Annotated in this window: 388 protein-coding genes, 1 tRNA gene, 12 pseudogenes and 2 other annotated features (2 of these 403 only partly in view); of the genes and pseudogenes, 206 read left to right on the top strand and 195 right to left on the bottom strand. The window is 66.1% G+C overall.

Annotated elements, in window-relative coordinates:
- Together QNM97_RS21270 and QNM97_RS21275 are read right to left on the bottom strand one after the other, a co-directional pair.
- Positions 1 to 188 carry the 5' end (the start) of an alpha/beta hydrolase family protein gene (locus tag QNM97_RS21270; protein ID WP_283820212.1) on the bottom strand. It extends 1381 nt beyond the left edge of the window, so only the first 188 of its 1569 coding nucleotides appear in the window; the start codon lies at positions 186 to 188; the stop codon falls past the left edge of the window.
- Positions 189 to 335: 147 nt separating this feature from the next.
- Positions 336 to 1958, bottom strand: coding sequence for a molybdopterin-dependent oxidoreductase (locus QNM97_RS21275; protein WP_283820213.1), 1623 nt, complete (start codon positions 1956 to 1958; stop codon positions 336 to 338).
- A gap of 129 nt (positions 1959 to 2087) precedes the next feature.
- Here QNM97_RS21275 and QNM97_RS21280 point away from each other — a divergent pair, with 129 nt between their 5' ends.
- Positions 2088 to 3557 carry an FAD-binding protein gene (locus QNM97_RS21280; protein WP_283820214.1) on the top strand — a complete coding sequence of 490 codons (1470 nt, stop codon included), beginning with the start codon at positions 2088 to 2090 and terminating at the stop codon, positions 3555 to 3557.
- Between the two features lie 253 nt (positions 3558 to 3810).
- On the opposite strand, the gene QNM97_RS21285 is transcribed toward QNM97_RS21280, so the two are convergent.
- On the bottom strand, positions 3811 to 4416 hold the full coding sequence (locus QNM97_RS21285; RefSeq protein WP_283820215.1) for a TetR/AcrR family transcriptional regulator: 606 nt from the start codon (positions 4414 to 4416) through the stop codon (positions 3811 to 3813).
- Between the two features lie 64 nt (positions 4417 to 4480).
- Here QNM97_RS21285 and QNM97_RS21290 point away from each other — a divergent pair, with 64 nt between their 5' ends.
- From QNM97_RS21290 to QNM97_RS21315, 6 genes are all read left to right on the top strand, one after another.
- The gene (locus QNM97_RS21290) at positions 4481 to 5446 is read left to right on the top strand and encodes an SDR family NAD(P)-dependent oxidoreductase (RefSeq protein ID WP_283820216.1); all 966 of its coding nucleotides are present in this window, start codon (positions 4481 to 4483) and stop codon (positions 5444 to 5446) included.
- A 158-nt stretch (positions 5447 to 5604) separates the two neighbouring features.
- Complete coding sequence (locus QNM97_RS21295) at positions 5605 to 7092, top strand: AMP-binding protein (protein ID WP_349632336.1); 1488 nt, start codon at positions 5605 to 5607, stop codon at positions 7090 to 7092.
- Positions 7092 to 7979 carry an SDR family oxidoreductase gene (locus QNM97_RS21300; protein ID WP_123931244.1) on the top strand — a complete coding sequence of 296 codons (888 nt, stop codon included), beginning with the start codon at positions 7092 to 7094 and terminating at the stop codon, positions 7977 to 7979. The genes QNM97_RS21295 and QNM97_RS21300 overlap by 1 nt, the downstream gene beginning before the upstream one ends.
- Before the next feature lie 65 nt (positions 7980 to 8044).
- Positions 8045 to 8914, top strand: a complete 870-nt coding sequence (locus QNM97_RS21305; protein ID WP_349632337.1) for a patatin-like phospholipase family protein — start codon at positions 8045 to 8047, stop codon at positions 8912 to 8914.
- Positions 8911 to 10446 (top strand): flavin-containing monooxygenase, encoded by a 1536-nt coding sequence (locus QNM97_RS21310; protein WP_283820219.1) that lies wholly within the window; start codon positions 8911 to 8913, stop codon positions 10444 to 10446. Before QNM97_RS21305 ends, QNM97_RS21310 begins: the two co-directional genes overlap by 4 nt.
- Positions 10447 to 10648: 202 nt before the next feature.
- Positions 10649 to 11818: a lipase family protein gene (locus QNM97_RS21315; protein WP_283820220.1), complete on the top strand. Its 1170-nt coding sequence runs from the start codon at positions 10649 to 10651 to the stop codon at positions 11816 to 11818.
- Positions 11819 to 12050: 232 nt separating this feature from the next.
- On the opposite strand, the gene QNM97_RS21320 is transcribed toward QNM97_RS21315, so the two are convergent.
- Positions 12051 to 13335 (bottom strand): IS3 family transposase gene (locus QNM97_RS21320; protein WP_502874948.1). Its coding sequence is split into 2 segments (ribosomal slippage): positions 12051 to 13019 and positions 13021 to 13335, totalling 1284 coding nucleotides; the frame shifts between segments, so codons are not numbered across the junction.
- A gap of 46 nt (positions 13336 to 13381) precedes the next feature.
- Here QNM97_RS21320 and QNM97_RS21325 point away from each other — a divergent pair.
- Positions 13382 to 14150 (top strand): annotated as a pseudogene (locus QNM97_RS21325) (IS1380 family transposase); the annotation flags it as partial.
- Between the two features lie 1247 nt (positions 14151 to 15397).
- Entirely contained in the window at positions 15398 to 15646 is a 249-nt protein-coding gene (locus QNM97_RS21330) for a hypothetical protein (RefSeq protein WP_283820221.1), read from the top strand.
- A 108-nt stretch (positions 15647 to 15754) separates the two neighbouring features.
- Here QNM97_RS21330 and QNM97_RS21335 read toward each other — a convergent pair whose 3' ends face one another.
- Entirely contained in the window at positions 15755 to 16219 is a 465-nt protein-coding gene (locus tag QNM97_RS21335; protein WP_283820222.1) for a hypothetical protein, read from the bottom strand.
- 280 nt (positions 16220 to 16499) lie between these two features.
- Positions 16500 to 16634: pseudogene (locus tag QNM97_RS21340) on the bottom strand (MspA family porin); the annotation flags it as partial.
- Positions 16635 to 17133: 499 nt separating this feature from the next.
- Between QNM97_RS21340 and QNM97_RS21345 the strand changes: the two are divergent.
- From QNM97_RS21345 to QNM97_RS21370, 6 genes are all read left to right on the top strand, one after another.
- Positions 17134 to 17352 carry a transposase gene (locus tag QNM97_RS21345; protein WP_502875070.1) on the top strand — a complete coding sequence of 73 codons (219 nt, stop codon included), beginning with the start codon at positions 17134 to 17136 and terminating at the stop codon, positions 17350 to 17352.
- A 36-nt stretch (positions 17353 to 17388) separates the two neighbouring features.
- Positions 17389 to 17979: an IS3 family transposase gene (locus QNM97_RS21350; RefSeq protein ID WP_283820223.1), complete on the top strand. Its 591-nt coding sequence runs from the start codon at positions 17389 to 17391 to the stop codon at positions 17977 to 17979.
- Positions 17951 to 19221 (top strand): IS3 family transposase gene (locus tag QNM97_RS21355; RefSeq protein ID WP_283823278.1). Its coding sequence is split into 2 segments (ribosomal slippage): positions 17951 to 18227 and positions 18227 to 19221, totalling 1272 coding nucleotides; the frame shifts between segments, so codons are not numbered across the junction. The genes QNM97_RS21350 and QNM97_RS21355 overlap by 29 nt, the downstream gene beginning before the upstream one ends.
- 19 nt (positions 19222 to 19240) lie before the next feature.
- On the top strand, positions 19241 to 20623 hold the full coding sequence (locus tag QNM97_RS21360) for a hypothetical protein (protein ID WP_283820224.1): 1383 nt from the start codon (positions 19241 to 19243) through the stop codon (positions 20621 to 20623).
- 231 nt (positions 20624 to 20854) lie between these two features.
- Positions 20855 to 21394, top strand: a complete 540-nt coding sequence (locus QNM97_RS21365) for a hypothetical protein (protein ID WP_283820225.1) — start codon at positions 20855 to 20857, stop codon at positions 21392 to 21394.
- An 854-nt stretch (positions 21395 to 22248) separates the two neighbouring features.
- Positions 22249 to 23490 (top strand): IS256 family transposase, encoded by a 1242-nt coding sequence (locus QNM97_RS21370; RefSeq protein ID WP_283819767.1) that lies wholly within the window; start codon positions 22249 to 22251, stop codon positions 23488 to 23490.
- A gap of 612 nt (positions 23491 to 24102) precedes the next feature.
- Here QNM97_RS21370 and QNM97_RS21375 read toward each other — a convergent pair.
- A protein-coding gene (locus tag QNM97_RS21375) for an IS3 family transposase (RefSeq protein ID WP_283820226.1) occupies positions 24103 to 25247 on the bottom strand; the annotation gives its coding sequence in 2 pieces (ribosomal slippage) (positions 24103 to 24980 and positions 24980 to 25247; 1146 coding nt in all).
- A gap of 378 nt (positions 25248 to 25625) precedes the next feature.
- Here QNM97_RS21375 and QNM97_RS21380 point away from each other — a divergent pair.
- The 6 genes and pseudogenes from QNM97_RS21380 to QNM97_RS21405 all read left to right on the top strand — a co-directional run.
- Positions 25626 to 26297 carry an MspA family porin gene (locus QNM97_RS21380; protein ID WP_283820227.1) on the top strand — a complete coding sequence of 224 codons (672 nt, stop codon included), beginning with the start codon at positions 25626 to 25628 and terminating at the stop codon, positions 26295 to 26297.
- A gap of 245 nt (positions 26298 to 26542) precedes the next feature.
- The gene (locus QNM97_RS21385; protein ID WP_283820228.1) at positions 26543 to 27610 is read left to right on the top strand and encodes a hypothetical protein; all 1068 of its coding nucleotides are present in this window, start codon (positions 26543 to 26545) and stop codon (positions 27608 to 27610) included.
- Between the two features lie 27 nt (positions 27611 to 27637).
- Complete coding sequence (locus QNM97_RS21390; RefSeq protein WP_283820229.1) at positions 27638 to 28096, top strand: hypothetical protein; 459 nt, start codon at positions 27638 to 27640, stop codon at positions 28094 to 28096.
- A gap of 229 nt (positions 28097 to 28325) precedes the next feature.
- Entirely contained in the window at positions 28326 to 28721 is a 396-nt protein-coding gene (locus tag QNM97_RS21395; RefSeq protein ID WP_283820230.1) for a hypothetical protein, read from the top strand.
- Between the two features lie 948 nt (positions 28722 to 29669).
- Positions 29670 to 29871 (top strand): annotated as a pseudogene (locus tag QNM97_RS26535) (ATP-binding protein); the annotation flags it as partial.
- A 48-nt stretch (positions 29872 to 29919) separates the two neighbouring features.
- A pseudogene (locus QNM97_RS21405) lies at positions 29920 to 30872 on the top strand (IS3 family transposase); the annotation flags it as partial.
- Positions 30201 to 30332: a sequence feature (AL1L pseudoknot), on the top strand. It overlaps the preceding pseudogene by 132 nt.
- A 7-nt stretch (positions 30873 to 30879) precedes the next feature.
- On the opposite strand, the pseudogene QNM97_RS21410 reads toward QNM97_RS21405, so the two are convergent.
- The 3 genes and pseudogenes from QNM97_RS21410 to QNM97_RS26695 all read right to left on the bottom strand — a co-directional run.
- Positions 30880 to 31191: pseudogene (locus tag QNM97_RS21410) on the bottom strand (IS30 family transposase); the annotation flags it as partial.
- Between the two features lie 27 nt (positions 31192 to 31218).
- Positions 31219 to 32503, bottom strand: a protein-coding gene (locus QNM97_RS21415) for an IS3 family transposase (protein ID WP_502874949.1) whose coding sequence is annotated in 2 segments (ribosomal slippage) — positions 31219 to 32187 and positions 32189 to 32503 — 1284 coding nt in all. Because the reading frame shifts where the segments join, the coding sequence is not laid out codon by codon here.
- A 231-nt stretch (positions 32504 to 32734) separates the two neighbouring features.
- Positions 32735 to 32905 (bottom strand): annotated as a pseudogene (locus QNM97_RS26695) (integrase core domain-containing protein); the annotation flags it as partial.
- 128 nt (positions 32906 to 33033) lie between these two features.
- Here QNM97_RS26695 and QNM97_RS21425 point away from each other — a divergent pair.
- Positions 33034 to 34410 (top strand): annotated as a pseudogene (locus QNM97_RS21425) (IS30 family transposase).
- On the opposite strand, the pseudogene QNM97_RS21430 reads toward QNM97_RS21425, so the two are convergent.
- The 8 genes and pseudogenes from QNM97_RS21430 to QNM97_RS21465 all read right to left on the bottom strand — a co-directional run.
- Positions 34400 to 35328, bottom strand: a pseudogene (locus QNM97_RS21430) (IS3 family transposase); the annotation flags it as partial. The pseudogenes QNM97_RS21425 and QNM97_RS21430 sit on opposite strands and share 11 nt — an antisense overlap.
- A 201-nt stretch (positions 35329 to 35529) precedes the next feature.
- Positions 35530 to 35940, bottom strand: a complete 411-nt coding sequence (locus tag QNM97_RS21435) for a MaoC family dehydratase (protein ID WP_283820232.1) — start codon at positions 35938 to 35940, stop codon at positions 35530 to 35532.
- Entirely contained in the window at positions 35937 to 37115 is a 1179-nt protein-coding gene (locus QNM97_RS21440; protein ID WP_283820233.1) for a thiolase family protein, read from the bottom strand. Before QNM97_RS21440 ends, QNM97_RS21435 begins: the two co-directional genes overlap by 4 nt.
- 37 nt (positions 37116 to 37152) lie before the next feature.
- Positions 37153 to 37860 carry a TetR/AcrR family transcriptional regulator gene (locus QNM97_RS21445; RefSeq protein ID WP_283820234.1) on the bottom strand — a complete coding sequence of 236 codons (708 nt, stop codon included), beginning with the start codon at positions 37858 to 37860 and terminating at the stop codon, positions 37153 to 37155.
- A 21-nt stretch (positions 37861 to 37881) separates the two neighbouring features.
- On the bottom strand, positions 37882 to 40167 hold the full coding sequence (locus QNM97_RS21450) for a hydantoinase B/oxoprolinase family protein (RefSeq protein WP_283820235.1): 2286 nt from the start codon (positions 40165 to 40167) through the stop codon (positions 37882 to 37884).
- A gap of 18 nt (positions 40168 to 40185) precedes the next feature.
- The gene (locus tag QNM97_RS21455; protein WP_283820236.1) at positions 40186 to 42297 is read right to left on the bottom strand and encodes a hydantoinase/oxoprolinase family protein; all 2112 of its coding nucleotides are present in this window, start codon (positions 42295 to 42297) and stop codon (positions 40186 to 40188) included.
- Position 42298: 1 nt separating this feature from the next.
- Positions 42299 to 43987, bottom strand: a complete 1689-nt coding sequence (locus QNM97_RS21460) for an AMP-binding protein (RefSeq protein WP_283820237.1) — start codon at positions 43985 to 43987, stop codon at positions 42299 to 42301.
- Positions 43984 to 45366 (bottom strand): FAD-dependent monooxygenase, encoded by a 1383-nt coding sequence (locus QNM97_RS21465; RefSeq protein WP_283820238.1) that lies wholly within the window; start codon positions 45364 to 45366, stop codon positions 43984 to 43986. The genes QNM97_RS21460 and QNM97_RS21465 overlap by 4 nt, the downstream gene beginning before the upstream one ends.
- Before the next feature lie 438 nt (positions 45367 to 45804).
- Between QNM97_RS21465 and QNM97_RS21470 the strand changes: the two genes are divergently transcribed.
- The 5 genes from QNM97_RS21470 to QNM97_RS21490 are packed head-to-tail and all read left to right on the top strand — an operon-like array spanning position 45805 to position 50081.
- On the top strand, positions 45805 to 46467 hold the full coding sequence (locus tag QNM97_RS21470) for a VOC family protein (RefSeq protein WP_123931274.1): 663 nt from the start codon (positions 45805 to 45807) through the stop codon (positions 46465 to 46467).
- Positions 46464 to 46712, top strand: a complete 249-nt coding sequence (locus QNM97_RS21475; protein WP_123931276.1) for a hypothetical protein — start codon at positions 46464 to 46466, stop codon at positions 46710 to 46712. Before QNM97_RS21470 ends, QNM97_RS21475 begins: the two co-directional genes overlap by 4 nt.
- Positions 46709 to 47956 carry an alpha/beta hydrolase gene (locus QNM97_RS21480; protein WP_283820239.1) on the top strand — a complete coding sequence of 416 codons (1248 nt, stop codon included), beginning with the start codon at positions 46709 to 46711 and terminating at the stop codon, positions 47954 to 47956. The genes QNM97_RS21475 and QNM97_RS21480 overlap by 4 nt, the downstream gene beginning before the upstream one ends.
- Positions 47917 to 49152 carry a CaiB/BaiF CoA transferase family protein gene (locus tag QNM97_RS21485; protein ID WP_502874950.1) on the top strand — a complete coding sequence of 412 codons (1236 nt, stop codon included), beginning with the start codon at positions 47917 to 47919 and terminating at the stop codon, positions 49150 to 49152. The genes QNM97_RS21480 and QNM97_RS21485 overlap by 40 nt, the downstream gene beginning before the upstream one ends.
- Complete coding sequence (locus QNM97_RS21490) at positions 49149 to 50081, top strand: hydroxymethylglutaryl-CoA lyase-like TIM-barrel protein (protein ID WP_283820241.1); 933 nt, start codon at positions 49149 to 49151, stop codon at positions 50079 to 50081. The genes QNM97_RS21485 and QNM97_RS21490 overlap by 4 nt, the downstream gene beginning before the upstream one ends.
- Before the next feature lie 331 nt (positions 50082 to 50412).
- Here the strand turns inward: QNM97_RS21490 and QNM97_RS21495 are convergent, their stop codons facing one another.
- The 6 genes from QNM97_RS21495 to nadB form a co-directional block, all read right to left on the bottom strand.
- Positions 50413 to 52656 (bottom strand): heavy metal translocating P-type ATPase, encoded by a 2244-nt coding sequence (locus QNM97_RS21495; RefSeq protein WP_283820242.1) that lies wholly within the window; start codon positions 52654 to 52656, stop codon positions 50413 to 50415.
- Positions 52653 to 52829 (bottom strand): hypothetical protein, encoded by a 177-nt coding sequence (locus tag QNM97_RS21500; RefSeq protein ID WP_283820243.1) that lies wholly within the window; start codon positions 52827 to 52829, stop codon positions 52653 to 52655. The genes QNM97_RS21495 and QNM97_RS21500 overlap by 4 nt, the downstream gene beginning before the upstream one ends.
- Positions 52830 to 52836: 7 nt before the next feature.
- Positions 52837 to 53040, bottom strand: coding sequence for a heavy-metal-associated domain-containing protein (locus QNM97_RS21505; protein ID WP_283820244.1), 204 nt, complete (start codon positions 53038 to 53040; stop codon positions 52837 to 52839).
- A 46-nt stretch (positions 53041 to 53086) separates the two neighbouring features.
- On the bottom strand, positions 53087 to 53380 hold the full coding sequence (locus QNM97_RS21510) for a metal-sensitive transcriptional regulator (protein WP_283820245.1): 294 nt from the start codon (positions 53378 to 53380) through the stop codon (positions 53087 to 53089).
- A gap of 265 nt (positions 53381 to 53645) precedes the next feature.
- Complete coding sequence (locus tag QNM97_RS21515; protein WP_283820246.1) at positions 53646 to 54524, bottom strand: hypothetical protein; 879 nt, start codon at positions 54522 to 54524, stop codon at positions 53646 to 53648.
- Positions 54525 to 54681: 157 nt separating this feature from the next.
- A complete protein-coding gene (gene nadB, locus QNM97_RS21520) occupies positions 54682 to 56325 on the bottom strand; it encodes an L-aspartate oxidase (protein WP_283820247.1) in 1644 nt (547 codons plus the stop codon).
- Between the two features lie 184 nt (positions 56326 to 56509).
- On the opposite strand from nadB, the gene QNM97_RS21525 reads away from it, so the two are divergent.
- The 5 genes from QNM97_RS21525 (at position 56510) to QNM97_RS21545 (ending at position 61785) form a co-directional block, all read left to right on the top strand.
- Entirely contained in the window at positions 56510 to 57760 is a 1251-nt protein-coding gene (locus tag QNM97_RS21525; RefSeq protein ID WP_283820248.1) for an MFS transporter, read from the top strand.
- Positions 57761 to 57816: 56 nt separating this feature from the next.
- Positions 57817 to 58176 carry an ArsR/SmtB family transcription factor gene (locus tag QNM97_RS21530; protein ID WP_208793828.1) on the top strand — a complete coding sequence of 120 codons (360 nt, stop codon included), beginning with the start codon at positions 57817 to 57819 and terminating at the stop codon, positions 58174 to 58176.
- A 93-nt stretch (positions 58177 to 58269) separates the two neighbouring features.
- Positions 58270 to 59709: an ABC1 kinase family protein gene (locus QNM97_RS21535; protein WP_283820249.1), complete on the top strand. Its 1440-nt coding sequence runs from the start codon at positions 58270 to 58272 to the stop codon at positions 59707 to 59709.
- 108 nt (positions 59710 to 59817) lie between these two features.
- Positions 59818 to 61410, top strand: a complete 1593-nt coding sequence (gene pgfA / locus QNM97_RS21540) for a cell envelope lipid trafficking protein PgfA (protein WP_283820250.1) — start codon at positions 59818 to 59820, stop codon at positions 61408 to 61410.
- A gap of 195 nt (positions 61411 to 61605) precedes the next feature.
- Positions 61606 to 61785 (top strand): hypothetical protein, encoded by a 180-nt coding sequence (locus QNM97_RS21545; RefSeq protein WP_283820251.1) that lies wholly within the window; start codon positions 61606 to 61608, stop codon positions 61783 to 61785.
- Positions 61786 to 61885: 100 nt separating this feature from the next.
- On the opposite strand, the gene QNM97_RS21550 is transcribed toward QNM97_RS21545, so the two are convergent.
- Positions 61886 to 62845, bottom strand: coding sequence for an alpha/beta hydrolase (locus tag QNM97_RS21550; RefSeq protein ID WP_283820252.1), 960 nt, complete (start codon positions 62843 to 62845; stop codon positions 61886 to 61888).
- Between the two features lie 367 nt (positions 62846 to 63212).
- On the opposite strand from QNM97_RS21550, the gene QNM97_RS21555 reads away from it, so the two are divergent.
- The 3 genes from QNM97_RS21555 (at position 63213) to QNM97_RS21565 (ending at position 66883) form a co-directional block, all read left to right on the top strand.
- Positions 63213 to 64871: an FAD-binding dehydrogenase gene (locus tag QNM97_RS21555; protein ID WP_283820253.1), complete on the top strand. Its 1659-nt coding sequence runs from the start codon at positions 63213 to 63215 to the stop codon at positions 64869 to 64871.
- Positions 64872 to 64973: 102 nt separating this feature from the next.
- Complete coding sequence (locus QNM97_RS21560) at positions 64974 to 66035, top strand: Dyp-type peroxidase (protein WP_283820254.1); 1062 nt, start codon at positions 64974 to 64976, stop codon at positions 66033 to 66035.
- Positions 66036 to 66082: 47 nt separating this feature from the next.
- Positions 66083 to 66883 (top strand): family 1 encapsulin nanocompartment shell protein, encoded by an 801-nt coding sequence (locus QNM97_RS21565; protein WP_283820255.1) that lies wholly within the window; start codon positions 66083 to 66085, stop codon positions 66881 to 66883.
- Between the two features lie 611 nt (positions 66884 to 67494).
- Here the strand turns inward: QNM97_RS21565 and QNM97_RS21570 are convergent.
- From QNM97_RS21570 to QNM97_RS21580, 3 genes are all read right to left on the bottom strand, one after another.
- A complete protein-coding gene (locus tag QNM97_RS21570; protein ID WP_283820256.1) occupies positions 67495 to 69096 on the bottom strand; it encodes a TROVE domain-containing protein in 1602 nt (533 codons plus the stop codon).
- Between the two features lie 320 nt (positions 69097 to 69416).
- Complete coding sequence (locus QNM97_RS21575; RefSeq protein WP_283820257.1) at positions 69417 to 71363, bottom strand: primary-amine oxidase; 1947 nt, start codon at positions 71361 to 71363, stop codon at positions 69417 to 69419.
- A gap of 72 nt (positions 71364 to 71435) precedes the next feature.
- Complete coding sequence (locus QNM97_RS21580) at positions 71436 to 72878, bottom strand: APC family permease (protein ID WP_283820258.1); 1443 nt, start codon at positions 72876 to 72878, stop codon at positions 71436 to 71438.
- 602 nt (positions 72879 to 73480) lie between these two features.
- On the opposite strand from QNM97_RS21580, the gene QNM97_RS21585 reads away from it, so the two are divergent.
- From QNM97_RS21585 to QNM97_RS21605, 5 genes are all read left to right on the top strand, one after another.
- Entirely contained in the window at positions 73481 to 74920 is a 1440-nt protein-coding gene (locus QNM97_RS21585) for an APC family permease (protein ID WP_283820259.1), read from the top strand.
- Positions 74917 to 75669, top strand: coding sequence for an IclR family transcriptional regulator (locus QNM97_RS21590; protein WP_283820260.1), 753 nt, complete (start codon positions 74917 to 74919; stop codon positions 75667 to 75669). Before QNM97_RS21585 ends, QNM97_RS21590 begins: the two co-directional genes overlap by 4 nt.
- Before the next feature lie 120 nt (positions 75670 to 75789).
- Positions 75790 to 77523: an ABC transporter ATP-binding protein gene (locus tag QNM97_RS21595; RefSeq protein WP_283820261.1), complete on the top strand. Its 1734-nt coding sequence runs from the start codon at positions 75790 to 75792 to the stop codon at positions 77521 to 77523.
- Complete coding sequence (locus QNM97_RS21600; protein ID WP_283820262.1) at positions 77520 to 79460, top strand: ABC transporter ATP-binding protein; 1941 nt, start codon at positions 77520 to 77522, stop codon at positions 79458 to 79460. The genes QNM97_RS21595 and QNM97_RS21600 overlap by 4 nt, the downstream gene beginning before the upstream one ends.
- A 119-nt stretch (positions 79461 to 79579) precedes the next feature.
- Entirely contained in the window at positions 79580 to 80032 is a 453-nt protein-coding gene (locus QNM97_RS21605; RefSeq protein WP_283820263.1) for a hypothetical protein, read from the top strand.
- Positions 80033 to 80072: 40 nt separating this feature from the next.
- Here the strand turns inward: QNM97_RS21605 and QNM97_RS21610 are convergent, their stop codons facing one another.
- The 6 genes from QNM97_RS21610 to rnhA all read right to left on the bottom strand — a co-directional run bounded on the left by QNM97_RS21610 (position 80073) and on the right by rnhA (position 84829).
- Positions 80073 to 80747 carry a hypothetical protein gene (locus QNM97_RS21610; RefSeq protein ID WP_283820264.1) on the bottom strand — a complete coding sequence of 225 codons (675 nt, stop codon included), beginning with the start codon at positions 80745 to 80747 and terminating at the stop codon, positions 80073 to 80075.
- Positions 80748 to 80881: 134 nt separating this feature from the next.
- Complete coding sequence (locus QNM97_RS21615; RefSeq protein WP_283820265.1) at positions 80882 to 81673, bottom strand: SDR family oxidoreductase; 792 nt, start codon at positions 81671 to 81673, stop codon at positions 80882 to 80884.
- Positions 81674 to 81828: 155 nt separating this feature from the next.
- Complete coding sequence (locus tag QNM97_RS21620; protein WP_283820266.1) at positions 81829 to 82809, bottom strand: aldo/keto reductase; 981 nt, start codon at positions 82807 to 82809, stop codon at positions 81829 to 81831.
- Positions 82806 to 83273 carry a MerR family transcriptional regulator gene (locus tag QNM97_RS21625; RefSeq protein WP_283820267.1) on the bottom strand — a complete coding sequence of 156 codons (468 nt, stop codon included), beginning with the start codon at positions 83271 to 83273 and terminating at the stop codon, positions 82806 to 82808. Before QNM97_RS21625 ends, QNM97_RS21620 begins: the two co-directional genes overlap by 4 nt.
- A gap of 165 nt (positions 83274 to 83438) precedes the next feature.
- The gene (locus tag QNM97_RS21630) at positions 83439 to 84353 is read right to left on the bottom strand and encodes a D-isomer specific 2-hydroxyacid dehydrogenase family protein (RefSeq protein ID WP_283820268.1); all 915 of its coding nucleotides are present in this window, start codon (positions 84351 to 84353) and stop codon (positions 83439 to 83441) included.
- A complete protein-coding gene (gene rnhA / locus QNM97_RS21635) occupies positions 84350 to 84829 on the bottom strand; it encodes a ribonuclease HI (protein WP_006369298.1) in 480 nt (159 codons plus the stop codon). Before rnhA ends, QNM97_RS21630 begins: the two co-directional genes overlap by 4 nt.
- Positions 84830 to 84883: 54 nt before the next feature.
- Here rnhA and QNM97_RS21640 point away from each other — a divergent pair, with 54 nt between their 5' ends.
- Positions 84884 to 85660 (top strand): methyltransferase domain-containing protein, encoded by a 777-nt coding sequence (locus QNM97_RS21640; RefSeq protein WP_283820269.1) that lies wholly within the window; start codon positions 84884 to 84886, stop codon positions 85658 to 85660.
- A 5-nt stretch (positions 85661 to 85665) separates the two neighbouring features.
- Here QNM97_RS21640 and QNM97_RS21645 read toward each other — a convergent pair whose 3' ends face one another.
- A complete protein-coding gene (locus QNM97_RS21645; RefSeq protein ID WP_283820270.1) occupies positions 85666 to 86895 on the bottom strand; it encodes a citrate synthase in 1230 nt (409 codons plus the stop codon).
- 99 nt (positions 86896 to 86994) lie between these two features.
- On the opposite strand from QNM97_RS21645, the gene QNM97_RS21650 reads away from it, so the two are divergent.
- Entirely contained in the window at positions 86995 to 88143 is a 1149-nt protein-coding gene (locus QNM97_RS21650; RefSeq protein ID WP_283820271.1) for a citrate/2-methylcitrate synthase, read from the top strand.
- A gap of 4 nt (positions 88144 to 88147) precedes the next feature.
- Positions 88148 to 88675, top strand: a complete 528-nt coding sequence (locus tag QNM97_RS21655) for a DUF1697 domain-containing protein (protein ID WP_283820272.1) — start codon at positions 88148 to 88150, stop codon at positions 88673 to 88675.
- Positions 88676 to 88738: 63 nt separating this feature from the next.
- Here the strand turns inward: QNM97_RS21655 and QNM97_RS21660 are convergent, their stop codons facing one another.
- The 4 genes from QNM97_RS21660 to QNM97_RS21675 form a co-directional block, all read right to left on the bottom strand.
- The gene (locus QNM97_RS21660; protein WP_283820273.1) at positions 88739 to 89221 is read right to left on the bottom strand and encodes a hypothetical protein; all 483 of its coding nucleotides are present in this window, start codon (positions 89219 to 89221) and stop codon (positions 88739 to 88741) included.
- A gap of 65 nt (positions 89222 to 89286) precedes the next feature.
- Positions 89287 to 89793, bottom strand: a complete 507-nt coding sequence (locus tag QNM97_RS21665) for a MarR family winged helix-turn-helix transcriptional regulator (protein WP_283820274.1) — start codon at positions 89791 to 89793, stop codon at positions 89287 to 89289.
- A gap of 30 nt (positions 89794 to 89823) precedes the next feature.
- A complete protein-coding gene (locus QNM97_RS21670) occupies positions 89824 to 90582 on the bottom strand; it encodes a hypothetical protein (RefSeq protein WP_283820275.1) in 759 nt (252 codons plus the stop codon).
- A gap of 7 nt (positions 90583 to 90589) precedes the next feature.
- Positions 90590 to 91006, bottom strand: a complete 417-nt coding sequence (locus tag QNM97_RS21675) for a CoA-binding protein (protein ID WP_283820276.1) — start codon at positions 91004 to 91006, stop codon at positions 90590 to 90592.
- A gap of 72 nt (positions 91007 to 91078) precedes the next feature.
- Here QNM97_RS21675 and QNM97_RS21680 point away from each other — a divergent pair, with 72 nt between their 5' ends.
- The 3 genes from QNM97_RS21680 (at position 91079) to QNM97_RS21690 (ending at position 93867) form a co-directional block, all read left to right on the top strand.
- Positions 91079 to 92326, top strand: a complete 1248-nt coding sequence (locus QNM97_RS21680; RefSeq protein ID WP_283820277.1) for an alpha/beta hydrolase family protein — start codon at positions 91079 to 91081, stop codon at positions 92324 to 92326.
- Positions 92326 to 93234, top strand: a complete 909-nt coding sequence (locus QNM97_RS21685) for an SDR family NAD(P)-dependent oxidoreductase (RefSeq protein WP_283820278.1) — start codon at positions 92326 to 92328, stop codon at positions 93232 to 93234. Before QNM97_RS21680 ends, QNM97_RS21685 begins: the two co-directional genes overlap by 1 nt.
- Before the next feature lie 114 nt (positions 93235 to 93348).
- Positions 93349 to 93867 carry an MmpS family transport accessory protein gene (locus tag QNM97_RS21690; RefSeq protein ID WP_283820279.1) on the top strand — a complete coding sequence of 173 codons (519 nt, stop codon included), beginning with the start codon at positions 93349 to 93351 and terminating at the stop codon, positions 93865 to 93867.
- Between the two features lie 124 nt (positions 93868 to 93991).
- Here QNM97_RS21690 and QNM97_RS21695 read toward each other — a convergent pair whose 3' ends face one another.
- The 5 genes from QNM97_RS21695 to QNM97_RS21715 form a co-directional block, all read right to left on the bottom strand.
- Positions 93992 to 94630, bottom strand: coding sequence for a YoaK family protein (locus QNM97_RS21695; RefSeq protein ID WP_283823279.1), 639 nt, complete (start codon positions 94628 to 94630; stop codon positions 93992 to 93994).
- A gap of 459 nt (positions 94631 to 95089) precedes the next feature.
- A complete protein-coding gene (locus QNM97_RS21700; protein ID WP_283820280.1) occupies positions 95090 to 95395 on the bottom strand; it encodes a hypothetical protein in 306 nt (101 codons plus the stop codon).
- A 49-nt stretch (positions 95396 to 95444) separates the two neighbouring features.
- Positions 95445 to 96803 (bottom strand): hypothetical protein, encoded by a 1359-nt coding sequence (locus tag QNM97_RS21705; RefSeq protein ID WP_283820281.1) that lies wholly within the window; start codon positions 96801 to 96803, stop codon positions 95445 to 95447.
- Between the two features lie 104 nt (positions 96804 to 96907).
- Positions 96908 to 97225, bottom strand: a complete 318-nt coding sequence (locus tag QNM97_RS21710; RefSeq protein ID WP_283820282.1) for a hypothetical protein — start codon at positions 97223 to 97225, stop codon at positions 96908 to 96910.
- A gap of 162 nt (positions 97226 to 97387) precedes the next feature.
- Positions 97388 to 98023 (bottom strand): MspA family porin, encoded by a 636-nt coding sequence (locus QNM97_RS21715; RefSeq protein WP_283820283.1) that lies wholly within the window; start codon positions 98021 to 98023, stop codon positions 97388 to 97390.
- 524 nt (positions 98024 to 98547) lie between these two features.
- Between QNM97_RS21715 and QNM97_RS21720 the strand changes: the two genes are divergently transcribed.
- A complete protein-coding gene (locus QNM97_RS21720) occupies positions 98548 to 98907 on the top strand; it encodes a hypothetical protein (protein WP_283820284.1) in 360 nt (119 codons plus the stop codon).
- Positions 98908 to 99608: 701 nt separating this feature from the next.
- On the opposite strand, the gene QNM97_RS21725 is transcribed toward QNM97_RS21720, so the two are convergent.
- Positions 99609 to 99696: transfer RNA gene (locus QNM97_RS21725), tRNA-Ser, on the bottom strand.
- A 161-nt stretch (positions 99697 to 99857) separates the two neighbouring features.
- Between QNM97_RS21725 and QNM97_RS21730 the strand changes: the two genes are divergently transcribed.
- A complete protein-coding gene (locus tag QNM97_RS21730) occupies positions 99858 to 100835 on the top strand; it encodes an NAD(P)H-quinone oxidoreductase (protein ID WP_208793722.1) in 978 nt (325 codons plus the stop codon).
- 55 nt (positions 100836 to 100890) lie between these two features.
- Here the strand turns inward: QNM97_RS21730 and QNM97_RS21735 are convergent, their stop codons facing one another.
- A complete protein-coding gene (locus QNM97_RS21735; protein WP_283820285.1) occupies positions 100891 to 101367 on the bottom strand; it encodes a MarR family winged helix-turn-helix transcriptional regulator in 477 nt (158 codons plus the stop codon).
- 72 nt (positions 101368 to 101439) lie between these two features.
- Positions 101440 to 102636 (bottom strand): aminotransferase class V-fold PLP-dependent enzyme, encoded by a 1197-nt coding sequence (locus QNM97_RS21740; RefSeq protein ID WP_283820286.1) that lies wholly within the window; start codon positions 102634 to 102636, stop codon positions 101440 to 101442.
- Between the two features lie 95 nt (positions 102637 to 102731).
- On the opposite strand from QNM97_RS21740, the gene QNM97_RS21745 reads away from it, so the two are divergent.
- The 5 genes from QNM97_RS21745 (at position 102732) to QNM97_RS21765 (ending at position 107000) form a co-directional block, all read left to right on the top strand.
- Positions 102732 to 103310, top strand: coding sequence for a bacterial proteasome activator family protein (locus QNM97_RS21745; RefSeq protein WP_425324106.1), 579 nt, complete (start codon positions 102732 to 102734; stop codon positions 103308 to 103310).
- A gap of 67 nt (positions 103311 to 103377) precedes the next feature.
- Complete coding sequence (gene wzm / locus QNM97_RS21750; protein ID WP_165776348.1) at positions 103378 to 104226, top strand: galactan export ABC transporter permease subunit Wzm/RfbD; 849 nt, start codon at positions 103378 to 103380, stop codon at positions 104224 to 104226.
- A gap of 23 nt (positions 104227 to 104249) precedes the next feature.
- Positions 104250 to 105071, top strand: a complete 822-nt coding sequence (wzt, locus tag QNM97_RS21755; RefSeq protein ID WP_283820288.1) for a galactan export ABC transporter ATP-binding subunit Wzt/RfbE — start codon at positions 104250 to 104252, stop codon at positions 105069 to 105071.
- Positions 105068 to 105982, top strand: coding sequence for a galactofuranosyltransferase GlfT1 (gene glfT1 / locus QNM97_RS21760; RefSeq protein WP_283820289.1), 915 nt, complete (start codon positions 105068 to 105070; stop codon positions 105980 to 105982). The genes wzt and glfT1 overlap by 4 nt, the downstream gene beginning before the upstream one ends.
- Before the next feature lie 139 nt (positions 105983 to 106121).
- Positions 106122 to 107000, top strand: a complete 879-nt coding sequence (locus QNM97_RS21765) for a TIGR03619 family F420-dependent LLM class oxidoreductase (RefSeq protein ID WP_283820290.1) — start codon at positions 106122 to 106124, stop codon at positions 106998 to 107000.
- A 9-nt stretch (positions 107001 to 107009) separates the two neighbouring features.
- On the opposite strand, the gene QNM97_RS21770 is transcribed toward QNM97_RS21765, so the two are convergent.
- Entirely contained in the window at positions 107010 to 107486 is a 477-nt protein-coding gene (locus tag QNM97_RS21770; protein ID WP_283820291.1) for a MarR family winged helix-turn-helix transcriptional regulator, read from the bottom strand.
- A 67-nt stretch (positions 107487 to 107553) separates the two neighbouring features.
- Between QNM97_RS21770 and QNM97_RS21775 the strand changes: the two genes are divergently transcribed.
- On the top strand, positions 107554 to 108438 hold the full coding sequence (locus tag QNM97_RS21775) for an alpha/beta fold hydrolase (RefSeq protein WP_283820292.1): 885 nt from the start codon (positions 107554 to 107556) through the stop codon (positions 108436 to 108438).
- A 204-nt stretch (positions 108439 to 108642) separates the two neighbouring features.
- Entirely contained in the window at positions 108643 to 109932 is a 1290-nt protein-coding gene (locus QNM97_RS21780; protein WP_283820293.1) for an HNH endonuclease, read from the top strand.
- Between the two features lie 269 nt (positions 109933 to 110201).
- On the opposite strand, the gene QNM97_RS21785 is transcribed toward QNM97_RS21780, so the two are convergent.
- The 5 genes from QNM97_RS21785 to QNM97_RS21805 form a co-directional block, all read right to left on the bottom strand.
- Positions 110202 to 111746: a glycosyltransferase family 39 protein gene (locus tag QNM97_RS21785; protein ID WP_283820294.1), complete on the bottom strand. Its 1545-nt coding sequence runs from the start codon at positions 111744 to 111746 to the stop codon at positions 110202 to 110204.
- Positions 111712 to 113538 carry a glycosyltransferase gene (locus QNM97_RS21790; RefSeq protein ID WP_283820295.1) on the bottom strand — a complete coding sequence of 609 codons (1827 nt, stop codon included), beginning with the start codon at positions 113536 to 113538 and terminating at the stop codon, positions 111712 to 111714. Before QNM97_RS21790 ends, QNM97_RS21785 begins: the two co-directional genes overlap by 35 nt.
- A gap of 146 nt (positions 113539 to 113684) precedes the next feature.
- A complete protein-coding gene (locus tag QNM97_RS21795; protein WP_283820296.1) occupies positions 113685 to 115100 on the bottom strand; it encodes a phytoene desaturase family protein in 1416 nt (471 codons plus the stop codon).
- On the bottom strand, positions 115097 to 115621 hold the full coding sequence (locus QNM97_RS21800; protein WP_283820297.1) for a GtrA family protein: 525 nt from the start codon (positions 115619 to 115621) through the stop codon (positions 115097 to 115099). The genes QNM97_RS21795 and QNM97_RS21800 overlap by 4 nt, the downstream gene beginning before the upstream one ends.
- A gap of 34 nt (positions 115622 to 115655) precedes the next feature.
- A complete protein-coding gene (locus QNM97_RS21805) occupies positions 115656 to 116486 on the bottom strand; it encodes an aldo/keto reductase (RefSeq protein ID WP_283820298.1) in 831 nt (276 codons plus the stop codon).
- A gap of 130 nt (positions 116487 to 116616) precedes the next feature.
- Between QNM97_RS21805 and QNM97_RS21810 the strand changes: the two genes are divergently transcribed.
- Genes QNM97_RS21810 through dprE2 form a run of 4 tightly spaced genes read left to right on the top strand, consistent with a single transcriptional unit; the run spans position 116617 to position 121746 of the window.
- Positions 116617 to 117828, top strand: coding sequence for an alpha/beta hydrolase family protein (locus tag QNM97_RS21810; protein ID WP_283820299.1), 1212 nt, complete (start codon positions 116617 to 116619; stop codon positions 117826 to 117828).
- Positions 117829 to 117834: 6 nt separating this feature from the next.
- Complete coding sequence (locus QNM97_RS21815) at positions 117835 to 119427, top strand: phytoene desaturase family protein (protein WP_283820300.1); 1593 nt, start codon at positions 117835 to 117837, stop codon at positions 119425 to 119427.
- Between the two features lie 60 nt (positions 119428 to 119487).
- Entirely contained in the window at positions 119488 to 120930 is a 1443-nt protein-coding gene (dprE1, locus tag QNM97_RS21820) for a decaprenylphosphoryl-beta-D-ribose oxidase (protein ID WP_006369265.1), read from the top strand.
- 54 nt (positions 120931 to 120984) lie between these two features.
- Positions 120985 to 121746 carry a decaprenylphospho-beta-D-erythro-pentofuranosid-2-ulose 2-reductase gene (gene dprE2 / locus QNM97_RS21825; protein ID WP_283820301.1) on the top strand — a complete coding sequence of 254 codons (762 nt, stop codon included), beginning with the start codon at positions 120985 to 120987 and terminating at the stop codon, positions 121744 to 121746.
- Between the two features lie 68 nt (positions 121747 to 121814).
- Here dprE2 and QNM97_RS21830 read toward each other — a convergent pair whose 3' ends face one another.
- Positions 121815 to 123167: a DHA2 family efflux MFS transporter permease subunit gene (locus QNM97_RS21830; RefSeq protein ID WP_283820302.1), complete on the bottom strand. Its 1353-nt coding sequence runs from the start codon at positions 123165 to 123167 to the stop codon at positions 121815 to 121817.
- Positions 123168 to 123244: 77 nt separating this feature from the next.
- Positions 123245 to 123547: an NADPH-dependent FMN reductase gene (locus QNM97_RS21835; protein ID WP_283820303.1), complete on the bottom strand. Its 303-nt coding sequence runs from the start codon at positions 123545 to 123547 to the stop codon at positions 123245 to 123247.
- Positions 123548 to 123620: 73 nt separating this feature from the next.
- On the opposite strand from QNM97_RS21835, the gene QNM97_RS21840 reads away from it, so the two are divergent.
- On the top strand, positions 123621 to 124268 hold the full coding sequence (locus QNM97_RS21840) for a TetR/AcrR family transcriptional regulator (protein ID WP_283820304.1): 648 nt from the start codon (positions 123621 to 123623) through the stop codon (positions 124266 to 124268).
- Here QNM97_RS21840 and QNM97_RS21845 read toward each other — a convergent pair.
- The 3 genes from QNM97_RS21845 to QNM97_RS21855 form a co-directional block, all read right to left on the bottom strand.
- Positions 124248 to 124838 carry a hypothetical protein gene (locus QNM97_RS21845; protein ID WP_283820305.1) on the bottom strand — a complete coding sequence of 197 codons (591 nt, stop codon included), beginning with the start codon at positions 124836 to 124838 and terminating at the stop codon, positions 124248 to 124250. The two genes, QNM97_RS21840 and QNM97_RS21845, sit on opposite strands and share 21 nt — an antisense overlap.
- Before the next feature lie 150 nt (positions 124839 to 124988).
- A complete protein-coding gene (locus QNM97_RS21850) occupies positions 124989 to 125294 on the bottom strand; it encodes an MmcQ/YjbR family DNA-binding protein (protein ID WP_208793707.1) in 306 nt (101 codons plus the stop codon).
- Complete coding sequence (locus tag QNM97_RS21855) at positions 125291 to 126124, bottom strand: MerR family transcriptional regulator (protein ID WP_283820306.1); 834 nt, start codon at positions 126122 to 126124, stop codon at positions 125291 to 125293. Before QNM97_RS21855 ends, QNM97_RS21850 begins: the two co-directional genes overlap by 4 nt.
- A gap of 108 nt (positions 126125 to 126232) precedes the next feature.
- Between QNM97_RS21855 and QNM97_RS21860 the strand changes: the two genes are divergently transcribed.
- Both QNM97_RS21860 and QNM97_RS21865 read left to right on the top strand, forming a co-directional pair.
- Positions 126233 to 128227: a galactan 5-O-arabinofuranosyltransferase gene (locus tag QNM97_RS21860; protein ID WP_283820307.1), complete on the top strand. Its 1995-nt coding sequence runs from the start codon at positions 126233 to 126235 to the stop codon at positions 128225 to 128227.
- A 4-nt stretch (positions 128228 to 128231) separates the two neighbouring features.
- Positions 128232 to 129008 carry an MBL fold metallo-hydrolase gene (locus QNM97_RS21865; protein ID WP_283820308.1) on the top strand — a complete coding sequence of 259 codons (777 nt, stop codon included), beginning with the start codon at positions 128232 to 128234 and terminating at the stop codon, positions 129006 to 129008.
- Between the two features lie 41 nt (positions 129009 to 129049).
- Here QNM97_RS21865 and QNM97_RS21870 read toward each other — a convergent pair whose 3' ends face one another.
- From QNM97_RS21870 to aroQ, 3 genes are all read right to left on the bottom strand, one after another.
- On the bottom strand, positions 129050 to 129394 hold the full coding sequence (locus QNM97_RS21870) for an ArsR/SmtB family transcription factor (RefSeq protein WP_283820309.1): 345 nt from the start codon (positions 129392 to 129394) through the stop codon (positions 129050 to 129052).
- Positions 129387 to 129836: an SRPBCC domain-containing protein gene (locus tag QNM97_RS21875; RefSeq protein WP_208793704.1), complete on the bottom strand. Its 450-nt coding sequence runs from the start codon at positions 129834 to 129836 to the stop codon at positions 129387 to 129389. The genes QNM97_RS21870 and QNM97_RS21875 overlap by 8 nt, the downstream gene beginning before the upstream one ends.
- A gap of 79 nt (positions 129837 to 129915) precedes the next feature.
- Positions 129916 to 130392 (bottom strand): type II 3-dehydroquinate dehydratase, encoded by a 477-nt coding sequence (aroQ, locus tag QNM97_RS21880; RefSeq protein ID WP_283820310.1) that lies wholly within the window; start codon positions 130390 to 130392, stop codon positions 129916 to 129918.
- 57 nt (positions 130393 to 130449) lie between these two features.
- Here aroQ and QNM97_RS21885 point away from each other — a divergent pair, with 57 nt between their 5' ends.
- Together QNM97_RS21885 and QNM97_RS21890 are read left to right on the top strand one after the other, a co-directional pair.
- Complete coding sequence (locus tag QNM97_RS21885) at positions 130450 to 133785, top strand: arabinosyltransferase domain-containing protein (RefSeq protein WP_283820311.1); 3336 nt, start codon at positions 130450 to 130452, stop codon at positions 133783 to 133785.
- Positions 133786 to 134466: 681 nt separating this feature from the next.
- Positions 134467 to 135756, top strand: coding sequence for an HNH endonuclease (locus QNM97_RS21890; RefSeq protein WP_283820312.1), 1290 nt, complete (start codon positions 134467 to 134469; stop codon positions 135754 to 135756).
- A 294-nt stretch (positions 135757 to 136050) separates the two neighbouring features.
- On the opposite strand, the gene QNM97_RS21895 is transcribed toward QNM97_RS21890, so the two are convergent.
- Positions 136051 to 139458 carry an arabinosyltransferase domain-containing protein gene (locus tag QNM97_RS21895; protein ID WP_283820313.1) on the bottom strand — a complete coding sequence of 1136 codons (3408 nt, stop codon included), beginning with the start codon at positions 139456 to 139458 and terminating at the stop codon, positions 136051 to 136053.
- Positions 139451 to 142795, bottom strand: coding sequence for an arabinosyltransferase domain-containing protein (locus tag QNM97_RS21900; protein ID WP_283820314.1), 3345 nt, complete (start codon positions 142793 to 142795; stop codon positions 139451 to 139453). Before QNM97_RS21900 ends, QNM97_RS21895 begins: the two co-directional genes overlap by 8 nt.
- Before the next feature lie 266 nt (positions 142796 to 143061).
- On the opposite strand from QNM97_RS21900, the gene QNM97_RS21905 reads away from it, so the two are divergent.
- The 7 genes from QNM97_RS21905 to QNM97_RS21935 all read left to right on the top strand — a co-directional run bounded on the left by QNM97_RS21905 (position 143062) and on the right by QNM97_RS21935 (position 153434).
- A complete protein-coding gene (locus QNM97_RS21905; protein ID WP_283820315.1) occupies positions 143062 to 143412 on the top strand; it encodes a hypothetical protein in 351 nt (116 codons plus the stop codon).
- 60 nt (positions 143413 to 143472) lie between these two features.
- Positions 143473 to 146832 carry an arabinosyltransferase domain-containing protein gene (locus QNM97_RS21910; protein ID WP_502874951.1) on the top strand — a complete coding sequence of 1120 codons (3360 nt, stop codon included), beginning with the start codon at positions 143473 to 143475 and terminating at the stop codon, positions 146830 to 146832.
- Positions 146822 to 150193 carry an arabinosyltransferase domain-containing protein gene (locus QNM97_RS21915; RefSeq protein WP_502874952.1) on the top strand — a complete coding sequence of 1124 codons (3372 nt, stop codon included), beginning with the start codon at positions 146822 to 146824 and terminating at the stop codon, positions 150191 to 150193. The genes QNM97_RS21910 and QNM97_RS21915 overlap by 11 nt, the downstream gene beginning before the upstream one ends.
- 122 nt (positions 150194 to 150315) lie before the next feature.
- Positions 150316 to 150858: a Dps family protein gene (locus QNM97_RS21920; RefSeq protein ID WP_208793697.1), complete on the top strand. Its 543-nt coding sequence runs from the start codon at positions 150316 to 150318 to the stop codon at positions 150856 to 150858.
- Between the two features lie 10 nt (positions 150859 to 150868).
- Entirely contained in the window at positions 150869 to 151144 is a 276-nt protein-coding gene (locus QNM97_RS21925) for a hypothetical protein (protein ID WP_253193840.1), read from the top strand.
- Between the two features lie 200 nt (positions 151145 to 151344).
- The gene (locus tag QNM97_RS21930; protein ID WP_283820316.1) at positions 151345 to 152589 is read left to right on the top strand and encodes a DICT sensory domain-containing protein; all 1245 of its coding nucleotides are present in this window, start codon (positions 151345 to 151347) and stop codon (positions 152587 to 152589) included.
- Positions 152590 to 152675: 86 nt separating this feature from the next.
- Positions 152676 to 153434, top strand: coding sequence for a VIT1/CCC1 transporter family protein (locus QNM97_RS21935; RefSeq protein WP_283820317.1), 759 nt, complete (start codon positions 152676 to 152678; stop codon positions 153432 to 153434).
- Positions 153435 to 153601: 167 nt separating this feature from the next.
- Here the strand turns inward: QNM97_RS21935 and QNM97_RS21940 are convergent, their stop codons facing one another.
- From QNM97_RS21940 to glf, 13 genes are all read right to left on the bottom strand, one after another.
- Positions 153602 to 155149: an acyl-CoA carboxylase subunit beta gene (locus QNM97_RS21940; protein ID WP_208793694.1), complete on the bottom strand. Its 1548-nt coding sequence runs from the start codon at positions 155147 to 155149 to the stop codon at positions 153602 to 153604.
- Positions 155150 to 155184: 35 nt separating this feature from the next.
- Positions 155185 to 160455, bottom strand: a complete 5271-nt coding sequence (gene pks13 / locus QNM97_RS21945; protein WP_283820318.1) for a polyketide synthase Pks13 — start codon at positions 160453 to 160455, stop codon at positions 155185 to 155187.
- 96 nt (positions 160456 to 160551) lie between these two features.
- The gene (gene fadD32 / locus QNM97_RS21950) at positions 160552 to 162474 is read right to left on the bottom strand and encodes a long-chain-fatty-acid--AMP ligase FadD32 (RefSeq protein ID WP_208793693.1); all 1923 of its coding nucleotides are present in this window, start codon (positions 162472 to 162474) and stop codon (positions 160552 to 160554) included.
- Positions 162475 to 162794: 320 nt separating this feature from the next.
- Positions 162795 to 163808 (bottom strand): LLM class F420-dependent oxidoreductase, encoded by a 1014-nt coding sequence (locus QNM97_RS21955; RefSeq protein ID WP_283820319.1) that lies wholly within the window; start codon positions 163806 to 163808, stop codon positions 162795 to 162797.
- Positions 163809 to 163999: 191 nt separating this feature from the next.
- Positions 164000 to 164998, bottom strand: a complete 999-nt coding sequence (locus QNM97_RS21960) for a cutinase family protein (protein ID WP_283820320.1) — start codon at positions 164996 to 164998, stop codon at positions 164000 to 164002.
- A gap of 13 nt (positions 164999 to 165011) precedes the next feature.
- Positions 165012 to 165551, bottom strand: a complete 540-nt coding sequence (locus tag QNM97_RS21965) for a DUF732 domain-containing protein (RefSeq protein WP_338836998.1) — start codon at positions 165549 to 165551, stop codon at positions 165012 to 165014.
- 249 nt (positions 165552 to 165800) lie between these two features.
- Positions 165801 to 167210 (bottom strand): alpha/beta hydrolase-fold protein, encoded by a 1410-nt coding sequence (locus QNM97_RS21970; protein ID WP_283823282.1) that lies wholly within the window; start codon positions 167208 to 167210, stop codon positions 165801 to 165803.
- Between the two features lie 387 nt (positions 167211 to 167597).
- The gene (locus QNM97_RS21975; protein WP_208793691.1) at positions 167598 to 168620 is read right to left on the bottom strand and encodes an alpha/beta hydrolase; all 1023 of its coding nucleotides are present in this window, start codon (positions 168618 to 168620) and stop codon (positions 167598 to 167600) included.
- Positions 168621 to 168955: 335 nt separating this feature from the next.
- On the bottom strand, positions 168956 to 171307 hold the full coding sequence (locus tag QNM97_RS21980; protein WP_283820321.1) for an arabinofuranosyltransferase AftB family protein: 2352 nt from the start codon (positions 171305 to 171307) through the stop codon (positions 168956 to 168958).
- Positions 171308 to 171359: 52 nt separating this feature from the next.
- A complete protein-coding gene (locus QNM97_RS21985) occupies positions 171360 to 172286 on the bottom strand; it encodes a decaprenyl-phosphate phosphoribosyltransferase (protein ID WP_208793689.1) in 927 nt (308 codons plus the stop codon).
- Positions 172283 to 173020, bottom strand: a complete 738-nt coding sequence (locus tag QNM97_RS21990) for a phosphatase PAP2 family protein (RefSeq protein ID WP_283820322.1) — start codon at positions 173018 to 173020, stop codon at positions 172283 to 172285. Before QNM97_RS21990 ends, QNM97_RS21985 begins: the two co-directional genes overlap by 4 nt.
- Positions 173001 to 174947 carry a glycosyltransferase gene (locus QNM97_RS21995; RefSeq protein WP_283820323.1) on the bottom strand — a complete coding sequence of 649 codons (1947 nt, stop codon included), beginning with the start codon at positions 174945 to 174947 and terminating at the stop codon, positions 173001 to 173003. The genes QNM97_RS21990 and QNM97_RS21995 overlap by 20 nt, the downstream gene beginning before the upstream one ends.
- A 54-nt stretch (positions 174948 to 175001) precedes the next feature.
- A complete protein-coding gene (gene glf / locus QNM97_RS22000) occupies positions 175002 to 176225 on the bottom strand; it encodes a UDP-galactopyranose mutase (protein WP_020172669.1) in 1224 nt (407 codons plus the stop codon).
- A gap of 221 nt (positions 176226 to 176446) precedes the next feature.
- Here glf and QNM97_RS22005 point away from each other — a divergent pair, with 221 nt between their 5' ends.
- The 5 genes from QNM97_RS22005 to QNM97_RS22025 all read left to right on the top strand — a co-directional run bounded on the left by QNM97_RS22005 (position 176447) and on the right by QNM97_RS22025 (position 180388).
- Positions 176447 to 177184: a glycosyltransferase family 2 protein gene (locus tag QNM97_RS22005; protein ID WP_014358484.1), complete on the top strand. Its 738-nt coding sequence runs from the start codon at positions 176447 to 176449 to the stop codon at positions 177182 to 177184.
- Positions 177181 to 178182, top strand: a complete 1002-nt coding sequence (locus QNM97_RS22010; RefSeq protein WP_283820324.1) for an acyl-CoA dehydrogenase family protein — start codon at positions 177181 to 177183, stop codon at positions 178180 to 178182. Before QNM97_RS22005 ends, QNM97_RS22010 begins: the two co-directional genes overlap by 4 nt.
- Positions 178179 to 178961, top strand: coding sequence for a PIG-L deacetylase family protein (locus tag QNM97_RS22015; RefSeq protein WP_283820325.1), 783 nt, complete (start codon positions 178179 to 178181; stop codon positions 178959 to 178961). The genes QNM97_RS22010 and QNM97_RS22015 overlap by 4 nt, the downstream gene beginning before the upstream one ends.
- Positions 178961 to 179602, top strand: coding sequence for a class I SAM-dependent DNA methyltransferase (locus QNM97_RS22020; protein ID WP_283820326.1), 642 nt, complete (start codon positions 178961 to 178963; stop codon positions 179600 to 179602). The genes QNM97_RS22015 and QNM97_RS22020 overlap by 1 nt, the downstream gene beginning before the upstream one ends.
- Positions 179603 to 179710: 108 nt before the next feature.
- Positions 179711 to 180388 (top strand): GAF and ANTAR domain-containing protein, encoded by a 678-nt coding sequence (locus QNM97_RS22025; protein ID WP_283820327.1) that lies wholly within the window; start codon positions 179711 to 179713, stop codon positions 180386 to 180388.
- Positions 180389 to 180407: 19 nt separating this feature from the next.
- Here the strand turns inward: QNM97_RS22025 and QNM97_RS22030 are convergent, their stop codons facing one another.
- Positions 180408 to 181982 carry a SpoIID/LytB domain-containing protein gene (locus QNM97_RS22030; protein ID WP_283823283.1) on the bottom strand — a complete coding sequence of 525 codons (1575 nt, stop codon included), beginning with the start codon at positions 181980 to 181982 and terminating at the stop codon, positions 180408 to 180410.
- Positions 181983 to 182197: 215 nt separating this feature from the next.
- Here QNM97_RS22030 and QNM97_RS22035 point away from each other — a divergent pair, with 215 nt between their 5' ends.
- On the top strand, positions 182198 to 183700 hold the full coding sequence (locus tag QNM97_RS22035; RefSeq protein ID WP_283820328.1) for a peptidoglycan recognition protein family protein: 1503 nt from the start codon (positions 182198 to 182200) through the stop codon (positions 183698 to 183700).
- Between the two features lie 24 nt (positions 183701 to 183724).
- On the opposite strand, the gene QNM97_RS22040 is transcribed toward QNM97_RS22035, so the two are convergent.
- The 3 genes from QNM97_RS22040 to QNM97_RS22050 are packed head-to-tail and all read right to left on the bottom strand — an operon-like array spanning position 183725 to position 186410.
- The gene (locus tag QNM97_RS22040; protein ID WP_283820329.1) at positions 183725 to 184588 is read right to left on the bottom strand and encodes an HAD family hydrolase; all 864 of its coding nucleotides are present in this window, start codon (positions 184586 to 184588) and stop codon (positions 183725 to 183727) included.
- Positions 184585 to 185379: a lysophospholipid acyltransferase family protein gene (locus QNM97_RS22045; RefSeq protein ID WP_283820330.1), complete on the bottom strand. Its 795-nt coding sequence runs from the start codon at positions 185377 to 185379 to the stop codon at positions 184585 to 184587. The genes QNM97_RS22040 and QNM97_RS22045 overlap by 4 nt, the downstream gene beginning before the upstream one ends.
- A gap of 41 nt (positions 185380 to 185420) precedes the next feature.
- Entirely contained in the window at positions 185421 to 186410 is a 990-nt protein-coding gene (locus tag QNM97_RS22050) for a LacI family DNA-binding transcriptional regulator (RefSeq protein ID WP_283820331.1), read from the bottom strand.
- A gap of 199 nt (positions 186411 to 186609) precedes the next feature.
- Here QNM97_RS22050 and QNM97_RS22055 point away from each other — a divergent pair, with 199 nt between their 5' ends.
- Positions 186610 to 188238: an amidohydrolase gene (locus QNM97_RS22055; protein ID WP_283820332.1), complete on the top strand. Its 1629-nt coding sequence runs from the start codon at positions 186610 to 186612 to the stop codon at positions 188236 to 188238.
- Complete coding sequence (locus QNM97_RS22060) at positions 188238 to 189638, top strand: APC family permease (RefSeq protein ID WP_283820333.1); 1401 nt, start codon at positions 188238 to 188240, stop codon at positions 189636 to 189638. Before QNM97_RS22055 ends, QNM97_RS22060 begins: the two co-directional genes overlap by 1 nt.
- Before the next feature lie 13 nt (positions 189639 to 189651).
- Here QNM97_RS22060 and QNM97_RS22065 read toward each other — a convergent pair whose 3' ends face one another.
- Entirely contained in the window at positions 189652 to 190434 is a 783-nt protein-coding gene (locus QNM97_RS22065; RefSeq protein ID WP_283820334.1) for a lysophospholipid acyltransferase family protein, read from the bottom strand.
- A 275-nt stretch (positions 190435 to 190709) separates the two neighbouring features.
- On the opposite strand from QNM97_RS22065, the gene QNM97_RS22070 reads away from it, so the two are divergent.
- The 3 genes from QNM97_RS22070 to QNM97_RS22080 all read left to right on the top strand — a co-directional run bounded on the left by QNM97_RS22070 (position 190710) and on the right by QNM97_RS22080 (position 194468).
- On the top strand, positions 190710 to 192305 hold the full coding sequence (locus QNM97_RS22070; protein ID WP_283820335.1) for a Rieske 2Fe-2S domain-containing protein: 1596 nt from the start codon (positions 190710 to 190712) through the stop codon (positions 192303 to 192305).
- Position 192306: 1 nt separating this feature from the next.
- The gene (locus QNM97_RS22075) at positions 192307 to 192927 is read left to right on the top strand and encodes a TetR/AcrR family transcriptional regulator (protein ID WP_283820336.1); all 621 of its coding nucleotides are present in this window, start codon (positions 192307 to 192309) and stop codon (positions 192925 to 192927) included.
- Between the two features lie 116 nt (positions 192928 to 193043).
- Entirely contained in the window at positions 193044 to 194468 is a 1425-nt protein-coding gene (locus tag QNM97_RS22080) for a lipase family protein (RefSeq protein ID WP_283820337.1), read from the top strand.
- 37 nt (positions 194469 to 194505) lie between these two features.
- Here the strand turns inward: QNM97_RS22080 and QNM97_RS22085 are convergent, their stop codons facing one another.
- Positions 194506 to 195129 carry a hypothetical protein gene (locus tag QNM97_RS22085; protein ID WP_502874953.1) on the bottom strand — a complete coding sequence of 208 codons (624 nt, stop codon included), beginning with the start codon at positions 195127 to 195129 and terminating at the stop codon, positions 194506 to 194508.
- A 74-nt stretch (positions 195130 to 195203) separates the two neighbouring features.
- Here QNM97_RS22085 and QNM97_RS22090 point away from each other — a divergent pair, with 74 nt between their 5' ends.
- Both QNM97_RS22090 and QNM97_RS22095 read left to right on the top strand, forming a co-directional pair.
- Positions 195204 to 196430 (top strand): sensor histidine kinase, encoded by a 1227-nt coding sequence (locus QNM97_RS22090; protein ID WP_283820339.1) that lies wholly within the window; start codon positions 195204 to 195206, stop codon positions 196428 to 196430.
- Complete coding sequence (locus QNM97_RS22095; RefSeq protein ID WP_283820340.1) at positions 196427 to 197071, top strand: response regulator; 645 nt, start codon at positions 196427 to 196429, stop codon at positions 197069 to 197071. Before QNM97_RS22090 ends, QNM97_RS22095 begins: the two co-directional genes overlap by 4 nt.
- Before the next feature lie 2 nt (positions 197072 to 197073).
- Here the strand turns inward: QNM97_RS22095 and QNM97_RS22100 are convergent, their stop codons facing one another.
- A complete protein-coding gene (locus tag QNM97_RS22100; RefSeq protein ID WP_502874954.1) occupies positions 197074 to 198321 on the bottom strand; it encodes a lipase family protein in 1248 nt (415 codons plus the stop codon).
- Positions 198322 to 198366: 45 nt separating this feature from the next.
- Positions 198367 to 198939 (bottom strand): TetR/AcrR family transcriptional regulator, encoded by a 573-nt coding sequence (locus tag QNM97_RS22105; protein ID WP_208793667.1) that lies wholly within the window; start codon positions 198937 to 198939, stop codon positions 198367 to 198369.
- 175 nt (positions 198940 to 199114) lie between these two features.
- Here QNM97_RS22105 and QNM97_RS22110 point away from each other — a divergent pair, with 175 nt between their 5' ends.
- Complete coding sequence (locus QNM97_RS22110) at positions 199115 to 201220, top strand: DUF3533 domain-containing protein (protein ID WP_283820341.1); 2106 nt, start codon at positions 199115 to 199117, stop codon at positions 201218 to 201220.
- Between the two features lie 25 nt (positions 201221 to 201245).
- Here the strand turns inward: QNM97_RS22110 and QNM97_RS22115 are convergent, their stop codons facing one another.
- The 4 genes from QNM97_RS22115 to QNM97_RS22130 all read right to left on the bottom strand — a co-directional run bounded on the left by QNM97_RS22115 (position 201246) and on the right by QNM97_RS22130 (position 204955).
- A complete protein-coding gene (locus QNM97_RS22115) occupies positions 201246 to 202106 on the bottom strand; it encodes a DMT family transporter (RefSeq protein WP_123930767.1) in 861 nt (286 codons plus the stop codon).
- A gap of 3 nt (positions 202107 to 202109) precedes the next feature.
- Positions 202110 to 203135: a DMT family transporter gene (locus tag QNM97_RS22120; protein WP_123930764.1), complete on the bottom strand. Its 1026-nt coding sequence runs from the start codon at positions 203133 to 203135 to the stop codon at positions 202110 to 202112.
- A 99-nt stretch (positions 203136 to 203234) separates the two neighbouring features.
- Positions 203235 to 204491 (bottom strand): serine--tRNA ligase, encoded by a 1257-nt coding sequence (gene serS / locus QNM97_RS22125; protein WP_283820342.1) that lies wholly within the window; start codon positions 204489 to 204491, stop codon positions 203235 to 203237.
- Positions 204492 to 204556: 65 nt separating this feature from the next.
- Positions 204557 to 204955 carry an ankyrin repeat domain-containing protein gene (locus QNM97_RS22130; RefSeq protein WP_208793662.1) on the bottom strand — a complete coding sequence of 133 codons (399 nt, stop codon included), beginning with the start codon at positions 204953 to 204955 and terminating at the stop codon, positions 204557 to 204559.
- A 63-nt stretch (positions 204956 to 205018) separates the two neighbouring features.
- Between QNM97_RS22130 and QNM97_RS22135 the strand changes: the two genes are divergently transcribed.
- Together QNM97_RS22135 and QNM97_RS22140 are read left to right on the top strand one after the other, a co-directional pair.
- The gene (locus QNM97_RS22135) at positions 205019 to 206353 is read left to right on the top strand and encodes a septum formation family protein (protein ID WP_283820343.1); all 1335 of its coding nucleotides are present in this window, start codon (positions 205019 to 205021) and stop codon (positions 206351 to 206353) included.
- A gap of 5 nt (positions 206354 to 206358) precedes the next feature.
- Entirely contained in the window at positions 206359 to 206709 is a 351-nt protein-coding gene (locus QNM97_RS22140) for a metallopeptidase family protein (RefSeq protein ID WP_283820344.1), read from the top strand.
- 43 nt (positions 206710 to 206752) lie between these two features.
- On the opposite strand, the gene QNM97_RS22145 is transcribed toward QNM97_RS22140, so the two are convergent.
- Positions 206753 to 207454 (bottom strand): histidine phosphatase family protein, encoded by a 702-nt coding sequence (locus QNM97_RS22145; RefSeq protein ID WP_283820345.1) that lies wholly within the window; start codon positions 207452 to 207454, stop codon positions 206753 to 206755.
- Positions 207454 to 208422 (bottom strand): prephenate dehydratase, encoded by a 969-nt coding sequence (pheA, locus tag QNM97_RS22150; RefSeq protein WP_283820346.1) that lies wholly within the window; start codon positions 208420 to 208422, stop codon positions 207454 to 207456. The genes QNM97_RS22145 and pheA overlap by 1 nt, the downstream gene beginning before the upstream one ends.
- Positions 208423 to 208575: 153 nt before the next feature.
- On the opposite strand from pheA, the gene QNM97_RS22155 reads away from it, so the two are divergent.
- From QNM97_RS22155 to QNM97_RS22195, 9 genes are all read left to right on the top strand, one after another.
- Positions 208576 to 209349: a DUF2470 domain-containing protein gene (locus QNM97_RS22155; RefSeq protein ID WP_283820347.1), complete on the top strand. Its 774-nt coding sequence runs from the start codon at positions 208576 to 208578 to the stop codon at positions 209347 to 209349.
- A 167-nt stretch (positions 209350 to 209516) separates the two neighbouring features.
- Positions 209517 to 210182, top strand: a complete 666-nt coding sequence (locus QNM97_RS22160) for a hypothetical protein (protein ID WP_283820348.1) — start codon at positions 209517 to 209519, stop codon at positions 210180 to 210182.
- A gap of 200 nt (positions 210183 to 210382) precedes the next feature.
- On the top strand, positions 210383 to 211009 hold the full coding sequence (locus tag QNM97_RS22165) for a winged helix-turn-helix transcriptional regulator (RefSeq protein ID WP_123930743.1): 627 nt from the start codon (positions 210383 to 210385) through the stop codon (positions 211007 to 211009).
- Positions 211010 to 211367: 358 nt separating this feature from the next.
- A complete protein-coding gene (locus QNM97_RS22170) occupies positions 211368 to 211685 on the top strand; it encodes a cold-shock protein (protein WP_283820349.1) in 318 nt (105 codons plus the stop codon).
- A gap of 30 nt (positions 211686 to 211715) precedes the next feature.
- Entirely contained in the window at positions 211716 to 212351 is a 636-nt protein-coding gene (locus tag QNM97_RS22175; protein WP_283820350.1) for a hypothetical protein, read from the top strand.
- A 221-nt stretch (positions 212352 to 212572) separates the two neighbouring features.
- On the top strand, positions 212573 to 213370 hold the full coding sequence (locus QNM97_RS22180; protein ID WP_283820351.1) for a CPBP family intramembrane glutamic endopeptidase: 798 nt from the start codon (positions 212573 to 212575) through the stop codon (positions 213368 to 213370).
- A 160-nt stretch (positions 213371 to 213530) separates the two neighbouring features.
- The gene (locus QNM97_RS22185) at positions 213531 to 214895 is read left to right on the top strand and encodes an LCP family protein (RefSeq protein WP_283820352.1); all 1365 of its coding nucleotides are present in this window, start codon (positions 213531 to 213533) and stop codon (positions 214893 to 214895) included.
- A gap of 94 nt (positions 214896 to 214989) precedes the next feature.
- A complete protein-coding gene (locus QNM97_RS22190; RefSeq protein WP_283820353.1) occupies positions 214990 to 215532 on the top strand; it encodes a ferritin in 543 nt (180 codons plus the stop codon).
- Between the two features lie 118 nt (positions 215533 to 215650).
- Entirely contained in the window at positions 215651 to 215959 is a 309-nt protein-coding gene (locus QNM97_RS22195; protein WP_283820354.1) for a hypothetical protein, read from the top strand.
- 19 nt (positions 215960 to 215978) lie between these two features.
- On the opposite strand, the gene QNM97_RS22200 is transcribed toward QNM97_RS22195, so the two are convergent.
- The 5 genes from QNM97_RS22200 to QNM97_RS22220 all read right to left on the bottom strand — a co-directional run bounded on the left by QNM97_RS22200 (position 215979) and on the right by QNM97_RS22220 (position 220496).
- Positions 215979 to 216971, bottom strand: a complete 993-nt coding sequence (locus tag QNM97_RS22200) for a DUF5926 family protein (RefSeq protein WP_283820355.1) — start codon at positions 216969 to 216971, stop codon at positions 215979 to 215981.
- A 53-nt stretch (positions 216972 to 217024) separates the two neighbouring features.
- Positions 217025 to 217816, bottom strand: coding sequence for a glycerophosphodiester phosphodiesterase (locus tag QNM97_RS22205; protein WP_283820356.1), 792 nt, complete (start codon positions 217814 to 217816; stop codon positions 217025 to 217027).
- The gene (locus QNM97_RS22210; protein WP_349632338.1) at positions 217813 to 218775 is read right to left on the bottom strand and encodes a DUF4328 domain-containing protein; all 963 of its coding nucleotides are present in this window, start codon (positions 218773 to 218775) and stop codon (positions 217813 to 217815) included. Before QNM97_RS22210 ends, QNM97_RS22205 begins: the two co-directional genes overlap by 4 nt.
- 92 nt (positions 218776 to 218867) lie before the next feature.
- On the bottom strand, positions 218868 to 219200 hold the full coding sequence (locus QNM97_RS22215) for a rhodanese-like domain-containing protein (RefSeq protein ID WP_283823286.1): 333 nt from the start codon (positions 219198 to 219200) through the stop codon (positions 218868 to 218870).
- Positions 219201 to 219647: 447 nt separating this feature from the next.
- Positions 219648 to 220496 carry a S49 family peptidase gene (locus QNM97_RS22220; RefSeq protein WP_283820358.1) on the bottom strand — a complete coding sequence of 283 codons (849 nt, stop codon included), beginning with the start codon at positions 220494 to 220496 and terminating at the stop codon, positions 219648 to 219650.
- Between the two features lie 54 nt (positions 220497 to 220550).
- Between QNM97_RS22220 and QNM97_RS22225 the strand changes: the two genes are divergently transcribed.
- Positions 220551 to 221345 carry a VOC family protein gene (locus QNM97_RS22225; RefSeq protein WP_283820359.1) on the top strand — a complete coding sequence of 265 codons (795 nt, stop codon included), beginning with the start codon at positions 220551 to 220553 and terminating at the stop codon, positions 221343 to 221345.
- Here the strand turns inward: QNM97_RS22225 and QNM97_RS22230 are convergent.
- A complete protein-coding gene (locus tag QNM97_RS22230; RefSeq protein WP_283820360.1) occupies positions 221314 to 222444 on the bottom strand; it encodes a winged helix DNA-binding domain-containing protein in 1131 nt (376 codons plus the stop codon). The genes QNM97_RS22225 and QNM97_RS22230 overlap by 32 nt on opposite strands.
- A 9-nt stretch (positions 222445 to 222453) precedes the next feature.
- On the bottom strand, positions 222454 to 223155 hold the full coding sequence (gene msrA, locus QNM97_RS22235; RefSeq protein ID WP_283820361.1) for a peptide-methionine (S)-S-oxide reductase MsrA: 702 nt from the start codon (positions 223153 to 223155) through the stop codon (positions 222454 to 222456).
- A 161-nt stretch (positions 223156 to 223316) separates the two neighbouring features.
- Here msrA and QNM97_RS22240 point away from each other — a divergent pair, with 161 nt between their 5' ends.
- From QNM97_RS22240 to QNM97_RS22250, 3 genes are all read left to right on the top strand, one after another.
- A complete protein-coding gene (locus tag QNM97_RS22240) occupies positions 223317 to 223469 on the top strand; it encodes a hypothetical protein (protein WP_014358428.1) in 153 nt (50 codons plus the stop codon).
- Positions 223470 to 223750: 281 nt separating this feature from the next.
- Positions 223751 to 224380 (top strand): superoxide dismutase, encoded by a 630-nt coding sequence (locus tag QNM97_RS22245; protein ID WP_006369159.1) that lies wholly within the window; start codon positions 223751 to 223753, stop codon positions 224378 to 224380.
- A gap of 199 nt (positions 224381 to 224579) precedes the next feature.
- Positions 224580 to 225254, top strand: a complete 675-nt coding sequence (locus tag QNM97_RS22250) for a response regulator transcription factor (RefSeq protein ID WP_283820362.1) — start codon at positions 224580 to 224582, stop codon at positions 225252 to 225254.
- Here QNM97_RS22250 and QNM97_RS22255 read toward each other — a convergent pair.
- Positions 225237 to 226673, bottom strand: coding sequence for a sensor histidine kinase (locus tag QNM97_RS22255; protein ID WP_283820363.1), 1437 nt, complete (start codon positions 226671 to 226673; stop codon positions 225237 to 225239). The two genes, QNM97_RS22250 and QNM97_RS22255, sit on opposite strands and share 18 nt — an antisense overlap.
- Before the next feature lie 105 nt (positions 226674 to 226778).
- On the opposite strand from QNM97_RS22255, the gene QNM97_RS22260 reads away from it, so the two are divergent.
- The 4 genes from QNM97_RS22260 to QNM97_RS22270 all read left to right on the top strand — a co-directional run bounded on the left by QNM97_RS22260 (position 226779) and on the right by QNM97_RS22270 (position 229020).
- The gene (locus tag QNM97_RS22260) at positions 226779 to 227525 is read left to right on the top strand and encodes a phosphatase PAP2 family protein (protein WP_283820364.1); all 747 of its coding nucleotides are present in this window, start codon (positions 226779 to 226781) and stop codon (positions 227523 to 227525) included.
- Positions 227507 to 227650: a hypothetical protein gene (locus tag QNM97_RS26540; RefSeq protein ID WP_349632339.1), complete on the top strand. Its 144-nt coding sequence runs from the start codon at positions 227507 to 227509 to the stop codon at positions 227648 to 227650. The genes QNM97_RS22260 and QNM97_RS26540 overlap by 19 nt, the downstream gene beginning before the upstream one ends.
- Entirely contained in the window at positions 227647 to 228147 is a 501-nt protein-coding gene (locus QNM97_RS22265) for a COG4705 family protein (protein WP_349632340.1), read from the top strand. Before QNM97_RS26540 ends, QNM97_RS22265 begins: the two co-directional genes overlap by 4 nt.
- Positions 228148 to 228552: 405 nt before the next feature.
- Positions 228553 to 229020: a hypothetical protein gene (locus QNM97_RS22270; RefSeq protein WP_283820365.1), complete on the top strand. Its 468-nt coding sequence runs from the start codon at positions 228553 to 228555 to the stop codon at positions 229018 to 229020.
- Positions 229021 to 229040: 20 nt separating this feature from the next.
- On the opposite strand, the gene QNM97_RS22275 is transcribed toward QNM97_RS22270, so the two are convergent.
- Together QNM97_RS22275 and QNM97_RS22280 are read right to left on the bottom strand one after the other, a co-directional pair.
- Positions 229041 to 229541, bottom strand: a complete 501-nt coding sequence (locus tag QNM97_RS22275) for a DoxX family membrane protein (RefSeq protein WP_283820366.1) — start codon at positions 229539 to 229541, stop codon at positions 229041 to 229043.
- The gene (locus tag QNM97_RS22280) at positions 229538 to 230002 is read right to left on the bottom strand and encodes a DM13 domain-containing protein (RefSeq protein WP_026920408.1); all 465 of its coding nucleotides are present in this window, start codon (positions 230000 to 230002) and stop codon (positions 229538 to 229540) included. Before QNM97_RS22280 ends, QNM97_RS22275 begins: the two co-directional genes overlap by 4 nt.
- Before the next feature lie 204 nt (positions 230003 to 230206).
- Between QNM97_RS22280 and QNM97_RS22285 the strand changes: the two genes are divergently transcribed.
- Together QNM97_RS22285 and QNM97_RS22290 are read left to right on the top strand one after the other, a co-directional pair.
- The gene (locus QNM97_RS22285) at positions 230207 to 230881 is read left to right on the top strand and encodes a response regulator transcription factor (protein ID WP_283823287.1); all 675 of its coding nucleotides are present in this window, start codon (positions 230207 to 230209) and stop codon (positions 230879 to 230881) included.
- Positions 230881 to 232038: a sensor histidine kinase gene (locus QNM97_RS22290; protein WP_020172705.1), complete on the top strand. Its 1158-nt coding sequence runs from the start codon at positions 230881 to 230883 to the stop codon at positions 232036 to 232038. The genes QNM97_RS22285 and QNM97_RS22290 overlap by 1 nt, the downstream gene beginning before the upstream one ends.
- Here QNM97_RS22290 and QNM97_RS22295 read toward each other — a convergent pair.
- On the bottom strand, positions 232016 to 232765 hold the full coding sequence (locus QNM97_RS22295; protein ID WP_283820367.1) for an energy-coupling factor transporter transmembrane component T family protein: 750 nt from the start codon (positions 232763 to 232765) through the stop codon (positions 232016 to 232018). The two genes, QNM97_RS22290 and QNM97_RS22295, sit on opposite strands and share 23 nt — an antisense overlap.
- Complete coding sequence (locus tag QNM97_RS22300; RefSeq protein ID WP_283820368.1) at positions 232762 to 234951, bottom strand: ABC transporter ATP-binding protein; 2190 nt, start codon at positions 234949 to 234951, stop codon at positions 232762 to 232764. The genes QNM97_RS22295 and QNM97_RS22300 overlap by 4 nt, the downstream gene beginning before the upstream one ends.
- Positions 234952 to 235151: 200 nt before the next feature.
- Here QNM97_RS22300 and QNM97_RS22305 point away from each other — a divergent pair, with 200 nt between their 5' ends.
- From QNM97_RS22305 to QNM97_RS22315, 3 genes are all read left to right on the top strand, one after another.
- Entirely contained in the window at positions 235152 to 235673 is a 522-nt protein-coding gene (locus QNM97_RS22305) for a hypothetical protein (RefSeq protein ID WP_006369149.1), read from the top strand.
- Positions 235674 to 235811: 138 nt separating this feature from the next.
- Positions 235812 to 236648 (top strand): TMEM165/GDT1 family protein, encoded by an 837-nt coding sequence (locus tag QNM97_RS22310; RefSeq protein ID WP_283820369.1) that lies wholly within the window; start codon positions 235812 to 235814, stop codon positions 236646 to 236648.
- Positions 236649 to 236749: 101 nt separating this feature from the next.
- Positions 236750 to 237520, top strand: coding sequence for an SDR family NAD(P)-dependent oxidoreductase (locus QNM97_RS22315; protein ID WP_283820370.1), 771 nt, complete (start codon positions 236750 to 236752; stop codon positions 237518 to 237520).
- A gap of 24 nt (positions 237521 to 237544) precedes the next feature.
- Here QNM97_RS22315 and QNM97_RS22320 read toward each other — a convergent pair whose 3' ends face one another.
- The 3 genes from QNM97_RS22320 to QNM97_RS22330 are packed head-to-tail and all read right to left on the bottom strand — an operon-like array spanning position 237545 to position 239900.
- Complete coding sequence (locus tag QNM97_RS22320) at positions 237545 to 238783, bottom strand: MAB_1171c family putative transporter (RefSeq protein WP_283820371.1); 1239 nt, start codon at positions 238781 to 238783, stop codon at positions 237545 to 237547.
- Entirely contained in the window at positions 238783 to 239289 is a 507-nt protein-coding gene (locus tag QNM97_RS22325) for a hypothetical protein (RefSeq protein ID WP_283820372.1), read from the bottom strand. Before QNM97_RS22325 ends, QNM97_RS22320 begins: the two co-directional genes overlap by 1 nt.
- Positions 239290 to 239339: 50 nt before the next feature.
- A complete protein-coding gene (locus QNM97_RS22330) occupies positions 239340 to 239900 on the bottom strand; it encodes a helix-turn-helix transcriptional regulator (protein WP_014358420.1) in 561 nt (186 codons plus the stop codon).
- A 426-nt stretch (positions 239901 to 240326) separates the two neighbouring features.
- Here QNM97_RS22330 and QNM97_RS22335 point away from each other — a divergent pair, with 426 nt between their 5' ends.
- Together QNM97_RS22335 and QNM97_RS22340 are read left to right on the top strand one after the other, a co-directional pair.
- Positions 240327 to 240614: a hypothetical protein gene (locus tag QNM97_RS22335; protein ID WP_283820373.1), complete on the top strand. Its 288-nt coding sequence runs from the start codon at positions 240327 to 240329 to the stop codon at positions 240612 to 240614.
- The gene (locus QNM97_RS22340; protein ID WP_283820374.1) at positions 240565 to 240999 is read left to right on the top strand and encodes a hypothetical protein; all 435 of its coding nucleotides are present in this window, start codon (positions 240565 to 240567) and stop codon (positions 240997 to 240999) included. Before QNM97_RS22335 ends, QNM97_RS22340 begins: the two co-directional genes overlap by 50 nt.
- Here the strand turns inward: QNM97_RS22340 and QNM97_RS22345 are convergent.
- Positions 240928 to 242673 carry a TM0106 family RecB-like putative nuclease gene (locus tag QNM97_RS22345; RefSeq protein WP_283820375.1) on the bottom strand — a complete coding sequence of 582 codons (1746 nt, stop codon included), beginning with the start codon at positions 242671 to 242673 and terminating at the stop codon, positions 240928 to 240930. The genes QNM97_RS22340 and QNM97_RS22345 overlap by 72 nt on opposite strands.
- Before the next feature lie 170 nt (positions 242674 to 242843).
- Here QNM97_RS22345 and QNM97_RS22350 point away from each other — a divergent pair, with 170 nt between their 5' ends.
- The 3 genes from QNM97_RS22350 (at position 242844) to QNM97_RS22360 (ending at position 244910) form a co-directional block, all read left to right on the top strand.
- Positions 242844 to 243557, top strand: coding sequence for a DUF6474 family protein (locus QNM97_RS22350; RefSeq protein ID WP_283820376.1), 714 nt, complete (start codon positions 242844 to 242846; stop codon positions 243555 to 243557).
- Positions 243558 to 243687: 130 nt separating this feature from the next.
- Positions 243688 to 244431: a hypothetical protein gene (locus QNM97_RS22355; RefSeq protein ID WP_283820377.1), complete on the top strand. Its 744-nt coding sequence runs from the start codon at positions 243688 to 243690 to the stop codon at positions 244429 to 244431.
- A 5-nt stretch (positions 244432 to 244436) separates the two neighbouring features.
- Positions 244437 to 244910 carry a hypothetical protein gene (locus tag QNM97_RS22360; protein WP_283820378.1) on the top strand — a complete coding sequence of 158 codons (474 nt, stop codon included), beginning with the start codon at positions 244437 to 244439 and terminating at the stop codon, positions 244908 to 244910.
- A gap of 388 nt (positions 244911 to 245298) precedes the next feature.
- Here the strand turns inward: QNM97_RS22360 and QNM97_RS22365 are convergent, their stop codons facing one another.
- Entirely contained in the window at positions 245299 to 246171 is an 873-nt protein-coding gene (locus tag QNM97_RS22365) for an alpha/beta fold hydrolase (protein ID WP_283820379.1), read from the bottom strand.
- Between the two features lie 82 nt (positions 246172 to 246253).
- Positions 246254 to 247099 (bottom strand): helix-turn-helix domain-containing protein, encoded by an 846-nt coding sequence (locus tag QNM97_RS22370; protein WP_123930659.1) that lies wholly within the window; start codon positions 247097 to 247099, stop codon positions 246254 to 246256.
- A 70-nt stretch (positions 247100 to 247169) separates the two neighbouring features.
- On the opposite strand from QNM97_RS22370, the gene QNM97_RS22375 reads away from it, so the two are divergent.
- The gene (locus QNM97_RS22375; RefSeq protein WP_123930656.1) at positions 247170 to 247628 is read left to right on the top strand and encodes a DUF3224 domain-containing protein; all 459 of its coding nucleotides are present in this window, start codon (positions 247170 to 247172) and stop codon (positions 247626 to 247628) included.
- Positions 247629 to 247690: 62 nt separating this feature from the next.
- Here QNM97_RS22375 and QNM97_RS22380 read toward each other — a convergent pair whose 3' ends face one another.
- Entirely contained in the window at positions 247691 to 249778 is a 2088-nt protein-coding gene (locus QNM97_RS22380) for an ArnT family glycosyltransferase (RefSeq protein WP_283820380.1), read from the bottom strand.
- A gap of 366 nt (positions 249779 to 250144) precedes the next feature.
- Between QNM97_RS22380 and QNM97_RS22385 the strand changes: the two genes are divergently transcribed.
- Positions 250145 to 250648, top strand: a complete 504-nt coding sequence (locus tag QNM97_RS22385; RefSeq protein WP_283820381.1) for an Rv1733c family protein — start codon at positions 250145 to 250147, stop codon at positions 250646 to 250648.
- A gap of 3 nt (positions 250649 to 250651) precedes the next feature.
- Here the strand turns inward: QNM97_RS22385 and QNM97_RS22390 are convergent, their stop codons facing one another.
- The 4 genes from QNM97_RS22390 to lysX all read right to left on the bottom strand — a co-directional run bounded on the left by QNM97_RS22390 (position 250652) and on the right by lysX (position 257701).
- Complete coding sequence (locus QNM97_RS22390; RefSeq protein ID WP_349632341.1) at positions 250652 to 251845, bottom strand: CapA family protein; 1194 nt, start codon at positions 251843 to 251845, stop codon at positions 250652 to 250654.
- Positions 251846 to 251951: 106 nt separating this feature from the next.
- A complete protein-coding gene (locus QNM97_RS22395; RefSeq protein ID WP_283820383.1) occupies positions 251952 to 253505 on the bottom strand; it encodes a succinic semialdehyde dehydrogenase in 1554 nt (517 codons plus the stop codon).
- Positions 253506 to 253549: 44 nt separating this feature from the next.
- On the bottom strand, positions 253550 to 254047 hold the full coding sequence (gene rraA / locus QNM97_RS22400) for a ribonuclease E activity regulator RraA (RefSeq protein ID WP_283820384.1): 498 nt from the start codon (positions 254045 to 254047) through the stop codon (positions 253550 to 253552).
- 252 nt (positions 254048 to 254299) lie between these two features.
- Positions 254300 to 257701 carry a bifunctional lysylphosphatidylglycerol synthetase/lysine--tRNA ligase LysX gene (gene lysX / locus QNM97_RS22405; RefSeq protein WP_283820385.1) on the bottom strand — a complete coding sequence of 1134 codons (3402 nt, stop codon included), beginning with the start codon at positions 257699 to 257701 and terminating at the stop codon, positions 254300 to 254302.
- 64 nt (positions 257702 to 257765) lie between these two features.
- On the opposite strand from lysX, the gene QNM97_RS22410 reads away from it, so the two are divergent.
- Positions 257766 to 257978 (top strand): RNA-binding S4 domain-containing protein, encoded by a 213-nt coding sequence (locus QNM97_RS22410; RefSeq protein ID WP_283823289.1) that lies wholly within the window; start codon positions 257766 to 257768, stop codon positions 257976 to 257978.
- 57 nt (positions 257979 to 258035) lie between these two features.
- Here the strand turns inward: QNM97_RS22410 and QNM97_RS22415 are convergent, their stop codons facing one another.
- Together QNM97_RS22415 and QNM97_RS22420 are read right to left on the bottom strand one after the other, a co-directional pair.
- Positions 258036 to 258185 carry a hypothetical protein gene (locus QNM97_RS22415; RefSeq protein WP_283820386.1) on the bottom strand — a complete coding sequence of 50 codons (150 nt, stop codon included), beginning with the start codon at positions 258183 to 258185 and terminating at the stop codon, positions 258036 to 258038.
- Positions 258186 to 258357: 172 nt separating this feature from the next.
- Complete coding sequence (locus QNM97_RS22420; RefSeq protein ID WP_283820387.1) at positions 258358 to 259257, bottom strand: cutinase family protein; 900 nt, start codon at positions 259255 to 259257, stop codon at positions 258358 to 258360.
- A gap of 133 nt (positions 259258 to 259390) precedes the next feature.
- Between QNM97_RS22420 and QNM97_RS22425 the strand changes: the two genes are divergently transcribed.
- Positions 259391 to 259831, top strand: a complete 441-nt coding sequence (locus tag QNM97_RS22425; protein WP_283820388.1) for an SRPBCC family protein — start codon at positions 259391 to 259393, stop codon at positions 259829 to 259831.
- Between the two features lie 111 nt (positions 259832 to 259942).
- Here QNM97_RS22425 and QNM97_RS22430 read toward each other — a convergent pair whose 3' ends face one another.
- Together QNM97_RS22430 and gltB are read right to left on the bottom strand one after the other, a co-directional pair.
- Entirely contained in the window at positions 259943 to 261397 is a 1455-nt protein-coding gene (locus tag QNM97_RS22430; RefSeq protein WP_283820389.1) for a glutamate synthase subunit beta, read from the bottom strand.
- A complete protein-coding gene (gltB, locus tag QNM97_RS22435) occupies positions 261390 to 265991 on the bottom strand; it encodes a glutamate synthase large subunit (RefSeq protein ID WP_283820390.1) in 4602 nt (1533 codons plus the stop codon). The genes QNM97_RS22430 and gltB overlap by 8 nt, the downstream gene beginning before the upstream one ends.
- Positions 265992 to 266516: 525 nt before the next feature.
- Between gltB and QNM97_RS22440 the strand changes: the two genes are divergently transcribed.
- Complete coding sequence (locus QNM97_RS22440) at positions 266517 to 267557, top strand: alpha/beta hydrolase (protein WP_283820391.1); 1041 nt, start codon at positions 266517 to 266519, stop codon at positions 267555 to 267557.
- Positions 267558 to 267595: 38 nt separating this feature from the next.
- Positions 267596 to 268177 carry a DUF937 domain-containing protein gene (locus QNM97_RS22445; protein WP_283820392.1) on the top strand — a complete coding sequence of 194 codons (582 nt, stop codon included), beginning with the start codon at positions 267596 to 267598 and terminating at the stop codon, positions 268175 to 268177.
- A 66-nt stretch (positions 268178 to 268243) separates the two neighbouring features.
- On the opposite strand, the gene QNM97_RS22450 is transcribed toward QNM97_RS22445, so the two are convergent.
- Entirely contained in the window at positions 268244 to 270451 is a 2208-nt protein-coding gene (locus QNM97_RS22450) for a DUF2254 domain-containing protein (RefSeq protein ID WP_283820393.1), read from the bottom strand.
- Positions 270452 to 270808: 357 nt separating this feature from the next.
- On the opposite strand from QNM97_RS22450, the gene QNM97_RS22455 reads away from it, so the two are divergent.
- Complete coding sequence (locus QNM97_RS22455) at positions 270809 to 271429, top strand: oxygenase MpaB family protein (RefSeq protein WP_283820394.1); 621 nt, start codon at positions 270809 to 270811, stop codon at positions 271427 to 271429.
- Here the strand turns inward: QNM97_RS22455 and QNM97_RS22460 are convergent.
- The 3 genes from QNM97_RS22460 to QNM97_RS22470 all read right to left on the bottom strand — a co-directional run bounded on the left by QNM97_RS22460 (position 271405) and on the right by QNM97_RS22470 (position 273644).
- Positions 271405 to 271803 (bottom strand): DUF5073 family protein, encoded by a 399-nt coding sequence (locus tag QNM97_RS22460; RefSeq protein ID WP_283820395.1) that lies wholly within the window; start codon positions 271801 to 271803, stop codon positions 271405 to 271407. The two genes, QNM97_RS22455 and QNM97_RS22460, sit on opposite strands and share 25 nt — an antisense overlap.
- A gap of 2 nt (positions 271804 to 271805) precedes the next feature.
- Positions 271806 to 272585, bottom strand: a complete 780-nt coding sequence (locus tag QNM97_RS22465; protein ID WP_208793604.1) for a heavy metal-binding domain-containing protein — start codon at positions 272583 to 272585, stop codon at positions 271806 to 271808.
- Between the two features lie 162 nt (positions 272586 to 272747).
- Entirely contained in the window at positions 272748 to 273644 is an 897-nt protein-coding gene (locus tag QNM97_RS22470; protein ID WP_283820396.1) for a LysR substrate-binding domain-containing protein, read from the bottom strand.
- A gap of 89 nt (positions 273645 to 273733) precedes the next feature.
- Between QNM97_RS22470 and QNM97_RS22475 the strand changes: the two genes are divergently transcribed.
- Entirely contained in the window at positions 273734 to 274975 is a 1242-nt protein-coding gene (locus QNM97_RS22475) for an MFS transporter (RefSeq protein WP_283820397.1), read from the top strand.
- 171 nt (positions 274976 to 275146) lie between these two features.
- Here QNM97_RS22475 and QNM97_RS22480 read toward each other — a convergent pair whose 3' ends face one another.
- The 4 genes from QNM97_RS22480 to QNM97_RS22495 form a co-directional block, all read right to left on the bottom strand.
- Positions 275147 to 275512, bottom strand: a complete 366-nt coding sequence (locus QNM97_RS22480) for a DsrE family protein (protein WP_283820398.1) — start codon at positions 275510 to 275512, stop codon at positions 275147 to 275149.
- Positions 275513 to 275653: 141 nt separating this feature from the next.
- On the bottom strand, positions 275654 to 276733 hold the full coding sequence (locus QNM97_RS22485; RefSeq protein ID WP_283820399.1) for an alpha/beta fold hydrolase: 1080 nt from the start codon (positions 276731 to 276733) through the stop codon (positions 275654 to 275656).
- A 270-nt stretch (positions 276734 to 277003) separates the two neighbouring features.
- Positions 277004 to 279352: a thiamine pyrophosphate-binding protein gene (locus tag QNM97_RS22490; RefSeq protein WP_283820400.1), complete on the bottom strand. Its 2349-nt coding sequence runs from the start codon at positions 279350 to 279352 to the stop codon at positions 277004 to 277006.
- 231 nt (positions 279353 to 279583) lie between these two features.
- A complete protein-coding gene (locus tag QNM97_RS22495) occupies positions 279584 to 280072 on the bottom strand; it encodes an Lrp/AsnC family transcriptional regulator (protein ID WP_283820401.1) in 489 nt (162 codons plus the stop codon).
- Positions 280073 to 280194: 122 nt separating this feature from the next.
- Between QNM97_RS22495 and QNM97_RS22500 the strand changes: the two genes are divergently transcribed.
- Entirely contained in the window at positions 280195 to 281037 is an 843-nt protein-coding gene (locus QNM97_RS22500; RefSeq protein ID WP_283820402.1) for a PIG-L deacetylase family protein, read from the top strand.
- 52 nt (positions 281038 to 281089) lie between these two features.
- On the opposite strand, the gene QNM97_RS22505 is transcribed toward QNM97_RS22500, so the two are convergent.
- From QNM97_RS22505 to exaC, 3 genes are all read right to left on the bottom strand, one after another.
- Positions 281090 to 281797: a hypothetical protein gene (locus QNM97_RS22505; RefSeq protein WP_283820403.1), complete on the bottom strand. Its 708-nt coding sequence runs from the start codon at positions 281795 to 281797 to the stop codon at positions 281090 to 281092.
- A 223-nt stretch (positions 281798 to 282020) separates the two neighbouring features.
- Positions 282021 to 282446: a DUF779 domain-containing protein gene (locus QNM97_RS22510; protein ID WP_283820404.1), complete on the bottom strand. Its 426-nt coding sequence runs from the start codon at positions 282444 to 282446 to the stop codon at positions 282021 to 282023.
- Between the two features lie 17 nt (positions 282447 to 282463).
- Positions 282464 to 283987, bottom strand: a complete 1524-nt coding sequence (exaC, locus tag QNM97_RS22515; protein ID WP_079928414.1) for an acetaldehyde dehydrogenase ExaC — start codon at positions 283985 to 283987, stop codon at positions 282464 to 282466.
- Positions 283988 to 284308: 321 nt separating this feature from the next.
- Between exaC and QNM97_RS22520 the strand changes: the two genes are divergently transcribed.
- Both QNM97_RS22520 and QNM97_RS22525 read left to right on the top strand, forming a co-directional pair.
- Positions 284309 to 284485: a hypothetical protein gene (locus tag QNM97_RS22520; protein ID WP_283820405.1), complete on the top strand. Its 177-nt coding sequence runs from the start codon at positions 284309 to 284311 to the stop codon at positions 284483 to 284485.
- 98 nt (positions 284486 to 284583) lie between these two features.
- Positions 284584 to 286398 carry a DUF2207 domain-containing protein gene (locus QNM97_RS22525; protein ID WP_283820406.1) on the top strand — a complete coding sequence of 605 codons (1815 nt, stop codon included), beginning with the start codon at positions 284584 to 284586 and terminating at the stop codon, positions 286396 to 286398.
- Between the two features lie 155 nt (positions 286399 to 286553).
- Here the strand turns inward: QNM97_RS22525 and QNM97_RS22530 are convergent, their stop codons facing one another.
- The 3 genes from QNM97_RS22530 to QNM97_RS22540 form a co-directional block, all read right to left on the bottom strand.
- A complete protein-coding gene (locus QNM97_RS22530) occupies positions 286554 to 287507 on the bottom strand; it encodes a hypothetical protein (protein ID WP_283820407.1) in 954 nt (317 codons plus the stop codon).
- A 68-nt stretch (positions 287508 to 287575) separates the two neighbouring features.
- Positions 287576 to 288859, bottom strand: coding sequence for a GAF domain-containing protein (locus QNM97_RS22535; protein ID WP_283820408.1), 1284 nt, complete (start codon positions 288857 to 288859; stop codon positions 287576 to 287578).
- Between the two features lie 110 nt (positions 288860 to 288969).
- Positions 288970 to 289224 carry a hypothetical protein gene (locus QNM97_RS22540; RefSeq protein WP_283820409.1) on the bottom strand — a complete coding sequence of 85 codons (255 nt, stop codon included), beginning with the start codon at positions 289222 to 289224 and terminating at the stop codon, positions 288970 to 288972.
- Between the two features lie 136 nt (positions 289225 to 289360).
- On the opposite strand from QNM97_RS22540, the gene QNM97_RS22545 reads away from it, so the two are divergent.
- The 11 genes from QNM97_RS22545 to QNM97_RS22595 all read left to right on the top strand — a co-directional run bounded on the left by QNM97_RS22545 (position 289361) and on the right by QNM97_RS22595 (position 302668).
- Positions 289361 to 289783, top strand: a complete 423-nt coding sequence (locus QNM97_RS22545) for a YccF domain-containing protein (protein ID WP_283820410.1) — start codon at positions 289361 to 289363, stop codon at positions 289781 to 289783.
- A 35-nt stretch (positions 289784 to 289818) separates the two neighbouring features.
- The gene (locus QNM97_RS22550; RefSeq protein WP_283820411.1) at positions 289819 to 291189 is read left to right on the top strand and encodes an NAD(P)/FAD-dependent oxidoreductase; all 1371 of its coding nucleotides are present in this window, start codon (positions 289819 to 289821) and stop codon (positions 291187 to 291189) included.
- Positions 291186 to 291977: a DUF1365 domain-containing protein gene (locus QNM97_RS22555; protein ID WP_283820412.1), complete on the top strand. Its 792-nt coding sequence runs from the start codon at positions 291186 to 291188 to the stop codon at positions 291975 to 291977. Before QNM97_RS22550 ends, QNM97_RS22555 begins: the two co-directional genes overlap by 4 nt.
- Positions 291974 to 293305, top strand: coding sequence for an SAM-dependent methyltransferase (locus QNM97_RS22560; protein ID WP_283820413.1), 1332 nt, complete (start codon positions 291974 to 291976; stop codon positions 293303 to 293305). The genes QNM97_RS22555 and QNM97_RS22560 overlap by 4 nt, the downstream gene beginning before the upstream one ends.
- Positions 293302 to 294159 (top strand): DUF1295 domain-containing protein, encoded by an 858-nt coding sequence (locus tag QNM97_RS22565; RefSeq protein WP_283820414.1) that lies wholly within the window; start codon positions 293302 to 293304, stop codon positions 294157 to 294159. The genes QNM97_RS22560 and QNM97_RS22565 overlap by 4 nt, the downstream gene beginning before the upstream one ends.
- A 212-nt stretch (positions 294160 to 294371) precedes the next feature.
- Positions 294372 to 294944, top strand: coding sequence for an ECF RNA polymerase sigma factor SigK (sigK, locus tag QNM97_RS22570; protein WP_283823291.1), 573 nt, complete (start codon positions 294372 to 294374; stop codon positions 294942 to 294944).
- On the top strand, positions 294937 to 295755 hold the full coding sequence (locus tag QNM97_RS22575) for an anti-sigma factor (protein WP_283820415.1): 819 nt from the start codon (positions 294937 to 294939) through the stop codon (positions 295753 to 295755). Before sigK ends, QNM97_RS22575 begins: the two co-directional genes overlap by 8 nt.
- A gap of 361 nt (positions 295756 to 296116) precedes the next feature.
- A complete protein-coding gene (locus QNM97_RS22580; RefSeq protein ID WP_283823292.1) occupies positions 296117 to 297625 on the top strand; it encodes an aldehyde dehydrogenase family protein in 1509 nt (502 codons plus the stop codon).
- Complete coding sequence (locus tag QNM97_RS22585) at positions 297622 to 299190, top strand: APC family permease (RefSeq protein ID WP_283820416.1); 1569 nt, start codon at positions 297622 to 297624, stop codon at positions 299188 to 299190. The genes QNM97_RS22580 and QNM97_RS22585 overlap by 4 nt, the downstream gene beginning before the upstream one ends.
- A 64-nt stretch (positions 299191 to 299254) precedes the next feature.
- Positions 299255 to 300820, top strand: a complete 1566-nt coding sequence (locus QNM97_RS22590) for a GMC family oxidoreductase (protein ID WP_283820417.1) — start codon at positions 299255 to 299257, stop codon at positions 300818 to 300820.
- Between the two features lie 3 nt (positions 300821 to 300823).
- Positions 300824 to 302668: a putative nucleotidyltransferase substrate binding domain-containing protein gene (locus tag QNM97_RS22595; RefSeq protein ID WP_283823293.1), complete on the top strand. Its 1845-nt coding sequence runs from the start codon at positions 300824 to 300826 to the stop codon at positions 302666 to 302668.
- Between the two features lie 402 nt (positions 302669 to 303070).
- Here the strand turns inward: QNM97_RS22595 and QNM97_RS22600 are convergent, their stop codons facing one another.
- Positions 303071 to 304603: an ATP-dependent DNA ligase gene (locus tag QNM97_RS22600; protein WP_283820418.1), complete on the bottom strand. Its 1533-nt coding sequence runs from the start codon at positions 304601 to 304603 to the stop codon at positions 303071 to 303073.
- Positions 304603 to 306369, bottom strand: coding sequence for a SulP family inorganic anion transporter (locus QNM97_RS22605; protein ID WP_283820419.1), 1767 nt, complete (start codon positions 306367 to 306369; stop codon positions 304603 to 304605). Before QNM97_RS22605 ends, QNM97_RS22600 begins: the two co-directional genes overlap by 1 nt.
- Positions 306370 to 306656: 287 nt before the next feature.
- Between QNM97_RS22605 and QNM97_RS22610 the strand changes: the two genes are divergently transcribed.
- From QNM97_RS22610 to QNM97_RS22650, 9 genes are read left to right on the top strand one after another with little or no spacing between them, the layout of a single operon-like run.
- Positions 306657 to 308000 (top strand): aromatic ring-hydroxylating oxygenase subunit alpha, encoded by a 1344-nt coding sequence (locus QNM97_RS22610; protein ID WP_283820420.1) that lies wholly within the window; start codon positions 306657 to 306659, stop codon positions 307998 to 308000.
- A complete protein-coding gene (locus QNM97_RS22615; protein ID WP_283820421.1) occupies positions 308000 to 309037 on the top strand; it encodes an FAD-binding oxidoreductase in 1038 nt (345 codons plus the stop codon). The genes QNM97_RS22610 and QNM97_RS22615 overlap by 1 nt, the downstream gene beginning before the upstream one ends.
- A gap of 7 nt (positions 309038 to 309044) precedes the next feature.
- Positions 309045 to 310316, top strand: coding sequence for a sarcosine oxidase subunit beta family protein (locus tag QNM97_RS22620; protein WP_283820422.1), 1272 nt, complete (start codon positions 309045 to 309047; stop codon positions 310314 to 310316).
- Between the two features lie 52 nt (positions 310317 to 310368).
- On the top strand, positions 310369 to 310659 hold the full coding sequence (locus tag QNM97_RS22625) for a sarcosine oxidase subunit delta (RefSeq protein WP_123930562.1): 291 nt from the start codon (positions 310369 to 310371) through the stop codon (positions 310657 to 310659).
- Positions 310656 to 313481: an FAD-dependent oxidoreductase gene (locus tag QNM97_RS22630; RefSeq protein WP_283820423.1), complete on the top strand. Its 2826-nt coding sequence runs from the start codon at positions 310656 to 310658 to the stop codon at positions 313479 to 313481. The genes QNM97_RS22625 and QNM97_RS22630 overlap by 4 nt, the downstream gene beginning before the upstream one ends.
- The gene (locus tag QNM97_RS22635) at positions 313471 to 314103 is read left to right on the top strand and encodes a sarcosine oxidase subunit gamma (RefSeq protein WP_283820424.1); all 633 of its coding nucleotides are present in this window, start codon (positions 313471 to 313473) and stop codon (positions 314101 to 314103) included. Before QNM97_RS22630 ends, QNM97_RS22635 begins: the two co-directional genes overlap by 11 nt.
- Positions 314096 to 314944: a formyltetrahydrofolate deformylase gene (purU, locus tag QNM97_RS22640; protein WP_283820425.1), complete on the top strand. Its 849-nt coding sequence runs from the start codon at positions 314096 to 314098 to the stop codon at positions 314942 to 314944. Before QNM97_RS22635 ends, purU begins: the two co-directional genes overlap by 8 nt.
- A gap of 23 nt (positions 314945 to 314967) precedes the next feature.
- Positions 314968 to 317421: a GcvT family protein gene (locus QNM97_RS22645; RefSeq protein WP_283820426.1), complete on the top strand. Its 2454-nt coding sequence runs from the start codon at positions 314968 to 314970 to the stop codon at positions 317419 to 317421.
- 59 nt (positions 317422 to 317480) lie between these two features.
- Positions 317481 to 318272, top strand: coding sequence for an IclR family transcriptional regulator (locus tag QNM97_RS22650; protein WP_283820427.1), 792 nt, complete (start codon positions 317481 to 317483; stop codon positions 318270 to 318272).
- Positions 318273 to 318519: 247 nt separating this feature from the next.
- On the opposite strand, the gene QNM97_RS22655 is transcribed toward QNM97_RS22650, so the two are convergent.
- From QNM97_RS22655 to QNM97_RS22685, 7 genes are all read right to left on the bottom strand, one after another.
- Positions 318520 to 318960 carry a DoxX family protein gene (locus QNM97_RS22655; protein WP_208793572.1) on the bottom strand — a complete coding sequence of 147 codons (441 nt, stop codon included), beginning with the start codon at positions 318958 to 318960 and terminating at the stop codon, positions 318520 to 318522.
- Positions 318961 to 319059: 99 nt separating this feature from the next.
- Positions 319060 to 319686: an MBL fold metallo-hydrolase gene (locus QNM97_RS22660; protein WP_502874955.1), complete on the bottom strand. Its 627-nt coding sequence runs from the start codon at positions 319684 to 319686 to the stop codon at positions 319060 to 319062.
- Entirely contained in the window at positions 319686 to 320777 is a 1092-nt protein-coding gene (locus QNM97_RS22665) for an S-(hydroxymethyl)mycothiol dehydrogenase (protein ID WP_283820428.1), read from the bottom strand. Before QNM97_RS22665 ends, QNM97_RS22660 begins: the two co-directional genes overlap by 1 nt.
- A gap of 172 nt (positions 320778 to 320949) precedes the next feature.
- Entirely contained in the window at positions 320950 to 322197 is a 1248-nt protein-coding gene (locus QNM97_RS22670; protein WP_283820429.1) for a helix-turn-helix transcriptional regulator, read from the bottom strand.
- 72 nt (positions 322198 to 322269) lie between these two features.
- Positions 322270 to 323334 (bottom strand): NAD(P)-dependent alcohol dehydrogenase, encoded by a 1065-nt coding sequence (locus QNM97_RS22675; RefSeq protein ID WP_283820430.1) that lies wholly within the window; start codon positions 323332 to 323334, stop codon positions 322270 to 322272.
- 188 nt (positions 323335 to 323522) lie between these two features.
- On the bottom strand, positions 323523 to 324728 hold the full coding sequence (acmB, locus tag QNM97_RS22680) for a methyl acetate hydrolase AcmB (RefSeq protein WP_283820431.1): 1206 nt from the start codon (positions 324726 to 324728) through the stop codon (positions 323523 to 323525).
- A gap of 42 nt (positions 324729 to 324770) precedes the next feature.
- Positions 324771 to 326372, bottom strand: coding sequence for a flavin-containing monooxygenase (locus tag QNM97_RS22685; protein WP_208793567.1), 1602 nt, complete (start codon positions 326370 to 326372; stop codon positions 324771 to 324773).
- A 193-nt stretch (positions 326373 to 326565) separates the two neighbouring features.
- On the opposite strand from QNM97_RS22685, the gene QNM97_RS22690 reads away from it, so the two are divergent.
- The gene (locus QNM97_RS22690; RefSeq protein ID WP_283820432.1) at positions 326566 to 328365 is read left to right on the top strand and encodes a sigma-54-dependent Fis family transcriptional regulator; all 1800 of its coding nucleotides are present in this window, start codon (positions 326566 to 326568) and stop codon (positions 328363 to 328365) included.
- 45 nt (positions 328366 to 328410) lie between these two features.
- Here QNM97_RS22690 and QNM97_RS22695 read toward each other — a convergent pair whose 3' ends face one another.
- Positions 328411 to 328962, bottom strand: a complete 552-nt coding sequence (locus tag QNM97_RS22695) for a Rho termination factor N-terminal domain-containing protein (protein ID WP_283820433.1) — start codon at positions 328960 to 328962, stop codon at positions 328411 to 328413.
- A 152-nt stretch (positions 328963 to 329114) separates the two neighbouring features.
- Here QNM97_RS22695 and QNM97_RS22700 point away from each other — a divergent pair, with 152 nt between their 5' ends.
- Positions 329115 to 329387, top strand: coding sequence for a DUF7218 family protein (locus QNM97_RS22700; protein ID WP_283820434.1), 273 nt, complete (start codon positions 329115 to 329117; stop codon positions 329385 to 329387).
- 136 nt (positions 329388 to 329523) lie between these two features.
- Here the strand turns inward: QNM97_RS22700 and QNM97_RS22705 are convergent, their stop codons facing one another.
- Complete coding sequence (locus QNM97_RS22705) at positions 329524 to 330963, bottom strand: aldehyde dehydrogenase (protein WP_283820435.1); 1440 nt, start codon at positions 330961 to 330963, stop codon at positions 329524 to 329526.
- A gap of 185 nt (positions 330964 to 331148) precedes the next feature.
- Here QNM97_RS22705 and QNM97_RS22710 point away from each other — a divergent pair, with 185 nt between their 5' ends.
- Positions 331149 to 332333: a 4-hydroxybenzoate 3-monooxygenase gene (locus QNM97_RS22710; protein ID WP_283820436.1), complete on the top strand. Its 1185-nt coding sequence runs from the start codon at positions 331149 to 331151 to the stop codon at positions 332331 to 332333.
- 360 nt (positions 332334 to 332693) lie between these two features.
- On the opposite strand, the gene QNM97_RS22715 is transcribed toward QNM97_RS22710, so the two are convergent.
- The 3 genes from QNM97_RS22715 to QNM97_RS22725 form a co-directional block, all read right to left on the bottom strand.
- Complete coding sequence (locus QNM97_RS22715) at positions 332694 to 333479, bottom strand: IclR family transcriptional regulator (protein WP_283820437.1); 786 nt, start codon at positions 333477 to 333479, stop codon at positions 332694 to 332696.
- 66 nt (positions 333480 to 333545) lie between these two features.
- On the bottom strand, positions 333546 to 334019 hold the full coding sequence (locus tag QNM97_RS22720; protein WP_283820438.1) for a GNAT family N-acetyltransferase: 474 nt from the start codon (positions 334017 to 334019) through the stop codon (positions 333546 to 333548).
- Between the two features lie 5 nt (positions 334020 to 334024).
- On the bottom strand, positions 334025 to 334831 hold the full coding sequence (locus QNM97_RS22725) for a LuxR C-terminal-related transcriptional regulator (RefSeq protein WP_283820439.1): 807 nt from the start codon (positions 334829 to 334831) through the stop codon (positions 334025 to 334027).
- 118 nt (positions 334832 to 334949) lie between these two features.
- Here QNM97_RS22725 and QNM97_RS22730 point away from each other — a divergent pair, with 118 nt between their 5' ends.
- Entirely contained in the window at positions 334950 to 336545 is a 1596-nt protein-coding gene (locus QNM97_RS22730) for an AMP-binding protein (protein ID WP_283820440.1), read from the top strand.
- Here the strand turns inward: QNM97_RS22730 and QNM97_RS22735 are convergent, their stop codons facing one another.
- On the bottom strand, positions 336546 to 337187 hold the full coding sequence (locus tag QNM97_RS22735) for a pyridoxamine 5'-phosphate oxidase family protein (protein ID WP_283820441.1): 642 nt from the start codon (positions 337185 to 337187) through the stop codon (positions 336546 to 336548).
- 128 nt (positions 337188 to 337315) lie between these two features.
- On the opposite strand from QNM97_RS22735, the gene QNM97_RS22740 reads away from it, so the two are divergent.
- Together QNM97_RS22740 and QNM97_RS22745 are read left to right on the top strand one after the other, a co-directional pair.
- Positions 337316 to 337870: a DinB family protein gene (locus QNM97_RS22740; RefSeq protein WP_283820442.1), complete on the top strand. Its 555-nt coding sequence runs from the start codon at positions 337316 to 337318 to the stop codon at positions 337868 to 337870.
- 220 nt (positions 337871 to 338090) lie between these two features.
- Positions 338091 to 339731, top strand: a complete 1641-nt coding sequence (locus QNM97_RS22745) for a DUF6777 domain-containing protein (protein ID WP_283820443.1) — start codon at positions 338091 to 338093, stop codon at positions 339729 to 339731.
- Positions 339732 to 340085: 354 nt separating this feature from the next.
- Here QNM97_RS22745 and nagA read toward each other — a convergent pair whose 3' ends face one another.
- The 4 genes from nagA to QNM97_RS22765 form a co-directional block, all read right to left on the bottom strand.
- On the bottom strand, positions 340086 to 341246 hold the full coding sequence (gene nagA, locus QNM97_RS22750) for an N-acetylglucosamine-6-phosphate deacetylase (protein WP_208793555.1): 1161 nt from the start codon (positions 341244 to 341246) through the stop codon (positions 340086 to 340088).
- A 12-nt stretch (positions 341247 to 341258) separates the two neighbouring features.
- Complete coding sequence (locus tag QNM97_RS22755; protein ID WP_283823295.1) at positions 341259 to 342281, bottom strand: SIS domain-containing protein; 1023 nt, start codon at positions 342279 to 342281, stop codon at positions 341259 to 341261.
- Between the two features lie 87 nt (positions 342282 to 342368).
- The gene (locus tag QNM97_RS22760; RefSeq protein ID WP_283820444.1) at positions 342369 to 343304 is read right to left on the bottom strand and encodes an N-acetylglucosamine kinase; all 936 of its coding nucleotides are present in this window, start codon (positions 343302 to 343304) and stop codon (positions 342369 to 342371) included.
- On the bottom strand, positions 343301 to 344731 hold the full coding sequence (locus tag QNM97_RS22765; protein ID WP_283820445.1) for a sugar porter family MFS transporter: 1431 nt from the start codon (positions 344729 to 344731) through the stop codon (positions 343301 to 343303). The genes QNM97_RS22760 and QNM97_RS22765 overlap by 4 nt, the downstream gene beginning before the upstream one ends.
- A gap of 100 nt (positions 344732 to 344831) precedes the next feature.
- Here QNM97_RS22765 and QNM97_RS22770 point away from each other — a divergent pair, with 100 nt between their 5' ends.
- Complete coding sequence (locus tag QNM97_RS22770) at positions 344832 to 345497, top strand: GntR family transcriptional regulator (protein ID WP_283820446.1); 666 nt, start codon at positions 344832 to 344834, stop codon at positions 345495 to 345497.
- Positions 345498 to 345582: 85 nt separating this feature from the next.
- Here the strand turns inward: QNM97_RS22770 and QNM97_RS22775 are convergent, their stop codons facing one another.
- Positions 345583 to 347097: a flavin-containing monooxygenase gene (locus QNM97_RS22775; protein ID WP_283820447.1), complete on the bottom strand. Its 1515-nt coding sequence runs from the start codon at positions 347095 to 347097 to the stop codon at positions 345583 to 345585.
- A 148-nt stretch (positions 347098 to 347245) separates the two neighbouring features.
- Here QNM97_RS22775 and QNM97_RS22780 point away from each other — a divergent pair, with 148 nt between their 5' ends.
- Together QNM97_RS22780 and QNM97_RS22785 are read left to right on the top strand one after the other, a co-directional pair.
- The gene (locus QNM97_RS22780) at positions 347246 to 348466 is read left to right on the top strand and encodes a PucR family transcriptional regulator (protein ID WP_283820448.1); all 1221 of its coding nucleotides are present in this window, start codon (positions 347246 to 347248) and stop codon (positions 348464 to 348466) included.
- A 33-nt stretch (positions 348467 to 348499) separates the two neighbouring features.
- Positions 348500 to 348892: pseudogene (locus QNM97_RS22785) on the top strand (ArsI/CadI family heavy metal resistance metalloenzyme); the annotation flags it as partial.
- A gap of 14 nt (positions 348893 to 348906) precedes the next feature.
- Here the strand turns inward: QNM97_RS22785 and QNM97_RS22790 are convergent.
- From QNM97_RS22790 to QNM97_RS22800, 3 genes are all read right to left on the bottom strand, one after another.
- Positions 348907 to 349278, bottom strand: coding sequence for an arsenate-mycothiol transferase ArsC (locus QNM97_RS22790; RefSeq protein WP_283823296.1), 372 nt, complete (start codon positions 349276 to 349278; stop codon positions 348907 to 348909).
- A 98-nt stretch (positions 349279 to 349376) separates the two neighbouring features.
- The gene (gene arsB / locus QNM97_RS22795) at positions 349377 to 350468 is read right to left on the bottom strand and encodes an ACR3 family arsenite efflux transporter (RefSeq protein WP_502874956.1); all 1092 of its coding nucleotides are present in this window, start codon (positions 350466 to 350468) and stop codon (positions 349377 to 349379) included.
- Positions 350465 to 350755: an ArsR/SmtB family transcription factor gene (locus QNM97_RS22800; protein WP_283823298.1), complete on the bottom strand. Its 291-nt coding sequence runs from the start codon at positions 350753 to 350755 to the stop codon at positions 350465 to 350467. Before QNM97_RS22800 ends, arsB begins: the two co-directional genes overlap by 4 nt.
- Here QNM97_RS22800 and QNM97_RS22805 point away from each other — a divergent pair.
- The 3 genes from QNM97_RS22805 to QNM97_RS22815 all read left to right on the top strand — a co-directional run bounded on the left by QNM97_RS22805 (position 350667) and on the right by QNM97_RS22815 (position 352830).
- Positions 350667 to 350855, top strand: a complete 189-nt coding sequence (locus QNM97_RS22805) for a hypothetical protein (protein ID WP_283823344.1) — start codon at positions 350667 to 350669, stop codon at positions 350853 to 350855. The genes QNM97_RS22800 and QNM97_RS22805 overlap by 89 nt on opposite strands.
- Positions 350856 to 351311: 456 nt before the next feature.
- Positions 351312 to 351932 carry a hypothetical protein gene (locus QNM97_RS22810; RefSeq protein WP_283820449.1) on the top strand — a complete coding sequence of 207 codons (621 nt, stop codon included), beginning with the start codon at positions 351312 to 351314 and terminating at the stop codon, positions 351930 to 351932.
- Between the two features lie 238 nt (positions 351933 to 352170).
- Positions 352171 to 352830, top strand: a complete 660-nt coding sequence (locus QNM97_RS22815) for a DUF1266 domain-containing protein (protein ID WP_283820450.1) — start codon at positions 352171 to 352173, stop codon at positions 352828 to 352830.
- Positions 352831 to 353717: 887 nt separating this feature from the next.
- Here the strand turns inward: QNM97_RS22815 and QNM97_RS22820 are convergent.
- Positions 353718 to 354988 (bottom strand): IS3 family transposase gene (locus QNM97_RS22820; RefSeq protein ID WP_283823299.1). Its coding sequence is split into 2 segments (ribosomal slippage): positions 353718 to 354712 and positions 354712 to 354988, totalling 1272 coding nucleotides; the frame shifts between segments, so codons are not numbered across the junction.
- A gap of 74 nt (positions 354989 to 355062) precedes the next feature.
- Between QNM97_RS22820 and QNM97_RS22825 the strand changes: the two genes are divergently transcribed.
- Together QNM97_RS22825 and QNM97_RS26700 are read left to right on the top strand one after the other, a co-directional pair.
- Entirely contained in the window at positions 355063 to 355329 is a 267-nt protein-coding gene (locus tag QNM97_RS22825) for a transposase (protein ID WP_283820451.1), read from the top strand.
- Positions 355290 to 355418 (top strand) — a sequence feature (AL1L pseudoknot). (Overlaps the previous gene by 40 nt.)
- A gap of 71 nt (positions 355419 to 355489) precedes the next feature.
- The gene (locus QNM97_RS26700; RefSeq protein ID WP_502874957.1) at positions 355490 to 355885 is read left to right on the top strand and encodes an IS3 family transposase; all 396 of its coding nucleotides are present in this window, start codon (positions 355490 to 355492) and stop codon (positions 355883 to 355885) included.
- A gap of 3 nt (positions 355886 to 355888) precedes the next feature.
- On the opposite strand, the pseudogene QNM97_RS22835 reads toward QNM97_RS26700, so the two are convergent.
- Positions 355889 to 356536, bottom strand: a pseudogene (locus QNM97_RS22835) (helix-turn-helix domain-containing protein).
- A 384-nt stretch (positions 356537 to 356920) separates the two neighbouring features.
- Between QNM97_RS22835 and QNM97_RS22840 the strand changes: the two are divergent.
- The 8 genes and pseudogenes from QNM97_RS22840 to QNM97_RS22875 all read left to right on the top strand — a co-directional run.
- On the top strand, positions 356921 to 357418 hold the full coding sequence (locus tag QNM97_RS22840; RefSeq protein WP_006369046.1) for an HNH endonuclease: 498 nt from the start codon (positions 356921 to 356923) through the stop codon (positions 357416 to 357418).
- Positions 357419 to 357448: 30 nt separating this feature from the next.
- Positions 357449 to 357718 (top strand): WhiB family transcriptional regulator, encoded by a 270-nt coding sequence (locus QNM97_RS22845; RefSeq protein WP_283820453.1) that lies wholly within the window; start codon positions 357449 to 357451, stop codon positions 357716 to 357718.
- 111 nt (positions 357719 to 357829) lie between these two features.
- The gene (locus QNM97_RS22850) at positions 357830 to 358234 is read left to right on the top strand and encodes a hypothetical protein (protein WP_283820454.1); all 405 of its coding nucleotides are present in this window, start codon (positions 357830 to 357832) and stop codon (positions 358232 to 358234) included.
- Positions 358235 to 358334: 100 nt separating this feature from the next.
- Entirely contained in the window at positions 358335 to 359849 is a 1515-nt protein-coding gene (locus tag QNM97_RS22855; protein WP_283820455.1) for a flavin-containing monooxygenase, read from the top strand.
- Between the two features lie 138 nt (positions 359850 to 359987).
- Positions 359988 to 361397 carry a cytochrome P450 gene (locus QNM97_RS22860; protein WP_283820456.1) on the top strand — a complete coding sequence of 470 codons (1410 nt, stop codon included), beginning with the start codon at positions 359988 to 359990 and terminating at the stop codon, positions 361395 to 361397.
- A gap of 303 nt (positions 361398 to 361700) precedes the next feature.
- On the top strand, positions 361701 to 363272 hold the full coding sequence (locus tag QNM97_RS22865) for a class I adenylate-forming enzyme family protein (RefSeq protein ID WP_283820457.1): 1572 nt from the start codon (positions 361701 to 361703) through the stop codon (positions 363270 to 363272).
- A 155-nt stretch (positions 363273 to 363427) separates the two neighbouring features.
- The gene (locus QNM97_RS22870) at positions 363428 to 364144 is read left to right on the top strand and encodes a PE-PPE domain-containing protein (RefSeq protein WP_283820458.1); all 717 of its coding nucleotides are present in this window, start codon (positions 363428 to 363430) and stop codon (positions 364142 to 364144) included.
- 364 nt (positions 364145 to 364508) lie between these two features.
- Positions 364509 to 364805 (top strand): annotated as a pseudogene (locus QNM97_RS22875) (phosphatase PAP2 family protein); the annotation flags it as partial.
- A gap of 222 nt (positions 364806 to 365027) precedes the next feature.
- Here the strand turns inward: QNM97_RS22875 and QNM97_RS22880 are convergent.
- Positions 365028 to 365741: an NUDIX hydrolase gene (locus tag QNM97_RS22880; RefSeq protein ID WP_283820459.1), complete on the bottom strand. Its 714-nt coding sequence runs from the start codon at positions 365739 to 365741 to the stop codon at positions 365028 to 365030.
- Positions 365742 to 366037: 296 nt separating this feature from the next.
- Between QNM97_RS22880 and QNM97_RS22885 the strand changes: the two genes are divergently transcribed.
- Positions 366038 to 367024: an ADP-ribosylglycohydrolase family protein gene (locus QNM97_RS22885; protein WP_283820460.1), complete on the top strand. Its 987-nt coding sequence runs from the start codon at positions 366038 to 366040 to the stop codon at positions 367022 to 367024.
- 16 nt (positions 367025 to 367040) lie between these two features.
- Here QNM97_RS22885 and QNM97_RS22890 read toward each other — a convergent pair whose 3' ends face one another.
- The gene (locus QNM97_RS22890) at positions 367041 to 367937 is read right to left on the bottom strand and encodes a LysR family transcriptional regulator (RefSeq protein WP_283820461.1); all 897 of its coding nucleotides are present in this window, start codon (positions 367935 to 367937) and stop codon (positions 367041 to 367043) included.
- 144 nt (positions 367938 to 368081) lie between these two features.
- Between QNM97_RS22890 and QNM97_RS22895 the strand changes: the two genes are divergently transcribed.
- From QNM97_RS22895 to QNM97_RS22910, 4 genes are all read left to right on the top strand, one after another.
- Positions 368082 to 369275, top strand: coding sequence for a cytochrome P450 (locus tag QNM97_RS22895; protein ID WP_283820462.1), 1194 nt, complete (start codon positions 368082 to 368084; stop codon positions 369273 to 369275).
- A 36-nt stretch (positions 369276 to 369311) separates the two neighbouring features.
- Positions 369312 to 369629, top strand: coding sequence for a 2Fe-2S iron-sulfur cluster-binding protein (locus QNM97_RS22900; RefSeq protein ID WP_283820463.1), 318 nt, complete (start codon positions 369312 to 369314; stop codon positions 369627 to 369629).
- A gap of 2 nt (positions 369630 to 369631) precedes the next feature.
- Positions 369632 to 370897, top strand: a complete 1266-nt coding sequence (locus QNM97_RS22905) for an NAD(P)/FAD-dependent oxidoreductase (protein WP_283820464.1) — start codon at positions 369632 to 369634, stop codon at positions 370895 to 370897.
- Between the two features lie 103 nt (positions 370898 to 371000).
- On the top strand, positions 371001 to 371981 hold the full coding sequence (locus tag QNM97_RS22910) for an AraC-like ligand-binding domain-containing protein (RefSeq protein ID WP_283820465.1): 981 nt from the start codon (positions 371001 to 371003) through the stop codon (positions 371979 to 371981).
- A 30-nt stretch (positions 371982 to 372011) separates the two neighbouring features.
- On the opposite strand, the gene QNM97_RS22915 is transcribed toward QNM97_RS22910, so the two are convergent.
- Entirely contained in the window at positions 372012 to 372314 is a 303-nt protein-coding gene (locus QNM97_RS22915; RefSeq protein ID WP_079928362.1) for an EthD family reductase, read from the bottom strand.
- Positions 372314 to 373582: a styrene monooxygenase/indole monooxygenase family protein gene (locus QNM97_RS22920; protein WP_283820466.1), complete on the bottom strand. Its 1269-nt coding sequence runs from the start codon at positions 373580 to 373582 to the stop codon at positions 372314 to 372316. Before QNM97_RS22920 ends, QNM97_RS22915 begins: the two co-directional genes overlap by 1 nt.
- A gap of 301 nt (positions 373583 to 373883) precedes the next feature.
- Between QNM97_RS22920 and QNM97_RS22925 the strand changes: the two genes are divergently transcribed.
- On the top strand, positions 373884 to 374369 hold the full coding sequence (locus QNM97_RS22925; protein WP_211543031.1) for a flavin reductase family protein: 486 nt from the start codon (positions 373884 to 373886) through the stop codon (positions 374367 to 374369).
- A 157-nt stretch (positions 374370 to 374526) separates the two neighbouring features.
- Here QNM97_RS22925 and QNM97_RS22930 read toward each other — a convergent pair whose 3' ends face one another.
- On the bottom strand, positions 374527 to 374877 hold the full coding sequence (locus tag QNM97_RS22930) for a DUF2200 domain-containing protein (protein ID WP_211543034.1): 351 nt from the start codon (positions 374875 to 374877) through the stop codon (positions 374527 to 374529).
- 235 nt (positions 374878 to 375112) lie between these two features.
- Between QNM97_RS22930 and QNM97_RS22935 the strand changes: the two genes are divergently transcribed.
- The gene (locus QNM97_RS22935; RefSeq protein ID WP_283820467.1) at positions 375113 to 376885 is read left to right on the top strand and encodes a TerD family protein; all 1773 of its coding nucleotides are present in this window, start codon (positions 375113 to 375115) and stop codon (positions 376883 to 376885) included.
- A 48-nt stretch (positions 376886 to 376933) separates the two neighbouring features.
- Here QNM97_RS22935 and QNM97_RS22940 read toward each other — a convergent pair whose 3' ends face one another.
- Positions 376934 to 377944, bottom strand: coding sequence for a LacI family DNA-binding transcriptional regulator (locus tag QNM97_RS22940; protein ID WP_283820468.1), 1011 nt, complete (start codon positions 377942 to 377944; stop codon positions 376934 to 376936).
- A gap of 183 nt (positions 377945 to 378127) precedes the next feature.
- Here QNM97_RS22940 and QNM97_RS22945 point away from each other — a divergent pair, with 183 nt between their 5' ends.
- The 6 genes from QNM97_RS22945 (at position 378128) to QNM97_RS22970 (ending at position 383248) form a co-directional block, all read left to right on the top strand.
- Complete coding sequence (locus tag QNM97_RS22945; RefSeq protein WP_283820469.1) at positions 378128 to 379126, top strand: asparaginase; 999 nt, start codon at positions 378128 to 378130, stop codon at positions 379124 to 379126.
- Between the two features lies 1 nt (position 379127).
- Positions 379128 to 380009 (top strand): polysaccharide deacetylase family protein, encoded by an 882-nt coding sequence (locus QNM97_RS22950; protein ID WP_006369015.1) that lies wholly within the window; start codon positions 379128 to 379130, stop codon positions 380007 to 380009.
- A 72-nt stretch (positions 380010 to 380081) separates the two neighbouring features.
- A complete protein-coding gene (locus QNM97_RS22955; RefSeq protein WP_283820470.1) occupies positions 380082 to 381434 on the top strand; it encodes an MFS transporter in 1353 nt (450 codons plus the stop codon).
- Entirely contained in the window at positions 381431 to 382195 is a 765-nt protein-coding gene (locus QNM97_RS22960; protein ID WP_283820471.1) for an SDR family NAD(P)-dependent oxidoreductase, read from the top strand. The genes QNM97_RS22955 and QNM97_RS22960 overlap by 4 nt, the downstream gene beginning before the upstream one ends.
- A 13-nt stretch (positions 382196 to 382208) precedes the next feature.
- The gene (locus QNM97_RS22965) at positions 382209 to 382943 is read left to right on the top strand and encodes an SDR family NAD(P)-dependent oxidoreductase (RefSeq protein ID WP_208793529.1); all 735 of its coding nucleotides are present in this window, start codon (positions 382209 to 382211) and stop codon (positions 382941 to 382943) included.
- Between the two features lie 47 nt (positions 382944 to 382990).
- The gene (locus QNM97_RS22970; protein ID WP_283820472.1) at positions 382991 to 383248 is read left to right on the top strand and encodes a hypothetical protein; all 258 of its coding nucleotides are present in this window, start codon (positions 382991 to 382993) and stop codon (positions 383246 to 383248) included.
- On the opposite strand, the gene QNM97_RS22975 is transcribed toward QNM97_RS22970, so the two are convergent.
- Both QNM97_RS22975 and QNM97_RS22980 read right to left on the bottom strand, forming a co-directional pair.
- Positions 383233 to 383706, bottom strand: a complete 474-nt coding sequence (locus QNM97_RS22975; protein WP_283820473.1) for a hypothetical protein — start codon at positions 383704 to 383706, stop codon at positions 383233 to 383235. The genes QNM97_RS22970 and QNM97_RS22975 overlap by 16 nt on opposite strands.
- A 257-nt stretch (positions 383707 to 383963) precedes the next feature.
- Positions 383964 to 384866: a type IV toxin-antitoxin system AbiEi family antitoxin domain-containing protein gene (locus tag QNM97_RS22980; protein WP_283820474.1), complete on the bottom strand. Its 903-nt coding sequence runs from the start codon at positions 384864 to 384866 to the stop codon at positions 383964 to 383966.
- A 286-nt stretch (positions 384867 to 385152) separates the two neighbouring features.
- On the opposite strand from QNM97_RS22980, the gene QNM97_RS22985 reads away from it, so the two are divergent.
- Positions 385153 to 386883 (top strand): DUF3556 domain-containing protein, encoded by a 1731-nt coding sequence (locus QNM97_RS22985; protein WP_283820475.1) that lies wholly within the window; start codon positions 385153 to 385155, stop codon positions 386881 to 386883.
- A 145-nt stretch (positions 386884 to 387028) separates the two neighbouring features.
- Complete coding sequence (locus QNM97_RS22990; protein ID WP_283820476.1) at positions 387029 to 387532, top strand: hypothetical protein; 504 nt, start codon at positions 387029 to 387031, stop codon at positions 387530 to 387532.
- 12 nt (positions 387533 to 387544) lie between these two features.
- Here QNM97_RS22990 and QNM97_RS22995 read toward each other — a convergent pair whose 3' ends face one another.
- Positions 387545 to 388003 (bottom strand): hypothetical protein, encoded by a 459-nt coding sequence (locus QNM97_RS22995; RefSeq protein WP_283820477.1) that lies wholly within the window; start codon positions 388001 to 388003, stop codon positions 387545 to 387547.
- Positions 388004 to 388242: 239 nt separating this feature from the next.
- Between QNM97_RS22995 and QNM97_RS23000 the strand changes: the two genes are divergently transcribed.
- A complete protein-coding gene (locus QNM97_RS23000; RefSeq protein WP_283820478.1) occupies positions 388243 to 388683 on the top strand; it encodes a DUF5994 family protein in 441 nt (146 codons plus the stop codon).
- Between the two features lie 13 nt (positions 388684 to 388696).
- On the opposite strand, the gene QNM97_RS23005 is transcribed toward QNM97_RS23000, so the two are convergent.
- Positions 388697 to 389002: a GlsB/YeaQ/YmgE family stress response membrane protein gene (locus QNM97_RS23005; RefSeq protein WP_006369004.1), complete on the bottom strand. Its 306-nt coding sequence runs from the start codon at positions 389000 to 389002 to the stop codon at positions 388697 to 388699.
- 125 nt (positions 389003 to 389127) lie between these two features.
- On the opposite strand from QNM97_RS23005, the gene QNM97_RS23010 reads away from it, so the two are divergent.
- A complete protein-coding gene (locus tag QNM97_RS23010) occupies positions 389128 to 390003 on the top strand; it encodes an alpha/beta fold hydrolase (RefSeq protein ID WP_283820479.1) in 876 nt (291 codons plus the stop codon).
- 14 nt (positions 390004 to 390017) lie between these two features.
- Here the strand turns inward: QNM97_RS23010 and QNM97_RS23015 are convergent, their stop codons facing one another.
- The 6 genes from QNM97_RS23015 to QNM97_RS23040 form a co-directional block, all read right to left on the bottom strand.
- Positions 390018 to 391211 carry a VWA domain-containing protein gene (locus QNM97_RS23015; protein ID WP_283820480.1) on the bottom strand — a complete coding sequence of 398 codons (1194 nt, stop codon included), beginning with the start codon at positions 391209 to 391211 and terminating at the stop codon, positions 390018 to 390020.
- On the bottom strand, positions 391208 to 393496 hold the full coding sequence (locus QNM97_RS23020) for a DUF5682 family protein (protein WP_283820481.1): 2289 nt from the start codon (positions 393494 to 393496) through the stop codon (positions 391208 to 391210). The genes QNM97_RS23015 and QNM97_RS23020 overlap by 4 nt, the downstream gene beginning before the upstream one ends.
- 4 nt (positions 393497 to 393500) lie before the next feature.
- Entirely contained in the window at positions 393501 to 394592 is a 1092-nt protein-coding gene (locus QNM97_RS23025) for an ATP-binding protein (RefSeq protein ID WP_283820482.1), read from the bottom strand.
- Complete coding sequence (locus tag QNM97_RS23030) at positions 394589 to 396067, bottom strand: DUF5691 domain-containing protein (protein WP_283820483.1); 1479 nt, start codon at positions 396065 to 396067, stop codon at positions 394589 to 394591. The genes QNM97_RS23025 and QNM97_RS23030 overlap by 4 nt, the downstream gene beginning before the upstream one ends.
- Positions 396064 to 397395, bottom strand: a complete 1332-nt coding sequence (locus QNM97_RS23035; RefSeq protein ID WP_283823300.1) for an SWIM zinc finger family protein — start codon at positions 397393 to 397395, stop codon at positions 396064 to 396066. Before QNM97_RS23035 ends, QNM97_RS23030 begins: the two co-directional genes overlap by 4 nt.
- A gap of 74 nt (positions 397396 to 397469) precedes the next feature.
- On the bottom strand, positions 397470 to 397922 hold the full coding sequence (locus QNM97_RS23040) for a YdeI/OmpD-associated family protein (RefSeq protein WP_283820484.1): 453 nt from the start codon (positions 397920 to 397922) through the stop codon (positions 397470 to 397472).
- Between the two features lie 149 nt (positions 397923 to 398071).
- Here QNM97_RS23040 and QNM97_RS23045 point away from each other — a divergent pair, with 149 nt between their 5' ends.
- A complete protein-coding gene (locus QNM97_RS23045) occupies positions 398072 to 398533 on the top strand; it encodes an SRPBCC family protein (RefSeq protein ID WP_208793510.1) in 462 nt (153 codons plus the stop codon).
- 25 nt (positions 398534 to 398558) lie between these two features.
- Positions 398559 to 399404: a DNA-3-methyladenine glycosylase family protein gene (locus QNM97_RS23050; protein WP_283820485.1), complete on the top strand. Its 846-nt coding sequence runs from the start codon at positions 398559 to 398561 to the stop codon at positions 399402 to 399404.
- 42 nt (positions 399405 to 399446) lie between these two features.
- Here the strand turns inward: QNM97_RS23050 and QNM97_RS23055 are convergent, their stop codons facing one another.
- Positions 399447 to 400118 carry a hypothetical protein gene (locus QNM97_RS23055; protein ID WP_283820486.1) on the bottom strand — a complete coding sequence of 224 codons (672 nt, stop codon included), beginning with the start codon at positions 400116 to 400118 and terminating at the stop codon, positions 399447 to 399449.
- A gap of 309 nt (positions 400119 to 400427) precedes the next feature.
- On the opposite strand from QNM97_RS23055, the gene QNM97_RS23060 reads away from it, so the two are divergent.
- The 3 genes from QNM97_RS23060 to QNM97_RS23070 all read left to right on the top strand — a co-directional run bounded on the left by QNM97_RS23060 (position 400428) and on the right by QNM97_RS23070 (position 401725).
- Positions 400428 to 400760: a hypothetical protein gene (locus QNM97_RS23060; protein ID WP_283820487.1), complete on the top strand. Its 333-nt coding sequence runs from the start codon at positions 400428 to 400430 to the stop codon at positions 400758 to 400760.
- A 32-nt stretch (positions 400761 to 400792) separates the two neighbouring features.
- Complete coding sequence (locus QNM97_RS23065) at positions 400793 to 401101, top strand: hypothetical protein (protein WP_283820488.1); 309 nt, start codon at positions 400793 to 400795, stop codon at positions 401099 to 401101.
- A 135-nt stretch (positions 401102 to 401236) separates the two neighbouring features.
- Positions 401237 to 401725, top strand: a complete 489-nt coding sequence (locus QNM97_RS23070) for a DUF1942 domain-containing protein (protein ID WP_283820489.1) — start codon at positions 401237 to 401239, stop codon at positions 401723 to 401725.
- A gap of 96 nt (positions 401726 to 401821) precedes the next feature.
- Here QNM97_RS23070 and QNM97_RS23075 read toward each other — a convergent pair whose 3' ends face one another.
- Entirely contained in the window at positions 401822 to 402466 is a 645-nt protein-coding gene (locus QNM97_RS23075; protein ID WP_283820490.1) for a GntR family transcriptional regulator, read from the bottom strand.
- Between the two features lie 188 nt (positions 402467 to 402654).
- On the opposite strand from QNM97_RS23075, the gene QNM97_RS23080 reads away from it, so the two are divergent.
- From QNM97_RS23080 to QNM97_RS23105, 6 genes are all read left to right on the top strand, one after another.
- The gene (locus tag QNM97_RS23080; RefSeq protein WP_283820491.1) at positions 402655 to 404013 is read left to right on the top strand and encodes a cytosine permease; all 1359 of its coding nucleotides are present in this window, start codon (positions 402655 to 402657) and stop codon (positions 404011 to 404013) included.
- A 34-nt stretch (positions 404014 to 404047) separates the two neighbouring features.
- Complete coding sequence (gene biuH / locus QNM97_RS23085) at positions 404048 to 404785, top strand: biuret amidohydrolase (protein WP_283820492.1); 738 nt, start codon at positions 404048 to 404050, stop codon at positions 404783 to 404785.
- Positions 404782 to 406503, top strand: a complete 1722-nt coding sequence (atzF, locus tag QNM97_RS23090; protein ID WP_283820493.1) for an allophanate hydrolase — start codon at positions 404782 to 404784, stop codon at positions 406501 to 406503. The genes biuH and atzF overlap by 4 nt, the downstream gene beginning before the upstream one ends.
- Positions 406504 to 406746: 243 nt before the next feature.
- Positions 406747 to 407049: a hypothetical protein gene (locus tag QNM97_RS23095; RefSeq protein WP_283820494.1), complete on the top strand. Its 303-nt coding sequence runs from the start codon at positions 406747 to 406749 to the stop codon at positions 407047 to 407049.
- A 246-nt stretch (positions 407050 to 407295) separates the two neighbouring features.
- Positions 407296 to 409086 (top strand): ATP-dependent nuclease, encoded by a 1791-nt coding sequence (locus tag QNM97_RS23100; RefSeq protein ID WP_283820495.1) that lies wholly within the window; start codon positions 407296 to 407298, stop codon positions 409084 to 409086.
- The gene (locus QNM97_RS23105; protein WP_283820496.1) at positions 409083 to 410180 is read left to right on the top strand and encodes a DNA cytosine methyltransferase; all 1098 of its coding nucleotides are present in this window, start codon (positions 409083 to 409085) and stop codon (positions 410178 to 410180) included. Before QNM97_RS23100 ends, QNM97_RS23105 begins: the two co-directional genes overlap by 4 nt.
- Positions 410181 to 410200: 20 nt before the next feature.
- On the opposite strand, the gene QNM97_RS23110 is transcribed toward QNM97_RS23105, so the two are convergent.
- Complete coding sequence (locus QNM97_RS23110) at positions 410201 to 413023, bottom strand: DEAD/DEAH box helicase (protein WP_283820497.1); 2823 nt, start codon at positions 413021 to 413023, stop codon at positions 410201 to 410203.
- A gap of 80 nt (positions 413024 to 413103) precedes the next feature.
- Between QNM97_RS23110 and QNM97_RS23115 the strand changes: the two genes are divergently transcribed.
- Complete coding sequence (locus QNM97_RS23115) at positions 413104 to 415449, top strand: GmrSD restriction endonuclease domain-containing protein (protein WP_283820498.1); 2346 nt, start codon at positions 413104 to 413106, stop codon at positions 415447 to 415449.
- Between the two features lie 12 nt (positions 415450 to 415461).
- Here the strand turns inward: QNM97_RS23115 and QNM97_RS23120 are convergent, their stop codons facing one another.
- The 10 genes and pseudogenes from QNM97_RS23120 to QNM97_RS26550 form a co-directional block, all read right to left on the bottom strand.
- Positions 415462 to 417267 carry a UvrD-helicase domain-containing protein gene (locus QNM97_RS23120; protein ID WP_283820499.1) on the bottom strand — a complete coding sequence of 602 codons (1806 nt, stop codon included), beginning with the start codon at positions 417265 to 417267 and terminating at the stop codon, positions 415462 to 415464.
- On the bottom strand, positions 417264 to 419408 hold the full coding sequence (locus QNM97_RS23125; protein WP_283820500.1) for a UvrD-helicase domain-containing protein: 2145 nt from the start codon (positions 419406 to 419408) through the stop codon (positions 417264 to 417266). Before QNM97_RS23125 ends, QNM97_RS23120 begins: the two co-directional genes overlap by 4 nt.
- The gene (locus QNM97_RS23130) at positions 419405 to 425668 is read right to left on the bottom strand and encodes a DEAD/DEAH box helicase (protein WP_283820501.1); all 6264 of its coding nucleotides are present in this window, start codon (positions 425666 to 425668) and stop codon (positions 419405 to 419407) included. The genes QNM97_RS23125 and QNM97_RS23130 overlap by 4 nt, the downstream gene beginning before the upstream one ends.
- Entirely contained in the window at positions 425665 to 430380 is a 4716-nt protein-coding gene (locus QNM97_RS23135; protein ID WP_283820502.1) for an Eco57I restriction-modification methylase domain-containing protein, read from the bottom strand. The genes QNM97_RS23130 and QNM97_RS23135 overlap by 4 nt, the downstream gene beginning before the upstream one ends.
- Positions 430381 to 430384: 4 nt before the next feature.
- The gene (locus QNM97_RS23140) at positions 430385 to 433198 is read right to left on the bottom strand and encodes a DEAD/DEAH box helicase (protein WP_283820503.1); all 2814 of its coding nucleotides are present in this window, start codon (positions 433196 to 433198) and stop codon (positions 430385 to 430387) included.
- Between the two features lie 35 nt (positions 433199 to 433233).
- A complete protein-coding gene (gene drmB / locus QNM97_RS23145; RefSeq protein WP_283820504.1) occupies positions 433234 to 434976 on the bottom strand; it encodes an MrfA Zn-binding domain-containing protein in 1743 nt (580 codons plus the stop codon).
- Positions 434973 to 438161, bottom strand: coding sequence for a helicase-related protein (locus QNM97_RS23150; RefSeq protein ID WP_283820505.1), 3189 nt, complete (start codon positions 438159 to 438161; stop codon positions 434973 to 434975). The genes drmB and QNM97_RS23150 overlap by 4 nt, the downstream gene beginning before the upstream one ends.
- On the bottom strand, positions 438158 to 439972 hold the full coding sequence (locus QNM97_RS23155) for a UvrD-helicase domain-containing protein (protein ID WP_283820506.1): 1815 nt from the start codon (positions 439970 to 439972) through the stop codon (positions 438158 to 438160). Before QNM97_RS23155 ends, QNM97_RS23150 begins: the two co-directional genes overlap by 4 nt.
- Before the next feature lie 92 nt (positions 439973 to 440064).
- Positions 440065 to 440394, bottom strand: a complete 330-nt coding sequence (locus QNM97_RS26545; protein WP_349632369.1) for a hypothetical protein — start codon at positions 440392 to 440394, stop codon at positions 440065 to 440067.
- Between the two features lie 101 nt (positions 440395 to 440495).
- A pseudogene (locus QNM97_RS26550) lies at positions 440496 to 440543 on the bottom strand (hypothetical protein); the annotation flags it as partial.
- Positions 440544 to 440768: 225 nt separating this feature from the next.
- On the opposite strand from QNM97_RS26550, the gene QNM97_RS23165 reads away from it, so the two are divergent.
- The 8 genes from QNM97_RS23165 to QNM97_RS23195 all read left to right on the top strand — a co-directional run bounded on the left by QNM97_RS23165 (position 440769) and on the right by QNM97_RS23195 (position 446478).
- Positions 440769 to 442058 (top strand): prenyltransferase/squalene oxidase repeat-containing protein, encoded by a 1290-nt coding sequence (locus tag QNM97_RS23165; protein ID WP_283820507.1) that lies wholly within the window; start codon positions 440769 to 440771, stop codon positions 442056 to 442058.
- A complete protein-coding gene (locus QNM97_RS23170) occupies positions 442059 to 442691 on the top strand; it encodes a nucleoside/nucleotide kinase family protein (protein WP_283820508.1) in 633 nt (210 codons plus the stop codon).
- Positions 442684 to 443094 carry a hypothetical protein gene (locus QNM97_RS23175; RefSeq protein ID WP_283820509.1) on the top strand — a complete coding sequence of 137 codons (411 nt, stop codon included), beginning with the start codon at positions 442684 to 442686 and terminating at the stop codon, positions 443092 to 443094. Before QNM97_RS23170 ends, QNM97_RS23175 begins: the two co-directional genes overlap by 8 nt.
- Before the next feature lie 54 nt (positions 443095 to 443148).
- Entirely contained in the window at positions 443149 to 443799 is a 651-nt protein-coding gene (locus tag QNM97_RS26705; RefSeq protein WP_502875067.1) for an HIT family protein, read from the top strand.
- 217 nt (positions 443800 to 444016) lie between these two features.
- Positions 444017 to 444307, top strand: a complete 291-nt coding sequence (locus tag QNM97_RS23180; RefSeq protein ID WP_283820510.1) for a hypothetical protein — start codon at positions 444017 to 444019, stop codon at positions 444305 to 444307.
- A gap of 6 nt (positions 444308 to 444313) precedes the next feature.
- Entirely contained in the window at positions 444314 to 445042 is a 729-nt protein-coding gene (locus QNM97_RS23185) for a hypothetical protein (protein WP_283820511.1), read from the top strand.
- On the top strand, positions 445039 to 445707 hold the full coding sequence (locus tag QNM97_RS23190) for a hypothetical protein (protein WP_283820512.1): 669 nt from the start codon (positions 445039 to 445041) through the stop codon (positions 445705 to 445707). Before QNM97_RS23185 ends, QNM97_RS23190 begins: the two co-directional genes overlap by 4 nt.
- Before the next feature lie 372 nt (positions 445708 to 446079).
- Positions 446080 to 446478, top strand: coding sequence for a hypothetical protein (locus QNM97_RS23195; RefSeq protein WP_283820513.1), 399 nt, complete (start codon positions 446080 to 446082; stop codon positions 446476 to 446478).
- Positions 446479 to 446510: 32 nt separating this feature from the next.
- Here the strand turns inward: QNM97_RS23195 and QNM97_RS23200 are convergent, their stop codons facing one another.
- Positions 446511 to 447785 carry a lipase family protein gene (locus QNM97_RS23200; protein ID WP_283820514.1) on the bottom strand — a complete coding sequence of 425 codons (1275 nt, stop codon included), beginning with the start codon at positions 447783 to 447785 and terminating at the stop codon, positions 446511 to 446513.
- A gap of 164 nt (positions 447786 to 447949) precedes the next feature.
- On the opposite strand from QNM97_RS23200, the gene QNM97_RS23205 reads away from it, so the two are divergent.
- Positions 447950 to 448534: a cysteine hydrolase family protein gene (locus tag QNM97_RS23205; protein ID WP_283820515.1), complete on the top strand. Its 585-nt coding sequence runs from the start codon at positions 447950 to 447952 to the stop codon at positions 448532 to 448534.
- Positions 448535 to 448698: 164 nt separating this feature from the next.
- On the opposite strand, the gene QNM97_RS23210 is transcribed toward QNM97_RS23205, so the two are convergent.
- From QNM97_RS23210 to QNM97_RS23250, 9 genes are all read right to left on the bottom strand, one after another.
- Positions 448699 to 449610, bottom strand: coding sequence for a polysaccharide deacetylase family protein (locus tag QNM97_RS23210; RefSeq protein ID WP_283820516.1), 912 nt, complete (start codon positions 449608 to 449610; stop codon positions 448699 to 448701).
- On the bottom strand, positions 449607 to 450770 hold the full coding sequence (locus tag QNM97_RS23215) for an aspartate racemase/maleate isomerase family protein (protein ID WP_283820517.1): 1164 nt from the start codon (positions 450768 to 450770) through the stop codon (positions 449607 to 449609). The genes QNM97_RS23210 and QNM97_RS23215 overlap by 4 nt, the downstream gene beginning before the upstream one ends.
- Positions 450767 to 451621: a polysaccharide deacetylase family protein gene (locus QNM97_RS23220; protein ID WP_283820518.1), complete on the bottom strand. Its 855-nt coding sequence runs from the start codon at positions 451619 to 451621 to the stop codon at positions 450767 to 450769. Before QNM97_RS23220 ends, QNM97_RS23215 begins: the two co-directional genes overlap by 4 nt.
- Before the next feature lie 113 nt (positions 451622 to 451734).
- Complete coding sequence (locus QNM97_RS23225; RefSeq protein WP_283820519.1) at positions 451735 to 453078, bottom strand: amidase; 1344 nt, start codon at positions 453076 to 453078, stop codon at positions 451735 to 451737.
- On the bottom strand, positions 453075 to 453881 hold the full coding sequence (locus QNM97_RS23230) for an ABC transporter ATP-binding protein (protein ID WP_283820520.1): 807 nt from the start codon (positions 453879 to 453881) through the stop codon (positions 453075 to 453077). Before QNM97_RS23230 ends, QNM97_RS23225 begins: the two co-directional genes overlap by 4 nt.
- Complete coding sequence (locus QNM97_RS23235; protein ID WP_079930890.1) at positions 453878 to 454672, bottom strand: ABC transporter permease; 795 nt, start codon at positions 454670 to 454672, stop codon at positions 453878 to 453880. Before QNM97_RS23235 ends, QNM97_RS23230 begins: the two co-directional genes overlap by 4 nt.
- Before the next feature lie 98 nt (positions 454673 to 454770).
- Positions 454771 to 455778 (bottom strand): ABC transporter substrate-binding protein, encoded by a 1008-nt coding sequence (locus QNM97_RS23240; RefSeq protein WP_283820521.1) that lies wholly within the window; start codon positions 455776 to 455778, stop codon positions 454771 to 454773.
- A 229-nt stretch (positions 455779 to 456007) separates the two neighbouring features.
- Positions 456008 to 456754 carry a FadR/GntR family transcriptional regulator gene (locus QNM97_RS23245; protein ID WP_283823301.1) on the bottom strand — a complete coding sequence of 249 codons (747 nt, stop codon included), beginning with the start codon at positions 456752 to 456754 and terminating at the stop codon, positions 456008 to 456010.
- A 58-nt stretch (positions 456755 to 456812) separates the two neighbouring features.
- Positions 456813 to 460184, bottom strand: a complete 3372-nt coding sequence (locus QNM97_RS23250) for a DEAD/DEAH box helicase (RefSeq protein ID WP_283820522.1) — start codon at positions 460182 to 460184, stop codon at positions 456813 to 456815.
- 161 nt (positions 460185 to 460345) lie between these two features.
- Here QNM97_RS23250 and QNM97_RS23255 point away from each other — a divergent pair, with 161 nt between their 5' ends.
- Positions 460346 to 461373 carry the 5' portion of a long-chain fatty acid--CoA ligase gene (locus QNM97_RS23255; RefSeq protein ID WP_283820523.1) on the top strand. 592 nt of this gene lie beyond the right edge of the window, so only the first 1028 of its 1620 coding nucleotides appear in the window; its start codon is at positions 460346 to 460348; its stop codon lies beyond the right edge, outside the window.

A 461373-nucleotide genomic window follows, 5' to 3' on the forward strand; every position in this document is an offset into this window, starting at 1 on the left:
GCCCACGGCGGTGTCTCGATGATGGTCGGCTTGGCCTGATCGATCGTCGCCGGGGGGTTGATGTCGGGGAAGACGATCGGCCCGATCTGCAGCGCATGCGCCATACCCGGCTGAAAGCCCGGTTGTACGAACATGATCGCGGTGGCCAACGCCACCGCGACCGTCAGCATCGAGCGCCGCATACGCATGTGTCTCCCTGAGAGATCCGTCGTCGAACCCGGCGAACCGACAGCTCATCGGCTCGCGACAGCGCCCCGCCCGCGTCGAGAGGTGAGTGTAACGGGAGCGCGCCGCGATGGCCGCGTTTGTGCACTTTCGCGGCCCCGGTGCGCTCCTCAGGAAATGGAGTAGGTCCGCGAATCCAGGCCGGTCGCGCCATCGGGCACCGGGTCGGCGGTCGCCGAGGTCTGCACCTGTCCGTCCTTGCCGATCGCCCGACACGTGACGGTGTGCTGCCCGGCACCGGCCTGCCACACGTACTTCCACGGCCGCCAGGTGTCGTCGCTGTAGTCGGCGGCCAGCGTCGCCTGCTCCCACGGGCCGTCGTCGATGCGGACCTCGACGCCGGCGATCCCGGTGTGTTGATGCCAGGAGGTACCGGCCAGGACCACTTGTCCGGCAGGCAGATCCGAGCTCGACGGCCGGTCGATACGAGAGGAGATCTTGATCGGTCCCAGCTGCGACCACCCCCGCGAGGTCCAGTACGCCTGCGCCTTGTCGAAGCTGGTGAGCTCCCAGTCGACGACCCACTTGGTGGCCGAGACGTATCCGTAGAGACCCGGGATCACCTGCCGCACGGGGTAGCCGTGCTCGACCGGTAGCGGCTGGCCGTTCATCCCGATCGCCAGCAGTGCGTCCCGGTTGTCGGTGATCGCCGATACCGGTGTGCCGCAGGTCCATCCGTCGGAGCTGGTGGAGTACAGCATGTTCGCGCCGGGGCGCACGCCTGCGCGGTCGAGGAGGTCTTTCATCCGGACCCCGAGCCAGCGCGCGTTGCCGATCAGGTCGCCGCCGACCTCGTTGGACACACACGTCAGGGTGACCAGCCGTTCGGTCATGGGCATCGCCAGCAGGTCGTCCCAGGAGAGGGTGAACTCGTTGTCGACCATGCCGTGCACCCGCAATTGCCAGTCGCCGGTGGTCAACTGCGGGACCTGAAGGGCGGTGTCGATCCGGTAGAAGTCGGCGTTGCCCGTGACGAACGGGGTCGCGCCCGGTACCCCGATGTCGGCCGACGCCGGTACCGGCGGTGCCGGAGAGGCCGGGGCGGGCAATCGCAGCGCGTTGCGGTCGGCGATGGTCTTGGCGGCACCGGCGAGCAGCGTCCGTCCGAGCGCGCCGACGGCGACGGCGGCCGCGGCGATCCCGGCGGCGGTGAGGACGAAGCGGCGTGAGGCGGGCGCGTGCAGCACTCCGGTGCCGTCGTCGGGGTGCTCGGACGGGGCTGTCTGGGCCCGGGTCGTGTCCGCGTCGGCGTCGAGGATGCCGACGAGTATTCGCAAGGCGATCACCCCGGCCGCGCCCGCGAACAGCGAGGGCAGCATGTACATCGCCGAGGCTCCGGGGCGCCCGAGGGATGCGACGACCCCGACGATCGCGAACACCACGATGACGATCGACCCGATCGGCGGTCGGCGGCGTTCGGCCACCCCGCACACCCCGGCGAGGATCGCGATGACCACACCCATCACCACGAACAACGCGAGCTTGTCGGAGGTGCCGAAGGTGCTGATCGCCCACTCCCGCATCCACAGCGGCGAGTCGTCGACGACGCTCGATCCGACGGCGAAGTACGGCGAGGATTCCGGTGAGATGAACGCGGCCACCAGTTCGCCGACCCCGAGCGCGGCGGCGACGGCGATGATGCCGGTGAGCGCGTTCACCGGAACCGGCACGCGCCGCCCGGGTGCGTGCCGGACGGTGTCGGGGTCGGGGTCGAGTCCGGAGGCCACACCCATTGATACGCCGAGAGCGGCGGATGTGTCGTCGAAAGGCGGCGCCGAGTCGGTCGGATGCCGGACCCGGCCGTGACCGAACGACCCGGCAATACTAGAACGTGTTCTATTTCGTGGGCTAGGCTGATGGCCATGGCAGCGGACACAGCGATCCCCGACACCGTCGCACTCGGATCGGTCGACGAATTCAGCGACGAGGTCGACGTGGTGGTCGTCGGCCTCGGCATCGCGGGCGGATGCGCCGCGGTGGAGGCGGCCACCGCAGGCGCACGCGTGCTGGTTCTCGAACGCGCAGCCCAGGCCGGCGGGACGACGGCGCTCGCCGGCGGCCACTTCTACCTCGGTGGCGGCACGGCCGTCCAGCAGGCGACCGGCTTCGAGGACTCCGCAGAGGAGATGGAGCGCTACATCACCGCGGTCTCACGCGATCCCGAGCCGGAGAAGATCCACGCCTACTGCGTCGACAGCGTCGATCACTTCGAGTGGCTGGAGAATCTCGGCTTCGCCTTCGAGCGCAGCTACTACCCGGAGAAGGCGGTGGTCCAGCCCGAGACGCAGGGGTTGATGTACACCGGCAACGAGAAGGTCTGGCCGTTCAAGGACATGGCCAAGCCCGCACCGCGTGGCCACAAGGTGCCCGTCCCCGGTGACACCGGCGGAGCGGCGATGGTCGTCGAACTGCTGGTGAAGCGACTCGCCGAACTCGGCGTCGAGGTCCGATACGAGACCGGTGCACGCAATCTCGTCGTGGACGACGAGGGCTCGGTGGCCGGCGTGGCATGGCGCTCGATCTCCGGCGAGCACGGGGTCATCGGCGCCCGTGGGGTGATCATCGCCGCGGGTGGCTTCGTGATGAACCCGGCGATGGTCGCCGAGCACGTGCCGTGGCTGACCGAGAAGCCGTTCGTGTTGGGCAACACCTACGACGACGGGCTCGGCCTGCGGATGGGGGTGTCGGCGGGGGCCGTCCTCAAGCACATGGATCAGGCGTTCTGCACCGCGCCGGTGTATCCGCCGTCGATCCTGCTGACCGGGATCGCGGTGAACACGAACGGCGACCGATTCGTCGCCGAGGACTCCTATCACTCCCGGACCTCGGCTTTCGTTCTCGAACAACCGGATTCGACGGCGTACCTCGTCGTCGACGAAGCGCACATGAAGCGTCCGCGGATGCCGTTGGTGCCCCTGATCGACGGGTACGAGACGGTCGCGGAAATGGAACAGGCCCTGGGCATTCCGTCAGGGAACCTGCAGAAGACCCTGGACCGCTACAACACCCACGCGGCCGAGGGCACGGACCCTGATTTCCACAAGTCCGCGGAATTCCTTGCGCCACAGGATCACGGGCCGTGGGCAGTCTTCGACATGAGTCTGGGCAAGGCGATGTACGCGGGCTTCACGATGGGCGGGATGGCCACGTCGGTCGATGGTGAGGTCCTCGACGCCGACGGCTCCCCCATCGCCGGCCTCTATGCGGCCGGGGCGTGCGCGGCCAACATCGCGCAGGACAGCAAGGGTTACGCCAGCGGCACCCAGTTGGGCGAGGGCTCCTACTTCGGCCGGCGGGCCGGGCGGCATGCGGCGGGGCGCCGAATCGGGTAAGTCACTGTGCATGTTCTGACCGCAATAAGTAGTCGAAGAACCCTACGCGGACAGAACGCTATGCTCTCTACCCGTTAGACCTTCTCGCCTATCTGTGACGCGACCTCAGACCCGGGATTCGCTGACTACCCCAAGTCCTGTAGCTTCGCACGGCATGTCTCAGCGTCCGTGCCGGATTCTGGGCAGTGTCGACAGTCCAAGGAAGGATGTCGGAGTACACAGCCTCGACAATGGCCTTGGGCCGGTGCGCCGATCACATGGCGGTGGGTGTACCGACAAGTCCGGCAACGATGTTGATGATCTCGAAAAGGTGGTCCGAGGTCACCGTCGGATCGATGACGGTGCGGACCGCCAATCCGTAGGCAAGATCCAAGATGATCTCCGCAATTCGACGGACGGGCACGGGACCTTGCGTGAGGGAAGGAGCCAGCTGCTCCAACGATTCCTCCAGAGCGCGAGTGGCCGCATGGTTACGGTGACCCTCCTGCTCAACCAGACCCGCGTCACCGCGGCTGGCGAGCGCGAACTCCAACTCCAGTCGCGGCCACCCAGAGGCGAGGATCGTTTCGACCCATGCCTGAAGGGCATTGATACGTGCGCCAACATCGGCTGTCGCGAGGATCGCCTCAACGTGCTGCTGATTCTCCGCTTGCAGGTCTTGGAGCAACTCGATGGTGAGCTGCGCCTTGTTGTCGAAGTTGGAGTAATAGGCGCCAGTCGTCAGTCCCGCAGCACCGGTGATCTTCGCAATGGACGTGGCCGCGTAGCCATCGGCCAGCAGCAGTTGCCGTGCGCATGCCTTGAGGCGGGCACGATTCTGCGACTGGCTCACCACTCGTGAGTTCACCGACGTGTTCACGTCGCCGATCCTATCCGACGAGTAGCGCCTTGCGGTTGTTCAGATAGTGGCATAATCTCAAATAATGATGTTACTTCAGAATCGACGTCACTCCGTCAACGCCCTCCGCGAGCTCCTGATGCTCAGGCTGGTCGGCCCGCCGATGGAACGTGACGATGCTCGAATTCGTCGTGCGGTCGCAGGCAAGACGGTGTTGGTGACCGGCGCATCGTTCGGACAGGGAGAGGCCACGGCACGATTGCTCGCCAGGAACGGCGCGGTCGTCGTGATGATCGCGCGTAGCGTTGACCGGTTGGCTGAGGTGGCCGACGAGATCACCGCGTCCGGCGGCATCGCTCATGCATACGGAGTCGACCTCTCCGACGCGGCATCGGTGACGTCGTTCGCAGAGTCGATGCTCCGCCTCCACGGCCCCGCCGACATCGTCATTCACAACGCCGGAAAGTCACTTCGCCGCAGTATCTACCGGAGCGCCCAGCGGATATCGGACATGGATGCGATGGTCGGAGCGAACTTCACGGGACCAATGCGACTGACTTTGGCCTTGCTTCCCAGCATGAAGGAGAACGGAGGCGGCCATATTGTCAGCATCGCCACGGCCGGCCTGTGGCTGACGCCCGCCGCGCCACGGTGGTCGTTCTACCTTGGCTGCAAAGGCGGGTTCGATGTCTGGCTCAGGTCGGTGGCGTTGGAGGTCAAGCGGGACAACATCGATGTGACCACGATCTATGCCGGCCACATCAAGAGTCGTATGGTTGCCACGGATTGGGTGAGCAAGTCGCCCGGCCACACACCCAGTCAGGCGGCACGCGTGGTGGCCTATGCGGTGACCCGGCGGCCACGCCACCTTGCCCCCCGCGGGACGGGACTCATTCGCCTCTTCGGCATCGTCTTCGAAAGGCCATTCGGCAGTGTTCTTTCGCTCGTCGACCGGCGGAGTAGCGAGACTGCCGCGTCAGACGCGGCGTTCCAGCGCGCCATGTCGAAGAATTCCGAACCCGCGGCGCTGACCTCGACCGAGGCTGTCTGATGTCAGCGAAGGCATCGGCGAGGGGGCGCCGACGGCAATGGCTGGAGGCAACTGTCGCACTCTCACGCAGTGGCGCATTGGCCCTGTCCCCGATGGCTACGGGCCGAGTCATCTCCGCGCTCGGGCGCCACGGCGCCACCCCGGCAAGCCTGCTCGCAGTGTCGGCCGCCAGATATCCCGACCGAGTCGCCATCATCGACGACGAGGGGTCGCTGACGTTCGCGGAGCTCTACCAGGCGACAGTCGATCTGGCTGTCGCACTGCGCGAGAGCAACCAGCACATCAGCTCTGTCGGGGTGCTGTGCCGCAATCACCGAGGATTCGTGATCGGTTTTCTCGCTTCGGCGATGATCGGCAGCGACACCGTGTCGATCAACACCGAACTGCCCGCGAGTCAATTGGCAGCGTTGCTCAACCGTCACACTCCCGACGTTGTTCTGCATGACCTTGAGTTCACAGAAGCACTGCACGCCAGCGACTTTGGTGGCCGGTGTATCTGTATCGACTCTGATTCGGACCGGGACGCCGCGATCCGCGCACTGCGGGGCTCTCGTGCTCGGCGGAACTCGTTTGCCCGCAGCGCGGGACGAATCACGCTCCTGACCTCGGGCACCACGGGATTGGCCAAGGGCGTGCCACGCACTGTCCGGCCCATGGGGATTGCGCAGCTGGCGGCGACCGGTGCCGCGCGAGGCGGACTCAGGTCCGGCGACGTAGCCCTGATCGGACCACCGTTCTTCCACGGATTCGGTCTCCTTGCCCTCCTCGGGGCTATTGCACTCGGGGTCACAACGGTCACCCACCGCACATTCGCCGCCGATGGGGTCTTGCGGGATCTGGAACGTCATCGCGTGACAATCATGTTCGCTGTTCCCGTCATGATCCAGCGCATTCTGGACGCGCCGTCTGCCGCCGATGTTGCTCGTCGATCATCGCTTCGGGTCGTTGCCACCGGCGCCGCGCCGATCACCGAGGCAACGGTGGTTCGGTTCCGCGAGATGTTCGGTGACATCCTGGTCAACGGCTACGGCTCCACAGAGGCCGGGGTGGTCAGCATCGCCACAGCAGCCGATCTGGCGAAGTTCCCAGCGACGGCAGGCAGAGCTGCACTCGGAGTCTCGATCCGCATCATCGACGACGACGGCAACCTCGCCCCGAGTGGCATATCTGGTCGAATACTGGTGCGTGGACCGCTTGGATATTCCGGATATACCCCGGACCGGAACGGTGTCACGCACCACAAAGACGTCGTTGACGGCTACGTCGACACCGGAGACGTAGGGTATGTCGATCGGACTGGTCTGCTATTTCTCCGTGGTCGTTCCGACGACATGATTGTCTCCGGTGGAGAGAATGTATTTCCTCTCGAGGTAGAGCAGGCGCTCACGCGACATTGCAAGGTCGCCGATGCGGCCGTTATCGGCGTCGACGACGAGGAGTTCGGACAAGTACTGCGAGCCTTTGTCGTTGCCAGAGATGATGCCAATGCTATCGAGCGGGACGAACTTTCCGCGTACCTTCGCGGGATTGTCGAGAGGTACAAAATCCCGAAACAATTCTTCGACGTTTCTGAAATTCCACGCAATCCGAGCGGAAAGACTCTGCGTCGAGAGCTTCTTACTCAGTCTATTAGGGAGTTCAAGTGATGAGCCCATTTTCCCGCCGACACTCAATCCCCGACCTTCGAGAGAAAACTGTGCTCATCACCGGTGGTGCGCGGGGCATCGGCGCGCAAACTGCACGTCGATTTGCCGATGAGGGTGCAACCGTCTATATCTGCGACATCGATATTGATGTCGCAGAAGAAACTGCTGCGGGAATTCCAGGTTCCTACGCGGTAGCACTCGATGTAACCGATCGCAGTTCATGGAGTTCGGCAGTGTCGACGATTGAGCAAAGCGCCGGGTGCGTCGATGTCCTGGTGAACAATGCCGGCGTGATGCCGCTCGGGCCGTTTCTTGACGAGACGGAAGAAACCACGGATTTGATTCTCGATGTGAATGTTCGTGGGGTGCTCAACGGTATCCGTGCGGTCATTCCGGCAATGATCGAGCGCAAGAACGGGCACATTGTGAACGTGGCCTCGATGGCCGGTCGGATCGCGATTCCCGGCATGCTGACCTACAACGCAAGCAAGTTCGGGGCACTGGGCGCCTCTCTCGCCGCTCGCCAGGAGTACGACGGCACCGGTGTGAGTATCTGCGCCATCCTGCCGGCCGCGGTTCGCACAGAGCTCAGCTCCGGCGCCACTCTCGGCGGTGCGCTACCCACCGTGGATCCGATCGATGTCGCTGACGCCGTCATCGGCACGCTGGCTACACGCGCCGCGCAGACATCAGTGCCGGAGTGGGTCGGTCCCGGGTGGACGCTGGTCTCCGCAGTTATGCCGGAACGACTAGAACGGTTCGCGCGCAAGTCGATCGACGATCGCAGGGCACTGAGTACCGATCCGGTCACCCGTGGTGCCTACATCAGCCGGGTGTCGCGTCATGCCGCGCAGCACAGTAGCCACTCACGTGGGGCGGCATCATGACCAGGATTGGAATCGCTATCGGTTGCGGCGGGACAATCGGCGGCGCTTGGGCAACCGCAGCACTTATGGCGCTTGCGGAGGAACTCGACTGGGACCCCCGAAACGCCAGTCTCTTGCAGGGAACGTCGGCGGGCGCACAGATCGTGACACAGCTGGCCGGCGGATATTCGATCTCCCAACTGGCAGCTATGCAGGCCGGGTCGCCTCCTGACGATGTCTTGCGAGAGCACCTCGCCCTGACGCCACGAACTCTTCCGCCACGGCCCTCACTGAAACTCACCTGTCCCGAGGCAGTATTCACCCGCGGAGTCGGGCCGCATGCAGTCCTGAGCGCCTTGGCGCCAAGGGGACGCGGCGACACCCGATTTCTGACCTCGCTTGCTCAACACGCCGCAGGCCCGGACGGTTGGCTTGCGCATCCCGGCGCGCGGCTTGTGGCGTTCGAGCCGGCCACCGGTACTCGCATGGCATTCGGGGCACCAGATGCGCTCACGGCAACTGTCGATGAGGCGCTGCGTGCCTCCTGGGCGGTGCCCAGCTGGATGCCGCCGGTCGTTATCGCCGACCGCACCTTCATCGACGGAGGTGTGGCGTCAACAGCGTCGGTCGACCTCATCGATCCCTCATCGTTGGATGTTCTCTACGTCATCGCTCCAATGGCCTCCGATGCCAACGTCAGAGCACCGGGGCTCGGGGGCATGGTCGAGCGCACCCTCCTGCGTCAACCGATGTCCCGTGTACTTCATCACGAGATCGCCGGAGCGCGGGCACAAGGACTGCGAGTCATCGCGATCACACCGAATTCCGAGGACATGGCCGCGCTTGGCTGGAACTTCATGTCCCGAGGTCGCCGACAGGCGGCTTTCACTGCTGCATTAGTCAATGCGCGCCGAACAGTATGGCGCACGCTTCAGGCCCAGGAGACCTCCGCATGACCCCTACCCATCGTCAAGAAAAGCGCGAGCCGGAGATTGTTATTATCGGCGCCGGGATTGCCGGGATAACGATGGCCTATACTCTCCAGGGAGCCGGATATAGTCGGTTCCGAGTTCTGGAGAAGGGTTCCGACGTCGGTGGCGTATGGTACTGGAATCGTTATCCGGGACTGACCTGCGACGTTCCCTCGCAGCTTTATCAGTTCGGTTTCTCTCCAAAAGCGGATTGGTCGTCGATCTGGGCTCCCGGTCCTGAGATTCAGCGATACCACCGAGATGTGGTCGACAAGTTCGGGTTGGATGAACACATTCAACTCAATACCACCGTGGTCTCCGCTGATTTCGACGACGCTTCGGCACTGTGGACTGTGGTGACGGACACCGGAGAAACAATCCTCGCCGATTTTGTGATCTGCGCGACCGGAGTGTTACATAATCCGGCGTATCCGAATATTCCTGGCCTCGCCGAGTTCAAGGGAAAGGTTGTGCACACGGCCCGTTGGGACGAGTCACTCGACGTTGATGGAGCAAGAATTGCGGTGATCGGAACCGGTTCGACAGGAGTACAAGTGGTTTCGGCGCTGCAGCAACCCGCGCGCTCGCTGACACACTTCGTCCGCTCACCACAATGGGTGTTGTGGGCCCCCATGCACTTACGCCAACCGAAACTGGTATCGAGGATTCTGGAACGAAGCCCAGGTCTGCATGCCTGGATCTACGCGATGTCGTTGAAGGCATCGGCGGTGCTGCCGGACGTCATCCTCAATGACACATGGCGGCGCCGAGCGGTCCAGAAGTATGCCCGGCTCTGCTTGCGCAGGCAGGTTCAGGATCGGCAACTACGCGAGTCGCTGACGCCCGACTATGAGCCACTCTGCAAGCGGCAGGTGGTCTCTGGCACGTACTACCGCGCCTTGCGCTCCGCCAATACCGAACTCGTCACCACTGACATCGCCAGGGTTACCGAGGAGGGGATCCAGACCGTCGATGGCCGAGAATTTCCGCTGGATATCATTGTGTTGGCCACCGGATTCCGGGCGCATGACTATATGCGGCCAATGCGTATCACTGGCAGAGAAGGTCGTCAGCTCGATGAAATCTGGGCTGACGGTCCACGCGCATATCGCATGACCGCGATCCCAGGATTGCCGAATCTATTTACAGTACTTGGACCAAACTCCCCGACCGGCTCGATCTCACTGCAGTACTCTGCTGAAGTCACCTCCCGCTATATTCTCTCCTGGCTGGACAAATTTAGAGTCGGCGAAATATCTACCACTGAGGTCACCGAGGAAGCAACCGAGGAATTCAACCGAGAGGTAAATTCCGCCGCCAAGACCACGGTATGGAACTCTGGGTGCAATTCTTGGTACTTCACCGAGAGTGGGAATATCGACTTGTGGCCATTTACCCGCTCAAAGCTGACCGAAATGCTTACACAGCCCAACGAGTCGCACTTCCGAGTGACTCGAAGGCAGGAGGAGCGCGAAGCGGCTGGTGGAATCAACCTGGCAAGTCAACGGAAAGGCTGAGCACGAAATGAGAATTCGACGTCTTTTCACCATCTTCTGTCTGTCGCCTATCATTGCCCTGATCGCAGCGATGGCTCCGAGCGCGACTTGGTCCGGCAATGCCCCAGCCGCCCCCGGGGCGCAGGATTCGACTGCATCTTTCTATTCGCCGCCGGTCCCGCTGTCCGGTGGTAGGCCAGGAGACGTGATCCGTTCCGCCCCGATGACACTGGCACTGGCGCTGCCACAGGGCGCAGGACAGATTCCGGGAACCGCGACGAAGGTGATGTACCGCAGCACAGACGCAAACGGGCGTCCGAATGCGGTAACCGGAACATTTATCAAGTCGAGTCAGGCCTGGCACGGCCCTGGACCTCGGCCAGTCGTTGCTGTCGCCGTCGGCACCCAGGGTCAGGGTGACCAGTGCGCACCGTCAAAATTGCTGGGTCAACTCATCCACTACAACTTCCCACTCGACCTGATGGCGGAGTACGAGGTTCTGTCAATCTATCCGCTGCTGGCACGCGGGATGTCGGTGGTGGTCACTGACTACGCCGGGCTCGGAACACCGGCGATGCACGACTACGTCAATCGTCTTGCTGAGGCGCACGCTGTTTTGGATTCGATTCGAGCAGCACAGCGCCTTCCGCACTCGGAGGTTACGCCGGCAACACCAACGATCGTGTTCGGCTATTCCCAGGGTGGTGGCGCGGCCGCTGCAGCCGCTGAATCGCAGGCGGCTTATGCTCCCGAACTACCGATCCGTGGCACCTACAGCGGCGCCCCGCCGGCCGACCTCATCGCGACAATGTTCACCGCACCGGCCGTGGTTGCCGGACCGTTTCGCAATCAACGACCAGGCGGGGTAGGAGTGGGTCTGGTTGGTTACTACATCAATGGGGTTTACGCCGACTACCCGGACACCCGTGCTGAGATTGACCGATTCCTCACGCCCCAGGGCCAGCAGATGAGGCGTGAGGTTGCACGGACATGCGTACCCGAGAATGTCATGCGAACCCTCTACCGATCCATTTCGGACTACTTGGTCGGCGGCCAATCAGCAGCGGAACTGCTCGCGCGTAATCCACACTTCCGCAAGCGAACCGAAGAGCAGCGCATTGGCACCCTACGGCCGATGGCCCCGGTACTCGTCGCAAGCGGCAGCAACGACGATGTGATTCCTGCCGGGCAGGTTCGCCAACTCGCACGCGACTGGTGTGCCAAGGGAGCGCGAGTCGAGTACCGCTCGACGCGATGGATACCCGATGTTCTGCCGAGCCTGGCCATCGGCCACCTCCTGCCGTTCCTACCCGTCACCGCCGAGGCGTTGGCCTGGATCGATGACAGACTGGCCAATCGGCCGATTGCCAGTGGCTCCTGCACGTCACTGTGACCGAAATACCAGTGTGCTGAGGGTTCGGATCACTGCATTGTCTGTGTGAACCGTCCTTGGATCTGGGGAGACCGTGATCTCGCCAGAAGAATGTCGGCACGGGGCTCTTCGAGGTTGGGCACTGCCCGCCCAACCTCGAAGAGCCGGTCAACCCCCAACGCATCGTCTCCCGCCATAGCGGTTCCGGGCAATTCTGCTCAGCTGAATCGCCCCGGGTTTGCTGGAGGCTCGGTTAGTTGGTTCCGGCCTCTGCTGGGACCGGGTTCTCACGGTAGCTGGTGACCGTGTGGGCCGCCCAGTAGGCGGCCTCGTACTCGACGGGTGGAACATGCCCGATCTCGCCGTGCAGACGGCGGTGGTTGAACCACTCGATGTACTCCGCGACCGCGATCTCGACCTCGCCGACACCGCCCCACCCGCCCTTCGGGCGCATGATCGGGTTGCGGATACATTCCGCCTTGAACAACGAGTTGAACGCCTCAGCCATCGCGTTGTCATACGAATCACCCTTGGAACCAACCGAAGTCACCGCATCAGCTTCGGCGAGACGCTCGGTGTAACGAATCGCTCGATACTGCACTCCACGGTCGGAGTGATGAATCAACCCGGCCACATCCTGGCCGGCACGATCACGCGCCCACAATCCCATATCTAAGGCGTCCAATGCGAGGTCGGTGTGCATCGTGGTCGAGACCTGCCAGCCGACGACCACGCGCGAGTACACGTCGAGGATGAACGCCGCGTACACCCAACCGGAGTGGGTGCGGATGTAGGTCAGGTCCGCCACCCACAAGGTGTTCGGCGCCTCGGCGGTGAACTGCCGGCCGACTCGGTCGGCCGGTTGCGGGGTTTCGGCGCCATCGCTGCGGGTGGTCCTGCGTGTCTTCAACCTCGGTATCCCTTGCAGTCCATCGGCTTTCATCAATCGTTCGACGGTGCAGCGCGCCACGTCGATATCCTTTCTGCGTAGTTCGGCGTAGACCTTGCGGACACCGTAGACGCCGAGATTGTCGGCGTGCACCGTGCGGATCTCGCCGAGCACCTCCCGGTCACGCACCGTGCGTGGCGCCTCGGTCTTGTTCGCACTCAGGTGGGCTCGTACCGTGGACGCAGCGATCTGGGCGGCCGTGTCGCGCAGGGCCGCGCAGATCGGATCGACTGGCGTGTTCATCGCGAGAAGCGGCGACGAACACGCACGATCAACGCTGTGGGCGGTCGATCTCCGCGGCGAAAAAAGCCGACGCCTGCTTCACGATCGTGTTCGCCCGACGCAACTCGCGGTTCTCCCGCTCCAACTGTGCGATGCGTTCAGCGTCGCTGCTCGTGGTGCCCGCACGCACACCGCCGTCGAACTCGGACTGACGAACCCAGGTCCGTAACGCCTCGGGATGCACCCCAAGCTGATCGGCAATCCGCTTGACCGCGCCGCGCGAGGACTCCGGATCCCGTCGCGCTTCCACCGCCATCCGGGTAGCCCGCTCCTTGAGTTCCTCACTGTACTTGCGTGGCGCTGCCATGCTCTCCATCCTTCACAGGTTCGAGAGCCTCCGACAAACCCGGGGCGATTCACTGACAAGCGTGCGGCGTCTGCGGTCGGCTGACGCGTCGGGGCCGGTGCTGGTGCGGGCGGATTCAGCGTTCTACGGCCACCGTGCTGTCAGTACCGCAATCGGTGCCGGCGCCCAGGTATCAGTCACCGTGCGCCAAGACCCGCGGATACGTGCGGCGATCAGTGAGATCGCGGCCCGATGCGTGGACGAAAATTGAGTACACCGACGCGATTCTCGACGAGGACTCCGGGCAGTGGGTCTCACGTACCGAGGTCGCCGAAATACCATTCACCGCGTTCACCTCCAAAGCCAAGCGCCTGCAGATTCCCGGGCGGCTGGTGGTTCGCCGTATCCCCGACTTCGCACCCGACGGGGACGGGTTGTTCGAGGTGTGGCGGTTTCATGCGTTCTTCACCACCAGCGATCTCGACACCGTCACCGCCGACAAGGTTCATCGCGGACACGCGATCATCGAACAGGTCCACGCCGACCTGAAGGCATCCGCGCTGGCTCATCTGCCGTCGGGAAAGTTCTGCGCGAACGCCGCCTGGCTGGTCTGCGCGGTCATCGCGTTCAACCTGACTCGTGCCGCCGCGACCCTCGGCGGCGGGCGTCTGGCCAAAGCCACCACGTCCACGGTCCGGCGCACCCTGATCTGCATACCTGCGCGCACCGCGTCCTCAGCGCGGCGCGTCACCATGCACCTACCGGCCAGGTGGCCGTGGAAACACGAGTGGAACCTGTTGTTCAGCAGCACGATCGGACGACAACACCCAGCCTGATCCCTAGCCACCGGCCAGAACTCGGCCCCGACACGAAACCCAGTGAAACACGCCGACATCAGAGATCGGTGACTCTCACACACCCACTGCCGGCCGAACGTGCTCAACACCTTTCACAGCACGCCACAAAGCTGATCGGTGGATCGAGGCTAAGTGGACTAGTGCCTGAGCAACGGACTGCGATTCGTCCCGCTGTTCCGTGCTTTTCGCGGCATCAAGGAGGACCATTTTGAGACCGTCCATACTCGCCCGCGGCCCGGGTGGCGTGCACGATCTTCAAGGCGGTCGGGTTGTGGCTTCTCGTGAGCGTAGTGGGTGATCTTCTTTCGAGTTGGTCTGCACGTCTGATGACCTTACCTATCAGAAGGCTCAGGCTAACCGAGAGGCCAAGCCATACCGCCACAACGCACAATACGGCAGCAGTCATGTAGTCCCCCAAGTGCTTTGCAGACCATTTGGCTATGAGCCCTCAACAATGCTGAATCTGATCGGTGCTGACCGCAACTGGCAATGGAGGAACTCCGCGCATGCAGGACCAAATACCCACTGCCTATAGGGACCTCTTACCTTCCGAGGTCAGGACTTTAGTCCTGTACAGCGGCGACGTCGAGGCACCAACCTCATGAGGCAGCACAGTTAGAGGTCGGGGTCTTTATGCGGGTACCTCTAGTGAGAGCCTATCGATGCCGGTGGCTCAGACACGCCGTGACATTGGGCCACGACGTCTTGAACCATTTTCAGGGGGACCAGCCCACCGAGTTCTCCGTCGAGACGGCATGTCGGTCTGGTGAATTCGGCCCACCACGCGGTACTCAGGCCGGTGTCGGGGTCGTCTTCCCACCGGACGCGCAGCGTCGCGCGGACCTGGTAGGCATCGTCACGGCGATCCGGGAAGGTGAATACGGTGGTCTGCCCCGTTTCGTGGATCACCGTCGGTAGTGGACCGCACATGTCATTCGACACTGAGATGACGGCGTCGCTTATGTGATTGATCAACGCGGCCCGCCGGCAGAGTGACCGGACTGCGTGCACTGAACTACCTCAGCGAGTTCTTCGAGTGCCTCCACCGCTTCGGGCGCGAGATCCGTGACGGTGAGCCGCTGGGCCGGATACCTCGCTCGGAGCGGCTTCGACTCGCCGCTGGCGTCAGCCGGACCACTGTTGCGTGACTGTGAACAATAGCGGAAAATATTCGCAGATCCTCCAAAAGTACCTTCGACACAGTGTGACTGCGCGATCATGCGCAGGTGGTGAAGCGCGAAAATTCCGAACACGAGGACCATGACGAAATAGTCGCGTTCGCGGTGCAGTGGGCTTCGTTCGGCGGCGGCAGCAGCGACGAGATCTTCGTGACGTTCGGCATTTCGGAGCTCGCTTACTTCGAACGGCTACGACATATCCTGGCTACCTACGATTCCTTCGCGGGAATCGACGAAGACACCTGGCGGCGCCTGTGCCAGGTGTGTGTACACAGACTCTCCACCGGCAGCGCCTGATCCCCTCCCGGCGGGATCGAAGCGGTACTCGGCTGAATTGAAGCGCGCGCGGCGGAGTCACCGACGATGCGCAACAGGAACTGCACCTGGTGACGGACAACTACGCCACTACACATGCTGGGATCGTTCGCTGAGGGTGCGCAATGTGGCAGCTTTGGCTGAGCCGACCGCCCCGACAGCGGTGATGGTCGCGGTGGCGAGGACCACTGTGATCAGCAGTGGAGCGAGGGCGTGTCGCCAGTTCGCGTCGGCGGTGATCTCGGCGGAGTAGATCAGAACGCCGAACAGCAGTACGAGCAGGGTGGCGGTCCACCGGTAGTAGAGCCGGGGCGGGTCGACGATCGCGAACAGTCCCAGTAGCAGTGCTGCGGCGGCGAGGACGCCGAGGACCGCGTAGCCGACGATCAGTGAGGTGTCGAATGGTGGCCGCGACCAGCCGGTGGCGGCTGGGGTGGCGGCGAGGCGGTCGAGCACGAGGGTGTTGGTGCACCAGGTCAGTAGCCACGCGCCGAGGCCGGTGGTTGCGGCGATGACGGCCACTCCCCCGACGAGGGTGCGGGGGTTGGCGATCATCGCCGGCCGAGGCTGTAGGTCAGCACCCTCGGGAGCGGGATAGAGATTTGTGGTTGTACGCGGCGGTTTCGCGGGCGCAGCGTTCGGCAGGTGTTTCGGCACCGGCAGGTGGCGTCGAGGTGGTCAGCGCAACCATGACTGCGAGGAGCGCGAGGACGAGCACACCGATCACCAGGTGCAGTGGCCGCCGACTTTGCGACGGCTGAATGTGGATAGGAGGCATCACAACGGTGTCCTTCAGCAGGAAAAGTCAGAGGGGTGTCGATCAGTGCCGCGGCTGTTAGAGCCAGGTGCGGGCGCTGTACACGTTCAGTGTGTCGTCGGCGGTGGGGGTGGATACCGAGAACCGGGCGATCACCCGCACGGTGGTGGGACCCAGGCAGCCGTCAACAGAGACGTGGGCGCGTTTGATTGGTGCACTACCGTTCGCAGTGCTCGACCGACGACGAAGTACTTGAACTCTACGTCTGGAACGTCCGGATGGCCGCCGCTCTAAGTGAAGTTCTAGGTATCGCCGAAGTAGCGGTGCGCCACGCCGTCGATACTCAGCTGTGTGCGTGGTCGCAGAACCTGACCGGTAACGCAGAGTGGCTCGACGAGGTGAAACAGCTGCCGAATCTAGTGGTTCGTTTCTGAAATTGGTTGACGGTTGGCCGTGGTGAGAATGTCGTCGGCGGTTTTGGTCCAGACGAATGGATGTTTGAGGTTGTTCCAGCCGGTGATGAATTGTCGGATCTTGGCGTTGAGTGAGGTTCCCCAGTTTGAGTGGACACCCGAGATAGTGGGGCTATGGGCCCTGCTGGAAGGATGTCACTGTGTCGAGGACGCGTCGGTCGTTTACGCCTGAGTTCAAGGCGGAGGCTGCTCGTCGGGTGATTGATGGCGGCCGCCCGATTTCTGAGGTCGCTCGTGAGTTGAACGTGCATGAGAATCTGCTGGGCAAATGGGTTCGCGCCGAACGCATTCGCGACGGAGTGATCACCGAGGGGCGGGCAGCTCCGCCCGATGGTGAGCTCAGTGCCGGTGAGCGCGCGGAGTTGGTGCGGTTACGTGCCGAGGCCGCCGAGAAGGACCGCGACATTGCGTTCCTGAAAAAAGTCTCGGCGTACTTTGCGGCACAGCAACACCGGTGAGCTGTTATGAACTCATCGCCGCGGAGTGCGCCGGCAATGACATCACTGCTCTTGTTGAACTGCTGGGGGTTTCACGCTCGGGATACTATGCGTGGGCGGGTCGTCAGCAGCGTGGCGAACTCACCGCACGACAGCAGCGTCGCCGTGATCTCGAAGTCAAGATTGTGGCTCACTGGAAGAGATCGCAACGCACCTACGGCTCCCCTGCGGATCACCGCCGACTTGCACGACGAGGGCGCGTCGGTCTCGGAGAATACCGTCGCCAAGATCATGGCCGAGATGGGTATCGAGGGCATCAGCCCCCGCACCTTCAAGGTCAAGACGACCGTGGTCGATCCGACGGCGTCGTTCCCACCCGACCGGGTGGGGCGGGTCTTTGATCAGGGCCGTCTTGATGCTGTCTGGACCTCGGATATCACCTATCTGACCTGCGGTGAGGGGGATGCGTACCTGTGTGCGATCCGCGATGAGCACTCGCGGCGCGTGCTGGGCTGGTCGCTGGCCGATCACATGCGTACTGAGCTCATCGAGGCCGCCGTGGTGATCCGTCCCGGTGTTTCCGGAGGGTTCGTCTCAAGGGAGAATGAAACCTATGGCAGTGGCAGGATCGAAGCGATACTCGGATGAGTTGAAGCGCGACGCGGTGGACATGGTCGAGCAGTTGGTGGCTCAGGGGTCCACCGAGTGGGCGGCGATGGGCAAGACTGCGGATTTGCTCGGAGTCGGCTCGGCGGAGACGGTTCGCCAGTGGGTGCGCAAGGCGCCGTCGGGCGCCGCGAGCGCGCCAGCCAAGGCCGATAGCGAGGAGGTTCGACGACTCAAGCGCGAGGTGGCCGAGCTCAAACGAGCGAACGGGATCCTGAAGGCGGCGTCGGCTTTCTTCGCGGCCGAGATCGACCGGCCACACCGCTAATTGTGGAGTTCATCCGCACTCACCAGGGACACCAGGTGGGTGCGGGTGGCCTTGTCTGGGGCGTCGATTCGATGTGCGCCGTGCTCTGCGAGCATGGTATCCACATCGCCAAGTCCACTTACTATGATCACATCAACCGCGGGCCGAGCGCCCGCATGTTCGCCGATGCGCAGGTCATCGATGCGATCTTCGCTTTGCGCCGGAAGCGACCGCTGATGCGGGTTCTGGGTTCACGCAAGACATGGATAGTATTGCGCAGCAGTGGTATTGATGTTGCTCGATGCACTGTTGAACGAGTGATGCGGGACATGGGATGGCATGGCGGGAGTAAGAAGAAGCGAGTGCGTACGACCATCCCTGATGCGGCAGCGTCGCGGCCGGCGGATCTGGTCGACAGACAGTTCTATGCTGCGGCACCAAATCGTTTGTGGGTAGCCGATTTTACCTACTGCCGCACCGAGTCGGGGTGGGCGTACACGGCGTTCGTTATCGATGTGTTCGCCCGCAAGATTGTCGGCTGGAAAGTGGCCTCGGAAATGACAGTGAACCTGGTTACCGATGCCATCAACAACGCGATAGACAACCGAAAGCGTTGCGGTGTAGTTGATTTAACGAGACTCATACACCATTCAGACGCGGGATCGCAGTACACAGCGATTGTGTTCGGGCAGCGGTTGGCCGAGGAAGGCATCGCGGCTTCTATTGGCAGCGTTGGGGATAGCTACGACAACGCGCTCGCGGAGTCGGTGAACTCTGACTACAAGAACGAACTCGTCGACAACCAGCCGCGATTTCACGGCGCGACCGAACTGTCACTGGGCACGGCCGAATGGGTGGCGTTCTACAACCGTGAACGCCCACACAGTTACTGCGACGACCTCACCCCCGACCACGCTGAGCGACTCCATTACGATCACATGCGCACCCCCAATCCGGAGGGGGCACTCACAACCTGAGGTCTCCGGAAAAGCCGGGGTGGATCAACGTGACGGCGCCCAGCAACGCCAAGCATTGCGGCAAGAAGGCTTGGATGTGACCTCGGGGACCTCCTCGAACGGAACCCCGGTCGCCAACGTCACTGATCCGGTTACCGGAGAAAGTGGGCAGGTCGCCACCGGGCAATCCCCGCAAACCCAGCAAGCGGTGGCGGCGTCGAACTCGCAGAGCCAGTGGGACCAGATGACCGCCAACACCCAAGGCCCCGAAGTCTCCGGTCGCGACGCCGCCCAGCAACGCCAAGCCCTCCGCGACCAAGGGTTGGCGGTCACCTCAGGCGCCACCGATAGCGGCACCCCGGTCGCCAACGTCACCGACCCCACCACCGGAGATACCGCACAGGTACCGACCGGGATGTCGCCAGCCACCCAGCAGGCGGTGTCGGACTCGCAAGGCCAAGACGCCGCCGACCGGCAGATCGTTGCCAGTCAGGGACCGTCCGATGCCACCACCAATCCAGTCGTCGCTGGCGCTCAGCAACGCATCAGTGCACGCGAGCAGGGCTATGCGGTCACTGCCACCGTCGATGATGACGGCAATCCGATCAACGTCTACACCGACCCCACCACCGGTGCTCAGTTCAGTGTGCGCGCCACCGGTAACGATCTAGCCCAAGCGTTCACCGATCAACTCACTGCCGCCACCAGCATGGGTCCCTACACCAGCCCCGAAGCGCAACAAACCGCACAAGGCGCGCAAACCCGCACCGGACTGCGCGAACAAGGACTCATCGTCAACACCGGCACCGACCCCGTCACCGGACAACCCGCCACCACCATCACCCACCCCCTCACCGGACAAACCCAATACACCGGCACCAACCCCGACGGCACCACCTACACCATCAACATCGCAGGGACCGAACAATCCGCCACCGGTGACGAGGGCGGCGCTTCGTCATTGTTCACCAATCCGGCCACCGGAGAACCACTGGATCTCAACGGCCCAGCAGTCACCGCAGCCATTGGCGCCGCCCAGCAACGGGGCAACGATCTTGCGGACGCATTCCGGCAGCCAGGGCGGTCGCATTCCATTAACACAGCAGGACTCGGCGGCGACGATATCGCGCGTATCGGGGCCGCTGGTAAGGTGCTTGGCCGAGGCTCCTTCGTACTGGGAACCGCGCTCACCGTCGCTGATGAGTGGGGCAAATACTCTCGCGACGAGGAAGACGGCGGTGACGCAGCAGCCGGCATCGTCGGCTCGCTAGCCGGGGGTACGCTGGGCGGCGCGGCGGCCGGAGCGGCAATCGGAACCTTCGCTGGCCCCATCGGCACAGCTGTTGGTGCAGGTATCGGTGCTGCGGTCGGAAGTCAGGCCGGCGCGGACGCTGCCCGGTGGATCAAGGGACTGTTTGACTAACAGTAAGAGGAGAACCTAGTGCATCGAATGATTCGACACCGGCAACGAAATAGGAAAAAGCCCACGTCACATCGGTCATCCGTGCAGCCGCTGTACACGTTCTCAGAATTTTTTCGGCCGTCCACTAATACTTTCATTCTTCAGCTGTACTCGATCCCTACCGCTACCGCCATTATGGCTGGTCTCATTATCGGTAGTTCTCTTCACTAGGTCATTGTCACAGGAGTTCGTATGAGCCTTATAGCCGTAGAGCAGGTGATTCGCGGGTCGCGAAGTGTGGCTAGGCTTCGCGCTCCGTCCGAGACGGCCAAGGTTGCCGTTCCTACAGAGTGGCGTGAAGCGGGCTCCTCTGAGGCGCATTCTGTGATGGCGAGTACGATGTTTCTTCACCCCGCGCCGAAGGGTGAGTTTGTTCCGAATATAGTTATCCAGTACTTTGACTTCGATTCGTATGAAACCCTGAGCTTGTCGTCAATTGCGACCGACAAAGATATTGCGTCACTGTATCGCAGCGTTGTCTTTGGCCACCATGTATCTGACGACGGCCTACTCAGCGTCGATGAAGGGGCATTCAATCACGAAGGCCTCACACTGGCAGTCCGCAGGGTCCATCATACGTATCCCCTGCAAAGCGCGAGCAGATCGGGGTTGACTGTAATCACTTCAACAGCCCCGATAAAGGAATGGAAGGCGCTTGAACCAGATATCAGCACGATCGAATTGAATGTGCTGTCCCGCAAAGGACGCTGGGGTAGTGTCACCACTCCGTAGAGCCCTCACTGGATGGATAGGCTGGCTAATCGTCTACCCAGCCCTTGGTTTCGTTGGCGGCCTATTGATCGGAGTGCTGTTTCTCTGATAGTGCAGATCTAGCGTCACCACGGTGTTTGGTGTTGCCTACTTACCGACGCTCGAACGATTGTTTCCACAAAAGGACGGCGTCTGATTCGCCCTTTTCCAAAGGAAGCCTCGGCTTCAGTACGGAGAGTTTTCTGTACTGGACTACCCATCCTTCACGTTGCGGTGGAGGGTTGTCACTCATCCAGTTCAGCACTTCCCACACGTCTGCGGCGTCCTCAACAGACCACGTTTGCTCGAAGCCTGCGAGGGCAATCCCGGCAGCTAACCCGCCGGGCGGTTCACTTACGGCCGCAACATCGGCGCAGGGGCTCGAAAGATGTGGAACACGCTATTCGGCTAGGGGTGTCCCGGATGATGAAGAGGAGTCCTCGTTGCTGCTTCTGATCGCTGCGATCCTGGGTGGCCTCGGCTTGGCACTATTGGCGTTCCGCGGCGAGGTCGACACCTCCGCGGCGTTCGACGACACGTGGACACTCAAGACACCAGCACGCCTCGTGATATCAGGATTAGCCGTGGGCACGGCGATGACGTCAGCGGCTTTGTGGCTTGCCTTCGGAGACAAAGAATCTCTCGTAGGAGACGTGCCCCTGGCCCACACCTCCGGAACTCCAGGGTGAGTCCCCTGGAGTGGTGGGGTTTCGGGCCTGACGTCAGCCACGGCAGGACGCCCTGTTGCGGCGTGTCGTACAGGGTTGGGGTGGGCCATCGCGTACTGGTCAATGAGTTACCGACCAAAGTGACTCACAGAAGGACACAGATACGCGATGACCCACGACCATTCTGCCCTGCTCGCCCAGCTTGATGCACTCACCTCCGCCGATTCCGGCGCGGTGTTCGCCGAACTTGCGCGCGCCGGCCTGCAAGCTCTGATCGAGGCTGAGGCATGCGAGAAGATCGGCGCCGGCCGCTATGAGCGTTCCGCGGAACGCTCCACCCACCGCAACGGCCACCGCTCCAAGACGGTGTCGACCCCGGCCGGTGATGTGTCGGTGAAGATCCCCAAACTGCGGGCGGGATCGTTCTTCCCGGTGCTGCTCGAACGCCGCCGCCGCATCGACAAGGCCCTGCATGCGGTGATCATGGAGGCCTACGTGCACGGGGTATCCACCCGCAACGTCGATGACCTGGTCAAAGCCCTCGGGGTGGACACCGGGATCTCCAAATCCGAAGTCTCCCGTATCTGTGGCGACCTCGATGTGGAGATCAAGCGGTTCCGGGAACGCTCCCTGTCTCATACGACATTTCCGTACGTGTTCGCTGATGCGACCTACTGCAAGGTCCGGGTGGGGGCGCACGTGGTCTCTCAGGCACTGGTGGTGGCCACCGGGGTGTCGATGGACGGTTCCCGGGAGGTGCTCGGTACCGCCGTCGGTGATTCGGAGTCCTACGAGTTTTGGCGGGAGTTCTTCGCTTCGTTGAAAGCGCGTGGCCTGTCGGGAGTGGCGTTGGTGATCTCCGATGCCCATGCTGGTTTGAAAGCTGCTGCAGCACAACAATTCACGAACGCTTCGTGGCAGCGGTGCCGGGTGCATTTCATGCGCAACCTGCACGGGGCGGTCTCGGCGAAACAGGCGCCGGTGGTGACCGCGGCGGTCAAGACGATCTTCGCGCATACCGAACCCGAGGCCATCGCCGCTCAGTGGGACCAGGTGGCCGACACCCTGAAGGCGTCGTTTCCGAAGGTGGCGGCGATGATGCAGGAAGCCAAGCCGGATGTGTTGGCGTTCAGTGCGTTTCCCAAGGCGCACTGGCAGAAGATTTGGTCGAACAATCCGATCGAGCGTCTCAATAAGGAGATCAAGCGCCGGGCTGATGTTGTGGAAATCTTCCCCAACTCGGCGGCGTTTCTGCGGTTAGCGACCGCGGTGGTGATCGAGGCCCACGACGAATGGCAAGTCACCCGCCGCTACCTGTCGGACGTGTCGATGGTCGAACTCAAGAATGTCCTCACCACCAAGCAACACGCCGCCGCGACAGCACTGGAACAATCCCACCAAAACGCCTAGCATTCACCTGACTCGTTGATCACTACGCGTGAGTCCACGCGTATCCGAAGTCCACCACTCCACGGGGCACTATCGAACTCCATGGCTAGTCTCCGGCATCATAGGGACAGCCTTTTTCGGAGGTGCAACCCTACTTGGATTCATCATCATTATTTTTTCTCCCCACCATTCCTTAATGGCAATGCACATTGACGACGAACATGTCGTGGTCCAACACGGACTACGAAAGCCCAAAAAAGTTGCCTGGAGCGACGTTGTTGACCTGGAGATCAGTGGTCCAGAACGGTCAGACACGGGTTCTGAGCTCACTATTGTCTACCGAGCAGGAAGCAGTCGAACACTATCCCAAATTCATCTATCGAAAGCTGGCACCGGCCTAGCCCCAGAAGAACTCGAGGACATACTCTCCGTCCGATGGCAGCCCGACCTCGAACCAGACCCCAGGCCCGGTAACGATTAACAGAACTCAGAGGTCAGCGTGGGCACGGAAGGGGCTCGGCAATCCCTAAGAACACACAGGTGACCGACTACTTCCTTCACTCCGCGGCCCCCGTGGCAGGTCCCCGATAACCGGTCCAGGCAGTTCTAGAGCCAGTTGCTACTTGCAGTCGATCAGTCGATCTCGCAGCCCACGGGGTGATGTTGGTGGGTGCATCCGGCAGCGTACTCGGCCGGGGTCTTGTAGCCCAGTGCCGAATGCCGGTGTCGGTGATTGTGGTCGTCCTTGAAGTCCTCGATGACCACGCGGGCCTCGAGTTGGGTGGGCCAGTAGTTGCGGTTCAAACACTCGTCGCGCAACCGGTTGTTGAACGACTCGATGAACCCGTTGTTCCACGGCGTGCCCGGCGGGATGTAGGAAATCCCGACCGAACCAGCACAGAACGCTTGGAGGGCCTCGGAGATGAACTCAGGCCCGTTATCCATGCGCAGCACCATCGGCGGGCCATCCCAGATCGCGAACGTCTTCTCCAACTCCTCGATCAGGCGTTCGGCGGGAATCGAGCGGTCCACGATGTTCAGCAACGACATGCGGGTGTGCTCATCGACCATCGACGCGATCTTGATCTTGTGTCCGTCGACGGTGGAGTCGAACTGAAAGTCCAATGCCCACACCACCTCCGGTGCATCCGCGACCACGATCGGCACCGACGATTGGCCAGCCCGTTTACGTCGCGGTGCCCGACGCACTTGCAGACCTTCCTCCTTCCACAGCCGGTGCACCTTCTTCTTGTTCACCGTGTCGCCCTCATCGAACCGCAGCCACGCCCAGGCCCGACGGAACCCGTGGCGTGGGTTCTTGCGGGCGTAAGTCCGTAGCTGCTCCCGCAGGCCGGCGTCCGGATCAGCCGGGGTCTGCGCCTGCGGTAACTGGCGATAGGCCGAGCGGGCGAGCCCAACCACCCTGCACGCCTTACGTTCTGACATGTTCATCACGTCTTTGAGCATGTCGATGGCGGCGCGTTTGGCGGTCGGGCTCAGAATTTTCCCTTCGCGATCTCCCGCAGTGCGTCCTTCTCCAACTCCGCATCGGCGAGCAGTCGCTTGAGCCGGCTGTTCTGCTCACGCAGCTCTTTGAGCTCTTTGGCGGCATCAGCGTCCATGCCGCCGTACTGGCGGCGCCAGTTGTACAACGTGGCGGCCGACACCTCGAGGTCGGCGGCGATCTCCTCGCCGGTCTTTCCCTCCGCCGCCAACTCATCGGCCCGGCGCAACTTGCGCACGATGTCCTCGGCCGAGTGCCGCTTCCGTCCTGCCATGATCCCTATCGTCCCTTCGTGCCCTCATCAGGGCAATCAGGACTCTAGAACAGCCCGGACCGGTTCACGGGGGACACGCCACCCGGAATCGCGTGTTTGGAGCGATCAGTAGTTGAGACTCGATGGATCGCCTGGGCACCTCACAATCACCTCATTCAACACCCTCATTCCAGTCCCCGTTTTGGGGGAATCTGCGATGGGCCACCAGCCTGCCACTACGGCACTGACCAGGTAGTTCTCCCGCGATGGGGAATCGTCACCCTCTGATTAGCTTGCCGAACAGCCTCCGTCATGGTTTGCTGTGTCAAACATTAGAATCCACTATCGGACATCGCCTATTTGCGGCGCGAGATATTGGATCGGGTCAGGGGAGAACAGATGAGGGTGGGGGATAGGTCGCGCGCGGCTCGGCGGCCAGCGATTCGAGCGGCGGTCGGCGGTGCCGGTCTGCTGCTGGCAGTCGCCGCGTCGGTAGCCGGCGTCGGCTTTGCCGGGGCCTCGCCGAATACTTTTGCTGATCGTCAGGCTTCCAAGGTCACCGATGACGGCTGGCGGGTCACCGCGATCAAATCGCAGGAGCAGGTGCGCAGCGTGCCGCCGCTCAACCAATCCAGCTGGACCCGTGAAGGATTCCTGTCCTTGAAGGGCGAAGCGGCGATCGGCGGTACCGGGGCGGTGCCGATCCAGTCCGGGACCGTCGCGGCCGGGTTTCAGATCGGCTGCAATACCGATGTGACCTCCGGTGTCACGGTCGGAGTATCGGGTGGCCCGTCAGCCAACCTCAACGTGTCCTACCCGCCGGCAGTCACGATCGGGGCGACGGTCACCCCGAACATTGCGACCACGTTGCGGCCGGGCACGATCGCCGACATTCCGTTCGGGTCGAAGAAGATGCAGACCGGGAAAGCCGGCATCACCGCCGACGGGGTGCACGTCAAAGTCGACGGCTGCCTGGGACCAGTCGCGGTGCGCGCCTACGTCACCGTCGCCGTCTCCACCGCACTCAACGACAACACCATCAACGTCTACGGACAACCCCACTACCTGTGACTGCGGGGGAGAACATCATGAACGAGGCAACAGAGGCACCACAGATGCGGGCGCGGCAGTCGTCGTATTCGACACGCCAGTCTCAGCGGCGGCTGGTCAGGGTGTTCACGCTGAGCGTTCTGATCGCCGCCGCCCTCGGCGTTATGGGTGTGGCTGCAGCCCTGTCGACGCCGGCACCCGCTCGAGCGGACGCTCTGTGTGATCAGATGCGCGCGCAGTATGGCTCGAACTGGCCGTGTATCTCGGTGCCCACCAACACGTTCAACCCGACAACCAACACACCACCAGCACCGACCGGTGGTGGCAACGGCAGCGGTACGGGTGGCCCGCAGGTCGGCTCCAACATAGGACCCGGCCCCGGCGAAGGCAACGGCACCCCCATCGTGCCGGTCCCCACCCAGCAGGCCGCCGCTGCCACGCCCACCTCACCAGCGACCGCGGCTAAACCCAACACTCAGCAGGCGCCCGCGGTCACTCCGACTGCACCCCCGGCATTCACGCCGCCACCAGTGCAGCGCAACTCGGTCGACGCCCCGACCGCGCTACCCAACGCTCAAGGCAACGGCGACTCCCCGGTCAACATCCACAATCCCAGCCCCGACGAATGGAAACAATCGATCCAGCAACTCGGCTTCTGCCTCATCGGGCACCACGCCGACGGCGGATGCGTCGGCGGCTCACTCGTCAAGAACCCGATCGTGCACAACGCACTGATCGGAATTGGAGCGGCACTGGCCATCGCCGTCATCGCTGGTGTCATCGTCTTCCTTTTTCCGGAGACGGCAATTGCGGACATGGCGATAGCCATCGGCGGACTCATCTTCGATGGCATCGAGGGACTACAGATCGGCAGCACCGCCGCTGCTATTGCGATTCGCGGAATCTTCGATGGCTTCATCTCCTGGCTTACCAGCCACGAGCCGGATCCGCACGAGTCACGAGAAGATCAGCTCCAAGACCAAATTGATGACCTCCGGCGTGAATTTGAGAACGCTCAATCCGGGCACAGTTCAGGTCACCAACCGGCAACGTCGCCACCACCGCAGAATCAACCCGGGGTTCGCTCACCGCAGGTGCAGACCACCCCTCAAACCCCAACGCCCCAGGTGCAGACCGCTCCGCAGGCACCAGCACCGGCACCGGCACCGCAAGTCGCTCCTAATGCCCCGAGTAACGGCACCGCCAACAGCAGCACCAGCTCGGGTACGGGTGCGGGCAGCGGCATCGAGGGCCAGAGTTCAATCGGTAGCACTCACTCTCCGGCAACCGGACCAGGCACAGGTACCGGCCCTGACCCCAGTAAGTTGGTCTAGAACGCGATGCGATCACTGGAGAACGACATGTCTGACAACCGGCACCTCAAGGGCTCTACCTCCGCATTGTCCCTCCGCGACATCCTCACCGTGATCGCTGGCCTGGCGGCGATCGTCGCAGGTGGCGCCGCTGCAGCGTTCGGTCTGGTGATGTGGCTTGACAAAGGGATCTCCGCGCAACAGGCCGCTATAGCAGCGCCATTCATGGCGATCGCAGTCATCTCCGCCATGTCATCCAGCAGCGACCCAACGCGAGTCCCCTCGACACCGATACTCGGCAGCACAGTCAAGCAGCGCATAATTATCAAGCGCCGCATAGGCTTTGCTATGGCGGGTATAGGACTCGTCGCTAGCATCATCGGATACACAATCAGTCCAGTGACCGATCTGTACGAGTTCATTGCGATCTGGTCGATCGTCGGCCTCATCTTCCACGAGTGGGCATACGCGCGAAGGATCACTCAGTTAGCCCGCGATCAGGACTGATCAACATCTGAGCATGGCACACTCCGAAGAACCTGCCGACCCGTTCAGCAAGGGCGGGCACGAGCCCCGAGCCGGGCAACATCGCCAGGATGGCGGGGCCAGGTCAATAGAACGCCTCCAGCGTCATCCGTGGATCAAGCGGATCATCAACGTGCTTTCCGTCCTGCCGTGGCCGTGGCCATAGTCGCTATCCCGTCCCACGGCTGACGATCTTCGGAGGACCCCATCCATGCTTGACGGGCCTACTGATCCGCGACACGGCACGCTCAGCGGCTACAACAGCCACAAATGCCACTGTGAGCGCTGCCGGGCAGCCAAAGCCGCTGCCGAAACCCGGCGCCGCCGGGCCATGACGATCGAGCAACGGCGAGCGATCGACGCCCGCCGCACACCACGCACACCCAGCGCCGCCAGCAAAGCCCGCACCAAGGACTACATCGACCGCCGCCAAATCGACACCCGCGCCAACGCGCGCGAACACCAACGACCCTGGACCGCCGAGGACATCGCCGTCGCGCTACGCACCGACCTCACCGTTTGGGAAGCCGCCACACTACTCGGACGCACCGGATCAGCAGTCGCCAACGCCCGCCACCGATTCCGCAACCGCCCACAGAACCACTGACATACAGACAAGCGAGAGCCGAGCCGCCGACCTCATCACCGGTCTCGACCGGCCCACATCGCCGCCTGTGGCACCCGCGACGTTTCGTCACTGGTGACGAAACACATTGTACGCCAACCTATAACTGGTAACGAGACATGTCGAAGTAGGACGAGTAACCAAACCCCATGCAGTGCCCGTTTGCCGCCCGGGGCAGCCTATTCGATGTAGCCGGTGTCCGGGTCGACATCCTCGAGGAATTGCCGTATCGAGTGACGATGCTCTTCGGTGGTTGTCGGTGTCGGTGAAGCACGTTCGGCGGCGGCTGCTTCTCGGTCGTTACCAGCGACGAACCGCCGGCTAACGCTGAACCCGTAGCCAGGGTTTGGCGGCCCAAGCTGGCTGTGGTCAACCTCGTGCAACGCGAGAATCTCTCATCTGTTTGCATGCACTGCTGCTGATCTGCAGATTGGGTTACTGGGCCACGGCGGCCGCAGAGCTCGACACCGGGAGCAGCCAGCGGTTTCGCTCAAGATTCAGTAGGACGAGTTGTCGCATCTGTTTGAACTCGTCTTATTTTTTGGCCGATAACTAAGATTATGTCAACTACAGCATATGTGCATTCATTGACATATGCCATGGGAGTCTCCCACTACCTCCATGACGACCACCACCACACCAACACCCGACCCTCCGCCTAGCGATGGGCCTCGGTATGGATGGTTCCGGCTGCGCTCGGAACTGCGGGAGTTCTAGTTGATCGGCACCTTGCTATCGCCACAGGGCTACCTTGCTATCGCCACAGGTCGCCAACTCCCAGATGGCTGTCAACGCCACCAACTACGGCGTCACCCGGCAGTCACACGTGAGTGATCTGCCGTGATCAGGTGAGCGTTTCGAAGCTCTCGACTGATCTGGCCATGTATGGGATTTTTCCCATACATGGCCAGATGTGTCTATATTTGGCTGATGGATCGCGAGCTGAACCCGTTCAAACCCGGATCCCGGGCTGCGTCCCCCTGCTCTGGAGGGGCGCGATGAGCAGATCGACAGCTTTGACCTGCTGGTGGCGCGCAGCAAGCGCCGCAACTACGACCGTGGTCTGATCCTGACCGGTCTGCGGGGGGTCGGCAAGACCACCTTGCTCAACACCCTGGCCGACCACGCTGAACCGTCCTGGGTCTGGTGGAGACCGTGATCTCACCAGGAGAATACGGATATGGGAGCACCACGGAAGTTCGACCAGGAGACCCGTGAGCGGGCGGTGAGGATGTATCGGGATCGGCTTGCCGAGCCCGGCGAGTCCAAGTCAGGAGCGCGTCGTCATGTCGGGGAGTTGCTCGACATCAATCCGGCGACGCTACGCAACTGGATCGAGAAGGACACTCCGATCGTCTCCGGATCGGGGACGACGGTGGCCGCCCATGACGCGGAATTGCGTGAACTTCGGCGGGAGAACGCCGAATTACGCAGAGCCAATGAGATTTTGAAGACAGCGTCGGCGTTTTTCGCCGCGGCGGAGATCGACCGCCGACTCCGTTGATCGTCGAGTATATCGACGCTCACCGCGACCAGTTCGGGGTCGATCCGATCTGCCGGGTACTCACCGAGTACGGAATGCAGATCGCCCCGTCCACCTACTACGCCCACAAACAGCGGGGCACGATCTCGGCAGCGACACTGTCCGAGGCGTATGCCGCGCACGCCGTCTACCAGCAGTGTGAGAAGAACCGCAGTGTGTATGGGGTGCGCAAGATGTATCACGCGATGTGGCGTGCCGGTCACATGATGGGACGCGACCAGATCGGCCGGCTGATGGGGATCTGCGGAATCTCCGGCGCGGTTCGTGGCTCGCATCGCATCACCACCACCCGTCGCGACGAGACGGCACCGCGCTTCCCTGATCATGTTGAGCGGCAGTGGAATACACCCACACATCCCGATCAGTGGTGGGTCGCCGACTTCACCTACGTGTGGACATTGGCCGGGTTCGTCTACGTGGCGTTCCTCGTCGATGTGTTCTCACGGCGCATCCTCGGATGGCGGGTCATGACCAGCAAGCACACACCGTTGGTGACCAGTGTGGTCGAACAAGCACTGTTCACTCGACGGAGATCCGGATTCGCTTTTACCTCAACGGGTTTGGTGCATCACAGCGATGCGGGAAGTCAGGGCGGATTCAACCGGTCGTCGCAACACTTGACTGTGTCTGCGACTGTAGCAGTTCGTTGAATGCCTCGGCCGGTGTTCGCCATCCGAGAACCTTGCGCGGCCGGCTATTGAGGGCAGCTGCGACCGCCCCGATCTGGCTTCGATCCCAGCGAGCTAGATCGGTGCCCTTCGGAAAGTATTGCCTGAGCAGCCCGTTGGTGTTCTCGTTGGTGCCTCGCTGCCACGGGGAGTACGGTTCGGCGAAGAACACCGCGGTACCAGTCTCGACGGTGAACTGAGCGTGTTGGGCGAGTTCTTTGCCTTGGTCCCAAGTCAGTGAATCGCCCCGGGTTTGCTGGAGGCTCGGTTAGTTGGTTCCAGCTTCTGCTGGGACCGGGTTCTCACGGTAGCTGGTGACCGTGTGGGCCGCCCAGTAGGCGGCCTCGTACTCGACGGGTGGAACATGCCCGATCTCGCCGTGCAACCGTCGGTGGTTGAACCACTCGATGTACTCCGCGACCGCGATCTCGACCTCGCCAACGCCGCCCCACCCGCCCTTCGGGCGCATGATCGGGTTGCGGATGCACTCGGCCTTGAACAACGAGTTGAACGCCTCAGCCATCGCATTGTCGTACGAATCACCCTTGGAACCAACCGAAGTCACCGCATCGGCTTCGGCGAGACGCTCGGTGTAACGAATCGCTCGATACTGCACTCCACGGTCGGAGTGATGAATCAACCCGGCCACATCCTGGCCGGCACGATCACGCGCCCACAATCCCATGTCGAGGGCGTCCAATGCGAGGTCGGTGTGCATCGTGGTCGAGACCTGCCAGCCGACGACCACGCGCGAGTACACGTCGAGGATGAACGCCGCGTACACCCAACCGGAGTGGGTGCGGATGTAGGTCAGGTCCGCCACCCACAGCGCGTTGGGTGCCTGCGCGGTGAACTGCCGGCACACCCGGTCGGCCGGTTGCGGTGTCTCCGCTCCGTCGCTGCGTGTCGTCTTACGTGTTTTCAACCTCGGCATCCCCTGCAGCCCATCGGCTTTCATCAATCGTTCGACGGTGCAGCGCGCCACGTCGATATCCTTTCTGCGTAGTTCGGCATGGACTTTGCGGGCACCGTAGACCCCGAGATTGTCGGCGTGCACGGTGCGAATCTCACCGAGCATCTCCCGGTCACGCACCGTGCGTGGCGCCTCGGTCTTGTTCGCACTCAGGTGGGCTCGTACCGTGGACGCAGCGATCTGGGCGGCCGTGTCGCGTAGGGCCGCGCAGATCGGATCGACTGGCGTGTTCATCGCGGAAAGCGGCGACGAACACGCACGATCAACGCTGTGGGCGGTCGATCTCCGCGGCGAAAAAAGCCGACGCCTGCTTCAAAATTGTGTTTGCCCGACGCAACTCGCGGTTCTCCCGCTCCAACTGTGCGATGCGTTCAGCGTCGCTGCTCGTGGTGCCCGCACGCACGCCGCCGTCGAACTCGGACTGACGGACCCAGGTCCGTAACGCTTCGGGGTGCACGCCGAGCTGATCAGCGATCCGCTTGATCGCCCCGCGCGAGGATTGCGCATCCTGGCGGGCCTCCAACGCCATGCGCGTGGCCCGCTCCTTGAGTTCCTCACTGTACTTCCGTGGTGCTGCCATGCTCTCCATCCTTCACAGGTTCGAGAGCCTCCGACAAACCCGGGGCGGTTCACAGCGACTTTCTCAACTGCAATGGCAGAGAACCCATGTGATCCGTCAAGGCATCTCGCATCGCCTGTGTGATCCACCCCGGCTTTTCCGGAGAGCTCAGGTTGTGAGTGCCCCCTCCGGATTGGGGGTGCGCATGTGATCGTAATGGAGTCGCTCAGCGTGGTCGGGGGTGAGGTCGTCGCAGTAACTGTGTGGGCGTTCACGGTTGTAGAACGCCACCCATTCGGCCGTGCCCAGTGACAGTTCGGTCGCGCCGTGAAATCGCGGCTGGTTGTCGACGAGTTCGTTCTTGTAGTCAGAGTTCACCGACTCCGCGAGCGCGTTGTCGTAGCTATCCCCAACGCTGCCAATAGAAGCCGCGATGCCTTCCTCGGCCAACCGCTGCCCGAACACAATCGCTGTGTACTGACCGGGTTCAACCGGTGGACGCAACACCCGTAGGGAGAGAGGGTGTTTGTATGGGTCGTCCGGACGGTTGGATGGTGACGGTGACGGGTAGGCCCGCGATGCGGTCGCCGGGCCGTCCGCCGTATCGCCGCGATGTCGAACGCCGGTTCTGGGCCAAGATTGCTGAAGGCTTGACGAGTGACGACGCTGTGGCCGCGTGCGGCGTGTCGCAGGCGGTTGGGTCGCGCTGGTTCCGCCAGGGTGGGGGCATGGCACCGTTCGAGTTGCGCAGCGGGTCCGGTCGGTATTTGTCGTTCGCCGAGCGTGAGGAGATCGCGCTGGCACACGACCGCGGTGAGAGCGCTCGCGCGATCGCACAGATGCTGGGCCGCTCGCCGTCAACGATCTCACGCGAGTTGCGTCGTAACGCGGCCACGCGTAGCGGCAAGGTGCAGTACCGCGCCTCGGTGGCGCAGTGGAAAGCGGAGCTGATGGCGCGTCGACCGAAGGAGGCCAAACTGGTGGCCAACCCACGGTTGCGTGAGTATGTGCAGGACCGTCTCGAGGGTGTGGTGCGCGATGAGGATGGGCAGGTAGTCAGCGGCCCGAAACCGCGAGAGTGGAAGGGCCGCAACAAGCCTCGTCGTGAGGATCGGCGGTGGGCGGTGGCGTGGAGTCCCGAACAGATCTCCCATCGCCTTGAGCTTGATTTCCCGGATGATGAGAGTATGCGGATCTCTCACGAGGCGATTTATCAGTCCCTGTTCATCGAGGGCCGTGGTGCACTCAAGCGCGAGTTGGTGACCTGCCTGCGCACCGGCCGGGCATTGCGGGTGCCGCGGGCGCGTTCGCGTCGTAAGGCCACCGGACACGTCACCGAGGAGGTGTTGATCAGTGCCCGACCTGCCGAGGTTGCTGATCGCGCCGTGCCGGGGCATTGGGAAGGCGAGGTGATCATCGGCCTGAACCGGTCGGCGATCGGCACGGTGGTCGAACGCAGCACGCGGTTCACCATGCTGATCCATCTCCCACGTCTGCCTGGCTACGGTATCGACGCTCCGGTGAAGAACGGGCCGGCGTTGGGCGGCTACGGCGCACAGGCGATGCGAGATGCCTTGACAGATCACATGGGTTCTCTGCCATTGCAGTTGAGAAAGTCGCTGACTTGGGACCAAGGCAAAGAACTCGCCCAACACGCTCAGTTCACCGTCGAGACTGGTACCGCGGTGTTCTTCGCCGAACCGCACTCCCCGTAGCAGCGAGGCACCAACGAGAACACCAACGGCCTGCTCAGGCAATACTTTCCGAAGGGCACCGATCTAGCTCGCTGGGATCGAAGCCAGATCGGGGCGGTCGCAGCTGCCCTCAATAGCCGGCCGCGCAAGGTTCTCGGATGGCGAACACCGGCCGAGGCATTCAACGAACTGCTACAGTCGCAGACACAGTCAAGTGTTGCGACGACCGGTTGAATCCGCCCTGCGATCCCGCGTCTGAATGGTGTATGAGTCTCGTTAAATCAACTACACCGCAACGCTTTCGGTCGTCTGTCGCGTTGTTGATGGCATCGGTAACCAGGTTCACTGTCATTTCCGAGGCCACTTTCCAGCCGACAATCTTGCGGGCGAACACATCGATAACGAACGCCGTGTACGCCCACCCCGACTCGGTGCGGCAGTAGGTAAAATCGGCTACCCACAAACGATTTAGTGCCGCAGCATAGAACTGTCTGTCGACCAGATCCGCCGGCCGCGACGCTGCCGCATCAGGGATGGTCGTACGCACTCGCTTCTTCTTACTCCCGCCATGCCATCCCATGTCCCGCATCACTCGTTCAACAGTGCATCGAGCAACATCAATACCACTGCTGCGCAATACTATCCATGTCTTGCGTGAACCCAGAACCCGCATCAGCGGTCGCTTCCGGCGCAAAGCGAAGATCGCATCGATGACCTGCGCATCGGCGAACATGCGGGCGCTCGGCCCGCGGTTGATGTGATCATAGTAAGTGGACTTGGCGATGTGGATACCATGCTCGCAGAGCACGGCGCACATCGAATCGACGCCCCAGACAAGGCCACCCGCACCCACCTGGTGTCCCTGGTGAGTGCGGATGAACTCCACAATTAGCGGTGTGGCCGGTCGATCTCGGCCGCGAAGAAAGCCGACGCCGCCTTCAGGATCCCGTTCGCTCGTTTGAGCTCGGCCACCTCGCGCTTGAGTCGTCGAACCTCCTCGCTATCGGCCTTGGCTGGCGCGCTCGCGGCGCCCGACGGCGCCTTGCGCACCCACTGGCGAACCGTCTCCGCCGAGCCGACTCCGAGCAAATCCGCAGTCTTGCCCATCGCCGCCCACTCGGTGGACCCCTGAGCCACCAACTGCTCGACCATGTCCACCGCGTCGCGCTTCAACTCATCCGAGTATCGCTTCGATCCTGCCACTGCCATAGGTTTCATTCTCCCTTGAGACGAACCCTCCGGAAACACCGGGACGGATCAGACCGACGCGTCCTCTACATAGTGACATCCTTCCAGCAGGGCCCATAGCCCCACTATCTCGGGTGTCCACTCAAACTGGGGAACCTCACGCACTCAATTCAGCCAGATGACATGGGTGGCGACGGCCACCAGCTCTCCATGCTGGTTGTGCGCATCGACGGCGCAGAGTATCTTGCCGCCTTCCTCGGGTCGCTCGCCCTTGACGGTGAAAGTCACCGAGATGGTGTCGCCCAAATAGACGGGCTTGATGAATCGAACAGTGTCGTAGCCGTACGAGTAGCCATCGACTTCCCTGCGAGTCATCCACTGCCCCGCGGCTGCAGACATCAGGCCCAAGATCAGTACTCCGTGCGCCACTCGTGCTCCGGCAGGATGTTCTTGGGCGTACTCGGCATCGATGTGAAGTGGATAGAAGTCGCCGGTGATACCGGCGAACCCGTAGACGTCGAATTCGGTCACCGTCTTGGCCAATCGGACCACTTCGCCAGTCTCCACCGCTGTCACCGAAGCTCAACCAGCGTTCCGGTGCCCAGTCCTCCCCCACAGCACATCGTGCTGAGGCCGTATCGGGCCCCGGTATCCTCCATGATGTGCAGCAGTGTTGCGATGAGTCTGACGCCTGAGGCGCCGAGTGGGTGCCCCAGAGCCATCGCACCGCCCCTGATATTCACCCGTTCGGGATCAGGCTCGAGATCGGCCATCCACGCGCCGACGACGGAAGCGAATGCTTCGTTGATTTCGAAGGCACCGATATCGGCCACGGAGAGGGAATTTCTTTTCAGGATCGCTTTTGTCGCCGGGATCGGTCCGGTAAGCATCATGTGCGGATCGTCGCCGACGACAACGTGATCGCGGACGATGGCCCGAGGCTGCAGGCCCAACTCAGCGGCGCGCTGCTCTGACATGAGTAAGACTGCGGCCGCACCGTCGGATACCTGGGACGAGGTTGCCGCGGTCAGTTTGCCGCCGAACGCCGGAGCGAGGCCAGCAAGTTTCTCGGCGGAAGTTCCGGGCCTGATTCCCTCGTCGTCGTTGTGGGCCACGCCTTTCACCTCGATAGGAAGAATTTCGCGGGAGAATTCCCCCTTCCTCCGCGCATCCTCCGCCCGTGCATGGGATTGGACGGCCATGTCATCCAGCTGCGGACGGCTCAGGTTCCATTTGTCTGCGATCCTTTCCGCCGCCGCACCCTGGCCACTGAGATTGGCTCGCGCCGGTAGCTCGTAGAGGTGTTGCATCTCTGGGGTGAAGGCATCGCCAAACTCCTCCTGAGCCCGTAGACCGGCGGAAAAGGGCACGACGCTCATCGATTCGACGCCTGCGGCGACCACGCAGTCATGTGTGCCCGCCGCGATGGTCGAAGCGGCCAGGTGCAGAGCCTGTTGCGAAGAACCGCACTGAAAGTCGAGTGAGGTGGCCGGTACGTGAGTCGGCAAACCCGCCTGAAGCCACGCGTTCCGAGCGATGTTGGACGCTTGAGGCCCCAGCTGCTGAACACAGCCGGCCAGGACTTGTCCAACCTGGCCTGCATCGACACCAGTACGATCGAACAGCGACCGATAGACCTGTGCGAGAAGGTGGTTGGGATGTACCGAAGCGAACATTCCATTGTTGCGCGCCTTGCCGATGGGCGTGCGTATCGCATCGACAATGACGACGGTATGACGTGGGGAATTCATAATTCTTTCTTTTCATCGCACCATCGCGGCCGTCTCATTACCCGTGAGGATGATCAGCGGCCGGAATGGTGACTTCGAGTCGATCAAGCGTTTCTCTGGCGAGTGCGATGAGTTCGTGCGGGGTGCTACCCGCCGAATGCTCTGGTACGGAAATGCTCCTTACCCCCATCTCACCAATGTCACGCGCGATCGTGGTCAGGTTGTCGGAGTGATGCCAAAGGGCGACGCTGTTCCACATCGCAATGATCGACAACGCGGCGGTTCGTGGATCGACGGGCGAGAACCTCGCCTGCCGCTGCCCCTCACTGATGACACCGGTCACTGCCTCTAGTACTTTGTGCCGCGTGCTCCTGTGTCGCGCGGCGAGCTCACTCGGCAACGACGACTCATTCTGGGCCAGTAGGCGATACTCCGCCGGATTGCTTCCTACGAGTTCGACCATAGAGACGATGAGTCTGCGCAACTGAACATCCGGGGTCTCCGCGTTCTCACATAAAACCTCATCAACCAGGTTGCCGGCCGTTTCCGTGACATCGCGAACGACTCGTTCGAGTAGTTCCTCCTTGCTGCGAACATAGCGATAGAGCGACGGGCGGCTCATTCCTACTGCTGAAGCGATGTCTTGCAGGGTTGTTCCTGCGAAGCCCTTCTCCGCGAACAGTTGGCTGGCCTTGTCGAACAGTTCGTCTTCTACGAGATCGCGCCGCATTGCTGCGGTCGAACCAGTGGTGTCCGAATCGGCCATTGCCGCCCTCCGCTCCTTCTTCTAGGTCACAGCTTCGACGCTGCTCGTGGGTACTACGCTCGTCTCAAAGTACGTCCCACAGCATGGACAGACCAAAGCCCTAAACATCGTGTCGATGTCGACGTAGTTGCTTGGCACTGGCGCTTCCGGGGTTACCTGGCGAACCGCAAGTTCGTGGACCTTGGCATTGTCGGCGAGCGCTGCTTCCGACGAACCCAGAGCGGTGCCGCACTGGCGACACGTCAGAGTAGCTACGCCACTGACAGTTGTCACAGTCAGACTCGCATTCAAGTGATCGTGGCCGGTGTGACCCGTTTCATCGGCACCGCGAAGCGGGATGTCGGGCTGGTCTGCGCCGCGCTGCCGCCGGATCTCGATTCGTGCCGACTCGGTGGCAACTGCGTTCACCTGGCCGTTGTCATCGATCATCACGCCATAGAGGCTCTCGGCCGCGGCGCGCGACACCTTCCGATTTCTGACATCGTCGGCCACCAGCTGCGGGTCGCGCAGGATGGGGTCGCCATAGCCTCCACCGCCTGACGGGTGGATGATGATCACGTCATCAAGCATGATGACTGTCTCCAGCCTGTTGGGAATAACCTCCACCGATCCACCGATTTCTTCTACGGTCTGCGGGATCGTGCCACCTGCAAGCAGTGAGCCAACATCGCCTCCGCGGACGATGAGGTCGGTCTGAACCCCTCCGGGGTAACCGCCTGCCAACCCGCTCGCGTCCGGGCGGGCTTTGCCGTTGCCGCTGAAACTTCCGCCCATCGGCATCGGAGTCCCGTGCGGGATCAGGCACGATGAAATCGACACTCCGCCACGGAACTGCCCGGCCCCACCAGAGTCGGTTTCCTCTCTGCGCCAGAGGAATAGGTACGGACCGAGGAACTCCGACATCTCGACGTCGGGTGCGCGGCCCATGGCGATCGGCAAGATTCCGCCAGTGTCGGTTCCGTCCCGATGCGGCAGTGCGCCGAAGCCGCCGGCCATGGTGTCGAACATGATTCCGACAGATGGCGCGCCGCGTTGATCGATACCTGCCAGTGTCGCAATGTCGTAGGCGCCTGTGCATACCGATTGGACTCGTGATCTCAGTTCAGGTGCGGTATCGAGCATTTTGCCGAGACATTCGGCGACGACGTTGGACGTCGCCCAGCCGGCCGAGATGGGCGCCCAGCCGATCGCTGCGGGAAAAGTGGCGTTGTTGATCGTGCCCTCGTCACTGATCAGGTCGAAGCATCGCATGATCCCTCCGGCTGCCCACGGTATGTCACCGGCGAGCACGGGGAGCATCGCGAACACCACGCCGGCACGCATACCCGCGTAGGGACTATTGATCATACCCGATTGCGGATCAGTGCCGGTGAAGTCGAAAGTGAGGTGGTCGCCGGTCTTCGTCAAGTGCAACGTGATCTTGTGGAGGTCGCGATCGCCGATGACCGACTGCTCGATGAATGTGGTCGCTCGCCAGTCACCGTCGGGAATCGAGGAAAGCCGATTTCGCAGACGGCCCTCGGCATCGTCCATCATTCGTTTCATGACCGCTTTGACCGTCGCGGGGCCGTAACGCTCGATCAGTTTGGTCAGACGCTGGTGACCGACGCGGTTGGCGCCGATTTCGGCGCGAACATCGAGTTCGACCAATGCGGGCATCCGGGACCTACGGGTGAACATACCCAGTACATCGCTCTGGATGATGCCGTCCCTGACGACCTTGGTGGGCGGGGTGGGTAGAGCTTCGGAAAAGACATCGGTGGCCGCGAGATTCGCTGATCCCGGCTTGGGGCCACCCACATCGATCAGGTGGCAGCTTGCTGTCGTCCACGCGAAGAGTTCGCCTTCCCAGAACAATGGGGCAAGAATGGTCGCATCATTCTGGTGCAGGCCACCACCGACCCACGGATCGTTGTTCAGGAACATGTCACCCGGTTCGATACCCGGATTGTCGGCATGGTTGCGCAACGTCCAGTACACAGCCAGGTCAGTCGATGCCACCAATCCGGTGTTGTAGGTACCGACCTGCACTTCCTGTCCAAGCTCGTCACAGATGGCGAACCCGAAGTCGTTGGCCTCGGTGACCCCTGGCGAGCCGGACATCCTCTTCAGGGTCTGCCCCATCTCGTCGGTGATTGACCAGATTCGGTGACGGACAACTTCATAGGTCAAAGGGTCGACGGACTCCTGATCCTGTTGCAGGTGATGCAGTTTGAGAGATGGGGCCACGCTTTGGGCGAGTTCATCCATCTCTGGTGGGCGGCTGTTGTATCGCTCCGAGCCGGGGACCGGCATGAGATCGGTCATTGGTATCTCCTCGTGAGTTCAGGCGTGAGTGTCCAGCGGGATTCTGATGTTTCCGAGAGCGTCGATGTGCGCCTCGTAGCCAGCCGGAATGGTCACAGTGGTGGTGGGCACTTCGACCACCGCTGGACCTTGGATGCGGTGTCCTGCGCGGAGTAGTCCGTAGTCGTAGATCGCGGTCTCCTCAAATCCGCGCTCGACCTGTAAGAACACTTGCCGGTGCCCCTTGATGGCCTCCTGCGCATTGCTGCTGTCGGCCCGAAGATGCTCCGGCAAGGTGGGCCGGAAGGGCAGGCGGCCGACACCGCGAACTCGATAGGTGATGATCTGCAGCCCTGCGGCAGGCAATCCTGAACCTTCGCCATACAATTCGGCGTAGCGGCGCTCGAATGACTCGGTCATCAACCCGATGCCGGATTCATCAATATCTTCTGGCGGCGCCGGCGCGATGACCTCAAACATCTGCGCCGTGTAACGAGCGTCGAACTCTCTGGTCAAAGAGAGCGATTCAAACTCGACACCTTGCCTGTCAAGTGCATCGCTCACCTGGCTGGCAAGCGTTCGGAAGTTTTCGTTGACTCGATCCGGCGACACCGGGAAAGGCGACGGGTCGCTCAGTTCGGCGGACACGATCACATCCGATGCGGCAAGCCCATAGGCCGAGAAGCCCGAGGCCGCCGCTCCGAGAGGGATGACAAGTTCTTTGGCGCCGAGTTCCATCGAGAACGCCGAGGCGTGGATCGGACCAGCGCCGCCGAAGGCGTATACGACGAAATCGCGCGGATCATTTCCGGACTCGACGACGGATTTGCGCATCAAGTCCGCGGTTTGGGCGTTCTGGACCTCGTAGACCGCAGCCGCGGCTTCGCGGGCGTTGAGTCCCAATGGGTTTCCGATATTCTCCAGCAGAGCCTTCTCGGCAAGATCTACGCGCAACGCACGCTTACCGCCCAGGAAGTAGTCCGGGTTGATGATTCCGAGCACGAGGTCGGCGTCTGTGACCGTGGGGTGGATCCCTCCGTGACCGTATGCGGCTGGTCCGGGAACGGCCGCGGCACTCTTCGGTCCCACCCGCAGATTCCAGCCAGCGTCAATCCAGGCGATTGCCCCGCCGCCGGAACCGATCACATCGACCTTGATCGTGGGCACATTGATCGGATGTTGATTGATGATGGTCCCCGCAGCGCGCACGGGTTCACCGTCGACGACCAGACCCACGAGGAAGGTGGTTCCTCCCACATCAGCGGTGATGACATTCCGATGCCCCAGCTGAGCAGCCAGCCTTGACGCACCCACCACTCCGCCACTGAGCACCGATCCCACTGTCGTGATGGCCGAAGCGGGCGCTTCGGCGGACGACACCGTGCCGCCCGAACTCTGCATGATCAGCAGCGGACCGGCAACTCCACGTCGTTTGAGCTCTGCGGACAAGGGCTCGAGATAGCGCTTCAACGGAGGGCCAAGCTGTGTATTCATGATTGTCGTAGAGCTGCGGGAGAATTCGCGAATTCGAGGCGAAACCTCGCTCGAGATCGAGACGAAGACGTCTGGCGCGACCTCGTTGATGATCTGACGGATACGGCGTTCGTGTGCGGGATTCTGGAACGACCACAGCAACGATACGGCTATGGCGTCGATCCCACTATCGACGAGTTCTCGCACCGCCGCGCGGACCTCGTCCTCATTCAGGTGAACAAGGATCGTGCCACCTTGATCTACGCGCTCGGTCACCTCCATGACTTTGGTTCGAGGCACGAGAGGTGCGGGCTTGCGGGTATTGATCAGGTCCTGTGCCTCTGATCCCGACAGGCCGAGATAGCGGCCTTCGACATTCATGATGGCGATGGAATCACCATGACCCTTGGTGGTGATGAATCCGACGCCGTTGACATTGCCCGTGACCAATGCATTCAGCGTCGAGGTCGTTCCGTGTGCGATGTACGCCGTGTTCGCGAGCAGTTCAGCTTCGGAAATGCCCAGCGTTTCAGCCAGCTCGGAAATGGCGTTCAGCACCCCGTCGGCGTAGTCGGACGGGGTCGACGGCGTCTTCGCGCCGACCACCCGCCCCTGCTCATCGGCAGCAACCGCGTCGGTGAACGTGCCACCGACGTCTATTCCCAGCACGTATTGCATGTCAGCTCCTCGTTGTCGCGTTTGCGGTGTGTGACGTGGTGCTTGTCGCCGATCGTTCGGCGACGAGCAGGGACAGCCGAACCTTGTCGATCTTGGCCGACGGTGTGGTTGGAAGTGAGTCGAAGTGTTCAAGGCGCTCAGGCCATTTGAACTTCGCGACTTCACGGTCGTCGAGGTGTCGACGGATCTGATCAAGCGTGAGCTCTGGTGCAGTGGGCTCCAGTTCTACGCACAGGCATCCACGCTCGCCCAGTCGCTCATCGGGCACCGCCACCAGGGCTGCCCGACGCAGCCCCGGAAGCCCGATCACGAGGCCCTCGACCTCTGCGGCGCTGATCTTCTCGCCGCCGCGGTTGACCAGGTCTTTCGCGCGCCCTTCGAACGTGTAGTAGACGCCGCCGTCCCACTGGTGCCGGGCAACGAGGTCGCCAGTACGGTAGAAGCCATCGGAGGTGAAAGCGACGGCGTTCCGTTCCGGGGCCGCGAGGTAGCCGCGAATCGTGTAGGGACCGCGAGCGCACAGTTCGCCGACGACGCCGTCGTCGTCGACCTCTACTTCCTCGCCCAGTCGAAGCACCCGCACCTCGTCCAGACGCGACAGCGGTGTGCCGATACCGTGCTGGCGAACTGAACGCGGAGCACCCAGCGGAGAGACCATACATAGGCCCTCGCCCATACCGAACATATTCAGCACGGGCACCCCGCGGGACTCGAACGCCTCGAAGACGGCGTCGCTGATCTCTGATCCCCCCATCGTGATACGACGCAGGGACCGGGTGGCGGCATCGAGTCCCGGGTGCGCCACGATACCGGCGGCCAGGCCGGGTGGAATGAGCATGTCGGTGATCTCCAGCCGGGTCATCACGTCGAGCATGTCGTCAGGATCAGGCCTACCGATCACAAATGCACCGCCCACCGCGTGCGCAGCATGAAGCGCACAGACGATCCCGGCGTTGTGGACCAGCGGGACTATGTGCAACACCCGCACGTCGGATTCCCAGCCCAGCCTCTGCGCCCACGCGAGAGCGTTGTACCAGTATTCTTGGTGCTGGCGGGGAATCACTTTGGGGACGCCGGTCGTGCCACCCGACAACTGGAAGACCGCGACATCATCGGGGTCGATCTGAGCCTGGGCCGCATCGACCAGCTCTCGGACGCGTTCCGGTGAAAGATCGGCACCGGCCGTCATCAGTGAGCCGGGCGCGTCATCGAGGGGGAACACCAGCCGCTGAGAACCATCTTGCTCGGCAAGCGACCTGGCGAATGCGAGCAGGTCGAAAGACCTGTGGCACAACTGCACAATGTGGCCGGCGGCGTGAGTCTGGGCGGCAATTTGACGAATCTCGTTGCCGCGATGAGCACTTAGGGTGCACACCGGAATCAGCGCCGCTTTCATCAGGGCGTACCAGGCCACCACCGTGGCGACATCGTTGTCCAGTTGCAACATGACCGCCGCACCCGGCCTGAGGCCCGCATCGAGCAGTCCCGCACCGATACGATCGGTCTCGTCATCAAGCTCGCGATAGGTCAGGGAGCGATCGGGACCGATGAGCGCCAACGCATCTGGAGTTCTCGTGGCCTGGGCCGCGAGTTCTTGACCGATTGTTGCAGAACCCCAAACCTCCCGATACCGAGCCGCGTCGGCCTCGTCGAAGGGTTCGACATCGTCTTGCCATTGTGTGAGTTTCATTGGGCTAAAACCCTTTCCAACTCCGTGGCCGGTGCGATGGGATGGAGCATGTCGACGCGGCCCGCCACCAGCGCATCGATCCCGTCAGCAAGAAGATTGCGATCCAGGACGATCGCAACGGGTAGGCCTAGTTCGAGACGTACCCGCTCGCCGAATGCCAGGCGATGAACCAGTGCCGGTCTCCCGGCATCGCCCGTCACCACGACAACCCCCGACGCGTGGGATGCCGAGCCGCGCAACTGTTCGATGAGTTCTGTCGCGCGCTCGCCCCACGCGTCATCGAAGTCGACAGTCAACGTTGCGATTTCATCAAGGTCGGCCAGGTCGTCGACAATGCGTGTGCTCTGATTACCGACGGCGGCCTGACCGAGAATCCACTCGTCCGGGACCGAAGGCGGCACCTGGTCAGAGACTACGTCCGCATACGCAGCTGCTGCGCCTCGTACGAGCTCAGGATCGGTGCGGCGCAGATCATCGAGCCCCACGGCTCCACCCCGGCTCATGAACGACACGGCAACTCGCTCGGGACTGCCATCCATCCGATACGGGAACGACTCCCACCAGATCTTGCTCTGCATCGCACGCCACTGGAGCCGGTCGACTGCACCACGCCGACCCGCCTCATAGGAATGCAACTCCTGCGCCACAGCGTCAGGACTGCCGTCCGAGTGCTCCATCGCGACGCTGAGCGCGATAGCTCCCTCCATGGCCAGTTTGGTGCCCGAGCCCAATGACGGATGCGCGGTGGCCACCGCGTCGCCGAGTAATACGACGTTGCCGTGCGACCATCGTTGACAACGGACGGTACGGAAATGCGCCCACCGTGAAGCGTTGCCGAGCAGCGGGCTGCCACCCAGGAGATCAGAGAACGCATGCGAAAGGTAAGCAAGGCTCTTCTCGTCCGATTCACCCCGCGGATACACGTCGGCACCAAGGCCGGCTCGCGCGAGTGCATGATCGTCGGTCTCGACAACCCATGTCGACTTTCCCTCTGCATAGGGATATGCGTGCACCACGAACACCCCGTCGTCGGTGCGCACAGGCATGAAGGTCGTGCCGGGCAACTCAGTATCGCTACCGCACCAGATAAACTGGCCGCGCCCGACACTCACGGTGGCGCCGAGCTCGTCGCCGAGCCGCTCCCTGGTCTGGCTGCTGACGCCGTCGGCGGCAACCACCACGTCATATTCTGAGCTCAACGCAAGGGCGTCAGCATCGACACCGATGTGCATCCCCACTCCCGCGTCTTCGGCTCGATGACGAAGTATCCGAATCAGGCCACCACGATCGATGGCGACGCCGTGATGAAACGCGTTGAGAAACACCTCTCCGGCGGGGAGCCGAAACGACGCCGACGAGAACTGGAATGACATCGACATGATGTCGGCGTGGACGGCGGCGTCGACAGTTCGGATCGTTTCCAGAAGAGCGCCGGTCAGCCCGACACCGAATCCGAGAGCCTCGGATTCGGGGATGCGGTCATAGAGATCGATTTTCCAATCACTATGCCGGCGAGCCAGCAGCCGAGCACAGAACGCTCCTGCCGATCCGCCGCCGACGACAGCAACCCGACGCTGACGAACGGGGACAACTCCACTCATACGAACCTCATTTCGGTTCCCACAGGGACCTCTTTCACAGTGACGACACATCGGGTGGCTCACGCCTCTCGACACAACGTACTGTGATGGGACTCACGTGTCAATACTCGGACGCTGGCGTAGCACGACTGCGTCCGTAATTCGACAGAAGTGTTGACAGGCCTTGCGCCACAGTCCTAGCGTGGCCATATCCCGCTCCAGTACAGGAGGATTGACATGGCAGATCTCGCCGACCAGCATCTCGTTCACGGTGTCGACCACACCGCGTACCCAACCTTTGACCCTGAGGCCACGGTGCGGTTCTACCGCGATGTGCTGGGCTTCCCGGTGGTGCATTCGATTTGTGCTGCAGGTTGGGGGCCTGCCGACCACCCCGACTTCGTGCACTTCTTTTTCGATATCGGCGACGGAGACCGGCTGGCGTTCTTTTACTATTTCGGACTGCAGCCGCAGAACCTGACCGGCCGCGGCGATGCATATTCGGGCTTCGGCGCCGAAGTGCCCGAGTTCTTCCTCAATTCACGACACCTGGCAATCCATGTCGAATCAGAAGAAGTACTGCTGGAGTATCGCCGGCGTCTCGACAGCAGCGAGTGGCCAGTCGAAATGCAGGTCACTCACGAAACCATCGAGTCGATCTACACCCACGACCCCAACGGATACATGATTGAACTGACCCGGGCGTTGCGCCCAGTCACAGCGCAAGAAGATCTCGATGCCGAGATCGCCATCGAGGCACTCATCGATATCACCCGGAGGCCTGAGCCGACGCTCGGCAAGCTACTCGCCCGTAAGGCAGAACTGATCGTCGAGCGGGCTGCGCGCTGGCAGGACCCAAGCACATCCACATCACCTGCCACGGCTGAGGTTCGTCGATGATCGACCTATACATCCTCGACGTACCCGAGAACGCCGGCATCGTCACACTCGCCCACGCCGATGCATCACTGTCCACGAGCATGGTCGGCCCGTACTACCGCATCCACACTGAAGAGTCATCGCTGGAATTCGATCGCAAGGCCACCGGCTGTCGCCACGCTGTCTGGTACAGCGCCATCGCCGGACTCGCCGGCGGAACTGTCGTCGTACTCGACAAACACATGATGAGAGTGGAAACCGAATGACGCGCTCGACCTCACTCGGCTCAGGTCGCTACCTCGACACTTCCGACCGGCCCGAATATTCACATACCACGGTGCACGAATTGACCACCGCGGACAATGCCCGAGTACACGGCGTGCTCACCACGATCCCAGGATCGACGACGGTGGTCACACTGATGCATCCGCGCGCCGACGTCACCCATCACGGCATGGTCAACGAGCTTCTGACAAGCGGCGTCTCGGTCTGGACGCAGCACACGCGCTCGCCCAACAACGACCTCAACCTCGACCATGAACAAGCTCTACTCGATGTCGCTGCCGGAATGACTTTCCTTCGCGACGCGGGTTTTGAATCCGTGGTCACCCTAGGCCATTCAGGCGGCGGAACGCTCTATGCGTACTACGCCGAACAGGCGGGACTACCGTCGGAGAGACGGTTTCGTACCAGTCCGAGCGGGCGCCCGTCCCGACTCGGCGAGGCCGACCTCCCTCCTGCCGACGGCACGATTTTCCTTGCTCCGCACCCGGGCCAAGGACGACTACTTCTGGGGTGTATTGACCCCTCCGTCGGCGACGAAGCCGACCCCATGTCGGTCATCGAGGCACTCAACGCCTATTCCCCGCGGAATGGATTTGCCGAGCCGCCGAACTCGTCACAGTACAGCGAGGAATTTGTCGAACTCTACCGGCAGGCCCAATATGCGCGAGTCGAACGACTCGATACTCTCGCGCGCGAGAGCATCGAAGCCACGCGCACGGCACGCGCGCAGTTCGACACCACCGGTGATATGAACTACCGCCGACGTTCGCTGGCTCCACATATCATGGTGGTCTATCGAACCGACGCCGACTTGCGCACCGTCGACCTGCACATCGATCCCAATGAGCGGCCTTATGGATCCGTATTCGGTCGACGACCGGACTTGATCAACTACGGCCAAGTCGGGTTCGGCCGAATAACGACACCGGAAGCATGGCTATCCACGTGGTCGGGAATTTCCTCGCGGGCCGACTTCGTTCGATGCGCCGCCGGAGTGGAAGTTCCGACGCTGTTTATCGAACTCACCGGGGACCAAGCCGCGTTTCCCTCGGACACACGGCGAATGGTCGGCGCGCTCGCGGCCAGAGACAAGACACACGTCGCAGTTCGGGGGACACACTTCGGCGGACCCATCGCACCTGGCGAACCCACCGGGTACTCCCTTGCGGGCGAGCAGATTCAGCAATGGCTAGCCGCACGCTTTCCCGTGGTGGGTATCAAGTGACCCCATCCCAGCCGCTGGCCGGTATCCGCGTACTGGAATTGGGGAACTATATCGCCGCACCCACTGCGGGCCGAATGCTCGCCGACTTCGGCGCCGAAGTCATCAAAGTCGAACGCCCCGATACCGGGGACGAACTACGCGGGTGGCGACTCTATGCGGGCGAGACGTCGATGCTCTTTCGCACCATCAACCGCAACAAGCGTTCTGTGGAGATCGACCTTCGAACGGAGGCGGGGCAGCGGACCATCCAACGGCTGATCCCGCACTGTGATGTCCTCCTCGAAAACTTCCGACCGGGAACCCTGGACCGGTGGGGCCTGGACGCAAAGACACTCGATGCCCTCAACCCGAGGCTGGTCATCGCCCGTATATCCGCCTTTGGCCAAACGGGTCCGATGTCTGGGCAGCCAGGATTTGCCGCAGTCGCCGAAGCGATGGGCGGAATGCGAGCACTGATCGGCGAACCCGACCGCCCGCCGGCGCGAACAGGGGTATCCATCGGGGACACCATCGCCGGCTTGTACGCGGCCTTCGGCACGATCATGGCTCTTTATGAACGCGAGACCTCGCCCAGCCCTCCACCGATCGCTCGTCGTACCATCGACGTCGCTCTCAACGAGTCGGTTCTGTCGGTCATGGAATCACTCATCCCAGATTTCTCCGCGTATGGAGTGCGCCGGGAGCGGGTCGGTGGACGTATCGAAGGCATAGCGCCCAGCAATGCCTACCCGTGTGCCGATGGTCGCGACGTGGTCATCGCGGGAAACAGCGACGCCATATTTCAGCGGCTTATGGCGGTGATCGCCAGAGCAGACCTGGCCGCCGACACCGAACTCGCCACCAACGCCGGACGCTGGCGTCGCCGGGACGAACTGGATGTGGCCATCGGAGAATGGACCGCACAACATTCGAGAGACTTCGTACTGGAAAAGCTCAACGCAGATTCTATTCCAGCCGGCGCGATCTACACTGCCGAGGATCTCTGTGATGACGAGCAACTCCGATCACGCAATATGATTCAGAAGCACCGTGTTGACATCGCCGGGAATATCGAAGATGTCTACTTCTCCGGGATTGTTCCGGTCATCGGAGAACGCTCCGGCCCCATTCGCAGCCTGGGCCCTGATCTCGGAGAAGGCACGCGCGAAATACTTGAACGATTTGCAGATACGCTACCTGGTGAGGCACACGTATGACACCAACTTCGGCCATCAGCTCAACCACCACGATCAGGGACGTATCCCTACGCGATGGCCTTCAGCTAACTGGGAAAGTACTGCCAACAGAGAAAAAGGCACTCATCGTGCGCCGACTTTTGGCGCTCGGCGTACCCGAGATCGAGATCGGCTCCATGGCTCGGCCCGACCTCGTACCTCCTATGGCCAACTCCCTCGAACTCATTGGAGAGCTCACGCCCGAGGAACTCCGGCGATGCTGGGTGTGGGTGGCAACGCCTCGTCACATCGACAAGGCCGCGCAGGCCGGTGCGCGAAACTTCCAGTACTGCTTCTCGGCATCCGACGCTCACAACCGCGCGAATATCGGGCGTGATACCGAAGCAAGCGTCGCGGCCCTTCCTTCGGCAATCCAGATGGTCCAAGAGCTCGGTGGCCGGATTGAAATGTGTGTCGCGACCGCGTTCTCATGCCCTTACGATGGTGACGTTGATCCTCAACGGATATTGGACATTACCGCGGACGCCCGCACTCAGGGGGTCGATGACATTGTTCTGTGCGATACCCTCGGTCGCGCAGTCCCCGGCGAGGTAGCTCATCTGGTTACCGCAGTTCATCACGCGCACCCAGATGTGCGTGTCGCGTTTCACGGCCATGACACCTGGGGCATGGGCGTGGCCAACGCGATCACTGCGATCAATTGTGGCGCGAGGATGGTCGACGCGACGCTGGGCGGGCTGGGGGGGTGCCCCTTCGCCCCGGGGGCCGCAGGCAACACACCGATTGAGGACATTGCTTACGCAATCCGTCCGCCATGGCTGCGCCACTCCACCTTCGCCGACCTCGTCACACTGGCGGACGAGCTGCTGGCCGACGTTGCCGAGACGAGCGGATCAAAAGCGGCGAGAAGTTCAAAGTCCTCCACCACGCGTTCGGATTGGACGACGTAACTCCTGTTCGCCCGAGTCTGGCTCTACCAACTATTTTGTTGGGTCGATGTCGTCGCGGGAAAGCAGGACACGCGCCACCGCGGGTGAGTGGTGGACATGCCTATGCGGGCCTCGGGTGCGTGAAGTCCGCACTACCGCTTCATGAATAGGTCATCCTCCCGCGCCCAGCCAGCCAGCCAACGTCGTGATCGACGATGACACGTTCGACGATCCGATTGACGATGTTTCGCAAGGGTGGACACAGGCGGACACTACTCCGGTGACACCGTGACCGATGCTGAACTCCCGTGTATCGGACTCGCCGGGTGCGGTGTGGACTGTGGTCGGTGCGTCACCACGCATACGGGCGGACACCTCTGAGCCGCAGGCTGTTGGCGACCACGAACACCGATGAGAAGGCCATCGCCGCTCCGGCGATCATCGGGTTCAGCAGTCCCGCCGCCGCGATCGGCAACGCGGCGACGTTGTATCCGAAGGCCCAGAACAGGTTTCCCTTGATGGTACGCAGCGTGCGCCGCGAGAGCGCGATGGCGTCGACCACCTTGCGCAGATCACCGTCGACGATGGTGAGGTCGGCGGCCGCGATCGCGACGTCGGTTCCGGTACCCATCGACACACCGAGATCGGCCTGGGCGAGCGCGGCGGCGTCGTTGATGCCGTCCCCGACCATCGCCACCGTCTTACCCTGACGCTGGAAGTCCTTGACCGCGTTCACCTTTTCCTCGGGCCGCACCTCGGCGATCACCTGGTCGATGCCGACCGCGCCGGCCACGAAACGGGCCGCGCCGGCGTTGTCACCGGTCAGCAGCACGGGTGTCAGGCCCATGCGTTTGAGTTCGGAGATCGCTTCTCGTGACGACTCTTTCACCGTGTCGGCGACGACGATCACCCCGTACTCGGTGCTGCCATCACCGTCGATGGCGATGATCACCGCGGTCGCTCCCCGTTCGTGGGCGGCGTCGAGTGCCCGGCGCAGCGTCGTGGGTAGCCGCTCACCGAGTTCCCGGGGGCTGCCGACGCGCACCTTCTCGCCGCCCACGATCCCGCTGACGCCGACCCCCTCGGTGCTGGTGAAGTCGGTGACGTCGCCGATCGGAAGATGCTGGGCAGCAGCGACAATGGCCTTGGCGAGCGGATGTTCGGATGCCGACTCGACGGCCGCCGCAGCTGCCAGGAGGCGATCGGCGTCGACTCCGTCGGCGGGCAGGACCTTCTCGACCTGCATGACACCGGTGGTGACGGTGCCGGTCTTGTCCAGCAGTACGGTGTCGATCCGCCGTGTCTGCTCGAGAACCTCGGGGCCGGTCAACAGAATTCCCAGCTGCGCACCGCGACCGGTGCCCACCATCAGCGCGGTCGGAGTCGCCAACCCCAGCGCACACGGGCAGGCGATGATCAGCACGGACACCGCCGCGGTGAACGCGAAGCCCACCGGCGAATCCGACGCGACCGCCGCTCCCAGCCAGAATCCCAGTGCAGCAACGGTAATCGCGATCACCACGGGAACGAACCAGGCGGAGATCCGGTCGGCGAGGCGCTGCGCCCCGGCCTTGCCGGCCTGGGCGTCGGCGACCATCCGGGTCATCTGGGCCAGCGCGGTGTCGGCGCCGACGTGGGTCGCCCGCACCAGCAGTCGGCCGCTGGTGTTGATCGTCGCGCCGACCACCGCGGCGCCGGGGCCGACCTCGGTCGGCATCGACTCCCCGGTCACCATCGACGCGTCGACCGCCGAGGCGCCGCCGACGACGACGCCGTCGGTGGCGATCTTCTCACCGGGCCGCACGACGAATTCGTCGCCGACCGCCAGCTGCGCGATCGGAATCCGCTGTTCGACACCGTCGCGTACGACGGCAACATCCTTGGCGCCCAGGCGCATCAGCGCGCGCAGTGCGTCACCGGCGGTGCGCGTCGCGCGCTTCTCCAGGTATCTACCGAGGAGCAGGAAGGTCGTGACGCCCGCCGCGGCCTCGAGGTAGATGTTGGCGCCGCCGTCGCCGCGTTGGGGGATCAGGTCGAAGCCATGAGTCATGCCGGGTTCGCCTGCGGTGCCGAGGAACAATGCGTAGAGCGACCACCCGAAGGCGGCGAGCGTCCCCATCGACACCAGGGTGTCCATGGTGGTGGCGCCGTGACGCAGGTTCACCCAGGCGGCGCGGTGGAATGGCCACGCACCCCACACCACCACGGGTGCGGCGAGCGTCAACGACAGCCACTGCCAGTAGGTGAACTGCCACGCCGGGACCATCGCGAGCACGACGACCGGGATGGTCAGGGCCGCGCTGATCAGCACTCGGGTGCGCAGCGCGTCGAGATCCGGGTCGGCGTCGGCGTCGTCGGGCGCCGACGGGCCGTCGTCGACAGGTGCGGCGTCGTACCCCGCGGATCGGATGGCCTCGATGAGCGCGGCGGTATCCACATCGGAGGGATGCTCGACGTGGGCGCGTTCGGTCGCGAAGTTGACGGTGGCGTGCACGCCGTCGAGTTTGTTGAGCTTGCGCTCGATGCGGTTGGCGCACGACGCACAGGTCATCCCCTCGACGTCGAGGTCGAGGCGTTCGGTGGTGGGTGCGGTCATCGGTGACCTCCGTGGAGATCGGTGGTGGTCGAGTGATGTTCGGGCACTGCCACTCCCGTGTCGGGCGCGACCGCATGCCCGACGGCGAACGCGATGGCGAACACCGCCGCGAGCGCCACCAGGAAGGCGGCGACCCGCACGACGGTGCTCGACGCGACGGTGTTCGGGATCATGTGCGGGTCACACCAATTGGTAGCCGGCTTCGGTGACGGCGCGGGCGACCGCCTCGCGATCGAGGGGCGTATCGCTGGTCACCTCCACCCGTCCCGAATCGACGGTCACGTCGACGTTGCGCACTCCGGGGATCTCCTCGATCTCCTCGCGAACCGACGCGGCACAGTGCCCGCAGGTCATGCCGGTGACAGTGTAGATCTCGCTCGCCATGAGCACACTCCTTGTCAGTGGATAATCACTTGTGGGACAGCATATTTCAGGATTTGACCAGACGCGCGATGGCCTGCACGGCCTCGTCGACCTTGGCCTTGCCCTCGGCGTCGCCCTCCTGGGCCGCCCGGACCACACAGTGATTCATGTGCTCCTCGAGCAGGCCGAGACTGACCGCCTGCAGGGCCTTGGTCATCGCCGAGACCTGGGTCAGGATGTCGATGCAGTACTTCTCTTCTTCGACCATCCGCTGCAGACCGCGAGCCTGGCCCTCGATCCGCCGAAGGCGGCGCAGATAGTCATCTTTGTTGCTCATGTAGCCATGTTCGGCGTGATCCATGATGTCCTCCTCGGGCACCGAGCCTTGATACCCCCTACAGGTATACGCCGCCGCGTCGGTAAACGCTACCCCCCTAGGGTATGGGTGTGTGTGACGGAGACAGCGCTGTCGGCGCGGTAGAGAGCGCTGTCGGCGCGGTAGAGGGCGCCGTCGGCGTGGAAAAGAGCGCTGTCGGCGTGGAAAAGAGCGCTGTCGGCGTGGAAAAGAGCGCTGTCGGCGCGGTAGAGAGCGCTGTCGGCGGGGTGGAGGGCGCTACTGTCGGCGGTCAGTCGCGACGCAGCGCGGCGGCCAGTCGAGACAGAGCCGTCGCGACGTCGTCAAGAGCGTCGCCGACCTCGGTCAAGCCCAGAGCCGGTTGCGGATCATCCGACGCCCCGGCCGATTCCCGGGCCGAGTACTCCGAGGGCGCCGGCGCCACGGGTCGCGAGGCCGATGTGGCGGCCGCGTACGGCTCGTCCGGCGCGAAGGCGGGCTCCGGGCGCGACGCGGGAATGTCGAAACTATGGCGTCGGCCGTGATACGGGGTCTGATCGTGCGGGGGCGCCGAGTCGGTGGACCGACGGCCGCCCCGATAGTCCGACTCCTCGGCCGTCGGCGGTTCGGGCATGGAGAGCTCGGGACGAGAGGGTTCGGGCCTGGGCGGCTCCGGCATCCGATGCGACCCGCGGGCACCTACCCCGGCGACCGGCAGGTCACCGGTGGACGGACCGTGGGATCCGCTCGCACCCGGTGTCGTCGGGCCCTGCGTCGAGTACTCCGGCCCGGGGGCCGAGGAGTGCACCCCGGCATGTCCGTGGCCACCCGCGGCCATCCCGGACATCGCGGTCGGCGCATGGCCATTGGACCGGACGTAGCGGTGCGGCCCGGGGTGACCGTGAAAGTAGAGGCACGGGGCGTTCTCCAACGAGCGCACCGGGCACGGATTGCGTTCGATCAGCGACTGCGCGTGGGGGTCGAAATCGTTCCACTCCAGCCAGAATCGGCGATCATTGCGCGGCGTGATGCTGCCGTCGGTCGCGTGATTGCCGCGGTGACCGATCGGCAGACGACATTCGAGCATCCACCCGGCCGACTCGGGGAGTCCCAGCGCGCGGCGTTCGGCGGCCGTACTGACCACCGTCGACCAGCAACCCTCGCTGTCCATCGAACCTCCCATTCGCGCGGCCCGACCGCGCTGTGCCCGGTGGGTCCACGCGACGTCCACCGAGGGCGGACCTGCCGCACCGACAGCCTGCTCGTCACCGTGTGCGGTATGAAACGCGACCCCCGCCGGTCAGTGTACGAAGGAAGACCCGTCGGGGCTACCCCGGGAGGCTCACCGGCGCGGCGTCGGCGACCTCGGCAATCACACCGCGCTCCAGACCGAAATACCTCGACCTCACGTCGACGTCGGACCGCGGGAAGTCCGATCGCACGTGGCAGCCGCGTGACTCGCGGCGCGCGGCGGCCGCGGCCACGACCACACCGGCAGCCAGGGTCAGTGACGCGTCTTCGGCGTCGGCGACCCCGACGATCCGGCGCCTCGGCGCCGACGCCAGCAGCGTTGCGACCTCGGCGAGGCCGGAGGCGTCGCGGCGCAGCGCGACGTGTCGGCTCATCGCATCCTGGAGGGTCCTGCGGTCGAGCGCGGGAAGATCCCCGTCACCGTGCACCCCGTCACCGTGCACCTCGTCGACTGCGGCTCCCCTGATCGCGTCGCGATCGGCCATCGCGATGCCGGCCGCGCGGATGCCCATGACCACGCCCTCGAGCAGGCTGTTGGAGGCAAGGCGATTCGCTCCGTGCAGACCGGTGCGGGCCACCTCGCCGGCCGCGAGCAGACCGGGCACCCCGGTGCGGGCGACGGTGTCGGTGACCACGCCACCGCACTGGTAATGCGCCCCGGGCACCACCGGGATCAGACCGGATTCGACGGACAGCCCGGCCGCCCGCACACCCGCGGTGACCGTAGGGAATCGATCGGCGAAGCGATCAATATCCGAAACATCGAGGTAGACGCACGGATGACCGGTGCGGTCGAGGGCAGCCGTCGCGGCGTTGGCGACGACGTCGCGGGGAGCGAGATCGCCCAGCGGGTGCAGGCCCGCGGTCACCGACGCTCCGTTGACGTCGACGAGCCGGCCGCCCTCGCCGCGGATCGCCTCGGTCACCAGGGTGCGCCGCCCGCGCTCGCCCGGCGTGTACAGCATCGTCGGATGGAACTGGATGAACTCGAGGTCGGCGACGCGGGCTCCGGCACGCAGTGCCAGCGCGATTCCGTCGCCGGTGGCCCCGGACGGGTTGGTCGTGGCCGCATACAGATGCCCCGCACCACCGGTAGCCAACAGAACCGTCGGTGCCGATACGACGCCGGGCTCGCCGACCACACCGTCGGCGCTGCTGCGTAGGTAGGAGATGCCGACGACACGGCCGACGACGTCGGTGAGCACCCGCGTCACCACCGATTCGTCGAGGCATTCGATGCCGCCTGCGGCCTGCGCCTCGCCCAGCGCAGACCACAATGCGCGTTGCACGGCCGCGCCGGTCGCGTCGCCACCGGCGTGCAGGATGCGCCGTACCCGGTGGCCACCCTCTCGGGTCCGAGCCAGTGCACCGGTGTGATCACGGTCGAATTGTGTTCCCCACGAGATCAATTCGGAGACCGCCGCCCAGCCTGCGTCGAGGATGGGGCGGCTCGCGACGGGGTCACTGAGGCCTGCACCGGCAGCCAGGGTGTCGGCGAGATGGGAATCGACGGAGTCGACGGGGTTGTCGGGCATGACCACCGCGACACCACCCTGGGCGTAGAAGGTGGCGGTCGGCTGCTCGGTGCGGTCGGTCTGCCATCGCGGACCCTTGTGCACCAGTACGACGCAGAGTCCGGCTGCCCGCGCGGTGAGTGCCGCGGCGATACCCGCCACTCCCGCGCCGACCACGACGAGGTCGGCGGATCGTGACACGGCCATGGTCCACCTCTTTCCTTGCTCCCGTCACAGCGGCTGCGGCGACGGGACTCTCTCCTGCGAACAACCCGCGGAGCACGTTTTCGATTCCCAGTCGAAAACCTCTCCCGGCGGACTCTACGCCACCGCACGCGCCCGACATACCCTTTAGGTGCGCAGATGCGCACATATTGGTACGGTTCGTCCTGTGCGAACCCTGCTCACCAACCCGACGTTCGGCCGGCTCTATCTGGCGCAGATCGTGTCGCTGGCCGGGACCGGGCTGATGACGGTCGCGCTCGGACTACTCGCCTACCGCCTGGCCGGCGACGACGCGGCACAGGTCCTCGGTGCGGCGCTGGCGGTCAAAATGGTGGCGTACGTGGTGATGGCGCCGGTCATGCGCGCCCTGCTCGCACGGTTCTCCCCGGCCCGGGTGCTCATCGGCGCGGATCTGACCCGCACGGCCATGACGGCGTGCCTGCCGTGGGTGGAGCACACGTGGCAGATCTACCTGCTCATCTTCGCCCTGCAGACGGCGTCGGCGACGTTCACGCCGACGTTCTCCGCGACGCTGGCCCACGTCGTCGCCGACGAGGACGACTACACCGCCGCGGTCTCGGCGTCGCGAGCCGCCTACGATCTCGAGGCGCTGCTCAGCCCGCTGCTCGCGGCCGCATTGTTGACCGTGTGGTCCTACTCGACGCTCTTCGCCTGCACCGCAGTCGGTTTCGTCTGCTCGGCGCTGCTCGTGCGCTCCTCGGGGCTACACCGCACCCACCTCACCTCTCCGACGATGGCCACCTTTGTCGACAGGCTCGGCTCGGGTGCGCGAATCATGTTCGGCCACCGAGTGTTCCGTCGGATCCTGTGGGCCAACCTCGCCGTCGCGGCGGCCACCGCAGTGGTATTCGTCGGCACCGTCGTCTACGTCCGCGCCGATCTGCACGGCAGCGACTCGACCGTCGCCGTCGCGCTGGCGGCTTTCGGCGGCGGATCGCTCGTCGCGACGCTGCTGGTACCCGTGCTGTCCCGTCGTGCGGGGGTCTCGGCGGTGCTGCTCGTCGGCGCGGGCGGGTGCGCCGTCGGGTTGGCCGGTGCCGCCTGGTGGCTGGCCGCGCAGCCCAGTACCGCGGCCCTGCTGCTGACCTGGGTGGTGCTCGGCGCGGCCACCTCACTGGTCAACACCACCGTGCCCCGGCTGATCCGCGACCGCACCCCGACCGCGGCGCGCGACGACGTCTTCGCCGCGCAGTTCTCGCTGTCGCACGCCGGATTCCTGCTCACCTACTCGATCGCCGGGTGGGGCCCGGCACTCGCCGGTTCGGCGGCAACCGTCGGCGCATTGGCAGCGCTGGCCGCGGCTGCCACCGGATTCGCGACGTGGACCGGCCGGGCCGCCACCGTCGACGAGTCCGCGTCGTCGCCCGCGCGGCTCGCGATCTCTCCCCTACGATGACCTCACGGCGCGCCCGAGCCGCCGCACCGCAAGCGAGGTCAGGTGGACGAGGTCAGATGAAGGTCGAGGACGACTCACCGGCGCCGAGTCTGCACCATCGCGTACACGCCGACCCCGAGCTGTTCGGCACCGCGGCATCGACCTTCGCGATGCTCGCCGACCCGACGCGCCTGCACCTGCTGTGGCTGCTCAGCGAGGGCGAATCCGACGTCTCCGCGCTCACCACCGCGGTCGGCGCGTCACGCACCGCGGTCAGCCAGCACCTGGCCAAACTGCGTTTCACCGGACTCGTCGACACCCGCCGGGACGGCCGGCGGATGATCTATCGCATCCGCGACGGCCACGTGAGCCGTCTCGTCGCCGAGGCCATCAATCATGCCGACCATCGCGTCACCGGAGAACCCGCCCACGAGTAGCTCCCGATGTCCCTGGGAGCCCCGATCTCCCTGGGAGCCCCGATGTCCCTGGAAGCAGGGTGGACGAGGTGGCGCTCGGTACACTGGCCGGCGGTGACGATCATGAACAAGCCCCTTGTCAACACCCCCCGCACGGAACCCTCCGGTCTTCTCGATCCGCATGAGCAGGGATCGGTGCGCACGCAGTTGCGGCCGGTCTCGCCGCTGTCGGAGGCCTACCGATTCGGTTCGACGGCCGTGCATGCCACGGCTGGCGTGGCCCGGTTCGCGTTCGGCACCGCCACCGACGCGCTGCGGCTGCGCCCGCCGACCGCACAGCGCACGACCCGACGCGCAGCCCACGAGGTCCGCACCACCTTCGAGCATCTCGGACCCACCTACGTGAAGCTCGGTCAGCTGATCGCATCGAGCCCGGGAGTCTTCACCGAGACCCTGGCGTCGGAGTTCGAGTCGCTGCTCGACCGGGTCTCCCCGGCCGACGATGCCGACATGCGCGCACTATTCATCGAGGAGTTCGGCCGGCCGCCGGAGGACGTGTTCGCGACCTTCGACACCGAGCCGATCGCGTCGGCGTCGATCGCCCAGGTCCACACGGCGACGCTCGCCGACGGCACCGAGGTGGTCGTCAAGATCCAACGGCCGGGCATCGGTGAACGGCTGGCACCCGACGTCGCCATTCTCGATCGCCTCGCCGCGCTGGCCGAACTGTCGGAGTACGGTCGCATGCTCAGCGCCCGGCACGTCGTCGAGGACTTCGCGACCGGCCTCGACGCCGAACTGGACTTCCGCAATGAGGCGTCGACGATGCGCGAGTGGTACGAATGCCTGCGCCCGGGCCCGTTCGGCGACCGGGTACGCGTGCCCGCCGTCTACGACGAGTTCACCACCGCCCGCGTGCTGACGATGGAACGCATCTACGCCACCCGCATCGACGATGCCGCGGCAGTCCGCGCCGCCGGGCACGACGGTGTTGCGTTGTGCCGCAATCTCCTTCTGTCCCTTCTGGAGTCGGCGTTCCACGGTGGCCTGTTCCACGGCGACCTGCATGCGGGCAACGTGCTCGTCGACGACGCGGGCCGGCTCGTGCTGCTCGACTTCGGCATCGTCGGACGATTCACCCCACGCACGCGACGCATCCTGCGTCAGCTCGTCGTGGATCTGATCGTGCGCAACGACTACGAATCGGCGGGGCGCGCGATCTTCCTGCTCGGCGCGGTACGCAATCCGGGCTCGACCACCGCGGGCGGCGCCGACATCGAGAAAGTCGCCAAGCCGTTGTCGAACACCGACCTCGGCTCGATGAGCTACACCGATCTGGGACGTCAGCTTGCCGCCGTCGCACGCGCCCACGACGCCCGGCTGCCGCGCGAGCTGGTGCTGGTGGGCAAGCAACTCCTCTACGTCGAGAAGTACATGAAGTTGCTGGCCCCGCGGTGGAAGGCGATGAGCGACCGCGAGATCTACGGGTACATGGCCGGGATCATGAAAGAGGCCGAGCGTGATCGTCGATCGACGGGATCCGCAGGCCGCTGAGCCGATGGCGAGGCGTTGGGCCGCGCCGCGGGCACCCGCCATTAGGGTGGAACGCAGTCGCGAGCGCCCGACGATGGCTCGACGTCGCCAACCCTAGGGAGACGATTGATGAAACGAGTGTTGCCGGCGCTGCTGGCGTTCTTCGGCGTGGCCTGTATCACCGCCGCGATCGCCATTCCGCTGGCCTTGGTCCCGCAACTCCGGGTGGTTCCACTCGATCTCGATATCACGTCCAATGCGACCACCGTGCCGGCCGACGGTTCTCCCGGTGAACGCTTCCCGGCGGTGATCTTCGATCGCTGCTCGATCGGTCAGGCCAAGGCCGAAACCCTGCAGGCGCACCTGACCCAGCAGCGCCGGTCGGTGATCGTCGACCCGTCGGATCGTCGGCAGGCCACCGTCCAGTCCGCCCAGACCGTGCAGGTCGACCGCACGCGCACCGCGGGCGGTGACGAGGCGCAGCCGCCGGCACCCAACGCCAGCGGCGATCTGGAGTGCAATGACGGCCTGCTGACCGCGAGCATCGACCGGGTTTCGGTGAGCCGCAAGACGTCGGTGCCGAACGGCACGGTCAGCTCCCTGCAGGTCGAGGCCGCCCCCAAGGGTGTCGACGCCAAGGACGTGTCGGTTCAGCTCACCAACCGCAAGGGCTTCCAGTACAAGTTCCCGTTCGACACCAAGAAGCGCTCGTACCTCTACTACGACCTCAATACCCGCCAGGACACCGACGCCAAGTTCGTCGGCGAGCAGACCATCGACGGCGTCAAGACCTACCACTTCCGGGCCCAGGTCCCCGAGACCGATCTGTCGACACTGCCCAACCCGCAGAACGAGGCCGCGCTCGGCACCATGCTGACGATGCCGGCCAAGTGGTGGGGCATCTCGGGTGCCGGCGTGCGACCCAACGACCAGGTCAACATGCACCGCTACGCGACCGCGACCCGCGACGTCTGGGTGGAGCCGGAGACCGGTACGATCGTCGACGGCCGTGAGGAGCAGCATCAATACTTCCGGTCGCCGTACAAAGATGACGAGTCCACCCCGGCCGCGGTGCGCAATTATCAACTCGACGCACTGAAGGGCACTTTTGCCTGGACCGATGGCACCGTCTCCGAGCAGGCATCGAAAGCCAAGCACTACATGGGATTGCTGAAGCTCGGCAATCTCTGGTTGCCGATGATCCTCGGCATTGTCGGTGTGCTCCTGCTGCTCGCGTGGCTGCTGTTGCTGCTGCGCGCCCGCCGCAACCGCCCGACTGATCCCGACGACGACCTGGACCGCGGAGATCTCGCGGCCGCCGAAGGTGGCGCCGAGGTGCCCGACGGTGACGAGGCCGGCGGAGCCGAGCTCGGATGGGACGAGCCCGGTTCGGAGGAGCCGACCGTCGTCGAGCCGCGCGGTGCGGCAGCAGCGGCGGCACCGACCGCGGTCATCGCCTCCCAGCGTTCCCGCCACAGTGCACCGCAGTCCCCCAATCCCGAGGACGACGACAGCGCCTATCTGTGGGATCGGCCCACCCAACGCATCCCCCGCGTCGAGGGACCGGCACCGAAGATCGACGGCGATCGGGACTTCCGGTCGATCGACGATTCACCTTCGACGTCAACGGGTTCCGATGAGATCGCCCATGACGGCGGCGCCCACGAGAAGAGCGACCCCGACGACGAGACGTCGGTCTTCCGGCGGCCGCCGGCGGAGTAGCTCATCGCGGAGGGTTGGTCGTCGCGGGCGGTGATGATCGCCCGCGGTTGATCGAGGGCCTGCAGATCGAGGCCCAGCGCACGGGCCCGTGGGGATTGTCGGGTCCCCCACGCCCGCGGCTCCCACCTCGCAAGTGTGTAAGTCGGCTTATACCGTGGCTGACTGAGCGTCCGGCGAGGTGAGCGAGGTGAGCATATGTGGCGTTTCGGTGCTCTTGGCTGCGCGCTGGGCGGCGCGGTCGCCGGTGTGCTGATCTCGACGTCCGTCGCGGCACGGCAGGCGGCACAGGTGCTCTCCCCGACGCGGGCCGCGCGCCCCAGCGCCGTCCCGGAGCAGCCGGGTGGCCGAGCGGATGCCGTCCGCCGACCCGTCTGAGTTCCCGTTACACAACGAACGAGGGCCGGTGATCAATGATCACCGGCCCTCGTTCGTGTTCGTTCAGGCGCTCGCGGGCGTCCAGACTCCGATCAGTCGATCAGAAGAACGCCGGGGCGAAGGTCGTACGCCAGGACTGCTTGAAATCGTCCTGCCAGTAGGTCCACCAGTGGTCACCATCGGGGGTGATCCGGGTCGTCAGGTGCAACGGCAGGGTGCGCAGGCGGGCGATGTAGATCTGGCTGCTGGTCGACGCGGCGACCTCGAGCGGGACCATCTGGGCAAAGTGCACCGGATTGAAGTTCGCGCTGCCCGGGGTGATCGACGAGTCGTACTTGCTGCCCATGCCGGTGCCGGCCGAGACGTAGACGTAGTGACCCGAGAGGTTGCCCGCCGAGAGGAACGGGTCGTTCTGGAACCACTCACCGGCCGGGTAGAAGCCCCACATGTTGTTGGGGTCGCCGCCCATGGTCGAGACCGAGGCCTGGATGCCCTGGGTGAACCCGGGCATGGTCACCGTCGGGTAGCCGCTGTAAGACGCGACGGCCTTGTAGAAGCCCGGGTGACGCGAGGCCAGGTTCAGCGCGGAGGTGCCCGACATCGACAGTCCGGCGATGCCGTTGCGCTTGTTGTCACTGCCGTGCTTGGCAGCCATGTAGGCGGGCAGTTCGCGGGTCAGGAAGGTTTCCCACTTGTTGACGCCCAGCTTGGGGTCGGGGCGCTCCCAATCGGTGTAGAAGCTACCGCCGCCACCGAACGGGATCACGACGTTGGTGCCCTTGCCGGCCATCCAGTTCGCGACGTTGGTGTTGATCAGCCAACCGCTGTTGTTGTTCGGGGCGCGCAGGCCGTCGAGGAGGTAGAGGGTGGGCTTGTTGGCACCCGCCCCTCCGTCGACGATGCACACCGGAACCGAGCGGTGCATGGCGGCGGAGTAGACGTTCTCCACTCCGCAGCCTCGGGCAGCATGGGCGGCTGGCGCGGCAACCGTGGTGACACCGGCAACGGCGGCCAAGGCCACCATTCCCGCCACCAGGCGCTTACGGGCGCGAGTCAGCATCAGTTGTCAATCCTTACGATCGTGACCCGAGCGGGCTCGTTCACATGGGTTGTGCGGGGTGGTGGCGGCTCTCCGCCCGGGACGATCCCCGTCGCGGCCGATAGTAACGGCCCCATAACACCGCGGCAAAGGCGCTCGAGGGGCCACCACCCACTGCGACAGATCCTGCCAGGCTCGGGTGACTGCCGTCACCTGCGCCAATCACGGTTGGACGTCGACTTGATCACATTGGAAAAAGAATTCTGAGATGCGGTCCGAAATGTCCTGAGAGTCCTTAAAGAGTTGCGCGTGAATGTGCGCCACGCCGCACCGGTGCCGATCAGGTGTCGCGCGCATTAGTGTCGGTGTCGACTCTCAAGGAGGTCCAGTGACTCAGCAGCAGGCCGATGCGATTGTCGTCGGGGCCGGTTTGGCCGGACTTGTCGCCACATACGAACTCACCCGCGCCGGACGCAAGGTGATCGTCGTCGATCAGGAGAATCGCAACAATCTCGGCGGACAGGCGTTCTGGTCGTTGGGCGGGCTGTTCCTCGTCGACACCCCCGAGCAACGACGTCTCGGCATCCACGACTCCGCTGAACTGGCGCTGCAGGACTGGATGGGCTCGGCCGGCTTCGACCGCGACGACGAGGACTACTGGCCGCGACAGTGGGCCCGCGCCTACGTCGACTTCGCCGCGACCGAGAAGCGGCAATACCTGCACGACCTGGGCCTGCGGGCACCGCTGGTGGGCTGGGCCGAGCGCGGCGGCGGATTCGCCGACGGCCACGGCAACTCGGTTCCGCGATTCCACCTGACCTGGGGTACCGGCCCCGAGGTGGTGCGGATCTTCTCCGAGCCGGTGCTCGACGCCGAGCGGCGCGGCCTGGTCGAGTTCCGTTTCCGCCATCGCGTCGACGACATCGTCGTCGAGGACGATATGGCGGTCGGGGTGCGCGGCGCCCTGCTCGAGCCCACCGACCTCGAGCGCGGGAAGGCGTCGAGCCGCGAGGTGGTCGGCGACTTCGAGATCCGCGCCGGCGCCGTCGTCCTCACCACCGGCGGGATCGGCCACAACCACGATCTGATCCGCGAGAACTGGCCGGTCGAGCGCCTGGGTCCGGCGCCGAAGACGATGATCGCCGGCGTACCCGCCCACGTGGACGGCCGGATGCTCGGCATCGCCGAGGACGCGGGCGCGAGTCTGGTGAATCGCGATCGGATGTGGCATTACACCGAGGGCATCATCAACTGGGACCCGATCTGGCCCAACCACGCCATCCGGATCATCCCCGGGCCCTCATCGATCTGGCTCGACGCCAACGGCGACCGGCTGGCTCCGCCGAACTTCCCCGGCTTCGACACCAACTCGACGATGAAGGCGATCCTCGCGACCGGTCACGACTACTCGTGGTTCATCCTCACGCAATCGATCATCGAGAAGGAGTTCATGCTCTCGGGTTCCGAGCAGAATCCTGATCTGACGCGCAAGGATCTCAAGTTTGCCGCCAAGAGTCGTCTGGCCAAGGGCGCGCCCGGACCGGTGGCCGCGTTCGTCGAACACGGTGAGGACTTCGTCGTCGCCGACAACCTCGCCGAACTCGTGAACGGGATGAACACGATCACCCGCGGACCCCACCTGGACCTACAGAAGGTCGAACGCATCATCTCCGCGCGCGACGCCGACGTCGACAACAAGTTCTCCAAGGACGCGCAGCTGATGGCCATCACCAATGCGCGGCAGTATCTCGGCGACAAGGTGGCCCGGGTGGCCAAGCCGCACAGGATCCTCGACCCCGAGCACGGCCCATTGATCGCGGTGCGGCTAAACATCTTGACCCGCAAGACCCTCGGTGGACTCGAGACCAACCTCGATTCGGCGGTCATGCGACCCGACGGGTCGGTCTTCGAGGGCCTTTACGCCGCCGGAGAGGTCGCCGGTTTCGGTGGCGGCGGTGTCCACGGTTACAACGCTCTCGAGGGCACCTTCCTCGGTGGCTGCATCTTCTCCGGCCGGGTTGCGGGGCGGGCGATTGCGCGGAAGTAGTACCCCAGCGCGGCGCGGAGTGAAAAGGCTTGCCTGATCTCATCTTTCGCAGGGTTGCCTCAGTACCCACGACCATCCGGGCAGTCGGATAGGGTAGACGACGTGCCGGTGCCGCAGACGATTCTGACACGCAAGACCACACACGCCCTGTTTTTGGTCATGACGATCAACGAAGGCGGAGAGTCCGGCGTCCGCGATTTCCTCGCCGAGCTGGGCTCCCGTATCAACTCGGTGTCTTCGCGTGCCCCCGATCAGGCACTCGCCGGGATCGTCTCGATCGGCTCGGCCGCCTGGGATCGCCTCTTCGACGGCGCGCGCCCACGATCGTTGCGGCCGTTCGTCGTCTATGAGGGGCCGGTGCACACCGCGCCGGCCACCCCGGCCGATCTACTCCTGCACATCAAGGCCGATCAAGCCGACCTGTGTTACGAGCTCGGCAGACTCGCCATGAACGATCTCGGCGAGGCGGTCACCGTCGTCGACGAGATCCATGGCTTCCGCTACTTCGATCTGCGTGACCTGATCGGCTTCGTTGACGGCAGCGAGAACCCGGTGGGGCAGGCGGCGATCGACGCGATCACCGTCGGCGACGAGGACCCGGCATTCGCCGGCGGCAGTTACGTCGCCATCCAGCGCTACCTCACTGACTTCGCCGCCTGGAACGCCATCGGCGTCACCGAGCAGGAAAACGCCATCGGCCGAACCAAATTGGACAACATCGAGATGTCCGACGACGTGAAGCCCACCAACTCGCACATCGCACTCAACGTCGTCGAGGACGCCAACGGCGAGGAGATCGACATCGTCCGCGACAACATGCCCTACGGAAATGTCTCCGGTACCGGCGAACTCGGCACCGGTGAGGCGGGCACCTTCTATATCGCGTACTCCTCGGGCCCCGACGTCACCGAGGAGATGCTGCGCAAGATGTTCATCGGCGACCCGCCGGGCAACTACGACCGACTCCTGGACTTCACCACCGCGGTAACCGGCGCCCAGTTCTTCACCCCGACAGTCGATTTCCTCGACGATCTACCCCCGGCCCCGGTTGCCGACACCGAAGACGACGACTCCGACGACGCCCCGCCTGCAACCGCCGGACCGAAACCCACCTCTCCGTCGCGTCCGAGCGATGGGTCCTTGGGCATCGGTTCACTGCACTGACGCACTGCCACCCCGATCGATCCGACCCACCACCAAGGAGACGCCTCATGAACAACCTGCATCGCGAACTCGCGCCCATCTCCACCGCGGCGTGGGAGGCGATCGAAGAAGAGGCGACCCGCTCGTTCAAGCGCAATAGCGCCGGGCGTCGGATCGTCGACGTCAAGGGCCCCCTCGGGCTCGAGGCGTCGTCGGTCACCCGCGGGCATCGATCCAAGATCGACTCCCCCGCCGACGGCATCCTCGCCTTCCAGCGCCATGTGCAGCCGCTCGTCGAACTGAAGGTTCCGTTCACCGTGACCCGCGAGGCCATCGACGACGTCGACCGCGGCGCCGAGGACTCCGACTGGGACCCGGTCGTCGACGCCGCGCGCCAACTCGCGCTCGCCGAGGATCAAGCGATCTTCGAAGGCTATGCAGCCGCAGGGATCTCCGGCATTCGCGCCGAGACCAGCTCCACGCCCATCGCGCTGCCGGAGGACGTCCGCGACTACCCAGAAGCGTTCAGCCAAGCGCTCTCCACCCTCAAACTCGCCTCCATCGACGGCCCGTACTCGATCGCGGTCTCCGCCGACGTCTACAACCTGATCAACGAGACCTCCAACCACGGCTATCCGATCCGCCAGCACATCCAGCGGCTGATCGACGGCGACATCGTGTGGGCGCCTGCGATCTCCGGCGCGTTCGTATTGTCCACCCGCGGCGGCGATTTCGAGCTGACCATCGGTCAGGACGTCTCCATCGGTTACGACTCGCACGACGGCGACACGGTCAACCTCTACTTCCAGGAGTCCTTCACCTACCTCACCTACACCGGCGAGGCGGCGATTGCGTTGACAAAGGGCTGAGGTCGTCGGCGTCCCCCTCCCGATGGTCGAGATGCCCGGCGCCCCGGGCGCCGGACCTTCCCCCCCGATGGTCGAGGTGCGAGCCGCGTGCGGCAAGCCTCGAGACCGATTGCGGCAGAGCTGGAACCTAACCACCGCGGCCCGAATACTCATCGACGCACGGGGTCTCGAGGCTCGTCGCTGGCGCTCCTCGGCACCTCGACCACCGGGAGGGCAAGGGCTGGAACATTCCCGCGGGGGGCGGCCTCAACCACCGAGGGCGGTCTCCCCCGATGGTCGAAGTGAACGCCACCCCAGGCGCCAGGCCCTCCCCTCCGATGGTCGAGGTGCGAGCCGCGTGCGGCAAGCCTCGAGACCGATTGCGGCAGAGCTGAAACCGAACCACCGCGGCCCGAATACTCATCGACGCACGGGGTCTCGAGGCTCGTCGCTGGCGCTCCTCGGCACCTCGACCATCGGGAGGGAAAGGGCTGGAGCATTCCCGCGGGGGCGGCCTCAACCACCGAGGGCGGTTTCCCCCGATGGTCGAGGTGCGAGCCACGGGCGGCGAGCGTCGAGACCCCCTGCGTCAGCGCTGGATTCGGACCCCGCGGCGCGAACGTCGAAGCCGTTCAGACGTCTCCTCGAGCAAACCCCGACAACAGTTGCGGTGTTGCCGAGTCGAATCCGACGACGTCGAGCATTCCGGCATCGCTCGGATCTGCGATCGTGAAACCCGTTGACGTCATGCCGACGACGACCAGCTTCGCGTTCGGATTCACCTCACGCCGGTACTGCGCAAGCGCCTGATGCGGATGAATCGGGCCGGCCCACGACTCGTTGTCGGTGTAGATCGAGAAGACGTCGACGTGGGTCTTGGTCTCCCGTGCCCATCGGATCGGCAACGCGCAGTCCGTGCCACCGAACGGCAGTCCGGAGATGGTGCGCAGCACGTCGTCGAGTCGCTGACGAGAACTGATCGGCAGCGGTGTGAGCTCCGTGCCACCACCGAACCCACTTCGGCCGGTCGCCGAGGTGAATCCCATCATCATGTACTCCGGCTCGGTCGCCGCGGTCACCAACGCCAACGCCGCCGACGCCTCGCGGCACGTGATCGGCATTCCCGAGATCGGCGCGCCCATCGAGCCCGACACGTCGAGGCCCAGCAAGTGCGTTCTACCCGAAGGCTCGACGGCACCGAAGGCCGCGTAGAACGCCGCGTCGAGCGCATCGACCACTCCGCGCGTCGGTGTCCACGAGCTGTTGCCGCGCGCCGAGTGGCCCGACGCGTACGTGCGCTGAGCCACCAGGACAGTGAGCGGATGCACACGCCCCGTGCGCAGCCGGTCCGGATCGGCGAGCAGCGCCGCCACCTCCGGCGTCCGAACACCCGTCGCCGGCAGCAAACCCATGCGGGTCAGCCGCGGAAGCTGACGCATCAACGCAGTAGGGGGAATACCGTTGTCCAGCAGAGCTTCCCAGACCTCCGGATCGCCGAGCGACTCGTCCGGCAGCATGTCCCACGACAGGCCGTACTGCGCAACGAGAGCCGCGGCTCGGTGCGGCTCCGACTGCGCCTTCTCGTATCCCTCGACAATGCGCGGGACACCCTCGGCGCGGCCGTGGGTGATGTAGTCGAACAACGCGCGACGCTGCGCATCGTCGGTGACCGGGTGCGCCAGGCGCAGCAGGTCACGATGTGACCAGCCCTCGCGGCTCCGGTACTTCACGGCCTGGTAGGCCACGGAGTCGACGGCCTTGCCCAGATACGACTGACCCACCGCGCGTCGCAGACCCCTTCCCCACCCACGGAACTGCTCGACGTAGGTGGCGAACAGAAACAGATGAGTGCCGGTACGTGCGACGTCGGGCAACGCGGCGAGCGCTGCACGGCGACCGGCGTCGTCGGCAAGCGATGCCGCAGCGGCGAGCGCGAAGATCGCCTGAGTGTTCTTCGGCGCACGCCCACTCTGGGAGATCGAAACGATCTCACGGACGAGGGTGCCGGCGTCGTTCCGCGCGAAATCCATGACGACAGCGGCATTCTCCTTGGTGAGATCGGCCGCGCTCGTGTAGTACGTACCGCCCTCGGTACCGAGGATCAAGAATCGACGGAGTCGCGCAACCGGTGTCACCTCGAAGGTTTGACCGCCGGCACTGTTGGCCACCTGACGGGAATCGCTCTTGTCGAGCTGACTGGTGCGGCGCGTACCGACCGTGCTGAGAACATCCATCCTTGACTCCTGAATAACCATGGCACAGAACGAAGGTCGCGGACATGTCATCTCCGACCGGGATGATCATCCGCAGTGATAACCGACCGGAATCCGGCCCGCGACCTTCTGACGTTCTGCGAGAGCGGGCATGTTGCGCCGACCGGGTTTCGCTGCTCTACCCGTTGAGCTACACCACCCGGAGGTGATGGTGGGACTCGAACCCACAACCTGCCCGTTATGAGTGGTAACCGATCGACTCCGGCCCGCTCTCGGCGCCAAGCGTAGAGCACCGAAATGCGGCAGCGCCAGCGATTATTCAGTGTCCCCCGTCTGTAGGGTCAGTCCGCGCAGCAGTGCCCCTTCGGCCCGGAGGGGACGCCGAGCGAGGGATTCCGGTCGAAGAAGCCCACCGGCTTGAGCTTGAATCCGGCGTAGTCCACCGGCATCACCGGCCAGTCCTCGGGCCGCGGGAAGTGGGTGAGTCCGAAGGTGTGCCACAGCACGATGTCCTCACCCTCGATGTCGCGGTCGGCGGCGACGTAGGCCGGGAGGCCGGCATCACCCGGATGCTGGTTCACGTAATCTCCAGCCGGATACCGCTGCGCTGCATCGTATTGCGTGACCCAGAGATGCTTGGTGGCGAATGCGGCCCGCTTTGCGATGGAGCTCTGCGGGTCGGCCAGCAAGCTCGGTTGTCCTTCGGGATGCAGGGCATATCCGACGTCTTGGCCGAGCCGGTTCTGCTTGTCGGGGTTGGTGATGTGCCAGACCCGGGCCTTGAGGTTGTCTGCGCTGCGCATGGCCTCGGACTCGGTGTGCAGTGTGGTCTTCTGGGCCCGGAATGCGTTGCCCCACGGGTTGTCCGGCCCGATCGGGACGGGCACCGCATCCACCTCGGTGACGGTGTTGCGGTTGCCGTCGACGGCCATGTCGAGTCGCGCCGAGAACAGATGCTGGTGGAACGGCGCACCGAGACCGGGGGCCATCTCGGTGGAGAAGCCATCGGGTCCGCGGTGGGCAGAGGTGAACACGATACCGGTGGCCTTGGCCTCGAGTTCGATGGTGCCGTCGAGGTAGAGGTACCAGTAGAAGCCGTAGTCATAGTTGCCGATGGTGAGGAAGAACGAGATGACGAGTCGTCGGGAGCGTCGGGTCTCGGCCATCCCGTTGAACATGTCGGTGTGCTTCCACAACACGCCGTAGTCCTCCTCGTGCAGGCAGATCGCGTTCTTCATGACCCGCGGGTTGCCCTGTTCGTCGGCGATGGTCACGTCGAAGTAGGTGATGTCGCCGAGGCAATCACAACCGAGTTCGAGAGCGTTGGTATAGCGACCGAACAGATACTCGCCTTGATCGAAGTAGTTCTGCCAGTACCGAACCGGTGACGGATCGGCGTAGGGGACCACCATCTCGGCGATCGACGCCCGATAGATGACCGGACGCTGCTCGTTGCCATCGCGCACCGAGAGCTGGTGCAGGGTCAGGCCCTCACGGATGTCGAATCCGAAGCGGAAAGTCCAGTCCGCCCAGCTGATCTGGTTTCCCTCCACGGCGAAGCTCGGACCCTCGGGCTGGGTGATCTCGATCGGCTTGAGGTCGGTACGGGTCGGCACGGCATGCGGGGCCGCATCCCACTCGCCGCGCTCGGCGGGCACCGGCAAGGTGATCTCGTCGATCACCTTGAGCACCTGACGGCCGGTGAGATCAACACAGGCGACGACGCCGTCGATCGGATGCGCCCACGGCAGGTCGGCCTGGTCGGACTGATAGAACGCGAGGACTCGGACGATCCGGTGACCGACCTCGTCCTCGTGGCCGAAGACACCCGCCGACAACGGGACCGCGCGCACGTTGGCCGGCTCGAGGCCGCGCTTGCTCATCGCGGCCAGCCAGTCGTCGGAAGCGAGGAGATAGGCCTCGATGTCCTCGAACTCCTCGTCCAGAATCGGCACCTGCCCCTCGGTCGCGGCGTCGATCATGGTGCGCTCGAGCACTTTTGCCTCGGTCAACGACACCAGCAGGCTGCTGCCCGTCCCGGTCTCGCGGTCGAGGAGGAGCACCCGGGCCTGCCGGACGATGTCATCGCCCGCCCGGTAGGCGAGTACGACATCCTTGGCGGGTTCGTCGAGGGTCACGAACACGAAGCGGGTGTGCTCACTCAGCAGCCCGGCATCGTCGACGATGCCGCGGACCGCGGTGATCTCGGCAGCCGACAGCGGGGTCAACGGATGGTCGGGGCCGGTCTGGCCGATCATCTCGGGGGCGGTGGTGACAGCAGTACTCATGAGTGGTTCTCCTTCGAATAGTTTTGTGCAGTAACCATATTCAGAATTAGCGATATTGAGCGGTGGTGGGATTCAGTTGTCGGCCGAGGTGAGGTGATGGGCGGCGTGCGGCCTGGTCACCGCGACCATCGCGCCGGCAGCGAAGGCCGCGACCAGCAGGACGGCGATGATGACGGCGAGGGTGTCCGAACCGCCGACGAGCAACGGGAGATTCAGCGCGGTCAGCACGAGCAGCGCGGCGAGACCGAGCAGGCCGAGTCCGGGCGCGATGAGGGTCTGCCACGGCCGGGTGTCCTTGCGGGTGCGTCGGAAGTAGACGATCACCGCGGCCGAGGTCAGCGTCATCAGGGCGACGATGCCCACCGATGACACCCCCGCGTACCACGCGAACACCTGGGTGACCGGGTCGAGGCCGCCGAGCGCGGACGCGACCACCAGCACGACCGCCGTCGTGGTCTGCACGACCGAGGCGATGTGCGGTGAGGCGTGACGGGCGTGCGAACGACCGCACGCCGACGGCAGGGCGCCGCTGTTGCCGAGCGAGTGGATGTAGCGGGCGAGGACGTTGTGGAACGACAGGATGGCCGCGAACAGGCTGGTCACCAGCAGGGTCTGGACGAGATCACCGGCGGCGGATCCGACGTAGCGGACGGCGGTCTCGGTGATCATGCCCTCCGGGTTGTCGGTGGCCATCTTGATCGCCTCGGTGTCACCCCACGCGCTGACCATCAGCCAGCTGCTCACCGCGTAGAAGGCGCCGATGATCAGCAGTGCGCAGTACGTCGCGCGGGGAATGGTGCGGGCCGGGTCGCGCGCTTCGTCGCGGAAGACCGCGGTGGCCTCGAATCCTATGTACCCGGCGAGCGCGAAGATCAGTGCGATGCCGGGGGCACCGTGGAAGAACGCCGACGGCGAGAGTGCCGTCGTCGACAGGCCGTGGGCTCCGCCACCATGCCCGAGGACCGACAGGTTGATGACCATCACGATGCCGACCTCGCAGACCAGCAGAACGCCGAGGACCTTGCCGGACAGTTCGATGTGGCGGTAGCCGAGGGTCGCGACGACGACGAGGATGGCGAGCCCGTACACGTACCAGGGCACCGACGGTCCCCCGTGGGACGTGACGAGTTCGTTGATGGCGGCACCGATGTATCCGTAGACGGCACCTTGCACCGCCGTGTACGAGAGCAGGGCGAGGAATGCGGCGCCGAGGCCTGCATGCCGGCCGAGTCCGTGAGCGACGTAGGTGTAGAACGCGCCGGCGCCGGGGATGTGTCGGGCCATGGCGGTGAAGCCGACCGCGAAGAGCAGCAGAACGACCGTGCAGATCACATACGAGGCGGGGTACGCCGCACCGTTGCCGGCCGAGATACCGAGCGGCACAGTACCAACGATCACGGTCAACGGTGCTGCCGCCGCGATCACCATGAAGACGATCGCGGTGGTCCCGAGTCGGCCGGTGAGTGTGCGGGCCGCGGTCGCGGGCGGCGCCGCCGAGGAAGCCTTGGTGGTCATGTCTGTACGTCGTCCTTCGCTACAGAAGAGAATCGATTGTTATTGCCGGAGATCATCGTGGTCGCATCCGCTTGCCGTGGTGTTGCCCATCGGTAAGAATTGCGCGATCACCAATGAGAAAGCACGCGTGAACCATTCTCATTTCGCGCAACAGTGAATTCACGTGAGGAATTCACGTCGGTGAGTCGATTGCCGAGAGTGCCGTCAGTCGGTCAGTGCGACATGTCCGGGAGGCGATCTCGCCCGACGACAGGCTCTGTGCATCCGGCGGGTCCGCACCGGTCTTCGCACCACAGAGCGGGTGTCGAGTGACTCACGAGCTGACCCTACGCCCGCGATATGACCTGTGTCACCATGGATTCTGAATGGGTATTTCCGGGAGCCGGTATTCTCATTTGAGACCGCTGACACCCGCATCGCCAGACCACGAATACACATTGATCACGCTGGCCGAACCTGCGAAAACCCGTCAAATGAGAATCGCCGGACCGGATGGTTCTCATTTGAACTCCGAACAGAATTCATCGTCGAAATGATGAGCCGACGCGCCCGATGGGCTACGTTGCGTTGTGGTGCGGGGTCGCGCGGAAGCAGGTGAGGCGATGGACAACCATGAGGGCATTCGGAGTCGGTCACCGGTCGCCGGTCTCCCGCGAGGCCGACTGTCGTTCGTCGAGGTCCTCGGTCAGTCGGTGGCCGCGGTGGCCCCGTCGGCCGTCATGGTCACCGTCCCGGTGCTCATCCTCCCCGCCGCGGGCCACGCGACGGTGCCGGTGTTCGTCGCGACCACCTTCTTGTTTCTCGCGGTGGGCTACTGCATCACCCAGTTCTCCACACGCATGGTCGCGGTCAGCGGCATCTACAGCTACACGGTCAAGGGCCTCGGCCCCGGTGCGGGAGTGTTCGCCGGCTGGTCGGTGATGATCGGTTACGCCGGCGCCGCGATGGCCAGCACCTTGGGAGCGGGCGCCTACCTGGCCGCACTCCTGAACCGGGTGGGCGTGCGCGACAGTCCGCTGATCGTCGCCCTCCTCACCTTGGCGGTCGGCGCGGTGGCACTCGCACTGATGATCCGCGGCATCAAGCTGTCCGCACGGATCTCCCTGGCGATCGAGATGTTCGCGGTCGTCGCCGCCGCGGTGGTCCTGACGGTCCTCGCGGCGCGCGGCGGATCGACGCCGGCGGCGTCGTCGGATGTGCACGATGCACCCGGCTTCGCACTTCTGTTGGCCACCACGGCCTTCGTCGGATTCGAGAGCGCGACGACGGTGGCGCGGGAGGCCAAGCGGCCGTTCGAGACCGTCACCCGCGCCGTGCGGTGGTCACCGCTGGCCCTGGGCGTGCTCTACGTTTTCGCCGCCGTCGCCCAATCGGGCCATCAGGTGGCGGGCGGCAACGCCGCACCAATCGTGCTGAGTCTGCCCGGATCCGACGGCCCGGGATCGACGGTGTTGTCGGTGGTGCTGGAACTCGGTATCACCGCTTCCTGGTTCGCCTGCGTGATCGGATCGTGCACGGCACTGTCGCGCACGCTGTTCGCGATGGGCCGGGAGGGCGTGCTCCCACCGGCATTGGGCAAGACGCACAAACGTTTTCGGACCCCGTCCGTCGCACTGCTGGCATCGGTTCCGGTGATCACCGTGGTCCCCGTGGTGTATCTGCTCGTCGTCGGCTCCGCGCGATCGACACTGATCGGATTGCTCGCGGTGTCGGCGCACGGCTACATCTGCGCTTATCTCCTGGTGTGCGTCGGGGCGCCGGTGTTCCTGCGTCGCATCGGGGAGCCGGGACGACTGCCCACGATCATCGGGATCGGTACTGCCACAGCCTTTGTCGGGATCATCGTGTGGGCGGCGCTGACCATCGACGCCCCGGTGTGGATTGCGACCATCACCTACGCGGTGCTGGTGGCAGCCGGTATGGCGATCTTCCTCATTCGACGCCGCATCGAGCCAGGGCTGCCCGAACAGGTCGGGGTATTCGACGAGACCACCGCCGATCAGGTCCTCAACGACTACGACCCGTGGCAGGTGTTGCGATGAGCCCGGGCGGGACGAGTCTGTCCGGTCGTCAGCCGAAAGCGGTGCAGAGCGCGCTGCGCGTCCTCGAGGAAGTGGCGCGATCCGGCGTCGGCGTGACCGCCAAGGACCTGTCCGATCGCCTGGACATTCCGTCGGCGACGATCTACCGGCTGCTGAATCTGCTCGTCGCAGAAGGGTTTGTGGTGCGGATGCCGGATTTGTCCGGATTTGCGCTCGGCCCGCGCACCGGCGCGCTGGTGGACGCCACCCTGATCCCGCGCGTCTGTACCGCGGCGCGGGAAGTGCTCGCCGAATTCCGGTTGTCCATCCGGTTCGGCGCGCATCTCTACTACTTCACCAACACCTCGGTGCGGGCGGCCGACCTCGACACCGAGTTCCCGCCGGCGGCCGACGAGCGGACACTCAACACCTATCTACATGCCAGCGCCATCGGAAAACTGCTGCTCGGCGAGAAGGCCGACGTGAACGACGTGGTCACCTTCCCGCTCACCGCGATCACCTCCCGTACGCCGACCACCCGCGACGCGCTGGCCGACCAGTTGGCAGCCGTGGCCCGCGACGGCTTCGCGCTGCAGGTCGGCGAACTCGATCCCGACCGCGCGTGCATCGCGGTCGGCGTCCGATCACCGGGCGGAACGCTTGTCGCCGCGTTGGCACTCTCGGGTCGCGCCGACCAAGCCGAGATCATGACGCGGCAGGTGCCGGCGATGACCGAGTACGCCACGCGACTGGCGCCGCTGCTGGCGTGAACAGCGGCTGATCCACACGCTTGGCGCATCCGATCACCCCGCCCTCCGGGTTGCGGCCGCCGGGACAAACCGTTCGCCGAGAGAACGTCCCGTTGCTACCGTCAATCAGGTGATCGCCCCATGCTGACCCGTCTGATCCGGACCTACCTGTCCCGCTACCCCGCGCACATCACCGCGGTGATCCTGCTGCAACTCGTGGCGACGGTGGCCATGCTGTATCTGCCGACGCTCAACGCCGACATCATCGACAAGGGCGTCGCCAAGGGCGACACCGGCTACATCCTGCGGATCGGCGCGTGGATGCTGGCAGTGACCTTCGTGCAGATCGTGTGCACGCTGATCGCCCAGTATTTCGGGGCGCGGGCCGCACTCGGCGCCGGCCGCGACATCCGCCACGATCTGCTGCACCGCGTCAACTCCTTCTCCGCACGCGAGGTCGGCACCTTCGGCGCACCGTCGCTGATCACCCGCACCACCAACGACGTGCAGCAGGTGCAACTTCTCCTCGTGATGAGCACCGCCATCCTCGTGATGGCACCGATCATGTGTATCGGCGGCATCGTCATGGGCGTCCATGTGGCGCCGGGATTGTCGTGGGTGCTGCTGATCGCTGTGCCGATCCTCGGCATCACGATGGGCTTCATCATCGCCCGGATGATCCCCGGCTTCCGCGCCATGCAGGAGCGCCTCGACGCCATCAACCGCATCATGCGTGAGCAGATCACCGGTATCCGCGTGGTGCGGGCGTTCGTGCGCGAACGCCATGAGATGCAACGGTTTTCCGTCGCCAATGACCAGTTGAGTGACGCGTCGCTGCGGGTGGGCCGGATGATGGCCCTGATGTTCCCGTCGGTCACTGTGATCACCAACGTGACGATCGTCGCGATCATCTGGTTCGGCGGTCATGCGGTCTCCGACGGCAGCGCCCAGATCGGTGCGCTGACGGCGATGATGAGCTACGTCATGCAGATCATGATGTCGGTGATGATGGCGTCGTTCCTGGCGATGATGGCGCCGCGGGCCGCGGTGTGTGCCGAGCGCATCTGCGAGGTCCTCGACACCGAGACGTCGGTGGTGCCGTCGAGTACCCCGGTCGGGTTCGCCGGCGATCCCGCCTCCGTGGCGTTCGACGCCGCACAGTTCCGGTACCCGGGAGCCGACGAGAACGTGTTGTCCGACATCACCTTCGACGTGCGTCCGGGTACCACCACCGCCGTCGTCGGGTCCACCGGCTCGGGCAAGACCACGCTGCTCGGTCTGGTCCCCCGACTCATCGACGTCACCGAGGGCGCGGTGCGCGTCGGCGGCACCGACGTCCGCGAGCTCGATCCCGATGAGTTGCGGTCGGTGATCGGGCTCGTTCCGCAACGGCCCTACCTGTTCTCCGGGACGGTGGCCACCAATGTCCGGCACGGCAAACCCGACGCCACCGACGAGGAGGTGTGGGCGGCACTGGAGATCGCGCAGGCAACCGATTTCGTCTCCGCGATGCCCCAGCAACTCGACACCCCGATCGCACAGGGCGGCACCACCGTCTCGGGCGGACAGCGCCAGCGTCTGGCTATCGCGCGGGCATTGCTCCGGCGGCCGTCGGTGTATCTGTTCGACGACTCGTTCTCCGCACTCGACCTGACCACCGACGCGAAACTGCGTGCCGCCCTTCGGCCCGCGACCGCCGATACCGCGGTGATCATCGTGGCCCAACGCATCTCGACCATCGTCGACGCCGACCAGATCGTCGTCCTCGACCGCGGCCACGTCGTCGGTCTCGGTACCCACGACGAATTGCTCACCTCCTGCGAGACCTACGCCGAGATCGCGCGTTCGCAGCTGTCGATCGGAGAACCCGCATGACCCGCCCCGCAGGCGGCCCGGGTCCCGGCCGCGGCCCGATGGCCGCCGGCCCCGTCCTGGAGAAGCCCAAGTCGTTCGGTCCGTCGATGAAACGTCTTGTGCGCCTGCTGATGGCCTATCGGTGGCGCATGGCGACGGTGCTGACCGCCATCGTCGGGTCGGTCATCCTCCTCGCGGCGGCACCACGCATTCTGGGCCACGCCACCGATCTCATCTTCGACGGTGCGATCGGCAAGGCGTTGCCGTCGGGCATCACCAAGGAGCAGGCCGTCGAGGGGTTGCGTGCGCGCGGGCAGGGCACCTTCGCCGACATGGTGTCGGCGATGAATCTGACCCCGGGTGTCGGGATCGACTTCACCACCGTCGCCTGGACGCTGCTGATCGTGCTGATCTGCTACGTGGCGTCATCCTTGTTGTCGTGGTTGGCGTTCCGGATTCTCAACGTCATCGTGGTCAACACGGTGCGCGAGTTGCGCGCCGAGATCGAGCAGAAGGTGCATCGGCTTCCGCTGCGCTATTACGACACCACCCCGCGCGGTGACCTGCTGAGCCGGGTGACCAACGACCTCGACAACCTGTCACAGGGCTTGCAGCAGACCATTTCCCAGTTCGTGAACTCGGTGCTGACGGTCATCGCACTCTTGGTGGTGATGATCTGGATCTCGCCGCTGCTGGCGCTGATCGCGGTGGTGACGGTCCCGCTGGCGGTGGCCACGACGACGATCATCGCCCGAAGGTCCAAGCCGCACTTCATCTCCCAGTGGTCCTCGACGGGAAAGCTCAACTCCCAGATCGAGGAGGCGTTCACCGGGCACGAACTGGTCAAGGTGTTCGGTCGGCAACGCGAGGTCGAGCAGACCTTCGACGAACGCAACGAGAAGCTCTATCAGTCGAGTTGGCGTGCGCAGTTCATCTCGGGCATGGTCATGCCGACCATCATGTTCCTGGGCAACCTCAACTACGTGGCCGTCGCCGTGGTAGGCGGCCTGCGGGTGGCGTCGGGATCGCTGAGTCTCGGTGAGGTGCAGGCGTTCATCCAGTACTCGCGACAGTTCACCCAGCCGCTCACCCAGATCGGCTCGATGATCAACCTGATGCAGAGCAGCGTCGCCTCGGCTGAGCGGATCTTCGAGATCCTCGATGCCGAGGAACAGACCCCCGATCCGGCGCAGCCGCTGAGTCCGTCGGAGGACAAGGGCCGCATCGAGTTCGACGACGTCGCGTTCCGTTATCTGCTGGACAAGCCCCTGATCGAGGACCTGTCGCTGGTGGCGCGTCCCGGGCACATGGTCGCGATCGTCGGACCCACCGGCGCGGGCAAGACGACGCTGGTGAATCTGATCATGCGGTTCTACGACGTCGACTCCGGGCAGATCCGCCTCGACGGTGTGGAGACCCGCGCGATGACGCGCGACGACCTGCGTGAGCGAACCGGGATGGTGCTCCAGGATTCGTGGCTGTTCGGCGGGACCATCTACGACAACATCGCCTACGGCGACCCGACCGCCAGCCGCGAGGAGGTCATGGCCGCGGCGATGACCAGCCACGTCGATCACTTCGTCCGCATCTTGCCCGACGGCTACGACACCGTCCTCGACGACGAGGGTGGTGGCGTGAGTGCCGGTGAGCGACAGCTCATCACGATCGCCCGTGCCTTCCTCGCGCGGCCGACGATCCTGATCCTCGACGAGGCGACCAGTTCGGTGGACACCCGCACCGAGCTGCTGATCCAGCAGGCCATGGCCAACCTGCGGGCCGATCGCACCAGTTTTGTGATCGCCCATCGCCTTTCGACGATCCGCGACGCCGACACCATCATCGTCATGGAGGACGGGCACATCGTCGAGCAGGGTAATCACGAGGAGCTGCTGGCCGCCCAGGGCGCCTACTGTCGCCTCTACCGCAGCCAGTTCGCGGGCGCGCTGGACACCGACTGATCGAGCCCCGGCCAGAAGACTGCTAGCGCCTCTACAGCCGACTACCAAGAAGCCCCGGTACACAGGATCATCACCGCCGCAACGGATGCGGCGATCCGAAAGACCGAGATGGGGTTTTCATGAAGATTCGTCTGGTGACCATGGGCGTGGGTGGGGCCGCGGTGCTCGCCGCGGTGTTGACGGGCTGCTCGTCGACCGACAGCTCGTCGACGCCGACCAACGCCGCCGCCACGTCCTCGTCGGCGTCGTCGTCGACCTCCACCACCGCGGGCTCGACTCGGGCCACCGAGATGGCGGCATTCGACAAGTGCATGGCCAACAACGGCGTCACCATGCCCGCGCACAACGGGATGCGGCGACGATCCGAGGACGGGACCCCGCCGTCGGGTGCGCCGGCCGGAGCGCCGTCGGGTGCGCCCGGCCAGGCACCCGAGGGCGGTTCGGGCGGTACTCCCGCGGCCCGTCAGCACACCATGACGGCGCCCCCGGGGGTCGATCAGGCCACCTGGACCAAGGCGCTGGCCGCGTGCAAGTCGCTGGAACCGACCCGGCGTACCCAGCCGACCTCGTGACCGACCGGCTGCGGGGCCCATCCGGGGCCCCGCGGCCCGGTCAGGATTGGCCGCGCTCCAATTCGCCTGCAATGCCGCGTTCGAGTTGTTCGGCGGCGGGCGTCGGCACGTCGATGAGGCCGTCGAGCTCGGCTCGAGCCTTGCGGTAGGCGGCCTGCCGCTCGGCCGGGGTGGCTGCGGCGTCGGCGGCGACGGAGATGAGTTTGCGTGCGCGGTCCAGGGATTCGCGCTCGATGGGCGAGAAGTCCGATTGTTTGCGGCGTCGCGCCTCACGCTCGGCGGCGTCGAAGGACGCGGCATAGACACCGACGGCGTCGCGGTACTCGGCGAAGGTCTCCGGATCGAGGGTTTCACCGGGTGCGGGTCGCATGTCGTCGGCGCGCACCTTGGCCTGATGAAAGGCCAGGGTGAGCGGTTCACGCATGTCGATGAGCATCGGGAACTCGATGAGCGTCGCGAGGTCGAGTTCGTAGGCGAACCATTTCTCGTTGATCTCGTCGTGTCGTTGGAGAACCTTGGTCACCTGGGCCTTGTCGGCACGGGTGCTGCGCAGTTCCTCGGCCTTGGCGGTCGCCTTGATGCGCGCGAGTTCGATCTTGTCGCGTCTGCGCTTCTCGTTGTATCGGGCGACGTGGTTGGCCCAGCCGCCGACGATGCCGCCGACCGGGAAGATCAGCCACCAGTAGTCGCCCGCGAAGTGGAGGAATTGGTCCACGTCACAACCTTACCGGCGAATGGCCCCCTGGAAGGGGAGAGCGGACAGCCGACCCCGACGCCCCGGAACTGCGTAGGGTTCCAGGGTGTGGCTTGTGTTCTGGCGCAACGGCTTGGATGACGAGCGGACCCGACTTACAGATCCGGGATCGGCAAGTCGAGGTTGGGTGTGACGATGCCGCCGTCGACCTCGATGATCTTGCCGGTCAGGTACGCGCCGGCGGGCGAGGCGAGATACACAGCGGCCGCGGCGACGTCGGCGGGGTCCCCGAGTCGGTGGAGGGGCGTCGCACCCTCGATGGTGGTGCGCATGGTCTCGTCGGCGGCGACGATGTCGAGGGCCGAGGTGAGGATCGCCCCGGGGGCGATACCGTTGACACGGATGCGCGGATTGAGGTCCATCGCCGCGAGCCGGGTGTAGTGGGCCAGCGCGGCCTTCGCCGTGCCGTACGCGGCATAGGCGCGGCCCGGTGTGCGACCCACCGCCGAGGTGATGTTGATGATCGAGCCGCCGTCGGGGTTGGCCAGCAGATGCGGCACCGACGCCCGCACCAGTGCGTGCGCGCCGGTCACGTTGAACGTGAACGCGTCGGTGAGGTGGTGGGGTTTGGTGTCGAGCAGCGGCCGTGGCAGCGCCCCGCCCACGTTGTTGACGACGGTGTCGAGGCGGCCGAACTCGTCGATCGCCGCCTGCGCCAGGGCGGCGACGGTGTCGGGGTCGGCGAGATCGGCGGCCACGACGTGCGCGCGCCGACCCCGCGCGGCCACCTCGTCGGCGACGGCGTCGAGCTGCTCGGCGGTGCGTGCGCTGATCAGCACGTCGGCGCCCGCCTCGGCGAAGCCGATGGCGATCGCCGCACCGAGTCCGCGGCCCGCGCCGGTGACGATGGCAACGGTGTCGGTCATCCGGAACCTGTCGAGTATCACGACTCGACAATGCCACAGAACTAGAACGTGTTCTAGTGATTGGCGAAGCGGGTGACGTTCTTCCTCGGGAGTTTCGTTCGTCCCCCGGCAATTGCTGAGGGACGAACGAAATGCTTCAGGAAGAACATTCCTCCCCTACCTTTTTGCCCGCTCGATCAGGCCGACGCCCCGGCCACCCAACTCATGTCGGGATAACGTTCTCCCGCCGGACGCAACGCCGAGAGGCGCTCGAGTTGCTCGGCGGTGAGCGTCACCGACAGCGCGCCGATGTTCTCGTCGAGGTAGGTGCGGCGCTTGGTGCCCGGGATCGGTACGACGTCGTCGCCCTGGGCGAGCAGCCAGGCCAGCGCGACCTGCCCGGCCGTCGCGTCGACTTCGCTTGCAACCGATCCGATCTCGTCGACGAGGGCGAGGTTGTGGTCGAGGTTCTCGGCCTGCCAGCGCGGCAAGGTCGCGCGAAAGTCACCCGCGCCGGGTGCGGCGGCGGCCGCCGAGCCGGTGAGCATGCCGCGACCGAGCGGACTGTAGGGCACCACGGTCACACCGAGTTCACGCGCTGCCGGTACGTCGGAGGTCTCGATGTCGCGGCTGAACAGCGACCACTCCGATTGCAGAGCGGCGATCGGATGCACGGCCGACGCTCGCCGGAGGGTGTCGGCGCCCGCCTCACTGAGGCCGAGTTCGCGGACCTTGCCCGCGGCCACGAGGTCGGCCATCGCGCCGACGGTCTCCTCGATCGGCCGAGTCGGGTCCACTCGGTGCAGGTAGTAGAGGTCGATGACGTCGACGCCCAGGCGCTGCAGCGACGCGTCGACACAGCGTCGGACGTAGTCGGGTGAGCCGTCGACACCGCTGGGCAATCCGGTGTCGGGATCGGTGAGAATCCCGAACTTGGTGGCGAGGACGATCTCGTCGCGGCGGTCGGCGAGCACCGTCGACAGCAGCCTCTCGTTGGCGCCGCCGCCGTACATGTCGGCGGTGTCGAGCAGGGTGATCCCGGTGTCGAGAGCGTGGTGCAGGGTGGCGAGTGCTTCGTCCTGGTCGGCCGGGCCGTAGGCGAAACTCATTCCCATACAGCCCAATCCGATGCCGGAGACCTCGAGGGAGCCGATGCGGCGGGGAGCGCGGGGGGTCATGGTTGGGTCCTTCCTCCGTAGGTGGCGATCTTGTATTCGGTGGCCGCGAGGGACAGCGTCAGTTCGGCGATCTGTCTGCGGATGGTGTCGCGGTGTTCGAGCAACATGTCGAGGCGTTCATCGACGGTGTCGTCTCCGGCGTCGACGAGCTCGACGTAGTGCTGGAGATCTCGGATGGCCATGCCGGACAACCGCATCCGGGTCAAGAAGACGAGTCGGCGCATCGCGTCGGCGTCGTAGATCCGGTTGCCGACGGCGTCGCGGGGTACCTCGACGAGCCCGATGCGCTCGTAGTAGCGCAGGGTGTGCGGCGAGACGTCGAGCGCGTCGGCAGCCTGCGCGACGCTCATCGGTTCGGCGATCTCGTCGAGGCCAACGAGGGAGTGGATCACCTCCACCGACAGCGGTCCGTCGAGGCCGCCGAGCGCGTCGAGGGCCTTGCGCATCAGGTGTTCTGTGCTCATGGCAGCAACGCTAGGCCTTTGAGCGCGCTCGAAGGCAAGGCCGAACCTGCACGCTCTTCCGCGGGGTTTTCGTTCTTCCGGCAGAAATCTCTGGGGGAGGAATCGGAAAGTAGGGGAAGAACGGTCTTCCCCTACTCTTGGGCCTCTTGGGCCGCGGCCGGCGACTCAGTAGTCGCGGTCGGCCGACACCGTGGAGATCAACTCCTCCCCGGCGACGAACCGCCGGAGGTTCTCGGCCACCCACGGCGCGAGTTCCCGCGTCAGCCCCGACGACGGGTTCGCGATGTGCGGGGTGATGATGCAGTTGGGCAGCGACCACAGCGGGTCGTCGGCGGCCGGTGGCTCAGGATCGGTGACATCGAGTGCGGCACCGGCGATCTCACCACCGCGCAGTGCCCAATAGAGGGCTTGCTGGTCAACGAGGGGCCCACGGGCGACATTGACGATCCAGCAGTGCGCCGGCAGCGCGGCCAGGCTCTCGGCGTTGATCAGGTGGTGGGTTTCCGGCGTCGACGGCGCCGCGAGCACGACGTGGTCGGTGCGGCGCCACACCTCGTCCATCCGCGACGACGGCAGCGTCTCGTCGGCGCCCTCGACCGGTCGGCCCGACCGGTTGACCGCGAGCACCCGCGCGCCACCGGCCTTGAGTCGCGGCGTCAGCGACACACCGATTCCGCCCGCGCCCACGATCGCCACCGTCGCACCGCGCAACGTGCGCACCGCGGTGTCGATGGGTTCTTTGTCCCAGTGGTCGCGAATCGACGTGTGGATCTGTCGCAGTCCGGTGAGCAGCAGCGCCAGCGCGTGCTCGGCGACGTTCTCGGCGTAGAAGCCCGACGCGTTGGTCCAGGTCCGCTTGTCGTCGAGTACCCCGGCGTTGACGAACCCCTCGATCCCGGCCGTCTTGAGCGCCACCCACTCGACGGCGTCGGGCAGCGCGGGAAAGCCGTCGGGGTCGCCGAGCCAGACCAGCACCCGCGCCTCGTCGAGTCCGACGATTTCTCCGCCCGCCTCCTCGACGGCGGCGACGACGTGCTCGTCACGGGTCGGTTCGACGGCCACCGGCACCCGCGTGGTCACGAGCGCACCTGCGCGATCTCGCGGGCCGCCGAGGTCGCGAGGCGGTCGGCGATCTCGTTGTAGTGATCACCGTTGTGGCCCTTGACCCAGCGCCACTCCACCTGGTGCCGCTTCTCCTCGTCGATCAGGCGCTTCCACAGGTCGGCGTTCTTCACCGGCTTCTTGTCGGCGGTCTTCCAGCCGTTGCGCTGCCAGCCGGCGACCCACTTCATGATGCCGTTGCGCACGTAACTGGAGTCGGTGTAGAGGATCACCGTCGACGGCCGCTTGAGCGCGGCGAGGCCCTCGATCGCCGCCTGCAACTCCATCTTGTTGTTGGTGGTGTCGGGCGCCGAGCCGGAGATCTCCTTCTCGGTGCCCTTGTACCGCAACACCGCTCCCCATCCACCGGGACCCGGATTACCCAGGCAGGCGCCGTCGGTGGAGATCTCCACGACATCGTCGGAACCGGGGGTCGTGTCAGGATCGTTCGCCATTCCTCCGAGATTACGAGACACGCAGCCCCGGGACGAAACGACTAGGGTGGAGACATGCCTGTCTGGGATCCGACGCGCTATCTCCAGTTCGCCGACGCCCGCTCGCGACCGTTTCTCGACCTCATCGCGCGCGTCCCGATCGAGCCCGCCACGATCATCGACCTCGGCTGCGGGCCCGGCCACCTCACCCGCTATCTGCGTGCACGCTGGTCCGACGCGCACATCCTCGGTATCGATTCGTCGGCGGAGATGATCGACGAGGCGCTGCGCTCCAATTCCGATCCCGACGCCAACTACGACGTCCACGACGTCACCACCTGGAAGCCGTACGAGCCGGTCGACCTGATCGTCTCCAACGCGATGTTCCAATGGGTCCCCGACCAGTTCTCGGTGATCGGCGACCTCCTCGACCATCTGACGCCCGGCGGTGCCTTCGCGGTGCAGGTGCCCAACAACGCGAGTTCGGCCACCCACACGTTGCTCGACGAACTCTCCCGCGAGGAGCCCTACGCCGAGCACCTGCACGATGTGCGGCGGCTGCCGACCACCGGTCCGCAGGAGTACCTGGAGTTCTTCGCCGACCGTGGCTACTCCGTCGATGCCTGGGAGACGACCTACCTACACGTCCTCGACGGCGAGGACCCGGTGTTCGAGTGGATTTCCGGGACCGGCGCGCGTCCGTTCCTGCAAGGTCTGCCCGACGACCTCGTCGACGGCTTCACCGACGAGTACAAGGCGCGTCTGCGTGCGGCGTTCCCGTCGCGGCCCTGGGGGACGCCGCTGCCGTTCCGACGGACCTTCGCCGTCGCCTCCCCGCAACCGCACATCTGAACTGCTCAGGTGGCGTGGGCCCCGCTCGGTCGCACCCCGGTGTAGACGCCCTCGGGGCGAAACCGTAGCCGCGGCGCCTGGTATTCCTCGAGCGCATGCGCGATCCAGCCGGCGATCCGTGCCAGCGCGAAGATCGTCTCGGCGGCGTCCGGACGCATCCGGTACCGCAACGCCAGTGCCGCCAGCGCCAGGTCGGAGTTGACGAAGGTCGACGGCCCGACGGCGTCGACGATCGCGGCAACCGCAGGCTGCACGCGTCGATCACCACCACCGCTGCGCGCCAGCATCTCCAGCAGCACCGTCGCCCGGGGGTCGCTGGCCCGGTAGATCACGTGGCCGGTCCCGGGGATCGGGGTGTCGGCATAGAGGGCGTCGGCGATGGCCGCGGTCGGGTCGTCGAGGGCGTCCGCGAGGAATCGGTAGGCCAATGTGGTTGCGCCACCGTGCATCGGGCCGTCGAAGGCACCGAGTCCGGCGCCGATGACGGCGTAGACGCTGCCCCGTGCGCTGGCCGCGACCCGCGCGGCGACGGTGCCTGCGGCCAGGTCGTGGTCGGCGAGCGCGACCAATGCCGCGTTGAGTACCTTGACCGCGCGAGGTGTCGCGGGCTCGTCGGTCAGGCGTGGCCACAGTCGTTGTGCCAGTGAACCTTCCGCTTCTCCAGGAGCCAGTGAGTCGACGGCGGTGAGGAGAACGCGGGTGGCCTTCTCGGTGACGGCGCCGGGTTCGATGTGATGGCGCAACGGGTCTCGAGCCCCGAGCAGGTCGACGGTAAGCCGGATCCGGTCCAGCCCGCGCGAGTTGGTTCCGGCGACACGTCGCACCGCGGCTCCGATTCCCCGCGCGGGCGCGGTCTCGGCATCGTTCCACGGTTCGCCCCAGAGCAATTGGGCGACGTCCTCATAGCTCGTCGTGCGGGCGAGGTCGGCGACGTCGCGACCACGATAGTGCAGCCAATCGTCGTGCAGATATGTCAGCTGGGTGCGGATGCGTTCGGCGACCCCGGCCGGCGGCCGATGCCGCGAGCCCTGCAGGAGTCCGTCGACCTCGTCGACGGCGAACATGCTGCCGTCGTATCCCGCGATGCGGGAACTGTGCAGGCGCCCGCGACTGACATAGGCATAGACGGTGGAGAGCTTGACGCCCAACACCTTTGCGACCTGCTGAGTGGTCAGGTAGTCGCGCCCGTCGTGACGGATGGGCGTCGGGAATCGGCGGGTGTGCGCGCGGGTCACACATTGATTGAATCAACATTGACCACACTGCTCAACCTCGCCACCCTGAAAGCACCGAGCCGCTGCCGGAGCGGACTCCAGCCACCGTCAGGAGTTGTGATGACCGAACCAGTGATCGCCCCGCCGGGACTGCACGACCTCGTCGTCGCCGACACCGAGATCGGTGACGTGCGTGGCGCCGAGGGCTTCTATCACTACCGCCAGTACTCGGCGATCGAGTTGGCGCGCACCCGCTCATTCGAGGAGGTGTGGTTCCTGTTCCTATACGGCCATCTGCCGAGTGCCGCCGAACTCGACGACTTCGTCGAGGTGGTGCACCGGATGTCGGTGCTGCCGCCCGAGGTCGGGGGCATCCTCACCGCGGCGGCGCTGCTCGGCGGTGAGCGGGACTCGTTGTCGGGGCTGCGCACCGTGCTCTCGGCGGCGGGCAGCGCCACCGGGGTCCGGCCGCTCTGGGACAGCGATGACGAACAGCGCCGCACCGACGCCATCCGGGTGGCCGCCCTCACCCCGACGATCCTCGGTGCGCTCGCCCGCATCCGCGCCGGTGAGGAGCCGCTGCAGCCGCGCCGCGACCTGTCCGCGGCGGCCAACTGGCTGTACCTGATCTCCGGTCGGGAGCCGACACAGGAGCACGTGCGGGCCATCGAGCACTATCTGATCGCCACGATCGACCACGGTTTTAACGCATCGACGTTCACCGCCCGGGTCATCGCCTCCACCGGCGCCGACGTCGTCGCGGCGGTGTGCGGAGCCATCGGTTCGTTCTCGGGGCCGCTGCACGGTGGTGCACCCGACCGCGCACTCGATGCGCTGGACGAGATCGCCGCGTTCGGCGACCCCGCCGAGTGGGCCCGTCGTCAGGTCGAGGAACACCGGCGCATCATGGGATTCGGGCACGCCGTCTATCGCACGGCTGATCCGCGCGCAATGATGTTGCGCGACATCGCCGGTGAACTCGGCGGACCCCTCGTCGAGCAGGCCATCGCCGCCGAGGCAGCCATCACCGAGGTCCTGGCGCAGGCCCACCCCGATCAGCCGCGGTACGCCAACGTCGAGTTCTATGCCGGTGTGGTGATGGAATGCTGCGGCGTGCCGCGGTCGATGTTCACGCCGACCTTCGCGGTCAGTCGGGTCGTGGGTTGGTGTGCGAACATCCTCGAGCAAGCCCGCTCTCGCAAGATCATCCGGCCCGCCGCACGGTATATCGGTCCGCCCCCGGCCGAACCCGCCGCCGTGCCAGACTGATCGCATGGCACGACCGGTCTTTCTCATCCGCGCGATCAACGTCGGGGGCGCGAAACTACCGATGGCGGAATTGCGCGCCATGGCAACCGAACTCGGTGCCACCGAGGTGACGACCCATATCGCGTCCGGCAATCTGATCTGCACGCCACCCGACTCCGCCGACGACTTCGCACGTGCACTCGAGGCCACCATCGAGGAACGTTACGGCTTCTCCCGTGAGGTGATCGCCCGGTCGGCGACGCAACTGCGCGACGCACTCGAGGCCTACCCGTTCGAAGCAAGCGACGAGAAGTTTGCGCATATCTATTTCTTGACCGGTGAACCCGATACCGCCAAGGCAGAAGCCTTCGTGGCCAAGGACTTCGGTGCCGACGATCTCGCGGTCATCGGCAGCGACCTGCACATTCACTACGCGGCGGGGGTCGCCGGCAGCACACTGAGCGCGCCAAAGATCGCTCGGGGTCTCGGGGTGACGGGGACCGGACGCAACCTGCGGACGGTGCGCACACTGGTCGATCTCGCCGAGGCCTGAACCCAGCGGCGCCGATCAGACGCGCAGCAGTGCCAACGATCAGACGCGCAGCAGTGCCGCCGGTCAGACGCGCAGCAGTGCCGCGGTGACGGCTTCGATGTCCTCGCGTTGCTTCTCGAACGGCGCTTCCCACAGTTTGCGGGGCAGCTCCTCGAGTTGTTCGACCACGCCCTCGAGCTGTTGCAGGCGGTCGGTCTTGTCGTCGCCGTCGAGATCGGCCGCCGCGATCAGCTGATCGTCGAGGGCGAAGACGGCGTCGTCGAGCCGGTCGCGGTCGGCCAGAGTCGCCTTGTCGTGCGGGATCGCCGGATTCTGGTGCACGTCGGCGATCGCGTAACGAACCCGGCGGTGCAGCAACGCCTCCGGCGAGGTCGCCGTCGTCCAGTTGTCGGGGGCGCGGCTCGGTTTGCCCGGGATCAGTTCGGTCGACCGCGCGAACGCCCGGACCCGCTTGTCGGAATCCCAGGCGAACCAGATCGCGCCGATCAGGATGAACAGTGCGACGAAAACGATGACGCCGATGACAACGATCGCGATGGCCGACATAGTGCGACCTTAGCCCAGTCCCGTCCCAACGCTGCGCGGCTGCGGCACCGCCAGACGGGACCACGTCATGCGAGCGGCTCCGGCGCGTGCGCGGCGCGGACCGCCGCGACGTTGACACGGGTGAGCACCCGGTGCAGGTCCTCGAGGTCGGCGAGGTCCACCCCGAGGGCGTCGACGACCGCCGGCGGGATCGTCAGCGCCTGCTCGCGCAGCGCCCACCCGGTGTCGGTGAGTGCGATGTCGACATTGCGTTCGTCGTCGTCACGGCGGCGGCGTTGGATCAGCCCGTTGGTCTCCAGCCGCTTCAGCAGCGGCGAGAGCGTCGCCGAATCGAGTTGCAGCACCGCGCCGAGGTCCTTGACCGCGCGGGGCGAGGACTCCCACAGCGCGAGCATCACCAGGTATTGCGGGTGGGTCAGGCCGAGGGGCTCGAGCAGTCGGCGATAGATGCGCAGGACCGATCGGTTGGCGATGGCCAGGGCGAAACACACCTGTCGCTCCAGCAGCAACGGGTTCTCGCCGAGGTCCGGTACGGCGACCGCCTCCGCTTCGCCGATTGTCGCTTCCGCCATGTCCCTCCACCCGATGACTCCACTGATGCCTCACATGGTAGGCCCGGCGGCCGGGGGCGGTCCGCTCGACGGTTTGCCCGCCACCCAGTCCTCGATGGTCAGTCCCCACTTGCCGAAGCGGTCGTCGAAACCGTCGGCGCGCGTGGCGGCCCGTGCCTTCTTGGCCGGTGAATAGTGACGGCCGGCCCACCGAGAGTGCGGCCGGGCCAAACGGATCGCGCCGATCCAGCCGACCGGCGGAATGAACGCGCCGACCGCGGCGGTCGAGTACTTGCCCTTCTCGACGCACACCAGGACGCAGGCGATGTGGATCGGCAGCACCACCAGCACGCCCCAATTCCCGTGCAGCTGTGCGTTGTCCGCGGCGGTGGTGTCGTCGAACGGATTGACGCCCAACGCCAACAGCCCGAGAACAGCCGTGGTCAGCGAGACCACCTGTACCGAGAGTTGGCCCTCGGTGCTCCAGTAGACATCGCCGAGGTGCAGGATCAAGGCGAACTCATCGAGGACCAGGCTCGCGCCGACACCGATGAGGACCGCGGCGATCAGCGCGCCCGGACGATGGCCGGCAACGGTCACCGACATCACCGCACCGACCAACAACAACACCAGCCCCGGCACGGCGTGGTGGATGTGCACGCCGCCGCGCACATTGTTGTGGAAGGGCCCTCGACCGGCGCGGATCAACCGCGTGATGGTGCGGGTGATGACAAAGGTCAGCAGGAACGCGAGGAACAGCAACGACAGCGGCAACCGACCCGAATGCCAGAAGGTGTCGACGGCGCTCACGGCAGCGTCAGGCGCCCGCGGTGATCCCGGTGCGGCGCTGCTCGATGATGAGGCAACGGTCCTCGACGTAGAGCAGGCCGGCCGACTCGGCGATCTCCCGGGCCTCCGGTGAAGCGATACCCAACTGCAGCCAGAGTGCGGTGGCGCCGGCGGCCACGGCCTGCCGGGCGATCTCCGGGGTGTCGGCGGACGGGCGGAAGACGTCGACGAGACCGATGTGTTCGGGCACGTCGGCCAGCGTCGGGTACACCTGCTCCCCGACGATCTCGGTGGCGGTGGGATTGACCGGGATGATCCGCCATCCCTTCGACTTCATGTACTCCGGAACCTCGTTGGCGGCCTTGGTCGGATTGGCACTGGCCCCGACCACCGTGATGGTGTCGTAGGTGCGCAGGATCTGTTCGACGACCTCATCGGTACTCATGGCGCCAGTTTAGGGCGTTTCGCCCCGGCGCCGAACGTAAGCTGTGATCCGGGGGCGGAGAAGGAGCGGTAGATGCAGCTGACCCACCCGATCCATCAGGCATTCTCGCGTGGTTTCTATTCCGATTCGGGCCGCGACTACGAGGTCCGACTGTTGCTCGGATATTGCACATCCGGGGGCGCCGACGCCGGGGAGGTTCTCGCGACCATCGACGCCCTCGACTCCGGGCACGAGCAGGCGTGGGCCGATGCCTGGCTGGCGGTGGGCCGTCGGGTGGCCGGCGCTGCGCGCGACTCGTTTGCCCACGGGCATCGAGAGAGCGCAGCGTCGGCGTATCTGCGTGCGGCGAACTATCTCTCGACCGCCTTCGACGGCCTCGACGGGGTGGGTACCGAGACACAACGGATGACGGTGTTCGCCGAACACCGCGCCGCGTGGGACGGCTTCGTCGGCGCCGGCGCCTTTGCCGCGCAACGCCTTTCCATCCCCTATGGCGTAACCACCATGCCCGGCTGGTTGGTGCGGCCCGCCGACGACGATCGGCCCCGCCCGACACTGGTGTTGGTGAACGGGAGCGACGGGTCGATCTCGGCTCTGTGGTGTGCGGCCGGGCACGCCGCGCTCACCCGGGGATACAACGTCGTACTGTTCGACGGCCCGGGGCAGCAGTCGATGCTGTTCGAGAAATCGGCGCTGTTCCGCCCCGATTGGGAGGCGGTGCTGACCCCGGTCACCGACACCATCATCGCGCAGCCGGGTGTGGATGCGCAACGCCTTGCGGTGTACGGGATTTCACAGGCCGGTTTCTGGGTGCCGCAGGCGTTGTCCGTGGAGCACCGTTATCGGGCGGCCGTGGTCGATCCCGGGGTGGTCGATGTGTCGGCGTCGTGGACGACGCACCTGCCGAAATCGTTGGTGGGCATGCTCGACGATCCCTCGAAGGCGAAGCGATTCGATCGGGAGATGGCCCTCGGGCTGACCGGACAGAAAGCAACCCAACGCATGTGGGCGTGGCGGGCACGACCTTATGGGCACAACGGGCAGTACTTCGACACGATGCGCGAGGTCATGCGCTACCGCCTCGACGCCGATGCGGCCGCCGCGATCACCACCCCGATGTTGATCACCGCCCCCGAACACGAGCAGTTCTGGCCCGGGCAATCGGCCCGGCTGGCTGCGATGCTGACCGGAACGTCGTCGACCGTCGTCGATTTCACCGCCGCCGAGGGCGCCAGTTGGCACTGCCAGCCGATGGGCCGGGCGGTGACCGCCGAGCGGATGTTCGACTGGCTCGACGACGCTCTCGAGGTGAGTGCGTGATGACGGGCCGTCGGGGAAAGCGGGATCCGTTCGAGGGTCTGGATCTCGCGTCTCTGAACGGGACCCGTGCGGTGGTCACCGGCGCCACCAACGGATTGGGGTTGGCGACGGCGCGCGCACTCGCCCGCGCGGGTGCGTCGGTGATCCTGCCCGCCCGTGACGTCGAGTTGGGGCGCCGCCGCGCAGAAGAATTCAACGCAGCGGAGTTCGGCGGCGACTGTTCGGTGGTTCGGCTCGACCTCGCGGATCTGTCGTCGGTGCGCGACTGCGCGGCATCCATCGAGGGGCCCATCGACTTCCTCGTCAACAACGCCGGCCTGTTCCCGCACACGCACTCCCAGACCGTCGACGGATTCGAACTCGGCATCGGCACCAATTTCCTCGGCCCGTTCGCCCTCACCAATCTCCTTCTCGCACAGGTCCGCCGACGCATCGTGTGTGTCGCATCCGACGCGCACAAGGCCGCGCGAATCGACCCGGACGATCTCAACTACTCCGACGCGTCGTGGAGCCCACCGCGCGCCTATGCCCGATCCAAGCTCGCGGTGATGTTGTGGGGTCTGGAACTCGACCGGCGTTTGCGCACAACGGGTTCGCCGATCGAGACGATGTTGACCACGCCCGGCTGGGTGGCGTCCAACATCTCCAACAAACCGCACCTCGGACTGGCACATCACATCGTCCGCGGCGGTGCCGAACTGTTCGCCAACGACGTCGACGCCGGTGCCGCCACCACGATCTACTGCCTCACCCAGCCGATCGCGACCGGAAGCTACGTCGGCGTCGACGGCATCGGCGCGCTCCGCGGCCGGCCGGTGCTGTTCGGCCGCTCGCACGCGGCCTGCGATTTCGGACTTGCCGGCCGACTCTGGGAGGCGGCCGAAAAGCTCACGGGGACGGAGTTCTGAGATCTGTCACGCTGTCCCCCGGCCGGACGATTCGCAAGCCGAACGGCCCTGATCTCAGGCAGCATTTGATTACGGTTCCTTTACCTGCATCAGCGTTCAAAGGAGTCCGGCGCAGTGACCACCCCTCCCCCGCCCGGCAGAGGCGACCCCAACCCGTATCAGCCCCAGCAGCCATACGGACAACAGTCCTACGGCCAGCAGCCATACCCCTACCCGCCTCAGCCGCCGCCGAAGAAGCGCAAGATCTGGCCGTGGATTCTCGGTGGCGTCATCCTCGTGTTCGTTCTCATCATCGGCGGTTGCGTTGCTCTCGTGGGCACTGCGGCCAACGAGGTCGACAAGCAGTCGAAGAAGGAAGTCGAGGTCACGTATCGCGTGAGCGGTACCGGAACTGCGTCGATCACGTGGACCGACGAGGACTTCAACATCGCGCAGGCGACGAATGTCACGCTTCCCTGGGAAAAGAAGGTCACGGTCACGGGGTTCGCGAAGGCAGCGTCGCTCACCGTCACGAATGACGAGTCCGATACTGCTTCGACCAAGTGCGAGATCATCGTCGGCGACCAAGTGAAGTACACACAGACTGCGACGGGTCCGTACGCATCGGCGACCTGCACCGGCAGCGTCGACTAGTGCGGCGACTTGGCGTCGCCCGATCCATCTCGTCGGGTCGGGTGACGCGCCAACCCCTTCGGGTCCACCGCAACCTTGATTCAGCAATGACCTGTGCGTCGCCGCCGAATCATTATGTTCTGTATCACTTTTCGCCATCCGACTCCACGAGTACTGAGCGCCGGCGCACGATCGTGGTCACCGACGTGGCCAGCAGGAGTCCGCCCGAAGCGATCCAGAGCACGGCGTCGGGGATGCGGGTGTACGCGTACGCACCGGCAATGGCTCCGGCGGACAAAGCAATCCACATCGCCAGGTAACGCAACCACGCAGTGCGGGACCCACCGAAGAAGCCGTCCACCAGCCGCTGCCCGGCCTTGACCAGGGTTCCGGTCATGTAAGTCAACCCGATCGACACCTCGCCTCCGCGCTGAAAGGTGGCGTTGAGCACGCCCATCGCCACCGAGATCACCAGGATCGCAGGCACTCCGACGCCCAAAGTCTGAGCGAGGGCGGAGCAACCGACAATCCCTGTGGTTGCCCACAACACCACCACTCTGCCGTGCGCGAAGCGTGACAGCACCGACCCGGCGACGACGCCGACGAAGAACAGCCCGATCAGGCCGGCGGCCCGCCCGGCCTGCACCCAGTCACCGGAGGCGGCATTCGCGGCCGCCCTGGTGGTGTTGCCGCTCATGAAGGACACGAAGAATCCACCGAGATGCAGGAAGCCGACAGCGTCGAGGTAGCCGGCGATTGCCGCCAACACCATTGCCAGCGCCAGTTCCCGCCTGCGTATCGAGTGCACTCGCGGATTGTGGCACACGTGCGCAGGACGCAGCCCGCGACGAGGCGAGATGTAGCAGAAGGTCACGCCAGGGGCGAACGTTCTGCTACAACGTGCCGATTCGACGACGAACTCTTGGCGGAAGGAACGTCATGGCTTTCAAACCCCAGCCCGGCTACCCACCGCGTACTTGACCTGCACAAACAGCAGAAAGCACATGACAGCCAAGTCAGCGAAAGCTGTTGAGGCTTGGCTCACCGTCGATAGAGTCCGGTACCCAAACGCTATCGTGCCGCGACGAGACGGTCTGCTCTATCATTACTACCGAGACACGTTTCAGACGCTGGAGCACAAGCGGCAAGGCCAATGACCTGATGGCAGGACACTCAACTACGGAGTGATAGATCGGCTGACGACGTAGTCCAGTGAGCGATCGACATGCCTCACACAGTTGACCTACTTCAAATCTGCAGGGTATCGCTCAGGCGGTTGACCTTCGGTCTCCATTGAAACGATGAACGCGAGAACATCATCCTTCTCGAAGCCTGTCCTCGCGTGATATTCAAAATCGGCAACGAACATCACAGATAGCTTCATACACTCAATGAATGTGGAGATATCAGCTTGAACAGCGGCCCCTGCCGCGAACTCTTTAAACGGCGCGAGAATATTCCGAATTCCTTTAGATCGATCCACTCCCGTCTTCAGCTTGAAGTACTCTTCCGGAGTTGCATCAATGCCATTAAGTATGGCAGCTTTCATCAGTTCCAACTCAGCGGGATTAAGCGCGTTCAATATATTCCCCCCATGATCATAGTTCGTCAAAGTACGCCTTCCCGTCGATTGGAGCGAATGCCGTTCCTTCATTATTAGGATCGTAGACAATCACGGCCCCGCGCAGTCCGTCCCACCACGCTTCTCGGCCTCTGTTCAAGTTCTTATGGTCCTGTGGCGGCGCCCATCGAATCGTGCGATAGATCATATCGATGTACTCATCTCGTGTGACGATTCCGCGCGGAAGGTCGCCTTTCGCCTGGTGTTTGTCAAAGCCGTGGCCGTTTCCAATGCGGAGCGCCTTACCCATTGCGTCGGCATCGTTGACCACTTTCACATATCCGAGGACATCGCCATTCGATGTCCGACTGACTCGCGTGTTACCCGAGCCTTCGCTCCACTGCATCGTCGACACATGCCGGACAATCACCGTATCAAGTTCGTTGACCTTGATGCTTCCCTTCACACCTGTGGGCGTGTACTCGATATTTGCCTGGTCGGTGACGTCCTTGCCGTTGACCCAGACCCGAACTTTGTTGCGGGTCATGCGAGCGTCTCCGTTGGAGACGACAGGTGTCGCTTTGTCAGAAAAGGTGAGTGTGCCGGTCTTCTGCCCGGCGTCGGGGTGATACCTCATGTTTCCTGTCACCTGAACATCGCCCTGCCATCCCCCGCGAATCGGAAGATCTTCGTCTGGATAGGCGTACTCTCGGCCATCAGTGTTCGGGAACGGAATCTCGTCGTCAGCCAGCGTCCGGTAGATTCCCGGAATCTTGAGCCCCTTGCTGTAGCTCGACAGCCTTGAACGTGCCCGCGGATTGGCCGCAGCAAACGCCGCCGCACCCGCCACCACCCATACCGCCAGAGGGATCTCCGGCTGCTTCGACCCGGAATCCAACGCGTGCGGCGGGTTGCTTGGCTGTGGGTTCGCAGTGGTCGCGCCCGGAACCGTGGTCGCCACCGGTGCAGCGGTGGAGGGCACCACCGGAATCTGCCCGGTGGTGTCGCCCGGCGGTACTGGTGGTGTCGGACGGACGCCGCCAGTGTTCGGGTTGGTCGGCGTGGAGCCGCCGCTGCCGCCACCTGCTGCTGGTGGTTGTGGAGCGGCCTGTCCGGGCACGGTCACGATGGGTGTGCCGTTGCCTTCGCCCGGGCCGGGCCCGATATTGGAGCCAACCTGCGGGCCGCCTGAACCCGCACCATTGGTGCCAGTCGTAGGTGCCGGGGTGTTCGTCGTTGGCTGGAACGTATTCGTCGGAACCGAAATGCACGGCCAGTTCGAGCCATACTGGGCGCGCATCTGATCACACAACGCATCCGCATGCGCCGGAGCCGCATCACTCCCGAGTGCGGCGACCGTGACCCCGCCGCCGATAGCGAGGACGGCTGCCGCCATCAGCCCGGCGCCGAGACGACGACGGGGCACCCGGTGACGGCCACGACGAGCCTGTACCGTCTGCAACTCCCGAGCGGGCTCAGCGTGCTGATGATTGCTGGGTGTCATTCGGTTTTGCCCCACATCAGGGCACCCAGGATGGCGTCCGCTCCGGCCCAGAACCAGCGTCCGGCGATCGACATCACCAGAAAGAACACCAGGAACACCGGGATCACACCCCACCGGTCCGACCACTCACCAAGATTCGACAGGTTCGCCGCCGCCAACACCAGCACCACGCAGCCGACGAGGAACAACATCACCTTCAGCACCGGCACCCCACTACCGGTGTCGGCAGCGTCGTTCGGCGCAGCAGTAGTGGCGTCACGGTCATCGAGCGAGCGATCACCACCACTACGGATGGTAGGGAGTTCGGAGGTCACGGCATCGGCGTCAAACCGATGCGCGCCACCCGGAACAGACGAAGCAGGAGCAGTCATACGAGATCACAGCCCTTCAGGGAGAAGATTGGGAACGAGAAGAGAGAGGGAGGGAACGTCGTCCCTCAGGCACCGCATGCCGGTGAGGAGGCCAGCGACACCAGGTCACAGATAGTGCGGTTTTCCGTACACGTTGATCGTGTTGTCGTTCAACGCCGTTGACACACTCACGGTCACATACGCGCGCAGGGCGACCGGCCCCAAACAACCGTCGACCTTCACATGCACCCCGTCGACAGTGATACCGGCTTTCCCGGTCTGCATCTTCTTGCTGCCGAACGGAATATCCGCGATCGTGCCCGGCCGCAACGTCGTCGCAATATTCGGGGTCACCGTCGCACCGATCACCACCGCCGGCGGATACGAAATGTTCATCTGCGCCGACGGCCCACCAGACACCCCGACCGTGGCACCCGACGTCACATCCGTGTTGCAGCCGATCTGAAACCCGGCCGCGACAGTGCCCGCCTGCACCGGCACCGACCCGGTCCCAGCGATGACGCCCTCACCTTTCAGACTCAGGAAACCCTCTCTCGTCCACGGCGATTGGTTGAGGGGTGGCACCGAACGCACCTGCTCGTGCGACTTGATCGCCGAGACAACCCATCCATCATCCGTGCGCTTGGTCGTCTGCTGATCAGCAAACGAACTCGGGGCAGCACCAGATGCACCCGCGCCGATCACCGACCCGACCACCACACACACGACACCAGCACCCGCCAGCACGCCGCGACGTCGCATGACTCCCGATCGTCGTCGCCTCACCGAACCAATCCCCACCGCCATGCCGTCCCCTCGCTACATCCATCCGACACCACGAACTGCGAATGTCAGATGCCGAACTGATTGCCGAAAGCAAACCACAAGGTCGACCTTTCGGCAAGATAACAATTCGGTGAAATGGCCTGGCACCGAGACAAATCAGCAGGTCAGAACCCTCTGAACGTCATTCCGGAACTGAGAAGAATCCCCCGGAAAGGGGACACCACGTGGATACAGGGCCTACCACGGCAACCTCGCCTTCACTACTCCGATCCACCCTCGTCCTCAAACACGGCCAGGTACACCACACCAACGACCGGATAGCGCACACGAGTCGGAAAATCCGACAACGCAGACCCGCCACCGACAATCACACGCACCCGGCCCGGACGACACCTCCCCCGAAAGATATGCCCCGCCAAGCGAATACACGTACCTCAGCAGACAGCCATCAGCTGTAGTACAGTCTCGATCCAGTTCACTACACATCACGGGGGTCCGACATGAAACACGCAAAGACCACTGCCGCACCGGCCGGGATCGTCGCCGCCACATCTGTGGCCGCTGGAGCCCTCGGAGCCGGTCACGCCGATGCCCGTGACTACACCCGCCACGGCGTCACACTCACCGTTTCCCAGACCGCGTTCGTCGCCCACAACAACCTGGGCACCGCATTCTCCGGCATCCCCTACATTCCCAACCTCGTCTACAACCCGACCTGGGGCCATGTCATCCAACGTGACGCCCAAGCCGCCACCCTTGTTGAGGGATGCATCGAGATCGGGATCGCCACCCCCAACGACGGTGGCCCCGGCAACATCGACTACGTCACCCTCTGGCCCGCCAGCCGATGCGCACCATAACCGCGCCGTACACCGCTCACCGACGTACGTCCCTGGTCGCAGTCTCGTGTTCATCGACATCGTCCTCGCCACACTCGCCGGCACAACCCTCCTCACCGCGTTGGCCCGCATGATCCTCTGGCGAACAGCACGGGGGCGCACACGAATCGAGCGAAGCGAACCGCTCTGAGTATTAGCATTTTCCGGCGACGGAACATGTCACCGCCGCAGAAACGCTCGCTTTATCGCACACGATCGGCCCCCGAGGGGCCCGTGTAGCGTTCATCATGAGGCGCATTATCGACCTACAACCCTGCGTAAGTGTTTTGGTCCACGTCTCAGATGAGTCGCTTTACTGTCCCGTAGTGGATGCCGGGACCAGATATACATCGGCGAGGACGGACAGGTGCAGTCCGCTGTCGTGCACCAGCGATTCGGCGGACTGCTCGCCGTCGACACCGACACCGACACCGACACCGACACCGACACCGACACCGACACCGACACCGAGATCATGACTAATGAGATGACCGACACCCCCGACACGCCATCCGACAACACATTAGAGCCAGCATCCGGCGACACCGCCTTCGACCTCGGTGGCCTCACCCTCACCGAAGCCCTCTTGCTCGCACAGCGAAACCTGCAGGTCAGACCCATCCGCAGGCACAAACAAACTCGGCGCGTACTTGCGTACGCGCCGAGTTCGAATAACGCCCATTTGGCGGAAGCGGAGGGATTTGAACCCCCGGTGGTTTTACCCACGCTCGCTTTCAAGGCGAGTGCATTCGGCCGCTCTGCCACGCTTCCCTGCCGAAAAGGGTACGTGAGGGCCCTGCAGCCGGCCGAATCGGCTCACGGGTCGCCACCGATCTCCTGACGCGTCGCCAGCTGGTGGATGCGGCCCGTGCACGCAGCGCGCCTACCAGCACCGACCGCGCACGGTGGCCGCCCTGTGCCACGATCGGGTGATGCGTGCCGTCACCGTTTCTTCGTCAGGCGATCTGTCCGTCTCCACCATCGACGATCCGGTCGCCGACCTCGGCGAGGTCGTCATCGACGTCGTCTCGGCCGGGGTGAACCGCGCTGATCTGCTCCAGCGCCGCGGCAACTATCCGCCGCCTCCCGGCGCACCGGAGACCCTCGGGCTGGAGGTCTCGGGCCGGATCAGCGAGGTCGGGGCACGGGTGTCGGGCTGGTCGGTCGGCGACGAGGTGTGCGCGTTGCTCGCCGGCGGCGGATATGCCGAGAGGGTGGCGGTTCCCGCGGCGCAGGTGCTGCCGGTCCCGGCCGGGGTTCTTCTCGCCGACGCGGCGGCGCTACCGGAGGTGGCGTGCACGGTGGTCTCCAACGTCATCGAGGCCGGTGGCCTGCGAGCTGGTGAACTGCTCCTCGTCCACGGCGGATCGAGCGGTATCGGCACCCACGCCATCCAGCTCGCCCACGCACTCGGCGCCCGCGTCGCCGTCACCGCACGTACCGCGGCGAAGCTCGATCGATGCGCCGGGTTCGGTGCCGACGTCCTGATCAATTACGCCACAGACGATTTCGTGGAGGTGATCACCGAAAGCGGAGGCGCCGACGTCATCCTCGACATCATCGGCGCAAAGTATCTGGCGCAGAACATCTCTGCGCTGCGCACCGGCGGCCGCCTGGTCATCATCGGCATGCAGGGCGGCACCAAGGCCGAATTGTCGATCGCCGCGCTGATGGGTAAACGCGCGTCGGTGATCGGGACGACGCTGCGATCCCGACCGGTCGATGGGGACGGCGGCAAGGCCCAGATCGTCACGCACACGCGAACGGTGACCTGGCCGCTGATCGAGGCGGGCAAGGTGCTGCCGGTCATCGACAGCGTCTACGACCTCGACGACGCCGCGGCAGCGCATGATCGCCTCGACAGCGGCGAGGCGATCGGCAAGGTGTTGCTGCGCGTGGCCGCAGTCTGATCACCGCAGACTGATCACCCAAAGCCGGTTACCCCCGGCGCCAAGAGCTGGCGGCTCAGGCGAGCCCGTCCGAACAGGGGCGGGCCGAGGAGCCGTCGCGGATCTTGCCGAAGATGCGGCGGAGGGACTCGAACTCCTCCTTGGTGAGCACCTCGATGACATGCTTACGGACCACCGCGTCGCGGATGTCGAGTTGTGCGCGCAGTTGGGCCCGTCCGTGGTCGGTGAGGCGGACCAGTCGGTGCCGGGCATCCGAGCGCGAGTGCACACGTTCGAGGATTTCGTCCTCGATGAGGCGGGCGACCACGCGCGACACCGTGCTCACGCCGGCATGCATGGCCGCGGCTATCTCACTGATCCCGATCGTTTCACGGGCGGCGATGATCTCGAGCACCCGCATGTCGTTGACCGAGACCCCCGCGGCGCTGAAGCCCGCGGTCACCTCGGCCATCAGGGCCCAGCCCCCGTCGACGAAAGCACTCCACACGGCCAACTCGTCGTCGGACAGCCGCGCGGACTCCTCGGTGTTCACTTTCCACAAAATAGTGCACCAGAGCAGAACTTACTAACTCAGTGGGTCGGGCGACCGACAAAGTTGTCCACTTCACGCCAACGAACCGAGTGTCCGCACGAGATGGTCGACCTCGTACGGCGTCGAATACGGTCCGAGCCCGACGGTGACAGCTCCTCCGAAATCGCCGGCGCCCATGCGGGCGAGCGCACGGCTCGGCAGGTCGGCGAGCGCACAGATCCCGTTGTCGGCGAGTCTGCGCACCACGGTGTCGGCCCCAACCCCGTCTACGGCGAAGCTGACCAACGGGACCCGGTTGTCGCTCTTGCCGATCACCGACACGTGATTGAGCTGGTCAAGTGAGTTGATGAGGTAGAAACCGAGCCGCTGCAGGTACTCGTTGACGCCGTCGAGAGCAGTGGTCAGTCGTCGCCGACGCTTACCCAGAGCAGTCTCGTCGAGACTTGCGAGATGTTCGACGGAAGCCACGACGCCGGCCAGTAGGGCGCCTTGATGCTCGTCGATCTCGAGTCGCTCAGGCCCCACCGCATGCGGATCCGATGACATCGTGTTCAACCGGTCGATCGCCCGCGGCTCGGCGAAGACCATCGCCGCCATCCGCGGCCCACCCCACCGTTCGGCGGACACGACGACGACGTCGGCACCGAGTTCGTCGATGTCGAGCGGAAGGTAGGGCGCGGCACTCGACGCGTCGACGACGACCATCGCGCCGACCTCCCGCGCCCGCGCGGCGATGTCGCTGACATCGGTGAGGGTGCCCAGCGTCGACGAGGCCAGGGGAACCGCCACCACAGCGGTGTGCCGGTCGATCAGGTCGTCGTACTGCCAGGCCGGCAGTTCTCCGGTTTCGACGTCGATTTCGGCCCACCGCAGCGTGCCACCGACGCGGTCGACGACGCGCACCCACGGCAGGATGTTCGGCTCGTCGTCCTGGCGGCTGACGACGACGTTGCCCGACAGCCATTTGTTGGGGTTGATCGCCTCGGCGAGCGTCCACAGCAACACCGACCGCGAGGGTCCGAGCACCACGCCTGAGGCCTGCCCGGCCACCAGGTCGGCGATGGCCCGGCGGGCGCCGTCGAGGGCGTCGGCGGTCTCGCGCGCCGCCGGATACCGGCCCCGCGGCGACGCCCCGAGCTGTCGGAATCCGCGGGACACCGCGGAGGCCACCGAGTCCGGGATCACCATCCCGGCCTGCGGATCGAAGCGAATCCAGCCGTCGCCGAGCGAGGGAAAAAGTCCACGCGCATGGGCGACATCGAAGGGCATGGCCCCACGATAGACGCGGCCTGTGCGCCGATCAGCGGGTATCCGATGACCGGTTCCGTACGTCGGGCGCAAGCCGGTTGGGCACAATGGAGAACATGGTCATTGACGGCAACAATGCGAATCCCTTCGGCACCCCCGATCGCGACGGAGCGTCCGAGACCGACAACGATTCGGTCGTCATCCTGGGTGCCGACTCCCCGCTGGGTACCCAGGCCGCGGCGCAGGGTTCCTCCTCGGAGTCCTCCGACGGTTCCAGCGTCGCCGACATGGTCGAGCAGCCGGCGAAGGTCATGCGGATCGGCACGATGATCAAGCAACTCCTCGAAGAGGTCCGTGCGGCTCCGCTCGACGAGGCGAGCCGCAACCGGCTGCGCGAGATCCACGAGTCGTCGATCCGCGAACTCGAGGACGGGCTGGCACCGGAGCTGCGCGAGGAGCTCGAGCGGCTCGCCCTGCCGTTCACCGACGACACCACCCCGTCCGACGCCGAGCTGCGTATCGCCCAGGCCCAGCTCGTCGGCTGGCTCGAGGGGCTCTTCCACGGCATCCAGACCGCACTGTTCGCCCAGCAGATGGCCGCTCGCGCGCAACTCGAGCAGATGCGTCAGGGAGCGCTGCCACCGGGGATGACACCGTCGGCGGGCGGACACGGCAGCACCGGTCAGTACCTCTGATCGGTACCTCTGGACGCCGGCGGTGGTTCCGCCGCTTGTATGCTGTGGCCTCGTGTCAGCCGAAGTGATGCAGGGGCGGGTCCCACCGCCGCCCACAGGTGCGACGTCGCGGTCCATGCGCCGGGCGTTCGACGACCTGTCGGCGGGTCTGAATGCCCGCGAACTGTGGCTGCACCTCGGGTGGCAGGACATCAAGCAGCGCTACCGCCGCTCCCTGCTCGGTCCCCTGTGGATCACGATCGCCACCGGCGTCACCGCGGTCGCGATGGGCCTGCTCTACGGCGAGCTGTTCCACATGGACATCAAGTCGTTCCTGCCGTATGTGACGCTCGGGTTCATCTTCTGGAACTTCATCCAGAACTCGATCCTCGAGGGCGCCGAGGTGTTCTCCAAGAACGAGGGCCTGATCAAACAGCTCCCATCACCTGTGAGCGTGCACGTCTACCGGATGGTGTGGCGGCAGCTGATCATCTTCGCCCACAACATCGTCATCTACATCGCCATCCTGATCATCTTCCCGCAGCCGCTGAATTGGACTGCCCTGCTGGTGATCCCGGCGATCGCGCTGTTCGTCATCAACGGCGTGTGGGTGTCGATCGTCTTCGGCATCCTCTCGACCCGCTTCCGCGACATCGGCCAGCTGCTGACCACAGCGGTGCAGTTGGTGTTCTTCATGACGCCGATCATCTGGACCACCGAGAACCTCGGCAAGCAGACCGGAGAGAAGTCGGAGCGACTCAAACTCGTCGAACTCAACCCGATGTATCACTACCTCGACATCGCGCGCGGCCCGCTGCTCGGCGAGTCGGTGGCCTTCTATCACTGGGCGGTCGTGATCGGCTGCACGATCGTCGGCTGGCTGATGGCGTTGGCCGTGATGCGCAACTACCGCGCCCGCGTGGCCTACTGGGTGTGACCGGCGGAGATAAGGCGACAACCATGGCGACCAGCAAGAGCACCGTCCGGGTGGACACCTGGGATGCGTGTGTTGACTTCCCGATCTTCGATGCCAAGACGCGCTCGCTGAAGAAATCGGTGATCGGTGCGGCCGGCGGCGTGATCGGCGCCAATGCGTCGAACGTGATCGTCGTCGAGGCCCTCAAGAACATCAATCTGCATCTCGAGCACGGCGATCGCGTCGGATTGGTCGGGCACAACGGCGCGGGCAAGTCGACCCTGCTGCGACTGCTGTCGGGGATCTACGAGCCGACGCGCGGGCACTGCCAGGTGACCGGCCGCGTCGCGCCCGTCTTCGACCTCGGGGTCGGCATGGACGCGGAGATCTCCGGCTACGAGAACATCATCATCCGCGGCATGTTCCTGGGACTGACCCGCAAGGAGATGCTCAAGAAGACCGACGAGATCGCGGAGTTCTCCGAGCTCGGCGACTACCTGAACATGCCGCTGCGCACCTACTCCACCGGTATGCGGGTGCGCCTCGCCCTCGGCGTGGTGACCAGCATCGATCCGGAGATCCTCATCCTCGACGAGGGTATCGGCGCCGTCGACGCCGAGTTCATGAAGAAGGCGCGGACCCGTCTCGAGGCGCTCGTGGAGCGCTCGGGCATCCTCGTCTTCGCCAGCCACTCCAACGAATTCCTCGCCCAGCTGTGCGACCGCGCCCTGTGGATCGACCACGGCGAGGTGCGCATGGACGGCGGCATCGAGGACGTGGTGAACGCCTACGAGGGACCCGAGGCGGCATCGCATGTGCGTGAGGTTCTCGATGGCCTGAAGAAGGAAGCCGACACCGCCGAATGAGCATGCGCGACAAGATCGTTGCGGTCGTCGTCACCCATCGGCGCGCGGAGCTGCTAGCCGCATCACTATCGGTCCTCGCCACACAGACCCGGCCCGTCGACCACATCGTCGTCGTCGACAATGCCGATGAGGCAGCGGTCGCCGAACTCGTTGCTACTCAGCCGGTTCCGACAACGTATCTGGGATCCGAGCGGAATCTCGGCGGGGCGGGCGGTTTCGCGCTGGGCATGCTGCACGCACTGGCCCTCGGCGCCGACTGGGTGTGGTGCGCCGACGACGACGGCCGGCCCGAGGGGCCCGAGGTTCTCGATATCCTGCTGGGCTGCGCGACCCGCCACAACCTCGCCGAAGTGTCACCGGTCGTCGTCAACATCGACGATCCGGATACCCTCGCCTTTCCGCTTCGACGTGGAATCGCCTGGCGGCGTAAGCGTTCCGAGCTATTCGAGAACGGCGAGGACAGCGGTGACGACCTGTTGCCCGGCATCGCGTCACTGTTCAACGGGGCCCTGTTCCGCGCGGACACCCTGGACATGGTCGGCGTCCCCGACCTGCGTCTGTTCTTCCGCGGTGACGAGGTCGAGATGCACCGCCGACTGCAGCGGTCCGGTCTGCCGTTCGGAACCTGTTTGACCACTGCGTATCTCCACCCCTACGGCTCCGACGAGTTCCGGCCGATCATGGGCGGACGGATGCACACCCAGTACCCGGACAACCCGACCAAGCGGTTCTTCACCTACCGCAACCGCGGCTACCTGATGAGTCAGCCCGGGATGCGGAAGTTGCTCCCGCAGGAGTACGCGCGTTTCGGCTGGTACTTCCTGGTGCAACAACACGACGTCAAGGGCTTCTCCGAGTGGCTGCGCCTGCAGCGGCTCGGCCGGCGGGAACGGTTCGTCCGACCGGAGTGAGGGGTGATTTACCCCGGTTCGTCGCCCCCGATCGAGTTCTCTCGCGCCGTTGGCGCTGCCTTTCCCGAACCTTGCCCCGCAAAACTAGAACGTGTTCTACTGTGGAGACGGACCACGACGGGCTATCCGGGAGTAGAGCATGCGTTTCACCTTCGCCGAGGCGATGACCGATCCGGCCTACTACGCGCCGCTCGCGCAAGCCGCCGAGGCAGCGGGATATGCGGGGTTCACGATTCCGGACTCACTCGCCTATCCCGAAGAGTCCGACGCGACCTATCCGTACACGCCCGACGGCAATCGAGAGTTCCTTGAGGGCAAGGCGTTCATCGAGACCTTCATCGAGGCGGCCGCCCTGGGAGCGGTCACCTCGACGATTCGCTTCACACCGTTCGTGCTCAAGCTGCCGGTCCGCCCGCCGGCCCTCGTCGCCAAACAGGCGAGTTCGGTTGCGTACCTGACCAACAACCGGCTCGCGCTCGGGGTCGGCACGAGCCCCTGGCCCGAGGACTACGACTTCATGGGGGTCGACTTCCGCAGGCGCGGAAAGCGTATGGACGAATGCATGGACATCTTCCGTGGGCTCACCTCCGGGGAGTACTTCGAGTTCCACGGCGAGTTCTACGACTTCCCGAAGATCAAGATGGCACCTGCTCCGACCGAACCGATTCCCCTACTCGTCGGCGGTCATGCCGACGCGGCGCTGCGCCGAGCGGTGGTCCGCGGCGACGGCTGGATGCATGGCGGTGGGCCGCCCGAGGAACTCGACGCCCTGCTCGACAAGATCACCGACATCCGCAAGGCCGAGGGAAAACTTAACGACCCCTTCGAGATCCACGTCATCTCGCTCGACGCCTATACCGTCGATGGCTGTAAACGCCTGGAGGACAAAGGCATCACCGATGTCATCGTCGGCTTCCGGTTGCCCTACATCATCGGCGACGACACCGAGCCCCTACAGAAGAAGCTCGATCACCTGAACTGGTACGCCGACAACGTGATCGCCAAGGTCAACGGCTGAGGGCAGCGATCACTTCTTCCGCACGTCGGTGACGATTCGCGTCATATCGTCGAGAAAGCGCTCGATGAGCCGCAGTTCGGCTTGACCATAGTCCTCCAGCGCCTCCACCGCCGGGACGATCAGCGGACCGAAAAAACCTCTACCAACAGTTCGCGCGTGCTCGGTCACCTCGACGAGGACTCGGCGACGGTCGTCGCGATCCGGCGTTCGCACGACCATCCCGCGTCGTTCGAGCCGATCGAGAATTGCGGTCACTGTCGCCGAGTTGAGTCCACCCAGGGTACGACCGAGCACCGCCGGCGTTACCGCCTCATCATCGCGTTCGGCCTCCAGCAGGACGATCAACGCTCGCAGATCGGTGGCGTGAAGCCCTTCGGACTTCGCGAATTGCGCACCGAACAGGTCCAATTCGACCGTCAACGCGCGCAACTCACGAATGAGCCGATACTCCGGTCGCGAATCGTCGAGGTTGTCGTCGCGGCGCATCGCTCGACAGTACCTCATCGATCAATTACCTTGATGATCAACTTACACGATCTTCGAGAGGACTGTCATGGCTGACGGCCACGCGTTCGCTTCAACCCCCGCTGGTCGCGAGTTCTTGGGCCTCTACCAAGCCCTACGTGAGCACTGGCCGACAGACGCCACAGACGCCGATCTGCCGTCCCGATTCGGCACGACTCACACGACATCATGGGGCCGCGGCACCGGCACGGATCTCGTGCTGCTGCCAGGAGCCGGTGCGACACTGACGGAATGGTTCACCGTCGCCGAACCCCTGGGCGCGCATCGGCGTTGCCACGCAGCGGACTTCATCGGAGACCCCGGGCTATCCGTCCCTGGACGCGACCGCATCCGGTCGGTCGACGATGTTCTCGAGTGGCTCCAAACGACGCTGGCTTCTCTGCGCGCAGACCGTCCGATCCTCGTCGGCCACTCCTACGGCGCGATGGTCGCCCTGGGCTTTGCGCTCAGGCATCCAGAACAGGTGAGCGGACTGGTGCTGCTCGACCCCAATTCATGTTTTGGACCAATGCGGATGCAATACCTCGCCCACGCAGTACCGATTCTGCTGCGGCCGAGTCGCTCTCGGCAGCGGACGTTTCTCGAATGGGAGACCGGCGGTGCCGCGTTGGATCATCAATGGCTCGAATTGTCGGCGATCGGCGCCGCACACTTCCCCTCCACTCGACCACGCGTCCCGCGCCGACCGAAGGCGGCGGCGCTGGCCGAGTTGGCGGTGCCGGTGTCGGTGATCCTCGCGGCAGGCAGCAGAGTCCATGACGTCGGCAAGATCGCAGCCTCGGCACGAGACTCTCTGCCGCACTGTCAGATTGACATCATCGATGGGGCCACTCACCACTCACTTCCCATGCTGCCGCAACCGGCCGTCACCACAGTGCTCGCTTCCGCATGCACCCAGTTCGCCGGCGGGTGACCCACCGAGCGTCGAACCGATGCAACTCGAATGCCGACAAGCCTCTATCACACCCCACCGACATGAATTCCAGTTGGGCCGAGCACTCAATCCCGTTGTCCACAAGCATCTTTCCCTGCACAGATCTGTCGAACACCCTTGCCCTACTGCATATGTTCGAGTACCATGGAGGCATCGCACCGATCAGCCACTGGGGAGGGGCCCATGATCGACACCACCACAACTCTCGACGTCAAAGATGTTGACGCCGAGGCGGTCTTCGCCGACATCGTCACCCGACTCAGTGACCTGCAATGGAGTCCGGACATGACCGGCCCGCAGGCTTTCGGCGCGATGAAACAAGTCCTGTTGTTGCGGAACCTCGTTGATCACCACGCCACCACCCTCACCGGCGAACTGGACCGACTGGGCGTCGCCGACCACAAAACCACCCGACTGCGGGAGCTGTTGATCAGCATGGGTTTCGCACCCTCGGTCGCTTCGCGGTATGTGCGGGTCGCCGGCACCACCGATATCGATCTGTTGTTGACACATGCCGCGGACGGATCCATCTCCTCCGAACACACCGACGCCATCGTCCGCGGACTGGCCCACATCGACACCCGCTCCCCCGAACCCCTCGACACCGTCCAACGCTGCGAGTTTCTGCGGAAACTCCTGTCGCACTACTTCGCCGGATTCACCCCCGCCGAGATCAACCTCTACGCGCGGCAGTTGGGGAACGAGTTGGCGGCCGACACACCTGGCGGGTTACCGGCCGCCGAGGACAAGACGATCAACTCCTACACCGACCGCATCACCGACGACGGACGGTTGGAGATCTCGGCGAACCTCGACATCATCGCCGGCGAAAAGACCCGCACCCTGATGGAAACCTTGTCGGCTCCCAAGCCTCAGCCCGATGGGTCCCCGGATCCGCGGACGCCCGAGCAGATCTGTGCCGCTGCGTTCGAAACGATCGTCGAACTCGCGGCACAAGGACTTGCGGACACCACCTTCTCCGCCAAACCGACCAACGGCCTGTTGTGGACATGGTCGGCCGACAACCCGGCCGTCGGCGGCGAGTTGCAGAACATGGGTGCGATCACCGAAGCCACCGCGCGGATGCTGTCGTGTGACACCACGATCACCAAGATCATGCTCGACCCCAATGGGGTACCGCTCAGTGTTGGTCAAGAGAAACGCTTCTTCACCCCCGGACAACGCAAAGCGTTGGTGGTGCGGGATCGCGGGTGCATCAAATGCGGAACACACGCCGGACGCTGCCAAGCACACCACGTGCACCACTGGGCCGATGGCGGTCCCACCGACCTCGACAACGGATGCCTCCTCTGCAGCAGTTGTCACGACGATGTGCACCACCACGGGTGGGACATCATCATGGGATTCGACCGACACCCCTGGCTGATCCCACCCGCCAGCGTGGATCCGAAACGACGGCCAGTGCCGTCGTATCACCGCCGCACCATGCGGCTCGACGACGCCGCAGCCTGATTCCCTGCACCCGGCCTGGCCGGGACCGCATCTGTTGTTTGAGAATTCCATAGAGAAATCCCCTCCCGATGGTCGAGGTACGTCGTGCCCGTGGCCCGGAATCCCGTCGGCACAAGGGGCCTCGAGGCTCGTCGCTGGCGCTCCTCGGCACCTCGACCACCGGGATGGAAGGCTGGAGCATTCCCGCGCCGGGTGGGAACGGTCCCCCCGATGGTCGAGGTGTGAGCCGCGTGCGGCGAGCCTCGAGACCGGCCGAGCGTTCAACCCGCTCAGCGTTGCATCCGTACGACCTGGGAGTGGTTGAACTGTGCGCGGCCGGTGATGTGGAGTCCGGCGGCCGAGATCTCCCGGTAGAGTGCCGAGTTGGTGAAATGAAATGGTTGGAAGAACCAATCCGACATGCCGCCGGGGTAGAGCACCGACATTCGTGAACGTTCGCCGTCGGTCACCACCCACACGACGTCGCAGCCGCGCGCGAAGCCTCGGTACGCCGACACCGGTTTCGGGACATCCCACAGTCGGCCCGACTGCGCGGCATCGATTTTCGGTCCGATGTCGTGGAGTCCGACGAAATCATCCGGCTTGGTCTGCAACACCACCCGCTGCGACTCCGGACTCCATGACGGCGCCCCGTCGAAGGCGACGCAATCCCCCGGGGCGGCATGCTCACCTATGTAGTCGCCCACGGCGGAGAAGTCGGTGCCGCCCATACGGCCGTACGGGCCACGCTGAGCCAGGTACTCCGGAGTTGCGGCAGCTGCGAGCGCCACCAGCACGACCACGGTGATCCACCGGTTCTCGCGGGCCACCGTCGTCGCCGACCACGCCAGCAGAAGGGCCAGCGCAGGAACCGTGAACACCAGATATCGGGGGGCATACAACTGGGTCCCGGTCCACGAGATGGCGAAGACCAGCACTGCCGGAATCAACAGCCAACACCAAGCGAGCACGCACAGCCCGGCGCGCTCGACCGACCACGTCAACACCGCCGCGACGAGCGCAACCGCCACCACCACACCGGCGACGATGAGATACGGCCACGACCCGACGAAGAACTCCCACAGGGCGTAGGTCACGACCCGCTGCATCGACATCTCCGGAATCCACGAGATCTGCGCACGCTGACCGTGGACCCACCAGGCGAACGGTGACACGACGATCACCACGGCGATCACTGTGACGGCGAAGCCACGAAATGCGTTGCGCTGCCTCAGCAACAGGTACGCGGCATGGGCCAGAAGCAGGGTGATAGCGAGAAAGAACCACACCACAGCGACGATCGCGACGAGCCCGTAGCCCAACCACCACCATCGCCCGCGGTCGGCGGCGACGATCAGCAGCCAGGTCAGCACGACCGCCAAGAACAGTGTGCCGGCGTAGGACCGGGCCTCGCTGCCCGCCCACATCACCCGGGGGACGGTGAGGAGCATCAGACCGGCCATCACCCCGAAGGGCAGATCCCACAACCGGTTCGCGAGCATGACCATCGCCGCGGCGGCCGCACCGATCGCGATCGCCGACGGAAAGCGCACCGAGAACTCCGACAACCCGAAGATCGCCGTCCACGGTTTGAGCAGAAGGTAGTACAGGGCGTGCACACCGTCGGTGTGGTGCACGAGCGAGAACAGTTGTGTGTAACTGCGATCGACCGAGGAGACGGTCGCCGCCTCGTCGTACCAGAACGACGGACGCCACGAACCCAGTGCCGAGAGCAGCACGCCGACCACACCGACGACCGAGCAGGCGACGAGCAATCGTCGCCGGTCGGTCCGTGGCGGCTCAGTCGCCGTCGAAGAGTCGTTGCCAGTTCTCATGACTGGTGAGTTCCGGCAGCGCCGCCTGCCATTGCGCGGCCAGCGCGGGTGCGTTCTTACGCAGTTCCAGACACAGCGAGGTGAGCTCGCGTAGCTGTCGCACCGCAATCTGCTTGTCGCGGCGTCTGATTCGGACACCGGTCTGCGACGCGTCGGTGACGATCGCCTCGGCGAACAGACCGACATGCCACCAGCGGGCACTGTGTGCCGGAATCGCGACGCGCCCACCGCCGACACGACCGAGCACCTGCTGCACCACCCGCTTGACCATCACCTGATCGAGCTTGTTGTCCTGCGGTTCATGGCCTCTGGTGACGATCCGCGGGTCGCCGACCAACCCTTCGACGGCTTCGTGGCGCACCGTGTCGGGATAATGCGAGCGCAGCTCCGAGAGTTCGGCGAGTTTGGTGCGTCCACCGTCGGCCAGTATCGACGGGCCGGACATGAAGTCGCGCACCGCGAGCAGAAACGTCTCGGCCAGCCCGTACTGCATCGAGACGATGTGCCCGGTGATCTCGCGGGCGACGGTGGTGGCGACCTCCGTCGGATCGAACCGCCCATGGATCGAGGCGACGATCAGCGCGTTACGCCAGCTGAAGTATCGCGACCAGTCGTCGTAATCCTTCAGGTGGAAGTCGGCATGCCACACACCGGCATTGGGCAACGTCACCGTCGCGAACCCGGCCTTGCGGGCCCGGATTCCGAATTCGATGTCGTCCCATTGGAAGAACAGCGGCAACGACAGCCCCGCGGCCACGACAGCCTCGGCCGGCAGCAGACACGTCCACCAGCCGTTCCAGCCGGCGTCGCTGCGCGCATCCTGGTGCTTCTTCAACGCGTTGAGCCCCGACTTGCCGAAAGCACCGGGAGTTCCGGCCTTGAGCTCGTCGAGGGCCTCCCACTCGCTGGTCATGTGCACGCGATAGGTCTCCGACAACAACAGCATCTGCGCTCCGACGATGACCGGGCGGGACGCATTGTTGGCCAGGGCCGACAGGCGCACCACCGACTCCGGCTCGCAGAGGATGTCGTCGTCCATGACGACGATGTCGGTCTCACACTCGCCGGATTTCGTCAGCTCGTGAATGCCGCGATTGAATCCGCCTGCGCCACCGAGATTCGGCTGGATCAGGTACTGCAGGCGTGGTCCCAGAACGTCTTTGACCTTCGAAAAATCGTCGTGGGCGTCGACGCGAGCGGTGCCCTGGTCGACGACGTACACCGAGTCGATCAGGTCCAGCGCCACCGGGTCCGAGGCCAGGGTCAGCAGCGTGGAGATGGCGTCAGCGGGACGGTTGTGCGTGCACATCACCACCGACATCAGCCGGTTGCGCTGCGGCCGGGGCACCGACCACGTCACCTCCGAAATCCGCGCGCCACCGCCAATTGCGGTGGCGTCGAACCAGATTGCGCCACCGTCGACGAAGCGCCGAACGTCGAGATCGAGGACTGCCCGGCCACGACCGGTCACCTCGACGGCGTCGATCGGACGCCATCGACCACTGGGATCGGAGGCCTTGATCTCCACTCGCAGCTGCGCATCGGGTGCGCACTCGTGATCGAACTCGAGTCGGACCGAAGAGATCGTCGTGTAGCGCTGCCAGTAGCTTGCGGCGAAACGGCCGAAATACGTGTTGGTACTGAGGATCGCACCGGGCTCCATACGGACCGTGGTCCGATCCGAGCGGACCAACGCGGCATTGGCGTCGACGTACATCCCCGGAACCACACGGGGATTCGGCCCCGCGAACAGGGTTCGCTGTACCAACATCCGGTCAATTTCCTGCTGCATCGGCCCTCAATAGTCGGTGGACGTGGCGAGTTGCGGTCACCCCAACCCGAACCGAGACTAGCTCACAGCGAACCATCAGCGACGCGCCCGACACGACATGTCCGTTGCTGCCACGTACTGTTCATCGCGGCCCTGACCACCCACCGTTACCGGTCGAGATCGGCAAGCGCCGCTCCGGCAGCGTGAAACCCGCACATGCCGTGCACCCCACCGCCCGGCGGGGTCGACGACGAGCACAGATAGACACCGCGAACGCCGGTACCGTACGGCCGCACCGTGACCCGAGGTCGCGCCACGAGGTGCAGCAGATCATTCGGTCCGCCTCCGATGTCACCGCCTACGTGGTTCGGATTGTCCTGTGCCAGTTGGGCCGGTGAGGTGACGTGCATGTCGACGATGCGATCGGCGAAACCCGGCGCGAATCGCTCGATCTGCGCGGTGATCGCCTCGGCCGCCGGCCCGTCGTATCCGGCGGGCACATGGGCGTACGCCCACAACGGACGCAACGTGCCGTCGGCGCGGCCCGGGTCGGCGAGCCACTGCTGCCCGACCAGTGTGAACGGCCGTTGCGGCATCCTCCCGGCGAGCACCTGTCGTTCGGCGTCGGCGATCTCGGTGTGGCTCCCGCCGAGGTGCACCGTGCCCGCACGCTCGCAGCCGGGTGCGGCCCAGCCGACCTCACCGTCGATCACGTAATCGACCTTGAATGCCGCCGCACGGGGCCGTCGGCGCCCGAACGTGCGGCGTAGCCGACGGGGCATCGCATCGCCGAGGATCTGCGCGGCGGCCTCCGGCAACACGTCGAGCACCACGACGTCGGCGTCGGCGAGATCGGCGCGATCACGCACGTGCACCCCGGTACGGACGTGGCCACCGAGATCACCGAGCAGTGCCGCCAGCGCCGCCGTAATCGACGAGGAGCCGCCCTGCGCGACCGGCCACCCGTGGCGATGCCCGGCGGCCACGAGCATGACGCCGGCCGCCGACGACCCCGGCCGGTCGAGCCGGGTGAAGCCGTGCGCGGCCATCCCGGTGAGCAGCGCACGCGCCTGCGGGGTGCGTAGGAAGCGCGCCAGGACCGTCGCGGGCGGCAGCACCCGCAGGCCCGTGCGTGCGAGGACCAGCGGATGCCGTGGCAGGTGCGCGACGGGCCGGAGGATCTCCGAGGCGACGTCGTCCATCCGCGCCGCGAGCGGGCCGAACAGCGCCTTCCACCGCGCGCCGTCGACTCCGAGCGCCCGCGCGGTCGCGTCGAGATCGCGGTACAGCAGTCCGGCGGTGCCGTCGTCGAGGGGATGGGCGCAGTCGATCTCCGGCCACCGCCACCGCAGCCCGTACCGCTCCAGCGGCAACGACGCGAGAAACGGCGACGCCACCCCGAGCGGATGGAACGCCGAGCAGTGGTCGTGCAGGACACCCGGCCGCATCAGCTCGCTGCTGCGGGTTCCGCCGCCGATGTCCGCGGCCGCCTCGAGCACCTCGACGTCGAGCCCGGCCTGCGCCAGGCGAACGGCGGCGGCCAGCCCGTTCGGGCCCGAACCGACGACGACCGCACGGGTCATTTGATCTTGAAGATCACCGCGTGCTGAACGATGAAGTTGATGATCGTCGCCAGGCCCTGCGCGATGACGTAGGCGAGCAGGCTGTAGAGCAGCTTCTCCGGCCACTGATGCGACAAGAAGGTGTAGACGCCGACGTTGACGACGAACGTCACGCAATAGAGCACGGCGACGGCGACGAAGCGGGCCATGCTGGGTTCGGCGCGGAAGGTCCAGCGCCGATTGAAGATGTAGGCGGTGGTGGTGCCGCAGACGAAGCCGACCGCCTTGGCGAATCCGGCCGGCACCCCGAGCCCGTACTGCAGGATCGCGGTCAGACCGAAGTCGAGGATGCCCGAACCGACGCCGGTGACGATGAACCGGAAGATCTGCGTCGCCAGCGGGACGTTGGTGGACGCCTCCTGATCGTCGAGCGGCAGCTCAGGGACCATCGGCGCATGTCGGGTCGCGAAATCGTCGTGCCCGATCTCGTGCGGGCTCGTCTCGTGCGGGCCGTTCGGCTCACCGGGGATGGGGTCTGGCACGCTGCCACCCTAGACCCTCCGATACCGCACCCGTTCAGAACTCCTCTTCGATGTCGGAGTTGCGCGCTGCGCCCTCACCGCGGTCGAGTCCTTCGAGATCGGTGAGGTCACTCGCGTCGAGCTCGAAGTCGAACAGATCGATGTTCTCGAGCTGACGGCCCTTGTGCGAGGACTTGGGCACCACGCCGATCTCCTGCTGCACCGCCCACCGCAACGCGATCTGGGTGGGCGACTTGCCGTATTTGCGGGCCAGTCGGATGATCGTGGCGTCGCCGAGCATGCCCTCCTTACGCCCGGTCGGATGCCACGCCTGCGCATGGATTCCCTTGTCCTGCATGAACTGTCGCAGATCACCGCGAGCCAGCGCGGGCGAGCACTGGATCTGGTTCACCTCGGGCCACCGCCCGGTCTCGTCGTAGAGCGCCTGCAGGTGGTGTTCCCGGAAGTTGGAGACGCCGGGCACCCGGATGAACCCCTCGTCGGCCAGTGTGAGCAGGGCTTTCCAGGAGTCGACCATCCGGCCCAGACTCGGGCACGGCCAGTGGATCAGGTAGACGTCGATCCAGGACACCCCGAGCCGACGCGCACTCTCCTTGGCAGCAGTGATCGCCTCGTCGAATCCCTGGTCGCCGCCACCGAGCTTGGTTTGCACGATCACCTCGGAGCGGTCGATCCGCGACTCCTCGATCCCCATGCCCACGCTGAGCTCGTTGGAGTAGCGCGACGCGGTGTCGAGTAGGCGGTAGCCGGAATCGAGCGCGTGCGAAACCGCCTGAGCGCACGGCATTCCGAGCATGTCGAAGGTGCCGAGGCCGACCAGCGGCAACGCGAATCCGGACGCGAGGGTGACCGACGGTATGTCCACCTGCCCAGGATATGGGGCAAAGCGGTGGCGGCGCCCGACAACTTCCAGACGGCCCTACCAGTTCGAGACGGCCCGACCACTTCGAGACCAAGCCGCCACGGCGGGGAACCGATGGCGATAGGTTCGATCCATGTTCCGCCGTCTCCCGCGCACTCGCCGTCTCACCCTCGCCTCCGTCGCCATCGCCACGCTGATCTCTTTGCCGGCGCTGGCCACCGGTCCGGCCCACGCCGACGACGACGCCACCCCCGCCCCGGTCACCTCCGGACTCGACGCCACCGGCTACTCCGGACCGATCGGTGCGCCCGGCGCGCTGATCACGCAGGTGCCGTTGGCATCGTCGGTGAGCATCCCGGCGGCCGGTCGCGCCTACCGCGTCCTGTACTCGACGCGTGACATCCACGGACGCCCGGCGGTCAGCTCCGGTGAGGTGCTCCTGCCGAAGCGTCCCGCACCGGCGGGCGGGTATCCGGTGATCGCATGGGCGCACGGGACCACCGGCCTCGGCGACAACTGCGCGCCGTCGGTGCTGCCGCACAGTGACCGCGACGCCACATACCTGGGCCACTGGCTCGATCAGGGATATGCGATCGTCGCCACCGACTACGTCGGCCTCGGCACACCGGGCTTCATGAACTACCTGAGCGGGACCGCGGAGGCCCAGTCGGTGGTCGACTCGGTCCGCGCGGCGCAGCAGATGGATCTGCCGCTGGCCAAGAAGTGGGCGATCGTCGGCCAGTCGCAAGGGGCCGGCGCCGCACTCAACGCCGCACGCCGGGCGACGGCACTCTCGGCGGGCAGCGGCCTGGACTATCGCGGTGTGGTGGCCACCGGCACCCCGGCCAACATCGAGCAGATCGTGGCGCTGGGCGCGCCGGCACCGGTTGCCCTGCCGACCTCGCTGAACGTCTACACCGCCTACATCCTCGCCGGCTTCGCCGATGCCCGCCCCGACGTGAACGTGCCGGGCATCCTCACCCCGCGGGGCCGGCAAATCGTCGCCAAGGCACGCACGCTCTGCTACGCGGAGATGCAGCCGGTGGTCCAGGGCGTCACGCTCGGCGAGTTCCTCGCCAAGCCGGTCTCGTCGATCCCGAATGTGCGTGCAGCACTGACCGACTACATGGGCACCCCGTTCTCGGGGTACGACCGGCCGATCTTCCTCGGGCAGGGACTCCTCGACACCGATGTACCCGCACCGTCGGCGTTGTCGTTGTACGCGCAGATGGTCGCCGCGGGCCAGCCCGTCGACTTCCACGTCTACCCGACCCAGGATCACTCGGGGACCGTGCTCGCCTCGATGCCCGACTCCACCCCGTTCGTCGCGCGAATCATGAAGTAGCCCATCATGACCGCCACGGCGACCTACGACGACGTCATCATCGGCGCCGGGCACAACGGGCTGACCGCGGCCGCCTACCTGGCTCGGGCGGGCCGGTCGGTGCTGGTCCTCGAGGCCGCCGACCACGTGGGCGGCGCGGCCGTCTCGGCGATGGCGTTTCCCGGTGTCGCAGCACGGCTTTCGCGCTACTCCTACCTGGTGTCGCTGTTGCCGCGGGAGGTCATCGCCGACCTCGACCTCGACGTCGAACTGATCCGGCGACGCTACTCGTCGTACACGCCGCTGCCGTCGAATCCCGCGCACGGTCTGCTCGTCGACACCGCCGACGAGCAGGCCACCGCCGCCGCCTTCGCCCGCATCACCGGCAGCGACACCGAATTCGGGGCGTGGCAATGGGTGTACGAGCGGATGGGTGAAATCGCGCGGCGCCTGTTCCCCACCCTCATCGAGCCGCTGCGCTCGGCCGACCAGATACGCGCGCACGTGACCGACGGGGACTCCTCCCTCGCCGAGATGTGGGAGTTGCTCACCACCCGGCCGCTCGGCGAGCTCATCGAGCGGTACTTCGACGACGACGTGGTGCGCGGGATCGTCGCGACCGACGGGCTGATCGGTACCTTCGCCGACCTGCACGACCCCTCCCTGCAGCAGAACATTTGTTTCCTCTACCACCTCATCGGTGGCGGAACCGGCGACTGGGACGTCCCGGTCGGCGGGATGGGCGCCGTGTCGGGAGCGCTGTATCAGGCGACGCTGGCCGCCGGCGCGGTGATCCACACGAACTGCCGGGTGGTCGGCGTCGACCCGGCCGACGGGACCGTCGAGTTCGTGCGCACCGAGGCGAGCGCCACCGAGGCCGGCGGTCATCGGCAACGCATCGGTCGGGTGCGTGGCTCGATGGTGCACGCGGCGTGCGCGCCCGTGGTCCTCAACACCATGCTCGACGACCCCGTCGACACCGAGCACGCGCCGCGCGGCGCCCAGCTCAAGATCAATCTGTTGCTCGACCGGCTGCCGGAGTTGCGGGACCCGAACGTCGACCCGCGGGCCGCGTTCGCGGGCACCTTCCACATCAACGAGTCCTACGAGCAACTCCACACCGCCTGGGCGCAGGCCCGCCGCGGCGAGGTACCCAAGGTACCGCCCTGCGAAATCTATTGCCACACACTGTCGGACACGTCGATCCTGGGCGCCGATCTCGCCGGCAAACACACCCTGACCCTCTTCGGCCTGCACATGCCGCCCGAGGTGTTCGCCGCGCCCGGCGCGACGACCCACGCCGTCGAGGCCACCCTGGCGTCCTTGGATTCGGTTCTCGCCGAGCCCATTGCCTCGGTCATCGCGACCGACGTCCACGGCAACGCCTGCATCGAGGCCAAGACGCCCCTGGATCTCGAGGATGCCGTGGGCTTGCCCGGCGGCAACATCTTCCACCGCTCGCTGCAGTGGCCGTGGGCACCTGAGGACGCCGGCGTCGGCACCTGGGGCGTGGAAACACGGCACCCGCGGCTGCTGCTGTGCGGCGCCGGGGCCCGCCGCGGTGGCGGGGTCAGCGGCATTCCGGGACGCAATGCCGCGGCGGCCGTACTGGGCTGGTGAGGCACTCCGTCCCCGCCGACCCGCCCGGCCCGTCGGCGCGGGCGGGTACTCTCTACCCCGATGTCTACTGAAGAATTGCTGCCGATCACGACCCGCACGCTGGTCGGATGGTCGCGCACCACACCCATCGAAGGGCATGTCCTCTCGACGCCGTATCCCGAGGTCATCGCCGAGGCAGTGGCCCGGGTCGCCGACGACAACGCCGACAAACCCGACTACCTCAAGCGTGGCGTGATCGCCCGCGGGCTCGGCCGCTCCTACAACGAGTCGGGCCAGAACTCCGGCGGCCTGACCATCGACATGACGCCGCTGACGCGCATCCACTCCCTCGACGAGGAGACCGGGATCGTCGACGTCGACGCCGGATTGTCGATCGATCACCTGATGAAGGTGGTCGTGCCACGTGGCTTCTGGGTGCCGGTGATGCCGGGGACCCGACAGGTGACCATCGGTGGTGCCATCGCGCATGACATCCACGGCAAGAGTCACCACGTCACCGGTAGCTTCGGGAACACCGTCGTCGAGATGCATCTACTCGTTGCCGACGGGCGGGTCCTCGTGATCACGCCGGACGGTTCCCCCGACGATCCCGACGGTTCGCTCTTCTGGGCCACGGTCGGCGGAATCGGGCTCACCGGCATCGTGCTCCGCGCCAAGATCGCGCTCAAGCGCACCGAAACCGCATACTTCCTCGCCGACACCTTCACCACCAACAGCCTCGACGAGACGATCGACCTGCATCTCGGGCAGCGCTACGAGGACGGCTTCGAGTACGCGTCGGGCTGGTTCGACACCATCAGCGGCCCACCGAAGCTGGGCCGCGGCACCTTCAGCAGAGGCAACCTCGCGAAGGTCGACGATCTGCCCGCGAAGCTGAAGAAAGACCCGCTCCGGTTCGACGCGAAGCCGCTGATCACCCTGCCGAACATCTTCCCGCGCTACCTCGACAACAAGCTCGACTTCTCGCTGGTGGGAGAGTTCTACTACCGGCTCGGCTCCAACAAGCGCAACATCATCGAGAGCCTGCCGCAGTTCTATCACCCGCTGGATCTGATCGCGGAGTGGAACAACGCCTACGGTCGCGGCGGCGGCTACCCGCGGGGCGGTGGCTTCACCCAGTACCAATTCATCGTGCCCACGGGCAACGAGGCCGAGTTCAAGAAGATCATCACCGACATCCAGGCGTCGGGGCACGTCAGCTTCCTCAACGTGATCAAGCTGTTCGGCGACGGCAACCGCGCACCGCTGAGCTTCCCGTTCCGGGGCTGGAACGTCTGCCTCGACTTCCCGCTGCGCAAGGGGCTCGCCGAGTTCCTCAACGACCTCGACCGCCGCGTGATGGAGATGGGCGGACGCCTCTACACCGCCAAGGATTCGCGGACCTCGGCCGAGAGCTTCCACAAGATGTATCCCGAGATCGATTCGTGGATCGCGACGCGGCGGGCGATCGACCCGAACGGCGTGTTCATGTCCGACATGGCGCGCCGCCTCGAACTCGCCTGATCCCACTCCCCCACAACAGCTTTCCGGAGCTGTCGACACCAGAGAGATTCGTTCATGTTCAACGCCGTTGGCGCACCGCAATCCATCCTCGTCCTCGGCGGCAGTTCCGAGATCGGACTGGCGATCGCGGGTGAATTCCTCAAGCGCGGCCCGGCACGCGTCGTCCTGGCCGTGGTGCCCGGCGACCCGGCCGCCGACGCCGCCGTCACCACCGTCAAGTCGGCCGGCGCCACCGAGGTCGAGGTGATCGACTTCGACGCCCTGAAGCCCGAGACCCACCCCGAGGTCATCGAGAAGGCCTTCGCCGGCGGCGACATCGACCTGGCGATCGTGGCCGCGGGCGTGCAGTTCGACGACGAGGCCGTCTGGCAGGACCACAAGAAGGCCGTCACCGAGGTGACGATCAACTACACCGCCGCCGTCAGCGTCGGCGTCCTACTCGGCGAGAAGTTCAAGCAGCAAGGCCACGGCCAGATCGTCGCCATGAGTTCAGTTGCCGGCGAACGGGTTCGGCGCTCCAATTTCCTCTACGGCTCGTCCAAGGCCGGACTCGACGGGTTCTACCTCGGTCTCGGTGAGGCACTCGCCCCGTCGGGCGCCCACGTGCTGGTCGTCCGCCCGGGCCAGGTCCGCACGCGGCTGTCGGCGAACGTCGCCGAGGCTCCGCTCACGGTCAACAAGGAGGACGTCGCGCGTGCCGTCGTCGCCGGCGTCGATGCCCACAAGGAGATCATCTGGGTGCCGGGTCCGTTCCGGTTCATCATGATGGGGCTGCGCCATGTGCCGCGGAAGGTGTTCCGCAAGCTGCCGGTGTAGCTGTCCTGCCGGTGTAGTTGTCCTGCCGGTGTGGTTGTCGTCGACCGGCACGTAGATGTAGCAGAAGGTCACGCCATGGGCGAACGTTCTGCTACGTCTGCGCTCGCCCGGGTCGCGGTGGCCCGCATCATCCACCAGCCTGTCACCGCGGCACAGCCCGATACCGCCAGCAGGGCGCCGAAGGCAACCTGAAATGCGTTCTGCGGGTCGGCTACTCGCGTCGCGATGAGCACGGCGAAGATCGCTCCGCCGAACGAACCCCCCACCCGTTGCAACACGTTGACCTGCGTGACCCCGTCGGCAAGCTGATCGGTGCGCACCGCCTTGTACGCGGCAACCCCGGCCGGCATCGCGGTGAGCGAGACGGCCGCACCGAGTACGACCAGCAGGGGCTGCACGACGACCAGCGGCGCGGTCGTGGGCAACACCATCAACGCGCCACTGCCGACCATCGCAAGGAATCCGCCGGCCAGCGCGACCGGCCCGGGGCCGTATCGATCGATCCAGCGACCGGTGAACGGCGCGCACACCGCGGTCGCCAGCGCGGCGCCGAGCAGGTTGAGTCCCGTGGCCAACGCATCGAGGTCTCGGGCCAGTTGGAAGTACAGCGTGAACACCAGTCCGCTGCCGAAGACCAGCGCACCGGAGAACAACGCGGCGACGCTGCCCACCCGGAAGCCCCGCACGCCGTAGAGCGACAGATCCATCAACGGATTCTCGGCGCGGCGGCTGACGACGACGAAGGCCACCAGGATCACCACCCCGGCGCCGAGCGCGGCGCCGATGAGCGGCGTGAGCTTCCCGGCGTCGCCCCACTGCGTCATCCCGAACATCACCAAGGGCAGACCCGCCGTCGCGAGAATCACCCCGGACCGGTGCAGCCGAACCGCCGGATCGGCTACTCCACGAGGAATCATCCTGCGCCCCAACACAACCCCGACCACGCCGATCGGGAGGTTGATCACGAACAACCAGTGCCACGACAATCCCGTCAGGATCAGCCCACCCACGAACGGGCCAAGGGCCGGTGCGGCCCCCACCACGATCCCCAGGGCACCCATCACGCGGCCGAGCCGTTCGGGCCCGACCGCCTGTCCGAGGATCGTTTGACCCGCGGGAATCAGCACCCCACCGGCAAGCCCCTGCAGCACTCTCGCGGCGATGAGCAGCCCGATACCTGGCGCCATGGCGCACAACGCCGATGCCACCGTGAAGGCGGCGAGAGCGTGCAGCCAGATCACGCCGGTGCCGTAGCGACGACCCAGCCACCCGGCCAACGGCAACGAGAGTGCCAGCGCCAGAAGGTAGGCGGTCGCGACCCACTGTGTCTGCGACAGCGGCGCTTCGAGATCGGCGCCGATGTCGGTCAGGCCGACGTTGACCACCGACACATCGAGTCCGGTGGCGAACGCGCCGAGCACGATCACCCCGCACAGCCGCCTCGTTCGCCGGTCGAGACGAGGATCGGAACGCGTTGTGGCACGAGCTGATACACGCCTCATGTCGGCACCGACGCACGCAACGGGCGCAGGGCCGCCGACCACTGCACGAGTTCGTCGAGCATGCGCTCGAAGCGGTGGACGCGCCGCTCGCCGGGTTGCGGCTCGTCGAGCAGGGGCAGGTCGAAGTCGGCGATGTCGATGATCGACACGTCGGCCCGACCGGCCAGAGCCTCGCGGGCGAGATGCGCCGCCCATTCGGCGACCAGATACGACCGTCGTCCCGGGCGCGTGCTCCCGACGAGAACCGCCAGGCGTAGCCGTTCCGAGTCCGACTGCTGTGTGGAAGGTGAAGGTGTCATGAGCTCAAAGTACAACGATCATTGCACTTAGTGCAATGTTGATTGCACGTTTGGTTGGTGGGACCATGTTCGGATGCGAGCAGACAAGCAACGGGCGCTTCTCGACGGGGCGCTACGGGTCTTCGCCCGTGACGGGTACAGCCGCGCGAGCATCACCGACCTCGCAGCCGAGTCCGGGGTCTCGACGAGGACCATCTACAACCAGTACGGCGACAAGGAATCACTGTTCAAAGCGGTGATCCTGGATAGCGCCACACGGGTTGCCGAACTGCAGATCGCCACGGCCGACCGCCTCCTGGGCCGGATCGTCGAGCCGGAAGCAGATCTGATCGCCTTCGGTCGGCATTGGTCGACGACGGATCCCGCGGTGGAGACCCATTTCGCGATGGTGCGGCAGATCAACGCCGACGCCGCGCACATCGCGCCGGAGACGTTGCGCGCCTGGCGTGACGCCGGGCCGTTGCGGGTCCGACACGCGATCGCCGGGCAACTGCGGCGTCATGCCGACGCAGGCATGTTCGTCATCGACGACGCCGAGATCGCCGCGCTGCAGCTAATCATGCTCACCGCCGGGAGCGTGCAGGAACTCCCGGCAGTCCGCGGTCCGGGCGACCCGGACACCGTCATCCGTGCCGGGGTCCGCACGTTCCTCGCCGCCTACGCCGCTCGGCCGCCGGGTGAGACACAGCCGTCTGCGCGATCAGGCGCCGCAGCCGGGTGATCCGTGGCCTGACCGGCACCACGTCAACTCCGAACCGGTTTCGCCGAGACCTGTCGTGACGAGGATCTCCGTGCCCGCGGAATCGACTGTCGGCGTTGCGGTGAACGTCTGGCCGGTGGCCATACCGCCGACGCCGTCGCCCGACCTCTCGATCAACCCGGTGAACGTCGCGGTGATCACGCCCCGGTCGATGGTCCAGGTGAATCCCCATTTCTCGCCGTCGATGGCGTTGGCACCCAAGAACACCGACCCGGTGGTGTGGTCGCCGTTGAACGTCAACGAACTCTCGTGACGCTGCCAGGCACCGAGGTAGGCCGACGCACCGATACCGTGGCCGGGCGGCAGGGGGTTGGTGGTCGGCGGTCGAGTGCCGACGGGAGACGCCAGCGCGTCCCCGGTGGTGGTCTCGACCGGACTGGTAGCGATGATGCTCGTCGCGACGGTGCCGGACACCGGTGCCGACGCACGCGTGGTCTGTGTCGCGGTCACGGTGACCACACTCGACGCCGACGACCCGGTGCCGGTGTCGGCGCACCCGGTCACCAGCGGCAAGGCCGCCACAGCGGCCACGACTCCTACCCACACCCAACGGTGGCGCATGACGAACCCCATTCCTTAGCCGAGCAAAGTTGCGGACAAGGATGTGATCGCCGTCATGACCAGGCCGGTTACCGTGGTCGGCCGGTTGACCGACCACGCGCGACCCGGCGGCGTGGACCCTCAGGGCGCGCGCCGCTCCCACGCCTGATGGAGCAGGTCGTCGACGAGCGCGTCGTCGGCAACGTCGAGATCGACCTCGAGAGCGGAAAGCTTTTTACCCCAATAGAACTCGCGACAGGAGTCGGGATGACTCACCGCCTCCGAACGGATGCCGTGCTCGTCGAGCATGACGCGCAACCGATTCGACGTGGGCAGGGTGGCGATGATCCTGCCGCCGAGCCGGAACGACGGGAAGCCGTGGTGGTCACGCTCGACCACATCGGGGAGAGCGAGCGCGAGGTCGCGGACGACGCTCTCTGCGGTCACGGGCCCTCCAGCGGGGTGTGGAAGTACCAGAGGTGCCCCTCGAGGTCTCGCACGCCGTATTCGCGCACGCCATAGGGCTGGTCGGTCGGTTCCGCGACGATCGTCGCGCCGTATTCGCGGGCCCGCTCGTGGTGCGCGTCGACGTCGTCGACGGCGATGACGACCATGCTGCTGACCGCACCGAGCTCGCGCGGGGATCGGTAGCCCTCACCACTGGGGTGTAACCACAACGCCTGGTCTCCGGCGTAGACCTCCGCGTGTACCGCCGTCCCGTCCGGGGAGCGTTCGATCGGCCCCCCGGTCAGTCCGAACGTCTCGATCAGAAAGGCGTGCGCCGCAGGCAGGTCGTCGTAGACGAGCAGCGTGGTGGTGCCGCGAACCGGTGAATCGAGCATGGTCATCTCCTCCATGATGGTGAACAGGTCGTTGGACGACGCCTGTCCGAAGCTGTCGATCACGCGTGTGATCGCCCGCAGGTGTGTGCTGAGCCGTGCGGTGGCCGCAAGGGCACGCTCTGTCTCCGCGGCGTGGCGCGACACCATCTCCGCCATGTCCCACTCGGGATCGTCGAGCAAGGCCCGGATGTCGGCGAGCCCGAACCGCAGCCGCCGCAGCGCCAGGATTCGGTACAACCGTGCGACGTTGTCGGGGTCGTAGAGCCGGTGCCCGCCCGAGGTCCGCCCGGAGGGTTGCAGCAATCCGGACTGGTCGTAGTGCCGCAACGTCCGCACCGTGACGCCGGTCAGCTCGGCGAGTTCACCGACCCGCCAACCGTGCTCACTCGCGCCGAGGGGCGTCGAACCGGTGGTACTCGTGCGGGTGGTCGCCATGGATACGAAGACTAGAAGCTGACGCCGCGTCCGATGCAAGCCTCGACAGTGAGCATTTACCGACGCCGTCGGGGTCCGGGTACCGGCGCTACTGCTAGAACTGGTGGCGTGACGTCAACGCAGAGCCCGGCCACCGACGCCCCCCGACCGCCCGGGGCCGCGGCCCGTCGCCTCGCGAATCCGCACGTCATCACCGTGATCGAGCTGGTCGTGGCCGTCGTGATCGGCGGAGTCGTCGCAATGGTCGGACTCAAGGTGATCGACGCCGTCCAGTGGCCCGCGTTCAATTCGTCGAACGTCACACGGGCGTTGACCACCGTCGGTCAGGTGATCGCGGTGCTGCTGCTCGTGGGCGCGGCGATCCTGTATCGCTACGGCCGGTCGCGATGGCTGACCACGCTGGTGTCGACGGTCGGCGTGGCCGGGCTGGTCACCGCCACCCTCGGCATGCCGCTCGGCGCGACCCGGCTCTATCTGTTCGGCCTCTCGGTCGATCAGCAGTTCCGCACCGAGTACCTGACCCGCATGACCTCGAGCCCGCATCTGGCGGACATGACCTACGTCGATCTGCCGCCGTACTATCCGGCCGGGTGGTTCTGGTGGGGTGGGCGGTTCGCCAACGCGATGGGTCAGCCCGGCTGGGAGGCCTACAAGCCGTGGGCCATCCTGACGATCGCGGTGGCCGCCGCGATCGGTGTGGTGCTGTGGAACCGGATGCTCGGCGCCGACCGGGGCGCGGCGGTCGCATTGGCGGTCACGGTGACCACCCTGATGCAGGCCTCCCCCGAACCGTATGCGGCGGTGCTGATCGTGATCGGCATCCCGCTGCTGATCCCGATGATGTACGGCCTGCGCGGACACGGACGTCTCGCCGACGGCCCATCAGGGTGGTTGCGTTCGGGGACCAGCTGGTGGGCGGTCGTCGCAGGTGGGGTGTTCCTCGGACTGTGCGCCGCCTCGTACACCCTCTATGCCGGACTGTTCGCCGGGGTTGCGGTTCTGATGGCGCTGGCGGTGATCGCCGTCGGCTGGCGTGGGGTGGCGAACAAGGCCGTTGCCGCGCAAGCGGTTTCCGCGGCGAGGCGGAGCCTGGTCATCGCGGTGGCGGTGCGGCTGATCGTCATGGCGGTGGTCTCGGGCCTGATCGCACTGCTGGTGTGGACGCCGTATCTGCTGGCGCGGCTGCGTAACGAACCGTCGAGCGGGGGCACCGCCGAGCACTATCTCCCCGGCCGCGGATCGGTGCTGCCGCTGCCGATGTTCGAGTTGAGTCTGACCGGTGCGATCACGATGATCGGGCTGCTGTGGATTCTGCTGCGGTTCCGGCAGCGCACGGTGGCCCTGACCTTCGGGATCACCGTTGTCGGCATCTACCTGTTCTGCCTGTTGTCGATGCTGCGCACCGCCACCGGCTCCACCCTGCTCTCCTTCCGCCTCGAGCCGATCCTGATCGCGGTGCTCGCCGCCGCGGGTGTGCTGGGCGTCGTCGATCTCGCACGCTGGGCGGTCGGGCGCTTCGGCGACATCCGCGTCGTCATCGGTGTGGTGGCGGCGATCGCGGCCGTGGCCATGGCGCAAGGGATTCCGGACTATCTCTCCAACGAGATCAACACCGCCTACACCGACACCGACGGCTTCGGGCAGCGCGCCGACCAGCGGCCGGCCGGCGCCGAATCGTTCTTCCCGCAGATCGATCGGCTCATCACCGAACAGACCGGACGACCGGCCACCGACAACGTGGTGCTCACCGCCGACTACGGCTTCCTCTCGGTCTATCCGTACTGGGGGTTCCAGGGGCTGACCTCGCATTACGCCAATCCGCTCGCCGAGTTCGACAAGCGCGCCGCGACCATCGAGAAGTGGACTCAGGCAACGACTCCCGACGAGATGATCAACCAGCTCGAGCATTCGCCGTGGCGGGCACCCAACGTCTTCCTGTTCCGCTACTCCGCGGGCGGATACACGCTGCGGCTGGCGCAGGACGTCTACCCCAACGACCCGAACGTCAAGCGCTACACGGTCACCTTCGACCCCAAGGCCTTCGCCGACCCACGGTTCGAGGTCACCGAGGTTGGGCCCTTCGTGCTGGTCGTGCGGAAGTGAGGCCATGATCATGCCGGCCGAGAAGATGGTGATCAGCCGGGTCGACGGCGCGTCGTCGACCGCTTGGTTCGTCGGCACGGCAGCCGTCAACTGGGTTGTCCTGCAGGATGATTCCGGAGTGACCCTGATCGACGGCGGGTATCCGCGTCAGGCGGCCCTGGTCGAGGAGTCGATCACGAGGGTCGGTGCGAGCCCGTCCGACATCCGGGGTGCACTGCTCACCCATGCCCACGTCGATCACATCGGCGGGCTGGTGAGTCTCGCCGCGCGTCATGGCTTTCCGGTGTTCGCCGACCCGGACGAAGTGGGCCACGCCCGCCGCGACTATTTGCAGCAGGCGTCGCCGATCGGCATCGCATCGGTCGCCCATCGGCCGCGCGTCTGGCGTTGGCTGGCCGAGGTTGTGCCGCTGGGTGTGTTGAGCCGCAAGGGCATCGGGTCGACCCAGCCCTTTGCGCACACCGCGGATCTGCCGCGTCCGCTCGATCTGCCGGGCGCGCCGGTGCCGGTGGCGTCACACGGGCACACCGACGGTCACAGCGCCTACCTCGTCGCCGACGGGGCGGTACTGGTGTCCGGGGATGCACTGGTCAGCGATCACCCGATCTCGGGAATCTCCGGCTGCCAGTGCATCCCCGACGTCTTCCAGCACGACGTGGCTGCCGCCCGGCGCAGCGTGGAGGCGTTCACCACTCTCGATGCGACAGTGCTGTTCCCCGGCCATGGGCCGCGTGTCGACGGCTCGGTGGCCGAGATGGCACGTGAGGCATTGGCGCGCTAGGGGTTGTCGCGCCGGGGGTTGTCGCGCCGGGGGTTGTCGCGCTAGGGGTTGTCGGGGCCGCCTTCGGCGAGCTCCTTGATCGTCGTCAGGCGGCGCTCCCATCCGCGGGCGATCACCTCGAGGCTGCGAGCCACTTCGGAGAGCCGTGCGCCGACGGCCTCGTAGCGCACCTCGCGGCCCACCCTGACCGGCTCGACGAGCCCCGCGTCGGTGAGCACCTTGAGGTGTTTGGCGATGCCCTGCCGCGAGATCGGGAGTTGGGTGGCCAGCGCCGACGCCGACGCCGGGCGCCGGCCGAGTTCGACGAGCACCTGCCAGCGGGTGTCGTCGGCGAGCGCCGCGAACACCTCGACCGGAGCCGGGCGGGTGGAACTCTGGTCAGGCACGCGAATGTTCCTCGGTGAGAGCGGCTCTGGCCAACTCGAGTTCGAATCGCCAACCCTCGGTGTGATCCTCCAGCCGCGACCGGCGATTGACATCGGACTCGTCGAGCGAGGCGAACCCACTCTCGGCAACTTTCACCTCGACACCGGAATCGGTGGGGGTGAGCCAGAATTCGACGAGCGTGGAGGTGCTCGACGGATCGTCGGCGTCGATGAGCCAGCGGAACGCGGCGTAGCGGGGCTCGTCGAGTTCGACGATCAGCATCGAGAAACTGCCGTGCACCGGGTCGACGACGGTGGTGATGCCGTCGCGGGTCTCGATCCGATGCTCAGTGAGGGTCTTGTCGTTGATGTACCAGCCGGGTTCGCTGACGAGATCCCAGACCCGTTGCACGGGTGCGTCGATGAGGACCTGGTGCTCGATGCGGTCGAGGTCGGTGGTCATGAGAGGGCCTTTCGCCGGAGGATTATGTGCAACTCGATAGTTGCACCAATGATCCGGATTCGCAACCCTTGGGTTGCAGTCAGGGTCGGTCGGCGTCGACCATCTCAGCCAGCCGTCGGATGGCGAACTCGTAGCCGCGGATGCCGTAGCCGACGATGATCCCGGCCGCGAGCGGCGAGACATAGGAGTGATGCCGGAAGGCCTCCCGCTTGTGCACGTTGCTGATGTGCACCTCCATGATCGGCACCTCGGGGATCACCAGCGCGTCGGCCAGCGCCACCGACGTGTGGGTCCAGCCGGCCGGATTGATCACGATGCCCGACACCTGACCGCGCGCCTCGTGAATCCAGTCGATCATCTCGCCCTCATGGTTGGTCTGCGCGGCCCGTAACCCGAAACCCACGTCGGCGGCCGTGCGCTCGGCGAGGGCGACGACGTCGGCGAGGGTGTCGGCGCCGTAGATGTCCGGTTGCCGCAAACCCAGGGTGTTGAGGTTGGGTCCGTTGAGCAGCAGGATCGGCAGTCGTTGCGCGTCAGAGGCGGAATCGGTCGACATGAGCGTCAGCCTAGTGCGATCCCGGCGCGTACAGGCCACCCACTACCATCACTGTTTGTGCCAGCAGCGTTGACGGTCGGGCGAGCGAAGCTCGTAGCAATCATCACGGGCCTGCTCGGCCTCTTTCTCGCCCTCGCGACGCCGTTCATGCCGGTCAACCAGACCACCGCACAGATCACCTGGCCGCAGAACGGTCAGATCAACTCGGTCACCGCGCCCCTGATCAGCTACGTCCCGATCGACCTCGACATCAGCGTGCCGTGTTCGGCGGTCGGCGAACTGCGCGACGGGCAGTCGGTGCTGTTGTCGACGACGCCCAAGGGGGCGGAGAAGTCACCCGAGCGTGGCCTGTTCATCCGCAAGACCGGCGCTGCGACCGATCCGGCCGACAAGCAGACCGTCGAGGTCGTCAATCGCAACGTGCCACTGGTGTCGGCGACCGTCGCGCAGATCGACGCACAGAACTGCCGCGACATCGTCGTGCACGCCGACTCCGACGAGGTGACCGCCGAATTCGTCGGGATGACCAACGACAAGGGCGAGTCACTGTCGGGCAACACCAGCGACCGCGACCTCTACACCTCCGATCAGCGCCCGCAGGTCACCGGCCTGTTCACCGATCTGACCGGGCCGGCCGCGCCGCTGCCCGGCCTGCACGCCCACGTCACCATCGACTCCCGCTACACCTCCACGCCGACGATCCTCAAGTGGCTGGTCCTCATCGTCGGCATCGTGTGCACCCTGCTGTCGTTGATGGCTCTGGCCGCGCTGGATTCGACCGACGAGCGCAAGCATCGTCGGATCTTCCCGGCGCGCTGGTGGCGCCTCAACGTTCGCGACTACGTGGTGTTGATCGCGCTGCTGGTGTGGCATTTCATCGGACCCAACACCTCCGACGACGGCTATCTGATGACGATGGCCCGCGTCGCGCAGAACAGTGAGTACACCGCCAACTACTTCCGCTGGTACGGCGCTCCCGAGGCGCCTTTCGGCTGGTACTACGAGGCCTTCGGCCTGCTCAGCCACGTGTCGGTGGCCAGTCCGTGGATGCGGTTGCCCGCCTTGCTGTGCGGCGTCGTGTCGTGGCTGATCATCAGCCACGAGGTGCTGCCGCGGCTGGGCCGGGCGGCCATCACCCGGCCCGGCGTCGCCTGGACCGCGGCCTTCGTCTTCCTTGCGTCGTGGTTCCCGTTCAACAACGGTCTTCGTCCCGAACCCATCATCTGCCTCGGCGCTCTGCTGACCTGGTGCTCGGTCGAGCGATCGATCGCGACGGGCCGGCTCCTACCCGCGGCGCTGGCGTGCTTGTTCGGCGCATTCAGCCTTGCCGCCGGACCGACCGGATTGCTGGCCGTCGCCGCGTTGATCGCCGGCGCCAGACCGATGATCCTGGCGCTCATCAAGCGCGCACGCGTGATCGGCAACGGGTGGCGGTCGTTCCTCGCGCTGCTCGCCCCGATACTCGCGGCGGGAACCTTCGTCATCTTCGTGGTCTTCTCGAATCTGACGCTGCGTTCCTTCCTGGATTCGTCGAAGATGAAGTCGGCGCTCGGGCCGTCGCTGCATTGGTACAACGAGATCGACCGCTACTCTTCGCTGTTCGCGTTCTCCGCGGACGGCTCCATCGCCCGGCGCTTCGCCGTGCTGGCGATGATCCTCGGGATGGTGGTCTCGGCGGCGGTACTGATCCGCAAGTCCCGCATCCCCGGCACCGCCATCGGTCCGACCCGACGAATCGTCGGAATCACGTTCGCGTCGTTGGTGTTCCTGATGTTCACGCCCACCAAGTGGACCCACCACTTCGGTGTGTTCGCCGGTCTCGCAGCGGCATTGGCCGCCATCGCCGCCATCGCGGCCAGCCAGAGCGCGATGCATTCGCGCCGCAACCGCACGCTGTATGCGGCGCTCGTGTTCTTCATCGTCGGACTCGCGTTCGCCGGCCCCAACTCGTACTACTACTCCTCGGCATGGGGAATGCCGTGGGGCGTCGATCAGCCGACCATCGTCGTGCGTCTGGGCACATTGTTCCTGGCAATCGCACTGCTGTTGTTGTTGCTGGCATTGTGGTTCCACTTCCGTGAACCGTTCACCGGGACCGACCCCGATGCCGAGCCGGACGACCAGTGGAAGTCGGAGAAGCATCCCTGGTATCGGCGCACCTGGCACTCCCTCGCCGGGGCCCCGCTGGCCTGGGTGGCCGCACTGGTGGTGGTCTTCGAGCTCGTCACCGCCGCGTTCGCCGGTATCCACCAAAGTGATTCGTACTCGGTACCCCGCTCCAACCTGGAGGCGCTGGCGGGCAAGCAGTGCGGCATGGCCGACAAGATCTGGGTGGAGGAGAACCCCAGCAACTACGAATTGTCGCCGGTCGACAAGACACTCACCGATCCGCTCGCCGGACCCGCGACCCAGCCGACGTCGTCGACGGAGCCGGCGACGACTGGCTTCGGTCCCGACGCCGTGCCCGAGGATCTCGATACCAAAACCCCTGCGGGCGCACTCGGAGTGCTCGCCGGAGACGCCGCGGCCGACCCCGACGTGTTGATCGCCAACGCCGGCGGCACCGGCGGTGGCGAGGAGACCACACCGGGTGTCAACGGCAGCCACGCCGCCCTACCCTTCGAACTCGATCCATCGAGAACCCCGGTATTGGGCAGCTATTCGAAGGACGATCAGACCCCGGCGCATCTGACGTCGGGCTGGTACGCGCTGCCGTCGGACTATCGGGAACGCCCGCTGGTGACCTTCTCGATCGCCGGGCAGTTCGACAACCCGCAGAATCTGGTGCTGGAGTACACCACCGGCAAGATCGGGTCGACGACCCGCGATGCCGACCTGACGGCGACCGGTTCGGTCAACATGATCGACCCCGGACCCATGCCCTCGTGGCGCAACGTGCGGGTACCCACCACGGATCTGCCCGACAACATCACCGCGGTCCGCATCGTCGCCACCGACGACAACCTCGCCTCGGATCGCTACATCATCGTCACCCCGCCGCGGCTGCCGCAGATGCGGACGCTGCAGGACGTCGTCGGGTCCACCGCTCCGGTGCACGTCGACTGGACCTCAGGGTTGGTGTTCCCGTGCCAGCGGCCGTTCACCCACCACGACGGTGTCGCAGAACTGCCGCAGTGGCGCATCGAGCCCGGCGCGGATCTGTCCGCGGCGGTCTCGGCATGGCAGGACGCCTTCGGCGGCGGCCCGATCGGATGGGAGCAGGTGCTGCTCGAACCGACCGCTCTGGCAACGTATCTGAAGGGTGACGTCGGCCGCGACTGGGGCTCCCTGGAACGGCTGGTCCCCTACGACAACGTGACCCGCCACGCCGAGATCACCACCGGCACCGCGACCCGCAGCGGACTCTGGGCTCCGGCGCCGATCCGGCACTGAGGTCACCGCCGGGGCCCTACCCGATGGTCGAATCCGTTCCCGATCGTTGAACCTTTCCCGATGGTCGAGTCCGTTCCCGATAGTCGAGTCCGTTCCCGATGGTCGACCCCTTTCCCGATGGTCGAGGTGCGTAGGAGCGATAGCGACGAAGCCTCGAGACCCGGCGAGATAACAAGTATCGCAATCACATCCACCACCCGAAAGCCAAGCGCGAGCCGATTTCGCGGACGCCCCCGCTGCACCATTCACGCCTACACGTAGGGGCCGCGTACACATTACTCCCGCGGACAAGGCGCCCTCCCATCGTCGAGAACCCTCCCCTCCCGATACTCGAGAACCTTTGCCCCGGTGGTCGATCAACCCGCTCTGCCCGATACTCGAGAACCCGTCCCCCCGATGGTCGACCAGCCCTCCCGGCACGATAGCCGAGCACTCTTCCCCCGATGGTCGAGGTGCGAGCCGCGTGCGGCGAGCCTCGAGACCCGGCGAGACAACAAGCCCCCCAACCACATCGAAAGCTTGGCAAACGAAACCCACACTCCCCTACCACACCCCACCGACAGAAAACTGGCGCCGAAACACGTTGTCCACAACCAGAATTCACCAAAACACCCCTTGCATCGAACACCCTGGCGATGTAGACTCGACCCATCACACCGATCAGCCACCGGGGAGGGGCCCATGATCGACTCCACTACCATTCTTGACGCGGAAACCGTTGACGCCGAGGCAGTCTTCGCCGCCATCGTCACCCAACTCAGCGACCTGCAGTGGAATCCGGAGATGACCGGACCCGAGGCTTTCGGCGCGATGAAACAAGTCCTGTTGTTGCGGAACCTGGTTGATCACCACGCCACCACCCTCACCGGCGAACTGGATCGCCTGGGCGTCGCCGACCACAAGACGACCCGACTTCGGGAGTTGTTGATCAGCATGGGTTTCGCGCCCTCGGTCGCAGGTCGGTACGTGCGTATCTCGGCCGCCACCGATGTCGATCTGTTGTTGGCGCATGCCGCGGACGGGTCCATCTCCTCCGAATACGCCGACGCCATCGTCCGCGGACTGGCGCACATCGACACCCGATGCCCCGAACCTTTGGACACCGTCCAACGGTGTGAATATCTCCGGAAACTGCTGTCACACTACTTCGCCGGATTCACCCCCGCCGAAATCAACCTCTACGCACGGCAGCTGGGTAACGAGCTCGCCGCGGAGACGCCTGGTGGGTTGCCGGCCGCCGAAGACAAGACGATCAACTCCTACACCGACCGCATCACCGACGACGGACGGCTGGAAATCTCGGCGAACCTCGACATCATCGCCGGCGAAAAGACACGCACCCTGATGGAAACCTTGTCGGCTCCCAAGCCTCAGCCGGATGGGTCACCCTATCCGCGGACGCCCGAACAGATCTGTGCCGCCGCGTTCGAGACGATCGTCGAACTCGCGGCACAAGGCTTGGCCGACACGACCTTCTCCGCGAAACCCACCAACGGGTTGTTGTGGACGTGGCCGGCCGACAACCCGGCCCTCGGTAGGGACCTGCAGAACATGGGCGCGATCACCGAAGCGACCGCGAAACTGTTGTCGTGTGACACCACCATCACCAAGATCATGCTCGACCCCAATGGGGTACCGCTCAGTGTTGGTCAAGAGAAACGCTTATTCACCCCCGGACAACGCAAAGCCTTACTCGTCCGGGATCGCGGGTGCATCACATGCGGTGCCCACGCCGGACGCTGCCAAGCACACCACGTGCACCACTGGGCCGACGGTGGTCCCACCGACCTCGACAACGGCTGCCTACTCTGCACCAGCTGCCACGACGACGTCCACCACCACGGCTGGGACATCATCATCGGATACGACCGACACCCCTGGCTGATCCCACCCGCCAGCATCGACCCGAAACGACAACCCGTACCGTCCTACCACCGCAGAACCATGCGACTCGACGACACCGCAGCCTGACCTACCCTGCCCCACAACCTGAATCCCCGCACCCGGCCGGCCGGGACCGCATCTGTTGTTTGAGAACTCCATAGAGAAATCCCCACCCGATGGTCGAGGTGCGAGCCGCGTGCGGCGAGCCTCGAGACCGCTTGCAGCAGAGCTGGAACCGAACCACCGTGGACCGGAAGCCTGTCGGCACAAGGGGTCTCGAGGCTCGTCGCTGGCGCTCCTCGGCACCTCGACCATCGATCTAAGTGAGCGCTGTCGATGCGGTGGTGGGCGCTGTCGGCGAACTGGTGAGCGCTGTCGGCGTCAGTTCATGATGGCGCGCATGGGTCCCGGGGTCCAGAGGCCGGTGTGGGTGTCCTGGGTGACGACGAGATCGGCGGGCGTCTGGTCGACCAGCGGAGTGAGTCGCTGCAGGCTGCCCCAGTCCTTCGCCCAGGAGTTGCGCAGGTAGGACGGGAGCACCGTCGCCGACAGATCGTTGTCGACCATGCCGAGCGGACCGCCGTAGTTACCGGCCATCCAGTTGCGCGAGTTGACCCGTTCACCGTCGGCGTCGGGGGTGATCCGCCACTTCGGGATCTCCCAGATGCCGTTGTGTACCTCGGCCGGCCGCTGGCACGGGAACGCCAGGGCGACCTCCCAGTCGAGCAGCGTCGGATCCTTGCTGCCGACAAGGTCGTTCAGCGTCACCATCGAGGTCACCCGCGGCGGGGTCACCGCGAGCCAGCCCGAGGGATCCGACGACGTGTCGGCCGCGACGACGCGGACGACACTTGCCCGTGGCGGCGCCTTGTCGAGCGGGAACCGCATGTTGCGCCATGCGGGGTCGGTGGCGATCCCCAGCGGCACCTGCGAGGCGACCGTCGTCACCGAGCCGTCGGGCTCGACACGACCGAACTCGAGTCGCAGCTCCGGTCCCGGATGGGTGACGGCCAGGTCGTCGATGTAACCGACGGTGCCCGCGACCGACATCGTCACCAGCGGCGCATCGGGGCTGCGCTTGGGCAGCTGATACCACTCAGAGGTCAGCGAGGCGCGGCTGCCCGGGGCGCCGTAGCTGCCGAGCACCGGCACCTTGGCCGGGTCGAGACCGAAGGGCAGCTTCACCGACGAGCCGTTGACACCCTTCGTTGCGGTGGTACCGCCCGCGGTATCGGCTGTGCCGGTGGAGTTCTCGCCCGTGTCGGTGGCCGCGTTGGGGTCGGTCTGAGTAGGGTCCTGCTGATCGGAGTCGGCGTCGTTGTCGTCGTCGTAGGTGGTCTGCAGATCCGTCGCCACCCCGTTGGGGGTGAATCCGACCATGTCCTTGCCGGCCAGCGCCGCACCCGGCGACGAGTTCTCTTGTCCGGCAACCCGTGCCGGGGAGAGCAGGCCCTTGTTGGGGTCGGCTTCGACGAGGATCGCGTCGGCCAGCGCGCACGGGTTGCCGCGCAGGGCGTTGACGTTGGAACTCGCCCACGACCACGACCCACGCTGGGTCTGAATGGCCTTGGCGAACGAGATCATGTTGAACACGAGCACGACAGCGAGCACGATCGCCAGCGAGTAGGTGGGCATCCGGCCGAGGAACCCGCGGACCCCGGACGTCGGCTCGACGATCGGCTCACCCAGTTGGGCGCGGCGGTCGTCGCGGAAATACTGCCAAGCGCCGACCAGCGTGATGATGACGGCGATCAGCAGAATCGGTTGGTAGAGCTTGATTCCGGCCACGTTCGGGGTGTCGTCGCCCCACGGGATGCCGTAACTGCCTACGTACCACCATTGGTTACGGCCGGTGAAGACGACAGCGAGTACGTAGGTGGCCGCCGCGGCGATGAAGGTCCGATTGCATCGTCGGCGGATAACCTGCGGGGAGATGAACGCGGTCGCCGCGGCGACGAGCACACCGGTCAACGTGGCGAAGGCGCCGTACTGATGGGTGGCCTTGGTCGGCGAGAAGGCCAGCACGCCAACGGCTCCGGCGAGGATCGCCACGATCCGCCAGAGCGGCGCGGTGGCGATACCGGGTACTCGACGCCTGCTCAACAGCACCAGCACGATCAGGATGACCGCGAAGAGCGTCATGAAGATCCCGACCCGGCGGGCAATCGACCCGTCGGTGGTGGGGTTCTGCAGGATGTAGTACCGCATGGCCTCGGTCCACCACTTGTTGGTGGGTCCGACGATCCCCTGCACCTTGACACCCTCAAGGATCGAAGCAAGTGGCTGGTCGGCGAAGATCTCGTAGAGCACGAGCAGACCCGAGGCGAGGATCGGGGTCAGCGTCGGGAACCAGCCGTCGCGTCGAATCCGGAAGCGCAAGCGCACGAAGATCGGTCGCAACGCCGCGATCAGGGCGACCGCCGCGATGGCGCCGGCTGGGTGGACGGTCAACGTGAAGGCCGCGACGACGATCGCCAGGGTCAGCGGGAACAGGCGTCCGGTCGCCACGGAACGCTCCACCAACAACCATGTGGCGAGGATGCCGACGGCCAGGAACGGTTCCACACGCAGACCGTTGTTGAATGCCAGCCACACCGCGAGGAAGGCGAAGGCACCGGCCCAGCGGGCCGCACGCGAATTGCGGACCGCGCTGCCGATCCGGCCGAACGCCCCGCGCGAGAGCATGAACCAGCACAGGACGCCGAAGATCAACGGCAGCAGCCGAAGCCACGGGGTGGCAGTGCTGACCTGCATCCACAGCGCGAGATACTGGTAGTGCCACCCGAACGGGTCCTGCGGCACACCGAAATACCGGTAGTAGTTGTCGAGATAGCCTGCGCCGGGAGCGATCCGGCCAACGGTGACCTGGTATCCGTCGTCGGCGGTGTTACCGCCGACGAACAGCCAGACGATCAGAACGGCGACGACCAGCGCATCCAGGACGCTCACATGCCACCACGGCTTACGACCGGGCGGCAGCGCGGGAGCGTCCTCGTCGTCCCCCCGGGGCCGCTTCATCCGGCCCGGGAGCAGGCGACGGCGTCTGCGCCCGTCCTGGGTGTCGAGGACCGCCAACGCGATCATCGAGGCGATGGCCATGACGATACCGACCAGCGCCGCAGCGAGTTTCAGTGTCGTGGGGCTCGACACGAAGCGGGTGTCGACGGTCGACGAGTACGACAGTCCCGTGGTGTCGACGGTGGAAGGCAGGTCGGTGTAGACACCGATGATCTGTGGGCGCGCGTTGGGATCGTCGAGGCGAAACGAGGTCGATGCGCCGTCGGCCGCCGAGAAGCCCTGGATCTCACCGCGGATACCGGAGGTGTCGGCGTGGATGACGATCGTGCAGTCCGGAGTGCTCTGCGCCTGCGCCCGGGGGACGTTGAGCAGAACGGCATTTCGTTGGGCGACCAGCAACCGGTCGGTGGTCGCGCGGACGAACAGCCCCACCTTGCCCGCCTCGGCCCCGTTCTCCGGGACGGTGCTGACGAGCACTCCGCCCCGGGCCGGCAGATCGGCGGCGAGCCGACACGGAACGCTCAGGTCGAGGTTGGTCGGCGTGTAGGAGACGTTGGGCGCCAAGATGTTCTCGACCCCGGACGCATTCTGCGAGGTCGGCTGGGGCCACTTGATCTGCACCTTGGTGTAGGTGACCGGCAGCACCGCCATCGCGAGCGCCAGCACGATGCCGATCAGGCCGGCGACGACCGCGACGATCCGTGCGACGCGGATCCGGCGGCTACGGCCGGCGGGCTCGGTGGGCGCGGGTGTCGTGGTGGTCTCAGTCATTCTCGCTCACCACCCTGATCGCTCCGCTCCTGTTCCAACCCCATTCCGTCGTGTCGCCCGTGCGCACCGTCGCCGGTCGCGCATCGGGCACCAACGGTGTCAGTTGTTGCAGCGCACCCCAATCGCGATACCAGTCACCCTGCAGATACGTCGCCATCGTGCTCGCCGAGGTCAACGCGTCTGCGGTGGTGAGGATGCCGCCACCGGAGGTCGCCGACTGCCACGACTTGGATTTGGAGAACGTCGTGGTGCGATCGGGGGTGATCCGCCACTGCGGGATCTGGCTGATGCCGTTGGTCACGGTGATCGGGTGCTGGCACGGGAACTGGCTGCCGACCGATAGATCCAGCAACACCGGCGCGGTGGAACCGACGAGGTTCTGCAGCGATTCCAGCCGCGGCGCGCGCGGAGGGGTGAAGGCCAGCCACTGATCGTTGGCGAGATTGTCGTCGACGGCCACGATCCGCATCGCGGTGGCGCCCGCGGGCACCGACGACATCGGGATACGCAAGTTGCGCCATGGGCGGTTGGGACGGTCCGGTCCGGGATCGAGGGGCACGACCGATGGCCCGATCTGCCGGAAGTCACCGGAGGCGCTAGAGGTTCCGAACTCGACGGTCAACGAGCGGCCGGGGGTGATCACCCCGTCCTGATCGACGGAGAACACCGGCCCGGCAGCGGTGATGACGATCAGCGGCGAGGAGGTACGGGCCGGCAGCGCATACGGCATCGAGGTGAGGGTCGCGGTGCCGTTGTCGTGGCCGTAGCTGCCCATGACCGGTGTGCGGGCCGAATCGAGTCCGAACGGCAGTGCCGCGGTAGAGCCGTTGACGCCCTTGGGGCCGACTCCGCCGGTGGTGCCCGGTTGCGCACCGGTGACCACGAACGGCCGGGAGGGATCGGCGCCGGTATTGATGGTGCCCGCGCTCACCGTCGTCGAGTCGGGTGTGAGATCTCCGGCGACCCCGTTGGGGTCGAAGCCCTCGGACTTCCCGGCGAGTGCCCGGGAGATGTCCTCGGTTCCGATCGGTCGCAGCGCACCGGTGTTCGGGTCGGGTTCGACGAGGACCTGATCGGCCATCCCGCACGGATTGCCGGTCAGCGCGCGCAGGTTGGCGCTGGCGGTGGTGTACGAATCCGACCGGGCGACAGCGGCCTTGGCGAACAGCAGCAACTCGATGAGCACCACCAGCGTCGCGATGATCGCCATCGGCGAGGAGGCGATCGCGGTCTTCACCCACCCCGGGGTGCGCGAGTTCTCCCGCATCCGGCCTTGTTCGGCGTCGACGTCGATGCGCAGATGGAACCACACCGCGGCGGCGAGCGCGAGCACCGTGAGCACCAGGAAGATGCTCGAGAGCTGTTGACCTTCCAGCACCGGCGCTTTGTCGAACCAAGAGATACCGAAGTCGTAGGCCCAGCCCCAGGCGTTCTGGCCGGCGGCGGCGACCGCGCAGGCGAACAACAGGCCGGCGATGTAGACGCAGAGGTTGCGGGGTGAGCGGCGCGCCGATTCGGCCACGGCCACCGCGGCGACCGCCGCCAATGCGGCCGCAACGCCTGCGTACACACCGAATTGCATCGTCCATTTGGTGGGGGTGAACGACAGCAGCAGCATCGACAGCCCGAAGGTGCCGATCAGGCGCCACACCGGCGCCGGATCGACGCCGCGAACATGCTTGCGGCGCAACATGACAGCGATGGTGACGAAGACCGCGGCCAACAGCAGCACGACCGGCACACGGCGCACGAGGGTGCCGTCCTGGCTGCTGAGCGTCAGGTAGTAGTAGCGCAGGAACTCCTGGTACCACGACAGCACCGGACCGACCGTGTAGCGCACCCGAACCGCCTCGGCGACGGCGGCCAGCGTCTGGTCGCGGAAAACGATGATGACGACCACCCCGGCCATCGCCGCGACCGGGGCGAGCGTCGCGAGCAGACCGTGTTCAGCGGCGCGACGGCGCACGTTGCGCAGCATCGGCCGCGACCCGGCCACCAGGATCGCGACCGCGATGAGTCCCTGCGGTGCGGCCACGAGGGTCATCCCGGCGGCCAGTGTGGCGCCGAGCGCCGGCAACATCCGGCGGGTGGCGATCGCCTGCTCCACACCCCACCAGGTCAGCAGCGATCCGAGCACGATGATCGGTTCGGAGCGCAGGCCGCTGTCAAGTGGCATCCAGAACGCGACGAACACCGCTGCGGCGGTGAACATCGCCCACTGTGAGCGGCGCACCGCACCACCGAGTCGTGGCAGCAGCACACGGCTCAGGATGAACCAGCCGAGCAGTCCGGCGACCAGCGCGGGCAGGCGCATCCAGATGCCCGCCGTCGAGATCTGCGACCAGTGCGCGAGGAACGAGTAATACCAGTCGAACGGCGCCTCGGGGATGCCGTAGAAGCGGTAGTAGTCGGCGAGGTATCCGGCGTCGACGCTGTTGCGGCCCATCTCCAGGATGTAGCCGTCGTCGGGGCTGCCCGCACCCAGGAAATGCCACACCACCAGCACCGCGGTGACCGCGAGGTCGACGGCGCGCGGCATCAGCAGTCGGCGGACGTCGGGCAGGCCGATGCGCCGGTGATAGCCGCCGAGGATGTCGAGGGCCGCGACGGCTACGGCTGCGACCAGTGCGGCGAGCACACCGAGGATCATCACGGTCAGCTTGATCGCCGACGGGGTGGTATCGAAGCGGTTGTCGACGGCGATGCGGGCGGCCATTCCCGACGTCGAGTCCAGGTCGGTGAACAGTCCCGCGACCTGGGGCTGGTCGGCGGCTTCGGCGGTGCCCTGCGCTGCGGGTCCCGGCACCCCGACGAAGCGTGCGTGGGTGATCCCGGCGGTGTCGGTTCGCGAGACCCACACGTGCAGGCGTTGGCAGGTGGCGAGTTGTTCGGGCGTGGCGCTCGCCAGCTGGGAGTTGCGCACCGCGGCCGTCACACCGCCGGAGCCGGCGGTGATGAACAGGCCGGAATCGGTGGCCTTCTGCGCATTGCGCGGCATCGTCGACACGACGACCGTCGATCCGGTCCCCGTCTTCCCGACGGCCTCGGCGAGCACCCGGCAGTCGACCGTCACATCGAGACTCGACGGCGTCTGTGCGACCAGCGGGGCGGTCACCGACAATGACTGCGGCTGCGGCCACGTGATGGTCGCGGTGTGGGCGGTGACCGGCAGGAACGGCGTCAGGGCCGCGGCGACGACGGCGATCAGTCCGGCCACCACGGCCGCGATCGACCAGGTGCGTGGATTCGACGGGATCGCGATCCCACCGATGTGCAGGGTGCGTCGATCGCCACGCCGATCGGGCGTGGTGGACGTCGGCGTCGCGGGCTCAGTCATCTCAGACCGACACAGTAGTGGACGCTTACTGAGAGCCGTCTCAGTAGTCGGTGTCGCGGTACGGGATGGTCTCGAGGCGTCCTCGCCCAGGCCACAAGATATTCCGGTCCGGAAAACGCGTATCCGTCAGTTACCTGGAACTTCTCTGTTGTCAATATTGAATCCGTTTGACTGCATTCTGCCGATCGGTTTGGCTGAGACGCCGGTATCGACCGGCGTCGGCGACGGACCACGTCGTCGACCACTCTCACGAGAAGGGTTCGGCCATGACTCTCATCGGTCGCAGGATCATCATCACGTGCTCGGCGGTGTTTCTCGGTGCGCTCGGAGCGGGTGTGGCAGCGCCGGTCGCTTCCGCATTCACCGTCGCTCCGTACGGCAACGGCGCAATGGTCACCCTGACCCCGGGCGAGGCCGCCGCCGTGCACAACGCCCATGTGGGCGGCGCTGTGGATGCAGTCACCCCTGGGTTCGGTCACAGCTCATCGAGTGGCCGTACCGTCGGCCAGTCCATCGAGTTCCAGACCGGAGTTGCCGCCAGGTACGACCGGCCGCTCTATGCAGGAGCATGGGGCAACCCGGCGAGCCCCTCCTGGGTGATCGGCACTCATCGGTGAAGTGGGGCGGCGCGGTGACGGAACCCCGTCTCTCGAGCGGGTCACATAGCATGTGGGATCGTGCCCGTGACCGCGTCGTCTCCCGCGCCTGATCAGTGTCGGCCGACGGGGTCGCCCACGGTCCGTTCTGCACCGGTCACGTTGATCGCCGTCATCGCGGGTGTCATGGGCGCGGTGCTGTGTGTGATCACCCCGCTGTTGCCGGTGAGCGTGACGCAGGCGTCCTTCGATTGGCCGCAGCGCCTGGTGGGCGCGCAGGCGACGACGCCGTCGGTGACGGCGCCGCTGATCGCGCAGACGGCCGAGTCCCTCGACGTCACGATCGACTGCGCCGTGCTGCGCGGCCTGCCCGCCGCCGGCGGCGTGGTGCTCGCGACGATGCCGACGGCCGCTCCCGACTCGAAGGCCAAGGCCCTGTATGTGACGGCGAGCCGGGATGCGGTGTCGGTGACGTTCCGCAACGTGGCGGCCGCCTCGATCCCGCGTGCCGAGCTCGCCGCGTGTGCGCGGCTTCATGTGTTCTCCTCGGCGCGCGCGACGGAAGCGGAGTTCGCCGAGCCGGGCGGCGCACGTGTCGGCAACGCGGCCGGCGATCTGGGCGCCGACGCTCGGCCGCAGATCGACGGGATGTTCACCGATCTGTCCACCGCGCAGGTGCGGGCCGCCGGGTCGGGGATGCGGGCGCACGTGCAGGTCGACAATCGGTACGAGAGCACGCCGTCGACGCTGAAGCTGCTCGTGATGATCCTCGCGGTGCTCTGCGTTCTGGTGTCGCTCGGGGCGTTGTTCTGGCTGGACCGGCTCGGCGGGTATCGCAGGCGGGTCGGTGCGCGCCCCCGATGGGCGCGGCGGCTGCGCCCATCGCCGACCGATCTCGTGGTGACCGCGGTGTTGGGCGTGTGGACGTTGGTGGGTGCGGGGACACCCGACGACGGTTACATCCTGAACATGGGGCGCACCGCGGGTTCGTTCGGTTACCTCTCGGATTACTACCGCTTCTACGGGATTCCGGAGGCGCCGTTCGACTGGTACTACGCCTTCCTGGGGCACTGGTCGGCGGTCTCGCCTGCACTGTTGTGGATGTTGGTGCCGCAACTCGTTGCGGGATTGGCGAGTTGGTTCGTCCTGAGTCGGGTGTTGTTGCCGCGACTCGGTGGCGCTGTGAGCCGTTCGCGGTGGGCGATGTGGTCGGCGGCGTTGGTGTTCGCAGCGTTCTGGCTGCCGTTCTGCAGTGGGTTGCGCAGCGAGTCGATGATCGTCCTGGGATCGTTGCTGACCTGGTGGGCCGCCGAGAAGGCCATCGCCACACGGGCTCTGCTCCCGGCCGCCCTTGCCGCGGTCGCCGCCGGGTTCACCCTCGCGCTGGCCCCGCAGGGTCTCATCGGGGTGGCCATCCTGATCGTGGCGGCACGGCCGCTGCTGCACATCCTGCTGGCCCGCCGGCGCGAGGCGGGTTTGGCGCCGTTGGTCGCGCCGATCGTCGCTGCCGGGGCGCTGGTGCTCGTCGTCGTCTTCCGTGATCAGACGTTGGCGACGGTGATCGAGGCGATCAAGGTCCGGTATGTGACCGGGCCTGTCATCGACTGGAATCAGGAGTATCTGCGCTACTACTTCTTGACGGTCAACACCAAGGACGGCGCCCTGACCCGGCGGGTGCCGGTGTTGTTGTTGCTGGCGGCGTTGATCGTGACGGTGGCGGTCATGTTGCGGCGCAGCCGGATCAGTGGGGTGGCGCCGGGTCCCGCGTGGCGGTTGATCGGGGCCGTCGGGGTGAGTTTGCTGTTGCTGGCGTTCACCCCGACCAAGTGGACCATCCAGTTCGGCATCTTCGCCGGTCTGGCGGCGGCGCTGGCCGCCACCGCGACCGTGGCGGTGGCCCAGTCGGCGGCGCGCTCCACGCGCAACCTGACGGTGTTCGTCTCCGGGTTGTTCTTCGCGCTCGCTGCGGCGATGGCCGGCAAGAACGCCTGGCCGTATGCCTACGAGTACGGCATCTCGTGGTTCGATCGGGCGCCGGTGGTGGCCGGTATCGGGGTGTCGACGATCTTTCTGGTGCTCGCGGTTGTTGCTGCGGCACTTGCGGTGTGGCAACACCTGCGCCTGGATTACGTCGCCAATCGCGGACTCGCGCACGGCGACGGGCACAGCCGCGCCGATCGCCGGCGCCTGGTTGTCGCGTCGTCGCCGATCGCGATCATCGCGGCGTTGATGGTGATCTCCGAGGTGCTGGTGTTCGCCAAGGCGGTGGCGGTCCGGTATCCGGCGTTCACGGTGTTCGGCGAGAATCTGAACACGTTGCGCGGCAACAGTTGTGGCATGGCCGACAAGGTCCTCGTTGAGTCGGACCCCAACGCTAACATGTTGCGCCCGGCGGGCGGCGAGACGGCGTCGGCGGCGTTGTCGGGCACGCGATCCGGTGCGACGTCGGTCGGTTTCTCCCCCGATGGTGTTCCCGACGATCTCTCGCCCAAGCCCGGTAGTGCTCGTCCCGGTCAGATGAATGTGGCCGCCCCCTTCTCCCAGCCGTTCGCGATCACCGGCGGGCTCGGCGCGGGGACCACCGGCGGGCGCGGCCCGCGGACCGTCAACGGCTCCACCGCGGCCCTCCCGTACGGCCTCGATCCCGCGACGACGCCGGTGCTCGGCAGCTACGGCTACAACGGCGAGGCCCGGCTGACCACCGACTGGTACGACCTGCCGGCGCGCAATTCGACTCCACTGCTGGTGTTCTCGGCCGCCGGATCGGTGGCGAGCATCGACATGTTCGGGGTGTACATCTTCGGCCGGCAGGTGGTGGTGCAGTTCGGCAGGCCGGGACCGGACGGCTCCTTCGAGCAGGTCGGCCCCGACGTGTTGCCGATCGATCCCGGTCCGGTGATCGCGAATCGGCCGTGGCGCAATCTCCGGGTGCCGATGGCGGCGGCACCGCCGACGGCCACGGTGATGCGGCTGTCACTGCTCGACGACAATCTCGGGGAGGATCAGTTCTTGGTGATCACCCCTCCGCGGGCGCCGAAATTGGCGACGCTGCAACAGGTTGTCGGTTCCGATGCGCCGACGCTGATCGACTTCAGTGTGGCCGCACACTTCCCGTGCCAGCAGCCGTTGCAGGTCACCCACGGGGTCGCGCAGGTGCCCCGGTGGCGCATCCAACCCGACTTCGTGACCGCGAACTCACAGTCGAAGACCTGGGAGGACGCCGACGACGGTGGCCTCCTGGCCATTTCGGAGAGTACGACGTCGGCGCAGACGGTGCCGACGTATCTGTCCGGCGACTGGTACCAGGGCTGGGGAGCACTGGAGAAACTGACGCCGCTGGCCGCGGGCGCCCCCACTGCTGCGCTGACCGTCGGCACGAGCACTCGCTGGGGCTGGTCACGGACGGGATCGATCAGGGTGGAGTCGTCGGATGACCAGTGAGGATCGACAGAACGATGTCGCCGAAGGAACACCGGGTATCCGGACCCGGGGTATTGGGACACAGCCTGGTGGTCGCGGCGTGCGGATCGCCGCCGCGGTCACCGGACTCGTGGGCTTCCTCCTGGCGATCCTCACCCCACTGCTGCCGGTGAATCAGTCCACGGCCGAACTGAACTGGCCGCAGGGATCGGCGGTCGGCAACGTCGCCGCGCCGCTGGTGGCCTTCGTGCCGATCGACATGGACGCCGCGGTGCCGTGCTCGCTGGCCGCCGAGCTGCCGGCGTCGGGCGGGATGTTGCTCTCGACGCTGCCCGAGGGCGGGCAGCAGGCGTCGGCGCGGGCACTGTTCGTCCGTGCAACATCCGATTCGCTGGTGGTCACCGACCGCGACCTGGTCCTGCTGAGCACCCCGCGTGCAGCTGCGCAGTCGAATCCGAACTGTCGCATCCTCTTCCATGCCGACGGCACCGGTGTCTCGGCGCGCTTCGCCTACGGACCCGGGTCGGCGTCGTCGGCACCGACCTTGCCCGGCGACGGCCAGCACACCTTCTCGGTACCCGATCAGCAGATGCGCCCGCAGATCGTCGGCGTCTACACCGATCTCCCTGCGACGGCATCCCGCGAGGGTCTACGCCTGCACGCCACCATCGACACCCGGTATGTGAACTCCCCGACCACGCTCAAGATCATCGTCATCGTCCTGGGAATCGCGATGACGATCGCGTCGTTGGTGTTGCTGGGCGTTCTGGACCATCGGGATGGTCGGGGGCACAAGCGTTTCCTGCCCTCGGGGTGGTGGACGATCCGCGCGCCCGACGTCGTGGTGTTCGTGATCCTGGCGTTCTGGTGGATCGCCGGCGCCAACACCTCCGACGATGGCTACAACTTCACCGTCGGCCGGATCACCGGCGCTGCCGGGTACGCCGACAACTACTTCCGTTATTTCGGGGTACCGCAGGACCCGTTCGGCTGGCACTTTCAGGTGATCGCCGCGATGACCCACGTCAGTCTCGCGGCGCCGTGGATGCGGTTGCCCGCGTTCGCTCTCGGTCTGCTCGGCTGGTGGTTGATCTCGCGTGAGGTGATTCCGCGGTTGGGTCGCGCGGTACGTCACAGCACCCCGGCGGTGTGGTCGGCGGCGTTCGTCTACCTCGCGATCTGGTTGCCGTACAACAACGGTCTGCGTCCCGAACCCGGCGAGGCGGTGGGCGCGTTGCTGACGTGGTGCTGCGTCGAGCGTGCGATCGCCACGCGCCGGTTGCTGCCGTACGCGGTCGCGGTGATCACCGCGGCGTTCACCCTGGCGCTCGCGCCCGGTGGTCTGATGGCGGTGGCCGCCCTGCTCGCCGGCGTCCGGCCGATGGTGAAGGCCGTGGTGATCCGACGTCGCCGTGACGGTCTGGTGCCGATGCTGGCGCCGATCCTCGCCGCGGGCACCGCGGTGCTGTTCGAGATCTTCGCCGCACAACCGCTGATGCCGCTGCTCGTCGGCAATCGGGTCGCCACCGACGTCGGCCCGACCCTGGAGTGGTGGGAGGAGCCGGTTCGGTATTACTACCTGATCCTGCCCACCGCCGACGGTACGTTGACGCGACGCTTCGGGATTCTGGTGATGATCCTGTGCCTGGTCGTCGTGCTGCTGCGGTTGTTGCGCCGTGTTCACCCGAACGGCATTGCCCGCGCGCCGATCTGGCGACTGATCGCGGTGACCCTGGGCACCATGTTCTTCATCTCGTTCACGCCCACCAAGTGGACCCACCACTTCGGCGTGTACGCCGGCATCGCCGGTGGTCTGGCCGCCGCGGCCGGGGCCATGATGGCACCGGCCATCCTGCGGTCGCGCCGCAACCGAACATTCTTCGCCGCAGCGCTTCTCGCGGTGACCGGCATTTCGTTCACCGGCACCAACGGGTGGTGGTTCGTCGGTAGTTACGGTGTCCCGTGGTGGGATCGCCCGCCGTCGCTGGGTGGCGTGCAGTTCGGCTGGGTGTTCCTGGTTCTCGCGGTGATCACCGCGGCGGTCGGGCTGTGGTTCCATTTCCGCGACGATTACGTCGACGAGCCGACCCGCACGGGCCACTCCGATCACTGGTACTCGCGGCTGAAATTCTCGCCGCTACCGGTCATCTCGTGCTTCGTCATCGTGTTCACCGTCGCCACCTTCGCCAAGGGCGCCTATGCGCAGCGCGATTCGTTCTCCTGGCTCAACTCGAACATGCGCGCGCTCACCGGCAATTCGTGCGGTCTGGCGGACGATGTGCTCGTGGAGGCGAACCCGAACACCGGCCTGCTGCGCCCGGCCGCTGTCGACGGCCGGCCGGCACCCGACGCCTCCGGCGCGCTCGCCGGCACCCCGACCGGTCTGCCACCGAATGGTTTCTCCCCCAACGGGGTTCCCAACCAGCTCAGCGTCGACTCCACCGAGGACGACAGCGCGTCGTCGGCGACCAACAGTGCGCAATCAGGTGCGGGCGCCACCGAGTCCTCGTCGTCGGACGACTCCGCACAGGGCGGCACCGCCGGCGGTCAGGGCGCACGAGGTGTCAACGGGTCGACGGTGCAGTTGCCCTTCGGATTGAGCCCATCACAGACCCCGGTTCTGGGCACCTACGGGTCGCCGACCGGGACCGCAAGCCTGACCACGTCCTGGTATTCGATGCCGGCACCCTCGGATTCCGCGCCGTTGTTGACGATCGCGGTCGCCGGATCGGCGCAGGCCACCGACGGGGTCGGCGTCGTCCATCCCGGCCAGCAGGTGATCGCGCGGTTCGGCCGGCTCGGCGCCGACGGGCGCGTGATACCGCTGGGTACGATGACGCCACTTGACATCGGCGAGGCGCCGACCTGGCGCAATCTGCGCTTCCCCCTGGCGAATTCGCCGGCACGAGCAGACGTCGTGCGCATCGAGGTCCGCGACACCGCCGGCGCGCCTGCCGAATGGGTGGCGCTCACCCCGCCGCGGATCACCACCATGGCCACCCTCAACGACGTCGTCGGGCGCACCGATCCGGTGTTCATCGACTGGCTACCCGGCATGGTGTTCCCCTGCCAGCAGCCGATGGCCGTGAAAGACGGTGTGCTGCAGGTACCCAAGTGGCGGATCATGCCGGACGCCGACGCCACCCGCAAGAACAGCCAGACCTGGATGGCCGGTACGGCAGGTGGCCCACTCGGCATCACCGAGGCCATGCTGATACCCACCCTGTTGCCGACGTATCTGCGCAACAACTGGGCGCGGGATTGGGGTGGCCTGCAACGATTCACCGAGATCGATCCGGCACCACCGGCGCAGCTCGATCTCGGTACTGCGCGGCGATCGGGGCTCTACAACCCGGCACCGATGCGCTCGAGCGGTTATTGACGATCGGCTGCGCCGAGGGACTCACTCTCGCGGCGTTATCCGATCGTTACCGACCATTTCGGTTCCGTGACGCATACCGGGTGAGACTTGGGCAGGCCCGACCTCGGTCATAGCGTTGCGGCATGACCACATTCACCGCTCCCGGACTCAGCAGCGAAACCGCTTCTACCGTCACGAAGATTCTGCAGGAGCGTCTCAGTGCGCTCAATGATCTGCACCTGACGCTCAAGCATGTGCATTGGAATGTCGTCGGCGCGAACTTCATCGGCGTGCACGAGATGATCGATCCGCAGGTCGAGCTGGTGCGCGGCTATGCCGACACCATCGCCGAGCGCATCGCCACCCTCGGCGAATCGCCGAAGGGTACGGCCAAGGCGATCGAGGCCGACCGGTCGTGGGACGACTACTCGATCGGACGAGATACCGCTCAGGCGCACCTCGGCGCGCTGAATCTGGTGTATGACGGTTTCATCACCTCGCAGCGCGATGCGATCGCCACCACCGGCGAACTCGACCCGGTGACCGAGGACATCCTGATCGGTCAGACCGCCGAGCTGGAGAAGTTCCAGTGGTTCGTTCGCGCGCACCTCGAGAGCTACACCGGCGACCTCGCGACGGCCGGCCAGACCACCGAGGCCGACGCCGCAGCCGCGGCTCGCAGCTGAAAACCTGCTCATGCCAACCGATTCCGCTCCTGCGGCCGCGGATGCCCGCCATCCGGCCATGATCCACCCCGCCGCCGGTGATGCCGAGGTCTCCGCGACCCCGGCGTCACCGGACTCCGGGCAGTCCCGCGTCGGCTTCTGGTGGTGGGCCATGATCGTGGCGGTCATCATCTGGATGACCGTGATGGCCGTGGGCTTCGTCGGCTCGATCCTGCTCGCCCTGGCCCTCGTCGGGTTCTTTGTTATCCTGGCCGCAGGCACGGTGTTCGCACTGTCCCGGCTCTGAGCGATCCGCCCTCCGAGAGATCTGCCCTCCAAGGGATCTGCCCCTGGGGTGATTCACCGGAGTACCGGGGAGAATCCTCTGCCGATACACCGGATGTGAAGCCAACCGCATCCCACCGCCTGGCCGCAAGTAGTCGAACGACAGTCACCAGTGATTGTCCGGATCTTGAGGCCACGAGAGGCAGATGGACGTGGTAATCGATGACATCCCAGCCTGGTCAGATCGCAGCGGAGAGCGGATTCACCCTCTTCGATGATCTGGAGATCCACATGCAATTCGCACCGGTGTGTCGATTGCACGACGGCGCCGTCGCCGCCGTCGAACTCACCCTGCGTGGTCCCACCGGGACGCGCCTGGGTACTGCAAGAGCACTGCGTCGCGCTGCCCGTCTGATGGAACAACACCAGGTCCTCGACCGCCGCAGGAACGAGTATGCGGCCACGCCGACGGCTCAGTCGATCGCCAAGATCCTGCCGTTGCTGGTGCCGATGGACCTCGAACTCATCGACGGCCTCGACGACGACACCCGCGAACGGCTCGAGCAGCGAGTGCTCGTGGTACTCCCCGACGCCGTCGAACGCAGTCCCCAACGCACCCTGGCGCGGGTCGCCCGGGCGCGGCAGGAAGGACGCATCGTCTGCGTCGACGGCCTGACCAGCAGCGATCAGGCGGCGACCCTGCTCTCACTCGTGGAACCCGACATCGTCATCACCGGCGCCGACCTCCTCGACGCCATCATCGAACCCGACGGCACCAACCTCGACCCGGCCCGGCTGGCGCACACCCTTGCCGCGCACACCGAACGTTCGCACGCCGTCGTCATCGCCGACGGTGTCGACACCGATGCCAAACGCGTCGCAGCGATGACCCTGGGTGCGTCCTTCGGGACGGGCGCGCTGTATCCGTCCGTCGAGTCACCGGCGGCGCTGCAGACCGCGACCGTCGTCGCACTGCCCGAGCTGCCCGTGTGGTCGTCGCCGCCGCCCGAGGCGGCCACGCCCTACGCCATCGCCTCGGCGTCGCTGACGCCGCGGCTGGGCAACAAACGGCTGCTGATCGAGATGAGCAAGGCACTCGAGGAGCAGGCAGCGATCGGCGGTGCCGCCGTCGTCGTCGGGACCTTCCAGCACGCCCGGCATTTCACCGAGCGCACCGCAGCACGCTGGCGTGCCATGTCCGAACGGACCGGGCTGGCCGGCGTGTACGGGGTCGATCTCGTCGACGTCCGCGACGGCAACGTGCATCGCGCGCCACTGGCCCCCGACGACGACCTGGTCGAGGAGTGGAACGTCGCCGTGCTCGGTCCGCACTTCGCCGCGCTGCTCTCGGCGCGCGATCAGCACTGCGGCGCAGACGATCTGGATCGCACCTTCGACTTCGTCCAGAGTTACGACCGGCTCACCGTCACGCAGGCGGTGCATTCGATCCTGCAACGCTTCGCCTGAATCACCCGCCCTGCGCGGGCATACCACCGGTGATGCTCAGCCTCACCTTGCTTGCGCAGCGCGGCTTTCGGCGTTTGGGTGGGTCCATGACCCCTCTCGACGGCGCGGCTGCCGAGCACGATCCGGCAGAGCCGCCGCATCAGCATTCGGGCGAACCCCATGCCGTGGGATCGCTGTCGAATCGCCTCAACTGGTTACGCGCCGGCGTGCTCGGTGCAAACGACGGCATCGTCTCCACCGCGGGAATCGTGATCGGTGTGGCCGCCGCGACCACCGACCGGGGACCGATCTTCACTGCGGGAATCGCCGGGCTCGCAGCCGGGGCGGTGTCGATGGCGCTCGGTGAGTACGTGTCGGTGAGCACGCAGCGAGACACCGAGAAAGCGTTGCTGGCCAAGGAGAGCCGTGAACTCCGGGAGCAGCCGCAGGCGGAATTCGACGAGCTCGTCGGCTTGTACGAGGAGAAGGGGCTCACGCACGAGACCGCGTGCCGCGTGGCCACCGAACTGACGGCCCGCGATGCCTTCGAGGCCCACGTCGATGTCGAACTCGGGATCGACCCACACGAACTGACCAAGCCATGGCTGGCGGCCGCGTCGTCGGCGGTGTCGTTTCTCAGCGGGGCGCTGCTGCCGATGCTGGCGATCCTGATCCCGCCCGCGTCGCTGCGCATCCCGATCACCTTCGCCGCGGTCGTCGCCGCGCTGGCGATCACCGGATTCACCGGCGCTCGGCTCGGCGGCTCGTCACCATGGCGACCGGTGTGCCGCGTCGTGGTCGGCGGCGCGATAGCGATGATCGTGACCTTCGCGATCGGGCGCCTCGTCGGGCATGCGGTGGGGTGAGCGGCGGAACCAGCAACGGTGCACGGGGTCTAGAGGCCCGGCGCCTGGTGCGCCGGGCACCTCGACCATCCCCCGATGGTCGAGGAGCGATAGCGACGAGCCTCGAGACCACCTGCCGCGGTGCTGGTTCCGAACCACCACACCCCGAGCGCACGCGACGGAAACCGTCAGATCGGCATCAGGAAGTGCTTGCGCGGGGTGCGGATCATCTGCTTGTCCCGCAACTGCGCCAACGCTTTCCGTAGCTGGAGTCGGGTTTCGGCGGGTTCGATGACGGCATCGATGTAGCCGCGCTCGGCGGCGAGGTACGGCGTGGCCATCATCGTGTTGTAGAAGTCGATGAAGTCGCGACGAACCTTATCGGCCTCGGCGGCCGACAAGCCCTCGGTCTGGCGACGGGTCAGCACCGCCGCCGCCGATTCCGCACCCATCACCGCGATCTTGGCCGAGGGCCAGGCGAAGTTGAGGTCGGCGCCGAGTTGCTTGGAACCCATCACCGCGTACGCACCGCCATAGGCCTTGCGCAGCACCACGGTGATCTTCGGGACGTCCGCCTCGACGTAGGCGTAGAGGAAGCGGCCCGAACGTCGGATCGTCGCCTTCTGCTCCTCGGCCAGACCCGGGAGGATGCCCGGGGTGTCGACGAGGAAGATCAGCGGGATGCCGAAAGCGTTGCAGATGCGCACGAATCGCGCAGCCTTCTCCGACGAGTCGGTGTCGAGGGTGCCCGCCATCACGCTCGGCTGGTTGGCGACCACCCCGACGGCATGTCCGTCGACGCGCGCGTATCCGGTGATGATGTTGGGGGCGAACAACTCTCCGACCTCAAGGAACGCACCGTCGTCGAACAGCTTGATGATGATGTCGTGCATGTCGTAACCGGCGTTGTCGTAGTCCGGCATGAACGAGTTCAGCGAGAGATCGGAGTCGGTGATCTCGGGCTCGAGCCCGGGATTGATCACCGGCGGCTTCTCGTAGCAGCTCGACGGCATGTACTGCAGATACTCGCGGACCCACTCGAACGCGGCTTTCTCGTCGGCGGCGACGTGGTGGATATTGCCCCACCGCGCCTGATTGTGCGCGCTGCCGAGGTCTTCGGCCGAGATCTCTTCGCCTGTGGTCTGTTTGATGATGTCGGGACCGGTGACGAACATGTACGACTTGTCCTCGACGGCGACGAGGATGTCGGTGTTGGCCGGGGTGTACACGGCGCCACCGGCGCACTTGCCGAGGATGATCGAGATCTGCGGGGCGAGCCCGGACAGCAGGTCGTTGCGCCGACCCATCTCGGCGTACCAGGCGAGCGAGGTCACCGCATCCTGGATACGCGCACCGGCCGAGTCGTTGATGCCGACCATCGGGCAACCGATCCTGCCGGCCCACTCCATCAGCGCGGACACCTTGCGCCCGAACATCTCTCCGACGGTGCCGCCGTGCACCGACTGGTCGTGGGAGAACGCCGCGACCGGACGTCCGTGCACCAGACCATGACCGGTCACCACGCCGTCGCCGTATCCGGTCTCGGCGGCGCCGGGCATCTTGGCCAGGGCACCGATCTCGATGAAGGTACCCGGGTCGAAGAGCATCGCCAGCCGCTCACGCGGGGAGAAGATGCCCTTCTTCGCACGCTTGGCGACCGCCCTCTCCCCGGCCGGCTCCTTGGCGAGTTCGAGCTTGGCCCTCAGGTCGGCGAGTTTGGCTGCGGTGGTGTCCATGTGATCCTCTGCGTGGTCCGCGGTGTCGCGGTCTGTCACTTGCTGGTGGTGGAACCGACGGTACCGAGTCGGCGGGTCAGGTCGGCGCCGATTCTGCCGATATACGGCTCATCAACGATCGACAGGTGATCGCCGCCGATGTGGATGATCTCGAGGTCGTCGACCACCTCACCCCACCGACCGTCTTCGTCGATCTCCGCCCACTGCGGCTCGAGTTCGATTGCGCCATCGTGCATCTTGTCGGCGCGATACAACACGACCTTGCCGCCGTAGGGTGTCGGGGAGATGTTGGTGAGCGCGCGGTTGTCGATGAACGAGGTGCGCTGGTGCTCGATGATGCCGCCGGGAATCTTGGTGCCCGACATCGACATCATCTCCATGATGATCGCGAACTGCCCCTCGTCGTCGGCCTCGACGAGCCGATCCATCGGGATCGGGATGTCGGCGTCGAGATCGTAGTTGCGGATCGCGAAGTCCTTCCACCGCTCCAGTCGTGCCCGCTTGGTGTCGGGGGTCTCGGCAACATCGTGTCGGGGACGGACGACGTCGATGAGACCGACGAAGTCGATCTCCTCGCCTGCGTCGCGCAACACCTGCGCGGCACCGTAGGCGAGCGCGCCGCCGAGCGACCAGCCGACCAGAACGTACGGGCCGTGCGGCTGCACCTCGCGCAGGCGTGGCATGTACTGCCGCACACGCTCTTCGATGCTGCCCTCGACCCTGTCGAAACCGATGACCGGCACCGACTCCGGCAGCCGCTTGAGCAGCGCCTCGTACGCCGAGGTGTTACCGCCGGCGGGGTGGAACAGCAGCACCGGCGTCGGGTCACCGGCCTGCGGGTCGTAGGTCTTCTTCCCGTCGATCAGTCGCAGGTAGCGCACGAATCCGTCGGTATCGGCGGCCGCGTCGAGGAACTCGCGAACGTAGTTCGACATCTCCTCGATGGTCTCCGAATCGAGGATGTCCTCCACGTCAATGTCACCACCGGTGCGCTCGTTGAGCTTGTCGGTGAGGGCTTGTGCCACATCCTCTTCGAGGACCGGCAGCTTGTTGAAGATGCCGCCGGCCGAACGCTTGGTGACCACCGCGTACACCCCGAAGGTGAGCCGTTCGGCGGCGTCACGTGGCGGGACGTCGGAGCCCGCGGCCTCGGCGACCGCGGCCTGCGAGGTGAGGTCGGCGGGCTTCTGAGCGCTGTCGGCGGGAGCCGGAGCGCTGTCGGCGGGAGCGGGGGCGCTGTCGGCGGGAGCTGGGGCGGTGTCGGCGACGGAGGGAGCGCTGTCGGCGCGTTTGGCGTTCTGCTCGTCGATGTAGGCGTTGAGCGCGGCGGTGTCGAGTTCGCCTCCGCCGGCGGCATTCTCGGCGAGGTCGTCCAGTTCGTCACGGTGATGGACCGCGTAGTTCACGAACTTGGAGACGTCGGAGAGATTCGCCTGCCGCATGGCCTGAAGTTGCAGCTGCGGGATGTCGAACTCGAATTCGACGCGATTCTTGATGCGCACGGCCATCAGCGAATCGAGGCCCAACTCGACGAGCGGGATCTCGCGGGGCAGATCCTCCGGGTCGTAACCCATGGATTCACCGACGATGATCGCGAGCCGGTCGTCGATCGACTCGCCGGATTGCGGATCCCACTTGTTGCCGATGTCGTCGATGATCTCGTCCTCGACGACCACCGAGTTGTCGATGTAGCCGACCTTGCGCGGATCGATGGCGCCGTCGGCGGGCTGGAGAGCACTGTCGGCGGGTTGGGGGGCGCCGTCGGCGGTACCGGGGACAGTGGCGCCGGTGACGACCGCCTCGAACAGCAGGCGGAAGTTCTTGTCGTGCTTGGCATGGACGGTCACCGACGCACCACCAGGGTGCGGGCTCAGCGTCGTCGTGAGCGTGCCCTCGCCAGCACCGGCACCGACCGCGCCGTGGGCCACCGCGGCACCGACCGTCGCCTCGGCGAGGACCTGTGCGGCCGCGGCACGGACCAGCTCACGCAGGTCGGTGACCGCGCCGGCGTTGACCTCCCAGGCATGCCGGCCGTCGGGCAGCGCCACGTGTGCACCGGGGATCGATCCGCTGCCACCACCGGAATTCACGGTGGCCTTGAGCCAGTACGGCTTTCGCTCGAAGCGGGTGCGCGGGATGTCGGCGAACGCGCGGCCGGCACCGGTGCCGAACAGCGACGCGACGTCCACGGCGTGACCGTGCACGTACAGCTTCATCAGGGCATTGATGACGCCGAAGCTCTCGTCTTCCTTGCGGCGCAGCGTCTCGATCAGCTCGGCGTTCTGGAGTCCGGCCGAGAACGTCACCGCCGCAACGGAGATCAGGACCGCTGGGTTGGGCGAGAGTTCGAGGAAGGTGCGGTGACCGTTCTCCACCGACTTCGCGATGGCCTGCGAGAACCACACGCTGTGGCGCAGTCCCTTGAGGAAGTAGTCGATGGTGTGCACCGGCTCGTGTCCGGGACGATAGAAGGTCTCGCGGTCCACCGAGCTGTAGAAGCCGACGGTCGGGCGCAGTGGTTCGATTCCGGTGAGCTCGTAGGCCAATTCGCCGAGCAGCGGGTCCATTTGCGAGGTGTGGCTCGCACCCTTCGTCTGCAGTTTGCGGCCGAGTTTGCCCTCCTTCTCGGCGCGCTCGACGATGGCGTCGACCTGCGGCTCTGGACCACCGATGACGGTGTGAGTCGGCGCCGCATAGACACAGATCTCGAGGTCCGGGTAGTCGACGAGGACGTCGTTGATGTCCTCGGCGGAGTACTCGACGAGCGCCATCAGCCGGATGTCGTCGCCGGTGAGCATCGACTCACCCTCACCCATCAGACGCGAGCGCTGACAGATCACCCGTGTCGCATCCTCGAGCGAGAGACCACCACTGATGTAGGCGGCCGAGGCCTCCCCCATCGAATGCGGTACCAGCACACCGGGTTGCGCGCCGAAGTGGCGCAACGTGTCGGCGAGTGCGACCTGGATGGTGTAGATGCCGACCTGGCTGGTCTCGATGCCGTAGGTCTGTGCGTCGTCGAGGAACATCTCGACGATGGAGTATCCGAGTTCGCGCTGCACGAGGTGATCGACGCGGTCGGCGTACTTGGCGAACACCGGATTCTCGGTGTAGAGCTGTTTGGCCATCTTGCGGTGCTGCGATCCGAAGCCGCTCAGCAACCACACCGCCGATGCGGCATCCGGCGAATCCGCCGAGTACACAAGCGGATTGGCCTTGCCCTCGGCCACCGCACGCACACCCTTGACGGCGTCCTCGTGGGAGCGGGCCATCACGACGGCGCGCGACCGCCCGTGGTTGCGGTGCGCGAGCGCCCGTCCGATGTCGGCGAGCGGGGTGGCTTGTCCGGCATCGGATTCGAGCCACTCGAGCAGATCGGCGGCCGCCTTGCGGCGCCGCGACGGCAGGAACGCCGAGATCACCAGGGGCACCACCGACCCGTCGACCGCGCATGGCGCGAAGTCGTCGGCCGGATCACGTTCGGCGACAACGGCATCGGCTTCAGGAGCGACCGACTGCGCGGCGAGTACCGCACGTTCGGCCTCGGTGAGGAAGTCCTCGTCGTCGTCGAGGTCGGCGGCCGGTGTCTCGGCGGCGGCCGCGTCGGCCAGATCGGCGACGGCGGCCGGTTCTTCGAGGTCGCCCGGGAGTACCTCGCGGACGATGACGTGGGCGTTGGTGCCGCCGAAGCCGAATCCGGACACCCCCGCGATGGCGTGCCCGGAGTAGCGCGGCCATTCGGTGATCTCGTCGGTGACCTTGAGTCCGGTCGCCTCGAACTGGATGTAGGGGTTGGGTCCGGCGTAGTTCAGGGACGCGGGAATCTTGTTGTGCCCCATGGACAACACGACCTTGGCCAGTGCCCCGGCGCCGGCTGCGGACTCCATGTGCCCGAAGTTCGTCTTGGCCGATCCGAGCAGCGCGGGGGCGCCGACGACACGTCCGCGACCAACCACCCGGCCCAGTGCGTCGGCCTCGATCGGATCACCAAGGATGGTGCCGGTGCCGTGCGCCTCGACGTAGTCGACCTGACGCGGATCGAGTGCGGCGTCGGCATACGCCGATCGCAGAACCTCCACCTGCGCTTCGGGATTGGGCGCGAAGATGCCGTTGGAACGGCCGTCGGAGTTGACTGCCGTACCCGAGATCACCGCGAGGACCTGATCGCCGTCGCGGCGGGCGTCGGCGAGTCGCTTGAGAACAAACAGACCGCCGCCCTCGGAGCGCACCATGCCGTCGGCGTCGGCGGAGAAGGCCTTGATGTGCCCGTCCTTGGCGACCGCGCCGATCGTGTCGAAGCCGACGGTCGCCGCCGGGGTGAGGATCATGTTGACACCACCGGCCAGGGCGACCTCGGACTCGCCCGAACGCAGGCTCTGCACCGCCTGGTGGACGGCCACCAGCGACGACGAGCACGCGGTGTCGATGGCGACCGACGGGCCGTGGAAGTCGAAGAAGTAGGAGACGCGATTGGCGATGATCGAGGTGGCGGTGCCGGTCAGGGCGTAGGCCGCGGTCTCGTCGGAGCCCTCACCGAGGCCGAGCGCGGCCATCAGCTGGTAGTCGTTGGTGGAGGTGCCGACGAAGACGCCGACGCTGCCGCCCTTGAGATCGCTGGCCGGGATGCGTGCGTGTTCGAGGGCTTCCCACGTCAGTTCGAGCGCGAGCCGCTGCTGCGGGTCGACCATCTCGACCTCGCGGGGGCTCATCTGGAAGAAGTCGGCGTCGAACGACTTGACGTCGTCGAGGTATCCGCCGCGCAGGTTGCGCTTCTCGAGGACCTCGGCCATCCGCGGGTCGGCCTTGAACTCGGTCCAGCGATCGTCGGGGAGGTCGGAGATGCCGTCACGGCCCTCGATCAGGGCCTCCCACGTCGACTCCGGCGACTGACCGGCCTTCGGGAATCGCGTGGAGAGCCCGACGATGGCGATGTCGTCGGCGTCGCTGCGCTCGCGCTCCCAGAAACGGTCGTCGTCGGCGTCGATGCCCTCGTCGGGATCGCCCTCGATGATGCGGGTCGCCAGCATCGCGATCGTCGGATGGTTGTAGGCGACGGTCGCGGTGAGGATGACGCCGGTCTTGTCCTCGACGTCGGCGGCCAGCGCCACCGCGTCACGCGAGGACAGACCGAACTCCTCCATCGGGCGGTCATCCGAGATCTGATCGGCCGGTACACCGGTGGCCTGCGCCACCCAGTCACGCAACCAGTCGCGTAGTTCGGAGACGGTCAGCCCACCGGCGGTCTCCCCGTCGGTGCTGGTGGCGTCGACCTGGTTGTTCGGCTCGTCGTTATTCAGTTCAGACATCGTTTCTCAGGGTACTTGGCGACGGCTCGATGACCGCGCGGGTTCGTGACGGCGGCCGGCCGACGCGGAGGGTGTGCGGCGAAAGGCTTCGCTGCGCTACACGCCCGCATCTGGGAAGGCCGTCTGCTTGTACCCACCTCGCAGGCTGCCGTCGATGTAGGCGGCCTTGGTCGCGCGGCGGGCGATCTTGCCGCTGGAGGTGCGTGGGATGGACCCGGCGGGGACGAGCAGGATGTCGCGGGCCATGACGCCGTGGCGTCCGGCGATGGCGGCGCGCACGGTGTCGGCGACTTCTTGCGGGTCGTGGCGTTTGCCCGGTCCGCGCTCGGCGACGATCACGAGTTGCTCGGAGGCGTCGTCGGGGTCGAAGGTCAGTCCGCTGGTGGATTGTTCGAAGACCACCTTGGGCAGTTCGTTGGCCGGGACCGCGAAGGCCGCGACGAATCCGGGGCGCAGGGCCGGACTGGCTTCTTGCGCACTGAATTCGAGGTCCTGCGGGTAGTGGTTGCGGCCGTCGACGATCACCAGGTCCTTGACGCGGCCGGTGATGTAGAGCTCACCGTCGAGCCACACACCGTAGTCGCCGGTGCGCATCCAGGTGGCGTCGGCGGGGGCGCCGTCGGTGTGGCTGTTCTGCGCGAGCGGGGTGGTGATGGTGTTCTCGAAGGTGTCCTTGGTTTCCTGCGGTTTGTTCCAGTAGCCGGCGCCGATGTTGAGGCCGTGCAGCCAGATCTCGCCGACCTCCCCGTCGGCCTTCTCGATGCCCACACCGTTCTCGTCGTATTCGGCGGCGTCGACGATCGCGGCCCACTGGCTGAGCGCGACCTGTCCACAGGAGACCTGGGCGACGGCGTTGGGCGCGTCGGAGTCGATGACCTTCATCCGGCCGGCGTTGAGTTCTTCGCGGTCGACGTAGATGACCTTGGCCTCGTTGTCACGTTGGGTGGCCGACACGAACAGGGTGGCCTCGGCCATGCCGTAGCACGGCTTGATCGCGGTCTTGGGCAGTCCGTACGGGCCGAATGCCTCGTTGAATTTCTTCATCGAGCTGACGGTCACCGGTTCGGAGCCGTTGATCAGGCCGATGACGTTGGAGAGGTCGAGCTTCTCCCCTTCCTTCGGCAGGCCGCGGGCGGCGGCGTGCTCGTAGGCGAAGTTGGGGGCGGCGGCGTAGGTGGGTGCGTTGTCGTCGTCGGCGGCGAGTTCACGGATCCACCGGCCGGGCCTGCGCACGAAGGCCTGCGGGCTCATGATCGTGATGTACTTGCCGCCGAGAGCGGGCAGGATCACCGTGAGCAGGCCCATGTCGTGAAACATCGGTAGCCAGGTGACGCCGCGGGCGTTGCGGTCGATCTCGATGCAGTCGTAGATCTGCAGGACGTTGGCGGCCACCGCCTGGTAGGTGATCTCCACACCTGCGGGTACGCGCGTCGAGCCCGATGTGTATTGCAGGTAGGCGACGGTGTCCTTGTTGTGGTCCTTGCCGGCGATGGGTGCGACCCAGCTCGAGCCGACCGAGTCGGGCACGGCGTCGACGGCGATGACGCGGGGACGTTCCTTGGCCGGGCGGTCGGCGAAGAAGTTGCGCACCGCTTCGGCGGATTTGGTGGAGGTGAGAATCGCGGTCGGCTCGCAGTCGGAGAGCACCGCGGTCAACCGGTCGGTGTGACCGGGCTCGTCGGGGCTGAACAGCGGAACCGCGACGTTGCTCGCGTACAGCGCGGCGAAGAAGCCGATCACGTATTCGAGCGATTGCGGGGCGAGAATGGCGACGCGGTCGCCGTGTTTGGTGACCTGTTGCAGCCGTGCCGCCACTGCACGGAGTCGCTTGCCGAACTGTGCCCAGGTGAGATCCTGACGTTCGCCCTCGCGCTCCCGGCTGTAGTCGATGTAGCGGTAGGCGAGTGTGTCGGCGGCATCGCGGACGTTGCGCTCGACGTAGTCGACGAGTGTCGCGTCCTCGGTGAAGTGCAGCTGACCGTTCTCGTCGAGGAACTGCTCAAATTCAGTCTTCAGCATTCATTACTCCTGTGGCCCCCACGTTCCTGCCCCCATTTGGGCATATCGTGCGTACCTCGTGGCACACCCCGCGGCGCCCGACCGCGCTGCTCGGTTCAGTGTGACCCTCGGGTCGTTCCTTGCCGTGCACCGGTGGTCGTGTCGGTACCCATTCGTCCGTGGACCGCGTCGGTCGCGGTCGCACGACACTTCCCAACCCTTTCACTCACTTCGTGATCGTCATGTCCACCTTGACTCCACCGCAGTGCGATCACTCCACTGCAGCAGCCTTTCACCGGCGGTTGTCGTGCGGCTTCCTGCCCCCGGACCGAGGACACACTTTACTCTCCCTTGAGGAGCGAAATGACCGGCGCGAAGGCATCCATCTGCGTCGGGAACACCCCGACGTAGGACATCGAGGTGCGCCGCCGCACCTCGCGGATCTGCTCGGCGATCTCCTCGAACGATCCGATTGCGATGTACGGCGAGTTCAGCACGTCGTCGACGGTGAACTCGGTGTCGCGTTCGATGTTCGGCGGATACCCCTGCTCGAGTGCCTTGAGCGCCATCTCTGCAGTGGACTGCCGGTCGTCGGTGATGACGATGACCGCGATCGTCCAGTTGAGCTCGATCTCGGCGAACCGGTCGCCCGCGGCCTGCCGGATGCGGTCGACCCGCTCGGCGGTCTTCTCGATGGTCATGTCCGACAGCTTCATCCGCCCGTCGGGGGTGGTGCCCGGCGCCACGGAGATGATGTCGGCGTGCTTGGCGGCCAGGGCGAGCATCTTGGGTCCGCCACCGCCGACGGCGATCGGCGGGCGCGGCCCCTGACGCGGTCGCGGGCTGCCCTCGAGCCCCTTGATCTGGTAGAACTCGCCGTCGAAGTCGACGGTCTCCCCGCGCATGAGCTTGTCGAGGATCGTCAACGATTCATCGAGCCGCCGGATGCGCACACCCGGGGATTCGAACTCGATGCCCGCCTTGTCGAACTCCTCCTTGAGCCAGCCCGCACCGATCCCGAGTTCCAGGCGGCCCTTGCTCAGGACGTCGATGGTGTTGGCCTCCTTGGCCAACAGCGCCGGATGCCGGAAGCCGTTCGCGAGCACCGACGTCGCCAGCCGGATGCGGTCGGTGGCCTGGCTCAGCGCTCCCAGAGCAGCCAGCGGGCCGACCTGGTTGCCGAGGTGATCGGGTACGGCGAAGGTGTCGTATCCGTATTCCTCGGCGGTCTGGGCCAACTTCACGAACTTGCGGGCACCGCCCTCGTCCTTGTTGCCCTCACCACCGGCGCCGAACCGGAACGCGCGCAGCGTGGTCTCGCCGCCACCGGTCCCGGTGGTCTCGCCCTGGGTCATTGTGGTTCTCCTCGTCGCGTTCGCGGCGTCGTCATGAGCTCTCGTGGCCGTGCGGGGCGTCCCCATTCCGCAGGACACCGCCGAGCCAGCCCACAACGTTAATGCAGCAGGTCGGCGCCGCCCAAACGGATCGGTCCCCGCTCAGCGCCTTCCCAGACACGCCGCAGCACGCGACGCCGCGACGTGGGCGCTCAGTTGTGCGCCGGACGCGGGGCCTCGTCGATGAGTCCGTTGACCCAGCCGCGCATCCACTGGGTCGCGGTCGCGCCGTCAAGAGACCAGTACCGCGGCGTCGCATACATCGCGTGCACCGGGTTGTTGATCGCGCTCGCCAGTTGGCTCACGGCACTCAACGGATTCGACGCCGTCGGTGCGTCGCAGATGAGATCGCCTGGGGCACAAATGGATACGACCTTGCTCTGGAGATCCCCGAAGCCACCGGGACGCGGGCCGGTCATCGTGGTCCCCGGCACCAGCGACCCCATACCCGCGAGCGCGATCTCGGCACCGACGCCGGGCGGGTTGGGCCCGATGTCACGCTGATCGCCGGGCTGACGGCGACCGTCGGCGATGAGTCCGACCCCGAGGACGAGGTCGGCGTCGGCCTGCGGCAGGACGTTCCCACGACCGTTGCCGATCGCCGAGGCGAGGTCGCCGCCGATGACCGCACCCTGCGAGAAACCGACGATGACGTAGCGCGTCAGCGGGCAGTGCTCGTGGGTGGAGATGATCTTGCCCGCGGCACGCTTGTAGCCCTGGGTACGCGAGTCGTTGTAGCTGCTCTGCCGATCGTTGAGGTTCGCGGGATTCCGGAACTCGGCGATGTAGGGCACCGTGTAGACCTCGGTGCGCGACTCGGGGAATTCACTCTTGATCGCCTTGGAGACGCGCAGCAGCAACGATGCCGGCTTGGACGTCGGGTTCAGCGGGTCGTCGTTCGGCGTGGACTCCCAGGTGCCCGGGATCACCAGCGTCAACACGTCGGCGCAGTCGGCGGGCTGGGCCTCCGGTCGGTTCGGTGGCGTCGTCGTCGATGGGCCACCACCGCGCGGCGGTGCCGGCGGGCCCTCGACGATGCCCTTGATCCAGATCACGATCAGCACGATCGCGATGACGGCGATCAGTGCGACCGCGAGCATCAGCAGGCGCAGCGCACGTGAGGTCCGTGAGCGTTTCTTCCGGGCGTTCACAGGTCGGTTGCCGCTAGCAATAGTTGTCCTGGGCGGCCTTGATCACCTTGTCGGCCTTGGCATTGGCCTCCGCGGTGTTCTGGGTGCCGGGCGCGACCAGTGCGGTGACGTACGCCTTGGTGGTCACCGGGTCGGTGTTCTTCTTCTGCGCGTCGCAGACGTAGGTGGCCAGCGAGAGCGCGACACCGTTGTCGGTGTCACCGAGCAGCGTGACGTTCTGGCTGCGCAGGGCCTGCAGGTATCGCTTGGCCTTGTCGTCGAGCGGCGCTCCGTCGGGCGCGGTGAGTTGTCCCGATGCCGGCGCCGCCGAACCGGGCGTGGTGGCCGGCAACGCGGACCCGCCGGTGGTCGAGGTGGCGCCGACCGAGGCCTGGCCGGATTCCGGCGTGCTCGACGCCGAGGCACTCGACGGCGCGGAGTACAGCGACGTCGTGGTGACCGGATTGCTGGTGATCGGGGCGCTCGCCGTGGAATCGTCGGAACACGCCGCCAGTGATCCCAGCGCGAACGCCACGCCGGTCATCAGCACACCCAGCCTCAAGAACTTCGTCATCATCTCTTCCTCGTCACGCATCACCGATGCCGCCTCGAACCCTCCGACCCCTGGCTCGACCGGGCCGCGCCGGTGACCACGTACACACATGTGGTGGTTTGTCCCAACCGCCAGCAAGGCTACCCAACAAGACGGACATCATTCGTCACCGGAGCCACCTCACCTGCGCAAACATTGCGATTCCACAGTGAGATCTCAGGACGCACACACGCGGCACCCGATGTCCGGTGCCGCGTGTGTGAGCTGGATCTATCGCGCGAGTTGCGCACCGCCCTTCGGCGACCAGTTGATCCGGCCGTGCTCGAAGGTCTGTGTCTTGCCACCGTCGCGACCCCACGGCATCTCACCGCTGGTCGGCAGACCGAGCTTGCCGCCGGGTCCGCCCGCGCCGACGTAGGCGCCGCCGATCGCACCGCCGACCACCTGCGGCCCCTTCGGCCCGGTGATGATCCGCCCCTCGGCGAAGTCCTGGGCACGCCCGCCGGGTACCCCGTACTCCGGCGTCAGGCACACTCCGAGCCGAGCCGGGCCGGCGACCTTCTTGAACGCCGGGCTGACCCCGCAGGCCACCTTGTCACCGTTGAGACCGAGCGCCGCGGCCGCCTGCGGCCATGCCTGATGCATCTCGAATTCCCAGTAGGGCCAGGTATGGGTACCCGACGCCCGGTAGACAGCCTGCCCGGGAATTCCCAACTGGTTCAACTTGATTGCGAACTGCTGCGAGGTGACCCGGGAGAGCAGCTCGAGTCCCACGCCGGAGTAGTTGGTCGCGAGCATCGGAATGTCGGACGGTTTGTCGTACGGGCCGACCATGCCGTTGCCCGACGAGATGTAAAGGCTCGTGCCCCGCAGTTTGTCGGCGAGCAGGTACGGGTCGTGGGCCTTCCACTCCGGATCGCTGGGCGGGCCGAACATCTTCATCGCGTCGTAGCCGCCACCGTCACGCAGGGCGAACTGGATGGCCTGCGGCATCCCGTAGGACGTCAGCTGCAGGATGCCGGAGAACGACGCGGCGAACTTGTAGTACCCGGGGTTGCGTGCAGCGAGCATCATGGCCGCCGAGCCACCCATCGAGAGCCCCTCGATGCCACGCACATCCGTTGAGCGCCAATCACCCTCGATGATCGGTGGGAGCTCGTGGATGAGGAAGGTCTCCCACTTGTAGTTCTTGCCCTTGTCGGTTTCCTTCCAGTCGGTGTAGAAACTCGACTCGCCACCGATCGGCAGGATGACGTTGACGTTCTTGTCCTTGTAGAAATCGACTACGTCGGTGTTGAGAACCCAGCCGCTCTGATCGTCCTGCGCACGCAGACCGTCGAGCATGGTCAGCTGCGGGAACCGCGCCGTCGGATTGGCCCACCAGTCACGGGCCAGCAGAATCTGGACCTGGATCTCGGTGTTCATCGACGGGGAGAACACCCAGAGCGCGACGCGACGGTCGGTGTACCAGAACACCTTGGTGACGCGGGCGGGCTGGGTCGGCGCCGGAGAGGCCGCGGGGGTGGCCGCCGGGGCCGCGGGGGTGGCCGCCGGGGCCGGGCTCGCTGGTGCCGTAGGCGCCGCCGGACTCGCCGGGGCCGGGGCCGGCGCCGGGGCGCCGACGGCGTCCTGCTGGCCGATGAGGGCCCAACCGAGCGCCACCAGCACGACCACCACCATTGTGATGACGACTCGTGGCGTTCGCCTGCTCTTCGCACCGCGAGCGGCCTTGGGTCCACTCGTTCGCCCCGCACTCACTGTTCGCATACCCTCGCGCTCCTTCGCACCCCTGATGGTCGACGCATCGCGGTCGGCGACCGCGTCGACTCAGTGGCCCCTCAAGTCACAGAAATCTCACTGGTGTCATTACGCCTCAGGTGTTTCTTACACGTCGCACCCCGCGTTGGCGCGACGCCACGCTGTGGCGGGTGAGATTTTTGTGACTTCTGTGATGAGAGTTGCGTGGATTGCCGGTCATGCCGGACCAACGAGACAACCCCGGCCGACACCGTGTGGTGGCGGCCGGGGTTGTCCCGTGAACTCAGTTGATCAGTCGAACTCAGTTGATCAGTTGAAGAAGCCTCGCGAGTAGGCGTTCCAGACCATGTCCTGCCAGTAGCCCCAGGCGTGGGTGCCGTTGGCGTAGTAGCTCATGATCGGCAGGCCGTTGATGAAGGCGAGTCCTTCGAAGGCCTTGGCCTGGGTGAACGCGAGGAACTCCAGCGTCGAACCCTTGAACAGGTCGTCGAAGACGTTCGGCAGCGCGTTGTACTTGCCGAAGAGTCCGTTACCGGAACCGACGAACAGTTTCAGGCCCTGCATGCGGTTGATACGCAGCGACGGGTCGTTGTCGTACCAGCGGCCGTCCCACGGCGGACCCCACATGGCGTCGACGTTCCACGGCTGCGGCGCGACGTCGAGCATCGCCAGACGGATCATCGTGTGCATGCCGGGGGCACTGAGGAAGTTGTAACCCGACAGCGAGCCGGCGGCGTAGTAGAGGTCGCGACGCTTGGAGGCGAGGACCAGCGCGGCGTTACCGCCCATCGACACGCCCATGATGGCGTACTTGCCGTTCTTGCCCTGGAATCCGTTGGCCCGGAGTGCCTGCGGGAGGCGGTTGTTGATCACGCACTCCCACATGTAGCGGCTCTGCTGGCCGTTGAAGTTACTGGGCGCGTTCCAGTTGGTGTAGAAGCTGGCCGGTCCACCGATCGGCTCGACGACATTGACGCCGCGATTGACCAGTTCCTGGACGTTGGTGTTGATCTCCCAGCCGGAGAAGTCGTACTGGGCGCGCATGCCGTCGAGCAGGATGACGGTGCGCTTGTTCTGCGGCTTGAACCAGGTACGCACCTGGACCTTGCCGGGAGCCATGGACTTGTTGCCGAAGGCGCCGTTGGTGGGCATGCCGCAGGCATCGATCCAGAGGGTCTTCCGGAAGCCCGTGCCATTGACGCGTGCATCGGCCTGGCCCGTTCCGACCACTGCTCCGATCAGACCCGCGACGGTCATCACGGCGACAACGATCGCCACGAACCGTGCACTGAGTCCCGTGGACGCCTTCGGTTTCAGTTCACCTACACCCATCGACCTGCATTCTCCCTCTGTCACCGGTTCCGACGCAGTCACACCATCGCGTCGAACTCCGGACTACACCTCTGCGACGTCCGATCCCCCACACCGAACCCTCGCGCTTCTTGCACACGAGGAACCCCCGGCAGCCTATTGCAGCCACCGAACCCTGACAAACTCTGTGATGTCTCTCACAGCTCTCTCAGGTTGGTGCGGACGGATCGGTCCCACCGCATTCTCACGGTCGGTCTATCGGTCGCACTGCGCGGCACGTTACCGATTCGAGATAATTTCTCGCAACTTCCTCTGATGCTGCGCGCAGGTTCCTCACAGCGTCCGCGCTTCCGCGGTCAGCGCGGGTGGATACGCGGAGGCATCGTCAAACCGCAGTGCTCGATCTCGTATTCGGGGTTGCGGTCGATGCGATAGTCGGTGAACGTGAACGACTGGATCAGGTTGCTCTTGAACCGCTGCCACGTCCACGGCGCCTCGTAGGAGGCGATCCGATCCCGGGTGGCCGGGCACGTCAAGGCCACCTGCGCCTGACGGACGACGTCCTCGTCGAGGAACCCGGGCAGGATCGGAGCCCGCGGAACCGCTCCGGCTTCGGCGACCACCCACTCGGTCGGCAGTACCTTGTCGTGACCGATGCGGCCGTCGTCGAGACGCTCGGTGTGCGCGGCGATCGGATACGCCAGCCCCATCTGGTCGATGACCCGCACGTTGAGCGGCGCATTCATGCTCGTCATGCCGAGATTGAGGAAGAACACCGTCAGATGGCGCTTGTCCTGCGGGGTGCTGGCGGGCAGGCGGGCGATGTACCACTGGTCGTAGTCGAAGGACGCGATCAGCACACCGCCCTCCTTCTGATACTGCGCGATGTCCTCGACCATCGCCTTCATGCGCGGATAGTCCAGGTAATCCTTGGCGGTGACCGGGTTCTCGATGCCCATGTTGGTGACGTAGAAGCGTCGCTCGTCGACGATGCCGCTGCGGCCGATGTCGATGCCGGCGTTGGGCAGGACATCCTCGTGGACGATCGCCGCCCAGGCGATGGTGGTGATCCACATGGCTGCGAGGACGGTCGAGCCAACCAGTTGCAGGCGTGTGCGGCGGGCGCGCAGAGCGCCGTCGGTGTCAGCGGGAGCGCCGTCGGCGTCAGCGGGAGCGCCGTCGGCGTTAGCGAGAGCGCCGTCGGTGTCGGCGGGAGCGCTGTCGGCGTTGGCGGGAGCGCCGTCGGTGTCGGCGGGAGCGCTGTCGGCGTTGGCGGGAGCGCCGTCGGTGTTGGCGGGGGCGGGCCGGCGGGTGCGGCGGAAGGCCGCGGCGACACCGCGAACCGGGATGGTCACCGGAATCACCATGAGCGGCAACAACATCACGAACAGCGGTGTCAGCAGGACGCGGCCGTGCATGAAGTCGCCGCCCTGACGCAGCCAGTACAGGCCGACGATGAAGCCGGCGAGCACCATCGCGGTGACCACCGCGCCCGGTGTCTGCAGACGCCGCGACCACGCGGCCAACCGGGCACGCATCGACCTCGGGGCCTGCGACGCCGGCTCGGGCCGGGTGGGGCTGAGCTTGCGTGCGCGCACCCCGACGGCGAGCAGGATGCCCGCGACGAGCGCGAGGACGACCGGCAACAGCAGCGTGTAGGGCCCGAAGAGGTTGGCCAGGTAGAGGAAACCCTGATGCCACTTGGAGCCGCTGGCATCCTTGGCGACGGCCGGGTTGGGAACCAACAGGGCGTAGTAGCCCATCCGGAAGATCTGGTAGCCCACCGGGAGGATCGCGGCGACGACGACGATGCCGACACGCATCTTCCACGACTGGGGCGCCAGGAACACCAGCACCAGCGCGATCCCGCCGATGACCGTGAGCTCGGGGCGAACCAGCGGTGCCAGTCCGGCCCAGAAGGCGAGGAACAGCGTGGCCGCCGAACCGGCTCGCGTCGCGTCGGCCCCGGACGGGCGCCGACACCAGGAGATCAGCAGGCACCACAGCACCGCGGCCCAGAAGATACAGAGCCCGTTCTCCAGGCCACTGGTCGCGAAGTCGCGTGCCGGCGGCAACGCGATGTAGATGATCGGGCCGAGCGGAAGCAGCAGGGTGTACCCGTCGCCGGTGATCCCACCGAGGCGTCGGCGCAGCAGGCGGGCGGTTCCGTACATCGCGATGGGTACCGCCGACACCGACAACACCAGCGCCACCCACAGGGCGACGTACTCGAGTTGGCCGTCGGTCACCCACGCCCAGAACCACAGCAGGTAGGTCCACGCCGTGGAGGTGTTGGCCTCCACCCGCTCCCCGGCGTTGAACACCGGCCCGTTGCCCGCGAACAGGTTGCGCAGGGTGCGCAGCACGATGAGTCCGTCGTCGGCGATCCAACGCCGCTGCCACGCGCCGATGGCGAAGAATGTGGTGACGGTGATGGCACCGATCAGGAAGCTGATGACGGCGGTCCACTCGCGGCCACCCCAACGGCGCCACGCGCCCACGTCGACCGTGCGCTTCTTCTCGCCGACCGTGCGCTTCTTTACGTCGACCGTGCGCTCATCTTCATCGACCGGGCGCTCATCTTCATCGACCGGGCGCTCGTTGTCGTCGACCGTGCGCTCGTTCGCGCCGACCGTGCGCTCCTCGTCGGGCTCGTCGCCGCCGAGATTCAGGCGCAGCCACTGGGTGGGCGCGTCGTCCTCGGGCAACTGCCCTCGCCCGTGATCTGGAGACCGCCCACGATCAGGAGACTGCCCTCGATCAGGAGACTGCATAGACCGCGACACCCACGCATACTATCCAGGCCACCGCCAGGACCTGCAGTACGCGGTCACCGAGAACGATCTCCTCGGGTTCTCCGGCCTGACCACCGTCGATGTCGACGGCGTAACGCAGGATCGCGATGGTGAACGGCACCATCGACACGGCGTAGGCGACGTTGGTGTCGTGGCCGGAGTTCTTGTCGAAGGCCCACAGTCCGTAGAAGAGGACGACGGCCGTGGCCGCCAGCGTCCACACGAACCGCAGGTAGCTGGTGGTGTAGTACTGCAGCGCCTTGCGGATCTTGGCGCCGGTGCGCTCGGCGAGCTGCAGCTCGGCGTAGCGTTTGCCGGCCGCCATGAACAGCGCACCCGCGGCCATCACCAGCAGGAACCACTGGGAGAGGCGGATCTCGGCCGCCACACCACCGGCGATGGCGCGCAACACGAAGCCTGACGAGACGATGCAGATGTCGATGACGGCCTGGTTCTTCAGCCCGAAGCAGTAACCGAGCTGGATGACCAGATAGATCGCGATGACCACGGCGGTCTGCCAGTTGGCGATGAGCGCCACCCCGATCGATCCCGCGCCCAGCACCACTGCGAGGCCGTAGGCCAGCGGCACCGGGACCACGCCGGCGGCGATCGGCCGGAATCGCTTGGTCGGATGGTTGCGGTCCGACTCGACGTCCATCGCGTCGTTGACCAGGTAGATGCAGGAGGCGACGAGGCAGAAGGCGATGAACGCCAGGCCGACGCGTCCCATCGCACCGGCGTTGGTCAGGGCATCGCTACCCGCGGCCAGCGGAGCGGCGAGGACGAGGACGTTCTTCACCCACTGACGTGGCCGGACGGCCTTGATCAGCCCGGTGGCCAGGTTCTTGGGCGGGCCCTTGACCTTTCCGTGCTCGATCGGCTCCTCGCTCATGCCTTCTCCTTAGTGGACTTGCCGCCGACGACCCGCCCCACGAGGAGACGCGCTGTCGACCCCGGCATCAGCGCCACTGCGCCGACACGGGCAGCAGCACCTGCGAGCCGGGTGGATCGCGGGTGGCGGGCCGCGGTATCGGCGGCACGCTCGATGAACTGATCGCCGACGACGACGGCACCGGCGCTCAGTGCGCCGATCGCGGCTCCGGCGGCGACATCGCTCGGATAATGCACCCCGAGAACCAGTCGCGAGGTGAGCATAGGCGGCACCAGCACCGCCGGAAGCAGGTAGGGCGGCAAACCCGCGGCCCGGCCGATGAGGATCGCCGCGGCCGTCGTCGAGGTGGCGTGCGACGACGGGAAACTCAGTCGGCTCGGTGTGGACACCCCGACCCGGATCCGCGGATCGTGTGGGCGCTTGCGCCGGACGATGCGCTTGATGATCACCGATGCCGCGTGTGCGCCGAAGGCCCCCGCGCCGGCCTCGAGCCAGCGGCGTTGCGCGGTGGCGTCGTCGCGTCGCACGGCCAGCCCCCAGCCGACGGCGCTGATCGCCAGCCAGCCGAGGGAGTGCTCGCCGAAGTGTGAGAGACCACGGGCGGCGGGCACGACGCCGGGCGCCTCGAGCAGCACACCCTGGACACCGATCAGTGCGGCGACCTCACCCGTCGGCTCCGCGGTCTGCGCCGTGGCGGCCGGCGATGGGCCCCGATCAGTCGATTCCGAAGACACGCGCCCAGCTCTCCTTACTGGTCAGGTCCCGGTGTTGGGCGCGGTAGCGCTCCGTCAACTCGGGGAACCTCTCGTTGAGTTCACGTACCAGCGCCGCGGATTCACGCGCGAGGGCGATCATCTTGTCGCGGTCGCGCTGGCGATACACCACGCCGCGGCCGTCGGCGGTGGTGACGGTGACGCCGTCGACCCGGCCCAGAGAGAACCATCGGGCCTCGATCGGCGGGTAATTGGCTTGGGGCACTTCGTGATGCCGCGGATCGGCCGGACGCATGTTGTTGACGATCGCCCCGGCCAGCGCCCGCAGCTTGGTGACCGGGTTGCTCGGCACCGTCGTCCCCAGATGCGTCGCCTCACCACTGGTTCGGGGCAACTCGGTCGCCGACGGCAGGACCACGGCATCCGGGTACTCCTTGCGCATGGCGGCGATCTTCGGCAGCGCGGTCGGCAGCAGCGAGCGGATGTGGTCGGGGCCGGCGAGGAAGTCGCGGATCGCCTCGTTCTGGATAGCCACCGTCGAATACTCAAGGCAGAGAAGGTGTTTGGCGGTTGCCTTGACCATGGACTGCAGAATGCCCTTGATCGGACCGTCGTGGTGGATCGCGGCGACGACGAGCCGGTTGCGCAGGTGGAAGTACGCCTGCCAGTCGATGGCGTCGTCCTTGTCGCTCCACGCCATGTGCCAGATCGCGATCCCGGGAACCGTTGCCGTCGGGTATCCGGCCTTGCCTGCGCGCAAAGCGAATTCCCAGTCGTCCCACTTGATGAACAGCGGCATCGGCAGGCCGATCTCCTCGGCGCAGACACGCGGGATCATGCACATCCACCAGCCGTTGCCCTCGACGTCGATCCGGCGGTGCAGGTTCTTCGAGTTCTCCCGGTCACGCAGCGGGTACTCGGCGAAGTCGTGGTCGTATTCCACGAACGGCGCCGCGGTCCACATGAAGGTGTGGTGGTTGATGACCTCACCCATGCAGTGCAGGTGACTGCGGTCCTGAAGGTTCAGCATCTGCCCGCCCACCAGCATGGGGGTGCGGGCGAACCGCGACATCGCCAACGCACGCAGAATCGAGTCGGGCTCGATCGCGATGTCGTCGTCCATGTACAGGACGTAGGGGGAGTCGGTCAGCCGCAACGCCTCGTACATGATCCGCGAGTAGCCACCGGAACCACCGAGGTTGCCCTGATCGAAGATGTGCAGCCGATCGCCCAGTGCCGCAGCGGCTTGCTCGTATCCGGGCTCGTCGATGACCTTGCGGGTGCCCTGATCGGGCATCAGCACCGCGTCGATCACCTCGTCCACCAACGGATCCGAGGTGAGTGCGGCGAGAGCGTTCACCGCGTCGGTGGGCCGGTTGAACGTCGGGATGCCGACGGTGACACGTTTGGTGTCCGGACCGCTGGGCACCGGGATCGTCGAATACCAGCCGGCAGAGACGATTTCGGTCTCGGTGTCGGTGGTGACGTCGAACCAGATCCATCCGCCGTCCTCGAACGGTCCGAGGTCGAGCTCGAATTCGATGGTGCCACGACCGTTTTCGTCGATGGGGACCAGATCGCCACCGATGCCGATGCGCGAGCCGTCGACCTTGGAGCGGTAGAGATCGACGCGGCAGGTGCCGATCACCTCGACGCGCAACACCACCGAGGTGAGGATCGACCAGCGTCGCCAGTAGGCCGCGGCGAAGGCGTTGAAGTAGCTCTCGAAGCTGACCTCGGACTCCGCGCCGAGAATCACCGAGGTGCGGCTCGGGGCGTGGGCACGGCGCGCATTGCTCGCGGATTCGACGAGGTAGAGCGAACGCACGTCGATGGGTTCGCCGGGCCGAGGGAAGATGACCCGCTGCAGCAGTTCGACCGCCGTGGAGTCGGGTTCGGCCGCCGACGGCGCGGTCACGTTCTCCTGTTGGGCAGGGGTCACACTCATTACTCCGCTCTGGTCTGCGAATGCACTGTCATCGCCGGTGGTCGTGCTCGGGCACTACGCGTCGGAACCCACCAGCGCCGCACCGTCTCGCAGGTGTGGCGCCAAGGTGTTCTCGAACATCGTGAGCGCACTGGCGATGGCCATGTGCATGTCCAGGTACTGATAGCTGCCCAACCGTCCACCGAAGAGCACCTTGGAGTCGGTGGTCTCGGTCTTGGCCAGGGCTCGGTAGGACGCGAGCATCTCTCGGTCCTCGGGGGTGTTGATCGGGTAGTACGGCTCGTCGTCGTCCTTCGCGAAACGCCCGTACTCCCGCATGATGACCGTCTTGTCGGTCGGGTAGGTGTCGCGTTCGGGGTGGAAGTGCCGGAATTCGTGGATACGCGTGTAGGGCACGTCGGCGTCGTTGTAGTTCATCACCGGGGTGCCCTGGAAGTCGCCGGTGGGCAGCACCTCGGTCTCGAAGTCGAGGGTGCGCCAGCCGAGGCGTCCGGCGGAGTAGTCGAAGTAGCGGTCGAGTGGGCCGGTGTAGACGACGGGCGCGTCGGGGCTCTGCGCACGCAGCTCGTCGCGCACGTCGAACCAGTCGGTGTCCAGGCGCACCTCGATGCGCTCGTCGGCGGCCATGTTCTCCAGCCACGCGGTGTAACCGTCGACGGGGAGGCCCTCATAGGTGTCGTTGAAGTACCGGTTGTCGAAGGTGTAGCGCACCGGCAGCCGGGTGATGTTGGCGGCCGGGAGGTTCTTCGGGTCGGTCTCCCACTGCTTGGCGGTGTAGTGCTTGATGAACGCCTCGTACAGCGGGCGTCCGATCAGGCTGATCGCCTTCTCCTCGAAGTTCGCCGCGTTCTTCGTGTCGATCTCGGCGGCCTGCTCGGCGATGAGCGCGCGCGCCTCGTCGGGGCTGAAGTACCGGCCGAAGAACTGACTGACCAGACCCAAGCCCATCGGGAACTGGTAGGCCTGACCGTTGTGCATCGCGAACACGCGGTGCTGATAGCCGGTGAAGTCGGTGAAGCGGTTGACGTAGTCCCACACCTTCTGGTTGGAGGTGTGGAACAGGTGCGCACCGTACTTGTGGATCTCGATGCCGGTCGTCGGTTCGGCCTCGGAATACGCGTTGCCGCCGAGATGGCCTCGACGCTCGATCACCAGGACACGTTTACCCAGTTCGGCGGCGGCACGCTCGGCGACGGTGAGACCGAAGAATCCGGAGCCGACGACGATCAGGTCATAGGGGCCGGAGCGGGGCGAATCGGCGCTGGTATTGGATGCCACGGGTGTTCAGGGTAACCGACCCGACCAAGGGAATCCCAAAGCCGGCAGCGATGTGGCGGGTCGGGATGCGCGGCCGATGTCGTCCGTCCGCAGGAGCGACGTTCACCTGCGAGTCCGGTAACCTGAGAGTTTCATACCGGCCTTCAGCCATTGGGCCTGCAACTCCCGATATCGCCGTTCAGGGATCCTCCCGACCGCGCGAATGAGTTCAGGGGCCGCCCGTGCCGAACGCATCACCTTTCTCTCACGACTCCGATCGTCTCGCCGTCGATCGAATCGTCGTGGTGATTCCCGCCCACAACGAGCGCGACCTGCTACCGGCCTGCCTGCGCGCCGTGCGGGTCGCCGCGGACGCGGTGCCTGTCCCGGTGCAGGTCGGGGTGGTCCTCGACAGTTGCACCGACGGGTCCGCCGAGGTGGTCGGCACGGAGGTCCTGTCGGTCGTCGGCGAGTTCGGCACGGTCGGGGCGGCTCGGGCCGCCGGCGTCGCGGCATTGCTGCGCGGTGGTGCTCCCGAGACCGACCCCGAGCGGACCTGGGTGGCCACCACCGACGCCGATTCCGAGGTGCCCGGCAACTGGCTGCAGCGCCATCTGACGCGCGCGGCCGAGGGCGCGCTCGCCTACGCCGGCACGGTGACACCCAAGGACTGGACGCGGTGGCCGGCGGCGCTGGCAGATCGCTACCGGCGTCTGTATCGCGATCACGACGGCCACCGTCACATCCACGGGGCGAACCTGGGGGTGCGCGCCGACGCCTACCTGGCGGTCGGCGGATTCGGCGAGCTGCCGCACGACGAGGACGTCGACCTGATCGAACGCCTGGAGTCGGCGGGTGTCTCGATCGCCTGGTGCGCGCAGGCCCCGGTGGCGACCTCGACACGTCGGCACGGCCGCGCTCCCGAGGGCTTCGCGGCGCATCTGCGCTCGCTCTCGCCGACCGGACGGCGCTCGGCATGACCCCGCCGGCCACCCCGGCAGCCCGGGCCCGCCGGATCGCCGACGATCTCGGCGATCGGGTGCCGCATCCGGGTGAGGGCGACACCGCCGCACGCTGGCGTCTGCTCGCCAACCTCACCCACGACGACATCGCGGTCGGCCGGCTCGTCGAGGCCCACCTCGACGCGCGCACGATCCTGCATGAGATCGATTCCGGTACAACCGAATACGGGTCATTCTGGGGCGTGTGGGCGGCCGAGCCGTCACGCCCTCGGATCGAGGCGAGCCGCACCGATCGCGGGTGGCGGCTGCGCGGCGCGAAGCCGTGGTGCTCGGGTGTACAGACGTGCACGCACGCCCTGGTGACCGCCGACGTCGACGATGGCGCCCGCGCCCTGTTCGCCGTCGACCTCAGCGAGGCGGGCGTGCGTCGCGAAACCACCGAGTGGGCCGCGGCGGGGATGAGCACCACCGAAACCGGCACCGTGCATCTCGACGACGTACCGGCCCGCCCGATCGGTCCCCCCGGTGCCTACCTCGATCGTCCCGGGTTCTTCCACGGCGGCATCGGCGTGGCCGCGTGCTGGTGGGGCGGGGCGCGCAAGGTCGCCGATGCGATCTTCCGCACGTCCCCGGCCGACGACGTGACCGCGATGCATCTCGGCGCGATCGACGCCCGCCTACTGGCCGGATTCGCGATGCTCGAGCAGGCGGCCGGCATCGTCGACGCGCACCCCGCCGACCTCGACGGGGCGCGACGCCTCGCTCTGTCGGTCCGCTGGTCCGTCGAGCAGGTGGCCACCGAGGTCATCGACCGGGTGGCGCGGGCCCTTGGTCCGACGCCGTTGGTGCGCGACCCCGAGCACGCGCAGGCCGTCGCCGACCTCGAGGTCTACCTTCGGCAATCCCATGCCGAGCGGGATCTGATCGACCTCGGACGGCTCACCGAGTCCCCGCTGTTCGGCCGCTTCGCCGGCCGCGACGGCATCACCCTCGAGTCCGGAGCAGGTACGCGATGACCACCATCGGCCCCTCACCCACCCAGTTGCGCTTCGCCGGGCGACCGATCGACATTCCCGGCACCCCCGAATCACACTGGCGCGAATGGCTTTCGAGTCGCACTCCGGCCGATCTCGCGGTGACGGTCGACCGGCTGATCGTCCTCGGCGCCCACCCCGACGACGAGGTCCTCGGCGTCGGCGGGATCATGTCCACCGCCGCCCGGGCCGGCGTCGCGGTCACCGTGGTCTGCATGTCGGACGGTTCGGGATCACATCCCGGGTCGGCGACGGTCTCGCCCGAACGACTGGTGATGCGGCGCCATCTCGAACTCGACACGGCCGCAACCCTCCTCGGACTCGACCGGCCACGGTGGCACGGCCTGCCCGACGGCGAGCTCGCCGCCCACCACGAGGCGATGTGCCGCATCGTCGAGGACTACCTCGATGCCTGTGGCGACGAGTCGGTGGCCGTACTCGCGGTCTGGTCCGGCGACGGTCACCCCGATCACGAGGCGCTCGGAAACTGCGCCCGCGAGGTGTGCGCCCGCCGCGGCGTGCCACTCTGGATGTACCCGATCTGGATGTGGCACTGGGCAACTCCCGGCGACGACGCCGTGCCGTGGGATCGTCTGCGACGTGCGCCGTTGTCCCCGTTGGAGGTTGCGGTCAAACACGCCGCCGTCCACGCCTTCGCCTCGCAGGTCCGGCCACTGTCCGACGACCCGGCCGACAAGGCGATCCTGCCGCCGCATGTGCTGGCCCATCTCACCCGGCCGACCGAATACGTGTTCACCTGATGGCCGCGCCGCGTCGCCCCGACGGCAGCCTGAAGACGTTGCCGGAGAACTACTTCGACGACATCTACCGCGACACCGACGACCCCTGGGGATTCACCGACCGGTGGTACGAACAACGCAAGTATGCCCTGACGCTGGCGTCGCTCACCGCGCCACGCTACCGGCGGATCTTCGAGCCCGGTTGTTCCATCGGCGTGCTGAGCGCCGCGCTCGCCGACCGCAGCGAGGAGATCGCATGTATCGACGTCAGTGCGCGGGCGGTGGAACTCGCCGTGCGCCGGCTGGCCACCACCGACGCCCGCGTCAGCGTGTCCACCGGCGATCTGACCGGTCGGTGGCCGCCGGGCACCTTCGACCTCATCGTGCTCAGCGAGGTGCTCTACTACCTCGGTGACGCCGACCTCGACGCCGTCGTCGAGCGACTGCCCGGGGCGTTGACCGACGACGGCGAGGTGATCGCGGTCCACTGGCGGTGGCCGGTGGCCGACTATCCACAGTCCGGCGACGCGGTCCACGACCGGCTGCTGCGCTCGCCCCTGTCGCACTATTCGGGCTATCGGGACAGAGACCTTTGCCTGGATGTGTTCCATCGCGCTCCGCGCGACAGCGTCGCCCAGCGCGAGGGCCTCACTCCCGGCTGACCGGGCGCACCGCGCTCGAGGTGCGCGGTAATCTCAGGAGTTGCGTCGCGGGATGCGCGCACAGCCGTCCACGGACCATCAAGTCGTCGGCAGCAAGGAGTTGAGGGGATGACGCAGGACATCACCACCCGGATCACCGAGGTGATCAACGATCTACGGGTTGAGAGCAACGACCAGGAGGCCGTGCTGCGCGCGATCTCGAAGGCCGCCGTGGACACGATCGACAACGCCGAGTATGCGAGTGTCACGCTGGTCACCCGCGGTCGGATCGAGACGCCGGTGATGTTCGGCGATCTCGCGGGCAAGTGTGACGATCTCCAGCGTGAACTCGGCGAGGGCCCGTGTGTCCGCGCCGCCGTCGACGACACCACCGTGCGCATCGACGACCTGGGCGCCGACCCGCGATGGCCTCGGTTCGCTGCTGCGGCAAGCGCATTGGGCGTCGCCTCGATGGCCTGCTTCTGCCTCTACATCGACGGCAACGACTTCGGCGCACTCAACCTGCACAGCACCACCCCCTACGCCTTCGACGACGAGACCTGCTCGTTGGCCGAGTTGTTCGCCGCGCATTGCGCCACCACCTTCGGTGCCGTCCGGGAGAAAGAACAACTGCGCAATGCGCTCGGGTCGCGTGACCTGATCGGACAGGCCAAGGGCATGCTGATGGAGCGCTATCGGATCGACGCCGAGGCGGCGTTCCTGCTCCTCGCGCGCCTGTCGCAGGAGTCGAACACCAAGCTCGTCGACGTGGCCGCCAACGTCGTCGTCGCCGGCCCCGGCAACTGACCGGCCCAGGCCCTTCCAGCTAGCGCAGGACGTTGGCCTTCGGGAAGCCGAGGACCGGGATGCCGCCGCGCGCCCGGAAGTTCTTGTAGCCGCGTCCGGCGAGCACGTGCGCGCCGGTCTGCTTGGAGAAGAACAACATTCCCTGCTGGAAGAGTTGGGTGACGCCGGCGCCGTCGGGCGTCAGGGTCGGTACCCCGAGTGCGGTCCCGAGCGTTCCGGGGACGTCGCCGAGGCTGCCGAGCAGCCCTTGGAACGCCGCGGCCGCGGTACTCACCAGATCACCGGCACCGGGCACCACCTGATCGGCGATCCCGCCGAGCGATCCCGCGTCCAGCGATCCGAGGTCGAGGGAGCCGAGTCCGCCGGCCGGACCGGTCGGTGGCTTCACGATCTGCGGCGGGGTGCGCTGGCCCTGCACGGCGAACCAGTCGGATTTGAGGCCCAGCTTCATGCGTGCGTCCTCGCCGGACGCCTCGACACTGCGGCCGCCGCCGGTGGCACGCACCTTGAGTGCACGCCCGTTCTCCGCACCGAGCCCGTTGGCCTGGATCACCTCGAAGCTGTCCAGACTCGGCAGACCGAACGCGCTCGCGATGGCGCTGGGACTGATCGTGGTGGTCCAGTTGTGGTTCGGTGATGCGGCGTCCCCGTCGTCGACGACTGCCGGGAACCGGCCGCCCGCGGTGTATCCGCCTGTGGACGAGGAGAATTCGGTGAACGCCGGCTGGCCGTTCTGCAGCAGGATCTGACCCGCCGTCGCGTCGGCGGCCTGGTCACCGCCCGGGTCCTCACCCGTGACGCCGCCGTAGACCTGCGAATTCTGGGTGTCGTCGATCTTCTTTCCGCTCGCGATCGCGGCCAGCGCGTAGGTGCGGGCGGCCACGGCCTGGGCCTTCAGCGCCTCCATGCCGCCGGAGGTGGCCCACCCGGGCACGCTTTCCTTGGCGATGACGCCCTTGACGTAGTCGTCGACGTTGAGCCGATTGGTGACCCGTCCGCCGTCGAGGCCGAGGGACCCGCGGAACGGTTCGTTGGATCCGCAGAACTTGAGGAATTCGTTGGCCGGCCGGTTCGGGGCGGTGTTGACCGGATCGGCGAATGCGGCGTTGACGGTGCGTACGACGGGACCGCCACATCCGGCGGTGATCGAGGCGGTGTTGCCGCTGACGGTGACCGCCTGGTTCGGCGCGACCGGTTGCCCGCCGACGGACATGCCCGCGTCCGAGCGCACACTCACGCCGCCGCTCTTGTTCGACAGGGCGACGTTGACGATCGGGTTGGCCGGGCGGCCGAATGTCGTGCCCCCGTAGAAGTGCTGCAGGATCTGCCGATACGACCAGCCCTGCTTGGCGTAGCCGTAGGCGCCGTACTGTCCCATCCCGCGACCATGGCCGAACCCGTGGCCGATCAGCGTGATCTCCGAGCCGGCCGTCAGGCCGATCTCGACACGGTCCGACGCGGTGACGCCGACGAGGCCGACGCCGCCCACGAGTGCGGTGGCCGACACGGCACCGATGACCGTCGACATCCGCCGACGCCGGGCGTGGCCCGGTCGGGTGCGGATGGTCAGGACTCGGCCGACCAGGGACGTCACTGCCACGAGGTCTCGTTTCTCATGATCGAATGTTACGTATGTGAATAGTGGGACTCATGTGACGATAGACAAGTCACTTGAATATCACCAACCACAGGAGATAACAACCGCATCACGAGTTGTCTCGATGCGGCGTGGGCGCACGGCTGCACCGCGGCGACCACGACACGATCGGCGCGGCACGCCCAACCGACCCGAGGGAGCTGAGAAGACCAGTGCGGTATCCACGACGAAAGCCCTCGGTGGTCCTTGCCGCCGTGGCGATGACCCTCGGCGCGGCCTTGTTCGTCGATCTCGGTTCCGATCGCTCGACGCCGTCGGTGCGACCGGTCGACACCCATCGCTCGACCGGGCCCGACGACGCCGGCGCCATCGATTCCACCTCCAGCGACCCCACCGGCGCCGACCCCACCACCATCGATACCGTCGACCTCCGCGAGGTCCCGAATGCGGTGGTCGGGCTCGCGCGGTCCGGCCTGGCTCGCGCCGGGATCCGGCTGCCGGAGATCGATCTGTCCGCGCTCCCCCTGCCCACCGCGACAGCGCCCGCCACGTCGCCGACAGCGCCCTCCACTGCATCGACAGCGCCCTCGACGTCGCCGACAGCGCCCGGCCGCCGGCCGGTCGGCGCCTTGGTCAAGCATCTCGTGCGGGACACCCCGTTCAAGATGGTCGGATTCACGTGGAACAAGCCGGTCTGGGACGACGCCGAGGACGCGACGATGATGCTGCGGGCCAAGGACCCGGTTCGCGGGTGGGGTGACTGGGTCGAACTCGAGCCCATCAAGACCTCCGCCGACCCCTCGGCCGATCACCCCGGCGGCACCGAACCCGTGTGGGTGGGGGCCGCCAAGGAGATCCAGCTCGCGCTCACCGATGGGCAGAGCGCCATTCCGGCCGCCGACTCCACCGGCGCCGGCCTGGCCGATCTCGTGGTCGGCTCCGCCGGGGAGATCTTGAAGAACCTCGCGAGCACCGTGCTGCCGGAGCTGACGGCGACGCTGCTGAGCCCCGACAGCCTGCTCTCGTTGGGTTCATCGATGCTGACGACCCTCTCGGGTGGCCCGCAGGTGATCTCGCGTGCGGCGTGGGGTGCCGACGAGAGCATCCGCTGCTCGCAGCCGACGATCTCCCCCACACTGAACGGCGCGATCGTCCACCACACCGCGGGCAGCAACGACTACACGCCGCAGCAGTCGGCCGAGATCGTGCGCGGGATCTACGCGTATCACGCACGAACCCTCAACTGGTGCGACATCGGCTACAACGTGCTCGTCGACAAGTACGGGCAGATCTTCGAGGGCGCGTTCGGCGGCCTCGACCGCAACGTCGAGGGCACCCACACCGGTGGCTTCAACAAGAACACCGTCGGCGTGTCGATGATCGGCAATCTCGACGAGGTCGCACCGAGCGGCCAGATGCTCGCCGCGGTCGGCCGATTCCTCAAGTGGCGCCTGAACCGGGCGGGCCTCAATCCCGCCGCGACGGCCACGCTGACGTCGGAGTACTTCTCCGACAGCAAGTTTCCGCCCGGAACGCAGACGCACCTGCCGGTGATCGCCGGTCATCGTGACTACAACAACACCAGTTGTCCTGGTATTCAGGGATATCCGGCACTCGATCAGATCCGGGCACTCGCCGGTGCGGTGGCACCGCCCGCGCCCGAATCCCCGGCGCCCGACGCACCGGCCCCCGAGGCGCCAGCACCAGCACAGTAGTGGATGACGCTGCCCGGCTGGACATCACACCTCACCGAACCACCGAGCCAGTACGCGGGCGACCCCGTCCTCGTTGTTGCCGACGGTGATCTCGTCGGCCGCGGCGAGCGCGGCCGGGTGTGCGTGACCCATGGCGACACCGTGTGACGCCCACGTGAGCATCTCGACGTCGTTGGGCATGTCCCCGAACGCGACGGTCGTCGACCCGTCACCGCCGTTGTGGTCCAGCAACTTTCGGAGCCCGGAGGCTTTGTGGGTGTCGGGCAGCGAGAGCTCGACGAGCCCGTTGTCGGTGGAGAAGGTGATCTGCGCCAGGTCGCCTATGGCTCCGGAAAGTCGTTGCGCAATCTCCGAACTCGGCATGCCGGGGGCGCGGACGAGGAGTTTGACGGCGGGTTCGGTGTAGATCTCCTCGTCACCAACCTCGACATGGTCGGGGTTGAGCCACGCGTGTTGATAGCCCGCGGTGGCCACGAACGGCGCGGTGGCGGCGTCATGCGCGGATCGACCCACCCGTTCGGCGGCGATGCCGCACCCGGGGATCCGTGCCTGGGCGATCGCCCCGAGTTCGACGAGGATCTCCGGCGACAGTGTCGCCGAGGAGATGATGCGATCGTGCTCGACGTCGTAGAGGATGGCACCGTTGGCGCACACCGCATGTCGCACACGGATGCGCGACGGGTCGAACTGGTCGGTGATCTCGGCGATCCACCGGGGCGGACGGCCGGTGGCGAGGACGAACTCGGCGCCAGCGGCACACGCGTTGGCCAGTATCGTCTTGGTGTACTCCGACACCCGGTTCTCGTCGTCGATCAGCGTGCCGTCGACGTCGCTGGCGATCAATGTTGGCCGTGAGATGGTCACCGGCTCCTTGTCTTCGACGTTCATCTACGCGACTTCCCTTCTCGTTCAGCCGCTTTCGCCGCGCGTGCCGCCGCCTTGCGTTGTGCTTCCTCGTCTTCGATGACCGCAGCCTGCTCCGGGGTGGGTGCGGTGCCACCGAGTCGCGTCGGCACCCAGAACTCACCGGCCGGATGCGGGTAGGCGTCCTGCACCTCGTGCAGCACCTCGGCCATCTGCGCGCGCAACCGCGCGGTCTGCTCCTCGACGTCGGCGTCGGCGGGCACGTGGATCGGCGTCCCGTAGCCGACGGCGATCGGGATACCCGCCCGCCCCATCCGACGCTTGCCGCCCTTGGTCCACTGCCGCTGCGCTCCCCACACGATCGTCGGGATCATCGGGACCTGCGCCTCGAGCGCCATGCGCACCGCGCCGGTCTTGAAGTCCTTGAGCTCGAAGCTGCGACTGATCGTCGCCTCCGGGTACACCACGACGATCTCACCGGAGCGCAGCGACTCGACGGCCGCACGATAGGCGTCGGTGCCCTGCGAACGGTCGACGGGGATCGTGCGGGTGTGGTTCACCAGGAATCGCATGATGGCGACGTCCATGACCTCGGACTTGATCATGAACCGCGCCCGCCGCCCGACCCGGTACAGACCGAGCGCCGCGGGCAGGAAATCGACGTAGGCGGTGTGATTCACCACCAGCACCGCGCCGCCCCGGGTGGGGATGTTGTCGAGCCCGGTGAACCGCAGATCCACCTTCTGCACGCGGGCGAGGGTGTTCGCGATGATCTCCAGGGCCCGGAACACCGGTTCCCGATCCGCGTTGGTCATGCGGTCAGACTATCGGGTCACCGCCCGCACGAGACTTCGCCTCACGGCCTCGCGCGCAGCGGTCCGGCCGTCGATGCGCGCACCCTCAGTGACGTCTCGACCAGGGCGGGACCGGGCGGACGCCCCTCGAGGACGTCGCAGATGGCCCGCACCGCGATTCGCCCGGTGCTGCGCGGCGCGAGATCGACGGCGGTGATGTCGGGGCGGGAGAACACGTAGGCGGCGGTGTCGGTGTAGCCGGCGAGCAGCATCTGATGCGGAACCTCGATGCCGCGGGAGAGGAGTACGTCGAGAGCCAACCGGGCCGCGCCGTCGGGCGCCGCGACAATCGCGTCGGGCGCATCGTCGAGCACCGCGGTCACCTCGGCGATGATCTGTTCGGGGTCGGTCGCGAAGTTCACGTCACGCACGCGAACGTCGTGGTCGGATTCGGCGAAGAGACGATGCAGGTCGGCACCGAAGGCGGTGGTCGACGGGGGTACCAGCGCCGCGATACGACGCGCTCCCTGATCCGCCAGGTGGGTGAGCAGTGTCTCCACGCCATGGCGGTGGTCGATCGTCACCACTGCGACGGCCGTGGAGTCCGGCGCAAGGTCACGCTCCAGCGTGACATGCGGAACCGGAAGTCCGCGAACGGTTTCCATCACCGGATCGGTGAGACTCGGGTCGGAGACGATCAGCCCGTCGAGCGTCAGTGCGGCCATCTGCTCGCGCCGGATACCGGGCGGCACGAGGGTGATCGCAAGCCCCTCGCCGATGGCCGCCTCGGCCGCCCCTTGCATCAGCTGCAGGTAGTAGTCGAGGCCGACCGTCTCTTCGGGGATAAACAGTCCGATCACCCCGGCGGTTCCCGAGCGCAACCCGCGGGCCACCGCACTGGCCACATACCCGAGCCCCGACGCCACCTCGAGGATATGGGCACGCGTGCGGTCGGCAACGCGGCCGCGGCCGGCCAACGCATCCGATGCCGTCGTGGTGGACACCCCTGCGGCCCGGGCCACGTCGTGCAGGGTCGCACGGCGAGAACTCATGAGGACCACAGTAGGGGCGCCGATGGTCGGCGGTCTGCATCGGCAGCCCCGGCGCGGGGCGCGGGAACCACGTCGGGGGAAATGTTAACTAGAAGTTACGAAATGCTGATTCAAGTGGCCGGAACGTTCCGGCACAGCTGTTATGGACACCATACCTCGTCCGAGGTTACTGATTCCGCACAGTAGAGAGGGGCAATCGGTGGCAGCAGATCTCGTCATCACCGGTGCCGCAGTGTTTGATCACCCCGGCGTCACCGCCGTGGCCGTCACCGCAGGCCACATCAGCGCGATCGGTGCGGCGGCCGAGGCGCTCATCGGTCCCGACACCCGGGTGCTGACCACCCCGGGTGGCCTCGTCCTGCCCGGATTCGTCGACGCCCACGTCCACGCACCGTTCGCCGGGCACAACCTGAACTGCTTGTGGCTCAACGACACCGAGGGCAAGGACGCCTACCTCCAGCAGATCGCCGACTACGCGGCCGCGCATCCGGAGTTGCCGTGGATCGTCGGCGGCGGCTGGGCCATGGAGTACTTCCCCGGCGGCACACCCGACCGTCACGACCTCGACGCCGTGGTTGGGGACCGGCCGGTGTTCCTGATGAACCGCGACGTCCACGGCGCCTGGGTCAATACCAGGGCGCTGGAGATCGCCGGCATCGACGAGCACACACCCGACCCGACCGACGGCCGATACGAGCGCGATGCCCAGGGATTTCCGACCGGGACGCTGCACGAAGGAGCGGCATACGCCTTCGACGCCGTCCACGTGCCCCGACCCGATCTCGCCGAGTGGCGCGCGGCGATCGTCACGGCACAACACCACCTGCACTCCCTCGGCATCACCGGATGGCAGGACGCGTGGGTCACCCCCGACACACTGGCCGCCTACCGCGATCTCGGCGACGACGGAGGGCTCACCGCCCGTGTCGTCGGCGCGCTGTGGTGGGATCGCCACGCCGGGCTCGAACAGCTCGAACTGTTCGCCGCGCAGCGTGAACACGGTGCGGCACCGAACTTCTCGCCGACGACGGTCAAGATCATGGCCGACGGGGTGATGGAGAACTACACCGGCGCTCTCCTCGAACCCTATTGCTCCTGCGTGGACCACCCCGGTGCCGGTGCGGGCAGCAACACCGGCAGTGGGCTCAGTTACGTCGATCCCGACACCCTGCAGCATGCGGTGACCGCGTTGGACGCAGCGGGTTTCCAGGTGCACATGCACGCGATCGGCGACCGCGCCGCCCGCGACTGCCTCGACGCCGTCGAGCGTGCCCGTATAGCCAATGGCCCCAACGATCTTCGTCATCACATCGCCCACCTGCAACTGGTTCACCCCGATGACCTCCCGCGGTTCGCCGCGCTGGATGTGGTGGCCAATCTGCAGGCGTACTGGGCCCAGCACGAACCACAGATGGATGCGCTGACGATCCCGTTCCTCGGCGAACGCCGTGCCGCTCTTCAATTCCCCTTCGCCGATCTCGTCGCCCACGGCACGCGCATCGCGATGGGCAGCGACTGGGCGGTGACCACCGCCGACCCGCTGGCCCAGATCGAGGTCGCCATCACCCGTCGCGACCCCGACCACCGCGATGCCGAGCCGTTCTTGCCCTGGCAGGCACTCGATCTCGACACCGCGCTACGCGCCTTCACCGCCGGATCGGCGTATGTGAACCACGACCCGTCGGGCGGACGGATCGCCGTCGGCGCCCGCGCCGACCTCGCCGTCCTCGACCTCGACATCACCCGCTCAGCCCACCTGCCCACCGACGCCGTCGTCGTCACCACCATCGCCGGTGGCGCCGTGGTCCATCACCGAGGAGATCACTGATGTCCGAACCCACGACCCCATCCAGCCCGAGCGAACCCGGCTCTGCCACACCGTCATCGGGACATCTGAACCGAGTCCTCGGGCTACCCGAGCTGATCTTCTTCGGTTTGGCGTACATGGTGCCGCTCACCGTGTTCACCACATACGGTGTGGTCACCGACGGCACCGAGGGCCACCTGCCGGGTGCCTACGTCATCACGCTGGCCACCATGATCTTCACCGCGCTGAGTTACGGCGCCATGGTTCGCATCCATCCCGTCGCAGGCTCGGCCTACTCCTACACGCAGCGGTCGTTCGGCGGGTCCGTCGGCTTCGCCGCGGGATGGGCACTGCTGTTGGACTACATCTTCCTACCCATGATCAACTTCCTGGTCATCGGCATCTTCGTCAACGCGCTGTGGCCCGCGGTCCCGGCCTGGGTCTGGGTGGTCGCCTCCATCGCGGTGGTCACCGCCCTCAATGTGCTCGGCATCAAGATGGTGACCCGATTCAACTACGCGCTCATCGTCTTCCAGGTCGTCTTCATCGTCGTCTTCGTCGCCCTGGCCATCCGCCACATCACCGGCGATGCCGGCACCCCGTCGATCGGCTCGGTGTTCTTCGGCAATGCCCAGATGGGTCTGCTGTTCTCCGGGGCGGCCATCCTGTGCCTGTCGTTCCTCGGTTTCGACGCGATCTCCACCCTGTCGGAGGAGACCCGCGACCCCCGTCGACTCATCCCCCGCGCCATCCTCCTCGTGACGGTCATCGGCGGCGGGCTCTTCATCGTCGTCTCGCTCGTCGCCTCACTGGCCTTCCCCGACTACGTCAACTTCACCGACGTCGACTCGGCGGCGAACGATGTGATGGTCCGGGTCGGCGGGACCGCGTTGGAAACCTTCTTCACCGCCGCCTATGTGGCCGGGTGTTTCGCCTCGGCGTTGGCCTCGCAGGCCAGCGTGGGCCGCATCCTGTACGCCATGGGACGCGACGCCACCCTGCCCAAGCAGGTTTTCGGCCGGATCAACGCGCGGTTCGCGACGCCGGCCAACGCGATCGTCATCGTCGGCGCGGTGTCGTTGGTCGCGCTGACCATCAGCCTGTCCACCGCGGCGGAGATGGTGAGCTTCGGCGCTCTCGTCGCCTTCTCGATGGTCAATCTCTCGGTGATCAAGATCTATCTCATCGAGCAGCGGCGACGCAGCGTCTCCGACCTGGTGCGTTTCGGTGTGCTGCCGCTGATCGGGTTCGGATTGACGATGTGGCTGTGGACCAGTCTGTCGGCCACCGCCATCACCGTCGGGCTGGTGTGGCTCGCAGTCGGCGTCACCTATCTGATCTTCCTCACCCGGGGATTCCGGCGTCCTGCCCCGACGCTCGACATGCGTGAGGAGTCGGTACCGGCCGCCGACCCGGTATGAACGCACGGCACCACTAAGCGCCCGGTTGCGGCTCCCCACCCTGCTCGTCGCGCTCGGCCCGCCGCGCAGCCTTGGCCGCCTGCTCCTGTGCGTCCATCCGGTTGGCCTCCTCGAGCGTCGGCGCCGATCCGCCGAGCCGGGCGGGCACCCAGAACTCACCCTTCGGGTGCTCGCCGTAGGCATCCTGCAGCTCGAGCAACTTCTCGCTCATCACCTTGTGTAACTGCGCGGTGATGACCTCGGCGTCGCCGACGGGCTCGATCGGCTCGGCCACGCCGATCGCGATCTTGTAGCCGGTCCGGCCCAGACGCTTGGGATGGCCCTTGGTCCACACCCGCTGGGCGCCCCAGATGACGGTCGGGATGATCGGGGCGTCGGCCTCGAGGGCCATGCGCGCGGCCCCGGACTTGAACTCCTTGAGCTCGAAGCTGCGACTGATCGTCGCCTCCGGGTACACACCGACGAGTTCGCCGCTCTTGAGATAGCTGACGGCGTCGTGATAGCTCTGCGCCCCGTTGGCCCGGTCGACGGGAATGTGCTTGAGTGCTCGCATGATCGGGCCCGAGTACCGGTTGTCGAAGACCTCTTTCTTGGCCATGAACCGCACATACCGCTTACCCTGGAGATACGCGGGGATGCCGGCGTAGGTGAAGTCCAGGTAGCCGGTGTGATTGATCGCAACCACGCCCGGACCCGACTTGGGCACGTTCTCGACACCTGAGATGCTGAACTTCAGACCTTCGGCCAGCCACAACAACCGCGCCGTGGTGATCACGGTGGAGTACACGGGTTCCATGGGTCGAGCTTAGTGGTCGCGCCGACGTCGCGGTCACACCAGGCGACACCGCGGCTGAGACACAGATCGACTCCGCCGCAGTGAAGGCCAGAAGGCGATCGCCGTGATCACCTGGCGCCAGGATCACCCAAAGTTGCGGGTTTGCGACGGCCACTGAGTCGACGGTCACCCCACCAGGTACCGAGGGCCCACGACGGGTTCAGCGCGGGTCGATAGATTGGATGGGCAACGCGTCACCGCGCGCAGCCCCGCGCACCCCCTCCGAAAGGCCAAACGTGCAGATCACCAGCATCGGTCACGCCGGATTCCACATCCAGACCACCGCCGGGTCGATCCTTTGCGATCCGTGGACCAATCCCGCCTACTTCGCGTCCTGGGTGCCCTTCCCCGACAACTCGGAGCTGGATTGGAAGCGTCTCGGGCAATGCGACTACCTCTACGTCTCGCATCTGCATCGCGACCATTTCGACGAGCAGAACCTGCGCGACAACGTCAGTAAGGACGCGACGGTTCTGCTGCCCGACTACCCGGTCCCCGACCTCAAGCGTGAGCTCGAGAAGCTCGGCTTCAGCAAGTTCGTCGAGACCACCGACTCACAGAAGTTCACCGTCGACGGCCCGAAGGGCTCACTCGACGTGATGATCATCGCGTTGCGCGCGCCGGCCGACGGGCCGATCGGCGACTCGGGACTCATCGTCTCCGACGGCGAGACGACGGTGTTCAACATGAACGACGCCCGGCCCATCGATCTCGACGTCATCGGTGCGCAGTTCGGGCACGTCGACGTGCACCTGCTGCAGTATTCCGGGGCGATCTGGTACCCGATGGTTTACGACATCCCGCGCCGGTCCAAGGCGAATTTCGCCGCGCAGAAACGCCAGCGTGGCATGGATCGTGCCCGCTCCTACATCGAGCAGGTCGGTGCGACCTGGGTGGTGCCGTCCGCCGGTCCTCCGATGTTCCTCGACGAGGACCTGTTCTCGCTCAACGACTTCGGGTCCGGGATCGAGGGTGCCGACAACCCGCGCCCGGGCGATGTGACGTCGATCTTCCCGGATCAGGAGACGTTCCTGGAACAGATGCGGATCCACGGCACCGACGACGGCGAGAAGCACCGCGGGCTGATGATGGTCTCCGGCTCGGTCGCCGATTTCACCGGGTCGACACTCAACGAGATCAGCCATCCCTATGCGCCGCATGAGGTTTTCGGCGAGAACAAGCAGGCCTATCTCGAGCGGATGAAGGAGAAGTTCGCCCCGGTCATCGCCGCGGAGAAGGCCACCTGGGCCCCTGTCGAAGGCGACCCGCTGCTCCCCGAACTCAAGGAGCTGTTCGAGCCGATCATGGTGGCCTCGGACCTGATCTGCGACGGCATCGGCTATCCGGTCGGCCTGGTGATGGGCGAGGAGACCGTCGTCCTGGACTTCCCCAACCGCGTAGTGCGGGAACCCAAAGAGGGAGAAGGCAAGTACCGCTATGGTTTCCGGATCGCCCCGGAGATCGTACGAACCGTGCTGCGCGACGACGAACCGGACTGGGTCAACACGATCTTCCTCTCCACGCGGTTCACCACGTGGCGCATCGGCGGTTACAACGAATTCCTCTACACGTTCTTCAAGTGCCTCACCGACGAGCGGATCGCCTACGCCGACGGCTGGTTCTCCGAGGCGCATGATGACTCGGCGTCGATCACCAAGGACGGCTGGGAGATCCAGCGTCGATGCCCGCATCTCAAGGCCGACCTGAGCAAGTTCGGCGTGATCGAGGGCGAGAAGCTGACGTGCAATCTGCATGGCTGGCAATGGGATCTGCCGACCGGCCGCTGCCTGACATCGAAGGGTCACGAGTTGCGGGCCAGTCGTCTGCAGTGATGTGACCGCCCACCGTGACCGCACATACGGCGGCCGCACCCTGGCCGATCGACAGGCAGATCGCCGGCGCAGGTTTCTAGAGGCCGGGCTGGCGGAGTTCTCCACGATCGGCTATGCGGCGTCGTCGGTGACCTCGCTGTGCAAGGCCGCCGGGCTGTCTCGCCGACAGTTCTACGACCTGTTCGACAGCAGGGAGACCCTTCTCACCAAGCTGTACGACGAGATCCAGTCGACCGCCCGGCTGGCAATCGAGCAGGTGTTGTCCACCAACAGCTCTCGCGATATTCGGGTGCTGGCGTCGGCGGCGATGCGCGCCTACGTCGAGTCCGTCGGGACCGATCCACGACACGCGGAGGTGTCCTTTGTCCAGGTGGTCGGGGTGAGTCGGGAGTTAGAGCTACACCGACTCGACGGTCGCGATGAGTGGGTCGAGTTCTTCGTGGCGGCAATGAGCGAGTTCGCCGGTGCCACACCGTCACCGCGGCTTGGCCATCTGGCGACGGCCTTCGTCGGGGCGCTGACATCGGTGATTCACGACTGGAGCCTGGACCCTCATCCCGGTGAACTCGACGAGGTCGTCGACGTTCTGACCGACATCCTGGTCGCATTCGCCGAGCTGTAAACCCCTCGCAGTCGACCCGACACAGCAGGCCGGTTGTGGCCCATCCCACACTCGTGTACGTTTCTGCACACATGTGAGACGTATCTGTCTCACATGATGACGGGGAGGGTGTAGCCATGCGGTGGGTGTCAGTGCAATCATGGGCTCGAGTGACGGGTGTCCTGTTCGGGGTACTCCTGACGGTCTCGGCGGGTTCGCTCTGCGCAAGCCCACCGGCCGGCGCGATACCGGTTGCGCCGGCACTCCCGTTCCCAGTCCCGCCCGCCATCCCCGAGTTCGACACGCAGTTCTATCGCCCGTCGGCGGCCGAGTTCGCTTCCAAGAAGCCAGGGGATCTGATCACTGCCCGACGGGTCAATCTTGCTGCACTGTCCTTCATTCCGGTCAACGTGGACAGCTGGCAGGTCTCGTACCGCTCGACGAACACCCGGGGCGAACCGATCGCGGCGGTTGCCACTGTGCTCAAACCGCGTGGTCCCGCCCGGTCCGGTCCGTCGAAACTCGTGTCGTGGCAATCAGCCGAGGATTCCACCGCGCAATACTGTGCCCCGTCCTACGCATTGCAGCAGGCGTCGATCCCGGGAAACCTGACGGGTTCGGTCGACTCGACCTTCGAAATGCTGCAGATCACCTCGCTCGTCGCCGCCGGATGGTCGGTGGTCATCCCCGACCACGAGGGCCCCGATTCGGCCTTCGCCGCGGGCCCGCTCGCCGGACGCATCACCCTCGACGGCATCCGAGCCGCACGAAACTTCTCGCCGCTGGCTCTACGCCGCGACGTGCGGATCGGCATGATGGGCTATTCCGGGGGCGCGATCGCCACCGGTTGGGCCTCCGAACTGAAACAGACCTACGCCCCCGAGCTGCCCATCGTCGGCGCTGCCGAAGGCGGTGTCCCCGCTGACATCCGAGCGATGGTCGACCTCGCGAACAACAATGCTGCGGCGGGCCTGGTTCTTGCCGGGGTCATCGGCGTCAGTCGTGAGTACCCGGAACTCGAGCGCTTTCTCGATCGACACGTGAACCCACTGGGCAAAGCGCTCATCGCCGGCAAGAACCCGTTGTGCTTGACCTATCAGTCCGCATTGGCCCCGTTCGTCAACATCAAGGGACTCATCGATCTGCCCGGCGATCCGCTGGACTATCCGGTGCCACGAAAGGTGCTGGGCGAGTTGCAGATGGGCCGCACGACGCCCGACTTTCCGATGTTCGTCTACAACTCGAACCCGGATTGGATCGCCCCGGTGGGACCGGTGACCACCATGGTCGGCGAGTACTGCGCGCGTCCCGGCGCTCGCGTGCGCTACATCCGTGATCACTTCAGCGAGCACATCACCTTGGCGATCGAGGGTTTCGGTCCGTCGATCCTGTGGATGCGCGATCGCCTGGACGGCAAGCCCGTCGCGTCGGGATGCCACACCAGCGACCAGGGCAGCATGGCACTGGATCCCCAGACCTGGCCGGCGTTCGCAAACCTGGTGGGCAACAACGTCGCCGCCCTTCTCCAGCAGCAATTGGGTAATCCACCGGTGCGTCCGTGACCAGATACCGCCGCCCACGGCATCACCCCCCACGATGTCACCGCTTCGCACCACGCCGGTCGTCGGCCGTCGAGAACAGTTGCCACACCGGGCCGGTCACCAACCAGATGACGGTGACCACCCCGAGCATCCCGAATGTCCCACGGAGGTCCGCGGCTTGCTGATCGTCGGCCACGGTGACCGACAGAAGTAGCACCGCGCCCGCGGCGATCGCTGCCGCGATCAGCCACAGACCGAACAGCACCAACTCGTGGCGCATCGCGGCCGCACCACCCCGAGGCGATCGGGCCGGCGCCGGTGCACCGGCGAACCAGTGAGCGAAGCGTGCGTCCGCCCAAGTGATGATCGAATGGCCGAAGGCCACGGTGACACCGAGGTAGATCCCGGCCAGCCGGTGCACCGTCGTCACCTCGGTGCCATGCGAAAGATCAACGGCCACAGCGGCGAGCAAGAACAGGTCCACCAACGGCACCAGCGCCAACACCACCGTCGACGCCCGGCGCCTGCGCAGGATGTAGCGAATCGACATCCCCGCGCACACCAGCACCCAGAACCCGATCTCGCACCCGACGATGACCCACAGGACCGGTGACCGCAACACTTCATCTGTCATGTCACCACGGTGGCGCGCATACCAACCCGACCGCATCGGCCATCCCATCGAGCACTCCTGGGTCGGGAGAAGTCATCCTTTCGTCGGATGACCGGAATGTCGGCTCGTGCGACGATGGGTGCATGTGGCGACTTCCGGTGTCCCGCGCGATGCTCAACGACGCCGGCCTCACGCTGCTGTTCCTGGCCCTCGGCGTCAGCCTGTACGCGACCGGCCTCGGGGTGCTCGACGAGAATGCGAGCCCGCTACCGACGTGGTTTTGCATGGTCTCGCTGGGTATCGCGGCGTGCTTTCAACTGTGTCGTTCGCGGGAACCGGCCATCGCACTCACTGGAGTGAGTGCGGCGCTGGTGCTGGACTCGCTGACCGTCCCGTCCATCGGAGTGTGGTTGGTGTTCTCCGACATCGTCTACTCCACGTGCGTCTACGGCGGTGCCCGCCTCGTCCGCGTGCTGTACGGGTTGGCAGCCGTCGTGTCGGTCGCGACGTTCTTGCTGGTGTCCGTGGTCGCCCACGATGATTGGCGGTTGCTCTTCATCTGTGTGCTGTGGTTGCTCGCACTGATCGGCTCGCCCCTCGCGTACGGGCAGGCCGTGCGCGAACACCGCAGCGCGTTGTCCCTGGAGCGCGAACACTCGCGGACACTGGCCGAACTCGGCGAGCGAGAGCAGATCGAGGCCGTCGCCGACGAACGTCGTCGCCTGGCCCGCGAACTGCACGACGTGATCGCCGGTAGGTTGTCGGCGATCGCGGTGCAATCGGCTGCGGCGCTGCAGTATCCGGAGAATACCGCCCTCGCGGGGAAGGCACTGGCCGCGGTCCGGACGAGCAGCGTGGAGGCGCTGACCGAGATGCGCGGGCTGATCGACCTACTCTCCGACGGCAGCGAGCACAGCACCGACGGCCGACACACCACTGCCGGTCTGCGACGTATCGATCGGCTGACCGAACCGATCGCCGAGTCCGGCACCGACATCACCATCGAGATACCGGCCACGATCACCGCCGCCGACGGCATCGATGCAATGCCGCCGGTCGTCGACATCGCCGCGTTCCGCATCGTCGCCGAAGCACTGACGAACGCCGCCACACATGCACCGGGACAACCGATTCGGGTGAGAATCACCCATACGGACGACGCCCTGGTCCTCGACATCTGCAATCGACTCGCCGCCCATCACGATCACCATCCGGCCGGCGATCGTCACACCGGACGCGGCCTGGTCAACATGCGCACTCGCGCCCACGCGGTCGGCGGGGCGCTCTGCGTCGAGCGCGGTACCGACGAATTCCGGATCACCGCAACGCTTCCAACAGCTCACCTCGACGCAGAGAGGTTCCACCCGTGACGACAATCCTGATCGCCGACGACCACGCCGCCATCAGGGCCGGTCTGCGGATGATGCTCGAGCCGACCGAGGGGATCGACGTCATCGGGGAGGCCACCGACGGCGACCAGGCGATCACCGGCGCCCGCGGCCTGCGCCCCGATGTCGTGCTGATGGACGTCCGGATGCCGGGGACCGACGGCATCCGCGCCACCGAAGTGATTGTCGGCGAGAACATCTGCCCGGTCGTCGTCCTCACGACCTTCGACCTCGACGAGTATGTCTTCGGCGCGCTGCGGGCGGGGGCGAGTGGCTTTCTACTGAAGACGGCGTCGGCGGAGGCCATCATCGATGCCGCCCGCGCCGCGGTGCGTGGTGACGCGGCATTGTCGCCGGAGATCACCCGCCGCGTCGTCGACGCCGTTCGGACCGCACCCGGCGGCTCACCCACTCCCCCGCCCACCACACTCGACGATCTCACTGCCCGCGAGAGAGACGTGTTAGTTTGCCTCGGCGATGGTTTGGCCAACGCGGAGATCGCGTCGACGCTGTTCATCACCGAGGCGACGGTGAAGACGCACGTGTCGCGCGTGTTGATGAAACTCGGCTTGGATTCACGGGTGCAGGCCGCAATCCTGGTGCGCGACCTGGGTGGGGTGTGAGCTCAGCACCCACCCGCCGGCCGCCCGGCGAACCGGGCCTGCAAGAAGGTCCACGCGTCGGCGGTGAACGGCCCGAAAGCACGTAGGTGATCGTCACCCCGGTAGACGTGCACTTCTGTGGGAAGCCCACGGCTGCAATAGCTTCTCGCAAGTCCGACGACATCGCCGACCAGCATCACCCCGTCGCCGCGGCCGTCGGCGTCACCGATGCCGAGCATCATCGGTGTGCGCGGTGTCCCGACCGATCCCATGACGTTGGCGTCGATGGCCTCCGGGATACCGGGGACGTCGAGCAGGGACGGGTATTGCGGCTTGAGCAGCGACGCATCGGTCAATCCCGGGTACTTTCCGAGGAAGTCGTTGATGCACTCCCCTCGAATCTCATTGAGGACCTGTGTTCCCTTGGGAGACAAATACTGTCCGATGCCGATGTCGTAGGTGCGGTCGTAGACGTTCATCAGCGCGGGAATGACCGCCGACCACCGTGGCGTGCCGTTGACGTAGGGCAGGTTGTGTGCCGGGTTCACGAGCACTCCGCCGGCCGCGGCACCGACCAGATTCAGCTCGGGCGCATAGGCCGGGGCGAGTTCGGCGCCGAAGCCGGTGGGGATGGAGCCACCGGAATAGCCGAACAGACCGACCGGCGTGGACGCCGGGACACCCAGATGGCGCTCGGCGGCGCGGATACTGTCGAGCGCCGCATACGCCGATTCCCGGCCGATCGTCCACCGCAGTTGCGGCCCTTCATAATCGGGCACCACGACGGTGTATCCCGCGGCGACCATCGTGGTGATCATGGCGAGATCGATGGGCGCGGCTTGTGACGCTCCGCCACGGAGCGTGTACGACGGATCGCATTGGCTGCCGAGCGCATCGTAGAACTCGTGATAGGACACGATCTTTCGCGCCGATCCGGGCGCCGCACCGGGCGGGGAGATGAGGGTGGTCACCGTCGACGACGGGTTGCCGAACGTATCGGTCGTCCGATAGAGCAGCTGGGTCGCCTGCGCCGGCAGGCCCCTTCCGGCGTAGCCGAGGGCGACCTCACGCTGCCGCAGGATCGCCCCCGGCCGCGCCGACGACAGCCCGGCGGGCGGTGTGTAGAACGGGTCGGCACTCGGCGGGGCCGGCGGCGCGGCGTGGGCCGGCCCGGCCGACAGTCCGCCCGTCACCAACGCGCACAGAGCCAAGAACACGATCACTACGAGAGCGCGGCGCCGCGCACGTCCGGGGGTCGACATGTCAGTCATTGTGTCGTGCAGGGCCCGGTTTCGTGCAATAAACAGCCGAGCACTTCAGCGGCGCGCACCGCGCCCTTCGGCCAATTGCGTCAAACCGGCCAGCAGCGTGGACGCCTGCTCGTCGGGCGCAACAGCCCCCGGGGATGCGGCCCACGCCGCCAGAATCTCCATGAAGCCGCCGAGCAGGAACGTGGTCAATGTGTCCGCCGACACCGAGCCCGACCCACTTCCGCCCGAGCGCAGACTCACGACGATCTCCTCGCATTGCGGCCGCAGCCGCGAGCGGAAAACCTCTGCGCATCGCTGAGAAGCCAGACTGGGGTAGAGATTTCGGTAACACTCCATGTTGTCGACGACGAAGCCCATCAGCGCCGCGATCACCTCCTGCGGACCGGCATCCACGGCGACGGCTTTGTCGAGCCGGTCGACCACCGCGGCCACGATCGCGTCGTCGCGATCGGTGAAGTGCAGGTAGAAGGCCGGACGGCTCACGCCGGAGAGCCGCACGATGTCGCTCACCGAGATGGTCTCCACGCGACGTTCGAGCATCAACTGCCACGCGGCAGCCTTCAGTTCTCCGCGAGCCTTCTCGGCCCGCGGATCGAGGCTGGCCGACCGTGATGCCATACGTCGAACCCTAGCAGGCATCACCCTTTTGTTTACAAATGTCTACGACAGCGCTAGCATTGCCGCCATCAGCGGTTCTCCGACGGATTCACCGATGCATCCGATATCGCGGCTCACACGCCCCGGAGACCTCCGACACCCCAGACCCACAACCAGCCCCGCAGTGAGGTTCGTGATGAGCGAAACATCCACCCTGACAAACGGTTCCGATGAGACTGCCTCGGAGTCGACAGGCGACGACACCAGCCCGTTCCCACCCGACCCCCGATCACACAAGAAGGTTTTCCTGGGCGCGCTGATCTTCCCGATCTTCATGATGGTGGTGATGCCACTGCTCTACAGCTGGGGCCTGCACTCCCCGACGCCACACGACATGAAGGTGGCGATCATCGGCGACACGAGCACCTCCCAGCAGATGGCCTCGGCGATCACCACCCAGTCCGACGGCAGCTTCGCGGTGAGTACCGTCGCGGATCCGGGAGCGGCCCGCGCCGCGATCGACGACCTCGACATCCGAGGCGCCTGGAACCCGGTCACCAACGACGTCTACGTGGCATCGGCGGGCGGACCCATCGCCAGTAACACCGCCGAGACGTTCCTGAGTGCCGTTGCGCAGAAACAGAATCCGGACAAACCGGTGAACGTCATCGACGTCACCCCACCAAACAGCAACGACAAACTGGCCAACTCACTGCTCTTCGTCGGGTTGGCCGCGGTGCTCGGTGGTTTCTCATTCGCATCGGCTCTACGCATGGCGGTGGGCGGATTGAGCCTGCGGGTCGAGCTCATTCTTCTGGCGGTCTTCGGCGCATTGCTCACCACGATCCCGACCTTCATCGCCTACTCGGTGTACGGCAGCCTCGACTCCGGCTTCATCAAAGCCGCGCTCCTCGCATATGCGGGTCTGCTCACCGTGGGATGCTTCCACCTCGGGGCCATGCGGCTCATCGGACCCGTCGCGATCATCCCGACCGTGTTCATCATGGTCCTGATGGGCATACCGGCCTCGGGGGCGGCGATACCCGCCGAGATGGTGCCCGGCTTCCTCGGCACCATGAACCGGATCCTGCCCACCCCCGCACTTCTCGATGGTCTGCGACGACTCATCTACTTCCCTGACGCAAGCATGGGCGCCACCCTGTCCACGCTGGCACTGTGGGCACTGCTGGGAATGGTGATGATCGCCTTGGCGGCGATGCGTCACTCGGCCAAGCCGGAGGAGAACAGCCTGCAGGGCCCCGGCTTCCGGCACTTCTTCGGCGACAACCGGGAGGTCACCGCAGCCCAGCATGCGCGGCGTAAGGCACTGGCCGGCGCCGCCGTGGTCCCGATCTTCCTGGTGACCTTCCTGCCGCTCACCTTCATCGGACTGTTCCACAACCCGACGCCGCACGAGATGAAGGTCGCCATCGTCGGCACCGATCAGGCTGTGACACAACAGCTCACGACCCAGCTCGAGAAAGTCACCGGCGACGGGTTCGAGTTCACCTCGGTTCCTGATGCCGGTACTGCGCGAGAGCAGTTGCAGCAGCTGGAGATCCGCGGCGCCTACGATCCCGCGAGCGCAACGCTCACCCTCGCGGGCGCGGGCAACCTGCAGGCCACGCAGGTGGTCAAGCAGGTCTTCGGTCCGGTGGCCGCGGCGTCGGGCAAGACGCTACAGGTCGACGACGTCGCGCCGTTGCCCACAAGCGACCTCGTCGGTGCCGGCGTGCTCTACCTCGGCCTCGGAGCCATCCTCGGCGGCTATCTGAGCGCGATGATCGCCTACATGCTGGGCCGCGGTCTGGGCCTGCGATGGCAGGTCGGTGCAATCGTCGTGATCTCGGCTGTGTGCGCCCTCGCGCAGGTCCTCATCAGCTACCAATGGATCGGCATCTTGCACCACAACGAGATCGCGGTCGCGGCAACGCTGTTCGTGATCGCTCTGACGTGCGGCCTGTTCCAACTCGGTGGGTCGATGCTCATCGGGCCACTGATGATGATGGTCAGCATGCTCGTACTCATCTTCCTCGGTGTCTCGACATCGGGCATCGCGGTGGGCACCGACATGGCCCCGGCGTTCTATCGGGTGCTGCATCCGATACTTCCGACGTCCAACGGATTCGAGGCGCTCAAACGCATCGCCTACTTCGACGGCACCGACGCGTGGTCGAAGAACCTGTGGATCCTGGTCCTCTGGTTGGCGGTCAGCGCCGCCATGGTGGTCGGTGGGGTACTCCTCAAGCGTGCCGGACGTGGTCCCACCCCGCCGCCGATCAACATGGAACCCGAGCAGTAGGAGCGATGGCGGTGGAGGTGGCGCCTCAGCCCGCCGCCTCCACATCCGCCACCGCCGACGACATGGCGACGATGATGGCACCGGCGATCGCCACAAAGAACGCGACGGCGGCGACCACCGCCCAGCCGTGACGGACGGTGTCGCCGAGTAACACGATGCCCGCGACGCCGGGCACCACGGTCTCCCCGACCACCAGGGACGCCGCGGCGGCGCTGACCGACCCGGTCTGTAGTGCGACGGTGAACAGGTAGAACCCGCCCACCCCGCACACCACGACCGCGTAGGCGGCCGGATCGGTCAACAGTCGGCCGAGGTCGAACGGGGAGACACCGTCGACGACACGCACTGCGATCGCGAGAACCCCGAACAGCACGCCACCGAGCAGACCGGCCCCGACGGCGACGCGCGCTCCGGAGAACCGCATCACCACCAGACCGAATGCGATCAGCACGGCACCGGCGATCAGCACACCCCAATGCAGGGATCGTCCGGCGTCGTCGTGACCCTCGTCGCCGGCCGCGATACCGAGGACGGTGAGCGCGGCGATGACCAGAACGATGCCCGTCCAGTCACGCACCGACAGCCGGGCGTGCAGCACCACCATCGCCAGCAGCGCGGTGACCACCAGATTCGCGGCGATGATCGGCTGCGCGACAAACAGTGGCATGGTGCGCGCCGCAACCATGTTCCCGATGAATCCGAGCGCGTCGAGAGCGAAGCCGATCAGGAACGAGACGGTGATCATAGCCGCGAACGTCGAGGCTGCGCTCGGCACCTCGTCATGCTGTGCACCGTCGTCGACCTCGGCGGCACCGCGCGCCTGCAGCACCGACGCGGTGCCGTAGGCCAGGGCGGCGAGAACGGCGGCGATGAACCCGACGATCACGCCTCAGTCCTTGCCGGTGCCGTGATCGGAGCCCGATTCCAATGCCGCACGCGGCGGCGCGGATTCGAGCGGACGCGGCCGATGCTCGTGGTGGTAGGCCGCGGCCTCGGCGTGCTCGACGGCCTGCACCGCACTCGACGACGACACGATGACACCGCCGATGACCGCGGCGATGAACGCGATGGTGGTGGGGATCTCCCAGCCGTTGGTGATGGTGTCGCCGAGCAGCAGGATGCCGATCGCACCCGGGATCACCGTCTCCCCGACGACGAGCGCGGCGGCGGCACCGTTGACCGAGCCGGTCTGCAACGCCACGGTGAACAGGTAGAAGCCGAGAATGCCGCTGAAGGCGAGTCCGTAGAGCGCCGGGTCGGTGAGTAGATGTGACGCAGAGAACGGCGAGAGGCCGTGCAGGACACGCGAAGCCACCGCCATGACGCCGAACATCGCGCCGGCGACGAGCCCGGTGGCCGAGGCGATGTGTTTGTGCAGCACCCGCATCAACACCAGCCCGAGGCCGAACAGCACGAACGTCGCGACCAGCGTCGCCCAGTGCATCCACTGCTCGTTGCGGGTTCCCTCGGGTCCCGCGCCGACGGCGAGCAGGACGAGCGCGGCGATGACGACCGTGCCCGCGAACCAGTCCCGCGTCCGCAGCGACACGTGCAGGATCACCATGGCAAGCACGGCGGTGACCACCAGCCGCGCGGCGATGATCGACTGCGACAGGAACAACGGAATGAGCCGCGCGGAGAGAATCGTTGCGCCGAAACCGATCACGTCGAAGAACAGACCCAGCAGAAACGGCCATTTGATCATGGTGCGGGCCGTGGATCGCAGACTCGGATGCGCCCGCTTGGCGGCCTTCGTCGTCGTCGCGGTCGCCGTGCCGCCGGAGTTCGCCGGGGCGGCGGCGCGCTGTTCGGCGGCTTCTCGTCGGGCGGTCCATTCGGCGGCCATCGACTGCAGGACCGCGGCCAACGCGAACGCCACCGAGCCGATGACCGCGGCGATGACACCGGCCATCATCGCGCACTCACCGCCATCTCGTGCCCTGCCGTTTCCACGCGACTGTCATCCCTGCGCGACCGTCATGTCATGCCCATCTGTGCGCTGCCGATCCCGCCATCATGCCGGGGTCAGCACCTCCGTGCCGACAAACCGGGCCAACTCCTCGGGCAGACGTACTGAGCCGTCGGGCTGCTGATGGTTCTCCAGGATCGCCACCAGCCAGCGAGTGGTCGCCAGCGTGCCGTTGAGGGTCGCCGCGGTCTGCGGTTTCCCGGACTCGTCGCGGTAACGGATCGAGAGCCGTCGGGCCTGGAACGTCGTGCAGTTCGACGTCGAGGTCAGTTCGCGGTAGGTGTTCTGCGTCGGAACCCATGCCTCACAGTCGAACTTGCGGGCCGCCGACGATCCCAGGTCACCTCCGGCCACATCGATGACGCGGTAGGGCACGTCGATCGCGGCGAGCATCTCCTTCTCCCACGCCAGCAGTTTCTGGTGTTCGGCCTCGGCGTCCTCGGGTTTGCAGTAGATGAAGCCCTCGACCTTGTCGAACTGGTGCACGCGGATGATGCCCCGGGTGTCCTTGCCGTAGGAGCCGGCTTCGCGGCGGAAACACGTCGACCAGCCGGCGTAGCGCTTCGGCCCGTCGGACAGGTCGAGGATCTCGTTCATGTGATAGCCGGCCAACGGCACCTCCGAGGTGCCGACGAGGTACAGGTCGTCCTCCTTGTCGAGGTGATAGACCTCGTCGGCGTGGGCGCCGAGGAATCCGGTGCCGCCCATGACCTCCGGGCGGACCAGCACCGGCGGGACCATCAACGTGAAGCCGTTGGCGGTGGCCTTCTGCGCCGCCATGGTGAGCAGGCCGAGCTGCAGTAGCGCGCCCTGGCCGGTGAGGAAGTAGAACCGCGACCCCGACACCTTCGCGCCGCGCTCCATGTCGATCAAACCGAGCGACTCGCCGAGTTCGAGATGGTCCTTCGGGTTCTCGATGGTCGGCGGCTCCCCGACGTGCTCGAGCACCACATAGTCGTCCTCGCCGCCGGCCGGAGCGCCCTCGACGATGTTGGAGATCGCGATGTGCGCGGCCTGCGACCGTTCGTCGGCCTCGTTCTGGCGCGCGACCGCGGCCTTGACCTGCTCGGCGAGCTCCTTGCCCTTGGCCAGCAGCGCGGTCTTCTCCTCGCCCGATGCCTTGCCCACCTGCTTGCCCAACGCCTTCTGCTCCGAACGCAGGGAGTCGGCCTCGACGATCGCCGCACGTCGCGCGGCGTCGGCGTCGAGGAGTTGGTCCACCAGGCCGGAGTCCTCGCCACGAGCCTGCTGCGAGGCGCGGACACGGTCGGGATCTTCGCGCACAATCTTGAGGTCGATCACGATCTCAAACCCTACTTGACCTGGCCGGGCACGCCCGGATCAGGAGTGCGGAGCTCAGCGCCGGCTCAGCGGTTCCACAGGGCGAGATAATCGTCGCGCCCGAACATGACGGCCGTGTCGTGGGCGGTGGGTGTGCCTGCGTGCGGGTCGGCGCCCGCCTCGAGCAGGGTCGCGACGACGTCGTCATGACCCTTGAACACCGCACCGGCCAGCGGGCTCTGACCGCGATCGTTGGCGAGGTTCACATCGGCACCGTGGGCGGCGATCGCAGCGACGGCGTCGGCGTGGCCGTGATAGGCCGCGAGCATCAGCAGCGAATCACCGGACTGATTACGCAGGTCGACGGGCACTCCGGCGTCCAGGTAGGCCGCAAGATCGGCGGCCACGCCGCGGCGGGCCAGATCGAACAGGCGGGTCGCCAGTGCGACGACCTCCGGATCGATCTCGTCGGGTTCGGGGCTCACCCGGCCGAGTGTAGGGCGTGGGGCCCTCGGTGATCGCCGGGTCACCAGGCATCATGGAGGACGATGAGTGACGAAGCCGACCGCGACGAGGCGGACGAGGACCAGGCGAACGAGACCGTCGACCTGGGCAAGTCCGGCGATCCCGCAGCGAACGAGCAGACCACCCGGTTCGCGCCGATCGCCGACGACACCGCGACCCGACCACAGGCGTGGTCGGCGGCCGGGGTGAGCGACGACTCGGACGCCGCTGATTTCGGGAGCGCCACTGACTTCGGGGACGCCACTGATTTCGAGGCCGCCGACGCGGACGCCGATGCGCCCCCGTCCGACTACCGCGGATGGCTGCAGCGCAATGCGGTGCGGGTCGGGCTGGCCGCGATCGTCGTCGGCGCCCTCGTTGCCGCCGGGGTGGCGTTCGCCATGGGCGTATTCAACGATCGCGGCAGCGTGGGTGGCACCGACATCGGACAGAGTGAACGCCTCGCGGAGAACGCGTTCACCCGATCGGTCGCCGGGGACTGCCTGACCTGGCCGGAGAATCGTCCGGGCGATCCGGCGAAGGTCGACTGTGCCACCGAGCATCGGTTCGAGGTGGCCGGCGCCCTGAACACCGCGCTGCTGCCGGGGTCGGAGTTCGGCGACTCCGCGTCGTGGCCGGGGCCCGAGCGATTCGGCCAGATCCGCGACGAGCAGTGCCCGGTGATCGTCAACCGGTACCTCAACGGTCGTCTCGATCCCGACGGCCGGTTCTCGGTGGGGCTGATGTACCCGTCGGATCAGCAGTGGGCCAAGGGCGCTCGCGAACTGCGCTGCGGTCTGCAGATCACCGGTGCCGATGGCACGCCACAGTTGTTCTCCGGCAAGGTCGGCGAGCAGGACCAGTCCTTCCAGTGGCCGGCAGGCACCTGCATCGGCATCGATGCCGCGACGCGACGCGTCGCGTCGCCACCGACGGTGGTCAATTGTTCGGAGCCACATGCCTTCCAGACCACCGGCATCGTCGATCTCGCACAGCGTTTCGGTGACGCCACCTCGGGGAAACCGTGGCCGGGCGAGAAGGCGCAGAACGAGTATCTGACGACGATCTGCCCCGGTCAGGCCGAGCGATTCGTCGGCGGCAAGCAGAAACTCGACGCCACCACCCTGAACACCCAGTGGTCGGTGATCAGCGAACCCCGCTGGCTGTCGGGAAGCCGAAAGGTCGTGTGCTTCTTGGGTCTTCCCGATCGCGGCGGCTTCGCGACCCTCGTCGGAGACGCGCGCGGCACCGTCCTGGTCAACGGCAAGGTCCCGCAGCCGCCCGCGCCGGGCCCGTCCGGGCGCGCGACTCCGACGCCGGTACCGCTGCCACCGGGGGTCACCCCGAATCCGTTCGAGACCGCCGCCCCGGCCGGGTAGCACCCATGGCCGTACACATGCGCGACGAGGAATTCGAAGAACTCGTCGGGGACGCCCTCGACGCGATCCCGTCCGAGCTCACCGACGCGATGAGCAACGTGGTGATCCTGATCGAGCCGCGCAACCCCGATTCCCCGAACATCCTGGGACTGTATTCCGGTGTGGCACTGACCAAACGGACCCACGACTACGGCGGGTTCCTGCCCGACACGATCCACATCTACCGGGAGCCGATCCTCGCCATGTGCCACACCCGCGAGCAGGTGGTGCGGGAGGTGGCGATCACCGTGATGCACGAGGTCGGGCACCATTTCGGTATCGACGACGAGTGGCTGCATGCCAACGGGTGGGGCTGAGTGCCCTTCCTGCGTTGCGGGCGGTTCATAGGTCGCGGGCGGTTCAGCCCATCGGGTTGTCGCCCACCGAGTCGTCGGTGACGACAAGCGGCTCGTCGACGGCCTCGTCGAACGGCGCCCGGGTGGCGCCCCAGCGATGGCACACCCACAGACCGTCGCGATACTCGAGTTCGACGCTGCCCGTGTTCGGCAGATGCGTCGCGGCGGCAAATTTCCCGTCGATCCCCGCCAACCGTGCGGCGACGAGTCGGATGGCCGCACCGTGGCTGACAACGACCACGTCGGTGGCGTCGGGACCGCTCAGGTAGGTGGCGGCAAGTTCGTCGATGGCCGGCAGGTAGCGGTCGTAGACCATCTGCAGCGATTCGCCGCCCGGGATGCGGGTGTCGGGGGCGCCGGAGTACCAGGCGTCGAGGACATCCCGGAACACCCCGTGCGCCTCGTCGTCGCTGCGGTCTTCCAGTTCACCGGCCTGCACCTCGTGGATGCCCTCGACGATGCGCGGCTCCACCTCCCACACCGAGCTGATCAGTTCGGCGGTCTGCTGGGCGCGCCGCGCCAGTGAGCTGACCAGGACGGCTGGGCGCTGCGGGTGTTCGGTGATGATGCCGCGGTTCTCCAGACCGTATCGAACACCTTGGCGGACACCGAAATCGGTGAGCGCGGCTCCCGGTAACGCGGTGTCGAGGCGACGCATCACATTCGACGTCGTCTCACCGTGCCGTACCAGGTGCAACCGGGCCATCAGTCCTCTCCTCTGCGTATCCGGGCCAACCACTGCGCGTCGGCGTCATGGTCGGGCGGCGGGGTGCCGCCACCACTGCCCATCGGCCACGAACCGAGAAACGTTATCCGCTCCGAGCGCCGGTGCAGCGCCTGCAACGCCTCGGCAATGGCGGCGTCGTCGACGTGGCCGACCGCATCGAGGAAGAACCGGTACTGCCCGGGCATGGTCACCCCACGTTCGAGGTCGCGTCGCGGCCGGGACTGGATTCGGGTGAGATCGATTCCTCGCGAGGCGAATTCATTCATCGCCGACATCAGGCTGCCGGGCTCGTTGGCCAGTTCGAGGATCACCGACGAGCGGTCGGCCCCGGTGCGTGGCAGCGGCGCCGACGGACACCCGATGAGCAGGAATCGGGTGACGGCGTCGGCGGCATCACACACCCCATCGGCCAGCACCCCCAGCCCGGATGATTCGGCGGCGAGCCGGGTGGACACCGCCGCGTCGGCACGCCCGTCGGCGGCGTCGACCGCGGCCGCCGCGTTGGACGTCGCGGTGACGAATTCGGCTCCCGGGAAGAGCTTTTCGATGCTTTCCCGCACCTGCGCCGAGGCCACCGGGTAGGCGGCGATGGTGCGCACATCGGCGGCGGCGGTGCCCGGACGGGCGGCGATGGTGAAGGCGATGTCGAGGTCGCATTCGGCGAAGACCTGCACGCGCGGCACCACGGCGCGGGGGTCGGGCACCAGCGCGTCCATCGTGGCCGGCACCGACCCCTCCAGCGAGCTCTCGATCGGCACGCATGCGAACTCGGCGCGACCGGATCGGACGGCCTCGATGGTGGCGACTGGACTCTTCTCGGGCCGCTTGTCGATGTTGCTCGCGGTGCCACCGGTCAGCGCAGACAGTAGTGACGCGTCGGCGAGGAACTTGTCGAGGGCCATCTCGGTGAAGGTTCCCGGCGGGCCGAAGTACGCGAACTGTGTCACGACAAGAGCCTAATCGAGAACGCTGTCGAGATCGCCTCAGCGCGAGTCTCACCATTGACGTCAGACGGATCAAGATTTAGGTTAGGGTTACCTTCATTCCAATCGGTTCGGCGACGAACCGCGGGTACCGCAGCACGACCAGTGAGGATCGCCATGACACGTGCCATCACCGACCGCCCGTCGGACGCCGAGGTGATCGCGACGGCCTGCCGCCGGGCCGATGCGGCCATGCTCGCCATGGTGGATCCGACACAAACATCGAGCAGTGAACCGACGCCGGTGGATCTGGTGCATCTGTTCGAGTCGCAGGCGTTTCTGCTCGTCCCCACCGACTGCGAGGCGATCGTCATGGCCGGCGACGCCGCCGACGGGGTGCCGGCGATGGTCGAGATCACCGACTGCGCACCCATCGACCTGCGCGAACGCGTCCGATCGCTGGTCTGGCTGAACGGCACCGCCCACGCAGTGCCCCGCAACCTCGAGCGCGACCTGGCCGTCGAGATCGCCACCGAGCACCCCAACGGCGGCCTGCTCGACATCGGTCACGGCCGGTCGATGATCCGGCTGCAGGTCGGTCGCGCCGTCGTCGCCAGCAGTTCTGGTGCCGCGGCCGTCGCGGCCGGCGAACTCGCCGTCGCCGACCCCGACCCGTTCTGGGAGTACGAGGGCGAGTGGATCGCCCACCTCGACGCCGACCACGCCGACGTCGTCGGCCAACTCGCCCGCAAACTCCCCCGTGACCTGCGCAAAGGCCGCGTGCGTCCGCTCGGGCTCGACCGCTTCGGCATCCGCTTTCGCGTCGAGGGCGCCGACGGCGATGCAGACGTCCGCCTCCCCTTCCCTCGCCCGGTCACCGACGTCGGCGAACTCTCCCGAGCGCTGCGCTCCCTGGCCGGCTGTCCGTTCATGAACAGCCTGCCGGACTGACCATCCCCGGTGGTCGAGGTGCGAGGCGCCCCAGGCGCCGAGCCTCGAGACCCCGGTAAGCCGACAACGAAGCACCACCCCGTTCACCGCTCCCCACCTCCCCGCGTCCTGCATGATGGCTGCCATGTGGCGCCAACTCGTCGGTTTTGCGGTCCTTCGCCGGAGCGTTGTCGGCCTTCATCGCGTCGATTGGTGGACTCGGTTTTTCCGGGCAGGGCTTCTCGGTGACGTGGGGGCCGGGCATCTACGACACCAGTTTCATTGATACCGACGTCGCTACATCACTTGCGGCCTCAGCAGCAATCGGCGCACTCCTCGGCTTCATCCTCGGAGTGGTGTTGTGGTGGGCAGGCGTCCGCGTCTCCGGAGCGACCGACAACCGGCTCGGCCGCGTGGTGTGCGCAGGTCTACTCGGCGTGATCGTCTCGTTGTCGCCGGCGCTCATCATCGTTGGCACCGCCTTCGCCGGACGCGTGGACTACGACGTGACCACACAGCTGGCCGCATACGGGATCAGCGCCGTCCTCGCCTACGTCCTCGGCGTCGCCGCCGTCTACCTGGTCCTGCGAATGTCGAGGGATTCCCGCAGGGAGACAACGGCATTGGCGACGGCAGTCGCATTGCCTCTCGGTGCGGCCGCCGCCACCGGGTCCGGTGTCGCAGTCGCGCGCCACCTCGGCTACACCACCGATATGACGACCTGGGTCGCGACCGCTCTCGCCGCCACCGCGGTCGTCGCCGCGACGTTCGCCCTCGCCCGTGGCTGGGCACTACGGACGGGGCCGACCGGAAGCGCCGCATCCGACCAGGATTCTCCGCAGCCGGCCCTGTGACCGACCCCCTGACCTGCTTTCAGTCATTCCCGAAGTAGCTGCGGCACAAAAGCCCAGGTCAGACCTCAGCCCAGGTCAGACCTCGCGTCTACTCTCGAAATGACTGAAAACAGGCGATCGCCGGGATCGAGCGGTGGCTACGACGTTCGCTCCGGCGAAATCACTTGACCAACTATTCTTCACTTGAGAAGATCAAGCACATGCGTAGCTACGGCCAGTACTGCGGGCTCGCTCGATCGCTCGAAGTGGTCGGCGACCGATGGAACCTGCTGATCGTTCGCGAACTTCTGATGTCCCCGGCTCGCTATCGTGATCTCCTCGACCGGCTTCCCGGCATCGCGACCAATCTGCTCGCCGGTCGACTCCGCGATCTCGAGACCGCCGGCGTTCTCGAACGCCGCCTGACAGGCACGGGCAGCACCGTCGAGTACGCGTTGACGCCGTGGGGCGCGCAGCTACGCGAACCGATCGAAGGCTTCATCCGCTGGTCGACTCCCCTGATGACCCGAGGCCCGGAGGGCGACGAATTCCGGCTCGAATGGCTGGCCCTCGCCGTTCCGGCGTTGCTCGACAGGCGCGTGACCGACCGCTCGGCGCCGACGATCGGGCTCGACGTGGGTGACGAGCCGCTGCAATTGCGAACGACGCGTTACGGATTCGAGGTCTTGCCGCACGACGGTCGCGACCTCGTCGCCACGGTGCGCGCCGAGCCCGCCTACGTTCTCGGACTGGCCGCAGGCGCCTTCACTCTCGACGACGCACTGGCGCTGTCGCTGATCGAGATCGACGGCGATAAGTCGGCTGTGCGCTCCGCGTTTGCCGGGTGAGATAGCCTGGCTAATCGGCATCGACCGGAAACCACTTTCACCGAATCGCTTCCAGACTTACTGTGAAGGAATGTCGACAACGGGAGTGGTGACTGTCTGGCACCAGGCCGAGGGCTGGGGCATTGTCGAATCCCCTTCTCTGCCGGGTGCCGCCTCCGCTGACTCGTTCCGGATCAGGGGCGAAGCTGTCGCTGACCACAGCGTTGGGCCCATGTTGGATCTCCGGCCGGGAACCGAGGTGGAGTTCGAATACTCACGTGCCCAAATCCCTGTCAACGGATGCGATTTCTTGATCCATGCTGTGTGGCCGGTCGGCGTTACCCCTCGGAAGCGTTCTCCCTCTCCGTATTCGGGAGCGTTGTGGAACAGCGTCGGCAAGGCCGGACCCGACGGCTTGACGACGATGCGTGAAGCTTCCATCGACGACTCGCAGGTTCCGCGAGTGGAGAAGCCGACTCTGCCGAACACCGTGGGTATCGTTCGCGTCTGGCACAGCGAGGATGGTTGGGGTGTGCTCGATTCCGTGACCACACCGGGTGGTGCGTGGGCGCACTTCAGCGAGGTCGTCGGTGACGGATTCCGCTCGTTGAGCCCTGGGCAAGAGGTGGAGTTCGAGTACGAGAACAAGGGCCAGGACGGATACCCGTACCGGGCAAACAACATTCGCAGTCGCTGAACGAGGACACCTGAGGAGAGGACACCGCACATGTCGGTACAGCCGTGCTCGGATGAGGCGGCAGCGCAGTGGATCCTTGATCAGGACCGCGAGTGGTATGACCTGACGGCACGCGGTCCACTCGGGTATGAACAGACCGCGCGCCTTCGGTTCATCCCCGATCCCGCCTATGTCGGTCAGCGCGAGAACGACGCCGTGATTCCCGACCACATCGCCTCTGGCCCAACCGAACTGTGGCAGATTGCCGTCGCGACGTCGCTCCTGCGAAGCCACACCGCCACTCCCGAGGACTGTTACTTCCTGATCTGGGAGGGGTGGCCCTACCCGGAGTACAAGTCGACAGCCGCCGCGCAGGTGGACCTGCGCGGCGGGGTATTTGATTCCGAGACGATCGTCCGCAGCTACTACCTATTTCGCGGCAGCTCAGATCTTTTCGCGTGGACCGAACCGAGTGAGTCCGGTGCGCACCAACCGCCTCTGGAAAAGCTGCTGCCACTGCCTTCGTTCATCTGGCCGAGCGATCGCGCCTGGTGCATCACCAAGGACGTCGACCCGCATTTCGCAAGCATCGGCGCAAACACCCGGGCCGTCGACGAGTTGCTTTCGGACACTCGGATCGACGTCGTCGTGGACGACCCCACGAGCGAACCACCTCGATACACCTGACTCATCGCGTCACGGGGTACCGGGCATCGCCCCACGTCTCCTCCCTCTCGCCTGTTTTCAGTCATTCTCAAAGTAGCCTCGGCGCAAAACCCCAGGTCACGGCGCTCGGGTACCTCACCCGATGACTGAAAACAGGCGACCGACCGCACCCAGCGCCCCATCAGCACCCCTACCCTCCGGATCTCCGCGCCTCACACATCCGCCCCGTAGGCTGACGTCTCATGCGACTCTCGTCCCTCGTGCGTCCCGCAGCACAGCAGGTCGTCGACGTGGTCACCGACCAGTGCGAGCGCCGCGGGCTGATCATCGAGTTGGTCATCGTCGGCATCCTCACCTTCGGCTTCTCGGCGATCTCGGCAATCCTGTCGCTAATCGCGCTGCAGATGACCAGCGGCGTCGGCAACGCGACGGTGGCACTCAATCCCAGCCAGTCCACGGTCGGCGCGATCGATTTCCTCCGACAACTCATGAGCGCCGTACGCCTGTATGCGATCGGCGCTCTCGGCGTGTATCTGCTGTGGCGTGGCGGTGTCATCCTCGGCCGTGTGGGCCTCGGCCGCATCCGCACCCCCGACATCCCGCCCGGCCTGCTCCTGGCCGCCGTCATTGGCCTGCCTGGCCTCGGATTGGTGGCGGCCGCCCGCGCACTGGGGATCAACGCACATCTGATCCCCAGCGAGCCCGGCCCGTGGTGGCACTGGGTGCTCTACATCCTGCTCGCGATCGGGAACGCGGCCGCCGAGGAGATCGTCGTCGTCGCGTATTTCATCACGCGACTGCGCCAACTCGGGCTGTCGGAGAACGGGTCGCTGGCCGCCAGCGCGATCCTGCGTGGCGGATATCACCTGTACCAGGGCGTCGGCGCGGGCATCGGAAACGTGGTGATGGGACTGATCTTCGGCCGGTACTACCAGCTCACCAACCGGGTATGGCCGCTGGTCATCGCGCACGCGGTCATCGACGTCGTCGCATTTGTCGGATATGCACTGCTGCACAACCACCTGTCGTGGGTGGGGTGAGCTGCGCCCGCTGCGGTCACGACCCCGAACACAACCGCACGAATGACACGGGCACGCCTGAGCCGTCGGTACATTCAATGAGGTGAACCAGCCAGAACCGCCGAATGCGGGACGACGCGGCGGCCCTCCGCCCGCCCCGCCGCGGCGGAATCCGGCACCGATGGGACCGCCCCCATCGCACCAGGGCCCCCGGGGCCCGTACCCGCCGGGCCAATTCCCGCGCGGCGCCGATCGCCGACCCCCGGTTCCGCAGAACCCGCGGCCGTCCGGACGCCCCACACCTCCAACACCCGACGCCGCCGACCCGACGCGCCGGGTCGCACCACCGAACCGTCCGCGCAGCGACGTCTACGAACCACCGAAGGCCTATTCGGGCGTTCCCGGGTACGCACCGCCACAACAGCCCGAGCCGATCCCCGGACGCGAGCGGCCGGCCCGCAAGCCGGTGCCGGCGCAGAGCCGATCCGCCTCCGACGCGCCACCGCGCAGGCCGCGCCCCGACGCCCCGCGTCCGGTCGCCCCCAAGGAACCCGACCGGCGCAAGCGCGCGCTGCGTCGCCCGCGTGGCACCCGTCGCCTGACCCGCCGCAGGGTCGGGACCATCCTGCTGGTGTTACTGCTGGTCCTGGTGATCACGCCGGTGGCGTTGATGTTCTACTACGACTCCAAACTGCACCGGGTCGACGCACTCGCCCCGTACGCCGGTAAGCCTGCGAGCACCCCGGGGACCACCTGGTTGATCGTCGGCACCGATGCGCGCAGCGGCCTCACCGAGGAGCAACGCAAACAGTTGTCGACCGGTGACGACTCGGGTGCGCGCACCGACACCATGATGTTGATCTACAAGCCGCCGTCGGGGAAGGCGACGATCATCAGCATCCCGCGTGATCTCTACGTCCCGATTCCCGGGCAGGGCAGCCATAAGATCAACGCCGCCTTCAACTTCGGCGGCCCGACCCTGTTGATCCAGACCGTCGAAGGACTGTCCGGGGTGCACATCGACCACTACGCCGAGATCGGATTCGGCGGCTTCGACACCCTCGTCGACGCCGTCGGCGGCGTGCACATGTGCATCGACACCCCACTGCGAGATCCCAAGGCCGGGTTGAATCTCAAGGCCGGCTGCCAGACCCTGAACGGCACACAGGCATTGGGCTTCGTGCGCACCCGAGCCTTCGCCGACGCCGACCTCATGCGCGTACAGAACCAACGAAAGTTCTTGGCGGCGTTGATGGCCAAGGCAACGAGCCCGTCGGTGCTGTTGAATCCGTTCCGGCTGTTCCCGTTCGTCAACGGCACGGTCGACACCCTGACCGTCGACAACGGCACGCACATCTGGGATCTCGCGCGGCTCGCATGGTGGCTGCGGAGTTCGCCACAGACGATCACCACCCCCAACGGAGGTCCCGTGGACACCGACGACGGCAGTTCGTTGGCCGTCGACGACACGACAAAGCAGTTCTTCGACGCTCTGCGCCAAGGTCAGCAGATTCCCCGGGAATACCTCGACCAACCGGCCGGCTGACACCATCCGGGAAGCCCAAAAGATAGGCGAGACTTGCCTTTCTAAGGCTTCACTGGGATGAAATGCCCTGCTCACGCCCTCTACTCTGTCCGCTATGAGCACTCCCGAACGCACCAAGTTCCACCAGTTGCTGCACGACCAGATCGGCAACGAGTTCGCCGCGTCGCAGCAGTACATCGCCGTCGCGGTCTACTACGACAACCACGACATGCCGCAGCTGGCCAAGCACTTCTATGCGCAGTCCGTGGAGGAACGCAACCATGCCATGATGGTCGTGCAGTATTTCCTCGACCGCGACATGGAGGTCGATATCCCCGGAATCGACGCTCCGCGAAACGATTTCGCCGACTATCGAGCCCCCATCGACCTGGCTCTCGAACAGGAACGCCGGGTGACCCAGCAGATCGTCGACCTGGCCAAGTCGGCCCGTGACAGCGGCGACTACCTCGGCGAGCAGTTCATGCAGTGGTTCCTGAAGGAACAGGTCGAGGAGGTCGCCACCATGACGACGCTGCAGACCATCGCCGAGCGCGCCAACGGCAACCTGTTCGATCTGGAGAACTTCGTCGAGCGCGAGGTGAACGGTCCGGCCGCACCCGATGCCACTGCGCCCACCGCGGCCGGCGGCAACCTCTGACGATGGGCGCGTCATCCCACCCTGCCCGAGTGTCCGAATAGTCGGTTTTGTTCACCGATCGGGAAGAAACTCTGTCGATATTCAGCCATTCTTCAGCAGCGTCGGGCAGGGTGGGCCCATGGCTTCATCGCGTATGAACCCTCAGAGAGGCATCAGCTCCCGAGCCGACCGGCGCACCACGGTGCCACGCTGGTTCGCCGCCATGGCGGCGGTGTACGGAACCGCCGTGACCTTCCTGGCCGTGGCGTTCCTGCTGGGTGCGAGCACGTGGTCGCATTCGGCCAGCGGCAGTGCCATCGCCGACGGCTTCGCCCGCTGGTGGCCGTCGGCGAGCCTGGCCGCGGCGATCGTGGCGATCGTCCTGGTCACTTTCGGTGCCGCCGCCTCCCGCCGACGTCGTACACGCGCGCGGGTGCCGCGCATCTGACGGCCCACCGCGCTGCGTCTCAGCGCAGCGTGACCTGCCGACCGCGGATGCCGTCGCGCGAACTGCGTTCCTCGATCGTCAGCTCGGCGGTCTCGGCGAGCGCATCGGTGAGCCACCCGTCGAACTGATCCAGCGCGTCGTACCACTCCTCGTGATGGCGCTCGTTGTCGAGGTCGAACACCGGCACCAGCAGTCCGTGGGTGCGGAACGATCCGGCGAAGCGCGACCCCTCCCCGAGCGTCAGCCGCCCTGCGGCGTGCAGTCGCGCGAGGGCGGTCATGACGTCGTCCTCCGGTTCGGGCCGGACCCAGCGCAGGTGAGCCCGTTCTCCGGCATCGACCCACCAGGGTGCCCCGTTGCCGCTGTCGACATGCATGCGGGCGGTGGGCAGCACGGTTTCGTTGGCGCGCTCGAGCATCGCCGCGATCTCCGGCGGCACCTCGTTGCCCGGCGGGAACCACCACGAGAAGTCGTTGTGCACAATGATCGGCAGCTGCGCGTCGACGTCGAGGATGTCGGCGAGCTCGGGGCAGTCGGCCTCCTCGCCGCCGTGCCGGTACTCGTTTCCGGGGCCGGTGTGTGCAGCCCATTCGATGGCCGCCGCGAGCGCCCGATTCAGGTCATCGGGGTCGGGATCGGTCTGCAATGCCGCCAAACCCTCTGTGGCGCCGCGTACTTCACGGGTGATCGCCGCGACCGCGCCGGGCAGGATGGTAGCCAGCACGACGTTGTTGCGCGTCGCATCCGGTGCCTGCGGCGCCGGCGCGGTGTCGTCGGGCATCACCGACGTCAACTCCGGTTGCGGTGGTCCGGGCTCGATGAGGTCGAGCACCGCGGTCGCCGACGGGACGAAGGCGCGCAACGCCACCAGGTCACACTCGGCGGCGAGGCCGGCGAACGGGCGCGGCGACGGCGCGAGCGCTGCCGCCGCCCGCGCCTTGCGTGCGGCCACCCGCTCGGCTCGATTACTTCCCGGACGCGGCCCACTACCCCGTTTGCTCTTCTTGCCCATGGGACCACCCTCTCACGGACGCCGACGGCGCCGACGCGTGCGCCTGCTGCACGTCAGTCGACGGTGACGAGCCAGTCGCGCACCTTCTGCGGGTGGTTGGTGGCGATCCAGCGAACGCCGAGGTCGGCACACAGCTGGACGTCGGCCGCCTCATCGACCGTCCAGCAGTAGGTGACGCGGCCCGCGGCGGCAGCCTTGTCGACGAGTTCGGGATGCATCCGCAGCGTCTGGACCGACGGGCCGATGCCGGTGGCGCCGACGGCGGTCGCGGCGCTGCCGCCGAGGACGCGCGCAGTCTCGCCGAGCAGGATGGTCGGCAGGATCGGCGCGTGCCGGCGGATTCGCCACACCCCCGCCGAAGAGAACGAGATGACCACGGCCCGACTGTGATCCGCCGACGGCGGGGTCGCCACACCGAAGTCGTGCAGGGTCGACAGCAGCTGTTGTTCGACGAGGCTGCCGAAGCGCACCGGATGCTTGGTCTCGATGAACAACCGCACCGGGCGACGCCAGTCCAGGGTCAGTGTCAGCAATTCGGCGAGGGCCAGGACCTTGGCGGGGCCACCCCCGGCATGCCAGCTGCCGAAGTCCAGTTCACGCAGTTGCGCCAGCGTCATCTCGCTGACGATGCCGGTGCCGTCGGAGGTGCGGTCCACCGTGCGGTCGTGAATGCACACCAGCTCGTGGTCGGCGGTCAGGCGGACGTCGCACTCGAGTCCGTCGGCACCTTGTTCGAGCGCGAGTTCGTAAGCGGCCAAGGTGTGTTCGGCCACATCGGCAGACGCACCGCGATGTGCGACGACGGCAGGTTTACCCGACCGCGAGACCTGCTCGGCGAGGTTCATGCGACCACCACCCATCGGTGTGCGGGGACTTTCGGTTCGGCGGAGCTCCCCGAGAACACCGCGGGCAACCGACGTGCGGCCCAGAAGGCGAACGCCGCCGAGACCGCCGCGGTGAGCACGACCATGAACAGGGCGTTCGCGCCGGTCTGGATGGAGCCGGACACCGCGCCCACCCACCAGGTGATGCCGGTGAGCACGGCGATCACGTTGACCACCGTCCAGCCCACCCAGAGCTTGCGCAACCGGGTACGCGCGGCACTGCGGGCGACGTCGTCGAGCATCTCGGCGGGTTCCTGCAACAGCAGCACGGCGCCGGCGACATTGACCAGCGGGATCGCGGCCAGCGGAATGCTCTGCCACCGCGGCCGTGGGTCGAAAAACCCTCGCGCGCCATAGGTTTCGGATCGCACGGCCAGAACCCACCGGACGAAGACGACGGTCGCGTAGACGAATCCGGCGATCGCCAGCATGCCCGCGGCCAACACAAGCACCGTGCTCAGACCGATCAACCAGCCGGGCAGCGTCGTCGATCGATTGATCACCAGCAAGAGATAGCGCAGCAGGTGCGCGCACGTCGACGCGACGAACGCGGCCCCGCCGATCTGCAAAGCACCGGTCAGCGCCACCCCCAGGCGGGCAGGAGAGTTGCGCGGCTCGTCCTCGGTGACCGGGGTGTCGACGAGACCCCACCGAGGGAGGTAGACGTACCGCGGGATCAGCCGCGGGCCGGTACGCCGTGGCGGGCGCGGCGGCGGCAGGGTGTCGGCCGGGCGGCGGGCCACCCATCGCACCCGGCGGCCGCCGTACATCCGCGGCGGACCCGACGGTGGGCGCACACCGGTCGGGCGCGCACCGGACTGCTGCGGGGCCGCAGGACTGTAGGCAGCCGGACGCGGCGGCACGCTCGGCGCCTGCTGGTGGGCGGCGACGACCGCGGCGGCGTCGGCGTCGGAGGCCACGACGGTCAGCGGACCGCCGCACCGGGGACAGCGGTCACGTCCATCGCGGTGCGGAGCCTGGATGCGGCAACGCGGGCAGAGGTCGAGCATCCTCAGACCGGCCCCGATCCGGTTTCCACCGGTTTGCCGTTCTCGCGCCAGGCCAGCATCCCGCCACGCACACAGCTGCCGTCGTAGCCGACCTGCAGCAGATACTGCAGGACCCGCATCGACCGCCCGCTCGAGTGACAGATGACGTAGAGGTCGGTGCCGGGATCGATCTCGTCGAGTCGGCCCGGGACCTCGCCGAGAGGAATGTGCACGGCGCCGCGGACGTGGCCGTCGACCCACTCGTCGTCCTCACGGACGTCGAGCAGTACCTTGTCGGTGGCGGTGCTGAAGTCGTCCGGCAGCTCGGTCACGGGAACCTGTGGAATCTCGCCCATGCTCACCGATCCATCGTCGCACAGGGGCGGCGCCGCCGACCGCGCCGCCGCGAGAAGGCCGGCGGGCGATCCACCGCACTACACCCCGACTTGACATTCGTCCAAACCCGGACCGCCTACTATGTAGGTCTGCATAATGCTATCCACATGCACATGCACGTCTGCTGTGACCTGAGACACGGCAGACCATCAAGGTGTGGATGAGACTGTGGAATCTGTGGAGAACCGGACACGGTCAACCGACCCACTGTGACGACAGTCACGAGTTTGCAACAGCAGCGCGTCAAACAGTTCACGACAGTGCAGCGCTTGAGCGAAATGAGCAGTTCACAGTTATCCCCACATCCTGTGGATAACGTGGGGACAACAACCGGCCGCACGGATGATTCGCGTCACAACAGCACACACGAGTGTCCCGAATTCGCACCGCGAGCCGGTTTCGGCCCGTCAGCGCAACCGCACCGCGCTGGCACGTTCGAGCGCACTCACCGCGCCGCCGATCAACTCCTCGGCGACCACCGACGCCCGGACCTGATCGCCGACGATCCGCGCGAGCAGCGGTTTGGGGGCGTCGACGACGGTGATCTCGGCGTCGGGATAGTGCTCGGCCACCACCGACCGCATGACCCCGATGCCGTCGACGAGTCCCAGTTCGGCGGCCCGCTCGCCGATCCACACGTCCCCGGTGAACAAGACGTCGTCGTCGGCGGCCAGTCGTTTACCGCGGCGTTGGCGCACCCACCGGATGAACGTCTCGTGGAGTTGGTGCTGCAACCCCTGCAACCATTCGACGTCGTCGGCCTTCTCCGGCGAGAAGGAGTCGAGCCGCACCTTGTTCTCACCGGCCGAGTACAGACGCCGTTGCACCCCGAGCCGACCGAGGACATCGACGAACCCGAAGCCGGACGACACCACACCGATCGAGCCGACGAGCGAGGTGTGGGCGGCATAGATCTCGTCGGCCGCACACGCGATCCAGTACCCGCCGGAGGCGACGACGTCCTCGCAGAACGCCAGGACGCGCACGCCCTTCTCCGAGGCGAGTTGCCGGATGCGTTCGGCGATGTACTCCGACTGCGTCGGCGACCCACCGGGCGAATTGATGACGATGACGACCGCGCGCAGATGCTCGATGTCGAAGGCGCGTGCGAGAACCGGCTCGACGCTCGTCGTCGACAATCCCGGCCGCCCCGGACCGCCATGGCCGATCACCCCGTCCAGGCGCACCACGGCAACCTTGTCCGACCGCTTGTGCGCCAGCTTCTTCGCTATCCGCCCCAGCGGTCCACGGCTCATCCCACCGAGCCTAGGGCATCGGTGGGATGCGGGTCCCCCACCTAGACTGCTGACGTGCAGATCCGCTGGCTCACGGCGTTCCTGGACTTCGGAGCGTCGCACTTCGGGACCGAGGTCACCTATTGGCGCGCGATCACCGGATCGACGGTGTCACCCCCGCGCGGTGAGCACCGCGAATTCGCCACGCTCGAGCCGTTCAGCGGCGACGCCCATCTGCGGGTGCAGCGGGTGCAGGACGGCGCCGGTGGCGTTCACCTCGACATCCACGTCGACGACCCGCGGGCCGCGGCCATCGAGGCCGGCGACCTGGGGGCGACCCTCGTCGCCGATCACCCGACCCATCTGGTCTACGACTCCCCCGCCGGTATGCGGTTCTGCCTGGTGCCCGCGGTGGGCTCGCCGCGTCGCGCCCGTCCGATCCGGTGGCCGGAGGACACGATCTCGATCATCGACCAGATCTGTATCGATGTACCGGCATCTCTGTTCGATCGCGAGGTCGTCTTCTGGTCACAGTTGACGGGCTGGCCGACGAGCCAGCGGGCGCGTGCCGAATTCGTCGCGCTACGCCGCGACCCCGCATTGAGCCTGGGAATCCTGTTGCAGCGCTTGGATTCCGCAGGTGATTCCGACGGTGGCACCGATACCGGCAAGGGCACCGATACCAACAGGGGCACCGGGCACGCGTCGGCCCATCTCGACCTGGCCACCACATCGGTCGACGACGAGGTGGGCCGTCACGAGGACTGGGGCGCCCGCGTCGTGGCCCGGTACCCGTCGTGGACGGTGATGGCCGACCCGGTCGGCAGGTACTACTGCATCACCGACCGGAATCCGCGGACGGGACAGTGACACCGGTGTTGCTGACATCGGCGTTGCTTCGACGCATCCACTCCCGCAATCGGGTGATCTCGGCGTCGAGTTCGGTCCGCACGACGCGGCTCGGCATACCGAACAGGTCGGTCTCCACGGTGTCGGTGCCCGGCGGTATCCGCCAGGTGCCGGCCAGCCGGCCGTCGACGAGGACGAAGCCCGGGGAGCGCCCGTTGGGGGTGACGGTCCGCGCGAACAGGTCGTCGTCGGCGATGCGGGCCCGATCGCCCTGGGCGACGAGGACGTGATCGAACGGCGCGATCAGCCGGACGGGCGCGGGCTCGTCCTCGTCGGCGAGGTCAAGACCTTCGAGGTCGTAAAGGGTCTGCCCCTGCGGTCCGGCGTAGGCGGCCAGCTCCCACTCGCGCTCCATCTGTTCCACGAGCGTACGTAATCCCTTGAGCCCCGACCACTTTCCGATCGCGCTTACCGACGCCGGGCCGAAGCCGCGCAGGTAGAGCCGGATCAGTTCGCGGCGGGCTTCCTCGCCGGCGAGCGCAGGGTCACCGGGACCGATCCAGTCGTCGAGAAGTGCATAGGTCGGGCGGCCACTGCCCCGCCAGAGCCCGCGCGGCGGGGTCTGCACGAGCGGCAATGCGCATCGTGCCATCGCGGTCAGCGTCGACAGCTTCTCTCCGGGATGCCGTTCGGCGAGAGCGCGTCCGAGCTCGTCGCCGCCGATCGGGCCGTCGCCCAACAACTCCCGGGCATCGTCGATCACCGCCGCCGGGGTGGTCGACGCGAGCGTGGATGCGTGCGCCGAGCGCAGTTCACCGTCGAGGACCGGCTGCGCGAGCGGACGAATCCAGCGGGCGTCGGCACCGTCGACGAGGAAGACGGTGCCGCGCAGCAAGGCGATGCGCACGACCTCCCGGTCGGTGAGCAGGTCATCGAGTTCGTCGGGCTCGAAACCCTCGATGCGGCACTGCAATCCGAAGAACGCCGCCTTTGGGTCTTGTGACTGCATGCCGACGAGCCGGTCGATCACCTCGATGGCGTCCTCGTCGGCGCGGGCGAGCAGGTGTTGACGACACAGCAGTGTGCGATTCCACTGCCCCGCGGTGATGGATGGGGGCACCGCCGCGGATCAGGCCGGGTAGGTGACGCCGGTGGCCGCGTGGCAGCGGTACCCGTGCGGGTTCTTCGCGAGGTACTGCTGGTGATAGTCCTCGGCGTAGTAGAAATGCCCGTCACCAGCTCGCTCGAGGGCTGCGATCTCGGTGGTGATCGGACCGAGGCCGGCGGCGTCGAGGGCCTTCTGGAAGGTGGCCGCACTCGCCCGGGCCGCCTCGGCGTCGGCGTCGGAGAGGGTGAAGATCGCCGAGCGGTATTGGGTGCCGATGTCGTTGCCCTGCCGCATCTCCTGCGTCGGGTCGTGGTTCTCCCAGAAGGTCTGCAGGATCTTCTCCAGGCTCACCTGCGCGGGATCGAAGACGACCAGCGTCGACTCCGTGTGTCCGGTGCGAGCGGTGCAGGTCTCCTCGTAGGTCGGGTTGGGAGTGAAGCCGCCGGCGTAGCCGACCGCGGTGGTCCACACCCCCGGGACCTGCCAGAAGATCTCCTCGATGCCCCAGAAGCAACCGCCGGCCAGGACCACCTCCGCAAGGCCGTCGGGAAAGACCCCGATGCCGAGCCCGTCATCGGGGGACTCACCGCGCATCGGGTGGTGCAACACGATGTTCTCCGCAGCGAGCGGGACCGGCGTCGCACGGCCCGGCAATGCCGCATCGGCCGAGATCAGCTGCTGTTTTCCGGAGCGGGAGGTGAGGAGCTCGTCAAGCCACGACATGCCTTCGAGTCTACGCGGGTCGCCGGGGGCGAAGTTGAGCCCGAACTGCCAGTGTGTTTATGATGACGAAGACGGCTGTGATATCCGTCACTGAGTAGTCCGACTCGACAGCCCCGAGGCGCCTGGTCCACCACGCGACCCGCAAACCCGTAAGGACGACGATGGCCACTGATGCGACCCACGATCTTCGTCCGTCGCTCACGCGTGGCCAGTCGATTCCCCGCCCCACCTACAACGTTCGCTCCTCGTGCATCGGCATCGGTCTGAGCATCTTCGCGCTCGTCGTGTTGCTCGTCGCGCTCGCCCTCTGGTGAGGGCGCAGCATCCTGAGCGATTCGCTCACAGCGAAGCGATATTCGGTATGAATCCCGCACATCCATTGTGCTTCTTGGGTTCTCGTTGACCGCACCTCGTCAATACCTCAACCCTGCTTGAACTTTGTTGGGCCGTGTTTGTTGCATTCCCACAAACACTGGGGAAGGCTGGAAGCATCCGCGAGGCGGCGTCCACCCGGGGCGATCACGCGCGCGTCGATAGTGAAAGCAACACCCGAACGGCATGTGCCCAAGGGGGTATGTGCGCAGAGAGGATTACCGTGGCTGAATACACCTTGCCGGATCTCCCGTACGACTACGCGGCACTGGAGCCGCACATCTCCGGCAGGATCATGGAGCTCCATCACGACAAGCACCACGCCACCTACGTCAAGGGCGCCAACGACACCCTCGACAAGCTGGCCGAGGCTCGTGCAGACGGATCGATCGCCGGCAAGGTCTACGGACTGTCGGCAACCCTGTCGTTCCACCTGGGTGGCCACACCAACCACTCGATCTTCTGGAAGAACCTGTCGCCGAACGGAGGCGACAAGCCCGAGGGCGACCTGGCCGCCGCCATCGACGACCAGTTCGGTGGCTTCGACAAGTTCCAGGCCCACTTCACCGCTGCGGCGACCACACTGCAGGGTTCGGGCTGGGCGATCCTGGGCTACGACACCATCGGTGGCAAGCTCGTGATCCTGCAGCTGACCGATCAGAGCGGCAACATCCCCGCCGCGATCATCCCGGTCGTCATGCTCGACATGTGGGAGCACGCCTTCTACCTCGACTACCAGAACGTCAAGCCGGACTACGTCAAGGCCTGGTGGAACGTGGTCAACTGGGCCGACGCCGCCGAGCGCTTCGGCCGGGCGACCTCGCAGGGCAAGGGCCTCATCGTCCCCGCCTGAGTTCCCGATCTTCACCGCCGACGGCGGCCGACCCCTGTGGGTCGGCCGCCGTCGACCGTTGTGCGGTGGACAAACCTGAGGCTGGAGACATCCCGGACGCATCCGGTCAGAACTAACCTCGACACACCGATCCGGCAGTGCCCACACCGGGGTACTGCCGGATTGCTGTACTGGTTGAGCTGACGGCAAGGGAGTGAACGTGCGAATCCTGGTAATCGACGACGACGCCAACGGCGCGGAGACTGTGCGCCGAACTCTGGTCGCCGAGGGGTGGGTGGTCGACGTCGCCAACAATGGCGATGAGGGATTTATGCACGCTCTGCACGGCCGGTACCAGGCGATCGTGTGCGACATCATGATGCCGGGCCTCAACGGGTACGAGGTGGTCCGTCGGCTCCGCGCCGAGCAGGTGTGGACCCCGGTGCTGATGCTGACTGCCAAAGACGGCGATTACGACGAGATCGATGCGTTTGACCTCGGGGCCGATGACTACCTGACTAAACCCTTTTCGGTCGAGGTCCTCGTCGCCCGATTGCGGGCGTTGATCCGGCGGGGCGGGCCGGGTCGACCGGCGGTCCTGACCGCGGGGTCGTTGACGTTGGATCCTTCGGCGCATCTGGTGCACCGGCGGGGTGAGGAGGTGGCGCTGACGCCGAAGGAGTTCAGCGTGCTGGAGTTTCTTCTGCAGCATGTCGGTGTCGCGGTCACCAAGACCGAGATCATTGATGCGGTATGGGACAACAACTTCGATGGTGACCTCAATGTTGTTGAGGTCTATATCGGCTATCTCCGCAAACGCGTCGACCGGCCGTTCGGGTGCGCGTCCATTGAGACAATCCGTGGGATCGGGTACCGGCTAGTTGCGGTCGACTGATAGCGCACGCCCCCTGATGGTGTCCGGGGGGTCGACCGGAATTGTGATGGTGACGGCAGCACCACCGATCGGAGCCGCGGTGATGGTCACCGTCCCGCCGTGGGCGCGGGCGATCTCATCGACGATGGCCAGGCCGAGTCCTGACCCGCCGCTGCTGCGGCGGCGGTCGGGGTCGAGGCGGACGAACCTGTCGAGGACCCGCTCGCGGTCGGCGGCGGGAATTCCCGGCCCGTCGTCGGCGATGGTCACCGCGCAGGATTGCGCTACCTCGTCGGCGTGGACATCGATTCGGATGGCCGCGTGTGCGTGGCGCATCGCATTGTCGGCGATGTTGCGGATTGCGCGGCTGAGCTTCTCGCTATCTGCGTGCACCTGCACGGCATCGATGCGGGCGGTGACCGCGACTCCGCCGAGGCGTGTCAAGCGTCGGGCTTCGTCAGCGACGATGTCGTCGACATCGACCACGCTGCGGCGCAGAGGGATACCGCGTTCGTCGGAGCGAGCGAGGAGGAGTAGGTCATCGACCATCATCTGCAGGCGTACCGCCTCGGGATACAAGATGGTGTCGATGGTCGAGTGATCGATGGACAAGCCCCGAACGCGGGCGAGGTCGAGTAGGCCCACCAGGGTGACCAGCGGACTGCGCAATTCGTGGGAAGCATCGCCAACGAACCGACGTTGAGCCTCGCTGGAGACGTGTAGGCGCTGCAACATTTCGTTCATTGTCGTTGCCAGCCGGTCGATCTCGTCACCGGTGTGTGGTTCGGAGACGCGCCGGCTCAGATCGCTACTGGTGATGGCGGCGACCTCGGTACGAATCTGTTCGACCGGTCGCAGAGTCCGCCCGACGAAGAAATAGGTGGTGGCGGCCAGTAGCACGAGGATGAGTGGGAACACCGAGGCGAACAGGATTGCCACAGTGACCACTACGTCGGTGATAGGACCTTCGGCGGCGGCGACCGCGATGGTGACCGGGCCTCTGGGGCTCGTGACGCCCAGAACGGTGACGCGATATTCGGTCGGATCGTCGCCTATGGTTGCGCCATCGAGGGTGGACCGCTCACCGGGTCCGAGCGGGTGGGTGAGCGGCGCACTACGGTCACCGGCGGTGCCGGCGATGACACGACCGTCGGCGCCGATGATCTGGATGACGTCGATGTCCTTCGAGGTCGTCAGCGCCGACGCGTCGAGACCGCTCATCGACTCGGTGCGCACTGTCGTCGCGAGCTCGACGGCACGCGCTGAGGTCGCAGCATCAGCCGAATTGAGCAGCGACTTGTGCAGCACCAGCAACATCACACCTGCTGCCGCGGCCAACGCTGCGGCGAGCAGTACCGTCGCAAGAATCGTCAAACGCGCCCGCACGCCGACGGTGCACCGCCGCAACCAGGCGACTACCGATCGCACGATGGGTGTCACAGGACGAGACTAAGCACTCACCTACCGCGCCCGCAGTATGGCATTTCAGCGTTCACTCAGCCCGCTACAGCGTCGCTTCAGCAATGCCTCGGCACAGTTGCGCGGGTGAACACCGTTTTAGCGGGTGGCACCACACCACACCGCGCCGCCACAACTGCATTGCTGTTCCTCGTGTGGCTCCTCGGTGTGACGATCGCGTCGCACCACAACCCGTTCGCGGGCCTTGACGTCGCTGTAGGGGAATGGTTCGTCGAACATAGATCCCCCGGTATGACCGCAATCGTCTCCGCACTCACCGTCATCTTCAGTCCGGTGTGGGTGGGGATGTGGACGGTCATCAGCGCCGCCGTTCTGGGTGTGCGCGATCGCTCGCTCCCCCGGGCGACTCAGGTACTGATGACGGTGGCAATGGCCGGCGCGATGTGCGAGATCCTGAAGATCGCGGTCGGTCGCGCGCGCCCCCCGATAGCCCACCAGATCGGCGGTACAGAGCTATCGATGTCGTTTCCATCAGGGCATGTGTCGGGAACTGCTGCCCTGACCCTTGGTCTCGCGGTTGCCCTCACCGCCCGCTCTTCCCTGGCTCCACGCGCCGCCGCGATCTGTGTGGCCCTCGCGGTGTCACTCGTCGCCGCCGCGACTCGCCTATACCTGGGGGCGCACTGGCTGACCGACGTCACCGCGGCGATCGCCCTGGGCGTGGGGGTCGCTGCCATCGCACCCGCGGTGACGGCCACCACGCTCACCCGCCTCAGCCCGCACCTCCCGGAGCGGTTTCACGCGTTCATCGACCCCACCCGCTCACGCGACGACCACGATCACGAGAACAGCCGATGCACCGCGACGCACTGACCCACGGCACTCCACACACCACGCGGTACGCCGTGAGCAAGGTCCCCGAGGTCACCATCTACTTCTGGGTGATCAAGATCCTCGCGACGACGGTTGGTGAGACCGCGGCGTACCCCTGCCGGTGACGACAACGGTGTTCACGTGCGCGCTCGTCGTGGTGTTCGTCCTCTGGTGGGCCGTAGAGCGCACCTTGTCGATCCACTCGATCCGCACGCCACGCCGCGAAGCGTTCTACTGGCTGACCATCCTGCTGACCTTCGCCCTGGGCACCGCCGCCGGTGATCTGATCGCCGAACGCCTCGCCCTGGGCTACGGGTGGTCACTGGTGCTGTTCGCCGCCGTGATCACCACGATCACCCTCGCCCACTACGGATTACGGATCAACGCCGTCCTCGCGTTCTGGGCCGCCTACATCGTGACCCGCCCGCTGGGCGCCTCACTGGGCGACCTGCTCACCCAACCCGCCGACGCCGGCGGACTGGGACTGGGCAAGACCGTGGTCAACTCGGTCTTCTTCGTCGTGATCATCGCACTCGTCGCCTACCTCAGTGTCACCCGCGTCGACCGCCCCAACAATGACATTGCGCCATCGGTGTCCGCTCGTGACTGGGCGCGTGAGTAGCCTGTGGTGGATGACAAAACATCCAGGAGCTGTGACACGTACCCGGGAGCACTCGACCCGCGGCTGTCTACACACGGACGAATCAGTTGGTGCCCGTGGTTTGTGAGGCGCCCAGGCGAACTGGGTGACATGCAGGTTTGGATGACAACCGACTTGGGAGTGACCGGTAGATTCGCGCAGTTCACGGCGGGGCATGTCCCACGTCCGTGTCGCCGAGTCTCAACCAGGGTCACCAAGTCTCAATTGTGTTAGTGTCCCCGATTCCGATGCCATAGAGCAGTTTTCGGCCGAACGGACGACACCGAACAGAGATGAATGGACCGATCAACCGATATCGGCGGTTTGCCCGAGGCGGTTAGCGTCGCACTGCTCTGTTCACCGTGACGTTCCCTCGAAGGAGAACTCGTGCCCTCTCGCACCGTGCGCGCCCTCTGCGCCACCGCCCTGTCCGCTGCCGCTTTGGCCCTCGCCGCTCCCGGTCTGGCCCAGGCCGACGGGACCCAGGACCCGGCCTATAGCGGCCCGGTAACGCCCTGCGACGTCGAAAACACGCCGCGCTCCGGAGGCTTCGCTGCCGAACCGCAGACTTTCCCCAAGAGCATCGGTCGGACCGGCCCCACGTCGTTGGTGCTGAACTTCGACGCCGAGGACGAACCGGACAAGTTCGATGTGATCTACGAGAACAAGCTGATCGCCACGACTGGATGGCGCGGTTCCGAGTCGGCGAACAAATTCAATCGACCTCTTTCGGGACTGGGCTCCGGAAGCATCAGAGTCGCGGTACCGCGGGGCTCTTCCTCGGTCGTCACTGTGCGGGTTTCCACAGATTCGGAAAGCACGGTCTGGCACTTCACCGCTCAGTGCCCGAACTGACGTCCCTCGCAACCGGTGAGTCACAACCACCGTCGCGCCGGTGCCAGTGATCGCCATATTCGCGACCGATGCGTGGCAGTGATCCGGTCGAGGGCTGCGGTCAGCGACAACTGCGAGGCCGCGACCGGGAAGGCGACGACCACGACCGACAGCAGCACCATGATCGGATACTCGCCGATGAGTTGATCCGCGGACCAGTACGTCATCAATGTGAACACCGAGCCGAGCGCTGCCGGAAGGGTGAGCACACCGAGGACGAGAACGACTCCGAGCGCCGTCTCGAGTGCGGGCATCACGAACCCGAACAGGGTGGTGGAGTGACTCAACACGTGGTCGGAGAACGCGGTGAAGTACGACGGGACACGCGGATTCGATGCCGCGCTCCCGACGACGAGTCTGATGTCGGCGGAGCCGAATCCCGCTTGGTATTTCAGCAAGCCCTCATGGAGCCACAGCACACCGAGCGCCACCCGGACCACGGTCGCCGGCAACCAGCCCAGCACCTGAAGGGTGGCGCTCATGACAGCGGGGCGGCACCAAACACCGCTTTGGCCTTGTCGCAGTGGATGACCACGTTGTGATACATCGCGAGGTCGACCCCGGTGACCATGAAGGTCTGGGAGGCAGCGTCGTAGCGGACCGGACCGATCTGCTTACCCGCGCCGACGGCCGCCTCATCGGTGCCGTTCGTCAGATAGAGGTGGAGGTCCGGGCCTTCGTCGGAGGAGAATCCCGTCAGCACAACGCTGTCGCCGTTGACGGTCACCTTGCCGGATACGTTCTTGCCATTCATGCCGGCGAAGGTACCGCCACGGGAAGCCCCCACCGGCTGCGACATCGACATCGTCGAGGTCATCGACATCGACGAGCCGCCGGCGGGGGCAGCCGTCGTCGATGAGCCCGAACTGTCACACGCGGAGAGCACGAGCGTGCCGGCGGCCAGTGTTGCGGCACAGAGCCCGGCGAACTGGGTTTTCTTCATGGGGATCCCTTTCGTGTACTTCGCGGAGTCATTCGGTCGGCGTCTTGCGTGTGCCGATGTCGTCGTCTATGGATGACGACTGAGCCGAACGTAGTGAGCGACACCGGCCTTGCGGGAGAAGATTTCAGCACCGTAAGAGTTGTCCGGACCACCGTGGGCGGCGAACGCACTACGCTCGGTGCGGTGAATGCAGGAGCCGAGATCATGGTCGTCGAGGACGACCCCGCGGTACTCGTCGCGGTGGGTGACTTCCTGCGTGCCGCCGGGTTCATCGTCCATCAGATCGCCGACGGATCGCGAGCCAGCGACGTGTTACGTTCGGCAGCACCGGATCTCGTGGTTCTCGATCGCATGGTGCCCGGAGTGGACGGCGATCAGCTCTGTCGCCAGATCCGTGCGGACATCCCACTGACGCCGGTCATCATGCTGACGGCACTCGATTCAGTGGATGACCGTATCGCCGGACTCGAATCCGGTGCCGACGACTACCTCGCCAAACCTTTCGCGTTGCGCGAGTTGCAGCTGCGGATCGACGCCCTGCTGCGCCGTAGTCATGGCCGCCAACCGATCTCGGCGTTCTCGAGCGGGCCTTTCGGGGTCGATCCCGCGCGGCGTCGAGTCTTCCGCGATGGCCGCGAAATAGCGCTCACCACAAGGGAATACGAGCTCCTACTGTTCTTCCTTCAGCACCTCGACACCGTGTTCTCACGCGACGACATCCTTCGTGAGGTCTGGGGCTGGGCGTTCGGCGACGCCTCCACGGTGACCGTCCATGTGCGACGGCTTCGAGAGAAGATCGAACCGGAGCCACGCTACCCGCGTCACCTGCTCACCGAGTGGGGCGCAGGGTACCGATTCACCGTGGCCGGCGACCGATGATGGGGTTGACCTACCGCGACGTGCTGACGGTGATTGCGATCGCCGCGGTGTGGACGATCGCTGTGTCCGTGCTGGCACTGGCTGCGATCCGACTCGGCCGGCGTGCCTCCATCACCGCGCAGTTCGCCGTCGTCGTGTTGACCGCCCCCGTCGCGATTGCCGGATCGGTGATCGTCATCGCCGCGGAAATGTATGTGTCACATCACGATCTACAGGTATTGATCTGGGTCGTCGCCATCTCCAGCGCCATGAGTGTGCTCGCGGCGGTGGCCGTCGGACGGATCGCCCGCACGTCGATGAGTACTCTCCGCGACACGGCACGCCGGGTCGGCGACGGCGAGATCGTGTCCATCGAGGCAGGAGCGTCACGCGAGATCTCCGAGGTGTCGGCGCAACTGGCCGACACCTCGGCGCGCCTTGCCGAGGCACGCGCCGAAATCGAGCGACTCGACGCCTCACGCCGCCAGTTCTTCGCGTGGATCTCGCACGATCTGCGGACCCCTCTGACCGGGATTCGGGCTCTCGCCGAGGGACTGGAGGAGGGCGTCGCCGACAAGCCCGTGGAGTACCTCCGAGGGATCCGCACACAAACCGACACCATGAATCGGCTGGTGGACGATCTGTTCGAGCTGTCCCGGCTACGCAGCGGCGCGCTGGTGCTCCGGTGCGAGTCGGTCGAGTTGCTCGACATCGTCTCCGATGCAGTGGCGGACGTGGCACACCTGTCCCGCGCTCGCGGCATCACCATCACCCAGGCCGACATCGCCGGGCACATGGTCTGGGCGGATGCGCACGAACTCACCCGGGTGGTGGTCAATCTCCTCACCAACAGCGTCAAACACGCCCCGGCGGACTCGGAGATCCTCGTCTCCGCGGACTGCGTCGAGGACGGTCACCTCATCCTCTACGTCCTCGACCACGGCGACGGCGTCGCCACCGAGGACCTCGGCCGGATCTTCGAGGTCGGGTGGCGGTCCGAGCGCGCCCGCACACCCCACGACAGCGGCGCCGGGGCATCGGCAGGAGCCGGGCTCGGACTGGCGATCGTGCACGAGATCGTCCGTGCCCACGGCGGCGAGGTCAGCGCCGAGAACGTCGACGACGGGTTCCGGCTCGCCGTGGCACTCCCGACGCTCAGAGCATCACCGTCGCCGTGATCGCCCCGGCGCAGGCGACCGCAACGATGCCGAGCACCACCCAGTCCCGCCGATGCGGTCGGGACGGGTAGGCGGTGAGGCGGCCGGTGCCGCCGCGTGCGGTGATCGCCTCGGCCATCTCCTCGGCACGGCGCAGCGCCGAACTCATCGCCGCGACCACCATGTCGATGATGCCCATCTCGGCGGCCGGGTGTCCGGAGTCGGCGGGCGCGGTCGGTCGCAGCCGGTGTGCCGCGCGCAGCAGACGCAGCTCCTCGATGAGCATCGGCAGGCCACGTAGGCACAGCGCAATCGAGACGGCCCACTCGTCGACGGGCAGCCGCAGCCATCGCAGCGGGCGCATCAACGTCGCGATCGCGGGGGCGACGTCGGCGAGCGGCGTCGTCCAGATGACCAGGATGGAGGTGGCGACCAGCACCAGGCCCAACGCGGTGGCCCGGGCGAACACGACCACCGCGGCAACACTGACCGCGGCGTTGACGGCCGCCCCGAGGAGCAGCAGCCCCCAGAACCACCACGGCGGCCGTGGGATCGCGCCCAACGGAATGCCGGCGATCAGTGCGGTGATCACCAGCACCGCGGCAACCATGCCGAGTGCCGGCCACGACGGCAACACCCAGGTCATCACGCTGAGCACGAAGACCACGAGGAGCTTCGTGCCCGCCCACAGCCGGTGGATCACCGAATCGCCGGGCACCTGACGTAAAGGCACCGTACGCATCGTCATTCGTGAGACCTCTTTCCGCGGAACAGCGTCGGCCGGGCGGCGTCGGTCACCTCGGGCTCGTGCGGGCTGATGTCGAGTGCGGGACCGTCGTCGACGTGGTCGGTGCCGCCTTCGGTGAGGACACCGCGCACCAGATGGACGCGACGATCGCAGACCTCGCCGAGGGACGTGAAGTCATGGGAGATGATCACGATCGTCATCCCCGCACGCCGTAACCCGGCGAGCACGCCGATGACCTCGGTGCGGGCCCCGGGGTCGAGTCCGGCCAGCGGCTCGTCGAGGACGAGTACCTCCGGCCGGCGGGCCAGCAGACCGGCCAGCACCACCCGGCGCATCTGACCGCCCGAGAGCGAGTCGGTGCGGGCGGCGGCGATCGAGCGCGGCAGACCCACCGACTCCAGGGCCCGCGCCACCTCGGCGGTACCGACCTTCTCGCCGCCGGCGGCCATGATCTCCTCGCCGACGTTCTGCTTCTGGATCTGCAGACGCGCGTGCTGGAAGGCCAGCCCCACCTCACCGACCTTGCCGGTGACCTTCGCCCAGTCACCGTCGTCGGCGAGTTCGCACGTGCCCTCCGACGGCGCGATCAGTCCGGCCATGATCCACGCGAGAGTTGTTTTCCCCGAACCGTTTCCACCGACGATCAGTAGACCGTCACCGCGATCGACCGTCAGCGACACCGCGCTCAGGGCGCGCACCTCCCACGGCGAACCCGCGAGGTAGGTGTGCCCGACGTCGGTCAGACGCAACAGCGGCGCGCGATGGCCGATCGCGTGGGTCTCACCGACGGTCTCCGGCCGCGCCTCGCCGCCCGGTCCGGCGGCGGGAAACCACGTCGGCGATTCGGGGACCACCCGACCGTCGACGATGTGCACGACGCGGTCGGCGGCCGCGGCTTCCGAGGCACGGTGGGTGATCAACACGACGGCGACGCCGCGGGTGCGCGGCAGCGCGGTGAGCAACGCCATGATCTCCTCGCGGCCCTGCGGGTCGACCATCGAGGTCACCTCGTCGGCGATGAGCAACGCGGGATCACGGGCCAGCGCCCCGGCGATGGCCAGGCGCTGCTGTTGCCCGCCCGACAGATCCGAGGTCTCACGTTCGCCGAGGCCGGCCAGTCCCACCTCGGCGAGCAGCGCCTCGACGTCGACGTCGAGGCCCGCCGGAAGACCCCAGACGACGTCGTCGGCGACCCGGGAGCCCAGCATCTGCGTCTCCGGGCGCTGCAACACCATGGCGGTGCCGCCGAGGCGACCGAGGCCCGCAGCACCCGGGCGGGTCAGGGTGCCCGCCGACGGGCGTCGTCCGGCGAGGATCTTGGCCAATGTCGACTTGCCCGATCCGTTGGCGCCGACGACGGCGATGAACTCGCCCGGCTCGATGGTCATGTCGATGCCGCGCAGGATGCGCCGCCCGTCCGGCTCGTAGGAGAACTCGACGTCGCGCAGGGTCATCGGCAAGGGGGCGATGACGGTGTCGTCACCGACGGTGACCTCTGCGTCCCCGGCGTCGAGGGTGTCCTCGCTGGGCACGTCGGAGAGCCGCGTGATCACCGCGCCCAGAATCCACCAGGCCACCACGATCGTCAGGAAGGTGCCGACCGCCCCCGACACCAGAATCCACAACCACCACCAGTCGACGATGCTGGTGCGGAAGCTGGTGAGTCCGTGGGCGATTCCGTCCCCGATCGAGGGGATCTTCCCGATCCACCGGGCCGCACCCTCGAGGGAGTTGGACAACGCGGCCAGCACCAGCTCGCGCAGGGGTTTGAGGATCAGCAGGATCAGCACTGTCACCGCGGCCACGACGGGCGCCACGATGGTGGCCGCGGCCAGCATCGCCGGCACGCCACGGCCGCGTCGTTTGAGTTCGCCGATGATGCCGCCGAGGACCGCCGAGCCGAACACCGACAGCGCGGCACCGCTGCCGGCCATCGCGAAGGCCACCCCGGTGTTCGCGACCGCCGCCGCGACGGTGGCGCGCGGGCGTGTCCGGGCGGCGATCAGGGCCAGCGGCACCGGGGCGAGTACGCGCACCGCACTGGCGAGTGGGATGACCGCGGCGATGACCACGGCGGCCACGGCCAGCCCGCCAAAGATCGCGATCGAGGCTATTTCGACCGGGCGCAGCGGTCCGCGGGGTGCACTCGGCTTCCCCGCCGAAGGTGTCTCGGTCCTTCTTCGCACCTCACCAGTGTGCCTGGACGTGCTGGGCAGCCCGCCGCGGCGTCGGCGCACACGGTCCGCAGCAGGCTGTGAACGCGGAGTGTAAAAGTACCGTCACATCCCGGTGATTCGAGTTGTCGCGGCGCTGGGAAGGGTGGATATTTTCTTCACCGGTTGTTCGCCAGCCGGTTCAGGTAGTACCTCGCCAGGAGGGAGTCACCATGCAGTCCACCGCGATCGGACTCACGCCGGTTCACCAGGAAGGCGAACTCAACGGCATCCTCATCTCCGGCCGCTGGCCGGAATCGACCCTCGAATGGACCCAGACCCTGGTGGCCTCGGTCCGCATCGCCTGCCGGCCCGGATTCCTGCCCACCACCACGATCTTCGGCGTCGTCGAGGAACGACCCGAGGAGGCCGCCGACGACGCCGTCGGGATGATGGTCGCCGTCGGCAACGTGGTCGACGACAGCTTCTTAGAGGCCGGGCGCTTTCTCACCAATCCACCCGCCCTGTTGATGCTGCACCCGCCCTCACGGACCCGTCCGTCGCTGCCGGAGTGTTCGCAGGTGGCCTCGGGGTGCGTGCTGTTGCCCGGACTGCCCGAACTCGGCCTCGAGCACCGTGCCGGGTGGGCCGAGGCCGAGGCCGACGGAACCGTGGTGAACCTGCGCAACCAGGTCGGAATCGACCCGGGCGCCGACCCGGACACCGCGGTGCTGGCGATGCTTCTCGCAGCGTAAGGCGCCCAAGCCTCCCGCGCCGCCGGCCGGATCGATTTTTAAGGGTACCCAAACTTTCGATTTTGAGCCCCCTACCTGCGGAAATACGGCTGCGCGAGACGTTGCGGGCGGTACTGAGGTATGGCTAACGTGGCCGTCATGATTGCTGCCCTCCTTCTGAGCTTCGGCGTGATCTTCGTCGCCGAACTCGGCGACAAGTCGCAGCTGATGGCCATGACCTACGCGTTGCGCTACAAGTGGTGGATCGTCCTCGCCGCCATCACCGTGGCGACCACCGCCGTTCACGCGGTGTCGGTGTTCTTCGGCCATTTCCTGGGTCTGTCGATCCCGTCGGACATGCTCTCGATCTGCGGCGGCCTGGCCATGCTGATCTTCGGCCTGTGGACGCTGCGCGGCGACGACCTCGACGACGACGAGAAGACCAAGGCCGATCGCGTCGGCACCTCGGTCTTCCTCGCCGTGATGTCGTCGTTCTTCCTCGCCGAACTCGGCGACAAGACGATGCTCGCGACGATCACCCTGGCGACCGACAACGACTGGGTCGGCGTGTGGATCGGCTCGACGATCGGCATGGTCGCCGCCGACGCCCTGGCGATCGTGGTGGGCATGCTGCTCGGCAAGCATCTGCCCGAGCGCGTCATCTCCCTCGGTGCCGCGGTGCTGTTCTTCGTCTTCGCCGGTTGGCTGCTGTTCGAGGGCCTCACTGCGGCGAGTACCCCGGTCGTCATCGGGACCATCTCCGCGGTGGTCGTGCTCATCGGCGTCGGCTCGGTCTACATCCGCCACGTCCACCGGCGTCGCCGGGCGAGCGAGGCGAACGCGGTGTCCGATCAGAACGCGGTGTCCGATCAGCAGGGCTCCGATCTGCAGGTGGACGAGCAGCGGGTGGACGAGCAGCGGGAGCAGGGGTCCGAACAGCACGTGGCGGATCAGCAGATGGTCAATCAGCCGAGCCACACCGACGGGTCCCGATAGCCAGTCGGCCTCGACATGTCCTAGGGTGTTCGGGAAAACACCGAACGAACGATCGGCCAGGGGTGTTCGACCTCGGGCCGGACCCGAAAGGACATGAAACGATGGACGTCTCCGGCTCCTCCGTCATCGTCACCGGCGCCGCCTCCGGCCTCGGTGCGGCCACCGCGGCCCGCTTCGCCGCCGCCGGCGCCGAGGTCTTCGGCCTCGACCTGCAGGCGGGTATCGACAAAGCCACCGAAGACGGCGCGCCGGGCGGTGTGAACTTCATCGCCACCGATGTCACCAGCGAGGACGAGGTGTCGGCGGCCATCGACACCATCGCCGAATCGGGCGCGCCGCTGCGCGTCGCGGTCAACTGTGCCGGTGTCGGCTGGGCGTCGCGCGTCCTGAGCAAGAAGGGCCCGCACGATCTCGATCTGTTCCGTAAGATCATCGACATCAACCTGGTCGGCACGTTCAACGTGATGCGGTTGGCCGCCAACCGCATGCAGCAGGAACCGGCGGTCGGCGACGACGGCGCCCGTGGCGTCATCATCAACACCGCGTCGGTGGCAGCGTTCGAGGGGCAGATCGGTCAGATCGCCTATGCCGCGTCCAAGGGCGGCGTCCATGCGATGACGATCTCGGCGGCCCGCGATCTCGCCCAGGTCGGCGTGCGCGTGTGCACGATCGCGCCGGGCACCATCAAGACCCCGATGCTCGCCGGGATCACCCCGGAGTTCCAGAAGACTCTCGCCGAGGGCATCCCGTTCCCGCAGCGTCTCGGCGAACCCGACGAGTACGCCCAACTCGCCGAGTTCATCGTCGCCCACGACTACCTCAACGGCGAGACGATCCGGATGGACGGCGCACTGCGCATGGCGCCGCGCTGAGCACTGCTCAACCCTCGGGGCCGGTCAACGCGCAGCGTGCCGGCCCTGAGGGCTCTCCTGTGAATCTTCTTCCTTGACAAAGCGTTTCGGGCTACTGGGCGCGTCGGTGTCGTCGTCCTCGACGTCCGGCAGGGCCGCGACCGCCGCGGACAGCTCCAGCAGCGGGGCCGCATCGCCCTCGAGACCGTCGTCGAGCGCGGGCAGCAGGGCACGCACCGCCCCCGATCGAACCCCCTCGGTCTTGCGGCGCCCGACTGCCATCCGCACCATCCCGGCACGAACATCAACACCTGCATACTCGAAGGCGTCGGAGAGGAACGGGCTCAGTTGCGCAAGCGCGTCGCGGATCTCGACCACCCGCCGATGCAGCAGCGCCGTCGGCGACATGCGCCCGGGATCGGGCAGGACCACTTCGGGGACCGCGTCGGTCACCAGCTCCCACAACGGCAACAGGTCCTGCGCGGCCCGACGGCGCCGACGATTCGCGGTGAGTCCCTGCCACTTCGACCGCAGCATCGGGAAACTGATCCCGAACAGGAACCCGACGACACCGAGCACCTCGAGCCATCGGCTGGCGGTCAACAGCCACGACGCGTCGATCACGCCGGTCGCGTTGCCGAGCACGTAGACGATCTGCACGACCGAGCCGATCGCCAGCAGTCCCAGCCCGGCGATCAGCAGGATCAGCGCGGTGCGCATGTACCCGTCTGCGTGCGTCAGATACTTGGCGACGCTGCGCACGCAGGCGAAGAACCCATACGCCAGATAGCCGCAGGCGATCAGATAGAACAGCGCGTAACCCCAGTTGGTCAGCGTCCAATGACTCAGTGACGCATCACGCATCTCCCCGGGCACGAACGACAGGCTGACCTGCAGCCCGATCAGCGCGGCGACGAGCGGGATGGCTTCGACGCCTGCACGCCGTTCCCGGGTCACCGAGCGGCCGGGATAGAAGAACACGACGATCAGGGCGGCCACGCCCAGCGCCAGCAGCCCGTAAAGGACAACCCGCGAGGCCCCGGCGAACAACCAGTCGTCGAGGGTGTGCGCGACCGAGTCGTTGTCGACGACGAAGGCCAGGGTCAACGCGGTGACCGCCACCGTCATGGCGAAGGCCTGCAAGCCACCGCCGTGTCGACGGAGTTGGTCGATCCGCCAGCACAACGCCGCGGCGAAGATGACCAGCGCGAGCACGTTGATCACTGCCGACGCCGTCAGCCATCGCGCGGCGAGGACCTCGGCGGCCAACGGATGCACCGACATCACAGCCACCCCTTGTGGCCTCCGAGGAGGCGCTGCAGCCCGCGGATCTCCGGGTCGGCGGAACTCTGCCCAACGCCGTCGCTGGCCTTGGCCGCCCACGTGAGGATCATCGAGGCCAGGGTCTCGGCCTCACGTTCACGCTCGTCGTCGTAGCAGGTGCCGCGCAGTGACGAGTCGGCGTCGGCGGCGCTGAGCCCGGCGAGCACTTCCGGCATGCTCGCAAGCATCTGATGACCGGCGATGAGATGCGCAAACTCGTGGATGACGATCTGATCACGATGCCAGCGCGTGGTGTTGACCTGGTGAAAGAAGTAGTCGGCGTCTTCGGCGGCCAGCCACACCCCATTGGGCACTCCCGCCGGAAGCGGGTGTGCGATGAGGCGGATCGGCCGTCCCCTGCGTGCGCCGAAGCGGTCGCAGAGCTGATCGACGTCGAGTGGCAGATCGAGGTTGAGCGGGGCGAGTACCGAACGGCACAGCGACCACATCTCGCGGGAACTGCGCATCGGACATCCCTCCTCGTCGTGGCGGAGCGGGTCCGCGGCGACGACGGAGATCAGTCCTCGATCTCCTTGCCGCCGACGACGCGCAGCCGCGCATCGGCCTGCTCTTCGGTCAACCCCGCTGCCACGATATCCGGCGGATCCTTCGGCAGCCCCTGCTGCTCGCGCAGAACCTTGATGAGCTCGTTGACCACGGTCACCGAATCGCTGGACAGACCGGCCAGTCGAAACGCCGCGAGCTGCACGTTCGTGTCGGCTTGCAGGCGCATCAGGTCGATCTCGTCGCGGGTGCGCTGGGCCGCCCGATCCTCGAGGAAGTAGTGGACATCCACACCGAACGCGGCCGCGATCCCCTCGACGGTACGGAATGACGGCGACTTGGCCTTACCCGAGCGCAGCTGGCTCAGGTAGGACTCGCCGAGTCGGAATCCGCGCTCGGTCGATCGCGCCGCGATCGCTTTGGCGCTGTACGCACGGCCGTTGGGCCCCGGTACGGTGCGGAACAGCTCTTCCAATCTGCGCGCGAACAGGCCGGGGTCGGTGTCGACCGGCTTGTCTTTGTCGATCGCCCCCGTCGTCGAACCCGCGGGCCGTTCATCGCCTCGTGACGTCATACCTTCTCCGAAACCTGAAACTTGCATGTGCAAACATTAAAGACCGTAAACCCGAGATTCCGCAACGGCAGCTATCATCAAACTTCGCACGGCCGTGTCCTCGGGAACCACTTCAGCGGCGCAGCCAGCACTCCTGAAGCTTTTGTGGTGTTAGTCACAGTCAATGTGACAGGGGTCCATTGGCCGTGATCAGTCTGTGATCCTACAGTCACAGATCGGTGAATACGAGGCAAACACGGCCGTGTGGATAGTGATGGATCACTCGAAAATCGGGAGATCCACCCGACGACAGCAGGAGAGACCAGCGATGGGACGGCACCGCACACCGACGCCGCGTCGGCATCGACGTGTGCCGTTACTCACGCTGCTCGCCGCGCTGATGCTCATGCTCGGGGTCGGGGTCGGGGTGGCCGTTGCCTCGCCGTCGTGGTCACCGGGCGGCGGATCGGGGTCGCCTGGCGGACCATCTGGTCACTGCTTCTCCTCGTGTGGATCGACCGGCGGATCGTCGCAAGTCGGGCCGACAACGAGCAACTCCGAACCGACGACCAGCACGGAGTCAAACCTCACAACATCGACGACGAGCAACTCGCCGGCCACGACCTCTACCACTACCGCGGTCGTGGTCCCGCCCCACCCCGCACCGACCTACACCCCGCCGTCCGTGTCGACGTCCACCTCGTCGACGGGCAACGTGGTGAATCCGCAGCGTGAGCGGCCTTCGCCGACGGCCACCGCGCCCGCACCCGCGGTACCCGCCGCACCGGTGCCGCCGGTCGTGCCCGTCGCACCACCTGCCGGAGGTGCCGGCGGAGCCGGTGGGGTTCCCGGAACATCCGCTCCGCACACCGGCCGATCGACACCGAATTCCGCCCCGACGGCTTCTCCGGCGCCGGCCCCACCCTCACCGCGCGCCACCACACCGCGGCCGGTCAAGGCGGTTCCGCAAGCAGCACCCGCCACGGAACCCAAGGTCACCCTCGCCGGCGTCGGCGGCTTCTTCCGCGATATCTCGCCCGGCCTGTTGCTACTGCTCGGCGCCGTCGCGCTCGTCGGCACCGGGCCGTTCCTCGACGCCCTGCGTTCGACGCGCCTCTGACCGTCGGCGCAGCGTCAGCAGCTCTTCTTGATAGGGGACGCGCCGAGCGAGGTCGGGATCGGTCCAGTCACCGTCCATCCATTCCCGCAACACCTTGGTGGCGAGCACGTCGTCCTCGTTGTAGGCCAACAGCCGATCACGTTGGGAGAGATCGAGTTCGGTGGTGCCCAGCGCGACAGCCGCCTTGTACCAATCCATCGACGCGGCGCCGCCGGCCTCGTCGTCGCGCCAGGTGAAACCGGCGACGGGAGCGACCTTCTTCAGGCCTTTGCCCTGCGGGCACACGAAATTCGTGCTCACCGCCTCATAGATGTCGACCCACTCGGACGAATCGATGAACGTCTGGACCTCGGCGCGCGTGGGGACACCGCGGGCGCCGGCGAACCGATCGGCCGAGGAGAGCAACCACCGATTCTCCGCCTGCTGCGAATAGCAGTAGGCAGCAAAGGTTTTGCCACTGTCGTGGGCGGCCTGGCGTTCGGCGGTCAACCACGCCCAGAACTCGGCGAATGAGCGGGCCTCGTCGGCGGTCGGGAGCGGATGCCAGGTGACGAAGGGCCGATAGCGCACCGGCCGGTCGCGGTCGACGTTGTCGGTGAGCAACGTGCCCCACAGGTAGGCGCCGTCCTCGCCGTAGCTCTCCATGTCGACGTCGACCTCCACGTCGGCCCGCCGCACGCGCGGCTGCTCGACCCGACGAACCAGGGACACGTCGGTGAGCCAGGCGATCGCGTTGACCACGGCGTCGTCGAAGGCCACGTTCGACGGCCACGACTGCGGCGCCGGCCCCTCGTACCGAGCGAGCTGATCGACCGTCCGGATACCCGCCTCGGTCAGGGTGTCGGCCTGCCCCGAGGAGACCACCAGGCTGATGTCGCGGCGCGCCTCCAGCTCGGGACCGCACTTCTCCCACCACGGGCAGCTGCGGCACTCGGAGACCCGGCGCGGCGCGGTCAGCGCCGACCCCGCGGCGATCGCCTGACGGCGTTCGAACACCGACCGGTAGTCGGGCAGCGTCGTTCCAATGCGATGCACGACGATGCAGTCGATGTCCAGGCCGATCACCCCGGCATACAGATCCGGCTCGTCACGCGTCGGCGACAGTCCCTCGTCAAGCAACATCTGGGTCAGGTGGGCAAGCCGCAACTGGTCACGACGGTGATTGCGGATGGTGCGGTGTGGGTCGGGGATCGGCACCCATCCCCACAACGGGCTGGTCAGCAACGGGACCGCGCCCTCGGCGGGCGCACCGCGTCGCGGCTTGGCCGGATAGGACGCCCGATGGTTCACCACGATGATCGGCAGGTAGCCGTCATCGACGCGCACGAGCAGTTCCGAATGTCCCCGACGGCCGTGGTCGGGATCGATCGGCAGCGTCGCATTCCAGATCCACCGCGCACCCTCGTCGCATGCCTGCAACGTCCGCGCCACCCGCTGCGCCGAGGACCCCGGGCCGATGGTGACGAAGGTGTTCGGCTCCTGGTCGCTGTGGATGGCACGCAGCAGATCACGGACACGATCCCGATGCAGCGCCGCGGCCTCGGTGCGACGCGCGGCCTCGGGCGTCTGCGGACGGTCCCGGGCCATGTCGGGGTGCGCGGAATCCAGGGCGAGGCGATGTTCGCACCCGGCGAGGTCACGGGCATGCAGCAGGCTCGGCACCGTCGTCGCCACCTCCTGCTGTCCCCGGTTGTGCGGTATCGCCCGTCACAGTCTGTTTCCGAGCCTATGTAATGCTTGTGTCGGTGGGTTCACCATCGCGGTTGCGCGCGTCATGTCGCGATCGTGTAGGTGGACGCGTACAGGTGGACAAAGACTCGGCAGTCCCAGCGAAAGGTGCCCCGATGGGTGTGTTCTCGTCCGACGGTAGAAGCCGTGCCGAACGGCGGGCCGAGGCCAAGGCACTCAAGGCCAAGGCGAAGCTCGAGGCAAAGTTCGAATCCAAGGATCGCCGCAAGGCCGCCAAGGAACGCCGCAAGGCCGAGCACAAGCTGCGGGGCAAAGAGCTCAAGGTCGAGCAGAAGACTGCGAAGAAAGCCGCCAAGGCCGACCGCAAGGCGAGCAAGGCGCAGGTGAAGGTCGCGCAGGCCGAGGCCAAGACGGTGGCCGCGAAGGCGAAGGCTGCCGCCGATGCCAAGCCCTACAGCCCGGCGAGCGTGCGTCGCTATCTGACGGTCGGACGGCTCGTCGCACCGATCGTCGCGCCGGTTGTGTATCGCGCCGCTGTGGCCGCGCGGGGTCGGCTCTCGTCGATGCAGGCCGAGCGGGTCGGCGTCGCACCGGATGTGCTGCGCCAGTTCTCCGGACACGGTGCGAGCCTCGCCGCACGGATCGCCACCGCCCGCACTTCCCTGGACAAGGTGGCCGCGCAGGACACCACCGCCGACGCCAAGGCCTTTGTCGACGCGATCGGCAAGCGTCTGGACAACCTCGCCATCGCGGTGGACGCCGCCGAGGCGATGGCCACGGGGCAGCGACGCACCGCGCACCGCGCGATCGAGGACGAACTCGGCGCGATCGACGCCGACATCCTCGCGAGGCTCGGCGTCCGGTCCTGAGCGACGTGGGCGCCCGGTAACGGCGCCCGGTGACGGCGTCGTGCTGTGTCCGGGGTGTCCGTGTCCGGTGTGTGCACGTGTCTAGGATTGGTTTCGCCACGTCAGCGACACGCGAGGGAGCGACCGCACCATGACCGACCCGGATCCGAACAAGGCGCGCCCATCGTCCGACGGGCGGACGGCCGGGAGTGGTGCACCGGAGGCGGGTTCCGACACGGCCGGTCGCAGCGCACCGGCCAAGAAGGCCGCCAAGAAGAGTCCTGCGAAGAAGAGCCCGGCGAAGAAAGCACCCGCCAAGAAAGCTCCGCCGAAGACCGCTGACGTCGAGGAAACCGCAGCCGACAAACCTGCGGCCGAGAAAATCCCCGCGAAGAAGACCCCGGCCAAGAAGGCTGCGAAAAAGGTACCGGCGAAGAAGGCCGCCGAGAAAGCCCCGGCGAAGAAGGCACCGGCCAAGAAGGCGCCGCCCACCAAGCGGCCGTCACCGAGCGCGGGTACCGCTCCGGCCAAGAAGGCCCCACCCAAGTCGGTTCCCCCGGCACCGGAACCCACAGCGGCACCCGAACCGACAGCGACAGCGGCCCGCGCCGTCATCGAACCCGAATTACCCTTTGACGAGCCGGTCACCGGCGAACCCGCCGCTGCGCCGCCCGTGCCGTCGGCGTCCGAGCAGCCTGCGCCCACAGAATCCGACAGCACGGCAATCGTCGACGTCGTCGCCGAATCCGATGCCCAACGAGCCACGTTCGCGCAGTTGCGCGCCGGCGCCCCCACGGAGCTCCCTTATCCCGTCCGCGTGCCGGTCGTCGTCGGCGGCGGCCTTCTCGCCGCCCTCATCCTGCTCATCGAGGTACTTCGGCGTCGGCGGAGCTGACGACCATGGCCGCGATTCGGTGCCTGTGGTGCGTACTCGCGGTGGGTGCTCTGGCATTCGAGATCTGGGCGGCGTTTCAGCCGGTCGGTTTCGTGTCCATGGGTTGCGGCAAGGGCAATGTACTGGAGGAGACGGGCACCCGACCCGGCGCCACGTGCGAGGACTCGACCTTCTCTGCACTAGGGCCGTGGCCGTTGATCCAATTGGGTCTGGCACTCGCCGTGCCCCCGATCGTGGCGGCGATCGTCATGCGGCGCTGGGTGTCGTGGCTGGTGGTCCCGGTCATGCTCGTCGTATCCTTTGTCGGCCTTGCTCATTGGACCTTCTTCTGGCTGTTGCTCACCCTCGCCGGAGTGCCGATGGCCGTCCTGGCGATCATCATCGCCGGCGTACATCTCGGCGTGAAAGCGCTACAGGACTCGCAACGCTCACGCGCCGACACCACGGGGTCGCTCGGACAGGTCCTGCGCCGAGCGTAAGCCTTGGTCGAGGTGTCGTGCCGCCCGTGGCCCGGAACCCCTTCGGCACAAGGGGTCTCGAGGCTCGTCGCTAGCACTCCTCGACACCTCGACCATCGGGATGGGAGGTTCCCCCCGATGGTCGAGGTGCGAGCCGCCCGTGGCCCGGAATCCCTTCAGCACAAGGGGTCTCGAGGCTCGTCGCTAGCACTCCTCGACACCTCGACCATCGGGATGGGAGGTTCCCCCCGATGGTCGAGGTGCGAGCCGCGATCGCGAATACAGTTTCCACCGAATTGAGCCGAAACCCCCGAAAAACGGGGTCCGAAGCCCGCTCCGGTGGAAGTTATATTCGTATCGACCGCGACCATCGCATGAAGGCGAGTTCCACCAGCGTGGTGTCGGTTCCTCAGGCGATGCGAGCGAGGATCGCCTCGGCCACCTGCTCGGGGCGGCGTTGCGGAATCCAGTGGTCGACTCCTTCGAGGACGATGAAATCGTAAGGGGCATCCACCATCTGGGCACAACCGCGGGCACCGGCCCGGGACAGGTAGATGTCGCCGTCACTCCAGATGTGGGTGGTCGGCACCGTGACCTTGCGGTTCATCAGACCACGATCGCCGTACTTCAATGCGCGATACCAGTTGAGTCCGCCGGTCAATGCCCCGTAGTCGATGATCTCGGTCCGTAGCTGCTCGGCGAAACCGGGCGGACCGAATCGCACCGCCCGCGGGTTGGACACGCCTTTGCTCAGCGCCCATTCCGCGAATCCCGGGATCTGGAACACCCCCATGTACCACGACCGCAGCAGCTGGCCGCGCGGCATCGCTCGCAGATAGGCCCCCGGATGCGGAACCGCGAGGGCGGTCAACGTGGCGACACGATCGGGGTGGTCGGCGGCGACGGCCCACGCCACTCCCGATCCCCAATCATGACCCACCAGATGGATTTTCGGGGCATCCAGGGCATCGGCCAGCGCGATGACGTCGCGGGCGAGCTCAGAGATCCGGTAATCACGGACGGCGGCCGGACGCGCCCGCGGGGAGTATCCGCGCTGATCGGGGGCAACAGTGCGGTAGCCGCGCTCGTTCAGGATCGGGGTGACCAGGTTCCAGCACGAGGCGCGTTCGGGAAAACCGTGCAACAGCACGATCGGGATTCCGGCGCCCGGCACCTCCCCCGACCCCACACGGCCTGAGTCGATCACGTCGAAAACATATCCGTCCCTGCCGAATTCACTGATCCGGCCGGTCTCGCCGGTATTGCTGTCGTCCGTCATCATGCCTCCCGTCCATGACCGCCGAAGCCGTTCCGGCGGCAGCGCACTGATCGACAGTAGCGCGTCCGGCGCTCATCGAACCCGCTCACCGTTCACTACCCCCGGTCCGCTCGGTCCGGACATAGGTGGCCGGGGGTTTCCCGACGATGCGACTGAACGCGCGCGTGAGATGCGATTGGTCGCTGAATCCCAGGCGCACCGCCGTGTCGGCCCAGTCGACGTCTCCGCCCGCATTGGCGATGGCCGCGACGTCGAGCATCCGGAACCGCTGGATGACCCACTTCGGTCCGATGCCCACGTACTCACCGAACTGCCGCTGCAACGTCCGCAGACTGACTCCTGCCTGCGCGGCGAGCTGCTCGGCACGAGTGATCGACGAGTCCTGTTCGGCCATCTCGGCGAGCGCGGCGACCTCGTCGATCACCGGGTCGTCGATGGGATCACGCTCGGCAAGCCACCGGGCGGCGATCGTCAGCAACTCGTCGTCGCCGGCGGCGGGATCCAGGAGTTGCCGTGCGATCTGACGATCGTCGACGCCGAGCACGTCGGCCACCGTGCGCACCGATCGGGTCCACGCACTCACCGGACCGTCGAGAAATCCCCGAAAACCTCCGGCACGAAACGCGATACCGAACACCTGGCCGTCGCCGGTGAGTGTCCGCGAGAACCTGCTCTCCCCCACCCCGTGCACCCAGAGCCTGCCGTCCTCGGCGGCCACGTGCACCACGGGTTGCGGAATGACCTGCTGCTCATGGGTTTCGGTGGTGGACCAGCGCACGATCCAGAAGTAGTCGACCCAGCGGGCGAGATCGGCAGGCGCACGTAGACGCGAGACCCGGAACGGCATCGCGGCGGCAGACCCGATGATCGCCCGTGGCCCACGGCCCAGCTCGGGCTGCGTGGTGATGCCGTTGTCTCCGTCCTCGCTCATCACAATCAGTGTCGGACCGATGTCGCGTTTGTACAAGACCACGCCCACACCCCGACGGCACCCTGGAGCCATGAGCACCTCATCGACCACCCGGACGCACTCCGTCACAGCCACATTCCAGGTCACCTCGTGGAACGAGGAGAAGATCTACACCACCGACGACCGCACCGTCGAGATCAGCGGCGTCACCTACCCGGCGCGGGGATTCAGTCGCGCCGACGTCGCCTACTCCTACCAGGGCGACGCCACCGGCACGAGCACCCTCGCCTACCTGCTCACCTACATCGAGGGCGCCGACGCCCCGAGTGCGGGTTTCGAGGCGTTCGAGGGTTCCATCGATGGCCACGAGGGCAGCCTCGTGCTGCAGCACAACGGTTTCCACAACGCCACCGGCGTGCACGAGCGTATCGAGATCGTCGAGGGCCTCGGCACCGGCGGTCTGGCAGCCATGCGCGGACACGCCGAGATTGATCTGACCGGCCACAGCGACGACGGCTACCCGATCACCTTTCACTACACGATGGAATGAGCAAGTGACCAGCACGGCAGCCGCGACCGATTCGGTCGCGGCTGCCGTGGTCTGGCGGGTGATCAGATCAGCTTGTACACCGTCTGTCCGCCGACGGTCGTCGCGGTGAAGTTCTGCGACACCCAGGTCGAGATCTCCGAATTACCGCCGGGGCCGCCGCCCGATCCGCCGATGTAGTAGGCGATCTTGCCCTCCGACACCATCTTCTTGAATTCGTCGAGCGTGGGCGCGGGATCGTTACTCCAGCCGCCGATGGCCATCACCGACTTGCCGGTGGCGATCTCGATCCCCGACGCCGACTGCGATCCGTTGGTCGCCGCCGCCCAGGTGGTGTCGGTGGACTGCAGCAGCTTGACCAGATCGCTGTTCGACGAGACGTCGCCACCAAAGCCGCCCATGCCACCGCCACGCCGACCCTGCTGATCCGAACCGTTCTGGGCCGAACCGTTTTGGGCCGAACCGTTTTGGGCCGAACCGTTTTGGGCCGAACCGTTCTGGGACGCCGTCCCCGACGGCGGGGTCCCCTGGGTCCCCTGCGTCGAGCCGTGCTGCCCTGCTCGTCCACCGAAGCCACCCATGCCACCGGGACCGCCCATGCCGCCACCGGCCGAGGAGGTCTGCACCGCGGTCGGGATCGACCCGCTGTGTGCGGTGGCCGCGGTCGCGATCGAAAAGGCCGCGGTACCACCGAATCCGGCGAGTGCACCGGCCAGCACCGAGGCGGCCACGACCTTCTTCAGACCCAGCACGCTTCCGGCGATCACACCGATCACGGCGACGACGGCCACCGCACCGATTAGCCACCGGCACCACACCGGCCCCCAGTCGTTGCGATTGAGCAGCACGATCGCCCACCACGCGGCCAGTCCGATCATCGCGGCCATCGCGATGCGTCCGTCCCAGTGCGCCCGCCGACGCCACGCGAACACCGATCCCAGACCGACCAGCGCGCCGATCGCAGGGGCCAGCGCCACCGTGTAGTACGGGTGGATGGTGCCGCTCATGTAGCTGAAGATCATCCCGGTCACCAGCAGCCAGCCACCCCAGGTGACGATGGCGCCGGACTCGACGCGGTCAACACCGTTGCGGTAGTTGAAGATCGGGAAGCTGCGGATCATCAGGTACACCCCGAAGGCCACCACGAACAGCGCCACCGGCAACAGCCAGGAGATCTCGTTGCCCATCTCCGAGCCGAACAGTCGATTCAGACCCGTCGAACCGCCGAAGGAGCCGCCGGCCTGCCCGCCACCGGGGCCACCGCCGCCGCCCGGGCCGTTACCGCCACTGATGCGACCCAGCCCGTTGTATCCGAGCACCAGATTCATGAACGAGTTGTCGGTGGAGCCCCCGATGTAGGGCCGCGAGCTCGCCGGGACGAGGATCGTGACCAGCACGAACCAGCCCGCCGACACCACCAGCGCCACCGCGGCGAGCAGCAACTGCCCGATCCGCTTGAGCCAGCCGTTGTTCGCGAACAGCAGGTAGGCCAGCGCGAATGCCGGCAGCACCAGCAGGCCCTGCATCATCTTGGTGAGGAACGCGAAGCCCAGCGCGACGCCCACCAGGGCCAGCCAGCGGCCCGAGTTGGTCGCGATCGCCCGCGCCGTGCAGTAGGCCGCGGCCACCATCAACAGCACCAGCAGCGCGTCGGGGTTGTTGAAGCGGAACATCAGAGCGGCTGCCGGGGTGAACGCCAGCACGGCGCCGGCGATGAGGCCGGCCGCGGCGCCCTGGCGGGGATCGGCGATGACGCGGCGCATCGTCGCGTACATCAACGCGACCGCCGCGACGCCCATGATCGCCTGCGGGGCGAGTACCGCCCAGGAGTTCATGCCGAAGATCCGCACCGACAACCCGGTCACCCACAGCGAGGCCGGCGGCTTGTCGACGGTGATGAAGCTCGACGGATCCAGCGCGCCGAAGAACCAGGCACGCCAGCTCTGCGACCCCGCCCAGGCCGCCGCGGCGTAGAAGGTGTTGGCGTAGCCGCTGGCCGAGAGGTTCCACAGATAGAGAACGCCGGTGACGGTCAACAGACCGGTCAGGCTCAGCTTGCTCCACGGCATCGGTCGCCCGCTGCGCCGTTGGCTCAGTGGGGCGGCGTCGTCGGATGGCGGCGACGAACTCGGCCGATCCAGTATTGCGGTCATCATTCCTCCTGTCGCGAGACCTTCACGTCTCGGCGTTGCTCACTGCGTGTGTTGCCGGGGTGGACGTACGCCGGGCGATCCGCCCCGCCAGTGCACTGGCCTCGTTCATGCGGTGCACTGCATCGGGTTCAAGAATGATGTCCGGTTCTCCAGCCCGACTGGACGACGACTGGGAGAAGCCTGTGAGCGTGTGCGCGGTGTTGGGTTGCTCACACTTCCCTGTTACCTGGGCTTTCGCGTTTGTCAAAACCGTTACCGAAGCGAATTGTGGAAGGTGAATGCGTTCGCGATCGCGAGGTAATGATGGACAACCGGATGTCGTATCGGCGGGGGGCCGCGTATCTACCGTGGTCCCACAATCCGTTGATGCGGCGCGGCGATCGGATGATCGCCGCCGCGGTCGTCACGTCCGTCGTGATCCTTCTCCTGGCGATCCCGCTGAGCGTGTGGGCGGCCGATGCCACCTATCGTTCGGTCACCGACCGCGCCGACGCCGCGATCCCCATCTCCGCCACGGTCGTCAGCGTCTCCGACTCCGATCCGACCGCCGTCGAGACCACCGCCACCGTCTCGTGGCGCACTTCTTCGGGCGTGCACACCGATTCGACGTCGGTGCCCCGCGGCACCAAGGACGGCTCCACCACCCCGGCGTGGACCACTCCGGACGGCACCCGGCTCCAGGATCACCCCGGCCCCACCGAACGCGTTCTGGGCGCGGTGTGGGTGGGTGTGCTGGCGTGGTGTGCGATGTTCGCGCTGGTACTGAGTGGCGTCACCATGGTCCGACGCCGGGTCGCACGCGTCCATGACGTCCTGTGGGACCGCGAGTGGTCGCAGGCGGGCAACGCCAACGGCTGGGCGTCGCGCTGAACCTCAGCCCGGCCCGTCGACCCCGCTCGGCCGTGCCGGAGTCGTTCGGACGGGGTTCGGGACCACCGGCACGAACGCGTTGGCGGCGCGACCGTTCAGGGTCGGGGAGAGCCCGTTGATGAACGCCAGGACTTGTGCCGCCTGCGCCGGCGGGTACGGCGTCGGGACGTAGTCGTTGTAGGACTCGGTGCGTGACACCCGCGTCGGGATCACCCGGAAATCGACGCCGCGCACCGAGGTACCGGCCATGTCGAAGCGGGTTTGCAGGATGAAGGTGCGTTTGTCGGTCGGATTGCTGTTGCCACCGAACGCGAAGTTGCCGAACGAATACGCGATCAGCTTGCCCCGATAGATCTCCATGGACTGGATGACGTGGGGGTGGGTTCCGACGACGAGGTCGGCGCCCGCGTCGATCGCGAGATGGGCGAGCTCGGTCTGCACGCCGTAAGGTTCGTGTTCGCTTTCGATGCCCCAGTGCATGAACGGGATCACCACGTCGGCGCCGCGGGCTCGCAGGGATTTGATGTCCGACACCAGCTTTCGACGCATCTGTGCGCTGTCGGTCCACGCCTGGTATCCGACGAAGCCGAACGTCACGCCCTTGATCATGGTCAGGTTGTCCAGGTCGTACCCCGACCCCTCGCTCTCGTCACCGGTGCCGAAGTACTCGACACCGACACCCCGGAGCGCGGCGAGCGTGTCGTCGAAACCGACCTGGCCGTAATCGAAGGTGTGATTGTTGGCGACGGTCACCACGTCGATCCCGCCCGCGGGCAGAGTCGCCGCGAGCGCCGGATCGCCATGGAAGTGATAGACCTCGCCCACCCCCTTGTAGCGCTGGGTGCCGCGGCGCGTGAGTGCCACCTCGAAGTTGGCGACGGTCAGGTCGTCCGCGTCGAACAGCGCTTTGACGTTCTGGAAGAAGTAGTCCGGCCGCCGCCCGTTGTCCGCCCACACCGTCGGCAACGACGTCGCCGTGGAGAACTTGTCGTCGGTGCCCAGGATGTTGTCACCGGTGAAACTCAGGACGAGCTGCTGGGCACGGGGTGTCGGCGGGGCGGCAACCGGCCCGGGCACCACCCGTGCGACCGGTGCAGCCGTCGTCGACGATGCCGACGAAGCCGCCACCACCCCGACGACGACCCCGATCAGCACGACCGACCAGACGCCGGAACGTCGGCGCACACTCGAGAACACTCTTGCATCCAACCGGATTGGCACGCCGTGTGCGTGTCGGCTGATCAGGGGATTTCAGGCCCCGGACGGGCCGAACGCTCGGTGGTCGAGTACTCGAGAACGCCGGTCAGCGACCGGGCAGATACTTCAGCGCGCGCATCGCGAACGGCGTCGCCGCGCGGTAGAGGCCCTGCGGGATCCCGGGCGCGCGATCGATGCCGATGAACCGCTGCTCGGCGATCGTCTGCGGCTCGGTGTATTTGAGCAAGCCCTCCTCGCCGTGCCGACGTCCGACGCCGGAGATGCCCATGCCGCCCATCGGGGCTGCCGTCGACGCCCACGCCGCGGCATAGCCCTCGTTGATGTTGACCGTGCCGGCCCGCAGCTTCTCGGCGATCCGCTGGGCCTCGTCACTGCTGCCCGCCCACACGCTGGCGTTGAGTCCGTAGTCGGTGTCGTTGGCGAGTTTGATGGCCTCGTCGATCGAGTCGACCGGGTACACCGACACCACCGGACCGAAGGTCTCGTTGGCGAAGCACTCCATCGCATCGGTGACACCGGTGAGCACGGTCGGCTCGAAGAAGAACGGTCCCAGGTCGGCGCGGCGCTTGCCGCCCGCGATCACCGTGGCGCCCTTGGCCACTGCGTCGTCGACGTGTGCCTGGGCGGTGTCGACCTGGGCGGCCGAGGCGAGCGAGCCCATGTCGGCACTGAAGTCGTAGGTGGCGCCCAGGCGCATGCCGCGGACGAATGCACCGAACTTCTCGATGAACTCGTCGGCGATGATCGCGTCGACGTAGAGCCGCTCGATGGAGATGCACAACTGCCCGGAATTCGAGTAGCAGGCACGCGCGGCGCCCTCGACGGCGCGGTCGATGTCGGCACCCGCGGTGACGATCATCGGGTTCTTGCCGCCGAGTTCGGCGGAGAAGCCGATCAGACGGCGGCCGGCCTGCTCGGCAAGCGTGGCGCCGGTGGACGACGAGCCGGTGAACATGACGTAGTCGGTGGTGGCGACGATCGCTTGTCCGACAACACTTCCCGGGCCCGGCACGACGGCGAACAACTCGGCGGGTAGGCCCGCCTCGTAGAGCAGTTCGGCCAGGGCCAGCGCGCAGTACGGGGTCTGGCTGTCGGGTTTGATGACCACACCGTTGCCGGCGAGCAGCGCGGCCACGGCGTCGGAGACCGCGAGGGTCAGCGGATAGTTCCACGGGCTGATCACGCCGACCACGCCCTTGGGCTGATAGCGCACCCGCACACTCGTCGCGCCCGGGATGATGCCCTTGACCTTGCGGTCGGAGAGCATCTTGGGGCCCGCGGTAGCGTAGTGCCGCGCGGTCAGCGCGACGTCGATGACCTCTTCCTGGGCGTAGACGCGCGCCTTGCCGGTCTCCGCCTGCGCGATGTCCATCAGCGACGCCGCGTTGCGGTGCACCAGCTCGGAGAACTTGTCGAGGACCTTGGCGCGGTCCTGCGGGCTGCGCGCGGCCCAGCCCTCCTGGGCGATGCGGGCGCGGGCGACGGCGGTCTCGAGATCGGCGGCGGTCCCGACCGGGATGGTGGCCATCTCGACACCGCTGAACGCCTCGAGGACCGGGCGGGTGGGCCGGTCGGCGGCGTTGTCGATGGCGACGAGCGCACCGAGGCGGGCGAAGTATTCGGGAGTGGGTCGGGCCATGATCTGTGCGCTCCTCGTCAGCGATCGGGAGATGGGTGTGACGGTCAGACGGCGGCGACGAGCACGATGCCGTCGTCGTCGGAGTAGAGGGTGTCGCCGGGGACGAAGGTGATGCCGCCGAGGTCGATGGGCACGTCGCGATCACCTGCACCGGTCTTGGTGGACTTGCGCGGGTTGGTACCCAGTGCCTTCACCCCGATCTGCATCCCGCCGATCGCTTTCGCGTCGCGGATCGCGCCGTTGACGATGATGCCGGCCCAGCCGTTGGACCGGCCGAGTTCGGCGATCAGGTCGCCGACCAGTGCGGTGTGCACCGACGCGTCACCGTCGACGACGAGGACACCACCGGGGTTGGATTCGCCGAGCACCGACTTGAGCAGGGCGTTGTCCTGGAAGCAGCGCACGGTGCTCACGCGGCCGACGAACTCGCGCACGCCGCCGTACTGGGTGAACTGGACGTCGCAGCTACGGACATCGGCACCGATCTCGTCGACCAGGTCGGCGGTCGGGGTGAAGGTGAGCTCACTCATGCCGACCAGCATAGGTGTAACCGCAACCAACAGGTAATGAGCCCTGCTCTGCCGACAGCGCCCTCTATCCCGCCGACAGCGCTCGTCTCGGCGCCGACAGCGCCCTTCATCTCACCGACGGCGCCCTTCACCTCGCCCACAGCGCCTTCGCGTCGCGTCCTCAAGCGCTCTCGGCGTTGAGGCGAGCGCTCTCGGAGTTGAGACGAGCGCTGTCGGCGACAAAACAGGCGCCGTCGGCGTTGAGATGAGCGCCGTCGGCGACGATTACCCCTCGTCGGGCTTGACCAGCGGGAACGGCAGCGATTCGCGGATCGACTGGCCGGTGATCAGCATGACGACGCGGTCGACGCCGACGCCGAGTCCGCCGGTGGGCGGCATCGCGTATTCGAGTGCCTCGAGGAAGTCCTCGTCGAGTTCCATCGCCTCCGGATCACCGTCGGCGGCCAGGATCGATTGCGCCGTCAGCCGTTTGCGTTGTTCGACCGGATCGGTGAGCTCGGTGTAGGCGGTGCCGAGTTCGACGCCCCAGGCCACGAGATCCCAGCGTTCGGCGACGCCCGCACGGCTGCGGTGCGCACGCGTCAGCGGCGAGGTCGAGGTGGGGAAGTCGATGTAGAACGTCGGGAACGTCGTGCGGTCCTCACCAAGGTGCTCGTACAGTTCGAGCACCAGTGCCCCTGCATCCCAGTCGGGGCGGTGAGCGATCTCCAGCCGATCACAGATCCGACGCAGGTCCTCGGCGCTGGTCTCCGGTGTGATCTCCTCACCGGCACCCTCGGAGACCACCTCGTGCACGGTCTTGACCGGCCAGTCGCCGGAGATGTCGATGCGCTCGACGGTGCCGTCGTCACCGGTCCGGTAGATCACCGGCTCACCGTGCGCCGCGGTCGCGGCGAACTGGATCATCTCCCGGGTCAGATCGAGCATCTTCAGGTAATCACTGTGCGCCTCATAGGCTTCGAGGCTGGTGAACTCGGGATTGTGGCTGAAGTCGACGCCTTCGTTGCGGAAGTTCCGCCCGATCTCGTAGACCTTCTCCACCCCACCGACGCAGAGTCGCTTGAGATACAGCTCGGGTGCGATACGCAGATACAGGTCGAGGTTGTAGGCGTTGATGTGCGTCTGGAACGGGGTGGCGTTGGCGCCGCCGTGGATTCGCTGCAGGATCGGCGTCTCCACCTCCAGGAAGTCGCGTGCGGCGAGGAAGTCACGCAGCGCCTTGACGACGACGCTGCGGGTCTTGAGCAGGTCCCGGCTGCGGGCGTTGGTCGCCAGATCCAGATAGCGTTGGCGCACACGGGCTTCCGGGTCGGTCAGACCGGCCCACTTGTCGGGCAGCGGGCGCAGGCACTTGCCGTTGATCCGCCACGCGTCGATCAGCACCGACAGTTCGCCCTTGCGGCTCTCGCCGAGCATGCCACGCACCTCGACGAGATCACCGAGGTCCACGTCGGAGCCGAAATCCGGTGTTCCCGGAATGATCCGGGAATCCTCGATGAGCAGCTGCACCTGCCCCGACCAATCGTGGAGGTCGGCGAAGATCACCTTGCCGAAGTCGCGCAACCGGGTGATCCGGCCGGCGATGGTGACCTGGGTGCCCTGCGGCAGTTCCCGGGCCGCGGCGATGGTGTGGGTGGGCGCGTCGGCCGGCGGGTACGGGTCGAAGCCCTCGGCGACGAGCCGTTCGAGCTTGGCCATCCGCACCCGGACCTGCTCGGGCCGATGCACGGTGACCGCCTGTTGATCGGCCTCGTCGGCGAACTGCGCGACGAGCGCATCGACGTCGATTCCCGGCGGCACCGACGGCTCGCCGGCTTCGTACTGTTCCTTGCGGCCGAAGCGCGGTAGGCGCACGAAGCCCTCGGTGACGATGCTCGCCAGCCCCGCGCGCGGGAGCATGCGGGCGTCCTCGAAGCACAGGTATCGCGGCTGCCAATCCGGCAGGTACTTCGCGTTGGAGCGGTAGAGCGACTCCATCTGGAAGAACCGTGAGCCGAACATCAACGCCGAGTAACTCGCCCGCATCACCGGGCCGGCGCCGATCTGCCCGCCGTGCTCGAAGAAGGCGCGGAAGGTGGCGAAATTCAGGGAGATGTCGGTGACGCCGACCTGTTCGGCACGCTGGCACAGCTCGACGACCATCGTCTCCACCACGCCGTTGACGCCGTTGCGGTCGCGGCGCATCAGGTCGAGCGACACCCCCCGCCGCCCCCATGGGACGAAGGACAGCAGGCCGATGACCTTCTCGTCGTCGGTGCCCTCGTTCTGGATCGCCTCGACGAGCAGGCAGTTGCCATCGGCGGGGTCACCGAGTCGCGAAAGCGCCATCGCGAAGCCGCGTTCCTCGTCGGTGTCGCGCCACGCGTCGGCGCGGGCGACGGCCTCGGCCATCTGCGCGTCCGACAATTCGCTGTGCCGCCGGATTCGTACCGTGACCCCGGCCCGCCGGTTACGGGTGACCGCCTGGCGCACGCTCTTCATCGCCGGTCCCGACAACGTGAAGTCGCGGGTGTGGATGATCGCCTCGTCACCGATGTTGAGCGTGCCGAAACCCGCCGCGTCGTACGCCTCGGCGCCGCGCTCACTGGCTCCCATCGCCGCCGGATGCCAGCCGTACCGCTCGCACAGCGTCAGGAACTCCGCGATCGCCCCCGACCACGAGCCCGGGTCGCCGATCGGATCACCGCCGGCCAGTCCGACCCCGAGTTCGACGCGATAGGTGATCGCCGCCCGACCGTCGAGCGAGAACACCACGGCCTTGTCGCGGCGGGTGGAGAAGTAGGCCAGCGAATCGTCATCGCCGAACCGGTCGATGAGCGCGCGGATCAGTCGTTCGTCCTCCGCGGTCATCAGCGATTTGAGCCGCTGCGACCGGAACAGCACGATCGCGGCGGCGATCAGGGCGAGAGCCCCGAACAGTCCCAGCAACCCGTTGATCCACGGGTGGGTGTGGTGGCCGTCGAAGGTGCGCTGATCGATGGTCGCGAAGGCGACGACGCGGTTGAACGCATACGGCAGACGCTCCCCCGACTCCAGGCTGCCGGGCACCAGTACCACCAGACCCCAGCCCAGCATGGTGGCGACCACCAGCCCGGTGATCAGCACACCGAGCGCCCGGAGCAACGCGGCGCGGCGGACCCGTGTGTAGAACTGCCGGAACGTGAGAACCAGGAAGAACAGGATGGCCACCTGTATCGCCAGCCCGACCCCGGTGTTGATCCGCTCGGTGCGGGTCATGTCCAGATCAGAGCCGATCGCCGGGATCAGCAGCAGTGCGTTGGTGAGCATGAACAGCACCAACAGGATGACGCAGATCCACCAGGCGATGCGTTTGCGGGCGGCGAGCGCGATCGCCACCAACGCCAGCACATAGGCCCACGCGAAGCTCGTCTCGGGCATCGCGACGATGTAGTTGTCGACATAGTCGCGAGGTACGTGAATCCAGTGCCGGAAGAACGGAAAGATGCTCGACGCCAACGCAATTGCCGCCATGACACCCACGACGGTGCCGGCGATCCGTGGCGCGTTGTGCCCGAAACCCCGGGGATGCCGGATCTGGTCGAGCAGATCCGCCGAACGGCGTTCGGCCGCTTTCCGATCCGGCGGCACCGATCCGTGCTGCTTCTCGTCGTCGGGGGCCTGCTGCACTCCGGTCTCGACCGCCATGACAGACAACCTTAGTGCGCGGTTCGGCTCGCCGGGAACGCTTGCCGTCTGCCAGGATGGCGGTGTGTTCGACGTTGCGATCAGTGATCAGGTCATCCGGCTCGGCCAGTTCCTGAAACTGGCCAACCTCATCGACTCCGGCGCGGAGGCGAAGGAGGTCATCGCCGACGGATTGGTCTGCGTCAACGGCGACGTGGAGACCCGACGCGGCCGTCAGCTCGTGGTCGGCGACGTCGTCGAATTGGGCGGGCAGTCCGCGCGTGTCTCGTCCGGATGAGTCCCACCGACCGGGCCCAACGGCAGCGGCCGGCTCCGGCTCAACCGTGGAGTCGATTCAGCCGTGGAGTCGACGGAGCTCGGCAGCGGTGATCAGCCGTTCGGCCTCGGCCGGGAACATTCGTGCCTGACGGCGGGGCCGTCGGATGGACAGCGCCCCGAGCCGGGCGGGTCGACGGGGTCCGTGGAGTGTCTCAGCCAACTTCATGACTCAACGCTTCCCTGAATCAATACAACGGATACTGACTTCGTCTTACTGTAGCGGCGGTTTTCCCACTCGCAACCACACCCGTGTACGTCGATGATGACACGGAAATCGTTACCGCCCTGGTAGCGACGCGCGACCCGGTGACCTGCGGGAAATCACGACGTGGCGAAGATCACGCCAGTCCGGCGAGGTAGTCGTGCGCCCACTGCACAGCCGTCACTCCCGGCTTGACCTGGAACGTCGCGTAGTCGCCGTGCGATCCCGACTGGATGAACTTGTTGAACTCGATGATCTGTTCTCGCGCCCGCGCGTTGCTCAGCTCCTGCACGATCCGCCCGGGGCCACCCTGGGTGAGCATCTCGTTGACGATCGCCGCCGCCTCGAGCTGGTACTGCCCGTACTGGCTGGGCGTCGGATCACTCGTCTCGGCGAGGTAGCCGACGACGCGCGTGACGTAGTAGTCACGCGGGGTGTTGCAGTAGAGATCGCTCGGCACGCAGATCTGGCGGGTGACCGGCGTCAGCCATCCCATGCCGCCGATGCGGGGTCCGCCACTGCCCTGGCCGGTGAGCGGGGGTCCCACCAGCGGATCCTTCGACGAACGACGCGGATCGGCGAGGAGCACCACCCCGGCGACCTGCTGTGGACGCACCCGCTCGGTGCCCGCGCCGACCTCGGAGGCGAAGTCACCTGCGGCGTCGGCGCCCTGGCTGTAGCCGGTCAGCGCGATCTTGGTGGCCGGGCAGCGTCGCAGCATGGTGACCGCGAGGCCGGTGACGTTCGAGACCGCCTGCGCCTTGGACTTGCCGTAGATCGCCTTCTCCCAGGGGAATGCGGTCGCGTCGTAGCGGACGTAGGCGACCTGGGTGTCGGCGCCGAGACCGGAGGTCACGTCGCCGAGCAGTCCGGGTCCGTCGGCCCACGTGCCCGGTACCGCGATGACATAGAGCCGCGGGCAGTCGGCGGCGTGCGCCGTGCCACCCGCCGCGACCGCGCCGATCGCAGCGATGAGCAGGGTCAGGACCATCACGAACAGCTTGCGCACGAGCGCCTCCCCTTCAATCGCGGCCATCGGCCGGGTCCCCGCAGACCCGCGACCACCGACCAATACCCGAACGAGTTTAGGACCGGGGAGACGGTCCGCAAACCCTTCGGCGACGAAATACCGGTGAACGACACCGCTTATCGGACAAAGGAGCCATGCTGTGGTCAACGTCTCGCGCACCTTCACCGTCGACCGTCCCCGCGACGAGGTCGTCACCTATCTCCGCGACTTCGCCAACGCGGAGCAATGGGATCCGGGAACCGTCGAATGCACGCAAAACACCCGGGGCCCAATCGGTCTCGGCACCAGCTGGCACAACAAGACCAAGCTGTACGGCATCTCCACCGAGCTCACCTACGAACTCACCCGCGACGACCCCGACCACGTCGTGTTCACCGGTTCCAACAAAACCGCCACGACGACCGACGACCTCTCGTTCACCGACGCCGGGAACGGCCGCACCTCGATCACCTATGCGGCGACCGTCGATTTCCAGCGATTCGGCGCCATCGCCGAACCGATCTTCGGGGTCATCTTCAACCGCCTCGCCGACTCGGTGCCCAAGGAGATGACCAAGGCCCTCGAGGGCCGGTCGAACTGATCGCAGCCGAGCTGATCACCACCGATTGAGCACGCCCTCCGCAGACGACTCGACCGGTGACCGGCGCCCCAGGCGGGGCCGCCGACCACCGGTCGTCGTGATCGTCGCGCCTCAGCGCTGAGCGACCTGCGTGGGGTAAATCGGAGCGGGCAGATCGGTGCGGCCGGCGAGATACTGATCGGCGGCCGCCGCGGCCGAACGACCCTCGGCGATCGCCCACACGATCAGCGACTGACCACGGCCGGCGTCGCCGGCGACGAAGACGTTCTCCTGGCCGACGGCCCGGAACTCGTCGTCCCGCTTGATGTTTCCGCGCTGGTCGTATTCGACGCCGAGCTTGTCGAGCAGGTCGGCGCGTTCGGGCCCGACGAAACCCATCGCCAGCAGCACCAGGTCGCACTCGAGCTCGAAGTCACTGCCCTCGACCTTTTCGAAACGACCGTCACGCATGACCACCTCGTGCGCCTTGAGGCCGGTGACCTTGCCATTCTCGCCGACGAACATCTCGGTGTTGACGGAGAACACCCGCTCGCCGCCCTCCTCGTGGGCCGAGGAGACGCGGTACATCAGCGGGTAGGTCGGCCACGGGGTGGACTCGGCGCGCTCCTGCGGCGGGCGCGGCATGATCTCGAATTGGTGCACGATCTCGGCGCCCTGACGCAGCGAGGTACCGAGGCAGTCGGCGCCGGTGTCGCCGCCGCCGATGATGACGACCTTCTTGCCCTTCGCGGTGATCTGGCCATCGACGGTGTCGCCGAGCTGCACGCGGTTGGCCTGCGGCAGGAACTCCATCGCCTGGTGGATGCCGTCGAGTTCGCGGCCCTCGATCGGCAGATCGCGGCCGATGGTCGAGCCCATCGCCAGGATGACGGCGTCGAAGTCCTCACGCAATTGCGCGACGGTAATGTCGACCCCGACGTTGACACCGGTGCGGAACACCGTGCCCTCGGCCTTCATCTGCTCGAGACGACGGTCGATGTGGCGCTTCTCCATCTTGAACTCGGGGATGCCGTAGCGCAGCAGGCCACCGATGCGGTCGGCCCGCTCGTAGACGTAGACGGTGTGACCGGCGCGGGTGAGCTGCTGTGCGGCGGCCAGTCCCGCGGGCCCGGACCCGACGACGGCGATGTTCTTGCCGGTGTGCTCGGTCGGCAGCACCGGGGTGACCAGTCCACTGTCCCAGGCGTTGTCGATCAGCTCGACCTCCACCTGCTTGATGGTGACCGGCGGCTGATTGATGCCGAGCACGCACGACGCCTCGCACGGCGCCGGGCACAACCGCCCGGTGAACTCCGGGAAGTTGTTGGTGGCGTGCAGACGTTCGATCCCGTCGTCCCACCGATCCTTGTACACCAGGTCATTCCACTCGGGAATGAGATTACCCAAGGGACAACCGTTGTGGCAGAAGGGGATACCGCAGTCCATGCATCGGCTGGCCTGTGTTTGCAGGTGGTCCTTGCCGAAGTCGGTGTAGACCTCTTTCCAGTCGAGCAGGCGCAGGTCGACCGGTCGACGGTCGGGCAACTCCCGCTCGGTGTGCTTGAGGAATCCTCTGGGGTCAGCCACGTGCGGCCTCCATGATCGCTTCGTTCACGTCTCGTCCATCTCGCTCGGCATCCGCGGCGGCTGCCAGCACACGCTTGAAGTCGCGCGGCATCACCTTGGCGAACTGCGTCTGCGTGGTCTCCCACTGCTCGAGCAGTGCTGCGGCGACCGGCGATTCGGTTTCGTCGCGGTGCTCGGTGATGATGCCCGCAAGGAACTCGAGATCCTCGTCGTCGAGCGGTTCGAGTTCGACGAGTTCGGGGTTGAGATTGTCGGCGAAGTTCTGCCGCGGGTCGTGCACATAGGCGATGCCGCCGGACATGCCCGCCGCGAAGTTGCGCCCGGTGCCGCCGAGGACCACCACACGACCGCCCGTCATGTACTCGCAGCCGTGATCGCCGACGCCTTCGACGACCGCGGTGGCACCCGAGTTGCGCACACAGAACCGCTCGCCGACCACACCGCGCAAGAAGATCTTGCCCGCGGTCGCACCGAAGCCGATGACGTTGCCGGCGATGATGTTCTCCTCGGCAACGAATCCGTCCGGGGCATTGCGCGCCGGGCGCACCACGATACGGCCGCCCGAGAGTCCCTTGCCGACGAAGTCGTTGGCGTCGCCCTCGAGTCGCAGCGTGATGCCCTTGGGTACGAACGCTCCGAAGCTGTTGCCTGCCGAGCCGGTGAAGTCGATCATGATCGTCCCGTCCGGGAGACCCTGCGCGCCATAGGCCTTGGTGACCTCGTGGCCGAGCATCGTGCCGACGGTGCGGTTCACGTTGGTGATCTTCGACGAGAAGCTCACCCGGGTTCCGTGGTCGATCGCTTCCCGGCTCTGCGCGATCAGCTGCTGATCGAGCGCCTTGTCGAGACCGTGATCCTGCACGCCGGAGCAGTACAGGTCCTGGTTCATGAACGGAGACTCGGTCTCGGCGAGCACCGAGGACAGGTCGAGCTTGCCGGCCTTGGCCGAACCCCAGTGCGACAGCGCCTTTCCGGTGTCGAGGGCCTCGACGTGGCCGACCGCCTCCTGCAGGGTGCGGAAGCCCAGACGGGCCAGCAACTCGCGGACCTCCTCGGCGATGAACAGGAAGAAGTTCTCCACGAACTCCGGCTTGCCGGTGAAACGCTCACGCAGCAACGGGTTCTGGGTGGCCACACCCACCGGGCAGGTGTCGAGGTGGCACACGCGCATCATGATGCAGCCAGACACCACCAGTGGTGCAGTGGCGAACCCGAATTCCTCGGCGCCGAGCAACGCGGCGACCACGACGTCGCGTCCGGTCTTGAGCTGACCGTCGACCTGTACCGAGATGCGATCGCGAAGACCGTTGAGCAGCAAGGTCTGCTGGGTCTCGGCCAGACCGATCTCCCACGGCGCACCCGCGTGCTTGAGCGACGTGAGCGGCGAGGCGCCGGTACCGCCGTCATGCCCGGAGATGAGCACCACGTCGGCGTGCGCCTTGGAGACACCCGCGGCGACGGTGCCCACACCGATCTCACTGACGAGCTTGACGTGGATGCGCGCCTGCGGGTTCGCATTCTTCAGGTCGTGGATCAGCTGGGCCAGATCCTCGATCGAGTAGATGTCGTGGTGCGGCGGCGGCGAGATCAGCCCGACACCGGGGGTGGAACCACGCACCTCGGCGACCCACGGGTACACCTTGTGCGGCGGCAGCTGGCCACCCTCGCCGGGCTTGGCGCCCTGCGCCATCTTGATCTGGATGTCGGTGCAGTTGCTCAGGTAGTGCGAGTGCACACCGAAACGGCCCGACGCGACCTGCTTGATCGCGCTGCGGCGCCAGTCGCCGTTCTCGTCGTGGTGGAAGCGGCGCGGATCCTCGCCGCCCTCACCGGAATTCGAGCGTCCACCGAGGCGGTTCATCGCGATCGCGAGGGTCTCGTGCGCCTCGGCCGAGATCGAGCCGAAACTCATCGCACCCGTCGAGAACCGCTTGACGATGTCGCGGGCCGATTCGACCTTGTCGATCGGGATCGGGTCGCGGTCACCGAAGTTGAAGTCGAACAGACCGCGCAGCGTCGCGAGCTTGCGCGACTGGTCGTCGACGAGCTTGGTGTACTCCTTGAACACCTTGTACTGACCGGTGCGCGTCGAATGCTGGAGCTTGAACACCGTGTCCGGGTTGAACAGGTGGTACTCGCCCTCACGGCGCCACTGGTATTCACCGCCGACCGGCAGTTCGCGGTGGGCCCGCTCGCTGGGACGGTCGTTGAACGCCAATGCATGCCGGGCGGCGACGTCGGCGGCGATCTCGTCGAGACCGATTCCGCCGAGCTGGCTGCGCAGCCCGGTGAAGAACTCGTCGACGGTGTCCTGATTGATACCGATGACCTGGAACAGCTGTGCGCCGGTGTAGGAGGCGAGGGTGGAGATACCCATCTTGCTCATCACCTTGAGCACGCCCTTGCTCGCGGCCTTGATGTAGTTGGCGCGGGCGGTCTCGAAGTCGATGTCGCCGAGCGCGCCCCGCTCGACCATGTCCTCGATCGATTCGAAGGCCATGTACGGATTGACCGCCGCCGCACCAAATCCCACGAGGGTGGCGACGTGATGGACCTCGCGGCAGTCACCGGACTCGACGATCAGCCCGACGCGGGTGCGCTTGCGCTCGCGCACCAGGTGGTGGTGCACGGCCGCGGTCAGCAGCAGCGACGGGATCGGGGCCAGGGTCTCGTCGGATTCGCGGTCGCTCAGGATGATCAGGTTCACCCCGTCGGCGATCGCCGCGCTGACCTTGGCACGGACCTCGTCGAGGGCTGCACGCAGACCGGCACCGCCCTCGGCGACCGGGTACAGGCCGTGGATGTGGGCGCTGCGGAAGTCCGGCAGATTCGGGTCGTCGTTGATCCGGACGAGCTTGGCGAGATGGTCGTTGTCGAGAACCGGTGTCGGCAGAACGATCTGACGGCACGACTGCGCACTCGGGTGCAGCAGATCGGCCTCGGAACCGATGGTCCCGCCGATCGCGGTGACGATCTCCTCGCGGATCGCATCCAGCGGCGGGTTGGTGACCTGGGCGAACATCTGCTGGAAGTAGTCGAACAGCATCCGCGGCCGGGCCGAGAGCACCGCGATCGGGGTGTCGGTGCCCATCGAGCCGATCGCCTCGGCACCGGTGCGGGCCATCGGCGCCACCAGCAGGTCGAGCTCCTCGGTGGTGTAGCCGAAGGTCAACTGCCGCAGGGTGACCCGGTGGTGCGACATGTGCTGGTGCGGCAACGCCTTGACGTTGTCGATGTGCACCAGACCCTTGTCGAGCCACTCCTGGTACGGGTGCTCGGCGGCGAGCTGATCCTTGATCTCCTCGTCGTCGACGATGCGGCCGGCGGCAGTGTCCACCAGGAACATCCGGCCGGGCTGCAGCCGCATCTTCTGCACGACGTCGGCGTGGTCGATGTCGAGGACGCCGACCTCCGAGGCCATCACGACCAGGCCGTCCTTGGTGACCCAGATCCGGCTGGGGCGCAAGCCGTTCCGGTCGAGGACGGCGCCGACGACGGTGCCGTCGGTGAAGCAGACCGAGGCCGGTCCGTCCCACGGCTCCATCAGCGTGGCGTGGTACTCGTAGAACGCCTTGTGCTCGGGCTTCATCGACTCGTGACGCTCCCAGGCCTCCGGGATCATCATCAGCACCGCGTGCGGCAGGCTGCGGCCACCGAGGTGCAGCATCTCGAGGACCTCGTCGAACCGCGCGGTGTCCGACGCGCCCGGCGTGCACACCGGGAAGATCTTCTGCGAGACGTCGTCACCGAACAACTCGGTGTCGATGAGCGCCTCACGGGCCCGCATCCAGTTCTCGTTACCGGTGACGGTGTTGATCTCGCCGTTGTGGGCGACGCGCCGGAACGGATGCGCCAGCGGCCACGACGGGAAGGTGTTGGTGGAGAAGCGCGAGTGCACCAGGCCCAGTGCGCTCTCGACCCGCGAGTCCTGCAGGTCCAGATAGAATTCGCGCAGCTGCGGGGTGGTCAGCATGCCCTTGTAGACGAAGGTCTTGCCGGACAGGCTCGGGAAGTACACGGTCTCGCGGCCCGGGCCGTCGGCGCCTGCACCCTTGGTGCCGAGTTCGTTCTGGACGCGCTTGCGCACCACGAAGGCCCGGCGTTCGATCACCATGCTGTCGGGATCGGGCGTGCCCTCCGGCAGCGCGATGAACACCTGACGGAAGGTCGGCATCGCGTCGCGGGCGAGTGCGCCGAGACCGTTCTCGTTGACCGGCACCTCGCGCCAGCCGAGCATCCGCAGCCCCTCGGCCTCGACGATCTTCTCGACCGACTCGCACGCCTCGGTGGCATCCTTGGAGCCCTGCGGCAGGAAGGCGATACCGGTGGCGTAGCCGCCCTCGGCGGGCAGCTCGAAGTCGACGACCTCACGCAGGAAGCGGTCGGGAACCTGGATCATGATGCCGGCGCCGTCACCGGTGTTCGGTTCGGCACCCGCGGCTCCGCGGTGCTCGAGGTTGATCAGCGCGGTGATGGCCTTGTCCACGATGTCCCGGCTGCGTCGGCCGTGCATGTCGACGACGAAGGCGACACCGCAGGCGTCGTGCTCGTGGATGGGGTCGTACAGCCCTGTGGGACCAGGAGCATGCTTCATAATCTGCCTCACTTCGCGCGCGACGTTGCGCACCGATTGACCCGTATACGTCTGTGCGGACGCGACACCGTCACCTGTGCCCCCGGAAGAACCGAAACCATGGGCTGACCTGGTTCTTCCGACGATCCGACGGTGGCGTCCCCTGAGGTCAGCGCCGTTGCTGACACCTGGACCCGGCAGTCGTTGCCAGGCAGGAACCACCCTGCTCGCTAAGCATTGTCAGGTATTTTCTCACGCGCGGTGCCCAGTATCGAAATCCGGCTACCACATCGACGCCGACGTCGCAGCGTATGGCGCACAACGAGTGTGTCCGTGGTCCCGCCGCCCACAGCGCCCTTCTCCTCGTCGACAGCGCCCTCCTCCATGCCGACAGCGCCTTTCTCCATGCCGACAGCGCCTTTCTCCTCGCTGACAGCGCTCTCCCCGACGCCGAGAGCGCTCTTCTCACCACCGACAGCGCTTTCCCTACGCCGACAGCGCCCAATTCGCTCATGCCGGGCCGCCCGTCGTCCTACTGTCGATTTCGTGAACGCCGTCGCCCCTGAACTGTCCGATCCTGCGGGACCCCCGCACCCCGCCACCCACATCGGTCCGGGTTCACGCCGGTCACTAGCACTCAACAGCTATCTGAGCCGGGTCAGCCGACCGCTGATGGCGGCCACCCGCTACGGCCCGTCGCCACTGGCGGTCCGGATGCTGCGGGCCACCCGGCCGGGCGTGAACCGCTCGCTGGCTGCGATGTGCCCGGTCCCGGCGGGCACCGCGGTGCTCCCGATCGCCACCCGTCACGGCGACGGCCAGGTGCGCGGCGAGTGGGTGGGCACAGTCGACGCCCACGGCCCCGGCCTCACCCGCGGGCGTGATCGGCCGATCATCTATTACCTGCACGGCTCGGGCTACGTGGTGTGTTCGCCGCGCACGCATCGGGGTCTGGTCGCGCGGTTGAGCAGGCAGACCGGTTTCCTCGCGTTCAGCCTCGACTATCGCCTCGGTCCCGAATACCGGTGGCCGACCGCAGGGGACGACACCATCCGCGGCTATCACTGGCTGCTCGACCAGGGCATCGACGCCGACCGGATCGTCGTGGCCGGGGATTCGGCGGGCGGTCATCTCGCGCTGGATCTGCTCGCCGACAATCACCGGACCGGCACCCCGCAACCCAGCGCCATGGTGCTCTTCTCCCCGCTCTACGATCCCAGCTTCGCCACCGCCGTCGCACACGAACGCGCAGGGGCGCGCGATCCGATCATCGATGCCGTTGCGGCGCAGAAGATCCTGCGTCTCTACACCGGCGACGCCGATCCCGACCACCCCCGGATGCGCATCCCGCTCGACGACGGGATCACGTTGCCGCGCACTCTGATCCAGTACGGCGGCCTCGAGGTGATGGGTCAGGACGCCCGCGACTACCACCAGGCACTGGTGCGCGCCGGCGCAGACGCACAGATCGAGGCGTGGCGCGGACAGGGCCACGTCTTCCAGATGTTCGGCCGACTCACGCCCGACGCCCGCCCGGCTGTCCGACGCGCCACCGCATTCCTGACCGAATCCGTGACCGCACTCTGAAATCCTCTCCCCCACATCGATTCCCGTCAGGAGCGACCATGTCCGACATCGACGACCTCATGTCCCGCCTACCCATGTCCGAGATCGCCGGTCGGCTCGGTGTCGACGAGGCGACCGCCCACTCGGCGGTGGCACAGGCGCTTCCGGCGTTGGTCGGCGGTCTCGAACACCACGCCGGTGACGAGCAGGGCGCTCGGAACATCACCGGGGCTCTCGCCCAACACGACAACGATCTCGCGCAGGGCCAGATCAGCCTCGGCGACGTCGACACCGCCGACGGCGAGAAGATCGTCTCGCACATCTTCGGCAACAAGACCGGGAACGTCGCGTCGGCGGTCAGTGGTCAGGTGCCCGCTGCGGCCGTCGATCAGGGGCTGATCCAGAAGCTCCTTCCGATCCTCGCGCCCATCGTGATGAGCTACCTGGCGTCGAAGTTGCTCAAGGGCGGAGAGGGCCGATCCGGTGGCGGTGCAGGGGATCTCGGATCGATCCTCGGCGGCGCGCTGGGTGGCGGCGCGAGCGGCGGCCTCGGCTCTATCCTGGGCGGCGTGCTCGGCGGTGGCGGCAAGGAAGGCGGTCTCGGCGATCTGCTGGGCGGAATCCTGGGCGGCCGCAAGTAGTTCCGGCAGCCGCACGTGGCTGTGATCGGGCGCAGCGCAAGGGGCCCGGCGCGCAGTGCCGACTCCTCAGCCCACCGACCCCCGCTCCGACCCGGAGCCTTGTCGATCAGGCGCGCGGGCGAGCCTGCGGTCGAGCGGGACCTGCCACTCGAGGTCTATCTGTTGGTCCAGCGCCGCAAGACGTTCGGTGATCGGTGGCAGCTGATCAGCCGGGCATCGGCGCGCGAGCGTCTCGTACAGCGCGCGCAGACGTCGGTGGACCTGTGCCTGCCCGTGACTGTGTCGACGGATCTCGTCGGTGCCGATGGCGACGTAGTCGGCCCAGCTCCGTCGGTACCCACCGACCAGGGTGGCTCGTGTGGAGAGCAGATCCGCACGCACGCGGGGCGCCAGCATCAGCAGCAGATCCTCGGTGTGGTCGAGCGCGAGGACGACGGTGCTCGGGTCGTTGCCCGCACTGGAGATCGCCTTGAGGGCGATGTCGGAGATCGATTGCAGCGCAGCCGCGGGGCTCACTGACGGTTGGTGGATATCCCCGAAGAGTAAGCAGCGCAACACCTTGTGGGCGGCGATCGAGTCGCGGTGCTCACCGCTGACGGCGATCACCCCGACGTCGTGCGGGACGTGATCGCCCACGGCGACCAGCAGGTCGAATCGCACGTTCCCGGAAACGGCGTATCGCTGTAATTTCGCGACGTTGACCGCCAGCAGCACCCGGCCGCGGGTCGCGGTCTCCTTGAGGTGGATGATGCGCCGCGCATCGTCGGGATGCCCGGAGTCCACGGCGGGTGGGCCGACGGGTACCACAGCGGCGTGCGTAGCGTGTTCCGGAACCTCCTCTGCAACAACCTCCCCTGCGGCAACCTCCTCTGCGGCAACCTCCCCTGCGGCAACCTCGTCGGGAAACTGGCGGCGGATCGCCGAGCGGCCGTCTGCGGCGATCCAGCGCATGAGTTGCGCGGAGTTGAGGACGGTGCCGACCTTGGCCACCAGCGCGATGAACAGGAAGGCCGAGACGACGGTCAGCAGTGCCGCGATCGCCGTCGACACCCCGGGCGTGGTGTCGTCGGGTTCGGCCAGCGCCAGGTCCATCGCCACCATCACACTGAACACGAAGGTGGCCAGGAAGAACCCGATCGACCAGCGCATCACCGGCTCGCGTTGCAGCCGAGGGATGACACGCACCGAGATCTGCGACGCCCCGAACTGCATCGCCAGGGTGACCGCGGTGAACACCAGACCGGTCAGCGTGGCCATTGCTCCCGCGATGACCCCCAACACCGTGGCCAAGGTCCCCGAATCCACCTTCAGCCCCAGCGATTCGTCGAGGGTGATGCACAGGATCGCGGCAATCACCGCCAGCACCACCAGGATCACCGGCAGACGCCAGGTCGGCACCGCCCGCAGTTCGCGACGGGTCCGTCGCCATCGGATGGCTGTCGCCACCGCATTGGGGGCGGCCACCTTCGGCGGCAGCGCAGCCGGGGTCACCGGGAGCACGGGCGGGAGATCGGGGACGCCGAAGCGGCCGGCGAGCGCCTCCTGGACCACGATCTTCCAGCGGATCAGCGGCTCTCGATAGCGGATCTCACGGCGGATCGCCTTGTCGAGCTTGCCCTCTTTACCTCCGTAGAACCAGCGCGCCCACGGTGATCGGGGCCGGGCCACGCGAAAGGTCCCGAACAGCAACAGGAACGGGATGAACATCCCGATCAGCCCGGTCCACAGCTTGCCCTTCATCAGGGTGATCACCGCCAGCACCACATTGGCGGTGACGATCACCGCGGCAACGATCCGGGTACCCGGGTCGGGGCCGGCGGCGATCTCGGTGGCCGCATCGGAGAAGCCGAGCGGCCGTAACCCGAGGAGAAACAGCACCCCGATCGCGATCGCGACGAAGACCGCGTCGACCGACGAGCGGCCTTCCTTCTCCCAGTACACGTCTCGCAGATGCAGGATCAGCGCGAACTCGTCGAGCACCAACGCGCAACCGATCCCGAAGATCGCCGCGAGCACACAGTCGGCGATCGGGGTGTCGAAGCGCGAGAGCGCCACCAGACCGAACCCCGACAACAGCATCGCGATGACACCGAAGAACTCGTGATGCAGATGCATCCCGCCTGGCGTGACGTTGCCCGGCCACCAGCGCACCTGCGCGCGGATGAGCCGCACACTGATCCGGATGAACAGGAATGTCGCGATGAACGCGAGGAGGAACAGCAACAGCGGTAGACGACCGGTGGCCACGATGGCGTGGTCGAACCAGTGGGTCATCGTCGTGCCCTGTCTCGGTTGGCGTGTCGGTCTCGGGTACACCCGGGTCGATGCCGGTGAGCTTACCGCCGTGCCGGGTCTCGATTGCCGGACATCGTCGATCGCGGCCCCGTCTCGCGCTATCGTGGACCCACTCACATGAGGTCGGGGGGCCACGATGACGTCAGCACGTTCCGGTGCCGCACGCATTCGACTGGACGAGACATCGCTGCTGTGGCGTTTTCTTGCCGATCGACGGTTCGTGATGTCGATCTGCCGAGCGGTGTCATTGCAGATGTTGCACCCGTCGATCGCCGCGGCGACACACGAGTTCTCCATCGTTCCGCGCCGGGTGTTCGTGCACAAAAGCAACGCACGGTGCCGTGCATCATCCGGTCGGGGTATGACGCCGACTTCGACGAGGTGCGCCTCATCCGCTACAGCCACGACTCGTTTCGCGGACACCGACCGGACGGACGGGCGTATCACGCACTGAATCCGTCGGTGTTCTTCTTCGAGCACGCCACCTACGTGGATGCCCTGTTCACCTGTGTCGAGGTGTTCTTCGGTGGTCTCGACGCCGACGATGAGCCTCGGCTCTACCACGAGACCTGTGAGTGGTATCGGCGGTACGGGATCTCGGCGCGGGAGATGCCCGCCTCGCTCGACGACTTCGGCGACTACTTCACGCATGCGCTGGCCACCGAACTCGATCCGGTACCGGGCCTCGACTGGTATCGGGATCAGTTGCTGCGCCCGGATTATTGGCTGTTCCAACAACTTCCAACGCGGGCTGTGCGGGCGATGCAGCATCCGGTCGCCGCGCAGATGTTGGGGATCACGGTCTCGGCGACCGACCGCCGGGCGCTCGCGCGCTTCGCCGGGCGTCTGCGGACGATGGACGCGGTGCGCCCGCGCCGCAACATCCATCCCGACGATTTGGCCGACAAGGTCCTCGCCGCCCGCCGGAGCGTTCAGACGATCGCGGCGAGACCGTAGAGCGCCGAATGCACGGCGATGTCGGTTTCCGAGCCGAGTTGTTGTGCGGCGGAGAGTACTTCGACGGCGAGTCGACGCGCCGCGTCCGACGGTGCGGGTCGCTCGGTCTGCAATGTGATGCCGCGTACGGTGTGGCGCAGTTCCATCGGTGCCGCGCCCGGGCCCGCCGCCACGAACTCCCACTCTCCCGCATGTAGTACCGGCGGCTTGGCGGCACGGAGCAATCTGGCGGGTTGTTCGGCCTGATAGACGAGTCCGGGTACATCGGCGAACGCTCCGATGGCCGTACGCGCGCCCGCCGGCGATGTCAGTACCGCGGCGAGAACCCTCGTCGCGGAATCGATGTCGAACTTCCCGGACTCTGGGATGGTCATGATCAGAAGGACAGGACCGGCGAGGGACGCACCGGGGTGGGCTCTCCGGTCCGCCGTACCGCGGTGCCGATCACGAAGAACTCCAATGTGTGTGGTCCCCACACCCATTCGGACACCGAGAACTGCACCCCGACGATGCCCGTGCCCCCGTCACGTTCGGCCTCGGCCTGCATGCGGGTCATCGCGAGCTCGCGTGCCTCATAGTAGGCCTGCGTCCACTGCGGCATCTCCACGTTGCGGCCCATCTGCTTGAGCGTCTGCATGAAGCCCTGCACCGCAACGTGATACACACAGTTACCCAAGGTGAATGCAACGGGCGCGTACCCGGCCTGCGAGAGTTTGAACAGGTCCTGACCCGACAGATGCGAGCTGAACGCCCGCCCGTCGGGACGACGATAGGCGCCGGGCTTCGCGGTGAACCGCACCGCGGTGCCGATCGCCAGGTATTCGATGTGTTCCGGCGAGGCGCCGTGCGGGCGCCATTCCAGTCGGACACCGACGATCCCATCGGCGTGCAGTGCGTCGGCCTCGGCCTGCATTCGCGCCATGGCGTTCTCGCGGACGTTGTACATCGCCGAGGTGAGCACCTGCATCTCCGTGCTCTGCCGGATCGACGCGGTCTGGATGCCGACGTGATACACCGATGTCCCCATCACCAGACCCAGCGGCTCGAATCCCGCCGATTCGAGTAGGACGAATTCGTCGATCGACAGATCCGAGGTGAAGAGCCGACCACTCTCGGCGAGCCGCGCACTCGCAACGGGGTCCAACGGAGCATTCACTGGCCTTACCTCCCTGATCACCTCGCGGGGAACTCACCCCACCACGCGAGTATGACACCATTGCGCCGCTCGGCCGATGGAGCTCGGTTGACCGAATTACCTTGCCCACCAGTCAATCCGAACCTATCGGACAAACCACCCGGATGTACCGGACCTCGAGACCTATTGCTCCGCTGCCGATCCCACACCACCCGCGGCATGCTCTCCGACAAAAGCCCGAAACCGCTCGGCCGCCACCGGAAGTGGGCGCGGCCTAAACCAGGTCAACCCGATCTCACGTGTCTCACCCGCCAGCGGGACGAACACGACGTCGGCGACCCGGTTCGCATCGTCGACGGGGACCACACCCACGCCCAGACCCGCCCCGACCAGCCCGGCGATCGTTGCGAGCTCGGCCGACTCGAAGGTGATGGTCGGGGTGATGTCGGCCGCCGCACACAGTTCGTCGAAGATCCGGCGCATGCCGAATCCGTGTTGCATGACGATGAACTCCTCGTCGGCGGCCTCTGCCAGACCGATACCCGCCCGACCGGCGAAGCGATGCCCGCGCGGCACCACGAGTGCCAGATTCTGTTGCGCGATCGGCTGCCACGCCATGTCGGTCCGCATCGGCCGCGGCGCCACGATGGCCAGATCGGCGTCACCGGTCTCGATGTGCTCGACGACGGTGGCCACGGAGTCCTGCGCAAGGGTGAATCCCGCACCCGGATTGCGCTCGCGGAACGCCCGGATGAGCTGCGGCACGAGGGTGATGCCGAACGAATGCAGAAACGCCAGCCGAACCACACCGCGCGTCGGTCGCCGCATGTCGTCGATCTCGCGGCGCGCGGCGTCGAGTTGCGCGCGCGCACGTCGCGCACGTTCGAGATACACACGGCCGTAGGCGTTCAGCGCCAGTCGCCGGCCACGACGATCGAACAGCGCAACGCCGATCTCTCGCTCGAGCCTGCCCACGAACCGTGACAGAGTCGGCTGCGACACGGCGAGCCGCTCACCGGCTGCCGTCAGGTTCTCGGCCTCGGCAATGGTGATGAACCACTCGATCTCGTCATGCACCATGCCATGCTAGCTGCGCTTATTCAGTAATGAATAGATAAGTGCACAAAGATTCATTTTGAGCATGTGGAGAGTCGGCTCACGCTGGAACAGTGAGCACCACAGCAGACGGCATCGCCGCACCCGCGCTTCCCGAGACCCGTCACGCCCTCGGCTCGCCGGGCTATCGGCGCGCCACCGTCGCCCTGTTCGCGGCCGGTATGACGACGTTCATGGCCCTGTACTACGTGCAGGCCCTGCTGCCGCATCTGTCGGAGCACTTCGGGACATCGCCGACGACGTCGGCGCTCGCGATCTCACTGACTACCGGTTTCCTCGCGATCGCGATCATCCCGGCGAGTGTCGCGTCGGAGCGTTTCGGGCGCGTGCGGGTCATGGTGATCTCGGCGGTCGCTGCGTCAGCGATCGGCGTCGTGTTGCCGTGGTCGCCGTCGATCGAGGTCCTGCTCGCCGGACGCGCCCTCCAGGGCGTTCTGTGCGCGGGGGTGCCTGCGGTGGCGATGGCCTATCTCGCCGAGGAGGTCGAGGGCCGCTCGTTGGGCACCGCGATGGGCCGCTACGTCGCGGGCACCACCATCGGCGGTCTCGTCGGCCGGCTCATCCCCGGGTTCGCCGTCGACGTGATGTCGTGGCAGTGGGCACTGGAGATCGCGTGTCTGGCCTCACTCGGTTTCGCGCTGCTCTTCTGGCGGACGATCCCGGCGTCCCGATTCTTCACCCCGCGTCGGGTATCCCCGTCGGTCACCGCGCGAAACCTCTTGTCACACCTCGCCGATCGCCGTTTACTGCCGCTGTTCTTCATCGGTTTCGTGTTGATGGGTGGCTTCGTGACGGTCTACAACTACCTCACCTATCGGCTGCTGCAGAGCCCGTTCGACCTCGGTGAGGCGGTGATCGCGTCGATCTTCTTCATGTACCTCGCCGGCACCGCCTCCTCGGCGCTGGCCGGCCGGCTCGCCGACCACATCGGCCGCCGTCCGGTGCTGGCCGCCTCGATCGTGGTGATGCTCACCGGCCTGGGAGTCACTGTCCCCGAACATCTCTGGTCGGTACTGGTGGGCATGTTCCTGTTCACCGCGGGCTTCTTCGGGGCGCACTCGGTGGCGAGCGGCGCGGTGTCGGCGCGGGCCACCACCCATCGCGCCGAGGCGTCGTCGTTGTACCTTTTCCACTACTACCTCGGCAGCTCCGTGGTGGGAGCCGTTGGCGGCCTGGTGTTCTCGTCGTTCGGCTGGAGCGGTGTCGCCGTCTTCGTCGGTGTGCTGGGCATCACCGGCCTGGGACTGGCGATGATGCGGTCCGGGACCACCGACGACGAGACCGGGCAGGGCTGACGTCTGATTCCTCGCGGACCGGACGAGCTTGATGTCGTTTACGACGAGGTGGCCACAATCGTCCGTGAACGGTATCGCCGCCGACCTGCGACCGCGCGATCCCTCCCACTGTCAGCAATATGGCGCGACTGGCCACGGGACCTCACCGTGGTCGCCGTGGCCATCGGCGCTTCAATAGCTGAACGTGGTAGCGCCGTCGCCGATCCACTCCCAGAGCTGGACGGTGCCGCCCATCTCGGCGCGGGAGATGAAGGTGCCCGGGTCGAGTTTCTTGGAGTTCACGCAGATGGGGCAGACGAGGTAGCGGCCACCTGCGGTCTCGTAACGCTCCATCAGACTTTCCAGAGGCGGGCAACCAGCGCAGGCAGTGCCGACGGCTACCCCCTTCACCACCAGCCGGACCGCTTCCTTGGTGAGGAAAACCGTTGTGGGACGGCCGCTTTCCGCTGCGGCAACGGCGACGAGGAACGCCACGGTCACCTTCTCGGTGTCTTCGAGGCCGGTGGTCAGGCTGATGGCAGCCTTGTTCTCGTTCATTTCCGCTCCTTCGTTGCGTCAGGCGTTTTCGACACCACCGACGCTATTGCTCAACCTCCTCCCGACGAATCCGTGCCGACCGCCATGTCAGTGAGTCAATCGGTCGGGACAGCGGCGGACAACACGGTGTTTCGACGACGCTCAGCCGCCCAACAGACGTGCGACGGCCGCCGCTCGCGCCGACCGTCCACGCAGGCCCAACTTGGTGTAAATACTGGTGAGATGCCGCTCCACGGTGCGCACCGAAATCGACAACTCCCGCGCGATCTGCGAGTTGTCGATACCGCGGCCGACAAGTCGAATGACATCGAGTTCACGGTGACTGAGACTGCGCACCGCGCTTGGCGTGTCCACCGCGGACACCGCATCGGCGGAGATGAACGATCGGATCTCATGGACCACATCGGTCCAGACCGGCTCGTCGGAAAGAGTGATGTGATTGTCACTGTCCAACGTCATCAGGCGGGCGCCCGCGATGCCGGTGGCGAGCTGTCGGCCCTCGGCGAAGGGATTGACTCGGTCGCCCCTCGCGTGAACGACCAAGGTCGGCTGCGTGATCGCCGGAAGCAACGCACGCACATCGGCAATCCCCCGCTCGTATCGTGACCGTGTGGCGTTGTCGGCAGTCGTCGCCCGGGCCTGCAGGTCGTCAAGCCATGAGGCCTGTTCCTCGGTGGCTCCGGGGATCATCAGCTGGGTGAACACCCGCCGAAAAGTGCTGTCGGGCCGTGCCCATCCCACCTTGATCAGCTGTTGGAGCGTGCGTTCGAGTTCCATCTCGCCGTCATCGCGATCGATGGCGGCGTACGTGCCATAGAGAATCAGCCGGCTCACTCGCTCGGGACACCGTGCGGCGTAGGCGATCGCGACGGGACCGCCCTGAGACATGCCCAGGATCGCGCAACGGTTCAGACCGGCCGCTTCGATGACAGCGGCGAGATCGTCGACACGCGCGTCCAATCCGAAATCCCCGACGTCCCAGTCCGACATGCCAAAACCGCGCTCGTCATAACGGATCACCGTCGCGATCTGCCCCAGATCGATCAGGAAGTGCCGCCAGACCGGGCTCTGCCAATCGAATTCCAAATGGCTCAGCCAGCACGAGGCCAACAGCAGCGGCGGACCCGCGCCGTGCACGGCGTAGGCGATCCGAGTACCGTCCGCGCTGCGGCAGAATCGCGTGTCCCGGGTCGCCGAGTTCGACGTGGCCGTCGGCGCCATCAGTCGAGGATACCGGCTCGCACCTCACTTTTCTCCGCCCGCATCCAACGGTTCGGACCGACGCTTCGGTGTCCGCACCTCATGCGGCAGATGTTCGTCCGCGCCGCCGACGCCGACCGCCGGATCGGCGTGGTGCTGATCGACCGTGATGATGTTTATCGTGGCAATGCCTACTAGGGCCACTGGGTGACCGCGGCCTCGGTGACGTGTTCGCCGAGGGCCGGCAACGGAATCGGCGTCGCGGTACGCAGCGCGATTGTCATCAGATGGTCAGCTCCCCGCTGCGCCGACGAGGTCGAGCGCGGCGCGCACGATGCTGCCGGTGTCGATGCCGTGGTGGCGGTAGACGTCATCGAGTGATCCGACCTGGCCGAAGCGGCTGACGCCGAGCGCGGCACCGGCGACTCCGCGGATACCGGTGAGGAATGCCAAGGTGTGCGGGTGGCCGTCGAGGACGGTGACCATCGGGGTGGCCCGATCGGCCGGGAACGCCTGGTCGAGAATCCAGGTGGGCGCCTCGGCGAGACCACGCCGTGCCTGTTGCGCCTCAAAGAGCAGGCCCGGACTGGTGACACACACGACGTCTGCCGCGATGTCCTGAGCGGCCAAACGATCTGCAGCCGCCAGGGTTTCGGTCATCAACGCGCCCATACCGACGAGGGTGACCACCGGATCGGCAACCCTGCGCAGCGGGTAGGCCCCGGCGACCACCTGACGGCGCCGACGTTCCCGGGCCGCGGGATCGGTGGGCACCGCGGCCAGCGACTGATCGACCGGCCGGGTCGACAGGCGCAGGTACGCCGAACTCCCATCGGGGCGCCCAAGCAGACGCATCGCGGCGAGCAGTGTCCATTCGGTGTCGATCACGAACGCGGGTTCCCAGCTGACGCAGCCGGGTTGTTCGAGACCGATCGAAGGGGTCGTGATCGACTGGTGGGCACCGCCTTCCGCGGCAAGGGTGACCCCCGACGGCGTACCGACCAGGATCGATTGACCGCCGGCATAGATGCCGTAGGACCACGGTTCCAGAGCTCGCTCCACGAACGGGTCGTACATCACGCCGATGGGAAACAGCGGCTGGCCCCAGCGGCTCCAGGTGGCCCCCAGCTCACCCATCAGCCCAACGAGATTCGTCTCCGCGATCCCGAGCTCCATGTGCTGACCGGTCGGCTTCTCCCGCCAGTGCATGATCGTCTCGGCGTCGTCGTCGAACCAGTTTCGTCGCTCGGCCGGCGACCAGATCTCCACCTTGTTCAGCCACCCGGCGAGGTTCGTCGTCGAGCTGACGTCCGGGCTCACGGTGACGATGCGTTCGGCCGACTCCGGGGCGTCGCGGGTCAGGGCGAGCAGCGCCCGACCCAGAGCGGCCTGCGTGGTCGACGTCCCGCCCGGTGTGCGGCCGAGATCATCAGGAACCGTTGGCGGAGTGTGCATCTGGATCGGCGCGCGGGCCAGTCGGCGTGCGGTCTGCGCGCACATCCGTCCCGCGTCGGTCTCGGGGTCGAATCGGGCCCACGGATGTCGGGCATCCATCGTCATCTTCGCTGCCAACTCGTCGAACTGCTCCACCGTCAACAGCGACGAGTGATTCTGCGGGTGTCCCTCGGTGGGCAGACCGTGTCCCTTGATCGTGTACGCGATGATGACCGTCGGCCGGGTGTCGTCGATGTCGGCGAAAGCCTGACGCAACGCGTCGAGATCGTGGCCACCCAGGTTGCGGATCGCGGCCGTCAGGGTCGCATCGTCGAGTTCTGCGATGAGAGTGGCGATCTCCGGTGCTCGCTCCCCGTCACCTGGTATCCGAGACCGTAATTCCTCTGCGGTGCAGCGCAACAGCCGCTGATACTCGGCGTTGGGCATGCTCAGGATGCGCTCGCGCAACGCATCTCCGCCCGGGCGGGTGAACAGCGTCTCGAGGAGCCGTCCGAACTTGACGGTGATCACCTGCCAGCCGGCGGCGTCGAACATGCTCGCCAAACGCCCGGCCGCGATGTTGGGGACCACCCGGTCCAGCGACTGTCGGTTGAGGTCGACGATCCACACGATCTCGCCGAGATCACGAACCGACGGGTCGAGAATCGCCTCCCACACCGCTCCCTCGTCGAGTTCGGCATCGCCGACCAAGGAGTACTGACGACCCTTACCGGCCGGGCCGATCTTGGCGTCGACATAGCGACGTGCAATCGCACCCCAGATCGGTGCCGTGGCACCGATCCCGACGGATCCGGTGGAGTAGTCGGCGGGATCGGGATCCTTGGTGCGGCTCGGATAGGACTGGAGCCCGCCGAATTCACGCAGCGTCGTGAGATAGCGCTCGTCGAGGTTGCCCAACAGGTAGTTGATCGCATGCAGCACAGGCGATGCGTGCGGTTTCACCGACACCCGGTCGGCGTCGGTGAGATGTTCGAACCACAGTGCGGTCATGATCGACGTGATCGACGCGGACGAGGCCTGGTGGCCGCCGACCTTCAGCCCGGACGGGTTGGGGCGAACACGATTCGCGTGATGAATGATGGCCGTGGACAACCACAGCACGCGCTCCTCGATGCTGCGGAGGGCGTCCGGCGTGACGGTGTCGGCGGGGCGCTCGAACGGATCGAGTATCTGTGCTGACTTCATGGGAGGCATCCTTACCCGGTTCTGTGTGCAGAACTCACCTCTCAGTCGACCACCGGCCTGCAGATCAATCAAGCGATGCCGGGAGATCTCAGCATTGTGCACACCATCCCTCCGAAGGCCGGATCATCGGTGAGCAGTCTGCGCAACCGCGTCGAAACCGGTTGTGTGCCAGCGCGGCCGCTGAGACATTCGGCCCGCTCGCTGCGCTCCCGGCGCCGGCGCCGGTTGGTGTCACTCCGTAGTCAACCGTTCCAGCAACCCGGAGATCCGGTAGTCGACCAGTTTCCGCATCACGAGTGCGGTGGTCGTCCGGGTGACCCCGGGGATGTCGAGAATCTGGCCGGCGATTCGATACAGATCATCCGCATCGCGGGCGACGACATGCACGAGCAGGTCACTGATCCCGCTGAGCCCATGGACCTCGACGACCTCGGGAACATCACCCAGCGCTTCACCGATCGGCGTCAACTGGCTCTGGGTGACATTCGTCAGGATGAACGCCGTGAGCGGGTAACCCAACGCCGCCGGATCGATGCTGCGTTCGAAGGAGCGCAACACTCCCCGTTGCTCCAGCTTCGACAGCCGGGCTTGCACGGTGTTCCGCGAGAGTTGTGTCCGATCCGCGATCGCCAGCACGGTGGCTCGTGGATCCTCGGCGAGCGCGGCCAGGATGCTCCCGTCGATGGCATCCACCGCTGCGGGCGGCTGGGAGTTGGGCATGGTGACAACTTTCCGAATCCGTGCGCATACCGGCATGCGCTGCGGCGTGCGTTCACGACAGTGCTGCAAGCAGCGTACTGCCACGACCGCCCCGGGTATCCCGACCTGAGATGCTGTAGCGCATGAGCACCATCGTCTTCGTCCACGCCCATCCCGACGACGAGGCCACGGCCACCGCGGGCAGCATGATTCGCGCCGCACGTGAGGGGCACCGGGTGGTCGTCGTCTACTGCACCGACGGCGACCCGGGAGAACACGGCGACGGCGACGTGCCCGACGATCTGGCTCCCGGAGAGACTGTGGCGATGAGACGGCGCGGTGAAGCCGAGGCGTCGGCGGCGATCACCGGCACCGCCCGCGTGGCGTGGCTCGGATACGCCGATTCGGGGATGACCGGATGGACCCAGAACGGCACCGACGGCGTCTTCTCCCGCGCGCCCGTCGAGGAAGCGGCTCGACGTCTGGCCGACATCCTCGACGAGGAGGACGCCGACGTCGTCATCGGCTACGACTGGCACGGCGGCTACGGTCACCCCGATCACGTGATGCTGCACCACACCACCCGCGCCGCAGCAGAACTCGCCGCCAAGCGACCACGCTATCTGGAGGTCACGATGAATCGTGACCTCATGCGGCAGATGTTCGTCCTGGCCGCCGAGATGGGCCTGTTCGGCGAAAAGGACTCCGCCGGCGAGAACGACACCGGCGGATTCGACCCGGATGCCCCGGGCGACGACGGCAATCCGATCGGCACACCGGAAGCCGAATTGCATTGGGCCGTCGATCTCGGCGACGACGTGGCGGCCAAACGCGAAGCGTTGGCCTGCCACGCCAGCCAGAGCGACGTTCGTCAGCTACTGGCGATACCGGTCGAGGCGTTCCCGTTCGCCTTCGGCACCGAGCATTACATCGAACCCGGCCGGCCGCCCGGCATGGTGCGGGGCTGGTGGCTCGACGCGGGCTGACACCCCGGCATCACAACGGGTTACGACGATCCGGGGTTACGCGGATCCCGGGTTACGACGATCCGAAGCTCGGGAGTTCGAGGCCGCCCAGCGAGCCGTTGCCACTCCGGACCGCGAAGTTGGTCGTGCAGCCGTTGAAGGTCACGTTGTCGACGTGCACGGTGCCGCTGCCGCTGTTGGGCTGGCTGGAGATCCCGTAATACTCGACGACCGTGGTCTTTCCGCCTGAGTTGGCGGCGGTGGTCAGCTCGGCGAGGGTGCCGGTCTGGCCCCGCGGGATCGTGCCCAGGGCGCGGGTTGCCCACCATTGATCGGACGACGCGGCGTCAGGCGCACCCGCTACGTCGGAAGCCGACCAGACCAGCGTCGCAAAGCCATTCCCTTCACCGGTGTTCGCGCCGGTCACCCGGATCTGCCAGTTCGCATTGCCCGTGGACTTGTGGAAGGTCAACGGCTTTCCGGCCAGCTGGGTCAACGGCAGATCACCCGCCGAGTGGTACGACGCCTGCCGCGGCACCTGCGGACTCGTCGTGAACTGCAGTGATCCGTCGTCGTCGTTCACGTTGGTGGCCGTGATCTTGCCTGCCAGACCGGTCTCGTCCGGGAAGCTGTTTCCCCAGCCGTTCGGCGCCGTCGGTGTCGCGATCCGCGCGCAGTTCGCCGACGACACCGGCGCCGCCGACGCCGTTGCCGGGACCATCAGGGATGCGGCACCCACGACCGCTCCGGCCGCAAGCACCCTGGTCATCACACGTTTCATCAGGTATTCGCCTCCGTCACATCGCCATTGGTGGACTTGGTTGCACTACGCAACAGACTCGCCGGTAACAGCGGCACATATCCGCTATCCACGGTTTCGGACATTTCCCCCGATGAGACGACAGGCGCCCTCGACACGACACGTGCCCGCCGGCTCGCCGAGCGAGCCAACGGGCACGTGTCGATTGGACCTCGTGGGAACGATCAGACGTCGCGTGGAACGATCAGACGCCGACCGCCGCGCCGGTCAACGGCGGGTTCGCCGACAGCACGGCATTCTCATCCTCGCTGAAAGCCCTTGCCCGCGAGAGGAATCGCACTCCTTCGGGGGACTCGAGGCTGAATCCGGCACCACGTCCGGGTACCACGTCGAGGATCAACTGCGTGTGTTTCCACAGTTCGAACTGGTCGCCATTGATCCAGACCCGTACCGCCGGAATGGGTTCGGGCAGATCGACCTCGCCGACCAGCACGTCGCGCTGGCCCACTCGGTACTCCCCGACGGGGTAGCACATGGGGGCGGAACCGTCACAGCATCCACCGGACTGGTGGATCATGAGTCCGCCGTGCAGCTCCGACAACTTGGTCAGGAGCTGCACGGCGGCGTCTGTGGCGACCACCCGATCAGGAACGTTCTGTTCGGTGGTCATCGTTGCACCTCTTCGGTTTAGAAGAATCCCTTCGCACTCTGAGCGTATCCGACCAGGAGGTTCTTGGTCTGCTGGTAGTGCTCGAGCATCATCAGGTGGGTCTCGCGTCCGATGCCGGACTGCTTGTATCCACCGAAGGCGGCGTGGGCCGGGTAGTCGTGGTAGGTGTTGGTCCACACACGACCGGCCTGGATCTCACGGCCCGCACGGTAGGCGGTGGCACCGTCGCGGCTCCACACGCCGGCACCGAGTCCGTAGAGGGTGTCGTTGGCGATGTGGATGGCGTCTGCGTAGTCCTTGAAGGTGGTCACGGCCAGCACCGGGCCGAAGATCTCTTCCTGGAAGATGCGCATCTTGTTGTGGCCGTCGAACACCGTCGGCTTGATGTAGTAGCCGCCGGAGAGGTCGCCGCCGAGGTCGGCCGGCTCGCCACCGATGAGGACCTTCGCGCCCTCTTCCTTTCCGATGGCCAGGTATGAGCTGATCTTCTCGAACTGGTCGTTGGAGGCCTGGGCGCCCATCATGGTGTCGGTGTCGAGCGGGTTGCCCTGCTTGATCTTCGAGACGCGGTCGACGGCCTTGCCGATGAAGTCGTCGTAGATGTCCTCCTGGATGAGCGCGCGGCTCGGGCAGGTGCAGACCTCACCCTGGTTCAGCGCGAACATCGAGAAGCCCTCGAGCGCACGATCGAGGAAGCCGTCGTCGGCGCTCATCACATCGTTGAAGAAGATGTTGGGGCTCTTGCCGCCGAGCTCGAGGGTGACCGGGATCAGGTTCTCCGACGCGTACTGCATGATCAGGCGGCCGGTCGTGGTCTCACCGGTGAAGGCGATCTTGCGGATGCGGTTGCTCGATGCGAGCGGCTTGCCCGCTTCCACACCGAAGCCGTTGACGACGTTGATCACGCCTGCGGGCAGCAGGTCGGCGATCAGGCTCATGACGTAGAGGATCGACGCGGGGGTCTGCTCGGCCGGTTTGAGGACGACGGCGTTACCTGCGGCGAGCGCAGGGGCGAGCTTCCACACGGCCATGAGGATCGGGAAGTTCCACGGGATGATCTGGCCGACCACACCGAGCGGCTCGTGGAAGTGGTAGGCGACGGTGTCCTCGTCGACCTCCGAGATCGAGCCTTCCTGGGCGCGCAGGGCGCCGGCGAAGTAGCGGAAGTGGTCGACGGCGAGCGGGATGTCGGCGGCGAGGGTCTCGCGGACCGCCTTGCCGTTGTCCCAGGTCTCGGCAACGGCGATCTTCTCCAGGTTCTCCTCGAGACGATCGGCGATGCGCAGCAGCACCAGCGAACGTTCGGCGACCGAGGTCTTGCCCCACTGCGGTGCGGCCTTGTGCGCGGCGTCGAGTGCGAGATCGATGTCCTCGGCGGTCGACCGGGCGACCTCGCAGAAGGTCTTGCCGTCGACCGGCGACGGATTCTCGAAGTACTGACCCTTCACCGGCGGGGTCCACTGACCACCGATCCAGTTGTCATAACGCGACTCAAAGCTCATCACCGAACCCTCGGTACCCGGCTTCGCGTAAACAGTCATGTGTGTCCAGCTCCTCAGTGCAGTAACAGGCGTCGGCCAGTTGCGGGATGCCACACCGAGCCGCGACGGCAGCCGATGTGATCTGTTCCACACAGTAGGAGGGCTGTGGTTGCAGCCACGTTGCAGATGCGTTCACAACGTTGCATCGCCGCGAAACCGCAGGTCAAGAGTCGTCGGCGGTCGACCCGATCCACCCGCCGTTGGCCCGACGTTGGGTCGGCCGAAAGGGGGAATTCGTACCGATTACCTGTTGCACAAGGCGGGATTTGCGGTAGTCAAGTCCCGGAAGGTGCATCGAGTTCACGAGAGGGTGGCGCCACGATGGTTCTCGCTCAGAACGATCCCGCACAACGCAACACGGCCGGCGCTCGCGACGAGTCCCACCCGCGTCCGCTCGTCACATTGGGCGTCGGCCTGCTGCTCGTGGTGCTGTGCATCGCGACCACCATCGCGGCGGCGCTGCTGCTCATCGGTTCGATGGCCGACGCGCAGCTCTGAGCCAGCCCGGGCCGCACACCCACGCCTCGGCGCGGCCGCCGCGCACCACCAAATGACGCAGCCATGCACTATAGCGAATTTGATATAGCCTATTCTGCGTGAAACGCCTGTTGGTGCTGGGGGGCTCGACCATGCTGGTGGCCGTCGCCCTTTTCTGGCCATGGATCATCGGGTATGCCGGGTCCACCGACGCAACCGACGATCCGGCATCCATCTCCGACTACCACGCCGATTACCGCATCGCCGCAGACGGCACTCTCGACGCGTCGGAGACGGTCACTGCCGACTTCCCGCCCGGACGCCACGGGATCTACCGCTTCTGGGACGTCGTCGACGCCTCCGATTCCTCCGCACGCCTCACCCCGACCGACATCCGTGTCCGTCTCGACGGCGGCGACGTGCCGGTCTCGACCTCCTGGCATCACAACGGGCGCTATCTGGTTGCCCGGATCGGCGATCCGGACCACCATCTCACCCCCGGCGCCCACACCTTCACCATCAGCTATGCGATCCACGGAGTGCTCGTCGCCGGGCCGCAGGGCCACGGCTCACTGTTGCGGTGGCGTGTGGTCGCCGACGGTTGGCAGATGCCGATACGCCGATCCACTGTCACGGTTCGGTTTCTGGCGAGGCCCACCGACGTGGCGTGTGACACCGCCGCGCGAGCCGGATGCACGGTCGGCACCCCGCCCGGTCAACCCGAGCGCGCCACGGTGACGACCGGGCCACTGCCGCCGCGCACCGGGGTGGCAGTGACTGCCACGCTTCCACTCGCGGCCCCGGCACGGACACAGGTGTCCTGGCCGCAGCAGTGGGATTCGATCCTCGGTCGCTCGCGAACCGGGGTGCTGGTGCTGACGGTGATCTCACTGATCACCCTGTGCCTGGGACTGTGCGCCACTTTCGGTGTGCCACGCCGGAATCCGGCTCCCACGGCCGCGCTCGAACCACCCGCGAACCCGGACGATCCCGCCCAGCCGCTCAATCCGGTCCAGCTGTTCGTCGCGGCACACGGCTCGATGCCCGCCAATGCCGTGTCGGTGATGATCGTCTACATGGCCGAACGCGGACTGGTGAAGTTACGCCGCAACGGGGAGAAGTGGTCGGTCATCTCACTGGCCACCACCGACGAATGGCAGCGTGCCGATCCGCTCTGCCGGCGGATGGGCGCAACGATGCGCATCCGCGGCGAGGGTTTGAAACTGGTCACCGGCACGGCCGCAGCAGCCGAGGCCTTGCACTCGGCCCGCACCAACCTCGCGGCGGCCACCGCGCAGTGGGCGGCCGACTCCGGGATCACGTTGCACACCAACGCACTTCGCAACTATCGCATCGTCGTCGGCGCTCTGTTCGTCGTCGCGTTGGTTGCCATGGCCGCCCAATGGACACCGTTCACGTTGGCAGTCCTACCGATCGCGGCGCTCGGTATCGGCAGCAGCGGATTGTTCGTCCGCGGCGCGACACTGCGTGATGGTCTGCGCCCCGCGGGCGAGCTGTCCCGACAGGCCGCGGGATTCGAACACCGACTTCGCAGAGCGTCCGCCACGGCCGGACCGGCCGGACCGGCCGACGTCTACTCGAGACTTCTCCCGTTCGCCATCATGTTCGGGTGTGCGACGACATGGACCAGTGGTCATCTCAAGGCATCCGGGCTCCACGCACTGCCGAGCTGGCTGTCCGGGACGGGCACCGCCGTCTCCGGCGACCTCGTCCACCCCGACCCCGCCACGTCGACGTTTCACAGCTTGAACTCCAGCGTGGTGGCCACGGCGTCGTCGTTCGGTGCGTCGAGCGGGTCGATGCACGCCGGCGGATTCGGGGGTGGTGGATTCGGGGGCGGGTTCAGTGGCGGGGGCGGGTTCAGTGGCGGGGGCGGCTACGGCGGTGGGGGTGGCGGCGGGGGCTCGTGGTGATCGGCGGTGACATCGCCGGCGGATGCCCCATCGGTGGTTCGCGTCGACGCAGATGAGCCACCTACGAATACAACTTCCACGGATCCGGCGCGACACGCCGTGGATTTCGCGTCGGCGGCCCGCTCACGTGGAAGTTGTATTCGTAGATCGGCCTGCTACACGACCACTGCGCCCGGGCACAGCAACGGAACGTCTCTCCGCACACGCGCATAGAGCCCGTCGAGCGTCTCACCGTGCCCGCTCACGGTGGTGAAGCGCGCGGTCGACCCGGTTCCGGCCGGCACGATGGACACCTCGACGAGAAACAGCGGAACCTGTGCGGACGCGCCGAACGCCACCTGGATTCGGCCGGGCCGATTCTCGACGAGATGGACCACCGGCTCGGACCCAGCCGGCGTCGGTCGGGCACCGATCACGGTGAGCAGCCGCTCATGGAGTTCGCCGGGCCCGACGGGGGCGGTGACCGTGGCAGCAGCGGTTGTTCCGTCCACCCCGACAGCAGGAGGCGGTGGAGGCGGAGGCGGCACCACCGCCGGCCGCGGCAGGTGCGGTCGGGGTTGCGCACCCGGCCACGTGGCCGGTCCGGCCGGACCGCCGGCAACGCCCCCGTTCTGCAGGCTCCGCGCGAATGCGGAACCGGTGCGACCCAATGCAGTACCGGTCCGGTGGGCGGTGTTGCCGAGCTGCGACAGTTGGGCGCCGAGGTTGCGCGGCCAGCCGACATTGCGCTGTCGGAGCACCGTGCCCACCGCTGCACACACCAGCGCGAGAATGAGACACGGAATCCCGAAGACCAGGCCGGAGGCATCAGTCGACGACGAGGTGGCGCCGGAGTAGTACTCGGTGGTCACCGTTGTCTCGATGCTCATGATCCCGAGGAGTCCGACGCCGAACAGCGGCAACGACATGCTGCGCAGCACCCCACCCGGCGTCACCGCGAACGCAGCGAGCAGCCCCACCCAGGCGACGACGGCACCGACGACCATCATTGCCAACGAACTCGCCACGAAGGCACCTGCCAGCACCGACAACGCACCGATTCCGGCAAGCGCGAACCCACCACGTCGGACCATGGGGGCGGCGCTACGGGAACTACCGAAATCCGACATGGGTGGACAGTACCCAGCACTTCCCGCAGCCGGTATCACCCGAACGGCCGATACCCAGGGCGGAACCCTTACACCCCGTATCGCTTGTCCAGCAACCTGATTCGCCCGCCGACCACGGCGCGGTCCGGATGTCCCACGGGGAGGCGGTGCTCGAGTCGGCGCCACGCGACGAGATCGTCGCGACCGTGGATCGATGACGTCCAGGTCCGCAGGGCGCCGACATCACCCTCGGCGATCACCCGTGACCGCACATCCTCACGGACCACTTCGAAGATCTCGCTGATGCCCGGTGCCGACGACTCCCCCAGCAGTCCGCCTCGGCCGAGTTCGTCGATCACCGACGACAGTTCGCCGCGCTCGGCGATGCGACGGCGCAGGTCCGCGACGTCGGAGGTCATGTCGACGGTCAGGCGGTAGGGCCGTGAGGTGACCACGTCGTTGCCGAGATCACGGCGCAGCCTCGAGATCTCGGCGCGCACGGTGACCGGGTCGATGCCGTCGCCGGCCAGGTGCATGGCCAGTTGTTCGGTATTGAGGCCCTCGGGATACTCCTGCAGCAGCAACAGGATCTCGGCGTGCCGGCGTGACAGCGTCCGCTCACCGGCCGGATCACCCTCCCGATGCCACCGATAGCTGTTGTCGCCCAACACCGTCAGCCGTGCGTCGCCCTTGTCCGCAGACGCCGCGAAGGTCGCCGGGTCGGCCAGGTTGACCGCCTGGGACTGCAGTTCGCGCTCGACTGCGGCCACCACCGAGCGGACGGCGGCCAGGGCGAACGGTGCGGCCACCTCGCGACCGCCGGTCACGTCGATGACGCCGATGACATGTCCGGTCACCGGGTCGTGGACGGGCGCGGCGGCACAGCTGAAATCCTGCACCGAGCCCGCGAAGTGTTCCGGGCCGATCACCTGCACACCCTTGCCGACCGCGAGCGCCAGGCCCGGGGCATTGGTGCCGACGACGTCCTCACTCCACACCGAACCCTCGACGAAGTTGATGCGGCTCGCCCGGTCGACGGCGTCGGTGCTGCCCTCGACCCACAGCAGTCGGCCGACCTGATCGGTGAGGGCGACGACGACGCCGGAGTCGGCGATGTCGTCGAGCATCAACGACTGCACGAGCGGGCGCACCGACGTGATCGGATGAGCCTCGCGATACCGCGTGAACTCGGCCATCGTCATCGTCGCGCTGGTGTCGTCCTCGGGGAGCGCCTCGGTCGGATCGACCCCGCGCGACATCGACCTCGACCACGAATCGCGCACCACGGAACGCACCGCGTCGGAGGGCGGTGTGATGCCGGAGAGGAAATCCTCATAGGCACGCCGGATGCGCGACGAGCCGAGTTCGGTCATAGGTCTTCTCTCAATTGCCTCTGTGCGGTCGATTATGCCAAGTCGGGTGTGACGCGGGCTACAGGCGGCCTGCGATCCGTCCCGAACGACCTCGGGATTCACGCAGGCGGTCACGGTAGCCAGGCGTTGCGACGCGGGTACCTCGCCCGCAGATATCCGTATAAATAGGTGCTGATCAGCAGTGCGACGGCGCTGCCGACGGCCGGCCACAAGAAAACGTTGTTCATCGAATCCCTGATCGCCGCCACCGCCCAGCCGATCGCGAGCAGGATCACCGCGATCGTTGCGAGCAACCGGATCACCAGCACGACGGTGGTGATGACCCACCACGCGGTGACACGTGCACGCTGGGCGTCCGGGGCCATGGGCACAGGTTAGCCAGGGCCCACGACACCACGCATGACATCGGGTATACCCTTGCGGTCCCCTGTTCGTCGGGGTGGCGGCCGGCGGTCATCCAACGTTGCACCACGATCCCCCCCGACAGCGGACAATGGGCGCATGCGCACACTCCTCAACATCATCTGGCTGGTGCTCTGCGGGTTCTGGATGGCGATCGGATACGTCGTCGCCGGAATCATCTGCTGCATCCTGATCATCACGATCCCCTTCGGCATCGCGTCCTTCCGGATCGCCAACTACGCACTGTGGCCGTTCGGGAGAACCGTCGTGCGCAAACCACAGGCAGGTGCCGCGTCGACCATCGGCAACATCATCTGGCTGATCTTCGCCGGGATCTGGCTGGCCATCGGGCACATCACCTCCGGCATCGCGTTGTACCTGACGATCATCGGCATCCCGCTGGGCATCGCCAGTTTCAAGATGGTGCCGTTGTCACTGCTACCACTCGGCGCCGAGATCGTCGACGCCGACCAGCCGCAGGCGGGCTACATCGCCACCCCGCCCCCGCCGCAGCGGTACTGACCCATCCGAACGGGCGTCGAGTCCGAACTTCGGGCATGACAACCTCGGGTCCACCGGCACCCCGCACCAGCCGTCCCCACCGTGTCGCGGTGGTGGGCAGTGGCGTCGCAGGTCTGGTTGCCGCCTACCGGCTCTCCGCCGACGCCGACGTCACCCTGTTCGAGGCCGATCACCGTCTCGGTGGCCACGCCCACACGCACTCGATCACACAGTCCGGGGTCGGCGGCACCGTCGCCGTCGACTCCGGGTTCATCGTCCACAACGACCGCACCTACCCCACCCTGCTGCGGCTCTTCGACGAGCTCGCGGTGCCGACCCAGGAGACCGACATGTCGATGTCGGTGCACTCCGAACGCACCGGTCTGGAATATGCGGGAGCCCTGGGCCTCTCGGGGCTCATCCCGACCGCGCGCACCCTCACCCGGGGCCGTTACCTGTGGATGCTCGGCGAGGTCGTGCGCTTCCATCGCGCCGCACGCAAGGTCCTCGACACCCCCGACTCCGACGAGCCGATCACCGAGTTCGTCGCCCGCGAGAAGCTGTCGGATTACTTCGTCGATAACTTCCTGCTGCCCCTGATCGCCGCGGTGTGGTCGTGCGATGCGCGCACCGCACAGGCCTATCCGGCGCGCTACCTGTTCACCTTCCTGGCCCACCACGGGATGCTGTCGGTGTTCGGGTCGCCGACGTGGCGGACCGTCGTCGGCGGTTCGATCACCTACGTCGACGCCGTCGCCGACCACCTGCGTGCCCATCGCGGTCGCATCCACCTCGGCGCGCCGGTGCGCTCCGTCGAGGATCTCGGTACCGCGGTCGCGGTCACCGCCGACGGTCACCCCACCGAGCAGTTCGACGCCGTCGTCCTCGCGACCCATCCGCACCAGGCCCTCACCGCACTCGGCCACCCGACCGCCGCGCAGCGACGGGTCCTCGGCGCCATCTCCTACTGCGCGAAACCCGCTGTCCTACACACCGATATCTCGTTGCTGCCGCACGCCCGCCGGGCCTGGGCGTCCTGGAATTACCAGATCCGCGCCGACCACGCACCGACCGACGCGCTCGATGGTTCCGGCGTCGCCGTCACCTACGACATGACGCGTCTGATGCGGCTGCCCACCGCCGACCCCCGCATGCTCGTCACCCTCGGCCGCACCGACCTCGTGGACGAATCGACGATTCTCGCCGAGATGACCTACGAGCACCCGATCTACACCACCGAATCGGTTGCTGCACAAGCACTCCTCCCCGATATCGACAGTGATCGCATCGTATTCGCCGGCGCCTACCACGGGTGGGGATTCCACGAGGACGGCGCGGCGTCCGGCGAGCGCGCCGCCCGGCGGCTGGCCGATTCCCTCCACCGTGTGGCCACCGAATCCGTTGCCCTCCAGGATGATCCGACATGATCGGCCCGGCATCGCCCGCGACCCGGTTACCGGCCGTCGTCGCCACGCGCATCACCCACACGCGGCGTTCACCGCTGCGCCACACGTTCACCTACCGCAGCAGTTCGTGGCTCATCGATGTCGATGCACCACCCCGGTTTCGTGGTCTGCTGCGCCTGGCCGCCGATGTCCGGGCCGCCGACCATTTCCCGGAGCCGATGCGGCCGGGACAGTCGTTGCGGCAGCGTCTCGACGGTCATCTGCGCAGCGCGGGTGTCGCACCCGCCGACGGCCCGGTGTGCGCGCTGCTCTCGCCTCGCGTCGCCGGATACACGTTCAATCCGCTCAGCGTCTTCTGGTGCCACGATGCCGACGGCGCCCTCGCGCATGTGGTGGCCGAGGTGCACAACACCTACGGCGAGCGCCACTGCTATATCGTGACGCCCGACGCCGACGGCCGTGCCGAGGTGGACAAGGAGTTCTACGTCTCACCGTTCCACGATGTCTCCGGCCGCTATCGGCTACGTGTCCCCGAGCCGGATGACCAAGGCCGCGTGTCGGTCTCGATCATCCTCGACCGCCCGGGAGCCGGGCCCTTCGTCGCCGCCCTGACCGGACACGCCCGCCCGGCGACGGCCCGTGCGATCGTTGGAGCCCAACTGCGCACGCCTCTCGCCCCGCTCGTCGTCTCCGCCCGAATCCGGCTGCAGGGCATCGGATTATGGGCCCGCCGACTCCCGGTCCAACCCCGTCCCGATCATCTCGTTCATTCCACTCTCGCCTCCACCGCGACGAAAGGACACCGATGAGCACCCCCATCCATCGACCCGACGACTCCGAGGTCACCCCACCCGACGCCGGACGCTGGCCCGACGCCGCCGCGATCCCCACCGGCCGATCCGCGCGGGTCCGGGGCGCGGCGGCGTCCTGGCTGTTCCGACACGCCACCGCCGGACTCGACGTGCGCATCGAGTATCCGGACGGCACCCGCGGCGGCCGCCGTACCGACGATGTGCAGCCGCGCATGATCATTCGGCGTCCCACCGACTTCTCCCGACGCGTCGGCTCGCACGGGTTGATCGGATTCGGCGAGTCGTTCATGGCCGGCGACTGGAGCACCGACGACCTCGTTGGCGTCCTCACCCCGTTCGCCTCCCGGGTCGCGCGACTGGTCCCCCGACCCCTGCAGGCCCTGCGCCGGGTGGTGTTGCCGAAACACCCCGAGGACGAAGAGAACACGACGGCCAACACCCGCTCCAACATCTCGCGCCACTACGACCTGTCCAACGACTTGTTCGCCACCTTCCTCGACGAGACGATGACATATTCGAGCGCACTGTTCGTCGACCCCGAGTTCTCGTCCGAACACGCTGTGCTGCACCCACTCTGGGATGATCTCGCCGACGCCCAACGCCGGAAGGTGGACCGGCTGCTCGACCTCGCCGGCGTCGGGGAGGGCACGCGACTGCTCGAGATCGGAACGGGCTGGGGCGAATTGTGCCTGCGTGCCGCGGCGCGCGGGGCCACGGTCCGTTCGGTCACCCTGTCCTCCGAGCAGCGCGAGCTGGCGTTGCGTCGCGTCGCCGACGCCGGGTTCGCCGACAAGGTGCAGATCGATCTCCTCGACTACCGCGAGGTCGACGGCACCTACGACGCCGTCGTGTCGGTCGAGATGATCGAGGCGGTCGGTGAAAAGTATTGGCCGACATACTTCTCCACCATCGACCGCGTTCTCGCGCCCGGCGGGAAGGTCGCGATCCAGGCCATCACCATGCCGCACGATCGCATGCGCGCATCCCGCCACACCTACACCTGGGTGCACAAGTACATCTTCCCCGGCGGTCAACTCACCTCGCTGCCCGCGCTGCGCGCCGTCACCGACAAGCACACGACGCTGCGGCTGACCGACTCGCTGTCGATGGGCGCGCACTACGCCGAGACGCTGAGGCTCTGGCGCGAACGCTTCGATTCCCACCGGCGCCGGATCGCCGACCTCGGCTTCGACGCCACCTTCATGCGGATGTGGCAGTTCTATCTCGCCTACTCCGAGGCCGGATTCCGGGCCGGATACCTCGACGTCCACCAGTTGCTGTTCACCCGCAGCACGACCGGCACGGCTTCCCGGGAGCGGTCATGACCGGTTGGACGGGATTCCTCGTCCTGACATTGTCGTCGCTGATCCTGCTCGCGGTGATGCAGGCGATCACCTTCGCGATCGGCTACCGGATCGGGCGTTTCAACGTCGTCGACGTCACGTGGGGCCTCGGATTCGTCGCGGTCGCCTGGCTGTCGCTGATCCTCGGTGGCGGCGATCCCACGCGCCGCTGGCTGCTGGCGTTGGGTGTGAGCGTGTGGGGGCTGAGACTGGCCTGGCACATGGTGGGCAAGTCGAAGGGCAAGGGTGAGGACCCGCGCTACACCGAGATGCTGGAACGCTCCGGCGGCAACGGTTTCGCAGTCGTTGCCCGCAAGATCTTCGCGACGCAGGGGGCCGCGCAGTGGTTCGTGTCGCTGCCGATCCAGGTGTCGGCGGTCGCCGGCCCCACCCCCGCACTCGCATGGATCGTCGGCGGCCTGGGCATCGCACTGTTCGCCCTCGGGCTGTGCTTCGAGGCAATCGGTGACGCGCAACTGCGCGCCTTCAAGGCCGATCCCGCCAACAAGGGCGCGATCATGGATCGCGGACTCTGGGCGTGGACACGTCACCCCAACTACTTCGGCGACGCGTCGGTGTGGTGGGGCATCTGGCTGTTGGCGGCGACGTCGGGAGCGATGACCACCGGTCCCACGCTCGTCCCGTGTCCCGGCGTCCTCACCGTCCTGTCACCGGTGGTGATGACCTACTTCCTCGTGTTCGCCACCGGCGCCCGGTTGCTGGAGAAGTCGATGAGCACGCGACCCGGCTATCCCGAGTACCAGCAACGCACCTCGTATTTCTTCCCGCTGCCGCCCTCATCGACGCCAACGGCCGACTCCCGCGCCACGCCATGACCGCCGGGTTGGCGGTGGCCCGGCCGTCAGGCCGCACGATGACCCGGCCGGCAGGCCGCCCGATGACACAGCCGGCAGTCCGCCCGGTGTCACCGTTGCTCGGCCCGTCGACGACCGCACCGGGTGTTCTCCGGGCGAGCCGGACACCCGAATCGTTGAGCGCCCCCCTGCCGCGGGTTAGGGTGATCGGCGATGAGATCAGAGGCGTCGAGGTGACGGCAACCGACGGCCGCGAGGATGCGGCGCTGCCGGATCTGCTGGCGCGGATCGCCGACGGCGACTCGGCGGCGTTCGCCGAGTTCTATGACCGGACCGGGGATCGCGTGTACGGCATGGTCCTTCGCGTTCTGCGCGATCCGGGATACAGCGAGGAGACCACGCAGGAGGTGTTCCTGCAGGTGTGGCGGTCGGCCGACAAGTTCGATCCGGCTGCCGGTTCGGCGTTGAGCTGGCTGATCACCCTGGCGCACCGACGCGCGGTCGATCGGGTGCGCTCCGAGGTCGCCGGTGATCGGCGGGAGACGACCTACAGCCAGGCCACGGCGTCGATCAACTTCGATCAGGTCGCCGACGCCGTCGAGGTCCGGGAGGCACGTGAACGCGTCATCAACTGCCTCGGCAGTCTCACCGACATCCAGCGCGAGTCGGTGTCGCTCGCGTACTACCGCGGACTGACCTACCGGGAGGTCGCCGAGCAGCTCTCGGTCGCCCTGCCGACGATCAAGTCGCGTATCCGGGACGGTCTGGCGCGTCTGCGGGAATGCCTGGGGGATCGTGATGTCTGACGACGAACTGCTCGCGATGGCGCCGCTGATGGGGCTCGATGCCCTGTCACCGGCCGAGCTGGACTCGGTCCGACGCCGTCGTGCCCGGGCCGACGAGGCGGTACGTGCGGAGTTCGACGCCCTCGTGGCCGCGACCCGGGAGACGATGGCCACGGTCAGCGCGTCGACCGCCACGGCCCCGCCCGCCGAACTGCGCGCCCGGCTGTTGGCTGCGGCCACGGCGGAAGCCCGGGAGGCCACCGGATCGAGCACCGCCGGGGTCCGCGAGATCCGCCCGCGATCGGCCGATGACGCCGCACGCGCTGATGCCCCGACGGCCGGGCCGTCGGGCGGTGCTGCGGCAACTCCCGACGTCGCCCGGACCGGACGCCGGATTGCCTATCTCGCCGCTGCCGCGGTGGTCGCCGTCGCGGTCGGAGCCATCGGATGGGCCATCGGCAGTGGACTGCCGAGCAAGACCACCACCGAGCAGCCCACCGCCGCCAAGGTGTTCAGCGCCAAGGACGTTCGGGTGAGCTCCGGGGCGGTGGCCACCGGGCGCGCGTCGGTGACCTACTCCGAGCGCGCCGATGCCGCGGTCCTGGTGATGAACGACGTTCCGCCGCCCCAGCCCGGCACCGTCTACCAGATGTGGCTGCTCGGCCCGCAGGGCGCCACCTTGGCCGGCACGATGACCGACAAGGACATCGCGCCCTCGACGACTGCTGTCATCCCCCACATCGGCGACGCGACGGCACTGGGTTTCAGTGTCGAACCCGCTGCCGGCGCAACGTCTCCCGGTTCTATCGTCGCCGAGCTCCCGCTGCGCTGATCATGTCGCCCAACACGGCTCCCGTCCCCTCGGCGACGGGAGCCGACTCGGCCACGAACTGCTCACCTATTGACAGAACACCCGGCCGCCACAACACTTGTTGCAACAGATGCGCAGCGTTGCGCACAGAGCAACATCGTGAACCGTCGTCCTTCGGCGCTCGCGCACGTCCACGCGCCCGTGCGAGCCCTGACCGCCACCGTGGGTGCGTCCCCCGATCTCGTTCGTGTTCGCTGTCTCATCATGTTCATCCCGTCTTCGTCACACACCGTGAGAGCACCATCCACCCAACGCGGAGAGGCCACTTCACGTGAGCACCACCGATCAATCCGTCTCGTCGGACACCTTTTCATCACCGCTTCTGGGCGAGGCCCAACTGTTCACCGCCGGGCGGTGGCATCACGCCGCCGACGGCGGTACCCGCGAGATCATCGACCCCGCGCTCGGTGAGAGCTTCATCCGGGTCGACGAGGCCACCCCCGAGGACGTGACCGCGGCGATCGCGGCCGCCCGCACCACCTTCGACGACGGCCGTTGGCCGGCCACCCCGGTCGCCGAACGCGCCGCACTGCTGCGCCGCATCGCCGATCTCCTCGTCCGGGACAAGGCCGAACTCGCCCGCATCGAGACCCTCGACACCGGAAAAACGCTGGCCGAGAGCGAGATCGACATCGACGACGTCGAGTCGGTTTTCCGCTATTACGCAAGTCTGGTGGAGACCGAGGCCGATCGGGCCGTCGACACCGGGGTGCCCGGGGTGATCAGTCGGGTGGTGCGCGAACCTATCGGGGTCTGTGTGCTGATCGCACCGTGGAACTATCCACTTCTGCAGATCTCGTGGAAGATCGCCCCTGCGTTGGCCGCCGGTTGCACAATGGTCGCCAAGCCCAGCGAGGTCACCCCGCTGAGCACCATCGCGTTCGTCCGGTTGTGCGAGGAGGCCGGTGTGCCTGCAGGTGTGCTGAATCTCGTTCAGGGAGCCGGTTCGTCGCTGGGTGCCGCACTCACCGACACCGACGAGGTCGATTTCATCTCGTTCACCGGCGGGCTCGCCACCGGGCGGATCATCTCCGAGACCGCCGCGCGTCACGTCACCAAGGTCGCCGTCGAACTCGGCGGAAAGAACCCGCACATCGTCTTCGCCGACGCCGACTGGGACTCGTCGGTCGAACAGGTACTCGCCGGGGTGTTCCTGCACTCGGGCCAGGTCTGTTCGTCGGGAACGCGCCTCATCGTCCACGAGTCCATCGCCGACGAGTTCGTCGACGCCCTCGTCGCCCGGGCCGGCCAGATCGTCATGGGCAACGGTCTCGACCCGGCAGCCAAGACCGGCCCCCTGGTGTCGCAGGCCCAGCTGGACAAGATGAACGCCCACGTCGCATCGGCCATCGCCGAGGGGGCACAGTTACGCTGCGGCGGCGGCCATCCCGAACGTGAGGGGCTCGCACCCGGCGGATACTGGTTCGCGCCCACCATCTTCGACCACTGCGATCGCATGATGTCGGTGGTCCGCGACGAGACCTTCGGGCCGATCCTGACCGTCGAGCGATTCAGCACCGAGGAGCAGGCACTCACCCTGGGCAACGACACCGACTACGGCCTGGCCGCCGGGGTACGCACCTCCGACGCCGCGCTGGGCGAACGCATGGTGCGCGGGCTGCGCCATGGGACGGTGTGGCTCAACGACTTCGGCTACTACACCCCGGCAGCCGAATGGGGTGGATTCGGGAAGTCCGGCAACGGACGTGAACTCGGCCCCACCGGTCTCGCGGAATACCAAGAGACCAAACATATCTGGCACAACACCGCGCCGTCGGCGTCGCAGTGGTTCACTCCGCACGAGGATGATCAACAGAAGGACGATCAATGAGTACAGCTCCCACTGGTGCGCCGAAGGATTCGGCGGACGAATCGTACGGCCTGTCCGACTTCGGCTACAAGGAGTCCCTCGACCGCTCCATCGGCAAGTTCGCCAGCTTCGCCGCGGGCGTCAGCTACATCTCGATCCTGACCGGCACCTTCCAGCTGTTCTACGTCGGTTTCGGCAACGCCGGCCCGGCCTATCTGTGGTCGTGGCCGATGGTCTTCGTCGGGCAGCTCTGCGTCGCACTATGTTTCATGGAGCTCGCCGCCAAGTACCCGGTGGCCGGATCGGTCTACAACTGGGCCAAGCGACTCGGGAGCCAACGCGTCGGCTGGTCGGCGGGCTGGCTGATGTTCACCGCATCGGTGGTCACCCTCGCGGCGGTCGCCCTGGCGATGCAGCTCAATCTGCCCCGACTGTGGAGCGGCTTCCAGATCTACGGCAGCGGTGACGATGCCACCGACTATGCGGTCAATGCGGTCATCCTCGGCGCGATCCTCATCGCTCTGACCACGGCCATCAACGCCTGGAGCGTACGGCTGATGTCATTGATCAATTCCGTCGGTGTGTTCGTCGAGCTGATCGCGGCGGTGTTGATCGCGATCATTCTGGCCTGCAACATCACTCGTGGTCCGCAGATCTTCTTCTCCACCAACGGCTATGGCGCGGGCGAGAGCAGCGGCTATCTCGGTGCGTTCCTGATCGCGTCGCTGGCCTCCGGGTACGTGATGTACGGCTTCGACACCGCGAGTTCGCTCGGTGAGGAGACCGTCGAACCCCGCCGAACCGCACCCAAGGCGATCCTGCGGGCCATTCTCGCCTCGTTCGTGATCGGCGGTGCCATCCTGGTATTCGCGATCATGGCCGCGCCGAACCTGTCGGATCCGAAGCTCGGTGACGCCTCCGGTGGCCTGCAGTACATCGTCGAGCAGGTGATGTGGGGGCCGGCGAGCAAGGTCTTCCTCGTCGCGATCGTCGTCGCGGTCTTCGTCTGCTCACTGGCCGTGCACACCGCGGCCATTCGCCTGATGTTCGCGATGGCCCGCGACAATGCCCTGCCCTTCGGTGAGAAACTCGCCAAGGTCGATTCCGTCCGGCAGACCCCGGTGATCCCGTCGCTGGTCATCGGGATCGTCGCCGTCCTCATTCTCGTCATCAATGTCGGTCAGCCCAAGATCTTCACCGTGCTGACCTCCATCGCGATCATCATGATCTACCTGGCCTACCTCCTGGTCACCGGGCCGTTGCTGGCCAAGCGGTTTCGCGGGGAGTGGCCGCCGAAGGACCTGGCCGAGGGCGGATACTTCACCATGGGCCGGTGGGGCCTGCCGGTGAACATCGTCGCCGTGGTCTGGGGTGTGGGCATGGCGCTCAACCTCGCGTGGCCACGCTCGGAGATCTACGGCGAACCCTGGTACAACACCTGGGGCGCCTTCGTCTACATCGGCATCATCTTCGGCGTCGGCTTCCTCTGGTACCTCACCGTCGGCCGTCGCCACATCGGCGTGCTCGAATCCCACTCCACCGCAACAAAGCTGCCCACCGCCGACGAGATCGGCGGCGGACTGTGAGCGACTGTCCTGCCGGTCATATACCGCCTCGTCACCTCACCCCCGAAAGGATCTGAGCACGCTCATGACCTCTTACGACTACATCATCGCCGGTGGCGGGACCGCCGGATGTGTGCTCGCCGCACGCCTTTCCGAGGATCCGGCGGTCACGGTCTGCCTGATCGAGGCCGGGCCCAGCGACGTCGACGATCCGAACATCCTGGTACTCAAGGAATGGATGCATCTACTCGACTCCGGGTACGACTGGGACTATCCGGTCGAACCGCAGGAGCGCGGGAACAGCTTCATGCGTCACGCCCGCGCCAAGGTGCTCGGCGGGTGCTCCTCACACAATTCGTGTATCGCGTTCTGGCCGTTGGCCCAGGGACTGCGCAACTGGGAGGCGGCCGGCGCGACCGGCTGGGGGCCCGACGGCGTGCTGCCCTACGTCTCCCGCGTCGAGAACAACGTCGCCGACGGCGACTATCAGGGCTATCCGCACGGCCATGACGGACCGGTCCGGTTGCGTGACGTTCCGGCGGTGGACCCGTGCGGCCAGGCCGTCCTCGACGCCGCCGCGAAGGTCGGTCTGCCCACCGTGCAGTTCAATCGCGACCAGTGGCATCTCAACGGTGCCGGATGGTTTCAGATCAACGCCAACGAGGCCGGCGAGCGCATGTCGACCTCGCACGCGTACCTGCATCCCATTCTCGGCACCCGCCCCAACCTCACCGTGCTCACCGACAGCTGGATCAGCGAGATCCTAATCGACGATTCGTTGCGCGCCACCGGAGTTCGATTCCAACGCCCCGACCTTACCGGCTATGACGAGGTGACCGCCAACCGCGAGGTGATCGTCACCGCCGGTGCCATCGATACGCCGAAACTCTTGATGCTCAGCGGGATCGGACCGGCCGAGCATCTGCGCGAGATGGGCGTGACCGTGCGCGTCGACTCCCCCGGAGTCGGCGAGAACCTCGACGACCACGTCGAGGGCCTCGTTTTCTGGGAGGCCGCCCGCCCGATGGTCACCGACTCCACCCAGTGGTGGGAGATCGGATTGTTCACCACCACCCAGGAGGGGCTGGACCATTCGGATCTGATGATGCACTACGGCAGTGTGCCCTTCGACATGAACACCCTGCGCTGGGGCTATCCGACCACCGAGAACGGATTCTGCCTGACCCCCAACGTCACCCAGGGACGGTCACGCGGAACCGTACGTCTGCGGTCACAGGATTTCCGGGACCGGCCCAAGGTCGACCCGCGCTACTTCACCGATCCCGACGGCCACGACGAACGCGTCATGCTCGCCGGCGTCAAGCTCGCCCGCCGCATCGCCGAGCAGTCACCGCTTCGGGAATGGGTGGCCCGCGAACTCGCCCCGGGCCCCGACGTCACCACCGACGACGAGATCATCGACTACTTCCACAAGACCCACAACACCGTCTACCACCCGGCCGCCACCGCGCGAATGGGTGCCGTCGACGACCCGATGGCGGTACTCGATCCGACCCTCAAGGTCAAGGGGGTCAGCGGTTTACGGGTTGTCGACGCGTCGGCGATGCCCAACCTGCCGATCGTCAACCCCAACATCACGGTGATGACGATGGCCGAGAAATGCGCCGACCTGATCCGGTCCGGTACCTGAGTGATGGCCGGGTCCGAGGACTCCGACACCGTCGAATTCCTGGGAGCCCATTCACCTTTCCAGGAGCTGGCCGACGACGAGCTGGCACGGATCGCCGCCGGCGCGAGTATCCGTCGATTCCGTTCCGGCGAGGTCATCGCCGAATACGGTGACGGCTCCGCGGATGCGGTGTTCATGGTCCGCTCCGGGCGGGTGGAGCTGACGGCTCCGGGAGCAGATCTCGACCGCCCGGAAGTGTTCGAATCACTCGGCCCAGGAGCGTTGTTCGGTTACATACCGCTCATCATCGGCGGCGAGGCTCGGTTCGTCGCACGTGCTGCCGAGCCGGCGTCGGCCATCGCATTGCCCGCCGACGAGGTACGCGTTGTGCTCGGCAGACGGTCGGGATTGACCTTCCTCGCCGAGTCGGCCTGGCAGTCCATCTCCGCCCGGCCCGCACCCACCGCGGGCTGGTCGTCGACGACGCGGGTGTCGTCGTTGATCCGCGACGCTCCGGTGTTCGTCGCTCCCCACACCCCCGTGGCCGAGGCGGTGCGTGCGATGGGTGCGGCCGGACAATCATGTGTGCTCGTCGAGTTGCCCGACGGCACACTGGGAATCGTCACCGAAAGCGACGTCACCCACCGCGTCGTCGGTGCCGGACGATCACCGGATGTGCCGGTCGCCGAGGTGATGACCGCACCGGCGCGCTCCGTCGACGCCGGGCGCTACGCGATCACCACCTGGCTGGAGATGTTGGAGGCCGGCGTTCGTCACATGCCGGTGTGTTCTCCGCGCGGCCGCGCCATCGGGGTACTCGAGGAGACCGATCTGCTGGTCGCCGCGAGCCGTGGCGGCTCACTGCAACGACGAATCGCTCATTCCACCGATGTCGCCGCACTCGCATCGGCAACCCAGGCCATGCCACGCTTGGCCGATGACCTCGTCAGCGCGGGGCTCGACGCCGAATCCACCTGCGGTGTGCTGTCGTTGATCATCGACACCACAGCCCGCCGTGCCGTCGAACTCGCCCTCGAAGACCACCCCGAGCTGTCGGGCTTCGCCTGGATCACCCTGGGTAGCGTGGCGCGCCGGGAGGCCATGCCGTCCTCCGACGTGGACTCCGCCCTCAGCTGGATCGACGACGGCGACCGTTCGGCAGACGAATTCCGCGCGTTGGCCCGTCGCACCCACACGATCCTCGACGACTGCGGTCTACCCGCCGACACCAACGGTGCCGTCGCCTTCTCCCCGAGCTTCTCGCGATCCTGCGACGACTGGCTGCTCGCGGCACGCCGATGGTTGACAGCACCACTCGCCAACCACGGTCTCATCATGTCGTCACTGCTGATCGACGGCCGCGTCATCCTCGGCCCCGAGAGTCTGCACACAGCCCCCTCGGCATTCTCGTCGATGCCCGCCGACCATCCCGAAGCCCTACGCCTGCAACTACTCAACGCGCTGTCGCTGCGGCCCCGCGTACGGAGCCTGCGTGACGTCCTGTCCCGCCGCGGCGGCACCGTCGACCTGAAGGCGCACGTCATCGCACCCATCGTGAATCTCGCACGCTGGGCCGGCCTGACTGCGGGCATCACCTCGGCTCCCACCCCTGCGCGCCTCCACAGCGCCGTCGACGTGGGCACCCTCACCTCCGCGGAAGCCTCACTGCTGCATGAGGTTTTCGCCATGACCCAACGCCTGCGGCTTCGCCACCAGATCACCCAACTCCGCGCCGGCCACACCCCCGGAGACGTCATCGTCCTCAGCGACCTCTCCCCCTTGGAACGCAGCATGCTCAGCGAAGGCGTTCGCGAGATCAGCGACATCCAGCGCCGGGTCCGCACCCGGATCACGGTGCCCATCAACTGACTTGCTGCGCCTGCTCCAAACAGTCGAGTAGTTTCGCGTCGAGCGGCCTGCCCCGATAGTCGACAACCTTCCCCCGATGATCGGGAACCGTCCACTCCCGATGGTCGAGTTGCCTCGAGACCGCTTGTGCCGAAGCTGGATTCGAATAACTGCGGCCCGGATACCCGTCGGCGCACCAGGTCTCGAGCAGCAGAGCTGGAATCGAACCACTGTTGTCCACAATGACATCGGCACAACAGGTCTCGAGGCTCGTCACTAACGCTCCTCGGCACCTCGACCAGCGGACGGGGGCGACCATCGGATGGCAACCGCCCGAAGACAGACCCCCCGCTGGTCGAGGTGCGAGCCGCGTGCGGCGAGCCTCGAGACCGCCTGCGCCGGAGCTGGAATCGGCCCACACGCTCATCGCAGGAGCCCGCGCACCGCATCGATGGTGTCGGCAAGGTCGGCGGTCTTGTCGGGACGGTACCGCAGCACGCGGGCGAATCGGAGAGCCACTCCACCCGGGTACCGCGAACTGCGTTGTACACCATCGAGTTCGATCTCGACGACGATCTCGGGATGCAGATAGACCGTCCACGAATCGCGGTGGTCCTCGTGTTTCGGGAACTCCTCGGTCTGCCACTGGAGCAGTTTGTCGGTGAGCCCCTTGAAGGTCTTGCCAACCATCACCGGCGGACCGCCATCGGGATCACGCGCTCCCAGATGGATGTTCGAGAGGTATCCGGTCCTGCGCCCCGACCCCCACTCGGCGCCGAGGACGACGAGGTCGAGGGTGTGCACCGGCTTCACCTTCTGCCAGGCCTTACCTCGTCGACCGGCCGCGTACGGACCCGACAACGACTTCACCATGACCCCCTCGTGACCGGCGGCCAAAGCCGCCTCGAGGGTATGCCGGGCCTGCTCGGGCGTCGGATTGCGTACCGATGTGATCCGCAGATGCGGCGCAAACGAATCCAGCGCGTCGAGCCGCTCGACGAGGGGCCGGTCGATCAGATCCTCGCCGTCGAGATGGAGACAATCGAAGAAGAACGGTCGCAACAACCGCGGACCGCTGTCGACCCCTGGGGCTTCCTCCACCATCGACCCGAACCGACTCATCGTCTCCTGGAACGGGCGAGGTCGGCCGTCGTCGAACAGGGTCAGGGTCTCGCCGTCGAGGATCACCGACCGCAGCGGTAGTTCTCGCACTGCCGCAACGAGATCCGGCACCCGTGCCGTCACGTCGTTGAGGGTTCGGGTGAACACGGCCACCTCATCACCGTCGCGATGCACCTGGATGCGGGCGCCGTCGAGTTTGTGGTCGACGACGAGATCCGGTCCGAGACTGGCCAGGGCCGAGTCGAGATTCTCCGCGGGTGTCGCCAGCATCGGCGACACCGCCCGCCCCACCTGCAGGCCGATGCCCTCCAAGACGGCGCGGCCACCGTCGATCGCCGATGTCGCGGTCTCCGACAGGGACCCGGTGAGCATGTGCGCTCGACGGACCAGTGGCGCAGGTTGCTCGGACACGGCGATGATCGCCTCCACCATCACACCGGCGAGCGCGCCCTGCCGCAGTTCGCCGGTGAGCAACCGGAGCAAGAAATTCTGTTCGTCGGCGGTGGCGCGGCCGAAGAGGTTGCCCAGCAACCCCGCTCGGGCGGCCACCGACCCTGCTCCCGACGTCGTTGCCAACCGGGTGAAGGTGTCGTCGACCTCTGCCACCGTCAGTAGCGATTCCTCGTCAGGGATCGGCGCCGCATCGATTCCTCGCACGGTGCGCCAGCCGATTCCGAGGCGTCCCTGCGGGATTTCACCCGACAACCACGCCACCACAAGACCCACCTCGTCGGCGGCGGTGGCGAGAAGTTCGCGGAGCACCGCGGTTTTCGCGGTGCGTGAGCGGGTCGCCGCAACCGCGGCCGACGCCTGCACCACCGACGAGAAACGCATCATTGTCCCCGGGTTTCCGGTGGGAGGTCGAGCGCGGACGGATCGTAACCGGGCGGCCCGGAGTCCGGATGCGCCTGCAGGTAGGCGCGCAGCGCATCCTCGAGTGAGGCGAAGATGTGGTCGGGATTCAACTCGGCGAGTATCCCGTCGGTGCGCAGTGTCTGCTGCAACTCGGGATCGACACCGGCGAGCGCGAAATGCGCACCGCGGGAATGGATGTAGCCGATCAGGTCGGTGAGCACCGTCGACGCCGAATAGTCGACGTCGGTCATCGCCGACGCGTCGAGCACCAGCCACCGCACCGGGTCCGGGGCCTGCTTGACCAGGTGCATGACGTCGTCGGAGAACCGACCGGCATTGGCGTAGAACAGCTCCGCGTCGTACCGGAACACGATCAAGCCCGGCAACGACTGGCTGCCCGGCGTCGCCGACTCGTACCGCGGCCGGCCGCCACCACTGACGCCCAGCACGAAACGTTCTGGCCGGTATTGGCGTCGAACCAGTTCGAGCAGCGAGACCACCATGGACGCGACGATACCGACCTGCACACCGAACACGACGACGATGACCGCGGTGAGTACCGCGATACCGAACTCGACTCGCCGGACCCGCCAGATCCGCACGAACCCGTGGACGTCGATGAGACGCAGCGCGATCAGGAACACGATCGCCGCCAGCACCGCATGCGGCAGACGGGTCAGCACGCCGGTGGCGAACACCACCACCAGCAGCGCGATCACCGCCATCGTCAGATTTGCGACCTGGGTCCGCCCGCGTTGGTCGTCGAGGAGTTGGGTCTTGGTGGGGCTGCCGTTGACGACGAAGGTGCCGGAGAAGCCCGCCACCAGATTGGCCCCCGACAGACCCAGGACGTCGCGGTTGATGTCGGCGTTCTCCCCGTGCCGCTGCGCGAAGCTGCGAGCGGTCGCGGCACTCTGGGCGAGGATCACCAGCGCGCAACCGAATGCGACGGTGGTGGCCTTGGCGATCTCCCCCAATCCCATTCCTCCCGAGCCCATTCCGCCCGGCCACCCGAAGTCCGGGAGGCCACCGTGGACCGAGCCGATCACCGGAACCCGGTCGGACCACCCGAAGGCTGCGACGGCGACGATCGAACCGATGACCACGACGACGGCCGCCGGGAAACGGGGCATCAGACGCCCGCCCGCCAGCAGCGCGACCAGGGTCACCACGGCAAAGCCGACCGCTCCCCAGTTGATGTCGCCGAGGTGGCTGAGGATCGCCCACCACCGTGACCAGATCGATCCGTCGGTGCTCGACAGGCCCAGCATTCCCGGAACCTGGCCAGTCATGACGGTGATACCGGTGCCGGCGAGAAATCCGACGAGCACCGAGGTGGACAAGAAGTCACCGAGAAATCCGAGGCGCAGCAGTCGGGCCACCGCGAGCAGTCCACCGGTGACGATCGCGATCAGGCACGCCCACTGCAGCCATGCCTGCGAGTCCGGCACCAGCCCCGCAACGCCGAGCCCGGCGATACCCGATGCCAGCAGCGCCGCGGTCGCCGAGTCCGCGCCGACGACCATCAGCCGGGACGAGCCGATCAGCGCGAACACGATCGTCGGCAGGATGATCGTGTACAGCCCGGCGACGACCGGCACATGCGCGATGGCGCTGTATCCCATCGATTCGGGGATCGCCACGGCCGCGAGGGTGCATCCCGCGACCAGGTCGGCCCGCAGCCACGAGCGCTGATAGCCGGCCAATGCCGGCGGAACCAGCCGCGTCAGCGCTCCCCGCTTCATCCCGCCAGGCTAGTGGTTTGCGCACCGAAATCGGTGGCATGCGCCCGGCGCAACATTGCACGATCCGACAAGTCGGACGGCCTCGGAAAAGGCCGTCTCCGATGCGGTTGACATCGCCTGCCATAGACCGCACACTTGTTGCATCACGTGCGCGGTGTTGCGCATAGTGCAACTTCAGACGTTGATGCTGTAACCGGGATGGTTCGCGGAGCCCGCCCACCCGGCGCGCATACCCACATATCGATTCCCACGTGAAAATCACTGGCCAAGAGAGGCATTCATCTCCCATGACCGCACACATGGTCGCGGGCGCCGCCGAGGCGGGAGCCGAATCCGACCGACTCGACCCCAACACCAGGGCGCTCCTCGGCGAGCGCGTCGTCGGCGAGAGCCTGCCCGCCCCGTTCTACGTCGACCGCGAATGGTTCGACCGCGACCTCGACGAGATCTTCGCCAAGCGGTGGATCTTCGTCGCCACCGAAGCCGAGATCGCCGAGCCCGGTGACTACCTCACGGTGAATCTCGGCCGAAGTTCGGTCATCATCGCCCGCGACGACGAGCAGGTCGTCCGTGCCCACCACAACGTCTGCCGGCACCGCGGCGCCCGGCTGCTCACCGACGACCACGGCAGCACCGGCACCATCGTCTGCGCCTACCACTCCTGGACATACGGCATGGACGGTCGGCTGATGTTCGCCGACGCCCAGGCGCCCGGCTTCGACAAGAAATGCTTCTCACTCCGGCCGGTCGCGCTCCGCACGATTGCCGGGCTGATCTTCATCTGCCTCGCCGACGAGCCGCCCGCCGACATCGACGAGGTCGCCGCAATCGTCACGCCCTACCTCGAACCCCACGGCCTCGCGAACGCCAAGGTCGCCAAACAGACCGATCTCATCGAGAACGGCAACTGGAAACTCACCATGGAGAACAACCGCGAGTGCTATCACTGCGGCGGCCACCCAGAACTGCTCAACGTGTTCTTCCCGATCTGGGGCTTCGCCGACTCCGACGCCATCCCCGAACGGCTCCGTCCCGCCACCGCCCGATATCGTCAGGCCACCGACGAGATGACCGACCTGTGGCGACAACGCGGACTTCCCTATGACCGGATCGTTCAACTCGACACGCGCACAACCGGATTCCATATCGAGCGTGAGCCGATGGATCTTGCCGGCGAATCGTTCACCCTCGACGGTACCGTCGCCTGCACCCGCCCACTCGCCGACGCCCTTCCCGATCGCCGACTCGGCCGCCTCTCGATGCACCTGCAACCCAACATGTGGCTGCACATCACCGGCGACCACGCCGTACTGTTCTCGGCCATCCCGCTCGCCCCCGACCAAACCCTCGTGCGTACCACGTGGCTGGTCCACGCCGACGCCGTCGAAGGCATCGACTACGACCTCGACCGGCTGACCGGCGTCTGGGAGATCACCAACCAGCAGGACGCCGACCTCGTCGCGCTCGCCCATCAGGGCATCGCCGACCCCGCTTACCTTCCCGGCCCGTACGGCCCGTCGGAGGTCCAGGTCGAGGCCTTCATCAACTGGTACATCATCACATTGCGCACCACACTGGGCATCACACATCAAGTGGCGCAACCGGTGTCCGAGATTCCGGAGAGCGCCTGATGAGCGACGAACACCTGCTGGTCTGCGTCGAACGCACCCCGGCCACCCACGACATGACGACGTTCACCTTCCGCACCGTCGAACCCCACACCTTCGTGTTCAACCCCGGGCAGTTCCTCACCATCGGGGTCACCATCGACGGCCGCACCGTGCAACGCTGCTACAGCATCTCCTCACCACCCACCCGCCCCGACACCCTGTCCATCTCGGTCAAACGCAAGACCGGCGGCCACGTGTCGAACTGGTTGCACGACAACATGACACCGGGCATGACGATGACCGCCAGCGGCCCCCTCGGCCGATTCAGCTACATGGGCAAAGGCGCCGAACGCTACCTGTTCATCTCCGCGGGTAGCGGGATCACCCCCATCATGTCGATGATTCGCGCCGCCACCGACGGCACCACGTCCGGGCCGTACCGCTCCGGCGAGCAGACCGACATCGTGTTCATCCACAGCGCCCGCACCCTCGAAGACATCCCGTTCCGCGCCGAACTCGAACAACTCTCCGTCGCCCATCCCGGACTCGATGTGGCCTTCGCGCTCACCCGCGCACATCTCGACGACCCGACGGCACCGACGCCCCGGCGCCTCGACGCCGACACCCTCCTGCGCATGTGCCCCGATCTCGCCGACCGAGAGGTCTTCCTCTGCGGCCCCGGCCAATTCCGCAGCGGCGTCCGATCCGCACTGGTCGCCTCCGGCGCGACTCTCGCCCACATCCACGAAGAGAGCTTCGGCTTCGTCCTGCCCACGCCCACCGACGACGACGGCCCCGGCATCACCGTCGACTTCACCCGCCGCGCCCGCCGCGTCAACGTCACCGCGGGCAGCAGCATCCTCGCCGCCGCCGCGGCCGCGGGCGTCACCCTGCCCTCGACCTGCGGCGTCGGCCTGTGCGGCTCCTGCAAGGTCACCAAGGTCTCCGGCGACGTCGTCATGAACCATCAGGGCGGCATCCGCAACCGCGAGATCGAGCAGGGCAAAATCCTGCTCTGCTGCTCCGAACCCATCTCCCCTGTCGTCATCGATTTCTGAGGCCACCATGACATCCGACCCTGCTCCCGGCGCCCCACCCACACGGCCCGCTCGCTCCGCTCCCGGCGCCGGGCTCCCCGAGCACCCCGACTTCCTCTGGCACAACCCCGACCCCCAACCCACCTACGACGTCGTCATCGTCGGCGGCGGCGGGCACGGGCTCGCCACCGCCCACTATCTCGCCCGCAATCACGGCATCACCAATGTGGCTGTCCTCGAACGTGGTTGGCTCGCCGGCGGCAACATGGCCCGCAACACCACGCTCATCCGGTCCAACTACCTGTGGGACGAGAGCGCAGGCATCTACGAGCACGCATTGAAACTGTGGGAGGGTCTCGAGGAAGAGCTCGGATATCCGATCCTGTTCAGTCAGCGGGGCGTTCTCAATCTCGCACACACCGAGCAGGACGTCCGCGACTCCGTTCGCCGGGTCGAGGCCAACCGGCTCAACGGAATCGACGCCGAGTGGCTCGACCCCAAGCAGGTCGCCGAGATCTGCCCGATCGTCAACACCTCCGCCGACATTCGTTACCCGGTCATGGGGGCGACCTTCCAGCCGCGCGGCGGGATCGCCAAACATGACTGGGTCGCTTGGGGATTCGCGCGCAGCGCCAGCACCGCGGGCATCGACATCATCCAGAACTGCGAGGTCACCGGGTTCGAGACCACCGACGGCAAGGTGACCGCGGTCAACACCTCGAGCGGGCGCATCGGTGCGGGCACCGTCGCCCTGTGTGCGGCCGGGCACACCTCCACTCTCACGGATCAGTTGGGCTTCGGCTTGCCGCTGCAATCCCATCCGCTGCAGGCACTCGTCTCCGAGCTCCTCGAACCCGTCCACCCGACCGTCGTCATGTCGAACGCGGTGCACGTCTATGTCTCCCAGGCGCACAAGGGAGAACTCGTGATGGGTGCGGGCGTCGACTCCTACAACGGCTACGGCCAGCGCGGCGCGTTCCACATCATCGAACGGCAGATGGCGGCCGCCGTCGAGCTGTTCCCGATCTTCGCCCGCGCCCGGCTGTTGCGGACCTGGGGCGGCATCGTCGACGTCACCCCCGACGCCTCCCCGATCCTCGGCGCCACCCCTTACGACAACCTCTTCGTCAATTGCGGTTGGGGCACTGGTGGATTCAAGGCCACCCCCGCTGTCGGCTGGTGCCTGGCCCACACCATCGCGACCGGCGCGCCGCACCCGATCAACGCCCCGTTCACCATCGACCGGTTCACCACCGGTCGACTCATCGACGAGCACGGCGCGGCCGCCGTGGCGCACTAGTCCACCGGCCACCAGCGCAGACCATCGGCTCCACACAAGCCCGGAGAACCCCATGCAACTGATTCCCTGCCCGCACTGCGGGCCGCGCGAGGAGACCGAGTTCCATTACGGCGCCGCCGCGGGCGTCGAGTATCCCGCGCAGCCGCAGACCCTCGACGACGACGAGTGGGCCGACTATCTGTTCTTCCGTCCGAACCCGAAAGGTGTTCTCGCCGAACGCTGGTGCCACAGCGCCGGCTGCCGACGGTGGTTCACCATCACCCGCGACACCGTGACCTACCGGTTCACCGGCACGCCGGTCGCCGCCCCGGTGTCGACCTCAGCTCCCGGGCCACGCCGATGACCCACTCACTCACCGATCTCCGCACCCCCGCCGGTGGCCGCATCGACCGCACCCGGCCCATCGACTTCGTCTTCGACGGCGTCACCTACACCGGCTACGCCGGCGACACCCTGGCCTCGGCACTGCTGGCCAACGGCGTCCGTACTATCACCAGCAGCGTCAATCTTGGTCGGGTCCGCGGGATCACCGGCTCCTGGTCGGAGGATGCCACCGCCCAGGTCGGTATCGACGCCCCCTACAGCGAACCGATGGTGCCGGCCACCATGATCGAACTCTGTCCCGGACTCACCGCGCACGGCGTCCCCGGATGGGGCAAGCTGTCCGCCGACATCGATACCGCCCGTTACGATTCGATGCACCACCATCCCGAGGTGCTCGTCGTCGGCGCCGGTGCCGCCGGACTGATGGCGGCGGTGATGGCCGCCCGCGCCGGCGTGCGGGTCATGCTCGTCGACGAACGCCCCGAACCCGGCGGCGCCACGCCCGACGCCCCGTGGATCGCCGACGCGGTCGCCGAGTTCGACGCGCACCCACACACCACCCGCCTCGTCCGCACCACCGCATTCGGCGGCTACGACGACGGATTCGTGCTGGCGGTGGAGCGTCGCACGGATCATCTCGGCGAAGCTTGTCCACTCGGGGCACCGACCCGGATCTCGCGGCAACGCGTGCACCGCATCCGAGCGAAACGGATCGTCATCGCGACCGGCGCACACGAGCGCCCGATCGTGTTCGGCAGCAACGACCTTCCCGGCGTGATGCTCGCCGGTGCCGCCGCCAACTACCTCCACCGATACGGCGTACTCGTCGGTCGCGAAGCCGTGATGTTCACCGCCGGCGACTCCGCGTACGCCGATTCCTTCGCCCTCGCCGAATCGGGTGTGCACATCGTGGCCCTCGTCGATGTCAGGGCGCACGTCTCGTCGGATCTTCTCGAGCGCGCCACCCATCTCGGGATCGACGTTCGCACCTCCGGCGCGGTGGTGCGAGCCATCGGCGACGAGTGCGTCGAGGCCGTGGAGTTGCTCGACGGCACCATCATTCGCTGCGACACCGTGCTGGTCTCGGGTGGTTGGAACCCGGCCGCGCACCTGTGGAGCCAGATGCGGGGCACCATCGCCTTCGACGCCGACGCCGCAGCCTTCCTGCCGACCGGCACCCTGCCGACCACCGACATCGCCGGCGCCGCAGCGGGATTGCTGACCACCGGCTCCTGCCTGACCGACGGCAGGCGCGCCGGCCTCGCCGCGTTGCGTGCCCTCGGCGCGGTCCTACCCGAGTACCGCGGTGTACCCCGCACCGCCGACCGCACCCCGGCCGCGACCGCCGTGTACTGGCATGTGCCGCAGTCGGAGCCGACGTTGTCCTTCGTGGACCTGCAGCGCGACGCCACCGTCGCCGACATCGGGCGCGCGGTCGGCGCAGGTATGCGCTCGGTGGAACATGTCAAGCGCTACACCACCATCGGCACCGCCCACGATCAGGGCAAGACCTCGGGGATCGTCGCCTCCGGCATCGTCGCCGAACTCCTCGGGGTCGACGTCTCCGACGCCGGCACCACCACCTTCCGTCCGCCCTACACGCCGGTGTCGTTCGCCGCGCTGGCCGGACGCAACCGCGGCGACCTCTACGATCCGATCCGCCGGACCCCGTTGCACGAGTGGCACATCGAGCGTGGTGCGATCTTCGAGGACGTCGGGCAGTGGAAGCGTCCGCGGTTCTACCCGCGCGGCGGCGAGGACATGGAATCGGCGGTGCTGCGCGAATGTGGTTCCGTCCGTTCGGGAGTCGGGATCCTCGACGGATCCACGCTCGGGGTCATCGACGTGGCCGGCCCGGACGCGCCGGTCTTCCTCGATCTGCTCTACACCAACCTGATGAGCACCCTGAAGGTCGGCAAGGTGCGCTATGGCGTCATGTGCGGGCCGGACGGGATGGTCATCGACGACGGCACGGTGATGCGGATCGCCGAGGACCGCTACACCGTCTACACCACCACCGGCAACGCCGCGACGATCCTGGACTGGATGGAGGAGTGGCATCAGACCGAGTGGCCGCATCTACAGGTGTTCACGACGTCGCTGACCGACCATGTCGCCACGTTCCCGGTGGTCGGGCCGCACTCGCGTGCGGTCGTCGGCGCGGTATTCCCCGACCTCGACGTCACCAATGAGGCGTTCGGCTTCATGGACTGGCGCGACACCTCCTTCGGCGGGATCCCGGTGCGACTGGGCCGGGTGAGTTTCTCCGGCGAGCTCGCCTACGAGGTCAACGTGGCCGCCGAGTACGCCGAAACCCTGTGGCGTGCACTGATCGACGCGGGCGCACCGTACGGCATCACCCCCTACGGCACCGAGGCGATGCACGTGCTGCGCGCCGAGAAGGGGTACCCGATCATCGGGCAGGACACCGACGGCACCGTCACCCCGCACGATCTCGGCATGAGCTGGGTGGTGTCGAAGAAGAAGGCCGACTTCCTCGGCAAACGCTCCTTCGACCGGCCGTCGAATCAGGACCCGAACCGCAAGCACTTGGTGGGTTTGCTGCCCACCGACAGGGCCACGAAGCTTCCGGAGGGATCGCAGATCATCGCCCACCGCGCCGACCGCTCGCTGCCGGCTCCGCCGGTCGAGATGCTCGGGCATGTCACCTCGAGTTACCGCAGCGCCGAACTCGGACGGCCGTTCGCCCTCGCCCTGGTCAAGGGTGGGCGCGAGCGGATCGGCGCCCTCCTCGACGTGCCGATCGGTGATCGACTGATCGAAGTCGAGGTCACCACAACGGTCTTCGTCGATCCGGAAGGAGCTCGTCGTGACGGCTGAGCACACCTGTACCTCCCGCTCGCCCCTGCACGGCTGGGCGAGCGCCTTCGCCGCCCTCGCCCCTGCGGTGCGGCTATGCGAGTCGCCCGTTGCCCAAGTGGTGGTGCGGACCACCGACGAGGACGCGATCGCGCGGTTGGATCTGCCGTCTGCCTGCCACGTCCGTCGAGACGGCGCGGATGACGGCGAGGTGGCGATCTGGCTGGGTCCCGACGAATGGCTGCTGTGCCGGCCCGGAATCCCCGGGCACGAATATCTCGCCGAGGTCACCGGGCGACTCGCCGACACCCGACCCGGCACCTATCTGATGGATGCCACCGGCCAGCGCACCCGCGTACTCCTGGCGGGCGAACACGCGCACACCGTCCTCGCACACGGCTGCGCGATCGACCTCGCACCGGCCTCGTTCGGTGCGAACGAGGCCGCACAGACACTGCTCGCGCAGACCGGGGTGATCCTGCACCGCACCGGCGACGACCCGGAGTCGGGTTTCGCCCTGCTGGTTCGTTCGTCCTTCGCCGACCATCTCGCCCACTGGCTGCTCGACGCGGCAGCGGAGTACTGCCAGACCCCCGCGGTAGCTGAAGACCGCACCCGCACAGAAGGACCCGGCCATGTCTGACACGTTCATCCTCACCCTGCGCTGTCCGTCGCGCAGCGGCATCATGCATGCGGTCTCGTCGTTTCTCTACAGTCACGGATGCGAGGTCGCCGATCACCGGCAGTTCGACGACCCGCTCACCCACACGTTGTTCGTACGCACCGAGTTCGTGTGCGCGCGCGAGGCCGGCGCCGAAGACATGACGCGCGCCTTCGAGTACCTCGCAGCCGGCATCGACGCCGAGTTCACGATCACCGATCAAGCGCCGCAACGCATCCTGGTGATGGTCTCGACGCTCGGCCACTGCCTCAACGACCTCGTGTTCCGTTGGCGCTCGGGCACCCTCGGCGGCGACCTGGTCGCGGTGGTGTCCAACCACACGGCTCTCGAACCGATGGCGGTCTCGGCCGGCTTGCCGTTCCATCACGTGCCCGTCACCCCGGATACCAAGACGCAGGCCGAATCCCGACTGCTCGGACTCGTCGACGAGTACGACGCCGACCTCGTCGTACTGGCCCGGTACATGCAGATCCTCTCCGACGAGACGTGTACCGCGCTGCGTGGCAGGGCGATCAACATCCATCACTCGTTCCTGCCGGGCTTCAAGGGCGCCAAGCCCTACCACCAGGCACACCAGCGAGGTGTCAAGTATGTCGGCGCCACCGCGCACTACGTGACCCCCGACCTCGACGAGGGACCGATCATCGAGCAGGAGGTGATCCGCATCGACCACACCCACGACCCGCGCCGCCTGGCCACCGTCGGCAGCGACGCCGAGGCACTCGCGCTCTCGCGAGCCGTGCGATGGCACAGCGAGAATCGCGTCCTGATGAACGGCACCAGCACCGTCGTCTTCAGCTGACCCCGACCCGAAAGAACCCTCCCATGAGCACACCGAAAGTCGTGATCGTCGGCGCCGGGATCGTCGGCACCTCGCTGGCCGACGAATTGACCGGGCGCGGCTGGACCGACGTCACCGTCGTCGACCGCGGTCCGCTGTTCGCCACCGGCGGATCGACCTCGCACGCACCGGGACTGGTCTTCGCGACCAACCCGTCGAAGACGATGACCGAGTTGGCGTCCTACACGTGCGAGAAGTTCTCGGCGCTGACCCATCCCGACGGATGGTGCTTCAACCACGTCGGCGGACTCGAGGTGGCGACCACCGACGTGCGGTGGGGCGATCTGCACCGCAAGGCCGGGTGGGCCGCATCCCGTGGCGTCGACCACGAGTTGCTCACCCCCCCGGAATGTGTCGCCAAGTATCCGCTGCTCGACCCCGACATGATCCTCGGCGGGCTGTACACGCCGCGCGACGGGCTCGCCAAGGCGTTGCGTGCGGTGGAGGCGCAGGCCGCTCGCGCCACCGAGCGGGGCGCACGGTTCGTGGGCCATCAGGAGGTCGTCGACGTCATCGAGTCCAATGGCTCTGTTCGGGGCGTGCGCACCACCACCGGGACCTTTGACGCCGACATCGTCGTGTGCTGCACCGGATTCTGGGGCCGGGAGTTCGGCCGTCGAGTGGGCCTGACGATCCCGTTGGTACCGATGGCCCACCAGTACGCCTACACCACTCCGCTGACCTCGCGAAAGGGCGTCAATTCCACTGTCGCCGAGGCGTCGCTGCCGATCCTGCGTCACCAGGATCAGGACCTCTACTACCGCGAGCACGGTGACCGGCTGGGTATCGGCTACTACGGTCACCGGCCGATGCCGACCGATGTCTCCGCCCTCGACCACGAGTCGACGATCTCCCTCGAGGAGATGCCGTCGAAGGTGATGTTCACCCCCGACGATTTCGCGCAGGCGTGGGAGCAGAGCACGCGATTGCTCCCCGAGCTGGCCGGCGGCAAGGTGGAGGAGGGCTTCAACGGGATCTTCTCGTTCACCCCCGACGGCCATTCGGTGGTCGGCGAACACCGTGAACTGCACGGCTTCTGGGTGGCCGAGGCCGTGTGGGTGACCCACTCCGCGGGCATCGCACGCACGGTCGCCGAGTCCATGATCGACGGCGCTGCGACGGTCGACACCCACGAGTTCGATCTGTACCGGTTCGAGGAGGCCGGACTGACCGACGACGCGATCCTCGCCACGAGCTCACAGTCCTTCGTCGAGGTCTACGACGTCATCCACCCGCACGATCAGCGCACTGCGCCGCGGCAGGTGCGGACCAGCCCGTTCTACGACCGCCAGGTCGCGCTCGGCGCGCAGTTCTGGGAGGCCGGCTTCTGGGAGCGGCCCGCATGGTTCGAGGCCAACCAGGGTCTGCTCGACGACCTCGTCGCCGGCGGATTCGGGATACCGGAACGTGATTCGTGGTCGGCACGGCACTGGTCGCCGATCTCCGTCGCCGAAGCTGCGCACACCCGCAGTCACGTCGCCCTGTACGACATGACCCCACTCACCCGCTACGAACTGTCCGGGCCGGGCGCTCTCGATCTGCTGCAACGGCTGACCACCAACAATCTCGACAAGTCGGTGGGATCGGTGACCTACACCCTCATGCTCGACGAGAATGGCGGTGTGCGTTCGGATCTGACGGTCGCCCGGCTCTCCGAGGATGTGTTCCAGGTCGGCGCCAACGGTCCCATCGACTTCGACTGGATCGCCCGACACCTGCCCACCGACGGGGTGACCCTGCGCGATATCACCGGCGCCACCTGCTGTCTTGGCCTCTGGGGGCCATCGGCGCGGGAGGTGCTGGCGCCACTGACACCCACCGACCTCACCAACGAGGGGCTCAAGTACTTCCGGTGCGTACAGACGACGATCGGACCGATTCCGGTCACGCTGATGCGGGTGTCCTACGTCGGCGAACTCGGCTGGGAGATCTACAGCGGCGCCGAGTACGGGCGCGGCCTGTGGGATCTGTTGATGACCGCCGGGCACGAGCACCGGATCATCCCCGCGGGTCGAATCGCGTTCAACGCGTTGCGGATAGAAAAGGGCTACCGGTCGGCCGGCACCGACATGACCACCGAGCACACCCCGGATGCCGCCGGTCTGGGCTTCGCGGTCCGCATGAGCAAGGACGACTTCGTGGGCAAGAGCGCAGTGGCCGAACGCGTCTCGACGACTCGCCTGCGGACCCTGCGATTCACCGATCCCGCGGCCGTCGTCCTCGGCAAGGAGCCGGTATCGGTGGGCGGTGGGGTCGTCGGCTACATCACCAGCGCGGGCTGGTCGCCGACGCAGCGGGCGTGCCTGGCCTACGCGTGGCTGCCCGCCGACCTCGAAGACGGCGTCGAGGTGTCCGTCGCCTATCAACGCACCACCTATCGGGCCGTGCTCGGCCCCGACGTCTCCGTCGACCCCGCGATGTCGCGCATCCGGAAGTAATCGCCGTGACCTCGGTGTTCGATCCCCCACTGGGGTGGTCGGCTAGAGTTGGTCGGGTCATGCCCACCAAGGAGAGCAACCCGTCCGAGAACCCCGGCTCCGGCGCCGTCCAGTCGGTCGACCGGGCCCTGCAGATCCTCGAGCTCATCGGGCAGCACGGCGCGGCCGGCGTCACCGAACTCGCCGCCGAACTCGGCGTGCACAAGTCGACGGTCTCGCGTGTCATCGGCTCGCTGGAGGCACGCGGCTTCGTCGAACAGGAGCCCGTCGGCCGCAAGTACCGCATCGGCTTCACCGTGGTGCGACTGGCCAGTTCGACCAGCGCCACGCTCGACCTGTCCAAACAGGGACAGGAGATCTGCGAGATGCTCGCCGCGGAACTCGGCGAGACCGCCAACATCGCCGTACTCGGCGGCACACAGGCGGTCAACATCGTTGAGGCGCAGGGCACCTCGAGTGTTGCGCTGCAGACCTGGATCGGTCAGACCTCTCCGGCGCATGCCACGTCGTCGGGCAAGACCCTACTCGCCGCGCTATCCGACGACGAGGTGCGCGCCACCTTCGTCGCCGGACTGCCGAGCTACACCGAACACACCATCACCGAGATCGACTCCCTGCTCGCCGATCTCGCCCGTATCCGCGACCGCGGGTGGGCGATCGCCGAGGAAGAACTGGAACTCGGGCTCGTCGCGGTCGCCGCACCCATCCGCGATCACAGCGGCGCCGTGATCGGCGCGTTGAGTGTGTCGGGACCGAGATACCGCCTCGATCCCGACGACGCCCCCTCGCTCGCCGCCACCGTGCAGCGTGCCGCCGCAGAACTCAACTCACGCTTCGGTTTCCGCGGCTGACGCCGGTGGTCAGTGGGACCGGATTCCCATCGGTGCGGCGGGTCTCGAGGCTCGGCGCCTGGGGCGCCGAGCACCTCGACCATCGGGGGAAAACCGGGTTCGCCAACCGCAACCGATCTACGGCGACTTCCCCGAACGCAACCGACCTACCGACTGCGACTTTGATCGCTGGTCGAGGTGCGAGCCGCGTGCGGCGAGCCTCGAGACCAACTGCGCCGCAGCTGGTTCCGATCACCAGGCAAGAGCCTCAGGCCGGCTCGGCCACCCCTGCCTCTCGCGACGCAGAATCCTTGCGTGACAACACCGATCCCAGTGCGAGCTGACCGGCACCCACGAAGACGAGGAGCAGCAACGCCCAGCAGAACAGCGCTGCGGAGTCACCCTCGTTCTGGATGGGGAGCAGGCCGTCGCCCTGATGCTTCCAGAAGTAGGCGACGGCCATCGATCCCGATCCGATGAGCGCCGCGACGCGGGTCCCGACCCCGAGCATGATCAGCAGGCCACCGACGAACTGGATGGCCGCAGCCCACCACGATGGCCAGGCGCCGAAGTCCGCGGTCTGACCGCTGTACGGCGCCACCGGCCACGCGAACAGCGTGGACGTGCCGTGGCAGAAGAACAAGAAGCCGACGACGATCCGGAAGATCCCGATCGCCCACGGGGAGAGTTTCTCAAGTGAGGTTAGCATTGCCTAATAGTGACAGTGTTTGCGCATGCAACCAATAGTCTGGCAATCAACTGTGAGCCACTCCATAGATCGCGATCATCTGGCCCCGCCGACCCCGACTCAGTTGCCGCGCTTGATCCATTCCTCCAGGTGCGGTGCCTCGGCGGCAACGGTGGTGCCGTCACCGTGACCGGTGTAGACCTTGGTCTCCGGATCGAGGGTGAAGATCTTGGTCCTGATGGACTCGATGATCGTCGGGAAGCTGGAGAACGAGCGCCCGGTCGCACCGGGCCCGCCCTGGAACAGGGTGTCACCGCTGAACAGCACGCCGGCCTCCGGCGCGTAGATCACCGAGGAGCCCGGCGAATGTCCCGGGGTGTTGATGATCGTCAGCGCGGTGCCCGCGACCTCGATCTCCTGGCCGTCGGCGAGATCGCCGTGGCCGACGTCGGGATGGGTGTCGTTCCACAGCATGTCGTCGCCGGGATGCAGCAGGATCGGTGCACCCGTCTCCTGCGACAACTCCGGTGCGACGGTGATGTGGTCGTTGTGCCCGTGGGTCAACAGGATCGCCTTGACGGTGCGTCCGCCGACCGCGTCGAGGATCGGCGCAGCCTTGTGCGCCGCGTCGATGATGACGACCTCGCTGTCGTCACCGACGATCCAGATGTTGTTGTCGACGTCCCAGGTGCCGCCGTCGAGGCTGAAAGTTCCCGAGGTGACTACGTTCTCGATCTGCAGGGGCATCAGAGTTCCACCACCGAACGCAGCACCTTGCCGGCCTCCATCGCCGAGAACGCGTCCTCGACGTCGCCGAGTCCGACACGTTCGGTGACGAACTTCTCCAGCGGGAGACGACCCTGCTCGTAGAGGTCGATGAGCATCGGGAAGTCCCGCTCGGGCAGGCAGTCGCCGTACCAGGAGGACTTCAAAGAACCACCGCGAGAGAAGAAGTCGACCAGCGGGAGCTCGAGGGTCATCTCCGGGGTCGGCACGCCGACGAGCACCACGGTGCCGGCGAGGTCACGGGCGTAGAAGGCCTGCTTGTAGGTTTCGGGTCGGCCGACGGCATCGACGATGACGTCCACCCCGTTGCCGTCGGTGAGATCCTGCACGGCGGTGATCACGTCGTCGACCTCGGCACCGTTGATGGTGTGGGTGGCGCCGAGATCGGTGGCCCACTCCAGCTTTGCCGGGTCGCGGTCGATCGCGATGATGGTTGTGGCACCGGCCAGCCGCGCGCCGGCGATGGCGGCGTCACCGACCCCACCGCAGCCGATGACGGCCACCGAATCACCGCGGCCCACGTTGCCGGTGTTCATGGCCGCACCCAGACCCGCCATCACACCGCAGCCGAGCAGTCCGGCCACCGCCGGGTCGGTCTCGGGATTGACCTTGGTGCACTGCAATTCGTGGATCAGCGTCTTCTCGATGAACGCGCCGATGCCCAGGGCAGGGGTGAGCTCGGTGCCGTCGGTCAGCGTCATCGACTTCGACGCGTTGAAGGTGTTGAAGCAATACCACGGACGGCCCCGCTTGCAGGCGCGGCACTCACCGCACACCGCACGCCAGTTGAGGACGACGAAGTCGCCGACCTCGACGTGACTGACGTCGGACCCGACGGTCTCGACGATGCCCGCCGCCTCGTGCCCGAGCAGGAAGGGGTACTCGTCGTTGATCCCGCCCTGCTTGTAGGCGAGGTCGGTGTGGCAGACACCGCATGCCTGGATCTTCACGATCACATCGCGGGGCCCGGGGTCGGGGACCACCACATCGACGAGCTCCGTCGGAGCACCCTTGCTCCGCGAGATGACTCCCTTGACCGTCTGCTCCGACATATCCGCTTCTCGATCCTCTCGATACGACTCTGGTTGGGGACAACGCTGGACTGCGCCATGCAGTCGTAGTAGTCCCGTCCCAGTCTCACGGCGCCGACGAACACATGCATCCGCCCGAATGGATGGTTCTACCTAGACGAAAGTACAGCCGCCCCCGACTCGTCGAGAATGATCACTGCGCCGTGATACCCGCCCGGGCCGCGAGCAGACCGGCTTCCCCGCGGTTGGAGACCTGCAGTTTCTGCAGGATCGAGGTGACGTGGAACTTGATCGTGGATTCGCTGACACCGAGATCGGTGGCGATCGACTTGTTGCGTCGCCCGAGGGCCAGATGCCCCAGCACCTCGACCTCCCGCGGATTGAGTGACGACAGCAGATCCTCGGAGGGTCGCGCGTCGGGAGTCTGCAGCGGGATGTGCGCCGACACCCGACTGCCCCAGCCGGGGATCGTCTCGACCTCGAGGCGCCCGTCGAGCGCCTGCAGCCGTCCGGCCAGCTGGCGCCGCAACGCGTCCCCATCGAGTTCGCCGCTGCCCTGGTCACGGACGTCGACGACGAGATCGTCACCCTGCGCATCCCAGGAGATCCGCACCCGCACGAGGTGCGCCTGGGCGACGACCGCCACCGCAACGGCACGAACGATCGCCCGCGCGGCGTGCGCGATCTCCCCGGGCAACGACCGTCCGGCGACGGTCGGTCCACCGAAGTCGACCTCGGCGTCGACGTGCCGCAGGACCGGTTCGAGTTCGGCCTGCAACCGGGAGAACGCGGTGGCCAGCGCCTCGGTCGCCAGCTTGTGGTCGGCATCGCCGACCGTGCGCAATGCGATCAGCGCCGACGACGCGGTGTCGGCGGCGCGGGTGCGGGCTGTCCGATCGTCGAGGTCGCGGGCACGCAGCGTGGTCAGGATCGCCGCGAGGGTGTCCTCGTGGGTCTCGGTCAGCTGGGTGATGGTGCGCGCCCGCTCACTCGACGCCGCCCGCGACTCGGCGAGATAGTCCGGGCTGGCCTGGGCGACCTGCTGGCGGATCGAGACCGCGACGATCGCAAACCAGGCGCGCAACAGCTTCGGCGACCCCGACAGCGCCCGCTTGGGCACCAGGACGAGCAGCGTGTCGGTCTCGTCGCGCACCACCCGCACCCGACGCGACGCGCCCCCGACCACCGCGTCGCGCTCGATCACCTCACCGACGACCGTCTCGTCCTTGATCGCATCGAGTTCGGCGATGGTGACCCGATCGACGATCGCCGGGTCGCCGGCCACCTTGCGGGGACGCCCGGTGCACTCGCGGGTGAAGATGACCAGCGCGTCGTGCGGACACTGCGACGTCAGGAACCGGGAGAACCGGGCCGCGATCTCCGGCAGCGGTCCGTCGATGACGGTGCGCAGTCGTTGCCAGCCGTCGGAGTCGCTCGTCACGTTCCCATTCTGGCTGACCGCGGTGGGGTGACAACGACCGCGCCCCGGCTTCTCCCGTACCCGGATGCCCGGTCAGAAGGTGATCAACGGTTTGACGATGTTGTCGCGCTTCTCGGCCATCATGACGAACGCGTCCTCGACGTCGTCGAAGCCGAAGCGATGAGTGGTCATCACCGTCGGGTCGACCTTGCCGGTCGTCATCAGGGTGAACAGCCGCGACATCCGGTCACTGCCACCGGTACACAGTCCGGTCCGAATGGTCTTGTCGCCCATGCCCAGTCCCCACGCCGTCAGATCTAGAGGCAGCGGCGCCGGATTCTCGCCGTGATACCCGATGTTCGACAACGTGCCACCGGCCTTGAGGCAGGCCAACGCGGCCTCGAAGGTCTGCGGGAAGCCGAGCGCCTCGATCGAGGCATCCACGCCGACGCCACCGGTGAGGTCCATGATCTGCGCGACGGGATCACCGTCGGTGAAGTCGACGATGTCGTCGGCACCGAAACGCTTTGCCAGAGCGATGCGTTCGGGACGTGACTCGACGGCGATGATCCGCCCCGCACCCCGCAGTTTCGCCCCGATGGTGGCACACAATCCGACCGCACCCTGCGCGAAGATCGCCACGGTGTCCCCGATCTCGATCTGCGCATGCTCGGCACCCATCAGTCCGGTGCTGAGCATGTCGCAGGCGTACACCGCGGCGTCATCGCTCAACTCGTCCGGGATCGGGGCGAGATTCCCCTGCGCCGCCGGCACCAGGAAGTACTCGGCCATGTTGCCGTCGACCTGCGCGGTGTACTTGTAGCCGCCGAGGAGCCCACCGCATTGGCTGGTGAAACCCCGCTGACAGTACGAACATTCGAAGCACGGCGTCACCGCATTCACCGCGACGCGCTGGCTCTCGGTGAAACCGGTGACCGCGGAGCCGAGTGCGGCGATCACACCCACCGACTCGTGTCCGAGGGTGCGCCCGTTCTCGACGGGCAGCGCACCCTTGACGGTGTGCACATCCGAGGTGCAGATCAGTGCGGCGGTGGTCTTCACCAGGGCTTCGTTGGGGCCCGGTGTGGGTATGGGCTTCTCGACGATCGCGGTCTTGCCGATCTCGAGCATCGTGAAGGTCTTCATCAAGGCGGACATGTGGCTCATCCTTTGGTTTCGGGAAAAGAGAAGTGGTTTCGGAAAGCGAAGAAGGTGTGGCGGTACCCGGATGCGGGCAAGAGTGATCAGCCCGCCATGCCGGGGGGCGGCATGGCGGGCCGAGGTGCGGATGATCCCGCACCGATACTCCTCGGACGTCCGGCCCCCGGGGCCGGCCCGTGCAGGGGCTAGCTCTTCAGGGCGTCGTAGAAGGCCGTCTCGAACTCCATGTACTTGGTGAACGAGGTCGGGTCGCCGAACGGCAGGATCTGGGTGGCCCAGTACCCGCCGTATCCGTTCTGCCGGTCGATCCAGTAGAAGAGATTGGCCAGCCCCGCCCATCCCTGGGCACCTGCCGGGCGGCCGGTCGGCGCCGTCTCGTTGTTGATCATGAACGGCAACGACCACGACTTCGACTGTCCCGGGAAGAACTCGGCGTCGTTGGACAGCGACGGGATGACGCCCGGCAGCATGGTGACCGGCAGATCACCGAGATGATTGCGCAGCGCCATCTCCACGGTCTCGGCCTTGAGGACCCGACCACCCTCGCCCACACCGTCGTTGAGCCACATCCGGATGAACTTCATGTAGTCACCGACGGTCCCGTACAGGCCGTGTCCACCGAAGTCCACCTCCGGCGGCGACGGTAGTTCGAGACCCATCGGGGTCAGCGAGCCGTCGGCGTTGCGCGCGTGGATCTCGGTCAGATGCGACCGGAAGTCCTCGCGCAGAATGAAACTCATGTTCTCGATGCCGAGCGGGGCGAAGATGCGTTCGTCGAACACCTCACCGAGCCGCTTTCCGCGCAACCCCTCGACCACCTGACCGACCCAGTCGATGTTGGTTCCGTACTGCCACCGCTCGCCCGGATCGAAGAGCAGCGGTGTCATCAGCGCCGCCCGACTGGCCGTGGTGACGCTGGGCTGCCCCTTCTCCTCGGCGAGCCGGCTATAGATCTCGTCGAAGAAGTCGTAGCCGAATCCTCCGGTGTGCGTGAGCAATTGGCGGGTGGTCGGCACCGACTTCGGTGCCCGCAGGATCGGTTCGCCGGCGTCGTCGAAGCCTTCGATCACCTGCAGGGTGCCGATGGCGGGCGCATAGGTGCTCGCCGGCGCGTCGAGGTCGAGCAGGCCCTCTTCCACCAGCTGCAGCGCCGCGGTCGCGGTGATCGCCTTGGTGGTGGAGAAGATCGCGAACACGTCGTCGGTGGTCATCGGAGCCGACCCGCCCAGGCTGCGTTGGCCCGCAGCTCCGGAATACACGGTGCGGTCACGATCGGTCACCACCGCCACCACGCCGGGCACGCGGGCGTCCCCGGTGACGGCCTCGGCCAGAATCCGATCGGCGGCACTGGTGAACGCGGAGACATCGAGTGAAGAGAATGTGCTGGTCATAGCTTTATCCTTCCACGGATATGATCTGGATCACACTGTCCGTCAGGACAGTGCGAAACCCTTGTAGCCGGCCGCAGCGGCCTCGAGCGTCGCGTCCCGGTAGGCGCCGACGCCGCCGACGTAGGACAGGACCCGACGCGGCTTGCCGGGCACATTCGACCCGACGTACCAGGAGTTGGTCTTGGAGATGAGGTTCGCGTCGGCGAGTTCGTCGTGGTGGGCGACCCAGGCTTCCTCACCCTCGGCAGTCGGCTCGATGACCGTCTTGCCGGTGGCGCGCATGTGCCGGATGGCCTCGCTGATCCACTCGGTCTGCTGCTGCAGGCAGGTCGTCATGTTGCACAGCGCCGCCGACGGCGCCAACGGGACCGCGGTGGTCAGCATGTTCGGGTAGCCGTGCACCATCAGGCCCATCGTCGTGCGGATGTCACGACTCCAGTCGTCGGCGAGGCTGCGGCCGTCGCGACCACGGATGTCGATGCGGGTGAGCGCACCGGTGCCGGCGTCGAATCCGGTCGCCATGATGATGACGTCGAGCTCGTGCACGGTGCCGTCGGCAAGCTCGATGCCGTTCTCCCGGATGCGGGTGATGGGGTTGTCGCGCACCGGAACCGCGGTCACGTTGTCGCGGTGGTAGACCTCGAGATAGTTGGTCTCCAGCGGCACCCGGTGCGTGCCGAAGCCGTAGTCGCTCGGGATCAGCAGGTCGCACAGCTCCGGGTCGACGAGACGGGCGCGCATCTTCTCCCGGACGAACTCCGAGACCTCTTCGCTGACCTGTTCGTCGGAGAAGATCTCGGCGAACGAGGCGAGCCAGAGCTTCAGCGAACCGTTCTCGTAGTCGTCCTCGAGCCGCGCCCGACGCTGCTCGGGGGTGAGATCCTCCCAGGCGTCGGTGAAGTCGTACTCGAATCCGGTGAACGTGTGCGGCAGGGTGTCCTTCAGTTCACCGAATCGCGACTTGTACCAGGCGACCTCGTCGGGGCCGTAGGACGGATTCTTCATCGGCAGCGCGTACTGCGGGGTGCGGATGAACACCTTCAGCTCGTCGACGTCGGCGGCAATGGACTGGATGACCTGGATTCCGGTCGCGCCGTTGCCGATCACGCCGACGCGCTTGCCCGCGAAGTCGATGCCCTCCTTGGGCCAACGCGCGGTGTGCACGAGCTGACCACCGAAGTCGGACTGTCCGGGGAACAGATCCTTCATCGGCGCCGAGAGCATCCCGCAGCAGGTGATGAGGAACTGCGCGTCGATGGTGTCGCCGTCGGCGGTGGTCAGAGTCCACCGGTTGCGGTCCTCGTCGAAGACGGCGCTGGTGATCTCAGTTTCGAGCGAGATGTCACGGCGCAGGTCGAGCGAGTCGGCGACGTAGTTGAGCCACCGTTCGATCTCCTCCTGCCCGGGGAAACGCTGGCTCCAGCTCCACCCGTTGTAGAGGTCCTCGTCGAACAGATACTGGTAGATGTAGGCCTCCGAATCGAAGCGGGCGCCCGGATAGCGGTTCCAGTACCACGTGCCCCCGACGCCGGACGCCTTGTCATAGGCCCGCACCTCGAGTCCCTGCTCGCGCAGCATGTGCAGCTCGTACAGGCCGGCGACTCCCGTGCCGATCACGGCCGCGTCGAGTGTGGTTGTTGCCATTGTTCCTCCTGATTGTGATGGTGCTCACGTTCGAAGGCCAGTGTCGAGAGTGTCCGGGCACTCCTGGGTGTCCCAAATTGGGACACCATTCCTGACCCACCGGACGGTGTCGTCGCAGTTGAGGGCGTTGCATAATCGGCTTTGTGCGGCAGGTCACAATAGAGGGGGATCGACGAGAGGAGGACGCTCGACGATGACCGATATCCGTGAGCGGCAGCTCCGCATCGCAGCCGCCCGGGCAGATTTTCTCGAGTACGGGCCCGCAGGTGCCGCGGGTGTCGACGACGTGGTCGCGGCATCCTGGGAGCGCAGCCACGATGCCGGCGTCGACGCCGATCGCTACACCGTGGCATTCTTCGAGGACATCGACTTCGATTCCCGATTGGCCCGCTGCGCGCAACCGGTGATCGAGCGCCTCGCCCGGGACATGTCCGACGTCCCGGTCACCATCGCCCTGACCGACGCCAAGGCACGCATCGTCGACCGGCGCGATTGCTCCACGGCCGTCGGCCGCGTGCTCGACCGCGTCGACTTCCAGCGCGGGTTCTGCTTCGACGAGAGCGGCGTCGGAACCAACGGCGTCGGAACGGTTTTCGAGGTCGGAGCACCCGTCACCGTGGTGGGCAGCGAGCATTTCAACCAGTCGCTCGTACAGTTCGCCTGCGCCGGCGCCCCGGTCTTCGACCCGTTGACCGGACGCGTCGCCGGGGTCCTCGACGCCAGCATGCTCGCCGACACCTGGAACCCGTTGGTGGACGCCCTGATCCGATCCGCCGCCGCCGACATCGGCCGGAATCTGCTACTCGACCGCAGCCAGGCCAAACGCGCACTGTTCGAGACCTACCTGCGCGCCGACTCCCGTCCGCGCCAAGCGGTGATGGCTGTCGGCAGCGCCACCCCCCAGCTCACCGGGGCCGATACCGTCATGGCCAATGAGCTTGCGCGAGAGATGCTCTCACCTGCGGACCAGGAACGCGTGGTGGAGTTCACCCGCTTCTTGATGTCCCGCCACGATCCCGGTGCCCGTCGGGTCACCCTCGACGACGGGCGCAGCATTCGGTTGCGATCAACCTCCATCACCTACAACGGCGACACCGTGGGCATGGTGCTGTTGCTCGACGAAGACCATGACGTTCCGTCGGGATCGGTTCGGCTGCAAGCACTTCGGTCATTGTCGACGCCGATCGCGCGGAGCGAGCCGGCGAGCAGCCCGGCGTGGCAGGCCGCCCGAGCCGAGGCACTTACCGCCCTCGAATCGGGGACCGGTGTACTGGTCATCGGCGAGCCGGGCTCGGGTCGATTGAGCCTGATCGCCGAGGCCTTTCACGAGGTGTACGGCGACGCCCCGGTGGTCGTCATCGACGCGCAGCGCGTGGAACGGGGCGAGCAGGTCGCCGGGCCCGAGAACGCCGTCGACGACTGCGCGCTGCTGGTGATCCGACATCTGGACAAGGTCTCAGCCACCACCGTGGACACCGTGACAGACCTGGTGGCCGCCGCAACCGACGCGGGATACCTTCTCGCGGTCACGATCGAACCTCCCACCGACGAACAACCGTCGGTGGTCACGCTGCCGGGTATCGGCCAGTCCGTCACCATCCCACCGCTGCGGTTGCGGGGCACCGATCTCAACACCATCGTCGTGCGAGTCGTCAAGGCCCTTGCACCACAACGCAACAGCCGGATCAGCCCGAAGGCCATGCGCATCCTTGCCGCCTATTCGTGGCCCGGCAACATCCCACAACTCCGCGAAGCGCTCGCCGAGGCCCTGCGCAGACGACCAGTCGGCGAGATCCAGCCCGACGACCTGCCTGGGTACTGCCGTGCGAACACCACCCGCGCGCTGACGACCCTCGAGGCCACCGAACGCGACGCGATCATCGCCGCACTCACCGAATGCGACGGCAACCGGGTCCGTGCAGCCGCGTCATTGGGACTCTCGCGCAGCTCGCTGTACCGAAAGATCCACGCGTACGGCATCTCCGGGGTGTAGGGCGCCGACGCTGCTCCAGCGCCCTGGACCACCCAGCGCGCGGTATTACTTCAGGGCTTCCAGGAGTTGGGCTTTCGTCATCGACGAATAGCCTTTGATGCCCTTGACTTTCGCCTGTGCCCGAAGTTCGGCGACCGTCGGGCCGCGGCCGGACGACTTGGGTGAGGGCGCCTTCGTCGGCGCCGCCGGCTTCTTGGCCGGTGCCGGCTTCTTGGCCGGTGCTGCCTTCTTGGCAGGTGCTGCCTTCTTGGCAGGTGCTGCCTTCTTGGCGGGCGCTGTCGGCGTCTTTGCCGGCGCTGTCGGCGGTTTTGGGGGCGCTGTCGCGGTCGTGGCGGGCGCTGTCGGCGGTTTTGCGGGCGCTGTCGGCGTCGTGGCGGGTGCTGCCGGCTCTGGCTTGTCCGGCTCCGGCTTGTCGCCACCCAGGCCGACGACCTTCAACACCTCGGCGCGCAGTGCCGCCACGTCACCTTCGGCGCGGCTGATCCGCTTGCGCGCAGCCTTCTCGACCTTGGCCAGCTCCTTGGTGAGGCGACCGATTTCCGCCTCGAGTCGCTTGATCGCCCGATCCTTCTTACCTGCCCCGTCCTTCTTGCTCACGCCCGCTGTCCTCCCTCGTCAACCAGCTGTTTGGGGACCAGGGTAAGTGGGAAACACCCTCACGGAGTGGACTCACACGCCCGGGACCCGAACTTTCCGGGCATCGCGGCCCGCTCCCGTCACCAGCATGGATCACACGAGAGGAGAAGATCATGGCGCAGCAAGAGGATCGCGGCCCATCGGTCAAGGACGACGAGCTCTACGAAAAGCTCCGCGATGAGGGCAACTCCAAGGAGAAGTCCGCACGGATCGCCAATGCCGCCGCCAACGAGGGCCGCTCATCGGTGGGTTCCAAGGGCGGTCGCTCCGGCTCGTACGAGGACTGGACCGTCGATGAACTCCGATCGCGCGCCAAGGAACTCGACATCTCCGGATACTCGTCGATGAAGAAGGACGAACTGATCGAGACGCTGCGCAACCACTGAGAGTGGTCGTCGAGGCGACGCCACCCGCGACATACGAATACAGATTCCACGTGAGCGGACATCGGACCCCGAGAATCGGGGTTTTCGGGCCAACTTTGTGGAATCTGTATTCGTATTCGGGCCGGACGTGCCGGTGTCAGGCGTAGATCGACTTGTACACCAGGTAGGCCTCCATCGACTGAGGCCCGAGTTCACGTCCGATACCGCTGTCCTTGACGCCACCGAACGGCGCGCCCGGATCGGGCATGTACCGGTTGATGCCGATGGTTCCGGTGCGCACCCGCCGCGCCACATCCTTGCCGCGGTCGGGATCGGAGGTCCACACCGAACCACCGAGGCCGTAGTCGGAGTCGTTGGCCAGTCGGATCGCGTCGTCGGTGTCGGAGTAGCGAATCACCGAGAGGACCGGACCAAAGATCTCCTCCTGCGCGATGGTCGAGTGGTTGTCGACGTCGGCGAACAGGGTCGGTTGCACGAACCAGCCTCGGTCGCGTTCGCTGCGACCACCGCCGACCACGACGCGCGCTCCGTCACCCTTGCCCTTCTCGATGTAGCCCTCCACCCGATCGCGATGGGTGCGGCTGGCCATCGGGCCGATCATCGTCGACTCGTCGAGCGCATCGCCGACCGGCAAGCTGCTCACGAACGCCGCCAGGGTGTCGACGACCTCGTCATATCGGTTGTCGGGAGCCAGGATTCGGGTTCCGAGGTAGCAGGTCTGGCCGTTGTTGACCAGCAAGCTCTCGAAGAGTCGCTCGCCCATCACCGACAGGTCGAGATTGGCGTCGTCGAGGACGATCGCGGCCGACTTGCCGCCGAGTTCCAGGGTCACCGGTCGCAGCAACTGCCCGCAGGTGGCCGCGATCTGCCGGCCAGCCGCGGTCGACCCGGTGAACGCCACCTTGTCGACGTCGCGGTGCGAGACCAGGTAGGCGCCGGTCTCCCGGCCACCGGGCACCACGTTGACAACGCCATCGGGGATGTCGCTCTCGGCGACGGCCTCGGCGAACAAGAAGGCGTCGAGCACCGTTTCCGGTGACGGTTTGAGCACGATCGCACAGCCGGCGGCCAGCGCCGGACCGTACTTGAACGCGGCGAGCGCCTGCGGATAGTTCCACGGGACGATCGCCCCGACCACACCGACCGGTTCCCGGCGCACCAGCGTTGTCCCGCCGAAGAGGTGATCCTGCTCGACCTCGAAGGAGAACCCGCGGGCCAGCCCCGCGTAGTAGCGCAACAGGGTCAGTGGCACGCCGGTCTCGAGCTGACTCGAGATGGCGATCGGCATGCCGTTCTGCGCCGAGACCCGGCGGGCCATCTCCTCGCCTTTGGTCTCGAGGATGTCGGCGAGCTGTTCCATCGCATCGGCACGGCGCGACGGTTCCCAGCGCGCCCAGCCCTGCGGATCGTCGAACGCCGCTCGCGCTGCGGCGACCGCGGCGTCCACATCGGCCTCGACCGCGGCCGGCACCACACCGATCTGTTCCTCGGTGCTCGACGACACGACCTCGATCTGTTCACCCGATGCCGGGGCTACCCACTGGCCGCCGATAAAGAGTTTGTCGTAGGTGATCATTCACGCCTCCTGGGATGTCCACGCAATCACCGCTGTGTGCTGCGGGTCACAATCCAGTGTGCCGCAGCCGCCCGGTCGTGACACCCGCTTCTGCAGCACATCGGCATGTGCTTTCACTGAGTGGAAGCACGGTCTGGTGGTTGTGACAGCGCTCTCCCTACCGTGTGCTCAACCAGAGGAGTCACATGTCCACCTTCACCAGCACCACCCGCACGCAGGTCGCGATCGTCGGCGGCGGCCCGGCCGGCCTGATGCTCTCGCACCTGCTGCATCGGGCCGGAATCGAGAGCATCGTCCTCGACACCCGCACCTACGAGCAGATCGAGACCACCCACCGCGCCGGAATCCTGGAGCGAGACAGCGTCCGGTTGCTCGTCGAATCCGGGGTCAGCGATCGCGTCCTCACCGACGGCCACGAACACCAGGGAATCGACCTGCGCTTCGACGGCATCAGCCATCGCATCGACTTCCAGAAACTCGTCGGCGCCTCATGCTGGCTCTACCCACAGACCGACGTGTTCATCGATCTACACGCCGCACGGGTTCGTGACGGCGGCGACCTCCGCTACGGCATCGCCGACACAGCGGTCACCGACCACCGCGACGACCCTCGTGTGGCTTACACCGATACCGATGGGCGTCACGAGATCCGGGCCGACCTCGTCGTCGGCGCCGATGGCTCACGCAGCATCTGCCGCGACCTCGTCGCCGACCCACAGCGATTGTTCCGCGAGTACCCGTTCGCCTGGTTCGGCATTCTCACCGAGGCTCCGCGCAGCGCCCCCGAATTGATCTACACCCGTTCCCCGTTCGGCTTCGCGTTGATCAGTCAGCGCACGGAGTCGGTGCAGCGGATGTACTTCCAGTGCGATCCGGCCGAGAATCCCGACGACTGGTCCGACGACCGGATCTGGGCCGAACTGCAGCGCCGACTGGCCGGACCAGACGGTTTCTCGTTGCAGGAGGGCCCGATCATCGACAAGAGCGTGCTGCCGTTCCGCAGCTTCGTGCAGACCCCGATGTGCGACGGGAAGCTACTGCTCGCCGGCGATGCGGCACATACGGTTCCGCCGACCGGCGCCAAGGGTCTCAACCTCGCCCTCGCCGACGTCCGGGTGTTGGCCGAGACCATCGAGCGGGCGCTGCTTGCCCCCGACGAGACGGCACTGGACTCCTACACCGAGCGGGCGCTCGCCCGCGTTTGGAAGGCTCAGCACTTCTCGTACTGGATGACGACGATGCTGCACAAGGCTTCCGACGCATCGGACTTTGACGAGCGCCGCCAACTCGGCGAACTCGAAACGCTGACCGCCTCCGAGGTCGGATCGGCCTATCTCGCCGAGGGATACACCGGCTGGCCCTCGGTCTGATCCGGAGGGCGTCCGATGCCCCCCCCGATGGCCCTCCCCCCCGATGGTCGAGGAGCTTCGCCCCCTTTCCGATGGTCGAGGAGCCCCGCCCCTTCCCGATGGTCGAGACGCCCGGGCCCCTTTTCGATGGTCGAGGAGCCCCGCGCGAGCGCAGCGAGCCGGAGCGTCTCGAGACCACCGCAAGCCGACGCCGGAAATCCGAAACCAGCAGCAAAACAACAGGTCTCGAGGCTCCGTCGCTAGCGCTCCTCCACACCTCGACCATCGTGTGATGCGGCACCGCCGCATACGGGAGATGCCTCACCGATGGTTCACCCAGGCGTGATGGGGCACCGCCGTTCACAGGAGATGACCCACCGATCAGTCACCACCGTGTGAAGGACCGCCCACTCGGGAGGGCGCCCCGAGCGAGCGCCCGATCCCTTGCGCGGCAACCTGTAACGCGGCGACGATCCGCGGTAGTCGGCCGCTGATCGATGGCACCACCATGCCGAGGGCGGCGACCACTCCGTCCGGACCGCGCACCGGGACGGCCACCGAGCAGGCGCCGAGCGTCATCTCCTCGACGGTTGTCGCGTAGCCCTCGTCGTGAACGCGGCGCAGCTGGTCGTCGAGGAGCTTCGGGTTCACGATGGTGTGCGCAGTGATGCGCGTGAGCGAGGCCATCACCTCCTCGCGAATATCGTTGGGGGCGTATGCGAGTAACACCTTCCCGACGCCGGTGGCGGCCAACGGGAGCCGCCCGCCGACCCGGCTGACGACCGGCACCGACTCCTTTCCGGAGATGCGATCGAGATACAGCGCGGCGGTACCCTCTCGGATGGCCAGGTGGACCGTTGCCGTGGTCGCGGCGTAGAGGTCGTGGAGAAATGGTTCGGCGACCTCCCGAATCCCCGACTGGATCGGTGCGAGGAGCCCGAGATCCCACAGACGCCTGCCGATCACGTACCGGCCGTCGGGGCGGCGCACCAGCGCACCCCACCGCTCGAGCTCGCCCGCGAGACGATGCGCGGTCGGCAGCGGAAGACCAGCGTGCACGGCCATTTCGGACAGCGAGAGCACCCGATGAGTGGAATCGAATGTGCCGAGTAACGCGAGCGTGCGCGCCGCCACCGACGCACCCGGCGTCGAGGTGTTACCGGCCATCGATGGTCACGGCGCCAGACCGGCGCGCCGTCGTTTCGCCGGTGACCGCCGGCCGCGGCCGGACCATCAGAGTTCCCGCAGGTAACAGAGCATCCGGTAGTCCTCACCGGGCTCGATGTTGGTGAACCCGTGCCGCTCGTAGAAGCGTCGGGTGTCGGTGTCGATCTCGTCGACGTTGATGAGCATCTCGATCGCGTCGCGGTCCAGCACCTCGTCGACGGCCCGGGTGAGCAGGGCGGTGCCGATGCCCCCGTCCCGGAGCGCGGGTACGACGTACAACTCCTCCAACTGCGCGAGCGGCCCGTCGCCGTACGGGGTCGGGCGGAGTGTCAGGTAGGCGAATCCGGTGGGCTCCCCGTCGGACTCGGCCAGCACGACGAGCACGTCGTCACGGGCGAGCATACGGGTGAAGCGGCCGGCGAACTCGTCGGCACTCGGGGTCGGACTCTCGAACTCGGTGTTGAAGTCGAACAGCAGCCGACCGACGACCGCCGCATCGGCCGGGCCGGCCAGGCGGACGAGGCGGCCCGGGACGGTCATGACACTCACGGCAGTAGACCGGAGCGCCGCGCGATCACCACTGCCTCCAATCGGCTTGTGGCACCGAGCTTTCGCATCGCGTCCTTCACATAGCCCTTGGCGGTCTGGACGCCGATGCCCAGTGAGTCGGCGATCCGTGCGTTGGGATAGCCGAGCGCGGCCAGCGCCAGCACGTCCTGCTCGCGGCGGGTCAACGCCACCGACTCGTGTTCGGGTGTGGCGTCGAGGAGCCCGTCGGTGATGCGGCCGATCGCAGCGGCGACCTCGGCATCGTCGACCGAGCGCGCGAGGTCACGCAGTTGCGCATATGCCTCGGTCAACCGAACGCGCAGCGCGTCGGCCTCGGGTTGGACCGCCGCGGTCTCGACGGATGTCCGGGCGGCGACGATCTGCTGTTCGAGGGTGCGGGCCTCCACGGCGAGGGCGTCGAGTGCGCGGTCGCCGAGCGGATCGTCGGTGCGCAAGGCGCCGTAGATCACCGCCACCGGTGTCCGGTCGACGATCACGGGTGCCGCGGCCATCGCCCGCAGGCCCTCCGTCGCGATGACCGCGTTGTAGCGGTGGGTGATCCGCGGCGTCTTCAGATAGTCGTCGACGACCATCGGCCGGTTGGTGGCCACCACCTTGCCGCCGAGTCCGTGCCCGATGTCGACGGCAACACCGTTGAGCGCACCGACGGTGTGGCCGACGAAGTGACTCAGGCGCAGGCCCCGCCCACTCTGCACGACACCACCGAAGGCAAGTGAGACACCGCTGGCCCGGCGCAATCGGCGCAGCGCGTCGGTGACCGGCGCCGCGAGCGATTCGGGCATCTCGGTCACCTCCTCCGGTCGTGTGCGCCCCCTCTTCGGGGGGTGGCACGCAGTGTCGGTCGCGGCAGACAATGCGTGCGACTGTGATTCAGCTTACTCATGAGGCCCAGGTGAGACCATGACCCAGACCGCTCCCGCGCATCCCTCCGTCGAGGCCGAGGTGGCCGCGTTGCTGGCCGAGTTCGGCGCGGACGACGCGAATGCCGCGACCCTGCTCGCCGACCGACACGACCCGGATGCCGTCGCGTTCGTGACGGTCGGCACCAGCGGCGACGCCCTCGTCACCACCCGCATCACCTACGGCGATCTGGCCGCGCAGTCGCGGAAGTTCGCGACCGCCCTGGCTGAGCTCGGCGTCGAGCGCGGTTCACGGGTCGGTGTGTTGATGGGCAAGCGCGTCGAGCTGGTGGTCACGTTGCTGGCACTCGCCCGCCTCGGCGCGGTCTACATCCCGCTGTTCACCGCGTTCGCGACACCGGCGATCGAGATGCGGCTACGTGGAGGCGACGCCGGCGTCGTGGTGACCGAGGCCAGCCAGGTCGGCAAACTCGACGGAATCGACGGTCTGACCACGGTGGTCGCCGGCGCCGAGCGTCCGAGCGAAAGCGGTTCGGGAACCTACGATTTCGACACCCTGCTCGCCGCGAGTGAGCCCTGGGAGGAATCGGTGGCCGTCGGTGGCGACGGGCACCTGATCCTACTGTTCACCAGCGGAACCACGGGCGCGCCCAAGGGGGTTCCGGTGCCGGTGCGCGCACTGGCGGCGATGGTCACGTACATGCGTTTCGGTCTCGACGTGACCGACGACGACGTGTTCTGGAATGCCGCCGACCCGGGCTGGGCCTACGGTCTGTATTACGGCGTCCTCGGTCCGCTGGCCACCGGACGCCCGAACATCTTGCTGCAGGCCGGTTTCACGCCGGAGCTGACCGCTCGCATTCTCGGCGAGCTGGGTGTCACCAACTTCGCCGCCGCCCCGACGGTGTATCGCGCGCTGAGCAAGAGCGGTGCGATCGAGGGCTTCTCGCTGCGGCACGCATCATCGGCGGGTGAGCCTCTCACACCTGATGTGATCGCTTGGGCGACAGACGCATTGGGCACCGAGGTGCGTGACCACTACGGCCAGACCGAGCACGGCATGTTCATCAACAACCACTGGGCCCCGGAAGTGCGGCGACCGCTGATCCCCGGATCGATGGGCCAACCGATGCCCGGCTTCACCACCGGCATCGTCGACGGACAGATCGCGATCGACGTATCGGCCAGTCCGGCACTGTGGTTCACCGGTTACCTCGACGACCCGGAGAAGACCGCGGCCCGGTTCACCGAGGACGGGCGCTGGTATCTGACCGGCGACACGGGCCGGGTCGACGAGAACGGCAACTACTTCTTCAGTGCTCGAGACGACGACGTGATCATCATGGCCGGCTACCGGATCGGACCATTCGACGTCGAGAGCGTGCTGATCACCCATCCGTCGGTGATCGACGTCGCCGTCGTCGGCCGGCCGGACGAACTGCGCGGTGAGGTCCTCGAGGCCTTCGTCGTGCTCGCCGACGGTGTGATCGGCGACGACGCCCTGGAGGCCGAGCTGCAGCAGCTGGTCAAGACGGGTTTCGCCGCGCATGCCTATCCGCGCAGCGTGCATTTCGTCGACGCGCTGCCCAAGACACCGAGCGGCAAGATCCAGCGATTCGTCCTGCGGCAGAGGTAGTCACCGGTCACCGCTCGCCAGGCGCCGTACCGACTCGGGGATCTCGGTGCCCGTCGCGGGAATCGGGTCGTCGTAGACGGTGCGGACGGGCACGACCCCGGTCCAGTTGTCGGTGTCGACGCCGGGACCTCCGGTGCGGGCCTTGGCGATCCACTGACCGTCGACGATCGGCATCCGCAGGGCGATCGTCGCGGCACGCTCCTTGCCGGTGATCGACGGCGTCTCGGCGACACGGCCCGGGATCAGCTTGTCCGACAAGGCTTCCAGTGCGGCCAGGTCGTCATCGGCGCGTTCGGGGATTCCGCGCACCACCGCGGACCGATAGTTCGCGGAATGGTCGAAGAGACTGTCGGCCACCACGATGGCGTCGAGGACGAACACGGTGAACGTCGACGGCGCACCCTCGGCCACATGACGCAGCGCGCCTGCGGCGATCGATCCGTGCATGAGGATGTCGTCGCCGTCGCGGGCGAAGAGCAGCGGCACCGACCACGGCCACCCGTCCACGACGGTCGAGAGGGTTCCGACGAGGACCGAGTCGAGGACGTCGTCGAGCAACGCGCGGTCGCCACCGCGAGTCGGCTTGCGGCGCAGAGCCGAGAGTTCGGCGGGTTCGTCGGAGTACGAGGAGGGCTCGGGCATGAGGGCATGGTGCGCGTCGCGCGGCTTCCCGGCAACAGATTTCCCTTCCCGAGCGAATGCGGACCGGATCTGTCCGCATTGGTTCGTAGTTTCGGTGGTGACCGCAAACCACTCCGAAAGGCACCCTCATGGCCGGCACCTACACCTCCGTCACCCTCTCCGTCGACGTCACCGGCGAGAAGGCCGACGTCTTGACCCTGTTGGAGGATCAGCGCGCGATGTTCCTGGTGACCTTGCGCGGTCTCGACGACGAGCTGGCCCGCCGTCGGAGCACCGTGAGCGAGCTGACCCTCGGCGGTCTCCTCAAGCACCTGACAATGGTGCAGCGCGAGCACACCCAGACCCTCCTCGACCGTGACCCGAACGCCGAGATCCACATGGACAATCTCGAGCACGGATACGAACTCACCGACGGTGAGACATTCGACGAGTGGCTCACCGCCTACCGGGATGCCGCACGCGCCTACGACGCAGTGATCGCCGAGGTCGGTTCACTCGACGAACTGATCCCGCAAGCAACCGCGCCGTGGCAGCCCGAGCGGGAATGGTGGACGGTACGCAAGATGGCCCTGCACATGTTGCGTGAGACCGCCCATCACAGCGGGCACGCCGACATCATCCGCGAGGCGCTCGACGGCCGGACGACGATGGCCGCGCTGTTCGATTTCGGCGACCAGGCCTGAGGGCGAGACGGTATCGGTCCGTGTTCATCGCGACGAATCGGACGTCTGTTACGTCGGTGTAGTCCGTTCGGGTGGATTTCCCGATCAGCCGACCTAATCCACCCGAACGCGGTTGCCCCTGCTCAGAGCCGCTCACAATACTTGTGGCTCGGGGAACACACCACCACCGATCCGTGCGGCGAACCTCGCCGGGCACGGGCGTACGTAGGAGACCGAGCAGATGTCGTACTACCCACCGGGGCCGCCCACGTATCCGTCGATGCCGTTCGGCGCCGTGCCACCCGAGCCGCAGCCACGCAATCGGCGCAACCTCACCTTGATCCTCGCGGCGATCGTCGCGGTGCTCGCGCTCGTGTTCGCCTCGGTCGTGGTGATCGTGCTGAAGAACAAGAAGGGCGAGTTCCACATCCCCTTCCTGTCGCTGACCTCCGCGGACGCGCCGGGTGATGCGCCGTTCATGGCGCAGCCGAACCTGACCAACAAGCCGCTCGACAACGGTTTGCGCCTGAGCGCGCAGACCGGCGCGCCGAATCAGGGCACTCGACTGGTCAGCGGCACCACGCCGGGCCTCTACGTCGGCGGCTCCACCAGCTGCGATCCGGCCGGTCTGGGCAACTTCCTCGCGCAGCACCCCTCGCAGGCGGCCGCGTGGGCGAGCGTCTACGGGATCAGCACGCAGGCCATCCCCTACTACCTCGACACCCTGACGCCGGTGATCCTCTCGGCCGACACCTGGGTGACCAACTACAGCTACACCGGCGGTTCGGCGGTGCCGTTCCAGGATGTGCTGCAGGCCGGCACCTCGGTTCTCGTCGACAGTGCCGGCGTTCCCCGGGTGCGCTGCCAGTGCGGTAATCCGCTCGGGCCGGCCGCCTCCGCCCCCATCGGCGGATACCGGATCCGCGGAACCCATTGGCAGGGTTATCAGGTCAACTACATCACCCGCATCGCCTACAACACGCAGAACGTCACCGTCGTCAACAACACCACGACCGTGATCAATCAGGCTCCGGCCCAGGCGAATACGCCGGCCGCCGGTGCCGCCGCACTGTTGACGCTGCTCAATCCCGATACCCGTCAGCTCTTCGACCGCACGGTCGGCGGGTTGCTGGATCTGTCGGGTCAGCCGCCGCTGACCGAGGCACTGCCGACGCCGGCAGCACTCAACGTGCCACTGGCCGCACGTAGTGACGAAGCCGCGACGGAGAACGGGCTCGCCCGCGCAGGCGAGACGGCGGCCGCGCCGGAGGTCACGCAGATGGCCGAATCCAACGGCAACACACCGCCGACCGAGGGCCAGACCACCGAGGCCGCGTCGGGCACCGAATCGGGTGCCGACACCTCGGCCGCAGGCCAGACATCGAGCGAGGAGACCTCGGCGTCGAGCAGCACCACGACGTCGTCCGACACCAGCAGCTCCAGTTCGAGTGCGAGCAGTTCGTCGTCGGAGGCGCCGTCGCCCACCGTCTTCAGCGGTAGCGGTGATTCCATCGGCAGCTTCAGCTTCACCGAGAACAATCAGTCGGTGACGTGCCAGGCGCCGTCGCAGGAGACCACCGGCACGGTGTCGCTCACCTGTAGCGACGGACTGTCGCGGTCGGTCTATCAGAGTTCGCTGTCGCAGTCGTCGGTCACCTCGGCCACCGACTCGACCGGAATCTGGCGGTTGTCCTTGGGCAGTAGTTCGGTGCCGATCACCTCGGCCACGTGGCAGACACTGATCGCGACCACCACCGAAACGACCACGGTGGAGAACCCGACGACGACGGAGACCACCGAGGTTCCGACGACGACCGAGGAAACCACCACGGAGACAACGGAAGAAACCACCGAGACACCGGCGACAACTCCGGCGGGCTGATCCCCGTGCGCCGGGCCTCGAGACCACCCGCACCAACCAACATCCCCGGGCCACCGGGGCCCGAAACCAGCACCACCGCAGCCGGTCTCGAGGCTCGTCGCTAACGCTCCTCACACCTCGACCACCGATCTGGGGACGCCCCATCGCCGGGGTGAACCACCGAACTGGGAAACCCTCCGAACGACGGCGACCATCCCCCGATGGTCGAGGTGCACGGCGCCCCAGGCGCCGGGCCTCGAGACCACCCGCACCGATCTGGGGACGCCCCTTCACCGGGCTGAACCACCGATCAGGGGAAGCCGCGCCTCCGGGCTGAACCACCGATCTGGGATCTGGGGACGCCGTGTCACCGGTCTAAACCACCGACCCGGGGCACCCTCCGACGACGACCTCCACCAGCCGGGCATCGGCGTCGATCACCAGGTGATCGGCGGCGTATCCGGGGAGTAGATCCCCGACGTCGTCGAGCCCGATCGCGCGGGCCGGTGTGCGCGAACACATCTCGACGGCGGCGATCACTGCCTCGCGGGTGATGGGGCCACCGTCGGACAGCCCGTGCGCGGCGCGGCGGAACAGCAGGTCCATGGTGGCGGTGCTGCCGGCGATCGCGCCGGTCTCCCTGACGCGGGCCACACCGTCGGTCACGTCAACGTCGAGCACTCCGAGACGATAAGAGCCGTCCGACATTCCCGCCGCCGACATGGCGTCGGTGACCAGCGCAATCCGCCGCGGACCGGCGACCCGTTCGACGTAGGACGCGAGGTCACGATGTACATGCACTCCGTCACCGACGAGCTCGACGGTGACGCGGTCGTCGCCCAGGAGGGCGAGTACCGGTCCGGGTTCGCGATGTCGTAGCGGCCGCATGGCATTGAACAGGTGGGTGCCCACGCGCGCGCCGGCGTCGATCGCGGCGCGGGTCTGCTCGTAGGTTGCCTCGGTATGTCCCACCGCGGCAACGACTCCCGCGTCGGCAATGCACCGAATGGCATCGAGTCCCCCGTCGAGTTCGGGGGCGATGGTGACCATGCGGACGGCACCACCCCCGGCGCGCAACAGCGCCGCGACCTCCTCCGGGTCCGGATCGCGCAGCGTCCTGGGATCGTGTGCACCGCACCGTGCGTGCGAGAGCCACGGCCCTTCGAGGTGGATGCCGGCGATCACTCCGGCCTCAACTTGCTCGCGCAGTGCTGCGACCTGATCGAGCAGCGCCGACGGCGACGCGCTCACCAGACTGGCGAGAGTGGTTGTGGTGCCATGTGTTCGGTGAAAAGCCGCCGCCGCGACGATCTCCTCGGTGACGCCATCGGTGTAGCCGGTGCCACCACCGCCGTGCACGTGCATGTCGACGAACCCGGGAATGACGGTGGCGTCCGGGAATTCGCGGTCGGGCGGGGTCGGCGGCGCACCCTCCCCGACGGCGACGATCCGGCTGTCGTACATGGTGAACCAGCCAGGCTCCAGCGCTCGCCCGCCGCTGATGACGCGGCCGGCGGCGACGGTGATGACAGTCATCTGCGGTGTCCCCTACAGCGTCTCGGTGACCTTGCGCAGACCGCGAGGAGTGTCCGGGTCGCCGCCGCGGGCGACGGCGAGGTGCAGGGCGAGCTGCTGGAACGGGATGATCTCAAGCAACGGCGACAACGCGTCGGGGGCTCCGGTCGGCAACACGAAGCCACCGGTCAGTCCGGACACATACTCGGCGGCCCCGACCCCGAAGACGTCGGCGTCGCGCTCGGCGAGCCGCTCCAACACCGGTTGCATCGCCGCGCCACCGGCGCCCTCGGGGACCACCGCGAGCACCGGTACCTGCGGGTCGACGGTGGCCAACGGCCCGTGCAGCAGGTCGGCGCCGGAGAACGCCTGCGCCGACAGGTAGGAAGTCTCCATCAGTTTCAACGCCGCCTCGCGCGCCGTCGGATACGAGTAACCGCGGCCGGTCGTCACCAGCCGCTGCGCAAACCGGTACCGCTGCGCCACCGCCCGCACCCGATCCTCCCCGTCGAGGACCCGGTCCCCCAGATCGGGTAGCGCCGACGCAGCAGCAGCACCGTCACGGCCGAGGATCGACTCCGAGAGCAGATACAGCGCAAGCAGTTCCGCGGTGTAGGACTTGGTGGCGGCCACCGACCGTTCGGCTCCGGCATGGACCTGCAGGTCGAACTCCGCGGCGTCGGCCAGCGGTGACGCCGCGGCGTTGGTGATCGCCACCGTGAGCGCTCCCTGCTCCCGGGCCACCTGCACCGACTGCACCAGATCGGGTGACCCGCCGGACTGGCTGACCGCGATGTAGAGCACGTCGCGCAGGTCCGGGCGGGCGCCGTACACCGTCATCGTCGACGGTGAGACAAGCCCGGCGGGCAGTCCGTGGCGGATCTCGATCAGATACTTGCCGTAAAGCGCGGCATGGTCGCTGGTGCCGCGTGCAACGAACTGCACGAATCGTGGTCGACGCGCGGCGATCCGGGCGGCAACATCCCGAATCTCGGCATGCCCGTCGCGCAACAGATTTCGCCAGACGTCGGGTTGTTCGGCGATCTCGGCGGCCATCAGGTGTCCGGGTCGGTCGGTGAGGACGGTGTTCATGGTTCTCCTTCGAGAAGTCTCGGCCGGTGGGCCGGTCAGTGGGTCAGTGGGTCAGTGGGCGTCGACGAGGGATGCGGCCAGGCGCACCGCGCCGTGGACCGGGTCGACCTCGAGTACGCGGATGTCGGTGATGCCCCTCGGAGCGATGAGCTCGCGAATCCGGTTCTGTAACAGGGGCTGATGGACCACCTGGCCGCCGGCGAGGACCACCGGTCCGGTCGATCCGAGCATCTGGGCGACGGTGCCGACGAGGTCGGCCAGTGCGTGGGCCGCGGCCTCCACGATCTCCAGGGCACGCTCGTCGGCGACCGCGGCGCGCTCGAACACGACATGGGAACGGCGCGCCCAATATTGGCGGTCGGCACGTGTGTAGAACAGGTCATGCAGGTCGAGTACCTCGCCGACCCCGCACTCCTCCGCCAGGCGCAGCGACAGCGGTGCCGGGGCGAGTCCCCGGTCGTTGTCGTGCAAGGCACGCCGAACAACTTCGCGCGCAACCCAATAGCCGCTGCCCTCGTCGCCGAGGAGATGCCCCCACCCGCCGGCCCGACACGAACGCCCCTCACGCCGACCCCAGGCGACCGCACCGGTCCCGGAGATCAGTGCGATGCCCTCGTCGAGGCCCGCGGCGGCGAGGATCAGGTGGGTGTCATGGACAACCCCGACCCGTGCTCCCGGAACACGCTGGGTCAAAAGGCTTTCCAGACGTTCGATACTCGCCGGGGTGTCGACACCGGCCGATCCGGCCAACACCGTGTGCACACCGTCGGGACCACCGAGCTTCTCGATCGCGGCGTCGAGTTGACGTCCGGCCTCCTCCACCCCCATGGAGGACACATTGGCGCTGCCGACGATGGTCTCGGCGACGACGGTGCCGTTCTCGGCGCGCACCGCGTGGGTCTTCGATCCGCCGATGTCGAAGGCGAGGGTGACGGTCGGATTCGCACCTGAGGTATTCGCGCCTGATGGGTCGGTGACGATACTCATCGGACAACCTTGGTCTGTCGGGGCGACGCGTCGGCGATCGCTTCGGGCCACCGGCCACCGCTGCGCCAATAGTGTTGGATGTCTTCGAGCTTACGGCCCTTGGTCTCGGGCGCCAGGAAGAAGACGAACACCAGACCGACCAGCGCAAATCCGCCGAAGACCGCGAAGGTGCCCGCGCCGCCGATGACGTTGATGAGCGAGAGCGTGAACGCGGCGACGATGGCATTGGCCACCAGATCCGAGGTCAGCATGAGCGACGATCCGTTGGCGCGCAGCCGCGCGGGGAACGCCTCGCCGGCGTACACCCAGACCAGCGCGCCGAAGCCGAAGGAGAATCCCATGGTGAACAGGACCAGGCCCGCGAATCCCAACACGTGCGCGGTGGTACCGGCGCCGTGTAGTGGGCCGTAGGTCACGATCAGCACGACCGTCGCGATCACCATGGCGCCGATCCCGCCCAGCAGGATCGGGCGTCGGCCCAACCGGTCGACGGTGAACAGCGAGATCAGCACGGCGGCCAGACCGGCGATCTGCACGAAGGCCGGCAGCATCAAGGTGCCGAAGTCACCGGAGAAACCCATGTCCTCGAACAGCTTCGGGCTGTAGTAGACGACGGCGTTGATGCCAGTGATCTGGATGAGGAAGCCCAGTCCGACGACGAAGACGGTCGCGCGAATCCACGGCCGGCGGAACATCTCCCCGAGCGAGCCGCCGGATTCCTCGGTGAGTGCCTGCCGCATCTCCTCGATCTCGGTGTCGATGTCGGCGTCGGGTTCGATGTTGCGCAGTGTCGCCCGGGCCTCGTCGAGCCTTCCCTTGGAGACGTACCAGCGTGGGGTGTCGGGCATGACGGCGACCAGGGCTGTCACCGCGAGCGCTGGGATCGCGGCGATGCCGAGCATCCAGCGCCAGGCGCCGTGGCCGGCGAGGAAGTACCCGACCACATAGCCGCCGATGATGCCGACGATGGTCGCGACCTGATAGGCCACCAGCATCGCTCCGCGCGAGCGTGGTGGGGCGGATTCGGCGACGAAGACCGGTACCACCACGATCGACACCCCGACGGTCACGCCGAGCAGCAGCCGTGCCGCGAGGAGGACGGTGTGCGTCGGCGACAGCGCGCTGAACAGCGCGAACAAGCAGTAGGTGGCCGCGACGAGGACCATCGAGCGCTTACGGCCGAGGCGGTTGGCCAGCCAGCCGGCTCCGATGGCGCCCACGATCTCCCCGATCACGACCGCTGTCGCGAGCGCCTGCTTTCCGGCGTCGCCGAGGCCGAAGTCGGCGCCGATGAACTTCAGGGCCGCGCCGATGTTGCTGCTGTCGTAGCCGTAGATCACGCCGATGCTGGCGGCGGCGATACCCACCATCAGTCCGGACGTGCGTCTCGTCCCGACCGGTGGTCCGGTTGCCGGGTGGGTCGTCATCGGGGTACCTCCGCGAGGTCTGGATTGGTGTATACCAATGTGTTGGTGATCTCAGATTGGCATATACCAATCCGGTTCGTCAATGGGTACGCTCGCATTCATGCCGACGCCTCCTGCGACAACACGCAACCGCGGACCGCGGTACTTCCAGGTCAAGGTTGCGCTCCAACAGCGCATCGGCGACCTGGAACCGGGAATGTCGTTACCGCCCGAACGCAAGCTCGCCACCGAGCTCGGTACCTCGCGCACGACCCTGCGCCGGGCGTTGGCCGAGCTCACCGCCGAGGGCGTGCTCAGCAGTACTCAGGGCAGCGGAAACTTCGTCACGCCACCGAAATTGGTGCACGTGCGCCAGCTGACGTCGTTCAGCGACGACCTCGGCGCGCAGGGTCGCACCGTGGATTCGGAGATACTCGACGCCGGCCACGCCCCGGCCGACGCCGACCTCGCCGCGCGACTGGAGATCCCGACGGGCACCCCGGTCCATCGGCTCACCCGTCTGCGCATCGTCAACGATGAACCACTGGCGCTCGAAACCGCGCACATCCCAGGCGAATTCGACAACTTCGCGCACGACGTCGCAGTGAACGGCTCGCTGTATGCGACGCTGCGGGCCCGCGGGATCGTCATCTGCGACGTCGAGGACAGCGTGCAGACCGCACTCGCCGTCCCCGATCAGGCGGCGCACCTGCGGGTCGCCACCGGGACCCCATTGCTCCAGATCGAGAGAACCTCACGCGACGCGGACGGGACCTGCGTCGAGTAGACCCGCTCCTACTACCGAGGCGACCGCGTGCGGTTCGTCGCACGCGGTCGCCTCGGAGGGTGATGCGGGTGGTGATGAGCGCCGATCAGGCGCTCGCCGACTCCAGTTCCGCGTCGGTACCGGCCTGCGCCGGCAGCGTCCGCGTGAACTCGAGGTTCGGGTCGGCGACGTCGGAATCGAAGGACTTACGGTCCCGGTAGTAGCTCATCGACATCGTCCACGGTTCTGCCACACCCTGTTTCGGCAAGTTGTCGAGCGACCGCTGCACGTAACCGGCCCCGAAGTCGAGCAGCGGACGGGTCTGCATGCCGGGGTCGGCGATCGGGCGCACGGCGGGATACCCGCGGGCATCCATGTAGGCGAGCAGCCGGCAGAAGTGCTCGCACAGCAGGCCGACCTTGAGGGTCCACGACGAGTTGGTGTAGCCGATGGCGAGCGCGAAATTCGGTACGCCACTGAGCATGAAGCCGCGGTAGGCGACGGTGTCGGGCATCGAGACGGGCTCGCCGTCGATGCTCAGCTCCACGCCGCCGAACAGCTGCAGATTCAATCCGGTGGCGGTGACGATGACGTCGGCCTCGAGTTCCTTACCGCTCTCGAGCAGGATGCCGTTTTCGGTGAAGGTTGCGATGCGGTCGGTGACCACCGACGCCTTGCCCTGCCGAATGGTGCGGAACAGGTCGCCGTCGGGCACCGCACACAACCGCTGATCCCACGGGTTGTAGGGCGGTTTGAAGTGTTTGTCGACGTCGAAGCCCTCGGGCAGCAGCTTCTTGTTGATCGCACGGATCACCTTGCGCGACGCCTTCGGGAACCGCTGGCAGGCTTCGTAGAGAACACGTTGTTGCGCAATGTTCTTCGCGCGTGCGAGCGCGTAACCACGCTTGTCCCCGAGGACGGCGCGGCCGATGTTGGCGACCGGATCGTGCTTGGGCAGCGGGACGATGTAGGTCGGCGTGCGCTGCAGCATGGTGATGTGGCCCGCGGTCTTGGCCATCGCGGGCAGCAATGTCACTGCGGTGGCGCCGGAGCCGATCACCACGACCTTCTTGCCCGAGTAGTCGAGGTCGGCGGGCCAGTGCTGCGGATGGATGATCTGCCCGCGGAAGCGCTCGCGCCCCTCGAACTGCGGGGTGAAGCCCTCGTCGTAGTTGTAATAGCCGGCGCCGGAGAACAGCCAGTTGGCCTTCATTTGGGACCGCTCGCCAGTGTCGGTGCGCTCGATGTCGACCGTCCACAGGCATTCCTGCGACGACCACTGCGCCGCGTGCACCTTGTGCCGGTAGCGGATCTTGTCGCCGATGTCGTCCTCGTCGATCGCCTCGTAGAGGTAGTCGAGGATGCGCTCGGCGTCCGCGATGGACTGCTTGTCGGTCCACGGCTTGAACTCGAACCCGAAGGTGTGCAGATCCGAGTCCGAGCGGATGCCGGGGTACTTGAACAGATTCCACGTGCCGCCGGCCACATCGCGGCCCTCGAGGATCACGAAGGACTTTTGGGGCACCATCGTCGTCAGATAGTGAGCGGCACCGATGCCGGAGATCCCGGCGCCAACGATGAGCACGTCGACGGTCTCGACGGGGGTGGTGGTCTGGGGCACGGTCTCTCCTCGGGGCTGGGCCTCGCCGGTGTCGGGGCGTGGCTGCGACGCTCGCTCCAATATGACACTCAGCATTGTCACGATCCAGAATGCCCCCGTCCAGCCGATCTCGCCAGTGACATTGTGCCCATGATGAGCGCGGGCCACGGTGCACAATGTGCACATGGACGTTGAGTGGCCCCAGGTGTCGACGCGCACGAAGGATCTGATCCGTACCGGCGCGCAGCTCATCCTCGATCCGCCGGAGCCGTGGGTCGAACAGCTCCACGAGGCGTCGCTGTCCGGGGCCCGGATGCGTGCGGTCGCCGGAGACCCGGTGCTGGCGGCGGGCACGCGCCGCACGAACTGGGCCAACACCTCACGCTGGGCGCTGCACAACATCGACTCGCCCGGGGAGCGGGTACCCGCGCAGCTGACTCCCGAGATCATGCTCGCCACCCACGACCTGGTACGTCGCGGACTCGACGAGGCTTCGCTCGACGCCTTCCGCACCGCGCAGAGCGTCGCGTGGCGCCTGTGGATGGACATCTGCTTCGGTCTCACCACCGACCCCGCCGAACTCCGCGAACTCCTCGACGTGACCTCACTGTCGATCTCGACGTTCATCGACGACACGGTCACTGCGATGAGCGAGCAGATGCGGGCCGAACGCGAAGAACTCGCGCGCGGCACACATGCCCGCCGCCGCGAGGCTGTCACCCTCGTTCTCGAAGGCGCCCCGATCCCGTCGGCGCGCGCCGAGGCGCAACTCGGTTATCGCCTCGCCGGGCCGCACATCTCCGTCGTGTTGTGGAGCGCGACGCCCGACGCCGCACCGGATCTCGAGGCCGCAGCCGACATCCTCGCCCGATCCGCGGAGGCCACCACGCGACTGACGGTCACCGCCAGCGCCACCTCCTGGTGGTTGTGGCTCCCGGTCGACGGGCTCGGCGCACCCGACCTGTCGTCGCTGCCCGACGTCCGGGTCTCCGCCGGCCGACCGGGCACCGACGTCGACGGATTCCGATCCAGCCACTTCCAGGCGATGACCACCCAACGGCGCCATGCCCGGCTGGGTGCGACACGGCAGATCGTCCACTACGACGACATCCGCTTGGTGTCGTTGTTGACCTCCGACACCGCGGCGGGCGACGACTTCGTCACCGACACCCTCGGCGATCTCGCCGACGCCGATGCCGATCTCATCGATACGCTACGCACCTGGATCAGACTGCAGTGCAACACCTCTCGCACCGCCGAAGTGCTCTATACCCACCGCAACACCGTGATTCGCCGTCTCGACCGCGCCGATGACCTGCTCCCTCGACCGCTCGCCGACACCGTCGTCGATGTGGCCGCGGCCCTCGAGGTCCTGCGCTGGCGGGAGTGAGGGCGTCGGTGCGTTTCGGCCTCGGCGTGCGGTGGTCTCGAGCCGGCCAAGCTCAAGCCGGGTTATGCGAACTTCGCGGTGACCGATCCGCCGCTGAAGCTGGTACTGCTGGAGAATCCTGGTCAGGGTGGGTCGATCAATCATCTGGGGGTGGAGGTGGATTCCTCGGACGCGGTGCACGCGGAGATCGCGCGGCTGGCCGGTGAGGGTCTGTTCACCGAGGAGGAGATCAACACCACGTGTTGCTTTGCGACGCAGGACAAGGTGTGGGTCACCGGCCCGGACGCGCAGAGGTGGGAGGTCTACACCGTGCTCGCCGACTCAGACACCTTCGGCACCAGCCAGAACCTGCTGTCCGGCAAGGATTCCGGTGAGGAGACTGTGTGTTGTGGCGGTGCCCAACAATCGGCGTCGAGTTGTTGCTGAGACCAGCTCTGCGGTTACTGTGATGCGCGCGCGCTGAGTCGGCGGGCGAGGTCATCGACGCGGGCGGCGATGTCGTCGCGGATGAGCCGCATCCGTTCGAGGCCATCGATACCGCGCTCGGATGGTTCGGCGGTGTTCCAGATTTCCACGGCGATACCGTCGGGTGTGGGGATGGCCGCGGCCGCACCAACCGAGACCACCAGGTCCGCTGTCTGAACCAGGTCGTCGGTGAGCTGACGCGGCCGATGCCTGCTGATATCGGCGCCCACCTCGGCCAGCACGCGTGCGGACAGGTTGTTGACCGTGCCGCCGATCATCGAAGCCGTGCCCGCGGAGGACGCCTCGATCACCCCATTGGTGCGTGACCGGGCGAGCCCTTCGGCCATCACCGACTTGCCGCGATTGCTCACGCACACAAACAGCACCCGGATGCTCACGCTGTGCCCATCAGAAGACGTCTTTCGGTAGATGACACACGTCTGAATTACCTTGTGGCGGGATCGGTGTGGGCCAAGAATCGGCCTCTCAGCGCCAGCGAGACGTACACCAGCCCAACGAGGACCGGGACCTCGATCAACGGGCCGACCATCCCGGCCAGCGCCTGACCCGACGCCACGCCATAGGTGGCGATCGCCACGGCGATCGCCAGTTCGAAGTTGTTGCCCGCGGCGGTAAACGCCAGCGTGGTGGTGCGCTCATAGCCCAGACCCACGGCGGCGCCGATCAGGTAGCCGCCGCCCCACATGACCGCAAAATATGCCAGCATCGGCAACGCGATCCGGGCCACGTCCCACGGATGAGAGGTGATCTGGTTGCCCTGCAACGCGAACAGGATCACGATGGTGAACAGCAGCCCATAGAGCGCCCACGGCCCGATGCGCGGGAGCAGGGTGTTCTCATACCAGGTGCGGCCCTTGACGTTTTCGCCGACACGGCGGGTCAGGAAACCGGCCAGCAACGGGATCCCCAGAAAGATGAGTACCGATCTGACGATCTCCCAGGGTGAGGTGTTGATCGTGGTCTGCGCCAGGCCCAGCCAGCCCGGCAGGACCGAGAGATAGAACCAGCCCAAAGCGGCGAACATGACGACCTGGAAGACCGAGTTGATGGCCACCAGCACCGCGGCCGCTTCGCGGTCACCACAGGCCAGGTCGTTCCAAATGATCACCATCGCAATGCATCTGGCCAACCCGACGATGATCAGACCGGTGCGGTACTCGGGCAGATCCGGCAGCATCAGCCAGGCGAGGGCGAACATCACCGCAGGACCCACAACCCAGTTCAGCACCAGCGAGGAGATCAGGAGTCGGCGATCACCGGTCACGGTGTCGAGACGGTCGTAGCGGACCTTCGCCAGCACCGGGTACATCATGATCAGCAGCCCGATGGCGATCGGCAACGAGATCCCGTCGACCGTGACCGCCGAGATCGTCCTGTTCAGACCGGGGATCAGTCGCCCGAGTAGCAACCCGGCCGCCATCGCCACACCGATCCACACCGGCAGGAACCTGTCCAGCGTGGAGAGCTTGCCCACCACTGACCCCCGCCCGGTCGTCGGGGTCACCGTCTCGGTCACGACGTCTCCGCGCACGCCGAACCCGCGATCGCGGTCGCCGGATCGATCAACAGCACCGACGAAAGCTGCTGCAGCACAGCGGGAACCACCCGGTAGTACACCCACGTGCCACGGCGTTGTGACTCCACCAAGCCCACCTCGCGCAGCACCTTCAAATGATGGGAGATCGTCGGCTGAGCTAGATCAAACGTCGGCGAAATGTCACAGACACACGCCTCCCCGCTGGCGTGGCTGGCCACCAAGCTCAACAGCCGTAGCCGTACCGGATCCCCGAGCGCCTTGAACACCGCCGCCAGCGACTGCGCCGACTCCGGCGACAAGGGCTCACTCACCAACGGGGAACAACTCTCGCCGCCCGCCGTCTGTATCGACATGCACCAATATTGACAGATATCGATACAGAATGTCGAGCCGTGGCTCCAACCGGCTCAGGTTCACCTGCGACAGGTCAGGCGAGACGTTCGCTCCAGCGTATGTCTCAACTGATCTGTCGCACCCCAGGTCAACTGCGACAGATCAAGTGAGAATGGACAGTTGCCATGTATGTCAGTGGTTCTGTGGTCGGTTGCGGAATCGGTGGCCGGCGTTGGCAACTGCTGATCCGGTGCGTCTGAGTAGCGTGGCGGCTTGCCAGACGGTGAGGTGAGTGTGTAGCGCGACGACGATGTCCTCGGCGGTCCAGGGCCGTTAATGTTCGCGCGCGTTGGCGCGGGTGTCGACCTGGCGGCGGTCGACGTTGTGCTGAAAGCGGCATTTGTGTGACGGTTGTAGCCGCTGAGCGTGCCGTGTCGCGGATCAGTAGGCCCGTCGAGCACTGATGCGTCCTGGTAATAGGTTAGTCACGTGGATCACCAATCTCCGCCGTTTCCGGACTCGGCGCGGCATCATCCATCGCGTCCGGATTACGGTCCGGCGCACCGTTCGCGTGCTGATATCGCAGCCGCTTTGCTGTGGGATCCGACTGGCAATGACGCCCGAGCTGCTGAACGGTTCATCACTCACCTCGGTGAGAGCGAACTTGTTCTGGCGGTTCGCCCGGCGTGGCTGCGGCCGCACGGTTGGGGACTTTTCGTGGTCACGACCGACCGCGTCCTGTACGTGCCGCACGATGACTCCGATGACGTGCTGGAACTGCCCATCGAGGTAGTTCTGTGGTTGCTCGAGGCCGCCGACACCAACGAGCACGGACACCACAAGGCTAACCTTATCGACCTCGAACGCAATGTCACCTTATGGTTCGAAGGCCCCACATCGATTACCGCGATTAACATCGCTATCAGCTGGGCTGCGCGCCAACACACCGCCGTCCAATCCGGGTATGAACCCGCCAACACCGGCAACGTGGTCGAGGAGTTCTCGCGGTTCGCGGCCCTGTTGCGGGCCCGCGAGACTGGCGCGCTCGATGACGAAGCGATGCGCGGGGCCATTGCGCGAATGTTCGGAGTTGCACCACCACCCTCTTGAACCCGTACCGAAGACTCCGGTCCGGAACGCTCGGCTCCGGACCGGACACCTTCACCGACGCCCCTGCGACGAACTGGACCGTCCTATGTCAATTGACAGACCCGAAACGCACCTATTCCCCTTCCCCGAAGGTTCACTGGCCAACGACAGGTTCACCTGGCGTCATTCCGCTCCGATCGACGACGCCTCGCAAAGCGCACTCAACGTCGGGGCGCACCTGTGCTCGAGCCTCAACACAATGCCGTGCGACACCCTTGGCCTAGACGACGAGCACGACAGCATCCGTACCCGGCTGCGAGAGTGGTGGGGAATAACCAACACCACCGAGGCCCGACAAACCGCGGGTCGCCTACTCGACGGGATGCACAGCGCCACCTATGAAGTCGTGTTCCCATTGGTCTCAGAGCTCATCAAGGGCACCGACGGTCACACCACCGAGGCGCACCACGCGTACCTGTCACTGCGCGCGTTGAGCCGCAACGAGCCTTCCTGCGCGTGGATCTCGGCGCACCAAGCACTTCACCAACTCCGCACCGTAGCTCAACCGTTCTCCGGGTACACGACGCCGAGCTGGCCCACCCACATTCGGGCCTGGGACTTCGCGCGCCTTCCTTTCGTCGTGCGCACCGCCCACCACGTCGGGTACCTCGACACCAACGAAAGCTGGTCGATTCTGCACGCCAACCTCTCCGCAGCCCGCAGCTACTACCCCAATTGGCGCCAGTTCGGGCAGGGCGTCATCATCGGCCGCACCTACTGGCGCGCACTGACCGACATCGGCGACGCCAGGGATTACGGCAAAGAAGCAGCGAGAGCTGTTACCGCGCTATTGGTGCGCCCCGACAGCCCATGGCGTCGACTGCCCCTGCAGCCACCCGCCGACACCGCCTCCCCGTAGCGCCGACCCGGATCATGGGAGCCGCACGCACCCACGAGGTCGGCCAACGTCCGATCATTCCCGATCGCGACCATTACCTGACCCGGTCCCAGGGCCAACTCCCCCAACGGAGCCGCCACCGCCCCAACACCAGAACGCACACCAATGCGTCTATGCCCACCGCGACCGGCCAGGCGATGCCGAACGACAGCAACGCGACAACAACCACGACTGGGATCGCGAGAAGCAACATATATCCAGCTGCCTGCTGCCTCTCGCGTCTTCGCGCCTCAAAGTCCTGGTTCGACATGGTGCCAGATTATGGCCCGGCGCTGGCACGCGGCAACGTCAAGATTCCGCAGGCACGTGGGTCGCAGACTCGCAGCCCCTTCGCGACGCGAACGCGTCTCAGTTACGTTGTCGCCTGACTATCTGTGTCAACTCGATTCGGTACCACCTGACGGCCAGATTGAGGCCCGGGTGACGGCTTGATGTGAGACCGGGATGGGGGCCTGTCGTCCTGTATGCGGTGGTCGTGGCAGGACGACGACGATAGGTGCGCGGCCTTCCGGGCTCCGTTTGAGGTCGGCGGCGCGGTGTTGTCGCGCCCGGCTGACCGTTAGCGGGTGTAGACGGTTTGGCGGGGGCCGGGGGTGTTGATGCGGACGACGTAGATCGCGGAGGGGTTCAGAGTGTCGATGAACGCTGAGAGAACGCGATCTTCGGGGATCTCGGGTGAGGTCTTTCGGGATCAACAGTGTCGCGCAGAGTGTTATGCTCAGTTCGGCGTCGGTGGCGTCTTCGGCCCAGAAGGTCATGCTGAGCGTGTTGTAGGTGTCTGGGCGTGGCTCGTTCCACACACCGTTACTGTTCCACCAAGGTGATCCACCCCGGCTTTTCCGGAGAGCTCAGGTTGTGAGTGCCCCCTCCGGATTGAGGGTGCGCATGTGATCGTAATGGAGTCGCTCAGCGTGGTCGGGGGTGAGGTCGTCGCAGTAACTGTGTGGGCGTTCACGGTTGTAGAACGCCACCCATTCGGCCGTGCCCAGTGACAGTTCGGTCGCGCCGTGAAATCGCGGCTGGTTGTCGACGAGTTCGTTCTTGTAGTCAGAGTTCACCGACTCCGCGAGCGCGTTGTCGTAGCTATCCCCAACGCTGCCAATAGAAGCCGCGATGCCTTCCTCGGCCAACCGCTGCCCGAACACAATCGCTGTGTACTGCGATCCCGCGTCTGAATGGTGTATGAGTCTCGTTAAATCAACTACACCGCAACGCTTTCGGTTGTCTATCGCGTTGTTGATGGCATCGGTAACCAGGTTCACTGTCATTTCCGAGGCCACTTTCCAGCCGACAATCTTGCGGGCGAACACATCGATAACGAACGCCGTGTACGCCCACCCCGACTCGGTGCGGCAGTAGGTAAAATCGGCTACCCACAAACGATTTGGTGCCGCAGCATAGAACTGTCTGTCGACCAGATCCGCCGGCCGCGACGCTGCCGCATCAGGGATGGTCGTACGCACTCGCTTCTTCTTACTCCCGCCATGCCATCCCATGTCCCGCATCACTCGTTCAACAGTGCATCGAGCAACATCAATACCACTGCTGCGCAATACTATCCATGTCTTGCGTGAACCCAGAACCCGCATCAGCGGTCGCTTCCGGCGCAAAGCGAAGATCGCATCGATGACCTGCGCATCGGCGAACATGCGGGCGCTCGGCCCGCGGTTGATGTGATCATAGTAAGTGGACTTGGCGATGTGGATACCATGCTCGCAGAGCACGGCGCACATCGAATCGACGCCCCAGACAAGGCCACCCGCACCCACCTGGTGTCCCTGGTGAGTGCGGATGAACTCCACAATTAGCGGTGTGGCCGGTCGATCTCGGCCGCGAAGAAAGCCGACGCCGCCTTCAGGATCCCGTTCGCTCGTTTGAGCTCGGCCACCTCGCGCTTGAGTCGTCGAACCTCCTCGCTATCGGCCTTGGCTGGCGCGCTCGCGGCGCCCGACGGCGCCTTGCGCACCCACTGGCGAACCGTCTCCGCCGAGCCGACTCCGAGCAAATCCGCAGTCTTGCCCATCGCCGCCCACTCGGTGGACCCCTGAGCCACCAACTGCTCGACCATGTCCACCGCGTCGCGCTTCAACTCATCCGAGTATCGCTTCGATCCTGCCACTGCCATAGGTTTCATTCTCCCTTGAGACGAACCCTCCGGAAACACCGGGACGGATCAAGGAGCGGGCCACCCGGATGGCGGTGGTAGCACGACGGGATCCGGAGTCGTCGAGAGGCGCGATCAAGCGGATTGCCGATCAGCTCGGGGTGCATCCCGAGGCGTTGCGCAACTGGGTTCGTCAAGCTGAGTTCGACGGCGGTGTGCGGGCGGGCACCACCACCGAGCATGCCGACCGGATCGCGCAGCTGGAGCGGGAGAACCGCGAGCTGAGGCGGGCGAACACGATCGTGAAGCAGGCGTCGGCTTTCTTTGCGGCGGAGATCGACCGCCCACAGCGTTGATCGTGGAGTTCGTGGCCTCTTATCGCGATGAACACGGAGTCGATCCGATCTGCGCGGCTCTGCGCGACACGGCCGCCCAGATCGCTCCGTCCACGGTGCGAGCCCACCTGAGCCGAGCCGACAGAAGACCGAGGCGCCGCGAGCAGTTCGTGACCGCCAGATGCGCGGTGAGATCCGCACCGTGCACGCCGACAATCTCGGTGTCTACGGTGCTCGCAAAGTACACGCCGAACTACGTAGAAAGGGGTTCGGCGTGGCCCGCTGCACTGTCGAGCGATTGATGAAAACTGATGGGCTGCAGGGCATACCACGATCAAAGACGCGAAAGACAACTCGGAGCGAGGGAGCTGAGACTGCGCGGCCGGCGGATCGGGTGAAACGAGAATTCACCGCGGCGGCACCCAATGCGTTGCCGGTGGCGGATCTGACCTACATCCGTACGCACTCGGGATGGGTGTACGCGGCGTTCATCCTTGATGTGTTCTCGAGGATGGTCGTCGGCTGGCAGGTCTCGACCACCATGCACACCGGCCTCGCCCTAGCGGTCCGGGGTTGAATTTCACTTACGTTTGATTTTGTCAAGGATCTCGTTCGCGGGTTTGGTCCAGACGAAAGGCTCACAGCGAGTGTTCCAGTTCGTGACGAATCGCCGGATGGCGGTGACGAGGGCGGTGACACTGGTGAAGGTGCCGCGGTGAATCGCCTGACGCTCGATTATGGCGAACCAGGACTCGACCATGTTCATCCAGGAGCCATATACAGAGCAATAACATCGACGATCTTGGCGTCGAGCTCAGGGTCGTTGGAGAACGTGAACGTCTCGCTGCGCCATGGAGTGATCTTAAACTTGCGCCACACCCGAGAGACGGTGGTGTGATCGACCCCCACCCGCGGCGCCAGCAATCGGGCCGACCAATGGGGTCACACCCAGAGACTTCGGTGGCCGCTGCAGCGTAGCTGTGATGATCTTGGCCTCATCGATCTCTGCCGGGCGTCCCGAGCGCTGCTCATCGACCAGCGACTCGACCCCGCCGATACGGTAACGCTGCAGCCACTTGTCCACAGTCGGACGCGACACCCCCACCACCGCCGCGATCTCAGCATTCGCCGCTCCGTCAGCAGACATCAAACACATCCGGGCCCGCCGCGCCAATCCCGAAGGCGTCGTCGAGGCTCGCACCAAGCCCTCCAAACGAACCCGATCCATATCACTCAATACCAGCGGCGCTGCAACACGATTCAGCACGACAGTATGACATCAAACGTAAACTAATTTATCCCCCGTACCACTAGGCAATCAGATGTTCATCTCGCAACCCCCGTTAAATCCTGGACGCCTCCCCGAAGCGGCGGTACCCTGGGCGCGCTGTCACACACGAGGCGACGAAGGGAGGTGGCGCAGATGATCTCGCAGATCGCATGGCGAGACGACAACGAATTCGGTTGTCGGCGTGGACTGTCGGACGACGGTCGCACGACAACCCCGATGTATCGATTCCACCCCTGCGCCACCGGCCCCGGAAACCTCTGCGGCTGATCCGGAAACGGTGACGCTCCCAGCAGAGTTCGTCATCGTCTTTCAGGAGTAGCCATGACCATTTTCGTCACCAACGCCGGTTTGCAGATACTCGCGCGCGTCACCTGGCGCCGGGCCGCGGTCCTGTTGACCACCGGTGTCGCACGCAACGTCGAGGGCACCCCCCTGGTGCGCACCGTGCATTCGCCGAGCATCAGCCTGCCCATTCATCAGGTGGTCGCGATCAAGCGTGATGCCTACCGTCCGTACGCCGGAAAGACGATGGACTCCTACGCCTCTGGCGCCTCGATCCTGCGTCGCGATCAGTGGATCTGTGCGTACTGCGAGGGACCGGCCGACACCGTCGACCACATCATGCCCCAATCTCGCGGTGGCGCATCGACGTTCGGAAATCAGGTCGCGGCATGCAAGTCATGCAACGGGTTCAAGGCCGATCGCACACCGCGAGAAGCCGGAATCGCCCTGCGCCATGCTCCGTTCGTCTACGACCCGTGGGCGCAGGACCAGAAGGAAGTCTGGGAGTTATTCACTCTCGGAAGACAACTCGAGTAGCCGCCGGGATGCGGGGAGAGGAGACCGCCGATGACCGCCCCGGACTTGCGTCCCCTCTCCCTGCCACTGTCGATGCTGTTACGGCCCACGCTCGACCTCGACTGGGCGGCAGCTGCCTGCGCGGCCGTCGGCGAGAATCCCGAGGACTGGTTCCCCTTTCCCACCGACGACTACTCCCATGCCGCGTCAGTGTGCGCGGTCTGCCCGATCCGGGCCGGCTGCGAACAGTGGGGCCGACGCAACCGGATGAGCGGCGTGTGGGGTGGTGTCCGGTTGGAGAACGGCCGCGAGCGGCCGTGACGGTCCGGGATGTCGACGAAATCCGCTTCCCGTCGCCACCGGTGTGCGATTGTTGAATTCAGGTCGAATACCCCCAACCGGACACCAGGCCTGCCCGGGTCAGGAGTCACCATGTCACGCAACACCATTCGACTCACCGCCATCGCAGCAGCGACATCCGCCGCAGTAGCCGCCGGCCTGATCGGAGCGGGCGACGCGCACGCCGCACCCGCCATGCCCGGCGGCTACTACGCGGGGACGGTGACCAGCTTCCCGCCGGGCAACACCGTCTGGTACGGCAAGTCGTTCACCGGATCGTCGGTCATCAACAACACCGCGATCGGCTGGGCGTTCCCCGGCCGGGTGTATCCGGGGCGCTCGGTCCTCGACAACGCCGAGGTCGTCGTCATCGACTACAGCGGCACCCCGGTCGGATTCGTCCGCGACGAGCTGACCCCCGACGGCCGTGGCGGATACTGGGGCCGCTCGATCAACGGCCGCACCACCCTGCTGACCTTCCACCTCTCACGCGGCTGAACCCGCGGGCCTGACTTCTTCGGCGACTTCGGCCGATTCGCTGCGCCCGCGCCCGTGCTCGTCACACGATGGGAGCACGAGCATCACGAGGAGGTCACCGGTGACAACTACCGACGAGCCCACCACCAGCGGCGACGAGCCGATCACCGTCGACACCGACGTCGTCATCATCGGAGCGGGACTGTCGGGGATCGACATCGCCTATCGCCTGCGCGAACGCAATCCCGACGTGCGCTACGTCATCCTGGAGCGCCGCCCACGGATCGGCGGCACCTGGGACCTGTTCCGGTATCCGGGTGTGCGCTCCGACAGCGACATCTTCTCGCTGAGCTATCCGTTCGAGCCGTGGCGGCGACCGGAGGCACTCGCCGACGGCGAGCACATCCGCGACTACCTGGTGCACACCGCCCGCGCTCACGGCATCGATACCCACATGCGGTTCGATCGCCGGGTCGAGGGCGCCGACTGGGATTCGAGCACCGACACCTGGACGGTCTCCGTCGAGCAGGGCGAGTCCCACCCGGCCGAGCGCTACCGCTGTCGCTTCGTCGCGCTGGCCACCGGGTACTACAACTACGACCACCCCTACACGCCGCCGTTTCCCGGCCTCGAGGACTTCACCGGGCCGGTCGTCCACCCGCAGCTCTGGCCGGAGGATCTCGACTACGCCGGCAAGCGCATCGTCGTCATCGGCAGCGGCGCGACCGCGGTCAGCCTCATCCCGGCGCTGGCCCGTACCGCCGCACACGTGACGATGTTGCAACGGTCGCCGTCCTACATCTACTCCTCGCCGCAGAAGCAGATCTTCGCGCCGCTGGTGCGGAAAGTATTGCCGCGCAACGCGGCCCATCGTGTCATCCGGTCGCGATATGCGCTGCAGACCGCCGCGCTGGTGCACGCCACCCATCGCTTTCCCGCGCTGGGGCGCAAACTCATCCGCTCCGGCGTCGTCAAGAACCTGCCCGCGGACTATCCCGTCGACGTCCACTTCAACCCCACCTACGATCCATGGGATCAGCGGATGTGCATGGTCCCCGACGCCGACCTGTTCCAGGCGATCGCGTCGGGGTCGGTGGAGATGGTCACCGACCACATCGAGCGCCTCGACGCCACCGGCGTCACCCTGACCTCCGGGCGTCATCTCGACGCCGACATCGTCGTCACCGCGACCGGCCTGCAATTGCAGGCCTTCGGCGGGATCACCCTGCGCATCGACGGCGCCGAGGTGAAGCCGCACGACCGGTTCCTGTTCAAGAGCCGCTTCCTCGAGGACGTGCCGAATCTCGCGTGGTCGCTGGGCTACACGAATGCGTCGTGGACGCTGCGCGCCGACATGACCGCCCAGTCGATCGCCGAACTCGTCGCCTACATGCGCGAGTACGGCTACACCCACGCCTATCCGCATCTGCGCGAGCGGTCGATGCCGTCGAAGTCCATCTGGGATCTGCAGGCCGGTTACGTGCTGCGTTCGCCGGAGGCCTATCCCAAGTCGGGGACGCGCGGGGCGTGGGAGGTTCGGCACAACTATTACCGTGACCTGCTCGATCACCGTCTCGACAAGGTCGACGACGGGCTGGTGTTCGGTCGCGCGCCGGTGGCCGCCGACCACGGGTGACGCCAAGGCACCCGTCCATCGGAGGGGGTGACGGGGGCCACATCGGCCTTGTACACTGACAGCCGTTGACACAAAGATCTGAGTTTGTGTCTAGATGGTTCGGTGGAGCGCTCCGCCGACGACGTGGGAGGTCAGACGATGCCGACGGTGGCGAAGCGATTCCAGAAGGCGCTGGCAACGGCCACGTCCGTGTACCCACGACCCACCAAGGTGCTGGCCGAGCCGCCGGCCGGCTCCGGCCTGAAGCCGGTGTTGGGCGACGCGGGTCTGCCGTTCTTCGGCAACACCTTCGAGGCGCTCGCCGATCCCCTCGGCAGCGCGATGGAACGGTTCGAGAAGTACGGGCCGGTGTCGTGGTCGGGGTCGCTCAACATGGACATGGTCACCCTCGTCGGCCCCGAGGCGATCGAGTGTGCGTGGATGAACCGCGAGAAGGCGTTCTCCAGCGAGGAGGGCTGGGAGCCGCTCATCGGGCCGTTCTTCCGGCGCGGGGTCATGCTGCTGGACTTCGGTGAGCACATGCACCACCGCCGGATCATGCAGCAGGCGTTCGCCAAGCCACGACTGACCCGCTACCTCGATCTCATGACCCCCCACATCGAGAAGACCCTCGCGAATTGGGATGTGGGACGCGGCTTCCCGATGTACACCCAGACCAAGGAACTGTTGCTGTCACTGGCGTCGGAGGTGTTCGTCGGCTCAACGCTGGCCGCCGAGGAGAATCACCGCCTCGAGCAGGCCTTCGAGGCCGCGGTCCGCGGTGGGCAGGCGATCATCCGGTCCGACGTCGGTAACTTCACCTGGGCGCGCGGTCTGCGCGGGCGCGAGTTGCTGCAGGAGTACTTCCGCTCCGAGATCCCTGCCCGGCGCGCGGGCAACGGCGACGACCTGTTCTCGGTGCTGTGCCACAGCGAGGACGACGAGGGCAACACGTTCTCCGACGAGGACGTCGTGAACCACATGATCTTCGTGATGATGGCCGCCCACGACACCTCGACCATCGCCCTGTCGATGATGACGCACTACCTGGGCCGCAATCCGGAATGGCAGCAACGCCTTCGGGATGAATCGCTGGCCCTGGGCAAGGACACCCTCGACTACGACGATCAGGACGCCCTGCCCAGCATGGACCTCGCGTTCAAGGAGACCCTGCGGATCAACGCCCCGGTCGGCATGTTGTTCCGAAAAGCCATCGCCGACACCGACATCCTCGGCCACTACGTGCCGGCGGGCACCATCATCGCGATCCACCCGTGGGCGACGATGCTGCGCAAGGAATGGTGGCCCGAGCCCACCAAGTGGGACCCCGGGCGCTTCTCCCCGGAGCGCCGCGAGGACAAGGTGCACCGCTTCGCCTGGGCTCCCTTCGGCGGTGGCGCACACAAGTGCATCGGCCTGTATTTCGGTGGGATGGAAGTGAAGTCGATCCTGCACCAGATGCTGCTGCGCTTCGAGTGGACCGTTCCCGCCGACTACCGTCTCGATCTCGAATACGGCACCGGCCCCACCCCGGCCGACGGCCTGCCCATCGACATCCGCAGGCGGTAGCCTCGACGCGCGCCGATCCGCACCTCGACGCGGTCCCCCCGCCGCTCGAGCAGCGAGCCGCGCGCCGTTCCCACCGCGAGCCGCGTGCCACCCCCCGCTGGTCGAGGTGCGAGCCGCGTGCGGCGAGCCTCGAGACCGCCTGCCACGGTGCTGGTTTCAGACCACAACGCACCGATCGGCCACCGGCACGACAGGGTCTCGAGACCACGGCGATAACCCGAACCCGGCGACTCCGCCACCGGCTTCCGGCATCATCAGCGTAGGCGCGTTCACCGACGCGCCATCGCCGACCACGGAGTCTCCATGACCGACCCGATCAGTACCGCACCGACGATCCCGACGCTCATGGACGACGCCGTCGCCCGCACCCCCGACGCCCCGTTCCTCGTCACGCCCGAGGGCACGTGGTCGTACGCGCAGGTCCGCGACACCGCCGACCAATTGGCCCGCGCGTTGCAGACCATCGGCGTCGGCCCGGGCGACCGGGTGGCGCTCGCGGCTCCGAACTGCGCCGAGTGGATCATCACGCTGATCGGCGCCACCCGGGTCGGCGCGACCGTGGTGGCGCTCAACGTCCTCTACCGCGAGGCCGAACTCGACTACATGCTCAACGAGTCCGGGGCGACGGTGCTCATCTGCGCGGCCGAACACCACGGCTTCGATTTCGTCTCCTTCCTCGACGATTTCCGCAAACGCCTGCCCGGGGTAAATCACTACGTCTTCCTGCACGGTGCGGGCTTCTCGACCAGCCGCACCTGGCAGCACCTCATCGATTCCGCACCCGACGTCGACACCGAATGGGAGCCGGTTCCGATCCTCACACCCGCGGTGCTGCTCTACACCTCGGGTACCACCGGAGCACCCAAGGGCGCCATGCTCACCCACGCGAGCCTGCTCGCCTCTGCGCGTGCGCAGGCCGCTCACCTCGAGCAACGTCCCGACGACGCGGTGATCGCGCACATGCCGTTCAATCACGTCGGCGGCCTGACGTGCACCGTCCTCGCGGCAATGACGGTCGGCGCACGACTCATCCTGGTGCCCGGCTTCCATCCGCAGCAGTCGCTGGCCGCGATCGTCGCGCACGGCGCCACGATGTGTGTGGGTGTGCCGACGATGTTCGCGTTGATGATGGCCGAACCGACCTTCGCCGACGCCGACCTCTCGCGGGTCCGGACCTGTGTGATCGGCGGGTCGAATGTCGATCCCGCCTTGGGGCGACGCGTCATCGATGCCTTCCCCGGCGCACGCCTGGCCAATCTGTACGGCCTGTCGGAGACCTCGGGTGGCTGCATCATCTCCGCCGAGGGCGACGATCTCGACACACTCGTCGAGACCCTCGGCGTTCCCATCGGCGACTTCCAGGCGCGTGTCGTCGACGCCGACGACAACGCGGTCGACGCCGGGGTCGACGGTGAACTCCAGATCGCCGGTGACTGTGTGGCGGCAGGGTACTGGCAGCGTCCGGATGCCACGACCGACGCCTTCGGCACCGACGGCTGGCTGCGCACCGGCGACATGGCGACCGCGCGACCCGACGGGCACATCGTGCTGAGGGGGCGCCGCAAGGAGATGTACGTGCGCGGCGGCTACAACGTGTATCCCGCGGAGGTGGAGAACGTGCTGACGTCGCATCCTCATGTGGTGCTGGCCGCGGTCATCGGGGTGCCCGACGAGACCTACGGCGAGGTGGGCGTGGCGTTCGTGGTGCTCGACGACCCCATCGACGTGGCCGAGTTGCGCGCACTGTGCGCCGAGCAACTCGCGCGCTACAAGCAGCCCCAGGAGATCGTCGTCGTCGATTCCCTGCCGCTCACGCCGTCGGGCAAGATCAAGAAAGCCGACATCAAGAAGAGTCATTTGTCGTCAGCCGGGTGACATTCACCGCTCGACGTCAACAATGTCGGGACGATGCAATCTTTTGCGCATTTCTTGACACCAGATCGCGACATTTCCTGCGGTGACAGGAATGCCTTTCACCGCGTAGTGTCCTGTGTGTCCACAATTACACGGGGGTTACGAATGGATCTTCAGTGCAACATCTGCGTGCCCGAATTGTCCTGTTCGCCTCCACCTTCGCCGTCCTCGCCGGGCTGATCACCACAGCTCCCGCTCACGCGGCCCCTGCCAAGTCACCGGCCGACGCCCAGGCCACGACCGTATTGACCTGCCAGCCATTGGATCTCAACCTCGGCAACCTGTTCGACCTGATGAACACCACGTTGAGCGGGTTCGCGCCGTCGCACGGCACGCCGGTGACGGTGCCCTCGAACGCCGATCTGACCATGGCCGGATTGAATGCCGGGCGCGACGCATTGAACACCGCAATCATGAATACTCCCGGCAAGAAGATCGTTTTCGGCTACTCGCGCGGCGCACAGATCGCCTCGGAATGGCTCCGGTACTACGCGAACAAACCGGACGCCCCCGCCGCCGATGACCTTTCCTTCGTGCTGATCGGGAATCCGCAACGACGTCTCGGTGGCGCCCCCGGGAAAACGCTCGACGGCGTGCAGTTGCTGCCCACCCCGGACACCACGCAGTACACCGTTACCGACCTCAGCCGCCGCTGGGACGGCTGGGCCAACACCGACAATTGGCCCGACGGCGCCAGCTTCAGCGCCTCGAACTACCTGAACACCATCGGCCGGTGGATCATCCACTCCAACTACACCCAGCAGTCGATCAACGATCCCGCCAACATGACCCGCGCCGTCGTCGGCCACACCACCTATGTGGTGACGCCGTGACCGTCGGCTGAGCGGACGAGGCCCCGCACGTTCGCAGTGGGCTCCCAGCCGATACCCAGCAGGCGCTCCTAGCGTCGATCGGGTGACGACGACCTCCCACGCCCCGAGCCCACCCGGTTCCCGGGAGGTCGTCGCACGCATCCGTGCGGCGATCGTCGCCGTGGGTGTGGCCGCCGGGATCTATCTGGTTGCGGTGTGGACGTCGGCCGGCCAGTTGATCGATCAGACGATCCTCGACATCTGTCGTGGCACACCATCATTGACCCCGGTGCCGGCGATCCTGTCTCCGCAGACGCTCAACGGCCCACTCGTCTGGTTCGTCCTCGCCGCCTTTGTCCTTCTCACGCTGTGGCATTCGCGGTGGATGGCAGGCGGGCGGCGTCCCACGCCGCGGCAGCTCGTCGACATCGCGGCGCTGGGGCTGTACGTGCCGACGGCCGTGGTGGTCGTGGAGCTCCTGCGTGACCACGTGCTGGTCCGTCCGCAGTTGCACGCATGGATCACCGAGACCGCGAACTCGGCCCCGAGTGGGCATGCGGCGGCGGTGACGGCGGCGGCCGTGGTCGCGATCGGTGCGACGCCGCCGCACCGGCGGACACTGACGGCCATGGTGTTCGGCGTCTGGGCGGCGACGATCGAGTTCGAGCTCATCGCCGTCGGATGGCATCGGCTCAGCGACGTGCTGATCTCGACCATTCTGGTGGCCGGCGTGGGCACACTACTTCCCGACCCGTACGCCGACGCCGCGCGATTCCGTGGTGACCCGCGATGGAACCGCCTGGCTCCGTGGACCATTACGCTGGGCGCGCCGCTGCTCGTCGCGGTGTATCACCCGTCACCGACGGCCGTCGTGACCGCCGCCGTCATCGGTGCGGTGATGGCCTCATCCATCATCGTCCTTGCTCGGGAGCTTCCATCCGAACGTCGCCGTGGGTGGCGCGTTCCGCGCGTACAGGCGAGCCGGCCGACCCCCGGCCACCCTCGTCACCGGCTCGCCCGCACCGTCGACTTGCGGCGCGAGTAGCGGCTGCACCCGCCGGTTGAACGAATCCCGCATCAGCCGTCGGCCGAGGATCGCCTCGTGCAGTTCCCGCAGTTCGGTGAGGGTGTAGGGCGTCGGCAGCAGGTTGTCGGGATCCGGACGATCCTCATAGCGTTTGCGAAGACTGTCGGTGGCGGCTGCAATGATCTGGTCATGGTCGTAGAGCAGTGGCTCGGCTGACTCCAACGCACCGGTGGGAGTGACCGGAACCAACTCACCGACCACGCTCGTCAGCTGCGCGGCAGGCAGCGCGACGGCATGTGCGATCGAGATCGTCCACCCGCGGGGATCGCGATCAGGATCGTCGAACACCCGCAGCAGATGCGGGTGCACGCGGTCGGGCGAGAGCCCCAACTTGAGTTCGAGCACCTCGCGCACGGTGTCGGCGACGCTGCGCCGCTCGCGGATGAATCGTCCGGGCAGCATCGCGGTACCGGCGTCATCGCGCTGGATCACCACGTTCAGGTGTGCATCGACGACGCTGAGAACGGCGATGTCGACGGCGACGCTGGGTCGCGGATAGTCGGTCAGACGACTGCTTCTCGCGGCGGCCACGACGACAGACTATGCGAATGTCTGCGCAAAGTAGTAATCTCATAATCGCGCAAAGTCGCCTCGGTCCGAGGCTAGCGCCTGAGCCTTCTTTCCGATGGTCGAGGTGCGAGGGCGCGCTAGCGCCGGACCTTCTTTCCGGTGGTCGAGGTGCGAAGGCGCGCTAGCGCCGGACCTTCTTTCCGATGGTCGAGGTGCGAAGGCGCGCTAGCGCCTGAGCCTCGAGACCCCTTGCACCGCTGCTGTTTCCCGCCCCAATTCCCCTACCACCCACCCACCCCGAACCAGAGGAGCCACCCATGCCCCACCCCGACCGCGCTTACGGCGCCCTGCTCGGGACCGCCGTCGGCGACGCCCTCGGCGTTCCCTACGAGTTCTCCCGACGCCTCACCGCCGACGAGACACCGGAGATGACCGGCGGCGGTCTGGGCGGTTATGAACCCGGTGAGTGGAGCGACGACACCACCATGGCCGTCGCGATCGCGCTGGCCGTCGCCGACGGCCACGACCTCACCTCCGCGACCGGACTCGACGCCGTGGCACGCGGTTTCCTGCGCTGGTACCGGGATTTCCACGGCAGCCCGCCGGATATCGGCAATCAGACCCGAGCGGTGCTCGCTGCCACCGACCGCCGACTCCGCGCCGACCCCGACGCGCACGTCGGCGCGATCATGCGAGAGGAATCGCTGGTCTTCGCCGCCGATCACCCCCGCTCGGCGGGCAACGGCGCTTTGATGCGCACGGCGCCGGTGGTTCTCGCGCACCCCGACGACCGCGACACCCTCGCCCGGGCTGCCCGCGCGGTCGCGGGACTCACCCACTCTGATGCCCTCGCCGGGGACTCGTGCGTCCTGTGGTGCGAGGCGATCCGCGTCGCCATCACCGAGGAGCGCATCGACGTCGGCGCCGGTCTCGACCTGATCCCTGCGACCCGCCACGATCAGTGGTCGTCGTGGATCGACGAGGCCACCGCCAAGTCGCCAAACCTGTTTGTGCCCAACGGTTTCACTGTCACCGCGCTTCAAGCGGCCACCGCCGCCGTCTTGCAGACCACCGCCGACGATCCGACGACACACCTCACCGAGGCGTTGTATGCGGCGATCCGGATCGGCGACGACACCGATACCGTCGCGGCCATCGCCGGCGGACTCCTCGGCGCCCGGTGGGGTGCGAGCGCCATTCCCGAGCACTACCGAGCTGCCGTGCACGGATGGCCGTTCGTCGACTCCCGTCCCACCGACGCCGACGACTTGCAACGTCTGTCGACCGAACCCGTCACGAGATAAACCGCAGCCGCGCAGCCTATCCCGGCCCCGACACCCGTCCGGGCGCCCAGTCCAGGAAAGCCTGCAGGGGTCGTGAAACCGCGCGCCCACGGGGCCAGGCGATCACCACGGCGACCGGCTCGGGTGTCGGGTCCAGTTCTCGGACGACCAGTTTCCGTCCCTCGTGGCTGGTGTCGGAGGCAGGCCGGTTCACCAGCACGCTGTAGCCGAGCCCTCGGCCGACGAGGGATCGGGCGAGTTCGTAGTTGCCGGTGACGTATTCGACGCGCGGGCTAACCCCGGCGGCGGCCATCAGCGCCGAGGTGTTCTGCCAGGCGGGCGCCACGTCGAACTGGATGAACGGGTCGTCGGCCAACTCCCGCAACGACACCCGCTCGGCACCGGCGAGCCGGTGATCCGCCGGCAGCAGGACGTGGGCGCGAACCTGATAGAGCGCACGGGTGTGCGGCAGCCCGGTGATGTCGCGGTCGTAGAGAATCGCCGCGTCGACCCGGCCGTCATCGAGGGCGGCGAGCAACTCGTCGCCCGATCCCTCGGTGAAGTCCACCTCGACCCGCGGGTGCGCCCGCCCGAAGCCGTCGAGGATCGCCGGCAGTAACGACGCCGACAACGTCGAGTAGATGCCGAGCATGAAGTGGCCGTGGACCTGACCGTCGGAGACCGGTGCGAGATCACGGGCGGCCGCCAGCAGCGCCCGGGCCTGCGGCAGGAGTGCCCGGCCCGCGGTGGTCAAGGTGACCCCATGTGCACGCCGACGAATCAGCAACGCCTCACCGAGGTGTTTCTCCAGCTCGGTGACCGCGGTATTCACCGCCGACGGCGACGAATGCAACGCACCCGCGGCGTGCGCAATGGTGGCGTGGTCGGCGACAGCGACGAAACACTCCAGTTGACGCAGGGTGAAGTCCGACATTCATCGATTCTCTCGTGTTTTCAGCACGAAATTCACCGCTTTACGCGTGTTTGATTGCCTGGTGCACTCAGAGGTGACCGCGACCACAGCTCCAGCCGCATCCAGCCCGGATCACCCCCTCCCCATCTCACCGAGGAGTCCCCGATGACCACCACCTCACCCGCACACCCGGCGGTCACCGCCGACTGGGTCACCCTCGACGATCTGCACCGCGACCCTTTCCCGATCTACGCACGACTCCGCCGCGAGACCCCGGTTGTCTACGTGCCCGCGGCCGGACGGTTCTTCGTGACCCGCTACCACGACGTGCACACCGTCGACCACGATCCCGACACCTTCACCGCCGACGAGACGAACTCACTGATGAAGCGGGCGATGGGACATTCGATGCTGCGCAAGGACGATCCCGCGCATGCCGTCCAGCGCGCCTCCTACGGCGGAGTACTCAAACCCCGTGCGATCACACAGGTCTGGAGTGCTCGCTTCGCCGAGAACTTCGAGCGTTTCTTCGCCGAGTTCACCGCCAAGGGCCCGGGGGCCGACCTCGTCACCGATTTCGCCGCCCCCTACGCTGCCGAAAACCTGCGCGTCGTCCTGGGTTTCGAGAACGCCACCCACGAGGACATGCTGCGGTGGAGTCAGACCATGATCAACGGCACCGGCAACTACGCCGACGACCCGCAGGTGTGGGAGGCCGCGCGCCGCTCTTATGACGAGGTCGATCAGGCGCTCGACGAAATGCTCATCCGGGTGCGCACCACCCCCGATGACTCGCTGATTTCCCATATCGCGGCCTTCGGGGACGACGAGGTCACCCTCGCCGATACCCGTGCCAATCTCAAGATGTCGATCGGCGGTGGCATCAACGAACCCCGTGACGCGTTGGCCACCACGGTGTGGGCGCTGCTCGACCGACCGGATCAGCTCACCGCGGTCCGCGAAAAGGGCTGTTGGAAAGACGCTTTCGAGGAGAGCGTCCGGTGGGTGGCGCCGATCGGGATGTATCCCCGGCAGACCACGCGTGCGGTCGAGCTCGGCGGCACGTTGTTGCCGGCCGGCGCGAAGCTCGGTGTGGTGGCGTTGAGCGCCAACCGTGACGAGGAGGTCTTCGAGCGCGCCGATGAGTACGACGTGTTCCGCCCCAAGGTGCCGCACCTCGGCTTCGGCGGCGGTGCGCATTTCTGTGCAGGCGCATGGGTGGCCCGTTCCCAGGTCGCCGACATCGCCCTCCCCGCCCTCTTCGATCGCCTGCCCGGGCTGCGACTCGACCCGGAGCAACCCGCCCGTATCGAGGGGTGGGTGTTTCGCGGCATGACCGCCCTACCGGTGCGCTGGTAGCCGAAAACCACTCCCGCACAAGAAAGAAGGACCACGATGCCACAGATCACGTATCGCCATCCCGACGGCACCGTCGACCACGTGGAGGCCGACACCGGCATCTCCGTGATGCGCGCGGCCCTGGAGAACGGTGTCGCCGGCATCGTCGGCGAATGCGGCGGCCAGGCGATGTGTGCGACCTGCCACGTCTACGTCGACGACGCCGCGGCGTTGCCGCCGATCGGCGACGACGAGGAGGAGATGCTCGACTGCACCGCCACCGACCGCACCGACGCCTCGCGGCTCGGCTGCCAACTCCGCAGCGGTGAGCACTTCTCCGCTCTGGCCGTCCGCGTCCCCGAAGCGCAGGTGTGACGATGGGTTCGGTGGTGATCGTCGGCGCCGGGCATGCCGGCGTCGAGGCCGCGGACGCGTTGCGCCGCAAGGGTTACGACGGCGAGGTGACGCTGGTGGACCGTTCCGGCCATTTCCCCTATCAGCGTCCACCCCTGTCCAAGGATTACGTCACCTCGGCCGCAAGCCCGTCACCACTGCCGTTGCGACCCTCGACGTTCTACGACGACAACGGTATCGACCTACGCCTCGGTGTCGGCGTCGACGGGATCGATCGTGGTCGGCGCGCGGTGAGGCTCGCCGACGGCGCCGTACTCCCCTTCGACCATCTCATCCTCGCCACCGGCGCCCAACCACGCCGATTGAGCTGCCCCGGAGCCGATCTCGACGGCGTTCACCATCTACACACCGTCGACGACGCCGCCCGTCTCCATGCCGCCCTCACCGAGGCGAGCAGGGTGGTCGTCGTCGGCGCCGGCTTCATCGGACTCGAATTCGCCTCGGCGGCCGTCGATCGCGGGGTTCCGGTGACCGTCCTCGACGTCGCCGACCGTCCGATGGCCCGGGTACTCAGCGCCTCGAGCTCACAGCTGTTCGCCGACCTCCACGAAAGTCGTGGTGTGCAATTGTGGTTCGGTGCTGGAGTGCAGCGCATCGACGGTCCCGGCGGCCAGGTCACGGCGGTCGTGGACGACTCGGGCACCCGCCATCCCGCCGATCTCGTGGTCGTCGGCATCGGCGCCGTCCCCGACACCCACCTCGCCCGCGATGCCGGGCTCACCGTCGACAACGGTGTCGTCGTCGACGAGTACCTGCGTACCGATGACCCGCACATCTTCGCCGTCGGCGATGCGGCGTCGTTCCCCGGTCACCACACCGCCGAACGAGTGCGGCTCGAAGCCGTCCAGAACGCCACCGATCAGGCGCGCTGCGTCGCCGCGTCGATCTGCGGTGCGCCACTGCCCTATTCCGCGGTGCCGTGGTTCTGGACGGTGCAAGGCGGACGAAAGTTGCAGATCGCCGGCCTGCCCGGTCCTGCCGAGGAGATCGTGCGACTCGGCGATCCGGCGGCGGGCAAGGGCAGCATCCTCGGCTTCCTCGACAACTCCCTGGCGTGGGTCGAGAGTGTCGGCGCCCCTGCCGATCACCTCGCCGCCCGCACACTGCTCGCCCACCGACCGGCCCCGCTCACACCGGAGCGAGCGCGCGAACCAGGCTTCTCCCTCAAGACTCACGCCAAGGCTGTGCGCGCTCAGCTCGACGCATCGGAGTCATTGGTTGTGTTGTGACAGAACAGTTCTGCGCACAACTCACACCCAACGAGTTGTCCCATAACGCTGTTCGGAAAGCACGTCGCCGACTACGCTGGAGGAGTTGACCGAAGGAGTTCCAGTGACGAGCGCACCACCCGCCGGCCGCACGGCAGGCACCGCCCAGCCGCCGGTTGCATTCGCCACCGAGTCGGCGCTGGCGTGGCAGCGGGTGGTGTCGCGGTCGTTCGTGCCGTTGATGGTCGACGACCTCTCCGACGGTCATTTCGCCGGCACCATCCGCGGCCGCGTCATCGACGACGTCTTCTTCTCGCGGCTCGCCGTCACCCCGCATGAGGTCCATCGCACGCCGGCCCTCATCGACGCGTCGGAGCGGTTGTTCTACAAGATCACGCTGATGATCGACGGTGCCGGGGAGCTGGTGCAGGACGGGCGCACGGCGTTGATGTCGCCGGGCAGTATCAGCGTCTACGACACCGCACGCCCCTATGACCTGCGGTTTGCCGGTGACATCGACGCCGTGGTCATCATGTTCCCGCGGGATCTGGTCGACCCGAGCCCCGATCACGTCCGCGCGATCACCGCGATCTCGTTGGGCCGGGAGGAGTCACTGACGCGACTGGTGGCGCCGCTACTGACCGAGATCTCGACGGATTTCGCCTCGGTCGAGGGTCCGGCCGCGGCGCGGGTGGTGCGCACGACGATCGACCTGATCTCGGCGTTGCTGAGCACCGCGGCACTCGCACGGGCCGTCGAGAGCGGCTCGCCCGGGCACCTGCCCCTGATGCTGCGGATTCGCGAGTACATCGGCGAAAACCTGCGCAACAGCGACCTCAATCCGGACGCGATCGCGCGGGCGGTGTACATCTCGACCCGTCATCTGCACGAGGTGTTCCACGAGCAGGGCACGACGGTCTCGGCGTGGATTCGGGAGCAGCGTATCGAGGCCATTCGCCGCGACCTGGCCGATCCGATGCATGCCCACCGCGCGATTGCCGACGTCGCCGCGTCGTGGGGCTACCCCGACGCCTCCCACTTCTCGCGGACATTCCGCAAGCAGGTCGGCATGTCGCCCAGCGCATTTCGCCGGGCCGCGCAGTGAGCGCGACCCGGCGACAGGCGTGACGATCGGTCAGTGCGGGGCGATCGGGTAGTCGATCACCACCGCGCCACCACTGGCGTAGTTCGGCACATCGGCTTGTACCGCTTGACCTTCCGGTGACGACATCGCCGCACCAAGCGCGGCGGCATCGGCGAAATCACCTTCGAACACCGCGAAATACGGGCTCTGCGGATCGGCGTTGATCGACAGGCTGTGCCGCCAGTCGAGCAGCCCCGGCAGCGTCGCGGCGAGCGGGAGATGGGTGTTCTCGTAATACTCGCGGAAGTGGTCGGGATCGTCCGGAGTCGGGTACAGCACAACGAGTTTGTGCATCAGGCGACCTTCCCGCTCGCGGTTGCCGCACCGAGTGAGGCATGCCGGGCGATCGCAGCGTCGACGCGCTCGGGGGTCGCCACCATGTCACCGTTGCGGTGCGGATGGCTGAAGTTCTCGGTGAATTCGTCACAGAGCGTACGCATCTGGGACATCGCACCCAACAACTTCTGCAGATGCGGTGGCGTCGGGGTGGCGATCATGGTGTTGACCCAGGCGCTGAGTCCGTCGACGCGTTCGCGTCGGCGCAGGGCGACCTTCTTGGCGAACCGTTCGTCGACGATTTCGTCCTCGATGATCGCGTCGGCAACGACCTGCGCTTCGAAGGACGCCGAGTTCGCGCCCTGGCCGGTGACCGGGTCGACGGTCGAGTGCGCGTCGCCGAGCGCGAGGACGACGGTGCCGTCGTCGAGAAGCCGGTAGTCGTCGCGGATCACCGGCCGCACCGCGCCCTGCAGGATGTCGCCGGGCCGCATGAGCCTGAAGCGGGACTGATCGATGCGCTCGTAGACCGTCGGATGATGCACCTTGAGCTTGTCGAGCAGCAGCTGCCGGTAGGCGTCGGGGTCGTCGGATTCCTTCTGCGTCATCAGGATCTCGAGATCGCCGCCGGGCACGTTCTCGCAGAGCAGCGCGCTGGCCCAGCCGTCGAAGGTGGTGATCGGCAGGTCGAGCAGTTCACCGTGACCGGGCGAGATGCTCATGGTCACCGCCCGCGGGTCGGTCTGCTCGACGCCGTCCCAGAATCCGACCGCGAGATGACGCTGCGGCTTCGCGTACGGCGAGACGTCGGGTCGTTCGCCGAAGTACTCGCCGAAGGAGCGCTTGCCGGCGGCCACCACGACCAGATCATGCTCCCGGCCCAGCGCTGCGAAGTCGGACGGCTCGATGTTGCGGATCTCGATGGTGCCGCCGCGATTCTCGTATTCGGCCATCAACCTGGGCAGATAGATGCGGTAGTCGAGGACTCGGGAGGGTCGCAGGAAGTCGCCGCGGAAGACCGGCGGACCGTCGGGCACGTTGAGGTGGTGGTAGTGCACCTGGTAGCCGTACTCGTCGGCGGGCCAGAAGTTGACGCCCATCGCCGCCTCGCGGGCGATGGTCGGCGCGTGGTGCGAGACGCTGTTCTGCGGTCGGCCCGCGGCCACCTGCTCGGCGGTCTGGTTGGTGTAGATACGCGTGGTGACACCGGCCTGCTGCAGGAGCAGGGCGAGGTGTAGTCCGGCGGTACCTGCGCCGATGATTCCGATGTCGGGCGTGTCTGGCATGTGACTCTCCTTGGTGACGCGTGCGCCGTGGGGCGCTCGACGACGATGTCGGTGGAGCCATGGTGCGCTCCCGGCGGGGGCTGTGACACCCACCTCAGGGCGTCTCGCTCTGTGACACACAACTCCCGCGCGCATCGTCAAGTCGGCGATGTCGGCGTCGCCGGCGCTCTGGACCCGGGGTGCACGAGACTGTGCATTCCGCGCGCGACGCGCTCAACAGCACGTGTGCCCATTGCCGCGGTGTCCGGGGCGGCCCTAACGTCTGCGGTCATCGCCCACCGGACCTTGTAGGAGACTCGCGATGACCCTCACTGACGCACCGCCCACCCCTCATCTGCGTGGCGGATTCGGCCGCTTCGCCACCGGCGTCGCCGTGGTGACCTTTGACGGCACCGACGCCGACGGAACCACCAAACGCCATGGGCTGACCGTCAATTCGTTCACCTCGGTGTCCATGGACCCGCCGTTGGTGTTGATCTCCATCCAGCGCAACGTCCGCGCACACGCCCTGTTGACCGGAAACCCGTTCACCGTCAACGTCCTCGGCGCCGAACAACGCGACCTCGCCATGCACTTTGCCGGCCGGCCCAACCAGGAACCCCGCTGGATCGAGGGCAGTCACGCGCCCCGCCTGGCCGACACCGCCTCCTGGTTCACCTGCACCCCGTGGGCCGAATACGACGGCGGCGACCACACCCTGTTCGTCGGCCGCGTCGAGGACTTCGGCTACCGCACCGGCGACTGCCTGGGCTTCCTCGACGGCGGATTCGTCACCGTCCGGCCGTGATGCCCTTGGGCGGCCGAGGTTCTCCTCCCGACGGCCTCCGACACCCACTCCCCACTCCCCTCCCCATGGCCTCCGGCGCCCCGCTCCTCCTCCCGATGGTCGAGGTGCGAGGCGCCCCAGGCGCCGAGCCTCGAGACCCCGCACGACGACAACGCACCTACCCCCGCAGGATCGACGTCATCTTCTTCCCGCGCGCCACCTCGTCGACGAGCTTGTCCATGTACCGGATCTTCTGCATCAGCGGGTCCTCGATCTCCTCGACGCGGTACCCGCAGATCTTGCCGGTGATCAACGACGTATTCGGATTCATCTGCGGCGCCTCGGCGAAGAAGGCCTCCAGATCCACCTCGGCGTCGACGGCTTTCTGCAGCCCGTCGGCGTCGTAACCGGTGAGCCAGCAGATGACCTGATCGACCTCGGCCTGGGTGTGCCCTTTCCGCTCGACCTTCTGCACGTAGAGCGGATAGATGCTGGCGAAAGGCATCCGGAGGAGTCGGTCGGCGGGCATGATGTGAGTCCTTCGTGGGTGGGCGGTTTGTCTGATCCGAACCTAGCGCGTCACCCGGTGGGAGGACACCCCCGCACCCACGAGGGAACTACGATCGATCGCGATGAGTCTGGGCTTTCGGGTTGGTGTACCGGGGATGCGCGTGCGGGTGTCGACCCGGGGCGTCCGTGCGTCGGTGGGTCCCCGCATCGCGCGAGTTCATGTGGGCAGCGGGCGTACTCGGGTGTCGACGGGGATGGGACCGTTTTTCGCCTCGACGGCGTTGTCATCCGGGCGCAGCGGATCGCGCCGTCGCACCACCACGACTCGACGCGGCGCCACTCGTTACACCGGCCCCTCGCCGGCACAACTCGCCCGTGCACAGCGGGCCGCCGAACGGGCCCAGCAGCAGGCCGAGCGTGATGCGGCGATCGAGCGTCTCCGCCAACTGCACCACGACACGACCACTGCCCACCTTCAGCAGTTTCCGACAGCATCTCGACCGCTGCTGCCGCCTCCGCCGGCGATCTCCGCCGACGTGGTGCGCGCACAGGCAATGGCGCTCTACCTCAACGGGATCGGACGATTCGCGCGCAGTGCTCGGGAACGTGCACGCGCCGATGCCGAGCTCGCCGCACGCATGTACTGCGACAGTGAATCACAACGCCTCCATCAGCTTCACGCACAACTGTCGGCCGAGGCCGACCGGTGGTGGCAGGCGTTGTGCGCCAACGAGGAAACCACCGTGTGCGAGGCGGTCAACGCGGCCTTCGCGGACAATCCTGCCGCGGGATGTGCGGTCGGCGTCGAGGGCTCTGCGCTGTCGGTCATCATGCGTCTGCAGGATCTCGACACACTGCCGACGCAGATGCCGGCCCAAACGCCGGCCGGACGTCCCACTCTCAAGACCATGGCCAATCGCGACCGGATGCGTTGGTGGATGCACATTCTCGTGTCCAACCTGGCGGCGACGGTGTCCGAGGCATTGGCCACGGCCCCGTCGATCACCACGGTCAACGCCGCGGTGATCACCCGAATGCCCGACACTGCGCGTCTCGGTCTGATCGCCTACGGGTCGTGGTCGCGGGACGAGGTCGAGCGGGTGTCGAGGCGGACCGCCGACGACGCCTGGCTGCTTCTCGACATCGGCACCGATGTGCGCTGTGGCATCAAGGCGACCGCGTCCGGCAACATCTCCTCCTCGGTCACCTCGTTGCCGCTGGACGGACTTCCCGGTGTCGCAACGCTTCTCGACAACTGCGAAGTGGACGACGACGACTCGATCCTCGGCGACCTCGATGCCGATCTCCAGGGTGGGCAATCGCCGGCCGGCCCAGCCGACTCCACCCCGTATACCCTCGCGCCTTTCGGAGAATGGTTGCAGGAGCAACTCGCCCGCCCGCAACCCGATCGCACCAACCGCTCGCCGGTCGCCGATTCCTTGCCGCCGACAGGACCCTCGCTCGCCGATGGCCGACCAGAACCCCACGCGTACACCATGAGTGCCGGCGAGTCCATCGTCCTGCCTGATGCCGCGCACGCGGAGGTCCGGGTGGAGTTCACCACCGCGGGTGGCGTGGCCGACCTCGGATTGCTGTTGCTCGACGCCCACGAGCGCGTGATCGATGACGACGCGTTCATCTTCTACAACCAGCCCTGCAGCGCTGACGGCAGCGTACGGCTGACGGGTAAGAGCCACAACGGTTCCGGCTCTCGGGAAGGCGCTGTCATGTACCCGGGTGCCCTGGATCCGCGGATCGTCAAGGTTCTGATCTGCGCCACCGCGGACGTTGACACCGATCAGACCTTCGACAGCATCGGCCCCACAACTCTGTCCGTTGCCGCGAACGAGAACCGCTGGGTATTCACTCCCCGACCGGAACCCGGTATCCGTGCACTTGTCTTGGGCGAGATCTACTTACGCCACCAGCCCGCCGGAACCGAGTGGAAGCTGCGGGCACTCGGCCAGGGCTGGAGCGAAGGGCTTGCCGCGCTGGTTCGTGCCCATGGTGTCAGCGTTGACGAGTAGGGCCAACCCGCCATGACGACCTCACGGCAACTTGAACCGATCGATGGCTCACGTACTGCTCCGCACGATCAGCTCCGGTTCCAGCAGCACCGACTCTGGCTCCTCACCGGCAAGCACCTGCATCAGCAAACCCACGGCGCGCCTGCCCATCTCGTGCATCGGAGACCGGATCGTCGTCAGCGGCAATGCCCCGGCCGCAGCCAGTGGGGTGTCGTTGTAACCCACGAGCGCGACGTCGTCGGGGACGCGTAACCCCGCGTCACGCAGCGCGCCGAGCGCACCCAGTGCGGCAAAGTCGTTGGTGGCGAACAGCGCATCCGGCACCTCACCTCTTCCGAGGATCTGTTCGACAGCTCGCCGGCCACCGGCGGGGTCGAATCCCGAATAGATGACGGCCGACTCGGGAACCTCGATGCCGTTGTCGGACAGCGCTTCCACCGCACCACGCGTGCGGTCTCTGGCCGTCGAGGTGAACTCCAGGCCCGCCACGACGCAGACCTTCTTACGGCCGGTGTCGGCGAGGTGTTGTCCCACCAGCTGGCCGCCGAGTACGTCGTCGACCGTCGCCGACGGATAGGAGCCCGCGCTCCTCGATACGAGAGTGAACTTGATGCCTTGTGCGTCAACCTCATCGAGGAACTCGTGATCGAGGTGGGCATCACCGAAGATCAGTCCGTCGACCCGACGGTCGATCATCGCCTTGGTACGTGCGCGCTGCGCCTCGAGCCGGTCCAGCGAGTTGGTCACGAACGTCGACAGACCCGCTTCGCCTGCGGCCTCCTCGATCCCCTCATAGATGGTTGCCAGGACGTAGTCCTGGAGACGCGGCACCAACACCCCGATGAGCCCCGAGCGCCGCGTACGCAGGCTCGACGCCTGCGGATTGGGTGAGTAGCCGTTCTCCGTGGCGAAGGTGCGAATCCGTCCAACCGTGTCTGCCGAGGCCCAGCGCAACGCATCGTCACCGGGGGTGTTCAGCACTCGTGAAACCGTCGATGGGCTGACGCCGAGCTCGGTGGCGATCATCCGCAAAGTCAGGGGTCCACGCACCCGCCCCATGGTGCCTCCTCCCTCGACGTCGGTGCCCCACGTTACAAGAGCCGTTACACAAACGTTTGCCGCAATTTACACAAACGATTGCCACAAACGTTTGTGTTGTGGTTTGCTGATCGGCATGACCCAGTTCACACCCAGCGCGCCACCGTCTCCGACGTGCGCCGATACGGCGATGAGGTGGCCCTGATGCACAGGATTGCCCTCATCGGAACCGGTGGGACAATCGCCTCCACTTCGACCTCAACCGGAGTCGTCGCCACCCGAACCGTCACCGACCTTCTCGGGACCACCGGACTCGCCGACGTGGAGGTCGAGTCGATCGATCTCATGACGGTCGGCTCCTACCGAATGACGCCTGCGCACCTACGCCGGATCAGCGACACCGTTGCCCAACTCCTCGAGCGCACCGAGAATCCCGTCGACGGCGTCGTCATCACCCACGGCACCGACACCATGGAGGAGACAGCCTTCCTCCTCGACCTGGTCCACGCCGACGCGCGACCGGTCGTCCTCACCGGCGCGCAACGCGCCAGCGATGCGCCGCACGGCGACGGTCCCCGGAATCTGGCCGACGCGGTCGCGGTGGCGGCCGACCCGCATGCCCGTAAGCTCGGCACGTTGGTCGTCTTCGCCGGACAGATCCTTCCCGCCGCCGGGACCCGCAAGCTCCGCACCCGCGCCCTCGACGCGTTCGGCTCCACCACGCGTGAGCCGCTGGGCGAGGTCGCCGACGGCAAGGTCGTCATCCGAGAAACGCCCACGCGACCCGCTGCGCTCCCCCGTCCCACCGACGCCTTCGACTCCACCCGCGTCGACATCATCGAGGTGTACCCCGGCGCCGATGCAACCCTGATCAACGCGGCGGTGGCCGCCGGTGCACGCGGAATCGTGCTGGCCGGCACCGGAATCGGCAACGCCAACCCGACGATCGTCGACACCTGCCGCCAACTCGCCGGTGACGGCATCCCGACGATTCTGGCCAGCCGGGTCCCGTTCGGCGAGGTCGCCGCCGTCTACGGGCACGGCGGCGGCACCGACATGGTGGCTGCCGGCGCGATCCTGTCCGGTTCACTGCCGGCCACCCAGGCACGCATCCTGCTCTCCCTGCTGCTGTCCCAATCATCGGACATCACAACCACTCTCACCCACATCATCGATACCTACACACCCACTCAGGAGGACTGACATGGCCAAGGACATCTTTGTCGCATTCGGGATCGACGTCGACGCCGTCGGCGGCTGGCTCGGCTCGTACGGCGGTGAGAACTCCCCGGGTGACATCTCCCGCGGTATCTTCGCCGGCGAGGTCGGGGTCCCGCGGCTCAACCAGCTGCTCGAACGCCATCAACTCCCGGCGACCTGGTTCTGGCCCGGCCACTCCATCGAGACGTTCCCCGAACAGTTCGACGCCGTGGTCGCCGCCGGACACGAGATCGGACTCCACGGTTACAGCCACGAGAATCCGATCGCGATGTCACGCGAGCAGGAGTCGGAGATCCTCGACCACTGCATCGACCTCATCGACACCCGTACCGGCAAGCGCCCCACCGGATATGTCGCACCGTGGTGGGAGTTCAGCAAGGTGACCAACGAACTGCTGATCGAGCGTGGCATCGCCTACGACCACTCCCTCATGCACCGCGATTTCGAGCCCTACTACGTGCGTGTCGGGGACTCGTGGACACCCATCGACTACGACCAGCCCGCCGCCACCTGGATGAAACCACTGCAGCGCGGTCAGGAGACCGACCTCGTCGAGATCCCGGCCAGCTGGTATCTCGACGACCTGCCTCCGATGATGTTCATCAAGGGCAGCCCCAACAGCCACGGATTCGTCAATCCACGGCACATCGAGGAGATGTGGCGCGATCAGTTCGACTGGGTGTATCGCGAGATGGATTATGCGGTCTTCACTTTCACCATTCATCCCGATGTGTCCGGCCGACCGCAGGTGCTGTTGATGCTCGAGCGACTGATCGAGCACATCAATGGCCACGACGGGGTCACCTGGACGACCTTCGACGCCATCGCCTCCGACTTCAAGTCCCGCCGGCCGCGCCAGAGCTGACCGGCAAAAGACCCGACGACGTGTCACCCCCTCCCCTCCGCTCTCACCCCCTTTGACGAGAAAGACCTTCAGATGCCCACCCAATCCTCCACGCAGCTCGGACTGCGCCGGGTGACCGGCCGAGAAACCCGCCGCGCCTCCGGAATCGCCTTCTTCGCCTGGACAATCGCCGTCTACGACTTCATCCTGTTCGGGACATTGCTCCCGCGAATCGAGGAGTCGTTCGGCTGGACCACCAGCCACGCCCTGCTCGTCTCCACCCTCGTCAGCGTCGGGACCGCGATCGTCGTGCTGCTCGTCGGGCCGATGGTCGACAAGCTGGGACGACGCAAGGGCATGATCATCTCCGTCGCCGGGACCGCCGCGTCGTCGGCCGCGACCGCTGCCACCTTCGGCGCCGGATCACTGATCGGTGTGCGCTCGATCAGCGGCCTCGGTCTGGCGGAGCAGTCGGTCAACGCCACCTACCTCAACGAACTCTATGAGCTGACCGAGGACGAGAAGATCAAGCGCCGCAAGGGCTTCGTCTACTCGATGGTGCAAACCGGATGGCCCGCGGGCGCGCTCATCGCAGCCGGTTTCGTCGCCATCGTGACCTCGATCTTCGGTGCCGACTCGTGGCGCATCGCGTTCCTCCTGGCCACCGTTCCCGCGGTGATCGTTGCCCTGATCTGCCGCTCGCTCAAGGAAAGTCCGCAGTTTGAGGCCCATCAGGCCATCAAGAAGCTGCGGGCGGACGGCCGCGACGAGGAAGCCGCAGCGCTGGCCACGGCCACCGCCACCGTCGAGCAGACCGCCGCGCCGTTCACACGGATCTTCCAGGGTAAGCACCTGCGCAACACCCTCGTACTCTCAGCGGCGTGGTTGCTCAATTGGTTTGGCATCCAGACGTTCTCCGTCCTCGGCACCACCGTGCTGGAGAAGGGCAAGGACATCGATGCCTCGAGCACCCTGCTCCTCGTCGTCGTCTCCAATCTCGTTGCCGTTGCCGGATATCTGGCCCACGGGTGGGCGGGTGACCGATTCGGGCGCCGCAACACCATCGCGGTCGGCTGGCTGCTCGCCGGAGTGTTCTTCGCGGCTATGCTGCTCGGTCCGTCCGGCCAGCTCTACGTCATGGTGACCTACATGATGGGCCTGTTCTTCCTCCTGGGACCGTACGCGGCCATCATGTTCTTCCAGGCCGAGTGCTTCGACACCGATTGCCGGGCAACAGGTTCGGCGTTCATCGGTGCGATGTCCCAGCCCGGGGCGATCATCTCGGGCTTCATCCTCACCGCCCTGACCGCGGCATCCATCGGCTACTCGACCGCGGCGCTCTGGGTGGGCGCGCTCGGCGCGGTGGCCTCCGGAGTGGTCGTTCTCGGTGCACGCAAGGTGTCGTCGCCGACTCCGGCGGTCGAGAACGCCGAGGTCACGTCATGAGTGAGAATCCCGTCGCGATGATCACCGGCGCGGCGTCCGGCATCGGGGCAGCGACATCGGTCTGCTTCGCCGAACGGGGGGTGCGCGTGGGTATCGGCACCTTCAGCGGCGATCCGCACGACCCCGAACACACTCAGCGTGCAGTACACGACGCCGGCGGTGAGGGACAGATCGTTGAGGTCGACGTCCGATCGACGGACTCGGTGAATGCGTTCGCCGAAAGCCTCGTCGCCGCCTGGGGTCGGCTCGACATCGTGGTGGCCAACGCCGGCATCCTACGGCAGGCCTCGTTCACGGACCTGCGCGACGAGCAGTGGCACGACCTCCTCGACGTCGACCTGCACGGTGTGATGCGCACGGCACGAGCAGGTTTGCGTCACATGGGTGCCGGCGGTTCGGTGACCGCGGTGTCGTCGATCGCCGGCGGTGTATACGGGTGGCAGGATCACGCCCACTACGCCACCGCCAAAGCCGGTGTCCTCGGGTTGATCCGCAGCATCGCCGTCGAATTCGGGCCCCGACAGATTCGGGCCAACGCCGTCATCCCGGGTCTGATCCGCACGCCACAGTCCTCCGACGCGATCAATTCGCTCGGTCCGGAAGGACTGGATCGAGCGGGCGATTACATCCCCTGGGGCCGAGTCGGGGATCCGCGTGAGGTCGCCGAGGTCATCGGCTTCCTGTCGAGTCCAGCGGCGTCGTACGTGAGCGGTCAGGCCATCGTCGTCGACGGCGCGCTGACCACCGCGATGCGCGACTGAGAGGAGCACGCAGATGTCTGACCTTCTGAAAGGCAAGCGCGCCTTGGTGACCGGCGGCGCATCAGGTATCGGCCTGGCGATCGGATCGGCATTCGTCGACTCCGGCGCCACCGTCGTGCTGGCCGACCGCAACCCGGTGGTCGCGACCGTTGCCTCCGAAATCGGTTCCGAGGGAGTCATTCTCGATGCGACGTCGGAGTCGGCAATCGTTGGCCTCGTGTCCGACATGGTGGCCCAGCTCGGTGGGATCGACATCCTGGTGTGTTCCCATGGAATTCTCACCCAGGCGCCGGCATCCGAGATGACGAGCGCCCAGTGGCGCGAGACGATCGACATCGATCTGACCAGTGTGTTCATGCTCAACCGGGCGGTGTTGCCGGCAATGGTGTCGCAGAAAGACGGCCGCATCATCAATGTCGCGTCGCAATTGGCGATCAAAGGTGGAGTGTCACTGGCGCACTACGCCGCCGCCAAAGCGGGCGTCATCGCGATGACCAAGTCCATCGCGCAGGAGGTCGCCGGCGACGGCGTGTTGGTCAATGCGATCGCGCCTGGACCCATCGAGACGCCCCTGGTCGACGGTATCGACGACGACTGGAAGCGAGCCAAGCGTGCCGAATTGCCGTTGGGCCGCTTCGGCACACCCGAGGAGGTGGCACCGACCGCGGTTCTGCTCGCGTCGAATCCGGGCGGGAATTTGTACGTCGGGCAGGTCCTGGGTCCCAACTCCGGAGACGTGATGCCCTGATGTGTGGTGGATGTGCCGGGGCGCCGGTGGACTGGGCCGCTCGCTGGGTGAGCGGGCCGCGTCGGCGGGCGGCGGTTGCCCGTCGGCTCGCGCCGCTGGCTCCCCGGCTGTCCATCAGGGTGATCACTCAGGGGTGGACGGTCGGCACCGCAACGGGAGCCACCCACGTGTGCCGGACCTACGACGACCTCGTCGCCACCGTCGCACTGCACAGCGGCCATCCCGTTGCTCACCTCGCCCAGGTCGGGTTGGGCCCGGACTGGGACGAGGCGAGAAGGGCCGATTTACCTCACCAGCGGTCGTAGGAGACGTTCACGTTCGGGTATCCGGTCTCGATGTGCGGGGCGTTGATGAAGTAGTGGCCGCCGCCGGAGGTTCCGGTCATCGCGGTGTTCACGTTGCCCGCCATGTTCTCGATCTCATAGGTGGCGCGCGGCCCGAAGGCACCGATCCGGTAGTTGACGAAGTTCGTCTCCTCCGGGCTGTTCGGGGCGTTGGAGACCACGATCTCCGAGGCTCCGGGAGCCAGTGTCTGCCGCGGGGCCTGCACCCACTGGCCGGTGCCGGCCGTGGCGCCGTCCAACCATTCGGTCTTGTCGGTGTGGTTGGTGATCGTCATCGCGATCGTGGGCTCACCGGGATGGGTCACCGGGACGGTGCCCGCGCTGGCCAGTCCGGCACCGCCCAGTGCCAGGCCGGTGGCAATGCCGATTCCGGCGATTCCGGCGAGTGCGCGGTTCTTCATGCTCTTCGAGATGTTCATGATGTTCCTCCTGTTCCGCGGGTCCTGGCCGGGAGTGGTCGGGGCTAGCGAAGTCGTTCGTTCTGACATCACTGACTTTGCCCGCCGAGCACCCGTTCCGAACCCCGCCGATCGGCGGATCCACCGGTGGATTCGTGCCTCCCCCGATCGGGGGAGGCACGAGTACGAATACAACTTCCACCGATGTGGTCCAAAACGCCCGATTTTCGGGGTCGGTGACGCGCTCACGTGGAATCTGTATTCGTATCGCGGACGTGTCAGGCCGACCAATCCTCGACAAGCGATCGGTCGTAGTCCGCGGCCGCGGCGGGAGCGCGCAGATGGTCACCGCGTCTGAGGATCGCCGCGAGGGTTTCGGCGACTTCGTCCCACGCGAACATCACGCGCTTGTAGGAGAACCGCAGCGGCAGGTAACCCAGCCGGTGCGCCATCTCGTCGCGGATGCGGTCTGCTTCACGCTGTTCCGGTGAGAGGTCATGGAATTCGATGCTGTCGAGTTCGATGATCAGTCGCTTGCCGACGACGAGATCGACCCGTCCGATTCCCTGAATGGTCACCTGCACGGCCACCGACAACCCCATCGCGAGCAGCCGCAGTCGCATGATGGATTCGGTCCCCGACTCAGCTCGATCGTCGCAGCGGTCCAGCAGTTTCCGCACACGTTCGGGAGCAGCCGCGAACACCTCCCGCAGATCGCACATCTCCGCGAGACCACGGTGAAGGATCGAGTCGCACACTGCGATGATCCCTTCGGTGTCCAGACACTTGATGGCATGGGCGAGAGCCATGAGGACGTCGTCGACGGGGTAGATCTCCGGGAGCGGACGGCCGTAGCGGCGACAGAAGCGGTTCGCCCGACCATTGCGATGCCCGGACTCCCGCGACCGCACGTGAACCCGATTCCCGTACGGCGGCACCCACACGTCGTGCAGGTCGAGCGCGGTCACACAACTGCACACCCCGTTGGCTGCAACAGCCTCCGCCACGCGGCTATCGGCGTACGGGGTCGCGTACCACCCGCGGCGAAGAGGACGCAGATCTCCGCTCTTGGCCATTCGAGTCACCTGTGATTGGCCCAGCCCGCGTCGGGTGAGTTCAGCGAACGAGAAGACACCGAACCAGCGGTCATCGGCGGCTGAGGTGAGATCAGCGGGACTCATGACCCGAGAGTGTGCCGTGCGATTGCCCGGATTCCGGGCCTCGATCGCGCTCCGCGGCGAATCTGTGGACAACCGCGGTACCCGACAGCCCGGGTGTGAATACAGCTTCCACCTGAGCGGACCACCGACCCCGATTTTCGGCCGTTTTCGCGCGATTCGGTGGAAGCTATATTCGTACCCCCCGCGTGCCCGGTCCCCAAGCCCCGGACACCCCGTTCACCCACCAAGCGCTCGCTTGGTTTGTTAGGTTCGGTCACGGCACAGTGATCGAGGAGCGCGAACACGAATGGGATTTCTCCAGCAGAACACCCCTGACATCGACTTTCCCACCTGGAGCCAGGGCAGCCGCGCCGAAAAGATCAAGCCGATGGCGCGGCACTGGGCCGAGGTCGGTTTCGGTACGCCGGTGGCGTTGCACTTGTTCTACGCCGGCAAGATCCTCGCCTACATCGTCATCGGCTGGGCGATCGTGGTGTCCACCCCCGGTATCCACGGCATCGTCGATGTCGCCTCCTGGTACAACGAGCCGATCGTCTTCCAGAAGGTCGTGCTCTACACGATGTTGTTCGAGGTCGTCGGATTCGGTTGCGGCTTCGGCCCTCTCAACAACCGCTTCTTCCCGCCGATGGGATCGATCCTCTACTGGTTGCGCCTCAAGACCATTCGCCAACCACCCTGGCCCCAGGTCCCCCTCACCGCCGGAGACACCCGCGGCCCCTTCGACGTCACCCTCTATGCGGCACTCCTGGTGATGATCGTGGTGGCACTCGCGAGCTCGGGGTCACGCTCGACCGGCGACCTGCACTCCGACGTCGGGGTCCTCCCGATCTGGCAGATCGCGACGATCATCGCGCTGCTCGCGGTCCTGGGCCTGCGCGACAAGACGGTCTTCCTCGCCGCCCGCGGCGAGGTGTACGGCGCGTTCTGCGTGACGTTCCTGTTCGTGGGCACCGACATGATCCTCGGCGCCAAACTCGTCTTCCTCGTCATCTGGGTCGGTGCGGCGACGAGCAAACTCAACAAGCACTTCCCATTCGTGATCGCCACGATGATGTCGAACAACCCGATCTGGCGGTCACCGACCATCAAACGCACGTTCTTCGAACACTTTCCTGACGACCTGCGTCCCGGACGACGCTCCCGCTGGATCGCACACGTGTCCACCGCGGTCGAGGGCTTGGTGCCGCTGGTGCTGTTCTTCTCCGGCGGCGGATGGCTCACCGCGGTTGCCGCCGCCGTCATGCTCGTCTTCCACTTCGGCATCCTCTCGTCGATCCCGATGGGCGTACCGCTGGAGTGGAACGTCTTCATGATGTTCGGGATCGTCGCCATCTTCGTCGGGCACCCCGGTATCGGTCTCGCCGATCTTCACTCCCCATGGCCGGTCGTACTGTTCTGCGTGTCGGCGGGCACCGTCATCCTGGGAAACCTGTTCCCGCGCAATGTGTCGTTCCTGCCCGGGATGCGTTACTACGCGGGCAACTGGGACACCTCGCTGTGGTGTGTGAAGCCGTCGGCGTCGGCGAAGATCGAGAGCGGCATCGTCGCCATCGCATCCATGCCGGCCGCGCAACTCGAACGGTTCTACGGCAGCCCGGAGGCCGCCCAGATCCCGCTGTACATGGGATATGCGTTCCGCGCGTTCAACAGTCACGGCAGGGCGCTGTTCACTCTCGCCCACCGGGCGATGGCACCGTACGACGAGACCGGTTACGTCCTCACCGATGGTGAACGCATCTGCAGCACCGCGATGGGCTGGAACTTCGGCGACGGCCACTTGTCCAACGAGCAGCTCATCGAATCCCTGCAACGCCGTTGCCATTTCGAGCCCGGCGAGGTCCGCATCGTCCTCCTCGACGCTCAACCCATCCAGCATCAGACCCAGCAGTACCGCCTCGTCGACGCCGCCACCGGCGAATTCGAACGTGGCTACGTCAACGTCGCCGACCTCGTCACCCGCCAACCCTGGGACGACGACGTGCCGGTCACCACGACCTGGCGGGCCACCAGCACATAGTCCGTTCAGCCCGTGATCCGTTCAGCCCGTAGTCCGTTCGGACGGTTACACCCGCTTTCACCCGAATGGCCGACAACGGTCGCCCCGATCCCTGCGCAATGTCCGGGAACGACCCGCTGTCCCTTCCACCACTTCGGGAGTCTTCGTGAATCGATTGAGAACCCTTGGCGCCGCGGCACTCTGCGCTGCCGCACTCGCGGTGACCCTGCCCGCCACGGCACATGCCGGCGGCACCAAGGATCCGCAGTACAGCCATCCGCCTGCCACGACGGCGCCGAGCACCGGTTGCTCGGATCGCGCGCCGTTCGTGGGCGACTGGGTCGGCTACGGGGCCAAGGAGATCGTCCTCGACAACAACGGCAGCGGCAAGATCACGTTCGGCGACAACACCGCCAACACCGAGACGTGGACGCTGACCTGGAATCCCCAGCGCGCCGATATCTTCCAGAAATGCGGAATCCTGACCACGATCGACCGCCCGATCAGCAAGACCGGCGCAGGCAGCAAGGGCGTGCTCGCCGCAGGCAAGCAGTATCACGCGATCATCGGGCAGCGCGGCGAACACAACGCACTGCTGCTCGCGGTCTATCCACAAGCGGACTCCGTCGTGTTCTGTCGCAAGGGTGAGGACCTCTCGACCTGCGGATGACCGACGGCGCACTCATCCCCGATACACGGTGTCGATCGTCAGCCGCTGCCCCCCGAGGTGAGGGGCACGCGGGCTGACGGTCACGTCGTACGCGCCCGGCGCACCGGGTGAGACGATGTCGGCGCCGGGCAGGCCGATGAATCCCGGTCCCGAGAAGTGGCGGGTGAAGGTCGCGGTGTGTCCGTCGGCACGGCTCGTGAAGACGAAATCGACGTCGAGAGAACACGATCCGACGCCGTGGAGGGTGCCGTTGGCGAAGAGGTCGGCTTCGTTGGGGTAGTGACTGACACCTGCGGTGAGGGTTCCCGCACACGCTCCGGTGCTCGCCAGCGTGTACAGGGTGGTGCTGGTGTTGCCGTCGTCGGCTGCGGCAGCACCGGTTCCGAGTGTCGTGGCGATGGCCGCGGTCGCGGCGATGGCTGCCCAGCGCGCGATCGTGCCCCGCGAAGTCGGTGATGGAGTCGATGTCATGGAGATCTCCTTCTCCCCGACTCGTGACTGTGTGGGGGATGTCGCTGCGGCCGGCCGGATCGTTACCGCTGCGAACATTCTCCCCCGTGGGAGCGCACCCGCACGCCGCTGCGCTCCCCGGCACCCCACACCCGGTGGCGTATAGTCCCAGGTAGCTGATTCGCACTCATACCCAACGTGGACGCGTGGTCGTGTGTTGGTCATCCGATGCGGGAAGACGCAAGTCAGGAATGTGCGCAGTGAATGCAACCACCGGCCGACCCTCGGTGACTCTCGGCCCCACGCGAGTCCGCTTGTGCAGCGACCCGAAAGCCGCGGTGGCCGGGGCCTGGTATCCCTACACCGTCCAGATCGCCGACGAGTTGAGCCGGTTGTCGACGGCGGTGGCGCCGGTCCTCGGGGAGATCACGGCGATCGAGGTCAATTGGCAGAGCTTCCGCCGGTATCCCGGTCTCGATTCCGCCGATGCGCCTGCGGTCCCGCCGCTGATGACACTGACGACACCCACGACGACGGCGACGCTACTGGTGATCCCGTCGCGCACCGGGTCGGCGCTGGCCGCGCTGCTGCTGCGTCTGGCCGGTCAGAGTGAGATCACCGACGGTCGCATCCATTCGCTGGATGCCCGTCGCGCCCAGCAGATCCTGGCGCGGGCCGGGCAGTATCTCGCAACCGCCTGACCCGCACGCACACTCAGGTCCGGGAGCGCTGCACCAGCCCGAGGATCCACAGCAGGATCACCGATCCGAGGATCGCGGTGAACAGCGTGAACCACCAGCCGCCCGACGCGGTGTCCACGAAGAAGCTCAACAGGAAGCCGCCGATCAGCGCGCCGACGATGCCGATCACGATGTTGAGCAGTAGGCCCGAGCCGCCGCCCTTCATGATCTTCCCGGCGATCCAGCCGGCGAGGGCGCCGATGATGATATAGCCGATCCAGCCGACGCTTGTGGTGGTCGACGATCGGGCGAGAATCTCGGTTGCCGCGAGTGTGGTCATCGTGAACTCCTCTGGTTGGCTCCGTTGCCTCTGAGGGCGACGGTAGTCCACACGGGGCGTCGTCGTGGCCGATCGCTGTGGGCCCAAAGCTCGGCACCCGACCGTCATCGTCGTAACCTCGGGCGATGACCTCCGAGTTCGCCCTGCTTGCCGAGATCGCCGACGAGGTCGGCCGCACCGAGCCGCTGCCGCAGGTCACCCGCGTCGACGCCGACGTCGCCGGGCAGCGGATCAGCGCGCTCGCGTGGACGCCCGCGTCACCACGGGTGGTGTTGCTGCACGGCGGCGGGCAGAACGCCCACACCTGGGACACGATGATGCTGCATCTCGACGTGCCCGCGCTCGCCGTCGACCTGCCCGGCCACGGGCATTCGTCGTGGCGCGACGACCACGACTATCGCCCGCACGTCAGTGCCGACACCCTCCTCCCGGTCCTGCGTAAACTCGCCCCCGATGCCGACCTCGTCGTCGGGATGTCGCTCGGCGGTTTGACGACGCTGCGGATCGCCGCGATTGCTCCCGACTCGGTACCGCGGGCCGTCCTCGTCGACGTCACCCCCGAATCACCGTGTCGCGCTGCCGATCTCACTGCCGCGGCGCGCGGCACGGTCGCGTTGATCGAAGGGCCGCAGGAGTTTTCGACACTCGAGGAGATCGTCGACCTCACCGCCGCCGCATCCCCGAATCGTTCCCGCGCATCGGTCCGTCGGGGCGTCATCCACAACACACGCCAACGCGACGACGGTGCGTGGGTGTGGCGTTACGACCGGATTCGCGAGGCACCCGATCCGGCGCCGATGTGGGACGACCTCGCCGCGGTACAGGCGCCACTGACCCTCGTCGAGGGCGGTCGCTCACCGTTCACCACCGACGACGACATCGCCCGCCTCCGTCGAATCCAGCCGTCCGCCCAGGTGATCACCGTCGCCGATGCGGGCCACTCGGTGCAGAGCGACGCGCCAGACCAGTTGGCGGAAATCATTCGCCGACAACTCGATTGAGCCTCCCCGCCCCGCTACTCCTCGTCACTCATCCCCCGACGTGACAGTTCGTTGGCGTCGGCCCATCCGACGATGTCGCCGCGATTGATGGCGACGGCGAGCAGGTCGGGGAAGGCATCGGGGGTGCAGGCGAAGGCCGGGATGCCCATGGCCGCCAGCGCCCCGGCGATCTCGCGGTCGAAAGCCGGTGCGCCCTCGTCGGATAACGCGAGCAGCACCACCACCTGCACGCCCGCGGCCTGCATGTGGGCGACCCGCTTGAGCATCTCGTCGCGCACGCCTCCCTCGTACAGGTCGGAGATGAGCACGAAGATGCTGTCGTTGGGCCGGGTGATCAGGTCCTGGCAGTAGGCGATGGCCCGGTTGATGTCGGTGCCACCGCCGAGCGCGGTTCCGAACAGCACGTCCACCGGGTCGTCGAGGTGGTCGGTGAGGTCGACGACCTCGGTGTCGAAGACCACCAGCGAGGTCCGCACCGACCGCATGGTCGCGATCACCGCTCCGAAGATCGACGCGTACACAATGGATCTCGCCATCGACCCGGACTGGTCGATCGAGAGGATGATGTCCTTGCTCACCACCTGGGCGCGCCGCCCGTGCCCGACGAGGCGTTCGGGAACGATGGTCTTCTGCTCCGGCAGGTAGTTGTGCAGGTTGCGTGCGATCGTGGCATTCCAGTCGATGTCACGCAGTTTCGGGCGGTGCACGTGGCTGGCACGATCCACCGCGGCACCGACGGCGCTGCGTGTGCGTTCGGCGATCCGCTTCTCGACCTCGTCGACGACCTTGCGTACCAACGCCCGCGCGGAAGCCTTGGAGCTCTCGGGGATCGCGCGGCCGAGACCGATCAGGGTGGTGACCATGTCGATGTCGGGTTCGACGCTGTCGATCAGTTCCGGTTCGGTGAGCAGCGCATGCAGGTTCAGCCGGGTCACGGCATCGTGTTGCATCACCTGAACGACGGTGGACGGAAAGTACTTTCGGATGTCACCGAGCCACCGCGCGACCGACGGCGCCGACGCCCCGAGCCCGCCACGTCTGTTGGTGGAGTCCGCGTCGTAGAGTGCGGCGAGTGCGCCGTCCATCTCGAGATCGGCGCCGCCGAGTCCGGCGAACTGTTCGGCGGCGGGTTCACCGAGGACGAGCCGCCATCGCCGGCCACGCTGATGCGCGCCGTCTTCCGCCGGGACTGTGGGCTGTTCGGTCATGGCAACCCCAGGAGTGCGGCGATCGTGGCCACCGCGGGCGCGGCGAGCTCGGCGTCGAAGGTGGTGGCGGCGTCGGCATTCTGGCTGAAATGGCCCTGATCGAGTGAGGCGACACGGTTGCCGATGTTGCGTCGCACCGATCGGTCGAACAGGCCGAAGGTTCTGCGCAGCAACGGGAGAACGTCGGTGAAGTCTTGTTCGGTCAGCCCGGTGAGCCAGCCGTCGAGGACTGCGAGCAATTCCCGGTCGTGTACCAGCAACAGTCCGCCGTCACCCAGGAAGCCGTCGATCCATTGGGCTTTCGCGGTCGGGGTGGCGCCGCTCGAGAGGGCGAACCGTACCCGGGCCGCAGCGTCGGCGGTGTCGATGTGGTCGCCGTCGAGCAGTAGTCGGGTCGCCCGGCCCACGAGGAGCCCGTTGACATCGGTGCGGTCGGCGATGATCCGCACCGCGGCGGTCCACCGGGTGCGGTCCTCGTCGGAGAGCAACGCGACCGTCTCGTGGACGGCGTCGAGGTGATCCTTGAGGGAGCGGGCGGCGTCGTCGTTGAGGTTGGAGACGGCGCCGGGGATGCCGATGCAGATACGCAGCAGCAACGACGAGGCGACCTCGCCGAGTGCGCCGGTGTCGGTGCCGCGGACATCCCCGTAGCGCCGGGCCCGTCCCAACGCCGGCAGTGCCGACATCAGTTGTGCCACATCGTGGTCGACGGCGACCCGGTCGGACAGTGCGGAAAGTACCGCGGGCACTGCGTCGACGAGCTCGGCGGGCAACGCTGCCTCGAGGGCGGCGGTGACGTCACCCAGGGACTCGCCGCGGGTGGCGCGGTCAATGATCTTTGCGGTGGCCGCGGCGCGCACCGTGGTTCCCCAGACCGATGCCATCACCACGTCGACGACGAACTCGGGTCGCCACGCCAGGGTCCATCCCTCTTTGAACGTGCCGGTTCCCCGCACCTCGGCGGGTGTTCCCCACGGGACGCCGAGGATCGCGAGGCGATGCAGCAGCAGGGATTTGGCCTTATCGGCGGGTTTGCGAAGATCGACGACGAGTTCCCGGGCGACCGGATCCATCTTCAGCCGAGCCGATTTCGCGGCGGCGGTCACGTCGGCCTGCAGGGGTACGACGGGCGCGTCGTCGGGGACGCCGCCGAGTCGCTCCCCGATCACCGCTTCGCGGTACATGAGGTCGGCGAGACCCGAATCACCCTGGCACATCACCGATAGCGTGGCCTCATTGATCTCGGCGAGTCCGGGTAGCGGGCGGTGGCGCATCAGTGCGAGCGCGTCGGCGAGGCGCGCGGTCTCGATGATGTGCGCCGACGACACGTCGATATCCTTGTCCCGCAGCAGGTTGGCTTGATGGATGAGCCAGCGCACCACGACGTCGTCGGTGGTGGCAAACAGATGGTGGTACCAGCCCGGTGAGATGACACCGGCGGCGTAGCCAGATGCGCTGGCGAGACGGGAGTGGGTCCACGGCACCCACGCCACCCGGCTGCGGACCTTGGGCATCCCCTTGAGCAGTCGGGTGTCGGCGACGGCGGGTGGGAGTTTCCCGGAGACCGCCGGGACATGCCATGCCCCGCAGACGATCACCACGCGCACCGTGCCGGGCGCCTTGAGTGTCTTCCGGAGCACCTGCCGCATGTGGGCCTCGCGACGTGCCTCGTGCAGGCGTTCGGGATTCGGCTCGCCGGCCTCGACGGGTGTCTCGTCGTCGCGCAGCGCGATCATGGCGTCGGCGATCGCCTCGAATCCGCCGGTTTCGCCACGGGTTTCGACGACGTCGTCCCACCAGCGTTCGGGATCGCTGTAGCCGGCCACGGCGGCGAGCCGCCCAATCGGATCAGCGGCGAGCCGGCCGATCGGGTCGGCGCGAGTGGGGTCGAACTCCTGGTCCCGCTCGACGGGTCCGGCGTGATGGGCCAGGACGAGGGAGGTCGGCAGGTCACAGAATTCGACGGGGACACCTGCCCGGGTGGCCCACCGCACCGCCTGCCATTCCGGGGAGAACTCGGCGAACGGCCAGAACGCGGCGCGGGACGGGTCGTCGGCGGCGTAGCCGAGTAACGCGACCGGCGGCGTCATGCCGGGATCGGCGATGGCGGTGATCAGGTCCGACGCGTCGGCCGGGCCCTCGATGAGCACGGCGTCGGGCCGGATGCGGTCGAGCTCACCGAGAACCGCTCGCGCCGAGCCGGGTCCGTGATGGCGGATGCCGAGCACGTAGGTGCCCGGGGCCACGACGGGCGCGTTGAGGTCCTCGGCGGTGGTGGGTGGCATGTGCTCAGCTCAGTGCCGATCGGGCGGCACGGTAGAAGTCGGCCCAATCGTCGCGTTCGCGCACAACGCTTTCCAGGTATTCGGTCCAGACGACGGCGTCGGCGGACGGGTCCTTGATGACCGCGCCCTGGATTCCGGCGGCGACGTCGGCGGGGCGCAGCACGCCGTCGCCGAAGTGCGCCGACATGGCGATGCCGTGGGTGATCACCGAGATGGCCTCCGCGGTCGAGAGGGTGCCGCTGGGTGTTTTGACCTTGGCGCGTCCGTCCTCGGTGACCCCGGACCGCAGTTCGCGGAAGACGGTCACCACGCGGCGGATCTCGTCGGCGGCGGTGGGCAGATCGGGCAGTTCCAGTGTTTTGCCCAGTGCGGCAACGCGTTGGGTGACGATCGAGACTTCTTCGTCGGCGCTGGCGGGCAGCGGCAGCACGACCGTGTTGAAGCGGCGGCGGAGCGCCGAGGAGAGGTCGTTGACGCCGCGGTCGCGGTCGTTGGCGGTGGCGATGACGCTGAATCCCTTGGTGGCCTGCACTTCCATGCCGAGTTCGGGGATCGGGAGCGTCTTCTCCGACAGGATGGTGATGAGTGCGTCCTGCACGTCGGAGGGGATGCGGGTCAGTTCTTCGAGGCGCGCGATCTTGCCCTGCTGCATGGCGATCATGATCGGCGAGGGCACCAGCGCCTCGGTCGACGGTCCTTCGGCGATGAGTCTGGCGTAGTTCCAGCCGTAGCGGATCGCTTCCTCCGGTGTGCCTGCGGTGCCTTGTACGAGCAGTGTCGAGGTTCCGCTGATGGCCGCGGAGAGATGTTCGGACACCCAGGTTTTGGCGGTGCCGGGTACGCCGAGGAGCAGCAGGGCGCGGTCGGTGGCCAGGGTCGCCACCGCCACTTCCATGATGCGACGGGGCCCGATGTACTTCGGGGTGATGACGGTGCCGTCGTCGAGGGTGCCGCCGAGCAGATAGGTGACGACCGCCGACGGCGACAGCAGCCAGCTGGCCGGTCGCGCGGCGGCATCGGTGCGGGCCAACGCTTCCAGCTCCGCGGCGTAGAGCTGCTCGGCGTGTGGGCGGAGGAGTTCGTTGTCGGTGGTCACTCAAGCTCCCTGTCTAGGACTGATCGGATCCGTAACGCCTCGGCGAGCGTGGCGAGTTGGGTGGTGACGACCGGATACGTCTCCCGCGCGGCGTCGACCGTCGCCCGCCAGGTATCGGTGGCGGGTAGTCCGGTTGCCAACATGCCGAACCAGGTGGCGGTGGCGCGCGGAATGAACTTCTGGCTCACCACCATCTTCAGGACAGCGGTGAATGCGCTGCGCGCCAGCGCTTCCGGCCACGGCGACGGCAGAGCACCGAGGGCGACGAGCTGCCGCTCCACCGTCAGCGCCGCGAATGTGTCGATGACGACCTGCCGATCCGCGAGCGACACCACCATGGGCAACGCTTCGCGTTGCGCGAGAAGCGCTGTGGCCCAGCGGGAGTCGGAAAAGGCGACGGCTGCCGTGCACAGTCCGTGGATCAGCCCGATCTCGTCGGGGTCGATCGCGGCGACGATCTCGTCGGGTGACAGCTCGAAGTACTCCTCCCACGATCGCGGCGGGATTCTCGAGACCAGTTGCGTCAGGACATGTCTGCCGACTCCGATACCGCGGGGCGCGGTCAGCGAGATCCCGTCGCGAGCCAGCGCGGGATCGGGTGCGGTGGGCAGGGTGACGCGCACGATGTGGCGGCGAACGAGCCCTCGTCGTTGGCTGCCGAGTTCGAGGAGAGCGCTCGCCGCAGCGATCAGGCGTTGCCGATGCGCCGACCCGTCGAGATGGTCGAGGATCTCCGCGGCACTGGCACGCACCTTGGCACGACGATCGTCAAGCGCGCGTTCGAGGAAGTCCTCGTCAGCGGCCGACAATCGGCGAGAGAGGATAGGCAGCAACAGTTCCCGGTCCGGTCCGCTCTCCGCCGCCCAGCCGGCCGCCAGGAGTTCTCGGGCGGCGTCGGGGTCACGCTCACGCAGTGCGGCGAGGTACGCCGCGCGGTCGGCGAGTTCGCCGTGGGTCCAGTCCGAGTCGTCGAGATCGTCGGTGACGATGAGGGTTGCGGCGTCGTCGAGAACCGCTTTCAGCTCGGGCGCGTGACGGGCGAGCCACCGGCCGCGGAAGCCGACGATCACGGTGATCGCCGGGCGGACGTCAGCGGATCGTGCGGTGCGTCGCAGCAGGTCGGGCAGCATCGACGGCGGTGGGCGCAGTCCCGATGCCGCGAGCCGGTGCAGGCACCACTGTGCCATGCCCGGCGACAGCTCGAGCGCACGCTCGGCGTACGCGGCGGCCAGTGCCGACATCGGAGGGCGCGGATCGTCGGGTTCCTCGGGAATGGCTGTGGCGCTGGTGGTCTCGCATCCGCTGGCGTTACGCGCTGCGGCGGTCAGTGCGGCCACCTGCAGACTGAGCACCGCCGGGTCGGCGATCTCGGCGGTGAGGTGTGCACCGATGAGCGGGTCGGCGCCGTCGACGCCGATCGGGCGGGTGCGCGCGCCCACCAGCGCCGCCGACACCACCTCGTCCCAGGTGCTCACAGTCCGATCACCGTGCCGTCCACCAGCACCGACGCCACGTCGAGTCCCTGCGGGCCGAGGTCACCGAACACAGCGACGTGTGCGCCGCCGGTGAGCGCGAGCAGCAGCGGCCACCGATCGGCGAGGCCGGTGAGCGGGACCGCGGTGGTGTCGGCGTCGATGAGCGCGGGCGTCGCGTCGTCGGTGCGGCCGAGCCGGACGGAGACGAGGACCGGCCAGGTCTGTGCCCACGGGTCGTCGGCGATCGCGCGGGCGCGGACGTGTCGGGCGGCGGTGAGGGTCATCGGCTCCAGTGTGCCGACGGGGTCGGCGGACGGTGCATCCGATGGTGGGGTGGTGTCGTCGTAGACGCATCGCAGGCGTGGCGTGCCCGGGTAGAAGTGCATGGTGGTGGCGATCGCCTCGCCGGTGACCGGTCGCAGTGGCAGGGTCGCGCCGGTGGGCGCGTAGTCGAGCACCATGCCGTAGCGGCGCGAGGTGGCGCCCCACAGCCAGATGCGTCGGCTCAGCAGGCCATCCTCGTCGGCGTCGCGGCGGCCCACGCACAACCAGGTGTCGGCGATCCCGTCGGCGGCGAGTACGTCAGCTTTGGCTGTCGGATAGCCGACGTGTCTGCGGACGGTGGCCGCGAGGTCGTCGGGGAGTTCGTCGAGGCGTTGGTGGGCGACGCTTAACGACCACAGGCGGCCCAGCTCTTCGAGGAGGCGGGCGGGCCAGTCGACCGCGGCGGAATCAACGCCGGAGAACAGCGCGGGCAGGCGTCGGACGCGGGTGGCCAGTCCGGGCGCCTGGGCGTCGACGAGCCGTGCGGCGACGGCGTCGAATCGTCGGTAGGCGTCGATCTCCGCACCGGCGAGGCCGTTGCCGACCTGATCGGTCAGCCACAGCTGTAGTTCGTCGATACCGGAGCGAACCCTTTCGACGCGCTGCGCGGCGGTCTTGGCGGCGCGGTCGGGATCTTTCGGCGCGGACGGTTCGGCGGATTTCTTGGTGGCACGGTCGGCGCGTCCGGCCCGCCATGCCGCGGCGTAGTCGGCGGGTTCGGCGGCGTCGGGGACCTCGTTCTGCGACCACAGCAACAGCAGTCCGAGTGCGTGTTTACACGGGAATTTGCGTGACGGACATGAGCATTTGTAGGCGGGCGCGCCGATGTCGACGATCGTTTGGTACGGCGTCTTTCCGCTTCCCTTGCACAGGCCCCAGACCAGGGTGTCGGTGGCGCCGGTGCCCGTCCACGGGGTGGGGGTGGCGAGTTTCTGGCCGGCCTTGACCGACGACGCGTCGGGTGCGAGCGCCAACACCTGATCCGCCGACCATCGCCCACCCATGGCAGACAATCAACCACAGTTCACTGACGTGCACCATGGGTGGTGGTCAGTGTCATCCGGGTGAGCGACCGTCGTCACTTCTCGGCCAACGCCGAGAGCACTGCGGCCACCCGACGCGCACGGGTCTCTTCCTTCTTCGCATCGGCGACCGAGCGCGCGTACTCCTTGCGGCGGCTGTAGGCCAGCGCGTCGAATACGGTTTTCGCGACAGGATCGGCGTCGAGCGCCTCGGCGAGCGCCGGTGGGATCTCCACCTCGCGCGGCGCGTCGTCGACGGCGATCGTGATGTCGACGGTGTCGCCAATGGCCACCCCGAGAGTGGTGCGGGCGGCCTTGCTGAATCCGATGAGGTTCTCCCCGCCCATGCGTGCCAGGCGCGCGCCGAGCGTCGCGTCGCCGATGCGCACAGTCACCGGGAAGGCCTTCTTGCCCGCCCCGAGTTCGGCGGCCTGCTCGTCGGTGAGGATCACCGCGGCGGCCGGGCCTCGCGGCTCCAATACCGTTGTGAGCATGAGCGTTTGTGCCATGATCGATCCTCCTCGATCGCCGGTGGGTTACCGGACGTCGATACCGAGTTCCTCGGCGTCGGACCCATGATGACAGAGATGCCGACCGGCGTCCGGCGCGTGGGCATAGCCTGGGCTTACCACGTCGTCGATCGCAGGGAGAGCACCGCATGTCCGAGCAGTTCGAGATCAGCCGCGTGATCCAGGCCGACCCGGCAACCATTTTCTCCGTCCTCACCTCGCCCGACGGGCACGTCACCATCGACAGTTCGGGGATGCTGCAGAGCGCCGAGGGCTCGCCGGTGTCGGCGGTGGGCGACGAGTTCGTCGTGCACATGGATCGCGAGTCACTCAACGATCTGCCGATGGGCAAGTACGACGTGCGGGTGATCATCACCGGCTTCGAGCAGGACCGGTGGATCGAGTGGACGATCGCCGGCACCGTCCGCCCGCCGCTGGATCACCGTTACGGCTATCGCCTGGAGGCCACCGACGACGGCACGCGGGTGACCACGTACTACGACTGGAGTCGCGTGACCAACGAGGACATCAAGGGCCGGTTCCCGATCATCCCCGAGGCCGGTCTGCGCGCCACGTTGGGGATTCTCGCGCGAACAGTGGAGTCGCACTGAACAATTCGCCGACAAGGGAGGCGTCATGAGCACGCTGACGATCACCCGCGAAGTCCTCGGCCCATGGTCGCTGGACACCAGCCGCGAGTTCTGGGAAGGATTCACCCCATCCGCGTTGCGCGGCACGCAGGAGCCGGGACGGTTGTCGACGGTGTTCCGGGTCGACGCCGACTGGTCGGCCGCACGGGTCACCGTGACCCAGCGTGGGCAGACCGCGGAGATCGAGGTGAGTGGCGACGGCGATCTCGACGCGGCCGCCGAGCAGACCGCACGGTTCCTCGCCCTCGACGTCGACGCCCGGGGGTGGCCCGCCGTCGGCGAGCGCGACCCGGTGATCGAACGCGCGCAGCGAGCGCTTCCGGGGTTGCGGCCCTGCGGTTTTCACTCCGCCTACGAGGCCGCCGCGTGGTCGGTGCTCTCGCAGCGGGTGCGCATCGCCCAGGCAGCGGCGACCCGTGCCGCCATCACCGACCGCTTCGGTGACGACGGCGCTTTTCCTGCGCCGGCGCGACTCGCCGACCTCGACATCGACCTCCCCGGCCGCAAACTCGAATACCTCCACGCTGTCGCCGACGCCGCCGAGCAGGGCGCACTCGACACCGCCGCGCTGCGGGCGATGGACCCACAGGACGCGATCACCGAGGTGCAACACATCAAGGGCATAGGGCCGTTCGCCGCCGAACTGATCGTGCTGCGCGGCGCCAACGCCCCCGACTACGTGCCCGCCAACGAACGCCGCCTCACCGCCGAGGTGGCGCAGTTGTACGGACCCGACGCCGTACTCGCCGAGATTGCGAACGCGTGGAAGCCTTTTCGGACGTGGGCGTCGGTGTATCTGCGGGCGCGGGCCGAAGGCGGGCATTCCGGGTGATGTTGTGCCCGGATTGCGGGCACAACATCACCCTGATGCGGTTTAGGTGGTGCCGCCACACGCGGCGACGGCACCCTCACCCGACTTCGTGTCGGTGGCAATCACTTTGCTGCCCTCTTTGATGGTGCAGGTGATGCTTCCCGAGTCGTCGACGCCGTTGCTGGCGGCCAGGCTCACGGGTTTGAGCGAGCCGGCGAACGAAACGTCCATCGTCCACGGCACCGACTCATTCTGCGCCTCGGAGACCGTGCCACCCGATGTCATGTACGCGATGAAGGCACTCGACCCGTCGCCGGTGACCTGGTAGGTCACCGTCACCGGCCCGTTGACCTTGTTCTCGACGTCCTTGCCGAAGCCGACGAGAGCGACGACGGCCACCACGACAACGATGATGAGGAGGATGATTCCGCCACCGAGAATCCACGGCCACACCGGACGCTTCTTCGGGGGCGGAAAGCCCGGGCCCTGGCCGGGTTGCGGATAGCCGGGCTGCTGGTAACCGGGCTGCGCGTTGCCGGGATATCCCTGTTGCGGGTAACCCTGCTGCGCATACCCCTGCTCGGGGTATCCGGGTTGTTGATAGCCCGGCGGCTGCGAATATCCAGGCTGCTGGGAGTACCCGGGTTGCTGCACCGGCTGACCCAGCTGCGTCGGCTGGTCGAACTGTGACGGGCCCTGATTCGGGTCGTTCCACGGATTCTGCGGGCCGGTCATAACGTTCCCTTCGCCTTCGACGAGCAGCGACGCCGCCGATGGAGGCGTCGTCGCGACACCGAGTTCGCCAGCTGAAGCGAGCGGGCTCGGCATATCTGTAGAGAGACTAAACCAGCGGGCCGTCCGGTCGGTGGTTTAGGTGCTTCAGCCGATCGACCACCGAGTGGTTCGCCATCCGTAGCACGTACTCGCCGCCCTACCATGCGTTCCATGTCGAACACCGGGTCGGCCGACCGACGGTCGCCGACCACTCGTCGTGGTGTCGCCTGGCCTCAGCCGAGACCGAAGGTGCTCCTGAGGTTCTGGTCGATGTGGTTGGTTGTCCTCGTCGTCGCGCTGATCGTCACGGCGGTCTGCGCCTCCGACGGGCTCGGCTATCCCCTCGTGTTGGTGCCGTTTCCCACGGTGCTGGTCGCGGCTCTCGTGATTCCGTGGCTCACGCCCTGGCTGTCGATCGAGGCGGCGTGGGTAACGCTCGTCGCCACGTCGTGGGCGGTGATGATCGCCGGCCTCGCGTGGTTCGGCATCGGATTCGCCGCCGGTTTCACCACATTCCTGTACGGCGTCGTCGTTCGCGGCCTGCTTGCACTGTATTTTCGCCGCCGTAATTTGTCGGTACCACCTGCGAAACTCAAGGCATGAATAGCAATCAACGAAAACGCAATCGCATAGTCATGACCAGCAGGCAGGACGCCGACGGCATGATGCTGCGGACGGTGACGCTCACCGAGGACGGTCAACTCAGGATCGAGGGCCACGATCTCGGCGCCGGCGTCGAGAAGGTGTTCCACTACAGCGAATACGAGTACGAACGCAGACTGTCCCCCGACGACGTCGCGCGTCTGCGAGAGCTCCTCGATCTCACCGACGAGGACGATCTTCTTGCCACGATCTCGGCGCGCTTCGACAGCAACCACGCCCTCGAGCAGTTCCTCACCGACAACGGCATCAAGGGCTCGTTCTGGAATCGGATCGGTGACTGACATGGCCGGGCGATAATCGCCACGCTTGCAGACCTTCTGTCGCGACACGAAGCAGGTATCCCCTGTCCCCCAACCGAAGTAGTCCACCCAAAGGACGTGAAATGTGCCAATCGTCCTGCGGCTAGGCTTCGGCTCGTGAAACGTACTTTTCTCGCGATCCTCGCTCTGATCGCTTTCCTGGCGCCGGTCTCGGTCTTCTCCTCGGCCGGCACGGCCCACGCAGACACCCCATCCAACGCGCGCTTCATCTCCCACAGCGATTGGGCCGGCTACGTCACGCTCCAGAAGGCCTACCTGTCGAGCAGTACCGTCACATTCTCCGTTCTGATCCAGGCGACCAAGGGCGAGATCCCGGTCAATCCGCTGTATTTCGTGGCCAAGGCCGACGACGGGACCACCTACGACGACGTCGAGTACAGCGACGATGCCACCACGCTGCATGCGGGTTATCTGTCCGCGGGCGAACAGGTGAAAGGCACTGTCGCCCTTGAGGTGGACGGCCCCGACCCGAGCGCACTGATCTATGAGGCCCCGCTCGGAGAAACGCTCGCGAAGTGGTCGATCACGTGGCGCAAGGTCAAGCCCAAGCCGGCACCGGCGCCGCCGTTCGGATCGTCCTCGTAATCACCGACGCGCGCCCATTGACAGTCTCGTCGGGGTGATCTCGACGAGGCTCGGCCCACGCTCATCACACGGTTGGCGCACAGGGTCGTCGAGCGTTCAGTCCCCCAGCCGATCCGACGCGTCGGATCGCGTGTCGCTGATGTGACGAGCCATGAGTTCTTTGGCGTCAGCCGAGCGGCGGTCGGCGATGGCCTCAACGATCGCGCGGTGCTCGGCGACCGAATGATCTTGCCGGGCACCGGCGGTGGGCAGATAGTAGAACCTGACCCGTTTGCTCAGGTCGGTGACCACCGACGACAAGACCGCGTTGTGCGCGCATGCGGCGACGGCGTCATGAAACAGCGCGTTGCACAGCGCCAGTTCCGAGTGCTCGACCGCCAGCAGCTGACGGTCGATGATCGCGGCGAGCTGCTCGAGCTCGTCGGTCGTTCGTCGTTGTGCAGCCAGCGACGCGGCCTGGCATTCGACGATGAGTCGCGTCTCGAAGAGATCCGTCAACTCATGAACGTCGCGCTCTCGCACGAACATCCCGCGATGATGTCTGCGGACAACCCAGCCGTCGGCTTCGAGAGCACGCAGCGCCTCGCGGACAGGTATGTGGCTGACACCGCGGGTCCGTGCGAGTTCGTCGGCATTGATCTTGCCGCCCGGCGCCCACCTCCCCGCAAGGATCTCCTCTTCGATGTGCGACCGGATGTCGTCCGCGGCCGACGCCGTGGGGCGATTCGTCATCGATGGCATACAGAGATCCTATAGCTCGGGCGCCGCTGTTGCTCGCCGCTCAGGAGACGCCAACACCAACGACTAACAGCAACTACACGACGGACCGCGATTTACAACCAGTTCACACAGAGGTAACCCACACGGGCCTCGGGCGCTGTTTCCTATAGGAACTGCCCGATCAACGGAAGGACCTCGCGGTGCCCTCGATGAAAAGCGCTCTGGCTCGCCGCACGACGAGCTTTGCCTCGACCACAGACCTCGTCGTCGCGGGCGAGCCCGAACCGGTCGACAAGCCCGGATTCGACGAGTACGAAGACCGCTCGGTTCCACGGTCGGCGCGCAAGTCGCTGTTCTCGGTGTCGGCGGTGTGGCTCGGCTTCCCGATGATCTTGACGTGCGCCGTGTTCGGCGGGATGGTCGTGTACTCGCTGGGATTCTGGCTCGGCATGGCCGCCATCCTCACCGGCAACGTGATCCTCATGGTCTACGTCGGCCTGTTGAGTGCACGCGCCGGCCGCACCGGGGAGAACTTCGCGATGATGGCCGCCCGCACCTTCGGTTCACGCGGATACCGCATCCCCGCCGGCTTCCTGACGACCGTTGTGATCGGCTGGTTCGCCTTCCAGACCGGATTGACCGGCTCGACGCTGAACAGCGGAATGGGCTGGAACGCGACGCTGATCGCGGGCATTGCCGGGATCAGCTATCTGGCTGCCACGCTCTTGGGAATTCGCGCATTGACCGTCATCGGTGTCATCGCCGCACCGCTGTATCTCGGACTGGGCATCGTCGCCGTTGTCACGGCATCGTCGACGCCGGGTTCCGGAGACTTCCTGAGCTACGCCGGCGGTGGTGGCGCCCTCAGTTTCGGTGCCGCGGTGACCCTCGTCGTCGCACTGTTCGCCGACTCGGGAACGATGACAGCCGATTTCACGCGGTGGTCCAAGAACGGGCGCGAGGGCTTCCTCGCCTCGTTCGCCGCGTTCCCCGTCGGCAACACCATCGCCCTGACGATCGGCGGTGTGATCGTGGCGATGGGTGGTGCCGATGATCCCGCCACCACCGGTGGCGACTTCCTCGGAATCCTCATCGACAGAGGCGGATTGCTCGTACCGCTCGCCGTGGCGTTCGTCTTCATCAACCTCGGTTCCGTGTGTACTCACTGCCTCTACAACGGCGCCGTCGGGTGGAGTCAGCTCACCGGTATCCGGATGCGCACACTCACCGTGATCCTCGGTGCCATCGGCGTGTTGCTCGCCGTGCTCGGCATCTGGAGCCACTTCGAGGACTGGCTCAATCTGCTCGGTGTGGTCGTTCCCCCGTTGGGCGCGGTCCTCATCGTCGACGCGCTCATGCAGCGCAAGACCGACAACACCGCCGACGGGAAGGCCTGGCGTGCTTCGCCTTTCCTTGCCTGGGGCGCCGGCGCGGCAGCCGCTCTGGCCGCAAACGAGTTGCTGCCGTCGTTGTGCGTGGCGGCGGTGGGCATCGTGGTCGGCGCGCTGGTGACAGCAGGACTCGCCCGCGTCGCCGGCCGGAATCCGGCTGCCGTCGAACAACTCTGAGCGGCGCCCACTCACTGCAGAACAAGGACCCCTGATGACCTCACCCCGACCTGGATACACCTTCTCTCGCGTGCCCGACGCGACACCATATGCCTGGCCCTACGACGGCGCCTTCCGTGCCGAGTCCACGGCGCTGCTCTGCATCGACTGGCAGATCGACTTCTGTGGGCCCGGCGGCTACGTGGACGCGATGGGCTACGACCTCGCACTCACCCGCACTCCACTCGAGCCGACGGCCCGTGTCCTCGCCGCCGCGCGTGAAACCGGAATGTTGGTGATACACACCAGAGAAGGGCACCGCCCCGATCTGTCCGACCTCCCGGCCAACAAGAGGTGGCGCTCAGCGCAGATCGGTGCGGAGATCGGCTCGGCCGGACCATGCGGGCGGATACTGGTGCGCGGTGAGCCGGGATGGCAGATCGTCGACGAGGTCGCGCCGATCGGCGGTGAGGTCATCATCGACAAGCCCGGCAAGGGCGCGTTCTACGCCACCGACCTCGATCTGGTGTTGCGGCGCAACGGCATCACCCACCTGATCCTGACCGGGATCACCACAGACGTTTGTGTACACACCACGATGCGCGAGGCCAACGACCGCGGATACGAGTGCCTCATCCTCTCCGACTGCACCGGCGCCACCGATCCCGCGCATCATGAGGCGGCGCTGTCGATGGTGACGATGCAGGGCGGGGTCTTCGGTGCGGTCGCCTCGTCGGAGCAACTGTTGACGACGCTGGGCGCCGGCACCACAGGCGTGGCGGCTGCCCGATGACGGATACCGCGGTTGCCCGAGTGTGCGCAGCGTTTCGGCGTCTCGATGAGCTCGCCGGCACCGAGCACGCGCGGCCGGAGGCCTGGGTGACCCTGCGCGATCGTTCGCGCGTCCTCCACGACGCGGAGTCCGTCGATCGCCGGTTGGCGCGCGGTGAGCGTTTGCCGTTGGCGGGCATGGTGATCGCGGTCAAGAACAACATCGACGTGGCAGGGCTGCCCACCACGTGCGGCTCCCGTTCGCGGATGGTTGTGCCCTCGAGGTCGGCGACCGTCGTGGCCCGAGTGGTCGAGTCGGGCGCCGTCGTGCTCGGCACCACCAGCATGGATCAGTTCGCGACCGGTGTCGTGGGAACGCGCAGTGCGTTCGGTGCGGTGCGATCGGTGAGTGATCCGAATCGTATTGCAGGCGGGTCGAGCTCGGGTTCGGCAGTGGTTGTGGCACAGGGCATCGTCGATGCGGCCCTTTCGACCGATACAGCCGGGTCCGGTCGGGTGCCGGCAGCATTGAACGGCATCGTCGGGATCAAACCCACTCGCGGGCTGCTGCCCTTGACAGGGGTGGTGCCTGCATCGCCGTCGTTCGACGTGGTCGGTGTCCTCGCCCGCGACGTCGGGACGGCGCAACGATGCGCAGCAGTGATGTGTGGCCCGGACGCCGACGACCCGGCGTCGCGTTGCTGGCCGGAGAACGCCCCACACGGTGCACCTGCGACGCCACGAGTCGGCGTACCCACCCCGGGCGATCTCGACGGCATGGACCCCGGTCACCGGCAGGCTTTCGCCGATGCCGTGTCGAGTGCCGCCGCGCGCGGTGCCGAACTCGTCACCGTTGACATCGCAGGACTGCTGGCCGTCGGGCAAATGCTGTACGGCAGCGGGATCGTCGCGGAGCGGTCTGCGGCGTTCGGCGAGGAGTTCGCGACGATCTCGGACCCCGACCCGGCTGTGCTCGACGTGATCGAGCGTGGACGCGGCATCAGCGCAGTCGACTATCTGCGTGACATGCGGGCGATGCGCGAGCAGGCGGCCCGGGCGGTGCGGGTATTCGAGACGATCGATGCGCTCATGCTGCCGACCGTCGGTGAGCACCCCACCATCGCCGACACCGCGGCGGACCCGGCGGAGGTCAATGCCCGCATGGGACGGTTCACCACGTTCGCCAATCTCGCCGATCTCTCGGCGATCGCTGTGCCGATGGGATCGTGCCCGAACGGATCGTCGTTCGGCGTGACCTTTCTAGCTCCGGCCTTTCACGACGCCGTGGTGGCTGAGATCGCACAGCGACTCTCGGGCCGTTCGGTGTCGAGGCAGTGGACGCCGCCGTTGCGCAACATCATTGTCTTCGGTGCCCACCGACGGGGGCAACCGCTGCATTACCAAATCGCCGATCGTGGTGGCGAATTCGCCGGAATCGTTCGCACCGCGCCGGAGTACTCGATGCTGGCGCTCGACACCGAGCCGATGAAACCCGCTGTGCTCCATACCGGTCAGGCCGCCATCGTCGGCGAACGATGGCTCTTGCGGCCGGCCGCATTGGCTGCGTTCGTCGACGACGTCGAGTATCCGATGACATTGGGCAAAGTCCGCCTCGACAACGGCGAGGAGGTACTCGGCTTCGTGGTCGAGCCGCGGGCGCTACACGGCGAAGACATCACCGCCGACGGTAACTGGCTGGTGCATCTGGCGCGGAAGGACCGCGGCCGGGTCGAAGTGTGAGCCACTCACTCATTCGGTGAACCTGACCAAGTAGCCGCGCGATCACGCCGTTGCCGCGTTAGCGTGTTGCCACTTGACACCCGACAAAGGAGACACATGCGTGACCGGCGTAGGTGGAGACGGACCGTCCGAAATGGCCTGACAGCCACCGTTCTTGGCGCCGCTGTCGCACTGGCAGGCTGCTCGACGTCCGGTTCTCCGGAGCCGGTCGACACACCTGCGTCAACGATCCAGAGCCCAGTGGTGAGCGAGAGATCCGCCGCCGAAGCCAACGCCACTCCCGGTAGCAGATGTTGGACCGTCACCTTTCCTTCGGGCTCACCCGGTACGGTCGTCGTTCACTCCGGTCAGATCACCTGCACGGACGCGGTGGCGCTGATCAATCGTTACTTCACCGATCCGTCAATCACTCGGCAGGGCAACACGCTGTCGGCGATGTTCGACGGTTGGACGTGCGTGAGTCCGACGGCCGTGGCCGCACACGAAGCCGGGTACGGGTCGAAATGCGAGAAGGGTGCCGTCGTTCTCACGGTGGTGACGAGCTGAGGCGCTGCCGCAACCGACCTGAAGGATGCCTATCACGTTCCCGATCGCTGCTCGACCAATGCGACGATTAGCCATCTCACCGGCTGTTCAAGTATTACCCAAGGCGTCGTCGACCTGTTGACTCACAGATCGTCGGATGAACCCACCGTCCCACTCCCTACCGCCGTCCAGCGGAAGCAAGCAGACACCCGCCGAAACGCTGGGTCGCATGAAGCACCTTGAACCGAGGATCGGTATAGTACACCCATGTCCGATAGCGGCAACCCCGATACCATTTCCGCGCTCCGTCGCGAGTTCGAGCGGGGTAAGTGCGAGCCATTCATACGGCAGATCAGGTTTCCGCGGTTCAAGAACTTGCGATATCAAGAAATTGACTTCACATACCCTATCACCGCGTTGATTGGGTCGAACGGCACCAACAAGAGTTCGATATTGCGCGCAATTCAATCGTGTCCGGACCAGTACAATATCGGCGATTTCTGGTTCGACACAACACTGGACCCGATCGATGAGCCATCCGACTCGGGAGACGAGGGCCCCCAGCGGTATATTCATACGTATCTCACTCCGAGTGGGGCGACGGCGGAGGTCATAAAGTCTCGCGTACTCAAGGCATCCCGAGGTCTCGACTACTTCGAGACCGAGCGACCACGCGCTCGCGACGGAATGTCAAAGATGCCGGATCCAGGCGACCCAGCAGACAGCAGTCTCCGAAACAAGACACGCTGGTCCCCAATCAAGAAGAACGTGACGTATCTGGATTTCCGGCAAGAGCTTCCCGCGTACGACATTCTCATGCATTTCAGTTGGAGACACCGCCACAATGGGACTACCGAAAAGAAGGCTTCGATTCGACGCAACTCGAAGCACGTCGGCAACGCCCTGAGTAACCTCAAATCAACTTACTATCTCTACAACGCCGATAGGATTCTCGAACAGGCCGAAGAGCTCTCGGCGAATGAACTTCGCTGGGTTGGTAAAATACTGGGGCGCTCCTACAGCTCCATCCGCCTTGTGAAACATGATTTCTTTGGCGTCGAAGGCTGGACTGCAACCATGTCCGTCACTGGACGAACTTATTCCGAAGCATACGCTGGAAGCGGAGAATTCGCCGCTATAATGCTGGTTCGTGCTATTATGCGTTCCCCCAAGAACAGTCTTATTCTTCTGGACGAACCTGAGACTTCACTTCACCCTGCGGCACAAACGCTCCTGATGACATTGATCATTCAGGAGTGCAAGGCCAAAGGCCACCAGGTCGTAATGGCGACCCACGCCCCAGCGATGGTGGCAGTGCTTCCCGATGAAGCACGGAAACTGCTGGAAGCCAGTCCTACCGGAGAGGTCAGAGTTGTAGCCCAGTCAGCCAGTCAAAATGAAGCGTTCGTTCGTGTCGGTGCCGATTTCTCCCCGCGGACAATAGTGGTAGAAGATGCTTTGGCCAAAGAGATCGTTCTCCGCGCATGTCGCGCACGCGGCGAGGATTTCCTACGATCAGTTGACGTGGTTTATGTGCCAGGTGGCGCGTCGACAGTTCTCAACACGGTCATTCCAGTTCAAGCCGCGATGGGCGGACACTGCAAGGTCCTGCTCGACGGTGATCAGCACCCTCCCTCCCCATTGATTCCGGGTTTGGATCCGAATAGGATTCCGGATCTCGACCTCAGGAGAGAATTGGCATTCCTAGGTGTCACCAAACCCCCGAAAGATAGTGATGACGATAACTCCGAACGCCGTTGCAAGCAGTTGCGTCAGATCCTAAATTGGTTCCACTCCAATGTCGACTATCTACCTTCCTTTAATAATCCAGACAAATTGCTGGCAGACATCTGCGGCTACAATAACGTGGGCCGGACAACGCCTCAGGCCAAGGAATTTTGGGTTGAACGAACACGAGAGGCGCTTGGTGTATACCCCGATGAAACCGTGAACTCAGTGGATATCCTCACCACTCAACGTACCGAGCTGGCGTCAGTTCCAGATCAGCACCCTTCGCTCTTGGAGCTGGGCGCCACTCTCGACAGGTTTCTGTCATGATCAAGCACAGTCCTGGCATCCCCCCGAGCTCGGTGATCGACCTCTTCGCCGGTCCAGGCGGTCTGGATGTCGCCGCGCACTGGCTCGGCATTCGGTCCACCGGGATCGAGTGGGATTCCGACGCATGCATGACGCGCACCGCAGCAGAGCTCGCGACACAGCCCGGCGATGTACGTGACCACAAGTACCACCAGTTTCCTGCATCCACGCTGGCGGCAGGCCCCCCGTGTCAAACGTTTACCGTCGCCGGCTCCGGTAAGGGCCGCTCAGTGCTCGATACGCTTCTGCTGCTCGTCAAGAAGGTCGCAAAGGGAGAAGACGTCTCGCGGCAGGTCAGTGAGCTCGATGATGTACGGACCGGGCTGGTTCTCGAGCCCCTGAAGTGGGCGGTGGCAGCTCACGAGTCAGAAAAGCCCTACGACTCGTTGGTCTTCGAACAGGTCCCCTCGGTACTACCGATCTGGGCTGCGATGGCCGAAGCTCTCGATGAAATCGGCTATCACACCTTTCGCGGAGTTCTCCATACCGAAGAGTTCGGTGTTCCCCAAACTCGTCGTCGAGCGGTGCTGATCGCCCGTCGCAAAACTGCGGGCAAGTTGAGGAAACTGACCCCGTCACATTCCCGCTACCGTCGCATTCATCCAACGCATACCGACGAACAAGAACTACTGGAATGCGTTTCGATGCAAGATGCGCTTTCAATTATTCCGAGCAGCAACCGCCCGACACGGTTCGAGCTGGTTTCCAATTATGGAACCGGCGGTGTTTCCACAGCTCGTGGCGTGCGGGATTCCTCGTTGCCCGCGTACACGATCACCGGCAAAGCGTCCAGGAACCGCATCCGCGGTATCAGAGGCAAGGACTATGGGCGTCTGACGGTCCAAGAGGCTGGTGTCCTTCAGACATTTCCGCACGATTATCCATGGAGCGGGAGAAATCAGTCACAACAGGTCGGCAACGCCATCCCTCCGCGGATGGGTGTGCACATACTGACAGCTGCTCTGGGTCTCGAATTCGAGGCCGGCGACCTCGATGCAGCCGTAACCCGCCCTTGGCGCGAGTCATTCGGTTGCATACGGACGCGACCTGCGTGACGGGGCGGGGCGTGCCGCGATCAGCTCGCCTCCAAGAAGCCCGCGAGGGTTTCCCGCGTATTCTCGTCGACCACCCAATCGTTGAATCCGACTCCGAAGACAGTTCGCTTCGCGATTCGCGACTTGACGGTGCCCGCTGCCACGGCAGGATTGCGAAACTCCTTGCCCACAAACTTCGTGGCGCCCTGCGCCACGGCGATGCGGAGCTTCTTGGTCTGGGGGTCGAAGAACCCGACCACGCGATGCCCTTCGTAGTCGAGCACCACCCGCAGCTCCTTGTCCTCCGACCACTGAAGCCCGGGTGACACAGGGGACGGGATCTGTTCATCGCGAACTTCCATGACCTCGGCGGGTCCATCCGGGACAACGACACCATCGTCGGCGGCGTTCGTGGTCTCGTCGAGCCCCAGAAGGTCCCACCTGTCGAGTCCGTCCTTGACCACCCATGATTCGATGTTGACGTGGGCGCTGAGTCGCTCGCGCGGGTTCGACTTCGCGCGTGCCTCGATCACCGCCTTCACCCGCTTCGCGTACGGCCCAACGGGTGCGATGTAGAACTTCGGCGGCAGGGTGGCGCGGTCCAAGAAGATGATCGCGTCATGCTCGGCGTGACCGACGGAGAGATCCTGGTCGTGAGTGTTGATACGCCAGTTACCTCCCATCCCGCTGTGCACACGTATAACTTTTTGTGTGCCGGCTTGATTGGTGACAACGACAGTGCTTCCAGGATGGCCCGGCCCGCGAAGTGCCCTCCATCCCCGGGATAGGAACTGGTCGAGAACCGCGGCAAGTGCTGGGCTGCTCGCCACTTCGTCTACGTCGGCCAGGGTTTCGGGCGTGTCCACCGGGGCGGGCGTACCCGGTTCGTGAAGATCTTCGTCGGTCACCGTTTGCTCGGAGGCCTCTGGTTGAGCGTGCGAGTCGAAGTCTTCGATCCCACCGCCGACCGCATCCCAGAACTCCCGCAGCCGATCGTCGGACAATCCCTCCGCGAATCCACCACCGACAGCCTGTCTGATCCGATGGATGTCGGTCGGTGTTGCGCCGAGTGAGCTGAACGCGCGCGCTAACGAATCGAGCACGATGACGCGATCATCCGTTGACTCGGCAGTCCGACCACCTATACCGACCAACGCATTCCCGACGCGCATCCACGTCAGTTCATCGATGCCCGCCATCAGGGCGGTTTCAACCTCGAGATCGGGTAGGAGTTCACGAATCTCTGCCCATGTCACGAGTCCTTGGTGCTCCTCGACGATGTCGAGGATCGCTTCCCGTGGCTCCCACGATTCGGGCTCGACGACAGGAACGGTCGACACCTCGTCGTCCACCGACGTTTCCTCGCCGGATCCACCTGCAAGCCATTCGCCGAGAAGCTTCGCAGCCTCCCGCGGACCCACATCTTCACGCTCGGCGGCAATCGGTGTGAGCTCATCAAGATGGGTCTCTCCGAGCGAGCCCACGTCAGGGTCCTCGATGGTGCCATTGACGTAGACGACGACCATCGCAGTCCGCTCGGCCCAGTCGGTGGGATGCACCACCCGACCCATGCGCTGCAACATCTGTGCGCTCGCACGGGCAGCGGCGGTCACGATTCCCACCTGCGACGTCGGGACCGCCACCCCCTCGTCGAGCAGGCGTGATGTCGCGAGCAGGTCGACGGAACCGCTTCCATAGCGTCCCAGGAGGAAGGAGACGTCCTTGTTCCCCACCACCGCCTCGGCGACCACACCGGAGTTCCGCGCGGCCTTGGCGATGCTCACGGACATCTCATCGGAGGTCGTGAACACGGTCGTTCGACGGGCGTCACCGACACCCCTCGCGATCACTTCCACCGCGGCAACCTTCGCCTTGCACTCCGACATCACCCGGCGCCGCACCTCGACCGCCTCGAGGTAGCCCTTGGCAAGAAAGCTGATCTCCCCGACCAACGACCCAGCGTCAATCTCTCGCGCTGTTTCATACACCCCGGCGGACAGATCCACGCCGGTATCACGGAGCTTCTGTTCGGCGCTCTCGATCTTCCGGGAGAGAGCCTCGTACTCGACGTGCTCCTGCGCCGAGAAGCTGACCCCCACCGTGAGGACCAGCGGCTCGGCGAGGATTCCCTCGGCAACGGCCCGGGGATAGCCACAGCCGTCGATCCGGTTCCCGAAGTATGGCCGCAACACGCGGTCCGCCTGTGGATTCGACCATCCGTACGATGCCGTGAGACCGAGCCGCTCGGTGAGTTCTACGCGCGGGAAGACCGCTTCGGTGACGTCCGCGATACCGAAGCGCTGGATCTCGTCGACAACCAATAGGCCGACGTCGCGGAAAGCCGTCAGCCTCTTCTTCCCCAGTCCCTCGACGGTGGTGACGACGATCTGCTCCGAAACCGCGAGCGCCCTGGTCGCGTGCGGCGTACCGATCTTCACCCCGGGAAAGGCGCCTTCGAGCACGCCCCGCCATTGGTCCGCAAGGTCACGATCGGGCAACAACACCAGGGCGGGAACTCCTCGTCGTCTGGCGTCTGCGATCGCGGCGACCCCGACATCCGTCTTTCCCGCACCGGTGACGGCCTCGACCACACCTGCCCTTTCTGCGGCGACCCATTTCTGAAAGGCTTCGACCTGCCAGGGCCGAAGAGCACGATTCATTCCGAGCCGACGGGCCATGTCGTCCGGTGAGACGACATTCCATGCGTCGGCGCCCTCGGCAGGCTCGACGAAGACCTGGTCATTCTCCAGCAACACCTTCTGCACTGCGGTCACCGTTTGCGAAAGGCGTTCGGCCAGTTCAACGGACGTCAACGGACCCACCCTGGTGATCTCATCGAGAACCGAATCTCCGAGTGACTGCATCGTCTCGTTTCCCCTGTCGTCGCCATCCGCTACGTTGATCTTCAAGTATTAGATCAACTGCCACCGACGAGGTTCAGCATATGAAGGCCGAGGCCAAACTTGTCCGCGAATTGTTCGAGGGCGAGCAGTGTCTGGTGGTGCCGGTATTCCAGCGTCCATACGTGTGGGACAGGGTGAAGAACTGGGAACCCCTGTGGGCCGACGTGATCTCGATGTCGGAATCGTTCGCGGCAGGCCAAGCTACGGAACCGCACTTCCTGGGCGCGGTTGTCCTCGATTCGACGGACAAGGACGCGGCGGATATCAGCGTGCTCCAGGTCATCGACGGACAACAGCGGATCACCACGCTCCAGATCGCGCTCTGCGCGATTCGCGATGCGTTCGAGACCGCGGAGGTGGAAAAGGCGTTCACCAAGGCGCTGAACAAACTCGTCACCAACGAGGATCAACTCTCGACCGCCGAGTTCGCCCCGTACAAGGTCTGGCCGACGCTTCGTGATCGACGTGTGTTCGCAGGGATCGTCGACCGCCGGAGTCCCGTCGAAGATCAGGATTCGCGGCTCCTCGACGCGTACCAGTTCTTCTACGAAGCCACGCTCGAGTGGCTCACCGACGTCGATCAGGACCGCGCCCGAATCCAGTCGCTCGTCCACGCCCTACGGACAGGGCTGCAGTTGGTCGTGATCGAACTCGCCGCAAATGACAACGCGCAGGTCATCTTCGAGAGCCTCAACGACCGCGGGACACCTCTGCTGCCCAGCGACTTGGTCAAGAATTCACTGTTCCAACTGCTGGAACGTGCCGGCGCCGACGTCGAGCAGATCTTCGACGACCACTGGCGCAGGCTCGAGACCCCCTTCTGGCAGGCAGACGTGCGCCAGGGACGCCTCATCAGAACGCGGGTCGATGCGTTCTTCGCACACTTCCTCACCATGCGAACAGGTGACGAGGTACTCGCGAGCGGCTTGTTCACACGCTTCAAGGATCTGTCCGCGGGGATGTCACGAGAGGAATTGGAGTCGCTCACCCGAGAGATCGCCGAATGCAGCGATCTCTATCGGAAGATCATCGAACCCTCGGGAGACGACGCACACGATCGCCTTCTGCGGACCGCGGAGACGCTGGATACCACCGTGCTGTCACCGGTGGTCCTCCACCTCGATCGCACCGCCACCCCCGACGACCGTGCCGAGTCCTTCGGATACATCGAGTCGTGGTTGGTTCGACGCGCGGTACTCCGGTCGACCAGCAAGAACTACAACCGCATGCTGTTGGACTTGCTGCAGACCCTGAAAGGGAGCCAGCAACCGCTCGCTCCCGTTGTGCGAGAGTTCTTCCTCGACAACGCATCCGAGTCGGGACGCTGGCCCACGGACGGCGAGATCCGCGAGGCCCTCGTCTCCGCCCCGATCTTCAAGAATCTGACCCGCGCACGGATCAGACTGGTCCTGCGAGGATGCGAGGTGGGACTTCACGATCAGGTGAACGACAACTCGGACCTGCACGCCCTCGATTACGCCCTGCTCGCGGACTCGGCCGACTTCATCGACGAGACGACGCGTGGATCGTTGGGCAATCTGACCCTGGTTTCGGAGACCCGTCCCTTGTCTCGCCAAACCAGCTGGGCAGCAAGACGTTCCATTCTTTCCATGTCACCGCTCGCGTTGAATCAGCAGCTCCCGGAGAACCTGGACGAGGTTGCGATCAGCGTGCGTGGTGCCCGAATGGCCGATGGCTTCTGCCGAACCTGGCCCCACCCTGATACGGGACCGGCCGTCGACACGGAGACAGCGACGGCCACCGAGCCCCCGGTTGTCGACGAGCCCGATGACTGGGTGCAGTCGGCCTGGGCCGACATCGAGGCATTCTTCGACGATCTCCCGGTGGGCTCGGTGTCCCGCGTGGAGGACCGCGTGTCGACCATCGCACCGAACGATGACGGCGCCCTGAACGTGTTGACCCGCGATCCTCTGGCCGGCTTCGTCTTTCGCGAGATCGCCGGAACCCTCTATATCGAGAAGGTTCGGCCGGCCGATGAAGCCGTGTCCCCCGACGACAGCGGACAGGATGGCCGAACGTCGCCGAACGGCGGGCCCCTCTTCTCGAGCGTTGATTCATCTCCACCGTCGGGCGACACCGGCACCCGAGCGTCCTACGAGGAGACGATCGGAGACCTCATGCTCGCCGGCCTCATCAAGGAGGACGACCGGATCTACCACGAGCAGCCACGAAAGGGCCGATTGTTCGCGGCCCGCATCAATCGTGGCGGACGAATACTGGCCGGAGGTCGCGAGTACAACAGCCCGTCCGGTGCACTGAGTGATCTGACCGGCTCCAGCAGGAACGGCTGGCGAGACTGGCGCCTCGAGCGCACCGGCCAGACACTCGAGCAGGTACGTGAGGAGTTCCGGCGACGACACGCCTGATCGGCCACGGGTTCAATGGGGGGTGACCAGCCCGAAAACCCTGGGTACCAACCAGAATCCCGAGGAACCCAGCCCGGCAGCCTCCGTCAGTCGCGGGTCTCCCGCGACCGTCTCGACGGACACGAGGCGTACGCCATCGATGACAGTTCCATCCCAACCATCGCGGAACTCACGCCGCCAACCGAAGTTGTAGGCGAGCGCCCTACCGAACCATATGTCGGTGAATCCGAGTTCGGCTCCGCCCGCTGTACCCAACGAAAAGATGGGTTCATCCGCGGTCGACTGCGCCGGGTCGAAGACGCCGAAGATCTCCTGCCCCGGCGATACGCCGGTCAGATTCGACTGGATCTCACGCGCCCTATGCGGGTCTCCCTGTAGTGGCTTGGTATCCACCACATCACGCCCGCCGAGCTCGATCGCGACGGTGTAATGCTTCCCGGACTTGCCTTTTCGGCGCTCGCGCTGCCGCCCATCCCGATGGTCGAACCACACCCATTCGGTGGGAATGTCGATGACCGCGACCACGTCACGCGCTCGGCTGAGCGCAACATATCGCCGGCGGATGGCGGGCCAGTCGTCCTGGTCGTCCATGGGGCTGTTGGGGTGCACGAAGTACGCGCGTTCGAACTCGAGGCCCTTGGCCCGGTGGATCGTGGAGACGATCACGTGGGCTCGGTCGGGCTGGGTCAGAGTCAGCGGCATCGTGTGGGTCGATATCAAGCTGCGCAGCCGAGGGAGGTTCAGCTGGTTCATGGTTCGAGTACGCCCTTCGGCACCTTTGAGCAGATACCATGCCTCATCCCGGATTCGGGCCGCGAGCTTCTTCTCGATCACCGACTCGACATCGGACCTGGCCAGCTCCGGCCCCTCGAAGCCCTCGAACAGCTCCGCGATCCATTTGGCTGCGCCGAAGTCCTGCGCAGGCCGTCGGACGACATGATCGACGCCCTGCTTCGTGAGGAACCTGGATACCCTCAGCACCTCACCGTTCGTCGCGCACAGGACAGCCGTCCGGCCGGCTGAGTCGTCGTCGAGAAAGTTCCAATCCCGTATCACCCCGGAGTGCGGCAACGTGCTCTCGAACTCGGTGATGATCTGGGCCGCTCGGTCCCTTCTCTGGTCTCTCACCCTGTTGCCCAGTTCGATCACACCGCGCGAGAACTCGCCACGAGCCCGGTAGTTGCGTTCCAGGCTCAGCATGGTGGCACCAAAAGAATTCGTCAGGGTGTCGACGAACTCCCGCGACGTGAGCTTGCTCCGCGAATCCTCGAGGGTGAAGTCGTACAGGGCTTGCAAGGGATCACCCAGAGCGGTGAATCCCGCGGCCTCGCCCAGGCGCGAGAGCAACGCCAACACCATTTCCGCACGATCGCCGACGAGGTCCTGTACCTCATCGAGGATGACGTGCGCGATGTCCTCCACACCCTCGACTTCGTCCGCCGTCGTCAACAGCTTGGTGGCGGCCCGAACCCTCTCGTCAAAATCCCCGGCGGGTTCGATCCCGTTCTGCGACAGCAGATAGGACGCGAGCGAATCAAAGGTCCGAACGTCGGTCCGCGCGATCTCGCGCCCGTCGAGCCGCGTTCGCACCGCATGCACCGCAGCTCGCGAGAAGCTCAACACCAAGATCTCGGTCGACGCCGAGAGCCCCTCGTCCTCGACGAGGTACTCGATCCGAGAGGCCACCACCTCGGTCTTGCCCTGTCCCGCTCCCGCGATCACCAGGAGCCGCGCATCGGCGGAAGCCTCTGCAACCACCCGCTGCGATTGGTCGAGTTCGAACTCGACGGCGCCTTCCGCGGTCGTTGTCTCGGTCATGAGAGCATCTTCGCAGGCTTGCCGGTGTAGGCGATCGCCATCCGTTCACGCGCTCTCGAACCGGCAACGTAGAGAACACTTCGCAGTTTCTTCCGCTCGCGGCTGAGCTCGTCGCCCTCTTTCCGGAGCAGAATTGGAGGCGGGAAGTCCTTCTCGCCCATCCGCGCGAGGACCACGCCTCGATATTCGAGGCCCTTGGCGCGGTGCATGGTCATCACACGAACCACATCACCCAGTTTCTCTTCCGCCGTGTTCGGCCCTACGGCAGCGCTGGGTACCCCTTCGGACTCGAGGGCATAGCATATCTCGTCGACATAACGTCTTTCGTAGGTGAACACCGCGATGTCGCGAAGTTCCAGCCCCTCTGCCCGCCAGGTCTTGATCAGGGTCCCGATTCCGTTGTTCTCCTCACCGTGAGAATCGAAACCGAGCATTTCCGGCTCGGGTCCCCCGAACACCGATCGGGCGCCTTGGAGGGTGTCGGAGTCCACGTCGAGGTCGTCGACGTCGGGGTCGGCCATTCGCAGAGTCCACCGAAGGATCTCGCGACTCGTGCGATAGTTGATCGTGAGCCGTCGCGATCGTCCTCGAGTCTCGATTCCGTAGCGGGACAACGGTGTCGGGCGGCCGTAAATACGTTGGTGCGCGTCGCCGACGATGAAGAGGTCGTCGGTGCCCGGCGCGACGAGAGCGCGCAGCATCTTCCAGTGGGCTGGATGCAGATCCTGGGCCTCGTCGATGACAGCGTTCCGGTAGCCGAACCTGTCGCGCAGTCCCGGGTCCGCGGCGAGGGCCGATGCAGCGCGCGCCGCGAGCTCGGTGAAGGTGATGAGTCCCTCTGCCCGCATGAGGCGTTGGAAGTGTTCGACGACCTTCCAGACGTCGGCACGCTGGGGTCTGGAGAGTCGCTGTGAGCGACCCGTCCGGGGTACACGAAGGTACCCGGCCTCGTCCTCGATGGAGTTGCCCAACACCACGAGCGCCCATTCGTCAGAAAGGAAGCCCGGCTCCCACGTCCCGGTTGCCGTCTGGGCGGCGGTGACCCACAGCTGCGCAACCCGGGTGTCGCTGTCCTGCACGAGGGTCGAGGAATTGACGAGGGCGCGACCGTTGTCGCCGGCGGTGAGAACCTTACGCGCCAGTGCGTCGACATTGAGGACGTCGACAAGGCCGGTGATCTCCTTGCCGGCCAACATGATCAGCTGGGCTTCGATGTCTCGCACAAGGTTTCGGGTGTAGGTGGTGAGCAGCACCTTCTCGCCACTGCCGCTGTCCTCGATGCGTCGGGAGAGATGACGGGCACGGTGTAAGGCGGTGACGGTCTTGCCGGTCCCTGCGCCACCGGTGACACGGAACGGACCGTTCCACCCATCATGGGTGGCCAGGTCACGCTGCAGCGGATGCAGCCACACGCGCCACTTCGCGAAATCTCCTTCGAGCACGGCGCGCAGCTCGGCCTCGTTGTCGCCGGCCGCGGCGGTGAATGCGAGCCGGGAGATGGGGCGTTCGAGCGCCTTCTCCAGGTCGTCGGTGTCGATGGGCCCGGGTTCCTGGAGGGCGTAGTCCTTCCACACGTCATCGGGGCTCTTGCCGAAGGCGAGGTCGAGGACGGCTCCGCCCTGCGTGGACGGAAGCGCGCCCGCGATGGCCAGGAAGGCTTCTTCGCCGGTCACCTCGGTGAGGCGCTCGGCGATCCCGGGTTCCACGCCGAAGCGTTCGAGGTCCGAGGTGCGGACGGTCGATGGCATGAATGGTTGTTCGCTCGGCTGGGCGACGGGTGCTGTGTCCACCGCGGTCTTCAACGCCACCTTGTCGAAAAGTTCGGCAGCCCCGGTCTTCTCATTGACCTGAATGGTGACCTTCTCGGCGAACTCATACGCATCGTCGTGCTTCATCACCGCGATGAGGTAGAGGGCGGACTCCCCGCCCGGGTCCATCAATACGGCACGGTAGTTGTCGGTGACGCGGGCGGTCCGAATGTGCTTGTCGGCCGCCCCTTTTGGCTGCTTGAAATCCAGTCCGGTTCCGTCGGGGTCCTGTTGGAGCTTGACCATGAAGTTCAGGACGCGGGACTTGATGCTTCCGTCGAGCTTGTTGTAGGAGCCCTGGAACATTTCGTGCATCTGCACATATCGGGTCATCGTGTCCCTTCCGTCAGAGCTGTGGCGACGTCGTCCACACCGGCACCTGTCGCGGTGTCCACGCGGAACACCTTCCAACCGTTGTCGTCCAACCATGCCTCGCGAGCCTCGTCGACATCGGTCACCACGGCCACCTTCGGTTGTTCCCAACCCAATTCGACCTGCCAGATCGACTCGTCGGAGCCCAGTTCCAATCCAACCTCGGGGGCCGCGAGACCGGCCTGGGCCAAACCGGTGACCAAATCGTCGACGACGGGATCGGCATACTCGCGGACGATCTCCCATTCCCCGGACAGAGGGATGATCATGTCGGCGCGACCGCGTGCGGTGATCGCCAACGGCACTGGAACGGCGAGGAAGTCATCGACCGACCTGGTGGTCCATATCGCGGCCATGCGCTGGGGCATGAGGTCGCCGTAGCGCGGCAGTGTGAGGAACTGCAGGATGTTGGACCACCGCAGCCAGGCCCGCCACCGTGCGTCGTGCTCTGGTCCGCCGACCACGTTCGCCCGGTCGTCGAGAAGTGTGAACACCCCGAGCGTGGTCCGGAAGGACTCCGGTTCTGCGCAGATGATCAGTGGGAGACCGCTGAGCCCGTGGCGGGGAACGACCATGACCGCGCCGGTCTCGTCATCCGTCATCGCCGCCCCGGCGGCCGCGTCGATCAGAGCGGTGGCCAGTTCCGACGGTGCCACCCGGAAGTGCGGGGCGGTGCCGTGCTCGGCCGGGCCGGTCACCAATTCGAAGACGGTGGCCTCTGCCCCTTCTCCCCAAACCGTGGCATCGGGGTCGGCGAGGTATTCGAGCAGGAACTCGATGGGGTTGGCCCAGATGTGACGCACACGGTTGTCGGACACGTTCTCGGCAACGAGATTCTTGATGTGCTGATGGACGATGTCGGCGGAACGCTGCTTGGCCGAGCCCGTCTCATAGGCGATGACGTCATCCCATGAGATCGACCAGACCCGGATGTCGGAGCGCCGCAACGCGTCACGCTTGCGCGCATCGTCGTCGGTGCGATTGTGCTCGACGCTCGCATGGAACTGCTTGCCGTCCAGATAGATGGCGACGTCGGCGGTCTGGGCGTCAACGCGGGTGAACAGGAAGTCGGGCTCGGTCGCCACGCCGCAGTGGCTCATCTGAACCAGCGGACGCATCCGCCAGCGCCGCGTCCGGCCGTCAGGGGCCGGTATCCGGATGTCGAGTTCCTCGCCCTTGCCGCCGAGCGCGACCTCGTAAGACGCCCCTTCTCGCGCGTCCAACCGGGACTTGAGCAACTCGCGGAATCGGATCTCCAACTCGCTGAGTTGCACCTTGCCGATGTCGATTCCGGTGACCGTCCCGATGCTCTCGACATCCCACTCGGACAGGAACTCCTCGATCAACCGTAATGCGGCTTCGCGAGATGCGTGTTCCATGTCCCGGGCCGGCAACACCCCGTAGAGGCAACGGTGGCACGCCTGCTGCTCTTCGGTTCTGCACGGGCACTGTGCAAGTGCGTCTCTGGCGAGGGACAGGATCTGATGCATGCGTTGTGGGTCGCCGAACCTGTCGAGGTATCCCGTTCCGCCAAGAAGCGTGTCGTGGAGCACGAGAAACCGGCGGGTGGCCCCTTGGGTGTCACTCATGCTGGAGGCCACGACCGCCAGGTGCTGCGGGTCGCCGCCGAAGTCCTTGCGCAGTCCCAGGAGCAGTGCGCCCTTGAACGAGGCGAGGGTCGTCTCGAAGTTCAGCAGCGACACGGGCAGCAGGAGTCGGACGGCCTGAGTACGCAGTTCGTGCGACAGCAGCAGGCGCGTCCATTTCTCGGTCCCATCTCGACGGGTGACGCAATAGCCGCGGTGGCGGACCTTGTCCGTGGAGTTGGGTCCGGGCGCCACCACCCCGCAGTGTTCACAGGTGGTGAAACCCGGTGCGGTGCGGGCCTCGCCCGCGATGGTGATCTGTTCGCCGGGCGCATCGCCGTAGCCGGTGTTGACGGTCCTGATCGTCGCCGACCGCGCATACTCGGCTCCGAACGCCGTGTTCTTGAGCCGCCACGCCCGATTGATGTCCTCGGGTTCGATGTCGACACCGGTGATGGTGCCGAAGAAGGTCCTCGTGCGGTCCTCCACCTCCTCGTCGATGAGGACGTCGTCGAGTCGGTGAACCGCCGACACCTTGCGCAGTTCGAGCACCTTGTGGACCGAACCCGAGTCCGACACCGCACCGGAATGGCAACGCGGGCACGACGGTACGGTTGCGGAGTCAGTTGTCCCCCAACCACAATCAGGACAGAGCCGGGTTCGGCGCCAGTGTGGCTTGGTTGCGGGCCCGATGTCCATGGCGTCGATCTCGACGCGCTTTCCGCCTGCGTAGAAGTAGGCGCCGGGCGCGAGTTCGGTCAATGCGGTGGAGCTGCCCCGCTCATAGGTGAGGTCGAGGGCCTCGGTCTGGGGTTTGTCCCCCTGTGAGGTGTTGCCCTCTCGTCCGACGGTCCACCAGAGGTGCACGTCGAGGGTCGTGGAGTCATCGAGGAGGTTGTAGTTCGGCAACAGCCCCACCCCGGAGAGCCCGGTCAGCGTCTCGATCGTGGCGCGGTCGTAGAGCTGATCCGAGAGTGCCTTGAACTCGCCCGCGCAACGCTTGCGGTCTTCGCGCTGGGCATCGTCGAGGTGGCCGTGACCGTCGAGGACGGCGATCGCCTCCGAGAGGGCGCTCATCCGGTCCCGGATCTCGTCGGTCTCCTCCACCCATCGCGCAGCGACGGCCGCCACCCGCAGACGAAGGCCTTCGGATGCGAAGTCGCCCAACTGTTCTCGTGCGAGATCACTGAGGTGCTCACCGAAGAGACCCCGGAAGTCGGCGGACAGCTTCGCGGCTCCGGCCGTGCAGGTGTCGACGACGCCGCGTAGCCATCGGCCTTCATCCATGCCGTTGTCGAGGCAGTCGGCCAATCTCGCCGGCATCGGGGGCCCGATACGCAGAGCGCCGCCGGCGATCCGGTCGAGGCAGAACGCCAGGTATTGGCGTTGCAGGAGTTCGGTGGCCTCCAGATACGCGCCGGGTGGTAGTACCTCGCCGGCGAGTAGATGCTCGGGTTGGGCGAAGTAGTAAAGGTCTCGCGGTGAGGTGGGTACGGCCGCGAACACGAATGCATTGCCCGTGGAACGGCCCGCACGACCGACTCGCTGTAGGTAGCCGGCGGTCGAGCGTGGCAGCGAGGCCAACGACACGGTGCTCAGATCTCCGATGTCGATGCCGAGTTCGAGTGTCGGTGTACACGCGAGGATGTTGGGATCCGACGCCGAGCCGCCGACCTTGAATCGGGTTTCGACCTCTTCACGCTCGTCTCGTCCCAGGAGGCCGGTGTGTTCGGCGCTGACGATGCGACGGATGCGACCGCCTCGGTACATCGTCCGGTAGAAATTCGCGGCCGGGATCTCGGCTGGTTCGAGCCGTCCGGTGCACCGCATCCGGGGGCATGGTGCGTTCTCCCAGATCTCGATGCGAGAGGCAGAGCATGGTTGGAGATGGTGACACGTGGGGCACACCAGCCGCCCGAGCTCGTCGGTGTGGAGCGTCACCGACTGCGGATCGAGGCCAAAGATGCGCGCGCCTTTCTCCCCTGCGCGGTCGCGCAGGGGTCCGTTTTCGCCGGCGAGCAGTGCGACGACGCTCATGAGCATGGCTCTCGCCTCGCCTGCGGTGACTCCCAGGCATCTCTTGGTCCAGTCGGTCAGCCAGGATTCGCCGCGCGGACTCAGTGATTGAAAGTCGGTCTCTCCCGCGGTACCCGTGGTGTAGAACGACGGCGCCGGTCGACCGCGTGGGAACTTGGGCATGCCGTCGGCGCTACCTCCCCAGATCGACCACCGCTTGCCCTCTTGCGTGATGTAGGTCGTCAGCCACGGGTGGAGGATGCCACCGCCGGTTCTGAGGTGGTCGAGCAGTCCGAGCAGCCAGGTGCGATAGGACGCGTCGTCGGGAAGGTCGGTCAGGCTCAGTTGGGGCAGGTTCTGGTGGACGTCGCGTGCAGCCGCGCCGAAATACGCGAGGTCGACGTCGACATCGACGGCCAGTGAGGACGTGAGTTCGAGTGTGCGGCCGGTGCGTGTGCCCAGTCCGACCTCGAGTTGGGATTGAAAAGCGAGTCTGGTGGCCAGGATCCGTCGCAGGGTTCCGTCGTCGTGGTCCAGCCAGTCGGCGTCGGTGGTGAGGCGCCGGGCAAAATCGGGCGGGGTGATGGCGTACAGCTCGTCGGTGGTGGCCCGGGTGGCGAGTGCTTGCCCGACCTCGGCCAGGGTTCGGTTCCCGTCCTCCACACAGGCGTACAGAGCCGAGCGGAAGTTGAACGCGAAGGCGCGGCCCTCGATGAATGCGGCGCGGTGGGCGGCGTCCTGGACTGAGTCGGTGAAGACGAGTGTCTTCTTCTCCGCATCAGGGAGCAGACGTGAACCGAACTCCGTGGTGAGGCCGACACTGAGCAGGGTTGCGACGCTCGAGCCCATGTACCGGATCGCATTTCGGGCGCCGCATGATGGACACACCTCACCCGCGGCGTCCTCATCGTCGATGGAGATGTGAACGGCCACGGTGCCCTCGCGCGGCACCGCATGCACCTCGAGGGTTTCGGGGTCGAGGTGACGAACCCCGTCTTCGGTCGGGTTGGCTGCGAGCATCACGCGGTTTTTCGCACGGCTGCCGGATCGCGCGCTGTTGCGCCAGATGGCCGGTGATTCACCGGAGAGGCTGTCGCCGAGTTCGGTGGTCGCGGCCATCCATCCGGATCGTCCGCACACTCGGCAGTAGGTCGCGGGCAGATGTCGTTGTCCTTCGGCGGGACCCGAGTGCCACCAACGGAAGTCGGGGGTGTCGGAGACCAGTCGGAGCATGCGGCTGAGTTCCCGTACCCACATCTGGACCTGAACATTGACCAGAGGGCGCAGCGATCCGGAGACGTCTCGCACTCGCGCTATCGATAGCAGCGCAAGGAATCTGAGCAGCGCGGTCTGCGCCTCGCGTGGGGCCGTCGAGTTGTGCACTCCCCACGGGAGGATGCCCGCCTGCGCGACGTCGAGGACTGCGTCTGCAACGGTACGGGGCTGCGCGCCCAGGACGTCGATGACGACGCGGGTGAGGAAGTGTCGGCGCAGTGCACCACCGATGGTGACGGGATCGGAGAAGTCCTCGGCTCCTGATTGCCCGCCGGCGAAGACGGTACGTGCGAGTGGCTCCCACGAGGCCGGGTCGTCGGCGACGGGTTCTGGCACGGCCAGGATCTCGGCGACCGAGGGGATGTCCAGGGTGAAATCGACCTCGCGGACAACGTCGGTGGGTGCCAACGAGGTCTCCCCGACGACCGAATCGGACCCGAAATCGGAGCCGAACACGGTGCTCGCGAAGCGACGGAGTTCGACGGATTTCGAGCCACCACCAAGAGTGGCCGAGGTGGCGACCGGGGTGACCCGGCCCAGCGGGCCGTCCGCACCTTCCAGTCCCAACCGGGAACCGAGACGGCGGATGAGCATGGCGACGTCGGTGCCCTGGGCTCCGTCGTAGGTGTGGAACTCATCGAGCACCAGATACTGCAGTGTGGTCGTCGCGTTGTCCCACAGGCGGGTGTCGGCCTGGCGCAGCAAGAGCAGATCGAGCATCCGGTAGTTGGTGAGCAGGATGTCGGGTGGGTTGGCGCGCAGGGTGTCCCTGTGATCGATCAGCGCGTGGCGACTGGGATGTCTTCGTTTGCCCTCGCCGCCTATGTAGACACCGGCACTCACGCCGGCGAGGCGCTCATCTCCATGCAGATAGTCGGCAAGGCGACGAGCTTGATCGGTGACGAGGGCATTCATCGGGTACAGGATGATCGCCTTGATTCCCCGCTCGCCCCGGGCCGCTGCTCTCTTGCAATGGTCCAGGAGCGGAACGAGAAAGGACTCCGTCTTTCCCGATCCGGTACCGGTCGTGACGATCGTCGGCTCGGCCACCTTGCCGTTGGTGGAGAGGCGCCCGAATGCCTCTGCCTGATGTCGGAAAGGTCGGAACCCCGACGGCATCCAATCCAGCGGTGAAACCCAACCGTCACCGACGGGCTGGTACGGGGTGCGGATCTTGAGGTAGGGCCCACGAAAGATCCCGGTGTCGGCATCACCGAGGAAGTCACGCAACACCGTCTGGGTCGCGGGGTCGGAGAGGGCAAAGGTCGTCGTCAGGTATTCGACGATTGATTCCTGCGTCTCCGACGCCAACAACGACGGGAGGCTGGGTGGCGCGAGCGTCATCCATCCGCCAATCGCTGCTCGAACTCCGCATAGGCCGCGCGCATCTCCGCCTCACGGTCGGGCTTGTAGAACCAGGGCTCTGCGTGCTCCGCGTCTGGCTCGAAAGGTGTATAGCGGTCCAGCAAGTCACCGTGGTCGCCGCCGATCATCCATTCCTGCAGGAGCTTGAAATCTTCTTTCCGTTGTTGAACCCCTTGTGCGTGATGATCTTTTGCGATCTTGCGACCGTTGGCGTCAAAATACATCTCGTACTCGTACTTGCGGAGCACGGGGAACTGCGCGCGGAACATGAGCGCGAGATGCTCTGCGGTCAGCCCCAGCATCAGGGCCGAGAGTGCATCGATCTCGACCAGTGCGGCGCGACGCTCGAAGTCGGTGCGGAGCGGAGTGTTCATCGACCATTGGGGCTCTGGAACCCCGAGTTGCTTGAGCTGGCCGCCGAAAGGCGCGGTCCACATGTCGGTGGCGAATCCCTGTTCGTACAGCGCATCCCACAGCGGTTGGTAGTCGCGCGTCAAGCAGTTCAGACGGAGTGTGCGGAGCAGTAGCTGGGTGGCGGCCGGGTGATCGACTGGCGCCGGGAATCGGTCGACCATCTCAGCATTGACTTTGCTGGCGCCGCTGACCTTCACCAGATAGTCATATGCCAACGAGGACCAGAGTCCTGCAGTCAATGCGGTGCGCGAAACTCCCTCAACCGGTTGCCCATCAATACTTGGCGCTCTGTCGCTGCTCAGCGGCTCTATCGCCGCAGTATGAACAGCGTCCACGTGCGCAGGACCGGGCGGGATCAGTGCAGCATGAAGAGACCTCTCGAGTCCTGCTTGGGTCATCCGACGCCACGCCACCCGCCAGTATTCGGTCGCCGGCCGATCCCCCCACTTCGGGATGCCGGCGTCGTAGGTGTCGCGGTCGCACGCCCGCTGATAGTTGGTTCGCGGGATCACCGACTCCTGAAGGGATTCGAGGTCCCAGGTGGTGTAATCGTTATTATTCCGACATGGGTCATTGGGTTGACGCGCATATGGATTCGCCACAGTGAAATGCGGCCCCTGTAGGACTACCTCCTCCCATGAGCGCGCGGTGACCGTCTTCCACTCGATAAAGCCATCCCGCTTTCCCTTGTCCTCCTCAAAGCACCTAGTCCACCGATATCCTAGATCCGATAATCTGCTCTGCGAGCCTGCGAACACACCGATCACTTCTTCATGTTGCTTCGTGAGCGGCCGCAACAACCGAGCCTCCGAAGCTCTTGTCCCGGCTGGGTCGAAAAGCTTGACCCAGCCGGCCAGCACCACTCCAGTCACAGAAACAATCCGGTCAGGATGCGGACGCGTATCCCACCCTCCCGCGTGCAGCTGAATACCTGGGAGCTCAGTTCCTAAGCCGGAGATCGAATCGTTCAGAGTCGAGGGAGTCAACAAACCTGAACACTGCTCAAACGCTATCGCGGTTACCCGCCCATAGATGTGGACACCGAAGAGATTCATGTGATGTATCTCTTCGAATAGCTGCATTTCGTTGATGAATTGCCAGTGCCGCCGTAGCCTGCCATAGGCTTGATTCCGCAACACGCCCGCCTTGGGATCGGAAAAGTGAGTCTCTGGGTGCAGCAATCCTGAAACACCCTGGGGCGCAGAATTTCTCCATACACGCTCCATAAAGTTCGTGTAGAGATTCGTCTGAACCCCCGCCAGCACAGGATGATCAACGGAAGAGCTGAGTGATGCAGAAGTGCCAGCCCAATCGGTAAGAGCTGTCAAATAGCCTGCTTCGGCACCACGAATTTGCAGTACAAGCTCGCGCCGCCGATTAAACACCAGGGCGGGAATCTTGTCCTGCAGCAAGAAGTAGGGATCGTACTCCGCAAGGGCCGCATCGTCCATCCACGTAGGCTTCACCCATGGCGGATTTCCCACCTGCAAATCAAACCCTCCCCGCTGGAAGATTTGGGCGAAGTCCAGCTCCCAGTGGAAGAATCCCTGGTCCTGCGCAATCTCCCTTGCCGTACCGAGCCATTGGTGACGCAAGAGCAGCTCCGGGATGGTTCGCATGCCGGAGAACTGGCGGTCCTGATCGTCGATCTGCGCGAGTTCTTCGAATCCCTCGGCGAGGTCTTGGAACGAACTCTGGCCGGCTTCAACCTTTTTGATACCCGCGGCGCCAAGAAGTTCTTCCAGGGTGACGATCCACTCGTCGAGCCCCGGAGGTCCGGGGTGACCCTGTTCGTCATCTGCGACGGAACCGGTGAGGGGCCAGAACCAAAGGGCGCACCAGGCATCCATCGCCAGGCGCAAGCGCTCGTATGGTCCCTCTGGATCGTGGAGCTCGCGCTCCACACGTTCGCGGTCCACCGCGCCTTCCACGACGGGCAAGTCGGCTCCCCAGACGTCAATCTGGCGGGAGATCTGCTGCTCACTGATCTCCAGACGCCGTAACACCAACGCCCACAGACGTTCCACTCGAGTCGCGAGCGCCTTGAGGCGGTCTGTCTGCTTCTGGTTCGGCTTCTTGGTGACGCTCTTGCGCCATTCTCGGAGCGCTGCCGCTGCATCGGGCGCGAGTTCCTTCGCCTGCTTGGCGTCGGCAACCGCGGCCCAGCCTTCGGCGGGCAAGAGGAAGTGATGGATCTCGCCGTCGCCGATCAATCCCTCCGACAGAGGGCGATCGGTGGGTGGTGTCTTCAGCCAGCTCTTCTTGGCTCGCCCCAGCGAGGTCAGGTCGTAGGTGGCGCGTCGTGCGCCGATCAACGAGTTGCCACGACGCAGGTGCAATCCGAACCACGGCGCCTGCAGGCCGCTGTGCATCACGTTGAGCCACAACGAGACCTCGGCGAGCTCGACGGCCGTGGAGTTGAGGTCCACACCGTACGCCCGGTGTAACGCCAGATAGGCCTTCACCTTCTGGAGTTCGGTGGTGTATTCCTCTGGTTTGATCGGGGTCTGCAGTTCGTCTTGACGCCGACGCAGATACTCGGCGGCCAATTGGTTGATGGCCTCGTTGAGGAAGGCGCCGCTTCCCAGGGCCGGCTCGCAGATTCGGTACTCAAGAATGTCCTGAGCCGTGGTGTCTTCTGTGATGAGCTCTGCGAGTGCGTGTTTGACCACGCATTTGGTGAGCACTTCCGGGGTGTAGTAAGAGGCACTGCGCTGCCGGTCCCGTCCAGAAAGCCGAAAGACAAAGCTGCCCTTGGGATGCCGGACGATGTCCTTGCGTCCGGTGAGTCTGTCCTCGCGCCAGACGATGTCATCGGCGTCGTAGTCACCGGACCTGGTGGAGGGAACCAGCCACGATCCCTTGTCGGCGTTGCCGTCCTTGGCAACTTCCACCATGTCGTCGTCGGCGATGAGGCCGCTGTAGGACATCAGGCCCTCATAGACGGCACCCAGCTGGTTGATGCCCAGCTGTGCATACGAGATGTAGCCGCGCTGGGCACCTTTGCGTTTCGAGGGTTTGGAGAGCAGCAACAGGTTGAGTACCTCTTGCAGGACACGGTTGCTGATCCGCATCCCTTCCCCGTCGATGTAGGGAGTCTTTGCCGGATCGAACAGATCCGATCGCAAGGGCTCGAAGACCATTCCGTCGACGTCGCGGGCGCCTGCGTTGTGGCCGGTGTTGACCAGCCGGAACAACAGATCCAGCGACTCGTGGAGGTGGTGCCCGTCGGCGGAGCGTCCGGCGAGGGGCACTTGGACGAGTTCCCGCAGTCGGTCGAGTCCGTAGCCCGACTCGTACTCCGGGGTGCCCACGGGCAGCACGCCCAGTTCAGGACGCGCCTCGGCGAAGAGCAGGAACAGGATTCGGTACAAGAAGCGCAGCGACTGTGTGGTCAGGTCCCGTGGGAGTTCAGGGATCCCCTCCACTGGTAGGCCCGCCTCGCGGCGTCGGGTGAGAACCTCGTTGGCGATTTTCTCGATGGAGGTGCGCAGGCCTTCACGGAGGTCCTCGCTGACGCCGACGGCGTGCTTCTCCGAGCTTTCGGTGTAGTGGTCGATCTCTGCCTTGCCGTCTTCCTCGTCGGGGAGCAGGGCGTTGGCCGACCAGAGTCCGGCATGCCAAGCGAGTTCGCCACCAGCCTTCTCGTCGCGGCGGTCCAGTGCTGTCGCCACGTCGAAGGCGAGATATCGACCTTCGGACCATCGGCCGACGTCGGTCAGCAGGGCCACGCCGCCGGCGACGACGAGCAGGTAGCGGGGTGCGGCATCGCTGACGAACAGTTGCGTGACGGCCTCACCGACCCCCTCGATCGTCTCGGTCTTCTCGCTGGTGACGTGGCGTCGAAGAGGTTCAACGAGTTCTGCGTCACCGCCGAACAGTGCGTCGGCGTTGTCCACCGGATATGCCTGCAGGACGTGCAGGGAGTCGGTGGAGCCGGTGCTGGGGTAGCGCGCGATGACGGGAACATCGATCGTCGTGTCGGCCTGTGTGGTCTCGATGGTCACCGGATCCGCGGTGAACCCAACTGCTGCCAACAACGTGGCGTGCAGCTCGGTCACACGTGCGTCGATGGTGTCGGCGGTGAGCGCGGAGAGATCGCCGAGATCGCGGATGTACGTGCTCGCGATCGAGGCGAGCCCCTTGACCGGGGTCGGCTTGTCCTGCTCGGCCCATTCCTTCCATTGCCGAGCAAGGCTTTTCAGATTGGTGGGGAAGACCTCGGCCAACCAGTGCTCGGAAAGGAAGTCGTTGACATTGTGGATCGAATCGAACATGCTCTCACCCTCTGGGCTTCGGAATGATGACGCCGACGACCCGCACAAACGGTTCACCTGATGCGGCCATCGAGTCGATGATCGAGGCCCAGCTGCCTGCGGTCTGTTCGATCTCCAGTCGGGCGTCCGTGCGTTTGCCGGGCTCCGCGGCGATGGTCAGTGCGGCCTGTTCCCACCTGGTCAGGTCGGCGCGATAGCGTTCGACACGGTCGATCAGATTGTGTTCGAAGTCGTCGCGTCTGGCACGGATGTGGTTACGGGCTGCGTCGACCGCCGCGGGGACCAGATGTTGGAGCGGCTCGAGGGCGTCGTCGGGTACCCCTGGGTTGCCCGCCGCCTCACTGAGCCCGGCGACCTCGACGACGAACTCGAAATCGACGACCTCTGGGACGTCGGGAAGGCCGGTCACCGCACCCCAGTGCGCGATGGCGGGACGGCCTGCATCGTTGGACCACACAGCCTGGGTGAGGAAATGGGGGTGGTCGACGGCGCCGGTGACGACGGGAATCTCGTTGCGCCCGAATCGGCCGATCGCGCGATCCCCTGCCCAGTCGAGGACCGGATGGATGGGGGCCAGGAAGTGCACGTCGGGCCACGAACTATCTTGTGCTCGTTGGGCACGCGTCAGTCGATCCCTGGCGAGGTCAGGGCTGCCCGTCAAGCGCAGACGCTTCTCGATCTCCTGCTCGCGCAGATAGTCCGGCGGCAGGTCCCGAAAGCGGGTGAGAAGATCCTGGGGCGGCTTGAAGGCGACCAGATCCTGTTCGTCCTCGCGATGGATGTCGAGGTCGGTACCGCCGTCGGCGGAAATGTCGGCGAGTTCATCGGTCAGGTAGTTGTCGTCGTCGTCGAACAACGACAGCCGGGCCGCGGTTTCCGGTGCCGGCTCGCTCTCGTGGGTCCCACCCTGAACCATCAGTCGTGCAAAGGGATTGAGCCTCTCAGGGGTGGGCTCGGGTACGAGGTCGTCGAGGTCGCGGCCGGTACGGATGGCCTCCATGACGGTCTCCTCCTCGATCTTGGAGTCGTGGAGGTCGAGGAGGACCTCGGCGTCGCCGAGCGCGCGGTTGGCCTCGTGTTCCTTCTGCAGCAGTTTCGTGACGACGTTCAGATCGTCGGTGACGTCATCCTCAGCGGCAAGCGCGAGCGCCGCGATCTGAGGCGAATGGAGTTGGCCGTATCGATCGATGCGTCCGTTGCGCTGTTGGATGCGGATGAACGACCACGGCAGATCGTAATGCACCAACTGGTGGCATTCCTTGTGCAGATTCAGACCCTCCGATGCCATGTCGGAAGCGATGAGAATCCTGATGGGAGAAGCTTTCTGCCCGAATCCCTCGACCACCGCCTGGATCTTCTCGTCGGACAGTCCCGCGTGCAGCACCTCCACCGCCAGGAGTCCGTTGATCGCCTTGGTCGGGAACTTGAGTCTGCGACGGAGTTCCGCCTGCAGCCAGTCGAGTGTGTCGATGCGTTCGGAGAAGATCACCACGCGCTCGTCGGACGACGCGGCAACGCCGATCCTGCCCAGATAGGCTACGAGCTCCTCGAGTTTGGCGGGAGTGGTCGCCTCGGCTCGTTCCGCGAGGTCATCGAGCCGCTGCAGGGCGACCGACTCCCGGTCCCTATCGTTGTCGATGGTCCGGAGCCTGCGGGCGATACTCGCGCGCAAGGCGCGTGGCGATGAGAGAAACGCCTTGTAGAGGGTCCAGGGGAACAGTTGGCGTCCCTTGCCCTCGATGACCGGGTCACCGGTGGGGTGTAGCCACACATCTTCGAGTTCGCGCAGCACGGCTCGTTCGGCGATGGTCGGCGACACCCCGACGATGTCGGGCTTGCGTCTCTCACGCCACTTGTGGGAGACGTCGAGCTTCACGTCGGCGGAGTTGCGGTGCCGACGAACGTAGAGGTGTTCGATGTCCTTGGCCTTGTAGTCGTTCGGGTCGACGATGGCCGTCGGATCGAGCATGTTGATCAGCTCGGCGAAGGATTCCTGCTTGCCGTTGTGTGGCGTCGCGCTCGCCAGGATGAACGCATCTGATTGTGCTGCAAGTAATCTCGCAAGCTCATTGTTCTGCGTTCCCCGATTGATCAGGTTGTGGCATTCGTCGATGACGACGGCATCCCAATGCTGGCTCTTGAGATGGTGCTTGTACCGCGCCGGGTTCTTGAGTGTGTCGATGGAGACGATGACCCGCTTGTAGTAGCTGAAGGGATTGCGTGAGCTGGGCAGCGTCTGCTTGACCTTCTGGATTCCCGCGGAGTCCAATCGGACCAGCGGGATGGCGAATCGGGTCCACAGTTCCTGCTGGAACTGTTCGAGCACCGCACGCGGGGTGACCACGAGGATGCGTTCACCACGTCCGCGACGGATCAGCTCGGAGAGCAGGATGCCGATCTCCAGTGTCTTGCCGAGTCCGACGGCATCACCGATGAGGATGCGTGGCCGGAGGTTCTTCAGTGCCTGCGCGGCCGGCCGGAGCTGATAGTCCATCCGGTCGAGCAATGCCTCGTGGCCGACGGTGATGCGGGTGTCCGACGCCGGGATCGGGCTACCACGTCGCACCGACTCCAACCACAGGCGCGTGCGGCGGAATCCCGGTGACGTGTCGGCGACGAGCGTGCCCGCTCGCGGATCGAGCCGGTGCACGGTATCGAGCTCTGAGTGATCGAAGAACACCGCATCCTGATCCCGCACCAACTCGCTGACGCCGGTGACCTCGACGCGCGTGCCGTCCAGGTCGGTGGCACGCACGGCACGCACGAGCCACTCCTCGTCGCGGACGATGACGCGCTCACCTGCGGCGATGTCAGCCATGTGGTCTGCCTCCTCGATGCTGCCCCAAGGGCAGCCTATGTCCGGCTCAGATACGCACTGAAGAGGCCTGCACTCTCCTCGCCGGGTTCGTGGGTCCCGAACAGCAGAGCGCGATCGAGGAGGGTGTTGTTGAGCTCGCACGAGGTCTCCGGGGCCAGCACACACGCGTGGCAGGCAGCCATGTTGAGAGCGTCGGTTCCCGAGGCGGGCGACTCGATACAGACAGGGTCCGAGGAGCACCAGGAGAGCCTGTCAAGTCCTTCGTTGATCGCCGCGGCGAACTTCTCCGGGTCGGCTTGGGAGGCCACACCGCCGAGGCTGCCCGCGGAGTCGGAGCTGGCGGTGTAGATCAGGATGCCGGCCATCTCGTCGTCGACGAAGAGGCGCTCCCGCAACGAGGACGCCGGGTAGCCGGCGTCGAGGGAGAGTTGGTCGATGAGGATGTGTGCGAGCGTGTGCAGAGCGACCTTGGCGATGTCGACCTGGGTGGGTGGACGTTTGAAGGCGATCCCTTGTCTGTCGGCGGCATCCTGTAGCTTGCGTCGCCGCCCCTGAGCGAAAGGTGTTGCAGCCCAATCGGTCAGTTCGTCGCGGTCGAGTGCCAGGAAGATTCCCTCACCGATGACCTCGATGGCGGGCAGCCAGTACAGGGGTTCGGGTGACAGTGAGCAGAACGATCCCTCGTCGGTGGAGCCGCTGAGGCGAGAGAATCCGCGCAAGGCCCGTACCTCCCGCAATCGCGTGACCTTGCGCAGATCCGTGAACAGGCCGGGAACGTCTCCGGAGAACTGGCGTTTGACCACGGTCTTCTCACAGACGAAGTCGGATTCGTCCTTGTCCTCTTCGCGCCCGTCCATGAGCGCCTGGAACTCCTGCCGACGCAACTGCTCCTCGTCGATGTCCTCCGCCGTCTCCTCGCCGCGGCGGCGTTCGACCTCGGCGACGATCTGCTCGACCGTGAATCGACCTCGGGACTGTTTGGCGATGTTCCGGAGCAACGCATCGTTGACCGCTTCCGGAACTTCGAGTGCCGCCCAATGCTTGTCGACGAACTTCGCCAAGGCTTCCGAATAGGGCGGAATCGAGATCGCCGACAGAACCGCGGGGAACCACACGTTCGAAGCGCCACGCTGGAGAACACGTGGGGTCTCGCCACACTCCTCCGAGTGGTCCTCACCGAGCCACGGCCGACGTCCCCGGCAGCGGGTGATTCCCTTCATCGCGGATGCTTGGGAGGCCTTCTCGAGAGTTTGTTCCTTGACGCCACAGCTGCATTCGAGGACGAGGTCGTCCAGTGAGGATGTCCGTCCGAGTGACACCATCCGCATCTCGTGTTTCGAGTCGCCTCGGTCCGCCGCGTCGCGATGCAGCCATTGGTAGAAGGGGAATTCGTCAATGTGTCCGCGCGGGCACGCGATGATCAGACGAAACGGTGAGAGCGCGGCGCCCGCCCGGCCTTCCTTGCACTTGCAGTTCGATGCGTTCCAGTCCCCTCCGAGCGCAGCCGTGGTGCCGATGCGGCGGCATCCCGGGCAGATCTGGGTTTCGGGGAAGCGGACGACCGGGACGTCTTTCTTTCCGCCGGCCGGAGGCGATTTCAGCTCCTGGACACGCAATGATCGAGCAAGCCGGGGCTCACTGATGACCGGGGATCGTTCCTCGTTCCATTCGTGCAATCCTACGATCATGAAACTCGATGTCTCCGAGGGAAACAGACCACCGATGCCGTAGGTACTCAGCAGTTGACTGCGACGGGCCTTGGCCTCGGAGATGCTCACTTCTTCCTCCTCATGGGGATTTGATACAGGCTGCTCTCGGCATCCACGTCGCGCATACTCTGCAGGGTCGGCCACGGAACCTCACGCTGAGAGTATTCGATCTCCTCGCTGGTGAGCGCGTCCTCCGGACGGACCATGAGTGCCGCCAGAAGGTTCCGGCTGTTCTGGTATTTCATGTTCTCCCGCGCTTCGCCCTCGTCGGCCCACACCTTCAGGAGCGCGGCTATTTCGTCATCGGTCGCAACCTGCTCGTCCGGGGCCACTCGTCCGACTCGCTCGGATATCAGGTCTCCGACCTTGATCAGGTCATCCCAATAGTCGGCTGCGAGATGAGCTGAATCGTTTCCTGCCAACTCACCCACCAGTAACCGCGTCATCGCAATGAGAACGCCGTGCAAACCACGATCTCTCGCCCGAGCGGCAAAGGGGGTCGCGCTCGTCGCTTCGACTGCACGGTAGAGGGATTGGTGAAATGGACGGAAGCTCTCGTAGTGCGAACGGTCACGGGAACGTGCCGAGTTGAAGATGGTGACCACCAGGCCGGGATGCTGACGACCCACGCGGCTCGTCGCCTGGATGTACTCGGCGCTCGCCTGCGGCTGACCCATCACGGTCATCAGGCCGAGTCGATCGATGTCCACGCCGACAGAGATCATGTTGGTCGCCAGGACCACGTCGTCGGGCGCATTGCCGCCACCGACCTTGCGCTCCAATGCCTTCAGCCTTCCTGGGATCTCCGAGGAGGGAACCCGGCTGGTCAATTCGTTGACCGTTTTGAGTTCACGCTGCGCTGTGCCATTGCGCTTCGACACAACCCCGAGACGCTCCCTGACGTCTCCCTCGACCTGGAGATTCGCGCTGCCCAGCACACGGAGACTGTTGAAGTAGCCCAGTAGGGTCCAGTACGGGTCACGGGTGGCATCGTCGCCGTCGATGTCCTTCGCTGCCTGGAGCAAAGCCGCATACACGCGGACGAGCAGGGTTGCATGGCTGGTTCCGGAGGCCATCACACCGACGTATCTTCGGGTGCCGAGTTCGTCCTTGCCCGAGGGCTCGGCGAAGAACGACTCATCGGGATCAATGCCCGGCGGCGGGAAAAGGGTTGCCGAACGGGCGAATACCGCTTCGATCTGCTCGTCGGCGCGGCGGATCGTCGCCGTGGAGGCGATCACCTTTGGTCGCGCCCTGTTGTACTCGTCGTGGATCGACGGGACCGAGCACGCGGCATCGACGGCCGTCTCGTACAAACCCACCATCGATCCCAACGGCCCGGAGATCAAATGCAACTCGTCCTGGATGATCAACTCCGGCGGGGTGCCCTTGCCGTCGCGGGCGAACAGCTTTCCGACGTTCTCGTTCCACGCCATCATGGCGAACTTGTCGACGGTGCCCAGGATCAATTCCGGCCGCTCGCGGTAGACATCCTCGTCGATGACGTGAACGGGTAACCCGCTGCGGAAGTCGCACGATGATGTACCGCACGCGATGTTGAGGTGCTCGTCCGGCATTCTCGCCACCTTGTAGTTCCCGTGATCGAGAAAGGTTCCGCACCAGGGGCATTGGGTGAGCTGGACAGGGTTCTTCTCCTGGACTTCCTCACCACGAGCGAGCTTCTTGAGTGACGTTCGCGCCTCTCTGAGGCTGTTGGGAGTGGCGCCCGCGCCAACCCATAGTCCGATCGAGAAGGGACGCGATCCCAGCTCCGGATTGCTCTTGCGAACCGTCTCCAAGGAGCACATGAGCATGGACGCGCGCTCGAATTGCTGGATGGTGAGGAGACGCAGTGTGTACCGCATGATGACGGCGACTCCGTATGCCGCCGAGTTGCGGATTCGACGCAGGAGGATGACGAAGGCCACGAGCCCGAGATAGGCCTCGGTCTTGCCGCCGCCCGTGGGGAACCACAGGAGGTCGGCGATCCCCCGGTCGTCGTGGGCGGGGTCGGCGACGCCCGGGAGATTGAGCAGTACATAGGCGATCTGGAAGGGACGCCACTGTGCGTCGGCGCCGTCGCCCACAGTTCCCTGCGCACCACCTCGCACCCAATCCTGGCGTGCACGTTGGAGTTGCATCGCGCGATTCGCCAGACGAAACGCACGCAGCGCGTCGGCGTCGTCCTCGAGAAGCCGGATGCCGGCATCGATCCGATCGGCGGCCTTGCGCATCTCTCGAAGATGGCGCTCCGCGACCGGTTGCAGATCGCCGCCGACGCGTGCGGTCCCGGTGCTGACCTCGCCCTCCAAAGGGTCTATCCACGAACGGTATTGGCTGGTCAATCCCCGAAGGTTGCTGCTGATCTCTTCGATGGGCCGCTCGGCCAACGTCTTCATGTGCAGGTCGATGCCCGTGACGACTCCCGGCTTGGCGCGGTGGACCTCGTGCGACGGGATGAACGTGGTGGCAACCTTCGAGACCGCGCCGTCGTGCACGTCGTGCAGATCCCACTCGGCTGCGCAGCCATGTCCGATCGCGAACGTATGAGCGTTGCGGTACATCAAGGCCGCGGTGTTGAGGTCGTCATCGACACCGATGTTGTGGGCGGCCGACCGATCAACGATGTCGGCGTGCTGGGTCTGTGCGGCGATACCCACCTGAAACCACGAGATACCGTCGCGCAGATCACCTTTGATGGCGGTATGGGTGTTCTTGAGGGCGACGGTCACGGTGACCACACCGTTCCGTTCGGGGCGCACGTATCGATAGAGCTCGAGCCCCTCCGCGACAGGAGACTTGTAGACGCCGGGTCGCTGAAGTTGCTGCGAAAATGGCTCCGCGGGAACCTCGTGGCGCCGCCATCCGAGCGCTGCGTCGTCATCGTCGGTCAGTTCCTCGTATCGTGCCGCGCTCGGGGTGATGATCACCGAGTCCGCCGATGAACGCACCGAGAAGGTCATCCCCACCGAGGACGGGAACCGCATGCGCGACTCCGCGACCGGGCTGCCCTCGTCGGACTCGCCATCGGCCTCTGCGCCGGTCGGCTCGGCCTCGGCGGCTTGCTCGGTAGCCTCGGCGTCCTCTTCGTCCGCGGGTTGCGGCCACAGCGCTCCGATGATGTATCGACTCAGCGGCGCCTCGCCGATCACTTCGTCGTCGCCCTCCGCGGGCCCGACGAGGTCTCCCCGCAACGCGTCGACCATCGCCTCCCTGAACCGATACTTCTCTGCCAGAACGTCGTCCACGCTCATCCCACTTTCTCCATGACATCCCACAGTGGTCGCGCCAGCCCCGCGATCCTGGGCACCAGCCAGAAGCCACCCGGTCCCAAACCTGCGTCCTCGGCGATTCGAGGGTCACCCGTGGTCGTCTCCACCGACACCAGGACGATGTCGGTCAACTCGTAGGGCCACAAACCCGACCGGACCTTGAACACCGCCGCGAAATCGGTGCCGAAGTCATCGGTGGTGATCCCGATCGGCCTGCCGTCGACGATCAGGGCATAGACGGGCCGCAGCGAGTCGGACCTCTCCGAATCGAGTTGGGCATCAACGGCTGCGCCGGGCGCGATCGAGTCGAGGACATCCTGCACCGCCGCCGCGGAGTACTCTCCCACCCCGATCGGTCGCGCAACGAAGGTGTCGGCGTATCCGATCTCCAAGGCTCGCGCCCTGGTCCTTCCCTTCGGCCCGACACGTTCTTGGTGCCGACCGGGCAGCCAGCGATCCTGGGTCACCACTGTTCGCGCCCGCGCGGTGTCAATGGCGGCGATCCTCTCGGATGCCCTTGTAAGAGCTACATATTCGAGTCTGACCTGCGCCCACAAGTCTTGCTCGCCCTGTTGTGGGTCTCGCCGGTCCGCGAGGAAGACGTTCTCGAACTCGAGCCCTTTCGCCCGGTGAATGGTCGACACAACGACGTCGGCCTCGTCTTCCTGCGTCAAGCTCAGGGGAACATTTGCCGACGCGATGCGTCGCCGCACCCGGCCCAGATCCACCTGCTCGAGGCTTCCAGCGCGCCGCTCCGTCGATTTGAGCAGATACCACGCATCGTCGACTGCCGATTCACCGAGCACTTCGCCAAGTCGCCGCTCGACGACCGAGCGGGCTGCGATCGGGCCGTTCACCGATCCCAACGCGCGACCGATCCATTTCGCCGCGCCGAAAGCCTGAGCGGGGCGTCGGACGGCATGCGCGACTCCCGCGTCGATGAGCGCCCGGGATATTCGGAGGACTTCGGCGTTGCTTCGGCACAGAATCGCCGAACGCCCTGCGTACTCCGCGAGGAAGCCCCACTCGTCCACGCGACTGATCCGTGGCAGGGACCCGCGGAATTCCGTCAAGATCTCCCGCGCTCTGTTCGCGTCGGAGACGTCCCGTAGCTCGACACCGATCTCGCTCATACGAATGCAATCGGCACCGCGTGCCCGATAGTTTTTCAGCAGTCCGACCTCGGTCACCCCATGCGTCGCGATGAGCTGGTCGAGAAATCGTGTCGACGTCGTCTGGCTCTCCGATTCATCGAGGACGAAGTCGTAGACAGCCTGGAGCGGGTCTCCGAGCGCGGTGAGGCCGGCGTCGTCGGGCAGCAGCGCAACGACGGCAAGTACGAACTCCGCGCGGTCGCCGACCAAGTCCTGGACCTCATCGAGCACCACGTGGCGGAAGTCGGCGATCCATTCGGTGCCCTCGGCCTCTTCACGAAGCAACCGGGTCGCCTGTCGGACCCGCTCGTCGAATCCTCCTGCGGGTTCCTCCCCGGCCTCGAGGAGCACCTGCGACGCGAAGGAATCGAACGTACGGACATTCACCTCGGCGACATCGTGGGAAGAGAGTCGCGAACGAACCGCATGCACTGCTGCACGGGAAAAACTGAGGACCAACAGCTCCGCAGACGCGGACAGGCCCTCATCGTCGATGAGGAACGCGAGGCGCTCCGCGACGACCTCTGTCTTGCCTTGTCCGGCTCCAGCCACCACCATCAGCCGCTCATCGGCCGGCGCCTCCACCACCCTGCGCTGGGCGGCATCGAGTTCGACCGCGGGGCGTTCGCGGTCGTTCATCACCGCTTCCTCGCACTGCGCACCCCAGTCATCACCGCTCCCGACCCATACCGGTCGGATGTGGTGCCCGGACATAAGCCATGCAAAGAGTTCTACTCGATCAGCGGCTGCGATTTCGCCATCGGAGCGCTACTTCCCCCTTCTGACGGACAAATTGTGGGCCTCTGCGTCGCGAAGACGGTTGGCCCATCGGGGCGGTCCCGCAACCGCTGGATCGCGCCGAGAATGTCGTCCGCGACCTGCTCAGGGTTCTCGTGCTCCCAGTACCTCAGCACTGTCCAGCCCCGCTCGGCGAGAAGCGCGTCCGCGCGCCGATCTCGCGCAATGTTCGCATCGAGCTTCTGCGCCCACCATTCCGCATTCGCGGCCGGGCGCGTCGCGTGCTCGGGGCACCCGTGCCAGAAGCAGCCGTCGATGAACACGGCCAGCCGAATCCCCGCCAGGCGATGTCTGCTCGGGTCCGCATATCCGGCTCGAGCTTGACCTCGGTCCTGAAACGAGCACCGCGTGCATGCAGGATCTTGCGGACCCGAACCTCGGGGGCTGTGTCCTTGGTGCGCTGGCGGCTCATGCGGGCACGGACGGCTGTTGACGAGGCGGTGGGCCGGGCCGAGGTATCGCCGCCGCCAGATGAACCGTCCACCCGAACAGGTTAGGAGCTAAGCAGTGCAAATGCAGTTTGTTGCCAGACGCCGCTAAACAGCCAACAACGACGGAGTGCCTGGGTCCTGTCGACTGCCGGAGCACAGTACGATGGCTGGACCTCAGGTTCGTCGGACGTGAACGAGAAGGTTGGATGTCACGCAAGCTGCCAATTGCCGGTTACACGTTCCAAATGGATGCGCTTCACAAAGCCAACTCGGACCTCACCGACCGCTGGGTTACAGCGTTTCATCACTGGAACGGCGAGGCGGGCTGGTACCGCGTTCTCAGCTCTCGAGATCGTGTTGGTACCGTGGCGACGGCGAACGCGCTCGTGAGTCTGGGAGCACTTGGGGCCGCAGTCGATCCCGCTCACGCGATTTCCGCAATGAGATGCCTACTGTCACGCCAGGTAGACCAGGAGTATTGGACGTTCGTTTCAAATCTCAACACGATCCCCGTGGTGGACGCCACCTGTGCCGTACTCGAAGTTTTGGCGCGCGCATCAACCCACGATCCGGCACTCGCCGCTGAAGCTCGATCAGCAGCGACGCGCAGTCTCGACTGGCTTGAAGCGAACGAGGTGTCACCCTTGGGGGGCTGGGGGATCACGCCAGGTGCCCCCTACAGGACTTACAGCACCGCCATCGCCATTCAGGTTCTGTGCCTTCATGGGCGCGAATACAAGGACGCGACCCAGCGAGCGCTTGGTCGACTTCTCACAGAGGTCGATCCCGCAACTGGGGCATGGCGAGACTCCAGCGGTCAAACCTCGGTAGCGGCGACCGCTGAAGCCGTGCAGGCGCTATTGCAAGCTCAGACCCCGTATAGACGCTACTCCGCCGAGATATCGCGGGCAGTTGGTTGGCTTGTCAACGTATATCAGGAGCATCCAGATTGGATCAGCAGTCCGGTAAGCGGGGCCCACGAAGAAGTTAGCGTGGACATTGGCTCACGAACCCTACGCGTCGAGTACTCACACGCAGTCGCAGCGACAGCCCTTCGAACTCTCGTCGCTGCCCGCACCTACGACGACAGCGTCGTGGTCCATAGTGTAATAAACTGCGTTCAAGGGGTGAATAACGGCCGCTGGCACATATTCGCAGGCAACCAGTATCGCAGCACTCCGCCAAGCTGGATGCTCTATGACATAAGCATAGCGCTATCGGCATGGCACGCCCTCGTGCCAGCTGATATCGATTCAATCTGGCTTGGAAGACACCGGATCGTTTTTCACAAAGCCACCACGCCAAAGGCCGCGCGGCTCGTTAGTAGGCATTGGCCTGCAATCTGTTGGATCATCTTTACGGTGTTAATCATCGGAATACTTCGGGTCGCCGGCGTGATTGAAAGTTTTGGAGTCAAGGCAATAATGGTAGTAGTCGCATCTCTTATTCTCAATGTTATATCCAACCTCGTTTATGACTTGTTAAGGAGGCTATGAATGAAGGCTCGAATCTTTAACGTCAGCGGCCCGTACGCTGTCGGAAAAGACTCCGTTCTAAACGACCTCGTGAGAGAGTTCGAACCACAGGTTCACCGAGTCGCCACGTTGACGACCCGGCCCGTCGACAGTATCGCAGATCCTACCTACACTCACGCCGACCCCGAAGAATTCCGTAGGATCGTCGACTCTGGAAGATGGATTTTCAACAAGCAGTTGTCGGGCGAAACCGCGTATGCGACAAATCTTGATGAGATTGATAGTGCGATCGACAAGGGTCTTGTGTGTATCCATAGCATCTATGCTGGCGACGCGGGTGCCGGAGAGCTTAAACGCAACTATGGGTCGCGGCTGTTTTCAATCGCATTGATACCCCCTGGCGATTCGATCTCCGACCAGTTTACCGAGCTCGAAGCGAGACTATTAAAACGTAACCGTGATGACACGCGAGCGCTACGCCTCCGCACCAGCCACCAAAAAGAGCCGCTCGAATATATCAACTCACAACCCGAAATAGTCACAGAAGACGGCCAGCGACACCATGTGTTTGACGAAGTGCTGGTCAACAGCGACCTTGCAGAAACTATAAGAGATGCGCGTGAGATCTTCTTCAGGAAGTGCATAGATGGGTAACAGTCCCGACTGGGCAGTCCTGGAGCGCTTAAATGCTGCCGCAGTGATAGGTGAAGTACAGTTCAAACCGGCAGAGCTTTGCGCAGTCGAGGGCCGCCCCTTGAGGGTTGATTCTCGATTCTATTCGGAGAACAAATCGGTTATATCTTCTTCGAAAGAAGAGCCCACATACTGGATTTCCACCTTGTTTGATCAGTTGCAGTCGCAGCTACGCTCCGGCGAGGCACTGTTCGGCCTGTACTACCGTACAGTGCTCAATGTGGACCATGTGCAAGCATTCTTGCTTCTCAATACAGTCCAATTAGCCGATCTCGAAGTCCAGTTCCTGGGCAGTATGTCGCGCCGCGGCTTCGTTGCATACAACAGGATGCAGGCCGAATCCTACCTCAGTTACGAGAGTTAGATGTCAACCTTAGATCCGGACTGTGAGTTTTGTCGGGAGTTCTCAGTTCATGAGATGATTGGATCAAAGAACCGTGGATTCCAATCGTCGCCATCTGAATCACGCATAATCGTGGAAACGCCCGATCTCGTATGCTTCCCGACGATAGGCTGCTTATTACCTGGATACGTACTCATCTCGCCAAGAACGCATTTCACATCCTTTGCTCAGCTTCCTCAGAATCAACGGGCTCACGCAGTCGATCTCGTGGAGACCATGCGAAAGGTCATCGAAATAGAATTTGGGCCGACATCTGTATTCGAACATGGTTCTGACCCTGGCCGAGTCAGCGGCCCATGCATCTCTCACGCGCACCTTCACATCTTTCCAAGCACCGCGGGTCTGGACCACGAGATCCTCAGTAGCCTGGAATTCAACGCCAGTTCACAGCTCTTCGATGAACAGTTTTCCAGACTAAACGAGTCGTCGTACGTCGCATTCAGCCCAATCGGATCGTCAAAGATGCTAACTGGGACGGACGATGGTGTTCCTTCCCAGCACGTACGGAGACTCTTGGCAAGTTCACTTTCGATCGGAGACCAGTTCGATTGGGCTGTTTGCCCATTCGCTGAAAACATGGCAGTCACGCGGCACGTGCTGCGTTCGACGCTATCGAACGCTGTGGGTGATCGATTCCACCGAGGTTCGGACACCTTTCGGGAATAATTGCCATGGATCGTCACGTCTGTGGCAGCGAACAGCACCCTGACACCGCTCGCGTGCGACGCGCCGCTGTACTCGGCCGCCACCAAGCGCCATCTGTGGGCGGTACCCGACCTCGAGGACTGACCCCCACACCGTCCTGTGGATAACCAACACGGCCCCACCCGCGGGCCGTGTTAGGTTCATCCCCGACCGGACAAACGGGACGTACGGGGGTGTGGTGGACGTCGATCCAGATGCGTTGCGCGCATTCGGAACACAGGTGACGCAGACGTCGCAGGCGGTGGCCGACGCCCACCTAGCCGACGCGATCACGGGTGCCGGGCGGTGCATTCCCGGGTCGACCACGGCGTACACCGCAGCTCTCGTCGGCGAGGGATTCGTCGATCTCGTCGGCACCTTTGCCCGCCACCTCGACGCGATGGGTGCGGCCGTGCGGGGCAGCGCCAACAACTACGTCGCTCAAGACACCGAGGTCGCCACCGCTCTCTCATCGGTGTGGGAGTCCTGACACCGCATGCTGCCCAGTCGTTCTCGCCTGCAGAGCTGGCAACCCGAACAACTCACCGAAGCCGCCGACACCGTAAAGACCGCGGGGTCGGCCATCGAGACCGCGGCCGAGTACGCGGCGGGGCAATGCGCCGGACTGCCCGAGTACCAGGGGTGGACGGGCCCGGCGCAAACCGCGGCCCAACGGTCGTTCGATCAGGCCAAGCGTGCGGCGTATGCGATCGCCGATGCGGCCGAGGCCGTCTCGGGTGCATTGACGATCGGGGCACACGATCTTGCGTGGGCACGGTCGTCGCTGCTCGATCACGTGACCGCTGTGGAGACCGGTGATCTGTGGGTGAACGACCTCTGGGTGGTCCTGATCCGACCGAAGGAGTACACGTCCGAGGTGCTGGTTGAGCTACGCAAACAACGGGATTCGGCGCAGGCGGCGACCAATACCAAACTGCTCGCCGTCGGCACCGCCGACGATGCGACTGCCAACAGCCTGCGCGCGACTGCACAATCGCAGGCCGTCACCCTGCCGCAGGCGCCCACCCTGATGGAGGCGATGATCAACACCAGTGCGGCTCCTCCGCAAGACGAAGTACCCAATCCGGCTGAACTCATGGGGCAGCTCCGGCAGGGCAGATCCGCGACGTCGACGCCGCGACCACGATCGCCCGCGTCGACACCGACACCGTCGTCAACGGCTCGACGACGACCGTGCTCATGCAGGACGGTGGTCGGACCGTGATCACCGACCGCACGACGTCGGCGGTCGGGAACGACGGCGTCGTCGAGGCGAGGTTCGCCGCGGACGACACTCTCACCTCGCACACCGAAACTCAGTACGATCCGCAGGGCAACCTGGTGGTCGCCATCAACGAAACCCGCGGCGACCGTTCGGGAACCGTTGCCACACGCGTACAAACCCCGTCGGGCGGCGCGTACAAGGTGGTGACCGCCGACGGCGCCAAGAAAGGGTGGACGCTCAACCCCGACGGCACCCGCAACGAAGGCCTGCCGGCCGACGCCGGCTACTTCACACATCCCAGCGAAACACTGTTCGGCGCAGGCATGGCCTCGATGGAAGTGGCCGCCAAGAACGGACACCTCGAAGCCGGCCCGATCGCCCGCGCCGGCATAGCGTCGGGGATGAAGTTCGGTGGCCCCGCGCTGTCAATCGCGGTGACCGCCTCCGACATCATCAACGCCGACAACAACTACGAGGCATGCCGGGCACTGATGAGCGGGGTCATGGGCGGCGCGGGCGGATGGGCCATGGGCGCGGCAGTAGCCGGGCTGTCAGCCCCGGCCGGCCCCTTGGCCGTACTCGGTGCCGGCGCCGGCGCTGCCGCCGGCACCTGGGTATTCGGCAAGGCAGGCGACGAGATCGGACGGTTGGTGTGCCCGAAATGACGACACGACAACAACTTCCGCTGCCCACGGCGTGGAAGCGGGCGCAACAACTGACCGCACTCTTCGGTCTGATGGTCACTGTGTGCGGCGTCTGGATCCTGGTGGTGGCGGCGATCGGAGCGCAGGATCGCACACCGGCGCACGAGATCTATCTGCTGTCCTGGGGTGTCACGTTCACCATCCTCGGGCTCAACATGTTCGTCCTGCTGTCCATCGACAGACGTTCGCTTGCCCGCGCACCGGTGCGATCGACCGTTAGTGGGCTGGTCATCGACGTGCGTCCGCGGTCATGGGCACTATTGCCGAGCTCGCTCGGAGCGTTCATCGGTTGTCTGGCAATCGGTTACGGCGTACACCGGGACGGTCACCAACATGGCCGAACCCGGAGACGAGACGCTGGTGACGATCATGATGCTGGTTGGTGCAGCTCTCTGCTTCTGCGGGGTCGTCGCCGCGTTCCGACCACGCACGGGCTCCGCAGTGATCCTGACGCCGACAACAGTGACCTTCGAACCAGGCACCAGGCGGGAACTCACCACACCGTGGGAGGCACTTCTGGAGTTGCGGCCCACACGGTTCAAAGCAACGATGCGCGTCGAAGTGCGTTCCCTGGCCGGCCGAACCGACTACGACGCATCGCTGTCATGCGTGGGACCACTCACCCTGCACACACTGCTGCACTACTACTGGCAGCATCCGCAAGCACGGGACGAGCTCGCTGAACGGCGCAGCCGGGAACGACTCCTTGAGCGCCGCTTCGGAATTGAGTGATCTCACGCCTTCGGCGTCGACGCCGCCTCGGCCTAACGGAACGGGCCCGTCACCCACTGCCGCGAGATCCGCGGTTCCGGTTGTCCGGCAACAGAAGTCACCGTGCGATCGCGGGCCGGACGGCCGGCGAGCCGGTGCGAGAGCCACGAGACGGCCAGCGGCCCCGACAGCGGCAGCAGCGAGTAGTGCTCACTGAGCTGATCACGCACATACGTCACCGACGCCCCGTTCTCGCGGTAACGGTCGACCAGGCTGTCGATGTCGTCGACGTCGATCACCTCGTCGTGCACCGCCTGCACCACCAGCAGCGGAATGGTCGGTGTGTGACTGCCGAGTTGGATGTCGGACATCATCTCGGCGATCTCGGGTTGCGCGAGCATGTCGGCAACCGGGATGTCGAGATAGTCGTCGACGTCGTGATTCTTGAATTCGCGCAACGCGTCCGGTGTTCCGGTGCGGGCGATCGCGTCGAGGTTGCGCCGACCCGACTCGGTGGCATGCTCCTTGATGGCAGCGTCGAGCGCGGGGTAGACGCGCCGCAGCCCGGCGATCACCATGATCGGCAGCGCAGCATGGAATCCCCCGTTGAGACGCAGCAACGCGGAGGCCATGTTGCCGACCGGCGAGCCGAGCACCGCGCCGATCAGGTTCAGTTCCGGTGCGTACGTCGGTGCCATTTCGGCAGCCCACGCGGTGGCCAGGCCTCCGCCGGAGTAGCCCCACATGCCGACCGGCACGTCGGGGGTCAGGTCGAGTTCGGGGAGCGCGAGCGCCGCGCGGATGCCGTCGAGCGTGCGATATCCGGGTTCCCGGGGCGCACCCCATGCACCGAGCATGCCCTCGTGGTCGGGGATCGACACCGCCCAACCCTTCGCGAGTGCGCGCCGCACCACCAGGAACTCGAACGGCGCCACCGCACGCCGCGCCCCTGTCCCCTTGCGCAACGCGTACGACGGGAAACAGCTCGAGGTTACGGCGTCGATCGCGCACTGAAACGACAGCAGCTGGAACTTGGCCCCGGTCGCTCGGCGTCGCGGCAGGACGATGGTGGTCGCGGCGACGCAGGCCACACCGTTGAGATCGGTGGAGCGGTACAGCACCTGCCAACCCATGTTGCGGTGGTGCGAGGTCCAGAAGTCCTTGAGCTCTACCTGCCGCGTGCGAATGATCTCGCCCGGCGTCAGGCTCTCCAAACCCTCCGGCGCGTCGTAGAAATCGTCCTCGGTGGGCAGGATCGGCGCAGGAGCTTCGTCCATGGCGTCCGCGCCGTGCGCCGCTGCGTTCGCCGTGCTCAGGTCGGCAACCATCACACACCTCTTTTCGTGTCGCGGCACCCGCACGCCAGGTCAGACGGGTGCAGATGCCCTCTACGTTCTTCAACGGTCGGGGGCCGCACAGCCATTCCAGCATTGCCAGGTTCAGGGCGTACTTTCAGGTTCGACGAGTCGACGCGCACGCAAGGAGAACCATCGTGACCATGACCACTCTCGACCCGATGACCGTGCTGATCGTCATCGACATGCAGCGCGGGATCGCGTTCCGTGACGATCTGGCGCCGCATCCGACGGCGCAGGTTATCGATCGGATCGGCGAGCTGGTCGCCGCCTTCCGCGCGCACGATCTGCCGGTGGTGATGGTCAACGTCGCGGGCATTCCGCCCGGCCGGACCGACCGCAACGCCGGGCAGCCGGCGCGCACGATCGCACCTGAGGCCACCGAGTTCATCGATCAACTCGCTCCCGAGCCCGGCGACATCGTCGTCACCAAATACTCGCGGAGCGCCTTCGTCGGTACCGGGCTCGCCGAGACACTGCGCACGCGTGAAGTCACGCAGGTCGTCGTGGTCGGTATCGCCAGCGGCGCGGGGGTGGAGTCGACCGCCCGCGACGCCCACGAAGCGGGCTTCCATGTGTCGCTGCCGACGGATGCGATGACCGACTCGAGCGCCGAGCGTCACGCGCACAGCGTCGAGTCGATCTTTCCGCAGATCGCCGAGACCGGTTCTACGGCAGATGTTCTCGCGCTCATCCGCGCGGACTCCACCAGTCGTCAGTAACCGATCTCCTCGTCGATACCTCCTTGGTCCCGACCCCTTCCTGACGGTGCCACGCACACATGGTCATCGCGCCGACGAGTGATCCCTCGACCCACAAGCCCGGTCGCCCTGTTCGCACCGTGGAGTGTTGTCCGATTCCCACTTCTGGATTCGGTATCGGTCTGCTACCGCCCCACGAACTCGGGACGAGCCGCGCCGCCGAGCGGGAACCGGCGACGGAACTCGACGGCCGCATCGGCCATCGTGACAAACTCGACGCCGTCGAACGTCGCCCATCGATCCAGCAACCGCTCGAGCATGAGCAGCACCTGCGGACGCCCCGACACGTCGGGGTGCAGGGTCATCGGGATAACCGCATAGTCGAGCTCCCGATACACCCAGTCGAATTGGTCGTTCCACATCTGCTCGATGTCGCGGGGGTTGACGAAGCCGTGCGAGTTGGCGTGGCCTTTGATGAACATCATCGGTGGCAGGTCGTCGACGTACCAGTTGCCGCAGAACTCGACCAGATCGATCTCGTGTCCGTGCACCAGGGGATGCATCCACGTATGTGCGGGCGCCGAGGTGTCGATGGGAGTCCACGAGTCGCCGACCCGCGCGTAGAACGGAACGAAATCGTTGTAGTTCTGCGAATGGTCGTAGGTGAATCCGTATTCGGCCAGAATTGCCGCCGTGTGCTCGCTCATCTCCCACCAAGGCGCGACGTATCCCCGCGGCCGGGCACCGGTGAGATGCTCGATGAGCGTGACACTGCGTTCCATCACATCGCGCTCCTGCGCGAGACTCAACGACCTCGGATTCTCGTGGCTGTAGCCGTGCGCCCCGATCTCGTGTCCAGCATCGACGCACATCTGCGCCTGCCGCGGGAACGTCTCGATGGAATGGCCCGGCCAGAACCAGGTACTCACCATGCCGCGGCGCGCCAGCAGCCGCAGCAATCTGGGAACGCCGACCTCGCCGGCGAAGACCCCTCGCTGCATGTCATTCGGTGAATCCTGGCCGCCGTACGAGCCCAGCCACCCTGCACAGGAGTCGACGTCGATGCCGACGCACACCTGGATCGTCTTCGCGGTCATCTCTTCTCTCCATCTCGTCCGGCTATCAGTGCTGCAGTAGCCTTTCCGGCTGTGTCCATCGCTGCGACATCGGCGGCCGACCATTGGCGTTCGCTTCGGCTGTGCGCCGAAAGCCAGGCCGTCACCTCACCGCCGATCTCCACCGGACCGAGCATCTGGGCAGCTATCCCATACACCTCCCGAAGCGACGAGGGCGGAAAGGGCGGACTCTGAAAAGAATTCTGCACCAGCACTTCCCGATGTCGCAGCAACCACTGCACGGTCTGCATCGACCGCTGATCGACCGGGCCGGCATGCATCATCGACGGCTCCCCCGGCGCGAGAGCCTCGGCAACACTGGTGTCGACGTGCAGGCCGAGCTCCTCATGGTCGACGCGCAGGGTGACGCGGGCACAGCCCAATTGCCGACGTAGTTCGTCGACGATCGCCATGGCTCCGCGCCGAAATGACGCCTGCCTCAGTAGGGTTGCGTGCCCGACGATCTCGGCACCACCGGCCGAGGCTTCCAGCGCCCACCACAACGTGGCAGCAACGCTGTCGAGCACCGGGATTCCCAGTAGGTGCTCCATCTGGCCCGCCACCGCCTCGCCGTCGACGTTGGTGCAGATCAGTGCCACCGCATGCGGAGCGCTGTCGCCGACCGCAGCAGTGAGCAGCTCTGCCACCTGCGCCGGCGGCGGATCGGCGAAGGACCTGTTGTCGCTCAATCCCCATTCGGCGTGTGAGACAACGTCAATACCGTGCGTGGCGTACTCGTCGGCGATGGCGGCGACCACATCTGCTGTGTACGGGGTGGCGACGGCGAGTCGGGTCACTCCGAAAGCACGGCAGGCTTCGATAATCGCCAGCGTCGACGTCGTCGCAGGCACGCCGGTGGCCGCGGTGATCGCGGCGCAGATGTCGTGGTCGTATCCCACACCGAGCCACGATCCTGCGGTGCCGTTCCAGACGATCACATCGACGCCGGCGTCGGCCAGCAGTCGTGCCGCCGACACCATCGACTCGGCGTCGAATGCGGCGCCGCTACCTTCGATCGTGATGGTGTGCACGCGGATCCGCGTGTGCACCACCCTCACGTCGGGCCGATCCGCGAGCATTCGCGCGGTTGCCGGCTCCACCACAGTGTTCGACGACGGGACGATCATCCCGATGATGGTCACCTGCCCGCTCCTTCGCTCAGTGCGGCCGGTACCCCGGCGTTGTCGATCCACCACCGCGCGATGTCGATTCGCCGGGCGAACCACACGTCGTCGGATCGCTGGACAGCGTGGTCGAGAAACCGCCGAACGGAGCGAGTCCGGGCGGGTCGGCCCGCCAGACGCAGGTGCAGGCCGACGCTCATCATGCTTGGGCCCGCCGCACTGTCGGCAACGAGTTCATCGAGGGTGTCGATGAGCTCGTCGCCGAACTGCCGTGCGCCGCTCAATCCCGGCGAGGTCGCGAACCGCATGTCGTTGGTGTCAAAGGCGTAGGGCACCACCAGATGCGGTGATTCCAGGCTTCGGTCCCAATAGGGCACGTCATCGTCGTAGGCATCGGAGTCGTAGACGAATCCGCCCTCCTCGGCGATCAGCCGCCGCGTGTTGGGGCTGGTTCGTCCGGTGTACCACCCTGCGGGTCGCCGACCGGTGGCTGTCGTGATCGCTTCCACGGTGCGTGCGATGTGCTCGCGCTCGGTGTGCTCATCGACGCCGTGATAGTCGATCCATCGATAGCCGTGACCGCAGATCTCGTGGCCGCGGTGGGCGAACTCGACGGCCAGCTCGGGATATCGCTCGACGGCCATACCCGCGGCGAAGACCGTTGCCGGAATCCCATACCCGTCAAGGAGATCGAGGAGCCGCCATGCGCCGACGCGGGTACCGAACCCGTACATCGACTCGGTACGCAGATCCCGCGCGCCCACCCGCGGTTCGCCGTCGGCGACATCGCATCCGGCGCTCTCGGAGGTCGCGTCGCCGTGCAGAACGTTGTGCTCGGCGCCCTCTTCCCAGTTGATCACCACACTCACTGCGACGCGTCGTCCGCCGGGCCATCGCCACCTCTGGGGGCTCCGGCCCCGCCCTCGCAGATCACGCGGGTACTCGGCGACACCGCGACCGCCTCCCACACCGGTCGACTGAATCATGATCTCCGTCCTGCGCTGTGCAGAGTCGACTCCGATGCGCTCTGGTTCGACGTGCGCTGCCCCGTGGTCACAGCCAGTGCCTGAGCGAGATCGCACAGGTCGAGCTCGCCACCGGGCGCACCCACGAGCTGCACCGAGATCGCGCGCCCGCCATCCACCGGCATGGTCATCGCTGGTAGGGCGGTCAATGATACGGCGCGCAGGTGCGCCATCAGGGCATGGCCTTCCACTCGGACGCCGTCGACCTCCACACCCGCGCCGAACGGTAACGCCCCAGCCGGAGCGCAGGGCATCAGAATCGCGTCGTAGGAGGTCATGGCCTCCCGAAGGCGCTCCCGAAGGCGCAGCGCAATGGTCCACGCGTCGCGGATCTCGTCGTCGATCACGACGTGGCCAGGGGCGTCCGCCAACACCTCGCGCGTCTGATCACACAGCAGATCCTCATTGCCCCGGACCACAGCGGCCACATCGGACTGATCGTCGAGCCGGGCGCGCAACAGGTTGTAGGTGTCGATGGCCCCGGCAAAGACGTCCTCGGCCATATCGACGGTGTACCCCCGCTCGGTGGCCCGCGCCGCAACCTCGACCACCGCAGCGCGGACCTCACGCGAGATCGGGGCGATCTCGGTGCCGAAGGAGAGCAACAGCCGTCGTGTCCGCGCGCGAGGAATACGGAAATCACACACGGCGTTGGTGGCTCGCCGCAGCGTCTGCGGATCTCGCGCCATCACGCTCACGGTCTCCAGGTGATTCAGTCGCCACGGTGCAGAACCGCTCCCGGTGGGAGCGCGCCGTGTGGCACCAAGACCGCCGATACGGCCGTCGAGGGGCACTGCGCCGATGCCCGTGCGCAATCCGTGGATTCCGAGCGCCTGGGCGGGCCAGCGGGCCGATCCGCCGTAGTCGCCGGCGATCGCGAAGTCGGCGATTCCGGTTGCGACGGCCACGGCATCACCGCCACTGGACCCGCCGGGCGAGAGATCGTCCCGAAACGGGTGCAGGACACGACCACCCAGTCGGGTCTCGGTGTCGATACCGAATCCGAACTCCGCACAGTTGGACTTCCCGACGAACACCGCGCCGGCCTGCCGTGCCCTGGCGACGGCCGTCGCATCGGCGGTCGGCCGATAGCCCTCCAGAACGAGACTCCCTGCGCGCGAAAGTACTCCGCGCACCGCGAACAGATCCTTCACACTGAACTGCAGGCCGTGCAGCGGCCCGGCAGGCGCCGACGCCGCAGCCGCGCGGATCGCGTCGGGGTCGACATGGACCATGCAATTGGTCCAGGCGAACTCATCGAGGCGCGTTAGTGCGTCGGTGATCCGGTCACCTGTGCTCACCGCGTCCGCTCACGTTCGGCGCGGACACCGGCTTCGATACGGTCGGCGATGGCCCGGCGCAGTGCATTGAAGTCGGGTGCGGTCACGTCGCGTGGATGGGGTGAGCGGACCTCGAAGATCTCGGTCACCTTGCCATCGGCCATGGTGGCCACCCGATCGCTGAGTACCAGCGCCTCCTCGATCGAGTGGGTGACGAACAACGTGGTGACGTTGCGTTCCTGCTGCAGACGCACGGCCAGCTCCTGCATTTCGCGTCGGACGTAGGCGTCCAGTGCTGCGAAAGGCTCGTCCATCACCAAGACGTCGGGACGCATGGCCAGTGCCCGTGCGATACCGACGCGCTGCGCCATACCTCCCGACATCTGGTGCGGATACCGGCCGGCGGCATGTTCGAGGCCCACCTCCGCGAGTTGTTCGATGGCACGGCTCTTCCGTTGCGAGCGCGATAGTTTCAGATGGCGCATACCCTCGGCGACGTTGCCTGCCGCAGTGAGCCACGGGTACAGCGTCGGCGACTGGAACACGACGGCGCGGTCGGGGCCGGGGCCGCCGACGTCGCGGCTACCGATCCGGACCGTTCCCGCGTCCGGGCGCTCGAACCCCGCAAGCAGATTGAGCAGGGTGGTCTTGCCCGTTCCGCTGGGGCCGAGCAGGGAGAAGAACTCCCCGGCTTCGATGTGCAGCGAGCAGCGGTTCAGCGCGGTGGTGCAGCGCTCCCTCTGCCAGTACTGCTTGGTCACGTCGTCGAGGTGAACCGAGGTCGCCGTGGTGGCAGCGGTCACCTCTGTGGGGGTGGCGCTCATGCGCGAACTCCTGTCGCGGTGTGCCAGCGTAGGGCCGACGAACTGATCGCACGCAAGATCATGTCGGTCGCCAGACCGCAGATCCCGAGAACGATCATGGCGGCGAACACACCCGGGTAGTCGAGGTAGTTGTAACAGTTCCAAATCGTGTATCCCAAACCCGAACGGACAGCCAGCATCTCGGAGGTCACGGCCATCATCCAGGCCAGGCCAAGACCGATCCGCAGGCCGCCGACGATTCCAGGGAGTGCCGCGGGTAACACGATGGCGAAGGTGACGCCGAGCCGTCGACGCCCCATCATCCGCGCCGCACGGACCAGATCGCGCGACACTCCCGAGACCGCCACCGTTGCCGATGCCGCCACCGGGAACACCGCACCGAGAAACACCAAGAAGTAGTTGGTGAGCGAGCCGATGCCCAACACGACGATGCACACCGGAATCCAGGTGGTCGGCGGAACAGGCCCGAGGATCCGCATGGTGGGCGTGAGAAGTTCGTCTGCCCATCGGGATACACCGATGAGGAGGCCGAGGAGAACTCCGACGACGGCGGCCGAGACGAAGCCGATGCCCACTCGCTCGAGGGTCGCGGCGGTGTCGGTCAACAACTTTCCGCTGTAGAACATCCCTCCTTTCGATCCGGTCGCCCAATCGCCGAGGGTCGCCAGCACCATCGACGGCGAGGGGATCAAGGCCGTCGGGAATACTCCCGCCCGCACGATCAGGTCCCAGCCCAGGAGGATCAGGATGGGGACCACCGTCCCCACGAGGACTCTGCGCACCACGCTCATCGAACCGGCTCTTCGTCGATGTTGCTTGGGCGCCAACGGCTCCGGCGGATCTACCACCCCCGTGGCCGACGGTGTGTCACTTACCACCAATACCTCACTCACTGGTTGTCTCCGAGTTCGGCGGGTGAACTCCCGGTCGCTTCCGACAGCGGCGTGTAGTCGACGTGGTCGCGCAGTTGCGCTGCGGTCAGCGACTCGGGAATCAGCTTCTGTGCGTACATCGCGTTGGCGATCGCCTCGATCTGACTCATCGGCATGTCGTAGTCCGGGCTGAGCTGCGGCATCGCCGCAGTGATCGCGGCGTCGGGTACGTTGGTGTATTTCTTGATAGCCGCGACCCACGCTTGCTGTCCGGCAGTGGTTTTCAGATACGGCACGAGCTTGCTCATCCCCTTGGCGATCTCTTTGACCTTGTCGGGGTGCTCGGTGAGGTAGGTCTTGCTGACCACGACGACGTTGGTGAGGTCACCCGCCGGCTGGTCATAGGGGTAGGCGAAGTGCTGGGCGAATTTCTTGTCGATGATCTCAGCGGCGAAGGGCTGTGCCGGGATAGCGGCGTCGACGGACCCGTTCGACAACGCCTGTCCCATTCCCTCGTAGGGAACGTTGGTCATCTCGACGTCGGTGTTCGGGTCGATTCCCTTGGCGGGCAACTCGAGTCGTAGCTCGATATCTTGCACGGTGCCGAACTGCGAGGCGATCTTGAGCGGCTGCCCCTCGGACTTGGCCTTGCGGGCCGCGGTCACGAAGGCCGGCCAGTCGTTCTCAGCGAGGTGCAGGGCGGGACTGGTGACGAAATCCGAGCCGCCGTTGACCTGGCCGCTGATGGCCACAATCGGTAGCCCTTTGGAGGCCAAACTGACCAGCGCGGTGTAGTCGATCTGCCCGACGCTGATTCGGCCCGACGCCAGACCTGTGCTGAGGTCGGTCAGCTTGGTGAAGTTCTGATAGGTCACCTTCTGCCCGGGCATCTGATCGGGAAGCAACGACATCGCAAGACAGTGCGCGCACTGCGGCGATGCGACGACGATCTCGTCCGAGGCCGCGCTGTCGCCGCTACCGCAGGCGGTCAACAACGCCGCGGACAGGGCGACCGCGGCCGTCATGGTCGAGAGGGTCCTGGTGAATTGTTTCCGGCGCATGGGACGCGCTCCTCCATCTCAATGACGATGATTCGTACGGTCATCGACCGACAAGCATCACGGTATGGCCGCGCAATTGCCCGACCGTAACGCAAAGATCACTGATGATTACAGAGGTGGTCGGACCAATTCTGTGGACATACGTCGGCAAGAGAGCTACCGCTGCGCTATCACCGGCCCCGGCTCCCCCGGCTCACCCGCGTCGACGAGGTGCCCGGGCTATTGGCGATTCGTCGGCACCGAAGAGATCGCCACCGATCCTGCGCAGGTGGAGTTCCATCGCCTCGGCGGCACCGTCGGCATCACCGAGGGCGATGGCCTCGAGAATCGCCCGGTGTTCGTCGGCTTGTACGTCGGGCTGGTTGGTCGTCGTGCTCGATCCGTTCAGCAGCGCCCACATCGGGTGCGACGCCACGTCCACGAGCTGGCGGGTCACTCCGGCGATGACCGAATTGCCGCAGTACCCGGCGAGTTCGGAGTGGAACGCTTGACTGAGCTGGAAGTAGTTGCCGAAACCACTACGCAGCACCTGCTGGGTCTGTGCGGTGTCCGAGGCGTCGATGAGCGCGGTGAGCCGGCGGATCTCGTCGAGATTGAGACGACCCGCGCACATCCGGGCCATCGTTGGCTCGAGGTGCAGCCGCGCCTCCAGGAGCTCGTTCGGCGAGGCGTCGAGCAGCCCCAGGGCAGGGTTGTGCATCCGGTGTCCTTGTTCGGTGACGTAGCACCCCGAGCCACGCCGGATCTCCACGACGCCGAACAGTTCCAACGCCAGGAGCGCATCTCGTACCGTCGGTCGCGACGTCCCGCACTCCACGGCCAGATCCCGCTCATTGGGGAGCCGGTCACCGGGACTCAGACGTCCCGCGCTGATGGCCGTCAACACCTGGTTCACGACCTGCATGTACTTGCGGCCACTTCCCGGCGACTCCGGCATCATCTCCGACACGTCGACAGCGTAATCGGTCCGACCACTTGGTGCAGGATCGGCCACCGCGCTACTTCCCCCCGATCAACTCCCGGATGTCGTCGGCGCCGATCGCCGACCCGAACAGGTCGCCGTCGTCGACCACTGCGGTGAACAGTTCGCGCTTGCGATCTTGTAGCGCAACGACTTTCTCCTCGATCGTGCCCGCCGACACCAGGCGGTAGACGTTGACCGGGCGGGTCTGTCCGATGCGGTGGGCGCGGTCGACTGCTTGGGCTTCGGTTGCCGGGTTCCACCACGGGTCGCAGACGAAGCAGTAGTCGGCCTCGGTGAGGTTCAGCCCGAAGCCACCGGCCTTGAGACTGATCAGGAACACCTGCGTCGTACCGCTGGTGAAGCGCTTGATCTCCTTGGCGCGCTGGGTCGCCGACATCGACCCGTCGAGGTAGCTGACGTCGAGACCCATATCGACCAGCCGCTCCTCGATGAGCCGCAGGAATCCGGTGAACTGGCTGAACACCAACGCGGAGTGGCCTTCTGCGATCAGGTCCGGAAGTTGTTCGGCCAGGTAGTCGATCTTCGCCGACGCGATCCCGGCATGCTGATCCTCGACGAGCCCGGCGTGCAAACTCAGCTGCCGCAGCATGGTCAGCGACCGGAAGATCGCGAAGCGGTTCTCGTCGAAGTCGCCGAGCAGCCCGAGCACCTTCTGCCGTTCACGGGTCAGGCGGGTCTGATAGATCTTGTCGTGCTTGGTGTTCAGATCGATGGAGAGAACCTGCTCCTGCTTGGCGGGCAGATCCGCGGCGACCTGCTCCTTGGTGCGGCGCAGCATGACGGGCCGAATCCGGCGTCGCAGCAACGCCAGCCGCTCGGGCTCCACCCCGGATTCGATGGGCTTGCGGAAATACTCGGTGAACGTCTTCGGTGAGGAGAACAACCCGGGCGCGGTCAGCGACAGCAACGACCACAACTCCATCAGGTTGTTTTCCATCGGGGTACCGGTGATGGCGAGTTTGAAATCGGCCCGCAACCGTCGAGCACACTGGTGGCCCTTGGAGTTGTGGTTCTTGACGAACTGGGCCTCGTCGAAGATGACGCCGGTCCAGTCGGCCTCGTCGAACTCCTCGAACCCGATGCGCATCAACGCATACGAGGTGATGACGATCTGCTTGCCGGCGATCCGCTCGGCGAGCGGGACCCCGACGCGGGCGCTGGTCGCGGTGACGGTGAGAACCTCGAGGTCGGGGGTGAAGCGCGCGGCCTCGGCGGCCCAGTTGGAGATGACGCTGGTGGGTGCGACCACCAGGAAACGTCCGTCCGGTTCGTCGTGCAGCGCCGACGCGATCATCGCGAGGGTCTGCACCGTCTTGCCCAACCCCATGTCGTCGGCGAGGATGCCCCCGATCCTGTTCTCCCACAAGAAATTCAGCCAGTTCAGCCCTTCGGCCTGATAGTCGCGGAGTTCGGCGGTGAAGCCCTCTGGTAGCGCGCACGGTACGGGCGGTTGCGCTGCGGCGAGGCGTTTCATCCGCGCCTCCCACGCGGCGAGTTCCTTGTCGACGACGCCGAGTGCCATCAGCTCGTCCCACAGGGTGGCGTTGTGGGAGCGTTGCCGTACCTTGCCGTTCTCGAGTTCGCCGAGCGCACGGGCCTCGTCGATGAGTTCGGCCAGCCGCTTCAGTTCCGGGTTGTCCAACGCGAAGTAGATGCCGTTGGGTAGCAGCATGTGGGTGGCCTTGCCGGACAGTTCCCGCACGATGTCGGCGAGGGCGACCTTGTTGCCACCGATGTCGATGGTGATGGTCAGCCCGAACCAGTCGGAATTGCCGAAGTCCTTCCCGCCGAACGAGATCTGCGGTGGTGAGTCCGCCTCCCGGTAATCGAGCACCTCACCCTCGAAGATCACCTCCACCCCGAGCTCCCGGAGTTGCGGCAGCACCTCGACGTGCAGCATCGCGGCCTCCAGCGGCGCGAATCGCAGCGGCCGGGTGAGCGCCGGGATGTCGGCGGCCTCGATCAGCGACTTGGCCGGCGTGACGAGCAGTCGGTTCAGGTCCGTCGCGCGGTTCAGGTCCGTCGCGTGATTCGACGACGCGATGCGGTGGCGGACGGCTTGCCTCCGCCAGTCGCCGCACAGCGTCGCTGCGTGCATCAGGAGTGGCCTGATGCTCGCCCACGCCTGCTGCTCCGCGTCGAGATCACGAAGCCGCGACGGGTGGTCGACGGGAAAGACCCGTTGGCGTCCGTTGACGTCGTAGGCGACCTCCCAGGTCACCTCGGAGCCCTCGTCGTCGGAGCGGACGGTGAGCTGCAGTTGTGGGCCGCTGACCTCGGCGTCGACCAGCGCATCCTCGACCACCTCGACCGCCATCGACTCGGCCAGCCGCGGAAGCATCTCGGTGGCGAACTCGTCGATGTCGGCTTCGGGAACGCGCGCCGAACGGTTCGCGAACAAGTTCTTGAGCGCCTCGATAGACGCCGGCGGGGTGAACGGACCCATGAGCAACGTCTTGTCGGATCGCGCGAAGATCCCGTGTGGCTCGGGGTCGCCGAGGAGCCCGGCAGGGGATCCGTCCCAGATGTGGCCGTCGATCACGAGGTTCGGCGAGACCACGAGTCCGTCGTCATCGCGCGTCACCACCAGCTGCGCCGACGACTCCTTGACCAGCTGGACCTCGGAGGTGCGGGTGGTCTTGGCGTGCGGCACCAGGACCACCCCGGCGTCGACCGCGGCTGCGAGCAGGTCCCAGATGTCGGCAGGTGCGTCCTCGAGCCGAAAGACCTGGTCACGGGCGTATCGGTCACCGATCCGCATCGCACGGCCGATGGCCCGTACCCGGCGGAGGTGCTCGGGCACGAAATCCTCGACCGCGCGGTCCTGTCCGGACGATCCCCACACCGACCGAACCTCCGGCTCGATCGAATTCCACGACACCCCGGTACGAACCCACGAGCCGGTCTTTCCCGGCGTCACCAGGCGCAGGGTGGGCCCGGTCATCTTCTTCGGTCCGCCGCCGGGCATCTCGATCAGGATGCCCAGGGGTGCGGTCCCGACAGTGGTTGTCGCCTCGTCGCGGACGAGTCCGTCGAGGAGCAGTCGCCAAGGGGCGATCGAGGTGGTGGCGCGCCGCGACTGTGCGGCCGCACTCGCGGTCAACAGCAACGCGACGAGGTGTTTGCAGTCGACACCGACAGGGCACGTGCACCAGGCGTCGGTGAGGTCGAACTCGCCGCCGACTCTCGAGAAGCTGGCCTCGACGTCATAGACCATGCCGCGCGAGCCATCACACTGCCCCACCAGATGCCGACCGTCCGCCGTCCAGGCGAGACCGGAGATCCGCCCCTCGTTCGCATAGGCCACCCCGCGGGAGACGGTCGGTCCGTCGAACTCCGCGCGGAGGTAGCTCTCGTCCATATCCAGTGGCTGCAGTGGTGCCATGCGCCCGAGAGTATCGAGGGGCTCCGACATTCTCGGGGCACGACGCGGGGGGCTGTGGCTGGTGTGCATGCTGGTCACGGATGTGATCGGCGTAATCTCGCCCATGGTCGCAGGGTGCAATGTCATCCTCGTAAATCAGGCACCACCGATCAGGAGAACTGATGCGCAGCACCATGCAAGACGTCCCGTTGTCGATCGCGCAGATCCTGCGCCACGGCAGCACCGTCCACGGCACCGCCGAGGTCATCACGTGGATGGGAACCGAATCGCGCCGCCGCAGCTACGCCGAGGTGGGGCGCCGCAGCGCCGCACTCGCCAACGCGCTGCGCGGACTCGGCGTCACCGGCGATCAGCGGGTGGGCACCTTCATGTGGAACAACGCCGAGCACCTCGAGGCCTACCTGGCGGTGCCGGCGATGGGCGCGGTGCTGCACACCCTCAACATCCGGCTGTTCCCCGAGCAACTGGTGTTCGTCGCCAACCACGGCGAGGATCACGTCATCATCGTCGACCCGACGCTGCTGCCGCTGCTCAACCCGCAGCTGCCCGAGCTGAGCACCGTCAAGCACATCATCGTCACCGGCGAGGACACCTCCGGCGTCGAGGCACCCGAGGGCATGACGGTCCACTCATACGAGGCGTTGATCGCCGATCAGCCGGGCACCTTCGACTGGCCCGAGGTCGACGAGCGTGACGCGGCCGCGATGTGTTACACCTCCGGCACCACCGGCGACCCGAAAGGTGTTGCCTACTCCCATCGTTCGATCTATCTGCATTCGATGCAGGTGTGCATGACCGAGGGCCCGGCGCTCAAGCAGGGCGATCGTGCGCTGGCCGTGGTCCCGCAGTTCCACGCCATGTCGTGGGGACTTCCCTACGCGGCGTTCATGATCGGCGCGTCGCTGATCATGCCCGACCGGTTCTTGCAGCCCGAGCCGCTGGCCGCTTTGATCGCCGCCGAGCAGCCGACGTTCGCCGCGGCCGTCCCGACCATCTGGCAGGGCCTGCACCAGTATCTCGAGCAGCATCCGCAGGACATCTCGTGCATGCACGACGTCCTCATCGGCGGGTCGGCGGTGCCGCCGTCGCTGATGCACATCTTCCAGGAGCAACACGACATCCAGGTGTTGCACGCCTGGGGCATGACCGAGACCTCACCGCTGGGTTCGGTCGCGCGTCCGCCGGCCGG

The organism is Gordonia sp. L191, from assembly GCF_030077625.1.
Lineage (GTDB): Bacteria > Actinomycetota > Actinomycetes > Mycobacteriales > Mycobacteriaceae > Gordonia > Gordonia polyisoprenivorans_A.

Excerpts from the sequence above, each read along its gene's own strand:
- QNM97_RS21275 (WP_283820213.1), bottom strand. The coding sequence starts at position 1,958 with ATGGGTGTGGCCTCCGGACTCGACCCCGACCCCGACACCGTCCGGCAC.
- QNM97_RS21280 (WP_283820214.1), top strand. The coding sequence starts at position 2,088 with ATGGCAGCGGACACAGCGATCCCCGACACCGTCGCACTCGGATCGGTC.
- QNM97_RS21290 (WP_283820216.1), top strand. The coding sequence starts at position 4,481 with ATGATGTTACTTCAGAATCGACGTCACTCCGTCAACGCCCTCCGCGAG.
- QNM97_RS21300 (WP_123931244.1), top strand. The coding sequence starts at position 7,092 with ATGAGCCCATTTTCCCGCCGACACTCAATCCCCGACCTTCGAGAGAAA.
- QNM97_RS21305 (WP_349632337.1), top strand. The coding sequence starts at position 8,045 with ATGGCGCTTGCGGAGGAACTCGACTGGGACCCCCGAAACGCCAGTCTC.
- QNM97_RS21310 (WP_283820219.1), top strand. The coding sequence starts at position 8,911 with ATGACCCCTACCCATCGTCAAGAAAAGCGCGAGCCGGAGATTGTTATT.
- QNM97_RS21315 (WP_283820220.1), top strand. The coding sequence starts at position 10,649 with ATGACACTGGCACTGGCGCTGCCACAGGGCGCAGGACAGATTCCGGGA.
- QNM97_RS21335 (WP_283820222.1), bottom strand. The coding sequence starts at position 16,219 with ATGATCGCCAACCCCCGCACCCTCGTCGGGGGAGTGGCCGTCATCGCC.
- QNM97_RS21350 (WP_283820223.1), top strand. The coding sequence starts at position 17,389 with ATGACATCACTGCTCTTGTTGAACTGCTGGGGGTTTCACGCTCGGGAT.
- QNM97_RS21365 (WP_283820225.1), top strand. The coding sequence starts at position 20,855 with ATGAGCCTTATAGCCGTAGAGCAGGTGATTCGCGGGTCGCGAAGTGTG.
- QNM97_RS21370 (WP_283819767.1), top strand. The coding sequence starts at position 22,249 with ATGACCCACGACCATTCTGCCCTGCTCGCCCAGCTTGATGCACTCACC.
- QNM97_RS21380 (WP_283820227.1), top strand. The coding sequence starts at position 25,626 with ATGAGGGTGGGGGATAGGTCGCGCGCGGCTCGGCGGCCAGCGATTCGA.
- QNM97_RS21390 (WP_283820229.1), top strand. The coding sequence starts at position 27,638 with ATGTCTGACAACCGGCACCTCAAGGGCTCTACCTCCGCATTGTCCCTC.
- QNM97_RS21395 (WP_283820230.1), top strand. The coding sequence starts at position 28,326 with ATGCTTGACGGGCCTACTGATCCGCGACACGGCACGCTCAGCGGCTAC.
- QNM97_RS21440 (WP_283820233.1), bottom strand. The coding sequence starts at position 37,115 with ATGAATTCCCCACGTCATACCGTCGTCATTGTCGATGCGATACGCACG.
- QNM97_RS21445 (WP_283820234.1), bottom strand. The coding sequence starts at position 37,860 with ATGGCCGATTCGGACACCACTGGTTCGACCGCAGCAATGCGGCGCGAT.
- QNM97_RS21450 (WP_283820235.1), bottom strand. The coding sequence starts at position 40,167 with ATGACCGATCTCATGCCGGTCCCCGGCTCGGAGCGATACAACAGCCGC.
- QNM97_RS21455 (WP_283820236.1), bottom strand. The coding sequence starts at position 42,297 with ATGCAATACGTGCTGGGAATAGACGTCGGTGGCACGTTCACCGACGCG.
- QNM97_RS21460 (WP_283820237.1), bottom strand. The coding sequence starts at position 43,987 with ATGAAACTCACACAATGGCAAGACGATGTCGAACCCTTCGACGAGGCC.
- QNM97_RS21465 (WP_283820238.1), bottom strand. The coding sequence starts at position 45,366 with ATGTCGATGTCATTCCAGTTCTCGTCGGCGTCGTTTCGGCTCCCCGCC.
- QNM97_RS21470 (WP_123931274.1), top strand. The coding sequence starts at position 45,805 with ATGGCAGATCTCGCCGACCAGCATCTCGTTCACGGTGTCGACCACACC.
- QNM97_RS21475 (WP_123931276.1), top strand. The coding sequence starts at position 46,464 with ATGATCGACCTATACATCCTCGACGTACCCGAGAACGCCGGCATCGTC.
- QNM97_RS21480 (WP_283820239.1), top strand. The coding sequence starts at position 46,709 with ATGACGCGCTCGACCTCACTCGGCTCAGGTCGCTACCTCGACACTTCC.
- QNM97_RS21485 (WP_502874950.1), top strand. The coding sequence starts at position 47,917 with ATGGCTAGCCGCACGCTTTCCCGTGGTGGGTATCAAGTGACCCCATCC.
- QNM97_RS21490 (WP_283820241.1), top strand. The coding sequence starts at position 49,149 with ATGACACCAACTTCGGCCATCAGCTCAACCACCACGATCAGGGACGTA.
- QNM97_RS21495 (WP_283820242.1), bottom strand. The coding sequence starts at position 52,656 with ATGACCGCACCCACCACCGAACGCCTCGACCTCGACGTCGAGGGGATG.
- QNM97_RS21500 (WP_283820243.1), bottom strand. The coding sequence starts at position 52,829 with ATGATCCCGAACACCGTCGCGTCGAGCACCGTCGTGCGGGTCGCCGCC.
- QNM97_RS21505 (WP_283820244.1), bottom strand. The coding sequence starts at position 53,040 with ATGGCGAGCGAGATCTACACTGTCACCGGCATGACCTGCGGGCACTGT.
- QNM97_RS21510 (WP_283820245.1), bottom strand. The coding sequence starts at position 53,380 with ATGGATCACGCCGAACATGGCTACATGAGCAACAAAGATGACTATCTG.
- QNM97_RS21515 (WP_283820246.1), bottom strand. The coding sequence starts at position 54,524 with ATGGACAGCGAGGGTTGCTGGTCGACGGTGGTCAGTACGGCCGCCGAA.
- nadB (WP_283820247.1), bottom strand. The coding sequence starts at position 56,325 with ATGGCCGTGTCACGATCCGCCGACCTCGTCGTGGTCGGCGCGGGAGTG.
- QNM97_RS21530 (WP_208793828.1), top strand. The coding sequence starts at position 57,817 with ATGAAGGTCGAGGACGACTCACCGGCGCCGAGTCTGCACCATCGCGTA.
- pgfA (WP_283820250.1), top strand. The coding sequence starts at position 59,818 with ATGAAACGAGTGTTGCCGGCGCTGCTGGCGTTCTTCGGCGTGGCCTGT.
- QNM97_RS21545 (WP_283820251.1), top strand. The coding sequence starts at position 61,606 with ATGTGGCGTTTCGGTGCTCTTGGCTGCGCGCTGGGCGGCGCGGTCGCC.
- QNM97_RS21550 (WP_283820252.1), bottom strand. The coding sequence starts at position 62,845 with ATGCTGACTCGCGCCCGTAAGCGCCTGGTGGCGGGAATGGTGGCCTTG.
- QNM97_RS21565 (WP_283820255.1), top strand. The coding sequence starts at position 66,083 with ATGAACAACCTGCATCGCGAACTCGCGCCCATCTCCACCGCGGCGTGG.
- QNM97_RS21570 (WP_283820256.1), bottom strand. The coding sequence starts at position 69,096 with ATGGATGTTCTCAGCACGGTCGGTACGCGCCGCACCAGTCAGCTCGAC.
- QNM97_RS21575 (WP_283820257.1), bottom strand. The coding sequence starts at position 71,363 with ATGAGTACTGCTGTCACCACCGCCCCCGAGATGATCGGCCAGACCGGC.
- QNM97_RS21580 (WP_283820258.1), bottom strand. The coding sequence starts at position 72,878 with ATGACCACCAAGGCTTCCTCGGCGGCGCCGCCCGCGACCGCGGCCCGC.
- QNM97_RS21585 (WP_283820259.1), top strand. The coding sequence starts at position 73,481 with ATGGACAACCATGAGGGCATTCGGAGTCGGTCACCGGTCGCCGGTCTC.
- QNM97_RS21590 (WP_283820260.1), top strand. The coding sequence starts at position 74,917 with ATGAGCCCGGGCGGGACGAGTCTGTCCGGTCGTCAGCCGAAAGCGGTG.
- QNM97_RS21595 (WP_283820261.1), top strand. The coding sequence starts at position 75,790 with ATGCTGACCCGTCTGATCCGGACCTACCTGTCCCGCTACCCCGCGCAC.
- QNM97_RS21600 (WP_283820262.1), top strand. The coding sequence starts at position 77,520 with ATGACCCGCCCCGCAGGCGGCCCGGGTCCCGGCCGCGGCCCGATGGCC.
- QNM97_RS21605 (WP_283820263.1), top strand. The coding sequence starts at position 79,580 with ATGAAGATTCGTCTGGTGACCATGGGCGTGGGTGGGGCCGCGGTGCTC.
- QNM97_RS21620 (WP_283820266.1), bottom strand. The coding sequence starts at position 82,809 with ATGACCCCCCGCGCTCCCCGCCGCATCGGCTCCCTCGAGGTCTCCGGC.
- QNM97_RS21625 (WP_283820267.1), bottom strand. The coding sequence starts at position 83,273 with ATGAGCACAGAACACCTGATGCGCAAGGCCCTCGACGCGCTCGGCGGC.
- rnhA (WP_006369298.1), bottom strand. The coding sequence starts at position 84,829 with ATGGCGAACGATCCTGACACGACCCCCGGTTCCGACGATGTCGTGGAG.
- QNM97_RS21640 (WP_283820269.1), top strand. The coding sequence starts at position 84,884 with ATGCCTGTCTGGGATCCGACGCGCTATCTCCAGTTCGCCGACGCCCGC.
- QNM97_RS21650 (WP_283820271.1), top strand. The coding sequence starts at position 86,995 with ATGACCGAACCAGTGATCGCCCCGCCGGGACTGCACGACCTCGTCGTC.
- QNM97_RS21655 (WP_283820272.1), top strand. The coding sequence starts at position 88,148 with ATGGCACGACCGGTCTTTCTCATCCGCGCGATCAACGTCGGGGGCGCG.
- QNM97_RS21660 (WP_283820273.1), bottom strand. The coding sequence starts at position 89,221 with ATGTCGGCCATCGCGATCGTTGTCATCGGCGTCATCGTTTTCGTCGCA.
- QNM97_RS21665 (WP_283820274.1), bottom strand. The coding sequence starts at position 89,793 with ATGGCGGAAGCGACAATCGGCGAAGCGGAGGCGGTCGCCGTACCGGAC.
- QNM97_RS21675 (WP_283820276.1), bottom strand. The coding sequence starts at position 91,006 with ATGAGTACCGATGAGGTCGTCGAACAGATCCTGCGCACCTACGACACC.
- QNM97_RS21680 (WP_283820277.1), top strand. The coding sequence starts at position 91,079 with ATGCAGCTGACCCACCCGATCCATCAGGCATTCTCGCGTGGTTTCTAT.
- QNM97_RS21685 (WP_283820278.1), top strand. The coding sequence starts at position 92,326 with ATGACGGGCCGTCGGGGAAAGCGGGATCCGTTCGAGGGTCTGGATCTC.
- QNM97_RS21700 (WP_283820280.1), bottom strand. The coding sequence starts at position 95,395 with ATGAAAGCTGCCATACTTAATGGCATTGATGCAACTCCGGAAGAGTAC.
- QNM97_RS21705 (WP_283820281.1), bottom strand. The coding sequence starts at position 96,803 with ATGGCGGCAGCCGTCCTCGCTATCGGCGGCGGGGTCACGGTCGCCGCA.
- QNM97_RS21715 (WP_283820283.1), bottom strand. The coding sequence starts at position 98,023 with ATGCGACGTCGCGGCGTGCTGGCGGGTGCTGGTGTCGTGTGTGTGGTG.
- QNM97_RS21720 (WP_283820284.1), top strand. The coding sequence starts at position 98,548 with ATGAAACACGCAAAGACCACTGCCGCACCGGCCGGGATCGTCGCCGCC.
- QNM97_RS21730 (WP_208793722.1), top strand. The coding sequence starts at position 99,858 with ATGCGTGCCGTCACCGTTTCTTCGTCAGGCGATCTGTCCGTCTCCACC.
- QNM97_RS21740 (WP_283820286.1), bottom strand. The coding sequence starts at position 102,636 with ATGCCCTTCGATGTCGCCCATGCGCGTGGACTTTTTCCCTCGCTCGGC.
- QNM97_RS21745 (WP_425324106.1), top strand. The coding sequence starts at position 102,732 with ATGGTCATTGACGGCAACAATGCGAATCCCTTCGGCACCCCCGATCGC.
- wzm (WP_165776348.1), top strand. The coding sequence starts at position 103,378 with ATGCAGGGGCGGGTCCCACCGCCGCCCACAGGTGCGACGTCGCGGTCC.
- wzt (WP_283820288.1), top strand. The coding sequence starts at position 104,250 with ATGGCGACCAGCAAGAGCACCGTCCGGGTGGACACCTGGGATGCGTGT.
- glfT1 (WP_283820289.1), top strand. The coding sequence starts at position 105,068 with ATGAGCATGCGCGACAAGATCGTTGCGGTCGTCGTCACCCATCGGCGC.
- QNM97_RS21765 (WP_283820290.1), top strand. The coding sequence starts at position 106,122 with ATGCGTTTCACCTTCGCCGAGGCGATGACCGATCCGGCCTACTACGCG.
- QNM97_RS21770 (WP_283820291.1), bottom strand. The coding sequence starts at position 107,486 with ATGCGCCGCGACGACAACCTCGACGATTCGCGACCGGAGTATCGGCTC.
- QNM97_RS21775 (WP_283820292.1), top strand. The coding sequence starts at position 107,554 with ATGGCTGACGGCCACGCGTTCGCTTCAACCCCCGCTGGTCGCGAGTTC.
- QNM97_RS21780 (WP_283820293.1), top strand. The coding sequence starts at position 108,643 with ATGATCGACACCACCACAACTCTCGACGTCAAAGATGTTGACGCCGAG.
- QNM97_RS21785 (WP_283820294.1), bottom strand. The coding sequence starts at position 111,746 with ATGAGAACTGGCAACGACTCTTCGACGGCGACTGAGCCGCCACGGACC.
- QNM97_RS21790 (WP_283820295.1), bottom strand. The coding sequence starts at position 113,538 with ATGCAGCAGGAAATTGACCGGATGTTGGTACAGCGAACCCTGTTCGCG.
- QNM97_RS21795 (WP_283820296.1), bottom strand. The coding sequence starts at position 115,100 with ATGACCCGTGCGGTCGTCGTCGGTTCGGGCCCGAACGGGCTGGCCGCC.
- QNM97_RS21810 (WP_283820299.1), top strand. The coding sequence starts at position 116,617 with ATGTTCCGCCGTCTCCCGCGCACTCGCCGTCTCACCCTCGCCTCCGTC.
- QNM97_RS21815 (WP_283820300.1), top strand. The coding sequence starts at position 117,835 with ATGACCGCCACGGCGACCTACGACGACGTCATCATCGGCGCCGGGCAC.
- dprE1 (WP_006369265.1), top strand. The coding sequence starts at position 119,488 with ATGTCTACTGAAGAATTGCTGCCGATCACGACCCGCACGCTGGTCGGA.
- dprE2 (WP_283820301.1), top strand. The coding sequence starts at position 120,985 with ATGTTCAACGCCGTTGGCGCACCGCAATCCATCCTCGTCCTCGGCGGC.
- QNM97_RS21835 (WP_283820303.1), bottom strand. The coding sequence starts at position 123,547 with ATGACACCTTCACCTTCCACACAGCAGTCGGACTCGGAACGGCTACGC.
- QNM97_RS21840 (WP_283820304.1), top strand. The coding sequence starts at position 123,621 with ATGCGAGCAGACAAGCAACGGGCGCTTCTCGACGGGGCGCTACGGGTC.
- QNM97_RS21855 (WP_283820306.1), bottom strand. The coding sequence starts at position 126,124 with ATGGCGACCACCCGCACGAGTACCACCGGTTCGACGCCCCTCGGCGCG.
- QNM97_RS21865 (WP_283820308.1), top strand. The coding sequence starts at position 128,232 with ATGATCATGCCGGCCGAGAAGATGGTGATCAGCCGGGTCGACGGCGCG.
- QNM97_RS21875 (WP_208793704.1), bottom strand. The coding sequence starts at position 129,836 with ATGACCACCGACCTCGACCGCATCGAGCACCAGGTCCTCATCGACGCA.
- aroQ (WP_283820310.1), bottom strand. The coding sequence starts at position 130,392 with ATGTCGACCGATTCCGCCTCTGACGCGCAACGACTGCCGATCCTGCTG.
- QNM97_RS21890 (WP_283820312.1), top strand. The coding sequence starts at position 134,467 with ATGATCGACTCCACTACCATTCTTGACGCGGAAACCGTTGACGCCGAG.
- QNM97_RS21895 (WP_283820313.1), bottom strand. The coding sequence starts at position 139,458 with ATGACTGAGACCACCACGACACCCGCGCCCACCGAGCCCGCCGGCCGT.
- QNM97_RS21900 (WP_283820314.1), bottom strand. The coding sequence starts at position 142,795 with ATGACTGAGCCCGCGACGCCGACGTCCACCACGCCCGATCGGCGTGGC.
- QNM97_RS21905 (WP_283820315.1), top strand. The coding sequence starts at position 143,062 with ATGACTCTCATCGGTCGCAGGATCATCATCACGTGCTCGGCGGTGTTT.
- QNM97_RS21915 (WP_502874952.1), top strand. The coding sequence starts at position 146,822 with ATGACCAGTGAGGATCGACAGAACGATGTCGCCGAAGGAACACCGGGT.
- QNM97_RS21920 (WP_208793697.1), top strand. The coding sequence starts at position 150,316 with ATGACCACATTCACCGCTCCCGGACTCAGCAGCGAAACCGCTTCTACC.
- QNM97_RS21925 (WP_253193840.1), top strand. The coding sequence starts at position 150,869 with ATGCCAACCGATTCCGCTCCTGCGGCCGCGGATGCCCGCCATCCGGCC.
- QNM97_RS21930 (WP_283820316.1), top strand. The coding sequence starts at position 151,345 with ATGACATCCCAGCCTGGTCAGATCGCAGCGGAGAGCGGATTCACCCTC.
- QNM97_RS21935 (WP_283820317.1), top strand. The coding sequence starts at position 152,676 with ATGACCCCTCTCGACGGCGCGGCTGCCGAGCACGATCCGGCAGAGCCG.
- QNM97_RS21940 (WP_208793694.1), bottom strand. The coding sequence starts at position 155,149 with ATGGACACCACCGCAGCCAAACTCGCCGACCTGAGGGCCAAGCTCGAA.
- pks13 (WP_283820318.1), bottom strand. The coding sequence starts at position 160,455 with ATGTCTGAACTGAATAACGACGAGCCGAACAACCAGGTCGACGCCACC.
- fadD32 (WP_208793693.1), bottom strand. The coding sequence starts at position 162,474 with ATGCTGAAGACTGAATTTGAGCAGTTCCTCGACGAGAACGGTCAGCTG.
- QNM97_RS21955 (WP_283820319.1), bottom strand. The coding sequence starts at position 163,808 with ATGACCCAGGGCGAGACCACCGGGACCGGTGGCGGCGAGACCACGCTG.
- QNM97_RS21965 (WP_338836998.1), bottom strand. The coding sequence starts at position 165,551 with ATGACGAAGTTCTTGAGGCTGGGTGTGCTGATGACCGGCGTGGCGTTC.
- QNM97_RS21970 (WP_283823282.1), bottom strand. The coding sequence starts at position 167,210 with ATGGTGGTGGTCGTGCTGGTGGCGCTCGGTTGGGCCCTCATCGGCCAG.
- QNM97_RS21975 (WP_208793691.1), bottom strand. The coding sequence starts at position 168,620 with ATGGGTGTAGGTGAACTGAAACCGAAGGCGTCCACGGGACTCAGTGCA.
- QNM97_RS21985 (WP_208793689.1), bottom strand. The coding sequence starts at position 172,286 with ATGAGCGAGGAGCCGATCGAGCACGGAAAGGTCAAGGGCCCGCCCAAG.
- QNM97_RS21995 (WP_283820323.1), bottom strand. The coding sequence starts at position 174,947 with ATGAGTGTGACCCCTGCCCAACAGGAGAACGTGACCGCGCCGTCGGCG.
- QNM97_RS22010 (WP_283820324.1), top strand. The coding sequence starts at position 177,181 with ATGACCCCGCCGGCCACCCCGGCAGCCCGGGCCCGCCGGATCGCCGAC.
- QNM97_RS22015 (WP_283820325.1), top strand. The coding sequence starts at position 178,179 with ATGACCACCATCGGCCCCTCACCCACCCAGTTGCGCTTCGCCGGGCGA.
- QNM97_RS22020 (WP_283820326.1), top strand. The coding sequence starts at position 178,961 with ATGGCCGCGCCGCGTCGCCCCGACGGCAGCCTGAAGACGTTGCCGGAG.
- QNM97_RS22025 (WP_283820327.1), top strand. The coding sequence starts at position 179,711 with ATGACGCAGGACATCACCACCCGGATCACCGAGGTGATCAACGATCTA.
- QNM97_RS22040 (WP_283820329.1), bottom strand. The coding sequence starts at position 184,588 with ATGAACGTCGAAGACAAGGAGCCGGTGACCATCTCACGGCCAACATTG.
- QNM97_RS22045 (WP_283820330.1), bottom strand. The coding sequence starts at position 185,379 with ATGACCAACGCGGATCGGGAACCGGTGTTCCGGGCCCTGGAGATCATC.
- QNM97_RS22050 (WP_283820331.1), bottom strand. The coding sequence starts at position 186,410 with ATGAGTTCTCGCCGTGCGACCCTGCACGACGTGGCCCGGGCCGCAGGG.
- QNM97_RS22060 (WP_283820333.1), top strand. The coding sequence starts at position 188,238 with ATGTCCGAACCCACGACCCCATCCAGCCCGAGCGAACCCGGCTCTGCC.
- QNM97_RS22065 (WP_283820334.1), bottom strand. The coding sequence starts at position 190,434 with ATGGAACCCGTGTACTCCACCGTGATCACCACGGCGCGGTTGTTGTGG.
- QNM97_RS22080 (WP_283820337.1), top strand. The coding sequence starts at position 193,044 with ATGCGGTGGGTGTCAGTGCAATCATGGGCTCGAGTGACGGGTGTCCTG.
- QNM97_RS22085 (WP_502874953.1), bottom strand. The coding sequence starts at position 195,129 with ATGGGATGGCCGATGCGGTCGGGTTGGTATGCGCGCCACCGTGGTGAC.
- QNM97_RS22090 (WP_283820339.1), top strand. The coding sequence starts at position 195,204 with ATGTGGCGACTTCCGGTGTCCCGCGCGATGCTCAACGACGCCGGCCTC.
- QNM97_RS22100 (WP_502874954.1), bottom strand. The coding sequence starts at position 198,321 with ATGACTGACATGTCGACCCCCGGACGTGCGCGGCGCCGCGCTCTCGTA.
- QNM97_RS22105 (WP_208793667.1), bottom strand. The coding sequence starts at position 198,939 with ATGGCATCACGGTCGGCCAGCCTCGATCCGCGGGCCGAGAAGGCTCGC.
- QNM97_RS22110 (WP_283820341.1), top strand. The coding sequence starts at position 199,115 with ATGAGCGAAACATCCACCCTGACAAACGGTTCCGATGAGACTGCCTCG.
- QNM97_RS22120 (WP_123930764.1), bottom strand. The coding sequence starts at position 203,135 with ATGATGGCCGGTGTCATCGCCGCGGTCATCGGCTCGGTGGCGTTCGCG.
- QNM97_RS22135 (WP_283820343.1), top strand. The coding sequence starts at position 205,019 with ATGAGTGACGAAGCCGACCGCGACGAGGCGGACGAGGACCAGGCGAAC.
- QNM97_RS22140 (WP_283820344.1), top strand. The coding sequence starts at position 206,359 with ATGGCCGTACACATGCGCGACGAGGAATTCGAAGAACTCGTCGGGGAC.
- QNM97_RS22145 (WP_283820345.1), bottom strand. The coding sequence starts at position 207,454 with ATGGCCCGGTTGCACCTGGTACGGCACGGTGAGACGACGTCGAATGTG.
- QNM97_RS22155 (WP_283820347.1), top strand. The coding sequence starts at position 208,576 with ATGACACGTGCCATCACCGACCGCCCGTCGGACGCCGAGGTGATCGCG.
- QNM97_RS22165 (WP_123930743.1), top strand. The coding sequence starts at position 210,383 with ATGCGTAGCTACGGCCAGTACTGCGGGCTCGCTCGATCGCTCGAAGTG.
- QNM97_RS22175 (WP_283820350.1), top strand. The coding sequence starts at position 211,716 with ATGTCGGTACAGCCGTGCTCGGATGAGGCGGCAGCGCAGTGGATCCTT.
- QNM97_RS22180 (WP_283820351.1), top strand. The coding sequence starts at position 212,573 with ATGCGACTCTCGTCCCTCGTGCGTCCCGCAGCACAGCAGGTCGTCGAC.
- QNM97_RS22185 (WP_283820352.1), top strand. The coding sequence starts at position 213,531 with ATGGGACCGCCCCCATCGCACCAGGGCCCCCGGGGCCCGTACCCGCCG.
- QNM97_RS22190 (WP_283820353.1), top strand. The coding sequence starts at position 214,990 with ATGAGCACTCCCGAACGCACCAAGTTCCACCAGTTGCTGCACGACCAG.
- QNM97_RS22195 (WP_283820354.1), top strand. The coding sequence starts at position 215,651 with ATGGCTTCATCGCGTATGAACCCTCAGAGAGGCATCAGCTCCCGAGCC.
- QNM97_RS22200 (WP_283820355.1), bottom strand. The coding sequence starts at position 216,971 with ATGGGCAAGAAGAGCAAACGGGGTAGTGGGCCGCGTCCGGGAAGTAAT.
- QNM97_RS22205 (WP_283820356.1), bottom strand. The coding sequence starts at position 217,816 with ATGAACCTCGCCGAGCAGGTCTCGCGGTCGGGTAAACCTGCCGTCGTC.
- QNM97_RS22215 (WP_283823286.1), bottom strand. The coding sequence starts at position 219,200 with ATGGGCGAGATTCCACAGGTTCCCGTGACCGAGCTGCCGGACGACTTC.
- QNM97_RS22220 (WP_283820358.1), bottom strand. The coding sequence starts at position 220,496 with ATGAGCCGTGGACCGCTGGGGCGGATAGCGAAGAAGCTGGCGCACAAG.
- msrA (WP_283820361.1), bottom strand. The coding sequence starts at position 223,155 with ATGTCGTGGCTTGACGAGCTCCTCACCTCCCGCTCCGGAAAACAGCAG.
- QNM97_RS22240 (WP_014358428.1), top strand. The coding sequence starts at position 223,317 with ATGGCCACTGATGCGACCCACGATCTTCGTCCGTCGCTCACGCGTGGC.
- QNM97_RS26540 (WP_349632339.1), top strand. The coding sequence starts at position 227,507 with ATGCACCGCGACGCACTGACCCACGGCACTCCACACACCACGCGGTAC.
- QNM97_RS22275 (WP_283820366.1), bottom strand. The coding sequence starts at position 229,541 with ATGAGCGCCACCCTTCAGGTGCTGGGCTGGTTGCCGGCGACCGTGGTC.
- QNM97_RS22280 (WP_026920408.1), bottom strand. The coding sequence starts at position 230,002 with ATGAAGAAAACCCAGTTCGCCGGGCTCTGTGCCGCAACACTGGCCGCC.
- QNM97_RS22285 (WP_283823287.1), top strand. The coding sequence starts at position 230,207 with ATGGTCGTCGAGGACGACCCCGCGGTACTCGTCGCGGTGGGTGACTTC.
- QNM97_RS22290 (WP_020172705.1), top strand. The coding sequence starts at position 230,881 with ATGGGGTTGACCTACCGCGACGTGCTGACGGTGATTGCGATCGCCGCG.
- QNM97_RS22295 (WP_283820367.1), bottom strand. The coding sequence starts at position 232,765 with ATGACGATGCGTACGGTGCCTTTACGTCAGGTGCCCGGCGATTCGGTG.
- QNM97_RS22305 (WP_006369149.1), top strand. The coding sequence starts at position 235,152 with ATGCAGTCCACCGCGATCGGACTCACGCCGGTTCACCAGGAAGGCGAA.
- QNM97_RS22310 (WP_283820369.1), top strand. The coding sequence starts at position 235,812 with ATGATTGCTGCCCTCCTTCTGAGCTTCGGCGTGATCTTCGTCGCCGAA.
- QNM97_RS22315 (WP_283820370.1), top strand. The coding sequence starts at position 236,750 with ATGGACGTCTCCGGCTCCTCCGTCATCGTCACCGGCGCCGCCTCCGGC.
- QNM97_RS22320 (WP_283820371.1), bottom strand. The coding sequence starts at position 238,783 with ATGTCGGTGCATCCGTTGGCCGCCGAGGTCCTCGCCGCGCGATGGCTG.
- QNM97_RS22325 (WP_283820372.1), bottom strand. The coding sequence starts at position 239,289 with ATGCGCAGTTCCCGCGAGATGTGGTCGCTGTGCCGTTCGGTACTCGCC.
- QNM97_RS22330 (WP_014358420.1), bottom strand. The coding sequence starts at position 239,900 with ATGACGTCACGAGGCGATGAACGGCCCGCGGGTTCGACGACGGGGGCG.
- QNM97_RS22350 (WP_283820376.1), top strand. The coding sequence starts at position 242,844 with ATGGGTGTGTTCTCGTCCGACGGTAGAAGCCGTGCCGAACGGCGGGCC.
- QNM97_RS22355 (WP_283820377.1), top strand. The coding sequence starts at position 243,688 with ATGACCGACCCGGATCCGAACAAGGCGCGCCCATCGTCCGACGGGCGG.
- QNM97_RS22360 (WP_283820378.1), top strand. The coding sequence starts at position 244,437 with ATGGCCGCGATTCGGTGCCTGTGGTGCGTACTCGCGGTGGGTGCTCTG.
- QNM97_RS22365 (WP_283820379.1), bottom strand. The coding sequence starts at position 246,171 with ATGATGACGGACGACAGCAATACCGGCGAGACCGGCCGGATCAGTGAA.
- QNM97_RS22370 (WP_123930659.1), bottom strand. The coding sequence starts at position 247,099 with ATGAGCGAGGACGGAGACAACGGCATCACCACGCAGCCCGAGCTGGGC.
- QNM97_RS22375 (WP_123930656.1), top strand. The coding sequence starts at position 247,170 with ATGAGCACCTCATCGACCACCCGGACGCACTCCGTCACAGCCACATTC.
- QNM97_RS22380 (WP_283820380.1), bottom strand. The coding sequence starts at position 249,778 with ATGACCGCAATACTGGATCGGCCGAGTTCGTCGCCGCCATCCGACGAC.
- QNM97_RS22385 (WP_283820381.1), top strand. The coding sequence starts at position 250,145 with ATGCGGCGCGGCGATCGGATGATCGCCGCCGCGGTCGTCACGTCCGTC.
- QNM97_RS22395 (WP_283820383.1), bottom strand. The coding sequence starts at position 253,505 with ATGGCCCGACCCACTCCCGAATACTTCGCCCGCCTCGGTGCGCTCGTC.
- rraA (WP_283820384.1), bottom strand. The coding sequence starts at position 254,047 with ATGCTGGTCGGCATGAGTGAGCTCACCTTCACCCCGACCGCCGACCTG.
- lysX (WP_283820385.1), bottom strand. The coding sequence starts at position 257,701 with ATGGCGGTCGAGACCGGAGTGCAGCAGGCCCCCGACGACGAGAAGCAG.
- QNM97_RS22415 (WP_283820386.1), bottom strand. The coding sequence starts at position 258,185 with ATGAAGTTGGCTGAGACACTCCACGGACCCCGTCGACCCGCCCGGCTC.
- QNM97_RS22420 (WP_283820387.1), bottom strand. The coding sequence starts at position 259,257 with ATGGCCGCGATTGAAGGGGAGGCGCTCGTGCGCAAGCTGTTCGTGATG.
- gltB (WP_283820390.1), bottom strand. The coding sequence starts at position 265,991 with ATGAAGCATGCTCCTGGTCCCACAGGGCTGTACGACCCCATCCACGAG.
- QNM97_RS22445 (WP_283820392.1), top strand. The coding sequence starts at position 267,596 with ATGTCCGACATCGACGACCTCATGTCCCGCCTACCCATGTCCGAGATC.
- QNM97_RS22450 (WP_283820393.1), bottom strand. The coding sequence starts at position 270,451 with ATGACCCACTGGTTCGACCACGCCATCGTGGCCACCGGTCGTCTACCG.
- QNM97_RS22460 (WP_283820395.1), bottom strand. The coding sequence starts at position 271,803 with ATGACCATCCCAGAGTCCGGGAAGTTCGACATCGATTCCGCGACGAGG.
- QNM97_RS22470 (WP_283820396.1), bottom strand. The coding sequence starts at position 273,644 with ATGGTGCATGACGAGATCGAGTGGTTCATCACCATTGCCGAGGCCGAG.
- QNM97_RS22480 (WP_283820398.1), bottom strand. The coding sequence starts at position 275,512 with ATGAACGAGAACAAGGCTGCCATCAGCCTGACCACCGGCCTCGAAGAC.
- QNM97_RS22485 (WP_283820399.1), bottom strand. The coding sequence starts at position 276,733 with ATGGCGCCGACGGCCACGTCGAACTCGGCGACCCGGGACACGCGATTC.
- QNM97_RS22490 (WP_283820400.1), bottom strand. The coding sequence starts at position 279,352 with ATGAAGTCAGCACAGATACTCGATCCGTTCGAGCGCCCCGCCGACACC.
- QNM97_RS22495 (WP_283820401.1), bottom strand. The coding sequence starts at position 280,072 with ATGCCCAACTCCCAGCCGCCCGCAGCGGTGGATGCCATCGACGGGAGC.
- QNM97_RS22500 (WP_283820402.1), top strand. The coding sequence starts at position 280,195 with ATGAGCACCATCGTCTTCGTCCACGCCCATCCCGACGACGAGGCCACG.
- QNM97_RS22505 (WP_283820403.1), bottom strand. The coding sequence starts at position 281,797 with ATGAAACGTGTGATGACCAGGGTGCTTGCGGCCGGAGCGGTCGTGGGT.
- QNM97_RS22510 (WP_283820404.1), bottom strand. The coding sequence starts at position 282,446 with ATGACCACCGAACAGAACGTTCCTGATCGGGTGGTCGCCACAGACGCC.
- exaC (WP_079928414.1), bottom strand. The coding sequence starts at position 283,987 with ATGACTGTTTACGCGAAGCCGGGTACCGAGGGTTCGGTGATGAGCTTT.
- QNM97_RS22520 (WP_283820405.1), top strand. The coding sequence starts at position 284,309 with ATGGTTCTCGCTCAGAACGATCCCGCACAACGCAACACGGCCGGCGCT.
- QNM97_RS22530 (WP_283820407.1), bottom strand. The coding sequence starts at position 287,507 with ATGTCGGATTTCGGTAGTTCCCGTAGCGCCGCCCCCATGGTCCGACGT.
- QNM97_RS22535 (WP_283820408.1), bottom strand. The coding sequence starts at position 288,859 with ATGACCGAACTCGGCTCGTCGCGCATCCGGCGTGCCTATGAGGATTTC.
- QNM97_RS22540 (WP_283820409.1), bottom strand. The coding sequence starts at position 289,224 with ATGGCCCCGGACGCCCAGCGTGCACGTGTCACCGCGTGGTGGGTCATC.
- QNM97_RS22545 (WP_283820410.1), top strand. The coding sequence starts at position 289,361 with ATGCGCACACTCCTCAACATCATCTGGCTGGTGCTCTGCGGGTTCTGG.
- QNM97_RS22550 (WP_283820411.1), top strand. The coding sequence starts at position 289,819 with ATGACAACCTCGGGTCCACCGGCACCCCGCACCAGCCGTCCCCACCGT.
- QNM97_RS22555 (WP_283820412.1), top strand. The coding sequence starts at position 291,186 with ATGATCGGCCCGGCATCGCCCGCGACCCGGTTACCGGCCGTCGTCGCC.
- QNM97_RS22560 (WP_283820413.1), top strand. The coding sequence starts at position 291,974 with ATGAGCACCCCCATCCATCGACCCGACGACTCCGAGGTCACCCCACCC.
- QNM97_RS22565 (WP_283820414.1), top strand. The coding sequence starts at position 293,302 with ATGACCGGTTGGACGGGATTCCTCGTCCTGACATTGTCGTCGCTGATC.
- QNM97_RS22575 (WP_283820415.1), top strand. The coding sequence starts at position 294,937 with ATGTCTGACGACGAACTGCTCGCGATGGCGCCGCTGATGGGGCTCGAT.
- QNM97_RS22585 (WP_283820416.1), top strand. The coding sequence starts at position 297,622 with ATGAGTACAGCTCCCACTGGTGCGCCGAAGGATTCGGCGGACGAATCG.
- QNM97_RS22590 (WP_283820417.1), top strand. The coding sequence starts at position 299,255 with ATGACCTCTTACGACTACATCATCGCCGGTGGCGGGACCGCCGGATGT.
- QNM97_RS22595 (WP_283823293.1), top strand. The coding sequence starts at position 300,824 with ATGGCCGGGTCCGAGGACTCCGACACCGTCGAATTCCTGGGAGCCCAT.
- QNM97_RS22600 (WP_283820418.1), bottom strand. The coding sequence starts at position 304,603 with ATGCGTTTCTCGTCGGTGGTGCAGGCGTCGGCCGCGGTTGCGGCGACC.
- QNM97_RS22605 (WP_283820419.1), bottom strand. The coding sequence starts at position 306,369 with ATGAAGCGGGGAGCGCTGACGCGGCTGGTTCCGCCGGCATTGGCCGGC.
- QNM97_RS22610 (WP_283820420.1), top strand. The coding sequence starts at position 306,657 with ATGACCGCACACATGGTCGCGGGCGCCGCCGAGGCGGGAGCCGAATCC.
- QNM97_RS22615 (WP_283820421.1), top strand. The coding sequence starts at position 308,000 with ATGAGCGACGAACACCTGCTGGTCTGCGTCGAACGCACCCCGGCCACC.
- QNM97_RS22620 (WP_283820422.1), top strand. The coding sequence starts at position 309,045 with ATGACATCCGACCCTGCTCCCGGCGCCCCACCCACACGGCCCGCTCGC.
- QNM97_RS22625 (WP_123930562.1), top strand. The coding sequence starts at position 310,369 with ATGCAACTGATTCCCTGCCCGCACTGCGGGCCGCGCGAGGAGACCGAG.
- QNM97_RS22630 (WP_283820423.1), top strand. The coding sequence starts at position 310,656 with ATGACCCACTCACTCACCGATCTCCGCACCCCCGCCGGTGGCCGCATC.
- purU (WP_283820425.1), top strand. The coding sequence starts at position 314,096 with ATGTCTGACACGTTCATCCTCACCCTGCGCTGTCCGTCGCGCAGCGGC.
- QNM97_RS22645 (WP_283820426.1), top strand. The coding sequence starts at position 314,968 with ATGAGCACACCGAAAGTCGTGATCGTCGGCGCCGGGATCGTCGGCACC.
- QNM97_RS22650 (WP_283820427.1), top strand. The coding sequence starts at position 317,481 with ATGCCCACCAAGGAGAGCAACCCGTCCGAGAACCCCGGCTCCGGCGCC.
- QNM97_RS22655 (WP_208793572.1), bottom strand. The coding sequence starts at position 318,960 with ATGCTAACCTCACTTGAGAAACTCTCCCCGTGGGCGATCGGGATCTTC.
- QNM97_RS22660 (WP_502874955.1), bottom strand. The coding sequence starts at position 319,686 with ATGCCCCTGCAGATCGAGAACGTAGTCACCTCGGGAACTTTCAGCCTC.
- QNM97_RS22665 (WP_283820428.1), bottom strand. The coding sequence starts at position 320,777 with ATGTCGGAGCAGACGGTCAAGGGAGTCATCTCGCGGAGCAAGGGTGCT.
- QNM97_RS22675 (WP_283820430.1), bottom strand. The coding sequence starts at position 323,334 with ATGTCCGCCTTGATGAAGACCTTCACGATGCTCGAGATCGGCAAGACC.
- acmB (WP_283820431.1), bottom strand. The coding sequence starts at position 324,728 with ATGACCAGCACATTCTCTTCACTCGATGTCTCCGCGTTCACCAGTGCC.
- QNM97_RS22685 (WP_208793567.1), bottom strand. The coding sequence starts at position 326,372 with ATGGCAACAACCACACTCGACGCGGCCGTGATCGGCACGGGAGTCGCC.
- QNM97_RS22690 (WP_283820432.1), top strand. The coding sequence starts at position 326,566 with ATGACCGATATCCGTGAGCGGCAGCTCCGCATCGCAGCCGCCCGGGCA.
- QNM97_RS22700 (WP_283820434.1), top strand. The coding sequence starts at position 329,115 with ATGGCGCAGCAAGAGGATCGCGGCCCATCGGTCAAGGACGACGAGCTC.
- QNM97_RS22705 (WP_283820435.1), bottom strand. The coding sequence starts at position 330,963 with ATGATCACCTACGACAAACTCTTTATCGGCGGCCAGTGGGTAGCCCCG.
- QNM97_RS22710 (WP_283820436.1), top strand. The coding sequence starts at position 331,149 with ATGTCCACCTTCACCAGCACCACCCGCACGCAGGTCGCGATCGTCGGC.
- QNM97_RS22715 (WP_283820437.1), bottom strand. The coding sequence starts at position 333,479 with ATGGCCGGTAACACCTCGACGCCGGGTGCGTCGGTGGCGGCGCGCACG.
- QNM97_RS22720 (WP_283820438.1), bottom strand. The coding sequence starts at position 334,019 with ATGACCGTCCCGGGCCGCCTCGTCCGCCTGGCCGGCCCGGCCGATGCG.
- QNM97_RS22725 (WP_283820439.1), bottom strand. The coding sequence starts at position 334,831 with ATGCCCGAATCGCTCGCGGCGCCGGTCACCGACGCGCTGCGCCGATTG.
- QNM97_RS22730 (WP_283820440.1), top strand. The coding sequence starts at position 334,950 with ATGACCCAGACCGCTCCCGCGCATCCCTCCGTCGAGGCCGAGGTGGCC.
- QNM97_RS22735 (WP_283820441.1), bottom strand. The coding sequence starts at position 337,187 with ATGCCCGAGCCCTCCTCGTACTCCGACGAACCCGCCGAACTCTCGGCT.
- QNM97_RS22740 (WP_283820442.1), top strand. The coding sequence starts at position 337,316 with ATGGCCGGCACCTACACCTCCGTCACCCTCTCCGTCGACGTCACCGGC.
- QNM97_RS22745 (WP_283820443.1), top strand. The coding sequence starts at position 338,091 with ATGTCGTACTACCCACCGGGGCCGCCCACGTATCCGTCGATGCCGTTC.
- nagA (WP_208793555.1), bottom strand. The coding sequence starts at position 341,246 with ATGACTGTCATCACCGTCGCCGCCGGCCGCGTCATCAGCGGCGGGCGA.
- QNM97_RS22755 (WP_283823295.1), bottom strand. The coding sequence starts at position 342,281 with ATGGCCGCCGAGATCGCCGAACAACCCGACGTCTGGCGAAATCTGTTG.
- QNM97_RS22760 (WP_283820444.1), bottom strand. The coding sequence starts at position 343,304 with ATGAGTATCGTCACCGACCCATCAGGCGCGAATACCTCAGGTGCGAAT.
- QNM97_RS22765 (WP_283820445.1), bottom strand. The coding sequence starts at position 344,731 with ATGACGACCCACCCGGCAACCGGACCACCGGTCGGGACGAGACGCACG.
- QNM97_RS22770 (WP_283820446.1), top strand. The coding sequence starts at position 344,832 with ATGCCGACGCCTCCTGCGACAACACGCAACCGCGGACCGCGGTACTTC.
- QNM97_RS22790 (WP_283823296.1), bottom strand. The coding sequence starts at position 349,278 with ATGGCCGAAGGGCTCGCCCGGTCACGCACCAATGGGGTGATCGAGGCG.
- QNM97_RS22805 (WP_283823344.1), top strand. The coding sequence starts at position 350,667 with ATGTCACAGACACACGCCTCCCCGCTGGCGTGGCTGGCCACCAAGCTC.
- QNM97_RS22815 (WP_283820450.1), top strand. The coding sequence starts at position 352,171 with ATGCCGTGCGACACCCTTGGCCTAGACGACGAGCACGACAGCATCCGT.
- QNM97_RS22825 (WP_283820451.1), top strand. The coding sequence starts at position 355,063 with ATGGCGGTGGTAGCACGACGGGATCCGGAGTCGTCGAGAGGCGCGATC.
- QNM97_RS26700 (WP_502874957.1), top strand. The coding sequence starts at position 355,490 with ATGCGCGGTGAGATCCGCACCGTGCACGCCGACAATCTCGGTGTCTAC.
- QNM97_RS22840 (WP_006369046.1), top strand. The coding sequence starts at position 356,921 with ATGACCATTTTCGTCACCAACGCCGGTTTGCAGATACTCGCGCGCGTC.
- QNM97_RS22845 (WP_283820453.1), top strand. The coding sequence starts at position 357,449 with ATGACCGCCCCGGACTTGCGTCCCCTCTCCCTGCCACTGTCGATGCTG.
- QNM97_RS22850 (WP_283820454.1), top strand. The coding sequence starts at position 357,830 with ATGTCACGCAACACCATTCGACTCACCGCCATCGCAGCAGCGACATCC.
- QNM97_RS22860 (WP_283820456.1), top strand. The coding sequence starts at position 359,988 with ATGCCGACGGTGGCGAAGCGATTCCAGAAGGCGCTGGCAACGGCCACG.
- QNM97_RS22865 (WP_283820457.1), top strand. The coding sequence starts at position 361,701 with ATGACCGACCCGATCAGTACCGCACCGACGATCCCGACGCTCATGGAC.
- QNM97_RS22885 (WP_283820460.1), top strand. The coding sequence starts at position 366,038 with ATGCCCCACCCCGACCGCGCTTACGGCGCCCTGCTCGGGACCGCCGTC.
- QNM97_RS22890 (WP_283820461.1), bottom strand. The coding sequence starts at position 367,937 with ATGTCGGACTTCACCCTGCGTCAACTGGAGTGTTTCGTCGCTGTCGCC.
- QNM97_RS22895 (WP_283820462.1), top strand. The coding sequence starts at position 368,082 with ATGACCACCACCTCACCCGCACACCCGGCGGTCACCGCCGACTGGGTC.
- QNM97_RS22900 (WP_283820463.1), top strand. The coding sequence starts at position 369,312 with ATGCCACAGATCACGTATCGCCATCCCGACGGCACCGTCGACCACGTG.
- QNM97_RS22905 (WP_283820464.1), top strand. The coding sequence starts at position 369,632 with ATGGGTTCGGTGGTGATCGTCGGCGCCGGGCATGCCGGCGTCGAGGCC.
- QNM97_RS22915 (WP_079928362.1), bottom strand. The coding sequence starts at position 372,314 with ATGCACAAACTCGTTGTGCTGTACCCGACTCCGGACGATCCCGACCAC.
- QNM97_RS22920 (WP_283820466.1), bottom strand. The coding sequence starts at position 373,582 with ATGCCAGACACGCCCGACATCGGAATCATCGGCGCAGGTACCGCCGGA.
- QNM97_RS22925 (WP_211543031.1), top strand. The coding sequence starts at position 373,884 with ATGACCCTCACTGACGCACCGCCCACCCCTCATCTGCGTGGCGGATTC.
- QNM97_RS22930 (WP_211543034.1), bottom strand. The coding sequence starts at position 374,877 with ATGCCCGCCGACCGACTCCTCCGGATGCCTTTCGCCAGCATCTATCCG.
- QNM97_RS22935 (WP_283820467.1), top strand. The coding sequence starts at position 375,113 with ATGGGACCGTTTTTCGCCTCGACGGCGTTGTCATCCGGGCGCAGCGGA.
- QNM97_RS22940 (WP_283820468.1), bottom strand. The coding sequence starts at position 377,944 with ATGGGGCGGGTGCGTGGACCCCTGACTTTGCGGATGATCGCCACCGAG.
- QNM97_RS22945 (WP_283820469.1), top strand. The coding sequence starts at position 378,128 with ATGCACAGGATTGCCCTCATCGGAACCGGTGGGACAATCGCCTCCACT.
- QNM97_RS22950 (WP_006369015.1), top strand. The coding sequence starts at position 379,128 with ATGGCCAAGGACATCTTTGTCGCATTCGGGATCGACGTCGACGCCGTC.
- QNM97_RS22955 (WP_283820470.1), top strand. The coding sequence starts at position 380,082 with ATGCCCACCCAATCCTCCACGCAGCTCGGACTGCGCCGGGTGACCGGC.
- QNM97_RS22960 (WP_283820471.1), top strand. The coding sequence starts at position 381,431 with ATGAGTGAGAATCCCGTCGCGATGATCACCGGCGCGGCGTCCGGCATC.
- QNM97_RS22965 (WP_208793529.1), top strand. The coding sequence starts at position 382,209 with ATGTCTGACCTTCTGAAAGGCAAGCGCGCCTTGGTGACCGGCGGCGCA.
- QNM97_RS22975 (WP_283820473.1), bottom strand. The coding sequence starts at position 383,706 with ATGAACATCTCGAAGAGCATGAAGAACCGCGCACTCGCCGGAATCGCC.
- QNM97_RS22980 (WP_283820474.1), bottom strand. The coding sequence starts at position 384,866 with ATGAGTCCCGCTGATCTCACCTCAGCCGCCGATGACCGCTGGTTCGGT.
- QNM97_RS22985 (WP_283820475.1), top strand. The coding sequence starts at position 385,153 with ATGGGATTTCTCCAGCAGAACACCCCTGACATCGACTTTCCCACCTGG.
- QNM97_RS22995 (WP_283820477.1), bottom strand. The coding sequence starts at position 388,003 with ATGACATCGACTCCATCACCGACTTCGCGGGGCACGATCGCGCGCTGG.
- QNM97_RS23005 (WP_006369004.1), bottom strand. The coding sequence starts at position 389,002 with ATGACCACACTCGCGGCAACCGAGATTCTCGCCCGATCGTCGACCACC.
- QNM97_RS23010 (WP_283820479.1), top strand. The coding sequence starts at position 389,128 with ATGACCTCCGAGTTCGCCCTGCTTGCCGAGATCGCCGACGAGGTCGGC.
- QNM97_RS23015 (WP_283820480.1), bottom strand. The coding sequence starts at position 391,211 with ATGACCGAACAGCCCACAGTCCCGGCGGAAGACGGCGCGCATCAGCGT.
- QNM97_RS23020 (WP_283820481.1), bottom strand. The coding sequence starts at position 393,496 with ATGCCACCCACCACCGCCGAGGACCTCAACGCGCCCGTCGTGGCCCCG.
- QNM97_RS23035 (WP_283823300.1), bottom strand. The coding sequence starts at position 397,395 with ATGGGTGGGCGATGGTCGGCGGATCAGGTGTTGGCGCTCGCACCCGAC.
- QNM97_RS23040 (WP_283820484.1), bottom strand. The coding sequence starts at position 397,922 with ATGGCACAAACGCTCATGCTCACAACGGTATTGGAGCCGCGAGGCCCG.
- QNM97_RS23045 (WP_208793510.1), top strand. The coding sequence starts at position 398,072 with ATGTCCGAGCAGTTCGAGATCAGCCGCGTGATCCAGGCCGACCCGGCA.
- QNM97_RS23050 (WP_283820485.1), top strand. The coding sequence starts at position 398,559 with ATGAGCACGCTGACGATCACCCGCGAAGTCCTCGGCCCATGGTCGCTG.
- QNM97_RS23055 (WP_283820486.1), bottom strand. The coding sequence starts at position 400,118 with ATGACCGGCCCGCAGAATCCGTGGAACGACCCGAATCAGGGCCCGTCA.
- QNM97_RS23060 (WP_283820487.1), top strand. The coding sequence starts at position 400,428 with ATGTGGTTGGTTGTCCTCGTCGTCGCGCTGATCGTCACGGCGGTCTGC.
- QNM97_RS23065 (WP_283820488.1), top strand. The coding sequence starts at position 400,793 with ATGACCAGCAGGCAGGACGCCGACGGCATGATGCTGCGGACGGTGACG.
- QNM97_RS23075 (WP_283820490.1), bottom strand. The coding sequence starts at position 402,466 with ATGCCATCGATGACGAATCGCCCCACGGCGTCGGCCGCGGACGACATC.
- QNM97_RS23080 (WP_283820491.1), top strand. The coding sequence starts at position 402,655 with ATGAAAAGCGCTCTGGCTCGCCGCACGACGAGCTTTGCCTCGACCACA.
- biuH (WP_283820492.1), top strand. The coding sequence starts at position 404,048 with ATGACCTCACCCCGACCTGGATACACCTTCTCTCGCGTGCCCGACGCG.
- atzF (WP_283820493.1), top strand. The coding sequence starts at position 404,782 with ATGACGGATACCGCGGTTGCCCGAGTGTGCGCAGCGTTTCGGCGTCTC.
- QNM97_RS23100 (WP_283820495.1), top strand. The coding sequence starts at position 407,296 with ATGTCCGATAGCGGCAACCCCGATACCATTTCCGCGCTCCGTCGCGAG.
- QNM97_RS23105 (WP_283820496.1), top strand. The coding sequence starts at position 409,083 with ATGATCAAGCACAGTCCTGGCATCCCCCCGAGCTCGGTGATCGACCTC.
- QNM97_RS23110 (WP_283820497.1), bottom strand. The coding sequence starts at position 413,023 with ATGCAGTCACTCGGAGATTCGGTTCTCGATGAGATCACCAGGGTGGGT.
- QNM97_RS23115 (WP_283820498.1), top strand. The coding sequence starts at position 413,104 with ATGAAGGCCGAGGCCAAACTTGTCCGCGAATTGTTCGAGGGCGAGCAG.
- QNM97_RS23120 (WP_283820499.1), bottom strand. The coding sequence starts at position 417,267 with ATGACCGAGACAACGACCGCGGAAGGCGCCGTCGAGTTCGAACTCGAC.
- QNM97_RS23125 (WP_283820500.1), bottom strand. The coding sequence starts at position 419,408 with ATGACCCGATATGTGCAGATGCACGAAATGTTCCAGGGCTCCTACAAC.
- QNM97_RS23130 (WP_283820501.1), bottom strand. The coding sequence starts at position 425,668 with ATGACGCTCGCGCCACCCAGCCTCCCGTCGTTGTTGGCGTCGGAGACG.
- QNM97_RS23135 (WP_283820502.1), bottom strand. The coding sequence starts at position 430,380 with ATGTTCGATTCGATCCACAATGTCAACGACTTCCTTTCCGAGCACTGG.
- QNM97_RS23140 (WP_283820503.1), bottom strand. The coding sequence starts at position 433,198 with ATGGCTGACATCGCCGCAGGTGAGCGCGTCATCGTCCGCGACGAGGAG.
- QNM97_RS23150 (WP_283820505.1), bottom strand. The coding sequence starts at position 438,161 with ATGAGCGTGGACGACGTTCTGGCAGAGAAGTATCGGTTCAGGGAGGCG.
- QNM97_RS23155 (WP_283820506.1), bottom strand. The coding sequence starts at position 439,972 with ATGAACGACCGCGAACGCCCCGCGGTCGAACTCGATGCCGCCCAGCGC.
- QNM97_RS23165 (WP_283820507.1), top strand. The coding sequence starts at position 440,769 with ATGTCACGCAAGCTGCCAATTGCCGGTTACACGTTCCAAATGGATGCG.
- QNM97_RS23170 (WP_283820508.1), top strand. The coding sequence starts at position 442,059 with ATGAAGGCTCGAATCTTTAACGTCAGCGGCCCGTACGCTGTCGGAAAA.
- QNM97_RS23175 (WP_283820509.1), top strand. The coding sequence starts at position 442,684 with ATGGGTAACAGTCCCGACTGGGCAGTCCTGGAGCGCTTAAATGCTGCC.
- QNM97_RS26705 (WP_502875067.1), top strand. The coding sequence starts at position 443,149 with ATGATTGGATCAAAGAACCGTGGATTCCAATCGTCGCCATCTGAATCA.
- QNM97_RS23185 (WP_283820511.1), top strand. The coding sequence starts at position 444,314 with ATGCTGCCCAGTCGTTCTCGCCTGCAGAGCTGGCAACCCGAACAACTC.
- QNM97_RS23195 (WP_283820513.1), top strand. The coding sequence starts at position 446,080 with ATGGCCGAACCCGGAGACGAGACGCTGGTGACGATCATGATGCTGGTT.
- QNM97_RS23200 (WP_283820514.1), bottom strand. The coding sequence starts at position 447,785 with ATGGTTGCCGACCTGAGCACGGCGAACGCAGCGGCGCACGGCGCGGAC.
- QNM97_RS23210 (WP_283820516.1), bottom strand. The coding sequence starts at position 449,610 with ATGACCGCGAAGACGATCCAGGTGTGCGTCGGCATCGACGTCGACTCC.
- QNM97_RS23230 (WP_283820520.1), bottom strand. The coding sequence starts at position 453,881 with ATGAGCGCCACCCCCACAGAGGTGACCGCTGCCACCACGGCGACCTCG.
- QNM97_RS23235 (WP_079930890.1), bottom strand. The coding sequence starts at position 454,672 with ATGAGCGTGGTGCGCAGAGTCCTCGTGGGGACGGTGGTCCCCATCCTG.
- QNM97_RS23240 (WP_283820521.1), bottom strand. The coding sequence starts at position 455,778 with ATGACGGCCGCGGTCGCCCTGTCCGCGGCGTTGTTGACCGCCTGCGGT.
- QNM97_RS23245 (WP_283823301.1), bottom strand. The coding sequence starts at position 456,754 with ATGATGCCGGAGTCGCCGGGAAGTGGCCGCAAGTACATGCAGGTCGTG.
- QNM97_RS23250 (WP_283820522.1), bottom strand. The coding sequence starts at position 460,184 with ATGGCACCACTGCAGCCACTGGATATGGACGAGAGCTACCTCCGCGCG.